Here is a 461,373-nt window from a genome sequence, read left to right on the forward strand (position 1 = left end):
TGCGGCCCCGCGGAGGAAGGCGAGAATGGCACCCTGCGGAACGGTCAAGGGTGCCACGCCGGAACAAAAACCGAGGCCCACCTCGTGGTGGGCCTTGGCGTCAGCCTTTGCTCATGGTCTCCAACATTTTGCGAACTGCCTCCCGTTATTCGGGGGACAGTTTTATCGCGGTTTCCAAGAGTTGCTGGAGTTCGGGGTCCATGTTCGACCGGTCGGCGGCAAAGAAGTCGGACAGGGAAATGCCAAACGCATTGCAGACTCGCGCGGGGCTACGAGTATGCCCGGCGGCCGGCTTCGCCGAGCTGGCGGGGGCGAAGAAGAACGAGGGCTGAGCCCGGATTGCTTTGGGGAGGTAGAGGCTTTCGTTATTCCGGCGGGCGGGGGACGAGGTCGGCGGGCGGGGGCGGCTCGAGGGCGAGTTTTTCGGTTTTGACGCGGGCGGTAAAATCGTCCCGCTCGGGGCACATGCGGGGATGGGCGCAGGGTTGCTGTTTGTCGGCCATGGCTTTTTTCACCTCGCGGTTAGTGTATGCGGCGGGCGCGTTTTTTAGCAGGGAAGGTGAATAGCGGCGCGGTGGGGGAGCATAATAGCGGCAGGAGGTGAGGCTATGGCACGGGATGTTATGTGTACGGTGGAGAATTGCAAGTTTTGGGAGAACCGTAATTGCACGGCGAGCGCGATCGAGGTGAATGTCGACGGCGGCGGCCACAAGGCGGGCTATACCGCTGAGACGAATTGCCAGACGTTCGTGGCGGCGAATAAGGGTTAGGAGAGGGCCCGGGGCTTGGCGCCGGGCCTTTTCCATGGCCTGGGCGTTTGGCGGCGGCGGGCTGTGCGGGGGCCTGTGCTATTGCCGCCGGGTGTGCTATAATAGTTTGTGCTATAGTTTAGGCGCGATGCGCAGGGAGTGGGAACGGTGGCCGAGGGCATCAAGATAGTGTCGGAGAACCGCAAGGCGCGGCACGATTATCATATTCATGAGACGTACGAGGCGGGTCTGGTGCTGACAGGGACGGAGGTTAAGTCCCTGAGGGCGGGCCGGGCGAATCTGAAGGACAGCTATGCAAGGGTGGATAACGGTGAGCTGATGCTGCACAATATGCATATCAGCCCGTACGATCAGGGCAACCGCTTCAATCACGAGCCGCTGAGGATGCGTAAGCTGCTGATGCACCGCGTGGAGATCAATAAGCTGATCGGCAAGACGAAGGAGAAGGGCTATACGCTGGTGCCGCTGAAGCTTTATTTCACCCGCGGCAAGGCGAAGCTGGAGCTGGGGCTGGCGAGCGGCAAGCATACGTATGATAAGCGCCAGGATATCGCGGAGCGGGATGCGAAGCGGGAGATGGACCGGGAGTTCCGCGAGCGCCAGAAGTGAGTCAATTTATTAGGAAAGCTTGTTGTGCCGGCCTGCGGGCCGGCTTTTTTGCGGGGGTGTTTTGGGGGCGATGCCGAGGGCGAGGGGCGGGCGTGGTGAAGACCCTTTTGGATGGGAGGCAAGAGAGGGGAGAAGGGTGAATATAAAAAGGGGGACTTTTTTACACTATTGCCGACGGCAATTATTGTTGCCGTGAGGGGGGCAGCCTTGAGCGGGCTGCGGAAAGGAGCCGGTATGAACGCGAACGCATCGGATGGCAGTAACCCGGCGACGGCGAGGCGGGCTGAGCCGCCCGCGGATAAGTATCTGCGCGAGATATGGTTGGCGGGGGGCTGCTTTTGGGGGCTGGAGGCTTATTTGGCGGCGCTGGACGGGGTGGTGTACACGAATGTTGGCTATGCCAACGGGACGACGGCGAATCCTACGTATGAACAGGTGTGTTACGAGAATACGGGCCACGCCGAGACGGTGCATGTGCGGTATGATCCGCGGCGCATCGAGCTGGGGACGCTGTTGACGTATTTTTTCAAGGTGATCGATCCTACCAGCTTGAACAGGCAGGGCAACGACCGGGGGAGCCAGTACCGGACGGGCATTTATTACCGCGATGCCGCGGATAGGGAGACGATCGCCGCGAAGGTGGCCGAGGAGCAGAGGAAGTACCGGGCGCCTATCGTTACGGAGGTGCTGCCGCTGAGTAATTATTATCCGGCGGAGGAGGCGCATCAGCTGTATTTGGCGAAGAATCCGCACGGGTATTGCCATGTTGATTTGTCGGTGCTGGAGGATGACCCCAGGAATAAGAAGAACGCTGGCAAGAAGGCCGGGGACGAGGACCGCTATGCGAAGCCCGGCGAGGCGGAGCTGCGGAGCAGGCTTACGGACAGGCAGTACCGGGTGACGCAGGAGTGCGGCACCGAGCCGCCGTTTGCGAACGAGTTCTGGGATAATCACGCGCCGGGGTTGTATGTGGATGTGGCGACCGGCGAGCCGCTGTTCAGCTCGCGGGACAAGTTCGATTCGGGCACGGGGTGGCCCAGCTTTACCAGGCCGGTGGCGTCTGAGGCGGTGGCGGCGAAGACGGACCGGAGCCTGGCTATGACGCGGACGGAGGTGCACAGCCGCTACGGGAAGAGCCATTTGGGGCATGTGTTTGAGGACGGCCCCCGGGAGAAGGGGGGACTGCGGTATTGCATCAACAGCGCTGCGCTGCGGTTTATCCCGCTCGAGAAGATGGAGGAGGAGGGCTACGGGGAATATATCGACTTTGTCAGGTAGTGGTTCTGACCGGGGCTGCGGCAAGTGCGGGCGACGGGTTGGACGGAGCGCTTTTTTTGTGGTATAATGATTGACGAAGCGAATATTCCGTTGGCTGGCGCCACAGCGAGCGCCCGGTAATTTTACGGGGGCGTACTGGTTTCGACAGGGGTAGTTGTGGTACAGGTAGCGAGCCGGGGTTCCATCTGCCCGTCAAGACGGTGGGTCAAAGTTAACTGCCAACGAAGAATACGCTTTAGCAGCTTAATGCTAACGTCCTACCTACGCTCGTCCCGTGGCCTAGGATAGGGCGTCACTTAACGGGATACCTGAAGCCCAATTCTCGGAGGGTCGACTGGGAATTTTTATCGAGATAGCGCCGAAGCAGCCTGTCTGTGGGCGGCGACGGGGCGAAAGCTAAACCATAGACTGCGCTCGGAGAAGCCTGTGCAGCGATGCCTTTGGACAGGGGTTCGACTCCCCTCGCCTCCACCAAAATTTGGAAATTGTACATAAGAACTCGCGTACTTGCGGGTTCTTATTGTTTTTATGATTTGTAATTGAGCCCGATTACTTTATTTTTGACTTGAAGTTAACTCCAGGCATTATAATACGGATATCAGGAGGTGGGACTGATGACGCTTGTAGTTTCAACCATAAGTTTGCCTTATCGGCAAGCTTATGGTTGAAATTTTGTTTGGGATTATTAGGGTAAGGTTATCCTCCGTCTGACAATAACGGAGTTATTATGTCGGGGGTTAGGCGACTAAGGCAGATAGGGGCTGCCGGGAGAGAAAGCAGACAAGAGGATAATATAAGTAATTGACGAATAATGTCAATAAAGTTTCCGTCAGACAAAATCGGGGATATGGTTGGAAAGGATTCTCCGTTCCTATGAGCTTTTTTTCAACGATGAGTGATGTGTCGTCACTGCAGCTAATGACTTATCATCCGATAAAAGAGGTTTGGTTTTATCTCCTGGCGGCGACTGTTCTGACCGCACTGGCCGGTTATTGCTGGCGGGACCGGAGGGCACCGGCGGCGCTATGTTGGGTTTTCAGCCTCTCGCTAAGGTCGATTTTTCTCTTGGCCCTGGTGATGGTCTCCGTCAGCCCGGCGCTGGCGGACAAGGTGTTTTGGGCGAAAGTGCAGCAGATAAGTGCTTCTGCTACGATTCCGACTTTTTTTCTGCTTGTCGTGAGTGTCGCGGGTCAAAAAGGGCGGATTGTCCGGGCGGTAGCGCTGGCGCTGTTTGCGATCACCGCCTTCGCTATTTTGTCGTTGCTGACCACGGGATGGCATGGCTGGTTCTGGCGCGGCGTAGTCTGGGACGGGACTACTTTCGGCGTCGTCCGCGGACCGGTATACTGGTGTTTCGTAGCTGCAGCTTATCTCCAGTTCCTAATCCTCAGTATGTTGTGCATTGTCTGGGCGCGCAGAGCTTCAGGCCTGCGGCGCTGGCAGATCGCGGCGCTGCCGGTCGATCCGCTGATATCGTTGGCCGGACACGTTTTGTGGGCTATTGATCAGCAGGCGGGCGTCATCCCCCCCCTGCCGCTGGCGTTTATGCTGAGCGGTATGGCCTGGTCGTGGATATTTTTCCGACTGCGGGTTCTTAACCTAATGTCGCTGGCCGAATCGACGGTTATCGGCAACATCGATGACAGCCTAATAATCACCGATGACCGAGGATATATCCTGGAGCTCAATCCGTCCGCACAGCGACGGTTCAGTTGTATAGCTCCGGCCTTAACTGGCAGACATTTTGCGGAGGCCTTCGCACGCTGGCCGGCTATGGCCGCGCTGCTGGACATAAATGAGGTGACGGAGGGGGAAATCCACCTGGAAGGCAGCGGGGACTTTTCATACCACGTCACGCCACTGGTAAGCTGGGGCAAGCTGAGTATCGGCAAAGCGATCGTTTTTCATGACGTGACCAGGCTGAGGGAGGCCCAGGCCCAGATTGTCGAGCAGCAGAAAGCGCTGTCAATAATGAAGGAGCGTGAACGGCTAGGGCGGGAGCTGCACGACGGGGCGGGCCAGGTGTGGGGCTATCTTAGTCTTAATCTGCAAACGGTCCGGTCTTTACTGAAAGGCGGCCAGCTTGATAAGGCGGACGAACAGGTCGGCAAAGTGATCCGGACGATCAAGGAGATGAATACCGACGCCAGGGAATCGATCTTCGGGCTGAAATTGGCAGCCGCCGGCGGCGACGATTTCGTCATAAATTTGCAGGATTATCTGGAGTGGTACGCGGACACCAACGGCATCGACGCCGAGCTTACTCTGCCGGACGGCTCGATGGCAGGCTTGCTGCCGCATACCGGTGAAGTGCAACTGCTGCGGATCATTCAGGAAGCGCTGACCAATATTCGCAAGCACGCCAAGGCCAGCAAGGCGACGATCAGGATAGCGGTAGCCGACAGGCGGGTGATAGCGGTGGTCGAGGATGACGGCTGCGGCTTCGACCCGGCGGCGCCGGCGAAGAGAAAGAGTTTCGGCCTGCAGATCATGGACGAACGGGCCGGGGAAGCGGGCGGGCGCCTGCGAATAGAGTCGGCGCCGGGCGAGGGGACGAAGGTGACGGTAGAGTTCAGCTTGGATAAGGTGGCGGGCGATGAAAACGCTGTTGGTTGACGATCAGGCCCTGGTGCTGGAAGGGCTGCGAAGTTTCCTGGAGGCCCACGGTTTCGCGGTGGTAGGCACCGCCCGCAGCGGGGCGGAAGCGCTGCTCAAAGTCGATATGCTCAGACCGGACCTGGTGCTGATGGATATCCAGATGGCCGGTCTGGATGGCATAGAGACCACCCGGTCGCTTAAGAAGGAACACCCCGAGGCGAAGATTGTGATGCTTACCGCTGTCGAGGACGACGATAGCCTGGTCGCGGCGATGCAGGCCGGGGCCGAGGGGTATCTGCTGAAGGATATGGAGCCGGACGATTTCGTCAGTCAACTGGCCGGGCTGGCCGCCAGCGAGCTGCCGTTCGCGCCGGGGCTGGCCAAACGGCTGCTGCGGAAACTGAGCCGCCCGCCCGGGGAGAAGGCGGGCGACAGCGGGGGGCAGCCGGGGTTGACGGTGCGACAGGCCGAGCTGCTGCAGCTTCTGACCGAAGGACTGACCTACAAGGAGATCGCGGCCCGGCTGGGGCTGACGGTGGCCACGGTGAGGTACCATATCAACGAGATTCTCGCCAAGACCCGGCTCGCAAACCGGACCCAGCTGATCGCCCACGCTTCGCGGCAGGGGCTGGGCGGGGAAAAAGCCGGCCGGTAAGCAGGCAGCCGGGACAAGTTAACTAGCAAAAGTGATAGTCGATGACTATCACTTTTGTTTTTTTCGGCTATCGATAAGGAGGGTATCAGGACAGGGAAAATTTGCTACCATGGGAGTTAATGGGATAAATAGGCGTTTTTTGCAGAAGGCTGGGTGGATTTGATGAAAGAGGGCGTAGAGGTAGGGATATGCGGGACGGGTCCGGTGTGGGCGGGAATCGAGGAAAGCCTGCAGAAGTTGCCGGGGCTCAGGGTGAGGCAACTGGGCAGTTCGCTGGCGGTGGCGGCCCGGGAGGTGGCGATGCTTTCACCCCACGCCGTCCTCTTCGATATGGACAAGGCCGAGCCGGACGTGGTCGCCGCCATCCTGCGCAAGCTCCCCGGGACGAGGCTGATCGGCTTCAATGCCGCAGGCGACGCCATAACCGTTTTTGCCGCCAGCGAGCGGACGGTGTTATCGGTGGAGGAGCTGGCCGGGGTGATCGCGGGCGGCGCGAGAACCCCGGAAGCGATAAGGTGAAAGTGGGGATAAGTATGAAGAGTTATAAGCCGGTAGTTTCGAGAACGCTGTGCTTTTGGTTGGCGCTCGCCGGGGCGGCTTTGTGGTTCGCGGGGGCTCCGGCGCCCACGGCTCACGCCGCGGATGTCGGCGGCACGGTGGGGGATAATGAAACGCAATACTATACAGGCGACAACAACCTGACGCCCTCCCTGGCGATCAACAGCACCGGCACCGTGTACAACAGCGGCGGTAAATTGTACATTCGCGGCAACTTGACCAGCAGCGGCACGCTATATAATAACGGCATCATATATAGCAATTACGGCTATACCATAACCAATTACGGCCTTATGAATAATGTCTACGGTGCGACCTGGACCAACGACAACACCAGCAGCCTGGTCAACAACGGCACCTTCGCCAACGACTTCGGAGCCACGTTTACCAACCTCACTAACGGCACGCTGACCAACAGCGGCACGCTGGACAACAGCGGCACGCTGGAGAACCGCGGCACGCTGACCAACAGCGGCACGCTAGAGAATAGGAGCGGCGCTGAACTGATCAACAGAGGCGCGCTGACCAATAACAGCACCCTAACCAACAGCGGCAATATGACCAGCTACAGCGGCAGCACGCTGACCAACGCCAGCGGGGCTACAATAACCAATAGCGGCAACCTGGGAAGTTACGCTCTGACCAACGCCAGCGGCGCCACAATAACCAACAGCGGCTCGGTGCACAGTTACGGCTCTTTTACCAACGACGGCGTGGTGAACAACCACGGCACGCTGGGAAATTACAGCCTCGCCACGCTGACCAACAACAACAGTATGGTGAATTACAGCGGCGCCACGCTGAATAACGGCGGCAGCCTGATCAACAACGGCACGATAACCAACGCCAGCGGCGGCACTGTGACCAACGGCGTCGACGCCAGCCTGACCAATGCCGGCACGCTAAGCAACGCCGGCACGCTGGAAAACTACGGCAGCCTGGTTAACGCCAGCGGCGGCACGCTGACCAACGCCGCCGCCGCCACGCTGACCAACTACAGCGCAGTGACCAACAACAGCCTCAATTTCACCAACAACGGCACCATCACCAACTCCAGCTACGAAGCCCGCAGCGACGTCACCCTTACGAATAACGGCACGCTGACAAATAACGGCACCATCACCATCAATGCCAGGGCGGTCGACAGCTTCGACGTTACCCTGACCAACAACGGCATACTGAACAACAACGGCACTATCGCCACCATCGGCAACGGCACGCTGACCAACGCCAGCGGCGGCACGCTGAACAACTACGGCACCATCACAACTGTTTACATGATGACCAACGCCAGCGGCGGCACGCTGAATAATTACGGCACAATGACTTGCGATTATATGCTGACCAACGACGGTACGATAGCCAATCGGAGCGGCGGTACTTTGAGTTTATATTGGACGGAGAATCGCGGCGGCATAACCAACGCCGGCACCGTGACCAGCGGTTACAGATTTTACAATTACGGCGGCGTCGTGACCAATAACGGTTCGTTCAGCATTAGCGGCAGGCTGTGGAACTATACGGGCGGCACCTTGACCAACAACGGGACGCTGACCAACGCCGGCACCATGAGTAACGAAAGCGGCGCCACGCTGAACAACGCCGGAACCTTTATTAATAACGACACGCTGAACAACGCCGGAACCTTTACCAATAGCGGCACGCTGACCATCGCCAGCGGCAGACTGACCAACTCTAGCACGCTGACCAATAACAGCGGCGCCACGCTGAATAACAGCGCCACCATAGTCAATGCCAGCGGCGCCACACTGACCAACGCCAGCGACGCCACGCTGAATAACAGCGGCCTGTTGGCCAACAGCGGCAGCCTAATTAACAACGGCACGCTGGACAATGATGGCACCTTGGAAAACAGGAGCGGCGGGACGCTGACCAACAACAGCGCGCTGACCAATGCCAGCGGCGGGACGCTGACCAACGCCAGCGGCGCCACGCTGACCAATGCCAGCGGCGCCACGCTGACGAGTAGCGGGGCTCTGAACAACAGCGGCAGCCTGATCAACAACAGCACACTGGGCAATAGTGGAACCCTGACCAATAACAGCGGTGGCACGCTGACAAATAACAGCACGCTGACCAATAACAGCGGCGGCACGCTGACCAACGCCGGCAGCCTGGCCAATGCCAACGGCGCCACGCTGACCAACAGCGGCACGCTGACTAACAACAGCGCGCTGTCTAACGCCAGCGGCGCCATCCTGGCCAACGCCAGCGGCGGCACGCTTACCAACGTCGGCGGCGGGACGCTGACCAACAGCGGCGGCCTGACCAACAGCGGCAGCCTGACAAATAGCAGCTACCTGGACAACACCGGCACCCTGGAAAATGCCGGCGGCGGGACGCTGACCAACAGCGGCAGCCTGACCAACGCCAGCGGCGGGACGCTGACCAACAGCGGGGCAGTTACCAACAACAACGGCGCTTCGCTGACCAACAGCGGCAGCCTGGCCAACGCCGCCGGCGGCACGCTAACGAACGACGGCGCCATTATCAACAACAACGGCGCAGCGCTGACGAGCAGCGGCAGCCTGATTAACAACAACACCCTGGCCAACGCCAGCGGCGCCACGCTGACCAACAGCGGCAGCCTAGTTAACGCCAGCGGCGCCACGCTGACCAACAGCGGCAGCCTGGAGAATAAGAGTGGTGCCACGCTGACCAACGCCAGCCTCAATTTCATCAACAGCGGGACGCTGGCCAACAGCGGCAGCCTCGCCAACAACAACACGCTGACCAATAACAGCATGCTGACCAATACCGGCGGCACGCTGACCAACAGCGGCAGCCTGATTAACGCCAGCGGCGCGACGCTGGCCAACAGTAGCGGCGGCAGCCTGACCAACGACGGCACGCTGACCAATAGCGGCACGCTGACCAACAGCGGCGTGTTGACGAATAACAGCGCCCTGATCAATAACAGCGCGCTGACCAGCGGCGGTGTGCTGTATAACTACGGCACGCTGACGAACAACGGCCTGCTGACGGTCACCGGCGGCCTAGTTTACGGGGCGATCGTCAACAACGGCACCTTCAACGTCAGCGGCGGCAGCTTCGTCAACGCCGGCACCAGCCTCACCATCACCAACCTCAGCGGCAGCGCCGCCTTCCACGTCAACGCCAACCTGGCCGCCGGTACCAGCGACCTCATCACCGTCACCGGTTCGGCGACAGGCAGCCACGCGCTGCTGATCACCAATTCCGGCGGGGTGGCCGGCGGCAGCCAGTCGGTCAAGGTCGTCGATCTGCCGGGCGGCAGCAACGCCACCTTCAGCGGCGGCGGCGACGTGGGCGCCTATCACTTCTCCCTGGCCAGGGGGGCGGATATCTCCGCATCGCTCAGCGGCGAAGACTACTACTTTTATTCAACTGGCGAGCCGTCCACCCTTTCCAAGACGGCCATGGGCACCACCACCTCCTTCACGACCCTTTGGTACAGCGAGATGAACGAGATCAGGAAGAGGATGGGCGAGCTGAGGATGGGCGGCCAGTCGGCGGACGATCTGTGGGCGCGGGCTTACGCCAGCCGTTTCACCGTGCGGCCGGCGGGGGCGGACGGCTACCGCCAGCGGATGAGCGGCCTGGAAATCGGCAAAGACAACCCGCAGAGCTTCGCGGGCGGCAAGAAGTACACCGGGTTCCTCCTCGGCTACGGCAAGGCGGACAACACCTTCGACGGCGGCAGCGGCGGTACGACGGAGAGCGGCTACCTGGGGGCGTACGCCAGCTGGGTGCGGGATAACGGCGCGTATTTCGACCTGATCGGCAAGTACAACCGATTCAGCCCGCGCTTCTCGACGGCGAGCGACAGCGGCTCCTATGACAGCAGCGGCTTCGGCCTGTCGGCGGAGATCGGCAAACGGTTCGAGCGGGGCGACGGCTTCTTCGTGGAGCCGGCGGCCGAGCTTGCGGTGCTGTGGGCGAACAGGGCGTCGTACACGACGGCGAACGGCCTGAACGTGGAGGCGCCGTCGGCGACGTCGCTGCAGCTGAGGCTGGGGCTGACGGGCGGCCGCAAGTGGCAGGGGGCCGACGGGGCGGGCCGCCAGCTGTACGGCAAGGTGTCGTGGGTTAACGAATACAAGGGCGATTCCACGACGCGGGTGGACGGGGCAACGTTCGAATCGAGCGTGAAGGGCCACCAGTGGGTGGCCGGGTTCGGCTTCGTGTACGACAGCGGCAAGAGTCAGCTTTATATCGACGCGGAGAAGTCGTGGGGGACGACGGTGAGTAAAGACTGGGGCGTCAACGCCGGCTGCCGGTGGAAGTTCTGAGGATAGTCCGGGAGCTTGTGGCGGCGGGGTTGGCAGACCGGCAGCGGCCGATTTCCGGCCGGAAAAGCTCCCGGCCATTCCGGTTTCGGTGGGATTTGCCGGGTCACGGATCGCCTCCACCATCCAAATCTGGAAAAGCCGAAAACCCGCGCAAAGAACGCGGGTTTTTTGTTGTTTGGAAGATTGGTTAGAGGGAGGAGGCCGCCAAGCTTTGATTCAGGCGGGTTATTTATTCGAGGGACCCTTTGGTCAGGTTGATCACCACCACACCAAGCATAATGAGGACGATGCCGGCGATGTGCTGGACAGCGAGGGTTTCCTTCCAGTATAACACGCCGACAAGTACGGTCAGGGCAGTGCCGATCCCCGTCCATATGGCATAGCATATTCCCAGCGGAATGTATTTCAGGGTTAGGGAGAAGAAATAAAAGGCGACGCCGTACCCTACAACAACGAGCAAACTGGGAACAAGTTTCGTAAAACCCTCGGAAGCTTTAAGCGCAGAAGATCCGATAATTTCGCCGATAACTGCGATCAGGAGAAGGGCGTAGGCGGCCAAAGAAAGTCCTCCCTTGTAATAATCCAGCTTTTTGTTGGGACAGAATTATTGTAAAATAGTACAAGATAATACTATTCTTTTTGGATACCGCTGTCAATTATACGCAGACGAGGTTCTGCGGGGAGGTCCGTTATGGCTATCGAAGCCGAGTTAATCGTCCCATCCAGGCAGGATTATATTGCGCCCGTCATAGCTTATGTCAGCGAGCTGGCCCGTCTAATGGGCTTTGCCGACAAGGAGCGGGGGGAAATAGAGTTGGCGGCGGAAGAGGTATTCTGCAACATTGTAGAACACGGTTTTGAGTCCGGACAGCAAGAACATTTTCGAATCATCTTTCGGAACGATGCCGATAAGCTAACGGTAATTTTCCGGGAAAAAGGCATTCCTTTCGATCCGAAGGGAATAACGCCTTATTCGCCGGACGAAACAAAAGCGAATTTGAAGGCTAAAGGGTTGGGCACCTATCTGATCCGAAAGATGGTTGACGAGGTTGTTTTTTGTAACCTCGGCCGCGAAGGCAAGGAAATCAGTTTAGTGAAGTATCTTCCGAAGAATGGCGACAGCGCTTCCCGTGAAGATGCGGCACAGGCGGATGGGGCGGCTGCCTCCGGGCAGGCAAGACGGGGCGATGTGCAGTTCACGGTCCGACGCATCGAGAAAGCCGACGCTGTGCAGGTGGCCAAGTGCGCGTACCGGACATACGGGTATTCATACGCCGAGCATGTATATTATCCCGAACTCATTATCGAATACAACCGCAACGGGCGGCTTTTTTCCGCCGTGGCCGTCAGCGACGACGGGGAGATAATAGGTTACGGTGATTTGGAGTTTCCCTATATGGGCGCGGCAATCGCCGAGGTGGAATCCGTCTTTGTAAGTCCGGCTTACCGACATACCCGCGCTTTTTTCAAGCTGGTGAAATTTCTTGTCGAACATTCCCGGAGCTTCGGTTTGCAAGGATTATTTTGTCTCTCGGTAACCAATCATACGATAACTCAACGGGGGGCCAAAATGATGGGCGGCACCGACTGTGCGCTTTTGCTAGGCTTTATGCCCGAGAGCACCGATTTTAAGCAGATCGCCGGCAAAGCAGGGCAGCGTATCAGTGTGCTCGCGTCTTATATCCCGCTCAAATCGCGGGAGACGGTAAATATTTATCCTCCTGCGCGGCATCGGGAAATGATCGAGCGTATTTTTCAGGCCGCAGGTATTCCTTCTGTTGCCGGTGGGAGCTTTGAGCGGCCGTCTTCGCAAGCCACCGAGCTGGATTGCGAAGTTTTACGGGATATGAATGTTGCGTCGATCAAAGTGACTCAAGCCGGCGGGGATGCAGCCGAAAGGATCAGGCAGGAAGTGCGCGGCTACTGCCGGGAACGCTTCGACATAATATACTTGTATCTTGATCTTCAACATCCCGCGACAGCCCTGTTGGCTGAACAGGCAGAACATATGGGTTTTATTTTTGCAGGAGCTTTGCCGTATGGTTTGCGCGGAAGAGATGCGCTTATTCTCCAGTACCTGAATAACGTTATGATAGACGCGACACAGATTCAACTAGCCTCACCTCTCGCAAACTCAATCATGGAATATATCGCCGGTTTTTTGGAAAGCTGATTTTTTCCCGCCGCTTAGTGCGCTTGCCCGGTCACGGTCCGGCCCATTAAGGGGGCGTTCTGGTTATTATTGAGCGGTATTAAGGACGAGAAAATCATCCGCAAGGAGGGCGGGGTGCCGGCCTTCGTGGACCCGGAGGTCTTCGCCCAGGTTCGGGAGAAGATGGCGACCAACCGCCGCCAGCCCGGACTTTATCGCGCCCGATCAGTGGCCTAGTGGTCTGCGGGGAGTGCGAGAAGGAGGAGCAGCGCCACTCATGATGGGACACGCACGGCGTGGCGCGCAAGTCCGCAACGCCGGCTTTTCAGCCGAAAGGTTTGCGAGCATTCCGGTTTTGGTGGGATTTGCAAGGTCTCGCCTCCACCATGCAAAGCCCATCAAAATGACCACGAAGACATGGCAAGCCTCGTTTTCCGCCACAAAGCGGCTGACGAGGCTTGTTTTATTAGATTCATTGAAGGCCACGGCGAACATGGATATTCTGTTCGCTCTGATCGAGAGTCCTACGAAGGAGGTAATCGGGAAGGTTAAGGATGGGCTGAAGTAGCGATACGGGAAGAGAACGCACATTTAGGAGTTCTCTTTTTTCTGCATACGTTTATCTTTTAAGATTCGGTGCTGTTGTAAGGATCGATTAGAATGCCCTCCATATTGGTGATAGGAAAAAGAACCCGCGGCGTGAACACCGCGGGTTTCGCATGGTTGTCTAAATCTAGGCAAGCTCTTTCTTCATCATCTGGTAGTCTTCGAGGGAATTTTCACCGTTGGCGTAGCGCTGTTTCAGGATTGCTTCGGCCTTGCGATCTCCAGAGTATTGTTCTGCGCCGCGGAATAGCGACCGGAAGAGCCAGATGGCGGCGAGCACCACCATTACCGCGAAGGCTATATGCACTACTACTCCGAGAATCATGGCCAGCCAGCCGAGAGGGCCATTTAACCCGTACATCATCATCATGGTGAGGACCTCCTGTTTATTAGTAATCTTTGTTTGGTTTCATTATAGGATGACAATATGAAAATCCTGTGTAGAGATTGTGCGAATCTGGTGTTATTTTCGGGACCCTTAATCAACTTGCGGTCGCAATGCATTATTGAGTAATGTTTTGGGTATAAACAGATCGCCAAAATGGCAGATTATTAGCATTCGGAATAAAGGCAGGCGATAGCAGGGGTGCCGTAACTACGATGACGAAGTCGCTGTAAAGGTGCATCGACGCTTGCACGCGCTGTGCCCAGGCATGCAACGAGTGCTTCGGGGCCTGCCTTGAGGAAGCCGATGTCGGGGCTCGCAAACGGTGTGTCGCAACATTGGTCGAGTGCGCGGAGATGTGCCGGATTGCGGCGGCCTACATGGCGAGGGACAGCGAACACGCGAAGGCTTTGTGCGGACTGTGCGCCCAGTTGTGCGAGAAGTTCGCAGGAGTGCTCGATATTCAAGGACGCCCCACTGCCAGGGATGCGCTAATAATTGCCGGGATTGCGTGGCCGAGTGCCGTAAGATGGCCGGGCTTTAAAGGAGCGACAAATAATGTAGTTCCCCCGATGGATGGCTTCCGGGCCAGCGAGTCGGGGGGATTTTTCGGAGTGGATAAATGTGAATTGGTTTGCGGTGATTCCGCCGCTGATAACGATAGTGCTCACTTTCTGGACGAAGAAGCTTATTCCGTCCCTGCTCGCGGGGGTGGTGGCGGGCGCGGTGATGACCCAGGAATCGGCGATCGCGGGCGTAGGGGCGATAGGCGGCTACATAGTGGACGCGGTGGCCGAGAAGGACAGCGCGTATACTCTGAGTTTCCTGATCGCCTTCGGGTCGCTGGCGGAGTTGATCGAGATGGCTGGCGGCATAGCCGGGTTCAGCAAGCGGGTCGAGAAGTGGGCGACGACGGAGAAGGGCGTTCTCGGCTGGGGCTGGCTGCTAAGTGTCATCACTTTTTTCGATAGTTCGTTCCATACCATTGCCGTCGGCACCGTGCTAAGTCCGCTGGTGGAGAAGGTCAAAGGCTCCAGGGAGAAGTTCGCCTTCATTCTCTCGGTGACAAGCCTGCAGCTGATTCTGCTCATTCCCATCGCTACGTCGTACCTTGGTTATATGGTAACGCTCGTCACCAACAATACCAAGGATCTGGACTTGGGGCGGAGCGCTTATACGGTCGTGGCGCAGAGCGTGATTTGGAACTTCTTTTCTATAGCGATGCTCCTGCTGGCAGGCGGCGTCACCTTGTTCGGGCTGTGGTTCGGCAAGGTCGTCCTCGGCAAGGCCCCCGCCGAGGAGGAGGAACTCACCGAGGCCCACCTGGAAAAGGAAGAGGCGGCTAACACGCCGGTGGAGGAGCATCCCCGCCGGGCGAGGAATCTGGTCATCCCGGTTTTGGCGCTGCTCGCCAGCACGATCTTCTTTTTCTGGTGGACAGGCAGGGAAAAGGCCTCAGGTTTCGTCGGGGCGCTGACAAACGCCGATTTCAACGTGGCGATCTTCGCCGGCATACTGGTGGCGATTTCGGTAGCGATCGTGTATTTCCTGTTTCAGAAGATCAGCCTGGCGGAGATCGAGTCGCACATCATCATCGGCGCCGAGAAGGTGCTATCCCTGGTGATGATACTTGTCCTGAGCTGGGCGCTTACCGGGGTGACGCGCGATCTCGGCTTCGACGCCCTCATCAGCCAGGGCGTCATCGGCATGGTTCCGGCTGCTTTCATCCCCGCCCTGACGTTTGCGTTCGCGGGGGCGATTTCTTACACTATTGGTTCCTCATGGGCGACCTGGGCGCTGGTCATGCCGATGGCGGTAACCTTTGCGGCGAATACCGGCATCGATGTCGCGATTATGGTGGGAACGGTGTGGGCGGGGGGAGCGGTTACCGATGTAGTGTCGCCCTTGTCGGCCCAGATGGCCGGCATCTCCTTCGGAAGGCATCTTACGACCGGGCTGCCGTATGTCATCGCCGGCGCCGTTCTGGCCGCCGCCGGGTATATTCTGGTGGGGCTGTTTTTCTTGTAGGGACGATAGCGCTCTGAGCAGAAGAAAAAATTGGAGGACAGGCATGTTTGAGGAAATCGTATCCGGGAGTAAAGATTTACCTCTTGGGGGCACCGTTGTCAGGGTGGCGATTTTGTATATAGCCCTGATTATGGCTACACGGATCATGCGGGAAAGGCAGGTAGGGATTCTGTCGGGCCACAATTATCTCGTGGCGGCAGGCATCGTTAGCCTGGCGGCGGTGAGGATGGTGAATCCCAAAAGCTCGCTCATCGAGGTCTTGGTCATCATCTTCACCTATGCCACAGTTAATGCTCTAACCTCATATATCGATATAAAATACCCGCGGCTGATGGACAGAATCGCCGTTCCCCTGGTTCTGAAAGGGCAGGTCATAAAGAAAAACCTTGATGCCACCCATATAACCCTTGATAACCTGCTCGCCCAGCTCCGCCTGAAGGAGGCCGGGAACCTGACCGAAGTGGAAGAGGTGTATCTCGAACCGACGGGTAAAATCAATGTCATGAAAAAGCCTGCTGCTTCGCCTCCCACTAAAAGTCAGATGAATATTGCGGCAAACCCGGTAGTCTTCCCCGAGGTGGTTATCTACGACGGCAGGGTGCAGGAGGCAAGCCTGAAGAGAGCGGGCTATGACCGCCGATGGCTGGAAGGCAGGGTTAAGGCGGTATATCCTGAAAAAACCGCTACCGACGTTTTTCTTGGGATTATCGAGACTGACGGCAGCCTGTATCTGAGTTCGGGGGAGGAGGCGGTTTTCCGTGCTTGAGATTCTCGGCTCGGCAGAAAAGCTGTCGCCATTCGGCTTTTTTGTACGGGCAATTTTGGTAGGCTTCGGGATATACCTGCTGGGTCGATACCTGCCAAGACGGGCCGGAGGGCCTTTTTCGGCATACGATTTTCGCCTTCTTCTGGATGATGGGCGGCCTGGCGGCGTCGCCGCTTTATGAGGCCAAAATCGGTTTCGCGCCAACGGCGGCGGCGGTCATAACCGTATATTCACTTCATTATCTCCTTTCGGCGGCGGCAACGAAGAGCCGCACCTTTGCGAAGCTGCTGATGGGGGAACCGAGGGTACTGATCGCTAACGGCAAGTTGATACGGGCGAATATGAAGAAGAGCCTCCTGCCGCTGGAGATATTGATGTCGGAATTGCGGACGATGAGCGTATTCAATATCAGTGAAGTCGAATACGCCATAATGGAAACGAGCGGACATGTAAGCGTCATAAAAAAAACCGGGCACGGTCCCGCTACCGCCAAGGATCTCAATGTGCCCGCACCTGCCAAGCCTGCGCCGCTGGTCGTCGTCAATGAAGGCCGTGTGGTCGAAGAAAGCATCACGCGGCTCGGCTACTCCTTCTCCGGCTTCACGGACTTCTTCTCGCGGAATTGCCCGCACCCGATAAGCGCGATATATGTCGCGACGCTTGATAAGGAAGGCACTTTGTATTATTCGGAGATGTAGAAGAAAACCGGGCTTCGTGCCCGGTTTTCTCTAGGCGTTTTCAAAATTTCTCCCTTCGTCGGCCGGATGGCCAGGGTTGATATATACTAAATCGGCAATCAAAAACGGCGGCGGATGATGAACGATAAGGCTTTTCACGCGAGGGCCGCCAAGGGGACTAAAGCCACCAGGCAAGTAAGAATTTGTTTGGTGGCTTTAGTCACAAAATTATTTTTTTAACGCTTCCTGGGCTACCGGCCTGATACGCGGGTCTTTGAGCATATCTGTGAGAGTGTCTTTCATGCCCGGGTCGGCCATAATGTCAACCATCGTTTTCCGCATGTCCGGATTGGACATGACTTTAACCATCGCCTGCCTCGCTGCTGGGTCATTCATAGTCTGGACCATGCCCTTTTGCATCTCGGGAGATTTCATCATATCGACCATGACTGGCCGCATCTTGTCGGAACTCATAATATTAACCATCGATTTCCGCGCTTCGGGCGAGGCCATGGCGGTAGCCATCATTTCGGGATTGCTGTTCATCATGTAAACAGCGTCGGTTTGGCCCATCATTTTCTGCTGCGCGCACCCGGCAGCCAGCGCTATCATCAGAATAGCGGCCAGCAGCGGTACTGCGATGCAACTGTTAAAACGCACTTATATTCCTCCTTTAAGAGTTAGTATTATCCTCTCTAGCAAGGCGGTAAAGGCCGCTTCCTCCGTATTATGGAAAGGGCGGCGGTATATTATTCATATAAAACGACATGGCTTTTTCATAAAGCCTTCATAAGTTATTCAAAATCCCTTGGTAATATTAAGGCAGAACCAAAACAAAGGAGGCAACAATATGAAAAAAGCGTTAATCCTGTCGGTGGTAGCTGCTTTGGTGGTTGTGCTGGGAGCATCCTTCGTATCGGCCGCTGCACCGGAGCGGTCTGAGAACTCCGGCCCGATGATGAACTATGACCAGATGCAGCAAATGCATCAACAGATGGTCGATCAGCATGTGAAAGACGGATTTCTGACCCAGGAGCAGGCCCAGGCGATGAATGAGCATATGAGCGGCATGTCGTCAATGATGAAGGACATGGGATCTACGATGAACGGCGGTATGATGGGTTCGGGCTCCATGATGGGCGGTAACGGCAATGGGATGATGGGTGGCAGCAATCAGAAGTAAGCAACAAAAGCGCGGTGTAGGCCGCGCTTTGTTGCTTATGCGCCGTGACGAGTTACGGCGATATCTTCACCTACTTGATGAATAGCGGTGCCGCCGATAACTCCTTTTACGCACTCGTAAAGCCGCGGATATATTTAGAAAATAGATAAGAATATCGTAATTTGTTCACAATTTATTCATAATCTCTTGGTAAACTATAAGTGCATTCAGAAAGGGTGGAGGCCGCTACAGGGAAGACGGGCCACTCAGACGAGTCTCGCTATGCTTACGGGCATAACTGGATGGTCAAAGCCAATGTGAGGAGAGAAAGGGGGAGGCTCCATGTCGTACCAAACGGTGTTCATAGTCGACGACGACATCAAGATAACAAAGCTGCTAAAGTCTTATTTCGATAAGGAAGGTTTCATTACTTATCTTGCCCATGACGGCGCGAGCGCCGTTCAGTCCATCAAGGACAAAAATCCGGATATAGTGATATTGGATCTGATGCTGCCCGGCATGGATGGCTGGGAGATCTGCCGCAAACTGCGCCGGGAAAGCGATGTGCCCATCATCATGCTAACCGCCCGCGACGAGGAGACGGACCGCGTCATCGGGCTGGAGATGGGGGCCGACGACTATGTCACCAAACCGTTCAGCCCGCGCGAAGTGGTTGCACGGACAAAAGCCATTTTGCGCCGGACGCAGAAGACTGCCGCCAAGTCTGATCCGATCAGGGTGGGGGAGTTGTTGATCGACGCGGAACGTCATCTGGTCAAAAAGGGCAACAACGAGCTAGATCTGACGCCGACGGAGTTCAAAATCCTCGAACTGCTAGCAACCAACGCCGGTCGGGTATTGACCAGGCTGCAGATTGTCGAGCGGGTGCAGGGCTATTCCTTCGAGGGGTACGAGCGAACTGTCGACGCCCATATGAAAAATCTGCGGCGCAAAATCGAGGATAATCCGAAAGAGCCCCGCCACATTGTTACGATATATGGGGTGGGCTACAGGTTCGTCGTCGGCGGTGACGGCGAATGACCAGCATTACCTACCGCATAACCGGCTTGATGTTTCTGGCCATCACTTTCACGGTATTCTTGCTGATTTTCCTCGCCAACCAGCAGATGACCAATCTGTTCCAAAATTACCTGGCGGACTTGTACGAGCATTCGGCCGGACACATCATGGGTCCAAACATGATGGGCATGCAGGGCATGATGGGCCTGCAGGAACAGGAGTTTCTCAGCTCGGTTCATGATTCGCTGATCTGGGTGGGATCGGCCATTATAATTGTCGGGTTGGCGGCCAGCTACGCGCTTGCCCGCAGCATTACCGTACCTCTTCGTAAACTGAACGCCGGGGTGCGGGAAATCGAACGCGGCAATCTATCCCACAAGGTGGAGGTGGACTCAAACGACGAGGTTCAGCAGCTTGCCGCCGCCTTCAACCGCATGGTCGCCGCCCTTGAAACGAATAACAGGCTGCGTAAACAGCTTCTCGCCGATATCGCCCATGAGCTTAAGTCGCCTTTGGCAGTGATCCAGGGTAACCTCGAAGGCATGATTGACGGCGTCATCGACACCGACAAGGAGCAGTTGACGTCGTTGTTTGAGGAATCGGTCCATCTCAACAGACTAATCAACGACCTCCGGGACCTTTCGCTTGCTGAGGCCGGCCAATTGTCGCTGGAGAGGGCTCCCGCCGACATCAATCAGCTTGTATCCCACGCGGTCGGCATGGTGAAGCACCTGGCGGAGGGCAAGAGCATAGAGGTAAATTGCGTCCTGGGCGAACTGCCACCGGTCGAGGTTGACGCGAACCGCATGCGGCAGGTCATCTTTAATCTGCTGACGAACGCGGTTCGTTACACGGATACGGGCGGCAGAGTAATGGTGGAAACCGCCGCCGAGCGCCACGAGGGAAAGAACTGGGTCGCAATCTCGGTTCGCGATACCGGACAGGGGATAGCTCCCGAAGACCTGCCGCATATATTCGACCATTTCTACCGGGCGGACAAGTCGCGCAACCGCAAGAGCGGGGGAACAGGCATCGGTCTGGCTATCGTTAAGCAGCTGGTGGAAACCCATGGCGGCAAAGTCGTTGTCGCCAGCAAGCCTAGCGAAGGAAGCTGTTTTACGGTAGTGCTCCCTATGGCTGCGTAAGCGCACAGGCTCCATGGCAAAGTAGGCTGCCGGTTGCCGGTAGCCTGGAATTTTACATAAAGCTGGCGAGGTGATAGGAATTGATGCTGATATTACTGGCTCTTAGTGTTCTGTTTCTTATCTATGTTCTCAACGCCGTGCTTCACATTGAAATGCCCGAAGATCGTCGTGAATAGCGGCAACGAACGCCGTTTTCCGCCATGCGGAGAGGGGCAGCCAGCGGCGCGTCACCGACAATAAAAACGATAAATATCATAACATTCTCACAATGTCTCCATTAGATATTCATAATAGTATTGTAGGATATTATTAGAACGATAAATTCAGAGGAGGAAATGACCATGAGTAAAAAGATTACAGTGGCTATCCTGTTCGCGATGTTACTTTCGGTGCCGTTCGGATTGTCTTATTTTGCCGGAAAGGATGCAGTATCCGGCATGTCGGCGAATAAAGCGGTGGCATTCTACCACAATACGTCGCCGGACTGCAACGATCACGTGTAGGCCACCGGAAACGGTTTCCCACGTAGCGGTCGCTGGCATCCGGATTTAGATTGACAATGTCAGTGGCACAAAAATTTAATGTAATAACGCCTCTACAAGAAAAGTTGCCGGTAAAACCGGCAACTTTTCTTGTAAAAGCCGCGAGAGCGGGGAAATCTTGGTTTTTCCACGCAACCTTCACACGATATTCATATTTTTTCAGTACAATAAAGATGAAAAGATTGGAAAGCGGGCGGAGGGAGTGTTACTGTTGGCGATGCTAGTCAATTGGCCCCTTTTAATGGGCGGTGGAGCGCTCGTATTTGGAGTAAGCACATATATAGTGCATACAATATCGCCCGAAACAGGTCTGCCGGTTTGGCTGCTTTTTATTGCCCTGCAGTCGGTGGCCGGTTTGATGATAGGCTTTATTATCCAACGGCTGCAAACCATGGCATACACGGATGGGCTAACGAAGGTATGGAACAGGCATTACCTTAACAAGCTGAGGACATGGCTCCATTCCGGGAAGGCAGACATCGGCGGTTTAAGCGTAATAATACTCGATGTCGATAATTTTAAGCAAATCAACGATAGCGAAGGGCATCTGGCCGGCGACGATGTTTTGGTTCATATCGCGCAAATTCTGCGGCATAATGCACGTCAAACCGATATTATCGTCCGCCTGGGGGGCGACGAATTCCTGATACTATTGCCGGGAACCCAGCTCGAGGATGCGAAAGCGGCGGCGGAAAGAATCAGACGTGATATCCGAAGCTGCCCGCGCAGTTATAACGTCACGGTAAGCACCGGCATTACCTCCTTTGTCGGGCCGACCGGCATCCGCGAGGTTATCGCTGAGGCGGACCAGGCCTTATACCGGGCTAAAGACAGTAAAGCTGCGACTATTCCTCAGTAAGCCGAAAACGCCAAATTCCGGTCAAGGGCTAAAAGGAGGGCAGAATTGATGTCGCTGCGTTCGAGGATTTTTATTGCAATATTCATGCTGGCCACGGCGATTTCCCTTGCCCTGTCATATACACTGTTTACCCACATGCGCGATAACCATATCGAGACGTTGCAAAAGGACCTGACGACAATTGCGTCAATAGCTGCGTGGCAAATCAACGGCGATGACATCACGTACGAGTTGAGAAATCGGCGGATCATGGAAGCTGTGGCCAACAGCGCCGGCATATACCGGGCCTTTCTTGTCAAATCCGTTCCTTCCCGAGACTTTTTGTGGGAAAGCATCGGTCGCGGCGCTGTTCACGCCGGTGACGGGGGGGTTACCGGTTACGGAACCGTTTTCGACGCCAGAGGAGATGCGGTGGCCTTGCTCGGCGTCGAGGCGGACGCGGCCACCATCGACCAGAATATCAAGCATCTGGCGCTGCGGATTCTGCTCATCGCCCTCGCGGCAATCGGCCTGAGCGGATTAGGAAGTTTTATCCTGGCGCGGGCGTTTACCAAGAGGATAGGTGCTCTGGAGGCGGCGCTGTCCGAGATCGCGACAGGGAAATACGAAACAAGCCTTGAGGTAAACCAGCAGGAGGAAACTGCCCGTCTGGCGAGGATAATCAACGAGCTTGCCGCCAATTTGCACAAACGGCGGTCCGAACAGCTGGTATCCGCTATAGAGGCCTTGGTTGCAGCGCTGGACGCGAAAGATGCCTATACATACGGCCATTCGTCCGAAGTCGCCCTGATAGCTGAGAGAATGGCGGAATATATGGGGCAATCGGAGGAGGATTTGTTCAGAATCAGATTCGCGGCTCTCTTGCACGATATTGGCAAGATTGGCGTTCCCGACAGCATTCTTAACAAGCACGGCCCGTTAAGTCATGAAGAACGGGCTTGCATTCAGCAGCATCCGAAGCTGGGCGCGAAAATTATCGCCGGGATTCCGGCCATGCACGATATTGCCGAAATTATCCTGCACCATCACGAGTGCTGGGACGGGCGGGGTTACCCTGAGGGCCTCGCGGGGTCGCACATCCCGCTTGGCGCGCGGATTATAGCGATAGCGGACGCGTATCAGGCTATGACATCGGACCGCCCGTACCGTAAAGGCATGTCGCGCGATGAAGCGATGGCCGAGATTTGCCGATGCTCCGGCACCCAGTTCGATCCCGCGCTGGTAGCAGTATTCCAGCGTACGGGGGGGCGGGGCGTTGCCCCGGAAGGAACGGGGCCACCCACGATTGTGCGCGTACATAACTTCAACAGATATTCTTCATAAGATATTCAAAATGATTGCTTATAGTATAGATAATACCTGTGAAAGGGGGCTTCCCCAATCCAGGGAAAATCCGGGCAATAGTTGTCAGCGCGGGGCCGATGGCGTTGCCGGATACAGCCCCATGCTACGGACCAGGGATCGTATGTTCGCCGAAGGCGCACCGTGTTGTGTCCAAAAGTTTAACAGATGCCTGCAACCTCCTTATTTCTGATGAATAACGTAAATGAACGGAGAGACAAAAATGGGCAAAAGCGAATGTGCTGGGGGCGCGGCAAGCGCGAAAAGAGAGAAAAGTGTCCTTGAAGCGGTAGGGTCGGTCCTGCTTGCGATCGTTGCGTCGTCGCACCACTGGGTGCACACGATCCTCATCGCGCTTGGTTTGACCACAATCGGTTCGGGGCTGCTGTCTCTTCCCGGGCCGTTCAAAATCCTCTTTTTACTTGTTTCGCTGGCGATTTCGGTCCGGTTTATTTTTGTCGCGAGGCAGAAATGGCGGCAGGACCGTGCCGTTGCCTGGGTATACCTGATTTCCTCGGTTATCTCCATCGTGTTGGTTGCCACAGCTGTGCCGCAAACAGCCGGGGAATTATTTAACCAGTCCGCGCAACCAATCATAGAAGGCCACCAGCAGCACCACAGCCAATAGAGGCTGGCAGCCGCGATTTCCGTGGCAGGGCTGGCGACATCGCTATATTGTAACTTGTCTTTGCCTTGAGCTTTAAAAAATGCTAGTCAGGAACCGAGCGGTGATCTTTAAATGAAAACTCTTGTCATAGACGAGAAACTGAAGCCTTCACCAGGTTGCAGCTTGTGGAGCGTATCCAGCAGCTACGAAGGCTATTATGAGCGGGACCATCGATTCGTACGCGCAAGGTCGCTTCCAGAGCCGCCGGGCATCGCCCGGCGGCTTTGTTCATAAAACACATCAGTTTTTCAGAATGCCTTCATAATTTGTTCAAACTGTTTTGTTATCCTGAATACGAAAAGAGCCATGGAGAGGCGGTAAGATTTATGAACAAGGCCTTGTTGTTGTTGTTGGCACTAATCGTGATGGTTGTCGCAGGCGGTATCGGCGGCTATAACGATCTGGTCGGCGCCAATGAAAACGTTGACGGCAAGTGGAGCCAGATTGATACTCAACTCCAACGCCGCGCCGATTTAATCCCCAACCTGGTGAATTCGGTTAAGGGCTATGCGGCGCACGAACAGCAGGCTATCCAGGCTGTGGCCGACGCCCGGGCAAAACTGGCGGGGGCGCAGGGACCGGCAGCCAAGGCGCAAGCCAATGGCGAACTCAGCGGTGCCCTTAACAGGCTGCTGGTGGTGGCCGAGAATTACCCCAATTTGAAAGCTGACGCGAACTTCCAGTCGCTCATGAACGAGCTGAGCGGAACGGAGAACCGGATTGCCGCCGCCCGCAAGGATTACAACGATTCGGTCCAGGTCTTCAACGGCAGGATTCGCTCCTTCCCGACCAACTTGTACGCCCGCGCTGTCGGCTTCGGCCCCAAGGATTATTTCCGGGCGGATGAAGGCGCGAAGCAGGTGCCCCGGGTCAAATTCTAACGGCGAGCTGGTGATTTTATGAGAAAGTGGCTGGCCCGACTTGTATTGGGAACAGTTTTCCTGCTGGCGACCAGCGGAGCCGTAACTTCGGCCCAGATACAGATTCCCCCGGCCCCGACGGGCAACGGCCTCTATGTCCAGGATAATGCCGGCGTGTTAGCTGCTGCAACCAAACACAAAATCAATAGGCTGGGGGCGGCCATAGCTGAAAAAACAACTGCCCAGCTAGTCGTGGTGACAGTGAATACGCTGGACGGACAGCCGATTGAAGAATATTCACGGGAACTTTTGCGGCGATGGGGTATTGGGGACAAAACGGCAAACAACGGTATGCTGGTTTTGATCTCCGTGCAGGAACGCAAAGCGCGCATCGAAGTGGGCTACGGCCTCGAAGGAGCGCTGCCAGACGCCAAAGCCGGCGCTGTGCTGGACGATGCGATGATGCCGTATTTCCGGCAGGGTGACTATGACCGCGGGGTTCTGACCGGCTATTCGGCCCTGGCAAGCATTGTAGCGAAGGAGTACAACGTTGATTTAGCCCGGGCGCCGCCAAACGTCACGGCGAAAAAGGGCGGCGGGCTTAATGAACTATGGCGGGGCTTCCCCTGGTGGCTGCAACTGCTGAGCATCACCGGGGCCTTCATCCTCATCGCTATCGATTGGGCATTCCTGGGTGGCAGATTGACCTTCCTTGCTCTTGCCCTGTTGAATTCGCGGGGGAGAGGCTCCCGCGGCGGCTTCGGCGGCGGATCAGGCGGCGGCGGCGGAGCCGGCCGCGGCTGGTGAATGGTATCGATTGAAAATTTTTCGGGTTTCATGTCCAAAGCATAAGGAGGGGAAGGCATGTCCAATATTCAGGAGCCTGACAAGAAAAAAGAAGATTGCCACGGCGGGAAAGGCGGTCACAGCGGGTTCAAGCATGGCTTGATGATGCTTTTGTGCTGTCTCGTGCCGCTGGGACTGGCATTCGCATTGAATGCGATGGGTTACGGCACGATCGCCGGTTACCTGGTTTTCCTGCTGTGCCCGCTCATGCATATTTTTATGATGCGCGGCATGTTTAAAGGGAAAAGCCGCGAGCAGGACAACGCGGCATCCATGGCCGAGAAAGGAGCCTAGGGATGGAAGAAGCTGTAGTTCACGCATATCGTATGGCCAGATCAAAGGATCTCTTCACAATTACACAGATACTGGAAAAGCTTCTGCGGCAAAAAAAGGCGGCCTCCGCGACAGCCTATGAAATCACCATCGGGCAAGTCCGCGACATTCTACAACGGCGAAGGCTGAAATACTATTCTCAGCAGACCTAGCAACCGACAGCAGTAACCTTTGTGCAATTGGAAGCTACTAAGGCAGAAGGGAATGAATGATATGGATTGGGGCAATCTGGGGTACATTGTAGTGTTCGGAGCTATGGCTTTTATGATGTTCCGGGGCGGCGGCTGCTGCGGCGGCGGCCATCGCGGGGGGCACAACGACGGCCGTAACGGTTCGCATAGCGGCCATGGCGGCTGTTGCGGGGGAGGCTCCGTTCCCGAGCACCAGCCCAGGCAGACGGGAAACATGGCGGAGAACGCCACCACGACCCGGTTTGGTGTCACAGGGATGACCTGTCAGCACTGTGCGGGGACTATCGAGAAAGCGCTGCTCGCCACGGCCGGGGTCAATGGTGCCAGGGTCTCGCTTGCGGATAAAACAGCAGAAGTGACTTTCGATCCGGCCGTTGTTACCGTCGAAGACTTGAAAAGAACTGTCCGGGAGGCCGGTTACCAGCCGCAATAGACACAGCAGGGAGGTAAAAGATGCACCCAATACTATTCACAATAGGTGATTTTCATATCCGCGTATGGGGGATCATGGTGGGTCTCGGTATTATCGCCGGTTATCTGCTGGTTGTCCGGTTGGCGAAAGGCAGCCGGTTTACCGAGGAGATACTGACGGAATACCTGCTCTATGGGACGATCGCCGGCTTTGTCGGCGCCAGGGTGTGGGAAATCGTCTTCACCTGGCAAAACTATGCCGCTGAGCCGATTCGGGCCCTGATGTTCTGGCAGGGTGGCCTGTCTATCCAGGGAGCGGTGGTTGCCAACGTGCTGCTGGCGTGGTGGTATATGCGCCGGAAAAAGCTATCGTTCCGGCAATTCGCCGACCTGGGCGCCATCGGCCTGATCCTGGGACAGGCTTTCGGCCGCATCGGCTGCTTCTTCAACGGGGACGCGTACGGTATGCCGACCGACGCCTGGTACGGGGTGATCTACCAGCCGGGCACACCGGCCTATAACGCCTGGGGGCCGAAGCCGCTGGTGCCGGCCGAACTGTTCGAAGCTATTCTGGACTTTGGCATCCTGGCCATCCTTTTGCTGATATTTCGCCGCAAGAAATTTGACGGCCAGGTGGCTTTGTGGTACTTCATCCTTTACTCCACGGCTCGGTTTTTCCTGGAGTTTCTCCGCGCCGACAGCCTCATGATCGGCGAACTTAAGGCCGCCCAGGTTACCGCGGCTCTGATGGCGGCAATTGCCGGGGGCGGGCTGCTATGGATGATGAACAGGCCGGCTCCGCTGATGGCGGTGCCGTCGTCGAAACAGCGGGCCAGTAAGAAGCGGCGTCTGGCTCCCATTAAGTAACTTAAGAAGAATCGGAAGGAGAAATGCAGATTGGCTGAGTATGGACTATGGCCGTTGGTGCTCATAAACACATTGATATTCGTGGTATTCGCCTTCAGTTTCGCGCGGCCCCGCACAGGGCGGGATTGGCGTTCCTTCGGGGCATTCGCGGCGTTCATCGTCGCCCTGTTTACGGAGATGTACGGCTTCCCGCTCACTCTTTATCTGTTGTCGGGCTGGCTGGGGAGCAAATACCCCCAATTGGCCATGTTTTCGCACAATGGGGGCCATCTTTGGTATACCGTGTTCGGCCTCAAGGGCGATCCACACCAATACCCAATCCACGCACTGAGCGATTGGCTGATCATGGGCGGCATGCTGTTCTTGGCGGTAACCTGGCGGTACCTGTACAAGGCTCAACGGGAAGGTAGAGTGGCCACCAATGGTCCTTACGCTTTCGTGCGTCATCCCCAGTACGTAGCCTTTATCACGATCATGGCGGGCTTCCTGATCCAGTGGCCAACCATCCTGACTGTACCGATGTTCCCCATTTTGGTATATATGTATATCCGCCTCGCCAGGCTGGAGGAAAAAGAGTCACTCGCCTACTTCGGCGAGGAGTACGCCAAGTATATGGCGGCGACGCCGGGCTTTTTCCCCAAACTGCCGCGCTTTCTCAGGATGAGAGAAGCCGACAAGAAGCTCTGAGCAGGAGGATAGGTTGTGGAACAACAGCAGCAGGAGGAGCTTACTCCCGCCCAGCAGACGATATTGCAGGGGCTGAAATATGGGGCCTATGTTGCCGTCTTTATGGCGATGGTCTGGATTATGCACGGCCCGCAATAACAGCTAGAAATAGCAATATAGCTTTTGCTTGCAAGGAGGTGAAAAACCAATGACGTGGATGGTGCTTCGTCCGGTGACCCATTGCAAAGAGGGACACTCTATCCAGTCCCGGGCAGGACGGTAAAAGGCCCGTGTCCAGCAAACCGGCACGGCTAAATTGCCGTGCCGGTTTGTCAGCTAACCTGGCCGTTTCATTTGGATTTGAACGTGCTGCAGCAGGTTCCGTCAGGAGACTTAACCTGCCGGTCGCCGCTTGACATAACCTCAATGCCGTCGGCGTGGCACTCGAATTTCTGATTGTAATGGCATTCCTCGCACATACATTTCATTACCTTGGACATGACAACACCTCCTGATAAGTAGTATTTCCGGGTGGATGTCGACACATGTGCTAGGTTAAAACACTTTTCACAACGAGCATATTTAAGTTTAGCCGAATCCACAAGGAGCGGGGGAACCGATTATGAGGGGTGAAGCAGTGATGCAGGGAGAGCCTTTTGCCCTAACCCGGCAGCTAACTCCGTAGGCTTGGAAGGGCGAGAGATGAAGGAATACAGAGCGAAGTTGGCAAGTCTGCCCTTGCTTTTCGGGATGGTTTTGTTTTTGTTTGCCGTTCCGGGCCAAGCCGCGTCGCTGCTGCAATATAGCGACAAGGGCGAAGAAGTGGCCAAGCTCCAGGAGCGTCTCGGGACATTGGGGTTTTACGCCGGGGTTAACGACGGTATCTTTGGCGAGGAAACCAAGCAGGCCGTCAAGTCGTTCCAGCGGTCATTCAATCTGGACGCTGACGGTATCGTCGGACAGGCTACCTGGAAGGCGCTGCGGGACGCCAGACCGGCGGTCAGCCGCTATCGAAGCGGAAGCCTGCTCGCTGAGCAGATTATCCGGACGACCATGAAATACCGGGGTGTTCCGTACTTATGGGGAGGGACTACTCCTGCGGGATTTGACTGCTCCGGGTTTACCCAGTTCGTTCTTGCCCAATATGGAATCAAGTTACCCAGGACCGCCGACCTTCAATATCAGGCTGGTATACCGGTGGGCTATTCCCAGCTCAGCCCGGGCGATTTGGTGTTTTTTAGCACGTATGAACCGGGGCCTTCTCATAACGGGATATACATCGGCAACGGATATTTCATCAGTGCCACGTCAAGCCGCGGGGTGGCGGTAGACCCGTTGGCAAGTCCCTACTGGAAAGCGCGCTACATAGGGGCCCGGAGAATTATCAGATAGCAATACACTAAATTTTCATAGTTCCTCCACGGCACCATTATCGTTCCGGTAGGTCGCTTACCGTCTGCGGCGTCGGGAATAGGTGAGCAATCGGTACAAAAGTGTTGACAGTATCCGCGGCCCGTGTTAATATCAAAAACAATTAAATCAACTACTCTTATCGAGAGAGGTCGAGGGACTGGCCCGATGACACCCGGCAACCGGCGGCGACGCAGTGGTGCCAAATCCAGCAGGAGCAATCCTGGCAGATGAGAGGAGAGGGATATTGCAATTAAACGCCCTTCCTCGAAGGGCGTTTTTTTAATACCCGCATATACAGGCTTGGCTGATCAGACACACTGAAGGCCGAGGCTATCCCGGCAGGGGCAGCCTTGGCCTTTTCATTTTCAGCAAGCGACGAGGAGGCGGTAAGGTACGAATTTTTCCGGTTAAACCAGATTCACCAGCAAAGAAATGGAGGAGAAATGATGAAGAAAGTAGCTTCGGTAGTGGCGATTATAGGAATCGTGGCGACGCTGGTGGCTGGGTGCGGCGGCCAAAAGGCGGCCTCGCCCTCCCCGACGGAGAAAAAGAGTATCAAGGTGGGCGTGACCGCCGGCCCGCACGCCGAAATCATGGAGACGGTGAAAAAGATTGCTGCCAAGGACGGGCTAGAGATCCAAATAATTGAGTTCAGCGATTACATTACGCCCAACGTCGCTCTCAGCCAGGGTGACATCGACGCCAACAGCTACCAGCACCAACCGTTCCTGGACAATCAGGTCAAGGACCGCAAGTACAAGATCGTCTCCATCGGCAAGACGGTGATCTTCCCGATGGGCGTTTACTCGAAGAAGATCAAGAATTTAGCCGACGTGAAGAATGGGGCGACGGTCGCTATTCCCAACGATCCCAGCAACGGCGGCCGGGCGCTGCTACTCCTGGAGAAGGCCAACCTTATCGAGCTGAAACCCGAGGCGGGCATCAAGGCTACGGTCGCCGACATCACCGCCAACCCGAAAAGCATCAAGATCAAGGAAATCGACGCCGCCCAGATTCCGCGGTCGCTCGACGATGTGGACGTCGCCGCCATCAATACCAACTATGCCATTTTGGCTGGGCTCGTCCCCACCAAGGACGCGCTTGCGATCGAAAACGCCGATTCGCCTTATGCGAACGTGATTGCAGTAAGGACGAAGGACAAAGACAACGCAGCTTTCCAGAAACTCCTGAAGGCTTACCATTCGGCGGAAGTCAAGCATTGGATCGAGGAGAAGTACAAGGGCACGTTTGTCCCGACCTGGTAGCATGGTCCGGATGCACGGAATAGGAGAGAGAGTAGATGATCAAGTTAGCGGGAATCGAGAAGGAATACCGCGGGACGGCCGGGCCGATCAGGGCGCTGCAAGGCGTCGACCTCGGCGTGCGGGCCGGCGAGATTTACGGCATCATCGGCAAGAGCGGCGCGGGGAAAAGTACGCTCATCCGTTGCATCAACATGCTGGAAAAGCCGACCGCCGGTCGGGTAACGGTGGATGGCGAGGAACTGACGACCTTGTCGGACCGGCAACTGCGCGAGGTCCGCAAGAAGATCGGCATGATTTTTCAGCATTTCAACCTGATCTCCTGCCGGACGGTGTTGGAAAATGTGGCCTTCCCGCTCGAACTGGCCGGGAAGAGCCGTCAGGAGATCGCGGCCGAGGTATTGCCGCTGCTGGAGTTGGTCGGCCTCGCCGACCGCAGGGACCAGTACCCGGCGCAGCTTAGCGGCGGGCAGAAGCAGCGGGTGGCCATCGCCCGGGCGCTGGCTAACAAGCCCAAGGTGCTGCTGTGCGACGAGGCTACGTCAGCCCTTGATCCGCAGACGACGCGGGCGATTCTCGAACTGCTGAGAGACATCAACCGCAAGCTGCAGCTGACCATCGTGCTTATCACCCACGAGATGCAGGTCATCAAGGAGATCTGCGACCGGGTGGCGGTTATAGAGGACGGCACCATCATCGAGCAAGGGGCGGTGATCGACCTGTTCGTTAGACCGCAGACGGCCACGACGCGCGAATTCGTTCGCACTATTATTAATCACGAACTGCCCGCCATCCTCACCGCCCACGACTTTTCCCCCCTTCCGCACGATGGCAGCAGTCTGATGCTACGGATAATCTTCCTGGGCGGCTCGGCCGAAGAGCCGGTTATCGCCCAGATCATCCGTAAATTCAACATCGAAGTGAATATTCTGTTCGGCAATATCGACACCATCCAGGATACCCTCTTCGGCACTTTAGTCGTGGAACTGGCCGGCGAGCAGGCGGCCATCAAAAGCGCGCTGCATTATCTCCAGACGCACGATCTCGGAATAGAGGTGATTGGTTATGTCGCAAGACATCATCGGATTACTGGCTGATTCGCTGCTGGAGACGCTCTATATGGTGGGCGTATCGGCGCTGGTAGCGGTGCTGGCGGGAATCCCCCTCGGTATCGTGCTGGTGACGACCGGCAGGGGCCACATCATGGAGCACGGGAAGTTCAACGCGGTGCTAGGGGGCATCGTAAACGCCACCCGCTCGACGCCTTTCATCATCCTGATGGTGGCGATCATCCCCCTGACGCGGGAGATCGCCGGCACGTCGATCGGTACGAACGCCGCTATCGTACCCCTCAGCATCGCGGCCATCCCATTTCTGGCGCGGATTGTCGAGGCGGCAATCCGCGAGGTGGATCACGGTGTCATTGAGGCGGCCCAGGCGATGGGGGCGTCGCCGCTGCAGATTATCCGCAAGGTGCTCATTCCCGAGGCACTCCCCGCGCTCGTGCTCGGCGTTACCATCACGGTCGTCAGCCTGATCGGGTATTCGGCCATGGCGGGAGCGGTCGGCGGCGGCGGTCTGGGTGATTTGGCGATCCGCTACGGTTATCAGCGTTTCCGGCCGGATGTTATGCTGTCGACAGTCGTCACCCTGATCGCGACGGTGCAGGTCGTCCAGTCCTGCGGCGACAGGCTGGCGAGGGGCCTGAACAAACGCTGACGCCGCAGGGGAAATAGGTTTATTCTGATATTGACTTTGTTTATAATTCCGTGTAATATGTTAAGCAATCGAATAGAACACTCTTATCGAGAGAGGTCGAGGGACTGGCCCGATGACACCCGGCAACCGGCGGCGACGCAGTGGTGCCAAATCCAGCAGGAGCAATCCTGGCAGATGAGAGGAGAGGGATATTGAAGATGAGTCCTTTCCTCCGGGGAGGGACTTTTTTGTTGCCGCTGCCCAGGGTCGGCGGCTACGCGAGGGCAAATCAGCAAACAATATGCTTGCGGAGGGAAAAGAAATGGCGGAGAAAAAGCTCCCGGCGCAGGATAGTCTGCCGCCGAGGGTGTGGGAAAAGATCGAGACGGCGGTGAGGGGCATCGGTTACGGCTCGATAACGGTCGTTGTCCAGGATGGAAAGGTGATCCAGATCGAGATAAACGAGAAAATCCGGCTGGCTTAATGAGGATGTAGAGGAGACCAACGATGGACGCGAGGAAAAACGGTGCCGGCAGCTCGGACTTTCAGGCTTTGCGGACGGAGATATCAAAAGCTCTCGGCGGTCTGCAATACGGGCAGGTGGTCATCCTGATAAAAGACGGAAAGGTCACTCAGATCGACCGGACGGAAAAGAGGCGCCTGCCCAGCCTCCAAGGAATTAATGGCGAAGGAATATGATTTCGCAAGCAGGTGTTGACACAAGTGGGAGCGTGTGCTAAGCTGGTTGCAAAGCAGATATTGTAGCTGATCAGCAAGACTGAAGGCTGAGGATGTCCCGTCAGGGACATGTCCTCAGCCTTGTTTGTTTTCGATATTCTCGCTGGGAGGTGATTATGTGCCGGATATTAACGCAAAACTGCACAAACTCAAGGACCTGCTGGCCGGGATGGGCAGCATTCTTTAAAGGACAGGTCAGGGTCAGGCACCACGGCGCATTGGCTCGGATCGAGGTGGACGACGGGGGACTGGCCCGCTTCGCCGCCCCGGCTATGGCGAAGGGGATCAACTTGCAAATGAAGGCTCTCGGCTTTCATCTACGTGGCGGTCGACCTTGCCGGCTACCGCACCGGCAGCATGAATAAGGTGTTGGATAAGAAATAATCAAAAAGGCACAGGAGGCAAAACACAATGGCTAAAATCGCGAAAAATCTAACCGATCTTATCGGTAATACCCCGCTGCTCGAACTGGCGAACTACGGCGAAAGCAAAGGAGTGGGCGCCAGAATAGTCGCCAAGCTCGAATACTTCAATCCGCTGTCGAGCGTCAAGGACCGTATCGGTTATGCCATGATCCAGGACGCCGAGGACAGGGGCCTCATCAACAAGGATAGCGTCATCATCGAGCCGACCAGCGGCAACACCGGCATCGCCCTGGCCTTCGTCGCCGCCGCCAAAGGGTACCGCCTCATTTTGACCATGCCGGAAACCTTCAGCATTGAGCGGCGGAACTTGCTGAAGGCGCTCGGTGCCGAACTGGTGCCTACGCCGGGAGCCGAGGGGATGAAGGGGGCCATCGCCCGGGCCGGGGAGCTGGCGGCGAACACGGCCAATTCCTTCGTGCCCCAGCAGTTCAAGAACCCGGCCAACCCCGCCGTCCACCGCCGTACGACCGCCGAAGAGATATGGAAGGACACCGACGGGCAGGTCGACATCTTCGTCGCCGGCGTCGGCACCGGCGGCACTGTTACCGGCGTTGGTGAAGTCCTTAAAGCGCGCAAGCCGGGACTCAAAGTCGTCGCCGTCGAACCCGCCGACTCGCCCGTGCTCTCGGGCGGCAAGGCCGGTTCGCATAAGATCCAGGGCATCGGCGCCGGCTTTGTGCCCGACGTCCTTAATGTTAAGATTATCGACGAGATCATCAAGGTCAGGAACGAAGACGCTTTCGCCACCTCCCGGGCGCTGGCAAAATTGGAAGGGCTGCTTGTCGGCATATCCAGCGGCGCCGTCGCCCACGCCGCCACCCAACTGGCCCTCAACCCCGAGAACGCCGGTAAGACCATTGTCGCGCTGCTGCCGGATACGGGGGAAAGATATCTTTCCACGCCGCTGTTTCAGGAATAACGTGGCTTCCGGAAATTTGCGTAGGGGAGAAATTATTCTTTTTTCAGCCACTAGTCTGGTCTGATAAGTAACCGGTGTTTCTTTTGACCCGTTTTGATAGCTCGGTGCACGTCGAGTGTGGAGGAGTGCTGCAGGGTTGCTGCAAACCGGCAGTACTCGATGTTCAGCCAAAAACCATTTTATGGGATTAGTGAGGACAAATAGTGCCCTGCTGTCAGTTGGAGTGATGGCAGGGCACTTTTTGCGTTATTTATCGAAAGGCTTGTCGGCGGCTGTTATTTCCTTCATGGCCGCGTCTATCGCTTCGTTGCTGCCGAATAAGGCAATGGTGCTAACCTGTTGGGGGCAGTTGCCGGTGATTTCGACGGCAATAACGTTTCCTGCCTTTTGGGCGATATCGGCATAATAAAATAGGCAGGGAAGGTTGGTCTGCACGAGGCCCACAGCATCAAAACGCCTGTCGGCCAACTGTTCCCTCGCTTCACTCGCCATCCTGCGCGTCAACATGGCCATGGTGCCGGGGCGGGGGGCCCGGATGGTACGGGTAAAGATCACTGGTGGCACCTCCTTTTTTTGTAGGGTTTTGCAAAAGGTGAGGAAATCCTTGGGACTTTTTTGCCGTATTTCCCATCTTTTTTATTGTCTTTTTACCGGATAAGATAATTTTAGGCGGTGATGGTAATATCTTGCCGTCCTGGTTTTGGCGGCAGGATATTCCCGTCCGGCCGGGGAAGGAACTACCCAAAATTCTGTAATTGAATAGCGGTCCACCGATCAGGTGCCTCTTTGACGAAGAGGTGAAAAGGGAAGTTCGGACGGGGTTTGCCTGACAGATCCCGAAACGACGCGGTCGCGCCACTGTAAGCGGGGAACAGCCTTGCGGGAACCACCGGCAACGGGAAGGGGCAAGGGTTGTGTTGATCCGTAGCCAGGAGACCTGCCTGTGAGGCTGTCATATTGTCCCCGCGCCAGGGATAATGCCAGAGGGAAGGGATTTTTGATACAAAAGCCCTAGCCTTATTGGCTTGGGCTTTTGCTGTTCGATCACAGACGATGAGGAGGAGTCGGCATGGCTTATCAGGAAAAGGTCGATCTGCTTGTTGACGGAATGGCTAAACCGCCAGGGAGCCTCGGTTTGTTGGAGAAACACGTTAAACGGGTTTTACTTTGCTGGGGGGAAATGCAGGTTCTAAAGCCTTACCATTTGATTTTTGCCGCCGACAATGGAGTTGTGGAAGAAGGGGTGGCGGCATTTCCGCCGGTGATTACCTATCTTCAGGCGCAAAATATGGTTGCCGGCCGGGCCACTATCAATGCGTTTTGCCGCTGCTTCAACATACCCTGTGAAGTTATCGACGTAGGTGTGAATACAATCGAGCCGGTCGGCACGAATCTTAAGCCTGCCAATGGCAGCAGGAACTTTACCAAGGAACCGGCGATGAGCGAAACCGAGTATGAATATGTAGGGAAGGCTGTCGCTTGCCGGGTCCAACGGCTGGTGGAAGAACACGGCTGCAACTTATTTTCGTTCGGCGAGATGGGCATCGGCAATACGACGACTTCTTCAGCCGTATTGCACGGGCTTACGGGCATCGAGCCCGAGTTCGTCGTCGGTTACGGCGCGAGTCCGCCGAATGGCGAACTTGTAAGAAGAAAACGCAACACCATCGTAAAGGGGTTGGAGTTGCATAAAGAGGTAATGCTTTCTGTTCACGATATTTTGCGTTGCCTGGGCGGTCTTGATATCGCGGCGATGTGCGCCGCGATGCTGAAATGTACGGAACTGCGCGTTCCTTTTGTGATCGACGGCTTTATCAGCGCCGTTGCTTTTGCCTGCGCCAGCCGCATCAACGAGCGGGCGAAACGGTACGCCATTCCGTCCCATCTTTCCAAGGAGCCGGGGATGACTTATGCTTTGCTTCTGGGCGGAATTCTGGCGGACGAGGTGCCGATAAGAGCAAACATGGCCCTGGGCGAAGGCACCGGCGCGGTGCTGATGGTGGGGCTGCTGAAGGCGATGCTGCATGCTATCGAATCCACTGCCAGGATGTCCGAATTCGAGCTGGGCGGGGACGCGGCGGTGAAGGTGGCGGAGCAAATAGGATCTGCATAGGGCAAGATTGCTTAATTATAGTTATATTTTGCTAATAGGAGGGAAATGATTCCTTAATGTCCAAATAGTTCCAATATGACGAGGGAAATCTCTCTGGTTGTGTTGGGAGGGTGGGCCAGTGCAAAAGTATAACAGCTTTGCATTGGGTGAAATCGTCAATACCAAGATCCTGCAGGAGATACAGGATAAATTCTGCGACGCTACGGGGCTGGCGGCCGTGATCGTCGACGTTGACGGCAAGCCTGTCACTTCGCCGAGCAATTTCACGAATTTCTGCAAGATGATCCGCGCGAATCCCATCGGCCTGGCCCGCTGCATGGCGAGCGACGACAAGGCCGGACGGAAGGCGATGGAGAAGCAGCAGCCTGTTATCTACCATTGTCATTCGGGGTTGACCGATTTAGCGGCTCCCATCATTGTCAACAACGAGTATCTGGGGGCGTTTTTAGCAGGTCAGGTTATTCTGCCGCAGGACGGCGACAGGAGAAATAGGCTGTGGTTCCAGACGGCCGACCTGGGTTTTGCTCCCGAGGTCGTCGAGGAAATTACCGGGGTGATTACCGTAGTTCCGGAGAACAGGGTGAAGGCCGCCGCGCAGTTGCTTTACATCATGTCCAACTATATCGTGGAGATGGGCGTGACCAATATCACCCAAAGACAGCTGATGACGGAGATGAAGGCCAAGGCCGACCTGGAGACGATGCTCAAGGCGAGCGAACTGAAGGCGTTGCAGTCTCAGGTCAACCCCCACTTTTTGTTCAATACCCTCAATTCCATCGCCAGGCTGGCGATGCTGGAGGGGGCCGAACGGACACAGAATATGGTGTATGCTCTGTCCGACCTGCTGCGCAATAATCTGCGGGATTTGGACCAGCTTAGCACTTTGCGGGATGAGATAAATTCCCTCAGGGACTATCTGCTGATTCAGCAGGTGCGTTTCGGCGAAAGGGTGCAGGCCTATATCGAGATTCGGGAAGATTTGCAAGACATGCTGGTTCCGGTAATGACTCTGCAGCCTCTGGTGGAAAACGCGATTATTCATGGGTTGGAGCCGAAAAAGGAAGGCGGGGTTGTCCGCGTTTCCGCCAATGTCCAGGACGGGCGCGCGGTGGTAACTGTCGCCGACAGCGGCGTGGGTATGAGCCCGGAACGTGTCCGGCAGATTTTCCGGGAAGAGAAGCGGGCGGTTTCCAGAGGCCAGACCACCGGGCTGGGAATCATCAATGTCCACAAGCGCATTCAGAATCATTTCGGCGGTGAATACGGGGTTATAATTGACGGGCAGCCGGGAAAGGGTACGCTCATTAACGTTCATTTGCCTTATTCCCGGTGCAATTATTAGGCCGGAGGACGGACATGTACAGGCTGCTGATTGTCGAGGACGAGCAACTGGAGCGGCAGGGGATCAGGTATATAGTCGAAAAATTTTGCGCGGATATCGGCATCATCGGCGAGATCGGCGACGGCGACAGTGCGGTGGAGATCGCCGTCAAGCAGCAGCCCGACATCATCGTCATGGATATCCGCATCCCCGGAATCAATGGCCTGGAAGCCATCAAACACATCAAACGCGTTACTCCCGAATGCGCCATCATCATTCTTACCGCCTTCGACGAGTTTAGTTATGCCCGCGAGGCCGTCACGCTGGGGGCGGCCGAATATCTTCTGAAGCCTGTCCGCCCCGGGGAATTGGTCAGGGTTCTTCAGCAGGTTGTCGGTCAGTTGAAAATAACCGAGGAAAAGCGGACTGAAGAAGTACAACTCAGACAGTATCTGGACGGAGCAATGCCTTTTATTCAGATGTCTTTTGCCCATGATTTACTGTCAGGTTATTTCGACGACCTGGCATTGCTGCGCCAACGGGCCGCCTTTTTAGGCTTGCGGATCGACCCGGGCGTGGTTATCGTAGTCGGTGTCGACCAGTTCAATTTGCTGGCAGTGGATGAAGACGAGCTCACAAAACAGGTGCTGAAGCAGAAGATATACCGCAGCGTGTGCGAGGCGGTTGGGGAAGAAGCGCTGGTTACGCCCTTTGCCAATGACAAGATTATTGTTATTTTGGGAGTGGAGCAGGGGAAAAGCCGCCTGGAAGCCAAAGACAAGGCACGCGGAGTTGCCGGGAGGATTCGCGACCGCCTTGGTTCGGATTTGCGCCAGACGGCTACGGTCGGTGTAGGCTGCTATCACGTGGATGCCCGCGATATTTACAAGTCTTATTGTGAAGCCATGCGAGCATACCAGCAAAGCTTTTTCTTCGGCACCGATCAGGTTCTCTTTTTTGACGAACTGCCGACAAGCAACTTTGGTCCTTTTGCTTATCCGTTTCAGAATGAGAGAGCGGTTTTGGAGCAGGTGCGCTGCGGTTATCGCGAGACAGCCAAGGAGAAGCTGAGCTTCTTGCTTGAGCAGATTTTTCGCGATAATACCAGTATCGAGACGGCGAAGGCCTATGCCTTGGAATTGCTGATAGTTCTCTCGCGGGCGGCGGTCGAGGGGGGCGGCAGTATCGAGAAGATGACATTGCAGAATTTCGCCCTCATAAACCGGCTGGCGGAGTGCCAGAATCACAGCCAGGTCTATAGTTTGCTCATGAACTCGCTTGACGGGCATATGGACAATATGATCGAGACGATAAAAACCGTCAACAGCCGGGTAATCAACAGGGCATGCACTTTTATCGCCGACAATTGCAACCGCAATCTTACGCTGGAGGAAGTTGCCCATAATGTTCATTTAAGCCCTTTTTACTTCAGTAAGGTTTTCAAAAAGGAGAAAGGCTGCAATTTCGTGGATTTTTTGACGAAGACCCGCGTGGAGCGAGCCAAGAAACTATTGCGCCACCCTGATCTGAGCGTTGTCCGGGTTGCTCATGAATCGGGGTATCAGGATGCGAGCTATTTCTGCCGGGTGTTTCGCCACGAGGAAGGCATGACACCGAATGAATACCGGAAAAAATTCCTCGGGCAAAGGTCTTCGGCCGCAACAAAGTAGCATATCCCCCACCACGAAGCAATATAAAAGGTGTAAATAAGAAAGGACCGGGGGTCCTTTTTTTATTTTAGCAATAAAAGCCCAAATATTCGCAAAAATATCCGCCGCCCCAGCGTGACCGGAATTTCGCCGGAATTTTAAATGACAAGATACTGCCGCAAGACGGCAAATGGGTCTCAAGGGGAGACGGCGCGTTGCGCCAATTTGTTTTAGCGTGGAATCTGTATTGGGAGGGGCGCCATGAGTGATGAAAAACCGCGGGTCATTCAAGAGTATGTGCCGGGAAAACAGGTTACGCTGGCTCATCTGATCGCCCATCCCAGACGGGAATTATGCGAAAAGCTTGGCATCGCATCCTGCCAGGCTGTCGGCATTCTTACCATTACTCCCTGCGAAGCGGCGATTATTGCCGCCGATATTGCCACCAAGACGGCGGCGGTGGAAATCGGCTTCCTCGACCGATTTACCGGCTCGCTGGTGATAACCGGCGGCGTGTCGGCGGTAGAAACGGCGCTGGGCCAGGTGACTGCCCTGTTATCGGAGCGGCTGGGTTTTGCCGGAGCCCGGCTGACAACCTCCTGACATGAAGATTATGGTTGCCGGCCCGGTAGGTGTAGGCAAGACGTCACTTATCTACGCGCTGAAAAAAATCAACTCGGCGGCAAGGAAAACCCAGGCTATCGCCTTTATCGGCGATGCAATCGACACGCCGGGAGAATACGCCCAGATTCCCCGTTTTTATTCTGCGCTGATGGTAACGTCGCTGGAAGCGGAAGTGGTGTTGCTGCTGAGCGATGCTGCCGACCCGGCGGTTACTTTACCGCCGAATTTCGCCGGGATGTTTGCCAGGCCGATTGTCGGCGTGGTCACGAAGATCGATCTGCCTTGCGCCGACCCGGCGAAAGCCGAGAGTCGTCTCCGGCAAGCGGGAGTCACAGCGGAAGTTTTCCCTGTTTCAACCTTGTCCGGTGAAGGTATTGACGCTCTTTATCAGTTTCTCAAGGAAAGGAGGTGCGATTTATGAGCGAAGCTTTGGGTTTGGTAGAAACCAAAGGTTTGGTCGGCGCAATCGAGGCCGCCGACGCAATGGTAAAGGCTGCGAATGTTCTTCTGGTAGGTTATGAGAAAATCGGTTCGGGTCTGGTTACCGTCATGGTGCGGGGCGACGTGGGGGCGGTGAAGGCCGCCACTGACGCCGGAGCAGCCGCGGCCCAGAAGGTGGGCGAGGTGGTATCGGTCCATGTCATTCCGCGGCCGCACGCCGATGTGGAAAAAATTCTTCCCAAGCTAAAGTAAGCAGAAATATGGAGGTGGATATCCGTGCAAGAACAGATTATCGAGAAAGTTATGGATGAGATCAAAAAGCGGATGGAAACCCAGGCCCCGGCTGCCGCAGCCCCGGAAAAGCCACGGTTCGCCCTGGGCATCACCGAATTCGTCGGCACCGCGGTCGGCGACACGGTCGGGCTGGTCATCGCCAATGTCGATCCTGCGCTGCATGAGAAAATGAAGCTTGACGCCAAATTCCGCTCGATCGGCATCCTTGGGGCCCGCACCGGCGCCGGACCGCACATCATGGCCGCCGACGAAGCGGTTAAAGCCACCAATACGGAAATTGTCAGCATTGAACTTGCCAGGGACACGAAGGGCGGCGCCGGACACGGCTGCCTGATCATTTTCGGGGCTGAGGAGGTTTCCGACGCCCGGCGGGCGATCGAGGTGGCGCTGAAAGAGCTTAACCGGACCTTTGGCGACGTTTATGCCAACGATGCCGGCCATCTCGAACTCCAGTACACCGCCCGGGCCAGCTTCGCCATCAATAAGGCCTTCAACGCTCCTGTCGGTAAGGCTTTCGGCCTGGTGGTGGGCGCGCCGGCGGCGATCGGTGTGCTGATGGCCGATACTGCGGTGAAGACCGCCAATGTAGAGCTGGTCGGCCATGCCAGCCCGGCCAGCGGCACCAGCTTTTCCAATGAGACGATCATTATGATCACCGGCGATTCCGGCGCGGTCCGTCAGGCGGTCATCGCCGCCCGGGAAATCGGCAAGAATGTGCTGGAAGCGATGGCCGGTCCGGCGCCTTCCGTTACGACCCCTTATATTTAACCGCCAGGGAGGGAAGGAAAGATGAAAAAGTCTAAACGTTTCGAGGCGTTGGCTGCCCGCCCTGTCAACCAGGACGGTTTTGTGGTTGAATGGCCGGAGGTTGGCCTCATCGCCATGGGAAGCCCCAATGATCCCGTGCCCAGCATCAAAATTGAGAACGGCAAAGTGGTGGAACTCGACGGCGTGCCGCGGGCCAGGTTCGATTTCATCGATCAGTTCATTGCCGATTACGCCATCGATGTCAAGGCAGCGGCCAAAGCGATGGCGATGGGCGACGCCGAGATCGCCAAAATGCTGTGCGACGTCAACGTGCCGCGGGAAGAGGTCGTCAAGATTACCGCCGGCCTGACTCCCGCCAAAATCGTCGCCGTCCTGAACACCATGAATGTGGTGGAAATGATGATGGCCCTCCAGAAGATGAGAGCTCGCAAGCGGCCGTCCAATCAGTGCCACGTCACCAACGTCGCCGACAACCCGGTGCTGATCGCGGCCGACGGCGCCGAAGCCGCCTACCGCGGCTTTGACGAGATGGAGACGACGGTGGGGGTGGTCCGTTACGCTCCGTTCAATGCGCTGTCGCTGCTGGTCGGCGGGCAGACGGGCCGCAGCGGCGTTCTCATCCAGTGCGCGCTGGAGGAAGCGACCGAACTGCAGTTGGGCATGCGCGGCATTACTGCCTATGCGGAGACGATTTCCGTTTATGGGACGGAAAACGTGTTCATGGACGGCGACGACACGCCGTGGTCGAAGTCCTTCCTGGCGTCCGCTTACGCTTCCCGCGGCCTGAAGATGCGTTTTACGTCCGGAACGGGGGCGGAAGTGCAGATGGGCTACGCCGAGGGCAAGTCGATGCTGTATTTGGAAATACGCTGCATCATGGTTACCAAGGGGGCCGGCGTGCAAGGTCTGCAGAACGGTTCTGTCAGCTGCATCGGCGTGCCGGCGGCCGTTCCCTCGGGCATCCGCGCCGTGCTGGCGGAAAACCTCTGCACGACTATGCTCGACTTGGAGGTCGCTTCCAGCAACGATCAGACCTTTACTCACTCGGACATCCGCCGGACGGCGAGAACGCTGATGCAGATGCTGCCTGGCACCGATTTCATCTGTTCCGGCTACAGCGCCGTTCCCAACTACGACAACATGTTCGCCGGTTCGAACTGGGACGTGGACGATTACGACGACTGGAACGTCATCCAGCGCGATCTGGTGGTCGACGGCGGCCTGCGTCCCGTGCCGGAGGAAGAGGTGGTCGCCGTGCGCAGCAGGGCGGCCAAGGCCCTGCAGGCGGTGTTCCGGGAACTGGGGTTTCCGGCCATTACCGACGCCGAGGTGGAAGCCGCGACCTACGCCCACGGCAGCAAAGACATGCCGCCGCGCAATGTGGTGGAAGACCTCAAGGCCGCTCAGGATATGATGAAGCGCGAGATCACCGGCCTGGATGTGGTGAAAGCCCTGGCCAAGAACGGCTTCGAGGACCTGGCCGGCAGCGTGCTCAACCTCCTGAAGCAGCGCATCTCCGGGGATTATCTGCACACGTCGGCGATCCTGGACAAAAACTTCAATGTCATTAGCGCCGTCAACAACTGCAACGATTACCGCGGGCCGGGGACGGGCTACCGCCTTAGCCCCGAGCGGTGGGAAGAGATCAAGAATATCAGCCAGGCCAGCAAGCCGTCTGACTTCGATTAAGGCGGAGAGGGTGAGAAAGTGATGCAAATAAGCGAACAGGCAATCAGGGAGATCGTGATGCAGGTGCTGCAGGGCATGGAAGTGCCGACCGCGCCGGCGGCGCCGAAAGCGGCCGCTGTCGGCCGGCCCATGACGCTTGTCGAAAAAGGGGAAGCCCGTTTTGCTACTAAGGCCGATGAGGTAGTCATCGCGCTGGCGCCGGCGTTCGGCAAATTCCAGCATAAGACCATCGTCAACATCCCTCACAGCGATGTCTTGCGGGAGATGATCGCCGGCATCGAGGAGGAGGGCCTTAGGGCGAGGGTAGTGCGGGTCCTGCGTTCGTCGGATGTGGCGTTCGCCGCCCATGACGCGACGAAGCTAAGCGGCTCCGGCATTGCCGTCGGCATCCAGTCCCGCGGTACCACGGTGATTCATCAGAAGGATCTGCCGCCGCTGAGCAATCTGGAGCTTTTCCCGCAGGCGCCGCTCCTCGACCTCGAAACATACCGGGCCATCGGCCGCAACGCGGCTAAATACGCCAAAGGCGAGTCGCCGGCGCCCGTGCCGACGAGGAACGATCAGATGGCCAGGCCGAAGTATCAGGCCAAGGCAGCGGTGCTGCACATCAAGGAAACCGAACACGTCGTGCCTGGCGCCAAGCCGCTGGAACTCGACGTGCGGTTTTGACAGGCGGAGGTGAGCGATATGGTAGAGCAAAAATTGGTCGAAGATATTGTGCGCGAAGTGCTGAAAAGCGTCTATCAGGAAGCCGGCGCCGCGCAGAAGGCGGCCGCGGTCTCCGCCGCCGCCCTCAGCCCGGAACGGGATTATCCGTTGGCCGCCAAACGGCCGGAGCTGGTTAAAACGCCGACCGGGAAACAGTTGGCCGATATCACCCTGGATAAGGTGATCAAGGGAGAAATCGGTCCTGAGGATGTGCGGATCACACCGCAGACCTTGCGGATGCAGGGCGAGATCGCCGCCGGCGTCGGCCGGGTGCAGTTCGCCCAGAATATGCGGCGGGCGGCCGAACTGACGGCGATTCCCGACAACCGCATCCTCGAAATATACAACGCCCTCCGTCCCAAACGGTCGACCAAGCAGGAACTGCTGGCGATCGCGACCGAGATGGAGACCAAGTACAACGCCACGATCAACGCCGCTTTCGTCCGGGAAGCCGCCGACGTTTACGAGCGCCGCAACTGCCTCCGGGCGGACTAGGGTAGGAACCGATGACAATCGTCGCAGGGGTCGACATCGGCAACTCCACAACCGAGGTATGCCTCGCAAGGTGTGCCCACGGCCGGCCGGCAGAGTTTCTGGCCAGCGGTATAACCAAGACCACCGGAATCAAGGGAACGGTGGCGAATCTGCCGGGCATCCTGACGGCGCTCGGGGCGGCGCTCCGGACGGCGGGGCTTGAAACCGCCGATCTCGGGGAGATTCGCATCAACGAGGCCACGCCGGTGATCGGCGACTTGGCAATGGAAACGATTACCGAGACTATCATTACCGAGTCTACGATGATCGGTCACAATCCGTCCACCCCCGGCGGCATCGGGTTGGGCGTCGGCGTTACTCAGCCGTTCGACCGCCTCGGAGTTATCGGCCGGGGCGAAAAGGTGATCTGCGTCATCCCGCAGGGAATCGACTATGAGGACGCGGCCCGTGAAATCAACGGGGCCGTGGCGCGGGGCGTCGACGTTCAGGGCGCGGTCGCCAGGCAGGACGACGCGGTGTTGATTGCTAATCGCCTCACGCGGAAGGTGCCGGTCATCGACGAGGTGACCCTCATCGACAAGGTGCCGCTGGGCATGCAGGCGGCGGTGGAGGTGGCCGAACAGGGCCAGTCCGTCAGGACGCTGTCCAACCCTTACGGGATTGCGACCGTTTTCGGCCTGGCGGCCGACGAGACTAAGCTGGTCGTCCCCATCGCCCGGGCGCTCATCGGCAACCGTTCGGCGGTGGTGGTCCGCACGCCCCAGGGGGATGTGAAGGCACGAAGCATTCCGGCGGGTGTGGTGACGGTTTCCGGCATTCGGGGCAAGGCCGATATCGATGTTGATGCGGGCGCCGCCAGGATCATGGAGGTCGTTGAGCGTGTCCAGCCGGTGGAGGATGTCAAGGGCGAGGCCGGCACCAATGTCGGCGGCATGCTGGAGAGAGTGCGCCAGGTGATGGCCGATCTTACCGGCCAGGCGCCGGGCGAGATGAAAATCCAGGATGTCCTTGGCGTGGATACCTTTATCCCCCAGAAGGTCAGAGGCGGCCTGGCGGGCGAGTTCGCCCTGGAAAATGCGGTGGCTCTGGCGGCGATGGTAAAAACCAACCGTCTGCCGATGACGCAGATCGCCGACCAATTGGCCGCTAAGCTGGGGACAGGGGTGGTGATTGCCGGGGTGGAGGCTTACATGGCTGTCGGCGGGGCGATGACGACGCCCGGAACGGCGAAACCCCTGGCAATCCTCGATATGGGCGGCGGGTCGACCGACGCCGCCATCGTTACGCGCGACGACAAGATCAGCGCCATTCACCTGGCCGGCGCCGGCGATATGGTCACCATGCTGATCAATTCCGAACTCGGCCTGGGCGATCCGGACCTGGCCGAGAATATCAAGAAGTATCCGTTGGCCAAGGTGGAAAGTCTTTTTCACATGCGGCTGGAGGACGGAACGGTGCGTTTTTTTGCCGAGAGTTTGCCTCCGGAGGTCTTCGCCCGGGTGGTAATCCTGGCGGAGGGCGGCCTGACGCCCATTCCCGGCGACTATCCGCTCGATAAGATCCGCTATGTTCGCCGGGAAGCGAAGAAGAAGGTGTTTGTCGCCAACGCTCTGCGGGCGCTGGCTCGGGTGGCGCCGACCGGCAATATCCGCCACATTGATTTCGTCGTGCTCGTGGGCGGATCGGCGCTGGATTTTGAGATCGCGGACATGGTGACCGACGCGCTGGCCGAATACGGCATTGTCTGCGGGCGCGGCAACATCAGGGGGACAGAGGGGCCGCGAAACGCGGTGGCTACCGGTCTGGTGCTCTCTTACCTTAACGGGGGAGAGGCCTGATATGGTTACGGAAAACGCAGCGGTCAAACCAAATATCGTTATTTACGTCAACGCCCATTTCGGGCAGGAAGCAAAGCTGCGGGAAGTTCAGGCGGGAATCGAGGAAGAGGGCGTCCCCAGCTCGTGGAGCGTCGGGGCGGGAGACGCCGCCAGCCTCGCCTGCCGGGGCGCCGCCGAGTCTCCGTTGGGGGTCGGCGTCGGCATCGGCGCGGAGGCGATAAGCGTTCATTACCACAAACTGCCTGCGGATAAGCCGCTCTTCGTCCTGCCGGCCGGAGAGCCGGGGACCTGGCGACGGTTGGGCAGCAACGCCGCTCGCATGGTCAAGGGGACACCTTTTAGGGACTTGGCCGCGAAGGAGACGGACAGCGGCGACGACGACCCGCGACGCCGGCTGACCGACGTAGTTATGGAGATTATTCGAGAAAGACTTGATGGCCATGGGAGGTGAAAGCATGGTCAAAGATGCGCTCGGCCTGATCGAGACAATCGGGTTGGTGGCGGCGATGGAAGCCGCCGATGCGGCAGTCAAGGCCGCCAACATCGAACTTCTCGGCTATGAACTTACCAAAGGAGGCGGGATGGTATCCGTCAAGCTGCAGGGCGATGTGGGAGCGGTCACGGCCGCGGTGGACGCAGGCGCGAACGCCGCCGGCAAAGTCGGCAGGGTGTGGGCTACTCACGTCATTCCCAGGCCCCATCGCGCATTGACCGGCATGGTCGAAAGCGAAGACACCGTGGGCCGGAAGGCGCAGACGCCGCCGACCGCGGCTGATGACGGCGGCGCCAGCGGGCCGCCCGCGGACGAAGGCGGCGAACCGCAGGCGCAGGAAACGGCGCCGGTGGCCGCGAGCAGGGAGGAGTCGGCGGTATCTTCGGAACCGGATACTCGCTCAGCTCCTGTCGAGAAACCAAGCTCGGAATTGTGCAATTTGTGCGGCGATCCCGCCTGTTCCCGCAAGAAGGGCGACCCGAAAGTAACGTGCCTGCATTACGGAGAAGACAAGGAGGATGAGTGATATGCGTGGCGAGGCGTTGGGAATGGTGGAAACCAAGGGTTTGGTCGGCGCGATCGAGGCGGCCGACGCGATGGTGAAGGCGGCTAATGTTACGATGGTCGGCTATGAGAAGATCGGCTCCGGACTGGTTACGGTGATGGTTCGGGGCGACGTGGGCGCGGTCAAGGCCGCTACCGACAGCGGCGCGGCCGCCGCGAGCAAGGTCGGCGAAGTGATTTCGGTCCATGTGATCCCGCGCCCTCATACCGATATCGAGAAGATACTGCCTAAACTGGAAGGCTGAAGCGGCGACTGAGCGAGGAGGCGGGAGGAATGGACCCCGAATTGATCGACGCGGTCGTTGTGTGCATCGCGAAAAGGCTGGCGGACCTTCCCCCGGCGGCTGCCGCGCTCCCGGGCATACCGGTGGGCGTATCGAAGCGCCATGTCCATCTATCCGCTAATGACGCAGCCGTCTTGTTCGGGGCCGGGCGGGCGCTGACCAAGGTCAAGGATTTAAAGCAGACGGGGGAATTCGCCGCCGCCGAAACGGTTACGCTCGTCGGACCTAGAGGGGTCATCCCGGGGGTGCGCGTGCTCGGCCCGTTGCGGCGGGTCAGCCAGGTGGAGCTATCACGCACCGACAGTTTTCTCCTCGGCATCGTCCCGCCTGTCCGCGACTCCGGCCAACTTGCCGGCTCGGCCGGCGTTGCCCTGGTCGGGCCGGCGGGGACGCTGACTATGAAGGAGGGCGTCATCGTCGCCGCCCGGCACATCCATATGAGCGTAGAGGACGCGGCCGCCTACGGTGTGGCGGACGGCGACCGGGTGTCCTTGGAGGTGCCCGGCCAACGGTCGGTATGCTTTAGGAATGTATTGGTGAGAAGCGGCGCCGGTTTCCGTTTGGAATTCCATGTCGACACCGACGAGGCCAACGCCGCCGGGCTGAAGAACGGCGATCTGGTAAGCCTCGTGGGGGTTGGGGGGTGAGCCTTTGCAATACAGGGAACTGGTGGACATAGTCACCCAAGAAGTGTTGCGGCGACTGAACGGCGGAGCGCCGGCCGCCGGACGGGGGGATAGCCGCAAGATCCTCGCCCTCTTCTGCGGCGGAGCCATCGGGCTGGAGCCGGGACTGGCGGCGCTGGCGGAGCTCCGCGCTTATCCGGCGGATGTCGCCGTTGTACTGTCGGCGGCGGCGGAGAAGATCGTGGGGGCTGAGCGGGTGCGCGATACGCTGGGAACGGATACTGTCATCGTTACCGCTCAGGACCCTTATCCCGGCCGACTGTTGAGGGAGGCCGACGCCGTCGTTGTCCCGGTGCTGACGCAGAATACGGCCGCCAAACTGGCCCGAACTTTTTCCGACACCCTTGTCACCACTTTGGCGCTGCAGGCGCTGATGCTGGGCAAGCCGGTGGTTATGGCGGCCAACGCCGCTGATCCGCAGGACTGCGGGCGAACCAGCGGCGGGATGGGGCGGGCGCCCGTAAATCTGACGCGGGCGCTGCGGGATAACCTCCGGCTGATCGAAAGCTACGGCGTCAGGCTGGTGGATGTAAAAATGCTGGCAGCCGAGGTCGGGAGATGTTTCCGGCCCGATCCTGAGCCGGCAACGCTGGCCCGGGAGAAGAAGGTTTTAATCGACGCGGCGGCCGTCAAGGCGGCGCTCGCCACCGGCAGCGGGAGACTGGCCGTGCCCCGGGGCGCCATAATCACCCCGCTGGCGGCTGACGCCGCGCGGGAGCTGAACGTCGAACTTGTGCGGGGCGATAGCTGATAAGCATTGCATGGGAGAGGATACCATGTGGGTAGGAAAAGTCATCGGTACGCTGGTGGCGACACCCAAGGATGAGAGCCTGACGGGCAGCAAGCTGCTGATCGTCCAGCCGCTGGAATTCGACGGCAGGAGCGCCGGAGGGCCGCTGGTCGCCGTCGATACCATCGGGGCCGGCACCGGGGAAACGGTGCTGGTGGTGGAGGGGAGTTCGGCCAGGCATGTCCATGGCAAACCCAACTCGGCGGTGGACGCCGCCATCGTCGGCATCATCGACTCCATCGAGCTGGACCGGTCGTTGCTTGCCGAGGAGCGGTGAGTCATGAAGGTATATACCAGAACGGGCGATAAAGGCGAAACAAGCCTGTTCTCGCGGCAGCGGGTGACCAAGGATAACATCCGGGTGGAAGCGTACGGCACGGTGGACGAGGCCAACGCGGCCATCGGCCTGGCAAGGGCGTTGCTCGGCAATCGGCCGTGGGCGGAAAGACTGCAGGCCATCCAGCGGCAGCTGGTCGGGGTGAACGCCGACCTTGCCACCGCCGGCGAGCCGATGCGCGGCGCGTGGCTGACCACCGACAGGGATGTCGCCGCGCTGGAAGGGCTGATCGACGAACTGGAGCGGGTGCGCATCCCGCAGCCGCATTTCGTCACGCCGGGCGACTGTCCGGCCGGCGCGGCCCTCGATCTGGCCCGCACGATGGTGCGCCGGGCGGAAAGATGTGTCGTGAGGCTGAGGAAGGCCGAGGCGATCGCCGAGACGACGCTTGTTTACCTGAACCGCCTCTCCGACCTGTTGTTCGTCATGGCCCGCTGCGTGGAACAGGAAGAGCTGATCGCGTTGATTACCCGCAGAGTGCAGTCAATATTGGGAGGGGATAGCATGACAGCCCGGGATTCGATACTTGAGAAGGCCAAACGCGCCATCGACGCGGCGGAAAGCAAAGCTGCGGAAATAGGCGTGCCAATGGTTATCGCCATCGTCGATCAAGGCGGGAATCTGGTGGCGCAGCACCGGATGGACGGGGCGCTGCTGGCGAGTATCTCCATAGCTCTCGATAAGGCTTATACGGCTACGGCCCTCAAGATGACCACCGAGCAGGCCGCGGCGCTGGCGCAGCCCGGTCAGATGCTGTACGGGATCAATACCACGGATGGCGGCCGGATGGTGGTATTCGGCGGCGGCCTGCCCATTGTCGCGGACGGGGTCGTTGTCGGCGGGCTGGGTGTCAGCGGCGGTTCGGTGGAGGATGACATCCGCGTGGCGAACGCCGGGTTGGCCGCCTGGCGGTAATGATGTGTCCGGGGGAGGATGGCAATGGACGACCAATTGATTGCAAGAATGGCGGCGCAGGTGCTCGCCAAGCTGCAGGACCATGATGCGGCCGGCCGGGAGAGCCCGGGGCTTTTCGCCGACCTGGACGACGCCGTGGCGGCGGCCCGGCAGGCCTACCGACAGCTTAAGACGCTGTCACGGGATAGCCGCGAAGCCATAATCCGGGCCGTGCGGGAGGCTGCCTACGGCAACGCGGCGCTACTTTCCGGGCTGGCGGTACAGGAGACCGGCATGGGCCGGGTGGCGGACAAAATTATTAAAAACGAGCTGGCGGCGCAGAAGACTCCGGGCACGGAGATCTTGTATACCGAGGCGTGTTCCGGGGACCGGGGGCTGACGATCGTGGAACGGGGGCCTTACGGGGTTATCGGCGCCATAACGCCCACGACCAATCCGTCCGCAACCATCATCAACAACTGCATCGGCATGATCGCGGCCGGCAACGCCGTGGTGTTCAGCCCCCATCCTTCGGCGGTGCGGACTTCCTGCAAAACGCTGGCGATAATCAATGAGGCTATCGTCAAGGCGGGGGGGCCGGAAAACCTGCTCACGGCCGTGGCCCGCCCGTCAATCGAAACAGCCGGGCGGCTGATGAAGCATCCGGATATCAACATGCTCGTGGCCACCGGCGGGCCGGCGGTGGTCAGCGCGGTGCTGTCCTCGGGGAAAAAAGCCATCGGCGCCGGAGCCGGCAATCCGCCTGCCGTGGTCGACCAAACGGCGGATATCGCCAAGGCTGCCCGCGATATCGTTGCCGGCTGCTCTTTTGACAATAATCTGCCTTGTATTGCCGAAAAGGAAGTTATCGCCGTCGGCTCGATCGCCGACGAGTTGATGGCTTACATGCGAAAGGCCGGCGCGTATCAGCTTTCCGGACGCCAGACGGAAGAGCTGGCAAAAGTCGTCCTGACCGAGAAACAGGCGGAGGCGGCTGCCGGCTGCAGCTATCGACCCACTAAAATCTATGCCGCCAACAAAGCGTTCATCGGCAAGGATGCCGGCTACATTCTCCGCCATATCGGCATCGAAGACGGCGACGCCGCCAAAGTCATACTGTGTGAGACCGAGGCGGATCACCCGTTCGTGCTGGAAGAGCTGATGATGCCGGTGCTGCCGCTGGTCCAGGTCAAGGACGTCGACGCCGCGATCAGGCTGGCGGTCGAGGTGGAACACGGAAATCGCCATACCGCCATCATGCATTCGAAAAATGTCGACAACATGACGAGGTTGGCCCGCGCCATTGAGACGACGGTCTTCGTCAAGAACGGTCCGTCGTTCGCCGGAATCGGCGTGGGCGGCGAGGGGTTCACGACTTTCACCATCGCCGGACCGACCGGCGAGGGGCTGACCTCGGCGAAGAGCTTCGCCAGACAACGCCGCTGCGTCCTGGTCGATGCATTCTCCATCGTGTGAGAGGGTGAGGCAATTGCGAGAGGAAATTATCGCCGCAGTCCGGGACGCCGGCGTCGTGGGCGCGGGGGGAGCAGGTTTTCCGACGCATGTGAAGATCGACGCCAGGGTGGATACCGTTGTCGCCAACGGCGCGGAATGCGAGCCGCTGCTCAGGGCGGACCAGGAGATTATGGCCAAAGAGAGCGACAAGGTCGTCGCCGGCCTGGCGGCGGTTATGCTGGCCACCGGCGCCGGTCGCGGCGTTATCGCCCTGAAGCGGAAGTATGCCGAAGCGGCGGCGAATCTTGCTGCCGCCATCGGCCTACTGGGCGACCGCCGGCTGGAACTATTCTTTTTGCCGGACTTCTACCCGGCCGGCGATGAACAGGTGCTTGTCTATGAGGCGACGCGGCGGGTCGTGCCGGAAGGCGGCATCCCGCTGAATGTCGGCGCTGTCGTGGTCAACGTCGAGACGCTGGTGAATGTGGCCGAGGCACTGGCCGGCAAGGCGGTCACCGACAAGTATCTGACCGTGACGGGGGAGGTGGCGCAGCCGCTGACTATCAGGGCGCCTGTGGGGATTTCCGCGCGGGAAGTGATCGCGTTGGCCGGGGGCGCGACCGTCGACGATTTCGCGATTATCGACGGCGGCCCGCTGATGGGGAAGCTCGTCGCCCTGGAAGCGGTCGTCACCAAAACCACCGGCGGCTTCATCGTCTTGCCGCGGAAGCATCCGGCCATCGCTCACAAAGTCGCTTCCTGGACGGTCATCGCCAACCGGGCGAAGGCGGCCTGCTGCAGTTGCCGGGGCTGCACCGACGGCTGCCCGCGCTACCTTCTGGGCCATGGGCTGGAGCCCCACCGCATCATGCAGGTCATCGGCGGCGGGCTGCAGGACAACGCCGCCGTCACCCGCGCGCTGCTGTGCTCCGAGTGCGGCGCCTGCGAGGCTTACGGCTGCACCATGGGGCTGTCTCCGCGGCGGGTCATCGCGGAGCTGAAAGCGCAGTTGGCGAAGGCGGGGGTCAAAAATCCCCACCGGGCGGAAATCAGGCAGGCTAGATGGGAACGGGATTACCGCCGGATACCGACGAAACGCCTGGTGGCGAGGCTGGGACTGGAAAAGTACGACCGACCTGCGCCGTTCTCCACGTCCCCAATTCCCGACGAAGTCCGCTTACCGCTTTTGCAGCATATCGGCGTCCCGGCGTGTCCGGTTGTCAGGGACGGCGACAAGGTTGAGGCCGGCGACCTCGTGGCCGTTATCCCGCAGGGCGCGGCGGTCGGGGCCAACCTGCACGCGAGCATTGCCGGGGAAGTATTCACCGGGGACGGCTATATCGGCATAAAGGCGAGAAGCAAGGCAGGGGGGATGGGGTGGTGAAAGCGGCCATCGGGTTGCTGGAAGTAAAAAACGTGACCAGGGGAATTCAGGTTGCCGATACCATGCTGAAGGCGGCCAACGTGGAATTGGTGCTCGCTCAGCCTTTCTGCCCCGGCAAGTTCATCGTCATGGTGTCCGGCGACGTGGGCGCGGTTCAAAGTGCCGTCCGCGCCGGGAAAGGTTTGAGCCTCGACTGCGTGGTGGACGAGTTTGTCCTTCCCAACATCCATCCCAGCATTTTTCCTGCTCTGTCAGGGTGTACCGAAATCAAGGAACTGAGGGCCCTGGGAATGATCGAGAGTTTTTCGGTGGCTTCGGGCATAACCGCCGCCGATGCCGCGGTAAAAGCGGCGCCGGTGGAACTGATCGAGATTCGCCTGGCCCGGGGTATGGGCGGCAAGGCCGTGGTGCTTTTCACCGGCGATGTAGGCGCGGTCAACGCCGCGATTCGCGCCGGGACACAAGCCATTGCTGACAGCGGCTTTCTCGTCGATCAAACGGTTATTGCTGCTCCTCATTCCGGATTACACGGAGTGTTATTCTAAAATGTCAGGAGTGATTATTGCGTGTTTCCAGTGCCAGAGTTAGTAGCCGCTTTTGGCAGCGGGATGTTCGCGGCAGCTGTGGGGGCGCTGCCGGCCTTCATTATGTGCGGGTTTCTTGTGCTGGCCAACATGCCTGAAATGGCCTTCGGCCCCTATTTCGGCCCGCATATTTCCTTCGCCGGCGCCGTGGCGGCCACCGCTTTCGCCGGGCGCAAGGACCTGGTCAATTCTAAAGATATCCTGGTACCGTTGGTGAAATGCAACAACGGCTCGGTATTATTCGTGGGCGGCTTGTTTGCCGTCGGCGGCATGATGGTGAACAAACTGCTGGCCCATGTAGCTACCCCCGCCGACACCATTGCCATGACTGTGGGGCTATCGGGGATTGCCGCCGGTCTGATCTTCGGGAGAGGGAAGCTGGTGGCGTCTTACAAGTTGCCGGATTCCGGCACAGCGTTTTTACTGCTGCTGCTGGGACTTGGAGTGGGTCTGATTTCTGCTTACGCCGCGGTTGTCGGCAAAAACGTTCTTCTCGGCTTCGGCGTAGCGGCCGCGTCGCTGATTTTTTTGCAGTTCATGGGCGTAGGGCCGGTCACCCATCATATCGCTTTGCCGGCGGCCTACGCCGCGGCGGCAGTCGGCAACGTATGGATAGGCGGATTGTTTGAATTATGGGGGCCTTTATGGGCGACTTTTTCGGCAAGACGCTAAACAGCGGCGACACTCATGTCGATCCGCCGGCAATTACCATCGCAGTATTGTCAGCTGTCGTCTTCATATTTTTGAAATAGCCGTTCGCATCAGGCGGGACACAGGTTGTGGAATCAGAGAGTTCCCGATGCTACGATTTTTATTATAGGCTTGGGGCAACAGTAAAGGCGTCGGTAAAAGTAGGGACTCTTCGCAGTCATTTTTAGAAAATATGTACCGAATTCGGTACATATTTTCTAATTTTTCCGCAAAGATGTCGTCAGTTGCTTTGGGGATTTTCCCTGACGCCAATTATACGACGAGTAGTGGTAGTATCTAGTAGTATCTAGGTGAAGGGAAACAAAGCCGGTATTGCAGCACAGGGCAAGGGATACGCTCGGGGGCTACGGCGAGCCGTATTTCTCCAGCATGCGGAGATAGACTAAGTCTTGCCGGGGCTACCGCCGCTGGGAGCTATCGCCTGACCGGCGTGGATGCTGACCGGAGATGAGCTGGAAGGAATACGCCATAGCCGTGCTGGTGTTCAACGTGGCGGGGGCGGAGCAGAAAATCGCCATGGGGCCGGTGGTCTCGCGGAGGCGATCAAGATGCTTGGCGTCAGCTAAATTTCGGCGATAAACAAGAGAAGGAATTGGCGCTGCGGGATTTAATAGTCTAGGTAAGACGGTGCGAGGGCGAGGAGCGGGAAATGCCGACAGTAAATAAACAGGAACAACGGCCGGACCCCGAGGCGATCCTGGGGAAGCTTGACAAGGCGGCGAGAGGCAAGCTCACCGTTTTTCTGGGCGCGGCGGCCGGCGTAGGCAAAACATACTCCATGCTGGAGGCGGCTCATGAACGTTTGAGTAACGGCAGCGATGTCGTTATCGGCTGGGTGGAAACCCATGGCCGCCAGGAAACCGAGCGGCTGGCGGCCGGACTGCCGAAAATCTCGGCCAAGATATTTGCGTACCGCGGCAAGGAACTGGCGGAGATGGACATTGACGCAATCATTACCCGCAAGCCGGAGTTGGTCTTGGTCGATGAACTGGCTCATACTAATGTGCCCGGCTCGCGTCATGTGCGACGGTTCCAGGATGTCGAGGAACTTATCGATGCCGGTATCAACGTTTATACAACCCTGAACATCCAGCACATAGAAAGCCTTAACGATATGGTGGCGCAAATCACGGGCGTCGTAGTAAGAGAAACAGTACCGGACCACATTATCGAAGAGGCGGACAATGTTCAGCTCATTGATATGCCGCCGGAAGATCTCATAAAGCGCCTTAAGGAAGGCAAGGTCTATGTGCCCGGTCAGGCCGAACGCGCCCTGAAGAACTTCTTCCGACCGGGGAACATCAACGCCCTGAGGGAAATGTCGCTGCGGTTCACGGCTAGTAGGGTCGATAAGCAGCTCAGCGAGTATATGCGCGAGCACCAGATCGACGGCCCCTGGCCGGCGGCGGGGCGGATAATGGTGTGTGTCAGCGCCAGCCCATTTTCCGCCCAACTTATCCGCGTTGCCCGGCGCCTTGCCGCCGGGCAGCAGGCCGAATGGCTGGCCGTGCATGTCGAGACGGCCCGGCGCTTTCCCGTCGGCGACGCCGAGCGGGACAGAGTAGCCCGCAATATGCGTTTGGCCGAGGAACTGGGGGCGCAAATACTCAGCAGCACCGCCGACAATTTGGCAGAGGAGATCCTTGAAATCGCGCGCTCGCGCAACGTTACGGCGATTGTCATCGGCAAACCCCGCCATGGCCGTGTGCGAGAGTTTCTGTACGGGTCGGTCGTCGACAAGCTCATCCGCAATGGCAGCGGCATAAACGTATGCGTTATCCAGGCCAAAAAGGAAAAGGCGCCGGGAGGGAGCATCGCTACCGCCAATGTGGGCGAGCGGGCTAATTGGTCTCACTATGTCCTCAGCCTGTTGATGGTGGCGGCAGTTACGCTTTTCAATTGGGTTTTGCACGGAAGAATTGAGCTCGTCAATGTCGCGCTTATTTATCAGTTGCCGGTGGCGTTCAGCGCTTTCTGGTGGGGGCGGTGGCCGGCATATTTTTCGGCTGTTTGCAGCGTGCTTCTTTTCGACCTCCTCTTTGTGCCGCCGATATTTACTTTTACTGTCGATGATGTACGCTATGTCTGGAGTTTTCTTTCTTTCTTGGTTGTCGCGTTCGTGATCGGCGGCCGGACCGAGTTGCTTCGCTATGAGGCTACGGCGGCCAGAGTACGCGAGAAAAGCACGCGTGCCTTGTATGATTTCAGCCGCGAGATTGTTGCGGTGATCGATCTGGATACTATTGTCCGCAAACTGGCCGGGCAGGCGGCCGATGCGCTTGGCCGTAGAGTGGTGGTGCTGCTGCCGGACGCGAACGGCAGCCTCGCGGTCTGGGCAGAGCGGGACCCGGGAAGCGGCGAGCTGTTATCGGATATGAGCCAGGACAACAAGGTTCCGCTGGCGGACAGCGCCGAGGCGGCTGTTGCCGTGTGGTCCTACGAACACCGTCAGGTTGCCGGGCGGTCTACCGAAACATTGCCGGCCGCACAGTATTTGTATTTGCCGCTCAATACGAGGGAAAGTACCGTCGGCGTCCTCGGGATACGTATCGTCGAAAAGCTGATAACTCATGAACAGCGGCGTCTTATGAACGCTTGGGCGGGGCTGGCGGCGATCGCGATCGAGCGGGTTAAGCTGACCGAGGAGGCGCGGCAGGCGGCTCTGTTGGCTGAATCCGACCGTCTGCGTTCCGCGCTGTTCAACTCGGTTTCTCACGAACTTCGTACGCCGATGGCAACGATCATCGGCTCGTCGTCCACCCTGCTGGAGGCTGAGGACGTATATTCCGCGGCCGAGCGGCGGTCGCTCATCGAGACGATTAAAGAGGGCGCCGCCAGGATAAACCTTATCCTCCTGAACCTTCTAGACACGGCCAGGCTGGAAAGCGGCATGCTACAGCTGAAGTACGACTGGTGCGACATCGAGGATATTATTGGCACGGCGCTACGCCAATTGGCGGATCAAACAAAGGGCCGGCCGCTGAATGTCAAGATATCCGATGACGTCCCTCTGCTGAGGGGCGACTGCGTGCTGCTGGTGCAAGTGTTGGTAAACCTGTTGGACAACGCCATCAAGTATTCCCCCCGGGGCACCGGCATCGAAATCAAGGTTGGCAGCGGCAGCGACAGCCTGCAGGTGTCGGTCGTCGATCACGGCGCCGGGATATCGGAGGCCGATTTGCCGCGGATCTTCGATAAGTTCTTCCGGATACAGCGGCGGACGGGCAATGTTCCCGGAACAGGGCTTGGACTGTCGATCTGCAAGGGCCTTGTGGAGGCCCACGGGGGTAAAATATGGGCGGAGAACGCGGCCGGCGGCGGGGCGGTCATTAGCTTTACTCTGCCGCTTGGCAACAACCAAGCAATACTTCAGCCGGAAAGCGAGTGATTCCTATGCCGGAAAAAAGCATGCGCGTACTCGTCGTCGATGACGAACCGCAAATCCGCAAACTGCTGAGGGTCTCCCTGGGAGCTCACGGTTATATCGTCGACGAAACCGAAACAGGTTTGGACGGGATAAGTCGCGCCGCGACCTTTAAGCCTGATCTGATTATCCTGGATCTGGGGTTGCCCGATATTGAAGGCAAGGAGGTCGTCCGCCAGGTGCGAGAATGGTCGCAAGTGCCGATAATCATCCTCACCGCTCGCGACCAGGAACAAGAAAAGGTCGAAACGCTCGACGCCGGCGCCGACGATTACATCACCAAGCCCTTCGGGGTAAGCGAACTCATGGCCCGTATGCGGGTATCACTCAGGCGGACGGCCCGCTCCGACGATGAGCCGGTTATTGTCTGCGGCGGATTGCAGGTAGACCTCGCCCAGCGGCGGGTAACGATCAGCGGCAACGAGGTGAAGCTGACGCCGACCGAATACGACCTTCTGAAAGAACTGGCCCAACACGCCGGCAAGGTGCTCACTCACAAGCAATTGTTGAAGACGGTGTGGGGCAATCTCCACAGCGAGGATACTCACTACATTAGGGTATATGTCGGTCAACTACGCCGTAAGATCGAAGACGACCCTACCCAGCCGCGCTATATAATCAGCGAGCCGGGAGTCGGCTATAGGTTGATGGGGAAATAGGATGGGAAGCTGTGAAGGACCAGCCGGGAGGCTGGTTTCTTTTTTTTCCTGCCTTGACGAGATTTTTACGCTTTCTTTATACGGCGGCGGTTATTTCTGACGCCCTTTTTATCTCAAAGGACCTTATACTGAGGGGAGTAACCATCATTTTTGCCTAAGGGGTGTCTTGCTTGAACCAATTAGCCTCTATTCAATCGCTGTTCAAGCTGAACCTGACCCCTTATCAGGTGTTGGTCAGCGGCTTTGCAGGACTGATTCTCGCCGGGGCGCTCCTCCTGGCGACCCCGTGGGCGGCGCAATCCGGCGAAGGGACAAACTTTCTTGATGCTTTATTTACCGCAACATCGGCGGTGTGCGTTACCGGGCTGGTGGTTGTGGATACCGGCACACATTATTCCCTGTTTGGACAAACCGTCATCCTCCTCCTCATCCAGTTCGGCGGTCTGGGAGTGATGACGGTCAGTACCCTGCTGGCGGTGATGCTGGGGAAAAAGATTCACCTGCGGGAACGCCTGTTAATCCAGGAAGCTACCAACCAAATTGAACTATCCGGTGTTGTAAGGCTGACGCTGTATATTATTAAAGTAACATTGCTGGTGGAGTTCATCGGGGGCACGAACCTGGCGATGCGATGGTATCAGGACTTTGGCGCCAAAGGAATTTACTACGGGTATTGGCACGGTGTTTCGGCCTTCTGCAACGCCGGTTTTGACCTTTTCGGCGACTTCAGAAGCATCACTTCGTATGTTGCCGACCCTGCGGTGGTTTTCACCATCGCCGGTCTTATCGTCGTCGGCGGCATCGGCTTTACGGTAATAGCCGATGTCTGGAACCAACGCTCCTTCCGACAGCTTAGTCTGCACAGCAAGCTGACTGTCTCCGTTTCCGGCCTGCTGATTTTTTTAGGAATGATGCTGATCATTGTTTTTGAGTCAGGCGGCAAAGTATTCAATGAGCTTTCGCCCGCCGCCAAGGTCCTGGCGGGGTTCTTTCAATCGGTCACCACCCGGACTGCCGGCTTCAGTACTGTGGATATCGGTAGTATGCGTGAAGGGACCCTGCTGATAATAATCTTGTTGATGTATATTGGCGCGTCTCCTTCGTCTACAGGCGGCGGTATAAAAACGACAACAGCCGGTATAATCGCCGCCTCGGTTTTCGGTTTCATCCGGGGCAAAAAGGAAGTTGAGCTGTTTCATCGTCACGTTGTGCAAGCCAGCATCACGAAAGCTGTGACCATAGCAGTTATATCAGCCGGCCTAATAATAGCCGTGACACTTGCGATGACACTCACCGAACAGGCGCCGCTCCTCAACATCCTGTTCGAAGTTACCTCTGCCTTCGGCACTGTCGGACTGTCAACCGGCATTACCCCCAACTTGTCGACGGCCGGCAAGATGATGATAATCTTCACGATGTTCGCCGGAAGGGTCGGGTCGCTGACGCTGGTTTTATCGCTGGCGCTCAAGAAGCAAAATGGGAAACTGCTATATCCCGAGGGAAAGGTAATTATCGGCTAAAAAGGAGCTGCCATGAAGAGGAAACAGTTTGCCGTCATCGGCATAGGAAGATTCGGTTTGAGCGTCGCCTGCAGCCTTGCCAGCCAAGGCTACGAGGTATTGGCCGTTGACCACGACTTAGAAAGTATACAGAGGATAAGTGAGGTCGTTACTCACGCTGTGTGCGTTGACACGACCGACGAGGAAGCGTTAAAGGCTCTGGGGATAAGAAATTTCGACGTGGTAGTGGTTGCGATTGGAGAAGACGTACAAGCCAGCGTCCTAACCACTCTTCTCCTAAAGGAAGCGGGGGTGGGCCACATCGTGGCCAAAGCTCAAAACGAGCTGCACGGCAAGATGCTGGAGAAGATCGGCGCCGATCGGGTCATTTATCCGGAGCGGGACATGGGGATGCGCATCGCCCATAGTCTGGTCTCCACCAATGTGCTTGAGTACATTAAATTGTCTCCAGACATTGGCATTGTAGAAGTGGCCGTTCCGCAGGAGATGGTCGACAAGCCGCTGTCCGAATCCAATCTGCGGGAGGGTTATGGTTTAAACCTTGTCGCCATCAAAAGATGTGACTCGATTTCGGTTTCACCAAAGCCTGAAGAAGTTTTTCGCCAGGGGGATATCCTATTCGTGATTGGCGAAAACGAAGGGATCCACCGTCTGGAACAACTCGACTGACGTGGCACCGCAGCATACGGCTGGAGGGGTTGGCCCGTGAACGCTCAATATTTGGCTGGAATAATCGCTGATATACGGTCGTTGACCCTGCTGGCGGCCTCCCTTGTCTGCTGCTTCGGCATCGTCCACTGTCTGCTGGTAAAATTAATGTATCAAGGGGGTAAACGTTCGTCCTGGTCGCGCTGGGGTGAGTTGGCTCTGTCCGGAGGCATTGCCACTTTCGTTTGTCTGCAATTTTTAGCGCGGCCGGTATTGCTGTTTGTGCCGATTTTTCTTTTCCCTTTTGTTTGGGGCAATGATAAATAGAAGGGGGACAGTTGCTGGCCTCGCCGGTCACGGCAGGCTTTTTTCTTTATGCTTTGCCTTTATCAGGGGGTGAATGGGTGAGCGACAGGCTGAATAGGGAGCTGGCAATTGACGATGAGGCCTCGGGCAGGAAGCTCTTGCGATTGTCGCTACGGCCACGCAATATTATGAGTAAAGTAACAAACGAAGACATGGCAAGCCTCGTTTTTCGCCACAAGGCGGACGACGGGGTTTGCTTTTTGCGTTTTATAGCAAATTGACAAGAAAATTGGAGGTATTTACCATGATTTGGGGAATTTTCATCTCGATGAGTGTTTGATATAGGGGCGTTATTTTCGGTTGCGAATAGTCTAATTTTGCTGAGGTTCATGAGAATATCGGCTGCGGCCGGAGACTTAGCCTGAGGTGAAACGATATGCTCACTGGTTTTGATATGCGCACATTGATAGCGGTGCTGGTCGTAGGGCATGTTGTTTCGCTGGCTTTGTTGCTTGCTGATTTCAATTATGGACGGACCCAAGCAGGAGAGCGGCTTTTCGTTCTTGGCAGGTTGTCTCAGTTGGTTGGCCTGGTGCTGGTCGGACTGCGAGGCGAAATTTCTGGCGTTATGTCGTTGCTTTTAGGCAACTCCTTGGTAATGACCGGCCAGGCGATGGAATCGATGGCCTGGGTTTCGTTGAAGAACACGATGACCAGGAAATGGTGGCTATTCTACGGGCTTTCCCTGGCGGTAATTATGGCCTGCATATGGAATGTGCCGTTCGCTTTAAGCCGGACGGTCAGGATGTCCGTGCCGATGGTGCTGCAGAGTGCGTTTCTTCTGATACCCGGACTGCAGCTCGCTTTTTCCCGAACGGGATCGTCGCCGACGCAAAAGGTTATCGGCAGCCTGTATATAGTGGGTTTTTTGGCTGCGTTGTGGCGGCACCAGTATATCATGGGTTTGGATAGATACCGTCTTTTTATGACCGATCTTCCGCATAGCGCCTTTTTTGTGGTTTTGATCTTTCTGCTGGTGGCCGGAAGCCAGGGATATATTTTGATCAAGAAGGAAGTTCTCAATAAAGAGCTTGAAGAAAGCAACCGAAATTTGCAGCGGGAAAAAGAGGCGGCGGCTTTCTATGAAGCCGAGCTCAGGAAGCACCAGGTGGAACGAGCGGAATTAAAGGCGCTGCAGGCGCAAATCAAACCGCATTTCCTGCAGAATACGCTCGGGGCAATCGGACATTTCTGCCGGGTGGACTCTGCGAAAGCCCAGCAATTATTGCGCGATCTGGCGGCCTATCTGCGCGGCACCTTTGAGCTGACGGCGGATTGTGTACCGCTGGCGGAGGAAATGAAGGTTGTCCGGGCCTACCTGGATATCGAGTCGGTTCGGTTAGGACCCCGCCTTGACGTCAGGTGCGAATTGGAAGGCGACCTGTCTGTCTGCATGATTCCTCCCTTTACCCTTCAGCCGCTCGTGGAGAACGCCGTGCGTCATGGCATTGCACCCCGGCGGGAAGGCGGTGTCATCAGAATAAGCATCCGGGAGACAGACGACGGTTTTGTTGTAGCGGTGGAAGATGACGGGGTAGGTATGCCTGGCGATCTTCTGCACCATTTTAGCAGTGGCAGTTTCGAAACCAGGCGCGACGGATTGGGGCTCGGCTTGTTCAGCGTCGACCGACGTCTGAGGAGCATGTTCGGCGAAGGGCTGAAGGTGGTAGGAGCGGGCGGGCTGGGAACCCGTGTTTCCTTCTTTGTTCCCAGACGGGCTAACTGCCGGATGGAGGGGACCGGATCGAATGCTTAAAGTGATGATTGTTGACGATGAAGCCTGGGCGTTGGAAGAGTTACAGGATATTTTGGGCGGCCACTGCACCGTCGCCGGCGCGTTTGACGATCCGGTCGAGGCTGTCGAAGGGGTGGCGAGGCTTGAGCCTGATGTGGTCTTCCTCGACATCGAGATGCCCGAAATGAACGGGTTTCAAGCGGCCGGGGAGATTTTGGCCCGCCGTCCCCAGACCGGGCTGGTCTTTGCCACCGCTTACAGCCAATACGCCGCGAAGGCCTTCGATCTGGAGGCTATCGATTACCTGTTGAAACCGTTCGATCCCGCCAGGGTGGTTCAGTCCCTGAAGCGGATTGAAAAACGCTTTGCCCTGGAAGGGCGGTACCAGTCCCGTGGTCTTTCGCTAGCAGTACACAGGGAACTGGGCGGTATGAAGCTATCGCAGGTGTGGTTGTCAGACAACGGACTGTTAAGGATGATTCCGGTCGCCAGTATCGATGCCTGTTTTGTCAGAAAAGCCGACCGCCACGCTACCGTCATCGCCAGTGGAGCGGCTTACCGCAGCAGTTATGGGCTGCAGGAGTTTATGGCTCAATGCGATGCGAAGCTGATTCGTTGTCATCGCAGTTGCTATGTCCGTCCCGCCAGCGTGTGTTCGTTGAAGACGGGGAAAGATCGGACGCTGTGGCTGCGGCTTTGTGATTGGCCGGAGGAACTGCCGGTCAGCCGCCAGTATCGGGATGATATTTTCAATGAACTGGACATGAAAAAAGTCCGGGATAGAGGTTCGACTTAGTGCGGTTAATTGGCAAATCACGACAAAAAAACGGGAACTCGCGCAAACATGGTGGTGTGAACCACCATGTTTTTGTATTCTAAAACATGATATTAAATGTCGCAGTTTAGCGAAAAGAACAAGCGGATGGTTCTGTAGGCTGCTGGGCAAAGTCAGAAGGGTATGGGGAAGGAGTAGGTATGAGCGGCACCCGGATTGTTGACCAGGAAAACGTAAACCAGGCGGCGACGCAAAACCCGGAGCGGACCCGAACCGAGGTCCGGGGCGGGCCGGCTGGCGACCAACCGGGGAGGAAGCCCTACTTTGTCATCGACCCCGGCCCGCTGACCTGCAAGACGGATATCGCGGGCCTGGAATTCGACTTCAATTACGGCCTGCGGATTAAGGTTCCCGAAGGCGACTGGCGAGTCAGGTTTACTGATCGCGACGCCGGCGTCACACTGTATGACGCCAGGGCCTCGAACGCCTTCGTCACCAGCGCCAAGAAATACTACGTCAACTTCGGCCTGGAAATCTACCGTGCGGACAAGCTGATTTTCAGCCACGACTTCAGCCTGAAGGGCAAAAAGGTCCTCGTCAAATTCCCGGTGGGCACCCTTGGCGATGTCATCGCCTGGTTCCCCTACGCCCAGGTTTTTAAGCACACCCACGATTGCCTGGTTTACGTCGCCATGGATAAAAATCTGACCGACATATTCGTCCCCGCCTACCCGGAACTGATTTTCGTCGGCCCGGATGAGCGGCCGGAAGGGCTGTACGCAACCTACTACATGGGCATCTTCTTCCCCTGCGACGATCGCGTCCACCAGCCGGTGGACTTTCGGATCACCGGCTTGCAGAAGACTATCCCCCACCTGCTTGGCCTGGAACCGGTGGAGGTGAGGCCGATCGCCGCACCCCGTAATCTGGAGCGGGTCATCGCGGAGCCCTATGTCTGCATCGCCAGCCAATCGACCACCCAAGCCAAGTATTGGAACAACCCCACCGGCTTGCTGAACACGATAAAGCACCTGAAGGACAAAGGTTACCGGGTGCTGTGTATCGACCGGGAAATCTGCCACGGGGCAGGCAGCCGCTGGAACACCATCCCCTACGGGGCGGAGGACTTCACCGGCAACCGGCCGCTGCAGGAAAGGGTCGACCTCCTGTACCACGCCGACTTCTTCGTCGGCCTGTCCAGCGGCCTGTCATGGCTGGCGTGGGCAGTGGGCAAGCCAGTCGTTCTCATCAGCGGCTTCACGCTGCCTTTGAACGAGTTTTACACCCCTTACCGGGTGATCAATTACCATGCGTGCAACGGCTGCTGGAACGACGGGGCGATCGAGTTCGTCCACGACGACTTCGAGTGGTGCCCGCGCCACAAGCACACCGACCGCCAGTACGAGTGCACCCGCCTGATAACCGCCGACAAGGTCTGCCGGGTTATCGACCAGCTGATGGCTGACCACGGATTCGACCCTAAACCGGGGAGGGAGTAGCCGTGAAGAGAACGAGAGGAACAAGGCTGAGCCGCCGGCAGAAGCTGTCCATCCTAATGGCTTGCGTCAACAGCTTTAACAGTGCCGCTCCGCTGGCCCCGCCCCTGGCGGCGGCTGTGGCGGAGATCCCTGTGCCCCGGCGGGAGACGGTGGCTGCGTTTTTGGCCACCAGTTTCAACCGCGGCGGTCAGGTGCTGGACAGCTTGCTGTTTACCACGGCGTACGCCGCGTTCACGCCGGTGGTGAACGACGGGGACAACGTGAGCGGGGAAACGGTTGCCAGCGGTACGCAGGTGGTTTCGGGCGGTACGGCGACGCTGACGACGGTGAGCAATGGCGGCACGCAGACGGTGTCGGGCGGCACGGTGGCGTCGACCACGATCGCCGGCAGCGGCTACACCTCCGCGTATCAGGTTGTTTACGGCGGAACGGTGACGTCGACGACGCTTAACAGCCGCGGAGTGCAGCGGGTGGCGGGCGGGTCGGTGACGTCGACGACGGTCAACTATTACGCCACGCAGTCGGTGGGGAGCGGGGGGACGGCGACGTTGACGACAGTCAACAGCGGCGGTCTCCTGAGGATCGATGCCGGCGGCAGCGTAACCGGGGCAACCCTGGAGGCGGGTTATTGGCTATGGACCGACACCAGCGCCACACTCAGCGGGACGGATGACCAGGGCCGCGCCGTGACCATCATCGGCGGCACCGCCACCAACGTCTCACTGAACGATGTCGCCAGCCTATACGTGTTGTCCGGCCATCAGGCGAACTCGACGACCGTCAAAGGTTTGGGAATGATGTATGTGGCGGACGGTGGTGCGGCGAGCGCGACGACACTGAACGGCGGGGTTCAGTATGTGGATGCGGACGGCACCGTGACCGCGACAACGATCAACAGCGGCGGCAGGCAGGAACTGTGGGGCGGCACGGCGACGCTGACGACCGTGAACAGCCTCGGCGCGCAGACGGTGTCTGCCGGCGCGACGGCGTCGCTGACGACGGTTTACCGCGGCGGAACCCAGGTTGTATCGGACGGCGCGGCGTACCTGACGACGGTGGAGAGCGGCGGGCTGCAGTTGATGGACGGCGGCAGAGTGACGTCGACGACGGTGAACAGCGGCGGCAAGCAGTACATTTACGGCGGCACGGCTACGGGAACGACGGTGAGCAGCGGCGGAACGCAGTCGGTTCTGGGCGGGTCCGCCCAGGCCATAGATACGACGCTTGCCGGCGGTACTCAGGATGTGTATGGCAGCGCGACGAGCACGTATATAGGCGCCGGCGGCCTCCAGAAGGTGTCGGGCACCGTTTCGAGCACGACGGTGTACGCCGCGGGCGTACAAAATCTGTCCAGCGTCGGCAAGGCGTTCGTGACGTTCGTGTCGTCCGGCGGCACGCAGAACGTGTCCAGCGGCGGTACGGCGACCACCACGAGTGTGGGCGACGGCGGCGTGCAGAACGTGTCCGGCGGCGGCCGGGCTTCGGCAACGGTGGTGTCGTCCGGCGGCACGCAGAGCATTTCCGGCGGCGGCCGGGCGGCAGGCACGACGGTGATGGGCGGCGGCGTACTGGCGATCGCGGCCGGGGGGAGCGCCACGGGGGCGACTCTGTCGGCGGGCTATGTCCTGCAGGCCGACACCAGCGCCATCCTGACTGCCGGCAGCGCAAGAATTTCGGGCGGTACCGCCACCAGCATTACGCTCAATAGCGGCGGCTGGCTCAACGTGCTAACCGGGCAGCGGGCCAATTCGACGACGGTGAATGCCGGCGGCACGCAGACTGTGCTGGGGATCGCGTCCGTGACGACGGTGAACGACGGCGGCACGCAGGTCGTGTCGGGCGGTACGGCGAGTTTGACGGCGGTCAGCGGCGGTATCCAGATCGTGAGCGGCGGGACGGCGGTTGCGACGACGGTCGGCATGGGCTGGCAGGTGGTGCGGGGCGGGACGGCGAGCGCGACGACGGTGGGCGCCGGCGGCCGGCAGGTGGTGTCGGGCGGGGCGGCAAGAGCGATAACGGTCAGCTCCGGCGGCGTCCAGATCGTGAGCGCCGGCGTGGCGGACGCGACAACGGTCAGCTCCGGCGGGGCTCTGGTGGTTGCGGCCGGCGCCAGCGTCACCGGCGCTACCCTTTACGACGGTTATGTGCTGCAGGCCAACACGAGCGCCAGCCTCGCCGCGGGCAGCGTGACGATCACGGGCGGCACCGCTACGGGCGTCACGCTGAACAGCGGTGGTTCGCTGATTATACTTAACGGTCAGCGGGCGAGTTCCACGACGGTGATCGCAGGCGGCATCCAGACGATATATGGCGGCGGTATGGCATCCGGCACTGTCATAAATTCCGGCGGCCTAGAAGAGGTTTACACCGGAGGCAGCGCCGTCGGTACCACCATCGCCGGCGGGACTCAGGAGGTGTACGGCGTCGTAGCGGGCACCATCATCACCAGCGACGGCACCCAAAACATTTACAGCGGCGGCACGGCTACTGATACCACCATTTATGCCTGCGTTCAGAACGTCTCTTCCGGCGCCGCAGCCTTAGGTACGGTGATAAATTCCGGCGGCACCCAGAATGTGTTGTCCAGCGGCACCGCAACATCCACCACCGTGTATTCAGGCGGCCTTCAGTATGTGGCGAGCGGTGGCACGGCCGCTGACACCACGGTGAGCGGCGGAACGATGAATATCGCGGCCGGCGCGGTGGTCTGCGGCACCACGAGTCTGCGCCGCGGCGTCGTCGCTCTCATCGGTGACGGCAGCTACGCCATCACCGCGCTCGCGGCTAATGGCGGTACGGTTAAACTTGCCGCCGGCACCAATGTCGGCCGCAACCTCACGATAGACAACCTATCCGGATCGGCTAGATTTGCCATCAACACCGACCTGGCCGCCAGTACGGCTGATAAGATCACCATAGGCTCAGCCACCGGCGGGACGGCCAACACGGTGCAGGTGGCTTACGACCCTGCCTTTCTCACGGGCGTCGTCGCCACCGGGTCGGCCACCTTTGCGACGGTGTCGGGCGGCAACACCAGCTTTACGGCGGAGGCCAGCGAATACGGCGCTTATACTTATACCCCGCTGATCGCTTCGGCCAGCTCGGGCACTACCACCACCTGGGCAATCACCGCTCTGACGACGGGCGGCGAAAGCGAGACGGTGCGCACGGCGGGCGACGCCGCCGCCTGCGGCATGCTGCTGTGGCGGACGGAAAACAACAACCTGGCGAAGCGCATGGGCGAACTAAGAAGCGCTCAAGGCGAAGCCGGCACGTGGCTCAGGAGTTACCGGGGGGCGCAGGAGGTCGCCGGCGGCGGGGGGAGAACGGCTAGGCAGCAGTACACCGCTCTCCAGGGAGGCTGGGACCGGAGGATAAGCCAGGGTACCGGGGTGGTGTTCATCGGTTACGCCGCCGGGTACATGGAAGGCAGTAGCGCCTACAGCCGGGGCCGCGGCGACACAAGCGGCTTTTCGGCGGGGCTGTATCGCAGCTGGCTGGGCGAGGATGGCCACTATCTTGACTTCATCGCCAAGGTGGGCAGGCTCAAGAATAACTACGCCAGCTACCTAAACGACGCGGGCGGCACCAGGGTCGAAGGCGACTATGCAAGCTGGGGGACCAGTATTTCGGCCGAATACGGCTTCCGCGAACAGTTTAAGAGCGGCTGGTATCTGGAGCCACAGGCAGAGCTGACTTTTAGCCGGATAAACGGCGCCGGCTACACGGCCAGCGACGGGACGAGCGTCAGGAACGACGCCATCGACTCGTTCGTCGGTCGGATCGGCCTGGCGGCGGGGCGGAGCGTGGGTGCGGCCAACTACTACGCCAAGGTGTCGGTGGCGAGAGAGTTTTCCGCCAAGGGCGGGATAAAGGCCGCCAGCGGTGGCCTGCCGCCTGTCTATCTAGGCCGGGACCTAAAGGAAAACTGGCTGGAAGTCGCTCTGGGGCTGACGGGTAAGCTGGGTAAGAAGGCCGACGGATACTTCGAGGTCAGTCGCACGACGGGCGATAAGGCCAGAACCCCTTGGCAGCTCAACTTGGGAGCCAGGTGGAACTTCTAGACGATGATTAAAATGAGGGGGCAGATATGCGACAGGAAATCTTCGCCGACGGCATCAGTGCCAGCACCGTCACTGGGCATCTGAGTTTCTTGGCGTAAGGACGGATGTGGGTCTATGGATAAACACCAAAGAGTCAGTTAGATAAAAGAGAGCTTCCTGTACCGCGTGGCAAGCAAAGAGAATTTTGAAGGACTATAAACCTTTTTGTAGAAAAAAACAATGAAACGAGAACGTTTCACTTGGGGGTAGATTAGCGCCCGCCTGCATTTTTAGGGGAGAAGATACGGCAAACGATGTCGCCTGTAACTGTTTTTGCGCCAGTTGATAATATATTGGCATACCTACTGATAGCCGCCGTGTTCGAGGCATTAGCGGTCTATCTTTTTCAGTTCCGCAAAATTCCCGGCGCCATGATGCTGGTGTTCTGCCAGATATGCAAGGGCATTTGGATCGCGGCCAGGGCTTTTTGCAGTATGAGCCCGGACCTGCCGACGAAGCTCTTATGGGCGAGATTCGCGGAATGGGCGCCGCTGCTGCTGATTTATTTCTGGTTCGAGTTCATCCTGGAGGTCAGTCAGCAGAAAGGCCGGCTGACAACAGCGCTTAAGTACGCCGTCAGGGGAATAACCGCCGCCCTGGTGGCGATTATCGGGTTCGACAGCTCGCTGGGCTGGTATTACGGGCCGGTGTCGCTGACGGGAAATGTTCTGACAATCGCGTTTGGACCGGCGGCTTGGGTGACGATGGTCTTTTGCTACGCCCTTAATGTCGTGTGCATTTTGATTTCGTTGGGCTGGATCTACCGCACCAAGGGGCTAAGACGGCAGCAGGCGATCGCGCTGTCGGTGACGCCGGTATTCAATTTTGTCGGCAGTATGGTAGGCTACGCTTCAAATTTCCAGGCGGTGCCGCCCCAGGTTATTGGACTGCTGCTGTCGGCGATCTATGTGACCTGGGTGTTTTACCGGTGGCGGGTATATAGCATTCTGCCGCTGGCCCAGGATGCGGTGACCAAGAGCATGATCGACGGCCTGATGGTAGTGGACGAAAAAGGGTACATAGTAGATATGAATCCGGCGGCGCAGGCGATTTTAGCCGGTCTGCCGGCGGCGGTGGGCGGCAAGTTTGTGTACGTCGCTGAGGCTTGGCCGGCGCTGGCCGAGGCAGTAGCCGTCCCCGATGGCGGCGAGGCGTCCCGCGGGCAGGATGAGAGCCGGTTTTACCATATCAGCACGATCCCGTTGGCGACGCCGCAGGGTGACCCGCTAGGCAGGACGCTGGTTTTTAAGGATATAACCCAGCGGAAGCGGGACCAGCAAAGGCTGCTGGAAAGCGAGAAGGCGCTGGCTATCCTAACGGAACGGGAACGGCTGGGGCGGGAATTGCACGATGCTCAGGGCCAGTTTCCCGCCTATGTTAAAACCCATACGCAGGCGGTCAGACTTTTGCTGCAAAAAGGGCGGGACGAAGAGGCCGACAGGCACCTGTCGCGTTTGGCTGACGCCGCCGATGAGGCCTTCGCCGACGTGCGCGAATCGATTGCCAGTCTGAAGACTGCCAGCGGAGAATGGGATTTCTTCAAAAACCTGGCGGTGTGGCTTAGCCGGTTCGAGAAAAGCTCGGGTATTGCGACCGAATACAGCGGGCCGGAGTCCCGGCCAGCCAAGTGGATTGCACCGGCGGCCGAGGTGCAGCTGCTGAGGATTGTCCAGGAGGTGATGGTCAACACCAGGAAGCACTCCGGCGCCGGGAGGGCCGAAGTGGTTATTTCGACCAGTGATGAGAGACTGACGTTGACAATCGCCGATAACGGTCAGGGCTTTGACACCGGGCAAAGCAAAAATGGCGGGTATGGCCTCAGGATTATCGGCGAAAGAGCGGCGGAAATCGGCGGCAGTCTTGAGATACGGTCGGCTACCGGCCAGGGAACGACGGTGACTGTCGTCGTTCCGCTGTTCCGGGCGACGAGAAAGGCAGCGCAATGAGGATACTGATTGTTGACGATCATCCGTTATTTATCGACGGCTTGCAGGCACTCCTGGAGGCGGGCGAAATGACGGTGGTGGGCACGGCCCGTGACGGGGCGTCCGCCGTGGCCGCGGTGCGCGAGCTGCGGCCGGACGTGGTGCTGATGGATCTCCAGATGCCGGGCTGTGACGGCTTGACCGCCACCCGCCTGATAAAATGCGAGTTTCCGGCGATAAAAATCGTCATATTGACGATGAATGACGACGAGCAAGCCTTGTTCGAGGCGATGAAGAACGGCGCGGCCGGCTTTTTGCTCAAGAACCTGGAGACGACGGAATTTCTCGGGCTGCTGGACGAGGTGGCCAAAGGGGAAACGGTCTTTTCTCCCGGTCTCGCCGACCGGCTGCTGAAGGAGTTTGTCCCCGGCAAAGGGGGAGGGCCGGCAAACGGGGAGGCCGGGCGAAAGCATCTGACGCCGCGGCAGGAGAAAGTTTTGACGCTTATCGCCGAGGGCCTGACTTATAAGCAGGTGGCCGAACGGCTCGGCGTCAGCGACCGCACCGTGAAGTTTCACATGACCGAGATTTTGGAACGGCTGCAGCTGGAAAACCGGGCCCAGGCAATCGCCTATGCGGTGCAGGCTAACTTGACCAGTACAGAAGAATAACGATCACAAGCAAAAAGTGCACTTGCCGAGGGACAACACCCTCGGTTTTTTCATGCAAAAACATGTCGGACCCTGTCCATTTGGACAGTTAAAATCATCGCCAGAATTCGTTATGCTAGTAGGTGGTTAGAAGGAAAAGGAAATGGGGCAAATGGCATAAATGCAACCGGTAATCTTGTGCGGCAACTCGATATTCATGAGCGGATTGGCATTGACTCTGGAACGCCAGGGAGGGTTCCCGGTGCGCCGGGCCGCTAGTCCGGAAGAAGCCGGGCAGTTGCCGCAAACTATTCCGGCGGCTATCCTGGTGGATTGCACCGTTGGGCGGCAATGGTTTGAGAGCTTGGTCGATCGCTATCCGGACGCTCTCATTATCACGCTAAGTCCGGACAAAAGTACGGTAAAGGTTTATTCGCACGGTCAGGTGAGCAGTATCAACGACTTAGTGGCGATAATCAAGAAACATTCGCCGCCGGCGGATTGCAATGACATTACCGGTTCTGGAGGTAATCGAACATGAGCGACACGCAAAACGCCATAATCGTGAATCCTAACACTGCTAATGCCATTCCCAGCGAGGCGGCCAATCAAAATCAGTCCCAGACCCAGACCGAGGTCCGTGGCGGGCCGGCCGGCGCCCAGCCCGGCAAGAAGCCTTACTTCGTTATCGACCCCGGGCCGCTGACCTGCAAGACGGATATCGCCGGCCTGGAGTTCGACTTCAACTACGGTCTCAGGGTCAAAGTCCCCGAGGGTGACTGGCGGGTGAAGTTCACCGACCGCGACGCCGGCGTCACTCTCTACGACGCCATGGCTTCGGACGCTTTCGTCACCAGCACCAAGAAATATTTCGTCAACTTCGGCCTTGAGATATACCTGAAGGATAAACTCATCTTCCAGCATGACTACAGCCCGACCGGCAGGAAGGTGCTTATAAAGTTCCCGGTCGGCACTCTCGGCGACGTCGTCGCTTGGTTCCCCTACGCTCAGGTCTTCAAACACACCCACGACTGTGACGTCTATGTCGCCATGGCCGAAAACCTGGCCGACATCTTTGCCCCGTCGTATCCCGAACTTACCTTCATCGGCCCCGACGACAGGCCGGAAGGCCTGTACGCCACCTATTACATGGGCATCTTCTTCCCCTGCGACGACCGTGTCCATCAGCCGGTGGACTTTCGGATAACCGGCCTGCAGAAGACCATCCCCCACCTGCTAGGGCTAAGCCCTGATGAGGTGCGGCCGATCGCCGCGCCGCGCAACCTGGAGCGGCAGATTGAGGAGCCGTATGTTTGCATTGCCAGCCAGTCCACCACCCAGGCCAAGTACTGGAACAACCCGGTGGGGTGGATGAACACGATAAAGCACTTGAAAGAGAAGGGTTACCGGGTGCTGTGCATCGACCGGGAAGTCTGCAACGGGGCGGGCAGCCGCTGGAACACTATCCCCTACGGGGCGGAGGACTTCACCGGCGACCGGCCGCTTGCCGAGAGGGTCGATCTTCTTTACCACGCCGACTTCTTCGTCGGCCTGTCGAGCGGCCTGTCGTGGCTGGCCTGGGCGGTGGGGAAGCCCATCGTCCTCATCAGCGGGTTCACCCTGCCCATGAACGAATTCTACACCCCCTACCGGGTGATAAATTATCATGTCTGTAACGGCTGCTGGAACGACGGGAGCATCGAGTTCGCCCACGACGACTTCGAATGGTGCCCGCGCCACAAGCACACCGACCGCCAGTACGAATGCACCAGGTTCATCACGGCGGAGAAAGTAAACAGGATCATCGACAGGCTGATGGCTGACTTTCATCTTGAGGGGAAAAGGAATGACCGGAAATGAAATGTAAGTCTGCAAAAAAGAAGATATCGAAAAAACAAGCCCTGTCGATAGCTTTGGCGGCAATTAACGGGATCAACACCATGGCGCCTGTGGCGTTGCCGGCGGCGGCAGCCTGTCAGGACCTGTTCAAAGAACGGTATTGTGCGTTTGACCGTTATTTATCCGCTATTAACGGAGCCGGCAACATGGTTGACCGGCTTTTTTTCAAGACGGCTTATGCCGCCGACAATGAAGTCATCGGGCCGGCAGATACGCAAAATATCACCTCCGGTCAAGTAAGCACCGGAACTAAAATCAGCGGAGTACAGAACGTGTACAGCGGCGGCACCGCTGTTTCAAGCACAGTAAACTACTATGGGCAGCAGCATGTGTATAATGGCGGCACCGCCGATTCAACGTTTATAAAAAGCCGTGGATGGCAGTACGTGTTAAGTGGAGGCACTGCGAACATCACCAGCGTTATAGTGGGTGGTATGCAGTACGTATCAGCCGGCGGTACTGCTATGTCAACCTATATCAACGGCGCCGACGCACATCAGTTTGTTTACGGCAATGCGACGTCAGGCAGTATCGCTAACGGCGGCGTGCAGCATGTGTCTAGCGGCGGCACCGCGACTGCCTTCAATATTAACAACGGCGGCATTCAAAGTGTTGAAGGCGGCAGTGTATCGGGAGGCTTTGTAGATTATAACGGAATTCAGAATGTTAGTGCCGGCAATGTAGTGGGAACCTCGGTAGGTTATTATGGCGTACAGAATGTTAGCGGCGGCAATGTGTCGGGGACTGTGGTAAGTGTTGGCGGCGTGCAGAATGTTAACGGCGGCAACGTGTCGGGAACGACGGTTTATAATATAGGCATCCAGAATATTACTGCCGGCAATGTGTCGGGGAGCGTTATAAGCTATGGCGCGACGCAGAATGTAAGAGGCGGAAATGTGTCGGGGACAATCGTCGACGGAGGCGTGGCGAATATATCCAGCGGCGGCGCAACAGCGGGGACAATAGTCAGCAACGGTGGCCACCAACTGGTATACGGTCTGGCGTCAGGAACAACGCTTTCCGGCGCTACGGAAACCGTAGCCAGCGGTGGTACCGCTTCGGGAACAATGATCAGTAACGCCGGTTTGCAGAATGTGATTAAAGACGGCACGGCGTATGGCACGCAAATATTGTCCGGCGGCACGCAGCGAGTGTCTGGCGCGGCTTCGGGAACTACGGTCTTCAGCGGCGGCGTGCAAAACGTATCGAGCGGGGGAATAGCAACCGCGGCCAGCCTGTCGGGCGGAGTGCAGAATGTCCTCAGCAGCGGCTCGGCTGCCGATACCTATGTTTATAGCGGCGGCGTGCAAAACGTATCGAGCGGGGGAACAGCAACCGCGGCCAGCCTGTCGGGTGGAGTGCAGAATGTCCTCAGCAGCGGCTCGGCTGCCAATACTTATGTGTATAGCGGCGGCGTGCAAAACGTATCCGGCGGGGGAACGGCAATCTCGGCCAGCCTGTCGGGCGGCGAGCAAAATGTGCTCAGCGGCGGCTCGGCTGCCGATACCTATGTTTATAGCGGCGGCGTGCAGAGTGTATCCGGCAGCGGTAGCGCGTCAGCAACTAACGTTTACAGTGGCGGCACGCAAGGTGTTTTGTCCGGCGGCCTGGCGACAGGCGCATACGTGCTATCTGGCGGCGTGCTTGCGCTGGCGGCTGGCGGAACGGCCACCGGCGCAACGCTGTCCGCGGGCTATGTATTGCAGGCCGACACCAGCGCCAGCCTGGAAGCCGGCAGCGTGACCATCGTCAATGGGACGGCTACCGGCGTTACACTGAACAGCGGCGGAGCGCTGACAGTGCTGGCCGGCCACCGGGCGAACGCGACGACGGTGAACAGCGGCGGCGTGCAGACGGTGTCAGGCACGGCTTCCGGGACGATGGTTTCCAAGGGCGGAGTGCAGAACGTAGCGAGCGGGGGCGTGGCTACTGGTACATACATTTCCAGCGGCGGCGTGCAGAATGTGTCCAGCGGCGGCACGGCTGCTGCGTCGACCGTGTCGGCGGGCGGCAGCCAGAATCTATCCGGCTATGCGTCGGGTACGAGTCTGTACGGTGTGGAGAACGTGTCCGGTGGCGGCGTGGCATCCGCCACTACCGTAAACGCCGGCGGCGCGCAGGATATCCATAGCGGCGGCGTGGCATCGGGCAGCGTCGTCAATGCCGGCGGCAGCCAGAACGTTTCCGGCGGGGGGACGGCATCGGGTACTACCGTAAACGCCGGCGGAGTGCAGGATATCTATAGCGGCGGCACAGCCGTAGCGGCGACGGTGTCGTCCGGCGGCGTGCAGAATGTATCCAGTGGTGGCACGGCTGTTGCGGCGACCGTGTCGGCGGGCGGCAGCCAGAATCTGTCCGGCTATGCGTCGGGTGCGAACCTGTACGGCGTCCAGAGCGTGGTGAGCGGCGGTGTGGCATCCGCCACTACTGTAAACGCCGGCGGTGCGCAGGATATCTATAGCGGCGGCGTGGCATCGGGCAGCGTCGTCAGCGCCGGCGGCAGCCAGAACGTTTCCGGCGGGGGGGCGGCTTCGGGTACTATCGTATCCTCCGGCGGAGTGCAGGATATCTATAGCGGCGGCACAGCCGTAGCGGCGACGGTGTCGTCCGGCGGCGTGCAGAATGTGGCGAGCGGCGGCACGGTTGTTGCGGCGACCGTGTCGGCGGGCGGCAGCCAGAATCTGTCCGGCTATGCGTCGGGGACGAACCTGTACGGCGTCCAGAGCGTGGCGAGCGGCGGTGTGGCATCCGCCACTACCGTAAACGCCGGCGGCGCGCAGGATATCCATAGCGGCGGCGTGGCATCGGGCAGCGTCGTCAATGCCGGCGGCAGCCAGAACGTTTCCGGCGGGGGGGCGGCATCGGGTACTATCGTATCCTCCGGCGGCGCGCAGAATATCTATAGCGGCGGCACGGCTGTTGCGGCGACCGTGTCGGCGGGCGGCGTGCAGGATATCTATAGCGGCGGCGTGGCATCGGGCAGCGTTGTCAGCGCCGGCGGCAGTCAGAACGTTTCCGGCGGGGGGACGGCATCGGGTACTATCGTATCCTCCGGCGGAGCGCAGAATATTTTGAGCGGCGGCGAGACCGTAGCGGCGACGGTGTCGTCCGGCGGCGTGCAGAATGTGGCGAGCGGCGGCACGGCTGTTGCAGCGACCGTGTCGGCGGGCGGCAGCCAGAATCTGTCCGGCTATGCGTCGGGGACGAACCTGTACGGCGTCCAGAGCGTGGCGAGCGGCGGCGTGGCATCGGGCAGCGTCGTCAGCGCCGGCGGCAGCCAGAACGTTTCCGGCGGGGGGGCGGCTTCGGGTACTATCGTATCCTCCGGCGGAGCGCAGAATATTTTGGGCGGCGGCGCGGCCGTAGCGGCGACGGTGTCGTCTGGCGGCGTCCAGAGCGTGGCGAGCGGCGGTGTGGCATCCGCCACTACCGTAAACGCCGGCGGCGTGCAGAATGTATCCAGCGGCGGCGTGGCATCGGGCAGCGTCGTCAGCGCCGGCGGTAGCCAGAACGTTTCCGGCGGGGGGACGGCATCGGGTACTATCGTATCCTCCGGCGGAGCGCAGAATGTTTTGAGCGGCGGCGCGGCCATAACGGCGACTGTAGCAAACGGCGGCATCCAGACGGTGTATGAAGGCGGCATGACGGCGGATACAACAGTGCTTGCCGGCGGCGTGCAGAATGTATCCAGCGGCGGCGTGACCTCAGCTACCAACCTGTTTGCCGACGGCACGCAGACGGTGTCGGCCGGAGGCACGGCCATGAATACCCTGGTGTCGTCGGGGGGCGTCCAGAACGTTTCGAGCGGCGGTATGGCGTTAAATACCTCGGTTACCAATGGCGGTGTGCAGAGGGTTTACAACGGTGGCTCGGCCGACGCTACTCACGTTTTTGCCGGCGGGACCCAGGCCATTGCTTCCGGTGGGCAGGTGATCGACGCAGTTATCGACAGCGGCGGCGTGCAGGCTTTGTTCAGCGGCGGCTCGACTATCTCGGCAACGGTCTCGAACGGCGGCACGCAAGCAGTGCTTGAGGGCGGCAGAGCCGACAATACCGCGGTCGTCTCCGGCGGCAACCAGATTATCGCCTCCGGCGGCACGGCCTCAGGCACCGTCGTTTCTTCCGGCGGCAGTCAGACGGTGACCAGCAGCGGCACGGCCATAGCGGCGACCCTATCGTCCGGCGGCGTCCAGAACGTGTCCAGCGGCGGCATAGCCTCAGCCACCGTCGTATCCTCTGGCGGTGCGCAAAATGTACTCGCCGGCGGCACGGCTATCGCGGCGGCTGTTTCCTCCGGCGGTACCCAGACGGTGTATGAAGGCGGCGTGACTTCGGCTACAACGGTGCTCACCAGTGGCATGGAGAATGTGGCCAGCGGCGGCGCGGCTTCGGGCACAGTTGTATCCTCCGGTGGCCAGCAGAACGTTTTCGCCAGCGGCACGGCCGTCGCGGCGGTTGTATCGAGCGGCGGAACGCAGACAGTGGTCAGCGGCGGTGCGACGTCGAATACAACGGTACTGGCCAGCGGGGCGCAGAACGTGTCCAGCGGCGGCATAGCCTCAGCCACCGTCGTATCCTCTGGCGGTGCGCAAAATGTACTCGCCGGCGGCACGGCTATCGCGGCGGCTGTTTCCTCCGGCGGTACCCAGACGGTGTATGAAGGCGGCGTGACTTCGGCTACAACGGTGCTCACCAGTGGCATGGAGAATGTGGCCAGCGGCGGCGCGGCTTCGGGCACAGTTGTATCCTCCGGTGGCCAGCAGAACGTTTTCGCCAGCGGCACGGCCGTCGCGGCGGTTGTATCGAGCGGCGGAACGCAGACAGTGGTCAGCGGCGGTGCGACGTCGAATACAACGGTACTGGCCAGCGGGGCGCAGAACGTGTCCAGCGGCGGCATAGCCTCAGCCACCGTCGTATCCTCTGGCGGTGCGCAAAATGTACTCGCCGGCGGCACGGCTATCGCGGCGGCTGTTTCCTCCGGCGGTACCCAGACGGTGTATGAAGGCGGCGTGACTTCGGCTACAACGGTGCTCACCAGTGGCATGGAGAATGTGGCCAGCGGCGGCGCGGCTTCGGGCACAGTTGTATCCTCCGGTGGCCAGCAGAACGTTTTCGCCAGCGGCACGGCCGTCGCGGCGGTTGTATCGAGCGGCGGAACGCAGACAGTGGTCAGCGGCGGTGCGACGTCGAATACAACGGTACTGGCCAGCGGGGCGCAGAACGTGTCCAGCGGCGGCATAGCCTCAGCCACCGTCGTATCCTCTGGCGGTGCGCAAAATGTACTCGCCGGCGGCACGGCTATCGCGGCGGCTGTTTCCTCCGGCGGTACCCAGACGGTGTATGAAGGCGGCGTGACTTCGGCTACAACGGTGTTGGCCAGTGGCATACAGAACGTGTCCAGCAGCGGCATGGCTTCGGGCACAGTTGTATCCTCCGGCGGCCAGCAGAACGTTTTCGCCAGCGGCATCGCCATCGCGGCGAGCGTAGCGAGCGGCGGAACGCAGACGGTGTCGGCCGGCGGTGTTGCGTCGAGTACCACGGTGCGTGCCAGCGGCATACAGAACGTAGCCAGCGGCGGCGTGGCCTCGAGTACTGTTGTCTCCGCTGGCGGGGCGCAGAATGTTTTGAGTAACGGCGCCGCCATCGCGGCGAGCGTAGCGAGCGGCGGAATGCAGACGGTATCGGCCGGCGGTGTGGCTTCGAATACCGCGGTGTATTCCGGCGGCAGTCAGACGGTATCCGGCGGCGGCACGGCCACCGGCACGGTTATCGCCGGCGGCACCCAGACGGTGTACGGCATGGCCGACAACACCTCGATTACGAACGACGGCACCCAGAATCTTGCTGCCGGCGGCACGGCCACGAACACCACCATCTTCGCCTGCATCCAAAACGTGTCGAGCGGCGCCTTGTCCTCGGCCACCGTCATAAACTCCGGCGGCACCCAGACCGTTCTTTCCAGCGGCACCGCCGTGTCCACTACGGTGAACGGCGGCGGCAGCCAGTACGTGTATAGCGGCGGCAGCGCCTCGGCCACCGTCGTCGCCGGCGGCATAGAGTACGTGTATAGCGGCGGCACCACCGCCGACACCACGGTGACAAGCGGCAGCCTGAGCCTCGAAGCCGGCGCCGTTGTTGCCGGCACCACCGCCCTGAGCGGCGGCACGATAGCTCTCATTGGCGACGGCAGCTACACCATCCCCGCCCTTGCGGCCAGCGGCGGCACGGTGAAGCTGGCCAATGGCTCCACCGTCGGCCGCAGTCTGACCATCGCCAATCTCGCTGGCGCGGCCAACTTCAGCATCAACACCAACCTGGCCGCCGGCACGGCTGATACCATTACCGTTAACGCCGCCACCGGCTCGACCGGCAATACCCTGCAGGTGGCCTACGATCCGGGCTATATAACCGGGGCCAGCGTCACCGGGACGGCCACCTTCGCCACCGTGGCCAGCGGCGTCACTTTCGCGGCGAAGGCCAGCGACTACGGCGCCTATAGCTTTACGCCGACTATCTCCAGCGATGCGGGTGGCACCACCTGGACGGTCACCGGCCTCACAGTCAATGGCGCGAGCGAGACGGTCAAGACAGCCGCTGATATGGCTGCCGGCAGTGTACTGTTGTGGCGGACCGAGAACAACAACCTCATGAAGCGCCTGGGCGAACTCAGGAATGCCAGTGGCGAGGCCGGCATGTGGACAAGAGTCTACCGCGGCAGCCAGGAGTACATCAGCGACGGCCGCACCGCCGGGCAGCAGTACACGGCTTTGCAGGGCGGCTATGACAGGAGGTTTGTGGGAAACGGCGGCGTGGCCTACGCCGGGTGGGCCCTGGGCTACCGTGACGGTAGCAGCGACTTTGTCCGGGGCGGCGGCAGCGCCAGCAGCGTATCGGCGGCGGCCTACTACAGTTGGCTGGGGGAAAAGGGCCATTACTTCGATGCCATCGCCAAAGTCGGGCGGCTGACAAATAGCTACTCCAGTTACTTGAACGATGCCGCCAACACCAAGGTGGATGGCGGCTACAACACCTGGGGCGGTAGCCTGTCGGGCGAGTACGGCTGGCGGAAGCAGCTTGCCGCCAACTGGTACCTGGAGCCGCAGGCTGAACTGATGCACAGTCTGGTGAACGGCGGTGTCTATGTGACGAACGACGGCACGAGAATCCGTAATAACGCCGTGAATTCCCTGATCGGCCGCCTTGGCCTGGCCGTGGGCCGCAAGATAGGTAAAACCAATTACTACGGAAAGGTGTCCTGGGTGCGGGAGTTTACGGCCAGGACGTCGATCACGGCGGCCAGCGGCAGCCTGACGCCGGTGACCAGGGAACAGTCCCTGAAGGAAAGCTGGCTGGAATACGCCCTGGGGCTGACGACCAAGCTTGATAAGAAGGTCGACGGCTACCTGGAGTTAACCCGCACGACAGGCAACATAGCCAAGACGCCTTGGCAGTTTAACATCGGCGTCAGATGGAACTTCTAAATGTGGGAGCCAGATATGCGACAGGAAATCTTCGCTGGCGGCATCAGAGCCGTCCGCGCAAGGAGTATAAAGCCGGTTCCTGCAGACGGCGGTGCCCAATGTTCGGACTGAAAGGTTAATTGGCATTCCTGTTTTGGTGGGATTTACAGACCTTCGGATCGTCTCCACCGAAATTTGGGAATTATACATGAGAACTCGCGTGCTTGCGGGTTCTTATTGTTTTTATGATTCGTGATCGAGCAAGATTACTTTATTCTTGACTTGGAGTTGACTCCAGGCATTATAATACGGATATCAGGAGGTGAGTCTGCATGACGATTTCAGAAGTGAGCGAGAAATTTGACATTCCCCAAGACACGCTCCGCTACTATGAACGCATTGGACTGATTCCCCGTGTTAACCGCAATAAAAGCGGAGTCAGAGTTTTTACGGAAACAGATTGTAATTGGGTCGAATTTATCAAATGTATGCGAGGGGCCGGTCTTCCCATAGAAGTATTGATTGAGTATGTTGCGCTGTTCCAGCAGGGCGATGAAACGCTTCAAGCAAGAAAAGATCTCTTTGTCGAGCAACGGAGGTTGCTGCTTAAGAGAATGGAAGACATGCAGAAAACGTTGGAACGCCTGGATTATAAAATAGCCGTTTTTGAAGACAAAATTGTCGAAGCAGAAAGAACACTTGGAAGGCCGAAGAATTAGTTTTGATAGGCAAGGAATAGCATTAAGGGTATAGAATAAACAGGCTCATGATTTTGAGCCTGTTTTCTTATCGATGAAATTGATGCCGCTTCACTTGCGGTATTGCTCATCGGTAACTTTCTCCAGCCATTCGACGTTTTTGCCTTCAAGCATTCCCGTGAGGGCAATGTGGGTCATTGCCGTGGTTGGTGAGGCTCCGTGCCAATGCTTTACGCCGGCCGGCCACCAGACCGCATCGCCGGGCCGAATTTCCACAATCGGGCCGCCTTCGTCCTGTATCCAGCCTACGCCGGCGGTAATTATCAGGCGCTGACCCGTGGGGTGGGTGTGCCAGGCGGTTCTTGCTTCCGGCTCGAAGGTGACGTAGGCAGCCGAGTATTGTGCGGATTCGTTTGCTTCGAAAAGCGGGTCGATGCGTACATTGCCGGTGAAATAAGCGTCCGGGGCCTTGAGGGAAGGCTGCGAGCCGGCCCGAATAATTGTGTGCGAGTCTTCGGACAGTTTCATTTTTTCGGATCTCCTTTCGAGGATAAAATGTTTTGTGGGTAGAGTACCCGGATTATTCATTAACTACAGGGGGATGAGTTCATAATCGCGGCTGCCCATGCCGATTTCTTCCCCGTGGCGTAGTTGCACGGTGCCGTCTACATGGGAACGCAGCCCCTGGAATTTATCCGCGCCGGCCTCGTGATTGCAGGAAAGAAGAGAGGCTGAAAAGCCAAACTGCGTATTCACCAAATCATAGCTTGCCTGGTCGATAGCGACAGGGTCGGTGGAGGCTAGGAAACCGATATCAGGGACAATGGGTGCATCGCTCCACGGCACGCAATCGCAATCAGGCGTGATGTTCACGAGGAAGTTGATATAACCGATGCGGCTTTCGTGGGTTTTGGCAAAGCCGTAGCCGTATTCGGTCATCCGCTCCAGCATATCCGCCAGGTCGGTTTCCCAGTCCATGCCGATGGCCTTGACCGGGCAGACGGTCAAGCACTCGCCGCAGCCGATGCATTTAGCCGAAGCGATGGTGGCCTTCTTTTCGTTCACGGCGACCGCCTTTTCCGGGCACACTACACTGCACTTTCCACAGCCGACGCATTTAGCGTGGTCGACGAAAAACTTGGTGGCATGCTGCTCCTTTTTGCCAACCGCCGGCGCTCCGCCCATGGCGAGGTTTTTTATGGCCCCGCCGAAGCCGGCCATCTCGTGGCCCTTGAAGTGGGATAAGACAATTACGCTGTCGGCGCTGACGATGTCTTTAGCCAGTTTGACTTTGCTGAAGTGTTTTTTGTTAATAGGTACTTCGGTAATGTTTGCGCTGCGCAGACCGTCGGCTATGATGAGCGGCGCCCCGGTAACCGTATAGTCGAAGCCGTGCTCCAGGGCGGTCAGGATATGGTCAACCGCGTTATGCCTGCTGCCCGAATAGAGGGTGTTGGTATCGGTCAGAAAAGGTTTAGCACCTTTCTCTTTAACCTTGTCAACCACCTGACGGACGAAGACGGGGCTAATGAAGCCGTCACTGCCGCGCTCGCCGAAGTGCAGCTTTATGGCAGTAAGGTCATCGGGTTGAATAAGGTCGCCGAAACCGGCCTGTTCAAATAGGTTTCTTATTTTACTTATTTTGTTGCTCTGATTTGTTCTTGCTCGCAGATTTACAAAATACACTTTGCTGGACATATGCTTACCCCTTTCCTGTACGCGCTAATGTATTGGCTCACGTCTATGCTACAACCTTGAGTGAACTCAAAGTCAAGAGGGTTTTTGATTTTTTTCCAGCCGCTTTGATGGTCAAATTGGTTCCGTCAAAAAACGCTTGACTTGGAGTTGGCTCCAGGTGGTAGTCTCATGTTAAGGGTTAAAACGGCGATGCGCCCGCGAAGTATTAGGCAAGGTTTGGAGCATCAGGGCGAAATAGTGCTAAGGTATCGGAAGTATGACAAAAAAGGTGGTAAATATGGCTAAACGAATCCTCGTCGCGGTATTTTCGAAGTCCGGAAACACGCGAAGAATCGCTGATCATATTCACGAAAGTGTCGGCGGAACTATTTTCGAGATACAGTCGGAAGTGCCGTATCCAAATGACTATAATGCGATTGTGGAGCAGGCAAAGAAGGAAATACGGGCCGGTCACAAGCCGGCCCTCAAAACGAAAGTTGATAATATCGAAGCCTACGATACCGTATTCGTCGGCTCGCCAAATTGGTGGAGTACGATAGCCCCCCCTGTTGCCACTTTTTTGTCCGAGTACGACTTGCTAGGAAAAACCGTCGTGCCGTTTTGTACTCACGGCGGCGGCGGGGCGGGCCGTATTTTCACAGATATCGCTGCGTTATGCCCGCAGGCGACCGTTTTAAACGGCCTCGAAGTGTACGGCGATGGCGGAGGAAATGCGAAAGCCACGATATCTCAGTGGTTACACAAGATAGGTGTGGGTAAGGTTATATAGTCATGAGCGTGCAAGTAAAACTTCTGTCGATATTACTCGTACTTACCGCGGTGTTCGGGCTTGCTGCCTGTGGTGGCAGTCCGAAGCAACCATCGGCAGACACAGCCAAACCGTCCGGTGAAGGTAAGGCAACCGCCGCGGCCGGTTTATCCGGAATAAAGATAAGGGTTACGGTTGACGGGGATGTACTAACAGCAACATTGATAGATAATGCAACTACTCGCAGCCTTATTGACATGTTCCCCTTGACTGTGCGGATGGCGGACCTCTATTCCCGAGAGATGTGCTACCACTTTCCCGACCCGCTGCCTGCCGATGAGGCACAGCGAAGCGGCTACGAAGTAGGCGATTTGAGTTATTGGACGCCCGGCCGCAGTCTGGTGATTTTCTACAAGCAGAACGGAGAAGTAATCAGCAATTTGCAGAAGATAGGTCACTTCGATTCCAGCGTGGGAATGTTCGAAAAGACCGGCGATGTGGATGTCAGGTTTGAATTGATGGATAAGTAGGCACAAGAAAGACCTCAGTGCTGGTGCATATGAGCTCTTTTTGTGGTGCATATAGACGCTAAAAGTCTCGTCCGCCGAATGAAAATGGCTGACGAGGCGTATTTTTTGTATAAGTATGCAGCGTCGAAATCTTCTGCGGCCGATTTTTCGACAAGGATTCCCGCTTTGCAGGATTGCTAAGCCGAGACACCCTTCTTTGCCGCGCGGCATAAAATACGACAGATGCCTCTTTACCCCTGCAAGGGCAGTAGCATTCTTTCAAATTGCGCGGAATTTCACGAAGAAGGGGGCTTGTATGAAATCGGCGTTAATTACGGGTGTTACCGGTCAGGACGGGGCTTATTTGGCCAAGATGCTTTTGGCCAAGGGCTATAAGGTTTACGGGTTAATCGCGCGGAGAGCTACGCCAACCACGTGGCGGCTGGAATATCTCGGCATTGAAAATGAAATAGAGCTTATTTGCGGCGATTTAACCGACTTGCCTTCGCTGATCAATGCGATAGAAAGGTCCAAACCGTCGGAATTATACAATCTGGGAGCGCAAAGTTTCGTAGGCACGTCTTGGCAACAACCGCTTTCGACGACGCAAGTTACCGGCGTCGGAGTTTTAAACGTTTTGGAGGCGATTCGCAAAACAGACCCCTCGATAAGGTTCTATCAGGCTTCCAGCAGTGAAATGTTCGGCATGGTTCACGATCCGATCCAATCGGAGACCACGCCGTTTTACCCCCGCAGTCCGTATGGAGTGGCGAAGGTTATGGGGCACTGGATGACGGTGAATTACCGCGAGAGCTTCAGGTTGTTTGCTTGTTGCGGGATCCTCTTTAATCACGAGTCGCCGATTCGCGGCATAGAGTTTGTGACCCGCAAGGTTTCTGATGCGGTGGCGAGGATAAAGTTAGGTAAATTGAAGGAGTTACAGTTAGGCAATATCGACGCGAAACGGGACTGGGGCTTTGCCGGCGATTATGTTGAGGCCATGTGGCTGATGCTTCAGCAGGACCAGCCGCAGGACTATGTCGTGGCTACGGGGCGGACGACGTCGGTGCGCGAAATGTGCAAGACCGCCTTCGAGTATGTCGGCCTTGATTACGAAGACTACGTGGTGATCGATCCGGGGCTATATCGTCCCGCGGAAGTGGAAATGCTGCTCGGTAATCCGGCCAAAGCAAAAAAAATCCTCGGCTGGGAAGCGAAGACGGATGTGGATGCTTTGATTCGGATGATGGTCGACGCCGATATCGCCCGGGTCAAGGCGGAACAATAAGACAGTTGGCTCGCAAATAATAAATGATGAGGTGCCATGTTGTATATGGATGCAACAGACATGGTGACTATCGCCATCCTTGCCAAAGATAAAAGCCATGTTTTGCCGCTGTATCTGGATTTGATCCAAAACCAGACCTATCCGGCTTCCCTGATCAAACTCTATGTCCGGACGAACAACAACAACGACGATACGGCGGCAGTGCTGGAACGCTGGCTGGAGAGCGTGAAGGGAAGGTATTCGGAAATCCACTATGACGCAAGCGATGTTGAAGAGCCGGTGCAAGATTACAGCCCACATGACTGGAATGATATGAAACTCCGGGTATTGAGCCGGTTGCGCCAGGAGTCGGTGGAATGGGCAAAGGCCAGAGGAACGCACTATTTCGTTGCGGATTGCGACAATTTCTTAGTTCCCGATACGCTTGCGGCGCTTCTCAAAACCGGCTTGCCGGTCGTAGGACCATTTCTGAGAAACGGTGATGACGAGAGCAGCTATTACTCGAACTATCATTTCGTCACCGATGAAAACGGCTATTTCCGCTGTTCCCCGCATTACTACGATATCTTCAACCGGATAGTCAAAGGTCTGATTGACGTTGAAGTCGTCCACTGCACATACTTGGTTAGGCGCGAGGCACTGGATCGCGTCAACTATGTCGACGGCAGCGCGCGCTATGATTATGTCATATTCAGCGATACCTTAAGGAAGACGGGGATACCCCAGTATCTGGACAACCGGCGCATTTACGGGAAGCTGACTTTTTGCAATACGGCGGAGGAGTTCAGGACAAAAAATATTACCTATGATTCAATCGTTAATTCCCCATAAAGCGGACGGCGGGCATCGCGCCGTTTATTTTTTTTGCCTGGTAGCGAGGGCAAGATGGGGCAAACAGGCCCGGCCGGTAGATGTACGTGCCTGCCCTTTGGCACATTAGGTTGGAAATTAACATAAAATATTATGACGTTACCGTGACAGTAACACGAATTTGGGAGGAGCCAAAAATCGTTTGTCAAGCATTGTGCGGCACCCAAGAGTTAACTGGCGCGGCAATATAAATTTATCCGAAAAATATAAGGAGGTTGCCATGCCTAATATCGCTTTGCAAATTGAGCGACTGGCTTCTGGCACAGTAGCGGTCGGGAGTAACGTGGTTTTCGATACGGTCGTGTACTCCGCCGGCAATATAAGCTATAACGCTGTTACCGGCGTAATATCCTTTAATGAGGCGGGACGATATGTCCTGAACTGGTGGGTCGCGACCCAGGCATCGGCGTCGACCAATGGGATCGTCTGCGCGTTGTCTTCTTCTCAGGGGGACTTCATAGAGGGCAATTCGCCCATCAAGACTACGGAGGCCGAAGGCTTCGGGATTATCGATGTCGCCGCCGCCCCGGTTACTGTTTCCCTGGTAAACGCGAGTTCGGCTTTATTCAGTTTTTCGCCGATTGTCCCGGTTAAAGCGATGCTTGTCGTAATCGAACATGATACCGTCAGCGTCGGCCCGACGGGGGCTACAGGCGCCACCGGCGCTACCGGAGCGACAGGCGCTACCGGGGCCACAGGAGTTACCGGGGAGACCGGGGCTATCGGTGCAACGGGGGCCACGGGAGTTACAGGCGTGACAGGTGGGACAGGAGCCACAGGCGCGACCGGGGTTACAGGTGCGACCGGTGCCACGGGCGCTACGGGGGCGACAGGGGCTACAGGCGCCACCGGCGCAACCGGAGCCACAGGTGCTACCGGCGCTACTGGCGCAACCGGAGCCACGGGAGTTACAGGCGTGACAGGTGGGACAGGAGCCACAGGCGCGACCGGGGTTACAGGAGTGACCGGGGAGACCGGGGCTACCGGTGCTACGGGCGCTACGGGGGCGACCGGTATTACCGGCCCGACCGGTCCTTCCGGGGGACCTATCGGTGCGACAGGGGCGACGGGAGCGACCGGGCCTTCGGGCGGACCTACTGGCGCTACGGGAGCAACAGGAGCCACCGGCGCGACAGGCGCTACCGGGGCAACAGGAGCCACAGGCGCCACCGGGGCTACCGGGGCTACGGGGGCTACCGGTGCTACAGGGGTCACGGGAGCCACAGGGGTAACCGGGGTCACAGGGGCAACGGGTACCTTCGAACCCAACCCGTTTGCGGTGTATGTTGAGGCGGGGGCAATCGGCGGCGACGGAACCCAGGCCAATCCGTTCGGCACGATTCAGGAGGGCGTGACGGCGGTGTCGCCTACAGGCACTGTTTATATCCTGGGCGGCACGTACCCGCTTACCGCGCAAATCGCGGTGAACAAGCAGGGGGTGACGTTAAAAGGCTACCCCAACACCTTTGTCGAACTGCAAGCGGCAGTCGTTCCCTTCCTTGTCACCGGCGATGGCGTGACGATCGACGGCCTGACGATTACCAGCGATAATCCGTATGCGGTGGAGTTCATCCAGATCGGCGGCACGAATCACAAGCTGGTGGATAACATTATTTTCGGGCCGCCCCAGGCAGGGCCGTCGACAGGCTGGGTGGTCAACCGCGGGTTTGTCACCCAGGCAAACAATATGACCAATTTATTGGTTCAAAACAATATTTTTTACTCCATGCGGCAGCCCGCCTATCTGAACCCGGGCACCAACGGCAATATCGTCGACAATGTCGTTTACAATACCCGCGGGTTTGTCGTTGACGGTGCGGTGTTCGTCTTTTCGGGCAACTCGTGGGGCAGCCCGGAAAATGCCGTCGATATCGCTTTGCTGGTCGGCACTATAACCGGGCCTCCCTACGATCCGTTGGCCGATCTTGCAGCCAACAACAGCAGCGCGACTATTAGCGACCAAAGATAAGAGCGCCGGTTTTGAGCGCAACCAAGTGAAACGAGAACTGCTGATTCCGTCCCGGCAGGGAAGGAATCAGCAGTTTTTTCAATACGAAGCGTTACCGGGTTTTATTTGCTTAATGTAATCTGCCAGGGCGGCCTCCCAGGGACGGAAACAGTCGCCGCCCGTCAATTCCTGCATATAGTTGCGCAGTGTAGAATACCGCGGACGCACGGCCGGTCTTGACGATTCCGCCGTCGAGACCGGCTTTATAGTGACATTTGCGCCGGCAAGCCTCAGAATTGCCGCGGCAAATTCATACCAGGTGCACTGGCCGCTGTTCGACATATGATAGGTGCCATAACCGGCGCCGGCGATCAGGGACAAGATTCCCCGGGCTAAATCCATTGCATAGGTCGGCGTTCCGGTTTGGTCATTTACAATGCTTAATGAGGCCTGCTCCTGCGCCAGTTTTAAAATAGTGCGGACAAAGTTGCGGCCATCGCCATACAGCCACGAGGTCCGCACGACAAATAACCGCGGACAAATCCTGGCGGCGAGTAGTTCGCCTTCCAGCTTGGTCCTCCCGTATACATTGAGCGGGTTCGGCCTGTCAAACTCGGTGTACGGCTTGTTTTGCGAGCCGTCGAAAACGTAATCGGTGCTGATATACACCATTTTGCTGCAAAACTTCAGGCAAGCCGCCGCGACATTGCCGGTACCGACAACGTTTACCCTAAAGGCCTTATCGATTTCCAGTTCCGCCTGATCGACAGCGGTATACGCGCCGGCGTGAACCACCGCATCTGGCGGAAATTTTGTAAAGCGGTCTTCGAGCTGGCGCGGGTCGGTGACGTCAAGCTCCTGAGAATTAAGCGGCAAGACCTGGCAGTCCGGCATGGAGGCAAGAGCGGCGAACGCCCTGCCTAACTGACCGTTGCCCCCGGTTATCAGCAATCTCATATCCACCAACCTAACCTTTATATTTACGCAGGCGGTCAAGCGGAATATCCTTTAGTCGGGGATACTTTTCGTCCTTGGGCGACAGCGTTGGTTCCGCAATCGGCCAGGCTATCCCCAGATCTTCATCATTCCAGGCGACGCCCCCTTCGTCATGAGGCGAATACAACGAGCTGCACTTGTAAGCGAAAAGGGCGGTGTCGCTTAGAACGCAGAATCCATGGGCGAACCCTTCGGGAATATAGAGCTGCCACCTGTTTTCGGCGGATAGCGTTATTCCTACCCAGCGGCCAAAAGTGGGCGAGCCGGGCCGTATATCCACCGCCACATCGAAAACGCTTCCCTGCAGAACATACACCAGTTTCGCCTGCGGGTTGGGCAACTGGTAATGCAGGCCGCGCAATACCCCCCGGTATGAAAATGACAGGTTATCCTGCGCGAAGAGCGTGGGGAGGCCATGCTCACTATAGCGGGAAGCGTTCCAGGTTTCCATGAAAAAGCCGCGTTTGTCGGCGAACGCCTCAGGCTTGAAGAGCCTTACGCCCGGCAGGGAGGTTTCGCAGCATTGCATACTACACCTTCTCTTGCACGATATTCAACAAGTAGTTCTTGTAATCGCTATTGGGGTGTGACGCGGCAAGTTTCGCCAACTGCGCCGCCGTGATATAGCCCATCCGATAGGCGACTTCTTCCGGGCAGGCGATTTTTACTCCTTGCCGCTGCTCGATCGTTTCGATAAAGTTCGCCGCCTGGAGCAGCGAACTGTGGGTCCCGGTGTCCAGCCAGGCGAAGCCGCGCCCTAGCCGTTCGACCTGCAGCAGGCCTTGGTCAAGATAAAGGCGGTTGAGGTCGGTAATCTCCAGTTCGCCCCTGGCGCTGGGGGCTAGCGCCTTCGCCAGCCCCACCACCTGGTCGTCGTAAAAATACAAGCCGGTCACGGCATAGTTGGACTTAGGCCGGGCCGGTTTCTCCTCGATGCAGACAGCCCGGCCGTCTGCGTCGAACTCGACAACGCCGTACGCCTGAGGATTGCTGACCAGATAACCGAACACCACCGCGCCCCGGTTGATTTTTGCGGCTTGTTGGAGCCGGCCGGCGAGCCCGTCGCCGTAGAAGATATTGTCGCCGAGCGTCAAGGCGCAGCCGTTGCGGCCGATAAACCCTTCGCCGACGATGAAGGCCTGGGCGATTCCCTCCGGTTTTGGCTGTGCCGCATAACAGATATTCAGCCCCCATTGGGAGCCGTCCTGGAGGAGGTGTTGATACAATGCCTGGTCGCCGGGAGTGGTTATGACCAGGATGTCGCTTATGCCGGCCAGCATCATTGTTGTCAGCGGATAATAGACCATCGGTTTGTCGTAGATCGGCATAAGCTGTTTGCTTACGACCTTGGTCAGCGGATAGAGCCGTGTGCCTGTGCCGCCGGCCAAGATAATGCCTTTGGTAATCATCTTTTACACACCCGCCTGTTCCCCGCGATTGCTGCCCGCTCTGACAGCCTCGCACCACTCTTGATGCTCAAGATACCACCATACGGTTTTGTTCATGCCGGAGGCAAAGGATTCCCGGGGAGCCCAGCCTGTTTCCCGGCACAGCTTGGCGGCATCGACAGCGTACCGCCAGTCATGCCCCGGGCGGTCCTTCACAAAAGTAATGAGCCGGTGAAAGCTGCCGCCGGTGTGACGCGGCCGCAGCTCGTCAAGCAAATCGCAGATGCAGCGGACAATCTGCAGGTTCGTCCTTTCGGTGTTGCCGCCCACATTATATGTTTCGCCCGGCCGGCCGCGCGTCAGCACGGCGAACAGCGCGCTGCAGTGGTCGCGCACATAAAGCCAGTCGCGGATATTGCCGCCGTCGCCGTAAACCGTCAGCGGTTTTCCGGCCAACGCGTTGCAAAGCATCAGCGGAATCAGCTTTTCCGGAAACTGATAAGGCCCGTAATTGTTGGAGCAATTCGTAATCAGCGCCGGCAGCCCGTAGGTGCGAAAATATGCTCTTACCAAAAAATCGGCGGCCGCTTTGGAAGCCGCATAAGGCGAATTGGGCGCGTACCTGCTGGTTTCGGAGAAATAACCGTCAGGTCCCAACGAACCGTAAACCTCGTCAGTAGATACATGGAGAAAGCGAAACGCCGCTTGGCGGTCGGGCGGCAGCCCGTGCCAGTAGCCGCGGACGCTTTCCAGCAGATCGAAGGTTCCCACAATATTGGTGGCGATAAACTCCCCCGGTCCTTCAATCGACCGGTCGACATGGGATTCGGCCGCCAGGTGGACAACGCCGTCTACTTGATATTGCGCCAGCAGCCGGCTTACCAGCGCGCGGTCCTGGATGGCTCCTCTGACAAAAATGTGGCGCGGCGATTGAAGTGCGCCGGCCAGAGAGCTTAAACTGCCCGCATAGGTCAATTTGTCGAGATTTACAAGCCGGCAGTCGGTATTTTCGAGAGCATAGTGGACAAAATTGCTGCCGATGAAGCCGGCTCCCCCGGTCACGAGCAGTGTCTGCATTTATTTGTCCCCCCCGGAATTCTGGACGCCCAGATACTCGTGTACAAAAACTTGCCGGTAATCCCCGAACTCTTTTCCCAAAACGACCGGGCCGGAGTCATGGATGCACCAAGGCTGCCGCTGACGGGGCACGACGACCTTGTAGGCGGCGCGGATAAACTCCATGCTTTGCGACAGGTCGTAAAAATGCCAGCCGGTAAAAATGTCCGCCCGCCACGGTAAGTCGTACTGGGTAACCATTATCAATCCGTCGATTCCTTGGACCTCCTGAAAGTCGGCGGTTACCTCGCCGAAGGCAAGGAGGCCCATTGCGCCCGCATGGCTGTCGTAAACCTTGCCGAACTTAGCGGGCGATTCCCACCAAATCCCGTTGGCGGGAATCAGCCGGCAGCCGGCGACGCCGATCATGCCGACTTCCGGTTCGGCGAATACCTTCAGAACATCGGCAATAAAGCGTTTGTTGACGATAAACACATCCTGGTGCAGGTAAACCTTATATTTGGCATCCGACATGACGATGGCCTGATTGTAGGCGCCGGCCATGGAACTGTTGTTTTCCAGGGCCAGTATTTCCACCTCAAGGTCGTCCGGGACGTCGAGGCCTTTGATGTGATCGAGGCATTTCCGGTAGACGGCGGCGTCGTTTACGTAGGTTATAAAGCAGATTTTATCCTCCCGCAGCGCTTGGCTGGGACGGACGGCGGGCAGAGCGGCCGCCGCATGGCCGGCCTTGATGATATATTGATACGCCCGGTACTCGGATGCCAACCGGTCGTCTCCCCAATAACCGGCCAGCGTGTCGATCAGCCGGCGGTCGTCGTCTGTCTCGTGAACAACCGTCGGGTGATAGGCGTTTATCGCGTAACCCGCCGACGCAAACATTTTTTTGATCTCGCTCAGGGTAAAAAACCGCAAATGGGTTCTGTCCAGGATCCCGGCGTCTTCATAGGTCCAATTGCCTGTCAGGAGACTGCGCAACACGCTAAAGTGCATGACATTGGGGATGCTCGCCAGAATTTGGCCGTCCGGCTTCAAGTACTGCTTCAGCGATGCCAGCGCGCGCCAGGGATCCAGCAGATGCTCCAGGATATCCGCCAGGATGACGCAATCGAAAGAACCTGCGGGGTAAGGCAATACAGCTGTCTCAAGGTCGGCGGCGATCACCTCCGCAAACGACCGGGCGATAGCCGCGGCTTGTTCGTTGAGCTCGACGCCGAACAGGCTGGCGTGCGGAAAAAGATTCTTTATCTGCAGCAGGGTTGCCCCGCAGGCGCACCCGACTTCCAGGACCTTGAACTCGTCCTGCGGGGATTTGTCGATCAGGCCGATTATATCCCACCTGGTCCCGGTGGAATAGTACGGGTCGAATCCCCACTTGGCGTTGAAGGCGGCGCGGTTTTTTCCCCACTGCTCGGGCAGGTCGGGGTCTTGCCGGAAATGCGCGGCACCGGCGTGGTGAATCAAAACGCTTTTGCACAAAGCCAGCTTATAACCGGCCATGAGTATCCGGAACGAATAATCATCATCGACAAAATACCCTGGTGTAAAAGCTTCGTCCAATAGCCCGATGCTATCGACCACGCTTCTTTTCACCAGCAGACAGTGGCCGGCGAGTTTCAGCCTCGCTTCCCAACCAGCGGCAGCGGGTCGGCCGGGTGCGCCGCGGTTATCGGTCACCGGCCCCGCGGCGCCGATTTCTTCGCTGCCGTACAGGCAGGAAAGAAGGTTTTCCAGCCAGCCCGGAAAAACGGTTACGTCATTGTCCAGGAGGAGGATATTATCGCCGGAAGCCGCACGGATTCCCTGGTTGCAGCCGGCGGGATAACCCAGATGCCGGTCGGTGGCTATGACTGTTACGTCAGCTTGCGCTCGCAGCCAGTCCGCCGCGCCGTCGGCGGAGTTATCGTCGATGACGAGCAGTTCGTATGCGCCGGGCGGAGTATGAGAGCGGATGTTATCGAGGCACTGCCGCGTATAATCCGGTTGGTTATAATTCCAGATAATGATGCTTGTTTTCATGGTCTACCTCAATCTGATTTATTAGCCGAACCTGCAATTGCGCAAGCCGGACTGTTGCTGAAAATAAACCAGGACAATATCCTGCCAGTCGGAAGGCGTTTTTTCATTGTCGGCTGCCGCCAGAGGTAGAGGGACGTGCGCCGCCGGAAGCAGCGGATACAGCTGTTCCAGCTGGGCTGGCCAGCCGGCGCAGTGGTGATGCAGGATGGCGGCTTGCAAGCATTGACTACGGCTTTGGCGGTAAACGGGGTCGGCGACTAACCTATCGAAAACCGCGAATAGTTCTTCTTTATCGTGAAAATGCGTCTGAGGACCGTCTGGCGCAATATCGCCGCTGAGCTGCTCCGCGATTTCGGTAGCCAGACCGACGACCGGTATCCCCAGCGCGCCTGCTTCAAGCGCTTCCGAAGGAGAGCCTAGCGGAATGGCATCCAAGTAGATATCGGCGGCGCTGTGATATAGCAGAAAATCGCCCGGAGTATCGACAACTTTTATCCGGCCGCCGCTGTCGCCGTTCAGCCGCGCCCATTCCGCCGCTTGTAAGGGGCCGACGACTAACATCGTCAGGTTTTCAAATCTGCCGCTTAGTTCCCTGACAAGATTGGCGAGATTATATTCTCCGCAGGCGACAACCTGGTAAGGCTGCGCAATCGTCAAACACACGACCTGCTCGTCGCGGATACCGAGGGTGCTTTTGGCGACTTGCTTATCGGCTTGCGCCCGCGGTGTCCCCAGGGGGAGCGGTAGTCGGCGACCATGGGGGATGTTTCTGCGGGCGCGGGTAAGAGATTGCCCCGCGCCCCAATGATCGACAACCAGGTCGGCTGCCGTCATGCCAAGGGAAAAAGCCAGATGGGCATGATTTACGAAAACAACCGGCGGTCCGCCGGCAAGCCCGAAAGCCGCCGGGGCGACGGGATCATGGGGGTGGATATGCAGAACGACCGCATCCGCCCATCTATTGGCCGTATCCCGCAGTAGTTTGGCCCGCTGGCACAAAGAAAGACCGGCTTTATCAAGAGCTTGGTACCAGCCGCCCGACTGTATGGCCGCCGCCGCCAGCCAGGGCGGGTTGGTCGCGCTGTTCAAGGTGACGAGTACCGAGTGGACAGAACCAATGTCAAGCGCCATCCAGCGCTCAAGCGTTTTGGTATGCCCGCAGGAGTTGTAGCCCTGACTGATAACGTGCAGGACTTTGCGCTTGCCGGCGCTGCTTTCCGGTGACGCGGCCTGGGGAACCGCCGCCGGTAAAGCGATCGCGGCTCCGATCGTCCTGAGCATCGATTCGAGCTTGGGGCAGGCGAAAAACCCCGGATGAGAATGGTGGGCCAGATCCGCGGCCCGCATAATCGCCTGCAGGGCTTTTTCCCGGTCGCCGGACAGCAGGGAAAACTCAGCCCGACCCAGCAGCGCGTAGAAATCATCGCGGTTTTTTCGCATCGACTGTCGGTGGAAATTAAAATCATGCTGATAGGCAAACCATTTTTTTAAGCCGGGGTCCTGGATGCTGTTCGACGGATGGATGCTGGCGGGCGCGAACCCCCATTTACTGATGAACTTTTGTTTATTGGTTTCCAGGAGCATATTATACTGAGAGGTCTGTTCCCCGAAGGATATGCTGCCAAAATGATGAATGAAGGTGTCGCGGCACAGGACCAGCCGATACCCGGCCTTCCTTATGCGCAGGCTGTAATCGTCGTCTTCATAATTTCCCGGCGAAAAAAGTTCGTCCAATAGACCGACCTTTTTAATTACTTCGGTTTTGATCAGCATGCAATAGCCTACAAGCCGCCCTCTGTCTTCCCAGTGCTCCGGGTCCGAATGATTGTTTCTCCGCGCGAAATTGATCATTTCCTCAATACTGCCATATTCGCAGACGATGCTCTGGAAATTGGAACAAGAGTTGGTGACGGCGCCGACCGCGCCGATATCCCCGGAGCTGAACAGGCAGCTTCTCAGGTTGGCTAACCAGTTGGGGGTTACGACAGTATCGTTATTCAGGAGAAGAACGCTGTCGCCGATGGCCACAGAAATACCTTGATTACAGCCGGCCGGAAAACCGATATTGTCGTCATTCAAAACTAACCGCAGATCGGGTTGACTTTGCAGCCATGTCACCGTTCCGTCGGTGGAGTGGTTGTCGACGACAATGACTTCGTAGGTTGCCGGCTCGGTATGCTGCCTGATGCTGTTTAGGCAAAGCTTGGTATAGTCAAGCTTATTGTAGGTTAGAACAATAATACTGGTCATGGTCACTCCTTCTTGAAACGATGGTGTTCCAGCTTTATGGCATGAGCAAACCCGGAGGGGAGCCGCGACAGGGTGGAAGGCCCCGACCCGACCGCCAGGATGAATGATGAGCCTCGGGGGCGTGATTGAGCGCCGGCGTCGCTGCTGTCGTAAGATGTCATCAAATGGTATATTATATGAATTCGCGCTTTTGGCTGTGATGGAAAATCGCCGCCCGCAAACTTCGCGGGCGGCGATTTTCTTAGTTTGATGAGGGGATGATGGTGTCCAAATGAAGGGCGTTATTCATAGTATATTATGTAATCCGAAATAAACGAATAGGAGGGAAAGCATGGATCTGAGCAATGACCGTGAAGGTTATATAGACGAACGCTGCCAAAGCTGTAAATGCAACCGCTGCGAGTACGGGCTTTGCCTCAGGCAGCAAAGGCACAATCAGCATCAGTATTATTGCCTATTGCCTGAGAGTAATGACCCGGTACCTGCGGAATCGTTTGCGGCCGCCGGGCAAAAGATCTTCCAGGGCGCCGGACGGGGATATTCGGAAGAGGATTGCGTCTACGAACATAGTGAGAAAGGGCAGGGCGCCGGCAACCCGCTTGTTATCGTTTCCCCGGGCCTTAAATATGAACGCTGTACGCGCTGCCACAGCAGCCGCTGCAAGTATGCATTTTGCCTAAGGCGCCGCAAGCACCACCATCACCATCATTATTATCTGGTACCTGAACCTTATGGTTTCGTTCCCGCAGGTTCGCCTGCCGGTGGACAAAACTATTCCCCGGACTCTGCCGGGAAATCGGATCCCGACAGACCGGCCTGTAATCACAAATGCTATCAAGACGATTGCTGTTGCCACAACCATAATCACAAAGACGATGACTGCTGCCACAAGCACTATTGTGACGACGACTGCTGCAGTCACGACCACTATTGTGATGACGACTGCTCCTGCAAACCAATAATTATCGTTAATTCCCCTGGTCCCAGCGGCGCGACCGGTTTTACGGGCGCCACGGGCGCCACCGGAGCCACCGGCGCCACCGGAGCAACAGGCGCCACCGGAGCCACGGGCGCTACCGGAGCCACGGGTGCTACCGGAGCCACGGGTGCTACCGGGGCCACGGGTGCTACCGGGGCCACGGGTGCTACCGGAGCCACGGGCGATCCGGGAGCCACCGGGGCAACGGGAGCCACCGGAGCAACAGGTGCTACCGGCCCGTCTGGCGGTCCTCCGGGAGCCACCGGCGCAACCGGGGCAACAGGTGCCACCGGGGCAACAGGGGCCACCGGAGCCACGGGCGCTGGAGCCACCGGCGTTACCGGAGCTACCGGCGTTACCGGAGCCACCGGCGCAACCGGGGCAACAGGTGCCACCGGGGCAACAGGGGCCACCGGAGCCACGGGCGCTGGAGCCACCGGCGTTACCGGAGCTACCGGCGTTACCGGAGCCACCGGCGCAACCGGGGCAACAGGTGCCACCGGGGCAACAGGTGCCACCGGAGCCACGGGCGCTGGAGCCACCGGCGTTACCGGAGCTACCGGCGTTACCGGAGCTACCGGCGTTACCGGAGCTACCGGCGTTACCGGAGCTACCGGCGTTACCGGAGCCACCGGCGTCACCGGAGCTACCGGCGTTACCGGCGCCACCGGCGTTACCGGAGCCACCGGCGTTACAGGTGTCACTGGGGCCACCGGCGCTGGAGCCACGGGAGCCACGGGAGCTACGGGAGCCACGGGAGCTACGGGAGCTACGGGAGCCACCGGCGTTACAGGTTCAGGAGCTATCATCCCCTTTGCGTCAGGGCCGCTGACCACACTGACGACAAATGCGGACGGGACAGCGGGCCTTCTGGCGCTGATAGGTTTCGGGGCTAATGATAGCGCCGTTGAGGCCGCAGGCCTCATCGACACGACCGGCCTCAACGGCCTTGCCTTCTCAATGTCCCAGGACGGCTTGATCACCTCGCTAGCCGCCTATTTCAGCATCGCCGCGGCAGTTACTCTCGAAGGCACCGCCGTTACCATCACTGCGCAGCTTTACAGTAGCCCGCCCCCGCCGAGCGACATCTTCACGCCGGTTGCCGGCGCTTCTGTAACGCTGGTTCCCCCGCTTACCGGCGCGGTTGTGGTAGGCGACCACTCCAGCGGCATCACGACAGGACTGGCAATCCCGGTTACCGCCGAGACCCGGTTGCTGTTGGTGTTTTCCGCTACCGTCACCGGTGGAGTCCCTGTCGCAGCCATCATCTCCGGTTTTGCCGGTGCCGGTCTCTCCATCAGTTGATTAATGGTTTGCCCGAAGTCACCCGGCGGAAGCGCTGGTTGGCACACCGAAAAGCTTTAGTGGGCAATGATGGTTCCGCCTTTTGCATGACTTGGATTGGATATCGGACCTCCAGCGCATAGAAAGGAGAGATTGTACGTGGACCAGGATGATCGTACCCATAGTCCGCACAATAAACGAAGCGGACGCGGCAAAAGCCACCACCACCATCATTTTCATGAATATCAGGGAGTAAAGACAGGTCAACCAAAGATGGACTTCTTGGAAAAAATATATCAAATCTATAACCCGGGCGGAGGTCAACACCACCAGGACAATGACTGTGATCATTATGACCATCAAGAGGACTGTAATCACCACCACCATGATGACTGCTGTCATCACCATCACCATAAGGGCAAAGACTGCAAGTGCGATCCGATAATAGTAGTTAATCCTCCCGGCCCTCCCGGCCCCCCCGGCCCTCCTGGCTTTCCTGGCCCTGCAGGGCCCACAGGGGCCACGGGCGCTACCGGATTAACCGGCGCTACCGGGACCACCGGAGCCACGGGCGCTACCGGACCGACCGGCGCTACCGGGGCCACCGGCGCTACCGGGGCCACCGGAGCCACGGGCGCCACCGGGCCGTCAGGCGGTCCTCCGGGCGCCACCGGCGCTACCGGACCAACCGGGGCCACCGGGGCCACCGGTGACCCAGGAGCCACAGGCGCTACAGGTGTTACCGGAGTCACGGGTGCTACAGGTGTCACTGGGGCCACCGGAGCTACCGGTGACCCAGGAGCCACAGGCGCTACAGGTGTCACTGGGGCCACCGGAGTTACCGGAGCCACCGGCGTTACCGGGGCCACTGGAGCCACCGGCGCTACCGGAGTTACCGGAGCCACGGGTGCTATTGGTGTCACTGGGGCCACCGGCGTTACCGGGGCCACCGGAGCCACCGGCGCTACCGGAGTTACCGGAGCCACGGGTGCTATTGGTGTCACTGGGGCCACCGGCGTTACCGGAGCCACTGGAGCCACCGGCGTTACCGGGGCCACCGGAGCTACAGGCGCTACCGGAGTTACCGGAGCCACGGGTGCTATTGGTGTCACTGGGGCCACCGGCGTTACCGGGGCCACCGGAGCTACCGGAGTTACCGGAGTGACCGGAGTGACCGGAGCTACAGGCGCGACCGGCGTTACCGGAGCCACGGGTGCTACGGGTGTCACTGGCGCTACCGGAGTTACCGGAGCTACGGGGGCCACAGGCGTCACCGGCGCTGGAGCCACCGGAGCCACGGGCGCCACCGGAGCCACTGGCATTACCGGAGCTACAGGAGTTACCGGAGCTACGGGCGTCACCGGCGCCACGGGCGCTACTGGGGCCACGGGCGCCACGGGCGCTACTGGAACCACGGGCGCGGGCCTTGCCGCTTTCGGTTATGTGTATAATTTAGCCACGTTAGCTGATGCAACCGTCCTGGGCGGTGCGGATGTGCCGTTCAGCAACAACGGTCCTCTGTTAGGCATCACTCACGCGGCGGGGGCGACCACCGTTATTGTCCCGGCCGCCGGCAATTACCAGATCTTTTACGGCATCAGCATTACGGCCGGTATAGGTGCGTCAATCGCCATCGCCGTCAATGGCACTGTCAACGCCTCTACGCCGATCAGCGCCCTCGTGGCGACCGGGGAACTTACCGGGCAGGCCATCCTCACCCTCGCCGCCGGGGACGTGATAACGTTGAGAAACAATTCGGCGATAGCCTTGACCTTGACCCTGGCTCCTGCCGTAGGCGCCCAAATGATCGTGGAGCTTCTCGATTAACCGGCGAAACAGGCGGGAAAAATGATATTCCAGGTATTAACGGGCCTTGTCTGTGCGGCAAGGCCCGTTACTTTTAGGTGGTCAAGACAAGTAACGAGTGAATATGCTATCACTAGTAAGGTATATGGAGGCGAGGGGAAATGACCGATCACGAGCAGAGTGGCCCACCGCCGGTCACTATCAGTTTATGCATGATCGTAAGGAATGAAGAGGCGACGATCGGCCGCTGCCTGCGTTCGGCGCAGGGGATTGTGGACGAAATCGTGATTGTCGATACAGGCTCGACGGATAAGACCAAGGAAATGGTCGGCCGGTTTACCGACGCCGTGTATGATTTCGAGTGGATCAATGATTTTGCCGCAGCCAGGAATTTCGCCTTCGACCTGGCAACCCAGCGGTATATTTTGTGGCTGGATGCCGATGAGGTTATTTTGCCGGCGGATCGCGAAAAAATGCTGGTTTTAAAGTCGACTCTCGGGCCTGGGGTCGACGCCGTGAGCATGCTGACAAATCTGGCTTTTGACGAGCAGGGACAGGTTACTTGCCAGATCAGACGGAACCGCTTGGTGCTGCGAGAGAGGAATTTCCGCTGGATAGGTCCGGTCCACGAGTACATCGAGGTCGCCGGGACTTTTCATCACACGGATATCGCCGTCACCCACCTGCCCCTTAGCCACGATGCGGGGAGGAATCTTTATATATACCAGCAGCGTCTGCTGAAGGGGGAGGAGTTCTCGCCCCGCGATTTATATTATTTTGCCAATGAGTTGAAAGACCATAAGCTGTATAATCGGGCAATCGAGTATTACCAGAAGTTTTTGGCGACCAATCAGGGCTGGGTGGTGGACAACATCGACGCTTGCGCCAAATTGGCGGACTGTTTCTATGAATTGCACGAGGTCGACAACACGTTGAAATATATCTATCGGTCTTTCGAATACGGCGTTCCCAGAGCGGATTTTTGCTGCCGGCTCGGTTTTCACTATCTGAATAGCAATCAACTGGAGCAGGCGATTTTCTGGTATAAGACAGCGACTCAGCTGGACGCGTCTACACAAGCCTGGGGATTGGTCAACGTCCCCTGCCAGACGTGGCTTCCGCATCTTCAGCTGTGCGTGTGCTACTCCCGCGCGGGACAGTACCGTCTTGCGCATCAGCACAACGAGATGGCGGCAGCTTTTATTCCTAACGACCCGCGAGTGCAGCATAACCGTAAATATTTACAAAGCTTGACTGATGCATGATTAACCAGAGAGAGGCATGCCTGACCTCGATTAGGTTCTTATTTCCTAGAGCCGCTTACAGGTCGCGACGACGATGCGGCGGTCAAAATGTGACGATTTAAGGCTATGCCTCGGGGTGGTTAACTTGCTCACGTAGCCCTTTGGCAAACGTGGGCTTCATTTTTTGTGGCGGCAATGGAGTAGGCCGCGGTCGGGGACCGCGGCGAAGGGTGCTGTTCCGGGAGGGGGCGGGCCTTTTTTCGCGCCGGAGTATGGCTGAGGTGCGAGCATGGTGGGCGGCGAAGCAAAGTCCGTCCGGGCGGGCTGGGCACATTGGCAAATTTGTCGAACTAATGTTAAAAATGCCATTTTAGATAGAATTGTCGCGGGAAATGTTGTAATATTAATTGCATATACCATGCTTTGCATTCAGATAGTTGACTAGTCAATTATCGTCAGGGGGTTAGTCGGTGAAGATTGACGGTCTGATAATGCATCAGGTGTTTCAGCTGACGCGGCTGATTTCGCGCACGCTGAACACCCGGTTCCAGCCGTTTGACCTGCATGTTTCCGAGTGGGGCATCATTGTCACGCTGACGGACAAGGGACCGATGACTCAGCGGGAGTTGGCCAGGTATTTGAACATTGAGCCGTCGGCGGTGTCGCGGAGCCTGGTTGGGTTGCAGCGGAAGGGCTATGTGGCGCGCGAGACGGGGGAGGACCGGCGGGAGCGGAAAGTGCTGCTGACCACGATCGCCCGGCAGCAGTACAAGGTCTGGGAGGGCATCGCGGACCGGCACCGGCAGGGGATTATGGCCGGGCTGACCGCGGCGGATAAGGAAACGTTGTCCGGGATTCTGACAGCTATCCTCCAGAAGGCGCAGGAGTGTCCGGGGGAAGGATGAGAGGCGCCGCCCAGGGAGGGCGGGGCGTGTACCCGGCGGCCACCGGCAGACGGGTGACAAGAGCAACGCCAGGCATGGATTTGAAGGAGTTGATGAGACATGTTGAACGCAACAAAAAAAGCAGGTAACTTGGCGGTAAGCATAAAGGCCAAGCTGGTTATTACCGTGTGCGTGGTGCTGGCAGTTTCGATCGGGTTTGTCGCTTTTTTCAATTTGCGGGGCAGTAATGAGGCCCTGACCAAGAAAACGGCGGAGAACATGCTGGCCAATGCCGAAGCCGCCGCCGAGGGAATCGGCAAGGAGGTCGCGGCCATGAAGGCGGTGGTGGAGGTCATCTCGGCCGATGACAGGCTGCGGTCGGGAGATGCCAAGGTCGTGGTGGCCAGGCTGGCCGAGATTCGGAAGGCGATGCCGCAGATCGAGAATCTGCTGCTGGTGGAGCCGGGTGGCGCTTATATCGACGCGGGCGGAAAAACCGGCTCGGTGGCCAGCCGGGAGTATTATAAGGAAATCCTACAAACAAAAAAGACGGTAGTGTCCGGCGACCCGGTGATCTCCCAGTTCTCCGGCAAGCTGGTGGCGGTTGTGATAACGCCGGTCAAGGGCGGCCAGGGATATTTGGCAGCCGGTATGCAGATCGACGGGATCACCGATTATGTCCTTCACCGGAAAATCGGCGATAAGGGTTATACCTACGCTTTCGGCAAGTCGGGCATCATTTTTATCCACCCTGATAAGAAGGTTGCGATGAAGCTGAATCTGCTGGGGGGCGAGGCCAGCCCGGACCTGGCCGCGATGGCGAAAACGGCCATCGGCGGCGAGAAGAGCGTAAGGGAGTATGAGTTCGACGGGACGATGCGATACGCCGGTTGCGCGCCGGTGCCGGGAACTTCGTGGGGGGTGGGCACCGCTCTGCTTCGGACGGAGGCGTTGGCCGTGACCAAGGAGATGGAACGGCAAGCCCTACTGATCGCGATGATCGCCATGGTGCTCAGCGGCCTAATCATCTACTTTATCGCCACCAAGCTGATCAATCCGGTCATCCGGTTGGTGGGGGCGGCGGACAGGATGGCGGACGGGGATCTGACCCAAAATGTAAGTGTGGCCGCCAATGATGAGGTCGGCCGGTTATCGGCGGCTTTCAACGCCATGGGCGCCAATCTGCGGGACCTGGTGCGGCAGATCCAGAAAAACGCCGAACAGGTGGCCGCCGCCAGTGAGGAACTGACTGCCACCTCGGACCAGTCGGCTCTGGCGGCAAATCAGATAGCGGAGTCGATAGCCGGGGTGGCGGCCAGCGCCGGTCAACAATCGGCCGCCGCCGACGATACCGCGGCGGTGGTGGAGGAGATGTCGGCCAGCATCCAGGCGGTGGCCGTCAACGCCCATCAGGTGGCCGCCCAGTCGGCCCAGGCGGCCGACAAGGCCAAGAGCGGCGATCTCGCGGTGGCCAAAGCGGTGGCGCAGATGGATGAGATAGAGGAAACGGTCAACAACTCGGCCGGGGTGGTGACCCAGTTGGGCGAGCGATCTAAGGAAATCGGCCAGATTGTGGATACCATCGCCGGCATCGCCGGCCAGACTAACCTGCTGGCGCTGAACGCGGCCATCGAGGCCGCCCGGGCTGGTGAACAGGGCCGCGGCTTCGCCGTGGTGGCCGAGGAGGTGCGGAAGCTGGCCGAGCAGTCGCAGGAGGCGGCCAAGCAGATTGCCGTGCTGATCGGGGAAATCCGCAACGAGACCGACCGGGCGGTAACGGCGATGAACGACGGTACCCGCGAGGTCAAGAGCGGGGCCGAGGCCGTTAAGACGGCCGGCGCCGCTTTCCGGGAGATAGCCGACCTGGTGTCGGTGGTATCGGAGCAGGTGCGGGAGATTTCGGCCGCCATCCAGCAGATGGCGGCAGGCAGCCAGCAGATTGTGGGCTCGGTGAAACGGATGGACGAGCTTGGCAAGCAGTCGGCCGGGGAAGCCCAGGGGGTTTCGGCGGCGGCGGAAGAGCAGTTGGCGGCGATGGAGGAAATCGCCTCGTCCAGTCAGTCGCTGGCCAAGTTGGCCCAGGACTTGCAGTCGGCGGTGGCCCGGTTCAGGATATAGGGCCGCTGGCAGGGAGAAGCTGATACCCGGCCGTTAGGCCGGGTATGGGGAGATAGCATATGGTGGGGCCGGTTCCCGGAGGGGGACCGGCCCTTTTATGCGGGGAAGGGCCGAAGCGGGGCAATGCCGTAAACGGATATTAATACTGTTGTTGTAGAATTTTGCAGGAAAGTGGAGATGTGTGGAGAAATCTGTACTTAACTACATTTTATGTAAGGATATGTTAAAGCTCCTCAGTGTGGCTCTCGTGCTGAGTCACCAGGGAGCTTTATTAGTGTGACTGGCAGTAATTATTAGTTGTGGAAAATTTATTTTAGGGTGATGGACATATGGGCAAAATCAGTACCAAGATTATCGCGGCAATTATGGTGTGTTCGGTTGTCGGTACGCTGTTATTGGGCGGGGCGATTTATTACGCCGGCTACCAGAAATTATCGTCAAGTGCTAAGCAGGACATTTATGACAAAACGGTGGTCGCCGCCAATGACTTGACGTTGCCGATGTCAAGAATCGAAAGTTCCGTCAATGCGCTGGCCAGTATGGTTACGGTGGCGCTGGACGATGATTTGGGTAAGCTGAAAGACCCGGCGTACATGAAGAGGCTCGAAGAGCAAATCCGGTCTGCAGCGAGCGGGGTTGCCCGAAGCACGGATGGGGCTATGGCTTTTTATGTAAGGTTTAATCCCAAACTGGCTGAGGGAACGTCGGGGGTATTTCACGCCGCCACTTCGACCGGTGGGGCTATTCAACAGTTGGTTCCCACCGATTTCAGCAAATATGATGAGAACGATTTGGCACATGTCGGCTGGTATTACATCCCGGTTAAAGCCGGTAAGCCGGTATGGCTTGCCCCATACCATAACGCCAATATTAACGTAGATATGATTTCTTATGTAGTGCCAATTTACAAGAACGGACAGTCGGTTGGCATCGTGGGTATGGATATCGATTTCAGGAAAATCCAGGCTGTGATGAAAAGTCTAAAATATATGAAAACCGGCTTTGGCATTCTTTTGGGTAGTGATTATCAGCTCTTATATCACCCGGATTTCGCTGTTGAGGATAACTTAGGTAAAGTTGAAGATGGCGCTTTAAAAAGCTTGACGTCGAAGATGGGCGGCAATGACGATGGCGTTGCCGAGTATCAGTATCGCGGCAAAACGATGTTATGGTCTTACAGGAAATTGCCCAGCGGTCAGATCATGGTTCTGACGGTGCCGAAGGACGAGGCTTTTCATGAGTTGGCCGCCTTGACGTATTTGGTTGCGGGAATGCTTGTGCTGGGCGTCATACTGGCAATGGCTTTGGGCTGGTTTACGGGGATGCGGATAGTGAAGCCGATAAAGACGGTGCGGGATTATATTAAAGAGATTTCGGCAGGTAATCTCAACCTGGAGGCGCTGCCGGTCAACAGTGCCGACGAGGTTGGCGAGCTGACGGTTTCTGCGAATACAATGCTGGAGAAGTTGCAACAGGCGCAAAATCATACAATCGCCAATATCCGCGAGGCTACAAGGGAATTGACAAAGTCGACGGAGACGATGATCGATGTCGCGACAGGGGTTGCGGCAAGCAGTGAAGAGATGAGCGCCAAGGTCAGTTCGGTAAGTTCGACTGTCACGCAGATGGCGGCAAACTTGGAAGAGACGGCCAGTTCGACCGAGGAGGTCAGTGCGCAGGCGGAGTCCGTCGCCCATTTGTCCAACCGGATGTTTGAAGCCGCGCAAAGGGTCGCAATGACGTCGGAATCGGTTTCGGGAGAAGTCAGCAAGGTTAGCAGTGTTATTGAGGATATTTCCAGGAGTATCAATCGGGCGGCCGATTCCGCCGTAAATGTTTCCAATTCAACGAACAATATTGCCAAGGCTATTCAGACCATCAACACGTCGTTGAACAGTGTGAACGAGAAGTGCGAGCGATCCCTGGATATAGCCCTTGAGGCGGAGGGCCGGTCACGGGAAACCGGCGATATCATAAAGAAGCTGAGTGCCGCCTCCAAGAAAATCAATCAGGTTGTTTACATTATCGGCAATATTGCCGAACAGACCAATATGCTGGCGTTGAACGCCACCATAGAAGCGGCCGGCGCGGGGGAAGCGGGCAAAGGCTTCGCTGTCGTAGCGGCGGAGGTAAAGGAGTTGTCGAAACGGACGACTAACGAAACGAGGATTATTGCCCAGCAGATTGAGGAGATGCAGTCGGGTATGGCCGACGCCGTGGCGGCGGTGGACAAGATTGCCGGCGTGACAAAGGAGACTGCCGATATAGCCAGAACCATTGCCGGCGCTGTTACCGAACAATCAGGAAGTTTGGGGGATATTTCCGCGGCAATATCGATAGGCGTTCAGCAGTTGGAGAAGATAAGCGAGGAGATCGGCGAAATTGCCAACAATACCGGCTATGTTACCAAAAGCGCGGCCGATGCCGCTGCCGGTGTTAAGTCTATGTATGAGGCGACAGTAGATATTTTAGAGAAGTCAAAGGAGGTGGCAAAGAGTTCGGACGACATGAGGTATGTCATGAATATCATTGCTACAGCCACGCAGGATAACGCGCAAGGAACACAGGAGATCATGGGAAGTATGCATGAAACCAACGAGGCAATCGCCAATACGGCCGCGCATGCTTCTTTGGTCAGTAGCGCCGCCAATGACTTGGGCGAGTTGACGAAAAATATGGAAGAGCTGGTTAAGAGCTTTAAAGTTTAGTACCGGTATTTTCAGCGATTATTCGATGGCGCCACCGTTCATTATGTGTACCAAGGGCAGACTGCGGCTTGCGGAATATCCGCAAAAATTCCCGAGTGGAGTGCAAAGCCGTCCCATCGGGTGCGACTAGGACGGCTTTTTGTTGGGATGGACAAGCAATTAGGGCCAGATATTTCTGTTTCCGACGGGCCTGGCGAGCGGCCTGGAAGAGGTAGCCAAGGATTAGCGGATAGTCGCGGCGGCGTGCCAGTAAATGGTGAAAGAAGGGGATCTAGTGTTTTCTATGCTGACCAAAACAATTAAAGGAAAACTGATCGGTATTATTATTCTCGCATTTGTTGTGGCGTTGACTATTTCTTCTTCTTTGATTTACTTTACGGCTCACCAAGCGCTCGCCGAGAACACGGAGCAATCGATCAAGGCCCTCGCTGCCAGTTCAAGCAAGGAGACTGGCTTATGGCTGGAGGAAAAAAAGTCCTATATTTCCGCACTGGCCAATACGCCGCTAGTGCGCGGCGACGATCAGGAGGCGATATGGCAGTATCTGGCCGGTGAAATGGGTAGGGCGAAACAGTACGAGGTTCTATTCGTATCGGACGAGAAGGGCGATTATTTCGCCTGTACCCGCAACAGCGACGGGTCGATATCGAGAAGAGGCTCAAACATAGGCGATCGTCCGTACTTCCCGGAGGTAATGAAGGGAAAGACGATCGTTTCCGACCCGGTGTATTCCAAAGTAACAGGTCATCCGGTTATTGTTGTGGCCGCCCCGATCAGGAAAGAGGGCCGGATCGTCGGCGTGATGGGCGGCAGCATGTATCTTGACGAGCTCGCGCAGCGCGTTTCGGCGATTAAGGTGGCCAAGTCCGGGTATGCGTTTGTTGTGCAGGGGGACGGACAGGCGATAATGCATCCGGATAAGAATTTGGTGATGAAATACAATTTTCTCAAGGAAGGCAATAGCGACGCAGGTCTACGGGAGGCGATAGGCCAAGCCGCCCGGGGCGGGAAGGGAGTCGCCCGGTATACGTGGGGTGACGTAAGCAAATACGCCGGCTACGCGGCAGTGCCGGGAACCAACTGGGGGTTGCTCGTGAGTGTTCCGGTGGCGGAAGTAACCGAACAACTCGCGACCATGACGAAAATTTCGCTGCTAGCTCCCTTGGCGGTTGCTTTGATTATCATATTCGTTACCGGGTTTTTCCTGACGAGGCTCATAATTAAGCCTATCGACAATTTGCAGACGGTTATGGCCAGAGTGGCAACCGGAGACTTCACGGCGCGGGCCGAGGTTGGTTCGGATGATGAATTTGGTGTGCTCATGCGGGCGGTGAATAATACATTCGATGGGCTGAACGCGATGATCGGCGATGTTCGCGAAACAACGCTTAAGCTTAAGAAAGCCTCGGTCGGCCTGATCGATATTTCCACAACGTTAGCCGCCAACAGCGAGGAAATGAGCGCAAAGATCTGTACGGTGAGCGCGACGGTCGAGCAGATTTCCGCCAATATCGAGGAGACGGCCAGTTCTACCGAGGAGGTAAGCCACGGGGTCGATGCGGTGGCCGGCCTGGCGAACGAAATGTCCGCGGCGGCCCAAGTTTCCGCTAAGACGGCGGAAACGGTGGCTCTTGAGGTAAAACAGGTTAGTGCCGTTGTGGAGGGAATTTCGCAGAGCATCAGCCGGGCCGCCGCTTCGGCCGTAGATGTGTCCGCGGCGATGGATGATGTGGCGAATGCTGTTACGGTAATTAATCAGTCTCTCGGTCAAGTAAGTGCGAAATGCGAGCGGTCTATCGGGATTACAACGGAGGCGGCCGAGCGGTCGCAAGAAACGACCGCCATCATCCGCAGGCTTAGTCAGGCGTCAAAGCAAATAAACGGGGTTGTCGATATTATCCGTAGTATCGCCGAGCAAACCAACATGCTTGCGCTTAACGCTACTATCGAGGCGGCTGGCGCCGGCGAGGCGGGCAAGGGGTTTGCGGTGGTCGCGGCGGAGGTTAAGGAGCTTGCCAAACGGACGGCGGAGGAGACCAGGCATATCGCTCAGCAGATAGAAGAGATGCAAGGCGATATGGGCGAGGCGGTGATTGCCGTGGAAAAAATCACTGGCGTTATCGCCGAGACCAAGGATATCACTCATACGATCGCTTCCGCGGTCGCCGAACAGACCAAGAGCGCTACCGACATTTCCGGTGCTATGGCGGTCGGCGTGCAGAAGGTAGCGACGATCAGCCAGGAGATCGGCGATATCGCCACCAATGCGGGGCAGGTTTCGCAGGGAGCCGCCGGCGCTGCCGACGGTGTGAAGGCCATGTTTGAAACAACGGTCGAAATTTCGCGCAAGTCGGCTGAGGTCGCCAGCAGTTCGGATAAAATGGCGTCGGTTATGAGCAATATTGCCAACGCTACCAAGGAAATCGCCCAGGGAGCTCAGGAAATTATCGAGAGTATCCAGGAAGCGGACGCCGCTACCGCTGATACGGCCGGCAAGGCGTCGCTGACGAGCGAATCGGCGCATTATCTGGGCGAAGCGGCCAATAACCTGGAGCTTTTGGTCGAGAAATTTAAGGTTTGAGTGTATGGCAATGAATACAAGCAGCGAGTTGATACGAGAGTTTATTGAAGAAGCCAAGGCTCATATCGGCACTGTGGAAGCGGGTTTGTTACGCCTGGATGAAGCTAACTGCGACGCCGCCACGCTTAATGAGATATTTCGGGCAGTGCATAGCATCAAAGGAACCGCCGGCTTTTTCGAACTGACCAAGATTGTGGAGCTGTCCCATGTTATGGAAGCGCTCTTTGGCCGGCTGCGCGACGATAAAATCCAGGTGACGGCGCATATGGTCGATGTTTTGCTGGAAGCGACGGATGTGCTTAAGGACCTTATCTGCCGGGCGGCGGAGCAGGAAGACCGCGATGTATCCGAATATGTGGCGGCGGTAAAAGCGTTTTTTCAGAAGGAGGAAAGGCGTGAGAGCCCGGCCGGTGCAGGTGGCCTTTCGGCCTGGGATATGTGGAATCAGCTTACCGCCCTGGAGGAATCGGCAAATACGGAAGTAGCCGGAGTGCTTCCGCGGTTGGCTCCGGAACCCAGGACGGAGCCTGCGTCTCCCGAAGTCATGGTAAGCGCCGGTGAAGGTCCCAAGCGGCGGGGTGAGCCGGCGTCTGAATCGGACGCCAAGGCGAGGGTCGCGCTGACGGGAGAGACCGTGCGGGTGGGCGTGGAGCTGTTGGACGATTTATTGAATATTGTGGGGGAGATGGTTTTACGCCGCAATCAGTTGTTGCGGATAGCCCAAAATGCCGGTAAGGATGTAGCCCAGCTTGACGTTGTGGCTCAGGGCATCGATAATCTGACCACGAGTTTGCAAGAGAAGGTCATGAAGACACGGATGCAGCCTGTGGCAAATGTCTTCAATAAATTTCCCCGGATTGTCCGGGAATTGACCCGCAAGATGGATAAAGAGGTCGATCTGGTAATGGAGGGTATGAGTGTCGAACTAGACCGCTCTATTATTGAGGCTTTGGTCGATCCGATAACCCATCTTGTACGTAATGCTCTGGATCACGGCATCGAGCCGCCGAAGAGCAGGATGGCGGGCAATAAACCGCCTGCGGGTACGCTCGTTCTTCATGCGTATCAGGAAAGCGGACGGGTCATCATCGATATTCGCGACGATGGCGCCGGCATCGATATAGAGAAGGTCAAGGCCAAGGCTGTGCTCAAAGGGTGGATAACCGACCGGGAAGCGGCGGCGATGCGCGACACGGATGTGCTGAGTTTCATTATGCGGCCCGGTTTTTCTACCGCGGAGCAGGTTACCGATATTTCCGGCCGCGGTGTCGGTATGGACGTGGTCAAGACCAATATTGAGAAGTTGGGCGGCAAGGTCGAGATATATACCGAAAAAGGGGCGGGTACCACGTTCCGCTTGATGTTGCCGCTGACGCTCGCCATTATCCCGTCGTTTATCGTTGAGGCGGCCGGCGACGCTTTCGCCGTGCCTCAGGCCAATGTGAAGGAATTTGTTCTCATCCAGCCGGGAGAGACCAGCGATAAGCGGATCGAGTTCATTCAGTCGTCGCCGGTGCTCAGGCTGCGCCATCAGTTGTTGCCGCTGGTGTATTTGAATGATGTTTTGGGGACCTCCGGCGGTCAAACGGGCGGCCGGCAGAACTGGGGCAGTCGATTTATAGACGAGGGGCGGACTTTTCGCATACTGGTGATTAAAAGCGGCAGCCTGCGGTACGGGCTGGTTGTCGATGCCGTTTATGATACGGAGGAAATATTGGTTAAACCGGTCCCAAGGGTAATCGGCGCGTGCGGGTGCTATTCCGGAGTAACCGTCTTGGGCGATGGGCGTATTGCCATGATTATCGACCCTGAAAGCATCCGGCTGGAAGCCAACCTCAGCGAGACCAGGGAGGCCGAAGGAGAGAGCGTGCTGCCGTCGGGCGGCGACCGGGGAAGGGAACAGCAGTATTTGTTGTTGTTCAAATGCTCGGGCGGGGAAATGCTGGGGATCGATCTTGCGATGGTGGCGCGTGTCGAGGAGATAGCAGCTTCCCGCGTTCAGAAAATAGGCTCCAAAGAGTATTTTACGTTTCAGGGACAGACGATCAGAATTATCCGGCCGGAGCACTATTTGCCAATTGCCCGGCGAAAACGCAAGCCTCCCAAGCTGTACGTCATTTTGCCGAAATTCGTTAAACACACGGTCGGCATTATCGCCGAGGAGATTTGCGATGCTATTTTAACGCGGATACAGCTTGACGAAAGCGGGGTTTCCGGGCGGGGCATCATTGGCTCCACCCTGGTGGACGATAGAATCGTTACTCTGCTGAATATTTATGAGCTGTTTGAGAAAGCGGCGCCAGAGTATTACGGCCTGAAAACCGCGACGGCGGGAAAGCGTGTTCTGCCTGAGACCGGAGGTTCGCCAGGGATGAAAAAAGCGCGGATTCTGTTGGCGGAGGATACGCCCTTTTTTGCCAGGACGATAAAGAGCTATTTGGAGAGCGACGGTTTCGAGGTGGTTACGGCGGAAAATGGCCGGGAAGCTTTCGAGATGCTGTCTCGCCGAACGGTGGATGTGGTGATAAGCGATATCGAGATGCCGCTCATGAATGGGCTTGAGTTGGTCCGTACGATCAGGGAGAGTGAAACGCTCAGGCATTTGCCGGTGATTGCCCTGACTTCGCTGGGCGGTGAAGAGAATAGGGAGAAGGGTTTGCGCGCCGGGTTCGATGTTTATGAATTCAAGCTTGATAGAAAAAGGCTGCTTGATAGTGTTCACAAAGTTTTGGCGCAAAAAGCTTAGGTGATCGGAGGCGAGACGGGATTGGCGCGGATATTGATTGTCGATGATTCACTTGTGGCGCGGAAGGTTTTGACGAATATTCTTGAGGGGTTGGGCCACACGGTAGTCGGCGACGCGGCGGACGGCGGGCAAGCCTTTACCGAGTATGCCCGTCACCGGCCTGACGTGGTAACGATGGATCTGGCTATGCAAGGGATGAGCGGCGCTGAGGCGACGTCGAAGATTGTCGCCACTTTTCCCGATGCCAGGATTGTCGTAATCAGTGCCCTGGAGGAACGCCAGGTTGTGATCGACGCGTTGGAACGCGGGGCCAGGCATTTTATCATTAAGCCCGTTTCTGAGGAAAAAGTCGCGGCGGTGCTGGAGAATGTCCTTCGCCAGAATTTCGATCACCGGAAATGTTGCGAGCTTTTAAAAAGGCTGAAAGAGGAGGACGGCCTACCGGCCGGCGGCTGGAGCAATTTAGGGAAAAGGGAGAATCAGGTGGCGCGGGTTTTGATAGTCGATGATTCGGCGGTGGCGCGGAAGGCCTTGCGGGAAATTATGACTTCATTGGGGCATACTGTGATAAGCGAGGCGGAGAATGGCGCTCAGGCTTTTATAGAGTATACCAGACACCGGCCGGATATCGTAACGATGGATCTGACCATGCAGGGGATGTGCGGGGCCGAGGCTACATCGAAAATCGTCGCTACTTTTCCCGACGCCCGGATAATTGTAATCAGCGCGATGGAGGAGCGCCAGATCGTGTTGGATGCTTTGGAACGCGGGGCCAGGCATTTTATCATTAAGCCGATTACGCTGGATAAAGTTTCGGCGATCTTGAACAATGTTCTGCAGCAGAAGTTTGACCAGCAAACGCATCGGGAGCTGGTAAGAAGGCTGAAAGGGTGCACCGATTCTTTTTCTCCTCTGGGAGCAAGTTCCCCCGAATATCTGCCGCCTTACCAGATCTGTGCGGAGAACAAGCTGATTCTGGTGAAAGTCAATCATAATCTGACCATGACCAGTTGCCAGTCCCTGTTGATCGAGCTTGAGGAGTATTTGACCGGCGAACCGCGGGTATTATTTGATTTTGGAAACATACAAGGTTTAGCGGAAGCTGTCCTTGCCGAACTCGATAAGTTGATTAAGCGCATTGAAAGCAATTCCGGTACGGTTAAGGCGATATCCCGGCAGCAGTCTTTGGTGGATGCGGTAATTTCAAGGGAGGCGGCTTCTTCATTAGCGATGGTTATCCGTTATTTCGCAAGCTGAACTTTCGGTCAGGGGGATTTTATGTTTCGTATTTTAATCGTTGATGATAGCTTGATTAATTTAAAGATAATAAGCGGACTTTTGGGCGATAAGTACGAAGTGAGCACGGCCAGCAGCGGACAGGAAGCAATTTTGCAGGCGACCGAGACGGTTCCGGATTTAATTTTGCTCGATATTCTTATGCCTGATATGGACGGTTTAGAGGTTTGCCGGTTTCTTAAAAGGCAATCGGCTACGGCGGAGATACCGATTATTTTTATTACCGTGGTTTCCGAGCCGAAAGATATTGTCAGGGCTTTTGAAGCAGGGGGGCAAGATTACATAACAAAGCCGTTCAGTGCGCTGGAGCTGTGTGCCCGGATGAAGACTCATTTGGAGTTGAAGCAGTCGCGGGAGGAGTTAAAAACATATGCCAGGCAATTGGAGGCAAAAAACTTAGAGCTTAAGGAAGCGCTGGCAAGGTTGGAGATCTCAGCCATAACAGATTTTTTGACGAACCTGCCTAATCGACGCTATATGCTGCAAAAAATCCAGGAGGAGATCGCCAGGATCAAGAGGGCAAAGAGCGCTATGACGCTTATCCTCTTGGATGTTGACAATTTTAAGGATATTAACGATTCGGTCGGCCATGATTGCGGCGATGCGGTCCTGAAAGGAATTGCCGACATAATGAGGCGCACCGTGCGGGAACAGGATATCGTTACTCGCTGGGGAGGGGACGAGTTTTTGTTTTTGCTTCCCGATACCGATTTTGCCGGCGGACAGGTCGTCGGGGAAAAAATACGGCAGGCGATTGGGGCGAGTACAGTTCCTTACTGCGGGAAGCTTTTTTCGGTATCGGTTTCTTTTGGGGTAGCGCAATACGATGTCGAATTAGATATCGACGCAAATATCAAAAGAGCAGATGAGGCTTTATACAGACAGAAAAAGCAATAATGGGAGTGCTTATATCGTACTTAGCCGGTGAAGATTACGCTGCGTGAAGGCGGCGGAAGAATGCAGGGGCGCTTAAAAAATATGTACCGAATTCGGTACATATTTTTTAATTTTCTGCGAAAATGTTGCCGATTTGGCACAATAAAGATGCATAAACATTTGAAAATACGGATAAATAGCCATATCCCTATATTGGCATGGCATTTGCTTGTGTTATATGGCAAGAACAGATGTCTATGACAGATGATCGCTTTCGTCAGGGTTGTTATACTCCCGTTCGGCTTCCAAGAACGGCGAATTAGTTAAACGAACGTAAATGAACTCGCGGGAGGTTGCCTATGCCTAATCCGGTAAGTTCCTCCAAACGAAGAGAGATTGCTAAACAGAATCTGGAGAAGATTTTTGAAAATTTTCCTGACCCGATATTTGTGACTGACAGTCAAGGAAACGTGTTGCTGTCCAATTCTTCAACCGCCCTTACTCTTGATATGTCGCTCGACCAGTTGCTGAAATCCAATGTCGCGGACTTGGTAAAGAAGGGTTACTATACAAAGTCTTATGCCATGGAAGTGGCGGAAAAAAAGTGCGTCTTAAGCGGCATATTGAAGACGAAGCTCAATCTGTCGATGATTTCCGCCAGTACGCCGGTTCTGGACGATAATGGCGAGGTCATACTGGTGGTAACCCATGCCCGGCCGAAGGACACGGTCGAGAAATACATCAGCAAGGAGGAACGGGGGAAGCAGGATCAGCGCAAGCGGGAAATAGAGTATCTGCGGAGCCATGTGCTCGAAACGGATACGATTGTTGCCGAGAGCAAAGCGATGCGCCAAGTGCTGCTTGCCGCGCATGCTGTAGCCCAGACGGACAGCACGGTTTTGTTGAACGGGGAGTCGGGAACAGGCAAGGAGGTACTGGCCAAGTACATCCACCGCCATAGCAAACGGTTCAACGAGGCGTTCATCGCCGTCAACTGCGCGGCTTTTCCCGAGCAATTGGTGGAATCCGAGCTGTTCGGCTATGAACGAGGAGCGTTTACCGGCGCCAAAGGCGAGGGTCGGATGGGGCTTATCGAGGCCGCCCATAACGGGACGCTGTTTCTCGACGAGATCGCTGAATTGCCGTTGACGCTCCAGTCAAAACTTCTGCGGGTGTTGGAAACAGGCGAGGTTAGGCGGCTGGGAAGCAATACCGCCCGGAAGATCGATTTCCGGCTTATCGCCGCGACTCACCAGGATCTTAAGAAGATGTCGGAGGAGTACCTTTTCCGGGAGGACCTGTATTATCGTCTGAATGTTATCCCGATCCGGATACCGCCGCTGCGGGACAGACCGGAGGATACGCTGGTGCTTGCCCTTAAGTTTTTGGACGATTTCAACAGAAAGCACAAGACCGCTTACGAGTTTGACGGCGAGACGCTGGAAATGTTCCAGTCGAACGCTTGGCCGGGAAATGTCCGGGAACTGCGTAACGCGGTGGAGCGGAAAGTGATTCAACATCTGCAGGATTACCAGGCGGATTGCCTTCAGGCAGTTTCGTCCTTTTCGAGCGGGATTTCGCGGAGCGACTGCATCAAGATTCTTGGCTTGACGGGTTCGCTGAAAGATGTGACGCGTACCGTGGAGGAAAAGTATATCGACCATGTCCTGAGAGAATGTGGAGGGCGGATTGGCGAGGCGGCCAAACGGCTGGGGATTTATCGGACCGTTCTTTACCGGAAACTTAAAGCTTTCGAGAGGGAGCGGGGACAGGCCTGAGTTCAGAGGATGTACCGCGGCGGGTCCCAAGAACTCGCGTTTGATTTAGTTCCCGTTGACGGGGGACATCCCCATATCATCCTCGACGCGGCCGTTAGCGCTCCGGGCTCCCCGTCAAGATGTCATGGGAGAAGGAATAAGCGTTGGGGAGGGAGCGTTCGTTTGCTAAATTACAAGCACTATACGACAACGGAGATGCTGGATATTCTGACCAGCGAACGGGTTTTCTTCTCTCGCCACCATATGCCAAGCCCTGGTTTGCATAGTCAGCCTGATAACATTTCGTTGCATTCCGAGGTGAGTGGCGCCAAAAACCGGCTCAGGGTCACGTGTGAGATATGGAACAACATGGACAGTATCCGGGATTATCTTAAAAACGCCGGTTTCACAAGGGATGAGAATGACGCTGTTTATTTCAGGAATTGGTACATATCCGTGAATCCGGGAAAGGATACCGGGTTGTTGGACAGGGTGGTGAAAACGCTGGATACGGCGCTGGCAAGCTCGCCGTTATTGTTGTATGCGTCGGAGATATGCCGGTCGGTGTATGACTATCACGCTTTTGCGGGGAATACCCTGCCCAAGATAAGCATCAGCGAGCTGGTCCGCCATCTGGGGTACCCGGAGCAATGTAATTTTGGCGCGGGTGGCAATCCAGGGGCGGCTCCCGATTTCTTGATAGCACACTATAAGAGGGAACAGTGGGCGGCCTGGGTTAGCGGCGATACTATTCTCCCTTTGTTCCCAAGCGAATATGACGCCAGGCAGTTTCTTGCGAACAGGGCCCGCCGCTGCCGGCCGCTGGAAACGCTGGCGATACATACGGTACCGCCGGTAATGAAGAGCCGTTGGCCGAAAATTTATATCCTCGTTGACCCGGCGCGCAGTATTGATGAGCGGATCGCCTGGCTACAAAGGGAACAGGCCCTTCTCCAGAGCCGGGAAAGGATGGTTTTCCCGAAGGAATGCACGAGGGGGGGACGATCCAATTGGTATCTATGATTTAGCGATTCGGGTAGTGGAAGAAGGGGGGGATGTCCGACAGGTCATAAAATGCCGGGGATGATTTTTCCTTGTTATGCGGAGGGATGGGAGAAGGACTTTTGCGGTGAGCAGTATATGCCTCGGAGGTGCGTTGATGAGAAAAATTGATGCGGCAATTATGTTGACGGAAATGATCCGTGATGTTTCGGTTCTTGATTGCAACGTAATTGTATGTGACGCGGAGGCTAAAATCCTTCAATTCGTGCAGGCTAATACTTTTCAAGCGGACATAAAGGTCGGCGATACCGCCACGGGAGGCGTCATCAAGGAGTGTCTTGCCAAGCGGCAAATAACGAAAGGCATAATTCCGGAAAGAGTATACGGTGTTACTCTCAAGGCGATAATTTACCCGATTGTCGAAGCGGACGGCAATCTTTCGGGCGTGCTCGGCACGGCAACCAGTTTGCGGATGCAGGAAGTGCTCCATCAAAGCGCCGAGTCGGTGGCGGCTACCTCGCAGCAGATGGCGGCATCGACGGAAGAGTTGGCTCTCTCGGCCGGACTTCTGGCGAGTAATCTCGCGTTGGCAAAAGCGAGTGGAGATAGTGTGCTCGGCGAAATTGGCAAGACGAATGAGATTCTGCGGTTTGTCAGCGATGTAGCCAATAATTCGAATTTGCTCGGGCTTAACGCGGCGATTGAAGCCGCCCGGGCAGGAGAGAAGGGACGCGGGTTTGCCGTCGTTGCCGACGAGATTCGCAAGATGGCTGTCAACAGCGCCCAATCAGTACGCGAAATTAGAGGCATCCTCGACAGGATGCAGACTGAGACGCGGAATGCGGTGCAGGCTATTGTGGCTACATCTGAATTGGGGGAGCGGCAGCTTGTGGCTACGGAGCAAATAAAAGTGACGATGCAGGAGCTGGCGACTTCGGCTTCGGAAATCGAGCGGATTGCGGAAGTGGTTTAAGGAATTTTCAGCCAGGCGCCTGCAGCTCCGCGGTACGGCCGGAAACTTATCACCATACGGCAGAAGGAGGGATGAATAAAACAATGGAAAGGCCAACTAAACAAAGAGTGATGCTGGCCACGGTATTATTTTTGATCCTCGTTATCGCCTATTTCGATAGGGTGAATACTTCGGTGCTGGCGGCTGACGATGCTTTTCTCAAAGCTATGGGCATCGAGAACAACCCGGTTGCCATCGGATCGCTGATGTCGATGTTTCTGTTCGCTTATGCTATCGCCAATGCGGTGCTTAGCCCGTTGGGCGATATCTACGGGCCGCGACTGATGATGATCGTGGCTGTGGTGATAATGGGAGTGTCCATGATAATCGGCGGGCTGGCCCAGTCTCTGGGGACTTTGCTTGCCGCCCGGGCAGTTTTGGGGATAGGCGAGGGGCTGCACTGGCCGATGCAAATGAAATTCGTAAAGAACTGGTTTCCGCCTCCGGAGAGGGGAAAGGCTAACTCGGCCTGGCTGTTGGGCCTGATGTTCGCCCCGGCAGTTGCGATGCCGTTTTTTACATGGCTTATCAGCTTCACGGGCTGGCGGCTGAGCTTCTTCGTTTTGGCATCTTTCTCTCTCGTTTCCCTGGCAATGCTGTACTGGTTTACGACCGACCGTCCCGAGCAGCATAAGGGAGTGAACAAGCAGGAGCTCGAGCATGTAATGGCCGGTCTGCGTGCGGAAACGGAGCGGGAAGCGGCCATGGGGGCTACTACGACGTGGGAGAGTTATAAGCTTTTTGTCACTAACTACCGGTATTGGCTGCTTGTCGTATTCTACATGTGTAACGCGGCAATCTTCTGGGGAACTATCGCCTGGTTGCCTTCTTACTTCCGCATGGCCCTCGGTTTCAATTGGGCCAAGATGGGCGCATGGTCGTCGCTGCCGTATGTTCTGGGGTTGTTCAGTCTTGCTCTGTTCGGTTATCTCACGGACCGATACGGGAAAAAGATCTTTTTTTCGGCTGTTTCCATGCTCTTGCCGGCGATTTTCATATATATGTCCACAACCGCAACAACGACTACCAGTGCCGCGATCTATATCTCGATCGGTATCGGTACGGTGGCTTTGGGGCTGCCGGCGGTCTGGTCAATACAGCAGAGACTGGTGCCCGGCAAGGCTCTAGCCGCCGGGGCCGGATTGATGAATGGATTCGGGATGCTGTCGTCAGCCCTTGCCCCGATGATTATCGGCTACTTTATCAAAGTGACGGGCAGTTATTCCGGCGGTTTTTTGTATCTGGTTGGTCTTGCCTTGGCAGGTTGTATCGCCATCGTGTGTTTGGGACTTGTTTTGCCTGCTGAGCGGGCGGAGGGAAGCGCAAAAGCCGGGCAGGCGGGTTGAGCACATGAAGGGGTGTTTAGCTTAGCCGCCGCATAATCGCATGCCGTTCAGCGTGACGAGGATCGATACGCCCGTGCCGGCGAACACCGCCAGCCAGAGGCTGACCGCGCCGAAGAAAGCGGCGATCACGAAGGCGGCTTTAAGCATTGCCGCCAGACAACAAAAAAACCGCGCAGCGGTTTTTTTGTTGTCTGGCGGTTTTGGCGGGGAGCGGGAATTCCGGGTGGTTGGCGGCGCAAAGGCGTAAAGCCGTAGGGCCGGCTGTTACACGAGGCATTCTTGGGCCAGTTGGCGCACATGCTCCGCGTTTGCGGTGCTGGTAAGCAGATAAACGAAATCGCCGGCCAGGATCTGGGTGTCGCCTTGCGGCACGATTTCTTTATCACCTCTTTTGATGCTTATGAGCAGGCATTGGGAGGGCCATTCAACATTCTTTACCCGTTTGCCGTCGAGTTTTGAGCCGACGCAGACGACGAAATCGACGATCGTTCGCGACTTGTCCGAATGAAGTAACGCTTTTGTTTTTACGAGAATGCGGTCCAACAGTTCCTCGTAGACCGGCGCCGATTTGGCCAACTCCGCGACGATATAGGCTGTCATGGATATCGTGATCAGGGAAATCAAGTGACTGAATGACCCGGTCATTTCGGTTATCAAGATACTGCCGGTGATGGGCGCTTTGACTACGGCCGTAAACAACGCCGCCATGGCCAGGATAACGAAGTTGGTAGTATAGTGGGGGTCGACGGCCAGGAAGTGAACGGCGACGTTGCTGAACGCTCCGCCGGCCAAGGCGCCGATCACCAACATCGGCAGGAATATCCCGCCAGGCACCCCGGAACCGTAGCTTATCATCGTGAAGGCGAATTTAGCCGCCAGAAGAATCAGGAGCATGCTCAGGCCGTAGTTGCCGGACACTATCGGGCCGACCAGGTTGTTGCCGCCGCCCAGTATTTCCGGCAGCACGGTTCCCGCGATTCCGCCGATGAGAAGAGGAATTGCCGCCAGAGCGATTCTGGGAATACGATTTTGCCGGTTGTAAAGGTTAAGGGTTTTGATCAACATTTTATTGAAGGCGATACCAAGGAACCCAACAAGCACGCCTAAAATGATCAGGTCTCCATAGTAACGGAAAGGAAACACCGGTAAGTCGGTGATGGTGAATACGGGACTATCCCCAAAAAAGAGCTGGGTAACCAGGGCCGAGGTTATCGAGGCCGCCATGGCCGACATCAAGACCGCCGGGGAGAAGTTTTTATGCAGTTCTTCCAAGGCGAAAACCACTCCGGCCAGGGGGGCATTGAAGGCTGCGGCCAAGCCGGCGCTGGCGCCCGAGGTCATAAGAAAACGTTCTTCCATCTTTGTTCTGCCGATCATGCGGCTCAAGCCCTGGCCGACGGCTGCGCCCAGCTGGATGGAAGGGCCTTCGCGCCCTAGCGATAAGCCGGCGCCGATTGCCAGTACGCCGCCGAGGAATTTGCCGGCAAGAACGCTTTTCCAGTTGGTTTTCAGCAGGCCAAGCAGTACTCCTTTTACCTGGGGGATGCCGCTGCCGCCGGTCATGGGTTCGAATCTGATTATTAGACCCAGCAGCAGGGCAATTACCAGCAGCGCTCCCAGCCACGGCAGAAGGAGAAGAAGATTATTCTCGATCTGGGCGTATACCAGGCTGCGGAGTTGCTCGCCCTGTTCGATGGAATAGCGAAACAGCACGGTGATAATGCCTGCTATTATACCGATGACGATTCCTTCGAGGAAGACCTTGAGCCGAAAATTGTGCCAGTGCACGAGGGAATGATATACCTTGCTTTTTTGGTGTGTGTCCATCCGGATCTGCTCCTAATTGCCGCTAAAGTAAAACATTTTCGTCAGTTATTTTCGGCAGTTGCGCCTGCCGCGGGATTCAGGGAAGCTGTCGGCCGCGCAGCCGCAAAGGCGGCATATGTGCGGCATATACTCTTTATTCTACATCTCAGCCACGATATAAACAAGGTGCAAGAAAGGGCGTGAAGCAGTGCCGGAGCATGTGTGAGCCGGCATAATCCATTTTACGGCGAGCCTGCTTAAAAATAGATTGTAAAATTATGTAATTTAAAGGGGGCTATAAACGAAAAGGTGGCAGAAAAAAGGATATGAAATGTCAAAAGAGAATAAATTACTGTAAACTAAAATGTAATATATGCCTTTTGAAAATAACGCCAGGAGGCGGCTATGAAGGGAATAGTCTTGGCCGGCGGCAAGGGTACGCGGCTCGACCCGATCACCGAAATAACCAATAAGCACCTTCTGCCGGTGGGGAAGGAACCGATGATCTGGCATGCGGTCAAGCAGCTTGTGCATGCGGGAATCCACGAGATTCTGATAGTGACTTCCACCCATCATATGGGGGATATCGTGAATTCGCTGGGGTCGGGCAAACGCTTCGGGTGTGAGTTTACCTTCCGCGTTCAGGAGGACGCGCTGGGCATTGCCCATGCCCTAATGCTCGGCGAGCGTTTTGCAAATGGCGAGCCGATCGTGGTTTTTTTGGGCGACAATATTTTCGAACTGCCCATTCGTCCCTATGTCGAGGAGTTTTCCGCCCAGCCGGGGGGAGCCCGCGTTCTGCTGAAACAGGTGGGGGACCCGGAACGGTACGGGGTGGCGGCTCTGGACGAACGGCATGTGATCGCGATCGAAGAAAAGCCGTCCGTCCCTAAGAGCTCCTACGCGGTGGTGGGCTGCTATATGTACGACGATAAGGTTTTCGACTATATAAGGGCGACGTATCCGTCGGCGCGCCAGGAGTATGAGATTACGGCGGTCAATAATCTGTATATCAAAAACGGACAACTGCGGTACAGCTTTGTGAAAGGGCGCTGGACGGATGCCGGCACCTTTGAGTCCCTGAACGAGGCTAACCAACTGCTGCTTAGCATCGACAACAAGGTGGGAGCATGAGCGGGGTTTGGCTGGTAACGGGAGGCGCCGGTTTTATCGGCGGTAATTTTGTCCGTCTGGCGCTGCGCGAGGCCGGTGTGCGGATGGTGGTTCTCGACGCATTAACCTACGCCGGCGATCTTGGCAGGATAGACGACTTGCTGGACGGTTCGCGGGTGGAGTTCGTTCGCGGCGATATACGCGACCCCGGGCTGGTGAGGGAGTTGTTCGCCCGTCACGAGGTTTCCAAGGTAATTCATTTCGCGGCCGAAACGCATGTCGACCGCTCGATAGACGGCCCTCGGGATTTTATTTCGACAAATATCGAAGGCACGGTGAATCTGCTGGAGGCGGCGCGGGCGGCCTGGCGGGACGACGGCGACAAGGTTTTCCTGCATGTGTCGACCGACGAGGTGTTCGGCGCTTTGGGCCTCGATGACGCCCCTTTCGATGAAGGCTCCCCCTACAGGCCGAACAGCCCGTACGCGGCCACCAAGGCGGCGGCCGACCATATCGTCAGGGCCTGGCGCAATACATATGGACTGCCGGCCATCGTAACCAATTGTTCTAATAACTACGGGGCCTGGCAGCATCCCGAAAAGCTTGTGCCGCTAATCATTCTGAATGCCTGGGAGGGAAGAGAGCTGCCGATATACGGGGACGGGCTTCAGGTTCGCGACTGGCTGCATGTCGAGGATCACTGCGAGGCGCTGCTGGCGGTGGCGACGAGAGGCAGGCCGGGAGAAACCTACGTCATCGGCGGCGCCGCCGAAAGGAGCAACCTCGATATCGTCCATGCGATCTGCGACTGTGTCGACAGGCTGAAAGGCGACGGCACGGCCTCGCGCGCGTTGATCAGACATGTGGCAGACCGGCCGGGGCACGACCGCCGGTATGCGATAAATTTCGCGAAGATCGCGCGGGAGCTAGGCTGGCGGCCGCGCCACGCTCCGGAAGCCGCCCTGCCGGAGGTCGTGCGGTGGTATGTCGGCAACAAGGGCTGGGTAGACCGGGTGCGTTCGGGGGAATACCAGGAGTATTACCAAAACCGCTACGGCGCACCGCTGCAAGTATGAGAAAGATCGCCATTTCGCAGTCCAACTATATTCCCTGGAAAGGCTACTTCGATTTAATCAGCCGGGTGGATGAGTTCATTCTGTTCGACAGTGTCCAATATACCCGGCGGGACTGGCGGAACCGGAATCAGGTCCTAAGTCCGCAGGGGTTGCTCTGGCTTACCGTTCCGGTGGAGACCAAGGGGAATTATCACCGGAAGATTTGCGAAGTCCGGGTTTGCGACGCCGGTTGGGCCGAGAAGCACTGGTCGACGCTCCGGCATTGCTACGCGCGGGCGCCGTACTTCAGCGAAGTGGCCGGTCCTGTCCGCGAGGCCTATGAGCGCTGTGGGGACGTTTCGTCCCTGAGCAGGGTCAATTATATTTTTCTCAAAACCATTTGCGATTTGCTGGCAATAACGACCAAGCTGAGTTGGTCGACGGATTACGACCTTATCGACGGCAAGTCGGAGCGGTTGCTCCATTTGTGCGAACAGGCGGGAGCGGACGCTTATCTGTCAGGGCCGGCCGCACGCGCTTACCTGGATGAGGCGCTGTTCCAGGAGAAGGGAATCGCGGTGGAATGGATGAGTTACGACGGATATCCGGATTATCCGCAGATTAACTCGTCGGCCTGCGTTCATACTGTCAGTGTTTTGGATCTGCTTTTTAATGTGGGCATCAGCGGGGCGAGGGCCCATGTGGGGCGAAATACGGCCCGGAAGGGGTGCTGACGTGGCGGGAATCGTTATTTTCGGGACAGAGGCGATGGCTGATTTTGTCTATGCCAGTTTGATGGATGACGCGTCTTTCGCCCACCGGATTGCCGGGTTTACGGTCGATAAGGCTTATATGAAGGACGGGCTGAAGTTCGGCCTGCCTGTTGTGCCGTTCGAAGAGGTTGAGCGGCGGTTTCCGCCGGACGATAATTTGATGATAGTGGCGGTAGGCTATTCCGGCCTGAATTCCGTCCGTGCCCAAAAGTGTTTGCAGGCCAGGGAGAAGGGCTATAAGCTTTATTCGCATGTCTGCTCGGGGACGAAGCTGCCTTCGAGCGTTAAGGTGGGAGAGAATTGCTTTGTCGCCGACGGCGTGTCGCTGCAGCCGTTTGCCGTCATCGGCGACAACACGTTCGTTTTCGGCGGGGCCGCGGTCGGCCATCACGCGGTCGTCGGCGCCAACTGCTGGATAACATCGGGGACAGTTGTCGGCGGGAATTCGACTGTCGGCGATAACGGCTTCTTGGGTCTCAACTCGACGATTGTCGACGGGATAGCGGTCGGGCGCGATAATTTCATCGGCGCGGGAGCGGTGGTTTCGAGGTCTTCCGGCGACGGCGAGGTCTATTTGTCTGCTCCGGCGGTGAAGCACCGCCTTAACAGCAGACTTTTTATTTCGTTCATAAAAAACAGAGGGTGATTACGAATGGCTGATGCCGACGAACTGAAGAAGATTTTGGCGGGGGTGTTCAAGGTGCCGGTGGCAAGCATCGGCGAGCAAACGCTGATGCAGGATATCGATACCTGGGACTCTTTGACCCATATGGATCTTATCCTTACGCTCGAGAACGAATACGGGGTGACTTTTTCCGGGGAAGAGATCGTGGTGATGACGAGTTTTGCGAAGATCGCCGCCACTTTAGCGGCCAAGGGGGTGTGACGCGCGATGGAACTGAGGGGCAAAGTCGCCGTTGTGACCGGCGCGGCCGGCGGCCTGGGGCGGGAGATCGCGCTGGGGCTTGCCGCCAGGGGTTGCAAGGTCGCCGCGGTTGACAAGGACGAGGCGGCGATTGCCGAGCTGGCGGCCGAGATGCCGGGGTTAAGCACGTTTGTCTGCGATGTCACCGACCAGCGGGCTGTTGCGCTGTGCCTCGGTGAGGTTTACGGGCAATTGGGCGAGGTCGATTGCCTGATAAATAATGCAGGGCTCATTTTCAGCGGACCGCTCGTCAATCCTGTCGCGGCGGAAAACCGGCGACATACCGTTGAGGCTTGGGATAGGGTGATAAAAAGCAACCTGTATTCGGTTTTTCTCACGACGGTTGAGGTCGCCGACCGCATGATGATGAAGCGGACAAAAGGGGTAATCGTGAATATAAGCTCCGTGGCGGCAAAGGGGAACGGCGGGCAGTGCGCCTACTCGGCCGCCAAGGCGGGAGTCGAGGCGTTTACCAGGGCGGCCGCCAAGGAGGTCGGCGCTTGGGGGATTCGCGTCGTGGCCATCGCTCCGGGGTTTATGGATACTCCCTCCACGCGGGCGGCGATGAGCCAAAACATCCTTGAGGAGTGGAAACGCAAGACGGCGCTGCGCCGCTTCGGCGGGGCGGAGAACGTCGTCGGCGCGGTCGTTCACGCGCTGGAAAACGAGTTTTTGACCGGCTGCGTTATCCCGGTCGACGGGGGCGTGTCGCTGTAGTTTGTAGCAAGGGGTGGGGAGTTGGAGCTTTTTCGTTTGGGTTATTCTGAATACCAAGAGGCGCGGCTTTTTTATAAACGGACATCGTCGATCGGGTTTCCTATCATTCAGGGAGTCCTGGCCAACCTGCAATGCGGGGAAGTTTTTGCGAATGGCGGGCGCGATTTTTTCTTCGCCGTCCATAAGTTCGGGTTTTGCCAGATGTTCTGCAGTACGCAAGATGAGGACAGGCTGAGAGAGTTCTGCGACTGGATTGTCAAACCCAATTTCTTTCAAGGCAGAAAACTGCGGTGGTACAATCCGAGCCCTGGTTGTCTGGGGTACTTCGCGAATTGCGGGCGGGAAACCGCGCAGTTATCCGAGAGGACGCAGATGCGGCTAGAAGAAGCCAAACCTGTAGAGCTTAGCGGCTCGTCGGTTGCGATTAAGCCCTTAACACCGGAAGGCATTGATAAAATTGTCTTCGACATAGGCCTTGGCAATCGCTTTTGGGATTCGGTTGAGGATTTCATCGCTTGCGGCGTCGGGGTTGGCGCCTTTGACGGCGATGATTGTATCGGAGTATGCTACAGTGCTTCTTTGGCGGACGGCGTTGCGGAGGTAGATATTTTTGTTGACGAGCGCTATAGAAACGGCGGAATAGGCAAGAGGCTTGTCCAGGCGTTTATCGGGCAATGCCGGTTGAGAAATGTAACGCCAAACTGGGACTGCTACACAAATAATATTCCTTCACTTTCGTTGGCTGACGCCACTGGCTTTTCTTCACGATACATTTATCCGTTCCTGACAATCTACAAGTAGGTGAGAGGTTTGCCTTACTCTTACAATCTCGGCCTCGCGTTTCAGAGGACGGCCGCGGCAAAACCCCGCCGGACGGCGCTCCGCTTCGTAGACGGCTCGGTGGTCGATTACGACACGCTCAACAAGCTGAGCAACCGGGTCGCGCGCCGCCTGCTCGACGGCGGCGTTGGGCCCGGCGATGTGGTCGCTATCGCGAACAGCAAACAGCCGGCGGGTTATGCCGGCATGCTCGCCTGCCTGAAGCTAGGCGCGATCTACACCAATTTCGACGATCAGAATCCCGCGGACAGGCTGCGGAAAATTTTCGCAACCTGCGGGCCAAAACTGATTGTCGCCGATGCGCGGCCGAACGCCGTGACGGCGAATGTCGCTTGCGACATGGGGCTGGAGGTCGTCGACCTGTCCGACAGCCATACGCGGGAGCAACTGCTTCGCGCCAACCCGGAGGATCTTTCCGAGACCGAACGGGTTACCGGCGCGGCGCCGGCTTATATTATGTTTACGTCCGGTTCCACGGGGGTGCCCAAGGGGGTGCTGATCAGCCATCAGGCTTTGCTGAATTTCGTGGACTGGGCGCGGGACTGTTATGCGATAACCGGCAACGATGTTTTCACGAACGTCAACCCGATGTATTTCGACAACTCGGTGTTCGATTTCTATGCTTCCCTTTTTAACGGGGCGAGCATGGTCCCCTTTCCGCGTGAGATCGTGGCCAATGCGGCTCTGCTGGTCAAAAGCGTGGACGAGGCGGCCTGCACGTTCTGGTTTTCGGTCCCGTCGATGCTGATGTATCTTACCACCATGCGCGCTCTGTCGCCCGATAAGCTGCTGAGTATCCGCGCGTTTTCCTTCGGTGGCGAAGGCTACCCGAAAACCTCGCTGAAGATTTTGTATGACCTTTACAAGCACCGCGCCGAGTTCTTCAATGTTTACGGGCCCACGGAATGCACCTGCATCTGTTCGGCGACAAAGCTCAACGACGGCGATTTCGCCGATCTGCACGGGCTGCCGCGGCTCGGCAAGCTCGCGAGGAACTTCGGCTATGTTTTGCTGGACGGGGAGCTTTGTTTGACCGGGCCCCAGGTCGGGCTCGGCTATTATAACGACGCGGAGCGCACGCAACAAAGCTTTGTCGCCAATCCCTTCAATACGCTTTGGCACGAACGGATGTACAAAACAGGCGATATTGTGCGGGAGGATGAGAATGGCGATCTCCACTTCGTCGGTCGCAAGGATAATCAGATCAAGCATTCGGGTTATAGGATAGAGCTGGAGGAAATTGAGGCCGGGCTGGCGCGGCTCGACTATGTCGAACAGGCGGTGGCGCTGCACGGGCGTTCGGCGAACGGGGTGAGCAGGATTGCCGCCGTGCTCGCCGTTAGCGGTGAGCGTGACATCCGGACGGTGCGCGAGGATTTGCGGCGGTTTTTGCCTGAATATATGGTTCCGACCGAAATCGTTTTCAGCCGGGAGCTGCCGAAGAACGCCAACGGGAAGGTGGACCGAAAGAGGCTGCAGGCCGAGATTTTCGGCAACACGTGATAACTGGGCAATATCGGGCACGGAAGGTTGCCCAAAAGCGGGGGAATTGTTATGCGTTTGTCAGCGGTTGATGTTTACCGGTGTCCGGAAACGGGACAGGCATTAAGGCTCGCGGCTGGTGCCGTGATTAGCCGGGGCGATATTACCGAAGGCGTGCTGGTAAGCGCCGGCGGCAAAGAATACCGGGTCAAAGACGGGGTGCCGGACTTTACGTTCCCGGCAACTCTGATGGAGAACGACGGTTTTTCCCGCAGGGAGTACGATGCCGCGGCGGAGGAATACAATAGCCTTCAGCACGTTACTTTCGATATATTGTGCCATGACGAGAAAAAGTTCCGTGAAGAGATGATCGGCCTGATGCGGATCAAGGAAGGCGACAGAGTGCTGGAAACCGCGGCCGGCACGGGCCTTAACCTTCCTTATATTTTTACCGAGCTGAAAAACAGCGGCGAGGTTTATGTCCAGGACATTTCTCCGGGAATGTTGAGTGTCTGCGGCGCCGTCGCCGGGCAAAGGGATGACGTCGGCTGCGAAAGATCGGTGGGAAACGCCGCTTACTTGCCGTTTCCCGACAATTACTTTGATTCAGCGTTGAGTTTTGGCGGCATCGGCGTTTTCGCCGAACAGGAGAAAGCAATACGGGAAATGGTGAGAGTGGTTAAACCCGGAGGGCGGATAGTATTCGGCGACGAGGGCGTCGGTCCCTGGCTGAAGTCATCGACCTACGGGAAAATCCTTATCGACAACAACCGGTATTATGACGATGAGGCGCCGATTCGCCTGCTGCCCGTGGAGGCAAGGGATGTCGCGGTGCGGTGGGTTCTAGGCGGAGGGTTTTATTTAATGGATTTTTCCGTTGGCGAGGGCGAGCCTGAGGCCAATTTCGCCTACCCAATACCCGGAAAACGGGGCGGCACGCTGCTCACCAGGTATTACGGGAAGCTTGAAGGCGTTTCGCCGGCGACAAAGGAGTTGGCCCAAAAAGCGCGCGATAAGTCCGGCAAGTCGATGCATCAATGGCTCGAAGAGGCAATCCGCCTGGCAGCGGAACGCGATCTGAAAGCGTGACAAGGAGGTGGCGGATTGCGAGCGTTCGCGTGGAACAAACGAGGACTGCTTTTTGAGCCAAATATCGAAGGCTTTACGCATGGTTCCCACCCATGCGTTTTGCCCGTCAGGGACGACCTGTTCATTATCGCTTTCACCTGCAGGGACCGGCGGCAGCGATCGCACATATTTCTCAGCCGCGCCAGGGTGGGCAACGGCGTGATCGAACTTGCCGGAAGCCCGCGTCTCGCCCTTCTGCCCGGTCCGCCCGGACATTTCGACTGTGACGGGGCGATAAGCGTCTGTTTTGTCAGGCACAAACAGGACTGCTATTTGTATTATGTCGGATGGCAGAATTTAGCGCAGGGCTTATGGCACTGCGATACAGGCAGGGTGGTTGTCGATCCGGAAAAGCTGTTCCTGGCCAGGGAGTTTCCCGGGCCGGTTATGGGCGTGAACAAGGACCACCCGCTGTTTGTCGCCGGCACCGCTTTCCTGGTGGAAGACGGACTGTGGCGGTCCTGGTTCAATTCCGGCCTCAAATGGGAGCGTCTGGACAACGGTGAGCTTAAACCGTACTATGGCATCCATTACGCGACTTCCAACAACGGAATCGACTGGGATCTGAACCGGAGCTTCGCCATTCCCTTCGCCGACGAATATGAGTACGCCTTTGGGCGTCCTTGCGTAACCGTTATCGACGGAATGTACTACATGTGGTTCGCCCACCGGGCCACGAAGGATATAGCCACTTACAGAATGGGGTTCGCCGCCTCGAAAGACGGCCTCGTATGGGACCGGGACGACAGTCTTGCGGGGATCGATGTTTCGCCGGCAGGATGGGACAGCGAGATGATATGCTATCCGTATGTGTTCGAGCATGACGGCTGGCTGTATATGCTGTACAACGGCAATGCGTACGGCAAGACCGGTTTTGGCTACGCGGTATGTAAAAAGGATGGGTAAGGGTAAGGCGATGAATGATATTAAAGGCCATTATGAGGCCCACTATTCCCAGGGGTATTTGGGGAAAGCCCGGGGAAGGCACTGCTATCCGGTCGAGTTTGTGGTGCGGACTTTTTTGGGGACAAGCTATCCGGCGCTTAAGCTGGACCGGGACTATCAGGGAAAGCGGGTTCTCGATCTCGGCTGCGGCGACGGGCGGAATATACCGATGTTGTGGAATTGCGGGCTTGAGGTCTATGGCGTGGAGATAACCGCGACGATTTGTCGCTCGGTAGAGGAACGGATGAAAACGGTTTTCGGCATCGGGTGCGAAATCAAGCCGGGAACTAACGCGCGTATTCCCTTCCCCGACAATTATTTTGATTATATACTGGCTTGCCATTCGCTGTATTACGTGGAGGACAATACGATTTTTGCCGATAATTTGAACGAGTTCGCGCGGGTGGCGAAGAGCGGCGGGTATTGCGTGGTTTCCCTGCCCGACCCGCGCGGCACGATGCTACAAGGGGCGGTTCCCTGCGGGGAAGGGCATTATCGGATTTCTTCCGATCCTTTGTCTTTACGAAACGGCAGCCAATTCAGGGTTTTTGAATCGACGGAAGAGATATGCCGGGTGTTTGCGCCGTTTTTCGAGGATTTCAGCATCGGGCATTGCGCCGAGGATTATTACGGTTTTTTCCAGAGTATGTGGATAGTGTGCATGAAGCGCAAAGGGCGGTAGGCTTCTACCGGCGAGCCGGTGAAATAACGGCGGATTTGGGGAATTGCGATGAACATACCGTTTAATAAGTTGTTTGTGACCGCAAGAGAGACCGAATTTATTCAGGACGCGGTCGCGTCCGGGTGTCTGACCGGCGACGGTCGGTATACCCGGCTTTGTCATGCCTGGCTTGAGGAGAATACCGGCTGCGCCAAGGCGCTGCTCGCCCATTCCTGCACGGGGGCTTTGGAGATGGCGGCGGTGCTCGCCAACATCGGGCCGGGTGACGAGGTTATCATGCCTTCCTATACGTTTGTGTCGACAGCCAACGCGTTCGTCCTGCGGGGCGCGGTGCCTGTTTTCGTCGACATCCGGCCGGATACGCAGAACTTGGACGAACGCAAAATCGCAGCCGCCGTCACGGCCAGGACCAAGGCGATCGTGCCGGTCCATTATGCCGGTGTGGCCTGCGAGATGGACGGGATTTTACAGGTAGCCGGGGAGCATAGGCTGTTGGTGATCGAGGATGCCGCCCAAGGAGTGCTTTCCACCTACAAGGGAAAGGCTTTGGGTGCCATCGGGGCAATGGGCACCCTGAGCTTTCACGGCTCCAAGAATATCGCGGCCGGTGAGGGCGGCGCGCTATTGATCAATGATGATTTTCTCGGCGAACGGGCGGAGATTATCCGCGAAAAGGGTACCAATCGCAGCCGGTTTTTCCGTGGGGAGGTCGATAAGTATACCTGGGTGGATATCGGGTCGTCCTATCTGCCGAGTGAACTTAACGCCGCCTTTTTGTGGGCCCAGCTGCAGTCAGCCGAAGAAATCCAGGCGCGGCGGATGCGGGTGTGGGAAACATATTTCCGCCGGCTCGGCGCGATAAACAGCGACCTGTTCCGCTTGCCGGTCTGTCCGCCGGAATGCGGCCATAACGCCCATATCTTCTATGTGCTGTTTCGCAATGCTGGTATCAGGCAGAGCTTTATCCAGGCGCTGAAAGAGCGTGGCATTGACGCCTTGTTTCACTACATCCCGCTGCACCTGTCTCCGGCGGGACGGCGTTATGGTCGGGTCTCGGGGCGCCTGGAAAACACCGAGGCGGCCGGGGAAGGACTGGTCAGACTGCCGTTGTGGGCCGGGATGTCCGCAAAGGATGTCGACTATGTCTGCGAGACGGTGACGGATGTAGTCAAGAAGCTGTCATAGCCGGGGGGGATGGGTGGGCCCGAACCTTGCGCAGATTGTGACCAAGGGAGGAAACGCATGAAGCTGGCCGTTGCTTTGCTGGTGGGGAGCCCTTCCGGGGCCGCCGAAGGGATGCTTGCCGATTTCGACCAGGCGGGTTATCAGGTGCACGTGTTTGGCAATGTGGAAGATCAGGCCGGCATCTTGGCGGCGTTTCCCGATATTATGCACTATATCGGGTCAAATGCCGGAGGTGAGCCTGAGAGGCTTGTTCTCATCTCCAATTACCGGGAACTGCTGTTTTCCTGGTTTCGCTGTTATAACAGCCTGATAGACGACTTTGTATTTTGCTGCGACGAGCATGATTATGAAGCGCCCGTAAACGCCGCAACGCAAATGTATAAATGCCTCGCCGCTTTTAACAACAGCGGCCGCGAGACCCTCCAAGGGCGGATATTTATCGCCGTCGGCCCCGATAATTTTGCGACGGCGGCCGCGTTGCTGCTGCGTAACAATAACTTTGTCCATTTCGCGCCCTATAACGAGTTCAATTTTGCCGTTAAAACGGCAAAGACGCCGGTGAATAAACGCTATTATCTCAATAAGCGCGAATACGAATACCGGGCAACGGCGGACGGGACGGCGGAAAATATATTGTTGTCGACGGACGTTGACTCTGCCGAAGAAGACCGGGAATTCCCGGCCGCCCTCAGCCGGCATCCGCATTTCGTGTTCTTCTACATCGCGATGTTGAGCATGCAGGCGGCGTCATCCGCCCCAAGAAAGCTCCTGGCGATTTTCTCGGCCCTCAACAGGGACAATGCCGTTGCCGCAGAGTATTACCGGCACTATTTTGAACAGCATGGCCAGGATGCCCGCTTGTCTTTCCAGGCGAAAATTATCCTGGCGTTTTTCGCGCTCCAGTTCGGGATCACGGACGGAGTCGGCCGGTTTCTGATGCAGACGATGCTGAGTGACAGTACGCATAGGAAGTATCATTATTTTTTGCTTGTGCAGGCTTTGTCGTATGAAGCTAATCTCGGCATGCAGCCTTATGCCGGCCTTTACAACGATCGCCAGCAGATACTCTCTGCGGCCAGCGAATATTACCGTCCGGCACTCGCGCCGCAAACCGGAGCGCAGAACGATAACAACTCCGCCGGCGGCAAACGAAAGGTGGCGGTGTTGGTTCCGCAGCTGCTCGCCCTGGTCCACGCGCCGACCAGAGTGATCCTGAACTACTGCAAACAATTGAAGCTGGACTATCCGGATTATGAGCTCAAGATATTCGTGGAAGACACGCACTTTTTCGATCCTGAGGAAGCAGCCATCATGCCGTTTCTGTTCAAATCCGTGCCCTCCGGACAAGACGCCGGCATCCACCGGGAGTTTTTATCGCCGGCGGCAGTCGATATTCATTATTCAGCCGTCGATTTACCGAGAAAGGAGCGCCTTGAACGGGACTTGGCGGCGATAACAAGCTTCGGCCCCGACTTGGTCTGGGCGGTCAACGCCGATGTCAGTATTCTGAGAGAGGTGTTGTTTTCCCTGTACCCTGTCCTGGATATGCCTTCCACCCTTAAAATAAGCTGTAGCTGCAAGGCCGACCTGTTCATTTGTTTTCAGGATATCGCACAGGTGAAAGCGGAGTGCGAAAAGTACGATTTTCTCCTTGAGAGCATCAATTCCGGCAAATTTGTCCGGCATCAACCGGGAATGGACCTCGCCGGGCCGCAGAGGGAGAAAAGCCGGTCCGAATATTTTCTGCGCCCGGAAGATTTCGTGCTGATTACCGTCGGCAACCGGCTCGACGCGGATTTGACCGCGGATTTCGTTCTTATGGTCGATTCGTTTCTTGACAAGCACGCGAACGCAAAATGGGTTGTCGTCGGCAAAGGCGGCGAGAACGCCGTCGGCAAGCTGTGCCCAGGTTCTGCCGGCAACAGGGTGTTTATCGAATACGATGATGACTTGGCCGCTTTATACGCCGTATGCGATGTCTACATCAACCCTTTCCGGCAGGGGGGCGGGGTGAGCGCCGCCATGGCGATGCACCAGTCACTGCCGGTCGTAACCCTCGGCGGTTCGGATGTGGGAGCGATCGCCGGCAGCGAGGGTTCCCTGACTGATAAGGACGACTATTGGGCGGAAATGGAAAGGCTGTATGCTGACGGCGATTACCGGCGGAACAGGGGGCGGCGGGCCAAACAACGGATTGACGAGGTTTACGGCATGGCCGGGGCGGTCAAGGAAATGGTCGGCTTTTTCGGGCAAACGCTAGCTAACTACCGTAAGCGCCAGGAGGCATAAGTATGTCTAATCCTTTAGCTTGCGGCTCTGCCTGTCCGGGATAACAAGGCGGGGTCTGCAGGCGCTGATGTATGACAAAGCTTCGTTTGCCGGAGAAAACCGGTGACGAGGCTTGCTTTTTTTGCCCAATTTGTCGTTTATGCGAGGTGTGCTACTGCGGTAAATATGGGGATAAGCTTGCGCTTGGTCCGGTGCCGCAGGGCACTTTCCATAGAAATACATTAAAAAACCAGGAATTATGTGGCGTTTGTCGAAATTTTCTAAAGGTGGGTTATTATAGGAGGGCAGCTATCTGCGGCAGAATGCTTAACAACGGGAGGCCATGACGGTGGACTGCTTGCATCATATAAAGAAGGCGGATATGCCTTTTGAGTCGGTCGTGCTGTTGATCGTCGGCATGACGATGATACTGACCGGGGGCTTGCTTTTCCCCGTCGCGGCCGGAGTCTTTCCCTACTATGAAAATGGGCCGTACGGTTTGCTGCTGGTTATGGTTTCGCTGCAGATGATCGCGCTGGGGAAAACGCCGTTCGGCGATATGCGCAGGTCTAAGGCTTTGCTCGCCGCAGGCGCGGCGGTGGCGGCGGTCGGCATCCTGACTTGCTGCATTCCGGTTTTCCCGCGTCCCGTGTTTCGCGCATTGCTGTTTTTGATCATGGGCCCGGGAGGGCTTGTTCTGCTCGTGCGGATGTGCTGCGCCTGGGGAACGCTGCGGACCTGGGTAAGGCAGGGAGGCGTTTTACGGCATCTGGTCGCAGCCTGCACCGCCGTTTATGGGTTGTCGATGGCGACCGCCGTGCTTATTTGGCGGCAGAAGCTGTTGACGACGCCACTGACGGCGGGGGTTATTCTGGTTTACGGGGTTTCTGTGGCGTATCTGGCCGCCGTGCTCTGGCTTGTCTACCGGGAGTATCCTGGGGCGGAAAAGGCGGCTAAGGATGACGGCGCGCTTTCCACGGACAAGGCCACGCTTTTGCTGACAGGGATTTTTATGCTGCTGCTCGGGGTTGTCCTGATCCCGGTCAATTTGGGCATGGTGCCGTTTTCGGGAAGCGCTCAGCTCGGGCTTTTGATGGTTATTTTCGCGGTGCAGATGCTGGCTTCGGGGAGTACGCCGCTTGGCCCGTTCCCCCGTTCGTGGCTGATGATTTTTCTGGGGCTGGTGTTTGCCGCGCTGGGCATCGTGTCTTGCATCGTGCCGGACATCTTGGCGGCGCCGTTGACGATTATGGTTGGGGTGCTGAATATTCTGGGGGGCATTATCGGGCTGGCGCGGACGCTTATGCCACGCCTGACAGGCGCGACAGGGCCGCCGGGGGACGTTCCGCCTATTTTGCGGCGGCTTTTCGCCACCCAGGTGGTCATGAATCTGTTGGCGGTCGCGTTCGGGACGTCGATGTTGGTGGCCAACCTTGTCCCCGGGATGATCGTGGGCGTGGTTTTGGCTGCTAACGGAGGAATTCTCCTTTATTTGATCAGGATTTTGACGGTTATAGATAAAATGCGGGGCGAACAGCCAGGGTGAGGAGGAGAGAGAAATGTTCAGGTTTGACGAACGGCTTTCATATCGCATGCCGGCGCATTTCGGCGGCACGGAGGGCAGCGGGTGCCAGAGCCTGCCCTATGACGATGTTTCGTCGATCATGATCAGCTACCGTACCGATGAAGCCAAACTGTCGCAGTATGTGCCGGATGAGTTTGAAATCCTCGAACCGGTCGTGCTGGTCAATTATTCGAAATGCCTCGGCATCCGGTGGATGGGCGGGGGGCATTATTCGATGCTGGCGGTGATGACGCCTGCCAGGCACAGCCGGTCGGGCGTCGAGGGGGCCTATATTCTGGTGATCTGGGAGAACAAGACGGCGCCGATTCTGGGAGGGCGTGAGGAGACCGGCATGCCGAAAATATACGCCGATATCCCGGACTATCATCAACTGGACGGTCGTTTCACGGTGCATGCCAGCCACGAGGGCAGGGCCTTTGTGGAGCTTGAGCTGGAGACGCAAAAAGCGCTGACCGCCGAAGAACTGGCCGGGATGAACGCCAACGGCCGGATGAACCAGCTCGGGTGGCGGTATATCCCCAATGTGGGCAGGCCGGGAGCCGCCCTTTCCCATGCTGTTTTATATCCGGCCGATACGACGTACCGGTCGGGCGGCAGCGGGGTCGGCAGGATCGTGTGGACCAAGGCGAGTCCGGCCCTGAATCCGCTGCAGCACCATATAATCAACGCTTTGACCGATTTGCCGGTGCTGGAGTATCGACAGGGCTTATTCGCAAAATCGGCGCTCAATCTTCGCGGCGACTTGATCCGCGAGCTTTAAAGGGGGAAGAGGGATGGCTGACGTATTTGCAGGCAAGATCTGTATTGTAACCGGCGGGACGTCGGGAATCGGGTTCGCGGTTTCGGAGGCTTTGCTGAAACGGGGCGCGACGGTGTATGCCGTGGGGATTCCCGCGGAAGGCGTGAAGGCGGCCGCGAAAAAAATGGCCGGTTACCCGCGGGCGCGTTTTGCCGCCGTCGACGTTACCGATTATGAAGCGGTGCAGAAGCTGGTCGATGATGTTGTCGCCGAGTGCGGCCGGCTGGATTATATGTTCAACAACGCGGGCATCGGCGCGACCGTTCAGTTTGAGAAGGTGACGCTGGATTTTTGGAAGAAGGTTGTCGACATTAATCTTTGGGGCGTCATTCATGGCGTGCACGCGGCTTTTCCGGTGATGGCCAAACAAGGTTCCGGGCATATTGTCAACACCTCGTCGGTGGCAGGAATCCTGGCTCCGCCGTACCAGGCCGTATATTCCGCAACCAAGTTCGCGGTGACGGGGCTGACCGAGGCGCTGCGCTATGAGCACGAGTATCGGGGAATAGCCTTTTCCACGATCTGCCCCGGAAACGTGGCCACGGAGATATTCGACGGAATAGAACCGCCGCCTGACGCGATTTCGCCCGCGGAAGCGGCCGGGATCATCCTGGCTGGGGTCGAGCGCAAGGAAGGGCTGATCATTTTCCCGGAGCATATCAAACAATTGTATCTGGCGGTAAAGGCGGACCAGGAAAAGATGGATGCCGTGATGAGGGATATGGCTGAGACTCGCCGGAAGGCCTACGAGACAGGCGGAAAGTACTATTAATCACTCTTTGCAGGGTGCGCGCTAACGGCATTGCCAGCGGCTTTTTGCAAAAAACCTCTTGTCAGGAAACAAGAGGTTTTTTGCATTTTCGCGCTTGGCGGATGGCGGTTGCCGGCGCGCCGGCCGTTCGGCGGGCGGCGACGACGGGACCGATCGGTCGGGCGTTTTTGCGTCGCGGGGGAGTTGGCGCAATTGCGCTGGGAAATACTATCTTTGGTTGTAAGCGCAGCGCTATAGATATCATCGGTAAGCGGAGGTGTAAAGATTGTCTCAGCTCAACGCGCTTTCCATTGCCGTTCAGGCCGGCGTTCCGGTGCTGACCTGGGGGCCGCCCGGTGTCGGCAAGACGGCGACCATTACGATGCTGGCGGAGGAGCTTTCCCTGCCGCTCGAGGTTGTATTGGCGTCCATTCGCGAGCCGGCGGACTTTTCCGGGCTTCCGGTCATCCGCGAGGATGGGGTTCGCATGGAGCCGCCCGCCTGGGCAAAGCGCCTGGTCCGGGAAGGAAAAGGCATGCTTTTTCTGGATGAGATCTCTACCGCGCCGCCGGCGGTTCAGTCCGCCCTGCTCAGGATTGTCCTGGAAAGAGTGGTCGGCGATCTTGCCCTGCCTGACGGGGTTTCCGTCGTGGCTTCGGCCAATCCGGCGGACCAGTTCTACAGCGGGTGGGAGCTTTCCGCTCCGCTGGCGAACAGGTTTTGCCATTTGGTCTGGTATCTGGATACGCATAACTGGGTCGAGGGCATGGTGAGAGGCTGGTCGATCCTTGGCCTGCCGCGCCTCGCGCCGGACTGGGAAGGCTCCCTGCCGGAAAAGCAGGCGCTTGTGGCGTCTTTTATCCGGCACAGGCCGCATTTGCTGCTGCAGGTACCGAAAGATGAGACGCAGGCCGGGAAAGCGTGGCCGTCGCCCAGGTCGTGGTCGATGGCGGCGAGGCTGCTGGCGGCCGCGCATGCTGTGCGGGCTGAAGAGGACGCGGTTGCGTTATTGGTTTCCGGTTGCGTAGGGGAGGGCGCCTGCCTGGAGTTTTTGGCTTGGTACAGGGATCTGGACCTGCCCGATCCGGAGGATGTTCTGGCCGACCCTTCCCGGTTTCAGCTTCCGGAGCGCGGCGACCAGGCTTTCGCCATATTGGCGGCGGTTGTCGCGGCTGCTATCGGCGGCCTGACCGAGGAACGCTGGGCGGCAGCCTGGAGCGTGCTGGCAAAAGCGGTCGACCAGGGGAAAAAAGATATTGCGGCGGTTGCGGCCAAAAAGCTGGCGCAGGCGAAGAAGCCGGAATTCCCCTTGCCCCGTAAAGAGCTGCGGGAATTTATTCCACTGCTGCAGAAGGGCGGGTTGATGTGACGCCGCTTAAGGAAACGACCAATTTCGTTTTCTGGATGGACAGGGCGTGCGATTATTTGCAGGTTGGCGACGCTACCGTTACTTTGGAATGCGCGCAGGAATCGAGGCTGGATTTTTATAATAACAAGGATTCCAAATTGCCTGCTTATCTGCTTTACGCGGTTTTCCGCGCCACGTTTGGCGGCGAGTGGGTCGACAGCTTCGAGCGGCTGCATCAAGGCAGGGCAGGCATGTGGAAAGTCGAGAGTTTTTTTCAGCCGAACGGCATGAAAGAGTACCGGTTATACACGATAACGGAGCATGAGCCGGTCTGTTCGTCGGCGATCACGGTCGTGAAAAACAAGGTCAATACCTTTTCCATTTACGCGGAAGACGCGGCGCCGCTGTTGAGGAGAGTGATCGAGGATCATCCCCCGGTCTTTTTTCCGCGCTACCGGAACAACCGCAGTACTTATTGTTTAAAAAATCAATCCTGCGATAAGTATTTTTTTACGCTGACTCCCACGACGATAAAAAGTCAGCGGGAGGCAACGCGGACGATCAAGGTGGACAAGGATAAATTCCTCTATGACGCCTTCCGGGCCGGAGAAGCATCGGGACTGAAGGAAACGATCGACGCGCTGAAATGCTTGGAGGTGTTGCTGGCGTGATTATTCCCGAGGAGCTGCAGGCCGGCCGGCTTTTTTTGACTAAAACCCACCCGTATCTGGCTTCCGCCTTGTGGGCTCTTCAGCCGGTGGCAAAGGCCGACTTCGGAATAATGGCGGTCGATATGTATTGGCGGCTTTACTTTGATCCGGTGAAATTGACCGAGCTGCCGGTCGAAGTGGTCGGAGGAATTCTTTATCACGAAATTTGCCATCTGCTTCGCAACCATCCGGAAAGAATGAAGGATTTCAATCCCCGGCTCAGCAATATCGCCTCCGACGCCGAAATAAACGACGACCTTCTCCGCGAAGGGGTCAAGTTTCCCGCCCAGCCGGTGACTCCGCAGCTGATCGGGCAGCCGGAAAACCTCCTGGCGGAGGAGTACTATTATGCCCTGGAAAAGAACAAACCTGACCAAGACCGGGCTGGGACCATGCCGCAGGATAATGACACAGGTGACGGGACGTCGGATGGGCGGGAAGGTTCTGACCGGACTCGGGGCAACGATGCTGACGGTTCTGAGTCTGATAATGAAAAAAGCCGCTCTGCCGGCAGGGAGCGGCGCGGGTTCCCGTCGCCCGGTTCCGGGCGGTGCGGCTCGTGCGCGACGGGGCGAAAGGAGGAATGGGAGGAGGAAGCGCCGGGAAAAGGTTCGTCAACCGGGATCAGTAAGGCGGAAGGGGAGCTGATCAGGCGGGATGTCGCCAACCAGATCGCCGAGTACGCCGAAGGGAGAGGCCGCATCCCGGGGCATTTGGCGCGCTGGGCCCAGGAAAAACTGCACCCGAAAGTTAACTGGCGGAGAAAACTCGCGGCGGCTATCCGCTATGCCGTTGTCGATCAAGCCGGGGGAAAGGATTACTCTTACCGTCGTCCGTCCCGCCGCCAGGGGCAGATCGGCAGTCGGGACGTCATTTTCCCGTCTTTGCGGTGTCCGGTGCCTTCGGTGGCCGTTGTGGCGGACACCAGCGCCAGTATATCGGACCGGATGCTCGCCCAGTCGCTCGCCGAAATCGCGGGTATTCTCAGATCGCTGGGGCAGAGGGAGGGAATCCATGTCCTGGCGGTCGACGCGGCAGTCGGGTTTTGCCGCAAGGTATTCCGGCCTGAGCAGGTCCGGTTTGTCGGCGGCGGCGGAACGGATATGGGGGTCGGCTTGGAGGCAGCGGCAAGATTAAGGCCCTTGCCCCAGTTGGGGATCGTCATTTCCGACGGGCACACAGCCTGGCCGGAAAGCCCGCCGCCGGGGATGAAAGTCATCGTGATGCTGACCGGCGACGGGAAAGCGCCGGATTGGGCCAACGTTATTCAATTATGAATGCGAGGAAAAGGCTGAGAATCCGTGAGTTCGCGGGTTCTCATTGTTTGTCTGGATGGTTGGCGGCGGTGGCCGGTATGGTATAATATGAAAAGCAATGCACATTTATCCGCAGGGAGACTCAGCATGAACTCTAGACAGACCCACCTCGTTTTCGACACCAAGATCGGCGGCGCCAAACCGGTGACTGTCGTCGATAACGGCCATAGATGCCCCTTCTGCTGCCGCGACGAGCTTGAGGGCATCATTGCCGCTGACGGACAGATACTCCTTGTCGCCAACAAGTACCCGGTGCTGCGGGATACCGTCCAGACCGTCCTGATCGAGACCGACGACTGCTCATCCGAGCTGTCGCTCTATCCCCGGGAACATCTCCACCGGGTCATCCGCTTCGGTACCGAGAAATGGCTGGACATGATCGCCGGCGGCGAGTTCGCCTCGGTCCTGTTCTTCAAAAATCACGGCCCCAGCTCGGGTGGCACCATCCGTCACCCCCACATGCAGATCATCGGCGTCCGTCATGTCGACTACACCGCCAATATCCCGCCGGCCAGCCTCGAAGGCATCCCCATCAGTTGCGACGGTGGCGTGGAGCTGGCGATCGCCGACAAGCCGCTGGTCGGTTTCGTGGAGCTCAACCTCAAGCTCGCCGACCTTGGACACCTGGATCGCCTGGCGGACTACCTGCAAATCTGCGCTCACTACTTTCTCAATCACTTCAACCGCCACTGCAACAGTTACAATATCTTCTTCTACAATATCGGCGGCCGGATAACCGCCAAAGTCATGCCCCGGTTCGTGGCCTCGCCCATCTATGTAGGTTACGCCATCCCTCAACTGTCCACCCGCATTCCCGACGTCGCCGCCGATCTCAAGCGGATATACGGGTTATAGAGTATCCTGCGGAGGCGAGCTGCGCCTCTACCGGTGGCAAATGTCAGGTATTGTTCGCCCTATGGCATTCGAGTTTGCATTTTTACACTGACCGCAAATTGTGATATATTGGGCGTTGGAGAATATAAGGAGGAATTATTATGGATTTCATACACGTTAGTTCGCGCGAGCTTTCCCCGGGAACGGTGTTAAAGCCTTACGGCATGGATTTGCACATGCAGAAGGGCTTGAATGTAGCGAGACTGGTCATTGACTTCCGTCCCGAAGATACTATCAGCATGGTGTTTGTCGCGAAGATGATCGAATGGCAGCTCAATAACAAGATCAGCGGCGAATTCGCCAATATGATCGTTGAACACATGCTGGAGAAAACCCGGCAGCAGGAGTTTCCCAATCGTCCGTCACGGCTCGGTTCGTGCTTTTTGTTTCCCGAAACCGCCGCCGCGCAGCAGTTTATCAAACACTACCGCGAAAGCCGGTCGTACATATATAAATGTAAGGTTGAAGCCGAGAATTATGTTACCTGCGACATGGCCCTGATAAACAGCCACAATATTATGTATGAGACCGATTCTGTCACCGAACTGGCGGCGCTTAGGGAACGCTGCGTCAAATATTGGGCCGGCGAACAGCCGATGGCTCTGCCCGAAGTGATCGTGCCCGGGGTTGTCAAGATAAGCGGGCTGATCGCCCGTACTTAGGCTGCCTAGCCACGCATTCCGGCTGGCGGCATTCGGGTCTGCCATCCGCTTCGAGATTCTTCTCTTAAGGGGGATAAAGCGTGAATCATGCTAAGCTGGAAGAGGCTATAGAAAGTGTAAGGAAGGCGTTTTCGGCTAACGACAAAAAGATCGGGATACTCTATTCCGGCGGCAAGGACAGCACCGCGGTGTTGTTGACGATTGCAAAAGAATTTCCGGATGCGGAGCTGTACCTTTATGCGCTTAACAATGGCTGCATGTACCCGGAGGAAATAAGGAACAAAGTCAAAGAAAAACTTGAACTGTTCGCGTCCAAAGGGCTCGTGAAAAATAAAATGACGGCAATTTATTTCGATTTCCGGGAGATGATGGCATTCCTGGGATTCAGGTCGTTTCATGATGATATGCATACTTATCCGACCGGGCTGCTGTGCTGCACATGTAAAGTGATCATGCATTTCCTGACGGCAAAGTACAGCTCAACCGTCGGGGTCGTGAAGATCGCCGACGGTTACAGTTATTTCGAACGGTTTCTGCCTGAGCAGCTTCCCGAGTTCAAAAAAGTCGTCGCCGGCCCGATTGCCGATAAGTACGGGATAGAGATCGTTTCCCCCCTTTATCATGTATTTGATGCCGCGGACGCCCCGATGAACATTATTAAGGGATTCGGCCTGGACCCAGGTATCTTCCTTGGTGAGAAGCAGGGGCAGGGAGTGTGTATGCTTGGCTTGATTTATAAGATTCCCTATGATGTCAACGAAGCGGACGAGTCCCAAAATGTCTTTTTCAACGCGATGAGAGACGCCGTTCTCGACTATACCGGCGCTAAACTGCGGCTCATCAGCGGCGCTGAGGCGCACAGGCTCGCGCGGCGCGATTCATACGGCCATGAGTATATGGCGGATATTTCCTATGACGAGCTGATGGACAAGGCCATAGCGGCAAAAGAAGTATTCTTTGAAAGTTGAACGGGTCCGTTATTTTGGCTGGACAAAGTGCACATAAGCCTGCAATCCGGAACAACGGCCACGGGAGTAAGAAGCAAGAGCCTGCCTATGAGGTAAGCTCTTGCTTCTTTTCGTGCGCGGGTTTTTCTTTGGAAACGGGAGGTGCGCCGAAGAGGCCGGCGGCGTCAGGCCAGCAGGGGTATGCAGACCTTGACCGGCGTGGCGCCGTCGGCGATTTCGACGATTTTGACCCTGGCTCCGTATAGATTGCTCAGGCTGTTCTCAGTTACCGTTTCTTCGGGGCGGCCGGCGGCGATTATCCGGCCGTGCTTCATGACCAGTACCTTGTTGCAAAGCATGAAGGCGTGATTGGGGAAGTGGGAGGTCATGAGGATGGAGTAGCCCTGCCCGGCCAACTGGCTGATGACTTTGAGTATGCGGACCTGGTTGCCGTAGTCGAGACTGGAGGTCGGCTCGTCCATGACGAGCATGCTGGCTTGCTGCGTAATGGCCCGGGCGATGAGGGTAAGCTGGCGTTCGCCGCCGCTGATTTCACTGAACAGGCAGTCGGCGAGATGGGCAATGCCCAGCTCGCGCAGAGCCTCCTTGGCAACGGCGACGTCGGACCTGGAGGGGACGGCGGTGAAGCCGATGTGCGGGGTGCGGCCCATGACGACCATGTCCAGCACCCGATAGGGAAAGACAGTGTCGGTTGCCTGCGGGACATAGGCTATCGTGCGCGACAGCTCCGCCGGCGGCACGGAGGCGATTTCCCGGCCCTTTACCCTGATGCTGCCGGTATGGACCTTGGAAATTCCCAGCAGGCAGCGGAGCAGCGTGGTCTTGCCGGCGCCGTTCGGACCCAGCAGGCAGACAATGTCGCCGTCCTGCACCGTTAACGAAAGACCGGATAATAGGTTGCCCGCACCCGAATAGCCAAAGCTTATATTTTTAACTTGCAGCATTTTGTTCCCCCTGACCGGGGTGGCCGACAGCCACCGGTTAATCAAGCCTGAATACGACCGGTACGGTCGCCCGCACTGCGATCGGCCGCCCATCCTGATATGCGGGCCGGAAACGCCAGGTGCGCAGACAGTCGAGCGCGGCCCGGTCGAGCGAGCTGCTGCCTGAACTGGCGGCAAGCTGTACATCCTGGACAAGGCCGTTCTCATCGATGAGCACGTCGACTCGGACCGTGCCTTCCCAGCGCTGGGAACGGGCGTCGGCCGGATACTCCGGCGCCGGCGAGTACACCACCGCCAGCCGCCGGGCGGATTTGACCGGGGCGCCCTTGGAGACGCCGGGGGCGCCTTTGGGGGCGGGGCCGCCGCTCGGAATCGCCACCGCCTCGTTGCCGGCGCGGCTGGCCGCGACCGGCGGTCCCGTAGTGAGCTTAACCGGCTGGTCGACGACGACCGGTGAGGGTTCAGCCGGCGCGGGTTCGGTCGGAGCGGCGCTGTCCACGGGTTTCGGCTCATCGACAGGTGGCGGCTTGGTGTCGAGGATGGACTGGGAAGGCAAGACTTTCGTAAGTTCGACTTCGATATACGGTTTTTCTTTTTCCGGCGGCGGCATGTGGCCGAAGCCTTGGGCCACGGCCACGAGGAGCAGGGAGTGAACGACGGCGGAGATTACGGCTGCCGGCAGCCACGTTTTGGTTTTCACGGTTATCACGGTTCCTTCGCTGCGGTGGCGATGGATATTTTGGTAATGCCTGCTTTACGGATTTCGTCCATTACTTCGACTACACGCCCGTGGCTTGCCTCCTTGTCCGCCTGGACGGAAACGATCGTCTTGGCGTCGCCGAGGCTTCGCAGGAGCGACGTCAGCCCGGCCTTGGCGACCGGGCGGCCGTCCACCGCGATCCGCCCGTCTCTCGTCACCAGGACGGCGACATGCCCGACAGGCTGCTTGTTGGCGTCGGCCTGGGGAAGGCTGACGGAAAAGCCGGGATAGACAACCACGAACGCTGTGGACATCATGAAGAAAATAACCAGCAGCATCATGATGTCGACCATCGGCGTCATGTCGATGTGGACGCCGATTTTTCGCCGCCCTTTAGTCCGCACAGTTATCACCTCTGGCAGTCGCGAGCGCCTGCAGTTCGCCGAGCCTCGCCTCCAGCGACTGGGTCAGCCGGTCGGCCCAGTTGCGCAGGAAGTTGTGGCTTATGATGCAAAAGACGGTCACCGTCAGGCCGGCGGCGGTGTTGTACAAAGCCTCGGCGATGCCTTCGGCCAGCATCTGCGGATTGCCGACCCCGCTGGCGGCCGCGGCGTGAAAGGTTTTGATCATCCCGAAGACCGTTCCCAGCAGCCCCAGGAGAGGGGCGATGGTGGCGATGGTCGCCAGGACATACAGGTATCTTTCCAGGCGGAGGCTTTCGTCGAGCAGGGCGCTTTCTGCCGCCGCTCCGGTATTGCCGCCGCGCAGCCCGGCCCACAGCCGGGACAGGGGGCTGTCGCCGTAGGGCGGCGCGGTCGCGCCGCCAGTTTGCCTGATTCTGGCCGCGAAGGCGGTGTCTGCTTTTTCCGCCCAGCGAAGGAACCACCAGCGCTGAACGGCTACCGTCACGGCGATGAACGAGCAGGCGATGATCAGGCAGAACACCAGGCCGCCTTTTGTTAATACATCTTGCAGGCCGGTCATCTTTCGCCACCGGGTGCGGTTTCCGCGCCCAAACGGAAAAGCTCGGCCGGCGATGCGGACCGCGCCAGGGCCAAGTCCACGTCCGGCCTGATATCAATCCGCAGCGTCCGGCCGTTTTGCGCCCACATTACGCTGCCTGCGCCCGGCGAGGCCATATAGCTGAAGCGGGGCGGATTGGCCAACCGGGCCCGCGTCAGGCCCTGCAGGACGTCCGCAAGGCAGGGGTCGCCTTCGACCGCAACTGTAAGCGCGGGGGAATGGAGTTGGCCAAAGTGTTCTTCGGCCAGCAAGGCGATCCGGACGCCGAGTTCCAGGCCGAGGCACGCCTCGCCGTGATGCCTGAGAGCCAGCTTTCGTAAGTTCGCGGCCCGGGCCGTCAGGTCGCGCGCCGGGATGTGGGGGGTCAGCGGCGAGAAGACGATGTCGTCTCCATAGTACGGTTTGATGTCAAGCACCGGCGTTCCGTCGACCGCGTCCAGGCCGGTGACGTACAGGTCGCAGCCGTCCACTTTATCGAGCGTCACGAGCGTAAGGGCGATGGGGTTGGGGCGGGAGGAGCAGCGGATGGCGAATATCCCGTATTCGGGCAGGTCGGGGTTGACCTTGGACGGCCGCACCCTCAGAACCGACCGGTCAGCCTGGTGAAACCAGGTAAGCACCCATATGTGGCTGTGTTCGCTGATGCGCAGCAGCGCCGGCTGAAAGTCCGGCGCGAGGCGGATCATGGCCTGAAGGCCGCCCAGCGGCATGTCCTCGACTTTGCCGCAGCGGCTATCGACATGGCCTACCGGCCTGATATCCGTGACTTGAGTGAATGAATGGTCGTTCACAGTATCAACTCCCCATGATTGTCGGCGCGTGGTGCCGCAATGTTGTCACGCCCAGCCTTTTTTGGCCCGGGCGAGCAGAAAGACGAAGAAGGGGGCGCCGATCAAAGCGGTGAGTATCCCCACTTGGATCTCGATCGAGGCTATGCTCCGGCTGAGATTGTCCATGACCAGCATATAGGTGCCGCCGAGCAGCATCGACGCCGGCAGTACCCGCGAAAAGTCGGCCCCGACCAGCATGCGGGCCAGGTGGGGGATGAGCAGCCCGACCCAGTGGATGATGCCGCTGATGCTAACCACCGCGGCTGTCATGAGGGTGGCGCAGACCAGCACGAGCATCCGGGTGCGTTTTACGTCGACGCCCAGGGTGTGCGCTTCCTCCTCGCCGACGCTGAGGACGTTTATCCGCCAGCGCACCCGGTAGAGCACGGCGGCCGGAACGGCGACCGGCAGCGCCGTCCAGGCGACGTCCTGCAGGGTGATCTTCGACAGACCGCCCATCAGCCAGAAGGTCAGGGCCGGGAGCGTATCCATCGGGTCGGCGAGGTATTTCAGGGCCGAGGTGGCTGACTGGAAGAAGGCGGATACGACTATGCCGGCCAGCACGAGGGTGATGGCGTGCCGGCTGCCGAACCGCAGATTGATGCAGACGGTGCAGGCGACCGCCAGCAGGCCGAAAACGAAGGCGGTAAGTTCCATCGCCAGCCAGGACTGACGAAAAACCATGCCCAAAACGGCGCCGAAGGCGGCGCCCCAGGTCGCGCCCAGCATCTCCGGGGCCATGAGGGGGTTGCGGAACAGGTTCTGGTAGGCCGCGCCCGCGAGCGACAGGGCCGCTCCGACCAGCACGGCCGCGAGTATCCGCGGCAGGCGCACCTTGAAGATGACGGTTTCCAGGCTGTCCGGCCAGGTCTGGGGCAGGCCGGCGATTTTGGCCGCCACGATTGCCAGCACCGTTTCCGGCGATACGGGGAAGCGGCCGACGAGAAAGGAACCGGCGAAGACGGCGAGCAGTATGAGAGCCATCGCCGGCAGCGCCAGGCCGCCGACGCGGAGGCGCGGACCGAAGGACGCTTTGTGCAGGGCTGCCGGAGTGTTATCGGTGGCCATCGGTGCCTCCTGTTTGGGCGGTGATTGTGGCGTATATGCCGGACAGGCCGGCCAGCCTGGCTTCCCGGAAGCCGTGAGCCGCCAGAAAGTGCCGCCACTCGGCGAAGGTGAACAGCTCCTTGCCGCCCTTGATCTGCCACAGGAGTTTGGTGGCGGCGTTCTCAAGATTGTCGGCGACATCGCCGATGCGGGTCTTGACGATGATTTGCCCGCCCGGGTTGAGGGCCTGGCGGATTTTGGCGAGCAGGAAGTCGCGCTTGGTGCTGTGCAGGACGTTGGCGCAGAGGACGGCGTCGTAACTTTCGCCGATGTTGTCGGTGAGGAAGTCGCCGCCGCGGGTGGAAATCCGCCGCTCCAGGGCGTATTCGCGGATGAAAGTCTCGGCATATGCGGCGACGTGGGGCAAGTCGAACAAGGTTATCTCAAGCTGCGGATATTTCTGGGCGAAGGCGATGCTGTAGAACCCGTGGCCGCCGCCCAGGTCGAGCAGGCGGCGGGCGGCGCCCAGGTCGACGGCTTCCACGGTGCTCTGGATCGAGCCCATCAGGCCGAAGACGCCGATTTGCCGCAGGCGTTCTTTGGTCCATTCTGGCTCGGGGGTGGCTTTAGGCGACTGCGGGGACAGAACGGTCAGCAGTTTGGCGCCGTATTCGCAGTCCAGGGAGAACTCGTGGCCGAGATACAGCGGGCTGTCTTCCCGAAGGTAGGCGTTTGCGAGCGGCGTGGCGGCGAATCTGCCGCCGCTTTCCGCGATGCAGTCGGCGTGGACCAGCAATTTTAGGAGATAATGGGCGACATCCTGGTTGAGGTTCAGGGCGCCGGCGACTTCGCCGGGCGTTCTGGCCGACTGCAGGTGTTTGAACAGCCCGAGCTTCAAGGCGACGCACACCGCCTCGTATATCTGCCTGTTCAACGACAGGGCGGTCAGCGGCGCCGGGTCGACCTCCAGCGGTTGGTACAGGGTTTGGCTGCGCTGCATGGCCGGCTACCGCGTCACCGGGATAGCGCAGCGGGTGCAGGCAATTTTGCCTTCGCGCAGCCTTGTCCAGGGCTCCATGACCTGTTCGCCGCAGAAGGCGCAGCGGGGGGAATTGTGGATGGTTTCTTTCTCCGGCAGGGTTAGGTTGACCGGCGCCACCTTGAGCAGTTCGTTCGCCGGCATGGTCAGTATTTCGTGGATTCGTTGTTCGCGGGCGGTCTTATACTGCCGGTATTCCTCGTCGGATACGCGGCCGGCCATAACCCGGCGGGTAAGGTCGTCGTTCTCGGCCGTATAGTTGTAGGGCAGTTGGATGACTCTGACGGCTTTGCCGCTTTTGCGGCACCCCACGCTGAAAGCCTGTTTGCCGGTGTTGTCGATGTAAAGTTTGCCTTTGCCGAGCGTGCAGCCGAGGATGATCTGAAAGGGGTCGATGGTGCAGCGGTCGCTTTCGGCGATGGTGACCAGGTCGCCTTCGTCGGGGTGGCTATAGCCAAGGGCCGCCAGGGCCGCTTTCGCCAGGCGGTAGCCGATGGCGACGCCGGGGCACATGTGGCCGTGAAATTCGAGTACCTTATTGAGATCGTCCGGATAAGCAGAGTGCATTTGCATAACCTCCTGTATCGAGATAGGGAATGATCAGCAATGGCGGTATTTGTCCTGACGGTGGATTACCGCCATGCAGCCCTGATTGGCCAAGTTGCGGGCGAAACATTCGATGGCGATATCTGCTCCCGTCACGGTGTGCATGAACATGCTCCGGTTGCCGACCGCTATGCTGCGGGCATTGGTAAGGGTGCCGACGGTACCGGCGGGGATGGAGGTGAAATAGCCGGAAAGGGGATACTCCTTGTTTTCGTCGTCCTCAAGGTAGGAGCGGTAGCCGGCGGGGTAGGCGAGGGCCTGGTGCCGGCCGGTGCTGACAGTGAGGTGCTGGCATTCGCATGGCTCGTAGTTGAACCAGTCTGGGCCGTTGCGGCAGCGGCGCGCCGGAAGGGGAAAGTCGCGCAGGCCGACTCCCTCCATCAGGATGAGAGCCACTTTCCTGGTCTTGAGAAGCTCGAGTACGCCGGCGCTGATATCGGTCAACGCGTCGGCCGCTTCCAGGTTGGCGACCGGGAGGAATTCGTTGGCGGCCGCGACCATCCGCGCCTGCCGCAAGAGCGTCGACCGGAAACAGCAGCCCTCCTTAGATACCGCGAGATAGTCGGGCAGGCGCCCGTCCTCGGCAGGCGTGCCTGCGAACAGGGCCATATAATCACGCCTGTCGACTATCCGTTCGATCTCCGGCAGGCTGCGGAGGTAGGCCATATCTTTTTCGCTTGGCCCGTACAGGCCGGCATAGCGGGTCAGCCAGTGGGTGACGACCGCCAGTCCGTCCAGATGGCTGAGGTCGATATAGGCGGCGACGGGAATCATGTCTCCCGTGCCGACTATCACCGGAAAAAAGCCGCCTTCTTTGGCGAAGCGCCGCGCCTCTTCAAAGGCGGCGGCGATCAATGCGGCCCGTTCGTCCGGCGGGGGCGCGTCGAAGCGTAAGGCGTAATATTGCTGGGCGTAGACGAGAAAGGCCAGATGGGGGTCGTAACGCCCGGCGAGGTCCAGGGCGGTGTCGGTCACCCACTTGTTGCCCCTGGCGTCGATGTCGCCGGGGAAGGGGTGGCTGCGGAGGACGTCGCTGACCATGCGAGAGCAGGGGCTGTCGGCGGGTGCTTTTTCGCCGGTCCGCAAATCGCGCGCGCTTTGCCATTCCCGGCCGTCGATAATTGCCAGGCTCATGCCGTTCCCTCCCCGGAGTTCCAGTAGGTCCGTCGGCCATGGATGTTGATAGCGCCGCCGCAGGCCGGGCATTTGTCGCCGAGGCAGTGATAGCGGCTGAGCCGGTCGCCGCCGCAGCCCAGGCTGAAGCGCTCGATTACCGGTGTTTTGCAGTGCGGGCAAAGGGTGTTGACCCAGTCGGAGCCGACGAAGTTGTGGAAATACACGTACGGCAGCAGCCGGCGGCTTTTCTCCAAAGCTTTGTCGATGGCGGCGACGTTGGGGTAGTCGGCATCCTTCATTTTGTGCTCGGGCAGCAGGCGGAACACGTGCCAGGGGATTTTCGGGTCGACGCTGGCGATGAATTCGGCGATTCGGTCGATGTCGCCGTCGTTGACCGACTGAATTACCGGGGTGGTGATTTCCAGGTGGGTGGTCGCCGCCAGATTCCGGATGTTGCGCAGCACCGGCCCGGCGTCGGCTATGCCGAGGTACTCCCGGCAAAATTCGGCTGACAGCCCCTTAAGGCTGATGTTCATGAAGGAGAAAATTCCGGCCATCAGATGGGTTGCTTCTTCGGTCATGTAGGCGTTGGTGAGGCAGCCCATCGGCATTTCCGCCGCGGCTGCCGCTTTGGCCAGTTGCTGGAGGGAGAGGAGCGAGACGGTCGGCTCGTTGACGTTGAAGACGATGTTATGGCAGCCGCGTTTGACGGCCATCGCCACCAGCTCGCGGGGCGTGAATTCGTACAGGTCGTCGAGCAGGCTTTCAGGGTCGCTTTTGGCGACAAAACCGTTGGCGCAGTAGCGGCAGTCGAAGTTGCAGCCCAAGGTGCCGATGGTCATGCTGCGGCTGCCGGGGTAGGCGTGGTAAAACGGCAGGGACTCGATCCGCGACAGCATATAGGTGCTCCAGCGCAGGGGAAACCGTTCGCGGACGGCGCCGTCCTCCTGGCGGTACATGCGGCAGACGCCCAACTTGCCATCGCTTAGGTCGCAGCGCCGCTCGCAGAAATTGCAGTTCACAAGCTCACTCCTTTTAGTCCTGAAGGGCAGGCGGTTTAGCGCTGCGAGCGGCGCAGCAACCGGTCCGTTTCCTCTTCGGAAAGCTGGTAGTGGTAGAACAGCGCGTAAAACTTCTTGACTTCGGCCCGCAGGTCCAGCGGGTATACGTCGGGGTAGAGCAAATTGGCCACCCATTTGATGCCGATGAGCCTGTTGACCGATGGCGGGCGGTCGAACCAGTTGAACGGGTAGTGGGGAATTTCGTAGACCCGCCGACTCTGCACGGCGCGGATGTCGCGCCAGCCGGCGGCGCCCATGATTTGCGGGAAACTGCTGTTTTCGCTGTCGTGGAAGTAGGAGATCAGGATGAGCTCGGGGTCCCATAACAGAAGCTGCTCCAGGGAAACCGGGCTGCGGCCGATGTTTCCGCCTTTGGGGACGTCGACGCCGGCCACGTTGACGCCGCCGACATATTCGATGATTTCGGCGTGCCAGGAGCCGCTCGGCTCGGTTTCCAGCCCTTTCGCCCCTTCGGCGTAATAGACGGTCACCGGTTTGCGGCCGGCCAGCAGCGGTTTTTTGTCCCGGACCATGGCGAGCGTCTCGCGGCAGTAGGCGGCCAGCCGGGCGGCGCGGTCCTCGCGGCCCAGCGCCCGGCCGGCGTAAAGGTAGGCTTGCTCCATGCCGGTCAGCGACCCGTCGACGACGAAAACCGGCAGCTTGGTAAGCTGGTGAATTTCGTCGGCCAGGGTCCGTGCCGCCGGTCCGATCGGTTTGGCCAGCAGGATGAGGTCGGGCTTGATCTTGAGGATTTCTTCGACGCTGGCGGTGCCGCTGAAAGCCGTCCAGGCCCCCAGGACAGGCAGGTCGCGATACTCGGGCAGGATGAACAGGTTTTCCCTGCCGGCCATGTGATAGCTCCAGCCGGCCTGCAGGTCGGGGGCCAGGGTATAGAGGAGCACCGTTTCCACCGGCGACACGGCGTATACTTTTTTGACTTTGGCCGGCAGCGCGACATCGCGCCCGGCCATGTCCGTGACAATGCGGTCGCCGGGTTTGGTGACTGGCGCCGGCATGGCCTGCTCTTGGCCGCAGCCGGCGAGGGCGAGCGATAGGGCGACGAGCAGGACAAACCAGATGTGGCGTTGTGTTCTCATCTTCTTTTACCCTCGGCTGGCGGTTGGCCAGCGAGCTTGTTCAGATTTTGCAGTTTATGCCGGTGATGAAGGTGCGGCCGGCGGCGGGGTAAAACAGGGCGTTGGAGTAATTGCGGTCGAAGATATTGTAGACTTTGACGTACCAGTCCAGCTTGTCGTTCACCTGGCGGCTGATTTTGAGATCCACCGTGTTGTAGGCGGGCAGGTAACCGTATATGTAAGACCCGGTCCGCGTGTCTTTGGTGGTGCCGGTGTCACCGGTGTAACGCTTGTCCACCCAATGGCCGGTGAGGCTGAAGGTGTAGCCTTTGTCGGCTTTGTAGGCCAGGCCGTAGTTGATGTGGTGCCGCGGCGCGTAGGTCAGGTCGGTGACTGTGCCGTCGGTCTTTTGGGAGGAGGTGTCAAGATAGGTGTAGTTGACGAAGCTGCTCCACCGGTCGGTGTGCTTTTTCGTGACCTCCAGCTCGATGCCCCTGATTTTGGCCCAGGTGGCGTTGTAGTAGTATCTGTTCGCGTCGGTATCGATGCGGTCGGTGATGTCGTTCTGGAAAAAGGCGATGTCAGCCGTCGTTTTTTTGTCGAAGACCCTTTTGAAGCCCAGCTCGTAGTTGGTGGACCTTTCCGGTTTCAGATCGGCCGAGCCATAGGAGCCGTAAAGTTGGGTGGCGGTGGGAAAGCTGAGGGTTCTGCCGTAGGAGGCGCGGGCGGTATCCCGACTGTTAAACTGGTACACCAAGTTGACAACCGGGCTGTACGCCGACCCTTTTTTCGTTCCGCTGTCCTGGCTCTTCACTTCGTTGACGTCGTATCTGACGCCGAAGGTGAGCATCGTCTTGGCGCTTAGGGAAAAGTTGTCCTGCAGATAGTAGCCGTAGCGTTTGTTGTTGAACAGTTTCCACTTCAGCTTGTCGGGGTTGTAGGGGTCGTTGACCGGGTCGACGGAGGCCGAGTTTTTCCAGTCGAGGTCGTTGTAAAGCGTGCCGAAGGTCAGTGTGTGCTTGATGTCCAGCTTCCAGTTGCTCTGCATTTCCAGGCCGTTCATGGTGCATTCCCAGGGGCTCTTGTTCCACCGGAGGGTGCTGTAGCCGACGTCTTTGCTGTTGCCGTTTACGATGCCGCTGCCGTTCGGGGTCGCCACGGCCCGGTCGTAGCCGCCGCCGTCAGCCCAAAGCTCCTGGCTTTCGGTAAAACGGTAGGCTTTTATGTCGACGTCGAGTTTGTCGTTGAGTTTCTTGCCGTAGTCCAGCGCCAGACTGGTCCGTTCCCAATTGCGGAATTCCCAGTTGTTGAGCCCGGACCAAAAGCCGGTTTTCGAGGAAACGACGTGGCCGTCGACCGGGTCGATGGCGTTCAGGCAGTCTTTGTCGGTGAGCGAGTAGCTGCCCATAAACGACAGTGCAGCTCCGTCCGGCAACTTCCAGTTCAGTTTTGCGTTCAGATACTTGCTTCGCGCGCCGCTGTCGAGGTAGCCGTTGGTGTTGGTCGAGCCGGCGTTGAAGTAGTAGTTGAACTTGGCGTCGCCGCCGCCGTAGCCAAGCGAGCCGTTGAATGTTTTGAACGAGCCGCCGACAAGCGAAATTTTGCCGCCAGGGTTGTCTTTGCCGCTTTTCGTGGTGATAAGGATGATGCCGCCGATGGCGTCGGTGCCGTAGATGACCGGCGCCGGCCCTTTGATGATTTCGATTTTGGCGATGTTTTCGACCGGGAACATGTTCAGGTCTATCGAGCCGGAGCCGCCGACCTTGGACAGCGGGTTGACCAGCAGGCCGTCAATATAGATTTTGGTGTAGGACAGGCTGCTGCCGCGGATGTCGACCTGCATGGCGTTTTTTTTGTGCTGGTAAAAGTTCAGGCCGGGAACGTCTTCGAGCGCGTCCGCGAGGGTGCGGGCTCCCTTGGCGGCGATTTCTTCGGCGGTGATTACGCTTGTGGTGACCAGGTACTTTTCCAGCGGTACCGCCGTGACCACCACCTCGTCCAGTGTGGTGGCTGCCGGCTCGGCCGCGAGCGCCTTCATCAGGCCGGACGCAGGAACCAAAAGGAAAAAACAGCCGAGAATGACCCCTAAACGGATGAGTGCCTTAAACAATGATCTTCCCCCTCCAAGAATTAAACTATTTCCGGTATTTCTGGAAGCCATTAATTATATTTTATGATAATATATGGACAAACATAAATCAATAAAAAACAATAAAATCATACAATTATATTAGGTTATATTAGTTTTAGTTTGTTTTAGTGCGGGAGTAGCGGTGCGCAAGAGCAACTAGGAGCTGGCCAAAATTCCGCCTCCGCCGGCTCCGGTATACAGACGGGCTCCAGGGGTTCGGGATGCATATGTCGAGGGTAAGCTTCATATAGAATATAAAAAAGATGTTGATAGAGGATGCCGACCAGGGCGGCTAAGGCGCCAACCCTGCGGAAGCCCTCCAAAGTGACGGGAGAGACAACTGACGCATAATATAGAGCAAGAATTGATGATAATGGTTCCCAAATATTTTTGCGGCTTGGTTGCCGGTGGTTAAGGGGGGGGAGCCGGGTGTTGTCGCCCAGCCTTGAGGATTATCTGGAGGAAGTATATAGGTTTTCGATAACCCAAGAAGTGGTAAGGGTGTCCGATATCAGCCACAAGCTGAATTTTGCGCTGCCGTCCGTCTCCAAGGCCTTGGGCAAGTTGCGGGCCAGGGGGTACATATCGTACCAGAAATACGGGTATATCGGCTTGACGGATAAGGGCAGGCAAATGGGCAGCTATCTGGTTAAAAGAAACCAGGTGCTGCAGGATTTTCTCATGCTGCTGCGCACCCCGTGCGATGTGGCTGCCGAGGCGGAAGCGATGGAGCATTACCTGTCGCGGGAGACGATCGAGTCCATCCAGGTGATGATGGCCTTTATGCGGGATGAACCTGAGGTCTATCAGTCTTTCGTGGATTACGCCAATAAGCATGATAAGAAAAAGTGAAACAACCGGGGCTGCCCCGGTTGTTTCACTTTGATTAAACGGTTTTGTGCGAGTGGAAACGGGGTTATGGACAGCCACAGTGGCGGCTGTGGCAGTATTGCCGCGGAATTCCCTGCGGGGAGAAAGCTTATCAGGCAAGGCCAAGACCGCGAGCTGTCTGCGCCACGACGAAGCAGACGGCGAAGGCGATGACGGTGGGAATGGCGAAGGCGGCGAAGGTCCATTTGATGCTGCCCGATTCTTTGTAAGCGGACAGCAGGGTCGTGGTGCAGGGCCAGTGCAGCAGGCAGAAAAGCATCGTGCAGACTGCGGTGAGCCAGGTCCAGCCGTTGTTGACGAGGATGGCGCGAAGCTGTTCCAGGCTTTCGAATTCCACCATGAACCCGGAGGATAGATAGCTCATCAGGAGGATGGGCACGACGATCTCGTTGGCCGGCAGGCCGAGGATGAAAGCCAGGAGGATGAAGCCGTCAAGTCCGATGGCATGCCCCAGGGGGTGCAGCCAGCTTGCCAGGTGGCCGATGACGCTCATGCCTCCTATGTAGGCGTTGCCCAGGATCCAGGTGATTGCACCGGCGGGCGCGGCCATGAAGACAGCCCGTTTCAGCACGAACAGGGTGCGGTCGATCATCGACCGGTAGATGACGGCGCCGAACTGGGGTTTGCGGTAGGGCGGAAGCTCGAGCACCAGGGCGGACGGCTCGCCCTTCAGGACGGTGTGCGAAAGCGCCCAGGATGCGGCGAAGGTTACGGCAACCCCGATCAGTACCAGTGCGGTGATGACGCCGGAGGCGATCAGTGTTTCGGACCCGGCGGCCGCCGCTCCCCCCATGAAGATGGTGGCGACGGCGATGAGGGTGGGAAAACGGCCGTTGCACGGCACGAAGTTGTTGGTGACGATGGCGATCAGCCGCTCGCGGGGCGAGTCGATGATCCGGCAGGATACGACCCCCGCGGCGTTGCAGCCGAAGCCCATGCACATCGTCAGGGCCTGTTTGCCGCAAGCCTTGCATTTTTTGAACAGACTGTCGAGGTTGAAAGCCACCCGCGGCAAATAGCCCAGGTCTTCGAGCAGTGTGAATAGGGGGAAGAAGATCGCCATGGGCGGCAGCATCACCGACACCACCCAGGCCAGAGCGCGGTACAAACCGAGCACCAGTACGCCGTGAAGCCAGGCGGGCGCGCCCCAGACCTGGAACCACTCGGTGAGTTGATCCTGGAACCCGAACAGAACAGAGGCGATCATTTCCGAAGGGAGGTTGGCTCCTTCAACGGTTATCCAGAAGACAACGCTCAGCAGCACGAGCATGATGGGATAGCCGAGCAGGCGGGAGGTAAGGATGTCGTCCAGTTTCGCGTCCCAGCCTTTTGTGTGTTTGGCATCATTTTTGACCGCCCGGCGGGCGATGGTTTCCGCGTTGGCGTAAATGTCGGCGACGATGGCATCGCCGAGGCTGCCGCCGCTGTCGAGGCGGATTGACTCCGCCTCGGCGCACGCTTCGGCCAGGGGGCTGATGGGCTTGATGGCGGCGCTCACATCGCCACCTCCTGTATCCTTTCGCCGCCTGCGGGCGTCGCGGGCAATAAGTCCAGGTGCAGACCGATGGTTTCGATGAACGTCCGGTCGCCGTCCAGAAGGCGGAGCGCCACCCAGCGGGGGTTCAGCCTGTTGCCTACCAGGCGCTGGATGCTGGGCAGCAATTTCGCGACCGCGTTCTCCACCTGGTCCGAATAGACTATATGGCGCGGGTATATTTCGAGCATCCCTGCCGCCATCTGATACATGGTTTCCTTTAGTTCGCCCAGGCCGGCGCCGTTGCGGGCGGCGGTAGCCACCACCGGCACGCCGAGCTCTTTTTTCAGTAAATCGATGTTGACGGTGATGTTTTTTTTGCGGGCTTCATCCATGAGATTGACGCACACGACCACCTCAGGGGTGATTTCCATGACCTGGAGGGCCAGGTTCAGGTTGCGCTCCAGGCAAGTGGCGTCGAGGACGACCAGGGTAACATCCGGGCGGCCGAAACAGATGAAGTCTCTGGCGACTTGCTCCTCGACCGTGTTGGCGAGGATGGAATAGGTGCCCGGCAGATCCACCATCAGGAAGGATCTGTCGCGGAAGGTGAAAGTGCCCTGGGCGTTATCCACCGTTTTGCCGGGCCAGTTGCCGGTGTGCTGGCGAAGCCCGGTAAGGGCGTTGAATACCGTGCTTTTTCCGACATTGGGGTTGCCGGCGAGAGCGATCACATGTTGTTCCGGCGCCGCGACGATTCCGAAATGCTCCCTGAGCACCCGCCGGGAGACATCCTGTTTCTGCATGCTAAAACCTCCCAAACCGCTATATTAAAGAAATCTTGATCCGACTGGCGTCGTCATGGCGGAGGGCGATCGTCGCCCCCCGCACCCCGTAGGCGGTGGGGTCGCCGGCGGGACTCTTGCGAATGCACTCCACGACCGTGCCCGGGATGATGCCGAGGTCGAGAATTCTTCTTTTGAGCAGGCCCGCCAGCTCGACGGAGTTGACCCGGCAGGCGGAGCCGACCGGCAAATCGGCGAGTGAAAGCCGTGCTGGACTGTTCATGGCATCTTCCTCCTGTGAATTAGCCTCAGCTAACAGTGATCGATAAATATGGCGTTAGTTTCCGCCAACATAATTAGCGGCAGCTAACACTCGATGTATAATATGGCCGGGGTTTTTGTTTTGCCACCGAGCAGAGAAATAATTGCGTAAGCCGGGCTTGCGGTATTTTGATCGTCGAGGGCGGCTACTGCCGGGGCCTGTCTTGGGCTGGATGGCGGTCGGTAAAATAACAACCCGTGTCACTCACGGGTTGTTATTTTACCTTTTTTGCCGTTTCCCGCCGGCGGTGACAGGTGTTGCCAAATGAAGGGTCGAAATAAATCCGTTGTTTTATATTACAGTTGAAGGAGGGGCTTTTATGCCAAAAAAACGCTTTAACGCCACTTCAATTTTTATCGTCGCCTTAACAATATTTACGGTTGCATTTTTCGCCGGCATCAAAAACGGGGAAGCCGCCGAGACCGTCAAAAAACATGCTCCCGATACAGAAGCGCTGATATCGATCGTCGAACACAATGCGGACATTAAACGCATGCTTATCCAATCGATCGAACAGGCAAGGCGGATTAATCCCGACAAGGAGACCAACCCGGCCCAGACTTTGGAGGAATACTACGATTACATCGATTGGGCGGCAACGGCCATGCCGTTCAATATCCTGCCCGCCGCGGAGCGTTACCCCAAAGTGTACGAGAGTATCGACCAGAGCCTGGACTACTTTTATTTTCTTATCGACCAGCCGTTGGACGAACTCAGAGGGAAGGGTTATTACTACAACTCGCTTCAATATGTGGAGCCATTCCGCTCCTGGATGATAATCTTCACGAAACATTGGGGCGAATATCTGAGTACGAAAGCTTCCTGGAATGAAGAGTTGTATAAAAAAGTTTGTGCCGATGAAAGATTCGGGATGAACAAAGGCTGGTATGAAAGCCCGGAAAAATGGTCAACCTTCAATGAATTCTTTGCCCGCCGGTTAAGCTCGCCGGCGGTCCGTCCCATCGCCGCGGCTATGAATGAGGCTGTCGTTGTTTCGCCGGCGGATTCCACGCCGCAGGGAGTATGGAAAATTGACAGGAACTCACGGATTGTGCAGCAGCAAGGCGTGCGGCTGAAATCGGCCAATTTCAATTCCGTAGCCGATATTCTGGGAAGGGACAGCGCTTATGCCGGCGAGTTCGCCAATGGCGTTTTGACGCACACTTTCCTGGATGTAAACGACTATCACCGTTATCATTTCCCGGTAAGCGGAACGGTCAAAGAGGTCCGCACCATTCTGGCCGATGACGCGGCGGGCGGTATCACCGTCTGGAACGAAAAGCTACGCAAGTATGTGCTGGAAGATCAAATTCCCGGCTGGCAGTCGATCGAAACCCGGGCCTGCGTTGTCATCGACACGGATAACTACGGGTTGGTGGCTGTGTTGCCTATCGGTATGTCGCAGGTTTCGTCGGTGAACTTTGAAGAAAATGTCCGGGTCGGCGCAAAGGTCAAAAAAGGCGATCCGCTCGGGTACTTTTTGTTTGGCGGCTCGGATATCGTGATGATCTTCCAGCCGCAGGCGGGCTTCGAGTTTACCGCGCCCGCGCTTGACGCCGATTCGTATAAGCATATCTATATGGGCGAAGCTTACGGTATCATGCGCGGGGTCAAATAAGCCGCCCGGCGCCGGCCTTGCTCCCGGCAATTAAATGGGAAGGTATCACGACGCAAACCCGGCACTTGTTGCCGGGTTTTTTGTCGGCGGTTGTACCGGTTTAAAAGGGAGACACTATGAATCGTAATTGCAATAAGCGTATTATTTTGGCAGTAATCATTGACAGGGGGAAGCGTGCATGTATATAATATAAATGATAATGATAATCAATATCACTATATCGCGTAAGAAGTAATATTCGGCGAACATGATGGGAGGCGATCACTCGCTGTTTATTTGCTGTGGTAAATATCGCCCGGCAAGCGACCTGGCGGAAGCGAGACCGGGAGTTTGCGAAAAAGGCTGCCTGTAGGACACGCGTTCACGGTGTCGTATTCCCGGCCGGAGCTGCGGTGTTTGCCGCGCGTGCGTGTGATAGGGCTGGTGGACGGCCTCTCCAGACCGGGGAGGCGTCCGGAGCCAAGAATAAAGACGCATCATCCTTGAGGAAAGGATTTTTATTTAACCATGTAAATGATAATGAATATCAGTATCAAAAAAACAAAGGAGGTTACTATGAATCGGACTCTTAACCAATTGAGCCCCGGGGAGAGGGGCGTGGTGACGAAGGTGCAGGGAAGCGGGCCGGTGAAGCGGCGGATCGTGGATATGGGGCTTGTCGCCGGTACCACGGTCCAGGTTCAGAAGTTCGCCCCGCTGGGCGACCCGATGGAGATCAAGGTGAAAAACTTCAATCTTTCCCTGCGCAAGGCGGAGGCCGCCCTGATAGAAGTGCGGACCGATTGACAGGCGGCTTGGCACTTATAAGTTAGTGGCGCTTATATATTGTTTAGGAGGCTGAATAATGGCGACGGAAAATTTGACGGTGGCTTTGGCGGGCAACCCCAACTCCGGCAAGACCACTATATTTAACAATATCACCGGTGCGCGCCAGCATGTGGGCAATTACCCCGGTGTGACGGTGGAGAGGCGGGAGGGTTTACGCCGGTTTGACGGCAAGGACCTGCTGCTCGTGGATCTGCCCGGCACTTATAGCCTGACGGCCCACTCGCTGGATGAGTTGGTGGCGCGAAACGTCATTATCAATGACAAGCCCGATATTATCGTAAATATCCTCGACGCTTCAAACATGGAACGCAATCTTTATCTGGCGGTGCAGCTCCTGGAGCTTGAACGGCCGGTGGTGCTGGCGTTGAATATGACGGATGTGGCCGAGAAGATGGGCCTCAAGATCGACGATGCGCTGTTAAGCCGCAAACTGGGCATTGCCGTGGTACGCACGGTGGGTAACCGCAACCGGGGCACGGACGATCTTCTCAAGACGGTGGTCGACGCCGCCGCGGAGAACGAACGGCAGCCGTTTACGCTGTATTACGGCCCGGAAATAGAGGCCAAGATCGAAGCGGTGGCCGGTGCTCTTGCAGCCCTGACCGAGATAAAGTATCCCCTGCGGTGGCTGGCGATCAAGCTGCTGGAAAACGACCGGGATGTCAACCGGGCGATCGGCCTTATGCCGGGCGGGGAGGAGATTATCGCCAAAGTTGAAAACGCAAGGGCTGACCTTAAGGCAGTATTCGCCGATGACCCCGAGCTTGTCATCGCCGAGCGCCGCTACCAGTTCGTCGGCGAAGTCTATCGCGAAGTGGCTGTTTCCCGGCAAGAGTTGTCGAGGACGGCTTCGGACAAAATCGACGATATCCTGACCCACCGTGTGTTCGGGCTGCCGATCTTTTTCGGCGTCATGTGGCTGCTGTTCAACGTTGTTTTCACCGTCGGCGCCTATCCGCAGGGCTGGATCGAGGACAGCGTGGCATGGCTGGGCGAAATGGCCGGCCAGTACATGGCCGGCGGCGATCTGAAGTCGCTGGCGGTCGACGGTATAATCGGCGGCGTTGGTGGCGTGCTGGTCTTTCTCCCCAATGTTATTCTCCTGTTTTTGGGGATTGCTTTGCTGGAGGATACGGGCTACATGGCGCGAGCGGCTTTCGTAATGGACCGGGTCATGCGGGCGGTGGGCCTGCACGGCAAGTCGTTCATCCCTCTCCTGGTAGGCTTCGGCTGCAGCGTGCCTGCGATCATGGGTACCCGCACCCTGGAGAATCCCCGCGACCGGATGGTTACCATCCTTGTCGCGCCGCTGATGAGCTGCAGCGCGCGGCTGCCCGTCTACACCCTGCTGACCGCCGCTTTCTTCTCCAAAGAGATCGCCGGCACCGTCCTGTTCTCGGTCTATTTCGTCGGCATCGCCCTGGCGGTCGGGATGGCGTTCGTTTTCCGCAAGCTGCTTTTCCCCGGCGCCACGGAAGCATTTATGATGGAGATGCCGCCCTATCACCTGCCGACGCTGCGCAGTATTCTCACCCATATGTGGGAGCGGAGCGTGCTGTACCTGAAAAAGGCCGGTACGCTGATTCTGGCGGCGTCGATTCTCGTTTGGTTCGCGACCAACTACCCCGTCGACGTGAAGTACAGTAAGGATTACGAGCAAGCGAAGGCGCAGGTCGAGGAGAAGTTCTCCGTCCAGGCAGCCGCTGAAGCGCTGGCGCCGCTCAAGCTCGAAAAACCGGAGGACAACGCGGCTTTCGCGGCGTTGCTCGGCGAGATCACCGCTCTCCATGCGAACCATCAGGCTGAGGACGCCGACAAGGCGGCCGCCGAAGCGGCGATAACCGCCAAACTGGCCCAGCTTGAACAGACCCGGAGCGAAATTTATCCGTACGCGCTGCGTTACTTTGAGCTGGAACAGCAGAAAAAGGGCGATACCGACAAGCTCAACAAGGAACAGGCCGGCGAGAAGCTGGCCGGAAGCTACGCCGGACGCCTCGGAAAGGCGATCGATCCGGTCATCGCCCCGCTGGGGTTCGACTGGAAAATCGGCGTCGGGCTGATATCGGCGATGGCCGCCAAAGAGGTGTTGGTCAGCACGCTTGGCACAATTTACAGCGTGGGTGAGGTGGAGGACGATTCGTCGTCCCTGCAGGAAGCGCTGGCCGCCGACCCTGCCTTCAGCCCGTTGGTGGCTTATGCGCTGATGGTCTTCACGCTGATCTATTCGCCCTGCCTGGCGGCGCTGGCGGTGCTGCGCCGGGAAACCAACTCGTGGAAATGGACCGCCTTCAGTTTCACCTATTCCACCGCCTTGGCATGGGTAATCGCCCTGGTTATTTACCAGACGGGTTCCATGCTGGGATACTAGCGGCCCGCGCGTATTACGGCCGGCCGCCCGGAGAAGGAGATTCTTCTGCCGGTTATCGATATTGTGCGTCATCAAGAGGAGGGCAATATGTCTGTTGTCATCGTCGGCGGGGACTATCTGGGCGGGATTGAAAAGAACCTTTATTCCCTGGGAGTCACGGAATTGGTGCATATTTCCGGCCGGAAAGCTCTCGAAAGGAACAAAATCAGTTTGCCCAAGGCCACTGCTTTTGTTCTGGTGTTGACCGACTACGTCAATCACGGCACCGCCCAGAACGTGAAGACGCTGGCCAAAGCCCGGTCGATACCGGTGGTGTTCGCCAAACGGTCCTGGCGGGCCGTCGAGGAAAAGCTGAAAGCAAGCAAGTATATAAATTGAAGCTGTGAAGGAGGTGTTAGTATGGAAACGATGGTCTTAACCGGTGTTGGCGCAGCGGCCCTCGGCTATGTGGTTTACGTAGCCTGGCGGGGCGCGAGCGGCAAATCCGCCTGCGCCTGCGGCAGCGATTGCCGCAAAGCGGGCGGGAGTTGCCAGTGCGGCCCTGAGAGCCGGACGAAGTAACCTGTTGTTATGCTAATCAGGCATATTTTGATCGAGGGGTGTTGTATGAGAAAGACGGTTGCAGTTATGGTGGCAGGGTTGATTATGGCTGCGGCGCCGGCGGCGTCTGCGGAGCCGGTAAAGCTGAGCGGCGACGCGGCGGTCAAGTATCAGCGGAAAACGGCGGACGGCGACCCGACCGCGTCCGGGGCGATTTATACCCTGAAACTGATGAGTGAGGCTGAACTGGGCGACGGTTGGTCGCTGTACGCCCGTCTCGGGGCGCAGAGTGTGACCGCCCCGACGCTCGCGGATTTCAACATCGCGCCTGAGGTTTACGGGGAGAGTAAGAAATCGGTGGTCGCCATCGATCAGTTCGGGCTGAACTATAAGACTGATAAACTGACTTACAAGCTGGGCCGCCAGGACGCCGGCGTGGGGACGACCACGCTGCTTTACCACCGGGCGGATTCGAAAATCGGCAAGAAGGTGTTCGTGGACGGCCTTTCCGTCGCCGGCACCGTCGGCATTGTCGACATAGCGGCGCTCGCGGCGCGGGAGGATAATCCCGCCGGGTCGTACAAGAACAATGTCTATGCCGTCAGGGCCGGGATTAACCCGGTGGAGAATTTCAACTGGGGGGTCACGCTGGGGCGCTTCCGGGGAGAAACGGAAAGCACCAACCACTGGGCGGTGGACGGCACTTATAAGTTCGGCAAGAGCAGCCTGACGGCTGAATACACGAAGGCGAGCAGCAGTACGGCCAACAAGGCGTACGCCGTTGTGCTGAGCTATGATTTCGATGACAAGACCTCCGCCTCCGTCACCGGTTTCCGGGTCGAGGAGTTCGGCTCGATGGGCGGCCAGAGCGAGTATGACGCCAACAACCGCGGTATCCATTACGCCATCACCCGCAAGCTGAGAGAAAACGCCGGCCTGGAGCTTGTTTTCAAGGACCAGAAAACGATCAGCGGCGGACAAAAGAATACTTCGTTCGAGGCAACCGTCAGTTATTCGTTCTGATTGATGTGTTTTTGCAGCCGGTGATCGCGAGCCATTATTCGTGCTCGTTGATCCCCGGCTGCTTTTCAGTGAGGCAGCCCCGGAAGGGAGGTGTGGCAAGCAAGAGAGGCTAAAGATTTGATCTTCAGCCTCTCTTGCTTACGGGACCCGAAAAATGTTCGCGGTTTCTTTGTCGTTCGTGCATGGCCGGTACTATTTGGGAACAGGGATGACCGCTGTTGCTATACTGCCAGCCAGCCCAGTTGGCCGTTGGACTGGGTGACTTTGTAGCTTTGGCCGAATTCGGCGACAAAGGTAAAGGTGTTGGCGGCGTCGGCATTGTTGTTCCAGTCTTTGATCGTCAGTGAGTTGGCGTTGTCGTAGCCGATCACCAGGTCGTCGCCGGACAGGCTCAGGTCGAAAAGGTCGTGTTTGGTGTTGTAGAACACGACATTATCCTGGCTGTCGCCGAAGATTGTATCAAGGCCGTCGGACCTTCCCCAGATATAGTAGTCTTCGCCGAGGCCGCCCGTCAGGGTGTCGTCTCCCGAACCGCCCCAGAGGACGTCGCTGCCTTCGCCCCCGTAGAGGACGTCGTTGCCGCTACCGCCGCCCAGCATGTCGCTGCCGTCGTCGCCGGAGAGGATGTCGTCGCCGGCGCCGGTGTAGAGGATGTCGTTGCTGTCGCCGCCGTAAAGCGTGTCCCGGCCGTCGCCGCTGACGACGATATCGCTGCCGAGGCCCGCGAGGACGGTCTTGTCGCCGTGGAAGCCGGCGACGATGAGGTCGGAGCCGGCGCCGCCGTCGATGTAGTCGGCGCCGTTGCCGCCGTAGACGATGTCGCTGCCGTCGCCGGAGAAGATGGTGTCGTTGTTGTTGCCGGCGATAATGATGTCAGCCCCGCCACCGCTGTGTACGGTGTTGTTGCCGTTGCCGGTGAAGATCAGGTCCTTGCCGGCGCTGCCCTCGACCGTGTCGTTGCCGCCGAAGCCGATCATCACGTGTTTGACGTTGAAGATGTTGACCTTGTCGAGGATTTCGCCGACATTGTATTTTTTCGCCAGTTCGTTACCATTTAAGAAGTTGATCACTTTGTCGATATCGATGTTTATCATTGTGCACCTCCTAAGACTATTTCGTCTTAATCGAGACACCTGGGCAATAAGTTACATAGTTAGCACCTTCTCCCCGACGACGTTTTGTTTACTTTTATTGTAACAAGGGTTTTTGAAGGCCGAATGAAGCGTATGTGAATGTTTGGTGAATTTTGCAAAAATAGGTCGGATGGAGGAGGTTTCCGGCTTTGGTTGATGGTATTACTAGATAAGAGCTTTGTTAAGGAGGCTTTTGCCATCATGGGAGGGTATACGGCGCTGGTCGTGGATGACGACGAGAATATCAACGGCTTGCTGACGGAGTATCTGGCCGGCTACGGTTTCCGCACCCTGGCGGCGTATGACGGCGAGGAGGCGCTCCGCGCTTTCGCCTGCGGCAAACCGGATATTATCGTGCTTGATATAATGTTACCCAAACTGGACGGCATCGAGGTATGCCGGCAGATCCGCAGGACGTCCGACGTGCCGATCCTGATGCTTACCGCCCGCGGCGACGAAAGCGACAAGCTCGTCGGGTTGGAACTGGGAGCGGACGATTATATAACCAAGCCGTTCAGCCCCAGAGAAATAGCGGTAAGGCTGAAGGCCATTCTCCGCCGCTGCGGCGGCAAAGCGGCCGGCGCCGGCGGAAAGGACAGGCTTGTGTACGGGAGCTTGGTCGTCGACCGGGAGGCCTGCTCGGTAAGGGCCGACGACGAGGTTGTCAATCTTACGGCGACGGAGTTTAAGATTTTCGAGGCGTTGGCCGAGCAACCCGGGCGCGTTTTTAACCGGATGCAAATCGCTACCAAGGCGCAGGGAACGTATTTTGAGGGCTGCGAGCGGACGATCGACGCCCATATCAAGAATATCCGGCAGAAGTTAAGCGCCGCTTTGCCGGGGCAGCGTTTTATCGAGACGGTGAGAAGCATGGGCTACAAGTTTGAAAGAAGAGCAAGGTGATGTTTTTGTGTTGCGGGCAATGCATACGATGACGATAATCAATACAATCAGGCTTATTCTCGGCATCTTGTTCGCCATCGCCGTCGCATCGTCTTTTCTGTTGTTCTTCGACAACATGATCGATGTGTTGCGGGGGATCTCTTGGCTGCAAGGGCTGGCTGGCCTGCAGGATTTTCTCAATTACGTGTACTGCGTGACCGGTTTCGTTTTGCTGGTAATCGCCGTTTTGACGGGCAGGCAGATCGAACGGCGGATCGGGGTCGCCCTGGAAGAGTTCGCGGGCCTGATCGAGGCGATGCGCGCGGGGGATTACCGGAAGACCACGACCCTGAGCCTGGACGACGAGCTGGGCTTTGTAATTTATTCGCTTAACAGGCTTGCCGCCGATCTGGAGAAGGCCAATGTCCGTAGGCGCAAGATGCTGGCCGGCATCGCCCATGAGTTGAACACCCCGCTGACGACGCTGCGGGGCAATCTGGAGGCGGTGCTGGAAGGGATGTTTTCGCCGGACGAACACCGGTTGAGGCTGCTGCTGGAGGAGACCGTTTATCTGCAGCGGCTTATCGGCGACCTGCGGGAACTGTCGCTGGCCGAGGCGGGAGAGTTGCCGCTCGGCAAGGTGCGGGTCAAGGTGCCGGCGGCGATAAACCACGTCTTGGCGATGCTTGAGCCGCTGCTCGGCGAAAAGGAGACGCGGGTGACGGCCAGTTATGAGGAGGATCTGCCGGATGTGCTGGCGGACCAGGACCGTCTTTATCAGATTATCTATAATCTGGTGGTAAACGCGCTGCAGTTCGGCGGCCGTCCCGGCCTGGTCGGCATAAGCGCACGGCGGGTGTCCGACGGGAGGCGGGACTTGGTGGAAATCGCCGTGAGCGACAATGGGATCGGCATAAGCGAAGCGGATCTGCCGCTGATTTTCGACCAGTTTTACCGGGTCGACGAATCGCGCAGCAGGAAGACGGGCGGCAGCGGCATTGGGCTGGCGATCGTGAAACAGCTCGCGGAGGCGCATGGCGGTTATGTCCGGGTAAGCAGCCGCCTGGGTGAGGGCAGCGTTTTCCATGTAGGTCTGCCCCTGTTCCCCGGCGGGATGCAGCAGGGAGGCGGGGATGATGGCCGGCCCGCAGGCTGAGGAATACAGCGTTAAAGGGACTAAGGGTCAGGCTTCGTTGGTCGCCTGTCTGGCCGCTGTTGCCAGAGCCATGGGTGTGCCGGCCGAGGAGGCCGGAGTGGCGCGGGCCTGGGCGGCCGGCGACGGGGCGGCCGACGGGAGGGCGCTGGCCCGGTTTATCGCGCGGGAGCTAACGCTGAGAGCGAAAATCGTCGCCATCCGGCCGGAAGATTTGCCTTGCCAGCCGGTTCCTGCCATTGCCGGGCTCAAGGACGGCGGGTATGTGGTGCTCGGCAAAAACGACGCCGAACGGGTGCGGGTTTTCGATCCGGCGGCGGGAAAGACGCGGGCCGTGGAAAAGGCGGCGTTTCTGTCCGCCTGGGACGGACGGCTGATCGTCCTGGCGCATCCCCTGAGTGTGGCCGGTTGGGCGAGAAAGTACAATCTGGACTGGTTTTTGCCGGCGCTGGCCCGATATAAGCGATTCTTGGGCGAGGCGCTGGTCGGCTCGTTTTTTCTGCAACTGTTCGGCCTGGCGACGCCGCTTTTCACCCAGGTTATCATCGATAAGGTTATTTTGCATCGCGGGGTCGCGACGCTCGACGTTTTGGCGGTATTCCTGCTGGTGACCGGTGTTTTCCAGGCCGGCATGGGCATTCTGCGGACTTATCTGCTCACCCATACGACCAATAAGCTGGATGTCATTCTCGGAGCGAGGCTGTTCAGGCATATCGCGGCTTTGCCGCTGAGGTACTTCGAACAGCGGCGCGTCGGCGATACCCTCATGCGGGTGGCGGCGATGAACGGCATCCGGGAATTCATGACAGGCCCGGCGTTGACGGCGGTTATCGATACGGTGTTTGCCGTCGTGTTCGTAGCCGTCATGTTTTACTACAGCGTGTCTCTTACCCTGCTGGCGCTGGCGGTCGTGCCCGTCTATCTGCTGCTGAACGTTTTGGCGACACCTGCCTATAAGGAGCGCCTGGCGGCGGTCTGGGCGGCAGGAGCGGCGCAGAACGCCTTTTTGGTCGAAGCGGTTACCGGTATCCAGACCGTGAAGGCGCTCGCCCTGGAACCGCAGTTCAACCACAGGTGGGAACGGCTTGTGGAACGGTATGTCAGGACGTCGTTCGACAGCGCCGCGTTCAACATCACGGTAAGCAACGGCGGGCGGCTGCTTCAGCTGCTGTCCGGGCTAAGTATTTTGTGGTTCGGCGGCCATATGGTGATAGAGGGCGAGCTGACGCTGGGGCAGTTGATCGCTTTTCAGATGCTGGCCGGACAGGCGGGCGCGCCTTTATTCAGGCTGGTTGGCATGTGGCAGTCTGTCCAGCAGGCGGCCCTGTCGCTCGAACGGGTGGGAGATATCGTGCGTACGCCGCCCGAGCCTGTGCGGGCCGGGACGGGGGAGCGGGCGCCGCTGCGCGGGGCGATTGGATTTGAGCAGGTTTCTTTCCGCTACGGCGCCGAAGGGCCGGACGCGGTCCACGGGGTCAGTTTCGCCGTCCTCGCGGGCATGAGGGTTGGCGTAGTCGGCCGGTCGGGTTCGGGGAAAAGCACGCTCGCAAAACTGGTGCAGAGGCTGTACCAGCCGGAACGCGGCCGGATCACGATCGACGGGCGCGACGCGGCGGAGCTCGACCCCGTGTGGCTGAGGCGCCGGATCGGCGTGGTGCCGCAGGAGAGTTATCTGTTCAACGGCAGTGTCCGCGACAATATCGCCGTCACCCGCCCGGGCGCGGCGATGGGGGATGTCGTCCGCGCGGCGGAGGCCGCAGGGGCGCATGAGTTCATACTGGAACTGCCGGAAGGCTACGACACCTGGGTGGGCGAGCGGGGCGCGGCTCTGTCTGGCGGGCAGCGGCAGCGCATCGCCATCGCCAGGGCGCTGCTCGCCGACCCGCGCATCCTGATCTTCGATGAGGCTACGAGCGCCCTTGATTACCAGTCGGAACGGATTATCAGCCGCAACCTTGACAAGATCGCGGCCGGCAGGACGCTGCTGATGATAGCGCATCGCCTGTCGTCCGTCCGGAAGTGCGACACGATCATCGTTCTCGACCGGGGGCAACTGGTCGAGCAGGGCAGCCATCAAGAGCTGCTGACCCGTAGAGGGTTGTATCATCATTTATATCAAATGCAGACCGAGGTATGATATGGCCGGGAAGCTGCTTTCAAGGATCAGAGGTTTATATAGGGCGACCGTCAACAACAATTTGACGGCGCGTGAAACGGAGTTTCTGCCTGCTGCGCTGGAGGTGACGGAAACTCCGCCGTCGCCGGTCGGCCGGGCGGTCATGTGGACGATGGTGGCTCTGGTTATAACGGCTTTGGCCTGGTCGGTGCTCGGGCGGGTGGACGAGGTGGCCGTGGCTCCCGGCAAGGTCATTCCTGTCGGGCAGGTGAAGGTTGTCCAGGCCGAAGACAAAGGGGTGGTTAAGAGCATCCCCGTAAGGGACGGGCAGCAGGTCAAGCAGGGCCAGTTGCTGCTCGAACTCGATCCGACCATTTCCGCCGCCGACCTCGCGCGGCTGAGGAAGGAACACGCCTACTACTCCCTGGAGGTCGAACGGCTGGAGGCGGAGCGGGACGGGCGGGTTTTCGCGCCGGGCCCCCACCCCGGAGTGGACGAGAAGGATGTTAATTTCCAGAGGTCCTTGTTCCGCAGCCGGGAAAACGAGTATCGGACCAGGCTGGCGGCCGTGGAGTCGAATGTTCGCCAGAACAGGGCCGCCCTGAACGCCGCCGCGGCGGTGAAGGTGAAGTACGCCGCCCTTCTGGAGGTCGCCAGGGACAAGGAGCAGCGCATCGAACGCCTGGTAAGGGAAAACGCCGTCGCCCTGTTCGTGCTGCTTGATCATCGCGCCCGGCGGCTGGAGCTGGAGCAGAATCTATCCGCCCAGGACGCCGAGATCGCCAGGAACGAATGGGCCGTAACCCAGAGCCTGGAGAATCTGGCTTATGTCAGGGCCGAGCATGACCGGGAGATCGCCGACAAGCTGGTGGAGGACCGCAAGCAGTTGCTCGCCCTTGCCGAGGAAATGAAAAAGGCCGAGGAAAAAAACCGGCTGTCCCGCCTGACCAGTCCGGTTGACGGCCGGGTGACCCAGTTGGCCGTGCATACCGTCGGCGGGGTGGTGACCGCCGCCCAGCCGCTGATGGTAATCGTGCCGGCCGATGCCGGCCTGTTGGTCGAGGCGTGGGTAGCCAACAAGGATATCGGCTTTGTCCATGCGGGCCAGCGGGCGGAAGTGAAGATCGAGACTTTCAGCTTCCAGAAGTACGGCGTGATCGAGGCGGTGGTCGACGAGGTAAGCGCCGACGCCGTCGAGGACAAGGAAAAAGGGCGTGTGTACCGGATAACCCTGCGGCTCGGCCGGGACCATATGGTCGTGGACGGCAGAGAGGTGTTTTTGGGGCCGGGCATGTCGGCGACCGCCGAGGTGAAGGTAAGGAGCAAACGGATTATCGAGTTCTTTCTCGATCCTTTCCGCCAATACAAAAGCGAGGCGTTGAGGGAAAGGTAGGAGCATGGATCTTCAGCTTGCAACCGGACAACAGGCCGGCGTAGTCTCCCGGCGCGCTGATACGGCTCTCGCGTGCCTGGTGACCGCGGCCAGGCTGCTCGGCATTCCGGCCGACGCGGACCAGATGCGGCGGGCTTACGTGGTCAGCAACGCGACGATGGACGGGGTTGCATTCGTCCGGGCGGCGGCCGATCTGGGCCTGAAAGCGCGGCAGGCGGGGGTCGACACCGATAAGCTGGCCTCTCTGCCGCTGCCGGCGGCGCTTGTCCTCGATAACGGCTGCTTTGTACTCGCCGTGCGCCGCGAAGGCGGGCGGCTGGTCATTTTCGATCCCCGCCGCGATAACCCCGCCGCAATCCCGCTGGAAACCCTGCGTGCCGCCTGGAGCGGGCGGGTGATTCTTATCGCCCGCCGCCATGTGCGCAAAGGCGTCGGTCCGGGTTTCGGGATCGGGTGGTTTATTGCCGCGATCGCGCCTTACAAGCGGTTTTTGGGGGAAGTCCTCTTCGTTTCGTTCGTCCTGCAGTTGTTCGGGTTGGTGAGTCCGTTGTTCACGCAGGTGATCATCGACAGGGTTCTGGTGCATCGCAGCCTGGGGACGTTGGATATCCTGGTGCTGGGGATGGCGGCGGCGGCGATTTTCCAGGCGTGGATGACTGCCCTGAGAAGCTATCTGTTTACCAATACGACCAACAAGATCGACGCGGCGCTGAGCGCCAGGCTGTTCAGGCATATCACCGCCCTGCCGGTAAAGTATTTCGGGAGCTGGCAGGTCGGCGACGTCGTGGCCCGGGTGAGGGAACTGGAGAATGTGAGGCAGTTTGTCACCGGGTCGGGACTGAGCGTACTGCTGGACAGCGTGTTCACCGTTGTCTACATCGTCGTGATGTTTTTTTACAGCCCCTTTCTGAGTGTGATCGCCCTGATCGCCCTGCCGTTATTCGTCGCGCTCAACGCGGTTGTGACGCCAATTTACCGGCGCCGGCTCAATGAGAAGTTCGTCGCCGGCGCGGAGAATCAGGCGTTTTTGATCGAGGCGGTGACGGGAATCCAGACGGTGAAGTCGCTGGCGGTGGAGCCGCACTTCATCGGGAAATGGGAGGAGATGCTGGCCCGTTATGTGAAAACGGCGTTCGTAACCGCCAATATGGCGAACATTGCCGGCAGTGTCGGCGGGTTCATCCAGCAGGCGGCCAATCTGGCCGTTTTATGGGCGGGGGCTTACGCGGTGATGGACAACAAGCTGAGCATCGGGGAACTGATCGCCTTTCAGATGCTGGCCGGGCAGGTGAACGCCCCCGTTCTGCGGTTGGTCAATACCTGGCAGCAACTGCAGCAGGCGAAGGTGTCGGTCGACCGGCTCGGCGATATAATGAACGCGGAGGCCGAGCCCGCCTATAACCCCAGCCGGACGACGCTCCCGACCGTACGCGGGGAAGTCGTTTTCGACAGGGTCAGCTTCCGCTACCGGCAGGATGCTCCCGAAGTTTTACACCAGGTCAGCATTAATATTAAGGCCGGGACGCGGGTCGGGGTGGTCGGCCGCTCGGGCTCGGGGAAAAGCACGCTGGCGAAGCTGATTCAGCGGCTGTATGTGCCGGAGTCCGGCCGGGTGCTTATCGACGGCGTGGATCTTTCCCAGGTCGAGCCGGCCTGGCTGCGGCGGCAGATCGGGGTTGTGCCGCAGGAGAGTTACCTGTTCAGCGGCTCTGTCGGAGAGAACATCGCGGCGGCCTACCCGGAGGCGAGCGCGGAGGAGGTCCGCGCGGCCGCGGAAATCGCCGGGGCCGAAGGCTTCATCAACGATCTGCCGCAAGGCTACGATACCCATGTCGGCGAGCGGGGCGAGGCACTGTCCGGCGGGCAGCGGCAGCGCATAGCCATAGCAAGGGCGCTGCTGCCCAATCCCCAGGTGCTTATTTTTGATGAGGCTACAGGTGCGCTGGATTATGAGTCCGAGCGGACGATAATGAACAACCTTGACCGCATAGCCGCCAACCGGACGATGGTTATGGTGGCTCACCGCCTGGCCACCGTCCGTCGCTGCGATCAGATCATCGTGCTCGAACGCGGCGCGGTCGCCGAATCCGGTACCCATGACGAGCTTTTGGCCAAAAGGGGCATATACTATCAGCTTCACCGGCTTCAAGAGGAGGAGTAGCCATTCCCTCCTCCTCCGGAGTATGGGAAAAGGGATGCCGCCAATGGGCGGGCATCCCTTTTGCTTTCTTCCCGGCCGGCAAGTTGGCCGGCGGGCAGGCGGTTTTATTCCTTTTTGCCGGCTTCGGCCATCAGGGCTGCGACCTTGGCGGCGAACCCGACGGGATCTTCCGGAGTTATCCCCTCCATCAGCAAAGCCTGGCCGTAGAGGAGCTCGCAGTAGTCTTTGAAGGCATCCTGGGAGGAGGCTTGTTCGTGCAGTTTCTGCAGCACCCGGAAAACCTCGTGGTGGGGGTTGAGCTCCAGGATACGCCGGGCCTTGAACGTGGCCCGGTCCATTTCGGTGAGGATCTGCTCCATCGACAAACTGATACCGTTGTCGCCGCTGACCAGGCAGACGGGGCTCGATTTCAGGCGGCTGCTGATTTTGACCTCGGCGATTTTCCCGGCAAGCTGTTCCTTCACCGCGTTGAGCAGCGCTTCGTTGTCTTTGGCGAGCTTGTCCGTCTCCTGCTTCGCTTCCGGGGTATCGACGCCGTCAAGTTTCAGGTCGCCCCGGCTGATGGATTGGAACTTTTTGTCCTTATACTCGCGCAAGGCGTCGATGGCGAATTCGTCGACCCTGTCCAGAAGGTACAGGACTTCGATGCCTTTTTCCCTAAGCAGCTCCATCTGCGGCAGCCGCTCCACCGCTGAGCGGTCTTTGCCGGCGGCGTAGTAGATTAGCGTTTGTCCGTCCGGCATCCGGGAGACGTAATCGGCCAATGTCGTCAAGCCGTCGGCGGACTGGGAGGAGGGGAAGAGCAGCAGGTCCTGCAGTTTCTCGCGGCTCTGAAAGTCGGCGTAGACGCCGCTTTTGATGGCGCGGCCGTATTCTTTCCAGAAGGTCTCGTATTTGGGCCGGTCCTTGGCGAGCATGCTCTCCAGGGTTTTCAGCAGGCTTTTCTCAAGGTTCTTGCCGACTTTCTGCAATTGGCTGCTGTGCTGCAACAGCTCGCGGGAAATGTTGAGGGAGAAGTCGGGCGAGTCCACCAAGCCGCGGACGAAACGCAGGTATTCCGGCAGCAGGTCTTTACAGTTGTCCATGACGAAAACGTTGCGGGAATATAGGCGGATGCCGGAGGAGGCCTCCCGCTGATAGAAATCAAAGGGGGCGTGCGCCGGGATGAAAAGCACCGTCGTGTACTCCACCGCTCCTTCTACTTTGGAGTGGATAATCTCCAGGGGGTCTTCCCAGTCAAGGAAGAGGTTTTTGTATAACTGGTGGTATTCTTCCTTGGTAATCTCGGCTTTGTTCCTGGTCCACAAAGGCGTCATGGAGTTGAGTGTCTTGACCTCGACGGACTGGGCCGCGGGAGCGTCCTCGATGATCTTGCCGTCGGCGTCGCGGGGCTTTTCTTCTGTTATGAAGTTCATTTTGATGGGGTAGCGGATGTAATCGGAGTATTTTTTGACAAGATTTTGCAAGGTGAAGCGGTTCAGGAAGTTTTCGGCGGGATGCTCGGCGGAGCAATGTTCGTCTTGCAGCTCCAGGATGATGGCCGTCCCCCGCGAGTCCTTGTCGCACTCCTCGACGGTATAGGTGCCGTCGCCCGCCGATTCCCAGCGAATGCCCTTAGGTTGGCCGGGGGCCCGGGTAATAACGGTTACCTTTTTGGCGACCATGAAGGCCGAATAGAAACCGACCCCGAATTGGCCGATGAGTTCGCCAGCCGAGCCGGCGCCGCTGTCCTTCATTTTTTCCAGGAAGGCTTTTGTTCCCGATTTGGCGATGGTGCCGAGGTTGTCAACCACTTCGGCAAAGGTCATGCCCATCCCGTTATCGGCGATGGTGAGGGTTTTTGTTTCCTCGTCGGGGAGGATAAAGATTTCAAAGTCGGCGTTGCCTGCAAGCAGGTCGTGGTTGGTCAGGGCTTCGAAGCGGAGCTTGTCGATGGCGTCCGAGGCGTTGGAAATCAGCTCCCGCAGGAAGATTTCCCGGTTGGTGTAAATGGAATGGATCATCAGGTCGAGCAGTTGCTTGGTCTCCGTCTGAAATTCACGGGTTTCCTTTGTGCCGGTCGATTGAGTCATAAACAGCCTCCTTGGTTTGTCTATATAGAATTTGCCAGAGGACGGGTTGTTAGTCTGTTGTTAGCACTCTCGATGAATGAGTGCTAATTCCATGATACTAAGCACTTCCTGCGGTTTCAATTTGCCGGTATAGCCGATTTGGGCCGTTATAATACAAAATCGGGCGAATAGGCCAATAAGCTTGGTGCTTCGCCGTTTTTCCTCCTCTGGGTTTTCTTTCCGTGCTGCTACGCCGTTCTCTATGGTGTGCGGCGAGCGCGCCAAGTGAACAGCGGCTGCTTGACAAAAGAATTTCCGATGGCTAAAATATAATCAAAATCGCGTTGGCACTGATCGACATAAAGTGCTAACGCCCGCCTCGGCTGATTTTTGTTGCAATCGAAAATTGGAAGGGGTTTTTTTATTGGCGCAGAAAGTGGAATTGCGACCGGCGGCGCTCGAGGGTCAGGGTCGGGCGCGGCGCGGTAAAGGAGATGGGAAAGCCGGCAGACCGGCGCATGCCTATCTGCTGGTTGTCGGCGAAGATTCCCCCCGGGGCTTTAGGCTGCCGATCGTTTTCTCCGGCCTGGACGGTCTCCAGCGGAGGAAACTCGCTTTGCAGGTAACGAGGGCGGAAATCAGCGCGAAGGGAAAAGCTGTGGGGCTGCCGGAGTATGTGGAAGTCGACGTTGGCGACAGGCAGTCGGGTGATAAGGTTACGGTGGCCGACCTGGGCCTCGAGAATCTGGAAATACAAATTGCAAGAGACGAAGTTCTGGCAGTGGTGACCCTGGTCGAGTATTTTGGACTGGTCAGCTAGAGTCGGGGGGAGCAGATCGGGGCGCTACGGCGGACCATGACTTGCTCCTCCTTTTTGTTGTCGGTTCCGCTGCTTAAAAGTCAAAAAGTCAAATAAAAATGTGACAATCAGATGCTGCCCCTGAAAAATGGATAAAAACGCCAGGAATCAGCCGAATTTGGCTGCATAGCGAATTTTAATTAATAATAATTATCGGTTAAGATTGTAATATAAACATTAAAGGAGGCATCGACCATGGCTAAGGTAGTGGGTATAGATCTGGGCACGACAAATTCGGTTATCGCCGCGCTGGAAGGGGAGCGGCCCGAGGTTATCGTCAATGCCGAGGGCGGCCGGACGACCCCGTCGGTCGTCGCGTTCCGCGACAACGAACGGCTCGTGGGGCAGTTGGCAAAACGCCAGGCTATTTTGAACCCCGGCAAGACGTTTTATTCGGCGAAAAGGTTCATCGGGCGCCGTTACAGCGAGGCGGCCGAGGAAATGAAACTTGTTCCCTATAAGGTCGGCCGCGGGCAGGAAGACACTGTTAAATTCCTCGTGGAGGGTAAAGAATATGCTCCTGAGGAGATTGCGGCGCAGGTGCTGCGCAAGCTGGCGGACGACGCAAGCAAGTATTTCGGCGAAAAAATAACCGACGCGGTAATAACCGTTCCGGCTTATTTCAACGATGCCCAGCGCCAGGCCACCAAGGACGCGGGGCGGATTGCCGGGCTTAATGTCCTGAGGATCATCAACGAGCCGACCGCCGCGGCGCTGGCCTATGGCCTGGACAAAAAGAAGAATGAGACTATCCTGGTGTTCGACCTCGGCGGCGGCACGTTCGACGTTTCGATTCTGGAGGTCGGCGACGGCGTGTTCGAAGTGAAGTCCACCAACGGCGACACCCACCTCGGCGGCGACGACTTCGACAAAGCGGTTGTCGACTGGCTGGCGGATAATTTCAAGCGCGAGAACGGCATCGATATCCTTAAGGACAAGCAGGCGATGCAGCGGCTGTCCGAGGCTGCCGAGAAAGCCAAGGTGGAGTTGTCGGCCGTTACCGAAACTACGGTCAACCTGCCGTTCATCACCGCCGACGCCAACGGCCCGAAGCATCTGGAAGCGAAGCTGACCAGGGCGAAGTTCGACGAGCTGACCCGCGACCTTATTGAGCGCTGCCGCATTCCGGTGGAGAAAGCGCTGGCCGACGCCAAACTGGCGGCCAAGGATATCGACGAGGTCATCCTGGTGGGCGGCTCGACCCGCATTCCCGCGGTGCAGCGCCTGGTCAAGGCGATGACCGGCAAGGAGCCCAACCAGACCGTTAACCCGGACGAGGTCGTGGCGGTGGGCGCCGCCATTCAAGCCGCCGTGCTCAGCGGCGAGCTGAAAGATGTGGTGCTCCTGGACGTAACGCCGCTGTCCCTCGGCGTGGAGACGATGGGCGGCGTCATGACGCGGATCATCGAGCGCAATACGACAATCCCCGCCCGGCGCAGCGAGGTTTTCAGCACAGCCGCCGACAATCAGCCGGAGGTGGAAATCCATGTCCTCCAGGGCGAGCGGGAGATGGCGGGCGACAACCGGACCCTCGGAAGGTTCAAGCTGACCGGCATTCCTTTGGCGCCCCGCGGCGTACCGCAGATCGAGGTGACGTACGACATCGACGCCAACGGCATCCTGACGGTCGGCGCCAAAGACAAGGCTACCGGGAAGGAGCAGTCGATCACCATCAGCGGCGCGAGCAACCTGGAGAAGACGGACATCGAGCGGATGGTGGAAGATGCGAAACGTTATTCCGAGGATGACAAAAAGCGCCGCCAGTATGCGGAGCTGAAAAACGACGCCGATTCCCTTGCTTATCAGGCCCGCAGTTTCCTCAGCGAAAAGGCGGCGACGCTGCCGGCCCATGTAACCGGCCGCCTGAACGCGGCGCTGGAGGGGCTGCAGCAGGCTTTGGAAGGCGGAGCCGACATCGCCAGACTGCGCGAGGCCAAGGACGAACTGGAGCAGGCCTACAGCCAGGCGTGCCAGTGCAAGCCGGAGGAGCCGCCGCAAAACCAGGTGAACGACGGCGGCCAGGCGAAGAGCAACGATGACGCGATCGATGTCGAATATGAATAGTGAGCTCTTATTCGGTCGGGGGTGATGCCTGTGAAGTTTATCGATTATTACGAGGTGTTGAAGGTTCCGAGGGCTGCCTCGGAAAAAGAGATTAAACAAGCGTACCGAAAACTGGCCCGCGAGCATCACCCCGACCTTCATCAAGGCGACGCGAAGGCGGCGGCGGAAGAGAAATTCAAGCTGATCAACGAGGCTTACGAGGTACTGAGCGACGCCGAAAAACGGGCCAAATACGACCGTCTCGGCAAGAACTGGAAGGCCGGCGACGAGTTCGATTTCGATCACGCGGGCCCGGGCGGCCGGACATACACTTACCACGGCCCGGCCGATTTTGATCTGGGCGGCTTCGGGTTCAGCGATTTCTTCGCCAGTATTTTCGGCGAGGATTTTGCCCACAACCGCCAAAACAGCGGGAGCGGGCAGATGTCTTACCGGGGTGAAGATATCGACGCCGAAATAAGTCTTACGGTGGACGAACTTATTCACGGAACGGAGAAGGAGCTGCGCCTTTCGGCGCCCAGCCCCTGCTCCGTTTGCGGCGGCCAGCGGTTTTCCCGGGGGGGAGTTTGCCGGTCTTGCGCGGGGACGGGCGTGACCGAGGAGACAAAGAAGGTGAAGGTAAAGATTCCGGCAAGGCTTCACCCCGGAGCCTCGCTGCGCCTCAAGGGCTTGGGCGGAAAGGGCTACGGCAACGGGCCTGACGGCGATCTGTATCTGCGGATAAAGGCGACCCCGAGCGGCGGCTGGCAGGTGAACGGCAGCGATCTGGAGACCGAACTGGTCATTTACCCCGACCAGGCTGTCCTGGGCGATAAAACGCAGGTGCCCACTCCCCACGGTCCCGTCCAGTTGAAGCTCCAGCCAGGACTTCATTCCGGTCAGCGGCTGCGAATCCGCGAAAAGGGGCTGCCCAAGGAAAGCGGCTTCGGAGACCTTTACCTGAGGGTCCGTATCGACATTCCGCCGGAACAGACGGAGGCCGAGAAGGAGCTTTACCAGAAGATCCGCGACCTGCGGCAGAATAACGAAAACAGATAGAATCACGAGAGGCAGGAGGTTACCGGTATGGATCAGGACAGATTCACCCAGAAAGCGACGGCAGCCATTCAGGAGGCTCAGCAGCTTGCCGCCGTAAGCTACCATCAGGAACTGACCACCCGCCATCTGCTGTTGGCGCTGGTGAAGGACAACGAAGGTATAATAGCCTATATTCTCGCCCAACTGAATGTCAGGCTTCAGGATTTCCGGGCCAAGCTTGAACAATTGTTAAAGAGCGTGCCGGCGGTGAAAGGCCAGGACGGCGCGCTCAGGATGAACACCGCCATGGTCCGGGTGCTGGCGCTGGCCCAGAAGCAGGCTGCGGCGATGAAGGACGATTATGTGAGCGTCGAGCATCTGCTGTTGGCGGTCGCCGAAGACGGCGACAGCGATGTGGTCGCCGCCTGCCGGGACTTCGGCCTGAACCGCAGCCGCATTCTCGAGGTGATCAACGGCTTCCGCGCCGGCAAGCAGGTAACGTCGGACAACCCGGAGGAAAGCATGCAGGCGCTGGCCAAGTATGGCCGGGATCTTACCGATCTGGCCCGGCAGGGCAAGCTTGATCCGGTGATCGGGCGGGACGAGGAGATTCGCCGGGTGGTGGAGATCCTGTCGCGCCGGACAAAAAACAACCCGGTGCTTATCGGCGAGCCGGGCGTGGGCAAGACGGCCATCGTCGAGGGGCTGGCCCGCCGGGTCGTAGCCGGCGACGTGCCGGAAGGGCTGAAGAATAAAGTCGTCTACTCCCTCGACCTGGGAGCGATGGTCGCCGGGGCGAAGTACCGGGGCGAATTCGAAGAACGCCTGAAGAATGTCTTGGGAGAAATCAAGAAAGCCGAAGGCAATATCATCCTCTTTATCGACGAATTGCACACCGTTGTCGGGGCGGGAGCGGCCGAGGGCGCGATGGACGCGGGCAATATCCTCAAACCGATGCTGGCGCGCGGCGAACTGCACTGCATTGGCGCCACCACTCTGAACGAATACCGCAAGCATATCGAGAAAGACGCCGCACTGGAACGCCGCTTCCAGCCTATTTTCGTCGAACAGCCGAGCGTGGAGGATACGATTTCAATCTTGCGGGGCCTGAGGGAGCGGTATGAGGTGCACCACGGCGTCAGAATCAAGGACGCCGCCCTGGTGGCCGCCGCGACGCTTTCCGACCGCTACATCGCCGACCGTTTCCTGCCGGACAAGGCCATCGACCTGGTGGACGAGGCGGCGGCCAAGCTGCGCACCGAGATCGATTCCATGCCCGGAGAACTGGACGAAGCCTCGCGGCGCGTTCTGCAGCTTGAGATCGAGGAACAGGCCCTCAAAAAAGAGAGCGATCCCGCGTCCCAGGAAAAACTGGTTCGCATCCGCGAAGAACTGGCGAACCTCAAGCAGCAGGCCGATTCGTTGAAGGCCCAGTGGCAGATGGAGAAGCAGGGCATAATGCGCCTGCGCAACCTGAAGAAGGAAATCGAGGCGGTCCGCGCCGAGATGGAAACAGCGGAAAGAGACTACGATCTCAACAAGCTGGCGGAGTTAAAGTACGGCAAACTGCCGGAGCTGGAAAAGCGCCTCAAAAGCGAGGAAAGCCTGCTGGCCGAAAAGCGGTCGCATAAGGTGATGCTGAAGGAAGAAGTGGATGAGGACGACATCGCCAAGATTGTCAGCCGCTGGACGGGCGTTCCCGTAACCCGGCTGCTGAGCGGCGAGCGGGAAAAGCTCAGCCGCCTCGAGGAGGTGCTCCACGAGCGGGTTGTTGGGCAAGACGCGGCCGTTACCGCCATCAGCGAGGCCATTATCCGCGCCCGGGCAGGCATCAAGGACCCCAACCGTCCCATCGGCTCGTTCATCTTCCTGGGGCCGACCGGGGTCGGCAAGACGGAGCTGGCGAAAACGCTGGCCGGGGTGCTGTTCGACGACGAACGCAGCATGATCAGAATCGACATGAGCGAATACATGGAGAAGCATTCCGTTTCCCGTCTGGTCGGCGCGCCGCCCGGCTATGTGGGTTACGACGAGGGCGGCCAGCTCACCGAGGCCGTGCGTCGCCGCCCGTACAGCGTCATTCTGCTCGACGAAGTCGAAAAGGCTCATAACGATGTGTTCAATATTCTGCTGCAGATCCTCGACGACGGCCGCCTTACCGACGGCAAGGGCCGGACGGTAGATTTCAAGAACACGGTCGTAATTATGACCTCCAACATCGGTTCGCATGAGATATTGAACAGCGATTTCGCCGTGGCGAAAGAGCGCGTGCTCGATATGATGAGGAGCCATTTCCGCCCGGAATTTCTCAACCGTATCGACGATATCGTCGTGTTCAAAGCCCTCACCCGCGAGCAGGTGGCGGAGATCGCCGCCCTGTTGCTCAAGAACCTCGGCGCCCGGGTCAAAAAGCAACTGAACATCAGTCTCGCCTGGGACAACGATGTGCCGGCTTTACTGGCCAGGGAGGGGTATGACCCGAACTACGGGGCACGGCCGCTGAAACGGCTTATCGGCCGGCTTGTCGAAACCGAGCTGAGCAAAAAAATCGTCAAGGGCGAGGTGCCGGAAGGCAGCCATGTGGAGCTGACCGTTGCCGATGGCAAGATCGGTATCGAGGTTTCGTCGGAGCCGGAGATGGTTTGACCCGGGTCTATGCGAACGAAATATGGATTGCAGAGGATTAGGCCGCCCGCAGGGGCGGCCCTTTCTTATGCGGGAACCCGGCAAGGGCCGCAAACGATTCCGTTCTGCGGGAAAATGGGCAGGCATAAGATATAAAAAAACTGGAGGGGGTCATGAGTTGGACCGGCAGAATATCGAGGAGAAGGCTGTGATAGCAGCCGAATCGGCGACCAACGCCATAATGACGGGAAACTACGTCGCCGTCTTCGCCATGCTTATTTTGCAGGATCTGTTGATAGGGTTGACCAACAACCCGGTAACGAACCTTAACTCCATGATAGCCGTATCGGGGGCTATCGCCGGCCTGAACGCAAGCATCAAGCCCATTCAATGAGAGGGGGCAGGTGATGCAAGAAACCCGCGACCTATAGTCGCGGGTTTGTGTTTGCACGGGCAGCCGGCGGGACAGGGGAGCAAGGGGGGCGCGATGCCGGTCAGTCGTTATTGTTATTGTCGCCCGGGGGCATCCGGACAGGTATGTCCTGCATATCGGGCCGGTTTTTCTCCATCCAGATGGCGAAGGCGACGTTCCAAAGCGCTGCCCGCAAATGCGGCTCGTCTTTCATCCCTCTCAGGTAGCAGGACAAGTGCCTGACGGCGCTGTCGATCAAGGAATGGATCGGAATGCCTTTTTCGCAGTTGCGCTCGCCGTATTTTTTCGCGCCTTGTTCACAATGGATAGCCAGTTCGTGGATCGCGTCCCACGGGAGCAGATCATACCGCCCTTTTCCTGCGTGGAAGTCCCTGACCGCTCCGGTGTCGAATTTTGTTCTGTTGCCGCTGTCTTTAATGTCCATGTTCCACCGTCCATTGAAAATTGCTAATGATTTATTCTGCAATTTGCCCCGTTCTTCCTCCTTTAAGCTCCCTGCTCGGTCAGATATATTGCCTGTTCCCGGCCGCGGCGCCGCAGAGTGCATGCAACTGCAATTTATGGCATAAATTGTAATTTTATGTGTGGAAGCAGGAGGATTTTCCTGATATTTATGGAATTTTTTAGGAACGTGAGACGTGAGGGTGGCCGAGCGGTCGTGTGTCGAGAGATCAATTAAAAGGAGAGAGGGTTGTTTTGGGGTACGGGCTGCAAGATCTGAGGGACGCTGTACGGACACTGCGCAGTATCGTCGCAGGGGTGGGCGAAGAGGGAATAAAGGCGCTCGAGGATGAAGAGCTGCAGGCTTACAAAGATTTGCTGCTGCTGTTGAGCAGGGAGGGCTGCTGCCGGGCGGGGGCGGGAGAACCGCAGGCTTCCCGGAAGCGGAGCATCATCGGACAAATATCGTCGTTGGCCCGGCTGGGACCGTGGGAGTACAGGCCTGACAGCGATTTGTTCGAGTTCAACGACGATTTCTACGCAATCTACGGTACGACGATGGCCAGGGAAGGGCGTTACATGGCGTCGGGAGAGTATGTCAGGGAGTTTGTCCATCCGGACGATGCGCGGCTGGTGCTGGAAATATTCGCAGAATCGAGCAAAGGAAGAAGACCGGGAACGTGCGAGCACCGCATTATTCGCCGTGACGGGGCGGTGCGCACTATAAGGGTGTGGGCGGTCGAGCAATGGGACTTGGGGTGCGAGACGGCCAGGACCTTTGGGGTAAATCAGGATGTCACCGAATACAAAATCATGGAGGAAGAGCTCCGCGCCAGCCGGGAACAGTTGTCCGTGGCGGCGAAGCTGGCCCACCTCGGCCCTTGGGTATATGATCAACAAAAGGGCCTTTTCGAATTCCGCGACGAGTTTTACGCCGTCTACGGGACGACGATGGCCAGAGAGGGGCGTTTTATGGCCCCGGAGATTTATGTGCGCGAGTTCGTCCACCCGGAGGATGCGGAAATGGTGCGGGCAGTGATCGCCGATTCCACCAGCCAAGGCCCCAGTATTATCGAACACCGCGTTGTCCGCCGGGACGGGGAAGTCCGGGCAATCAGGGTGTGGCGGGGAGTTATGAACCGGGATGCCGACGGCAACCTGGAAAAGATTTTCGGCGGCAACCAGGACATTACGGAGCGGATTATTGCGGAAAACCACCTGCGGGAGAGCGAGGAGCGCCAGAAGGCTACCCTGAACGCCCTGCCGGATATGCTGCTCCGGATGGATGCCGCGGGAAGGCTGTTCGATTACCGGGTGCCCGAGCACTTCGCCGGCTACCTGATAGCGGCGGATAAGTATAAAACGGTGGACGATATGCTCCCCGCCCATCTCGCCCAGTTGGTCAGGGAACTGGTTCTTTCATCGTTGCTGCTGGGGAAAACCAAGATGGCGAACTATTCCGGGCAGAGCGAGGATACGGTATGTTCCCTGGAGATCCGGACGGCGACGATCAACAAAGTCCAGGCTCTGGTCATCATCCGCGACCAGACGGAGCTTTACCGGGCGCAGCGGGAGGTCCAGCGCCTCGACAGCCTGAACCTGATCGGCGAAATGGCCGCCAGCATCGGTCATGAGGTAAGGAACCCGCTGACTACCGTGCGCGGCTACCTCCAGTTTCTTTCGGGCAAAGAGCAGTTTGAAAACCAGCGCGGGATGTTCCAGGTGATGATCGACGAGCTAGACCGGACCAACGCGATTATTTCCGAGTTCTTGGCGCTCGCAAAAAACAAAGCCGTGAAATTGGAAAGGATAAATATCAATACGATTATTTCTGCAATCTACCCGCTGCTTGAAGTCGACGCGGCGGCGGGGGACAAAACCATGCGTCTTGAGCTGACTCCCGACCTGCCGGATACCCGCGTGGATGTAAGCGAGTTCAGGCAGTTGCTCATCAACCTGGTGCGCAACGGGCTCGAAGCGATGGAGGATAAGGGCTGTCTGACGATCGCAACAGCGAGGGACGGTAAAGATGTCGTATTATCCGTCCGCGACGAAGGGGCGGGAATCCCGGTCAGCATGATCGCCAAAATCGGTACGCCGTTTACGACCACCAAGGAAAACGGTACGGGTCTGGGTCTGTCGGTCTGCTACAGTATCGCCGCGCGGCACGGTGCGGCGATAGATTTTACTACCGGTGTGGGCGGTACCGAGTTCGTGGTCCGCTTTAAAGGCGTCTGACGCCGGAGGCCGGCCGGGCCGGCGGCGAGGTCGATATTATACAGGCGGCGCACTGTCGCGAGCGGCGAGGCGGTTCCTGTACTCCTTGGGGGTGCAGGAAAGCTTTTTTTTGAAGCACTCGATAAAATAGCTTGTACTGCCAAAGCCCACCGCATCAGCTATCTGGCTGACGGTCAGGCCGGTTTCCTTAAGCAGGCCGATGCTTTTGTTGATGCGGCAGTTCATGACATATTCGAAGACGGTGCATTTTACGGCCCGCTTGAAGAAGCGGCAGCACTCACCCTTGCTGATATTGGCCGCGGCCGCGATTTCCCGCAGGGCGAGCTTTTCCATATAGTGTTCGTTGATATAGGCCATTAGCGTCTTTATCCGCTGCTGGTCCAGGTATTCGCCCGCGTCTTCCTCCGGCGCCGTTTCGCTTTGCATGGCGACAAGCTGCCGCCAGGCGGTTGCCAGCGCCAGGCCGATGTCGAATTCGTAGGCGAAGGCCTTCCGGTTATAGAGCTTAAAGATTTCTTCGATCGCGACCAGTATCGACCGCTGCCGGTCAATGGCGGACTCCAGGACGACAGCCGAGAAGCCGCGACTCTTCAGCAGGGGCTTGCTGTACTTTTGTTCGATGGCGCTGCCGGGAAAGAACGACAGCAGCCTGGGGTCAACGTTTATGCAGATATAGGTGCTGTCGGGCGCGGCGGCCGCGCGCGCCATGTGGAGGCAGCCGCTGTTGATGAAGATGCCCTGGCCCTCGCTCAGGATGTGGGCGCTTTGGTTGACCCGGAACTCGACCTGCCCCTTGGTTACGAACGATAGCTGGATTTCCTCGTGCCAGTGCCAGTTGACGAAGCCGAGGATGTTCTTGTCCAACTGGTCGAGATACACCGCCACGGGAAAGTCGTAGCTGCCGTGCAGGGTCGTTTCCCGCCTGTTTGCGTCGATGCGGATGTCGGTTATCTGCATTTTGGCCTCTCGCGCAATATAACGATACTATTCGTCAATATCGTTATAGAAATATAAAAAAATATCAATATAATTATATATTAAACAGGGGTTTATGCAAGGCGGCATTATGGAGCCGCATCCTCCCCGGGGATGAACGGGCATAACATGATGAAAGGGATGATCGTTATGAACAGGCAGGTGCAGGAGGCTGTCGGCGCTGTGGAAAGCGAGCTTATTTCTTTTGCCCGCGACCTTGTCCGCATCAAGAGCAGGACGGGGCGCGAGGCCGATCTTGTCGCCCGGATAAGGCGGGAAATGGAGAAGCTGGCTTACGACGAGGTGATCGTCGATAAGGTCGGTAATATCATCGGCGTGATCGGCAACGGGCCGGTGCACTTGCTTTATGACTCGCATATGGATCACGTGGCGGTGAACGACGCCGAAGAATGGGTGCACGGGCCGTACAGCGGCGACATCGAAGACGGTAAGCTTTACGGCCGGGGCGCCTCGGATATGAAAGGCTCGCTGGCGGCCACCGTTTACGCCGGGCATATCATGAAGAAGCTCGGCCTGGCGGCGGGCAAGACGATCTATATTTGCTGCACGGTCATGGAGGAGGATTTCGACGGCGCGGGGCTGCACCGCGCGCTCGTGGACAACGGGCTGAAGCCGGATTACGTGGTCATCTGCGAGCCGAGCCATTTGAATATCGCGGTCGGCCATCTGGGGCGGGCGATCTATAAGATTAACGTGAAGGGGGTTTCCGCCCACGGGGCGGCGCCTGAAAAGGGCGACAACGCGGTTTATAAGGCGGCCGCGATCATCGGGCGTATCGAGGAGCTCGGCAGGAAGTATATGGCGATGCCGCCCGAGCGGCCCTCGATAGCATTGACGAAAATCGAGAGCGTTTCCGCGTCGTTGAACGCCGTGCCAGGCAGTTGCACGCTGTATGTCGACCGTCGCATCTGCCCGCACGAGACCGAGGAAGCGGTCGGCGCGGAGATTACCGCACTGATCGGCGACGTCGACGCCGACTGGGAAATCCATGACGCGGTCGGGCAAAGCTATACCGGGGAAGAGATCGTTTTGCACTCCTATCTGCCGGGTTGGGAGATCGGGCATGAGCATCCCCTGGCGCAGGGCTGCTTTGCCGCGTACCGGGAGGTGTTCGGCGGCGAGCCCCGGCCGTATAAATGGAACTTTTCCACTAACGGGGTGGCCTCGGCCAAGCTGGGGATACCGACGATCGGGTTCGGCGCCGGGGTCGAGAAAACGGCCCACATGGCCAACGAGTATTGTCCTGTCGAGGACATCGTCCAGGCGTGCAGGTTCTTTGCCTTGTTGCCGCAAAAATTGTAACGTTCTTGGCCAAATACATGAAGGGAGGCGCGGACATGGGTATAATCCCCTTTGGGCCTACATACGACGAGATGCTTGACCCCGGCACCCTGGACGGCGCGCTGCGGGAAAGGGCGATCGCCGCGAGGGGGAACGAGCTTGACCCGGTCAATCTTTTCAATATCACCTGGCGGGATGAGGCCAACGAGGTGCGCAGATTGGTGCTGCCGCCGGAATTGACCGGCGTGGACGCCAATATCGTCGTGCTGTTGGGCTGCGCCTTCCCTTCCGGCTCCCACAAGGTCGGGCCGGCCTACAGCACGCTGATGGAGGGGCTGGTGGACGGGGAAATCGTCCCTGGCGAACATACCATCCTCGGCCCTTCCACAGGCAATTTCGGCATCGGCACGGCATATATCTCCAGGCTGCTCGGGTTCCGAGCCATCGTCATCATGCCGGACAATATGAGCAGGGAACGGTACGAGCGCATCGAGAAATACGGCGGGGAGCTCGAGCTTACGCCGGGTTCGGAATCGGATGTTATCCTGACCCTGGAACGGACCCATGAGATGATGCGTAATCCCCAATATAAGGCGTTGGCCCAGTTTGAGCTGTTTCCCAATTATCGCTTCCACCGCCACGTCACCGGCAACAGCGCCGTGGCGGCGGTGAGGGGGATCGGCAACGGCAGGATCGCCGGGTTTGCTTCCGCTCCGGGGTCGGCGGGGACGCTAGCCGCCGGTGATCAGATCAAGGCCGTTTTTCCGGAGGCGAAGGTCGCCGCCCTCGAGCCGTACGAATGCTCCACACTGGCCAACGGCGGCCGGGGGCAGCACCGGATCGAGGGGATCGGCGATAAAATGTGCACGCTGATCCACAATGTGCTGACAACCGATTTCGTCGTGCTGATCAGGGATGAAGAGACGGTCCAGGGATTGAAGGTCTTTCGCGATGGCGCGGATACGCTGACGAGGCTGGGGATCGACCGGGGGTCTGCCCTGGGGCTGAGGGACTGCTTCGGACCTTCGGGAGTCTGCAACGTGCTGGGGGCGATCAAACTGGCCAAGTATTTGCGGCTCGGCCCGGGGGATAACGTGGTGACCGTGGCGACCGACGGTTTCGACCGCTATCAGTCGGTGCTTGACGATCTTGACGGCCGCTATCTGGAGACCGCGCCATTCGTACTCGACCGGTGGGCGGGCGATATTTTCCTGGGCGCCACGCAAGAGCAGGTGTACGATTATCGCAGGGCTGGCGATAAGGAACGGCTTTTCGCCCGGAAGGAGAGCGACTGGCTGAAGTTCGGCTACAGCAAGGCGTTTCTCGACGGGATGCGGGAGCAGGCCTTTTGGGACGAACAGTACGGGAAGGTCGGCTATTACAACGGCAAGATCGCCGCACTGCGCACGAAGCCGCGGGAGACCAACGGTATCGGTTTGTGAAACCGGCGACAGATAACTTCTCGAACAGCGATAAGCATAGAAGAAAAAGGTAGCCGGCAATACGGCTACCTTTTTTGCTGGACTTTGCGAACATAATAGATGGACCGGAAAAAAGGAAGCGACACCATGATGATAGAAATAATCAGGACAATATCAGTTTCCGGTAGTATGCTCGCTGATCATAGGGAGTTGTATGTGGTCGGCGGGGAACGGGGGGGCAGTATGTCCGGACGAGGGTTGAGCGCTTCAGAAACAGATATCGACGGGGTATTCGGGCGAGAGCTCGGCGAACGCCGGCGGGACGAGGCGGCGCTGAACAAGCCGGAGGCAATGGCAAAGAGCGTCTTGGACAGTGTCAATTTTGGCGTGGTCGTCATCGACCGCGCCATGCGTATTCTGGCTGCAAACAGGTTCATCCGGGAAGTATTCCCCGACGTCGATTATTCTCAGGCCCCGTGTTGCCACGCGTCTTTGGGCCACGCGGAAAGGAAGGTCTGCCTGAACTGCCCGGCGAAGCAGACCTTTCAGGACGGCGAGGCTCATGAAGGGATTTGCGTGGTTCCGCGCGCGGACGGGGAGAAGTACGTCAGGCTGGTCTACTCGCCCATCAAAGATGATGATGGGGCGGTCGTGGCGGTCGTGGGGGTGTCGGAGAATATTTCCGCACGCGTGCTGGCGGAGGAGAAAATCCGCAAACTGTCACTGGCGGTCGACCAAAGCCCGGGCATTGTCCTGATCGCCGACCCCGATGGCAGGATTACTTATGTAAATGCCAGGTTCACGCAGGTTACGGGTTATAAGGCCGAGGAAGTGAACGGCATGGCCCCGCGCGACTGTCTGAAGTCGGGAGTTCACCCCGATAGCTATTATAACGAGGTCTGGGCGACTGTTGAAGCCGGACGGGAGTGGCGCGGGGAATTTTGCAACAGGAAGAAGAACGGCGAGCTTTTTTGGGTGCTAGCGTCGATATGTCCGGTCATGAACGCCGAAGGCAAGCTTGCCTGTTATTTGTCCATCCAGCAGGATATCACCGAGAAGAAGGTGATGGAGGAGGCCCTGCGCGTGAGCAGGGAGACTCTGTCCCTGGCGGCGGAGCTGGCCAAACTTGGACCGTGGCATTTCCGCGCGGATAAGCAGAGCTTCGAGTTCAACGATGAATTTTACGCCTTATTCGGCAGTGATACTGCCCGGGAAGGACGGTTCATGACCCCGGAGGAATACGCCAGGGAATTCGTCCACCCGGACGACGCCTGGATCGTGGAAAAGGAACTGCGTAATTCTTTAGAAAGTCAGGGGTGTTATTCGACCCGGCTCGAACACCGCATAATCCGCCGGGACGGCGAGGTGCGGACGATCGCCGTGAAGATCAACATTGTCAAGGATGCAGACGGCAGGCCTGTCTTGTGGTATGGGGCAAATCAGGACATTACCGAGCAGAAGGAAACGGAGCGCGCGTTGGAGGAGAGGAACGCCGAACTGCGGGAGGCGCTGCAGAAGCTGCAGCAGACGCAAGCTCATCTTATCCAGCAGGAGAAGATGGCCGGCATCGGACAGTTGGCCGCCGGCGTGGCCCACGAAATCAACAACCCGCTCAGTTTTGTCGTGAGCAACTTCGATACGCTGCGGCAGTACCTCAGCCAGATTGCGGACATGATCGGCGCTTATCGGGAAATTGGCCGGCTGGTCCGGGAAGGGGACACGGAGCGTGCGCGGAACCTGGCGGATGATCTCGCGGCGCTGGAGAAGAGGGCCAGGCTCGACTACATTATGGAGGACCTGTCGCCGATTTTGACCGAGACCGGGGACGGAATCAGCCGGGTGGCGAAGATCGTCAAGGCGCTGCTGCCGTTCGCCCGCGTGGACCGCCAGGAGCTTTTCGAGGAGTACGACCTGCACGCCGGCATCAGGGACACGTTGATTGTTGCGCGTAACGAAGTCAAATACGTGGCGAGGTTGGAGGAAGATTACGGCCAACTTCCGCCGATAGAAGCTGTTGGGGGTATGGTGAACCAAGTGCTGCTCAACATTCTCATGAACGCCGCCCAGGCGGTGAAAAGCAGGCATTCCGAGGCGACGGGGCTGATTAAGATCCGTACTTACCGCGACGACGAGAACGTCTATTGTTCCATCGCGGATAACGGGCCGGGCATCCCGGCGGAGATCCGTACGGACATCTTCAACCCGTTTTTCACGACCAAGCCTGTCGGTCAGGGTACCGGCCTCGGCCTGAGCATTTCCTACGATATCGTCGTCAATAAGCATCTTGGCGATATTATGCTGGAAAGCGACGGCAGTTCGGGGGCAACTTTTACTGTGCGGCTGCCCATCAGGCAGCGGAAGTCTGGGGAATATAAGGCAAAAGGATAGGACAAAACCCGCGCGGTGCGCGGGTTTTGCGGTTTACAGCCTGCTTCTGGCGGCAAACTCAGATGGCGTCGGCTTTAATACTGATGTTGGCGGTGGCTGTGATACTGGTTCTCAGGACGCTTTCCAGGGCGTGGTATACAAGCTGGATGTTGTCGCCTTTTTTGGCGACCAGGCCGCCGATGCATACCTTGAGGGGAATGTCTTCATCTTTTTCGATGACCGATTGTTGAATAAGGGCCTTTATTTTGTTGGCCCAGTTGAGCAGGACGGCTTTTGTATCCATGCGGGAAACGACGAGGAACCGGCCGCCGTACCACCTGGCCGCCAGGTCGCCGGGCGGAAGGTTTTCCACGATCGTGCGGGCGGATACCTTAATTGCGGTGTTGGCGGCATTCATGCCGAAATCGTCGTTTATTTCGCGAAGGTTGGCCAACTCGAGAAACAGGAGGCCGAGGCCGGAACTTTCGCCTGGCATCTCGCTGGACAGCACGTTTTCCAGTTTGCCGTCGATGTATTGCTTGTTGGGGATGCCGGTGAGAGAATCGAGGAAGGCCTTCTGGGCAAGGTCCTTGAGCTGTTCGATGCTGGTGACGCTGCCGCTGCGGGTGAACACTTCCATGGTGGAGTTTACCTGGCCGGCATCGTCGCGCAGCGGGATGGCGCGGACGGTGACCGGTACCCGGTGCCCCTGGGCATGGCGCAGGTAGACGGGCGCCTCTTTTACTCTGCCTTCCTGCAGCGCGCCTACCAGCGGGCAACTGTCCTCGCAGAGGATTTTGCCGTTCTCGTCGACATGCAGCAGCAGATTGTCGTGGCAGCGCCTGCCGGTTACCTGGGCGGCGGGATAGCCGGTGAGTGTTTCGGCTGCGGCGTTCCAGTACAGAATCGTCCTGTCTTTGTCGACGATATAGACTCCTTCGAACATCTGATCCAGTATTTCCCTGTTCTTGTTAATGTCCACGGCGTGTCCACCCTCTTATAGTGACGGAATGAATAGGCGTATTTTGATTATACATCGCGGGATTTGTTTTTTCCTCTACACTTAGGTGGATTTATGTTATGCCCGGCCGGGGGCAAGGAGCCTCCGGGACAGCGGCGCGGGAGGAGTAAGTTTTCGCCGTGTCGTAATTAACTTATTTAAAACAGTGGAACAGGCAGCCAAATCTTATGTTCTGGAGGGCGCTATGCTTGTAAAGAATGCCAGGCTCAGGGGGAAAGAAGGCTTGTGGCAGCTCCTCATCAGGGGCGGGAGGTTTGCGGCGGTCGCGCCGCAGGTCGCCAGCGAGGGGGAAGAGATAGTCGACGCGGCCGGCAGGCTGGTCATCCCGCCTTATGTGGAGCCCCATATCCACCTCGATTGCGTGTTCACCGCCGGCGAGCCGCGCTGGAACGAAAGCGGCACGTTGTTCGAGGGGATCGAGCTGTGGGCGGAGCGCAAGAAGTCGGTTGCGGTCGAAGATGTGAAGAGAAGGGCGAAAAAGGCCCTCCAGCTGCAGGTATCCCAGGGGGTGCAGTTCGTCCGCAGCCATGTCGATACGACCGACCCCGCGCTTACGGCCCTACGGGCGCTGTTGGCGGTGAAGGAAGAGGTCAGGGAGCTTATCGAACTGCAACTGGTCGCTTTTCCCCAGGAGGGGATTTTGTCCTTCCCGCAAGGGCGCGAGCTGTTGGAAAAAGCCGTGAAATTGGGTGCGGATGTCGTCGGCGCCATCCCCCACTACGAGTTTACCCGCGAATACGGGGTGGAATCGGTGAAATTCGCGCTCGCCCTGGCCGAGAAACACGGCCGGAGGGTCGATATCCACTGCGACGAGACGGACGATCCGGCCTCGCGGTTTCTGGAGACGGTGGCGGCGGAAGCTCATCGCCTGGGCATGGGGGCGAGGGTGACGGCAAGTCACACGACGGCGATGCATTCCTACGACAACGCGTACGCGAACAAGCTATTCCGGCTGCTCAGGCTATCCGGCGTAAGCATCGTCGCCTGTCCGACCGAGAACATCCACCTGCAGGGGCGCTTCGACACTTTCCCGAAGCGCCGGGGCGTCACGCGGGTCAGGGAGCTGCTGGGCGCAGGCGTCAATGTGGCCATCGCCCAGGATTCGATCATGGACCCCTGGTATCCGCTGGGGACAGGCAACCCGCTGCGCGAACTGGACATGTGCCTTCATGTCTGCCAGATGATGGGCTACGGGGAGATTATCCGCTCGCTTGATCTGGTGACCGACAACGGCGCGAGGGTGCTGGGGGTGGAAGGGAGCTACGGCATCGAGCCTGGTAAGCCGGCCAACCTGCTTATTCTCGATGCCGAGAGCGAAGTTGAGGCGATTCGCAACCTGGCGGGCGTGTTGTACTCCATCCGCGACGGCCGGATGATCGTGAAAAGGCGGCCGGCCGAGACGGATATGGAGATTGTCGGATGACGGACCACGGGGTTGCTGTGCCTGAACGAGCCGGAAGCGGGCTTGAAGGGCCGCGGGCGAAGGAGTACGCCGCCGTCGAGCCTGTGCCGATTGAAGACCGTAATATCGGTCCGGGGGATATGTTCGCCACATGGGTGGGGGCTAACGCGAACAACGGTACCTGGTATGTGGGCGGAGTGGTCGCTGCTGCCTGCTTTGTGCCGTCGCTGTATGTGACGGCACTGGCGAACCCCGTCGCGTACATTGTCATGGCGCTGGTGGGGTTAATCGGCTTTCGGGCCGGGGTGTCGACGATGGCCATCACCCGCTTTGCGTTTGGTATCAGGGGCAGCCTGCTGCCTTCGCTGCTGAATACGACGCAGTTCATCGGCTGGACGGCGGTCAACACATTCATTGCCGCGATTTCCGTGAGCTTCGTGCTAAAGGAGCTGCTCGGCTGGCCGGCCTACGGCGAGCCGGGGAGCGATGCGACAATGCTGGCGGGAATCGTGGTTATGAGTGCGCTGCATCTTGTCTCGATCGCCGCCGGTCACAATTCGGTAAAAATCGTGGAACGCGTGGGCGTGGCGCTGGTGGTGCTGCTGGCGGCGTGGGAGACAGCCGTGGTTTTCCAGCAGGTGTCGCTGAGTCAGATAGTCGCCTGGCGGCCGCCGCCCGACAAAGCGCTGCCCTTCGGGGCGGCAATGGATATCATGGCGGCGTTCAGCCTTGGCTGGGTGCCGGCGATCGCGGAATTCACCCGTTATTGCAAAACGAAAACATCGGCCACCTGGGTGCCGATGCTGGGGGCGAATGTCGGGTTGTTCTGGTTCGCGCTGACCGGCACGGTGGTAACAATCGGGGCGGCGGTGGCTACGGGAAGCTATGACCCGAACAATTCCGACCCCAGCGCCGTGGTAAGCAAGCTGGGACTAGGGATGGTGGCGTTCCTGGTCATTATCATCACAAGCACCACGGCCAATGCCATCAATCTTATGGCAGCCGGCATTTCCCTGACGAATATGACCGCGAAGATGAAGGCCCTGCCGGCTTTGTGGGCGGTGACGGCGGTCGCTGCGGCCGTAACCGCCGTGCCGCTGTATACGGGCGGCTTCCTGCACGCCTTCATCCTGTTCCTCGAGTATATCGGCATGGTGTTCGGGCCGGTGTTCGCGATCGTGATCGCGGATTATTACCTGGTGAACCGCGGACGGTATGACGTTGCGGCCATCGACCGGCGGGACGGACGGTACTGGTTCTGTGGCGGCGTCAACCGGCGGGCTGCCGCGGTTTGGGCGGCGGGCGTCACTGTTTTCCTGCTGCTCAGGGAGGCGCCGCTGTGTGTGGAGACTACCGGCGCCACGTTTCCGGCGATGGCGCTGACCGGGGCATTGTACTATTTGGCCGCCGGCGGCCGGCAGGAGCACCACCCTTCAGCGGGCGAGCAGGTGCTGGACGAGCAGCCCGGCGGCGAACAGGAGGCCGAAGAGGGTGTTGGTTTGGGCGGTGGCCACCATAGCGGGCATTAGTTCCGCCGGAGTGGCGCCGCCGCTGAGGAAGCCGCGGACGGCTTTGACGGGTAAGGGAAGGCTGGCGAGCGCGAGCAGGCTCCAGGGGCCGACGACACCGGCTAGCCAGAGATAGACGACCCAGAGAGCGGCGGTGGCGAACATGGCCGCCAGCAGAAAGGTGGCCGGCCTGCGGCCGACAAGGATCGCCAGCGTGCGCCGGCCGTGAAGTTTGTCGCCGTCGAGGTCGCGGATGTTGTTGGACAGCAGGATGGCGCCAATGAGAATGGCGGTGGGAACGGCCACGAGGAAGGCTTCGGCGGAGACGAAGCCGGTTTGGATGAAAAAGGCGACGGCGATGATTACCAGTCCCATGGTGGCGCCGGAGAAGATTTCGCCGAAGGGGGTGGCGGAGAGCGGGTAGGGGCCGCCGGAATAGAGGTAGCCCACGGCTGTGCCGCCGAGGCCGACCGGCAGGAGCCACCAGCTTGTTTGCTGGCAGAGGAAAAGACCGAGGAGGAAGGCAGCCGCGACTGTGAGCCGGGCCAGCGTCAGGACGGTTTGCGGCGTGACGCCGTCGCGCACGAGCGTACCGCTTATGCCGACAGACTGGGCGTTGTCGAGGCCCCGCCGATAGTCGTAATATTCGTTGTACATGTTGGTGGCGGCCTGCAGCAGCATGCTGGTCAGCAGCATGGCGACGAACAGGGGAAGCCTGATTTGTCCGTGGGGCAGCGCGAAGGCGGTGCCGATGGCTACCGGGACGAAGGAGGCGGTGAGGGTGTGGGGGCGGGTGAGTTTAAGCCAGGTATCCCGGGTGGTGCTGGTTTTGGCCGGCGCGCTTGCCGTACCGGGGGCGGTTCTCGTTTTTATCTCCATTGTCGTTTTTCTCTCCCGGCTGATAATAGGCGACGGTTTATGCCGCGGCCTTTTTTATTATAGCAGTGTGGCCGGTTTTTTGACAGACGCTTCCTGGCCCGATTATTTCGGCGGGGAGGATTTTATCGGCCGGCGGGGAATTATCTATAATCTGTCATTAATCTGACATTTGGCGGAAAGTCCATGAGGAGGTAGTTTCAATGACTAAAGGCAAGTGTGCGTTGTGCAAGATTCCTAACAAGATTTGTCGCCAGCCGGGGGGACATAGCCCCGCTTTTTGCTCTACAAATCTGTACGGAGAGGCTATCGCCAAGGCGGCGGAGGAGTATGAAAAGGCCGATATCCACGAGTTTGCCCGCCTTGCCAGTGTGCAGGAAGCGGAATGTTATATCGACAGGGAGGCCAATCCTCATTATCTCTTCCCGGTGAAGCCGAGAATCCAGGAGATTATCGAGTTTTCCCACAAGATGGGCTACCGTCGCCTGGGGCTGGCGTTCTGCGCCGGGCTGCACCAGGAGGCGGAGGTCGTAAGCCGTATTTTCGAGGGGCACGGTCTGGAGGTTGTGTCGGTAATCTGCAAGGTCGGCGGGGTGCCGAAGGAGACGATCGACATCAAGCCGTCCGAGCATGTGAAGATCGGCGAGTACGAGACGATGTGCAACCCGATCGCGCAGGCGGAGGTGCTCAACGCGGCCGGCACCGATTTCAACGTTCTGCTGGGATTGTGCGTGGGGCACGATTCGCTGTTCATCAAATATTCCCAGGCAATGGTAAGCGTGCTGGCGGTTAAGGACAGGGTGCTGGGCCACAATCCGCTGGCGGCGATATATACGAACGATTCTTATTACCAGCGGTTCAAGAACTTCCGTCTGAAGGAGTTGACCGTTAAGGACGGGAAGCAGGAATAACGGGCAGGGCGGTACCCATAGCGCCAACGATAATAAAACGCCTGACGGAGCGGGTTTTCGCGAACGAGGCTGACGATTGCAAATCAAAATTGAGTTGCAATCGTCAGCCTCGTTGCTATATAATGGGCATGAGGTGGGAAGATGGAAATCAGTCTCAGAAGGAACCTGACGGATTTGTCGGCCGATAGGCTCGCTGCGGCGGCTCTCCGGCCGGGCGGGCAGGAGGCAAGGCCCAACCAGCTGCTTAGGGCGGCGGGCCTGACCGGGCGCCGCGATCCTCTTACCGAGCTGCAGCAGAAGATATTGACCGCGGCGATTGCGCTTACCTGTACGAACGGCAGGCCTGACCAGACGCGGACGGTTTACGGGATGAAGATAGGTGATTTCCTGGCGCTTTGCGGGACTGTAGCCGACGACCTTTACGCTTTTGTGGCCAACGAGACCGAGAAATTGGTGAAGAAGGGCGTATGGCTGTACGACGAGCGGACGGGAGAACTGACCCGGACGCAGTGGTTCCAGTCGATCGGTTTCAACGACGGGGAGATCGTTTTCCGGTTTTCCGCGACGGTGCTGGCGCTAATCGCCGCCATCGAGCCCGGCGATACCGAACATCAACTGGTGAAGGGCATCCAGTACAAGGGCAAGCATACCAGGGCCGTCTTCGAGATCATTTGGGCGAGGCGGGCGGCCGGGGTGGTGGAGTACAGCATTTCCGAGCTGATGCAACTGCTCGCGCTGGAGCACACCCGCTACTCGTACGGCCAGCTCAGGCTCCGCGTCCTGGAACCATCCATACAGGAAATATACGACTGGGACGGGGAGATAGCCGTGCGCTTCGGGCCAACCTTTTCCGGCCGCAGGGTCGAAGGGGTGTGGTTCGAGGTGAAGACCGGGGATGAGGCCCGGGAGATCAGGAAGAAGGAGCCCCAGTTCAGGTTCGCGCCGCCGGAGGAGCGACCGGGGCGGGACGGCTGACAGGATAGGGGATGAATTATGGATAAAGGGATCGCCAGGATAGTGTACAAGGCTCTCGACGGCGGTGAGATCACGGCGGCGGAGATCAAAAAGCTGCTGGGCGTCGCATGGCTGTCGGAAGAAGGTTTTTTGCTGCAGTATGCTTCGCGGAAGATGAGCGAGGCAACGGCGCGGGGTAAGGCTGAGGTTCACGGCCAGGTGGGCATCGATATCGGCCCGTGCCCGAAGAACTGCGAATATTGCTCGTTTGCCGCGAAGCATAGTGTTTTCCCTGCCGCCAAGGTTCACCCCCTGGCGGAAATCATCGAGACCTGCCAGGGGCTGGAGGCGGCCGGCGCCAACGCCGTTTACCTGATGGCGACCGCCGCCGTTGCCCTGCCGGAGTACATAAGATACGCGCGGGAGGTACGCGCCGCCCTAAAGCCGGAAACGCCGCTGGTCGCCAATATCGACGATTTCGACGAGGAGGGGGCCAAGGCGCTCAGGAAGGCCGGCATTGCCGGCATTTACCACTGCGTGCGTATCGGTGAGGGCAAGGTGACGGCCATCGATCCGCAGGTGAGGGTCCGCACCATCAAGGCGGCGAAGAAGGCCGGATTGCTGTTGGGCACTAGCGTGGGTCCGGTGGGGCCGGAGCATAGTGTCGAGGAAGTGGCGGCGACGACGGTGCTGACCAGGGAACTCAAGCCGGTGAACAATGCCGCCTGCCGGAGGATCAACATTCCCGGCCTGCCGCTCAGCGCCCACGGGTCGGTCAGTTACGCCCGGATGGCTCATATCCTGGCGGTGGTCAGGCTGGCAAACGGTTACGATATCATCGGGTTCGGCACCCACGAGCCCAACGGAATGGGAGCGATGGCCGGAGCCAACCTGTTCTGGGCGGAGCGGGGGGCCAACCCGCGCGATACCAGCGAGGCCACGGTGCGGGGTTGGACGGTGGAACAGGCGCGGGCGCTGTTGGAGGAAGCAGGCTGGGAAGCGCTGACCGGGCCGTCGGTGATGTTTGGGGGAAGGTAACGGCTGCCAAGGATCGATACGATAAACCGCTTTAAGGAGAGTGTTAACGATGCGCAGTTTTCAGGAATTTGTCGATGGGGCGGGGCAGCCGCTGGTCAGGGACGGGTTTAACGTTTTTCAGGTTAATATGGGTTATGTGTGTAATCTGCGGTGCCGCCACTGCCATCTGGAAGCGGGACCGGACCGGCGGGAGGCGATGAGCCGCGAGGTCGTGGACGACTGCCTGCGGTTCGCCGCGGCGGCCGGGACGATCGACGTGGATATTACCGGCGGGGCGCCGGAGGCGAACGAGAATTTGACTTATTTCATCGGCGAGCTGCGCCGCCTGCCAAATGTCAAGCGCATCATTGTGCGTTCCAATCTGGCGATTCTGGAGGAGCCCGGCAAGACGCACCTGCCGGAGTTTTTCGCCGATCACGGTGTGGAGATCGTTTCGTCGATGCCCTGTTACCTGGAGGACAATGTGGCCGCCCAGCGGGGCGAAGGCATATACGGGAAAAACATCGGGGTGCTGCAGCGGCTGAACGAGCTGGGCTTCGGCACCGGGAAGCTGAAGCTGCATCTGGTGTACAATCCAGGCGGCGCTTACCTGCCTGGCCCGCAGGCCGAGCTTGAGGCGGATTACAAGAAGAATCTCGGCGACAGTTTCGGAATAAGGTTCGATAGTCTGTTTACGATCGCCAATATGCCGATCGGGCGCTTCCGCAGCGATCTGGAGGACCAGGGGCAGCTTGCGGGTTATACGGATATGCTCGCCGAAAGCTCGAACGCGCGCAATCTGGCGCAGGTGATGTGCCGCAGCCAGATAAGTGTGGACTGGCAGGGAAGGCTGTTCGACTGCGATTTCAACCAGGCTCTCGGCCAGCCGGCGGTGGAAGGGACGATCGGTAACGTCACCGTGAAGGATCTGATGGGGCTGCCGATCCGCTGCGGGGACCACTGCTTCGCCTGCACAGCCGGCAGCGGCAGCAGCTGCCAGGGAAGTTTTGACAAATAGGACATTTAAAAACCGGCTTTTCGTCGAAAAAGGAGATATGTAATCATGAGGAACGCGTCAGTGCTGGTTATCGTTGCTTTGCTACTGGTCGCGCTGGCGACAGGCGGCTGCGGCGGCAAGGCAGCTACCCAGCCGCAGGGAACCGCGCCGGGCGGCAAGGAAATTCGCGTCGGTATCGTGCCGCTGCCGCATTACGCTCATATGTGGGTGGCGAAGAAGAAAGGGTTTCTCGACGAGGAGCTTAATAAGGCGGGATACCGGCTGAAGTGGCTGCCGTTCTCGCTGGGCCCGATGGTGAGCGAGGCGTTTGCGGCCGGACGCCTGGATTTCGGGGTTATGGGCGATTTTCCGGCCTTCATTGGCCGGTCCGCCGGCACCGATTACCGGATCGTGGCGGTCGCGTCGGCAGCGCCGAAGGCGCTCGCGATGGTTGTCAAAAAGGATTCGCCCGTCACTGGCGTGGCCGACCTGAAGGGCAAGAAGGTGGCGACGACCAAGGCGGCTTACGGGCAAAAACTGCTGCAACTGCTGCTGGAAAAGAACGGGATGACCACGAAAGATATTCAGTTCATCCATATGTCTATGGACGACCTGGCGACGGCGCTGATGCGCGGCGACGTTGACGCCGGGGTGATGTGGGACCCGCTGCTCACCAGGATGGAAGAGGCTGGCGAGGTAAGGGTCATAGCCGACGGTACGGGCATTTACGAGGCGTACGCCGTGCTGATGGCGAGCGGGGCGACGGTTGACAAGGAGCCGGCGGCGGTCGACGCGGTGCTGAAGGCGTTCCGGCGGGGCGAGGAATATCTGCGGAAGAACCCCGAAGAGTGCACGGGGCTGTTGCTGGAGGATATGCGGATGCCGCGTCCGCTATTGACGAAGGTTGTCGGCAAGTTTAACTACAGCGACCGGATCACCGACAGGTTTGTAGTCGATATGAAGGATACCGAGGCGTTCATGCGTAAGAACGGCCTGCTGAAAAACCCGGTGGCTGTAGAGGCTTTCGTCCGCCGGAAATGATGCTGGGGGATTATGATTATGGAGATGGCGCTAAAGATCGCGGCAACGTATCGAGACAGCCTGGCGGCCGGGCTTCCCTGCTGGAAGAAGGCCGTGGTGCCGGCCGTTCTGCTGGCAGTATGGCAGGCGGTCACCGCCGCTGGTCTGGTGAAACCGATTTTGCTGCCTTCGCCGCTCCAGGTGCTCGAAGCATTCCAGGCGATGGCGGTCAGCGGAGAGTTGGCCGCCCACCTGGGGGCGAGCATCGTACGGGTGCTTGAGGGGTTCGCGCTGGCAGCGGTGCTGGGGGTGGGCCTGGGTCTGGCGCTCGGTATTTTTCCGTTGCTTTTTTCGCTCGCGGACGGCATCATCCAATTGATGAGGCCCATTCCGCCTATTGCCTGGCTGCCGCTGGCCATCCTGTGGTTCGGCATCGAGGAGGGGTCGAAGGTTTTCATCATCACGCTGGGAGCTTTTTTCCCGATTTTCGTGAATGTGCTCGACGGCGTCCGTCAGACGGACCATAAGTTTTTGGAGCTGGCCCGGGTGCTGGAGGTGCCGAAAGGCAAGTTTGTCGCCAAGGTCGTGATTCCCGGGGCATTGCCGTTCATTGCCGCCGGGCTGCGCATCGGGCTGGGTTATGCCTGGATGTGCGTGGTGGCCGCGGAGCTGTCGGCCGGGATGACGGGCATCGGCTATATGCTTACCGACGCGCGGGCGTTGGCGCAGACCGACAGGGTTCTGGTGGGGATGCTGGCGATCGGCGTGGTGGGCAAGGCGATGGACGGCGCGTTGCGTGTGCTGGAAAAGAGGGTTGTAAGATGGAAAACTGCCTTTACCGGGGAATAGGAGACGATCTCTTGGTCGTTTCCGGCCTGGCGAAGATATATAAGGGGCGGGACGGCGAGGTGCCGGCTCTGTCGGGCATAGACCTCAGGGTGGGCAGACAGGAGTTTGTCAGCATCGTGGGCGCGAGCGGCTGCGGAAAAAGCACGCTGCTGAGGATAATCGCCGGGCTGGACGGCGACTACCGGGGCGCGGTGACGGTGCGCGGACGGCGGGTTACCGGCGCCGGCCTGGACAGGGGAATCGTTTTTCAGGAACCGCGGCTGCTGCCGTGGCTGACGGTGGCGGAGAACGTGGCGTTCGCGCTGCAGAAAGGCAGCCGGGAGGAGAAGGCGCTGATAGTCGCCGCCCATCTGGAGAAGGTTGGGCTGACGGGGTTCGCGAAGGCTTATCCGGGGGAGCTGTCCGGCGGGATGGCGCAGCGGGTGGCGATCGCCCGGGCGTTGGTCAACCGGCCGGAGATTCTGCTGCTGGACGAGCCTTTCGGTGCTCTGGACGCGCTTACGCGCCTGAGGATGCAGCACGAGCTGCTCGAATTATGGCGCGACGGCGGGACGACGATGATTATGGTGACCCACGATATCGAGGAGGCCGTTTACCTGGGAGACCGGGTGGTGGTGATGTCAGAACGGCCTGGAACGGTGCGGAAGGAGCTCGCGGTGAATCTGCCGCGGCCGCGGAGCCGTTCCGATGCGGCGTTTCAGTTGCTCCGTCAGGCAATCGGCCGGGAATTTCACGCTGACTTGGGATAAAATCGGCGCGGGAGGGACTGTTCATGGTAACTATCAGGCGGGCGGAGGATTCCGACTTTGGCGATATCTGGCCGATTCTCAAGGAAGTTTTTTCGCGGGGGGATACTTATTCTTTTTCGCCGGATACCTCCGAGAGGGAAGCGTTCCGCATCTGGATGGAGACGCCGCTCGCAACTTATGTCGCGGTGGAGGACGGCAGGGTGATGGGGACATATTTCTTGAAGCCCAATCAGCCCGGGCTGGGAGCGCATGTCTGCAACGCCGGGTATGCCGTCGGTTCCGCGGTCCGCGGCCGGGGAATCGGACGGGCGATGTGCGAGCACTCGCTGAGTGAGGCGCGGGCGCTGGGCTTTAAGGCGATGCAGTTTAATTTCGTTGTGTCCACTAACAAAGCGGCGGTCGAGCTGTGGCAGAAATGCGGGTTCGCGATTGCCGGCCGGCTGCCGAAAGCGTTTGCGCATAAGGATCAAGGGCTGGTGGACGCCTTGGTCATGTACCGGTGGCTAGATTGACGGCTGGCGGCGATATTATGCGAGACGGGGTGTGGTTTCGATGAAAAAGTCTTTGGGAGCGCTGACGCCGGCTATGCCGTTGCCGGTGTGGGTGATCGGCAGCTACGGCGGGGACGGCGCGCCCTGCCTGATGACCGCCGCCTGGTGTGGCGTATGCTGCTCCGAGCCGCCCTGTGTGGCCGTGGCAGTGCGGAATTCGCGATTGACGCATGCTAATATCGCGGCGCGCGGCGCTTTTACCGTCAACATTTCGTCGGAGCGTTACGCGGCTGAGACGGATTATTGCGGTCTCGTTTCGGGACGGGACACGGACAAGTTCGCGGCGACGGGGTTGACGGCGGTCGGCAGCGAGTTGGTGGATGCCCCGTATATCGAGGAGTTTCCCCTGGTGCTCGAGTGCTCGGTGCAGAAGACGGTCGAGCTCGGTAGCCATACCCTGTTCATTGGCAGGGTCGTTGATGCGAAGGCCGATACGGCGGTGCTGGGGGAGAACGGCATGCCCGATATGGCAAGGGTCAAGCCGCTGGCGTGCAGCCCGGCGGACAGGAATTATTACGCCGTCGGCCGGTTGCTGGGAGGGACGTATTCGCTGGGGCGCGGCCTGACCGGGAAGAAAACGGATGATAATAATAAGGAGAGGGGCTGATCCGGATAGCCGGTTGGCCTTTTTTTGCTGTCTGCGGCAGGACGGTGGCTGAAGGGGACGCGAGTTTTTTTTTGGGAAAGGGTGTGTCAAAATGATAAATCAGGTCGGGGGACTCTTTTCTTAACCACGGAAGTTGCTGGGGCGGCGCCCGTTCGACAAGTGAGGAAACGATGGCACGGATATTGCAAGTGCTTATAGATATATAAGCCGGCCGACAGGGCTGATGCCTGATTACGCCGCCGGCACCGGTGGTAACCGGGTAGACAACGAGCCTTTGAGGAGATGGTTTAGATGCAGATGATCAGAGTAGAAGATGCGGTCGGCAGCGTGCTTTGCCACGATATCACCAGGATTGTGCCCGGCAAGGCCAAGGGTCCGGCGTTCAAAAAGGGTCATATCGTCTCCGCGGAAGACATCCCTGAGCTGCTGAAGATGGGCAAGGAGCACCTGTATGTTTGGGAGCTTAACAAGGGGTTCGTGCACGAGAACGATGCCGGTCTTAGGATAGCCCAAGTGCTTAAGGGACAAGGGCTTTCGCTGACCGAACCGAGCGAGGGCAAGGTCAAACTCGTCGCTGAGACCGACGGCCTGTGCGTTATCGACGAGAAGCGCCTGCTGGAGCTTAACATGCTGGAAGAGATCGCTGCGGCGACGGTCAATAACGGCCGGCCGGTTAAGAAAGGGATGGTCGTCGCCGGGGTGAGGGTCATTCCGCTGGTTATCGCGGAGGAGAAGCTGGTGCAGGCGGAAGCAATCGCGCCGGCGGGCGGCATTGTCGAGGTGAAGCCTTTCCGCCCTTACAAGGTGGGGGTGATAACCACCGGCAGCGAGGTTTTTCACGGGAGGATCGAGGACAAGTTCGGACCGGTTGTCAGGGAGAAAGTTGAGGCGTTCGGCTGCCGGGTGATTGCGCACATTATCGTGCCTGACGACGTGGAGCGGATCTCCGGCGCGATTAAAACGCTACTGGCGGGCGGCGCGGAGATGATCCTTACCACCGGCGGCATGTCGGTCGACCCCGACGACGTAACGCCGACCGCCATCAGGGCGGCGGGAGCGTCGATCGTAACTTACGGGGCGCCTGTGCTGCCGGGCGCGATGCTGATGGTCGCTTATATGGATCAGGTGCCGATTCTCGGGCTGCCCGGTTGTGTGATGTATCACAAGACGACGGTTTTTGATCTGGTCCTGACGCAGGTTTTGGCGGGCCAGACGATCACCCGGGAGATGATCGCCAAGCTGGGCATGGGTGGAATGTGCCTTGAGTGCGAGGTTTGCCACTATCCTAAATGCTCGTTCGGCACAGGCGCATAGAGGAGACGTAGAAAGATGAAAAGGAACGTGGCACTGGAAGAAGCCCAGGATTTGCTATTAAGGATGGCCTGCCCGGTTAAGGAGTGCAAAATACCGTTGTTCGACGCCGCCGGCCGGGTTTTGAGCCGGGAGATTAAGGCGCCGATCAACCTGCCGCCGTTCGACAGATCCCCGCTTGACGGGTATGCGGTAAGGGCAGAGGATATTGCGGCGGCATCGGAGGCTTACCCGACCTCTCTCGAGGTGATCGAGGAGGTTGCGGCCGGCTACGCGGCCAGGCAGAGAGTTACGGCGAAGACCGCCATAAAGGTGATGACGGGAGCGCCGATTCCGGCGGGGGCCGACGTGGTTATAAAACATGAGGATGTTACGCGGACGGGGAATATCTGCAAGTTTTTCTATCCGCTTAAGTCGGGCAGCAATATCGTTCGCACCGGCGAGGACGTAAAGAAGGGCGAGTTAATCGCCGCGCCCGGCACGCATGTGTCGCCTGCCATGGTCGGACTAATCGCCGCCCTGGGCTTTGCCGAGGTATCGGTTTACAACAAGGTCAAGGTCGCGGTCATAAGTACGGGCGACGAGCTGGTGGACTGCTCCCAGCCGCTGCAGCCGGGGAAGATTTATAACAGCAACCTGCCCAGCCTGGTGGCGGCTTGTCTGAAGCTGGGCGCGAAAATCACAGCCCTCGGCAACGTACCAGACGAGCTGGATTCGATCGCCGATATTATTTCTCTGGGGCTGGCTGATGCTGACATCGTCATCACGACCGGCGGGGTTTCGGCGGGCGATTACGACGTTGTGCCGGACGCGCTCGACCGGTTAGGGATAAATGTTATTTACCGGGGGGTCAATATGAAACCCGGTTCGCCGGTTCTGGCCGCCGAATACAACAATAAGTTCATCGTCTGCCTGTCAGGCAACCCGGCTGCGGCGCTGGTAACATTCGATCTTATCGCCGTGCCGCTGATCAAGAAAAAGATGGGGCTGACCAGCTACCTGCCAACCAGGCTGGACGCCGTCTTCGAAGGAGAGTTCGGCAAGCCCAGCCCACAGCGCCGCTTTCTGCGCGGCCGCCTGCAGGTGAACGAGGGCGCGAACAGCGTGACGCTGACAGGCGAGCAAAGCAATGGTGTTCTTAAGTCGCTGATTAATTGCAACGCGTATATCGATGTGCCGGCCGGCAGCGGCCGGATGAATGCCGGGCAGGATGTATCGGTGCTGGTCGTCGACGATGTTTTTGGGCACTAGGCGCCGGATCGGGAGGTTATTGCGATGGGGGTCAGCGGCATAGTCCTTGCCGGCGGGCGCAGTTCGCGGATGGGGCGGGACAAGACGTTGCTGGTGGTCGAAAATGAGACGCTTATCGAGCGGACGGTGAAGGAACTGCGCCGCATTACCGACGAAATTATCATCGCGAGCAACGCAACGGCCAAGTATGGCCTGCCGGGCGTCCGGGAGGTGCCGGATGTTTTCCCCGGCATGGGTCCGCTCGGCGGTCTTCATGCCGGTCTGCTCGCGGCGCAGAACGACGTCGTGTTCGCGGTAGCCGCCGATATGCCGTGTTTTACTGATAAACTGGCGGCTTATCTGCTGGGCCGCAAAGGCGACCACGACGCTGTGGTGCCGCGGCCTGGCCAGGAGTGGGAACCGCTTTGCGCCGTATATTCCCGGGCATGCGCCGGACCGATAGAACAGTGCCTGCGGGCAGGGATGAAGAAGGTCTACAGCTTTTATCCGGCGGTGAAGGTGCTTGCCGTGACCGGGGAGGAACTCGGCGCGGCGGGGTTGCCGGCCACTATGTTTTTTAATCTTAACGCCCCGGAGGACCTTGACCTGCTGCGGCGGGGAAATGGACCGGAGGGCGGGCCGGAAGTTTCCGGGTAGAGTCGCCGCGGAATTAGCAGCATATTTAACTTGATCAGGAGGTAGCAATCATGAAAAACGCGACCATTGTATTTACCAAAGTGCCGAAAGCCGGTGTGACCAAAACGCGGCTTACGACCGACCGGGGCGGGATTCTTACGCCAGAGGAAGCAAAAGACCTTTACGAGGGCTGTGTGCTTGACGCAATCAACGCCTGCATCGCCGCCGACTGCGGCGACGTGATGATTTGCTATAATCAGGGCGGCGACCGGGAATATCTCGAGAGCTTTCTGACCCGCGTTTCCAACCGCGCGAGCATCAAGGAAGTGTTCTGCGACGCGGGTGGTTCGTTCGACGAGTGCATGCAGTATGCCGCCGACTACGTTTTGAAGAACGGCAACGCGGAACGGCTGGCTGACAGTCTGCTGATCGTCGGCGGCGACCTGCCCAGCCTGCAGCCTGCGATCATCCGCGACGCAGTAGCGAAGCTGACGCGATTGGCGAAGACCGACGCCGGGATGGCGGCAGCCAGGTTCAAGGGCGAACCGGTCGGGGCGGCCCTTATAGAAGGCGCCTGCCAGGAAGGCGGTTTTTCGATCATCGGTTATACCTACAATACGCCGTTCGAGTTCGACAAGGTATTTTACAATCTGGACGGGATAACGGCGTTGGACGTGGCGCTCGGCAAGGCCCGCGAGCACGGCATCCCGTTCGGGTATGTCGAGATGGTGCCTGACGTCGATATCCCGGTTGACCTGGCGGGCATGATTCCGATGGTGAGAAGCATCCAACTGGCGGCCCGCTACGACGACGCGGTTATGCTGCCGGTCAATACCATCAGGGTGCTGGATGAAATCGGCCTGGAGGCCACCTCGCCGCCGTCGCCGCAACGCTAAAGGACGGCCGCAAGGCTGGCCGGAAAGGGCGGAACCGAGATGGAGAACAAGGTAAAAGAGTTGGCGGAAAGGTGTATCGAGTGCGGGCTATGCAAAGGGTGTTGCCCGTTGCTCGCCGGGATGGAGGAGTCGCCCGGCAAGGCGGCGGCGCGGGGGGCGACGGCGGAGGAGTCGTTCAGCTGCGCGTTGTGCGGCTGCTGTGAAGCCGTATGCCCGGTAGGGGTGAGCCCTAAAGAGCTGTTCGCCGCGGGACGGCGCGCTGCCATAGCGGCCGAAGACTTCAGGCTGGACGAGTATTTGTACCTTCTTCCCGACCGCGACAACAATTTGATGAGTGTTTATCGCCGCTTCAGCGGCATCGACTATGGCGATATCGCCGTGAAAGGCGAGGCGTCACGGTGTTTTTTCCCGGGATGTACGCTGATGACTTACGCTCCCGAGCTGACGCGGGCGGTGTTTTCCCGGCTGCAGAAAGACTGTGGCTGCGACGGGATGCTTACCGACTGTTGCGGTAAACCACTGACCCAGATGGGCTTGCCGCAACGGGCGGAGGCTGCGGCCGCTAAACTTGTGGCGCGGCTTAAGGCGCATGCGGTCCGCGAGGTTATCGTCGCTTGCCCGGGCTGTTATTACGAGCTGTTGCCGGTGCTTGCGGCGGCGGGGGTAACTTTAAAGACTGTTTATGAGGTGCTTGAGCTGCCGTCCGTCGATGGTGCCGGCCGGATATGCACCGTTCACGATTCGTGCCCCGACAGGCGTGAGGGCGTTTTCGGCCGCCAGGTGCGCGCGGCGCTGGCGAAGAGCGGTTTTCAGACGGTGGAAATGTCTCACAGCGGGAAAAAGACCATCTGCTGCGGAAGCGGGGGAATGATTTCGAGTTTCCGCCCCGACTTCACGGAGGAGTTTGTGGGACGGCGCCTCGCGGAGGTGCGGGAGTCGAAGGCCGAGATTCTCGCAAACTACTGCGCCAGTTGTACCGCGAAATTCGCGGCGGCCGCGGACGATGTCTGTGTTGTGCATGCATTGAGTCTGCTGCTGGGGCGGGACGACGATTTCACCGCCGCGAAGAAGAGGATGGCCGCAATGCTGGAGGGCCCGGAGGGAGACGAGATCTGGGCAAGAATTATGGCTGATTGACCACGAGAGGAGTTTTAACTAGTGCAGAACAAGATGCTTGCCGAAGCGATGCGGAAGGCGCTTACCCTTCGGTGGTCTCCGGTAGCCGTTCGGCTGCTGCGGCCCGGTGAGGCGGTTCCCGAGGGGGTTGTCGAGCCGGCGGACCGGATCAGGCACTGCCAATCGATAACCGCCGCCAGGCGGGGGAATTGCCTTTATATTCCGCCGCGGAAACACGCCTGCCCCGACGGGGCCGGCATAATGGGGCTTATCACCATGTCTCCCAAGCTGCGGTCGGGTGACCTGTACCTGTTGTTCAAGAAATTGCCCACGATCGAGTGCGCCCGCAAGATGATCGCCTCGCGGCCGGAGTTTGCGCCCGGCAGTTATACGGCGACGGTGCTCGCACCTCTGGAGAAGGCGACGTTCGAGCCTGATGTGGTGATCATGACCTTGTTGCCGGAACAGGCGATGTGGCTGTGCTGCGCATCCACCTACGGCAGCGGCGACCGGCAGGTGTTCCACACCTCCGGCTACAATTCGACCTGCGCCGATTTGACCGTCCAGGTGATGAAAAGCCAACAGATGAATATCTCGTTCGGCTGTTACGGGGCAAGGGCTTCTTCCGATGTCGAGGATGCCGAGGTGTATGTGTCGATTCCCTACGGGCAGTTGCCCACGATCGTAGCTTCGCTGGAGAAGCTGGCGGCCAAGAGCATTCCCGAGGCGCGGCGGCGTCTATATATGCCGCCGGTGATCGACAGCACGGCCCATACGGGCGGGGCGGCAGCTTCGCAGCGGGTAGAAGTGGTCATCGACGCGAACCGTTGCAACGGGTGCGGGATATGCGAGGCTTTTTGCCCGGAGTATGTGCTGGAGCTTGCGGAAACTGCCGACGGCGAAAAAGCCCGGGTGGCCGCTGGCGATAAATGCTGCGCCTGTTATACCTGCGTAGGACAATGCCCGCAGCAGGCTATCCAGTTAAGGCCTGCCGGCAGAGGCTGATTTTAAGACGCAAAATGCAAAAAAAGCATCATTTTGAGAAGCGGACCGGGTTGTGGCGGTAAGACGGCTTTGCGGCCGTGACTGTACCGGGGGCTTGTTTCAAGGGATTATGGCCTTTTATACGAGTTGGTATGAATCTTGCTTCTAAGTATTACAGGCCGAAAAGCCCGCGAGGAGGATGCGATCTGGACAGGACGATTACTTTCGCCGAGCCGGCCGACGAGGAGACATTGCGCACCATGTTTACCGCCGCTGGCATGGACCTTGCCGGGGAGGCCGAGGAGCACGTCGTGCTCAGGGACGGCGCCAATATCCTGGCAGGCGGCCGGCTGTACCAGGCGGATGAGGATCTGTTCCATCTGCTGGTGTTCGCGGTGGCCCAGGGGGAACGCGGCCGGGGGACGGGCCGCCGCCTGATGCGGGAGCTGTGTGAGCGGCCGTGGGAGTATTGCCGTGATGCGGTGGAGCCTACTGGCGGTACATTCAGGATTACGACGATGGCGAAAGGGGAGTCTGCGGCTTTTTACAAGCGGTGTGACTACCGCGAGTGCGAAGCATCGCTGCTGCCGCCGCCTTTCGACAGCCAGTGCGAGGATTGTCCCGACTGCGAGCAGTGCGGCCCGGTAGCGATGGTGTATTCGCGAACCTGACGCAAAGGCTCCGTTTGAGGAGGAAAATAGAGATGCCGTCATCTTTCAAAATACTGGGAAGCGGGGCAGGACCCGGGGCGCCTTCTTTCTTCTGCGATTGCCCGGGTTGCAGGGAGGCCAGGGATAATCCCGCAAGCGCAAGAACGCGCAGCGGGGCGCTCATCACCACTGAGCAGGGCAATGTTCTTGTCGACGCCCCTCCTGATCTCAGGGCGCAGCTTATCAGGGAGCGGGTAACCAGAATCGACAACGTGCTGCTTACCCACTGGCATTACGATCACTTCGGCGGTCTGGGCGAGCTTGAATATTACGTGAAGCTGGAGCGCAAGGAACCGATACCACTATTTCTGCCGCCCAGCGCCAGAGCCCAGTTCGCCGCCGCTTTTCCGAATCTGTCGGAGGTTTTCAGGGTTTTTTCCTGGGCTTTCAATCTAGAGTATCGCTTCGGTGATTTGGGCATTACGCCGCTGCCTGCCGAGCACGGGGTCGAAACCGCCGGCTTTCTCGTGAAGTCGCCGACTAAAAGTCTGGCCTATTTCCCAGACACGGCCGGCTTGTCAACGGCGACGGCCAGGATACTGGAAGGGGTGCACTGGCTGGTCTGCGACGCCACCTTCTACGGCGAGAACTGGTATCCGAACAGCCACATGTCGGTGGAGCAGGCGATTGAACTCGGACGGGAAGTGAAAGCCCGCCACACGGTGCTCACTCATTTGGCCGTCCATTACAGCCAGCCTGCCACCAGCAGGGAACTGGCGGCTGCCGTCGCTCCGCACCAGGGTGTGTCGGTGGCACACGACGGCATGGTAATCGAGCTATAGCTGTTTTTACGGTTGCGGGACTATTGCCCGGTAAACAGGTTTGGGGGGCGTTGATATGTTGGACACTTACGAGCGCAATATCAATTATTTGCGGATTTCGGTAACCGATCGCTGCAATTTCCGCTGTGTTTATTGCATGCCTCCCCAGGGGAAACGGTGGCTGGATCATGACGATATCCTCACTTATGAGGAATTGCTGCGGCTGATTGAGGTGTTCAACCGGGAAGGCGTTACCAAGATCCGGCTTACCGGCGGGGAGCCGTTGGTGAGGAAAGGGATCGTGGAGTTTATCGCGGCGGTCACGGCGCTCGGGCGGATCAAGGATATTTCGCTGACGACCAACGGCAGCCTGCTGCCGCCGCTGGCCAAGGATTTGAAGGCCGCCGGCCTGAGCAGGGTTAATATAAGTTTGGATACGGTAAACCCTGCCAGCTTCGCCCGGCTGACGACCTGCGGGCGGCTGGAAGATACCATGAAGGGGATCGAAAGCGCGATGGAGGCCGGGTTGGCGCCGGTCAAGCTCAACGTGGTTTTGACCGAGGCTTTGACGGAGAAAGACCTTGCGTACTTTGTCGAGCTTGTTTACAGGCATCCGATCGCGGTCCGGTTTATCGAGTATATGCCTATCGGCGGCCGCGGTTTTGGCGGTGGGCCGGATATCGCCACGGTTAAGAAGATGCTGAACGAGGCGGGAAGGGCCCTTTTGAAGCCGACCGGCACCGTCCGCGGCAACGGACCGGCGAAGTATTACCAGTTTCCCAGAGCGCAAGGGGCGTTCGGATTCATCACGCCGATATCGGAGCATTTCTGCAGCGCATGCAACCGCCTGCGGCTGACCGCCGATGGCAAGCTGCGGCCGTGCCTGCTTTCAAACGACGAGATTGATGTTAAAACCCCCCTCAGGAACGGGGCCAGCGACCGCGAACTGGCGGAACTGTTTCACGCCGCCGTTGCGGCGAAACCGCAGGGGCATTCGCTTTGCCGGTCGAGCGGTTTTCCTGACTTCGAGCGGACGATGTCGCAAATCGGCGGCTGAGAATTATGGAAGAAATCTATATCGCGAAGGTGGCGATAGCGTGGAGTTGACGCATTTTAACGAAGCGGGACGGGCCCGGATGGTGGATGTTTCCGGCAAGGGCGACAGCGTACGCGAGGCGGTCGCAGAGGGAAAAATAAGGATGTTGCCCGCTACCCTGGAGTTGGTGAAGCAGGGACTGTTGAGCAAGGGTGATGTTCTCGGCGTCGCCCAGGTCGCCGGCATTATGGGCGCGAAGGCTACCTGGCAGTTGATACCGATGTGTCATCCGCTGCTGCTGTCAGGGATCAATATCGAATTCAACGTGGATGAGGCGGATAGTTCCGTCGGAATAGCCGCGACCGTCAGGACCACCGGCAAAACCGGGGTTGAGATGGAGGCGCTGACGGCGGTCAGTGTTGCCGCTTTGACCGTGTACGATATGTGCAAGGCCGTTGATAAGGGAATGGTTATCGAGTATGTTCGGCTGGTAGCGAAATCAGGCGGCAAGAGCGGAACTTACCGCCGGGAAAGCTGATAATTTCTTCGTAAAGGAGACACCGGGATGCAGGGAAAGGTTGTCGCGGTATGTACCAGTGCCAATAAAGGGGAACGCAAGAAAAATGTCGGCAGCGCGCGACTGGTGGCGGATCTCGGGCTCGAAGGTGACGCCCACGCCGGGTTCGCCCACCGTCAGGTGAGCCTTCTTGCGTTGGAAAGTATTGATAAGATGAGGCAGGCGGGCCTGGATGTAAATCCGGGCGATTTCGCCGAGAATCTTACCACGGAAGGTTTAAATCTGCCGCAATTGCCGGTGGGGACGCGCCTCAAAATCGGCGGCGCCGTTTTGGAGGTTAGCCAGATCGGCAAGGAATGTCACCACCGCTGCGCGATCTACTACCAGGCGGGTGACTGCGTAATGCCCAAGGAGGGTATTTTCGCGACCGTGGTTTCAGGAAATACGGTTAGCACGGGTGACACGATCGAGGTATTGAATTAGGTCCGACGGCCTCAGAATACGATGACCGGAATGGGAGGAGTAGTAATGCTTATTAGTTATCGGCACTATACGACAGCGGCCATGGTGGATGTGCTGACAATGGAAAATGTATATTTCTCCCGCGGCAACTTCGTCGATCAGGGGCGTCTGCACAGGCCGGACACTGTTTCGCTGCGCATCGAGAAATGCGGCAACATCGGCGGCGGGACGGTCGTTATCGACTGCGAAGTATACAATAGGGTGGAAAGCATTGAAGACATCCTGAACAAGAAGGGCTTTGCCAAGGACGAGGCGGCGGGGAAAAGGTTCAAGCAATGGCACTTTTCCTTCCAGCGCACGATCGATGCGGGTAAACTGGCCGGCATGGTGATGGCGCAGATTAACGAGGCTGTGGAGGACATGCCGCTTTTGATGTACGCTTCACCCGCACAGCGGGCACTGGCCGACTATTACGGATTTATGACTTCCAGCCGCCCCAAGATAAGATACAGCGATGTCATGCAGCATTTGGGGTACTGGGATGACGGCAAGTTGTACGAATTGGACGCGTATGCCGACGATGCCGACCGGGAATTTTTCGTGGCAAAGTATAAAAGAGGCCGCTGGACAGCCTGGGCGAGCGGCGATCTGCTCATGCCGCTGTTCGCGTCGGAGAGCGAGGCAAAGCAGTATCTATCGACCAGGATTAAGCGGGTCTGCCAGTTTCGCCCGACAATCGCGACGGTCGCTCAGGCTCCCAAAGGCTGTATGCCGAGTGTTTACGCCTTGGTCGATCAGACAAAGAACGTCAAGGAGAGGATGGCGTGGCTGCGCTGCGAGCTCGACCGCCTCGAAGCGCAGAGCGAGACCTACTGCTCCTAGGTAGCTGAATAAAAAAGGCCCGGATCCCGGTGGGGATTCGGGCCTTTTTGGTTCGGAAGTGGGGTTAGATGGACGATGCGAATCGTTCGACATCGGAGGCCGTCGAGGCGAGCTGCTGCATTGTGGCGGAAATCTGTTCCGTTGCCGCCGCCTGACGTTCTCCGTGCTGAGCGGCAGAAGCGATGTTTGCCACGACGGTTTGGGTGTCGCGATGGATGTTGTCCAGGATACTTTTGATATTCTTGACCGAGTCGGCGCTGTTGGTGGCCATTTTGCGCATTTCGTCGGCCACGACCGCGAAGCCCCGGCCGAGCTCGCCCGCGCGCGCCGCTTCGATGGCGGCGTTGAGCCCCAGCAGATTCGAGTTTTGGGCGACATCGCTTACGAACTGCAGGATGCTGCCGGTCTTCTCGATTTCCCCCAGGACACTTTCGCTGACACTTCTTATTTTTACCAGGTTTTCCGCCAGTTGGGCGGCCGTGACGGCCAGTTCCTGGGAAGTGGCCGTCATTTCCTGCGCGATCGAGGCGATGTTTTGAGCCGCTTCATGCATGGTTGAGACCGTCTGCATGTTGATAGCGTTGCCGACTATGCCGGAGAAGGTGCCGTCTTCTTCGATTATTGGCGTCATCATCGCCCTGAGTTTTACGCCGTAAGCCGATTCGGGGACGTCCACCCTGACAGACTGCCGTGTTTCGACGACCTTTTTGGCGGCGCCACCGGGAGCAGGCTGGCCAATGGTGACATTTTCCTTGAAGGTTGTCGCCTGGGTATGGTAGAGGATTATACCCTGGGCGTCAGTGACCATTGCCGAGCAATCGAAGGCGTTAAGGGTACGAAACAAATCTGCGGATTTGATGGCAGCTTCCAGTTTGGTCATTTTTCGGCCCTCCGTAGAAACTAATTATCTTGACAAATAATGGGGTGATATTGCTATATTCGGCGTTTTTTGTCTGAATTCCTCTCTAAAGACGCCGCCCTTGCTTTGAATTAACAGCAGGGGCGGCATTTTTTGGGATCCGCAGCCTTAAACGGGTGCGCTAGCGCGGATCGATTTCTATCAGCTTGTACTTTGGCGACCCCATGCCTATTTTGGCCGCATGCTCGATCTGGATGGCACCGTCGCGCTCAGGGAAGGCGAGGCGCCCCAGGGGGTGGCCGTAGGCGGCGGCGGTAAGGTCCTGAGTGGCGGCATCGATGGCTACCGGGTCGCTTGAGGCCAGGATACCGATGTCAGGGATCATTTTGTCTACCGGGTGCTTGACGAGGCAGTCGCAGTCTTTGGTCATGTTGGTGAGGACGTTAAAGTAGAAGCATTTACCGGGTTTGCCGATGACCGCCCCGTAGGCGTATTCGGCCATGGCTTTCTGCAGGAAGCCCTTGTCGGCGCCGAAGTCGTATTTGACGGCGTCGAACCGGCACACGGCGATGCATTCGCCGCAACCGACACACTTGGCGGAGTCGATATGGGCCTTGCCGCCGTGTTCGCTAATGGCATCAGCAGGGCACCAGCGCATGCATTTTTGGCAGAAGACGCATTTTTCGACATCGACCTGCGGCAGCACGGCCGAATGCTGGCGCATCTTTCCCATACGGCTGGCCAGGCCCATGCCGAGGTTTTTGATACAGGCGGCCAGGCCGGTGGAGATGCAGCCGGTGGCGTGGGAGACTACCAGCAGGGCGTCGGCGCTGATAATCTCCCTTGCTACCTTAACTGTTTTATGGATTTCCCCCGGAATCGCCACTTCGTACTCGGTGTTTCCGGTGAGGCCGTCGGCCATGATGAAGGGCGCGCCGACACTGTCGATGCCGAAGCCTTGGCGGTGGGCCTGCATGAGATGACTGACCGCGTTGTGCCGTTCTCCTTTGTAGAGGGTGGAGGTTTCGGTGAGGAAAGGGAGGCCGTCCTGTTTCTGTACCTTGGTCACTAGTTCCCGAATGAGTTCCGGCTTGATCCGGGTGTTGTTGGTGCCTTCGCCGACATGAAATTTGATGGCGACAAAATCTTTGGCGGCAACGGCCGGTGCACCGGCTGTGTCGTAAAGCTTGCCGATCGCTTCGGCTTGTTCGGCGGCGGTGGCACCGTCCGGCAGTTTTGCTAGGTATACTAGTGATTCCATTGGTATGACCTCCCACTTTTTTGGTGATTAGTCTGCGGCGAGAGCTGACTGGTTTAGTGAGCGGCGGTTCTGCCCTGTTCCTGGGCGAGCTGATCGAGCGACTTGCCCTTGGTTTCCTTCTTGACGAACAAGATGGCGGCAAGGGCGCCGATAATCGCCGGAATGACATAGAAGAGGAAGGACATCTGCGGGCCGAGCTTCATGCTCATGATGGCGCCGGCGACGATCGGGGCGAGCGCTCCGCCAAGGCGGCCGAAAGCCTGGCACCAGGCGACGCCGGTGTTGCGGAATTCGGTGGGATAGCCTTCAGCCATCAAGGGCTGGACGGCGGTTATCGCGTAGTTGATCGCGAAGCCCATGAAGATGTTGGCCGCCAGGATGGCGCCGAAGCCGCCGCTGACAAAGGCCATGATGACGATCGACACGCCGCCGAGCAGGTAAGCCATGATAAGGTTGGGCCGGCGGCCGATGATTTCGGCGACGAAGCCGGTGGAACAGTTGGCGATGACGGCGGCGGCGTTGTTGGCGATCGCCAGGGCGTACGCGGAGGTGAGCTTGAAGCCTTTCTCAAGCATGAGGGACGGCAGCCAGGCGTTGAGGCCGTACACGGTGAAACAGCCGCAGAAGTAGGTGATCCAAACACCGGCGGTGATCATCCAGTAGTCTTTGGAAAAGAGAGCCGCGGGGCCGACGATTTTAGGCTTCGGCGGGACGACGAGAGCCTCGGGATCGCGCGGCGTGACTTTGCCGGTAGCAAGGTTTTCGATGTAGTTGAGGATTTCATTCGCTTCGGCTTTGCGTCCTTTACCGGCCAGCCAGTAGGACGACTCGTGCATCTGGTAATAGAGGAATATGGCATAGAGGAACGGTACGCCGCCGATCAGGTAGCAGATCCTCCAGCCGTAGTGGGGAACAAGCAGGGTGGGGATGAGGCCGCCCATAACCCAGCCGACGATCATCCAGGCCATGCCGAAGGTGATGAAGAGGGCGCGGCGCGGCGTAGGAGTGGATTCGGAGAAAATCGTGGTGACGACGGGTATGCAAGCGCCCAGGCCGACGCCGGCCAGCACGCGGAAAAGGGCGAACTGCTCAAAGCTGGTCGCGAAGTAAATAGGGATGGTCAGGAGGGAATACGCGGCAATCGAGTATACGAGAGTGTTTCTGCGGCCGATTTTGTCGGAAATTATGCCGGCGCACGCACCGCCGATGATCAGACCGAAAAGACTCCAGGAGGACAGGGAGCCCATCGCGACTTTGTCCAAATGCCATTCGGCGGCGATCTGCGGCATGGTATAGGATACGACCATGTAATCGTAGCCGTCGAAGACCATCGCAAATCCGAGGAAGAAAAAGACTCTCCAGGTGAACTTGTTTACTCCCAATGAATCGATTACTTCTGAAATGGTGAAATTTTTCACTTTTTTCATTCTCCTTCCGATGACCAGCTTGGGATGGAATAGTTTCCTAACGTGTGGCGCTCGAGGAGTGATTGGGTTGTCGTTGTTTATGTATAACGGCTTTGTTTCAGCCCCTAGGGCGGCAATCTTGCTACGAGTCGGTGGGGGGCAGGAGGGTTTCCGCTTTGGCCGGCGGCCTTTGTTGACAAACAGTCAGCCCCCTGATCATGATGTCGGCGGCTTTTGTCATAGCGTTTCTGAATGTCGTGTCGTTTTCGACGAGAAAATGATAATCGAGCAACTTGTCGATGGTGCCCAGGTACATCTTGCGTAGGACCGCAAGGTCGACCGGCTCGAGAATGCCCTTGTTAACCCCCTGGCTGATAACTTGCTCGATCATTTCCCAGCGTTCTTGAAAATAGGCTTCGAATTTTGCCCATTCTTGCGGCAGGAACCGTTTGGTATCATTAATCATTTTTTCGTTGAGCGGTCCGAGAGCTTTGGGCGAGAACACCATCAGAGCTTTGAGCTTATCGGTGATGTCCAGATCGTCGCCCTGAAGGATGGTGGCTATCTGAAGGCGGAAGTCGGTGCGGATGTTGTCAAAAATGGCTGCCATGAGAGCTTCTTTGGAGTCGAAGTGCTCGTATACCGCTCTTTTGCTGACGCCTAAATCGCGGGCGAGATCCGAGGTGGTGAATTTTATGCCGTACGCGTTCATCAGTTGCAGCGCGACGGCAAGTATCCTATCCCGCATAAGATCAGCCTCCTTTCGGTACCGCCGTGGTTTCGCGGGTACCGCATAATATCTGGGGGAGTGTGTTGCTGCATAGTTGAGTAGGTGTTCCACTCCCCCGGAATATTATGGGTGCTTTAGGCATCCTTGCTTTTCGTAGTTATTGCTACTGAGCAATGGTTGCTTTTGCCTTGGCCGCTTTTTCGCTCTTATCAAGCGCCCTGTAGATGAAGGCGCAGACCAGACCGAGTACGCTGATGGCAAGAGCGATGTAGAAGGCGTTTTGGTAGCTGCCGGTAGACATTCTTACCGTTGCGGCGGTCATCGGGCCGAAGATGGCCGCAAGGCTGAAGCCGATAAAGGTGATACCATAGTTTACACCAAAGTTTTTGAGACCGTATCTTTCGCTGATGATCGGCGGCATGGTGCCCATGAAGCCGCCGAAGACGGCGCCTACGCCTATCCCGGAAACGGCAAAGCCGGCAACCGAGCTCGTCATGCTCAGATTGAGCATGGAGAGGGCGGATACGACGTACATGATCGCGATGGTGTTGGAACGACCGATTTTGTCAGACAGGCTGCCGAAGCCGATACGACCGAGCGCGTTCGAAATGGCGACCAGGCTGACGAAGAAGGCGGCGTCCATGGGAGTGAGCTTGAACATGAGCTGGCCAATCGGCGACGCGAAAGCGGTGATCATGAGACCGGAGAGGGCGCCGCAGAGAAGCATAATGAGGATGACCCACCAAGTCTTGTCTTTAAGCATGTTGTACCACATGACATCGGGGATGTTCGCCTTGGGAGCACCGGCTTCGGGTTTCGGCTCCCAGCCTTCCGGTTTGTAGCCCGGAGGGGCTTTCTTGATGATGTTGATCGTGATGGCGAGGACCACGAAGAATGCGGCGCCGAGGATTTTGAAGGTGGCCATGACGCCGTATTTGATGATAAGGGCGCTGGCGACGGGGGCGAAAAGCATGGCGCCGCAGCCGTAGCCGGCGGCGACCAGGCCGGAGGCAAGGCCTCTTTTGTCAGGGAAGAACTTGACGGTGTTGCCGAGCGTTCCGGCGTAGACAACGCCGCCCCCTATACCGGCCAGGGTGCTGTAAGTGATGTAGAGCAGGCCGACTTTGTTGACAAAGCCGGTAAGGAAAAAGCCGACAGTGAACATCAGACCGCCGATGAGGATGTTGGCCCTGGAGCCAAGGCGGTCCTGAACGTAGCCGCCGCCGATCATGGCGACGGGGCTGAGACCGTGATTGATCGTGAATGCCAGTCCGATGGCGGCCGCAGACCAGCCAAACAATTTTCCAAGCGGCAGTGCGAATACGCTCCACGCGTACAGGGTGCCGATGCAGAGGTTAGTTACTATCGCGGCGACAAGAATTAACCAGCGATTGTATTTTTGTTCGGCCATTCTCCGACCTCTTTCTTTCAGTATTTTGTTTCCAAATAGCAGAATAACAGACAAAGAATCATGGACTCACTGTGCGACAAGTGGACTGGTGTGAGGCGACTGTTGTCGAGGCTGTTTAGCCGCTTGGGGGGCACAGGGTTGAACGGCAAATATACGAAAATTCGTTAAATTCTCGTCAGGGGACGAACGGTGGTCCCCCTTTGCGGCAACCTTAGTTGTGTGCCGTTGGTTGGATAACCAGCCTTAATTGCCGGCTTTTTCTTCGGCAGGCAGTTCTGTTTTGCAGAAGGGGCAAATTTTCTGCTTAACCCCTCCTATGGCGGCGATTTTCTTTTTGCAGTTCGGGCACTCTACAGGCTTGGCTGCTCCACCTGGACGAAAACACATTGCACATTACCTCCTGAAATTTTGTTGCCGGGGAAGGTTTTTCCCCCGTTAAAAATACGTTGCCGTAATTAGGCGGGGCTTTCTGAACCGCTGCTTATGGCAGCAAAGGACGTTGTCGCCTGTCGCCTCGCCGGTGCGGGCGTTTACTGCTGGCGCAGCAAAGCCGCATAGTTCGCTTGACTTGAGTGTAGCCGGAAAAACGCGCGATGTGCCCTTTTTCCCCCACCTCCTTCAGCGCTTGTCCGCTTATTTCGGCGCGTCTTTTGCATTGAGTATGATGTGAATCCCTGCCGATGCATACCATAATATGCAATAAACGTGCCAGCTCGCCCATAAGCGGTCGAAGCGCCGGGCATTAAGGGGCGGGGTGTTTTGCCCGTTTCTTGAGAAACAAGGGTTTTATCTCTTTTTGGTTTTCCGGCGAATTTGTTAATAAGTTCACAAATGGGATAAATCCAGGGTGTCGGCCAATCCTTTTTTGCGAATTCAGTATCATTTTAGGAAATGGTCTGCTTGGTAATTTCGGTGCGCACGCGGAGGGCGCTGTGGCTTTTTAGTGGCGGTATTCTAAAGGGCCCCCTGGCAGGGGGCCCTGGGAAGAAGGCACTGGCGGGCTAATAATCTATTTTGAAGTCTTTCAGTTTCCGATAGAGGGTTGAGCGGCTGATTCCCAACACCTCGGCCGCCGTTCGGGGACAGTTGTTGGCATGGAGAAGGGCGGCCTCGATGGCGGCTTTTTCGAGTTTTTCCAGACAGAGGATTTCTCCGATTTTCTTGCTGGTGTCAGATAATTCGTCCGGTTTTACGGGGCAGGAGTCTACAAGGATGTAGTTAGGCAGGTTTTCCGGTTTGATGAGGTCCCCTTGGGCGGTGTTGACGGCGTGGATTATGGCGTTCTGAAGCTGCCGCACGTTGCCCGGCCATGGGTATTCGCTGATCTTTTTCTGGGCCGCCGGGCTGATCTGGGGAACTTTCCAGTTGTGGCGCTCGCAGTACCGTTCGATGAAGTGTTTGACCAGCAGCTCAATGTCGCCGCTTCTTTCCCTTAGAGGAGGAATGTTGATCGTCAAAACCGACAGACGGAAGTACAGGTCTTCGCGGAATTGACTCTCCTTGACCATTTTGTAAAGGTCTTTGTTAGTGGCTACGATTATGCGGAAGTCAACTTTCTTGTAGCGGTTGCCGCCGACCCGCATGACCTGTTTGTCTTCGAGGGTTCTGAGCAGTACGGCCTGGAGTTCCAGCGGCATGTCGCCGATTTCGTCGAGGAAGAGCGTTCCCCCGTGGGCAAGCTCGATTTTGCCGGCTTTGCCGCTGCGTTCCGCGCCGGTGAAACTGCCGCCTTCGTAGCCGAACAGTTCGCTGCCGATGAGTTCCCTTGGCATGGCGGCGCAGTTGACGGCCATGAACGGTCCCTGGGGGCGGTGGACATTGTGGATGGCCTGGGCGAAAAGCTCTTTGCCTGTGCCGCTTTCGCCGGTGAGCATGATGTTTTCCGCCGAGGCGGCGAAGCGCTTGGCCAGGGCGAGGGTTTTTTTGAGCTCGGGGCTTTCGGTGATGATGTCGGCAAAGGTATGTACGGCCATGCCGTTGGTCTTAACGCTCGCTTTGGCGGCGGCTTTCTCGGCGGAGATAAATTTCAGGACGGCGACATTCAGTTCGTTGGTCTCGTGGTTGATTATCGGCCGGATAACAATCTGGAAGGGGAGCTGCCGGTCGTTGCCGACGCTGATGTGTTCTTCAACACGGACGATCTCGCCTTTTTCCGCCAGGGAAAGGAGGGGGGAGTCGTGGTTGAGGAATTCGCAGATGTTCCGCTTGCCGACGTCTTCATGGCGGAGTTTGAGGATGCGCATGCCGTCTCGGTTGGTAAAGATAATCTTCCCGGTCCGGTCGATGGCAACGATGCCCTCTTCGACAAATGCCATGGTGGCGTTTAAGGTGTGGTGGACGACGATAAGCTTGTCGGTTGTGCTGCGGAGATGGTTGTCGAGGGCCGCGACTTGTTTGTTGGCGCTGCAGAGTTCGTCGGCGGTTTTGCTGAGCTTTATGCCGGTTTCAATGGCGACGGCCATGGAAGTTGTCAGCGCGAAGCTGTGCATGCTTAGGTTTTTGAGCGTTTCTTCGTCCGGAGGATTCTGCAAAGGCTGGCTGAGCAGCACGAGAGCAGCCTGAACCGAGCCGTTTTCATCTTTAATAGGCGCGGCGGAGGCAATGCTATTTTGAAACGCGATGCAATAGTGCTCGGGACCGAGCAGTTGCACGGGGCGTTTGAGGCGGATGCATAGTTCGTGGGCGGTGGTGCCTTCAGTGTGTTCGTCGGCGACGATGCCCATGCGGGAGCTTTGGTCGGCAAAGAGGGGCGGGAATTTTTGCCAGTCCCCCTCGTTTAGCAGCACAACCCCGGTTTTATCGAATAAATAGAGGAGATAGCCGCAAGAAAAAAGGAGGTCTTGGAAAGACTTGGCCAACGAATTTGTTATGTCAATAAGCTGTCGATGCTGATCGAGGAGTTTCGACAATTCGTCGGGCTTCATATGGGGGCTGGTCACGACTGCATAAGGGTTGACGCCCAGGTTGCGGGATCTGATCCAGGAAGCGGCAACTTCTTGGTTCATGTAAGGATGTCTGCGGGGATCCTCGGATTCGTCCTGCAAAAATGCCTGCTTGCACTGCAGCAGCGCCTGCCACCGTTCGTAGGACACGAGAATGTCGCTGGATCTTATTTCGTTGTCGGCAAAAAAGTTGACCTGTGTGTTCTGGATTTTCGGAAGGCGGTTGGTTTTGCCCATCTGCACTTTCCTCCATCGTATTCTCGTCTGACACACTGCTTTACCGCGAACGTTTCGTGGGGCAATCAGGAGAGCTTTGTCCCATTATATTCGCTCCGGCAACCGCTTTAGTACTTGGCGCCGAAGCGAATTTTGACTATTCCGGCAAATAATGTTTAAATACAAGGCCGACGAGTCTCAGTAGACGTATCGACTTTGCGAAGGCGATTGGGTAGTGTAAAAACAATAAGAAATTTGATACTACCCCTATGCTATATTATATAATTATAACCTTATCAGTACAAGACCGGCACATGTAATCTTTTGGGGTTATTAACATTATTTTATGTGCTGACACAGAGGTTTTGCAAGGTCTACCGGTCTTGCGGGGCCTTTTCTTTTTTCGGGTTGCCAGCTACCTGGGGCTAATTGATATTTTTTTCACATTGCCGCAGTGTTAGAATTCGCACCCAGTTTTAAAATGATACTGTAATCGCAAAAAAGGATTGCAATCGGCTATCGTTGGGTGAATTTCTGCGAAAAAAAACGGCGGGCAAGCGCCTGTCTTTGCCGAACGCCGAACGCCGCCGCGCGTTTTTGCGACTTTGGACATGTATTGTCGCACTCTGGCACGTTTATTGCAATATATCCGCTTAAGGGCGCTATGCGCCAACCATAGTAATATCCGGGCGTAACGCTCTGCCTTAGTTGTCAAAAACCGCCGCAAGGCAGATTTGACTCATTATGGACGGCGGAGGCCCGGTCAACGCCGGAAGGGAGGCAACATGAGCAAAAGTATCGATTTGCAACAAGAGGGCATCGAAGTAAAGAAATCGTGCTGTTACTTCTGCCATCAGAACTGCGGTGTGCTGGCTTATGTCAAAGACGGCAAGGTGCTGGCCATCGAAGGTGACCCCAGCTATCCCACTAACGAGGGGGGACTGTGTTGCCGGGGTAATATCGCTTTGAAACATCTCGATCATCCCGCCCGCGTCAACTACCCGCTCAAACGGGTGGGCAAACGCGGTGAGGGCAAGTGGGAACAGATTCCCTGGGACCAGGCAATGGACGAGATCGCCGCCAAGTTGGCCGCGATTCGCGACGAGTTCGGCGCGGAGGCGGTAGCCACAGCCGGGGGCACGTCGCGCACCGACGACTGGGCCCGCCGGCGGTTTATGAACATGTTCGGCAGTCCGAACTGTTTTCACAATTCCCATTTATGCTGGATACCTACCTTTATGGTGGAGACCGCCATCTACGGCTGGTGCCCGTTCGACCTTGACCTGGGGGCGAGCCGTTGTCTGGTGCTGTGGGGCCAGAACCCGGGTGCATCGAGCATGCCGGAGATGCACCACATCCGCGAGTTGCAGACGAAGGGCCTGAAGGTAATCGTCATCGATCCCCGTTTCACCGAAACGGCGGCGAAGGCGGACCTCTGGCTGCCGCTCAGGCCCGGCTCCGACCTGGCGCTGGCGCTGGCGTGGGTCAACGTCATCATCCACGAGGGTCTGTACGATGCGGAGTTCGTGACCGAATACTGCGAGGGCTTCGGCGAGCTTGCCGACCATGTCGAACAGTTCACGCCCGAATGGGCGGCGCCGCTGACTTGGCTGACGCCGGAGCAGATTCGCGAGAGCGCTTATATGTACGCGACAAGTAAGCCTGGCAATATTCAGTGGGGGGTCGCCATCGACCAGCTCGGCAAATCGGCCGGCGCGGCGATGCACGCCCGTGCGCTGCTCAGGGCACTGACCGGCAATCTCGATTGCCCCGGCTCCGATCTCTTGACCGGTCCCAGCCAGGACTCGATCACCGACGAGGAAATGGAAGCCAACGACATGCTGCCGGAGGCGCAGAAGGCGAAGCAGATCGGCGCCGACCGCTTCAAGCTGATTACCTGGCCCGGTTACGGCCGGATCGCCGAACTTGCCAAGAAGCACTGGGGCAAGGCGCCGACCGCCGAGTGGATGTGCGAGGCCCATCCGCCGTCTGTGTTCAACGCCATCATCACTGGCGAGCCTTATCAGATCAAGGCGCTGCTGGTGTCGGCCACCAACCCGGTGAATTCGTACGGTCAGAGCAAGATGACTCTGGAGGCGCTCAGGAAGGTCGACTTCATGGTAACGTGCGAGTACTGGATGACGCCGACAGCCGCTCTGTCCGATTATGTACTGCCAATCGCCGGCGCCCTCGAACGGCCGACGATCACCAATTCTTACGGCTGCGCGGATTTCCTGCTGTGTTCGCAGCGGGCCATCCAGCCGATGTACGAGCGCCGCAACGATTACAACTTCTGGCGCGACCTGGGCATGCGCATGGGCCAGGAGGAGATGTGGCCGTGGGAGACGGTGGAGGATGCGTACCACTACCGTATCGAGCCGCTTGGCTACGGCGCCGAGAGTTACGATGAGTTCGTGGATTTGTACCGTTTCCATTTCCCGGAGAGGGAGTATTTCAAGTATAAGCGGATCGGTTTCGGCACTCCGTCCGGTAAGGTGGAGCTGTATTCCTCGACTCTCAAGGATCTTGGCTATCCGCCGCTGCCCGAGTACGCTGGCCCGGTCGAGAACGAACTGGACGACCCGGAACTGGCGAAGGAGTATCCGCTGGTGTTGACGACCGGCAACGGGTTTATGCCGTTCCACCATTCCGAGCACTTTCAGATCAAGGAACTGCGTTTCCTGCGCCACGAGCCCCGGGTCGAGATCAACCCGGCGACGGCTGCCGAACTGGGAATTGCCGATGAGGACTGGGTCTGGATCGAAACCCGCCGCGGCCGGATCAAGCAGAAGGCTGCGCTGACACAGGGGGTTGCTCCCCGGGTTATCGTGACCGAGCGCGGTTGGTGGTTCCCCGAGCGGAGCATGGCCGAGCCGGAGCTGGGCGGCTGCTTGGAGTCGAACACCAATGTTCTGACCAGCGTGGACGACGAGCATTGTGACCCGTTCAGCGGCACCTGGGCCAACCGGGGACTGCTTTGCAAGGTTTACAAGGTGAACGGCGCGGATGCGAAGGAGGGTAAATAAGATGGCCCGCTATGCAATGGTTTTCGATATCAGGCGTTGCATCGGCTGCCATTCGTGCACGGTAGCCTGCCGGACGAAGAATGAGTTGCCGATGGATATGATTTACAACCCGGTCACCACTGTAGGCCCGACCGGCGTGTATCCCAATTTGAGCATGGTTCATCTGCCGCTGATCTGCATGCACTGCGACAATCCTCCGTGCGTCGATGCCTGCCCGACGGGCGCTTCTCAGCGCCGGGACGACGGGATAGTGTTTGTGGAGGATAAGAAGTGCGTCGGCTGTTTGGCGTGTGTGATGGCCTGTCCCTACGGGGCTCGGGTTAAGAACCACGAGTCGGGCGCGGTGCAGAAGTGCGATTTCTGCAAGGACCGGGTGGACGAGGGCAAGCTGCCGTACTGTGTGCTGACTTGCCATCAGAAGGCCCGCGTTTTCGGCGATCTCGACGACGAGACGAGCGAAGTATACAAACTTGTAAACGGTGAGCGTACGGTACGCCTGCTGGCAGAGCTGGGGACCGAACCTTATGCCTTTTACATTTACGGATAGGAGGCGGAGCTCATGAGTCAAAAGCATGAAGGCTGGGGCTGGATGCTGGCCGTCGATTTCTTCTTCGCAGGCATGGGCGGAGCGATGCTGGTGATCGCCGGGATTGTCGACCTGTTCGTCGGCGAGGGGCGCACTTCGGCGCTCGCTAGTTTCCTTGGGGCCGCGTTTATGGCCCTGGGGTCGGGTCTGCTGATCTTCGAACTTGGCCGCCCCTTCCAGTCGTGGCGTGTATTTATGAACCCAAGGGCAATCCTGACGGTGGGGGCCTGGGTTATGTCGCTGGCGATTTGCGCCGGCCTGGTTTACACGACGTTTTCGTTCGCCGTTTTCCCCTGGAGCGATTGGGTGCTGGTCCGCAAGCTGGTGGCCGTGGTCATCGTGGTGTCCGGCCTGATTGTGGCCACTTATCCCGGCGTGCTGCTGGGGCGGCTTAAAGGCCGGCCGCTGTGGGTCGGTCCCGGGATGACGAGCTTGTTTCTGACCTCGTCGCTGGTTACCGCGTTCGCCGCCCACATCCTGTGCGGCATGATTGTGGCTCCGGCTACGATCGGCGACGTACTCGCCAGGTTCCCGGCGATAACCGCCGTGTTGCTGGCTGTGCAATTGCTGCTGTGGGTCAGTTATATGTGGGTGAAAATCAGCGGCGCGACCGAGGCTGAAGCGGTCGCCGCCCGGAGATTGCTTTGCGGCGAGTACTCCTCGGCGTTCAAGTATGGTCTCATGCTGGTGGGAACGGTGCTGCCGCTCCTGCTCGTGCTGGTTTCGTCGCCGCTTTATCAGGCGGCGGGCGCGATTCTGGTGCTCGTGGGCGGGTTTATCCTGCGCATGCTGGTCATTTACGCCGGCGGCGCTGACCGGACCTGGCTTCCGGGCGAGGTGAAGTATCGTTCGCGTCTCCCGCATGGTGACGAAGCCTTTATGAAGGCCTGGAACGAGAAGGAGTTTTGGACCACAAATAAGTAAAGATCAGGAGACTGGCTATGAAACCGGCTGAATTCACCGCAGTAAACACCGTTTTGAATCGTACGGAGAGCGTCTGCCCTGTTTGTTTGCGGGTCGTCGCCGCGCAGGTCGTCGCCGAGGGCCGGGCCGTCTATCTGGAAAAGGAATGCCCCGAGCACGGGGCATATAAGACCTACCTGTGGCCGGATGTCGACCACTACAGGTGGATGGGAGCTTTTCAGTACCCCGGGGTGCGGCCCAAACAGCCGCTGCCCGCGCGGCAGGGCTGCCCGCGTGACTGCGGGCCGTGCACCGGCCATCTCCGCCAAGCGACGCTGGTGGAACTGGAGCTTACCCAGCGCTGCAATCTGCGCTGCCCGGTCTGTTTTATGGCGGCCGGGTCGGCGCAGAAAGCCGCGCCGCCCGAGCCCGACCTTGAGGCTATCGGCAGCGTTCTCAGGAATGTGATGGAGAAAACGGGTCCCCAGACGAGTATCCAGCTTACCGGGGGGGAGCCTACGGTTCGCCACGACCTGGCTGACATCGTCCGGCTGGGCCGGGAAGTGGGATTTCTCGCTATCGAGGTCAACACGAACGGCGTGGTGATCGCCAAGGACCCAGGCTACGCCGCACGCCTGGCCGAAGCGGGGGCAAGCGGCATTTATCTGCAGTTCGACGGGCTGAGTCAGGAGGTATACAGGAAGATCCGCGGCGAGGATTTGCTGGCGGTCAAGCTGCGGGCGATCGAAAATTGCCGGGCGGCCGGTATCCAGGCCGTGCTGGCGATGACGGTCATCAGCGGCATCAACGACGACCAGATGGGGGCCGTGCTCGATTTTGCCCTCAAGAACCGCGACGTGGTTGCCGGCGTGGCTTATCAACCTGCTTTCGGCTCCGGCCGTTTCGACGTTGCCCCCGAGCGTCGGCTGACGATGGGGGATGTGGCCTTCATGCTGGCCGAGCAGAGCCAGGGCCTGTTAGGGCCGTATGACCTGTGGCCGCTGGCGTGTTCGCACCCGCTTTGCTCCTGCGCTACTTATATTGTCGAAGAACAGGGCAAGTTCAGCCCGCTGACCCGCCGGATCACTCCCGCCGAATATGCGGAGTATTACGATCCGGCCAGCCCGCAGGGTTCTATATTCCCCGACATTGCCGCCAGCCGGTTCCCCGAACTTGGTTCCGGCCTGTCGGTTGTCGTGATGGGTTATATGGACGCCCGTAGCATGGATCTGCAGCGCCTCAGGGAGTGCAGCATGCTGGTCGCCGGGCCGGAAGGCCGGCTGGTCCCGTTTTGTGCCTACCAGCTCACCGACGTGTCCGGAAATAAGACCGTCACGCAAAGGTGCGGAGCATGACACAGGAAAAGCTTGTTAAAACGAATTGCCGCTTCTGCGGCTATCAATGCGGCCTTACAGCCACCGTGACCGACGGCCGGGTGACGGCGGTCGAGCCAGACCCGACCCAGTACCCCGGCGACGCGGGCATTCAGCGTGGCTGCCGGCGGTGGCGGGTGGCACCGGAATTTCTCGACCATCCCCAGCGGATTAATTATCCGCTGAAGCGAGTGGGCGAGCGCGGCAGCGGACAGTGGCAGCGGATTACGTGGGACCAGGCGCTGGACGAGATCGCGGCCAAGCTTGCGACGCTCAAGGAACGCCACGGCCCGGAGATGCTGGCAACCTGCATCGGCGGCCCGCACGCGGTTTTCTGGCCGCTCCACCGGTTCATGAATCTTTTCGGCAGCCCCAACAACGTGGGGATCGGCCAGATATGCTGGAATCCGGCCACCTGGGTCAATGCCCTGACTTATGGATGGACGATCGAAAATGAGCTTGACCCCGAAAAAACGGCGTGCGCGATGTTTTGGGGCACGAATCCGGCCGAGTCGGACAACTCTTTGTTGTGGCGTACGTTGGTGCGCTTCAGCCAGACAGGCAAGCCGTTGATCGTCGTCGACCCGCGGCGGACGCGGACGGCGGAGTTGGCTACGCTTTGGCTGCCGGTGCGCCCCGGCACCGATGCTGTGCTGGCTCTTGGCTTGATCAACGTGATTGTGGCCGAAAGGCTATATGACGAGACGTTTGTCGACAGGTGGTGCAATGGGTTCGCCCGCCTGGCGGAGCACGTGGCCCGCTACACGCCTGCGTATGTTGAGAGTGTCACCGGGATAAAAGCGGAAACGGTTGTGGCGGCCGCGCGGCTTTACGCCGGAAATGCGCCGGCGACCCTGATTTCCGGCCGGGGCATCGACCAGATCGGCGCCAACAGTTTTGCCACCCAGCGAGGGCTGGCGATTATGAGGGCCATAACCGGCAACCTCGACACGCCAGGGGCTTCGCATATCACGGATATGCCGGATTTTATCCCGGAAATCGACCTGGAACTGAGCGATCGCTTTCCGGCCGAGGCGCGCCAGAAGAGACTGGGAAGTCTGGCGTTGCAGTCTTACCCCGGTTACGAGCGCGTCCGGAGATTGACGATGCGGCACGGCCGGCGGCTGCCGATGCGCTATCTGACTTCCGCCCAGCCCAACCTGGTGTGGCGGGCGATGCTGACCGGCGAGCCGTACCCGATCCGATCGCTGATCGTGATGGCGACCAATCCGCTGCTGACCCAGGCGGACAGCCGGCTGATTTACGACGCGCTGAAAAGCCTCGATTTGCTGGTAGTGCTGGAGATGTTCCCGACACCGACGACGATGCTGGCCGACTACGTGTTGCCGAGCGCCGGCGCCCTGGAGCGCCCGCTGCTGGAGACGAAGGCCGGTACAGCCAATCTGGCGTACGGTGGCGCCAAGGCGGTCGAACCGTATTACGAGCGGCGTCCCGATTACGATTTTTGGCGAGGGATCGGGCTGAGGTTGGGGCAGGAGAACGACTGGCCCTGGCAAAGCTTCGAAGCGGCACTGGCCGCGAGCATGGAACCGACGGGCTGGACGTGGGATGATTTTTGCCGCGAGGGCCTGTATACGCTGCCGCCGGAATACCGCAAGCACGAGCATATCGACCCCCAGACCGGCCAGCCCGCAGGGTTTGCCACCGCCAGTGGCAAGGTTGAACTCTATTGCGGGCTTGTCGCCGAACTCGGCGGCGACCCGTTGCCAGTGCCGCAACCTACGCCGGCGACGAGCGAGGAGTATCCCCTGTCGCTGATCACCGGGGCGCGATTCCAACCGTATTTCGCCTCCAGTTTCCGCCAGTTCGCATCATTGCGTTCCGCTCACCCCGAGCCGTGGGCCGAAGTCAGCGTCGCCACGGCGCGCCGGCTGGGTCTCGAAGATGGCTGCCGGGTATGGGTCGAGACGGAGCGCGGGCGGGCCAGCTTTACGCTGCGGATCGCCCGTATGGGCGACGGCGTGGTGAGCGTCGAGTACGGGTGGTGGTACCCGGAGATGGCGGCGGCCGAGCCAAGCATCGGCGGCCTGTGGGCGGCAAACGCCAATACCCTGACCAACGCCGATTACGAGACTTCCGATCCCATGATAGGGACCGCAACATATAACGGGCTACCCTGCCGGGTGTCGAGGGCGGAGTAGGGTCCTAAAATGATACTGTTATCGCAAAAACGGATTGCTTGCAGTAAGGCCTGACAGCCGGCTATGTGAAGCTTTTAACATGGGGGCAGCGCATCCCAAAAAGAGATGCGGCGCTGTTTGACGCCTCTCGGGGGAAGTGCCTGAAACCTTGGAATATAGCGATTTTTGCCGGCCTTAACAAGCTGGCACGCATATTGCATGTATTATTAGGTGATATGCGAAGTTGATATCTAGGCAAAGCTATGCCTCATTTGATAGAGAGTATTTTACGAAATGATGGCTCGGCTATCGCCTGGAGGAGGTGTTGGGGTTAAAGGCAAAAACGAACAGATTTTTGTAAGCCCATGAAAACAAGTTTCTAGAAAGGGTTGGTGAGATCGTGAGCAAAATAACCAAAGAATGGAAGCACGTAAACGAGGACGGTTCATATACCGTCAGAACCTGCGGCTGGTCGCCCCCTGGTGACCATCCCGTAGGATGCGGCATGAAGCTGCATGTTAAAGGCGGCAAGCTCGTGAAGGTTGAGGGCGACCCCGATCATCCTATCAGCCAGGGCCGGCTTTGCATCCGCTGTCTGACGCTGCCGGAATTCGTGCATCATCCCCAGCGTATCACCACGCCGATGAAGCGCGCTCCCGAAAATCGCGGCAAAGACATCTGGCAAAAGATCTCCTGGGACGAAGCCTGGGATATCATCGTTCCGAAAATTAAAGAGTTCAAGAAGAAGTACGGCGCCGAGTCGATCGTCGTTTTTGGCGGCACCGGCCGTCAGGCTTGCCTGTACTACTATCCGCTTGGCTTCGCTTCGATCGGCACCCCGAACGTCTGCTATCCCTGGAGCGGCTGGTCCTGCTATGGCCCGCGCTGCTCTATCACCGACTACATCCTCGGCGCCGGCTATCCCGAGATCGACTTCGCCGGTACTTATCCCGACCGTTACGACAACCCGAACTATGTTGTGCCGAAATGGATCATGCAGTGGGGCAAAAACCCGCTTATGTCCAACCCGGACGGCTTCTTCGGCCACTCGCTCATCGACCTGCTGAAGCGCGGCACGGAGCTCATTCAGATCGACCCGCGGATGACCTGGCTCGGCACCCGTTCCAAGTACGTCTGCCAGCTGCGTCCCGGCACCGACACCGCTCTTGCTCTCGCGTTCATCAACGTCATCATCAACGAAGAACTGTACGACAAGGACTTCGTCGAAAACTGGTGCTACGGCTTCGACGAACTCAAAGAGCGCGCTCAGGAATACTCGCCTGAGAAAGTCGCCGACATCACCTGGGTACCTGCCCAGAAAATCCGCGAAGTTGCCCGCTTCATGGCTACCGAAAAACCGGGCGCCATTCAGTGGGGTCTGGCCGTCGACGAAAACCCGAACGGCGTTCAGCTCGGCCACGCTATCCTGTCCCTGTGCGCCATCACCGGCAACCTCGACGTTCCCGGCGGCATCACCATGGGCCCACCGGCCGCTCTGCTCGGCAAATGGCGTATGGAAACCCGCCGCAACCTGTCCCCCGAACTGTGGGACAAGCGGATCGGCGCCAAAGAATGGCCTGCGCTCAGCACCGCCATGGCGACCACTCATCCGGACGAGACCCTCGATACCCTCGAGACCGGCAAACCCTACAAACTGCGCATGGGCTGGTTCAACAGCAGCAACTTCATCACCCCGACCTGCTCCGCTCAGCCTGACCGCTGGTACAGGGCCCTCAAGAGCCTCGAGTTCAACGTTGTTCAGGACCTGTTCATGACCCCGACCGCGATGGCGTTCGCCGATGTATTCCTGCCGCTGCCTACCTTCGCGGAAGCCGACGGCGTCGTTGTTACCCACTTCGGCCGCAATGCCGTGTTCCTTGGCGCCATCAACGAAGCTCTGCGCGTTGGCGACACCAAGTCTGACATCGAGGTCTGCATCGAGCTCGGCAAAAAACTCCACCCGGATATGTGGCAGTTCGACAGCGTCGACGACTTCTTCACCAAGCAGCTCAAACCCGAGCTGGGCATCGACTTCAACGACCTGCGCGAACAGTTCATCTATCAGCCCAAATACGAATACCGCAAGTTCGAAACCGGCAAACTGCGCTCCGACGGCGAACCCGGCTTCAACACCGTTACCGGCATGGTCGAGCTCACCTCCACGCTGTTCGAGGCCTGGGGCGAAGATGCGCTGCCGTACTTCCAGGAGCCCCCGTACAGCCCGGTCAGCACACCGGAACTCTTCAAGGAGTATCCGTTCGTTCTTACCACCGGCGCGAGGAAGTTCACCTCCTTCCATTCCGAGCACAGGCAGATTTCGACCCTGCGCGAGATCGATCCGTACAACGAAATGGAAATCCATCCCGACGCCGCCGCCAAGCTCGGCATTATCGATGGCGACTGGGTCATGATGGAGAACATGTTCGGCAAGTGTAAGGCCAAAGCCAAACTCACGCCGATCATCCACCCGCAGGTCGTCCATTCGACCCACGGTTGGTGGTACCCCGAAAAACCGGGTGAAGAGCCCAGCCTGTTCGGTGTTTGGGAATCGAACATCAACACCCTGATTCCGCACAAGCACATCGGCAAACTTGGCTTCGGCTGCCCGGCCAAGCAGATGATCTGCAAGGTGTACCGGATCGAAGAGGGAGTCTAAACTGCCCCGTTTGGCCAGCAGTTCCGGCAGGATTTTGCCGGCCGACGAAGAATAGTGATAGGAGGTTGAACAATGTCACGTAACGGCTTGTTGATTGACTACCAATATTGCACAGGCTGCCATAGCTGCGAAGTGGCCTGCAGGAACGAACACAATATCCCCCGTGGCAAGTGGGGCATCAAGCTCACCGAGGTAGGCCCCTGGCAGGTGGAAGGCGACAAGTGGGAGTGGAACTACGTTCCCGTCCCCACCACGCTTTGCGACCTGTGCGAAGACCGGGTTAAAGCCGGCGAAAAGCCGACCTGCGTCCATCACTGCCTCGGCCAGTGCATGGAGTACGGCCCGGTGGAAGAACTGGCCAAGAAGATGGCCGGTAAGGGCAAGAAGGTCGTTATGTTTGCTCCCTGAGCAAACTGATGACAACCTGTTCCGACTGCTGAAGACTGGCATAGTGACCGCGCCCCCCACTCCGTAGGGGGGGCGCGGCAGTATGCGTATTTTAGCACAAGGGAAAGGAGGGACAAAAATGACGGAAGAGAAAAAGCCTGTGGCCCCGGGGCCGCGCAAGATCCAGAAGCCCCTCAACCCGCTGGCGGCGAAACCGGGCCAGATGTACGGCAAGGTCGATTTCGCTCCGGAGAAGCCCTACAAGGATATCCTTGGGGACGATAAGAAGTAATCCGACAGCTGTCCTTGGAAGAGGACCGCAGGATACGAAAACAGCCTGTCGTCATCGACGGCAGGCTGTTTTCTCCGTTGCGGCGCAGGGATGGCAATAGGCAGGGAAGCGTGGAGGGATAACAGTGTGCTGGTCATGCAATCCGTATTGCGGCGGCTGCAAGCCGCCGAAGCCGAAGCCGATCAAATGCCCCGAATGCAAGGCGTTTAATTTCGGCGAGGAGAAAAACTGCAAGCGGTGCGGCACCGTACTGCCCGAACGTGAGCCTCCGCCCACGGTAATGTGCCTTTATATCGGCAAACTGTGCGCCAACCCCTGTATGCGCCACAAGAAGGAGCCCCGTGAAGGGGAAGATGCCGTCTGCATGTGGCATACGCCGGCGAAAGACTCCGAATAGGTATTCGCGACATAGCCCGGAAGATACGTAAACCCGCGCAACCTGATTACGCGGGTTTACGCTGTTTTCAGACGGGGGCGGAGTGGCTGTTCGCCGTCTGAAGCCGGTTTGAATATAGCTTGTGACAGTTAGGGAGGTCACAAAAGAAGACAAATACATTGACAGCGCGGGCGCTGTTTTTTACAATAAGGTTAACGATCGTTAACGAGGTGGTGTCATGCTGGGTTTACCTGAACACAGCGGGAAAAAAGGCGAAATGCTGTACGCCAGCCTGGAGCTATTCGCGACACGGGGGTATGACGCGGTTTCGGTGCGCGATATCGCCAAGGCCGCCGGCGTGTCGGAAGCTGCGCTGTACAAGCATTTCGCCGGCAAAGAGGATATGGCGCTTTTCATCTTCGGCGGTATTATCAGCGAATACACCGCGCGGCTGAAAGCCGTCGCTGCCGGGCCGGAAGGGGCGGTGGCGAAGCTGGGACGCATCGTCGACGTGACTTATGAACTTTACCGCGAATACCCCGCGGAGATTCGCTTCGCCTTGCTGTCGCAGTACCTGTTCTGGGATAAGGTGGCCGAGGAGATCAAACCGCATTTCGTCATCCGCCGGATTATCGCCGACGGGATGGATAGCGGAGAGATACCGCGGCGGGAGGTGTACCTGTGGATCGCGATTTTTTCGGGAGTAATGCTGCAGCCGCTGGCCCAGCACCGCTATTTCGCCGATGTGCTGCCGGGAATGGCGGAGTTGAAGGTGGAAATCAAGGCTGTGGTTCGGAAATTGTTCGCTGTGGAATAAGGATAGAACAAGGAAGCCCTGGTGCCGGTTGCGGATGAAGATCGGGCAAGGGAGTGTAAAAATGTGAAGGTTTTGCTGCGCGCCTTTTTGCAAATGCTGTTCAGGACGAGGCTGACAGGGGAGAGGGAAATAAGCCTCGAGGGGCCGTCGATCGTACTGCCGAATCATGTTTCGTTTCTCGACGCAATCTTTCTTTACGCATATTTGCCTGGTGACGTGTGTTTCGTCGTCAATACGGCGATCGCGCAAAAGCTCGGCTTTGTCCTGCGGTGGGTCAACCATGTCACCGTCGACCCGCTTAATCCGTATTCGCTGAAAAAGATCGTCGGCGAGATAAAGGCCGGAAAGACGGTGGTGCTGTTTCCCGAGGGGCGGATAACGGTGACCGGCGGCCTGATGAAAATCTACAGCGGCGTCGGCTTCGTCGCGCTGAAGACGGGGGCGGCGCTTCATCCGGTTATCTTCCGCGGCCCTGAGTTTTCGAAGTTGTCACGGATTAAGGACAAGGTAAGGTCGCGTTGGCTGCCGCGGGTGACGATTCACGTGGGGACGAGAACGCATTTGACGCTGTCCCGGGCGGGGAGCTTCCGCCGGCAGAAGAAGGAGATAAGCGATCAGCTCCTGGCGCTGCTGCAGTTGAATCTGTTCGAGGCCCGCCAGCAGGAGGACGCGGGAGCAAATCTGTTCGACAAGCTGCTCGACGCCGGCCTTGTGCATGGCTACGCCAAGACGGTCGCGGCTGATATCGGCGGCACGGTAACGTATAAACAGGTGATCATTGCCTGCTACGTGCTCGGCGGGCGGCTGGAACAGGCGCTGGCGGGCGAGGAGAGGGCAGGGGTGCTTTTGCCCAACTCGATTGGCCACCTGGTGGCGTTGTTCGCGCTATTTTACCTCGGGAAAACGCCGGCCATCCTCAACTTCAGCGCCGGCGCCGAAAACATCTTTAATTGCGCCGAGACGGCCGGCATCAGCGCGATCGTGACCTCGCGGACGTTCGTCGAGAAGGGACGGTTCGAGGAACTGATAGCCAGGCTGGCGTCAAGATTCCGCATAATTTATCTGGAGGATGTGCGGCAGGAAATAACCCTTGCCGACAAAATCGGGGGCTTGGTGAAGTTTCTGCGGAAGGAGCGGGCCAGGGGCAAGGGCGACGTCATCCTGTTCACCAGCGGCAGCGAGAGCAAGCCCAAAGGAGTGGTGCTCAGCCACGCCAACATTCTCGCCAACATCAATCAGGCAACGTCGGTGATAGATTATACGCCGCGGGACAGGATGCTCAACGCGCTGCCGATGTTCCATTCCTTCGGCCTGACGGCCGGGACGTTGCTGCCGGTGCTGGGCGGGGTGGAGGTTTTCCTCTACCCGACGCCGCTGCATTACAAGATCATTCCCGAGATCGCTTACGACCGCAACCTGACCCTGTTGCTGGGAACGCCAACTTTTCTGGCCGGCTACGCCAGGTACGCCCATCCTTACGATTTTTTCAGCATGCGCCTCGTTCTGGCCGGCGGGGAGAAGCTCAAGGAGGAGGTGCGGCAGGTGTGGCTGGATAAGTTCGGCATCCGCATCCTTGAGGGCTACGGCACGACCGAGACTTCTCCGGTGCTTTGTCTCAATACGCCGATAATGTATAAGGCCGGCTCGGTCGGCCGATTTCTGCCCGGCGTCGAATGGCGGCTGGCGGAGGTGCCGGGAATCGAAGACGGCGGCAACCTGCTGGTGAAAGGGCCGAATGTGATGGCTGGGTACTTGCTGCATGGCAAAGGGTTTGTACCGGCACCCGATTGGTATGACTGCGGCGATGTGGTGAGCGTGGACGGCGAGGGCTTTGTGAGCATCAGGGCGCGGTTGAAAAGGTTCGCCAAGATTTCGGGCGAAATGGTCAGCCTCGACGCGGTGGAGAAGGCGGCCGAAAGGTGTTTCGGTACCGACCGCAACGCCGCCGTGAATGTGCCTGACGCCAAGAGAGGCGAGAAAATCATCCTGTATACGGTGAACACGAAGGCGACCAGGCAGGCCCTGCGGGAATTCATGAGCGGGACGCGCCAAAACATGCTGGCCATGCCGGCGGAGGTTGTAATCGTCGATCAACTGCCCCTGCTGGGCAGCGGCAAGACCGATTATGTGACACTGAAGGCGAGGGCGCAGGGGGACACGGGGCATGGTTTTTAGGCCGTCACCGCTGGGGGCGCTGTTTTTCGCCCAGTTCCTGTCGGCGTTCGTCGACAACATGATCCTGTTCATCGCCCAGGCGATCATTGTCCGCGACTCATATCCTGTCTATTACCTGCCGTTCGTGCAGAGCACCTTCCTGGCAGCTTATATTCTCCTGTCGCCATGGGTGGGGCGTTTCGCCGACAAGCACGCGAAGGCGACGGTGCTGATCGCGGGCAATATCGTGAAAACGGCGGGGGTGGCGCTGCTGCTGGCGGCCGCCAACCCGGCGCTTGGCTATGCGGTGGTAGGCGTGGGCGCGGTGATCTACAGCCCGGCAAAATACGGGATACTGCCGTTCCTGACCCGTGGCGAGGACGAGCTGCTGCGCGCCAACTCCGGGCTGGAGAGCTACACTATCCTGGCCATTCTCGCCGGATCGGTCGCGGGCGGATTCCTGGCCGACCTGTCGATCGCAATGGCCCTTATAGTCAGTGTCCTCCTTTACGGCGCTTCGATCGCGGTAAACATGCTTATCCCCAAGGATGCGGGCAACCGCACGATCAGCTACGGGAACGCGGTGAGCGAGTTTATCGCCGACACGGCGATATTGTTGAGGCACCCCCGGAGCCATTACTCGCTGATCGGCACCGGGTCGTTCTGGATGGCCTCGGCGGTGCTGAGAATGATCATTTTCGCCTGGGTTCCCCTGACCCTGGGGATTACCGGCGGCACGCAGATCAGCATGATCATCGCCGTGACCGGTGTCGGCGTCGCTCTGGGTGCGGCGGCGACACCGTGGCTGATCAGCATCGGAACATACCGTCGCACGGTGTGGTTCGGCTTCGGTATGGGACTTGGCATCCTGGCGTTCCTGAAGATAAGCACCCTGCCTGTCGCCGTCGCTTTTTTGCTGCTGGTAGGGGTGCTGGGAGGGGTTTACATCGTGCCGATGAACGCCTGCCTGCAGCAGGTAGGTCACCACAGCGTCGGGGCAGGGAAGACGATCGCGGTGCAAAACTTCCTGGAGAATATTTTCATGTTCCTGGGAGTAGGCGCCTATACGTTGGCAACTAAAGCCGGGGTCGCCACGAACGTATCCCTGGCCGCCACCGGCGCGGCGACGCTGCTGCTGGTAGGCTACCTGTGGCTGCAATCGAGGCGGTAACGGCTGGTTTCAGACGCGGGTCGGGCGGACTGTGCGCGGGGGAAGGGTGACGGGCTTTTCCCTGAAGCAGACAAACTATTTGTATGGCGACGAATTTTGGTTTATAATGTTTTCAAGGATTTGTTTTTTCGACAAGACAGAATAACAGGTCAGGCGTCTTGAGGAACGGACGCCGGGACCGGTTTGTTTGTCTTGGCTGTTATTAACCGAATAGGTGCGATTATACCGAGGCAAAGACGAGTTCTTTGCCTCTTTTGTTTTTCCGGCGGGCCGGGGAATATTTGGAGCGAGGTGAAGCTAACCATGGCGAGAATCGGGCTGCGGACACGGCTGTCGGTGATGATGGGACTGGTTCTATTCGTCTCCCTGTGTTTCTTGGGAGGCGCCTGTTACTATCTATCCCAGGATTTCCTGAGCAGCAGCCAGGGGAATACGATGGCGGCTATTGGCAATGGCGGCGCGGAGAAGGTCACGCGGGATGTGGGGCTAATCATCGCCCATATCGAAGGGGTGGCAAGAAGTCCCGCCATCCGCGATGGGCAGGACGCGACCGCTATTGTCAAAGTGTTGGCCGGGGAACAGAAACGTCTGAAAGGACTTGCCAATATCAACTGTATTTTTCCCGACGGGGCGGCGCTGAGGGCTAACGGAACAAGGACGAACGTCGCTGAGCGCGATTATTTCCAAAAGGTGGTCAAAAGCAAGCAGACGACGGTGTCTGATGTTATAATTTCCGGCGTCACCGGCAAGACGTCGGTTATCATCGCCGTCCCCGTGTTAACAGGCGGCCGCCTGGCGGCGATCGTCAGCGGCAGCCTGCCGTTGGAGAATCTTGCGTATATCGTTGACGATATCAGGTACAAGGAGAGCGGCTACGGCTTTCTGGCCGACTACCGGGGACTGGTGCTGAGTAATCCGAAACATCCCGCTTTAGTCGGCAAACTGAAGCTGACGGAAAGAAAGATCGATCCGCTTTTGAAGCTGCCGGTAAGCGAACTAGACGAAAGGCTGACGGATATATTCCGCCAGGCCTCCGGGGGCGGGAGGCAGGTTATCGGCAAATACCGGGAAACCGACGGAGCGGAGTATATCTCGGTCTTTACGCCGGTCAGCCTGCCGGGAGGGCAGCGCTGGGTTTTAGCAGTGAATGTCGCTGCCAAGGAGGCGATGGCGGAGATCGACAGGCTGGCGTGGGTAATCGCCACGGTGACCGTTTTCTGCCTTGGGCTAAGTATTGCGGTGGCGTATATGGCGAACCGGAGGATTACGGCACCGGTCGTGAGGCTGAGGAACGAGGCGATGCTGATAGCCGGCGGGGATTTATCCGCACGTGACCTTCGTGTCGGGACAACGGATGAGATCGGCGACCTGGCGGAGAGCATTGCGGGGATGGCCGGCCAATTACGGCACCTGTTGTCCCATATCCAGAAGAAGGCCGCGGAGTTGGCGGCAGCCTCCCAGGAGCTCACGGCCGCTGCCGAGCTTTCCGCCCAGGCGACTACCACGGCGACGGGCGAGATAGGGGAAATGGCGGCCGGTGTAAGGGTACAGGCTGATAATACCCGGGAGACGGTCGAAGTTACCGAGCGGATTGCGGAGAACATCCGGCAGGCTGCCGCAGGTGTGTCCGGTGCGGCGCAGCTGTCGGAGGACGCCGTAGGCGCGGCGAGGGAAGGCATCCTTAAGGTTGAGGCCGCGGTTGCGCAGATGGGAATTATCGAGGCGACGTTCGCCAGGACCGCGGAGGTTGTAACCAGCCTCAGCAGCAACTCCCGGAAAATCGGTCAGATTGTGGCCGCTATTTCCGCAATTGCCGGTCAGACCGGTCTGCTGGCGCTGAATGCGGCCATTGAGGCGGCAAGGGCGGGAGAGAAGGGGCAAGGTTTTGCAGTTGTCGCCGCCGAGATCGGCAAGCTGGCCGAGCAATCCCAGAAAGCGTCTAAGGATATCGCCGGTTTAATTGGCGATGCCCAGGCGGATATCGAAAAGGCGGTAACAGCCATGGACGAAGGCGTGTACGAGGTGAGAGGAGGGACCGAGGCGGCCGGCGCCGCGGTCCGGGCGTTTGCAAGCATCGACGCTTTCGCGGGGGATGTAGCGGCGCGGATCAGGGATGTAGTTGCCGATCTTAATCAGGTGGTGGCGGGGAGCGAACAGGTCGTAGCGACGATTCGCGAGATAGACGGCATCGGCAAACAGACGTCGGCGAGCGCGGTGGCGGTGGCGGCGACGGTGGCGGAGCAGAGCACCGCGGCGAGCGGGATCGCGGCGGCGAGCCAAGAGCTCGCGAGGATGGCGGAAGAACTGCAACTGCTCGTCGGGAGATTCCGGATATGAGACGCAGGAAGGTATGGTTGCGGATGTTCTGGTCAGCGGGAACAGCAATTACACTGGGGGATGATTATGAGAATTTTCACAAAACCGTTGACAGCAAAGGCAGGTCATGTTATATTTATATGGCAATATTAGTATGGCGATTATCTGAACGAACTTTGAAAAGGCAGAATAGTCCTTGAGCTTTCGGAAAGCAGACGGGGATTATTGTGCTTTTTTGCGAAAATATTAATACTTTGGCGCCGAAAGCAAAAAAGCTCAGCTTTTTTGCTTTTTTGCTTGCATTTTTGAGAGATTACGCGCCGGGGGAGGGGGTCTAGGGTAAGTTGTTTTGGGATATGATCTCGCTGCTGGTGGTTTGCGCCGCTTTCTTGTTTTTACTGACAAACGGGCTTCACGACGCGAGTTCGGTTGTCGCCACGATGATCGGCTGCGGCGCCGCCCAACCTCTTCACGCGGTGGCCTTCGCCGGTGTACTGGAACTGCTGGGGGCGATATTCGGCGGCAGCGCGGTTGCTTATACGGTGGCCAAAATGATCGAAGTAGCGCCGGGAAGGATGCTGTTGCTTGTTTTACTGGTTGCGCTGGTGGCGGCGACGGCTTGGAACGTGTTCACCTGGCAGGTTGGCCTGCCATCGAGTTCAACCCATGCCCTGGTCGGCGGCCTTATAGGATCGGTGTGGATTGCCGCAGGGCCGGAGAAGATCGTGTGGGGCGTGAAAGAACTGCTGGCAGGAGAAGTGACGGGGATTGTCAAGGTTATCGTCGGCCTCGTCATCTCGCCGCTGGGAGGGTTCGCGGTCGCATACCTGATGCAGGTGATGATGGAGGGCGTGCTGAAGAACACCCGGTTCGCAACGACCAACCGGTGGCTAAAGCGCCTCCAATGGCTTATGGTAGGGACGTTGGCCTACAGCCACGGCGCGAATGACACACAGAAGGTGATGGGGGTTATCATCCTGGCGCTTATGGCCGCGGGACAAACCGCGGCCGGATCCTACGACATTCCCGCGTGGTTGCGGATGTCGGTGGCGGTGATCATGTTCGTCGGTATCCTTTGCGGCGGTTGGTCGATAATGAAGACTCTGGGGCGGGGAATATTTACCCTGCGTCCCATTCACAGCTTTGATTCCCTGTTCGCGGCCGGGACGTCGCTGTTCGCGGCGACGGCGCTGGGCGCTCCCGTGTCGACGACCCACCTGGTGGTGGGGTCGATTATCGGCGTGGGGGCGGCGGACGAGTACCGGATGGTGAATTGGCGTACCGGCCAGACGATGGTTGTGGCTTGGTGCGTTACTATCCCGGCGTCTGCGTTGCTGGCTGCAATTTTGTACCTTCCGCTGAGCTGGTTGATAGTCTCTTTTTGGGGAGGGTTTTGATGGAACGGGGACGGAGAATGACGAACAGTGAGATCGGAGAGGGCGATGTGGCCAGGAAGACGATTATGGATCGACTCATCCCGCCCAAATACGATTTTTATAGCATGCTGACCAAACAGGCGACGGCGACGGCGGCAGGAGTGGCCTGCCTTGTGCGGTGGTTGGAGACGCCGTCGGCCGACAATTATGGGCAACTGATGAAGCATGTGGACGAGGCGGACGCGATCAGACTTTATATGGAAGACTGCCTGGTAAAATCTTTTTCGACGCCGTTCGATCGCCAGGACATGTACGTGTTTTCAGTCCGCCTGGACCGGATATTGGAGCTGGCGAAGAGCACGGCGCTGGCGGTGGAAGCATACGACGTGACTCCCGATCCTCTTTTTACGGCTATGGCCGCCGATCTTAGCGTTGGGGTGGCCGATCTGGCAAATGCGACGGCCTTGCTTGAAAAAAGCCCCGGCGAGGCGGAGCTGTGGATCGAGCAGATGCGCGGTTCGCTTGTCGCGGTCGGCAGCCATTACCGTACTGCGCTCGCCCGCCTGTTCGCGGACAATGACACGATGAAGGCGCTGAAATACCGCGAGGTGTTCAACGAGTTGAAGGATGCCGCGGAGTGGATGGAATTGACGATTGATGTGTTCCACAAGATCATCGTACGACTGGCTTAGTGGGCGAACGCCCTGCGGGGCGGTGTTATAGCCGCGCATATTAATTCGAAAGGAGACTGACAATGCTGAGAAACAGGCGTTTGACAGGCTGGTGGCTGGGGCTGTTGGTCGCCGTCATTGCCCTGACGGTGATCGCGCCGCTCAAGGGGGAGACTGCGTCGGTGGTCCCCGCGTGCGGGGAGATGAAGCTGCTGCTGCAGCCGGATTACTTCACCGACCGGAACGAGGGGTACATCAAGTTCTGGACGACGGTGAAGGTTCTGGCGATGGAGATGGGGATTCCGGTTACTGAAGCTAAGAATCCCTATAAGGAGGGGTCCCGCAAAATAGTTTATATGGATACCAAGGCCCGGGACCTTTCCAAAATGCATTATATTATCCGTGAGCGGGTCAAGGTAAAGGATGGCAACCCCGAGGGCTTGGTAGACCTGACGCTGCGCTTCAGAACGAGCGGAGTGGATGCCGTGCCGTCCGCTGCGGTGGGCGCGGCTTCCGGGATCAAAGCGTCGATTTCTTATGACGACGATGTTGCCGGATTTGTCGGCGGTATTGCGGGCAATAACGTCAGCGAAATGTCGGCAAGCTGTTCGATAAAGAAGATTCCGTCTGCCGACCTGCGGGGCAGGAGCCTGGGCGATTACGCGCGCTATTTCCCCGGTCTGCTCAAGCTGGGAGTTCCGCTCGATGCGCCGCTCACAGCGGTAAACGGGAAGATAGTGAGGGAGTTCAAGGTTTCGCCGGGCGAATTTGATTTCGGTCAAGGGATCATTGGTGAGGCGTCAATTTCCCTGTGGTTCGACTACAATACCGGCAAGGCGATCGCGGCCGAATTCTCTTTTGATTCAGCGCGCGGGCCGAAAGCTCCGGCGGCAGCGGTTACCAAGGCCGAGGCATTCTTCAACAAGATTCAGGAAAGGATGGGCAGCGTTCTTGCTCCCGGCCAGATGAAAACCCAAATGGTTACTGGAAATTAATTTACTGTTGAAGGAATATCTTCCATAATGGAGAATTGTGTAAATCGACGGTCTTTCGCGCCTCTGGCGAAACATCGCCTAATTGGAAAAAAGAAGGGATAGGCATGTTGGCAAAGAAGGTCGTGCCCAGGTGGGAATGGCGAACTTTCGCCAATTCCTTCGGTCCTCGGGTGGAACTGATCCGCAACCGGGATCTGGGCAACTACAAAGAGAGCCGCGAGATATACATCTTGTCGCGAACCAGCAACACCAATATCAAGGTGCGCCACCAGACGCTGGAGGTGAAGGTCCTCCAGGCAGTGAACGAGGCCAGACTGGAGCAGTGGTATCCGGCCGACAAAGCCTGCTTTCCGCTGACACGGGAGCAAGTAGCCAAACTGGAGGAATACCTCAGGACACGGTTAATGATTCTGGATGGCTCCCAAATGCATTTGGACAGATTTTTGCGGTTCGCCGACAGTCGCGCTGTTGCCCTTAAAACGGTGATGGTGGAGAAGAAGCGGTATATCTACGTCATAGAACAGTGCATAGTCGAGTATGTCAGGGCGGCGGCCGGCGGACGGCCTTTCAGCACGATTTGCGTGGAACACCCCGACGCCCAGCGGGTGGCTGCGGTGGTCAAACTGCTTAAGCTGGACGACTGCCCGAACATAAGTTATGTAAAAGCATTGAAAAATTGGTTCTTGTAAGACAAATTTGGTTGTATTTTCCGCTTTGTGTGTTATAATTTTCTTAGGCAAAAATGCTCCTTTACAAAGCAGAATATCCCCATTATAGGCGCTTGTCAGGCGGCCGTTTTTGGGTATTTTCTGCTTTGGCTTATAATTTTATATGTTGAATTCGCCAAAGCAAAAAGACAGTTTCTGTTTTTTTGCTTTTTCTTTTGCCCAAAAAACGGTGAAGCGGTTTGACAGGCGGGGAAAGCCAGTGATCACTCTATGCGACCATTCGATTATTAGGAGGAAGAAAAAATGGCTGACAAGATTATCCCCCGCTGGGAATGGCGGACTTTCGGCAAAGAGTTTCCGGCTTTCGCCGAGACCCTTAAGAAGTATGGCGAACCGAGCGTGAAAAGGAGCGAGGAACATTATATTCTTTCACGGGCCAGCGATGAAAACATCAAAATCAGAGAAGACCTGGTCGATATCAAATCGCTGAAAAACGTAAAGGACGGGCTCGAACAGTGGGACCCGATATTCAAGGAGGGTTTCCCGATCGACCAGGGCAAGCTGACAAGCCTATTCAAGGTTTTCAACGTGCCTGTTCCGGAACTCAAGCGCAGCACTTACGTGTACGAACAGTTTCTCGACGAGGTTATAGTACCTAATTCCCAGTTGGAAGTCGTGTATGTCAAGAAAGTCCGCTATATTTATTCGATCAACGGCTGCGCCGTGGAACTGGCCGAAACCGAATTCAACGGCAAGCCCTTCCAGACGGCCTGCGTCGAACATATCGACCCGGCGGTGGTTATGGCAACCGTAAACGAACTGGGGCTTCAGGGACAGGAAAATATAAATTATATCAAGGCGATGAAGAAATCGGTCGGTATGTAAGGAGGGCATGTTGTGGCCAAGGAAATCGAACGCAAGTATCTGGTTAAGCCGGGAGCCTGGACGCCTTCGGCGGGAGGGACGACCATCCGCCAGGGGTATCTGTCCTCGGTCAAGGAACGGGTCGTGCGGGTCCGCACGAAGGGGACAAAGGCTTTTCTGACGATCAAGGGGCTCACGACCGGCATCTCGCGCTCGGAGTTCGAGTACGAGATACCCGTGCAGGACGCCGATCTGCTGTTGACCAATCTGTGTGAGCAGCCGCTGATCGAGAAGATTCGCCACAAAGAGGTCTATATGGGCCATACGTGGGAGATCGACGTCTTCTTCGGCGCCAACGACGGGCTGACCGTGGCGGAGGTGGAACTCACCGATGAAAAAGAGAAACTGGTGCTTCCCACCTGGGTCGGCGAGGAGGTGTCGTCCGATCCCCGCTATTTCAACTCCAACCTGATAGCCAACCCGTACAGCAAATGGGGGAATAAGTAATGGCCAATAATCCGGCGGCTGCAGACGCCAGCACCTCGCTGGCCGAGATCCAAAAACTGCTGAATATGGAGAAGCTGACGCTGTCCTCGGCGTCGCGGGTGGCCCGGTCGGGGACCGAACGCTGGATGAAGTATCTGGGGTTCCCGCTGGGGATCATCGTCTTCGGGGTGTTGTATCACATGCCCGCGGCTGCCGGACTGTCGGCCTCGGCACAGGCATCCGCCGCTTGCTTCCTGATGGCGCTGGTATGGTGGATTACCGAGCCTATACCGACTTACGTTACCTCATTCGTGCTGATGATTCTGCTGGTTATAACAAGGGCGTGGGAGATCAAGCCGGTGCTGGACGTGCTGGGAATGGACGTCATCTGGCTGAACATCATGTCGTTCATCCTCGCATCGATTCTTGTGAAGACCCGCCTGGCCAAACGGCTGTCGCTCAATCTCATTCTTCACTTCGGCAAGACGGCGAAGTGGGCGCTGTTCGCCTTCGTTATCATCCAGCTTGCGCTGGCGCCGTTCATTCCGTCGACTACGGCCCGCTGCGTGCTGACGCTGCCGCTCATGGTTGTGGTGGCGGCTATTTACGGGTCGACGGCCGAGAGTCCCAATAATTTCGGGCGCAATATCTTCCTGCTGAATCTTGCCAGCATCAGCATCCTGTCGTCAACAACGATGACCGGCAGTCCGGCCGATATGATGGCTGTGGGGTTCATCCAGAAGATGGCCGACCACCGGGTGTACTATAACCAGTGGCTAATGGCGGCGGCGCCGATCACGATCGCCACCATCCTGCTGGTATGGACCCTGGGGACGAAATTCATCTTCCCGGTGAAGAAGGAGGAGCAGGCTCCCCATATCGCCGGCGGTATGGAGGTTATCAAGGCGGAGAAGGCCGAGATGGGCCCGCTTAACATCCAGGAGAAGAAGGCGATGGCGATCTTCTTCCTGGTGATCTTCCTGTGGGCTACCGACAGCTGGCACCAGGCGTGGTTTGGGGTAGACATACCCGCCCCTATCGCGGCGATGCTGGGCGTGGTTGTGTGCCTGCTGCCGCGTTGGGGCGTGCTTAGATGGGACGAGGCGGAAATACCCTGGCATCTGTTCCTGTTCAGCGCGGGGGCCTACGCCGGCGGTCTGGCGCTCGACAACACCGGGGCGGCGGAATGGGCCGTGCGTCAGGTGTTCGGCAATATGAACATGAAGGGCGTACCATTCGGTGTGATGTATGCGATCATCATGGCTATCATGGTTTACTCCCACCTGCTGCTGACCTCCAAGACGGTCAGGGCGACGATCATGATCCCGCTTATCATAACCATCGCCCGCCAGACCGGCTGGAACCCGGTCAGCCTTGCGCTGCCGGCGGCGTTTGCGATCGACTGGGTAGTCGGCTTGCCGATCAGCGGCAAGCCCAACGTAGTGCTATTCGCCACCGGGCAGTATTCGGTCTTGGACAATCTGAAATTTGGCCTGGCCGCCTGCACAATCGGTTACGCGCTCCTGCTGCTGGGCGGTATGACCTGGTTCCACTGGATGGGCATCACGCCGAGTTTCTCGGCGACGTTGTGAGGTGCCGCATGAAAAGACTGTTGAGCGTACTGTGCGTCATGACCGCCGGACTTCTGCTGATGGGTGCGGCCCCCAGCATCAAATCCTACCAGGAGACTTTTCGCATGGAGGCCGATGGGGCGGGGAAAGTCTCCGTCCGCGTGGAGTTCGCCGGCCTGACGCCGGGAACGTGGGAAGTGCCGCTGACGACCTGGAAAGGCGTGCGGGAAGTGGAATGGCGCGGCGTCCCGAGCGGCGTGGAGGTCAAGCCGGTATTAGGGGGGGCGTCCCCGTGCCTGCGCCTGACCGTCGGGCAGGGAGCGGCCGCGGCGTTCGCGCTGCAAGCTACTTACGATGTGCCCGCGCAGAAGGCGCCTGCAAAAGCCAAGAACCAGCCGCCCGGCGATACGCGGCTAGCGCTGCGGTTTCTCAACGGCGGGCACCTGCCGATTGCCGACTACGGACTTAAGGTGTTGCTCCCGCCCGGGATGGTGGTCCATTCGGTTGCGGAAAAGACGCCGAAGGGAAAAGGCGGCGCCGGCGCCCAGATCGCATATATCAAGGAGGACGACCGGCAAGGACTGACTGTCGCCGCCAAAAAGCTCTCGTTCGGCGATGCGGCCGGGGCGCAGGTGATCGCCGTAAAAGACAGGAAGTCGCCGGTGGTGATTATTGTCCTCGGGGTAATCGCGGTGATGTACATGGTCGTGTTTCGCGATATCGTCAGACCGCCGTCCCCGCCGCGGACGGGAGCGTAAAATCGCCGCGTACCGCTTTCGGGGTCAGGGAGTGAACCCAGGATAAATACAAAATAGAGGAGGAAGATCATGAGAACAATAGTGGCCTTGGTCATCGGCGTCTGCCTGATGGCGACCACCGCATTCGCGGCTCCGGCGGAGAACTTCAACGATCTCCCCAGGTCGCACTGGGCGTATGAAGCGGTGTCGATGCTGGCCAAGGAAGGTATCGTGGACGGATACCCTGATAAGACCTTCAAGGGCGACAAGACGATGACTCGTTACGAAATGGCGCAGATCGTCGCCAAGGCGATGGCCAATCAGGCCAAAGCCAACATCGCCCTCCGGGCACTGATCGACAAGCTGGCGGTGGAGTTCGCCCTGGATATGAACAGGATCAACGCCCGCATCGACAAGGTGGAGAAGGATCAGAAGAAGGTCAAGTTCTCCGGTGAACTGTCGCAGCAGTATAAGAGCAAGGAAGATTCCGTCGGCAAAAAGCAAAGCTACGGGCAGGAGAAGTTCAAGCTGAACATCGTCGGCCAGGTGGACAAGGATACCACCGTGACGGTGCGGATCGCCGATCCGGCTCCGAGCGCGACGATGTTCAAGGACTCCAGCCATCACAAGTACGGCGAGTTCGCCACCAACGGCCGGATATTCGATAATATGTACGGGACGACTAAGGTTGGAGCGTTCAAGGTGAAGGTCGGCCGCCAGCCGCTGGTGACCGATCCTGAGGATATCATCGTGGACAGCGATTTCTTCAGCTTCGACGGGATATCGTTCGGGACCAAGCTGAAGGATTTCGACTTCAGCTATAGCCGCGGACGGTTTGCCAGAGGCCTGGACTCAGGAACGGTGTGGGCCTTCAACGGTTTCGCGAAGTCGGAGTTCCAGAATGTTGACGTTCAGACGCTCTCGCTCGGTACGGAGTTGGGCAAACTGAATCTTAACGTCAACTGGGTAGAGTTCGAGAAGTCGAAGAAAAACAACCCGAACGTCACGCTGATGGCATACGATGTATACCAGGCGGACTGGGCTTTCAACGATAAGTTCCTGGTCGGTTTTGAATACGGCAAGAATACCAAGGCGGTCGACGAAGGCGCGTTCAGTTCGGTCAAAGCCGTTTTCGGCCACCGGAAGCTGGATCGCGCCGGCAAGCAAAGCTTAACCGTAACGCATTCCGACTTTAAGAAAAACTCGCTGTATTATGCTTATTCGTCCATGGACTGCCCGGATGAAGACGTGACCGGGGACCGGTTCACCAACCTGGACTTCGCGTACAAGCTGGCACTCAGCAAATCGTTGAGCTTGAAGCTGGAATACGGCGATATTAAGGACAAGACCACGCCGTCAGAGAACTATAAGTTTTGGAAGCTGACGACTAAATGGAAATTCTAGGCTGATGGCGACAGAGCCGGGGATGATGCCGGCTCTGTTGCTTTACTCTCCTCTCTGAGCCCAAGAATTACGAAAACCCACGCGTGGCGTGGGTTTTCGTAATGGACTGCTAACGGGCCCGGATATCGACGATTTGCCAGTTGCCGTCGTAATCACTATCCAAGATGAAATTGAAGATTCTGCCGTTGTCATGCTTTGTCACCTGTACGACGGCCTCACCGCCCGAAAGGGAGATAAGGGTGAAGGAATCGCGATAGCGGTCAAGGCCGTACATGGCGGCGCGGTCTTTCACTAGATCGACGGGACTGCCGAGGTCGCGGACGTAATCGCCCCGGTCGCGGTGGTTATCGCTGCGGTAGTAGACCCGTCCGTTCTCGTAGCGGATCTGGTTTTCGTCTGATCCTGGCCAACTGTGCCTGTGCTCGTGCCAGCCGCGGAGGCGAAGCCGTTTCTCGCGCAGCATCTTTTCGACCGCGGTCTGGTTCGCGGATGTACTGGCATCTTTTGCAAGCGCTGCCGTTTGGACAGTCTTCTGGGGAGTCAGGTTGGTCGGCCGTTCCGCAGCCAGGGCTTTCGCGGCCGGGATGCCGGGCAGGGCGGCGCCGGTCAGGATGGCGGCACCGGCCACGGCGGCGGCATAACGCTTATACTTGCGGCGTAACTGCTGGCGACGGTGCTTGCGCTGGGTTGGTGTTCTTGCCAACGGTTTCCCCTCCTCTCATTTTGTTGTTAGTTTTTCGCGCTTCGGTCGCGGTGATGCCTGGTAAAATAAGATGACGAGCGCAGTCTCCGCCGGGAGCTTTGCCTGGCGAGCCAACGAGTTGCAAAAAATAACCGCACCGTGAAGGCGCGGTTATTTTTTGCAAGTGGATCAGGGGGCTATCTGACCGGTAACTGCCCCGCAGGCAGTACTTTGCAGTCCGGCAGGCGGGTGAACTCAGTCTCCGGGCCGGGCGGGCTGTAGACGGCGAGAAGTTTAAGCTGCTCCCAGCCTGTATTGTAGGTTTCGTGGAAGACATCGGGCGGGATGTGGATCAGCATGCCGGGGACGAGGGGGCGCTTCTCGCCGGCGACGACCTGTTCCCCTTCGCCGGAAATACAGTACAGTATTTCTTCGACGCCGGGATGGTTGTGGTTGGAGTGCCCTTTGCCAGGTTCGAGGATGACCACCCCGGTGCTGAACCTGACCGCCCCGGTGGTTTTAGGCTCACTTAGCCACTTCAGGCTGCCCCAGTCGAATACCTGGGTTTCCACTTCAGCGGGACTGACGAACCGTTTTCCATTGGCCACGGGCTATCCCTCCTTCTCCATGCTTGTGTTAGGGCAGGTGTTAAAACTGAATGTCCTTGAACGCTTTGACCTGGGCGGCGATAGCCTTTTCGGTCGGCAGCCGCTCCATGCTCGAGGCGCCGTAAAAGCCGATGACTCCTTTCGTCCTCGACAGCACGTAGGCGGCGTCTTCCGGTTCGGCGATCGGTCCGCCGTGGCAGATGACGAGCACGTCTGGGTTGACTTTCTTGGCCGCGTCGTGCATCGACTGGATTTTGCGCACACAGTCGTCGAGGGTCAGGGCTGTTTTCGCGCCGATCGTTCCTTTGGTGGTCAGGCCCATGTGAGCAACGAGGATATCGGCTCCGGCCTTGGTCATCTTGACGGCGTCGTCGTCGGAGAAAACGTAGGGGGTGGTGAGCAGGTCGAGTTCGCGGGCCTTGGCGATCATCTCGACCTCGAGATCGTACCCCATGCCGGTTTCCTCGAGGTTTTGACGGAAGATGCCGTCGCACAGGCCGACGGTGGGGAAGTTCTGCACGCCGAGGAAGCCGATTTCCTTGAGCTGTTTGAGAAAAACATCCATCAGGCGGAAGGGGTCGGTGCCGCAGACCCCGGCCAGCACGGGCGTCTGCTTGACGACCGGCAGCACTTCGCTGGCCATCTCGACGACGATCGCGTTAGCGTCGCCGTATGGCATCAGGCCAGCCAGCGAGCCTCTGCCGGCCATCCGATAGCGGCCGGAATTGTAAATCACGATCAGGTCGACGCCGCCGGCCTCGGCGCTTTTCGCCGATATGCCGGTGCCGGCGCCCGCACCGATGACGGGAACGCCTTTTTTGACCTGTTCTCTGATCTTCGTTAGCACCGCGCTTCTTGTAAGTATCATCGTTTCATCCCCTTTACTATTTTTCCAGATAAGACTGCAATTTGGCGGCCATCGCCAGCGCAAATTCGTCGTCGTTGATGTCGTTGTCCATCTCGATCAGTTCGACTTTAGCACGGTCTATATTTGTCCGCAGGGCGTCGAACAGGGCTGCGTCGGCTTCAGGGTCGAAAAACGGTTTGCCGGCAGTGTCGATGAGCGAAACGCCTTTTAGCGGCAGGAACAGGGCCACGGGACCCTGCGCTGCATTAAGCTTGGCGGCGATGATTTCGCCGAGTTTGCGGCATTCTTCGGCGGTGGTGCGCATCAGCGTGACGGTGGGGTTGTGCTGGTAGAACAAGCGATCCTTGTATTTGGCGGGGATGGTGTCCGGCGGGCCGAAGTTGACCATGTCGAGGGCGCCCACGGACACGACCTGGGGAAGACCGTTTTTCCCGGCCGCCTCAAGGCGATGCGGGCCGGCCGACAGAACCCCGCCCGCGAGTTCGTCCGCCCATTCGGTGGTGGTTATGTCGAGGACGCCTTTCATGAAGCCACCGTCCACCAGGCCCTCCATTGCCTGCCCGCCCGTCCCGGTGGCATGGAAAACGAGCAATTCGTATCCTTGCGCTTCGAGATACTCTTTTGCTTTGGTTACGCACGGGGTCGTAACGCCGAACATCGTCGCGGCGATAAGCGGCTTATCCTGCGCGCCGGCGGGCAATTCGCCCCCGGCCATGCCGGCGACGGCGAAGGCGGCGTTGGCCAGTATCCGGCGTGACAGGCTGTTTATTCCCGAGATATCGACAACCGAGTACATCATCGTAATGTCCTTGACGCCGACATAGGGGCGGGTGTCGCCGGATGCCATAGTGGACACCATCACTTTCGGGACCCCGACTGGCAGGGCCCGCATCGCCGCCGTGCCGATGGTGGTGCCGGCCGAGCCGCCGAGGCTGATGACGCCGGCCACTTCGCCTTTGTTGTACAGCTCGGTCAGGATATTGGCCGCGCCTTTGGTCATTACCTCCATCGCCAGCCCCCGGTCGTCCTTGCGGAGCAGTTCGTCCAAAGGGGTTCCCCCGGCGGCGGCGACCCGGTCGTTGGCAATATCGGGCGGGAAGGGCGGTTTTCCCTTAACGCCGGCGTCGACGACCACCGTTTTGACGCCGGTGCCCTCGATCAGCTCCTTGATGAACTTGAATTCCTGTCCTTTCGTGTCCAAGGTACCCACAAGGATCACTTTTCCGGCCACATTACCACTCCCTTGATTAAAGTATCGCTCGCCGGATTAATAAGCAATTAATGTGCCAAGCCTGTTTTCGGGCGCCAGCGGCGCCGGGGCGGGAAGTTTCTTTCCCTCCCCGGTAAACGGAAAAGGTTATACGAGGAGGTGGCGACGGAGATGGCAAGTATTCGCGGCTATGGGAAAATGATTTCCCATAGCCGCGGTTTGTGAAGAGAGATTTCCCATAGGCTACCCGTCGAACGAATCCCGCTCCCTTATGCCGTACTTTTTCATCTTATTGAGGAGGGTGCGACGGGTGATGCCGAGAAACTGCGCGGTTTTCTGACGGTGCCAGGCATGTTGGTTGAGCGTGCCGAGGATGATCTGCCGTTCCAATGAGGCGGTAGCGGTCCTGGGCAAGTTTACGACGTTGTCGCCGTTTGCGCCGCTGACGGCGATTCGGCCAGAGGGGCTGATTGGCAGGTCGCAGTCGTCTATAACGTCGCCGTCGCAAAGGATGGCCGCGCTCTCCAGCACGTGCTCCAGCTCGCGGACGTTGCCAGGCCAGTGGTACTGCATAAGGGCGTCGAGGGCGGCCGCCGACAGTCGTCTGATGTCGCGGTTGAACTTGACGCGGATCTTTTCCAGGAAGTAGTTCACGAGCAGGGGAATGTCCTCTTTGTGCTGTCTGAGCGGCGGTGTGCGGATGGTGACCACGTTTATGCGGTAAAAGAGATCTTCGCGAAACTTTCCCTGAGCGACAGCGGCGTGCAGGTCGGCGTTAGTGGCGCAGATTATCCGGGTGTCGACCTTGATGGGCTCGCTGCCGCCGATACGGAGGAATTCCTGTTGCTGAATCGCCCTGAGCAGTTTGGCCTGGGTTCCCGGGCTCATTTCGCTCACTTCGTCGAGGAAAAGCGTCCCGCGATTGGCCAGTTCGAACAAGCCCACCCGCTTGCGCGTGGCGCCGGTGAAAGAACCCTTCTCATGTCCGAACAGCTCGCTTTCCAGCAGAGTATCGGGTATCGAGGCGCAGTTGACCTTGATGAACGGTTGGCTGTTGCGCGGGCTGTTGTAGTGGATCGCCCTGACGACCAGTTCCTTGCCAGTGCCGCTCTCGCCGCATACCAGGACATTGACGTTTTTATCCGCGACTTTGCTGACGATTTCGAACAGCTCCTGCATTATTCTGCTTTGGCCGACAATCTCGTCGAAAACTTTTTTCTTGAGCAGTTTGCGGCGCAGCGACTCATTCTCCCGCTTGAGGCGCATGTAGTTCTTAAACTGACCGGTCACTTTCTCGATTGTGGTTTCGGCCGGAATCCGCTCGAAGCTCGACCCGCCGATGTAGCCCACCGCTCCGGTGTTACCGTAAAAATACGCTGTCTGCTCAGGCGTAGACACAGGACCGCCGTAAATCATTTTGATCGGGGCCGGATGCCGGCTATCGACCGTAGCGAAAATGCCGTTTGCGAGCTTTATGCCTTTTTCCAGCGAAATGGAGTGCTTGGCCCCCGTCTTTCCGCCGACGGTAAGTCCCAGGTGGGCACAAATTATGTCGGCGCCGGCAGCCGCCATCGCTTGCCCCTGGTGCTCGTCGAAGACGAACGCGACGGTAAACAGGCCGGCTTTGGCCGCTTTGGCGATGAACTCCACTTCCCGCTCGAAGCCGAGGCCCCCTTCTTCCAGGGCCTGCCGCAAAGAGCCGTCGATCAGACCGACCGTGGGGAAGTTATTCACGCCCTGGAATCCCCGGGCGCGGATTTTTGCGATCAGCGCATCCTGGTCGACGGTGACATCGGTGGCGCAGGCGCCGAAAATGACCGGGCTGTTTCCGGCGCGGGGGATGATTTCACGGGAGCCGAAATCGAGGACCATTTCGTTGCTGTTGGCGTACGGCAGCAGAGCGGCTAGCGAGCTTATGCCCGCCATGCGGAACCGGCCGGCGTTGAGGGCCAGCAGGAAGTCGGCCCCGCCCGCGATGGCCTGTTTGGCAGACAGGCCGGAGCCCACGGCCACACCGATTATCGGCTGGTTTTCGGTGCGGTTTTCGGCCAGTGACTTGCGAATATCTTCTCGCGCCTTCATGTTCGTCCCCCCTCGCTGCATCACGGGATACCACGGCATATAGCAACCGATGGTCAGCCGTCATCTTGCGCCAAGGTCATAATACCTATATTAAACCGTAAACAGGAAACTCCTGCCTGACCTAAAACCATTAATTTCCAGGGAATGACTTACAATAAGGCCTTTACAACTGCCATAATTTATAATATTATAAATATGTAATATTACAAACGCAGGAAGGTGCATAATGGCGCAAGATATAATGACGAGGCTCACGGCGGAGTTCCTGAAATCGATAGCCCACCCTGCCCGCGTTAGGATTCTGCGGCTGTTGGCGCCGGGAGAGCGTTGCGTGTGCGAGCTGATCGCCGGCATCGATATCGAGCAGTCCAATCTTTCTCAGCACCTGAGCGTATTGAAGAAACAGGGGATTATCGACTCGCGCAAGGAAGGGACGAAAGTGTTCTACCGGATATTGCATCCCTCGGTGCTGGAGGTGCTCGGTGCGGTCGAGAAGACGCTTGACGAACAGATAAGCGAAAGCCATAAACGCCTGAGCAGGCTGAAGAGAGGAGAACGAGACATATGAAAATCGAGGTCTTGGGGATGGGGTGCCAGAAATGCGCCACCCTGTACGAGAACACTAGGCAGGCAGTGGCGGAGCTTGGCCTGTCCGCGGAGATCGTCAAAGTTGAGGACATCAAGGAGATAATGAAGTTCGGAGTTATGAGCACCCCCGCCCTGGCGGTGGACGGAGTGGTGAAGGCGGCCGGCAAGGTGCTGACGAAGGAAGATATCAAGAAAATTCTCGCCTGATAAGGGGCAAGTGCAGGCCGCTACGGAACAATCCGGAGCGGCCGGATATCTTGCTTTTCAAAAAACGATAAATATGATAAATTTATAATATAATAATAATTTAAAAATGGAGCGTGGATTCCGTGTCTGAGAAACAAAAACTTATGGCGATAATCGCCGTATTTCTGTTGGCCTATTTCCTGCCGGCCGACCATGTGCGTTTTCAGAGCGCTGTTCTCGAAGCGTTCCGCATGGTCAACGATTATGCGCGCGAACACGTCCTGTTGTGTCTGGTGCCGGCGCTGTTCATCGCCGGCGCGATCTCGACTTTCATCAGGCAGCAGGCGGTGATGCGTTACCTGGGGGCGGAGGCGAATAAGATTCTCGCCTACGGCGTCGCCGCGGTGTCGGGCACCATCCTCGCCGTTTGCTCGTGTACGGTACTGCCGTTGTTCGCGGGGATATACTCCCGGGGGGCGGGAATCGGCCCGGCTACCGCCTTTCTGTATTCCGGGCCGGCCATCAACGTACTGGCGATAATCCTGACGGCGAGGGTGCTGGGGTCTGAAATGGGATTGGCCAGGGCGGTGGGCGCGGTGGTATTTTCGGTGGTGATCGGTCTGATTATGGCGTTCCTCTATAGGAAGGAAGAGGCCGCCAAGAAGGAAGCGTTCGTGTTGCCGGAGGGCGAGGAACCGCGGCGGGCGCTGTGGCAGGAAATAGTGTACTTCGGCGGTATGGTGGCTTTCCTGGTGTTTGCCAACTGGGGCAAACCTGTCGAACCGGCCGGCTTTTTCGCGGCAGTGTACAATGTCAAGTGGATTCTTGCGGGCGTCAGCCTTGTTGTGGTGGCATATACCTCGCTGGCCTGGTTCGACCGCGGCGAGCTTGGAGAGTGGCGCGACAGCGCCTGGTTTTTCACCAAGCAGATCATGCCATTGCTCCTGGGTGGCGTGCTGGTCGCCGGGTTTCTGATGGGACGTCCCGGCCTTGACGCCGGCATTATACCGGACGATTACGTGATGATGCTGGTCGGCGGCAACAGCCTGCAGGCCAACCTGTTCGCCAGCGTTGCCGGCGCTTTCATGTATTTCGCGACACTCACCGAGGTGCCCATCCTGCAGGGCCTGATGGGCTCGGGCATGGGCAAGGGGCCCGCGCTGGCCTTGCTGCTGGCCGGTCCGGCGCTCAGCCTGCCGAGCATGCTTGTTTTGCGGCAGGTTATGGGGACGGAGAAAACGCTGGTCTATGTGACGCTGGTGGTGATTATGGCGTCGGCGACGGGAATGATGTACGGCGCTTGGTTTTAGGCGACGGCTGCAAAGGGATACAAAAAAGCTGGGGTCGATCCCAGCTTTTTTGTATCCCTTTCATACAGAGGCGGCGAATGCCTGCAGTTCCCGGTTGAAACGGGGCGCGTGCTCCCAGAAGGTGTTGTGTCCGGCTTCCGGGTAGAAGGAAATCTTCGCGTTGGGCAGCAAGGCGGCGTTGTGTTCGGCGTGGCGGGGGAGAATAACGGCGTCTTCGGTGCCATGGGTGATGAGGAAAGGTTTTTGGAGAGTCGGCAACAGGTCGTCATTACCCGTGGCACGGCTCATCAGCCCCTGGCGGACGTAGGGCGGGACGACGGCGTTGAAGCCGAGGAACAGGTAGTATTCCTCCGGCGGGAGGGGGTTGTAGGTGCAGAGCTTGAGGAATCTGGCGAGGCCGTCGACAGCTTCGGTGATATCGCCGGAAAACATCGCCTGACGAAGGGGGAGGTACTTTTCGCCGGTGGCGGCGATGGCTGCGGGCGTGCCGATGCAGGTTCTGGCGCCGACGAGGTTGACGCCGGCGATGCCGTCCTCGCCGTAATGGCGGAGGTAATCGAGAACGATCAGGCCGGCGTAGGACCAGCCGACAAGGACAGGGCGCTCGAGCCGCAGGGCGTCGATGACGGCGGCGATATCTTCCGCCCACAGCCGTGATTCGCCATAGGCGTCGCGGGGCTTGTCGGAAAGTCCGTGACCGCGGTTGTCGAGCGTTATGAGGCGGAATTCGTCTGCCAGGGAGGAGTTGGTCTGTTTCGCCCATACCAACCTACACTGGTTGAACCCGTGGATGAAAAGGATCGGTCGGCCGTCGGCGCGACCCGTCTCTTCTACATAAAGGCTTACTCCGCCGCCGCCGGCGACCCGATGGCTGGCAACAGAATGAGTTTTTGCCATGATTTCGGCCTCCCGTTCATGTTCGGTTTGCGTCCGCCTTCAAGCAAGAGGACGAAGGCGGTCTGCCGTCAGTTTAATGCTAGACCTGCGGGCGGCGGTTGTCAAGGACGGGGTTTTGCAGGATATTGGCCCATGCCGGGCAGAATAAAACAGTTACCGGGCGGAGTGTTAGCTATAAACGGGGCGGCAGCGCGAGTGCCAATTGGTTCACGTGCCGCAAAAGGTCCGGTAAGGGCAGGCGGATGGCTCCGGGGGCGTGGAGTATTCGGTCTGTGCGGCGGAGTAGGCGAAGGGTACTGACAAAACGTCGATGAGTCGCTCCATCACGGAGTAGTCGCCGTGTTTCACCGCACTCTCGAGCGCGGCCTCGACCCGGTGGTTGCGGGGAATTATTGCCGGGTTGGTGTCGCGCATAAGCTGTTTCGCCGCGGCGGCAGGCTGTTCCTGCCTTCCGAGTCTTGCCAGCCAGCGCTCGCGCCAGCCGGCAAACTCAAGGCCGGCGAACATACCATGTTCCCCCGGCTCATCGGCGGTCAACGTCCGGAAAGTATTGGTATAGTCGGCCCGATGCTTCTGCATCAAGCCGAGAAGGTCTTCGAAAAGATCGTTATCGCCAGTTTCCTCGTTGAACAGCCCCAGTTTCGCCCTCATACCCGCGAGCCAGTTGCGTTGATACAACTCTGGATATGTGGAAAGCGCATCTTGAGCAAGCTTTATCGCCAGCGCCTCTTCGGGATGCAGCAACGGCAGCAGGGTTTCGGCGAAGCGAGCGAGATTCCAGCCGGCGATGTGTGGTTGATTACCGTACGCATACCGTCCGTTGACGTCGATGGAACTGAACACGGTAGCCGGGTCATAGGTATCCATAAAGGCGCAGGGGCCGTAATCAATAGTTTCACCGCTAAGGGTCATGTTGTCAGTGTTCATCACCCCATGGACGAAACCGACCAACTGCCATTTGGCGATCAGCGCGGCCTGGCGCTCAATCACAGCGTTCAGCAGGGAAAGATAGCGGTTTTCATCAAGCGGGACGGTTGGGAAATGACGCCTGAGCGTATAGTCGGCCAGGATCCGGAGATCGTCGGTGGTCCCCCTGGTTAGGGCATACTGGAAGGTACCGACGCGAAGATGGCTGGCCGCCACCCGGGTAAGAACCGCGCCAGGCAGCATGGTTTCCCGGACTACGTTTTCACCGGTCGACACCACGGCGAGGCTGCGGGTTGTGGAAATGTCTAAGGCATGCATCGCTTCACTGATGATGTACTCGCGCAGCATCGGCCCGAGTGCCGCTCGGCCGTCGCCACCACGGGAATACGGCGTTCTTCCCGAGCCCTTCAGTTGGATATCTAGCCGTTCGCCTTCGGGAGTAAGCTGCTCGCCAAGTAGAAGGGCCCGGCCATCCCCCAGTATGGTGAAATGCCCGAATTGGTGCCCCGCGTAAGTCTGAGCGAGCGGCACCGCGCCTTCGGGCACCCGATTGCCGGCAAGCGTGGCCACTCCTTCGTCGCTTTGCAGCGCCTGAATATCAAGTCCGAGAGTTGCGGCCAAGGGACGGTTAAGAATAACCAATTTTGGCGATCGCACGGGCGTGGGGTCGAGGATGCGGAAAAAAGGTTTCGGCAGTCGGGCGTAACTATTGTCTAGGTTCCAACCGGTCGTTGTAGCTGTTTGCGCTTTTGTCATCCTTCCTCCTTATCCCGGCCGCAATAGCCGTCGGCGAGCCTTGGTCGTGCCGCGATACAATTCGTATGTCGATTTTAGTATGGATCCGGGCAATTGAAATATGTCCGTCCCGGCAATGAGTAAAAAAGAAGGCGCTCGTGCCCAACGATTGCGAAGCGAAATCTCAGGCGGAAAAGAGTGCATTTCGGGGTGGAGGCTAACGAATGGAACTTGTTATTGAGGGTGGGGCCAGGGAGTATATTATGGCCAAGGCACGTGACAGAAGCATTGCCCTGCGCGTCGTCGAGCGCCCCGGCGGGGTGTGAAGCGGCGGTAAATGCGGGGATAGTCCCCGTTTCCCGTCCGTGCGACTGGGTAAACCGCCGCGTAGCGAAACTTACGAACAAAGGGATGTGGACGGCATAACCGTCTATTACCGCGACAGCCTGTCATCCGCATTCACACGGGTTACGGTAAAGGTCGAGAAGATTCTGTTCTTCAGGCGCCTCGTCGTTGCCGGCCAAAGGTAAGGACTCCATGCCCGTCCCGGTTTTCCGCCCGGACGGCGTGTCGACAAATTAGGGTGATTAGGCAGGAATAGAGGGCCGAAGGTAAGAATTATTTCTGGCAATGGACGATCGCCTCCGGACGAGCCTGTTGTGGCTGCCGGAAATGCCGGAATTACCGCGCGGTCGGTCGGGAGGAGAAAAACTGTGGATAGTGAGCAGATGGATGTCAAACAATTAGCGGGGCAGCATTTCCGTGAGGGCTACAACTGTGCCGAGGCGGTTTTGCGGTCCTTCAACGCGGCGCTCGATCTGGGGCTGGGCGATGACGCCCTGAGGCTCGCCGCCGGCTTCGGGGGCGGCATCGGTCACTCTGGCTGCGTGTGCGGCGCGCTGGCGGCTTCGATTATGGTGCTGGGAGCGCTTCAGGGGCGGAGGAGCAACGAGGAGAACCGCGACGAAGCGTACCGTCTGAGCCAGGGTTTCCACGACCGTTTCAGCGGCAGCTTCGGCGGGACTTGCTGCCGGGCGCTCAATCCTCATCCGTTCGAGACCAGGGAGCATCTGCGCGGCTGCCTGAAAATCACCGGTCGAACAGCCGAGCTGCTTATGGATTATATCCGCGAAAACGGCATCGCCAAAAAGGACCCTGGCCCACAAAGCCTTTAGTGTGGAGATGTAGTGCTTCGTTTGTATACTTGTCGGCTGGCAGGAGATCTTCGTTTTTCCCTTGTATATAATGATAGGGGGAGGGGATCTTATGTATTCCGAGAAGGTAATGGAGCATTATATGATGCCGCGCAATGCCTGGCACATGCCGGAAGCGGACGGAGTGGGCTGCGTTTACAGCGGCGAATGCGGCGACAAGTTTACGATGTTTATCCGCGTTTGCGGCGACATCATCCGGGATGTCAGCTTCCTGGCCAGCGGATGCGGGGCGGCAATCGCCGCCGGCAGTCTCACGACCATGCTCGCCAGAGGCAAGACCATCAAGGAGGCGCTTAAGATCACCGAAGAGGACGTGATCCGCGCCCTGGGCGGGCTGCCAGCGGCGAAACAGCACTGTTCCGACCTGAGTGTCAGCGCGCTGCAGACGGCGATAATGGATTACCTGGCGAAACAACAGCGTGAGATAAAAGAGTTTTTCGAGAATTAGTCGCCTGCTTATACGAGCTGCGAAATAACGCACCGGTACCCGGAAGGGTGCCGGTGCATCTTTGTTTCGGGCGGTTGCGGGACATGCGGCGGGCGGAAGGGCAGCACGCCGCTAGCGTTGTCCGAAATAGCGGAAGGCCAGCATCGTGATATCGTCCGACTGTTCGGCGCCGTCGGCGTGGGCGGCAACGGCCCCCGCCACCGCCCCCAGCAGGTCCTTACAGCTCAGGGACCTGTGCGTGGCCAGTTCTTTCGTCATCCTGTCGTCGCCGAACAGTTCTCCCCGGCAGTTCATCGCTTCGGTGACGCCGTCGGTGTAAAAGAACGCCGTGTCGCCCGGGGCCAGGAAGGCCTCACTCTCGGCGATCTGCAGTCCTTCCATGACTCCCAAAGCGGCCCCCTGCGTCTTGGGAAGATACTCCGAGCTGCCGTCGGCGCGCAGCACGCAGGGCAGGTTATGGCCGCCGTTCGCGAAGCGGCAGCGGCCGCTGGGCAGATGCACAACCAGGCAGAAGACGGTGACGAACATGCAGTAGTCGTTGTTCTGAGCAAGGTCGTCGTTAAGGTGGCGCAGTGCTTCGCCGGGAGAGTCGCCGTTCTGGAGGAAGGCTCTCAGCAGGGTGCGGGTGACCGCCATGAAGAGCGCCGCGGGAACGCCTTTGCCGGAAACGTCGCCGATGGCTACGCAAATGTGCTCGTCGTCGGGCATGAAAAAGTCGTAGAAGTCTCCGCCCACCTGGCGGGCCGGGTTCATAACCGCGTATAGTTCGAACTCCCGCCGATTGGGGAAGGGGGGGAAGGTCTTGGGGACAAGGTCCATTTGGATATCGCGGGCGATCCTGAGCTCGCTTTCGATCCGCTCGCGGTTCGCCGCCGTCTGTTCCAGCATGGCGAGGTGGACCTTTAGTTCGTTGCGCATGGTGGTGAAGGACTCGGCCAGCCGGGCGACCTCATCCTTGCCGCGAAGCTCGGGAAGCGGCGCGTCGAGGTCTCCGGTGGCGAGGGTCCTGGCAGCCTTGTCCAGCTTTAGCAGCGGCCGGGTAATGGAGCGGGCGATGAACAGCATAACCGGCAGCAGCAGCAGGAACCCGATCAGCCCGATCGCCGCTTCCTTGCGGCTAAGTTCGATGACTTTGGCGGTCATCGCCTCCTGGGGGAAGAATACTCCCAGCACCCAGCCGGTGGAAGAAATCGGCTGATAAAGCAACCAGCCTTTTTCATCGCTGACAATGTTATCGTAGCGGATGTAGCCGCTGCGGCCTTTGACCATTTCGCGGCCAAGCTTGCGGAGGAGGGGGTTGCCTTGTTCCTCGGCGCGGCTGAAGATGTTTTCTTTAAGAATAAAGTTTTTCTGCGGATGGGCGACATAGGTGCCGTTGCGGGACAACAGAAAAGCGTAGCCGTTCTGCTCCAGCGGCAGAGACAGCAGGAGTTCGTGGAGCCATTCGAGCGATACGTCGCATTTTACGACGCCGATGAAGGAATTCTTGCCGGTCTGAGCATAAAGGGGCACGGAGTAGGTCACCATCAGTGTATCGTTGCCGCTGCCGGCCGAATGGGGCTCACTCCAGCAGGGAAGGAGGAGATTGCGCGGCAGGGCGTACCAGTCGGTAACGGTATAATTGGCGCCTCCGGCAGCGAGGTTGCCCCGGGCTACCCGGTTGCCGACCCGGTACACGGACGGGGAAACGCCGCCTCCGGCCCGGGCCATGTAAGCCGGCTCCCAAGCAACAGCGATCCCGGAAATCTCCTCATTATCGGCTAGTAAGCGCTCCAGCAGCGGGTAAAGGCCGTCCTGCGCATCGGGGCTCATTACCGTGGCCGCTGCCAGGCCGCCGGCCACTTTCTCCACCGTCGTTTCCACCGTTAGTATTCTGTTGGCGGTGGCGTTTGAAAGCTGCCAGGCCTTGGCTTCGAGTTCCTCCTCCAGCATATGGCGCGCCTCAAGGTATCCGTAGCCGATGACCGTCGCCAGGATTAAGGCGGCGGCGGCCAGTACAGAAGCGAACAAGCGCCAGCGGATACTCATGTTATGGAACACGGGCCGTCACCTCGCCTGTAAACGCCTCGTACGTGGGCTGGCTATGGAGCATCTTCTGCCCCCTCATCATCTGGACCGTTTTTTCGTAGTCGTCCCTGGCCAGCTTGCCGAGTGTCCAGGGGTCTTTGCCACCGGGCACGATGCTTGTCAGGATTTTTTCCAGCATCCATTTCATATGGGGGCGGTTGGTGGCGACATTAGCGGCGGTGACGTATTCCATAGTAATGTCGAGGGCTTCATCAGGATGTTCGGCCGCGTACCGCCACCCTTCCAGCGAGGCCGCCCGGAAGGCCGCGACCATTTCCCGGTCCAGTCTGATGGTGTTTTCCGTACAGTAGAGGCCGTCCTCGGGAAAGCCGAAGCCATAGTCTTTCAGAAAGAAGACGCTGCGTTCGTCCTCGTTGACCCCGGCCTGGTACAGCATGTGATATTCGTTGTAGTACATGGCCGAACAGGCGTCGACGCCCCTGCGGAGAAACAGGTTGACCGAGTAGTACTGGGGGTAGATCGCCGCAGGCTCCACTCCTTCGGCTTGCAGCCACGCCAGATAGGGTGCCCGGAAGTCTCCTTCCCAGACGCTTATCCGCCGGCCGTCGAGATCCCTGGGAGACCCGCCGGCCCAATCTTTCCAGCTTATCATCAGCAGATTCGACCTGTTGACGATCTGAGCCACATTGACGAGCGGCAGTCCTTCCTCGCGGCGGATGAGGGCGGTCGACAGCCAGGCGCTGACAAAGTCGACATTGCCGTCGGCAAGCTCGTTCATTGGGTCAAGGCCGGGGCCGCCGGCGATTATCCTGACATCAAGGCCGTGTGCCTTATAGATTCCTTTGGCGGCGGCCACGTAATAGCCGGCGAACTGGGCCTGGTGGGTCCACTGGAGCATCAGTTCCACCGGCTTCCCCGCGGCGGCGGCCGGGGGCGTCGGGGATAGCAGGGCGGCCGCCAAAACGGCGGCCAGGACGATCAAGAAGGTTTTATTCGGGCGCATTCTTGATTACCAGCGTCAGGATATTCCGGTTGTCGCGGCGGTGGTAATGGACTTCGTCGAGCAGGCGTCTGATAAGGAATATTCCCAGCCCCCCGATTTCCCGATTGTCCAGGTCGGCCTGAATATCCGGCGCTTCTGCGGCCAGCGGATCGAAGGGTACGCCGTTGTCGCTGAAGTCTACCTGCACGGCGACGTCCGAACGGGAGATGCGGATGGACACCAGGCCGGGAGGGACCTCGTAAGCATAGCTGCAGATATTGGTAACCGCTTCTTCGGTCGCCAGTTCCAAATGCATTACCCTCTTGGGGTGGACGCCGACCGCCGCGGCGTTCTCGGCCACGAACGCAACCATCTGGGGAATATTCTCGATACTGGCGGTGAAGGTGTTTTCCGCTACCTGTTTCATTTGCCGCCACCCGCCAGAGCTTGTTCCACGTCCGCGAAAACTGGCAGGAAGTTGTCGAACCCCGAGAGGTCGAACACTTCCTTGACGAGACCGGTCAGAGAGCAAAGGGACAGGCTGCCGCCGGCGCCTTTGAGCTTCTTGGCGATAGCTAAGATGCTGCGCAGGCCGGCGCTGCTGATGTATTCAAGGCCGGAAAAATCGATGACGAACCGCTGGTGGCCCTGTTCAATAAGGGTCGCACAGCTTTTTTCGAACTCCGGGGATGAGGCGATATCCATTCGCCCTTCCACCTTTACCACCAGAAAACCCTTTTCCTGATAAGACACAAATTTCATCAGACCATCTCCTATCTGCCGGCTCCAGGCCAATTCGTCGTTTTATGTCGTACTAACTACACTTTTTTCTATAGCATGGAGAATATTCCTTCCCCAAAGCGCAAACAAAGTGTGCCGGTCAAACAGAGAAAAGGCAGCGAGGATAACCGTCTCTTGATTTGCCGGCCGGAATGACTTTGAGCCGGTACTATGTACATTTTTTCACTTTCGCAATATTGAAAAAAATTCATTGACAAGTTATAACTATATAACCTAATATTTATATAGTGGTCTGACCATCATACCGAGTTTTCGGGAGGGGGTTCTATGAAAGGATTTCAACAGCGGGAACTGGCGTCCGTCATCGAGATTGACCGCAGGAAATGCAAGGGCTGCGATGCCTGCAAGACGTTTTGTCCCGCCGGCGCGATTACCGGCAAATATGGCGCCGTACATAGCGTGGATAACGAGAAATGTCTTTTCTGCGGCCAGTGCCTGGTCAATTGCCCCTTCGGCGCGCCCCAGGACACTGTCGACAGCGTCGACGCGGTCATCGCCAAACTTAAGGACAGCCGCGCTACCGTCGTAGGCGTTATCGCCCCTGCGGTACGAGTCGCCATCGGCGAGGAATTCGGCCTGGAACCCGGCACCCTGGCCACCGAAAAACTCTACGGAGCGATGCAGCAGGCCGGCTTCAAAATCTTCGACAACAACTTTGCCGCTGACCAGTGCATTATGGAGGAAGGCAGCGAACTGATCGCCAAGATCCGCCACTTTGCCCTGGGCGAACCCGCCCATGGACACCTTCTCGGGCCGCTCCCCCAGTTTACTTCCTGTTGCCCGGCCTGGGTCCGCCACGCCGAGCTTAGCTATCCCGATATATTACCGCACCTCTCGTCGGCTAAATCGCCCCAGCAGATGGCCGGAGCACTCGCGAAAACTTATGGTGCCAACACGGTTTTCAGGGTGAGCCCGGAAAACATGTACGTCGTCGGCGTCATGCCCTGCACAGCCAAAAAATTCGAAGCCTCAAGGCCGGAGTTCGGCAGCGCGGCCCTTTACTGGCGCAAGCAGGGCGCGACAGGCAATTACCCCGATGTCGACACGGTTATCACCACCCGCGACCTTGCCCGGCTGCTTAAAAAGATGAACATTTCCCTTGCCACCGCCCCCGGCGTAGCCGATGCCGACAACCCGCTCGCCCGCTATAGCGGCGCCGGTACCATCTTTGGCAACACCGGCGGCGTGATGGAAGCGGCGCTCAGGACCGCCTATTTCGTCATCACCGGTCGGGAACTCGCCACCCTCGAATTCACCCCGGTACGCGGCCTGAAGGGCGTCAAGGAGGCAAGTGTGGCCATGAAGGATGTCAAGACCGGCCGGGAAATTGTTCTCAAGGTGGCCGTGGTCCACGGGATCAAGGAAAATCTCGCCCCCGTGGTGGCCGCCGTTGCCGCCGGCACGTCGCCCTACCATTTCATCGAGGTGATGAACTGCCCCGGCGGCTGCGTGAATGGCGGCGGGCAGCCTATCAACCCGATGGGAACGTCGTGGATCGACAAGTTTAAAGTCGTTCTGCCGTGGGCATAAGGAGGTATCGACATGGCAAAGTACGATTACGTGGAAAAAGCCATCAAGGTGTCCCGCCGCGAGTTCCTTGGACTGGCCGGAGCGGGAGCCGCCCTTCTGTGGGCGGGCGCCTACGTTACCACCGATATTTTCGTCGACCGCACCAGATACATAAAAATGCGGGCCGCCGGGATGTACAAAGACGATGCCAAGGCTAAAATACGCCAGAGCCACAACAATCCGGCGGTCGCCGAAATGTACGGAAATTTCGCCGGCAAGCCCCTGAGCCCGCTGGCCGAAGAACTCTTCCACACCCGCTATGTGAACAGAACCAGGCTGGGAGGGAAAAGTTGATGGACCATCATGACGACGGACAGCGCGTCCTCAAACATCCCCTCTGCTCGCGCCTCTTCCACTGGGGGCTTATTCTCGGTTTCCTGCCAGCGGCTTTAACGGGTTTTGTCATCTGGTACAAACCGGGGAGCGAGGACTTCGTCAATCTGGCGATGAAAATCCATATCGCCGGCGCCGCCGTCCTCACCGTCTCCTGCGTCCTGTACGCGCTGTTGTGCCTCGACCGCATAGCAGGCTTTATCAGGCGCAACTTTTCCTGGGACGACCGCGACGTCGGCTGGCTGCTCGTGGGCGGCGGCTACCCGCAGAAGATGCTGTTAGGGAAAAAGATCCTCGTGCCGCCCATGGGCAAGGTCAATTCCGGTCAAAAAATTTTCGGCCTCTGTCTGTTGTTCCTCGGTCCCGTTCTCATCGTCACCGGCTGGATATTGTACGCCTTCATCCCGTTGGCTCCCAAAGAACTTATCAGGATCACAAACACCGTCCACCTTGTCCTTGGCCTTTATATGGGTCTCTTCCTTTTCGTCCATATGTTTCTCGGTGTTTACAACTGGGGCGAGTTCAAGGCGATGTTCGGCGACGGCACCCAGCCGCTGGCCGAAGCCGCGGACCACAACCCGCTGTGGGTGGATAAGGACATCGAACCGGTCGCGGGCCGGGGGACGGAAAAAAACAGTTATGTGCAGAGGGCCTGAGGTGCCGGATTGCGCGCAAAAATGAAAGCTTCCGAGGCTAATCCTCGGAAGCTTTCGTTTTTGCGCCTATTTCTCTGCCTGTACGGGCTCCGGCCGCTTCACCGCGGGCAGGACGTTTTCGATGAAGAAGTCCCGCACCGTCGCCCCGGAGACACTCTGCACGTCGCCCTCGTCGATCTTAACCGACACCGCCCGGGAGCAGACGCCCAGGCAAAAGGATGCGTGGATTTCGACCTCGTCGACGACATGGTATTCTTCGACCAGTTGCTGGAGGGAGTTGATTACGTTGTAGGAGCCTTTAAGGTGACAGGCGCTGCCGATGCAAACCCTTATTTTCATAATGCACTCACGCCTTTCTGCGATACTCCACATGGAGTAGCTTGTGCACTTTGCCCTTTAGCAGGCCGCTGTAAAGAGCCATTATCACCGGGTTTTCCTCCGAGCGCTTGATGCTGCTCATGCGGTCGGCGTCATACAGGCCGGCGCTGCGGCGCTTTCTGCCCTCTTCGTTGGTGACCGGCTGGCCGGCGCCGGCAATGCAGCCGCCGGGGCAGGCCATGACCTCGATGAAGTCGTAGTGCTTTTCGCCGCTCTTGATCTGCCTGATAAGGTTGTCGGCATTCTTGAGGCCGCTGACGATAGCGATCCTCACTTCGCGGCCGGCGTACTCGATGCTCGCTTCCTTGACGCCGTGAAGGCCGCGGACGCCGGTGAAGGCGAGCGCCCTGAGCGCGGACACCGACTTGTCGTCGGCGAGTCGCCGTATCACCGCCTCGGTGACGCCGCCCGTAACCCCGAAGATCACGCCGGCGCCGCTGACGGCCCCGAACGGCATGTCAACCGATTCGGGCTCGACTTCGGAGAAGACAATGCCGGCCTCCCGGATCATCTTCACAAGCTCCTGGGTGGTAATGACGTAATCGACGTTACGGACGCCGTTTTCCATGAATTCATCGCGGGCGCCCTCAAATTTTTTGGCGGTGCAGGGCATGACAGCCACGACGACGGTCCGCCGGTTGGAATGACGGTAATGTTCCTTGAGCACCGAGGCGAACATCTGCATCGGCGACCGGCAGGTGGAGATGTTGGCCATAAGCTCGGGGTAGTTGTTTTCAGCGAACTGCACCCATGCGGGGCAGCACGAGGTGAACAGCGGCAGTTTTTCGCCCTTCTGCAGCTTCGCCAGAAATTCGCCCGCTTCTTCGAGGACGGTGAGGTCGGCGCCGGTGGACGTGTCGAACACTTCGTCGACGCCCATGCGCTTTAGCGCGGCAACGATCCGGCCCATGACATTTTCACCCTCGGCGAGGCCGAACTCCTTGCCGATGCCCACCCTGACCGCCGGGGCGATCTGCACGACTACCTTGGCGTCCTTGTCGCTGATGTCCTGCCACAGTTTGGCGGTGTCGTCGCGGACGACGATGGCGCCGGTCGGGCAGACGGCGGCGCACTGGCCGCACCCGACACAGTTGGTGTTGGCGATCGGTTCGTCGAAGGCGGGGCTGACGCGCATCTTCGAGCCGCGGTAGGCGAAGTCGATGGCGCCGACTTTCTGGACCTCGTCGCACATCCGCACGCAGTCGCCGCACAGGATGCATTTGCTTTTGTCGCGGACGATGCAGAGCGAGGAGGTGTCGAGGTTGGGCTCGCCGGAAGTGTTGTTGAAGCGGACCTGTTTTATGCCGAACCGCTGGGCCAGCTCCTGCAGCTTGCATTTGCCGTTCTTCTCGCAGGTGGTGCAGTCGCGGCAGTGGTTGGCAAGGAAAAGTTCGAGGATCATCTTGCGGTATTTGCGGAGCCGGGGCGTGTTCGTGCGGATTTCCATACCCGCCTTGGGCGGGGTGGAACAGGCGGCATGGATGTCGCCCCACTTGTCTTCGACGACGCACATGCGGCAGGCGCCGTAGACCGACAGCTCCGAGTAATAACAGAAGGTGGGCAGATCGATGCCGATTTTACGGATGACGGCGAGGATATTTTTTTCCCCGGTTATTTCCACCGGTATGTTGTCGATCAGCATGAACTCGGTGCTCACGGCGTCAGTCCTCCTTTATCGCCTTGAAGGCGCATGATTCGAGACACGCGCCGCATTTTACGCATTTGCCGGCGTCGATGACGAACGGCTCCTTGATGGCGCCGGAGATGGCGCCGACCGGACAGAGGCGCGCGCATTTCGAGCAGCCCTTGCAGAGCGCGGCGTCGATGTAGATCTTTTTTAGCTTCTGACAGGTCTTGGACGGGCAGCGCTTTTCGTTCACATGGGCTTCATATTCGTCGCGGAAGTATTTGATGGTGCTGACGACGGGGAAGGCGGCGGTTTTACCGAGGCCGCACAGGGCGGTGGCGGAGATGGTGTCAGCCAGTTCTAGCAGCATGTCGATATCACCCGCTTCGCCCTGGCCGGCAACGATCCGTTCGAGGATCTCGAGCATCCGCTTGGTGCCTTCGCGGCATGGCAGACATTTGCCGCAGGATTCGTTCTGGGTGAAGTTCATGAAGAAACGGGCCACTTCCACCATACAGGTGTGTTCGTCCATGACGACCAGTCCGCCTGAGCCGATCATAGCGCCGGCTTTTTTCAACGAATCGAAGTCGAGCGGCAGGTCCAGGTGCTGGTTGGTTAGGCAGCCGCCGGAGGGGCCGCCGATCTGTACGGCTTTGAAGCCCGCGCCGCCGCGGATGCCGCCGCCGATGTCGAAAATTACCTCTCTGAGGGTGGTGCCCATAGGAACTTCGATCAAGCCGGTGTTCTCGATGTTGCCGGTGAGGGCGAAGGCCTTGGTGCCGGGGCTTTTTTCCGGGCCGACGGTCTTATACCAGGCGGCGCCTTTGAGAATTATGAGCGGCACGTTGGCAAAGGTCTCGACGTTGTTCAGGACGGTAGGTTTTGCGTAGAGTCCCTGTTCTACGGTGCGCGGGGGCTTGACCCGCGGCATGCCGCGGTTGCCTTCGATGGAGGCGGTAAGGGCGCTGCCCTCGCCGCACACGAACGCGCCGGCGCCTTTACTGATCGATATGTCGAAATCGAACCCGGAGCCGAGGATGTTCTTACCGAGCAGGCCGCATTCCCGGGCTTCGGCGATCGCCGTCTCCAGGCGATCGATCGCCAAAGGATACTCGGCCCGTACGTAAATATAGCCTTCGGAGGCCCCGCAGGCGAAGCCGGCGATCATCATGCCTTCGAGCATCCGGTGGGGGTCTCCCTCCATGACGCTCCTGTCCATGAAAGCTCCCGGGTCACCTTCGTCGCCGTTACAGACGACGTATTTTTGCGGCTCTTTCTGGCGTTTTACCTGGGACCATTTACGGCCCGCCGGGTAGCCGCCGCCGCCGCGGCCGCGGAGGTTGGATTCGTCGATCTCCTTGACGATTTCGTCGGGTGTCATGGCGAAGAGGGCTTTTTCGAAAGCGCTGTAACCGCCGATGGCAAGATACTCTTTAAGCGAGGTGGCGTCGATGTGGCCGCAGTGCTCAAGCACCAGTCGGGTCTGCTTCTTGTAGAAGGGGATGTCTTCCTGGGTGGGGTAGGTCTGGCCGTTCTTCTTGTAAGCCAGCCGCTCGATGAACCGACCGCCGACAATCGTTTCGGCGACAATCTCGGCGCAGTCCTCAAGCTTTACTTTGATATACAGCCAGCCCTGCGGCTCGATTCTTACCAGGGGCCCCATTTCGCAGAAGCCGTGGCAGCCGCTTTTCTTGACGCCTACCTCTTCGCCGTGGGGCTCGTGTTCGAGATTGACGGAGCAGGCAAGTCCCTGTTCGTTTATCAGCCGCACCAGTTCGGCGTGAATGTCGAGCGACCCGCCGGCTACACAGCCCGTGCCGGCGCAGACGAGAATCTTCTTTTGCTGGGCCTCAAGGGCGTTTTTATACTTGGCCCTGGCGTTTTGCAGGGCTTCCCTGGATAGCAGCATGTCAGTTCGCCTCCTTGAGTTTCGCGAGCAGTTCGCTGGCCTTCTCCGGCGTCATGGCGGGGTAGACCTTGTCGTTGACGGTGAGTACGGGAGCGAGCCCGCACGCGCCAAGGCAGGAAACGGTTTCCACCGTGAAGAGGAGATCGTCGGTGGTTGCCTTGCTTTCTGACAGTCCCAGCTCTTTTCGCAGGCGCTCAAGGATGGGAATGGATTTCCTTACATGGCAGGCGGTGCCGTCGCAAATCTTTATCACGTATTTGCCTTTGGGCTCCAGGGAGAAGTTCTCGTAAAAGGTCGCGACGCTGTAAATCCTGGCGGTGCTAATGCCGAGCTTTTCCGAAAGGTACGGGAAGGCTTCGCGGGGGAGATAGCGATACTTCGCCTGGGTGTCCTGGAGGATAGGGATTATATTGTTCGCTTTGTGTCCGTATTTTGTCAGAATGGCATCCAATTCCCCGAAGTCGATCGCAGCTTTCATGGCGTGACCTCCATTGATATTGTGAAAATTTTAACTTACTTTTAGTGTACACTTTCGCTGGTCTCTTAGCAATAAGTTTTGTGAAAAATTTCTCAATGTCCGGCGATTAATTTTTGCCACTTGTTTTGCGCCATCTCGCGCACGTTTGCCGATCTTGCCACGAAAAAAAGCGCGGAACGTTTGCACGTTCCGCGCGGGTGCTTGGCCAAAAGGCTACAAATCGATTATAATCGGCAGAATGACCGGCTTGCGGCCGGTTTTGCCGAACAGGTATTTACCTAGAGATTCGCGGATGCTGCTTTTCAGGGGGGCCCACTCTGTTATCGGCTTGTTTTCGCCGCGTTCCAGCACTTCTTTGACGACCCTGCGGGCGTCCCTGATCAATTCTTCGGAGTCTCTCATATAGATGAAACCGCGGGAGACGATGTCTGGCCCCGAGACGACAATGCCCCGCTGCTTATCGAGGGCGAGGACGACGATCATCACGCCCTCCTGGGACAGTTGGCGGCGGTCCCTGATGACGATGTTGCCGACATCGCCGATCCCGGCCCCGTCGACGAAGACCTGGCCGGCGGGCACCTTGCCGGCGAACCGGCCGGTTTCGGCGGTGAATTCGAACACATGGCCGTTCTCGCCGAAAAAGATGTTTTCCCGGGGAATACCGACGCCTTCGGCGATCTTGCCGTGGTTCTTCAGCATGCGGAATTCGCCGTGGACAGGGATGAGATATTTGGGGCGGACGAGGTTAAGGATCAGTTTCAGTTCTTCCTGGCTGGCATGGCCGGAAACATGGATGCCGGACGATTTTTCGTAGATGACTTCGACCCCGAGGCGGAGCAGGCCGTCGATAATCCTGCCTACCGAACGTTCGTTGCCGGGGATGGGCGTGGCTGAGATCACCACCGTATCCCCCGGGTTGAGCTCGACGTTGCGGTGGCTGCCGTGCGCCAGACGGCTAAGGGCTGCCATCGGTTCGCCCTGGCTGCCGGTAGTGAGAATGAGGATGCGGTTCGCGGGGTAGCGGTTGATTTCGTCGATATCGATCAGGACGCCTTCGGGTATGCTCATATAGCCCAGATCAATAGCCTTGGTGACTACGTTGACCATGCTGCGGCCGAGAACGGCGACCTTGCGGCCGTACTTGCAGCCGGCATTGATAGCCTGCTGCAGACGGGAGACATTGGAGGCGAAGGTGGTGAGGATTATTCGCCCTTTGGCGGCGGCGAATCTTTCGTCCAGAGCCTCGCTGACGGTGAATTCTGATTTGGTGTACCCGGGTCGCTCGGCGTTTGTGCTGTCGGACAGGAGGACCAGAACACCCTGGTTGCCGAGCTCGGCGAACTTGTGAATGTCGATGATCTGGCCGTCGACCGGGGTCTGGTCGATTTTAAAATCGCCGGTGTGGACGACTACCCCCACCGGCGTCCGGAAGTATATTCCCAGAGCGTCGGCAATCGAGTGGTTGACACGGATGAAGCCGATTTCGAACCGGCCGGCCTTGATGATATCTCCGGCCGCGACCGGGACCAGCTTTCGGTCAGTGACGTTGTTCTCCTTCAGGCGTCCTTCCACCAAGCCCAACGTCAGCCGGGAGCCGTAGACAGGAACGTCGGCATGGCGCAGGAGGTAGAAAAGCGAGCCGATATGGTCCTCGTGGCCGTGGGTCAGCACGACGGCGCGGATTTTATCCTTGTTGTCGATCAGGTAGGTCATGTCGGGGATGACCAGGTCGATGCCTAGCATGTCTTCATCGGGGAACGCCAGCCCGCAGTCGAGGACGACAATGTCGTCGCCAAACCTGAAGACCGTCAGATTCTTGCCGATCTCGCCGAGACCACCCAGGGGGATGATCATAAGCTTGTCCTGCTTGTCCAAGTCGATCCCTCCCATATATGCCGCTTCAGCCGGGTATTCAAACCGGGACCCCTCAAGGCTCCCGGCCGTGCATCACGCCGGAGCGGAAGCGGCGAACGTTTTCTTCATTACCAGTCTGTCCTCGCCTGAGCCGTATTCGTCGGTCAATGAACCGATGTCCTTAAAGCCCAGTTTATCCCGGTATACTTTGATGGCGGCCGCGTTATTGGGGTCGACCGTCAATTCAACTGCGGCGATTCCCTCTTGCGACAACACTTTGAGCGATTTGGCCAGCAACTCGGTGCCGAAACTGCGGCCCCGCCATTCTTTGGCGATGGAAATACCGACCACGTATGCTTTATTTCGGTCGTTCCAATCGAGCAGGTATTGGATGGCGCCGATGATTTCCCCGTCTTTGCGGAAAGCGAATACCCGTCCGTGCCTGATGAGGGGAACAAGATGCCACTCGTTCATGCCACCGGCGCCGAAAGCCTCGGTTTCCAGTTCTACCAGACGCCTCGTTACGCCAGGTTCATTCTCCGTTATCAGCTCGATCATCAGTTGTCAGCCTCCTCCCCGGAATACCTTTTTAATGTACTTCGAGCCTGAAGCAGATAACAATCCGGAATAAGTAAGCTTAAAAGCGATATTGTCGCCTACCCTGATTTTGTCGTCGGCCTCGGTGATATCGACAATCAGGTGATCGCTGCTGGCGCCGAGGATTGACATCTTTCCGTCGAGGGGAACAAGGCCTTCGATGTAGACGTCTTGGCGTCCCAGCGCCAGGATCGCTCTTTTTCTCGTGCCGGTGTCTTCGAATTGCGGCAGGTTGCCGAAAGCGTCGCGGCCGATATTGCCGAAGGGCACAGAGGGCTTGGTTTTCAGTTCGATTATCTCGGCGTGCAGCATGAAGGCGTCCTGATACAACCAGGGGATAATGCGATTATGCGAAGTGTCGGTGCCCAGCAGGATGCCTTCGCCGATTCTCAGCTGGGTTATGCCGGCGGGGATTTCTTCCTTTTCGAGGAGAAACAGGGATGACGTCCCTCCTCCGGAGACGATGTCGAGCTTGAAGCCCAGGTACTTCTCGACCGCCCTGGTTATCGTGACCAGCAATCCCAGGTTTTCCGTTGCTGGCAGCACGCCCCCGAAACAGCCCATATTTGTCCCCAGCCCCACCAGCTTGACGCCGTTGATTGTCGCGACCTGTTTGGCGGTTTCCAATACATGCTGTGTGAGAACGCCTTCCCGAAGGTCGCCCAAGTCAACCATCAGAACGACATTGTGTATTTTGTCCAAGGACAGGGCCGCTTCGCCTAGCGCTTGCATAACCGCTATTTCAGAATTAACGCTGGTGTCGGTATAGCGGACCACGTTGCCGACATTGCTCAAGCGCGGTATGCGGAGCAGGGTAATGGGAAGATTGAAGCCGTTTTTTCTCAGGTCGAGGATGTTTTCCATCCGGGCGTCGGCCAACCCGTCGACCCCGCCGGCAATAAAGGCGGATACAATCGGGGGGATTGCGCCGAAGCCTTTGGTGACTCCGAGTACTTCGATGGACTGGCGGTGACATCGTTCCACGACCTGAGCGGTATTGTATGTGATTTTGTCCAGGTCGATTTCCAAATGTGGACTCACACAAGGCACCTTCCCTTGTCGTTGCGGGCTCTGTCTTTTAATGTAGGGTGTCCTGAGCCGCAACCGTTTATGTCACTTTTTGGATACGGCCGGTCCGGCCAAGAAAGGCACATCAATTGCTGAATGATGTGCCCCGTTGACGTTTTAACGCGCCGGTTGTTTTTTCTGGTAACTGGTGGGCCCTTCTTCGAAGCCGACTTGCTTGAGCCACCATGCCGGGTAGAACACGGCTTGGGCGATGCCTTCGCGGGTGTTCAGGTAACCGTCATTGTATTTAAGGTATAGGTTTTCGGACAGCGTCCACCATTCTCTCAGGACGTCGCCGGCGAGGTTATCGCTGTAGCGGGTGAGCAGGCGGCGGGCGGCTTTTTCGTCGCCGTTTTTCCAGAGAGCAAGGGCGTTACTTTCCACCTCTTGTTGTTTGGCAAAGGCGGTTTTTTCGAAACGGTCGCGAACTGCGTGGATGTCTTTGATCATGTAAGAGTATTTCAGCATGGCGTAGTTGGCCACATAGTTAAAGGCCATCCACATGCTGCCGCGGTCGAACTTGAGAAGGTCGGCGCGCTGTATGGGGGCAGGCAGGTCGAGCGCGCCGGCGTAGAAGGGCATCAGCACGGCTGTGGCCGGGCGGTCGGGGCCGAACCAGGTAAGGCCGCCGATGGCGTCCGGCAGCCAACTGCGAGACTGGTTGACATAAGCATAGACGCAGCGATAAATGTTCAGCGGGCGTTCGAATTCGCCGTTCAGCGGCGTGAGGCGGCCCTCTTTGTCGGCCACTGATTCGGCCTGACCTTCGAAGCGGTTAGGATTTCCGAAGGGGCCTGCCGCCAGGCCTTTGGTCAGGTCGAATTCCGTTCCCTCGTAGTTGTCGCGGTGGATGGAGAAAAGGTCTTCGACGGTCAGTTTGCGATCCGGTTTGATGGCAAACGGGTAGGTGCGCGTGAACGGGCCTTCGACCCAGGCCGGCAGGTCGAGCGAGGGCGCCGCCAGGGACTGGGCGCGCCATACGCGGCGCAGGGAGTAGTAGGGATGATGGAACTCGCCGTCGCCGTAAACACTGGTGAAGTCGAGGGGGCCGTTCGCGGGGTCCCACCAGCCCTTCTGCCGGGCGACAGTGAATATGTTGGTGGAATGCATCATATCCGGGTCGCCTTCACGTACCTCGCGGATGCGGAATTGGTTGGCGGCTACGAAGAACTTGTCGTCGGGTACCCGCTGGGCGACCCATATGCCGCCGGTGCCGTTCATGTCGTAGCCGCACATTTCCATGACCCAGCCTTCGTTGGGGTCGGCCACGAGCAATGTCTCACCGGTGCCGTAGTAGCCGTATTTTTCGATCAGTTCGCCCATGAGTTTTACCGCCTCGCGGGCTGTTTTGGTCCGTTCGAGCGCGACGCGGGAGAGTTCGGAAGAATAGAAGATGCGCTTGCCCGGCGCGGGCTCGGGATGTACTTTCGCCTTGTCGGTGCATTCGCCGATGGAGACCTGATGTTCGTTCATGATGCCGTAGTTGGCGTCAAAGTAGGCGTAGGTATGGGCGACCTGGGGGATATAGCCCAACGGTACGTTCGGAGGGGCGTCGCCTGTATCGTATCCGGGGCCGCGATCCTTGGTCACTATGCGGTGAGCTTCGCTCCCGCCCCACTGGGGCTTGAAGTCCAGGGCGCAGTGGGAGTAGAATACCGGCCGGAGTGAACCCGGTTTATGGTCTTTTGCCGGGATATAAATGAGTCTCCCGTCGCCCAATCCGTCATCGGAGTGGGAAACCAGCACTGATCCGTCAGCGGAGGCGTCCTTGCCTACGATGGTCGTGGTGCAGGCAGTAGCGGGAGACACGGTAATGGTCATGCAGAACACGATGAGCAGCAATAACAGTAATTTTTTCAAAAATGATCGCTCCTTTCAATTACTGAGAGGTTTCTGAATCCCCTTTCCGGTTTTTATTGCATCAGTTTCGGCAGCTTAAGGAATATTCTGCAATTATTATACTATTTTTTGGCCGGTTTTACCACCGATGCCAACTTCGACCAGTAAGCTAATAACAAGCTCGTCTTCCGCCTGCTCATTTTTACGGCGGAATGGAGACAGAATTTGGCTGGTGCGGCGGCCGATAATCAGCGGGAAAGTCCCCACAATAGTAAATGATGAATATCGCCGACAGACTGCGGAGGTGGTCGAGGCTTAATATGAGGGAAATACTCGTCATAAGACTGAGCGCGATCGGTGACGTTATCCACTGTACGCCGGTGGCATCGTCGCTCAAGGCGGCCTGGCCGGACTGCCGGATAACCTGGCTGGTAGGCGAGGTCGCCGCCGATCTCGTCAGATACAATCCGTATGTCGATGAGACGATCGTCTGGTCGCGGGAACGGTTCGAGCGGCACCTGCGGGATTTCGAGCTGGGCAGGGCGGCTTCCCTGTGGCGGGAACTGCGCGATAGCTTGGCAGGACGGCGTTATTATGCCGTTCTCGACGTGCACGGACTGTTCCTTACCGGGGTGATCGCGAGGCTGGCGGAGACCGAGCGGCGTATCGGTTTAAGCGGAACGAAGGAGCTTAACGCGCTGTTCATGGACGAAACGGCGGCGCCGGTGGGCCATCATATTACGGACAGGTATCTCGGGGTGCTGCGGCCGCTGGGCATTGTGCCGACGGAACGGCGGCCGATGCTCGCCGTGCCGGAGAAGGCCGAACAGGCGGCGGAAGCGTTGCTGAGCGAACTGGCCGTGCCCAGAGGCGGGCGAATAGCGGCGCTGGCGCCGGGGACGACATGGCCGGCGAAGAATTGGCCGGCCGCCTTGTATGCACGGACGGCCAGGCGGCTGGCCGGGGATTTCGCCGTCATGCTGTGCGGCGGCAGTGCTGAGGCGGCGCTGGGGCGGGAGATAGCGGCGGCTGCCGGCGTACCGGTGGCGGACGCGACAGGAAGGACGGGGCTGCTGGAGTTGGCGGCGCTGTTTGCGAAGGCGTCGGTGGTGGTGGCGGGAGACACCGGGCCGCTGTATATGGCGGCGGCGGTGGGAACGCCGACGGTGGGCATTTTCGGGCCGACCGACCCGGCGCGGCTCGCCCCGCCGGGGGAGAAAAACGCCTTCGTCGTCAGCAGGCAGGCGTGTTCGTTTTGCTACCGAAAAACATGTCCCAAGGGGGTGGCCGTATGTATGAGCGGCGTGAACCCCGAACTGGTGGTCAGACAGGTATACAGGGTAGCTGGCCGGCCGCGGCCGCGCGTTCCGGCGGCGGGCAGCGGTTTCCGGGGGGCGGAACCGGGCCCCGGGGACCCTGCGGGTGTCAGGATGCGTAAGTAATAATGCGGCGGCCGTCTGGATGTCGAGATAAAAGCCGTTTTCACACTGTGAAACTTTCTCGGCGATGTCGACAGCCGGCAGGCAATTGTTGGCATATGTAGTATTAATATTTTAGGACTAATATGCTGCCCCTTCCGGAAGGGGTTATGAGGGCTGGTTGCTAAGGCCAATAAGCGGGAGGAGATGCTAAATGACGATGATCACGAAGGAAAGCTTGCCGCAGGCGGTGGAAAAGGCTCTGGCGGCGGCGCCGGTCACCGACCTTCACACCCATATATTCGCGGCGGGGTTCGGCGACCTGCTGCTATGGGGCGTGGACGAGCTTGTTACTTACCATTACCTGATAGCCGAGAATTTCCGCTACACCGGCATGCCGTACGAGCAATACTTCACGCTTGGCAAAAAGGAACAGGCCGACCTAATCTGGCGGAATCTATTTATCGAGCATTCGCCGGTAAGCGAGGCCCAGCGGGGCGTTCTCACCGCGCTGGCGAAGCTCGGGCTCGATGTGGGTTCACGCAACCTTGCGTCGTTCCGGGAGTTTTGCTCCTCGTTCACTCCCGGTGAATATATCGACAAGGTATTTGCGACCTCGGGGGTCAGTACGGTGGTGATGACGAACGATCCCTTCAATGCCAAGGAACGCGCCGTGTGGCTCGGAGGCGGTTGCGACGACAGGCGTTTCCAGGCGGCGCTCAGGCTGGACCCGTTGCTCAACGCCTACGACCAGACGTACTTGTCGCTACGCGAATGGGGTTACCCTGTCGACAAAAGGCTCGACCGCACGAGCGTCGAGGAGATTAAGCGGTTCCTGCGCGAGTGGGCGCAGCGGATGAAGGCTTTGTATATGGCCGTATCTCTGCCGCCGACGTTCGCCGTGCCCGAGGATTCGCTGCGGTCGCGGCTGATTGAGGAATGCGTGTTGCCGGTGGCGAGGGAGCTCGACATCCCCTTCGCGATGATGATCGGCGTCAATAAACTTGTCAACCACAAGCTGGGCGACGCTGGCGACTCGGTGGGCAAGAGCTCGGTCAGACCGTTGGAATATCTGTGCGAGAAATATCCCGACAACAAGTTCCTTGTCACGATGCTGGCGCGCGAGAACCAGCACGAGCTGGCGGTGACGGCGCGCAAATTCCGTAACCTGCTGGTGTTCGGCTGTTGGTGGTTCCTGAACAACCCCTCGCTCGTGGAGGAGATGACCCGTATGCGGATGGAGCTGCTCGGCCTGAGCTTTGTGCCGCAGCACTCGGATGCGCGGATTCTCGATCAGCTGATTTACAAGTGGGACCACTCGCGGAAGATAATCGGCAAGGTACTGGTTGATAAGTACGGCGATCTGCTGGCAACCGGCTGGAGGCTCGACGAGGCGGAACTGAAACGGGACGCCGAGGGGCTGCTGGGCGGCAACTTCTGGCAGTTCATCGGCAAAGAGCCTATGATGTGATGCTATCGCCAAAGCGGCCCGGCCCAGGTGGCCGGGTCGTGTTTGCGGTGTAATCAAGGGGCCTGGTGGTCCCTGCTTTTTTGAAGGAGCTGGCGGACATGAACAGAAGCGAGGAAGTCGATACAAAGCACCGGCGGCTGGCCGCCATGATGGCGGCGAACGGCTACAGCGCCGTTTTGCTGAAGAAGCAGCCGAACTTTTCCTGGTTTACGGCTGGCGGCCGCAATATGGTGGGGATGGCCACCGAGCTGGGGGTGGCCTCCCTGCTGGTCACCAGGGAGGCTCGCTACTGTATCGCCAACAGGATCGAAGCGGCCCGGATGATGGACGAGGAGGGGCTCGCCGGCCTTGGTTTTGAACTGCTCGAATACGGGTGGCACGAGGACCGTGAAGCCGAGCTTGTCGCCAGAGTCGCGGGTGGCCTGGGTTCCGTTGCTGCAGATACCGACTTTGCATCTTGCCGGAACGCCGACGGTGAAATAAGGAAGCTGCGCTATTCGCTGACGGAGAGCGAGATCGAGAGGTACCTGTTTCTGGGCGCGAAGCTGTCGGCGGCGATCGAGAAGGTGATGTTCAGCATCCGCCCGGGGGACAGGGAGTGCGAAATCGCCGGCCGTATAGGTCCCGAACTGTGGAAAGACCTTATCGACCCAACGGCGATAATGGTGGCGGCCGACGAGCGGATCTACCGGTATCGCCATCCGATTGCGACCGACCGAACGGTCAAGCGCTATGTGATGGTGGCTCTCAACGCCCGCTACAAAGGCCTGATCACCGCGGTCACCCGCATGCTCCACTTCGGCAGACCGGACGCGAAACTGGCGAAGCAGTTTCGCGACAACAACGAGGTGGAGTGCCGCATGATCGCGGCGACGAAACCGGGTTCGCCGGCGGTCGCCGCCTTCGATGCCGCTCTGGCCGCTTACCGGGAATTCGGCTTCGCGGACGAATGGCTGCTTCACCATCAGGGCGGGGCGATGGGCTACTACGGCCGCGACTACAAGGTTACCGCCGGGACGACGGAGATCGTCGCCGAGAACCAGGCTTTCTGCTGGAACCCGACGATCACCGGCACCAAGACCGAGGACGCGTTCATTGCCACCGCCGGCGGCCCGCTGATGATTACCGGGCCGGTGTCTTATCCCCGCATAGCGTCGAGCGTGGGCGGGGTGGATTTTGTCAGGCCAGGCCTGCTTGTTATCGATTAGGAGGAGAGATAATGGCACCTTTAGGTGTGGCAATAATCGGTCCCGGCATGGTGGCCAGCACGCATGCCACTGCCCTGCAGGCGATTCCGGCAGCGCGCATTTCCGGCGTTTATGGCCGCAATCCCGCCTCGACGGCCGAATTCGCCGCTAAGTACGGCCTGCGGGCGTTTGGCTCGTACGAGGAAGTGCTTGCAGACAAGGATACTGACATCGTCAGCATCTGCCTGCCGCCTGGTCTCCATGTGGATTTTGGCCTCCAGGCTGCGGTCGCCGGCAAACACCTGATTCTCGAAAAGCCGATGGACATTGATGTGTCCAAGGCCCGCAAGCTTATCGAGGCGTACCGCGCCGCGAAGCTCACCCTGGCGGTGATCTTTCAGAACCGCTTCACGCCGGCGGCTCAGAGGGTAAAGGCGGCGCTCGACGCCGGGGTGCTGGGCGACCTTATCCTTGGCGACGCGTATGTCAAATGGTACCGGTCGCCGCAGTATTACGCCGGCAACGCCTGGCGCGGCACGTGGAAGACTGAGGGCGGCGGGGCGCTGATAAACCAGGCCATCCATACCGTCGATTTGCTGCAGTGGTTCATGGGCGGGGTGCGAAGCGTGGCTGGGATGACCAGGACGGCCATCCACAAGATTGAGACCGAGGATCTGGGGGTGGCGGCGGTGGAATTCACCAACGGCGCCCTGGGGGTTATTGAAGGGACGACGGCCGTAACCCCCGGCTACAAGGAACGAATCGAAATCCACGGCGCCAAAGGCTCTATTACCATGACTGGCGGCCTGGTTACCGAGTGGCAGGTCGAGGGCTGCCGGGCGGAGGATTTCCTTGATGCCGTGAACTTGTCTTATGGAGAGACCAACTCTCCCGCCATCTCCGACGTCAACCATCGGGCGCAGATGGAGGATATCATCGCGGCGGTCAAACAGGGGCGGGACCCGCTGGTAACGGGCGAAGAGGGGATAAAATCCCTGCAGATCGTGCTGGGCATATACGAATCGTCCCGCGAGGGACGTAAAATAATCCTGACTTGAGCTTAAACGAAAAATACGGCAGACCGCGCCGACGGTCTGCCGTATTTTTGTTCCGGCTTTATGGCAGGCTTGCGAGGGCCTGGCGGAGCCGGGCGATCCCGGTGGCGATTTCCTCTTCGCGCAGGCCGCCGTAGCCGAGGATGAGCTGATCGGCAAAAGCGCCGCCATCCCTGGCAATGACGTGCTGCCTGACCGCGTAGACACGGACCCCGCCGTTTTCGATGCGGGCGAGAACGGCAGGCGAGAAATCGGCGCCGGGGAATGCTGCGGTAAGGTGCAGGCCGGCTGGTCCGCTCAGTATCCGGCAGTCTTCGCCGAAGTGGTGGCCGAGCTCGCGGACGACGGCAACGTGCCTCGCCTGGTAGGCCTTGATCATCTTGGCTATGTGGCGCCTTAATTGGCCGGTGCCCATGAAGGAGGCCAGGGCAGACTGGCAGACCGCCGAAGGCTGATGGGTGGCGAACCAGCCTTCGGCGTGGAAGGCGGCGAGCAGCGCCGGAGGAAGTACGATGTAGCCGAGCCGGAGGAAAGGGGCCAGCGTTTTGCTGAAGGTGCCGATATAGGCGACCTTTTCCGGATCCAGTCCCTGAAGGGAACTGATGGGGCTACCTTCGTAGGCGTACTCGTTTTCGTAATCGTCTTCGACGATATAGGAGCCGGTCGAACGGGCGAAGTTAATCAACTGGATGCGGCGCTGGACGGGCAGCAGGCCGCCGGTGGGGAACTGGTGTGAAGGCGTGACGAGTGTGAAAGCGGGCGGGGTGGCGGCATGGCCGGCGAGGAGTTCGGTTTGTAGGCCATGGTCGTCGAGGGGTACCGGGGTCAGTTCGCAGCCGAGGGTGGCAAGGTATCTGTAAACATCCTGGTTGACGGGATCGCTGATGATCACCTTGCGGCTGCCGGTCAGCAGCAGTCTGGCAATCAGGGCGAGGGCAGAGGTGGCGCCTGCCGTGATGACGATTTGCTCCGGTGAGCAGTTGACGCCCCTGGTCCTGGCCAGGTAGGCGGCCAAGGCCGAGCGGAGTTCCCGGCAACCGGCCACTTCGCTGTAGCCAAGGGCGCTATCGGGGATGGCGGCCATCGTCCGGGCGACGGTTTTTTGCCAGGCGGCCCGGGGGAAGAGGTCGAGAGCGGGCAGGCCGTACCGGAAATCGATGACGCCGGCGGGCGGGCGGAGGCTGGGAAGCTCAGGGGGCTGTTGCGGGGGCAGATGGGTGAGGCGGGCCCCCGAGGCCACAAACGTATAGCCGCCCTGGCGGCTTTCGATGAAGCCTTCGATGCGGAGCAGGTCGTACGCTTCCATGACGACGTTGCGGGAGATGCGGTAGTGGGCGGCAAGTTTCCTGGTCGGGGGGAGATTGTGGTGTTCCGGTAATCGGCCGTCGAGGATTCTTTGCCTAATTTGGCTGTAAAGCTGTCTGGTTAGGGACAGCTTGGCCGCGCGGTCAAGGGAAAGGGTGAACATCGCACACACCTCGCAAACGGAAATTGGCGCCATTAATATCGTAGAAAATTGGCACTACACATATCCAATTGCTGGTGTTATTTTATTATAAGAGAGATAATAGGTAAAGGAGATTCTCGTTATGAAACGGGTTTTGGGCATTGTAGGCAGCCCGCGCCGCGGCGGGAACACCGATATTCTTGTCGCGAGCATCCTGGATGGAGCCCGGGCGGCCGGCGCCAGTACGGAAACGGTTTTCCTCGGCGGCCTGACAATAAGGGAGTGTGACGGCTGCCACGCCTGTTGGCGTGGTGCCGGGTGCCCCAAGCAGGACGATATGAACGGACTTTACCGGGCAATCGCTGCCGCCGATGCTCTGGTGCTGGGAACGCCAGTATACTGGTATGCGCCGACTGCGCTCATGAAAGGGTTCGTCGATCGGCTCGTTTTTTACAACTGCGACCGCAACCGTGGGGATGTTAGCGGCAAGCGGGCGGCGGTCGTCGTCCCCTATGAGGAAGACGACCCGGCCACGGCCGCGCCGGTGGTCGAATTTTTCGCCAGATCGCTGCATTATCTGGAGATGGAACTGGCAGGTACGGCGGTTGTCGGCGGGATGGCCAGGAAGGGCCAGGTGCTGGAGCGGGAAGACGCGCTGCAGTCGGCTGTGGAACTCGGACGCAAGCTGGTGGACGGCGGCCGGTTACGTGAAGGCCAGTTTTCGACAGGAATGGAGTGAGATTATGCTGCAAGTAACGACAGCGTGGCGAGAAACATATCCGGGGGCGTGCCTAGGCCTGCTGGCTGTGGATGGTGTCGTTAACCCCGAATGCCACGAGCGGCTGGAAACGAGGAAAAGCGAGCTTGAGGAGCTGTTGCGGGCCCAGTACCGAACGCGGGAGGAACTGTTGGCCTGTGGGCCTGTTAACGCTTACCGGGAGTACTATAAGCGCTTCGGCAAGACCTATCCCGTTCTGTTGCAGATGGAGTCGGTCGCGGTCAAGGGCAAATCGTTTCCGCGCACGGCGGCGCTGGTCGAGGCGATGTTCATGGCCGAGGTCAAGAATGGTCTTTTGACGGCAGGTCACGATCTGGACAGGATCGAAAAGCCGCTCACGCTGGATGTGGCTGCAGACGGGGAAAACTTCACCGGCATCGGTGGCAGGGAGCAGGCAACGAAGAGCAGCGATATGCTGATGCGCGACGGGGCCGGCATCATTTCCAGCATTCTTTGCGGACCGGATCACCGTACAAGGATAACGGCCGCCACTACCAGGGCGCTGTTCGTCGTCTACGCGCCGCCGGGGGTGGACAGGCCTCTCGTGGAACAGCATCTTGGCGAAATTCATGCAAACGTCAAATTGATTGCTCCGGCAGCAACGCTCGAATACCAGGACATTATCCGTTAGTAACCGGATACATTCGATTGAGGCCGGAAAACGGGATTTCTTTTTCCGCGCGAAAGGAAAGGCACCTGCCATGCAGGTGCCTCAAACTTTTTTCAGGTTTTTATGAGGCCGAGTTCGATCGCCTTGGCGATCATTTTCGTTCGGCTGTTGACGTCCATTTTCCAGAACAGGTTGTTGATGTGCGTTTTTACCGTGCCGACGGTAATGGTCATATTCGTGGAGATTTCCGCGTTCGAGTAACCCTTGGCGACCAGTGTGAGGACCTCTTTCTCCTTTACGGTCAGCGGGGCGAACAGTTTGACGTCGCTTTGATCGGAGACAGGTTGTTTATCCGCCGCTTCCGGGAAATCCTGTCTCTGTCCGCTGGACTGCAGGCTGTCCTTATAGTTCTGCGCCGCTTCCAGGACAACCGACCGCAAGGAGACCGACGGGGTGGGTTTGGTCAGGAAGGCGGTGATTTTACCGTGATTGACGGCGTCGATGGCCATCTGGAGTTCGGGATAGCCGGTGAGCAGAATGCGTTGAACCTGCTTGTCGATAGTAAGGATGCGCGAGAAAAGTTCTATCCCGTTCATGACCGGCATGCGGTAATCGGAAATTACTACGGCGAAAGGCCCCTGGTGCTCGATAATTTTCAGCGCCTGCAGGGGATCCTTGGTCGTCAGAATCTCGCACTGGCCGTGAAGCACGCGCCGAATCGAGGCCAGATAGTTTTCGTCGTCATCGACAATCAATATGCGGGGAGTAGTTTCGTCACCGTTCATCTGTTCACCTTCAGTAGCCATAATGACATTAATTAGGTATTTGACGACATTTTGTAAGTTTCCTCCAACTTTCGGCAGATTTGTTGATAATTTTTTATAACGGCCATTAGCTGTCGAAATTAGCGGCTTGTCCCGCCGTGAAGATAAACGGCCGAAAATACATCTATTTGTTGAAGTTCCTTGACGTGTACCTATTCTAAACTTATATAGAGACAGTTTGTTAGGGTGGGGATAACAAAGGAGGGATCGACGCATGAAAATGATTCGCGAAGGTCTTACAACCCAAGAGATGGGCGATATAGTGAGGGTCCGCGAAGCAATAAGAGAGGGCTTGTTTACCAATACCATCGGCAGCGAAGAGTTGTCCGAGCTGATGCAAGGGCTGAGTACGCCGTTCGGAAGCCTGATAACGGTTCTGGCGGCAAGAAGGGCGAAGCTCACGAAAATGCTGAAATCAATCGAACGCGAGCGGGATAAGGTAAAAAAGGCCCTTGATTTGGCAGATCTCTCCGCGCCGGGAAACATTGAGAAACTGGAAAAACTGGAGAAGATGATCAACGATTATTGCTTCCTCAACGAGGGGCTACGACGCGCCCGCGGCGGGAGAAGGGTTCGCGGCTGATGCAGCGGGAAGGGGGCAGACTGTGATGAGTATGCAGCTAGTGGTTTTCCGGCTCTGCCGTGAAGAGTACGCGGTTTTGGTCGAAAAGGTTCGCGAGGTTATCAATTACCTGCCGATCACAAAATTGCCCGGGAAACCGGATTATTTCGAAGGGGTCATCAATGTCAGGGGAAAAACCGTGCCAGTGATCGATTTTGCCGCTAAGTTGGGGTTGCCTGGGGCCGGAGGTGCGGACAGGCAGATCATCATTGTGGAGCACCGGAACAAAGAGATAGGCCTGACGGTCGATACGGTTACGGAAGTTATCCAGACTTCCAAGGATATTTTTGCCGGTCTAGATGTAACAGAAGCCGGGGGGCAAAATCTCAGGAAGGTCTGTAATTTTCATGACAGGATCATCGTCTTGCTCGATGTCGAGCAGATGCTGAAAGGTTCGGCGCTGGCGGGCTGACATCTCGGGGCGATAGCCGGAAAGGACGTAATGTTAAAAGCTGCGTGGTTAACGCGGCTTTTTGTTTTCATTGCCGCCGTCTAATAGTTGTACGAAGCCTCGGGTACCGTCGATCCTAATCTGCTGACCATCTTTGATTTTTATGGTAGCCCCGTCGACGCCGGCTACCGCCGGAATGCCGTATTCGCGGGCGACTACGGCTCCGTGGGTCATCAGTCCGCCGACCTCGGTGACGATGCCGGCCGCCAGCGGGAATAGCGGGGTCCAGCCAGGGTCAGTAAAAGGGGCCACCAGGATATCGCCTTTGTCCATCTGCGCTTCTTCGAGCCGAAGGATGACCCTGGCCCGTCCTTCCGCGACGCCGGCGGATACGGCGCTGCCCGTCAGTGCCCCTGGCGGGGCATCGGCGCTGGGTTTGGCGATGATGATTTCGCCTTCGCCCGTCATGGCCCGAGGTGGCGTCAGTTTGGCGTCGCGGGCGTATTTGTCCCGGCGTTCGGCGAGGATCGTGCGGTCCAGTCGACCGGTTTCTAACACCCGGGCGATTTCCGGCAGCGACAGCCAATAAATTTCCTCCGGGTCTTCCAGTATGCCTTCGGCGACAAGGCTGGCAGCTTCCAGCATGAGTGCCTGCTTGACAAGGTCTAGGTGCTGGACGACGAAGTATTTGGGATGCTCTCTTATTCCTATGAGTGAGCGGTGGACATGGATAAGACGGCGCATGCGCTTTGCCCTGAACATACCGCCGGAGGTTTGGCTTAGACGGCTGAGAAGGCGTTCGGCTGCCGCGTCGGCCTCCTGCTGGCCGGCGGCGAAATCTCGCCGGTGTTGTCCGGGCGCCATCCCGGCAATGTGGCTGAGAAGGGCGGGCACCAGTTGGGTGGGGGATTCACGCCACCGCGGCCGGGTGAGGTCGATTTCACCGGTGCAACGCATTCCGTAGCGGGCAAAGAAATTTACCAGGGCAGGCAGGACTTTTTCGCCTCCGGGTACCGAACGCAGACCGTCGAGGAAAGTCGCGTCGTTCGCCTGCTGAAAGTATTCTATAACCGCAGGATGCTCCCGTGCCGCGTCGGCTACGTCGCCGAGCGCCAGACCCATCTCGCTGGTCACGTTGCCGGGAGGGGCTTTGCTGATGTCGCATAGCTCGGCGGTGTCGCCCAGCCACTTGCGGGCAAGATGCCCAATGAGTTTATAAGTGACTAGAGCCGGCACTATGTAAGGAGCCAGCCGGGGGAAAATTGTCGGCAGAAGGGAGGATAGGATTTCCTGGATCATAGCGATTCTTGCCGGGCCGGACACTGCCTGCAGCCTGTTCCTGTTCTCGTTTACCCGGTTGGCAATGTACCGGTTTAGGTCGTCGATGACATGATCGTTATCGCGGTATAAGATGTTTCGCAAAATAGCGAAAGCGGTCGGAATAACGGTTCCAGCCAGGGCGACGGGGAGTTTTTTATCAGGCGGGGCGTTCAGTCGGAAATCATCCCGCCCGATGAATTCGGCGACCGCCTGTCCTATCGCTTCGTCGACGTTGCGCAGCAAGGCGGGCAGTTTCTCCCGGACTTCCCGATAGGCGAGCAAGGGCGTTATGTCAAAGTAAAGGCGGCTGCCGGCTTCGAGCAGTAATCCGCTTTCTCCGTTGGGCGAGGCTTTGCGGAACGGGACCATTGTGCGCAAAACGGAAATTCCCAGGGGTTTTATGGCCGCGGTCATCATTTGGGGGTGCCCGAGCGACAGAAAAAGATGAAGGCGGTCGTCGGCCACCGGGGGAACGGGGTAGAGGGTAGTAATCGGTCGGCTTTGGACGATAAAAATATCGTTGTTGACGAGGCACCACTCGATGTCCTGCGGACCGCCGAAATGTTCTTCAATATTCCGCCCCATGCGCGCCAGCCTGATCGCATTTTCGTCCGTCAGGCATTGTTCGATGCGCTTGTCGCCGGTGATGGCCGCTTTTTCCGTGCCGCCTCCGGAAGCGGCACGGATGGCCACCTCTTTGCAGGCGGTATTTTTGACGATTACTTTATCGTCTCTGACTTTGTAAAGATCTGCGGTTACGATGCCGGATACCAATGCTTCTCCCAGCCCAAAGCTGGCGTCGATGGAGACGACGGCGCGGTTGCCGGTAATGGGGTCGGCGGTAAACATTATCCCCGCGACCTCGGGGAAAACCATCCGTTGTACGATGACGGACAGGCGGACCTTACCGTGATCGAAGCCGTTTCGCCGGCGATAGGCGATGGCCCGGTCGGTGAACAGGGAGGCCCAGCATTTGCGGACACTATCAAGGATGTCTTTTTCGCCGGCGACATTGAGGTAGGTGTCCTGCTGGCCTGCGAAGGAGGCGTCGGGCAAATCTTCGGCGGTGGCGCTGGAACGGATCGCATAGCGGTGCTCGGGACCTGTCTTCCGCCAGGCCTTCACTATCGCCTGTTCTATCGGGACGGGCATGGCGAGGGCTTCCAGGTGCGACCGGATCCGTTCCCCGGCTTGCTTTAGTTCCGTCAGGGGATCCATATCGACCACATCCAGAAGATCAATAAGGTCTTTGAATATCAGACTTGTGCCGACAAAGTCGGCGTATGCGTCTGTAGTGACACAGAAGCCTTCCGGCACGGCAATTCCGGGAATGTGCCAAAGTTCAGCAAGGTTAGCTCCTTTGCCGCCGACGGCTGGCAGGCTTGAGCGGTTAATCTCGGCGAAGAAGAGAACATATCTGGTCATGTGAGTTTCCCCCTCAAGGTGATATTATGTCCAAGAACGAGAATGCCGCAGGGTAGTAACGACGGCGTACTGAGAAATTGGCAGGCCAGAAAGGACTGTTGCAAATAAATGTCGAATTTTTTCCTGTTACCAACAGTTAATGGTTTCCGTCCTCGGCCAGATACCGAGGATTTGCTGATTGCTATTCACCGCCGGTGCCGGCATTACAAGACAGCGAATCGGGGCTCGGCGCAGGAATGGCCGGGGAGATAACCGCCAGTGACTCAGCCTGATCAGTGTCGGCCTATTATTTGTTAGGGGGCGCCTGCTGTGGGCAACCGGATTCTCTTTGTCGATGACGAGAAAGCAATTCTGCGGGCGATCGACAGGCTGCTGTTCGATAGCGAATACGAGGTGCTGACCGCCGAGAGCGGCCAAGCCGGTCTGGAACTTCTGGCAGCCGGCCCGGTCGATGTGGTTGTTTCGGACATCCGCATGCCCGGAATGGACGGCCACCAGTTCCTTCGTGAGGTTAAAACCCTCTATCCGCGCACCACGCGTTTAATCCTCAGCGGCTACGCCGAGGAAAGCGCGATCCTCAACAGCATCGTGGACGGCTCAAGCAACATGTATATGCTTAAGCCGTGGGAAGGACAGGACCTAAAAGTAAAGCTCGCCCAAATCTTTGCCGCCAGAGGATTATACAACAACAAAACGACGCTCGAATTTGCCGATAAGCTGGAGAACCTGTCGATTGCGCCGGGTGTTTACGGCCACGTCGTCAAGCTGACGGAAAACGGGGCGGACGCAACTGAAATCGCTGGATTTATCGAGAGCGATCCGGCGGCAGCGGCGGCGGTGCTTAGGGTCGTAAACAGCGCCTTTTCCGGCGGCGAAACCGGCTCGATTGCCAAGGCGATCACCTCACTGGGACTTACGGTAGTCAAGACCGTCGTACTGGCCTGCAGCCTGTTTAAATTTGCTAATTTTAATGTGCCTCCGTTCAGCCCCGAAAAGCTGACCCAAAAGGCATGCGCCGCCAACAAACTGATGACGCTCATCTATTCTGACCTGCTGGGAAAGCTGATGCCTGATGCTTCGCAGACCGCCGCACTGCTGATCGACGTCGGCTTGCTGCTGTGCCTGCATTATTTCCCCGAGCAGTATGAGAGAATTATGCGGGAATACGCACAGGGCCCCGAGCAGGACTTCGCCGAGCTCGAAAAAGGAGCTTTCGGGGTTACTCATCGGGAGTTCGGTGGGTATTTGCTCAACTGGTGGGGCTTGCCCTACCCGATAGTCGAGACGGCGCTTTTTCACCATGACCCTTTCCGGGATGCGATCATGAACCGGGAATTGGTGGCTGTGGCGCATGTCGCCGATTATTATGCGTGGCAGACGGTTGGGCCGGAATTTGCCCGGAGGCTCGAACCGGGCGTTTTTGAGGTTCTGGGATTCAGCGAGGAGGACCTGCGGCCTCTCATGAAGGGATTATAACGGGAGAGCAGGAGACGAGCGACCTGATGGTTTTTCCCCGATCGAAGCATGGTCAGGTACGGGAATGTCGTTGTGTGCGACCGGAGGAGGGCGGGGTTTGAGAAAAGTAAGCATTAGGGAAGCTTTCGGCGGCGCCTCGCCTGCATTGCGCAATCTCAGCCTGGGGATTGTGCTTTTCGGCATCTTCATGGTGTTCGCGGTTTTTCTGGCTTATTATAACGCCATCCAGGGAGAGCGGCAGGAAGAGATGCGGGCTGCCGTGAAAGAAACGGCCAACCTGGCGCGGGCATTCGAAGAACATACTCTGCGGACGCTGATGAGCGCCGATCAGGCGACTCTTTTCTTGAAGTATCACTACGAACGGGAAGGCAAGTCAATCGACATTCCCGGCTATATTCGCGATGGCAGGCTTCCGGGCGAGCCGTTCATAATTATGGGCGTTATCGACGAGAACGGTGATCTCGTGGCCAGCAGCCAGGTGCCGCTTGTTACCGCCAACTTTAGCGACAGAGAGCATTTTCGGGTACACGTTAACCGAGACAGCGAGCAGCTGCACATCGGCAAGCCCGTTTTGGGACGGGTGTCGGGCAGATGGGCGATTCAGATGACCCGCCGCGTAAACAAGCCGGACGGCTCATTCGGCGGGGTGGCGGTGGTCGCTGTTGATCCTTACTATTTCAGCGACTTCTATCGACAGGTCGATCTGGGGCAGAACTCGGCGGTAGTGCTGGTGGGACGGGACGGCATCGTGCGGGCGCGCCAAGCCGGCTCTTCCACTGTGGCGGGGCAGGATTTGACAGGTACGGAGCTGATGAATAAGCTGGTCGACAGCGACGCCGGGAGTTATGTCGCTACGCGGGAGGAAGATGGCGTAACGCGATTATACAGTTATCGGGCGCTGCTGTCCTATCCGGTAGCGGTGGCGGTGGGGATCGACAGGCAGGAAATCCTGCAGCGGGCCGGCGGTCGCAGTACTCATTATTACCCGGTTGCCGGGTTGATTTGCCTTGGGATACTTGTCTGCGTGCTGCTGCTGTTGCGGTTTGTCGCCCGTTATAAGGCTTACGACGAAGACCTGCGGTCGGCCCGCGCCTTGCTGGAGGCCCGGGTCGAAGAGCGGACGCGGGAATTGTCCGCTCTGAACGAGGAATTGAAAGCCATGAACGAAGAGCACCTGGCGATGAACGAGGAGCTCCAGAGCACCAACCGCGAACTATGGGACGAGGTGGGTATGCGCCGCCGGACCGAAGTGGAGCTCAAGCACAGAAACGAGGAGCTTGCCGAGGCGTACGCCGAGTTGAACACCATCCAGCTTCAGGCTTATCAACAGGACAAAATGGCGTCGATCGGCCAACTCGCCGCCGGAGTGGCCCATGAGATAAATAATCCTATGTCTTTCATCATCAGCAACTTGGAGTCCCTGAACGATTACCTTGGTCGCCTGACCCGGTTCATCAAGCTGCAGGAGGAGACTGTGTCCGAACTGACGGGCACCCATGCCGGGGAGGGCGTCCAGGAAGACAGGCTGGCTGTAGTCGGCAGGCTGGAGGCTGCGAGACAGTCGCTGAAGGTGGATTATGTAATTCACGACGTAGAAAGCCTTATAAACGAAACTTTTGAGGGTGCGGGACGGGTTAAGGATATCGTCCAGGATCTGAAAGGTTTTGCGCGGGTGGAGAGCGAAAGCAGGCTGGCCAATATCAATGAAGGCGTCGAAAGCGCTATCAATATCGTCTGGAACGAGATGAAGTACAAAGCGTCGCTCGACAGGGACTACGGCGAACTGCCGCTTACCAAGTGCAACATCGGTCAGCTAAACCAGGTTTTCATGAATGTCCTCGTTAACGCCACTCAAGCGATCGACAAGTGGGGAGAGATCAAGGTCAAGACATGGGCCGACGGCGGCAAAATATATATCAGTATTACCGATACGGGCTGCGGTATCCCGCCGCAATTGCTCAACAGGATTTTCGAACCCTTTTTCACCACCAAGGAGGTGGGCAAAGGGACCGGCCTAGGGCTTAGCGTAACCTACGACATCGTCAAGAGACACGGCGGGGAAATCAGGGTGACCAGTGAATCCGGCCAGGGGACGACCTTCACGATCATCATTCCTGTGACCGAATAATGAAGGCAAAAAAGTCGCTTGCCGCGGCTTTTTTCTGTCTCCGGCGCCCTTAGTCCACAGGTGTGAGAAGGGTTGCCGGCGAAGATACACAATATGTATTTCTGATTTGGGGTTGAGCTTACGAGATGAAGTTGACCGGCCTGCGTTTTTGGCGGACTTTGCTGCCAGCAACGATGCTGGCGCTTGTTGTGACGCAGGTTGCCAGGCACGAGTACCCGTTGCCGCCTGACGCCGGGCTGCTATTGTGGCTGACGCGGCTTGACCCGCTGCTATTGGTAGGTCATCTGCGCTGGGAGGGTACGTTCCCGTCGTGGGGGTGGCTTCCTCTGGCCACGTTGCTGGTCACCTTTGCCGCCGGCAGGGTGTTTTGCGGCTGGCTGTGCCCTGTCGGCGGACTGCTAGCCGTTTTGCACAGTCTTCAGGGCGTCCGCTTGGGACCAAGCCGTCGGGACGGGCCACCCCGTTGGACACGTCATTTGCGCGTCTGGCGGTTTTATTGGCTGATATTATTGCTGGCGGTGCTGCTGCTCGGCAGCGGCTGGACGCTGTATCTGAGCCCTTTCCACCTGCTGACGTCCGAGATGTCGCGGCTTTGGGCGGGGCAGGTTCCCTGGGCGGCATTGGCGCTTGTAACCGTCGGACTGATCACCTTTCCCCGGTTCTGGTGCGTTTACTTGTGCCCGTCGGGGCTGCTTTTGTCGGTCTTGGCCCGCTGGCGGCTGTGGGCGGTTAAAAAGCCGGCGGGTTGTATCAACTGTGGGGCGTGTTCCAAGGTATGCCCTACAGGGGCAAGTGCTTCCGGAACAAGTTCGGCAGGGGCGGACTGCCTGCTGTGCGGCCGGTGCGCCGAACGCTGCCCGATAAACGAGGGTATCGCGCTGGGAGAACGCAAAGGAGGCGGCATGGCGCCCGCAAGCGGCGGCGGCCTGTTCAAGAGGAGGGAGATCATCCGTGCGGGGGTGGCGTTGACGGTGGCGGCCGCAGCGGCTCCAACCCTGATTGTGGCCAAAGGCGATCCGCCGCTCAGGCCGCCGGGGGCGCTGGCGGAAGCCGAGTTTCTGGCCCGCTGCAGCCGTTGCGGACGTTGCATCAAGGCGTGCCCTGGCAAGTGCCTCAAGGCGGCGCCGCTGAGTAAGGGCGCCGCGGTATTCCTCACCCCGATGATCGTTCCCCGGGAAGCGCGGTGCGAGCTGACCCAGGATTGTCAGCGGGTCTGCCCGACGGGTGCGATTTCCCACCTGCCGGTAGCGAAAGCGATAATTGGATTTGCGGAGATCGACCGGACCCGCTGCCTCGGATGGACGGAGGGCAAGCTGTGCCTGTTGTGCCAGGAACAGTGTCCGCAGCATGCTATTACTTCCGATGGGCTGCACCGGCCGAGCGTATCCCATGAGTTGTGCGTCGGGTGCGGAGCCTGCGAAAACGGCTGCCCGGTGGAGGGGGCGGCCATTGTCGTGCGCCCTCAGCCATCGCGCCGTCGTCCCTGAGATCGGGACGGGTAGACTGGGCTAAATTATTTCCGAGGATGATGTTAAGTGTTTTATCTAACCGTCGACACCGGGACTACGAATACGCGGGTAAGGGTATGGCGGGGCGACCGGGTTGTCGCTGGGGCGTTCGCGGCGGTGGGAGTGCGGGATACGGCCGTGACGGGCAGCAGGGCAAGGTTGCAGCAGGGTGTTAGAGAGGCGTTGTCCGCAGCCTGCGCCGAGGCCGGCATTACCGTCGACGACGCCGGGGCGATCGTGGCTTCCGGCATGATTACCTCCAATGTCGGGCTCCACGAGGTGCCGCATTTGGCGGCACCGGCAGGTCTGGAGGATTTGGCGGCGGGCATGGTGGCCGCCGTCGTTCCCGAAGTGGCGGACAAGCCGATCTGGTTTATCCCGGGCGTCAAGAACAGCATTGGGACGGTCGATCTCGACAACTGCGAGAGAATGGATATAATGAGGGGCGAGGAGGTTGAGGCATTCGGCCTTGTTCGCAGACTCGGGCTGCGTGACGCGTCAATCGTCGTTCTTCCCGGCTCGCATACCAAGTTCATCCTGATGAACGACCGGCAGCGCATCGCCGGCTGCCTTACGACTCTGGCGGGGGAACTGCTCAGTGTCATTACGAACAATACCATCCTCGCCAGTGCTCTGAACAGCTCTTTCGTGAACAGCATCAATGAGCAGATGGTGCTGAGAGGCGCCGAGTGCGCCCGCCAGGTGGGCCTTAGCCGGGCTTGCTTTACCGTGAGAATCCTCGATCAGTTCACCGGGTGCGATGTCGCGGAAAAGGCGAATTTTCTCCTGGGGGCGGTTGTCCAGACCGATCTGACGGCGCTGCGCTTCAGTTGGACGTTTGCCATCCGTCCTGAGATGCCGGTCTACATCGCGGGCAAACGGGAACTGCGGGCGGCATTTCATGCCGTGCTGCAGCAGGACGGTTTTTTCCGGGGGACGCTGCAGGCGATCGATGACGAAGTCCTTCAGGATATCGCCGGGTTCGGGGCGATGACGGTCGCAAGGGAACGAGGCCTTGTTAGATAGTAATTAAGGCAAAGGGGCGGTGGATGCATGGGCAAGGTTTTGGACCTGATCGCGGCCAACGGCGTCGTGGCGATTCTGCGGGGCATCGAGCCGGCGCGAATGGTGCCGCTTGGCGGGGCTCTGCTGGCGGCCGGGGTGGGGGCGATCGAGGTGACGATGAACAGCGACGGCGCGCCGGAGGCCATTACGGCGCTGCGGCGCGAGCTGGGTGAGGTTATGCCTGTCGGCGCCGGAACGGTAATGGACGGGGAGGCTGCCCACCGGGCGGTGGACGCCGGGGCGATGTTCCTCCTGACGCCGCACCTGGCGGAGGATACGCTGGCTGCGGCGATCGCGCTGGGCGTGCCGGCGGTGGTGGGGGCGATGACGCCCACCGAGGCTGTGCGGGCCTACAGCCTGGGAGCCGAGATGGTCAAGATATTCCCGGCGGGGACGCTGGGAGCAAATTACTTCCGTGAATTAAGAGGACCGTTGCCGCACATCAGGACGATGGCCGTCGGCGGGGTGAACGCCGCCAACGCCGCCGACTTCATCAAGGCGGGCGCGGCCGCGGTCGGCGCAGGCAGCCAGCTTATCGACCAGGCGGCGGTGAGAAGCGGCGACTGGGAAGCGGTGCGGAGCAAGGCGGCCGCGATGGTCGCGGCGGTGAAGTCGGCCCGAAACGTCTGACCGGACTAAAAGCCTGGACCCTTCTTCGAAAGGGTCCAGGCTTTTCAACGTGCCTTCAACAAAGAACCGGCTGGTTATTCGGGGGAAGCATCCTTTTCGCTTTCTGCCAGCATTTTTTTCTCCAGTCGCATCTGCATGACCGCCGAGGCGATCAGGGAAGCGATGGCGAGGATGATAAGCGTTAGGCTGATTGGACGGGTGAAGAGGACGCTGAAGTCGCCGTGGGAGACGATCATCGAGCGGCGCAGGCTGCTTTCCGCCAAAGGCCCGAGGATTAGGGAGAGCAGGATGGGCGAGGCAGGGAAGTCGTAGCGCTGCATGAAATAGCCGATGATGCCGAAGACGACGGCCAGCCCGACATCGAAAAGGCTGTTGCGCATTGAGTAGGCGCCGACGATCGAGAGCAGGAATATGACGGGGATCAGGAAACTGCGCTCGACCGAGATGATTTTGACGAAGAAGCGAATGCCGAAGATGCCGATAATGAACATGAAGAAGTTGGCCATCATCATGCCGGCGAAAATACTGTAGACGATGTCGATATGGTCCTTGAAGAGAAGCGGGCCGGGCTGCAGGCCCTGGATGACGAGCGCGCCGAGCAGGACGGCGGTGACGGCGTCCCCCGGGACACCGAGGGATAGCATGGGGATCATGGCCCCGCCGGTGCAGGCGTTGTTGGCGGCCTCGGCCGCAGCTACGCCGGTGATTTCGCCTTTGCCGAAGTTTTCGGGGTTTTTGGAGGAGCGCTTTGCTTCACCATAGGCGACAAAGGCCGAGATGTCGCTGCCCGCCCCCGGGACGGAGCCGATAAAGGCGCCGATGAAAGTTGATTTAACGATGGTAACCCACGTTTTCTTGATGTCGGCCAGCGAGGGCAAGAGCTGTTGCTTGACAGCCTGGACCCTTTCCTGTTTATAAAGCACTTCCACGCCCTTGAAGACTTCGGAAAGGGCGAACAGGCCGATGAGGGTGGGAATGAAAGCCGGTCCCTCGAAGAGATCCATGACGCCGAAAGTGAAGCGGGGATAGCCGGCCATGGGATCGAGGCCGATGGTGGAGATGAGCATCCCAAAAAAGCCGGCAATGATTCCTTTGATGATCGAGTTGCCGGAGATGGAAATGATGATGCTGAGGCCGAAGATTGCCAGGCCGAAATACTCGGGGGCGCTGAACTTGAGGGCGATCTTGGAGATTTGCGGCGAAGCGAAGGTCATGATGAGGGCCCCGGAAAAGCCGCCAACAAACGAAGCGAAGATTGACATGGAGAGGGCCCGGCCGGCTTCGCCCTTCTGGTTGAGGGGATAGCCGTCGAGGACGGTGGCTGCGGCGGCGGGGGTGCCTGGGGTCCTGATGAGGATGGCGGCGATCGATCCGCCGTAAATGGCGCCGCAGAAGATTCCCAGGAGCATGCCCAGACCCTGGTGAACAGGGAGTCCGAAAGTAAAGGGGATCAGCAGAGCCACGCCCATGGTGGCCGTCAGTCCGGGCAGAGCGCCAATCAGTACTCCGGATAGCACGCCGAGAAAAATAAGGCCGAAGCAGCTGGGCTGAAGGACGACCGCGAACCCTTTTAACAGTAGCTCAAGTTCCATGGTAAACCACCTTTATCGTGTCTTAGCCCAGGAAACCGGCGGGCAAGGAGATGTCCAGCAAACGGTTGAATATGCCGTAAACGAGGAGGGTGACGGCGATTGAAACGGCGGCCATTTTGATATAGTCCCGCCGCTTAAGAAGATACATGAGTCCGAATAGAAAGACGGTGCTGGTGATGATGAAGCCGAGCGTGCCCAGCACCAGGCAGTAGGCTATTATGGCCAGCAGGGAGATGCCGGCCCGGTGGATGGCAGGGTCTTTGAGGCTGAAAGGGTCGGCCGAGGGCCTCGATTTGCCTCTGAGAGCCGCAGACAGCAGCATCAGGCTGAATATGCCCAGGCCAATCGCCAGGACGGTGGGGAAGAAGCTGGGACCGAGGAGAAGCACTTTGTCCTCGGGGAAGAAATAGGCGGTATAGATTACATAGACCGAGAGGGCGAGACCTAAAATGCCGGCAATAATGTCGGGAATTTTCAAGAGATTACATCCTTTCTGCCGGGCGGCGACACTGCTTAAAGGCGAGACAGGAAGGCAAATGCCGGTTGCCCGGCATTTGCCCCGTTCCAGCGGTTATTTCGTCAGGTTGAGTTTTTTCATGACCGCCTCGGTGTTGGCGGACGTCTTGTCGAGGAAGGTCTTGAATTCGGCGGCGGGGGCGTACGCCAGACCCAGGCCGGCTTTTTTGGCGAAAGCTTGGAATTCGGGGGAGTCGTAACCTTTCTTGAAGGCGTCGGCCAAGACTTTCTTCACGTTCTCGGGGGTGTTTTTGGGAACAGCCAGGCCGCGCCAGGTGGCGAAGGTGATGTCTAAGCCGGCTTCTTTGAAGGTCGGTACGTCGGGGAAGTTGGGGTCGCGTTTGTCGCTCATTACGGCCAGCATTCTGAGTTTGCCGGCTTTAACCTGGCTCTGCACCTCGGCGGGGCTGACGGTAACGGCCTGAATGTGTCCGCCGACGAGGTCGGTTACGGCCGGAGCGGCGCCATTAAAGGGAACGTGGTTGAGTTTGATACCCGCTTTTTCTTCCAGCAGGCCGGCGGCGATGTGCCACACGGAGGCGGGGCCGGAATTACCGACATTGACCTTGCCGGGGTTGGCCTTGGCGTAGTCGACGAAATCCTTGACCGTCTTAAAGGGGGAGTCGGCTTTTACGGTCAGAGCGGCGGGGTCGGTATTGAGCCGCATCAGGAGATCGTAATCTTTGTACGTGAAGGGAACGAGTTTTTGGGGCGGCAGGGACAGGAGCTCGAAGGTTATCATGGTGACGGTGTAGCCGTCGTTCTTGGCGTTGAGGCCGGCCCCGTGGCCAACCGCTCCGCCGCCGCCGGTGACGTTATTGACGGTGATGTTTTGGCCCAGGGCTTTTTCGGTATTTTTGGCGAGGCCGCGGGCTATGGCGTCCGTGCCGCCACCGGCCGCCCAGGGGACGATAAGCGTGACCGGTTTGGTGGGGAACTTCTCGGCTTGGCCGCCACACCCTGCGACTACGACTACGAACAAACATACCAGAAGCAACGCGAACACTTTTTTCATTGTTGGTCCTCCTCTAAAATAAATACCGGTAGGTTAAATTAAGAATATGTCTACCTGGGGCTATCCCTCCCTTTCCACGATGTGAAACGACGATTTCATGGAAACATTATTCAATATATTGTGATTAATTATATTCGCGGGAGAAAAATCCTCTCGGCCGTAAAAAAATACCGGTATGTGAGACAAGGCGGGGCGCTGGCGGTGGTAGGCCGCTCCGGGGAGGCTGGCCGGCAGGAATATAATGTAGCACACCGAAGATATAAATTGTGTTAAGAGCGCGTTGTTCGCTCGGTCGGAACAAGAATTAAGGGGGGCTATCGATGAGGATGACGCTGGTGGCCAGGGGTTTAGCAATTTTGATGCTGGCGATGGTATTGGTCGCTCCGGTGGCGGCTGCGGCAAGCATCGAAGAAAGGCGCGACGAAGTCCGGAAGATGGCGGACAGTACGCTCAATCGGTTGTACAAAGAAAAGCCAAGCGCCCAGGCGGCAATTGAGAGTGCGGCCGGATACGCGGTGTTCAGCAATCACGGATTTAAGCTGTTTCTTTTCGGCGGCGGCGGCGGCAAAGGTATGGCCGTGAATAACGGTAGCGGCGAAGAGGTTTTTATGAAAATGGCGGAGGTCGATATCGGTTTCGGCCTTGGGATTAAGAAATTCAGTGTGATTTTCGTTTTTGAGACCGATAAGGCTTTCAACAGTTTCGTCGCCGACGGCTGGAAGTTCGGCGGCCAAACGACGGCCGCGGCTACGGACGGCGTAAGCGGCGATTCGTTCCAGGGCGCAGTTGTGGTGGGTCCGGGAATTTGGATGTACCAGATGACCGACAAAGGCCTGGCGCTTGAACTTACCGCCAAGGGCACCAGGTATTATAAGGACAGCGATCTGAATTAGGCAACGCAGCATCAACCGATGTTACAGGGGGTAGAATCATGGATGTTATTCAGGAGCTGCTCAGGGAGGTCCCGCTGCCGCGGATGGTAAAGATCAGACAGGCTTTTCCCGCTTCACGTATCGGAGATGTCGCCGCGACGCTGCGCCAGGAGCTTGCACGGGATGAGATCGGCCGGCGGGTCCGTCCGGGGATGAAGGTGGCGGTGGCCGTGGGCAGCCGCGGTGTGGCCGATATCCCCATCCTCGCCAGAGTTACAGTGGAAGAACTGAAACGGATGGGAGCGGAGCCCTTTATCGTGCCTGCCATGGGTAGCCACGGCGGCGCGACCGCCGATGGGCAGCGGGAAGTGCTGGCCAACCTGGGGGTAACGGAGGAAAGCGCCGGCTGCCCGATAAAGTCGTCGATGGCGGTGGTGGAGATCGGCCGGCTGGATAACGGTCTGCCGGTGTATATCGATGAATTCGCCTACAATGCGGATGGCATCGTGGTCATCAATCGCATCAAGCCGCACACCGCGTTCCGCGGCCCCAACGAAAGCGGCCTTGTGAAGATGATTACCATCGGCCTTGGCAAACAGAAGGGGGCCGAATCCTGCCACGCGTTCAGCTTCAAATACATGGCCGAACATATCCCCGCCATGGCTGGGGTTGTACTGGCCAAGATGCCGGTCCTGTTCGGCGTGGGTACCGTCGAAAATGCGTACGACCAGGTTGCCAAGATCGTCGCCGTGACGCCTGAAAATCTGATCGAGACCGATCGGCAGTTGCTCCTGGAGGCCAAGGCCAACATGGCGAGTCTGCCGTTTTCGCAAATCGACGTGCTGGTGGTGGACAAGATCGGCAAAGATATCTCGGGTGACGGCATGGACCCCAATATAACCGGACGCTATCCCACTCCCTACGCTTCCGGCGGTCCGGATATCGCCAAACTGGCGGTGCTGGACCTTACGGACGCCACCCATGGCAACGCCAACGGCATGGGAACCGCCGATATCACCACCCGCCGGCTCGTCAACAAGACGAATTTCCCGATGACCTACTGCAACGGGCTGACCTCGACGGTACTGATCCCCACGAAGGTGCCGGCGGTATTCGAGTGTGACAGGGACGCGGTCAAGGCAGCCATAAAGACGTGCAATGCCCGCGACCTGAAAAAGGCAAGAGTGGTCAGGATCCAGGATACGCTCCATCTTGAGGAGATCCGCGTGTCCGAGGCCCTTCTGGAAGAAGTGAGAGCCAATCCGCGGCTAATGGTTTGCGGCGATCCTGAAGAGCTGCGTTTCGACGATGACGGAAATCTCGTGGAGTGACAACAGTCGGACTACTGCTGCGGAGGCGAGCTAGCATGGTTACGCCGCGGAGCGCTGGCTGGGGAAAAAGAAAACCACGGACTACTTAAGTCCGTGGTTTCGTGTCCGCCAGGCTAAATCGGGCGTCCATCACGCCAGCGCTTCGATACCGTGTTCAGCGAGCTTGATTTTTATGTCGTTGAAGGTCGTGCGGCTGGGGGCGTAAAAAACGGTCGTTAGGCCATCAATATTGTTGATACTGATGAAGTAAACGCCCGGCATGCCGCGGAGCGATTTTTCGGCATCCCTGGCGTTCTCGCCAATGCCTTTGACGAAAAACTTGACCTGGGAGCTGCCGTGGGCCGGGCAGCCGCATTCTTTGCACATGGTCAGCACCTCCAGATTATCTTACCTCCAGTATACCGCAACCGGCAGTTTTCGGCGAATAACCAATATTGATAGGCAGGTAACAGGGTCATTATGGCCCCGGGAGCCGGAAGGCTCAAACGATGAATCGCAATGTCGAGGATATTGCTGGAGGTATTTGCCAATTATATAACGAATATATTATGTCATCGCTTGCGACGAAAAATACCTGGCAGCGATGCTCATTTTCCTTTACACGGGGGTCCGAAAAAATGAACGGCAAATGGCTGGCCTGGCTCGGGGCGGTTGATCTGCCCGAACCCAGGCGCGATTTGGCGGCCGTGGCATTGTCCGGGGTCGGAAAAGTATATGTGACCGGAGCGGGGGAATTCGAAGCCCTGCGCGGCATCGATCTAACGGTCGAGGCCGGCGAGTTCGTGGCCGTTGTAGGTAAATCGGGCAGCGGCAAGTCGACGCTCATCAACATGATCACGGGAATCGACCGGCCCACCGCCGGCTCGGTATGGGTAGCGGGAACGCCGGTGCACGGCCTTACCGAGAATCAGATCGCCGTGTGGCGAGGGCGCACGGTCGGGGTGGTGTTTCAGTTCTTCCAGTTGCTGCCGACGCTTACGGCGCTGGAGAATGTCATGCTGCCCATGGATTTTTGCGCCGTCCACGATCCGGCTGAGCGGCCGGAAAGAGCCCTAAGACTGTTGGAACTGGTAGGGGTTGCCGATCAGGCGGACAAACTACCGGCCAATCTGTCCGGCGGCCAGCAGCAGCGGGTGGCAATCGCCCGGTCGTTGGCAAATGACCCGCCGCTGCTGGTGGCGGACGAGCCGACCGGCAACCTTGATAATCGCACTGCTTCGGCGGTCATCGATCTGTTCGCCGAACTCGCGGCGGGCGGCAAGACGATTTTGATGGTGACCCATGACGACGATCTGGCCAGCCGGGCCAGCCGCATCCTAACGGTCGCCGAGGGCCGCATAGCCTGTTCCGCGGCGACCGGTGAGGTCTGCGATGGCTGACCGGGCGCATCTCGCGCCCCGCTGGCGCAAAGTATGGGCCGATCTGGCGGACAATAAACTGCGTACCCTGCTGGTGGTGCTTTCGATATCCGTCGGGGTATTCGCGGTGGGAATGATATACAGCTCATACCTGATGTTCGAACGCGACCTCGACCGCAGTTGGCGGGCGGCGCTGCCGGCCAGCGCCACGCTGTACGCCGACCCCTTCGACGAGGAACTGGTCGCGAGCATCCGCAGCCTGCGAGGGGTGAAGGAGGCCGACGGGCGCCGCAATGTAGACCTGAGGGTGCGCGGCGCCGGCGGCGAATGGAAGCAGATGTTCCTGACCGCCATCCCCGACTACCACAAGCAGAAGGTCAACGTCATCCGCCCGCAGTCCGGCGCCTGGCCGCCCGGCGACGGGGATGTGCTTATCGAACGTTCGTCTCTGGACGCCCTGGGAGTTACGCAGGGCGGCAGCATCACGGTGGAGACTCCCACGGGGCGCTCGCGTACATTGAAGGTTACCGGGGTCGTGTACGACCCCAGCCAGATACCCAGCATGTTCATCGGCCGCTACTATGGCTACATCAATATGGATACCCTCGAAAAACTGGATGAACCCCGCCGGCTCGACCAGGTCAATTTCGTTGTCGAGCCTTGGGTCTTAAAAGGCAAGGACACCGCGCCCATCGAGGCGATCGGCCGCCGGGCCTGGACAAAGCTCGAACAGGGCGACACCACCGTCTTCTGGCTGCAGGTCAACAAACCCGGCGAGCATCAGCTGCAGGGGGCGATCAACGCCATGCTGCTGCTGCTGGCGGTGCTGGGGGCGCTGTCGCTCTGCCTGGGCACTTTTCTCCTTATCAACACCGTATCGGCCATCCTGACCCAGCAGGTGCGGCAGATCGGCATAATGAAGGCGATCGGCGCCCGCCGAGAACAGATACTGTCGCTTTATCTCGCCCTGGTCGGGGCTTTCGGGGTACTGTCTCTCATCGTGGCCGCCCCGCTCGGTGCACTGGCGGCGGACGCGGTCACCCGCTTCATGGCCGGGATCTTCAACTTCGACTCCGGCGGCCTGGAACTGCCCCCGCGGGTGCTGCTGTTGGAGGCCGCGGTGGCCATCCTCGTGCCGCTGGCCGCCGCGCTTTATCCGGTCTGGCGCGGTACGGGGGTTACGGTGCGCGAGGCGGTGAGCGATTACGGCATCGGCGGCGTGGAGGCCAGGGGCCGCGTGGACCGCTGGGTGGACGCCGCCCTGCAGAGGTTGGGAAAGCTGAAGCGGCCGGTGCTGCTTTCCCTGCGGAACACCTTCCGCCGCAAAGGACGGCTGGCGCTGACGCTCTTGACGCTGACGGTGGCCGGCACGGTCTTCATGGCCGTATTCGCGGTGCGGTCGTCGCTTTATTCCACCCTCGACCAGGCGCTGGAGTATTTCCGCTATGATATTTCGATAACTTTTACCCAGAACTACCGCTCCAGCCGCATCGAGCAGGAAGTGGCGAGGGTGCCGGGGGTCAAGGCGGTGGAGCCGTGGGGCTTCACCTCCGGACGGATACTGAAGGCGGATACCCGGCAGGCGGAGGACGAAGCCAGCAAGAATGTCTTCATCCTCGCCCCGCCGATCGATACCAAGATGGTCCAGCCCAGGATCGTCAAGGGACGCTGGCTGGTGCCCGGAGACGAAAGCGCCCTGGTGGTCAACACCGAGGTCATCAAAGACGCTCCCGGCATCGTGGTGGGCGGCCCGGCCATTATCAAAACCGGCAACCGACGGCTGAAGTTCACGGTCGTGGGCATTGTGCAGAGCACGATGACCGGGCCCCTGGCATACGCGCCTTACGACTGGCTTTCGGGGGCGATCCAGGAATCCGGTCGGTCCCGCTCCGTCCAGGTGGTGGCGGCTTCGTCCCAACCGGAGGACCAGTCCGCGCTTGGCAGGGCCCTCGAAGAGCACCTTAAGAACAACAGCCTCCGCGTCCAGCAGGTGGATATCACCTGGGAGGCCAAACAGCGCATCCGGGCCCAGTTTGACATCATCACGACCTTCCTGCTTATTATGGCCGTGCTGCTGGCGGTGGTGGGGGCGCTGGGACTGACGGGAACGATGGGGATAAACGTGCTGGAAAGGACGCGCGAAATCGGGGTTATGCGGGCCATCGGCGCGTCGAGCCTAGAAATCGGCCGGGTCTTCGTCGTCGAGGCTCTCTGCATCGGTCTCATAAGCTGGCTGGCGGGGGCGCTCCTGGCCCTTCCCGTGGCGGCGCTGCTCTCTTACCAGGTAGGGGTGCTGTTTCTGCAAAGCCCGCTGGCGTTTTCCTTCAGTTTCCTCGGGGTCGGCATCTGGCTGGCCCTGTCGGCCGGCCTGTCGGTGATAGCCAGCCTGCTGCCGGCTTATAACGCCGCCCGGCTGAGCGTCAGGGATGTCTTGAGCTACGAATGATAGGGGAGAAAAGATATGGCGGTTAAGGATAAACTCAGTGCAGGCGGAGGCTGGTTCAGGCGCCATTGGCTACTGACACTCATTCTGGCGGCCGCGCTGGTCGCGGCCGGCTGGTGGCTTTACGGCCGTCAGGGCGAAAAGCAAAATATCCCGCCGGTCAAAGCGGATAGCAGAGTATTGGCCGAAGGCATCGTTTTTCCGGTGCGCTACGCCCAGATGGTAATGCCGGTGGACGGCACGGTCGGCGAGGTGCTGGCCAAAGAGGGCGAGTCGGTGCGGAGCGGTCAGCCGCTCATCCGGCTGGTGCGCCAGGATTACGCGGCCAGGGTGAGCAGCGCCAGAGCCGACGTCGCCCGGGCGGGAGCGGCGGTGGAGCAGGCCAGGGTCAACCTGGCGGACGCCGAGCGGGAACTGGCCAGGCAGCAGCGATTGGTGGCCGCCGGCGCCACCTCGCGCCAGCAGCTCGATCAGGCGCGGACAGCGGCCGAAAGGAACCGGGCGGCGCTCGCCCAGACTGAGGCCGATCTGGCCACCCAGCGGAGCAGACAGACGGAAGCGGAAGGTCTGCTGGACAAGACCGAGCTCAGGGCGCCGATGGCGGGCACGGTCGCTTACCTGGACGTGAAGGTCGGCGAGCATGCCGCAGTGGGAACGGTGCTGGTGCGTATCGCCGACGAGTCGGCCTGGGAGGTCCGCAGCGACGACCTTACCGAACTCGCGATCGCCAAGGTGCGGGTGGGGGACGCGGTCGCCCTGACCTTCGACGGAATTCCCGGACTGGAGATACCAGGCAGGGTGAAATTCATCCGCCCATTCGGCGAAAAGAAGCGCGGCGACATCACCTATACGGTGACGGTCGCCCCCGACCGCTGGGACGACCGCCTCCGCTGGAACATGACCGCCCAACTGGCGATAACCCCGTCGCGGTAGACGATGCGACAAAGACCCCGGTTTGCAAATGCATGCAGACCGGGGTCTTTTGTCACGGTTGCTCCTAAAGGGCGTAAGAAACGATGAAATGGTAGTAAGCGATGGGGGTACCGTCGGCGATGATCTCGTGGCGGTACCAGCCTACAGCCGGAAATTGTATTTGCCACGCCGTCGGCTGGGTAAAAACGAAGCCGTCGTGCGGAGCTTTGAAGGCTATAGGGTTTGTCGCGGCGACTACATAACCGTTGTCGTGCTTGACGATGCGGATAACCAGCTCGTGATTGCCGGCGAAGCAGGTGAACTGATCGAAGGTCTTTATCGCTGCCGGCGTGCCAGGTTTCACCACGATGCCGGGGAGGGTACCCTCGGCGACGGACGAGTCGCCAAGGGCGAGCGAGAGGTTTCTGGCCATATAGTGATTGGTGGGCAGCATGCCTGGCAGGGCTGCGAAGGCCGGGGCCGCAAGGATAAGATTACCGGCGAGGAACGCTATCAGCGAGAAAATGGTGATTTTTCGGATATTCATCGTGTCGCCTCCTTATTTGTCTTTTAATATTTCGCAACAAAATACCAAAAACCTCCCATAAAATACAATAAATGTAAAAAATATTTAGCATCATTTCATCGCAGGGATAATCTGGGCTGGCGCCTTTTCTTTAGGGTGTCAGCCCGATTTTTTAAGAAACAAAATTGCTGGAGACTCTTTACAAATGGTAATATCTGCCATAAACTGTAATAAATTACATATATTTCCATATGAATCTGAATAGTTATTATATCAAGTTTCCAAAGATGTATATTTGTTGAAGCCGGTGACATCCTATCTTTAGTTTTTGTGGAAATCATTGGCAGAGGGTCGAACAGGCGGGCATACGGGTACAGGTGGCTACGGATGACCGGCCTGAGCCATAGGAAGGGGTATCCAGGGGGTGGCGGTTTTCAGGTAGATACATTTGTTGTGTTGTGGTGTGTATAAACAACAATTAACAATTTGGAGGGAAAAGAGAATGAAAAAACTGGCAATCGTGTGCACGGCCCTGCTGATCGCGGCGGCGTTCTGCACCCCGGTATTCGCGGCCAATCATAGCTTGGGAGCAGGTCTGATCGCGGTCGGTTCGTCTGGCAACAGCGCTAATAACAATACCGGCGCTGGCATCACAGGCTATGGCAACTACAATGCTGCGACCGGCGTCGGTGCGGTTATCTGGAATGGCAACGGCAACCAACACGTAAACTACAACACTGGCGCCTACGTCAGCGGCGGCTTTGGCAACAGTGCGCTCGGGGCCGGGGCGGTCCTTTGGAACAGCAGCGGCAACATTAATGTAAATCACAATACCGGCGCTCAGGTCGATAATACTGTAGGCTGGGGAAATACCGCCATCGGCGCCGGCGCGGTCGTCGTAAACAGCAGTGGAAATTCCTCTGTAAGCAATAACATCGGCGCTTGGTCCTACAGGTCGCTCGATAGCGAAGCTTACGGCGTCGGGGCTGTTGTCGTCGGCTACGGCGGCAATACCGTGAATGAAAACAAAGGCGCCACTGTTTACAAGGGCGTGGACCTCACAGCTATCGGTGCCGGGGCGATTGTCGTGAACAACGGTGGCAGCACGGTGAGCAACAATACGGGCGCCTGGGTTGAGAATGGTTCTGGCAATTCCGCCCTCGGCGTCGGCGCCGCTGTAATCATCGGTGGCAGCAACAACGTACAAAGAAATACCGGGGCGGTCGTCGTCAGCAACGGCCATGAAAACAGCGCAGCCGGCGTAGGCGCGGTCGTATATAACGGCAGCAGCAACACTGTAACCGACAGCGTCGGTGCGTCCGTCAACGGCGGCAGCCACAACACCGCCCTCGGCGCGGGCAGCGTCATCGTCAACGGCAGCAGCAACACTGCCGACAATAACGTCGGCGCGTATGTTTACGAAGGCATCCCGAGCCAAAACTAACAGGTGACTGAAACGCCCAGTTGCCGGCGGCGAAGGGGGCGGCCAGCCCGCCCTCCTGAGCTAAGCGCCGCCGGCAGCATCGGCGTCCCTAGCAAAGGGGGAGAACATATGAAAGGTAAAACAGCGATGTCGCTGTTGGCGGCCTTGGCCTTTCTGGCCACGACGGCGGTGACGCCGGTCTGGGCGGAGGAATACACCGCCCTCGTAGCCGAGGAAGGCGCGGTGGCGTTCAACACCGCCCAGGGGGTCGGGAGCCAGGTGAACGGCGGCGAGGATAACTACGCCACCGGCATCGGCGCCTTCATCAGCGGCGGCAGCTTCAATCAGGCCGCCGGCGTAGGCGCCCTCGTATCCGAGGCCTCCGGCGCACAGGTTGCCGGCATCGGCGCGGTCGCCATCGGCAATTACAACACCGCCATCGGTACCGGCGTAGTCGTCAACGGCGGCACCTACGAGGATTCCTCCACGGCGGCCGCCAGTTCCGCCAGTTTGCCCAATGTCGGGACAGGCTACGGTGCGGTAGCCTTGGGCGAGGGCAACACGGCGGTCGGTGCTTACAGCGCGGCTGTCGGCCAGGGCAATGCAGCGTACGGTCTGGGCGCGACCGCCTACGGTCTCGGCAACGCGGCGTTCGGCATGGGCGCGACCGCCGGCTACAGCGAGCCTACGGTGGGAGCGACCGCTATTGGAGCATATTCAAGGGCTGACGGTCAGTTTGACACCGCCATCGGCGCCGAAGCCTGGGCGTACGGCGGCAACAGCGTCGCTCTCGGCGCCGGGTCGGTCGCCGACCAGCCGAACACCGTATCGGTCGGTTCCACCGGCAACGAGCGGCGGATCACCAACGTCGCTCCCGGCATCTACAGCACCGACGCGGTCAATATGAGCCAGTTGTGGGACACCCACGACAAGATGAACCGTCTCGGAGCCACGGCGATGGCCATGACCGGCCTGGCGCCGATGGCCTACAATCCCAAGGAGCCGACCCAGTACGCTGCGGCTATCGGCACCTACAGCGGCAAGCAGGCGATCGCGCTCGGCCTCTTCCACTACACCAAGGAATCGGTCATGCTCAACGCGGCCTTCGGCTGGAGCGCCGACGGCTGGGAGAAGGCCGGCCGGATAGGCGTCACTTGGACGGGCGGCAGGGCCACGAAGAAAGTGCCTGCCGATAACACGGTTCATGTCAGCAACGTACCCGGCGATGCCTCAGCCCCCGAAGGTGGCATCCAGGACCGCGTGAATAAGCTGCTGCAGGACTACAGCGCTCAGCAGAACTAAGCGAGCGAAAGGCCAGGTGGTTATCCACCTGGCCTTTCTATGGGCGGGAGAGACGCCTATTCGCCGCTTTCGCCGCCCGTCTGCCCGGACGGGATTTGGTCGTTCCAGCCTTCGGGAATTCTGGCGACCGGGACGCCGTTTTCCAGGAAATAGTCAATTTCCTTGCTGTAGGTGGCGCGTCCGGTCTCCGAGTCCGACAGTATTCTGAACGTCAATCTTACCACCCCCTCCAAGTAGTATGGCTGTTTTTCCCGGAAATAGTCGCCGCGGTTATTTTGCCCGCGCCGCATAAGACAGGCGCGCCGGGAAGAATACTAGGCCTAAAACCTGAGAGGAAGAAAGCAGCATGGCTAAAGTGGTCGCGGTCCAGTCGCGGATGAACGATGTCGCAAGACTGCTGGCGAAGAGAGGCTATAAGGTGGTGGATATGCTGGAGGCGAGCCGTCCGGGGGCGCATATCGACGCGTTCCTGTACACCAGCTATCACAGTGATATCGTGAGCTCTTTCGACAGCGCCACCCAAACGGACAACGTGACGCTGGGCGGCGAGCCCGAGCTTGACAGTGCGACGGTTCCGATGGTTAACGTTGTCGGCATGACGCCCGAGCAGGCGGTAGATATTCTGGAGGAGCGGTTGAGCCGCTGAATGGAAAGGTTGAAGCCCCGGCAACGCCGGGGCTTCAGGTGTAGTGAGCCCAATGGTCCTGTTTGTAGCCCGCCGTGATCAGCGGAAGAGGAAGTAGCGCCGGGGCGGTGAGCCTGGCCTCAAGCGCAAGCCCGATTGCGAGGTTTACATCGCCGGTCAGCGGCCCCGGCTGCGCGGCGGCCGGGGACTCAGAGTAAGCAAGATAGCGAGAATGCGCCTGGAGTCGCTTTTGTTCGCAATTGTAGCCTCTTAAGGCTATAATAAGGCTTGTTATTAGCATATATTTACCCGGGCGGCCACAATGATTTTGCCGGCGACGGTTTTCGCCGGAGAGCGGAGGATTATCGTCGCGCGGATAGAATAATGAAGAGGGCAATATATAAGCCTGATGGCGAACGGGGGTACTTGGTTGCCGGCATTTCTCCTGATTGTTTTGGTACCGTATTTATTACTGAATTATTATGTGGGCAGCCGCCTGTGGCAATATATTTTCTGCCATGTCTTGCCCGGATGGGGCAAGGCATTCTGGCCGCTTTTCTGGCTGATCGCCGCAACGCCGCTCGCCTCGCGGATCAAGACGCTGCCTGTTTCGACGCAGGTCAGGGATTTTCTGGCCTATAGCGGCGACTACTGGCTGGCGGCGCTGTATTATTTCTTTTTGATTTGGCTGGTGGCCGATTTTGGCGGCTTTCTGGCCCGGCGTCTCGGCCTGCTGACCGCGGCCGCCTGCAAGCCGCTGGTTGTGGGACTGGCGTCGGCGGCACTGGTGGCGGTGCTATTGGCATATGGCTCCTGGAACGCCCGCAACCCTCGGGTGGCGACGTATGACGTGACGATCGCCAAACCGGCCGCCGGGCTCGCCGAGCTGCGGGTTGTAATGGTGTCGGATATCCACCTTGGGCCGATCGTCGGTTATGAGCGCCTGAAGGGCCTGGTGGCGGCTATTAACGATCAGCAGCCCGACCTGGTGTTGATGCCCGGCGACATCATCGACGAGAACGTCACTTATTTCGTGGAGCGGAAGATGTCGGAACCCTTCCGTGCCCTGAAACCGCGCTTCGGGGTATGGGCAGTGTTCGGCAACCACGAATACATCAGCGGAAAGGCTGAAGAGGTCGCCGCGCGGCTGCGCGAAGCGGGCATAACGGTGCTGCGGGACGAATACGTCAAAGTAGGCGATAGTTTTTATATCGTCGGCCGCGACGATCGGCGCAGCGCTCAGTTCGGCGGCCGGGCGCGGCACGAGTTGGCCATGGTTATGGCGGGAGTGGACCGTCGGCTGCCGATCCTGCTGATGGACCACCAGCCTTACGACCTTGAGGAAGCGGCAGTCCAGGGGGTGGATTTGCAACTGTCGGGACATACCCATGTCGGCCAGATGTTTCCGAACAGCTTTGTTACCGGGCGAATGTTCGAGGTCGACTGGGGTTATCTCCGCAAAGGAGCTTACCAAGTTATCGTGTCGTCAGGTTTCGGGACTTGGGGTCCGCCGATAAGAATAGGCAACCGGCCGGAGATCGTCGCAATAAAAATACGATTCGCGGAACAGCCGCAGTAACAAAGGGGAAGCCTGCAGCCGCAGGCTTCCTCTTTCCGTTGCCCGGCGAGGTACCGGTAAAGAATGAATCGGTCAGGATTCCGGCGTAATATTCGGAGGAAAACAACTTTTCAATGCAAATGCCTATTATTTACAGAGGATTTCAAGCTGATTTAGCTAATTTACTTTAGTGAAATATCGCGCCAACGGCGCGGAAGCCCGTCTCTCAGGCCGCATGAAGGGGTAGAAGAGACATTTGCCGCAGTAATTAAGACAGATTGAGGGGATGTAGTTGGAGAAGTCGACTATTATCGGCTTGATTCTGGGTATAACCGCCATCAGTGTTGGCATGGTTCTAAAAGGGGCCAACTTATCGGCGCTTATCAACCCGGCGGCGGTCCTGATTATCTTCGTTGGAACGGCGGCCTGTCTCTTAAACGGGTTTCCGATGGAGCGCATAAAGATATTCCCCAAACTAGTGAAGATGTTGTTCGTAAAACCGGTGTTGATGCCTCACGGCGAAATTCTGCGCCTGTTCATCGAATTGTCGCAGCTCGCCCGCCGCGAAGGACTGCTGGCTCTGGAGCCGGGACTGGAAGAGATAAAGGACCCCTTCTTGAAGGAAGGTCTGACGATGGTCATCGACGGCATGGACCCCGACCTTGTGGTTGACGTTCTCGGGCTGGACATCCAGCAGATGGAGGAGCGCCACAGGACCGGAGCGCTGATCTTCTCGCAGGCGGGGATGTACGCGCCCACCCTTGGGGTGCTGGGCGCGGTGGTGGGTCTGGTGGCCGCGCTTGGCAACCTCGACGATATCGAAAAGTTGGGCCACTCGATTGCCGCCGCTTTTATCGCCACCCTGTTCGGTATCTTTACCGGTTACGTCATCTGGCACCCTTTTTCCAATAAATTAAAATTGATGTCCAAGGAGGAAGTGGAGCTAAAGAAGATGATGCTGGAAGGAATACTTTCCCTTCAGGCTGGCGACAATCCGGCCACTTTGGAGGCCAAACTGAGGGTGTTCGTTCCGCAGAGCAAGCGGCAACTACTCAACAAAGGCGGGGAAAAAGGCGATGCGCCGGAACAGGCACAGTAACCATGAGCATGAAGAGCATATCGATGAAACTTGGCTGGTACCTTACTCCGATGTTCTAACCCTGCTGCTGGCCTTGTTCATTGTCCTGTTCGCTTCCTCGCAGATCGACCAAAAGAAGTTCGAACAGATGGCCCAAGCGTTTAACAGCGCTTTTCACGGCAACCCGTCGATTTTCGAAAGCATGCGCACCGTCCCTCAGCCGGTGGAAAGTCAGCCGCAGACACCGGATAAGCTGCCGTCGGTTTTTTCCGCCATCGGTAACGAGCGGGCCGGCAATTTTCAGCAGGAAACAGCTCAGTTGCTGGAAGTAAAGCGCAAGCTGGACAAGTACATCCAGGATAACAACCTGACCGGTGGATTTGGCACCATGCTTACCGACGACGGCTTGCTCGTCCGGATAAAGGACTCGGCGCTGTTCGAGTCGGGGCGTGCCGACATGCTGCCTACCTCGCGCGAGTACGCGAACGTTATCGCCAAGATGCTGGCCGAGTTGCCTCAAAAGGTGGTAATATCGGGACATACCGACAATATACCCATCAACACCGCCGAGTTTCCCACCAACTGGGATCTGAGCTCGAAGCGGGCCCTGAACTTCATGAAATATCTTCTTGCCCACGAGCCAAAACTTCAGCCCGCGAGATTTAGCGCCATCGGCCACGGGGAATACCGGCCGGCAGCCGCCAATACAACTGCCGAAGGCCGCGCCCAGAACCGCCGGGTGGAGGTGCTCATCGTCCGTAAATACTCGCACTAGAATAGCCCAAGTATTTTTTCAACGCCACCGGCAGCCGGGGGCGTATTTTTTTGCGCGTGACGGAGGGCGACATGATGGTCACTTGCCCGGAGCGGGCGGCATATATTAAAACAGGGACTTGACATAATGATTTGACGTGTCTGTCCCAAGTACGTGGTGCGAGGTGCAGCATATGAATTTTTCCGCGTTTAAGTATAAGGATGAAACGCCGTTAAGGACGATCGGCAAGGTCAAGGATATCCTCGGCGATATGGGCTTGTTGCCGATTGAAAGGGCGTGGCGAAACTCCCTGCAAGGATTCTTTTCGGTCTCGGTTAATATCGCCGGCACCGACCTGTCCGTCAACGGCAAGGGCACATCGTGCGAATACGCGCTGGCAAGCGCCTACGGCGAGCTGATGGAAAGGCTGCAGAACCTATGCACTTTCAGGCTCAGCTTTGATCTCAGCCCGCAGGCATTGTGAACTGAACCCGAAAAAACGGACATTGAGCAAAAAAGCCTCCTGTTGTAGGATAACTACGATAGGAGGTTTTGTATGTCACGGAAATGGACAGATATGCAATCGGCTGAGCGGATTATCCTGCAAATGCGACAAGATGGAAGAACCAGGCGGGAGATAGCAGATGCCTTGGGTCTTGAAAAAGTACAAATCAAGAACTGGATTAACCGGTACAATCGGAGACAGACCACCCTTCCGGCATCCCCCAAGAAGAAAGGCCGCCCCAGAAAAAGCCCGATAACTGCACACCACGCGATGGAGCTGCGGATACGGGAACTTGAAAGAGAAGTGGAACTATACCGGTCTTTTCTTCACGCTGCTGGAAGGATGTGAGAGCACAGGTTAAGTACATAGCCATAGCGCAAAATGCCGGCAAGCATCCGGTTGCGGTCATGTGTAATTTCTTTGAGGTATCAAGAAGCGGCTACTACGCGTATCTCAAACGGAAAGACCGGTCATCCGCCGAGGAGAAGTTGGCCGCCTTGATTCAAAAATGCCAGCGGCAGACTAATGGAACTTACGGTTATAGGCGTGTGGGGATATGGCTTGAGAGGCGAGGCATTAAGAAAAACCATAAGGCGGTGCTGCGCATCATGAACAAGTACGGGTTGCTGGCGCAAATCCGGCGCAGAAAAAAGTACCGGCAGATGAGCGGTCAACTGCACCGGTATCCGAATATCCTCGGCCGCGATTTCACAGCTATCAAACCTAATCAGAAATGGGTAACGGATGTTTCCTATATCCAGACGCCGCAGGGAACCTTGTATCTATCCATGATTCGCGACCTGTTTGACAACAGTATTGTCGCCTACCAGACTGGAACCGAGCAGTCGGTCAACCTGGTTCTGCGAACCGTTCGGCAAGCCAAGGCAAAAGAAGCGGTCACTGCAGAGTTGCACCTCCACAGTGACCAGGGGTTTCAATACACTTCCCAGGCATATTTCACCCTAACTCAAAATTACGGCATTACTCCGTCCATGTCAAGGCGGGGAAACTGCTATGACAACGCGCCGGCAGAAAACTTCTTCAGCATCCTTAAGACCGAGTGTATCCGGCGGCATAAGCCAAAGACGGTCGATCAGGCGCGTCAGCTTATTGATAACTACATTTTTTTCTACAACCACGAGCGTATTCAACTCAAAACAAAACTGACGCCGCTCGAAAAACGACGCCAGTTTGCGTAATCTCATCTAATCCTACGATAGGGCTTTTTATCTGTGTCCATTGGCCGGGGTTCAGTGCATTGGCCCACCAGGGCTTCTTTTATGCGCCGGACGAAAGGCTCCTGAGCACTGCCGACTTTCTTGCCGCCGGCGGGGAATGGCTGGCCGCCCAACTGACAAAACTGAACCCGGATGAAGACAAGGAAGCTCTTCTTAAATTGTGGCGGAAGGTGACCTACGAGGAACTGCCGGCTGATTTCGCCGTTGTACCGTATTGCAACCTCAATACAGGCAATCTTTCTTACCTGCCTGTCAAAATGGTCGCCAAGATGTATATGTCAAACGGCATGTGCGCAGGCAACACGCCGGAGGAGGCTCTGGTGCAGGGAATCGCCGAACTGTTCGAGCGCCACGTCAACCAGCGGATCGTCAGGGAAAAACTTGTGCCGCCGACAATACCCGGCGACTATATTGCCCGCTTCCCGCGCATCGCGGCTATGATCGCCGCTATCGAGGCCCGCGGCGACTGCCGGGTTATCCTGAAGGACTGTTCGCTGGGGCGGGGGTACCCGGTTGTCGGGGTCATATATATAAACCTTGCCGCCCAAAGCTACTTCGTCAAATTCGGAGCCCATCCCCTGTTCGAGATCGCCGCCGAGAGAACGTTGACGGAATTGCTGCAAGGCCAGGACATCGGCAGGATGATGGGGATGCGGGAGTTTTCCTTCCGCGATGGGTCGGGAGACGGCAACAATCTTATCGGTATCCTGGTAAACGGCTCAGGTGTTTACCCAAGCGAGTTTTTCGGTCCGCAGCCCAGCTATCCCTTCCGGGAGTGGGACGAAGTAAAGGCCGACGGCAACAGAAAGCTGCTTCACCACCTGCTCGCAAAGCTGGCAGTCGACGGTTTCGAGGTTTATGCCCGCGATGTATCCTTCCTTGGGTTTCCCGCTTTTCAGGTAATCGTTCCCCATTTCAGCGAGATCGAGACTTTTGGCGATATCGGGGCAATCGAAGAGTATGCCGATTATAACGAAGCGCGCAGGCTGATCAGGCGTCTTGATGAGCTTGATAAGGAGGAACGGGGGCTGATTATCGGCTTTCTGCGCCAAATGCCATATAGCCCTGACACGAACGTATTCGAGTTTCTCAACCAACCGGTAAGCGACCCTGCTCCATTCCCGTGGTATTTCGGTAGTCTTGATCTGCTGCTGACGGTTTTCCTTCTGAAAAACGGCGACCTTCAGGGAGCCGCCGCTGTATTCGAACGATACGCAGCATTTAGTCGCAAGGCGAATCGCCCGGAAGGGGCTGTAACCTTTTACCGCTGCGTGGCTGATTACCTCGGCGCGCGGGCGTCGGGGCGGAGCGAGGCGGAAATCGCCGCCACGCTCGGCGTTTTTTACCCGGAGGAGGTTGTGGCGGGCGTCCTTAAAGAATGGGGCGATCCGTCGAAGCTGGACTGCCGCCCGGATAACCCGCGCTGTTTCGATTGCGCGCGGTGTGCCTGGCGGGGCGATTGCCTGCACCCTGAGACCGAGCGGGTTTACCTGCTGCTGAAAGAGCGTCAGGCAGCCAACCCGATCGACCAGAGACATCTGGCGGCGCTGGGGATGGGTGCGCCCACCCTTGCCAGCCATTGACGAAACCTTTTGCAGCGGCTTTGCCGCGAACACCCGTGTCGGCCGCGCAACGTCTCAAAGACGGAATAAGGGCCGGCTTTAAGCCGGCCCAAAACAGCTACCTGCCGCACTTCATATAATGGCAGCTCTTCATATAGTGGCAGCTTTTGTATTCGCAGCTCTTCATATACTCGCAGCTCTTCATATACTCGCAACTGTCCATCGCATAACAGCTTTGCATTGGCTTGGCGCATTTCATGGCATAGCCGCAGGAAGCGCACTTCATTTGTTGGCAACTGTCCATCGCTTTCATCGACTTGCAGCTATCCATGAACTTGCAGCTATCCATGGGCTTGCAGCTGTCCATGCATTTCATTGACTTGCAGCTATCCATGGGCTTGCAGCTGTCCATGCATTTCATTGACTTGCAACTGTCCATTGGCTTGCAGCTGTCCATGCATTTCATCGACTTGCAGCTATCCATATACTTCATGGACTGACAGCTACAAGTGTAGTCGTAGTCATCGTCATAGTCATAGTAATGCATTATTTTTTTTCACCTCCCGGGAGAGTATTAGGGATATCCCTATTGACATAATATGATTGCGAATGCTAAATGGTTACGATGGTAAAAGGTGCATTTCTTACGGGAAGAATGGCCGGCATGCGCGAATGTTACCTGTTGACACAGGGTAGTCGTTAAGGTAGTATAAAGATTACTGAAGGGGAGTAGCCGTTAGGGCAGAGTCACCAATCCGGTAGCAATACCTGGCTCTGTCGTTGGAGGGTTTTCACCGGCCAATTGGCGAGACCTTTAGTATGGCGTCTGTCATACTAAAGGTCTCTTTTTGTTTTCGCTCGACGAATACAGGGAGAGTCCATGATGACGGGCGTCAAGGCGACAGCGCTGGTTTCGAAAATCAATCATGAATGGGGGTTGTTTCGATGGAACTATTAGCCGCATTGGGGAGCATCATGCTTATCAACCTTATACTCAGCGGCGATAACGCGGTGGTGATAGCTCTGGCAAGTAGAAACCTGCCTCGCGATCAGCGCAGAAAGGCCATATTTTGGGGGAGCCTTGGCGCGGTCATCCTCAGGGTCGTACTGACCCTGGCGGCGGCGTATCTGCTGCAAATACCGTATCTGCAGTTCGCGGGCGGTTTGGCTCTGCTTTATATAGCCGTAAAGCTAATCGCCGACGACAAAGGGGAGGTTAAATGCCATGAGGCTGCCTGCCTTAGTGAAGCCATCAAGGTCATTCTGTTCGCCGATGTTATCATGAGTCTCGATAACGTTCTCGCTATCGCCGGTGTGGCGAACGGCAACTGGATGCTGCTGGGCATCGGTTTGGCGATGAGCATCCCGCTGGTCGTGTTCGGCAGCCAACTTATCCTCAGCCTCATGGACCGCTTCCCGATAATAATCTACGCTGGAGCGGCGGTCCTGGGGTGGACGGCTGCCAAGATGGTTATCGGCGATGCCGCTATCGGCGCAATGCTTACCGCTTATGCATTAGCGATCGAGGTGGTCCTTACCGTTGGAGTCGTCGCCGCGGGCTATTGGCTGAAGATTAAGGGCCGTCGGGGGATGGAACCCGCCGAACAGTCGGAATAGGATCAAAGCGATACAAAGACCAGGCGGAGTGGTTTCCGTCTGGTCTTTGTTTCAGTTATTGAGTCTAAATGAGTCCGTTTTGAGGCTTAATTTGGGAATATCGGCGGTTTTGCGGCGCTTTAACTCATTTTCTGCGCAAATGATTGACCTTTCTCGTGTAGAGGCATATAATGAAAAAGAAAACCGATCATTTCTCTGTTAGGTGAGGCTCCTGCATAAACAGAGGCCACTGCCCGGAAACGTCGAGAGACGCCAATGGGTATAACAGGTATTGCCGGCGTAAGGTTTTACCTAATGTGGCTGAGAGTATGCTCTACGTTATGCAGTGCTAAAACTCGACGAGTAGGGAAGGTCGCACTTTTTATGATCATAAAAGACCTTCCGTAGGGAAGGTCTTTTATTGCGACGGGGGAGGTGCCGGCGTGGATATGAAAAGAATGAAGGAAAGGCTGGCTCTTTTTCTCGCCGTAATGGGCCCGGGAATTATTACCGCATTTGCCGATAACGACGCCGGCGGCATCGCCACCTATTCGGCGGCCGGGGCCAAGTATGGCTATAGCCTGCTGTTTGTGCTATTCGTCAGCATCTTAGTTCTTACCGTCGTCCAGGAGATTTCCGCCCGCACGGGAGCGGTGACCGGCCGCGGCCTTTCAGACCTTATTCGTGAACGATACGGGGTTAAGTGGACTTTCTTCGCCATGACGGTCCTTATGGTGGCCAATATCGGCACGACCGTGTCGGAGTTTTCCGGTATTGCCACAAGTTTTGAGATATTCGGGGTCAGCCGCTATATATCGGTGCCGGTAATCGCCTTTATCGTTTGGCGGCTGGTGTTGAAAGCCGATTATTCGCGGATCGAGAAGGTATTCTTCGCACTCTGCCTAACCTTTTTCAGCTACGTCGTTTCCGGATTGATCGTCGATCCGCCTTGGCGGGAAGTGATAGCCGTGGCTGCAACGCCACCTGCGCTTTCGCACGATCCGGGGTATCTGTTGATGGTTATCGGCATCATCGGTACGACGATCACACCCTGGGGGCAGTTTTACGTCCAGGCGACGATCGTCGACAAGGGAATATCTGCCAAAATGTATGCTTATACACGCTGGGACGTACTTGTCGGAGCCTTCTTCACCGGTTTTATCGCTTTTTTCATCGTGGTGGCGACTGCCGCGACCCTTCATGTGAACAACATCCCCATCGAATCGGCTGCTGACGCGGCTATCGCCCTGGAACCACTTGCCGGGAAATACGCGTCCTTCCTATTCGCCTTCGGCCTATTCGGCGCGTCGATGCTCGCGGCATTCATCCTTCCGCTCAGCACCTCCTACGCCATCTGCGAGGCCTTCGGCTTCGAGCGGGGCATCAGCAAATCTTACAAAGAGGCGCCGGTATTTTTCGGCTTGTACACCGCCATCATCGTTTTCAGCGCCATGCTGGTGCTGTGGCCCGGCTTATCCCTTTACCACGTCATGCTGACCACCCAGGTGGTAAACGGCATCCTGCTTGTGCCGGTGCTGATCTTCATGGTGCTTATCGCCAGCAATGCCAAGATCATGGGCAAGTACCGCAATTCGCCCCTCTATAACCTCGTGGCCTGGGCGTTTGCCGGCCTGATTATCGCCCTTACCGTTCTGTTGCTCGCCGGGACAGTGGCGCCCGACTTGGTGGAACGCCTGCTCGACCGTCTGGCGCTCTAGCCGAAAAACAAGGCCATCTAAGGAGACGTGAAGCTTACTTCATGTCTCCTTTTCGTTTGCCTCTGGCGCCGAGCGGGCACACCTGGGGGGGAATGACATAAAATATAGTAAAACGAGAAGAATGAGGGGTAAGTATGGATATATTCTGCCGCGGCGTCAAGCCTTTCCCGCCGCCTGCCCTGGCGGAAGTGTGTTTTTGGCTGAGGATCATGCGCGATCACGCGCAGTTTATCGAGCTCGGCCTTCCTTGCGAGGAAGGGAACCTGAAGATAGAAGCACAGGGATTCTTGGGCGTTTTCGACGATCTGGAAGACAGGCTCGGCAGGGCGTCGTGCGAGGAGGAGATAAACCGCCTTGTCATGGTGGCCACGGTGGCGGTCGGGAGGTTTTTCGTCTTTAACCGGCATATTCTCCATTTGCTTATAGATTGCCGGTTATGCGGCAGTTGCCTTTACCCGCTTTTCGTCGATCACTTGTCGCGTGAGGCGCTTTATTGCCGGAAACTGCTCAAAAAATTCACCGGCTGCGGAATGGAGTTTCCGGTTGATGCCATGGTGAGCGAGAATATTTTCTGGGTCCGCGGCATCGGCGACCACCTGAAATTTGTCCGCGACCTTATAGATCCATCGGAACGGGCCCTGGTCGGTCGGGCCAAGATATTGGGCGGTAAATTCGACTGCCTTAGCCTTCAGGCCCGCGATCTTGGCAGCATGCTATGGCATTACCGGCCTAACAACGAGCTGGTCCGGTTCGAAAAGGACCTAAGGGTTGCTGTCAGCGAAGCTGTAGAATATTTTACCGCAACGGAAAGTCTGGTGACTTGCTGCACCGCGGTTTCGACCATCCCGCCGTTGCTGGCTGAGCATATCCGCCGTGAGGGTGAGCATTGCCTGGTCGTGCTTGAAATGATCCGGCGGTGTCTTCTTCAGGATGATGCGGCGGAGGATGAGGATGAAGATGCAGATGAGGACGATTGACCAGGGCCTCCGCAAAGAGCGGAGGCCTTTCAACTTGCTGCCGGCTACGGCCCGAAAAGGGATTTCGGGCGATGACGGTGTATTTTCGTATTGTGGCGGATATTTTAATGGTAACTCTTCTGTGAAAGGGTGGGGCTATGCTACACCGTTATTCCCGGATGGAACTGCTCGTCGGGCCGGCGGCGCTTGCCTGTCTGGCAACGAAAAAAGTAGCGGTATTCGGCGTCGGCGGGGTTGGATCTTTCGCGGTCGAGGGGCTGGCGCGCTGCGGGGTCGGAAAATTGGTTCTCGTCGACGATGACTGCGTATGTCTGACAAACATCAACCGGCAACTCCACGCGACGATGAAGACGATCGGCAAGCCGAAAGTGAACGTGATGCGTGACAGAGTGCTGGACATTAATCCCGACGCCGAGGTTGTCGTCCACCAGAAGTTCTACCTGCCCGAGACTGCGGCGGAACTCTTCGCCGACGACTACGACTATATTATTGACGCGGTAGACACCGTAACAGCCAAAATCGACCTTGCGGTCAGAGCTACGGAGCGGAGCATACCCATCATCAGTAGCATGGGGGCAGGTAACAAGCTTGATCCGACGAAGTTTGAGGTGGCGGATATTTTTAGCACCTCCGTCTGCCCGCTGGCCAAGGTAATGCGTTACGAGCTCAAACGGCGCGGTATCAAGACGCTTAAGGTCGTGTATTCGCGGGAAAAGCCGCTCGCGCCCAAGGATAACGAGGAAGCGAATTGTGTTACCGGGTGCGTCTGCCCGCCAGGCACGACTCGCACATGTGCAACCAGGCGGCAGATACCTGGCAGCATCGCGTTTGTACCCTCGGTGGCGGGGCTGATACTGGCGGGGGAAGTAGTGAAGGACTTGATTCATCGCGAGGGAAGCGAAATAACAACTTAGGCACCGCTCACGCGGTGCCTTTTACTGTTGTGCGATTTTACCGGAAGATGGATAGGCGAGCGATATCGTTCACCGCGGTTATGGGTTGACCGGTAAAAGCTTTTGTAATCAAGCGGGCAAGAGTCATGCTGATGGTGTGTTCGGCTTCTTCGGTCGATCCGCCCATATGTGGGGTAATGATGGCGTTGTCGAGTTCCAGTAGCGGGTGCCGGTAATCCTGTTCGCCTGGCGCCGACTCGAAGTCCGGTTCCGGGTCGAGAATATCCAGCCCGGCGGCGGCAACATGAGCGCTGCGCAGAGCCGTGTGGAGAGCCCGTTCGTTGATTATACCGGCACGGGAGGTGCTGACGATCCTCACTCCCGGCTTGCAAAGATCGAGCTCCGCGGCGCCGATGAGATCGGCCGTTTCGGGGGTCTTGGGTACGTGAAGACTGATGACGTCGGCCCGGCGGAGAAGTTCCGCCAGCGTCTCGCATTTTTCCGCTTTCAGATCGTCAAACCGGGAATCAGCGATATATGGGTCGTAAGCGACGACCTTGAGGCCCAGGGCTTTAAGTTTATCCGCCACCAACGAGCCGATGAGGCCGAGGCCGACTATGCCGGCGGTCTTGCCGTGGAGTTCGTTGCCCGAATAAACGGTGCGGCGGAAATCATTCGCTTTTCCGGCGCGATAAGCCTGGGGGATATTGCGGAAGGCGGCGAAGATGAGGCCGACGGCGAGCTCAGCCGTAGACATCGCGTTGGCGGCCGGGGTGTTGACAACAGGTATGCCGCGCAGGGTACAGGCCGGCAGATCGATGTTGTCAAGACCGTTCCCCGCCCGTCCGACGATTTTCAGTCTTTTTGCATTTGCCAGCAGTTCCTCGTCCACCCTGGTGACGCTGCGGACGATCAGACCGTCGTAACGGGAAACGATTTTCAGGAGTTCGGCTTGCGAAATACCGAGGCAAGCCTCGACGGAAAACCCGTTTTCCCTGAGGTAGTATATGCCGACCTCGGCGATTCTCTCCGTAACGATGATGTTCACTTGTCTTCCTCCTATCATCGCCTTTGCCTAAAAGGCTTTTACATTGGCGCGGAGGGTGTAAGAAGCTACCGCCTTGTTTATATTCTCCGCCGCGACTGTTTACCCTCCGTGGTCTCCTGGGAAAATATTCCCCGAATCAGGGCTTATTTTGTATAAAAGATGTAAACTCAGGTAATAGTAGGATTGTATCGCCATTATGGCGATACATGAAAGGAGCGCTAAATAAATGGATTTCAGTCAAATAGTGTGGTTTTTAATTATCGGCGTAGTTGCCGGCTGGCTGGCAGGCCAGATCTTTCGCGGCGGTGGCTTCGGCCTGTGGGGCGATATGGCGGTCGGCGTCGTGGGCGCCCTGGTTGGTGGCTTCGTATTCGGCCTTCTGGGAATAACCGCCTACGGCATGATCGGCGCCCTCGTCACCAGTACCGTCGGAGCACTGCTGTTTTTGTGGGTGCTCAGGCTGTTCAGCAAACCGCGGGCGACAGCAAGCAAATAGTCTGAACTACCAGACCGGCGCTCTCTGCTATGGGGGCGCCTTTTTTTTGTGGGCATATTTTACTTCAGATTAGAAGCGGCTTCAGGCGACCTGGCGTAAGAAAGTAAGTCTGCGCCCGGGGCCGGTCGGTAGAGTGATTTATTTTGGAATATTATGGATGATAATCAATATAGACAAAATACGACAGAAAAACAGTTTTTTGAAAATTTTGTAAAATAAGTAGGATATTTGCAATGATTAGTAGAAAACATCAGTAATACCAAGGAGGCGATCAAATGAATTTGTCGGTGGGGATCAAACAGAAGCTGGCGGGATATATCATTGTTCTTGTCGCTGTCGCTGTATTAGCGACAGCGTTGCCCGCGTTTTACTTTTTCAGTGACAATATGGAAAAAGCGCATGAAACAGTCGCTAAACAAGGTATGGAAGGACTGGCATCGTTGTTGGAGGACTATAAAAAGCAGGCGGCGGCCGGTGCGGCAATAATGGCCGCATATCCGGGCATTGGTCAGGCCATCGAGGCCAGGGACACCGCCGCCGTAGTCCGCTTGCTGGGGCCGGTGGCTAAACGGACGGGTGTTGACTCGCTAACAGTCAGCGACGCAAAAGGGATTGTCATCGCCCGAACGCACGACCCTAAGACTGGCGACAGCGTTGCCAATCAGGCCAATGTTCGACAGGCCCTTCAAGGCAGTATCTTTTCCGCCGTTGAGCCAGGCACGATTATACGGCTATCCGTCCGTGCCGGGGCGCCGGTAAAGAATGCCGAGGGGAAAGTAGTTGGCGTGATAACACCCGGCTTTACCGTCAGCAACGATAAAATCGTCGACGAAGTCAAGCGGCTTTTTGGCACGGACGCCACGCTGTTCCTGGGCGATGAGCGGGTGTCGACCACGATTATAAAGGACGGGAAACGCCTAGTGGGGACAAAGCTCTACGGGGAGATCGCTGCGAAGGTGCTTGGCGAGGGCAAGAAGTATACCGGAAAAGCCGACATTCTCGGCATGCAGTATGTTACCGCCTATATGCCGCTGTTTGGGGTGGATAACAAACCTATCGGCGTAATCTTCGCCGGACAGAATATCTCCGAAATGACACGCGAGCGCAACAAAATGGTGGGTGTTATCGGCGCCATCGCCGTCGTCGCCATAGGTCTCGGGGCACTGTTCGCCTTTATTCTGGCCAGGGGGATTGCCGGCCCGGTCCAACGTCTGGTCGAGGGTGTCACTCTGGTCGCCGGCGGCGATCTTACCCGCGCTGTGTCGGTGGAATCGCGCGATGAGATCGGGACGCTGGCCGCCAGTTTCAACAAAATGGTTGCCGATTTAAGGGCGCTGGTTTCACAGGTCAGCGACCTGGCTCACAAACTGGCCGCGTCCAGCCAGGAACTGACCGCCAGCGCCGAACAATCGGCCCAGGCCTCCGGGCAGGTGGCGGCGTCGATTACCGAGGTGGCGGCCGGTGCCGGAAAGCAGCTTGAAGCTGTAACTGTTACCGCCGAGACGGTTGACCGGATGTCGACAGGCGTTCGACAAATGGCAACCGATGTACGGACGGCTGCAGACCTTGCCGGTAAGGCGGCGCAATCTGCCGGCGAAGGCGGTCAGGCGGTCGAAGCGGCGGTTTCCCAGATGGCCCGGATCGAGACTACGGTCAACGATTCGGCGGCGGTTGTCGCCAAGTTGGGCGAACAGTCCGAGGAAATCGGTCAAATAATCGATACGATAACCGATATAGCCGGCCAGACCAACTTGCTCGCCCTCAATGCCGCCATCGAAGCGGCCAGGGCCGGCGAACTGGGCCGAGGGTTCGCGGTGGTGGCCGAAGAGGTGCGGAAGCTTGCCGAACAGTCTCAGCAAGCCGCAGGGCAAATTGCCGACCTAATCGGCGGCATCCAGGCGGAAACCGCCCAAGCGGTGACGGCGATGGAAAAGGGCACGCGGGAGGTTGGCGAGGGGGCGGTATTGGTGACTACGGCCGGGCAGGCGTTCCAGAGCATAGTCCGGCTTGTGGGCGAAGTATCCTCCCGGTCGGGAGAGGTGGCAACCATTATAAACGGGTTTGCCGGCGACAGTGAGCAGACGGTCAAGGCCGTAGAAGGGATCAGGGCAATCAGCCGGGACACGATGGGTCAGGCTGAGACGGTCTCAGCCGCCACTGAGGAACAGTCGGCCTCTCTTGAGGAAATCGCCGCGTCGAGCCGTGAGCTTGCGACTATGGCGGGTGAACTGCAGGCAATGGTGATGAGATTCAGAATTTGACGCAGTGATATGCGACCCCCGGGTAATTGTCCCGGGGGTTTAGTTTTTAGGCAGGCGTTATCTTTGCCATATCCAGTATCCGTTGCCAGAGCTCCGGCGGCACCGGCATGACCGACAGGCGGGGGAGGCGAGCAAGCTCCCAGGCTGCGAACGCCTGGTCGTTCTTGATCTCGCGCAACGTGACCGGTCGCGGCAGGCGGTAACGCGGGGCCACATCCACGACCACAAAGCGCTTGTCGTCTACGTTCGGGTCGGGATACGCCGGCGCGACGACTTCGGCGACGCCGACGATCGCTTTTTCCTTGCCGGTATGGTAAATGAAAGTAAGGTCACCGGTCGCCATCCGCCTCATAAAGGCGAGGGCGCGGAAGTTCCGCACCCCGTTCCAGCGGTCGCGCCCCAGGCGAGCCAGGTCGTCATAGGCGAATTCGTCAGGTTCGGTTTTCATCAGCCAAAAGGCCATTCGCAAACACCTCCGGTTGTCCCTGAAGATAGTATTCCCCGCCCCGTCGTCGCCGCCCTGCCGGTTTCTGGCGGGAATTTCCGTCAACTTATTACTTATCAGGTTATAACTTTCCTCTATGAGTTTGTGACAAATACCACATATCATGTAGGGGGTCAGTCTGCTACAATTGAAGTGAATAATCAGTACGGGAGGACTACGCCTATGGGTGAAACCTTTAGCTGGCTCATCGCCGGACCATTCATGTATCTGGCCGTCATCATCTTCGTTGCCGTTACCCTGAAGAAGGTTGTCACTATCGCTTCGATGCCCCGTCACCTCAGATGGGATCTTTATCCGATCGCGCATGAGGGGCCGGCAGGGTCGGTGTTTCAAAAGGTCGAGTTCTGGAAGCAGCCCCGCGCCGTTCACCTTGCCTATGAGCTGGCCGAAATGGCTGAGGAAATTTTCCTTCTGAAGAGGACCTTTTTGTATAACCGCAAAATGTGGAACTTTTCTTACCCCATGCATGCCGGCTTCTATCTTATCATCGGCTGGATCGGCCTCGTGAAATTCGGCGCCCTCCTGGAACTGATCGTCGGTCTTAAGGTTTCCGGAGCCTCGACGGTTTTCTGGGCCCAGGCGCTCAACGCCGCGACAATCTTGGCCGGGGCGGCCGGGCTTGTTCTCGGCCTCTTCGGATGCCTTGGCCTGCTGTGGATGCGCTATACCGACGAAGACCTAAAGGACTTCTCATCGCCGGTGACGTTCCTAAACCTGTATCTGCTCATCGCCCTTTTCGGGGTCGGGCTGGTCGCCTGGCTGGTCGAAGACCCCTCGTTCGTGCTTGCCAGGGGATACGTAGCCTCACTCTACGTTTTTAAACCGGCAGTCCTGCCTCCGATCATGACCTTTGAGGCGCTGTTGCTCGGCATCTTCCTTATCTATCTGCCTTTCAGCCGCATGCTGCATTTCGCCGCCAAATATTTCTTCTACCATAACATCATGTGGGACGACGAGCCGCTTGTCGCCGGCGGCAGCCTCGACAAAACGATCGGCGGGTACCTGCATTTCAAAGCGGAATGGTCGGCTCCCCACCTGAAATCCGGCGGCTCCTGGCTGGAGCAGGCAACGACCAACCCGGCCAAGCCGAAGGAGGAGGGAAAATAGGCTATGAAACATAAAGTTCGTCTTAAGGACATGGCGAAGCCGGCCGAGGTGCTGTGCCCGCTGGCCGTAACCGACCTCGACCCGGTTCCCGGCTACGAAGAGAGGCCGTTCAAGCAAGTTAAACCGGAATGGAAGGAAAAATACGATCTCTCCCTCGACGGTTTCTCGGCTCTCGCCCTTACGCCGCCGGCCACCAAGGAAGCGGAGGAAGAACTCGTCAACAAGTTTCTTCGCGGCCTGGAGAAGCTGTTCACCAAGGAGAACAACTGGACGTTCATGCAGCCGACCGCGCTCAGCACCGATTACTGCGTGCGCTGCAACACCTGCAACGAAGCATGCCCGGTTTATGTGGAGAGCGGGCGCCAGGACATCTACCGTCCCAACTACCGCTCCGAACTGCTGCGTAAAATATATCAGCGCTACTTCACCACCGAGGGACGCCTGCTAGGCAGCTTCGTCGGCGCAGACGTCGAACTCAACTGGCGGACCATCTACCGTCTCGCCGAACTGACCTACCGCTGCACCATCTGCCGCCGTTGCGCCGCCACCTGCCCGGTCGGGGTCGACAACGGCCTGATGAACCGCGAACTGAGAAAGCTGTTCAGCCAGGAACTCGGCATAGCTTCCGAGGGCGTTCATAAGGGCGGCACGATGCGTCACCTGCAGACCGGTTCCTCGACAGGCATGACGCCGGCTGCTTTCCTCGACACCATTGAGTTTATTGAAGACGACATCGAAGAGAGAATCGGCCGGCGGATAAAAATACCCATCGACAAGAAGGGCGCCGACATTCTCCTCATCCATAACGCCGGGGAATTCGTTTCCTGGCCCGAGAATCCGGCCGCTTTCGCCATCCTCCTCGACGCCGCCGGCATCGACTGGACGCTGTCGAGCGAATCGATGGGCTATGAAGGGGTCAACTACGGCACATGGTATGACGATTTCCAGTTTGCCCGCGTGGCTGTCGCCCAGGTACAGGCGGCCAAGAAGCTCGGTGTGAGGCGGATTGTTGTCGGCGAGTGCGGTCACGCTACCAAAGCCCTCGTCGAAATTGCCGACCGGGTATGCGTAGGCGATTTGGCCATTCCCCGCGAGGGCTGCCTGCCGCTGCTTGAGCAGATCGTCACCAGTGGGGCGATCAAGTTTGATCCAAGCAAGAATAATTTCCCGATAACGCTCCATGACCCGTGCAACATGGTCCGCCTGATGGGCATCGTTTCGCCGCAGCGCAACGTTCTTAAGGCCATCACTCCGCCCGGCTGCTTCCGCGAAATGCCCAACGCCGGCGTGATGAACTACTGTTGCGGCGGCGGCAGCGGCTTTGCGGTAATGAACTCCATGAATTTCCCCGAGTGGCGGGACAGCGTGGCCTCACGCATGAAGGCCAAGCAGGTGCTGGAGGCTTTCAGCGACTGCCTCGATCCCTCCATCCCCAAATACTACTGCGCCCCCTGCTCCAACTGCAAGGGCGCCGCCCGCGACGCCCTCATGGAGTACTACGGGTTCCGCGACAAGTACAACATCATCTACGGCGGCCTGGTCGAACTGATGGTCAACGCGATGGTGGATATCGAGAAACCGTTCGTTTCCTGGGAAGACGAGTTTTAAAAAACCGATACTTCGGAGGCTGGCTAAAATCCATGCAGATGGAGCGTTCTAGCCAGCCTTCGCCTTTCGGGATAACGGTATGTGCGGGCGTGTTCTTTACCATGATATTGCGCTGCGGCTGGGCAACCTATATAATATAAGTCGGCTAACAGCCAGCCTTATTTTACCTTTCCTGGGGGGAACAGTATGCGATTAGCGGCAAAAGCAGCGTGGCGGCGCGAGGCAACGCGGTATGTGTTCACCGGCGTCGGCGGGCTTATATGCGGCATCGCCATCAACGCGTTTTTCGTACCGCATTTCATGCTGAGCGGAGGTATCTCCGGCATAGCCATGATCCTCCATTATCTCGTCGACTGGCCGATCGGTATGATGATCGCGGTTTTCAACATTCCGCTCTTTTACGCCGCGTACCGCTTCATGGACAGGTCCTACTTCCTGTGCGCCCTCTACGGGCTGATCATGTTCACCGCTTCGATCGACGCCACCAGCTTCCTCACCGCCAGCCCGGCGGTGGACGACACGCTGCTGTCTGCCGTCTACGGCGGACTTGTGTCAGGCATCGGATCGGGGATCGTCTTCCGTTTTAACGGCAGCCTGGGCGGCACAGATATAGTTGTCGTACTGGCTAAGAAATATTTCGCGATTAACGCCGGTCCCGTGCTGCTCGGCATCAACGGCGTCCTGATGACGGTGGCCGCGTTCCTGTTCGGCGCCAAGCCGGCGATGTTCACGCTGATAGCGATGTATCTGAGCGCAGTGACGGTTGACAAGGTTATCGCCGGCTTCAACACCAAAAAGACGGTGCTGATCGTATCCGACTGCGGCGAAACGATCGCGGCGGCGATAATGAACGAGGTCGGACGCGGGGTAACGTTTATTCAGGGACAGGGGGCCTTTACCCGCGAGGACAAGAAGGTGGTGTTCGTGGTGGTAACGCTGACCCAGATGGCAAAAATCAAGCCGATCGTGGACGCCATCGACTGCCATGCCCTGATGATCGTTCAGGACGCGGTGGAGGTACTTGGTCACGGGTTCAGTCTGCCGAAGTACCGCAGTGAGGAATAGTCTCAGCAGTGAGTTAGCATCAGGAAATATGTCGAATTCGTTTATCGGCGGGCGAGAGCCCGCCGGTTTGTGTTTGTCGCCGCCTTCCGCCGGATATATTGCCCACGGCCGGGAAGAATAGGAACAGCAGCAAGCATTTCCCGAAGGTGGCATACAGTGGAAGAAAACACGCAGTTCAAGATACTCAGAAATGTGAAACGCCTGTTGGTATACAGGCCGCCAACCGAGCCCAGCCGCTTTGTCCTGGGGGAAGGGGCCGACGACGGACGTAGTGAGGCAGCGGAGGAAAAAGGACTAAAAACCTCCGCTGCCGAACTTGCGGCTCTTGCCCGTTACGGGCGAAGGCTTGAGACTACCATGGCCAAGGTGCAAGCCGCGCTGACCGGAGGGGCCTGGGTGGAGGAGGGCGAGACCCTCAGGGCCGAATGCGCGGCGCTGGAGAAGCAATGGGCCGAACTGCGGCCGGTCCTTCTAGCCTATGACGCCACCGCCGACAACCTGGCGGAGCGGCCGGTGAGCACAAGCCTGGAGGAGAACAGGAAAATTGTCGAGAGGCTTTACCGTCTGCCTGCCAACAAAGATGTGGTGATGCGCCACATCATGCTTGGCACCGAGCCGCCGTTAAAAGCGACCCTCGTTTTCATGGAGGGCCTGACCAACGGCCAATTTGTCACCCTGGGCGTCATTCAGCCCCTGATGCTGTTGGCCGACAAACGACGGCAACTAAGCGGGGACGGCCTTCTCAAGCAGATCAGCGAGCAATTGCTTCCCGGCAGCCAGGTCAAGCAGGTCGGCAAATTCCGCGATGTTCAGGCCGCCATCAATATGGGAGACACAGTCATTTTTTTCGACGGCGCGGTCGAAGCGCTGCAGGTGGAGACCAAAGGCTGGGAACACCGCGGCGTCGACCGGCCGATGACCGAGCAGACCATCCGCGGCTCGCAGGCGGGCTTCAGCGAGAATCTGCGGGTGAACACCGCCCTGGTGCGGTCGATGCTGCGGGCGACCGACCTCGTCACCGAACTTATCCCGGTGGGGGCCCGCACCCGGATGAACTGCGCGGTGATGTATCTGGAATCGGTGGCCAATCCCAAGCTCGTCGCCGAGGTAAAACGTCGCATCAAAAAGGTGGACACCGACTACCTGAATGATTCCGGGCTCCTGGAGCAGTTCATCGGCGACCGTTTCATCCTGCCGTTGCCGCAGGCCCTTTCCACCGAGCGCCCCGACCGGGTGGCCGCCCATCTATCCGAAGGCCGGGTGGCGATCATCCTCGAAGGATCGCCGTTCGCGCTGGTGGTGCCCGCCCTTTTCTTTACCTTCTTCCATTCGGGCGAAGATTTCAGCCTTCAGCCGGCGGCGGCAAATTTCCTCCGTTTCCTGCGCCTTTTCGGCACGCTCATTTCGACCATCCTCCCCGGCCTGTATATCGCCCTCACCTATTTCCACCAGGAGGCGCTGCCGTCCGAGCTGGCGCTCGCGATCGCCGCCGCCCGCGAGGAAGTGCCGTTCCCGGCCTGGTTCGAGGTTTTCATGATGGAGGTATCCTTCGAGCTCATCCGCGAGGCGGGGATTCGCATCCCCGGCATGCTCGGCACGACGATCGGCATTGTCGGGGCGATCATCCTCGGTCAGGCGGCGGTTGCGGCCCGGATCGTCAGCCCGATCATCGTCATTCTGGTGGCGATCACCGGGCTGGCGTCTTCGGTCATCCCCGAGTTTCGGATGGCCCTCTTCGCCCGCCTCAGCCGGTTTGGGCTGCTGTTGGCGTCGGTGACCATGGGACTTGTGGGCCTGGCGTCCGGCATGCTGGTGATGACAGTCGCCCTGTGCAGCATGAAGTCGTTCGGCGTACCGTATATGGTGCCGGTCGCTCCCAGGACGGTCGCGGGACTGGATGTCGTCGTGCGCGGCGCGGCGTGGCAGCGCGAACGCCGCCCCGACGCCCTCAATCCCCTCGATCCGAGCCGTCAGGCGAAGAACAGCCGGGAATGGGAGCAGGGACTGCCGGCGGGAGAAGATGACAAATGAGCTACCAGCCGGGACGGATGGGTGTCGCCGAGGGTATCGGCCTGACATATATCGTAATGCTGCCGCGGGTTTTTCTGACATCGCCGGCGGTGACGATTTCGAGCATGCATAACCTCGCCTGGATAGCGCCGCTCATAAACTGGGTGGCGGCCCTGGCGGTGCTCTACCTGCTGGCCGGCGTGACCGCCCGCGTCCGCGGCGACCTGTACACCGTCAGCGACCGCCTGCTCGGGCGGGTCGGGGCATGGGCGATGGCGATCTTTTACACAGCCTTGTTCATCCTCGACGCGGCGTCGCTGCTGCGCCAGTTCGCCGAGAACACGCTGCTGACCGCCCTGCCGGGCGCAGAATTCCGAATGATCATATTCTGGTACATCCTGTTCGCCTCGGTGCTGGTATATTTCGGCATCGAGGGTATCGCCCGTTCGGCCTACCTGATGCTGCCCTTCATCGCCGGCGGCGTCGCGGCCGTCATTATTCTTCTGGCCCCGTTTTACGATTTCTACCGCCTGCTCCCCTGGCAGGGAGCGGGCGTCGGCGTGGCCGTCGGCCGCGGTCTGGAACTGGTCGGCCTAAACCTGGGCGCCCTGTTGTTGTTCGTGTTGGCGCCCAGCTTTCAGAAACCGGCCACGATGATGACGGCGGCGTTTTACGGCGGCGGCGTCAGCGCCCTGTTGCGCACCGTGGTCATCTTCTTCTTTCTGCTGGCCTTCGGGGTGGGGGACGGAATGGAGAAGACGCTGCCGTTCTACGAGATGTCGCGGCTCGTATACCTAAGCCGCTACATACAGCACATCGAAGCGCTGTTCATAATAATCTGGGTGATCACCGGCCTCCTGGCGATCGCCATCGACATCTTCGTCGCCCTCTACCTCATTGCCCGGCCGTTGGGCCTCCCCAGCATCAGGCCGCTGGTGCCGGCCGTCGCCATGATCGTGGTCAACCTGGCGGTAATCCCCCCCGACTTGAGCGCTGTTATAAAAGCGGACGGCAGCCTTGTGCTGCTTCTGAGCGCCGGGGTGTTCGGCGGGCCGCTGCTGCTGGTCGCGGTGGCGTATATCAGGAAAAGGAGGAAACGGACATGGTCAGGCTGATTACCCTCGCCTGCCTGCTGGCTGCGCTGTTGACCGCCGGCTGCAACGGCTCCCAGGAAACGGACGAAGTGGCCTTCGTACTGACGGTAGGCATCGACGCCGCCCCCGGCGGGCAGCTGAACGTCACCTACCGCGTAGCCAAGCCGTCGGCTTTGGGGGGAGAGGGGGGCAAAGGCGGCGCTGGGGAAATATCCCCGATACTAACGATCAATGCCCCGTCGCTGGCGGTCGCCCGCGACCTCTTGAACTCCCAGACGGCCCGCGCCCCCAGCATGGTCCACGTCAAGGTGGTCGTCATCGGCGAAGAGCTGGCCCGCAAGGGAATCGGGGACGCCATCGGCCCGCTGCTGCGCTTCCGCGAGTTCCGCGGCTCGATGTTCATCCATGTCGCCGACGGCACCACGGCGGAGAAGCTAATCCGCGCCAACAAGCCGCCGCTCGAGAAGCTGCCGACCCGTTGGCTGGAGGGGATGATGAGCACCAGCGGCGAAACGGGGTATTACCCGCGCACCTTTCTCCACGACTTCTACGTCCGCCTCAAGGCGGGCAGCGGCAGCCCCTACGCCACTCTTTCCGGCATAAAGACGGGTAAAAGGCCGCCGTCGGTGGAGCCGGCCGCGGGCGAAAAAACGGGGGAGTACCTGCCGGGAGAAATAGACGTGCGGGGTGGCAACCCGGGGCAGGTCATCGGTACGGCGCTGTTCCGCGGCGACAAGATGGTCGGCAAACTGACGAGCGAGGAGACCCGGATGCTGGCGATGCTTACCGGTGAATTCCGTCACGGCTATATCACCGTCGAGGACCCTCTCCAGCCGAAAAGCAGCGTCAATATCAATTTGCGCCCCGGGCGCAGCCCAAAGATCGATGTAACCCTTGCCGACGGCCGGGTAGTAATCGATGTGGACATCATGCTGGAGGGCGAGGTGACAAGCATCGGCAGCGGCATAAACTATGAGGACGCCGGGTATAACCAGCAGCTTGAGGACCAGGTCTCGGCCGTCGTCCGCGCGGATATCGAGAAGTTGATCCGCTACACCCAGCAGTTGGGGAGCGACCCCGTGAATTTTGGCAAATACCTGCGCTCGCGGTTCGCTACCTACGACGAATTCCGCAGGTTCGACTTTGACGGCAAATACCCGGCCGCCGAGGTGAGTGTCCGGGTTACGACCCAGCTCCGCCGCACCGGCCTGATGTGGAAGACCACGCCAATCCGCAAGCGGCAATGATGTTTTTTTCGCCAGACCCTTTCCCCTGGCGGCAAATTATGCTAAATTTAACAGTACGGAGCAAGCTGAGGAGAGAATACTTCAAGGAGGCATCTACACATGGAACTTTGGTACAGCGAATTCCAGACCAAGGACCTTAGCCTGAGCGCCAGGGTCAAGGAGACGCTCTATGTGGGCAAGTCCGATTTCCAGGAAATCGCCGTGCTGGATACGTTCGAGTTCGGCCGCATGCTGGCTTTGGACGGCGTTTTCCAGACCAGCATTTTCGATGAATTCATCTATCACGAAATGATCGCCCATGTGCCGATGTTCGTTCACCCCAACCCCCGGAACGTGCTCATCATCGGTGGCGGCGACGGCGGCACGGCGCGGGAGGTCGTGCGCCACCCGGGAGTGGAGCGGGTGGAGATGGTGGAGATCGACGGGGCGGTCGTCGACGTGTGCAAAAAGTTCCTGCCGGAGATAAGCACCGTGTTGATAAACGGTCATGACAAGTTCCACCTGAAAATCGGCGACGGCATCGACCATATGGCCCAGGCCGAAGACAACTACGACGTCATCATCGTCGACTGCTCAGATCCGATCGGGCCGGGGGAAGGCCTGTTCACAAGCAAATTTTACGCCGATTGCTACAGGGCTCTCAAGGCGGACGGCCTGTTCGTGCAGCAGACCGAGTCGCCCTTTTACCATCAGTCGCTTCTCAAGCGCCTCAGAAAGGATATCGAGAACATTTTCCCCATAACCAGGACCTACCTGGCCCAGATTCCCCTCTATCCTGGCGGTACTCACTGTTTCACTGTCGGCTCCAAGAAATATGACCCGCTGGCCGTCGACACGGCCACCCTGCCCGACCTGAAGACCCGCTACTGGAACAAGGAACTGCAGAAGAGCGCCTTCGCGCTGCCGACGTTCGTCCAGGAACTGTTCAAATAATAAAAGCTGCCGGCTTGAAGCCGGCAGCTTTTAGCTTTTAATGCACCTAGACAAGATTCTCCGGATTCAGTCCCTGCAGCTCCGCCGGCACGAATCGTCCGTCCTTGCGGACGAGCGCGTCGTCGAAATAGATTTCGCCGCCGCCGTAAGCGGGGGTCTGGATGCAGACCAGGTCCCAATGGATAGCCGATTTATTGCCGTTGAAGGCTTTTTCGTAGGCGTTGCCGGGAGTGAAATGGAACGAGCCGCTGATTTTTTCGTCGAAAAGGGTGTCCTTCATCGGCCGTTCGATGTGGGGGTTGACGCCGAGGGCGAATTCGCCGACATACCGGGCGCCCTCGTCGGTATCGAAGACCTTGTTGATTTTTTCGTTGTCGTTGGCGGTGGCGCCGATTATCTTGCCGTCGCGGAATTCGAGGCGGATGTTCTCGTAGGTGAAGCCCTGGAAGACGGCGGGAGCGTTGTAACTGATAACGCCGTTTACGGAGTCCTTCACCGGCGCGGTATACACCTCGCCGTCGGGGATGTTGCGCCGGCCGGCGCATTTAACGGCGGGGATGGCGCGGATGGAGAAGGTCAGGTCGGTGCCGGGGCCGGTTATCCTCACCCGGTCGGTGCGTTCGAGCAGGGCAACGAGGGGATCCATGGCGGCCGCCATTTTCTCGTAATCGAGGGTGCAGACGCGGAAATAAAAGTCCTCGAACGCCTCGGTGCTCATCGCGGCAAGCTGGGCCATCGAGGGACCCGGATAGCGGAGGACGCACCACTTGGTATCAGGCACGCGGATGTCGAGGTGGACGGGTTTGACCCAGTTTTGCTGGTAGAGCTGCAGTTGGTCGGCGGGCACATCGGCCATCTCACTGATGTTGTCGCTGGCCCGTATGGCGATATAGGCGTCCATGGCCTTCATCCGCGCCGCCTCCCATTCGCCGGTCAAGCGCAGTTGGTCGGACGAGGCGCCGCGGAGGAGGGCGCGGAGCAGTTGGCTGTTCTTGACGCTGAGGAAGGGGATGGCGCCGGCCCGGTAGGTTTCGTCGACGATTGCTTTGGCCAGCGGGAGGGCTCCGTCGACCGTTTCGATAAGGATTTTCTCACCGGGAGCGAGGGCGGTGGAATAGTTGACAAGGTTTTGGGCTAAGGTGTGGATTCTGGGATCCAAGGGTATTCCTCCTCGTTTACGGCCGAATATGGCCCTTTTTACCGCCGCGCATTAGCGGTCTTACGGGCGGGAACCTCCCTGCGGAGGCGCCCGCGCGATCTACTCCATTTATATTTTCCCGCTTCCGCCCTTATCCCTGCCGCGAAGAACAAGTTGGCGGGAAACAGCCGCTTTTGATACAATGTAAGGGAGGTGATTATAATGGACGAAGCGACCGTTGTACTAAGCCGTTGGCTACCCGATTCCTTCACCGATACGCTGGCGGAAAAATGCCGGATAGTCAGGCCGGCCGAAAACGAGGCGTTCAGCCGCGAGGAACTGCTGGCAGCCGTCGGGGCTTGCGACGCTATTCTGGCTGTCGGCGACCGTATCGATGAGGCGGTGTTCGCCGCCGCTCCCCGCTGCCGCGTCGTCGCCAACTTCGGCGTGGGCTACAACAATATCGATGTTGCCGCCGCCACATCCCACGGCATCTGGGTCACAAACACTCCCGACGTAGTAACCGACGCGACCGCCGATCTGGCCTGGGCGCTGCTGCTGGCCGCGGCCCGCCGGCTGGGGGAGTGCGACCGCCTGGTGCGGGCGGGGCAATGGGACAGTTGGGGGCCGCTCTTCATGCTTGGCCGCGACGTGTCGGGCGCCATGCTGGGCATCGTCGGCGGCGGGCGTATCGGCCTGGCGATGGCCAAGCGCGCTCTCGGCTTTAATATGGACATTTTGTATACCGCCAATTCCCCCAAACCGGATTTCGAAAAAGCCGTCGGCGGCCGGTTCGTACCGCTACCCACCCTCCTCCGCGAGTCGGACTTCGTTTCCCTCCATGTGCCGCTGACCGAACAGACCCGCCACCTGATCGGCGCGCCCGAGCTGGCGATGATGAAGAAGACGGCCGTCCTCGTCAACACGGCCCGCGGTCCGGTCGTTGACGAGAAAGCGCTTGTGGACGCCCTCGAAGCGCGGGCGATCGCCGCCGCCGGCCTCGACGTGTTCGAGCGCGAACCGCAGGTCGAACCCGGCCTGCTTAAGCTGGACAATGTCGTTCTCGCTCCCCACGTCGGCAGCGCTACGCTCGAGTGCCGCACCGGCATAGCCCGCATGGCCTGCCGCAACATCCTGGCCGCGCTGCGGAACGATCTGCCGCCAAATTGCCTCAATCCCGAGGCGCGGAAAAGATAAATGCCTTGACAGTATGGCGGCGATAGGCTATAATAACTTACGTTGTTCCTCGATAGCTCAATGGTAGAGCACGCGGCTGTTAACCGCGGGGTTGTAGGTTCGAGTCCTACTCGAGGAGCCAGAATGGCCCGTTGGTCAAGCGGTTAAGACACCGCCCTTTCACGGCGGGAACAGGGGTTCGAGTCCCCTACGGGTCACCATTCGGGCGATTAGCTCAGCTGGGAGAGCGCCTGCCTTACAAGCAGGATGTCGGCAGTTCGATCCTGTCATCGCCCACCAACTGAGTGAATAAGGGGTTGCGGCCGTCCGCAACGCAAGAACGGCTTATCCGCAAGGATAAGCCGTTCTTGCGTTGAAGGCGACTTATGCTCCCCGGATTCAGGGCAATAATCGTACTCTAGGGCCTATTTTGTGGTTTCAGGCAGGAAATAGGGCTTTTTTGGCGAAGAAACACAATATGTTGGTCTGGAATAATATACCGGGAGGTATATAATATGAACATTTTCGGCATACTGCTCGGCGCTGCGGCCATCGGCTCGCTCGGCAAGGGCGAAGCGCGGGAAATCCGGGAATTGAAGGCGAAACTCCCTGAGAACGAACGGGAAACGGTGCTGAAGGGTTACAAACAGTTGCCCGGGCAGGCCAAGAACGACTTCAAGGCGGCGCTGCGCAACGCTGATATGGCGGCAGCCAGCCAGATCCTCGGCCAAGATCTGACCAAATACAACATCGCCGCCGGCAAAAAGGACGCGGGCGTCAGCGACGACCCCGCCGCTTCGGCCAACGACTTCACCGCCCGCATCCAGCGCATCCTGGCCGTGCCGACGAGCATCGACCCCGAACTGGTGGCCGAGGCCGCTAAACGTTATGAGGCGGCTGTTCCCCGGGGGAGCAGCGAAAACATTATCGACAGAACAAACAGGCTGCTTGAACTAAAAGGGTAAGAAAAAAGAAGGTGCTCTTTACAAAGAGCACCTTCTTCCTGATTACTTGGGGCAAGCGGCCGGAGCCGTCTAGAAGCCAAGCTCCTCACCGACGACGATGACATGGGTTTCGGTGAAAGGCAGCTGCTTGCGGATGATGGTGGTAACGTTGCAGATGCGGCCGGGGCTTTGGCAATCCATACACATGCCGGTGACGGTACAAGGGTTGGTCTTGCCCAGCCGCTTGTTGTTGATCGGGGCGGCGTAGAGTTCGATGCGCCGTTCGGCCTCCTCCACGTCGCGGACGATTTTGTTCACGCCGACGACGATAATGACCTTTTTCGGCCCGAAGATCATGGCCGCTGCCCGGTTGCCGCTCCCGTCGACGTTGACCAGTTTGCCGTCCAGCGTGACCGCGTTCGTGCCGGTAAGGAAAACATCGCAGGAAAGCTGCTGGCGGCGGATGGCAACAGCCTCTTCGGGGGACAGGCCGGGCTTGCCGTGATTGTAGAGGGTGTTGCCGCGGTCTGCGAGGATAGCGGGGAGGCCGAGCTCGGTGCCGTTGGTCCACGAGCCGCCAATACCAACGGTGGCGTCGGCGGGGATAAGGCTCAGCACCTTGTCGACGGCTTCCTGGCGGGTCTTGACGTACGCTGCCTGGAAGTTGTTCTTGGACAGGGCTTCGACGGCCTTGGCGCCAAGGGTGTCATTGTGCCAGGCTTTGAAATCGTTCATATCGTACCTCCTTAGGAAATTATACGGATATTTTCGGCATTCGGGGGATAATACCCTTTCGAGGTGAGCCCCATGACTTCTGACCGTCTTAAATTTATCTTAGCGGCCTTCATCGTTCTCCTGGCGGTCGGCACGGCCGGTTTCATGGCGGTCGAGAAACTGTCGCCGCTGGACGCCTTCTATATGACAATCGTCACCATAGCCACCGTCGGCTACGGCGATATCGTGCCCGAAACCGCGGCGGGCAAGGTTTTTACCATGGTCCTGATCATCTGCGGCGTCGGCATGACCTACTACTCGTTCACATACCTGTTTGGCCTGGTGGTCGAGGGCCAGTTGAAAAACTTGATGGGGAGACGGGGCATGAACAGGAAGATCGCATCGCTGCACGGCCATATTATCGTCTGTGGCGCCGGCCGGGTCGGCGGCAACGTCATCAGGCGCCTCAGGCATGAAGCTGCCGACTATGTCGTAATCGAGAACAGCCAGGAGACATACGCGCTGTTGATGGAAGACAAGGAGACGGCCGTGCACGGTGACGCCACCCGCGACGAAGTGCTGCTGGCCGCCGGTATCGAACGGGCCAAAGGTGTGATAACGACCCTGTCCCACGACGCGGACAACGTCTATGTCACTCTAACCGCCAAGAGTCTCAATCCCCGGGTGAGGGTGGTCTCCAGGGCCGAGCGGCCGGAGGCCGAGGAGAAGCTGCGGCGGGCCGGCGCCGACACTGTGATTTTTCCGTCGGTGATGGGCGGACGCCAGATGGTTTCGGCCGTTACCAGGCCGGTAATCATGGATTTTGTGGAAAACGTCTTCTATAATCAGGAACTTCACCTGGATATCGCCGAGATCGCCGTCTCGCCGGAGTCGGTGCTCGCGGGGGTAAGGCTGGCCGCCAGCGGCATCAAGGAAAAATTCGACTCGATCGTCGTGGCCGTCAAGCGCGGCAACGAACTTATCACCACTCCTAGCGCCAACATGGTCATCGACGCCGGGGACATAATGATCGTCCTCGGCCATCGCGCCTCCCTGGGGCAACTTGTGGCCGCGGCGAAAGGCGCCGAAGCCTGATAACCGGCCAAAAACAGAAGACCCATCCGCGCGGATGGGTCTTCTGTTTTTTATCAGCTTTTAGGAAGCGGGCGCGTTGTCGCGCCTGAACCAGCCGCCGGGCAGCAGCATGGCGAGGGCGATGGTGCCAGCCGGCAGGACGGAGATGACGCTGAAGACGCTGGGGACGCCGAAGTGGTCGGCAACATAGCCCAGCACGGTTACGCCGATGCCGCCGAGGCCGATGCTGAACCCGATAGTAAGGCCGGCCGCCATGGCCTCGTAGCCAGGCATTATTTCCTGGGCGAGCACCAGCAGCGGCGAAAAGCTGGCGATCAGGGTAAAGCCGGTAACGGCCGCGAGCACGACTGTTACGAAGCCGCTGGTAAACTGGAACAGAGCGAGCAGCGGCCAGGATATCAGCATCGAGCCGACGATGAGCGTCTTGCGGCCGAACTTGTCGCTAAGCGTACCGCCGACAAAGGTTCCGACGACTCCCGCCATCATGAAGGCGGACAACAGGTAACCCGCGTAGACCGGACTGCCGCCGAGATAATTGACGTAATACAGAGGGATGAATGTTGTCAGGCCGGCCTGGATGGTTGTGCGTACAAGGATGAAGGCCAGGAGCACGGTCAGCAGGAAAACGGGCAGGGGGGCGCGGGGCTGGTCTTTTTTGCCGGCGGCTGCTGCCGCCGGCGGGGGCGAGACGCGAGGCAGGTTGAGCCATACGAGAAGGGCGGTGACGCCGGCCGGGAGGAGGAACCATATGGTATTTCCCATGCCCCCGGGGAAGGTCAGCAGTAAGCCCATAAAAATCGTTCCCAGCGCCATGCCGAAGTTGCCGCCGACGGAAAACACCGACATACTCTGGCCGCGTCGGCTGCTGGCGCTTACGAAGTGGGCGCTTTTCGACCCCTGGGGATGGAAGGCGGATACTCCCAGGCCGGTGATGATGACGATGGCCAGTAGAGTGGAATAGGAGCCGACCAGGCCGGTGACGGCGACACCGATCCCCGACAGCAGCACGCCCGCCGGGATGAGCCACGGCAGCGAAAGGCGGTCGGCGACGTAGCCGAAAGCTGGCTGAATAACCGACGAGGTTACATTTTGAGCCATTACGATAATGCCTACCTGAGCGTATGTCAGGTTGAAAGCGGTCTTGAGGAAGGGCAGCAGCACGGGCAGCGCCCCTTGGCTAAGATCGGTCACCGCGTGGCTGATGGCCAGGAGGATAAGCGGTAATGTCAGGACAGGTTCTTTGGCTATTTTCTCGGTCATTTGCTCAACTCCTTATCGCGTACATTATTACTATACTATAGCGGCGGCGCGTTGTCAGCGCTAGAAAACGCTGATAAACTAATTGCAATTATCAGTAAATTCTGTTAAAATAATAACATCTACCAGGTAAAGGGCAGGTGAAATAATGAGAGCGACAATCGGCGAAATCGGCAGACTGCTGCTGCAGAGTATCGGCACCGCTTTGGTACTTTCGCTGTTTTTTTGGAAAGCGATTCTCTGACCATGAAGCGAATTTGAGCCGCGCCGCCGGGCGTGGCTTTTATGTTGCCTTCGTTGCCGTCGGGATGCTATAATCTAAGAAGATATTGCCTTGACAAGGGGGAAGCACTGCATGTGGATGACCGCCAGCCTGCTCATCGCCGCTTTTGCCGCCTACTGGGTGTTCAACGACTCGCGCCGCCTCGGCAACGAAACAGGCACGGCCCTGATGTGGGCGCTGGGCACCTTCGCGTTCATGATCCTCTTTCTTCCCCTCTATCTCATTTTCGGCCGTAAACCAAAGGCCGTAAAACGTCCGGCCGAGGTCATCGACATCGACTCCATGCCGGTCGAGGAGACGATGAACTGCCCGATGTGCGGCGGCAAGGTCAAGGAAGAGTTCAAGAGCTGCCCATACTGCGGATATACGCTGAAACCGAAGTGCGAGAAATGCGGCCAGGAGCTGCGGAGAGACTGGAAGACATGCCCCTACTGCGAGGCGCCGGCAACCCCCAAGTAAAAACTGACAAAAAAAGTTGTCCGGTTTCATTAGACATAGAGCCGGCTGTGTGTTATAATACTATCTGTCGCATAACGATAAACGCGCCCGTAGCTCAGGGGATAGAGCGCCGGCCTCCGGAGCCGGGTGCGCAGGTTCGATTCCTGCCGGGCGCACCAGAAATGTCTCCAAATGCATGCCTGACGGCGTGCTTTTTTTATAGGGATAATATATGGAAAAGTTTACCCGATAAGGATGCTGTTTACTAGGCAGGGGGCCCCCTGGCGCTGATGGTTTAAAATGCCTGCCGGCGGGCATATTCCTTATGATAGCGCAATATCCGATTTGCGTCCGCGCAAGTGAAGAAATAGCAGAGAAGGTGATCCTGGATGATAATCGCCGTAGTGGACGGGATGGGCGGCGGCCTGGGGGCGCAGCTGATAACCCAGTTGACGGCCCAGTTCGGGGGCAAGGTCGAGGTCATAGCCCTCGGGACCAATGCCCTCGCCACAAGCAATATGGTGCGAGCAGGCGCGGCCCGCGGCGCCACCGGCGAAAACGCCGTCGTCGTGTCGCTGCCGAAGGCGGCCATCGTCGCCGGCCCGATCGGCATCGTTATCGCCAACGCCATGATGGGCGAGATTACGCCGCGGATCGCCGCGGCGGTCGCCGGCTGCGACGCCCATAAGGTGCTGCTGCCGGTAAGCCAGACCCACTTCGAGATCGTCGGCCTCGAGAGCCGGCCGATGGGGACGGTTATCAAGGACGCCGTCAACCGGATCGTCGTGCTTGTCCGTGAAAAGGAAGGCTGCTGACATGGTGACGGTGCGCGACAGGGTAAGATTCGTGGAGACGGATATGATGGGCGTAGTCCACCACGCCAACTATTTCCGCTGGTTCGAGATGGGGCGGGTGGAGTACCTAAGACAGGCCGGGGTCTATCTTCTCGACCTCATGGCCGCCGGCATTCTTTTCCCGATCACCGACGTCAGCTGCTCTTACCGGGCATCGGCCCGCTTCGACGACTGCCTGGCAATTGAAACGACCATGGAGGAATTATCGAAGGTCAAGATGGTGTTCTCCTACCGGGTAGTGCGCGAAGCTGACGGCGTGTTGCTCGCCACCGGCCGCACCCGGAACGCCTTCACCGACGAAGCCGGCAAGATAATCCGCCTGCCGGCGGCGCACTACGACCGCCTGGAGGCAATGTTCGCCGCGGAAGGAAAAGGATTATCCGCCACTTGACGCTCCCTGGCTGAAGCCGCATAAGATAAATGGCGCCCGGCCGATAATAACCTGGAGGAGGTGGCGCCATGAACGGCGAAGCGGCCATCGGAGTTTTTGACTCGGGCGTTGGCGGCCTCACGGTAGTAAAAGAGCTTGCCTGGCTGATGCCTGAGGAACACTACATCTATTTCGGCGACACGGCAAGAGCGCCCTACGGCTCGCGGCCGCCGTCCCAGATCCTGGCCTTCATGCGTCAGATATTGGATTTTTTCGCCGATCGGCAGGTGAAAATGGCCGTTTTCGCCTGCAACACCATGACGGCTCTCGGCCTGGAGGCCGCCCGGCACCACTACCCCTTCCCGCTGGTAGGCATGAACCCCGGTGCGCGGGTAGCGCTTAACGTGACCCGCAACAAGCATATCGGCGTCATCGCCACCCAGGCCGCCATCGCCAGCGGCAAACACGGCCAGGCGCTGACGAACCTCGACCCCGGCGTTACGGTTTTCCCCCAGGCTTGTCCCAAATTCGTGCCGTGCATCGAGCGGGGAATTCTCGACGGCGGCCCGCTTGAGGCGGCGGCGCAGGAATACCTTATGCCGCTTCGCGAAGAGCGGGTCGATACCCTTATCCTCGGCTGCACTCATTATCCGCTTATCAGCCCGCTTATCCGCCGGGTTATGGGCCCGGAAGTGAAACTCGTCGACCCCGCCTGCGAGACGGCGCTGGACGCCCGCCGCTGCCTGATCAAACATGGCCTTCTGGCCGGTTCCGGTCGCGGCTCCGTCCGCCTCTGCTTCTCCGGGGGACTCGACCGGGCCGAACTGCTGGCGGAAACCGTCATCGGCGACCGGCTGGCGGAGTTCGAATATGTCGATTTGCAGGATTACGCCTGTCCCTGACGTATATCCTGTGGTAAGAGAGGAAGATGACAGTGGAATTATTGTTGTTTTTAGTGATGGCGGCCGCGGTCGTGGCGGTCGTAGCCTGGCTTTTCATCGCCCGCCAGGGCGATGCCGAGTTCGATTTTCTCGTCGACCAGCGCGCCGATTTCAAACTTGAAGAAAAAAGCGGCGACCGGGCCGTTTTTTCCTGTGTGGTGCCGTTCGTGAACAAAGGGACTCAGGACGGAACGATCATGGATTGTTTCCCTCGCCACCTGCTGCCCCAGGAACAGTTCGACGCCGTGGAAGTCTCCTCGCGTCTGGAACTGGAGTCGCGGCGTCGCAGCGACGGCTATTTCGAGTCCCTTATCGTTCCCAAGACGGACGGCGGCGCGGTGATCGTCACCGTCGTCTTTACCGCCAAACGCGGCGATGTCCGGCAGGCTCTAGCCGACATGGTGGATATGCCGATCGAGATCTACTTCCAGATCGTCGCCCGCGGCAGATGGTACGTTGACAAACGGCGCGTCGTCATGACGGCCGACGAAGTGGCTGCGGCGCTTAAACCGGCCGTAGCCGGCGCATAGGAGGGACAAGCCATGGCAATTGTGGAACTCGTGCCCGTCAAGACCCGCATCCTCACTCCCCAGGACAATATCGTCGAAGCGATCGCCGCGTATGCAGGCGACAATATAGGCCCTGACGACGTCATTTCCGTCGCCGAGAGTGTCGTGGCCATAACCCAGGGCCGCATCGTCCGGCCCGAGGAAATGAACCCCTGCTTCCTCGCCAGGGCTATCTGCCGCCTAGTGCCTCAGAAAGGCAGCCTGTCGAGCGCCTACGGCATGCAGGCCGCGATGGACGCCGAAGGCAAATGGCGGGTCACGTTCGCCATGGTGCTCGGCATACTCGCCAAACTGGTGGGCAGGAGCGGCGTATTCTACGAGCTTGCCGGCGAACAGGCCGCTCTCATCGACGATGTCACCGGCACGATGCCGCCGTTCGACAAGCACATCGTATACGGCCCGAACGACCCCAACGGCGTGGCCGAAGCCATCAAAGCCCGCTTCGGCTGCCACGGGGCGGCGGTCGCCGATGTCAACGACCTGAAAAGGGCGGCCATCCTCGGCGTGACCGTCGGACTCAACCCGGCCCATCTGGCCCAGATCCTCATCGATAACCCTTTCGGCAACGCCAGCCAGCGGACGCCGATCGTGATAATAAAGAATTACGCCCAGGCCGCCCGCGAGCTTGCCGCCGGATAACCAAGGCGTTTTTTGAAAAGCGTCAACTGCGGCGTGGTTCATTAAGAACGAGGAACAAAGATGGCGAAAATCGGCATTACCACCACCATCCCGGCGGAGATCGTATTTGCCGCCGGACACACGCCGGTGGACCTCAACAACATCCTCATCAGCCATCCCGAGGCCGTGCGCCTGACCGAAGCCGCGGAGGAAGCCGGTTACCCCCGCAACATCTGCGGCTGGATCAAGGGACTGTATTCCGTCGTCGTCCAGGGCGGCGACATCGACACCGTCATCGCCGTCACCCAGGGGGACTGCAGCAACACCCACGCCCTGATGGAAACGTACGAGCTGGCGGGCGTCAGAACCATCCCGTTCGCATACCCCTTCGACCGCGACTACGATCTGCTCAAACTGCAGATGGAGAAGCTCATGGCCAGCCTCGGCACTGGCTGGGACGCGGTGAATGCCGCGAAACGCCGCTTGGACGGAGTTCGGGCCAAGGTGGCCGAAATCGACCGCCTCACCTGGCGGGAGGGGACGGTCAGCGGCTGGCACAACCACCTTTATCAGGTTAGCTGCAGCGACTTCAACGGCGATGTGGATGTTTTCGAACAGGAGGCGGACGCGTTCCTGGCCGCCGCCGGCAGCGCGGCCGAGTACTCCGAGGACGTGCGCCTGGGCTTTATCGGCGTGCCGCCCATCCTCACCGATCTCTATGAATATGTCGAGCGAATGGGCGCGCGCATCGTCTACAACGAGGTGCAGCGCCAGTTCGCCATGCCTTTCGCCACCGACGACATCGTCGAGCAATACCGGCTCTATACATATCCCTACGGCGTCTTCGGGCGCATCGAGGACATCAGGCGTGAAATCGAGCGCCGCAACATCGACGGTATCATCCACTATGTGCAGAGTTTTTGTTTCCGCCAGATCGAAGACATGATCTTTCGCGAGAAGCTGGATGTGCCCATCCTCACGGTGGAAGGCGACAAGCCCGGCAAGGTTGACGCCCGCACCCGCCTGCGGCTGGACAGCTTCCTGGAAATGCTGAGGTGAGGGCGGTGTTGTGCGGGATCGATCTCGGCAGCCGCAGCGTCAAGATCGTTTTGATGGCTGACAGGCAAATCGTAACCAAAAAAGTGCTTGAGACAGTCGATTTTTATCGTAACTTCGGCCGGCGCCTGAACGGCGAGATGGCAGTCGACTTCGCCGCTCTCGGCTTGGGAGCAAGCGAGGCGGTGGTCGCCACCGGCTATGGCCGCAATACGCTGGCCATCGCCGGCGCGACCGTCATCCCCGAGCTTAAGGCCCACGCCCTCGGCGCCGTCTGGCAGACGGGGCTGACCGACTTCACTCTCCTGGACCTCGGCGGGCAGGACAGCAAGGTCATTAAGGTGCGTAGGGGGAAGATGGTCGATTTTCAGACCAACGATAAGTGCGCCGCCAGCACGGGGCGCTACCTGGAAAATATGGCCGCGGTGCTGGGGATAAGCCTCGAAGAGCTCAGCCGCCACAGCGCCAATCCGGTCGAACTCAGCGCCACCTGCGCGATCTTCGGCGAGTCCGAGCTCATCGGCCGCATCGTCGAGGGCTTTACGGTACCCGAACTGGCGGCCGGCGTCAATTACACCATCTTCAAACGGGTGCGGCCGATGCTCGCCGCCCTGACCCGCGCGGGTGAAACCGTCGTTTTCACCGGCGGCGTGGCCATCGGCGAAGCCCTGCCGCGGATTATCGAACAGGAAGTGAGCGTAAAAGTGGTGGTGCCGGCGCGGCCGCAACTGAACGGGGCGATCGGCTGCGCTGTGCATGCTTTAAGTCTTGTGGCGGAGCAGAAGCAGGGTAGTAGATAAGCGTCGTAGTTGGACGCTTATCGGCGCGTCAATGGGAAGGAGGGATAGTATGCTGCTTGGCATCGATGTCGGCGGAACATACACCGACGCGGTCGTCGTGGCCGAGGGCAAGGTGATTGCCCAGGCCAAGGCGCCGACAACCCACGACGACCTCCTGGCCGGCATCCTCGCTGCCCTTGACCGGGTGCTCGACGGGGTGGACGCCGCCGGACTGCGGCGGGTAGCCCTGTCGACGACCATCGTCACCAACGCCGTCGTCGAGGGACGGCTGGAGCGGGTGGGCTTGCTTCTCCTCCCCGGTCCCGGTATGGACATCAGCGCCCTTGTGCCCGAGCGCCCACGGATATTATCGGGCTATATCGACCACCGCGGCCGCGAGACGGCCGCCCCGCGGGAGGCCGAGGTCGCATCCGCCTGCCGCGACCTGGATGGCTGCGAAGTTTACGCCGTCGCCGGCAAATTCGCCGTCCGCAACCCCGCCCACGAACAGGCGGTGGCCGGCTGGCTCAGGCGCCATGCCCGCCCCGCGCACATAACCCTCGGTTCGGCCGTCGCCGGCTCGCTGAACTTCTGGCGGCGCGCCAATTCGGCGTATTACAACGCCGCCGTCTGGCGCCATTTCGGCCGCTTTGCCCGCGCGGCGCAGGCGGCTGTCGCCGGCCGCGGCGTCACAGCTCCGGTCTACATCCTCAAGGCCGACGGCGGCACAATGCCGCTGGCGGCGGCCGGGGAGCGTCCGGTCGAGGCGGTGTTCACCGGTCCGGCGGCCAGCGTCCTCGGCATCATGGCGCTGGCGGCGCCGCGCGGCGAGGCCGTGTCGCTCGACATCGGCGGCACCACGACCGACATCGCCCTGTGGCGTGACGGTGCGCCGCTGTTCGCCGAACGGGGGGCGCAGATCGGCGACTATCCAACGGCTGTACGGGCATTTTGGCTGCGTTCGATCGGCATCGGCGGCGATAGCTTCGTCCGCAGGGAGAACGGCCGGATAATCATCGGGCCCGAAGGGCGCGGCCCTGCGATGGCGCTGGGCGGCCCCGCCCCCACCGTATCCGACGCGATGATCGTCGCCGGCGCGGCCGGTTTCGGCGACAAGGACAGGGCCGCGGAGGCCATGCGCCTTACCGCGGCCGGCGGCGAAACCGTACAGGAAACGGCGCGGTCCGTGCTCGCGGCCGCCGCCGAGGCCATCCAAGCCGCAATTGCAAACATGATTGATGAACGAGCCTCCGAACCCGTCTACCGGGTGGAAGACGCCGTCCGCGACCTGAGACCCCAGCCGGCGGCCCTAATCGGCGTGGGTGGTGCGGCCGCAGGCCTCGCTCCCCTGGTAGCCGAGCGGCTCGGTATCCGCTGCTCCGTCCCCGAAGGCGCGGTGGTGGCCAACGCGGTCGGCGCCGCCGTGGCCCGGCCGACGATTGAGGTTACTCTCCGCGCCGATACCGCCCAGGGCTACTACACCGTCGCCGAGCTCGGCCTCAGGGCGGCCCTGCCGTCCCGGCGCTTCACCCTCGCCAACGCCAGGGAACTGGCGGCCCGCCATCTGGCCGAACGCGCGGCCGCGGCCGGTATCCCGGTGGCGGACGTCGAATCGGTCTATGACGAAGAATTTAATCTCGTGCGCGGTTTCAGCACCACCGGCAAGATCATCGCCTGCCAGTTGCAGATAAAACCGGGCATATTCACCGCCGGGGAGGGAGTGTGATGGCCGTGAAACCGTTCGGGCTCGTCTTTTTTCCGGCGTTCGACTGGGCGCTGACGCCCACCCATCCCGAGCGTGAGGAGCGGCTGCTCTACACCCGCGACCAGATCGTCGAGGAGGGGCTGCTCGACATCCCCGGCATCCGCGAATACAAGCCCCGCCTGGCGACCCTCCGCGACGCCGACCGGGTCCATATCGGCGTGCCGGATATCGGCTCCCACATCACCGACGCCCACCTCGTCTCGGCCGGCGGAGCGATAACCGCCGCCGAGGCAGTGGTAAAAGGAGAGGTGGCGCGGGCGTTCGCCCTCGTGCGGCCTCCCGGCCACCATGCCATGCGGGTCGTTCACGGTACCCGGGGCTTCTGCACTATCAACATCGAAGCGGTGATGGTCGAATACCTGCGGCGCCACCACGGTATCAGGCGGGTGGCGATTGTCGACACCGACGTCCATCACGGCGATGGCACCCAGGACATCTTCTACCACGACCCTGACACGCTGTTCATATCCTTCCATCAGGACGGCCGCACCCTTTACCCCGGCAGCGGCTTCACCGACGAAGCCGGCAGCCCGCCCGCCCTCGGCACGACCATCAACCTGCCCCTGCCGCCGGGCACCACCGACGAGGGCCTCCACTACGTGCTCGACAACCTCATTATTCCGGTGTTGGAGGACTTCCGCCCCGACCTGGTCATCAACTCGGCCGGCCAGGATAACCATTACAGCGATCCGTTGGCGAGCATGGCCATCACCGCTCAGGGCTACGCCTCGCTGGCCGCCAAACTCCGCGCCGACGTAGCCGTCCTCGAAGGAGGCTACTCGATCGAGGATGCGCTGCCGTACGTCAACACCGGCATCATCCTCGCCATGGCCGGCCTCGACTACAGCCGGGTGGTCGAACCAGATATCGCCGCCGCGCCGCGCGGCCTGTCGGACGGTACGCGGGCTTACCTCAGGGAACTGGTCGCCAAACAGGGCGCCCTGTGGCGGGAACGCGAGTCGCTGAGCAGCGCCGCGGCCGCAAAGGCCGGGGATTTCTGGACGCGTCGCCGGGGCATCTACTACGACGACAGCGGCATCAGCGAACAGCAAGTCGAGCGACTGCGCCTCTGCCCCCATTGCCGCGGCTACCTCGCCGTCGCCACCGAGGCCGAGGGGCATCGCACCGGCTACCAGTCCGCCTTCGCCGCCGTGGTGCCGCGGGAAAGCTGCCCGGCGTGCCGGCAAGGCGCCAAGGATGCGGTGTTGGCTGCCAAGCGCCAGGGCAAATATCAGCATTACTACATCCAGGACAAGGAAAACGATTCGTTGGAGCGGGTCTAACCCGCGGGGAGGCAACATATGACGAGAAGCGACGGGCGCGAGGCCTTCGATCTGCGCCGGGTGAAAATTGTCCGCAACTATCTGAAATACGCCGAAGGCTCGGTGCTGGTCGAATTCGGCGACACCAAGGTTATCTGCGCCGCCAGCGTCGAAGAACGGGTGCCGTTCTTCCTCAAAGGCACCGGCGAGGGCTGGGTGACGGCCGAATATTCGCTTATGCCGCGCTCCACCCAGGTGCGCAACGTCCGCGAGGTCGCCAAAGGCAAACCCAGCGGCCGTACCCACGAAATCCAGCGTCTTATCGGCCGGGCGCTGCGCAGCGTCACCAACCTGAAAGCCCTTGGCGAACGCACCGTAACCGTCGATTGCGACGTCGTTCAGGCCGACGGCGGCACCCGCACCGCCTCAATCACCGGCGCCTTCGTGGCGCTGGTCGACGCGGTAAACACCTTTTACGCTCCCGAAACTACCTTTCCCGTAACCGATTTCCTGGCGGCGGTCAGCGTCGGCGTCGTCGACGGCGAAGTATTGCTCGACCTATGCTACGAGGAAGACTCCAGGGCGCTCGTCGATCTTAACCTCGTCATGACCGGCGAAGGCCATTTCGTGGAAGTGCAGGGGACCGGCGAGAAGGCTCCCTTCAGCAGGGAGCAGCTTAAAGACATGCTGGCGGCCGGCGAGAAGGGCGTCGCCGAGCTTATCGACTACCAGAAGGATGTGCTGGGTCAATTGGCCTGGAGGATCGGACGGGCATGATCTCAATCGTCGTTGCGACCGGCAACAAGGGCAAGGTGAAAGAAATCGCCGCCGCCCTCGCCGCCCTGCCGGTCGAAGTATTGGCCCTCGATAAATTTCCCGCCATTCCCGAGGCGGAGGAAAACGGCGACACCTTCGCCGCCAACGCCGTCCTCAAGGCCACCCACTACGCCCTCCACACCGGAATGCCGTGCCTGGCCGACGATTCGGGGCTGGAGGTCGACGCCCTGAACGGGGCGCCCGGCGTTTACTCGGCCCGCTACGCCGGCCCGGGAGCCACCGATGAAGCCTGCAACGCCAAACTGCTGGCCGCGCTCGCCGACGTGCCCCAAAATGAGCGGACGGCCCGTTTCCGCTGCGTCCTGGCCTACGTCGACCCCGACGGGGCTCTGCTGACCGCCGAAGGCACCTGCGAAGGGACCATCCTCCGGGAGCCCCGGGGGACGGGCGGCTTCGGCTACGACCCCCTCTTCCTGTTGCCGGGCGCGGCCAAGACGATGGCCGAAATGACCATTGAGGAAAAAAACGCCGTCAGCCATCGCGGGCAGGCGCTCCGCAACATGGCGACGACGCTGGCGAGGTATATCCATGAGAATCGGCGTGCTTAGCGACAGTCACGGATCGCTGGCGGCGATCAGACGGGCGGTGGCGGCGGCCGGGCCGGTGGCCATGTGGCTCCACGCCGGCGACTACAGCCAGGACGCCCGCCATCTTGCCGACCTTACCGGTCTGCCGGTAAAGGCGGTGGCCGGCAATTGCGACGGCGTCACAGACGCTAAAATCGACGAGTTCATCGAGGCCGGCGGCCGGAAAATATGGCTGACCCACGGGCACCGGTACAACGCCAAGGAACGAAGGGGCGAGCTTTTGTGGTGGGGCCGCCAGTACGGCGTCGACGTCGTGGTATACGGTCATTCCCACGTGCCCGACATCAGCCGCCAGGACGGAGTGCTGCTGTTCAATCCCGGCGGCGCCGTCCACCCCCGCGGCGGCCATCCGCCCAGCTGCGGCGCGCTGGTGCTCGACGGCGGCGAAACCGGAGCAGAGATTATAGAGATATAAACACCTTTTTCTGCAGCGGGTTTGACCCGTGGCTAATTATCCTTGTTATGGGATGGGGAACGATGGTAGTGGAACTAATCAGGGTCGTACGACGGGAATATAAGTCTATCCTGATAGTCGTCCTGCTGGTCGGGCTGGCCGGCCTCGCTTACATTTACCCTTTCCACACCCACTTCCGATTCACGGTCAGCGTAGCCGTCCTGGCGACGCTGCTTCTCTATTTCCCCCGCCTGCCGACCTTCACGACCGCTGTTCTGTCCGGCATCGCCATCTTTATCGGCCGCAGCGCCGTGCAGATGACTTTCGATCCTGTAGGCCTCACCCAGGTGATGATGATCAACTCGCCGGCGATCGTCTACTACATTTCCTATGGAGCCTGCTTTCAAGCCCTCCGCATCCGCAGGCTGGTGGACAACCTGCCGGCCCTTATCCTCTTTCTCAGCGTCAGCGACGTTTTCAGCAACATTGTCGAGCTTCTCACCCGCGGCGAACCCCTCAAGGGCAACCCCGAGACCGTCTTCTCCAGCCTGGTGGGAGTGGCGGTGCTGCGCGCCGTCCTGGCTGTCGGCGCTTACTACGTTCTCCGGCGTTATCAGGCGTTCGTGCTGGCAGAGGAACAGGTGGCCCGCTACACCGAGCTTACCGTCATGATCGCGCAGCTCAAAGCCGAGCTCTATTACCTGAAAAAGTCCTCCCAGGACATCGAGCAGGTTATGGAAGACAGCTATTGGCTGTATAAAAGACTATACACTCGCGACAGCGCCGACTCCGACGCCGCTCAGGCCCTGGCGGTGGCCCGCAACATCCACGAGGTCAAGAAGGATTACTCCCGCGTGGTGACAGGCATCGAGAACATCCTGCAGCCCTCGGCCACTCTCCATGGCCTCAGACTGGCGGAGATCTTCTTCGTCATCGAGCAAAACACCCGGCGCTATCTGGCCGGCCACGACAAAAACATCGCCATCTCGTTCAAGCACGAGTACGATTTTGTCACCGACCAGCACTATGCCATCGTATCCATCCTTGACGACCTCATTATCAACGCCATCGAAGCCTGCGGCGACACTGGCGCGATCAGGGTGACCGAGCGGGCGTCGGCAGGGGAAATCGTCTTTGCCGTTGAAGATAACGGATGCGGCATCAAGGCGGAAGACTTCGACCTGTTGTTCGAAGTCGGCTACTCCACCAAGTTTTGCCCCGAGACAGGCAAAATGTCCACCGGGCTCGGGCTGTCGCACGTCAAGAACCTCACCGAGATGCTGGCGGGGACGGTCGAGCTGGAGTCGGAGGTCGGGAGAATGACGAAGTTCACGGTCAGGCTGCCGGTGAGGAGTATCGTGCTGCCCGGCGAATGGGCGGAAGAAGGAGGAACCTGATGGCGTTACGATTTGTTGTCGTCGACGACGATGTCAGCGTGCGCAAGATAATCCGCAATATCATCGAAAAAAACGACCTGGGGACGGTAGTGGCCGAGAGCGCCGAAGGACTGGAGGCCGAGAAGCTCATCGTCGAGTGCCGTCCTGACATCGCTGTGGTCGATCTGCTGTTGCCCGGGCAGGACGGCGTCGAACTCATCCGCAGGCTCCGGGAGCAAGAGACGCCCGTGTCATTCATCATGATTTCCGAATCGAACAGCCAGCCAATGATAACCCAGGCTTACCAGCACGGCATCGAATTCTATATTCACAAACCGGTCAACGTACTGGAAATCATAACCGTCATCAACAAGGTCAGAGAGAGCCGCGAACTCAAAAAAGCCATGTCTCTCATTTCCCGGGCCACCGCGCCTTACGCGGCCCCGGCGGCGGCCGCGCCGGCAACGGAAGGCGGCCTCCCGAAGAACGTGCTCTACAAGGTATTTTCCGACCTCGGCATCCTCGGCGAAGTAGGCGCCAAGAGCATTTACCAGATGGCGAAGCTCCTGGCCGACAGCGGCCGCCTCGCCAACGATTCGCCCTATCAGTTGAACGAAATCTATCAGCATATGGCCCAGGACGCCGGGCAGGACACCAAGACCATCGAGCAGCGGGTGAGGCGCGCCATCGCCAAGGCGCTCCAGAATCTCGCCAACATCGGTATCGAAGACTACCACAACGACCGCTTCCAGACGTACAGCACCGCCCTGTTCGACTTCAGCGAGGTGCGCCAGGAAATGAACTTTGTCCAGGACAAAAGCCCGTACCATGGCAAGATCAACGTGAAAAAGTTTATCGAGGGACTCGTTTTTCTCGCGTCGAACGAACGGGCCTGAGAATAAAGATAAATATAAAAGCGACCGTGCGGTTGGCGCGGTCGCTTTGTCTTTTCTATTCTTCTACCTTACGGCGTTCCTGGTTTTTTTCCCCTATATGCAGCAGCAGCGTCTGTTCGGCGTTGTCAATATGCTTGCGGGCGAGTTGCTGTGCGAGAGTTGCGTTGCGCCGGGCCAGCGCCTCGACGATGCGGCGGTGTTCCTCGAGCGAGCGCTTCGCCCGGCCGGGATAGCCGTAGGAGATGGTCCGGAAGACGGTCAGCTTTTCTCGCAGGTTGCTGATGATGGTGGCCAAGGTCTTATTGTTGGTGGCGCCGTATAGAATGTCGTGAAAACGGCAGTCGGCCTCGACGATTTTCGCCGTATCGCCTTTATCGATGTATTCGCCGATTTCCACCAGCATTCTCTCCAGATGCTCCAGGTCATCCTCGCCGATTCGTTCGGCCGCCAGGCCGGCTGCGAGCACTTCAAGGGCGGAACGGATCTCGAACACCTCGTTGATATCGCGGATGGATATATCGGCTACGTAGGTGCCGCGGCGGGGCGCCATAACCACAAACCCTTCCTGCTCTAGCTTGCGGATTGCCTCGCGGACGGGGGTTCGGCTCACCCTGAGCTGCTCGGCCAACTGGTTCTCCATCAGGCGCTCTCCCGGCTGCAGCAGGCCGCTGGTAATGGCGTTGCGCAGGACATCGAAAACCACTTCGCGGAGCGGTTTGTAATTGTCGAGATGGATAGGCGACATGCTGCCCATGGGCTTGTTTCCTCCTGGCGGTTGCGTTGGCTATACAGAAAAATACACAGATATAAAATATCATAGTTTTTTATCTGCGGTCAATTATTTTTACCGCGTAGCCGCCGCCGAACGCCATCTGTCCGTTAATCAAGAGAGGAGTTATAAAAACTACAATAATTATAGCAATTAGAATTGCGGTATATTGGTCAGACCGGCGGCAGGCAAAGCCCTTAGCGGCAGCGATTGACCCGTAACCCGTCCGGCGGGTATTTATAAATATTAGAATGCAGCCGGGTAGAACTCGCCGCCAAGCCTTGAAAACAGTGGATCGACTTGTTGGCACGCTATTTGCATGATATTGAGGCATGGTTTACTACTGTAGTGGGGAGGGGTATTTGCGATGAAGAGAGGTCAATGGTGCGAACATCTCGAAAAGACATCGAAGTATACCACGATAGGGTACGATTTCGACGACCGGAAGCTGACGCTGAGGGTGCAGACGTGGTTATGCCCCGAATGCGGGGTGCATGGCGCTCACAGCGAGATAATCGATCTGCCGCCCGGCAACTGTGGCGCCAACCGGGAATAACGGATAATCACACTTCACCAGCATTGCTGGTGATACTTTTTTTTGGTACCGCCCTGCTCGTTAACCGGCGACCGGAACAAAGTTCCGTGCCGAACTTTGTTGTTTTCGTCCGGCAGGTAAAATATAATTATTGTAATAATTAGAACGGGAGTTGTAATGTGCACAAAATCGCGATAATCGGCCTCGGCAAGGGTGGCACGGTTGTGTACCAGACCCTGAAGACAACGAAAAATGTCAGCATCCTAGGCGTGGCGGATATCGACCCCAAGGCGTCCGGCGCACTGCTTGCCAAACGGGACGGCGTCTTCTTCACAACCGATTTCACCGCCCTCCTCGCCCTGCCCGGCGTCGACATTTTCATCGAGGCCACCGGGCGCTCGGAGGTGCGAGAAAAGCTGCTGGCCTTAAAACCGGCCGGCGCAATCGTCATGGACGGCAAGGCGGCGGAACTGATGCTGACCATCCTCGATGAAAAGCGGCAGTTAATCGAAATAAAAAATATCAAGGGCGAGCTTGACGCCATCCTAAATTCGGTACAGGAAGGCATCGCGGTAGCCGGCATGGACGGCACGGTGAAATATGTAAACCCTTCCTTCGTAAAAATCTCCGGCATCAGCGCCAAAGACCGTATCGGCGAAAACACCTTCCGCTCCTCGCCTGACGGGGCGCTGGCCCGTTGCCTCCGCACCCGCCAGCCGGTATTCGGCCGGCGCAGCGTCATCGGCGGCACTGATATCGAGGTCGTCTCGAACGCCGCCCCCATTCTTGCCGGCGACAAAGGTGAAATGGTGGGCGCCGTGGCCGTTTTTCAGCCTCTCACCGACGTAATGCGCCTCATGGACCAGCTTCAACGTCAGTCGCGGCTCCTGGAGCGCCTGTCGGTAAAATTCGGCGAGGTGACCAGCGCCAAATACTCCTTCGACGACGTTCTCGGCGCTGATCCCGCCCTGCGACAGGTCGTCGAGGTCGCCCGCAAAATCGCCGACACCAACTCGACGGTCCTCGTCATGGGCGAGAGCGGCACCGGTAAAGAGCTTATCGCCCATGCCATCCACAACACCAGCAGCCGGCGTAGTTTCCCCTTCATCCGCGTCAACTGCGCTGCCATCCCGGAGACGCTCCTGGAGAGCGAGTTTTTCGGCCATGAAAAAGGGGCCTTCACCGGCGCCACCGAAAGCAAGATGGGTAAATTCGAGTTGGCCAACCGGGGAACGATCTTCCTCGACGAAATCGGCGACATGCCTCACCAGCTCCAGGGAAAACTGCTCCGTGTGCTGCAGGAACGGGAGATCGAGAGAGTGGGGGGGACGCGGCCCAAGCCGGTGGACGTCAGGGTAATAGCGGCCACCAACCGCGATCTGGCCAAACTGATTGCCGCCGGCACCTTTCGCGAGGACCTCTATTATCGCCTCAAAGTCATCGAACTGACCATACCGCCCCTGCGGAGGCGCAAGGAGGACATCCCCCTGCTGGTTGAGAACGCGCTCGCCAAATTCAACCGTCTCCTCGGCAAACGCATCCGCGGTTTTTCCGCCGAGGCACTGGCCGAACTGAGACGCTACGACTGGCCGGGTAACCTGCGTGAGCTGGAAAACGTCGTCGAGCGGGCGGTGGTAACTACCGACGGGGACACGATCACCGCCGCGAAACTCGGACCGCTGGTCGATCTGCCCAAACGCGACCTCAGCCTGCGCGACACCGAAATCATGACCTTCGAGGAAATGGAGCGCCGTCTGATAGAACTGGCGGTCGCCAAGCACGGCCACAACCTGGAAGGCAAAAAACAGGCGGCGGCGGCGCTAGGCATCTCCCTGGCCACTCTGTACAACAAGCTGCGCAGGTACGGCCTGGGTGATACGAAATAGGGCAATAATAGAGCCGAAGGACAAAAAAGAGAGGAGAAAACGGTAAACAAGAACTGGACATCATTCTCGCCAAGAAAAGGAGGCCTTTCATGCGTACGATCGAAGCCGGCCGCATCACGGCGGCCGTGGCGAAACTCGCCGTCGAAGCCAACTATTACCTTACCGAAGATATCTTCGGCGCCCTCGCCGGCGGCCAAAAAACCGAGGAGTCGCCGCTCGGCCGGGAGATTCTCGGCCAACTCGTCGAAAACGCCTGCATCGCCCGCGACCAGGCAATGCCCATCTGTCAGGACACGGGGATGGCGGTGGTTTTCATGGAAATCGGCCAGGATGTCCGCGTCGTCGACGGCGGCCTGGAGGAGGCCGTCAATGCCGGCGTCGCCAAAGGATACACTGAAGGATACTTGCGCAAATCGGTGGTCGACGACCCGGTTTTCATCCGCAAAAACACCGGTGACAACACCCCCGCCATCCTTCATGTCGCCATCGTTCCCGGCGACAAGATCAAAATCGTCCTCGCGCCCAAAGGATTCGGCAGCGAAAACATGAGCGCCCTGAAAATGTTCCCGCCTTCGGCCGGAGTATCCGGCATCAAGAAATTCGCCGTCGACACGGTGAGCGCCGCCGGATCCAACCCCTGCCCGCCGATCGTTATTGGCATGGGCATCGGCGGTACGATGGAGAAGGCCGCCTTCCTGGCCAAAAAGGCGCTCATCCGCCCGATAAGCGTGCGCAACGCCAATCCGGAATACGCCACACTTGAGGCCGAAATCCTCGAACTGGTCAACAAGACAGGCGTGGGGCCGCAAGGCCTGGGCGGCACTGTCACGGCCCTGGCGGTCAACATCGAGTACTACCCCACCCACATCGCCGGCATGCCCGTGGCGATCAACATCAACTGTCATGCCACCAGGCATGCGGAAATCGAAATTTAGGGGGACAGAAGCATGGCCGAACCCGTCCGCATCACAACCCCGCTGAGCGCAGACGCCGCCAGGAAACTGCGCGCCGGTGACAGCGTCCTGATTTCCGGCGCCATCTACACCGCCCGCGACGCCGCCCACAAGCGCATGATCGAAGCTCTCGACCGGGGCGAAAAACTCCCCGTCGACGTGCGCGACCAGATAATCTACTACGTCGGCCCGAGCCCGGCGAAGCCCGGACAGCCCATCGGCTCGGCCGGGCCGACCACCAGCGGCCGCATGGACGCCTATACGCCGCGGATGTTGGCCGAGGGACTGAGAGGCATGATCGGCAAAGGCTACCGCAGCGCCGAAGTCGTCGAAGCGATGAAAAAGCACGGCGCGGTCTACTTTGCCGCCACCGGCGGGGCCGCCGCCCTCATCGCCCGGACGGTCAAGGGCTACGAAGTCGTGGCCTACTCGGACCTGGGCGCCGAAGCGTTCGCCAAAATGACGGTCGAAGACTTTCCGGCGATCGTCGTCATCGACAGCGAAGGCCGCAACTATTACGAGGAAGGCCAGAAACAGTACCGGAGGCTATAAAAGACACCCCGATAGTTCTGTTATTATGTCGCCATGGCCCTTGACACTCCGTAGACCGTATAGTATAATACTCTTTGCGGTTCACGGGGCGTGGCTCAGCTTGGTAGAGCACCTGGCTTGGGACCAGGGGGTCGCAGGTTCAAATCCTGCCGCTCCGACCACGCTTTATTTAGCCGCGGGTGTAGCTCAATGGTAGAGCCCCAGCCTTCCAAGCTGGTCACGTGGGTTCGATTCCCATCACCCGCTCCAGTATGAAATGCCGCCCGGCGAAAGTCCGGGCGGCTTAGTTATAGTGCAACAAAATCAGCTTATATGGGCAATCAGCCGCCGGGAAAAGGGTTTTGGGCGCCCGGCGCGAAATAACCATAAGGTATAATGAACGCGGAGGTGGGGGCGGGTGGCGGCTGTTGCGGCGCAAAAACTCATGATTCAGTTTATCTGCCCCAAGTGCGGCCGCGACCTCGCGTGGGCATACGAAAATGCCAGCGTCTACTGTCGTAGCTGCGATCGCTGGATATTCGCGCGGGAAATCAAAAACGTCAACCCGGCCAAAATAGATCCGGATCAGGATCAACTGCAGCTTTTTTAAAGATTTTTCGGGACAGGTTCCCAGATACGTATAAGCGGCCCGCAAACAGCGCGCCGCTTTTCCTTTGCCATCAAGTTCCTCCGATTGCGGTAGTTTTCTCGGCGACCGCTATCAGGTCCTGGCCGACATTGCGTAAGCCCTCTATCATACGGGCGATTTCCTGGGTCGATTTAGCCTGCTCCTGGGTGATGGTGCTGTTTTGCTCGACATTCTTCAGAACCTGCTCCACCGATACCTGGAATTGGCTCAGCATCGCATTGATTTCTCCCACCGACCGGCTGCTTTCGTCGGCCAGCTTGCGCACCTCGTCGGCTACGACCGCAAACCCGCGCCCGAGTTCTCCGGCCCGGGCGGCTTCGATGGCGGCGTTAAGACCGAGCAGGTTGGTCTGCTGGGCGACTCGCTTGATAAGCTCGAGGATTTCTGAAGTGTTGTTTACTTTCTGGGCCGCTTCTCGCGATAGCGCCGCCGCCTCCTCACTGGTGGAAGCCAGCTCCTGCGACGAAGCCGATAATTCCTCGATGGCGGCGGCCGCTTGCTCCAGAGAAGAATAAAGGTTGTTTACCAGTTGGCTGATCTTGGCGGAGGTCTCTTTATCCTGTAAGCGGGAAAGAACGAGCCCGGCGGCAATCTTAACTATCGGTTCGACGATCTGGGGATTGCCGGCGATGCCGAAAGTGCCTATTTTCACCCCGTTGTCCTTGACGGCCATATTGGCGCCGGGCTTCATTTTGCCGTCGGAAGCGGCCGCATCTTCCTCAGTGACAACGATAGTATCGATATCCGAAGTAAGGATTTTGTTGGACCCCGCATGCGTGATCCCGATGCGGGTTTTGGCCGAATCGGCGATTATCGTGCCGGTCGCGTCGCAAACAATGGTGTGGTAGCCCGTCCGGCCGTAAATAAAACCGGTCAGCTCGTCAGCGACAGCCTGATCCATTGTCAACACAGCTTCACCCCTCGCTTTTAGGACATATTAAATAAGAAAGAATATTCGGCATAATTACTGAAAAACCTTTATAAAATACCGCATAAGGCGCCGTTCGCCCAGAAAATATAAAAATACTGCCGGCGCATGGTATATACGGTCGCCGTCGGCCGGACCGATGGCCGAAAATGGATGGAAGCCTTTGTTGACACAGGCCCGGTAATGATGCTATAATCTTTCGGTGAGTAACGGCTAAAGTCGCCGAAACCAATCATATGCGCCTGTAGCTCAGGGGATAGAGCAACGGACTTCTAATCCGTTGGTCGCACGTTCGAATCGTGCCAGGCGCGCCAAGTAAATAAAAGCCTCAGCAGCAATGCAGAGGCTTTTATTATGTAAACATGGGCCTTGTTGTACAAAAATGGATACCAGCGACAGCCGACGACAACCTGTATTCAACAAGGTTCGGCGTTTACGCCTGTCCTTTTATTCCCGCGGAGAAGTGAGAAAGGCATCCATCTTTTAAATTCCCTGTTGACCGACTTGAGCACGTGTCTATCTTTAATAAATGACCAAGTGGATCGAATCATAGGTAAACGTGAGCCGGAGCAGTAGTTTCAACCTTAGGTTATAACCCACTGTTATAAGAGCAGACCAAAAAACGTACGCAAATTCTCAAAATGTGCCAGTTGACTTAGATAGACAATCCTGATATAGTAATAACTCCGACGCGGAAGTAGCTCAGTGGTAGAGCATCGCCTTGCCAAGGCGAGGGTCGCGAGTTCGAATCTCGTCTTCCGCTCCAATAAATAATGGCGGCATTGCCAAGCGGTAAGGCTAAGGTCTGCAAAACCTTCACACCCTAGTTCGAATCTAGGTGTCGCCTCCAAATAACTACATATTCGGTGTCGATAGCTAAGAGGCTCCACCTGTTCCCATACCGAACACAGAAGTTAAGCTCTTATACGCTGAAGGTACTTGGCTGGCAACGGCCTGGGAGATTAAGTAGACGCCGATTGATCGCTAGCTAATAGCGAGTTACCAAAAAAAGAGTGTTGACAGAGCCGATGAGGATATGTTAACATAAAGATCCGGTCAAACGCCGGACAGTGTTCCTTGAAAACTGAACAATGTAGGTAAAATTAAGCCAGATGTGCGGGCTGCGCTTCTTCGGGAGCGTAGTCAAAAAACACACAATCGATTCAAACGAGCCATCAAAGGCTCCAAAGAATACAATTTTTTGGAGAGTTTGATCCTGGCTCAGGACGAACGCTGGCGGCGTGCTTAACACATGCAAGTCGAACGGGGAGTTAGCAATAACTCCTAGTGGCGAACGGGTGAGTAACGCGTAGACAACCTACCTTCTAGCTGGGGACAACACCGCGAAAGTGGTGCTAATACCGAATGTGATGCCTAAGGTGCATACTATAGGCAAGAAAGATGGCCTCTACATGTAAGCTATCGCTAGAAGATGGGTCTGCGTCTGATTAGCTAGTAGGCGGGGTAAAAGCCCACCTAGGCGACGATCAGTAGCCGGTCTGAGAGGATGAACGGCCACACTGGGACTGAGACACGGCCCAGACTCCTACGGGAGGCAGCAGTGGGGAATCTTCCGCAATGGACGAAAGTCTGACGGAGCAACGCCGCGTGAGTGACGAAGGCCTTCGGGTTGTAAAGCTCTGTTATCGGGGAAGAACACTTTCCATGTGAACAATGTGGGAAGATGACGGTACCCGAGGAGGAAGCCACGGCTAACTACGTGCCAGCAGCCGCGGTAATACGTAGGTGGCGAGCGTTGTCCGGAATTATTGGGCGTAAAGCGCGCGCAGGCGGGATATTAAGTCTCATTTAAAAGTGCGGGGCTCAACCCCGTGATGGGTGAGAAACTAATATTCTTGAGTGCCGGAGAGGAAAGCGGAATTCCCAGTGTAGCGGTGAAATGCGTAGATATTGGGAGGAACACCAGTGGCGAAGGCGGCTTTCTGGACGGTGTCTGACGCTGAGGCGCGAAAGCCAGGGGAGCGAACGGGATTAGATACCCCGGTAGTCCTGGCCGTAAACGATGGGTACTAGGTGTAGGGGGTATCGACCCCTCCTGTGCCGGAGTTAACGCAATAAGTACCCCGCCTGGGGAGTACGGCCGCAAGGTTGAAACTCAAAGGAATTGACGGGGGCCCGCACAAGCGGTGGAGTATGTGGTTTAATTCGACGCAACGCGAAGAACCTTACCAGGGCTTGACATTGAGTGAAACACTCAGAGATGAGTGCCTGTCTTCGGACACACGAAAACAGGTGGTGCATGGCTGTCGTCAGCTCGTGTCGTGAGATGTTGGGTTAAGTCCCGCAACGAGCGCAACCCTTATCCTTTGTTGCCAGCACGTAAAGGTGGGAACTCAAGGGAGACTGCCGCAGACAATGCGGAGGAAGGCGGGGATGACGTCAAGTCATCATGCCCCTTATGTCCTGGGCTACACACGTACTACAATGGGCTCTAATAGAGGGCAGCGAAGCCGCGAGGCAGAGCGAATCCCAAAAACGAGCTCTCAGTTCGGATCGGAGGCTGCAACCCGCCTCCGTGAAGTCGGAATCGCTAGTAATCGCAGATCAGCATGCTGCGGTGAATACGTTCCCGGGCCTTGTACACACCGCCCGTCACACCACGAGAGTCTGCAACACCCGAAGTCGGTGAGGTAACCAGCAATGGGGCCAGCCGCCGAAGGTGGGGCCGATGATTGGGGTGAAGTCGTAACAAGGTAGCCGTATCGGAAGGTGCGGCTGGATCACCTCCTTTCTATGGAGAACTCGGGAGTGAAACATCTCCCGGTATCCAAGGTCGGACACATCTGGCAAAGAACATTAGACGCACGATATGTCGTGGCAGTAATGCTCACCCTACATTGTTTAGTTTTGAGGGAACACCAGTTACCAGAAAGTACATGTTGAAAAACATAAGCGAGTATGGTAACATAAGTGATCCTGGCAGGGACGGGAACATGAATCCTAAACCTGCAACCAGCTCCTTGAAAACAGCACAGAAGAAAGTGAAGTTAAAAAACCTCTCTATGTAAGTAGAGAAGTTCTTAACGAGCACATTAGGATTAGGCAAGGTGAAGCAAAGCTACATTAGCAAAGCTTAGGTTGGCTGTGTGCCAACCGTAATAAGTCAAGCTAGTAAGGGCATACGGCGGATGCCTTGGCGCCAACAGCCGAAGAAGGACGCGGTAAGCTGCGAAAAACTGAGGGGAGCCGCAAGCAGGCATAGATCCTCAGGTCTCCGAATGGGGGAACCCGGCGGTGGTAATGCACCGTCACCCACGCTTTAAGCGTGAGGAGGGCACCCGGGGAACTGAAACATCTAAGTACCCGGAGGAAAAGTAATCAAACGAGATTCCCTAAGTAGCGGCGAGCGAACGGGGAAGAGCCCAAACCAGGGAGCTTCGGCTCCTTGGGGTTGAGGACCAGCATAATCTTGGTCAGGTCTAGTCGAACTACCTGGAAAGGTAGGCCACAGAAGGTAAGAGCCCTGTAGGCGAAAGACAGAGCCAAGTGGCTGGTATCCAGAGTACCACGGGACACGAGAAACCCTGTGGGAAGCAGGGGGGACCACCCTCCAAGGCAAAATACTCGTTGGCGACCGATAGCGCATAGTACCGTGAGGGAAAGGTGAAAAGCACCCCGGGAGGGGAGTGAAAAAGTACCTGAAACCGTATGTCTACAAGCAGTCGAAGCTGTAAAAGGCGACGGCGTGCCTATTGAAGAATGAACCGGCGAGTTACAGTCACTAGCGAGGTTAAGTGGGAAACACGGAGCCGCAGCGAAAGCGAGTCTTAATAGGGCGACAGTTAGTGATTGTAGACCCGAAACCGCAGTGATCTATCCATGACCAGGGTGAAGCGTAGGTAAAATTACGTGGAGGCCCGAACCCGTGAGCGTTGAAAAGCTTTGGGATGAGTTGTGGATAGGGGTGAAATGCCAATCGAACGCGGAGATAGCTGGTTCTCCCCGAAATAGCTTTAGGGCTAGCCTCAAGTGATGACTTACGACGGTAGAGCTCTGATTGGGCTAGGGGCCGTTAGGTTACCGAACTCTGTCAAACTGCGAATGGAGTAAGTTTAACTTGGGAGTCAGACTGCGAGTGCTAAGATCCGTAGTCAAGAGGGAAACAGCCCAGACCATCAGCTAAGGTCCCCAATGCCGTGCTAAGTGGCAAAGGATGTGGCGATACAAAAACAACCAGGATGTTGGCTTAGAAGCAGCCACCATTAAAAGAGTGCGTAATAGCTCACTGGTCGAGTGTCGCTGCGCCGAAAATGTCCGGGGCTAAAGCACGGAACCGAAGCTATGGCTTGAACGAAAGTTCAGGGGTAGGGGAGCGTTCCTACTGGGTCGAAGTCGCATCGGAAGGTGCGGTGGACTGGTAGGAAGTGAGAATGCCGGTATGAGTAGCGAAAAGGAAGGTGAGAATCCTTCCCACCGAAAGCCTAAGGATTCCTGAGGAAGGATCGTCCGCTCAGGGTAAGTCGGGACCTAAGCCGAGGCGTAGATGCGTAGGCGATGGACAACTGGTTGATATTCCAGTACCACCCCAAGTCGTTTGAGTGATGGAGTGACACAGTAAGGTAGGTAATCGCGAGGATGGAAATTCGCGTCTAAACTAGTAGGGTGTTTGGGAGGCAAATCCCCCAAACGAAAAGCCTGAGAAGTGACGGGGAGCCGATAGCGATATTGGCGAACTTACTGACCCTAGACTGTCAAGAAAAGCTTCTAGCGAGACTTGTGGGTGCCCGTACCGCAAACCGACACAGGTAGGCGGGGAGAGAATCCTAAGGTGCGCGGGAGAACCCTCGTTAAGGAACTCGGCAAAATGTCCCCGTAACTTCGGGAGAAGGGGAGCCCTGGGACGTGTAGATTAGAAACGATTGAAGCGTCCTGGGGTCGCAGAAGAGAGGCCCAAGCGACTGTTTACCACAAACACAGGTGCCTGCTAAAGCGAAAGCTGACGTATAGGTGCTGACACCTGCCCGGTGCTGGAAGGTTAAGGGGAGTGCTTAGAAGCAATTCGAAGGTGTGAACCGAAGCCCCAGTAAACGGCGGCCGTAACTATAACGGTCCTAAGGTAGCGAAATTCCTTGTCGGGTAAGTTCCGACCCGCACGAAAGGTGTAACGACTTGGGCACTGTCTCAACGAGGGACCCGGTGAAATTGAAATACCTGTGAAGATGCAGGTTACCCGCGACTGGACAGAAAGACCCCATGGAGCTTTACTGCAGCCTGGCATTGGATTTTGGTAAATCATGTACAGGATAGGTGGGAGACTTAGAAGCGAGGACGCAAGTCTTGGTGGAGTCGCCCTTGGGATACCACCCTTGATTTACTGGAGTTCTAACTGAAGAAGTAACGACTCTCAGGACAGTGCCAGGTGGGCAGTTTGACTGGGGCGGTCGCCTCCGAAAGTGTAACGGAGGCGCCCAAAGGTTCCCTCAGCGCGGTTGGAAATCGCGCGCAGAGTGCAAAGGCAGAAGGGAGCTTGACTGCGAGTCAGACAAGACGAGCAGGGACGAAAGTCGGGCTTAGTGATCCGGTGGTACCGAGTGGAAGGGCCATCGCTCAACGGATAAAAGCTACCCTGGGGATAACAGGCTAATCTCTCCCAAGAGTCCATATCGACGGGGAGGTTTGGCACCTCGATGTCGGCTCATCACATCCTGGGGCTGAAGTAGGTCCCAAGGGTTGGGCTGTTCGCCCATTAAAGTGGTACGTGAGCTGGGTTCAGAACGTCGTGAGACAGTTCGGTCCCTATCCATCGCGGGCGTAAGAGACTTGAGGGGAACTGCTCCTAGTACGAGAGGACCGGAGTGGACTGACCAATGGTGTACCAGTTATCCCGCCAGGGGTACAGCTGGGTAGCTACGTCGGGAACGGATAAACGCTGAAAGCATCTAAGCGTGAAACCGGCCTCAAGATGAGGTCTCTCACAGCGTAAGCTGGTAAGGCCCCTTGTAGAACACGAGGTTGATAGGCCAGGAGTGTAAGGGCAGTAATGTCTTCAGCTGACTGGTACTAATAGGCCGAGGGCTTGACTTATGGCCAGACACACAGCGCTTCAGCGCTGATGTGGTCGGCAAGTTCTGAGCGTAGCGAAGAACATCTTATGTCTAATCCAAGCAAATGTGCATACACTTTCTTCTGTGATGTTTTGAGGGAGCGTACTTTTAAGATGCTTACCTCTACAATCTGGTGCCGATAGCTGTGGGGTCCCACCCGTTCCCATACCGAACACGGCAGTTAAGCCCACATACGCCGAAAGTACTTGGCTGGAAACGGCCTGGGAGGATAGGTAGGCGCCGGTTAGACAGAGTACCGCTAAGGTACTCTGTCTGTCTCTCACATCGCGGGGTGGAGCAGCTGGCAGCTCGTCGGGCTCATAACCCGAAGGTCGCAGGTTCAAATCCTGCCCCCGCAACCAAATTATCATGCCAAACGAGGCAACTCGCTTGGCATTTATAATCTAAAACGGTGCTGTGGAGAAGCGGTTAACACGGCGGATTACTAAATCGTTAGTGGAGGCAACCCCGGCCAGGGACGAAATCCCTGTTGTTATGCCATATGACCCACTAGCTCAGTCGGTAGAGCACCTGACTTTTAATCAGGGTGTCGATGGTTCGAGTCCATCGTGGGTCACCATATCTGGGCGATTAGCTCAGCTGGGAGAGCGCCTGCCTTACAAGCAGGATGTCGGCAGTTCGATCCTGTCATCGCCCACCAAGGCATATTGTGCCTGATTAATTACGGCCCCGTGGTGTAGTGGTCTAACATGTCGCCCTGTCACGGCGGAGATCGACGGTTCAAATCCGTTCGGGGTCGCCACATAACGGAGGGGTTCCCGAGTGGTTAAAGGGAGCAGACTGTAAATCTGCCGGCTGACGCCTTCGGTGGTTCGAATCCACCCCCCTCCACCATAAAAGTCCAGCCTTCTTCAAAAACGGGAAATTGCGGTATGAATAATACTGAGGAAAGTCCAGACTGCCACGGCCTGAGATGGCCGTAACGTTCGTGCCCGCCGCAAGGCGGGGCAGGGCTTGCCCTGACGACGGCAAAATCGACTCTTGCAGCCGAAAGTAGCCATAAAGTGCACAGAGAGTGGGTAGACCGGCGACGGTCTGGTGAAAAGCGGTAAACTCCACGAGGCAGAAACCCGAATTATGGTAGGGGAACCTCCGCGAGGGAAAGGAACCAGACGGGGGAATGCTAGTAATAGCGTTAGATAAATAATTTCCTAAAACAGAAACTGGCTTACGGTTTTTGAAGAAGGCTGTTCAAAATAAATGACTCAGTAACTCAACTGGATAGAGTATTTGACCACGAATTAAAAGGTCGCGCGTTCAAATCGTGGCCAGGCGCGCCAGTGAAATACAAGGCTCCGCAGAAATGCGGAGCCTTGTTATTATGTCTGCTGAAACAGCAGTTATCCCCACAGAAGCAAAACGAAGTTGGCGGTTGATACCTTCTGCTAGTCTGAATTACGTTACTTGAAAATAAGGTTTTGCCAGACATCGAGCGAATTCTCGATGGCTCTTTCCGCGGCGGCGATATCCCTTCTTTCGACGGCATCCAAAACCCTTCTGTGGGTTTCGTTCGATTCCAGGCTGAAGTTGGTATGCTTCCGCAGGCTCTGAGCGATAAACGGTTTAAAGTATTCCATAATAAAAAGATAAATTTTTTCAAACAACCTGTTATTGCAGATCTGGCCCAGAACAATATGGAATTTCAGGTCGGAATCGAGCAACTGGTCGTAGCTTCGGGGCTCCTGGTCCTTCAGAGCATTCATTTCTTCATAGGCGACTCTGAGGAGGTTGATGTCTTCGGTACTGGCGTTTTTTATCACCAGCCGGACCACATCTTTTTCCAGCAGCAGCCGGAACTCTTTTAACTCGTCAAAATTGGGCTGGGACAGGATAAGGTTGAATAACAAGGGATCAAACAACACCTTGCCGCTCATGTTCGCCACATAAGTGCCGTCCCCGCGCTTGATTTCGACGATGCCGAAAGCGGAAAGGATTTTCATCGCCTCGCGCACCGACCCCCTGCTGACCGACAGCAGCCGGGCCAACTCCATTTCCGTGGGCAGACGGTCGCCTGGCCGCACTTTCTGGGTCAGGAGCAACTCCTTGATACTGTTGACAACATAATCGACCGACGATTCGCTGGGTCTCGCAGTCAATCTGGCCATGATACCCAAGCCGTTAGTTTGCATTAGGCCAACCATCCCTCTTCCGCAGAAGTATTCCACTACACTGTGTCCTGCCAGGGAAATAAATGTCACACCGTGCTGTTTTGCTGCTTATGCATCGATAATAACATAATCTTTTCGGTAAATACAATCTCTGGCGAAGAATGCCGGGGGTGCAAAATGAGAAAATTATAAATACTGGGATTGACAATCGGGGTCTTGCCAAACTACAATTTTAGTATAATAGTAAATGTATGATGTTTGATGTATGACCTGATTCAAAAACCTAATACGTAAATGGAGAGATGTTGCTAAAGGCGGCTGCCAGTTGGATATCGGCCGGCGCAAAATTATTTTTGAAAGAGGTAGGGCATTATGGCGGAAGAGGCTAAAACGGCGGAACTGCGAAAAATAGCTGACCAGTTACGGCTGGATGTGGTCAAAATGGTGCATGACGCCAAAGATGGCCATCCCGGTCCGGCGTTATCGATCGCGGACATAATAACCACTCTGTATTTCAAGGAATTGAATATCGACCCGCGAAATCCGCGCTGGGAGGACAGGGACAGATTTATTCTTTCCAAAGGCCATGCCTGCCCGGTGCTGTATGCAGCGTTGGCCAGGCGCGGCTACTTTCCGGTGGAGGAGTATGCGGGGCTCAGAAAACTGGACTGCATTCTTCAGGGCCATCCGTGCATGAAGAAAACGCCCGGAATCGATATGACTTCCGGTTCTTTGGGGAATGGCCTTTCGATAGGCGTAGGAATGGCGATCGCCGCCAAATACCGGAAGAAGGCTTATTATACTTATGTGATGCTGGGCGACGGCGAAATCCAGGAAGGCATCGTCTGGGAAGCGGCGATGTGCGCCAAGAAATATCAACTGAACAATCTGATCGCGTTTGTCGACCACAACGGCTGGCAGAGCGGCGACAGCGTCGACAAGGTCAGCGGCCTTCTGCCCATCCTGCCCAAGTGGGAAGCCTTCGGATGGCATTGCCAGTCGATCGACGGCCACGACTTCGCGCAGATCGTCACCGCCATCGCCAACGCCAAAAAGGCGAACGGCCCCTCGGTAATCGTCGCCAAGACAATCAAGGGCAAGGGGCTCGCTTATATGGAAAATGACAACTCGTGGCACAAAAGGGTTCCGGACGGCGACCAGCTCGCAATCGCACAGCAGGTTTTGGGAGGTGCACGGCAATGAGTAAGTACAAGGGGACAAGGGAAGCGTTTACCCAGGCGCTGCTCGAAATGGCCGAAAGCGACGACCGGTTGCTGCTCGTTTCCCCGGACTCGCTGAAGGCCATGCGGGCGACGCCGTTTGCTGACAGGTTTCCGGAAAGATACATCGAGGTCGGCATCGCGGAGCAAAACGCGGTGGCGGTGGCGGCCGGGCTGGCCAGCAGCGGGCTCGTTCCCTTCGTGGCGACCTACGCCGGCTTCATTACGATGCGGGCCTGCGAACAGTTACGAACTTTCGTCGCCTATCCGCAGCTCAATGTCAAGTTTATCGGCATCAACGGCGGCATCTTCGGCGGCGAGCGGGAGGGCGTCACCCATCAGTTTTTCGAAGACCTGGGCATCGTGCGAAGCATCCCGGGAATAACGGTGGTGGCGCCGGCCGACGAGCATCAGGTTTTTCAGGCCGTCAAGGCGATCGCGACAATCGACGGGCCGGTGTATCTGCGGGCCGGCAGCGGGCGAGAACACGTCGTCTACAAAGAAGACGCGCCTTTTGAGCTCGGAAAAGTTCGCGTTTTGAAGGAATACGGAAGCGACGCCGCCCTTTTCGCCAGCGGGTTTGTGCTGAACCGGGCGGTCGAGGCCGCCGAGATTCTGAGCAGCCGGGGAATCAAGGTCACCCTGGCGGATGTACACACGCTGAAACCCATCGACAGCGAAACCGTTACCGGTATTTTGGAAAAATGCGGCGCCGCGGTAACGGTCGAGGACCACAACATAATCGGCGGCCTGGCGGACGCCATCGCGATGGTGAGTACGGAAAACTGCCCCGTGCCGGTTGAGCGCGTGGGCCTCCGGGATATTTTCCCCGGCTCCGGTCCCGCCGAAGAAGTGCTCGATTATTACGGCATGTCGGTGAACGACATCGTCAACGCGGTTGTGAAGGTAATGAAAAAGAAGAAATGAGGGCTTTACAATGAGCAACAAGTTGGTCGTCAGCGTCATCGGCGCCGGCGGAAAAATGGGCGTCAGGACAACGAACAACCTGGCGAAGCACCCCGACTCCATCGAACTGAACTTCTGCGAAAACGCCGAAGCCGGCATAAAAAACATTAAAGAGCGCGGCTTTGCGGTCACTGCCGCCGAAGTCGCCGTCCCGCGGAGCGACATCGTCGTATTGGCTGTACCCGACAAGATCATGAAAGATGTATCCGTAGGCATCGTCAAGCTTATGACCCCGGACTCGACCTGCATCATACTCGACCCCGCCGCCGCGGTGGCAAAAGAGCTGGCGCTGCGGGACGACTGCACGTTTGTCGTCACCCACCCGTGCCATCCGTCCTTTTTCCTCGATCAGGACACCTACGAGGCCCGGCATGATTACTTCGGCGGCGTAGCCGCGAAGCAGGATATCGTTGTCGCGAAGATCCAGGGCAACGACGACAATTTTGCCAAAGCCAGGACAGTTTGCGAGATCATGTTCTCGCCGGTTGAAAACAGCTATGTCATGAGCGTCAGGGACATTGCTTTTCTGGAGCCGACGCTGGTCGAGCTATTGGGCGCCACGACACTGTACGCCATGGCGGAGACGGTGAAAGAGGCCGAACGGCGTGGCATCCCCAGGGCTGCTGCCGAGTCGTTCCTGGCCGGCCACGTTTATAACCTGACGGCGAATTTCCTCGGTAAACTCGGCAACACCAAAGTTTCCGACGCCTGTCTGGTGGCGATTGAGCTCGGCAACAAGCTGGTCTTACGGGAGGACTGGAAGAAAATCTGGGACGACGAGGTTCTGGATAAGGTTATCGCAACCATGCTGCATCCCGAAAAACCGCAGATTTGACACTGCCCGGCACCTTCAAACGCTCGCGGGGCCAAAGACAGGAGAACGCTATTATGAAAGCAGTCGTACTCGACGGATATACCCTCAATCCCGGAGATCTGAGCTGGCGGCATATCGAAAACTTATGCGACCTTACGGTATACGAGCGGACGGCGTACGGGCCGGACGGCGCGGCGGCCGTGATCGACAGAATCCGCGACGCAGAGATTGTGTTCACAAATAAAACGCCGCTGCCGGCGGCGGCCCTCGAAGCCGCGCCTGCGCTGAAGTACATCGGCGTGCTGGCGACCGGCTTCAACGTAGTGGACATAGCGGCCGCTAAGCGGCGGGGCATCGTTGTGGCCAACGTTCCTGCCTACGGAACGGAGGCTGTCGCTCAGATGGCGATCGCTCTGCTGCTGGAAATGTGCCACCATGTCGGCGCGCACGACGAAGCCGTGAAAGCCGGCGAATGGACGATCAACCCCGACTGGTGCTTCTGGAAGCACCCCCTGATAGAGCTGGCCGGCAAGACCATGGGCATCATCGGCCTTGGCCGGATCGGCCAGGCGACCGCCAGGATCGCTCAGGCCCTGGGGATGAAAGTGCTGGCCTTTGACAGTTACATAATGCGGGAACTGGAATCGCCGACCCTCAAATATGCGGACCTTGACGAGCTCTTTTCCGCCGCCGACGTCATCGCCCTGCATTGCCCGCTGCTCGAAAGCACCAACGGCATCATCAACAAGGAAAACATCGCCAAAATGAAAACCGGGGTGTTGATCATCAATAACTCGCGCGGGCCACTGGTCGTCGAGGAAGACCTTGCCGAGGCGCTGAACGCGGGCAAGGTCGGCGGCGCGGCGCTCGACGTCCTGTCGTCGGAACCGGTCAAGGCCGATAATCCGCTGCTCGGGGCCAAAAACTGCATCATCACGCCGCATATGTCCTGGGCCCCCGTCGAAGCCAGGCAGCGGTTGATGGATATCGCGGCCGACAACCTGCGAGCGTTTCTTGACGGGAACCCCAAAAACGTTGTGAACGGCTGATAATCGCCTTAATCGGCGGTGGGTTGGGGGTGGTAACGCGGCGAACCCTATCCCGGGTAAGGGAAAAATAACTTTCTGTAAGATTAAATTTGTGGAGGGGTAGAAGTGAGAAAAATTTTAGCAGTCACGCTTATCCTGGTATTTGCCTTGAGTATCCTCGGCTGCGGCGGCAGCAGCAAACCGGCGGGCACGAAGGCCGAATACAAGGCCAACATGAAGCTGACCAACACCCAGACCAAGGACCATCCTTACAACATCGGTGCCCAAAAGTTCGCCGAACTTATCAAAGAACGGACCAAAGGACGTATCACGATAACCCTTTATCCCGACGGCCAGCTGGGCAAGGGAGAACGCGAGATGCTCGAGAGCCTCCAGCAGGGCACGATCGACATCTATGTCGGCTCCACTGGCCCGGTCGGCAACTTCAGCCCGACGATGAACATTCTCGACATCCCGTTCCTTTTCCGCGACAACGCCCACGTCGACAAGGTACTCGACGGCCCGATCGGCCAGCAGCTTTTAAAAGACCTGGAAAAATCGAATCTGGTCGGCCTGGCTTTCTGGGAGAACGGTTTCCGTAACCTGACCAATTCCCGCAACGTCGTCAAGGTGCCGGAAGACGGCAAGGGCCTGAAGATTCGCGTCATGGAAAACAAAGTGCATCTGCTGGCCTGGAAAACCGCCGGCCTGAACCCGACGCCGATGGCGTGGGGCGAGGTTTACGCCGCCCTGCAGCAGAAGGTGATCGACGGCCAGGAGAACCCGGTGGCGGTAATCTATTCGTCGAAACTCTATGAAGTTCAGAAGTACCTATCCATGACCGGTCACGTTTACTCGCCGGCGCCGATAATCATCAGCAAAAAGCGGTGGGATCAGATGCCCAAGGAAGATCAGGAAATCTTCCGCAAGACCGCCCTGGAAGTGGCCCAGTACCAGCGCAAACTCAACCGCGATGCCGAAGCTGCCAAGATCAAGGAGATGGAAAGCAAGGGCTTCACGGTTACCAAGGACGTCGACAAGGCGGCTTGGCAGAAAGCCATGCAGCCGGCTTTCGAAGAATTCGCCAAAGAATTTGGCAAGGATAAAATCAACGCCATCATGAACACCAAATAATCTCCTCCCTGGGCAGTAGCCGTTTCCGATGTCGATACGGGATCGGAAACGGCTACTTGCTTTCCCTGCGACAGAAAATGAACTGCGGGAGTGATAAGCAAATGCTGCAGCTTATTCGGCGGGTCAACGACATTCTCCTAAAAGGCGCCGGTTGGGGCACTGTTTTTTTCATGGCCGTAATGGCTATCGTGATACCCTACGAAGTTTTCGGCCGCTGCCTGCTGGCCAGGATGTCCACCTGGTCGGGCGAGGTATCCACCTTCTCGCTCGTGTGGGCGTCGATGCTCGGCGGCGCGGTCGGCCTGAGGAAGGGCTACCAGGTGGGGATGACGGCGGCGCTTGACGCTCTTCCGCCTGTGGTTGCCAAAATGGTCAGAGGCCTGGGCTTTATTTTTATGTTTATCTTTCTGGGGGTCATGATCTATTACGGGGCCAGTCAGACGCTGGCCAACGCGGCCCAGCGGTCGCCGGCCATGCAAATACCGATGTGCTACCCCTACGCCGCTCTGCCGGTAGGCTTTTTGCTCATGCTGCTTGTCACCATCGAGGACCTGCTGGTATTCCTGGGGTTGGGGCCAGCTAAGGAGGAACAGGCATGATCTGGCTGTTTCTGATCGCTTTTGTCGGTCTGCTGTGCGTGGGCATCCCTATCGCCATCGGTCTCGGATCTTCCGCTCTGGCTTATATCCTGATGTCAGGCGACGACATATCGCTGACCATCCTAACCCAGACAACTTTCGCCGGCATGGCGTCTTTCCCGCTGCTGGCCATTCCGCTGTTCATGCTGGCCGGCAACCTCATGAACGAGGGCGGCCTGACCCAGGATCTCGTCCGCTTCGCTCGCCTGCTGCTCGGCCATATCAGCGGCGGCCTCGGCCTTGCGACCATCCTGGCCAGCGCGATATTCGCCGCCATCTCCGGCGCGGCGGTGGCCACGGCAGTTGCCATCGGCATGGTGATGATACCGGCAATGAAGCAGGCCGGCTACGAAGAAGACGTATCGGCGGCCGTAACTGCCACGGCGTCCTGCATGGGGCCGATCATCCCGCCCAGCATCCCCTTCATCGTTTACGGCGTTATCGCCAACGTTTCCATCGGCGGCCTGTTCCTGGGCGGGGTTATCCCCGGCATACTGCTGGCGGCCGGTCTGATGTTTTATATGTACTATATCGCCAAGAAGCGCCGCTACCCGATCGAGCCCCGGTCTTCCTTCCGCGAAGTGGTTGTCGGCGCCTGGAAAGCGTTGCCGGCCCTGCTCATGCCGGTAATCATAATGGGCGGCATACTGAGCGGCGTGTTTACGCCGACCGAGGCGGCCGGCGTCGTTGTCGTATACTCGTTTCTGGTAGGGACGTTTTTTTACCGCCGGATCAAGTGGCACAGGCTGCCCGACGTGCTGCTGAACGCCGGCCTGGAGTCGGCGATGATCATGCTGCTGCTCGGCCTGTCGGAGCCCTTTTCCTGGGTCGTCGCGGTCGAGCAACTGCCGCAGCACATGATCGCAGCGATCAACTCCGTCAGCAGCTCGCCGATCGTCGTGCTGATGCTTATCAACATCGCTTTGATAATCATCGGCATCCCGATCGAGACGGCGCCGGCCCTGGTCATCGTCGCTCCGATGCTGGCGCCCATGGCCGTCAAGCTCGGTATCGACCCCATCCACATGGGGGTCGTGGTCTGCTTCAACCTGGTAATCGGCCTGATAACCCCGCCGGTGGGGGCGGTGCTCTTCGCGGTCTGCGGCTTGAGTAACATGTCGCTCGAAAAGCTGTCCAAGGCGATTTGGGCCCCCTTCTGGATTGCCTTGGCCGTCCTCGCTCTCATCACCTACATACCGGCCCTGAGCACCTTTTTGCCTAATTTGCTGATGTCGGGGATCAAATAGAAGGAAAGCGAAAAAAGCGGAAGCGGAGTGACGAAAACATATGAGCAAAAAGAAAGTGACCATCCCGGAATTGCAGGAAATGAAAAAGACGGGCAAGAAATTCAAAATGATCACCGTCTACGATTACCCCTTCGCCAGGATTGTCGACAGTTCGAACCTTGAAGTCATATTGGTCGGCGACTCCCTCGGCATGGTTATCCAGGGCCATGACGGCACCGTGCCGGTGGAAATGGACGACATGCTGTACCATGTTAAGGCCGTCCGCCGCGGGGCGCCCAACACCTTTATCGTCGGCGACATGCCCTTCATGTCGTACCAGGTAAGCCGCAAGGAGGCGATCCGCAACGCCGGCAGACTGCTGAAGGCCGGCGCAGACTGTGTCAAAATGGAGGGCGACATGCGGGTGGTCGACAAAGTCGCCGCGGTGGTCGGCGCCGGTGTCCCCGTCGTCGCCCATATCGGCCTTACCCCCCAGACGGCGGCGATGTTCGGCGGCTTCAAAGTGCAGGGCAAATCCGCCGAAGCGGCGGAAAGCCTGCTGCTGCAGGCGTTGGCCATGGAAAAAGCGGGGGCGTTCGCCATCGTTCTCGAATGCATCCCGGCAGCGTTGGCCAAGATCATCGACGAACGGCTGTCGATTTGCACCATCAGCTGCGGCGCCGGCCCCCACGCCACGGCTCAGAACCTCAACGCCTACGATGTGCTCGGCATCTTCGACAAATTTGTCCCCAAATTTGTCAAACAGTACGGCCAACTGGGCGGACAGATACTCGAAGCCTTCAATCAGTGGGGCCGGGAGACCGACGAAGGGCTTTACCCGGAAGCCAAACACTGCTTCACAATGAACGAGGAAGACCTGAAACGCCTTTACTGAGCGGGAATGAGCGCCGCTCCCCCAATCTGACCAGGATGGTGAAGACTGATGAACAACCGGCAATTCAGCTTGAAATACGGGAAGACCGAACTGCCGCTGAGCATCCCCGCGGATCGACTGGTATGCGAAGTTGTGGGAAAGGAGGTCTCGCCGCTACCGGACCTTGAAAAGGCCGTCCGCGAGGCTCTTGCCCGGCCCATCGACGCGCCGCCTCTCAGGGAGATCGCCCGCCCCGGGGAAAAAGTCGTCATAACTGTTAGCGACATAACCCGCAGCTGGCAGCGGATGGACCTCGTCCTGCCGGTAATGCTGGCGGAGCTGAACGCCGCCGGCGTACCGGACGAAAATATCACCATCCTGATCGTCGTCGGCGCTCATCGCAAAAACAGCGAGCGCGAATTTATCGAACTGTGCGGCGAGCGTGTCTGCCGCCGTGTCCGGGTGCTCAATCATGACGCCTGGGATGACGCCAGCATGGTTTACCTCGGAAAAACCAGCCGCGGCACCGAGGTGCGGATCAACAGGCTGGTGACCGAGGCGGACAGAGTTATTCTCACCGGCGGCATAATCTATCACTATAACGCCGGCTTCGGCGGCGGGCGGAAAAGCGTCCTGCCGGGGTGCAGCGCGGTGGGGACGATCCAGCAAAATCACCTGCTGCTCTTGGGACCGAACGTCGGCGACGGCTCCGACCCTGACTGCATGTCGGGAAAGCTGCGGGGAAACGCGGCCCACGAGGATATGATGGAAATCGCCGCCTTCGTCAAGCCGGATTTCATTCTCAACATCGTCCCGACCTCCGGCGGCGGGGTCGCCGGCGTATTCGCCGGCAACTGGGTATCGGCGTGGCTGGCGGGCACAAAGCTGGCGGCCGAGCTATACGGCGTGGAAATACCCGCCAAGGCGGATATCGTAATAACCACGGCAGGGGGCTATCCCAAAGACATCAACCTGTATCAGACCGGGAAAACGATGGACAACGCCTGTTACGCCGTGAAGAAAGGCGGCGTGGTTATTCTGCTCAGCGAATGCCCGGATATCAGCGAACCGCCTGAATTCGCCGACTGGTTCAGACTCGGCGATAAGCTGGCGGTCGAAAAAGCGCTCCGGGCCGACTTCTCCCTGCCGGGGATGGTGGCGCTCAAGGAAATGGAGTGCAGCGACGTCGCGACCTTCATCATGGTGACCAGGCCGGAAAACTTCGACCTGGTCAAGAAGGCGCGAATGGTACCCGCCGGTTCGCTGGACGAAGCGATGAATTTCGCACGGAAAAGATGCGCGACACCCAGGCCGAAATACATCGTCATGCCCCAGGGGGCGAACACTCTGCCGCTGATCGAGGGAAAGGCGCACATCGGCTGATTGGCCGGGTGCCTGGCTTGCTCATCAACCGCGCCCTGCGCGCCTAAAGGAAACGAAGGCTTCGCTGATAATGCGAAGCCTTCGTTTCCTTACTGTTATCGCACTGTTATCGCGGCGGCTCCACCAGCCACCCCTTCTTCTTCATGAGCTTCAGCAGAGTTCCGCCGTATTTGGCGATTTCCTGGTGGTGCGCCAAAAAAATCTTCCCGACGTCTTCGCGCACGGCGACACTGATGAGCAGGCTGGTTTGCGCCAGCGCGCCCGCAAGGTCGTGATAAACGCACATGGCGATTTCCTGGTCGGAAAACCTTGCCCCTGCGGGGATATCGCTTCTGGCCGCCTTGGGATTTGCCGGCGAAGCGGGCGGCGGCTCAACGCCGTTTTCCAACAGGAAAGCTTCCAGGCTAGACACCTCTTTTTTGACCATGTTCTCAGCTATGTCCGCGAGGTAATCGGCCAACTCCGCGTCATCGGCATGATTTCCGAGCAGTTGGTACTTCGCCTGGCAACCTTTGGCCTTCAGCAGATGGTCCCAGATCAGGAACCTTTCGCCCGCATGCAGCGGCGGCTGTTCCTGCAGGCCGGGGAAAACGCCGGTGATAAGACTCACGGCCGACACTCCTTCACGCGAAATTCATATCAGAGTGTGCCTCGCCGCCAAGTAAAATATGCGTAAGCCGGGAATGATATCAGTGACTTTGCTCGGAAAAGGAGGATCGCCATGCTGGGGAACGCCGCGCCTAATTTTTGCGCTCAGGCATTCTGGGCCGGGGCCGAAAAACAAGTATGCCTCAATGATTACAGGAGTAAGTGGCTGCTCTTGCTATTTTACTCCTCGGACTTCAGCTTTGTCTGACCGACCGAACTGGCGGCAGTTGCCGACCTTTACCAGGACTTCGCAGACAGCGGCGCGGACGTCGTCGCCATAAGCACCGACAGCATCCTGGCGCACAAAGTGTTTCACGAGACATCACCCTGCGCCCGGAAAACGAGCTATCCCCTCGTCTCCGACCGCGACCAGCAGATATCGCGCTCCTACGCCGTGCTTTCAGAGAAAGGCACCGCGTATCGCGCCACCTTTCTTGTCGACCCGCAGGGACGGATCCGCCATTATGCGGTCTATCCCGACGAGGTCGGTCGCGCCCCGTCCGAAATACTCAGGGTACTCAAGGGACTGCAGCACTTCGACAGCACCGCTGAGCAGGAGCCGGCCTGGTGGCAGCCCGGCATGAACGGAATCGTCGCCGAAATTGGACTCGCCGGACGAATATAGATATGGGGAAATTTTCTGTTCGCTACGTTGACAAACCGGCAGTCGCGTGCTATCCTTATAATGAAATATATTTCATAAATATCCCCGGTGCCATTCGCGAGACGTTCTTCGGCAAGGGTAAAAATTTTTTACGCAAATTATGAAATATGTTTCAAAAAATTAAGAGAGGAGGGTCTGTATGCCCAGAGGAGATGGAACCGGCCCGATGGGTATCGGGCCTAACGGCTGGGGCCGGGGCGGGTGCTTCGGCCTGCAGGGGGGCGGCGCTTTCGGCGCAGGCTTCGGTTTCTGCCAGGGCCTCGGGCGGGGCATGCGGCGCCGTCAAGCGATGCCCTATCAGCAAGCAGCCCCGAGCGTCGACATACTGGAAGAACGGGCCGAGATGCTGGAAAAGCAGGCGGCCGCCTGCCGGGCGATGGCCAAAAAGGTCAAAGACGCCGATCCCAAGCCCGAATAAAGGGGGAACCAAGGGTGATTGTGAGCATTGCCAGCGGCAAGGGCGGAACAGGCAAAACCACCGTTGCGCTCTTGCTGGCGGCGGCTCGTCCCGGCGCCACAGTGGTCGACTGTGACGTGGAAGAGCCCAACTGCCACTTATTTCTGCAGCCTGGCCGGGGCGAAGAGCGACAAGTCACCGTGATGCGGCCCAGCTTAAATACCGAACTGTGCGACGGCTGCGGCCGATGCGCCGAAGTATGCCTGTTCAATGCTTTGGCAATCACCGGCAAAAAGGTGCTGTTGTTCGATGAGCTTTGCCATGGCTGCGGCGGGTGCATCTTGGCTTGTCCCCCAAAAGCCGTGAGCGAGGCCGCCAAACCGATTGGCGTCGTCCGCGCCGGCGCGGCCACGCGCAACAGCGCGGGAACAAAGCTGATCGACGGGCTGCTGGATGTCGGTTCACCCACCGCGAGCCCGCTTATCAAGGCGATGAAAGAGACTTTGGCGGCGCAGGGCGACATCATCGTCGACTGCCCCCCCGGCACGGCCTGTTCCATGGTCGCGGCGGTCGCCGACAGCGACTTCTGCCTGCTCGTGACGGAACCGACCCCGTTCGGCCTGCACGACCTTGGCCTCGCGGCGGGGGTTATAAAGCTTCTTGGCATTCCGGCCGGGGTCGTGATAAACAAAAGCGACGGCGGGGCATGGGACGACGCGGTGGCAGACTGGTGCGCCCAGGAAGGCATCCCCATTCTGGGACGGATACCTCATAGCGAGGCTTTTGCCCATGAATACGCCGAAGGGCGCATCTCTCCCGAATACCTCGCCGACGCCCGGGCAATATGGGGCAAACTGGGCCGGGAAGGTGACTGCCGATGAAAGAACTGGTAATAATGAGCGGCAAGGGCGGCACCGGCAAAACAAGCATCAGCGCCGCGCTGGCCTATCTGGCTCCGGAAAAGGTGCTGGCGGATTGCGACGTCGACGCCGCCAACCTCCACCTCATGGTCGGGGCGAGGCAGCGGGAAAGTCACGGGTTTGTCGCCGGCTTCGAACCGGAGGTCAACGTGACGGAATGCGTCAAGTGCGGCCGCTGCACCGCGCTGTGCCGCTTCAAAGCGATCGACAACGGCGCGATAACCTCGCCGTTCGCCTGCGAAGGCTGCGGCGTATGCGCCTTCAACTGCCCCGCGCACGCAATCTCCATGCGGGACAAAAGCGCCGGCCGCTGGCTGGTTTCCGACACCCGCTTCGGAACCATGGTTCACGCCGAGCTGGGCCTGGCGGTGGAGAATTCCGGCAAACTGGTGAGCAGGGTCAGGCTGGAGACCAAGAAGCTGGCGGAAAAGCAAAAGGTGCCGCTCATCATAACCGACGGACCGCCGGGCATCGGCTGCCCAGCCATCGCCACCGTCACCGGCGCCGACCTGGTACTGGCCGTCGTCGAGCCGTCGCTGAGCGCCATGCACGACCTCGAACGCCTGCGCAACCTCTGCGGTCATTTTAAAGTACCCATTGCCGTGTGCATCAACAAGGCGACCCTGAGCCCGGCCAACACCGGCGCCCTAAAGGAATCGCTGGCGGCGAACGACGTCCCCGTCGTCGGGGAAATCGCCTACGACAGCGTCTTCAGGACGGCCGTCCAAACCAGCCGCACCGTTATGGAAATCGACAATATAAAAGTTCAGGAAAAAATACTCGAACTATGGTACAACCTATCCGCGCTGCTGGGCGTCACCCACAATGAAAGCGTCGTCCACAAACTCGATCGCAAACTGAAATCCTTTGCGGGGTGGGTTTAGCGTATGAGAATCGCGATAACGGCAAGCGCCGACAGCCCCGACTCGCTCGTCGACGGCCGCTTTGCGGCCGCGCGTTATATTCTCATATTCGACATGGCTGACGGGCGGTGGGAAACCGTCAAATGCTCGCTCTGGTCGCGCCAGCAGAAGCATAGCGGCCATATCAGAGCCAGCATCCTGAAAGAAAAGGGCATCGGGGCGCTGGTATCGGGAGGGATCGACCCGATCTCTTTCAAAGAGTTGGGCAAGCGGGGCATCAGCATTTACCAGGCCCCCGAGGCGTCGGTGCGGGAGGCGGCCGACATGCTCGCCCACGACCGCCTGTTAGCCCTGCAGGTGCCTGACGCCATCGACGTTTCCAGGCTGGTCAAAAAACGTTCCGGCGTGCCTGTATAAGCAAAGGAACGACGCCTTCGCCCGGCTCGTACCCCTAAGATTCGAAAAAAGAAAGGTGATGGAAAAATGACAATGACAATCGCTATTCCTCTGGCCGGCGGCAAACTCTGCTCGCATTTCGGGCACTGCCAGGAGTTTGCCTTCGTCGGCGTGGCAGACGGGAAAATCACCGGTGTAACCAAAAAAACGCCGCCGCCGCACGAACCGGGAGTATTTCCGGCGTGGCTCGCCGGCGAAGGCGCCGACACCATTTTGGCCGGCGGCATGGGCGAGCGGGCCCAGGCGCTGTTCCGGCAGAACGGCGTCAAGGTCGTCTGCGGCGTAGCGGCCGGCGCGCCCGAAGAGGTCGTCGAGGCTTACCTCAAAGGCACGCTGGTTACAGGCGCCAATCCTTGCAACCACGACGAAGACGGGCACCAATGCCACGGGGGGTGAGCTGATGAAAGTCGTAGTAACCGCCGGCGGGCCGGGCCTTGAAGAGCGGTTCGACACCCGCTTCGGGCGGGCGGCCTACTTCATAGTCTGCGACCTTGAGAACGATTCCTGGGAAAGCCACCCTAACACCCAGAACCTTGAGGCCGCCCAGGGGGCCGGCATCCAGGCCGCGCAAAGCGTCCAGCGCCTGGGAGCATCCGCCCTGATTACCGGGCATGTCGGCCCGAAAGCGTTCAAAGTGCTTGACGCCAACGCCGTCAAAATCTTCTCCGCCACAGCCCAGACGGTCGGGGAGGCGCTCAGCGCGTACAAAAACGGCCTGCTGTCGCAAATGGCGGCGCCGGACGTGGAAGGGCACTGGGTCTAGGACAGCCGGCAGCCGTGCATGCCGTAAAGCAACCGACCCCGGCCAGGCGGGATTAGCCGCTTGGCCGGGCTGAGTACGGCATCCAATAATCCCGCTTGGCGGCTTCAGCCTGCATTTTACCGAATCGCGACGGGAAAAGCAGGTTATTTGTATGTTCTGCAATAAACTATATAATGTGCAAATATTTTTGCCCTCCGAAAGGAGCCTTATCATGTATTCGGATACTGTCATGGAGCATTTCATCTCGCCCCGCAACATCTTCATCATGTCCGACCCCGACGGGGTGGGGATGGCGGGTGAACCCGGCTGCGGCGACACCTTCAAAATGTTTATCCAGGTACAGGGAGAAACAATTGCCAATATCAGCTTTCTGGTTTTCGGCTGCTGCGCGGCTATCGCCTGCGGCAGCATGACAACGGTGCTGGCGAAGGGCAAGACGATCGGTGAGGCCCTGAAGATAACGGAACAGAATGTCGTCGACGCCCTGGACGGGTTGCCGGAGGCGAAGCAGCACTGCTCGAACCTTGGCGTAAGCGCGCTCAGGGCGGCGATCGAGGACTACCGCGGCAAGGAAGGCAAAGAATCTGCTGACCGCCGGATTGACGCGTCCGCTGCGGAAAAACGGTGATAATAGGTAAAGGAGAATACATCATGTCAATGCTGGAAGAAGCGAGAAGGGAGCTCATCCGTAGAGCGGCCGAAGGGAAATGGGACGAGAACGAGCAGGTTCATATCGTTTCGGCGCGCAACCTCACGCCTGAAGAGGCGATCGGCAAACCCGACCGCGACGATTATCCGCTCCTCAAGGGTAAAGAGGTCATGATGGAGGCCCGCTACCGCGACGGCGTCGGGCAGGCGTACACCGACCAGCCAGGGCACTTCAGCGGCACCCTCCGCGAGGTGCTGCACATGCCGCTGGACACGAACTTCCGCCGGGCGGTCTTCGTCGCCACCCTCAACGCCGTCATGCGCAGCCTGCAGCAGGTGGAGGCGACGGTCCACTGCAAGGACAAGGAGCCGGCGCTGTGCGCCCAGCAGCTTCCCGCTCACATCGAAAATACATACGGCCGCGCCAAAATAGCCTTCGTCGGCCTCCAGCCGGCTCTTATCCAGTCCCTGGTCGACGCCGGCTTCGAACTAAAGGTGACCGACCTCAACCCAGATAACGTCGGCCAGACCCGCTGCGGCGTGCGCATCGACGACGCAGCCCTCAACGCCGACAACGCCCGCTGGGCGGACATCGTGCTATCGACCGGCAGCGTTCTCGTCAACGACACCTATCACGAATTGCTGCAAGGGAAACCGGTGATCTATTACGGCGTTACCACCGCTGGACTGGCGAAGCTGTTCGACCTGCCGAGATTTTGCTACTGCGGGCGGTAATCGGCAAGCCCCGGCGACGGCTTGAAAAAAGGAGGATTTAAACATGAGCAACAGCACCGATGGGAAACTGGCCGAGGCGGTCGAGAATGTGAAGCTCTTCCTGAAAGCGGCTTTCGGACTCGAAGAACGCGCCACGGCATATGTCAGGAAGCAGGCCATCGATGACATGGACAACTACATGCTGCTTTGCTTCTCCGACCTGCTGGGGCTGCCAAACCCCGTATCTTACTACACCCTGGAAATGCTGCCGTATCTGGCCGAAGACCTTGTTACCTGGGAGAGGCGGATCGCGAACCGAAACAGCGTGGTCAACGACCGCTGGGGCGATTTTTGCTGCTAGGAGGCTTCAGGAAAATGAGTAGGATAATGTTTTTCGGCGGCAAGGGCGGCGTCGGCAAAACGACGTCGTCCGCAGCCTACGCCTTTCACTGCGCAGACCAAGGGCTCAAAACGCTGCTTGTTTCCACCGACCCCGCCCACTCGCTGGGCGACATCTTCGAGCAAAAAATCGGCGCAACGATCAAAGAACTGAACCCTTGCCTGCATGTCCTGGAAATCGACCCTGAGCAGGAAAGCCAGAAATACATCAATGACATCAAAGACAACATGAAAAAAGTCGTCAGCCCGGTCATCATCGAGGAGATAGAAAAACAGCTCGACGCAGCGTACGTTTCGCCCGGCGCGGAAGAGGCGGCTATTTTCGACCGGTTGGTGGACATCATCACCCAATACAGCGAAGAATACGACAAAATCGTCTTCGACACCGCGCCAACGGGTCACACCCTGCGGCTGCTGTCTTTGCCCGAGCTGCTCGGCGGCTGGCTCGACAGCCTGCTGGCCAAGCGGGAAAAGGCGCTCAGCCTCAAAAGCATGATGGATTTAGGCAACAAAAACAAACACGAATATCTGCTGAACGATCCGATCATCGGTATCCTCAATCGGCGCAAGACAAACCTTGAACGGGCCAGGAGCATTCTTATCGACCAAAAGCTGCTCAATTTCGTCTTCGTCATGAACCCGGAGCGTCTGGTAATCGAAGAAACGAAGAAAGCGGTGCGGGTGCTGGAAAAATACAGCATCCCGGTGAACAGCATCGTGGTCAACAAACTGTTGCCCGACAACCTGCAGGACGACTTCTGGAAACAGCGCAAGGCGCTCGAATCCTCTTATCTGCAAGAAATCGAGCAGGCCTTTGCCGGTAAAAACATCGTGAAAATCCCTCTGCTGAACGCCGACGTGAGAGCCGCGGATTTGGCGCGGATCGCGCCCTTCTTTGCCGAAGTAGGCTGAGCTGTAGAAAAACGGCATTGACCGCATAATAAGTAATTATTATCTAAAAATAATAATTACTATTGCATAATTGCGGAGCGATATGCTAAAATTATCCTCGACAACACTAAAGGGGGTAATTACATATGCAAAGCAAAAAAATGCAAGACGCTTTCAACGACCAAATCCAGGCCGAGATGGCTTCCGCGTACCTCTATCTGGCGATGGCGGCTTATTGCGAGGGCAAAAACCTCAAAGGCTTCGGCCATTGGCTCCGGGCTCAGTATAACGAGGAAGTCGGCCATGCCATGAAAATGTTCGATTTTGTCATTGAGCGCGGCGGGCAAGTCGTACTCAAGTCGATCGAAGCCCCTGCGGCCGATTTCGGGTCTCCGCTGGCCGTCTTTGAAAAGGTTCTGGCCCATGAACAGCAAATTACGGCCCGCATCAACAGCCTCTATGAGCTGGCGCTTGCGGAAAAGGACTACGCCAGCCAAATCTTCCTGCAGTGGTTCATCACCGAACAGGTGGAAGAGGAAGGCTCGGCCGGGGAAATCATCGAGAAGATGAAGATGGCCGGCGACAAAGGCAACGCGCTGGTTTGGATCGACAAGGAGCTGGGCAAACGCTAGTTTTGCCGGCTGAAGACCGGGGTTTACGTCCGGGCCGGAATGTCCGGGGCGACCCCGGTTTTTTTTCGCCGTTTAATCCCTAGAGGAATCCGGACAAATTTGTGGAAGATATATGCGTTTTTGTTGATGAAAATGGCCTGAGGGCCAATCTGGAGGGAGACGCCGTGTACAACGTCGGAATTTTTCTGTTCAAAGACGTCGAACTGCTCGACTACGCCGGTCCTTACGAAGTATTCTCCGTCACTTCCGAGCTGAACGACCACAAGCTGTTCAGGGTATTCACGGTCTCGGAAGACGGCGCGGCGGTGAAATCGGTCAACGGTTTGACAGCCTTGCCGGATTACGGGTTCGGCAACCACCCGCCAGTCGATATTTTGGTTGTTCCCGGCGGTGTGGGCACCAGGACCGCGTATAAGAACGAGGCTGTCTTGGACTGGGTGAAGCGGGTTTCGGCAGGCGCACAGATCGTCATGTCGGTATGCTCGGGCACCAGGTTTCTCGGCGCCGTCGGCCTGCTCGACGGGAAGGAGGCGGTTACCCACCACAGCGTGATCGGCAATCTGCAAGAGATTGCGCCCGCGGCGATCGTCGTCGCGGATAAAAGATTCACCGACAACGGCAAGGTGATGACCTCCGGAGGAATATCGGCCGGGATTGACCTGTCCCTCCACATTGTCACGAAACTATACGGCAAAGAAACCGCCGCTAAAACAATCAAGTACATGGAATACGGCGACTGGCGTACGCTATGATCAGCCGCCCCGGGCGGGCTGGCGACACGGAATTTGCCGTAACCGACGAAGGGGGAACCCGGAAGACCTGCAGGTCTTCCGGGTTCCCCCTTCTTATGCCCCAGCCGCGGCGCCGTCAGATCCACTCGAGCCCCGTGTCGGTCAAATCGCCGCCGGCGTTGCCGGTATTAAGCGTTCCCGCGGGCTCGATCAGCAGAATCCTGCACTCCTCGCGGCAGTATGGCCGATGCTCGACCCCCCTGGGAATCACCACCATCTCCCCTGTGCCCAGCGAGAGCGTCCCGTCCCGCAGCTCGATCCACATCCGGCCGTCGATCACCATGAAAACCTCGTCGGTCTCCGGGTGGCTGTGCCAGATGAATTCCCGCTTCATCCTGACAAGCTTGAAATGATAGTCGTTCATCTGCGCCACCAGCTTATAAGCGTGTAGCTCGCCGATCCTCGAAAACTTCTCCGAAAAATTGACCACAGCGATACTCATGCCTTCTCCCTCTCTAATAATGTTTTTAGTCCCCGATGGTGCGGGCAACTCCTGCGGCACAGATTGCAAGCATAGATGAAACCGCCGCCCTCGCTATACCTGCCGCATACGCTGCGGCACTTGCGCTGCTCGATCGACGCGCCGTCCAGCGCCTTGGCCGGGCAGGCGTCCAGGCAGATGCGGCAGTCCGGCTCGCAAGTTAGGTATTCGGCCGGCCGGTCGGCGGCCAACTCCCGGTCGACGAGCACGGCGCCTAGGCAGAGCAGATTGCCGAACTTGTCGTTAACCAGCAGCGTGTTTTTGCCCATCCTGCCCAGTCCTGCCCGCACGGCCGCGTGCTTCAGCGACAATATCCCCTGCCCGTGCCGCCGGCCTTCGTCCCAGTACTCGTACGGCTCACGCGACGGAACGGCGATGGCCCGGCTACCCAGCCGGTCAAGCTCGGACGCGATCCGGAAAGCTGCGGTATCGACCTGATCGGCCGCCTTGAACATGGCAAAAGTATATGCCGCCGCCGACGGAGACGCGAAAACGCTGGCGGGGAACTGCTGCGCGATCACGATAACGCTCCTGCAGCCCCCGAGGACAGCGGTGGGGTGGAACCCGGCCGGCGCGTCCACGAACCGGTCCACCGGGGCTATCCCGCACAGGTCCGCCCCCAGGGCCGCCGCCCGCCGTTTCACCTCATCGGCGCTGATGGTCTGAATCATTTCTTTCCTCCCGCCATCATAAAAAATTTCCTGGACCCCTGTTGAAAAACATATTATCATAGGGGTATCGATAGGTAAAATTGATAATATTGATAAAGTTGTTCGGAATTTTTGATGGATGTGAAAACCGTGGAAATCCGGCAGTTGAAAACCTTCGTCACCACCGCCAGGCTGCTGAGCTTCACCAAAGCCGCCGACGAGCTCGGCTACGCCCAGTCCACCGTCACCGGCCAGATCCAGGCGCTGGAGGAAGAACTGGGCGTAATGGTGTACGAGCGGTTCGCCAAACAGATAAAACTGACCAAGGAAGGCGAGCGCCTCTACGCTTACGCCACCCAGATCCTTGCGCTGTCCAGCGAGGCCAAGGACTATGTAGCGAGCGCGTCCACCCCGCGGGGGGTGCTGACCATCGGCACGGCCGAGTCCCTCTGCCTTCACCGCCTGCCCGGCGTCTTCAACACCTTCCGCGCCCTTTGTCCCCAGGTGGAAATAAGCATCTGCTTCGACATCGGCAGCGACTATCGCGCCCTTGTCCGCAAAAACCTGATCGACCTCGCCATCTTCTTCGACGTCCCCTGCTGCGAACCCGACCTCATCACTCACGTGCTGTTCGAGGAACCCATGACCGTGATCGCCGCGCCGTCCCATCCCCTGACCGGCAAGCCACGGATTTCGCCCGGGGACCTGAGCGGCGAGGCGCTCGTGCTCACGCCCGAAGGCTGCACCTACCGGCGGATTTTCGAAAGCATCCTCACCCAGGCCGGCGCGAGGCCATCCTCTGTCATGGGCATCAGCAGCAACGAGGTCATAAAAAGATTCGTCGGCGACGGTTGGGGAATAGGCTTCCTACCGCGCGTCGTCGTGGAGCATGAACTTGCTGCCGGCCACCTGGCGGCGCTCAACTGGGCGGGGCCGCCTTTTTCTATCAACGCCCAACTCACCTACCATAAAAACAAATGGCTTTCCCCGGCCCTCAAAGCCTTTATCGGCGTGGCCCTCGAGCAGATGCCCGCAGCGAAGGCGCAAAGGGAAGCGCCCGCCTGATGAGACCCCATTCTTGGCTGAATGCATAAATATCCTGTGGTATAAACGAATAGCTTATGACACCGCAGCTCATAATATACATACGCTCTCCATAAAAATTGCTGGAGGTGGCTGATATATGGGCAAGGTTATGTCGGAAGAAACGAAAAACAAACTGGCCCACGACCTCGGCTTCGGCGACAAGGTCGAAGACGGAGACTGGAGCGACGTCACCACCGGCGAAGTCGGCTCCATGGTCCGCGAAGCTATCAAGCGCGGCGAGCAGGCGATGGTCGAGGAGGCCGGCGAGGCCAGGGCGAACGGCATGGCCCATCAGAACGGGGAATAATTATGAACCCGGAAGCTTGTTTGGGCTTCCGGGTTCATAATTATTATTATTTATCAGTAATATAGTTCCTGCTGGTCAGCGATTCTGGCAAGATACCACAGTTCAAGAAAAGGGAGGAAGGTTTTCAAAAAAATATTGCTACTAAAATAGAAGCATGCTATAATTTTTGTAGCGACAAAAGTGTTATTGAAAGCAGGTGGGATTATGCCAGTGATAACGGTCAAAATGAGAAAAATTCCCGCAGAAAAGAAAAAGGAATTGATTGAGAAGTTGACTGCTGCAGCAACTGAGGTAACCAATGCTCCGGCAAGCTCGTATACTGTCTTTATTGAGGAGTATGAGCTTGATAGTATTGGCATCGGCGGACAGCCGTTATCTGAAAGATTGGCGAACCGGTAAAATACATACGTTATCGCTTTGGGATATGCTCCCCTTTGAACCCCTTTGCATCTTCGGGGAGCATTATCGATACCCAAAGGATGGCTCGCGCGCGTTGGGTAATAGTCCTGGCGTTAGGAGGAGTTAACGTGTCAATTCCTTTTCCCGGAAAACCTGTCAGAGGGTCTAAGTCGGGCAACCCTATCATGGCTCTTTTTGATCTTTTAGGTAGAAGCTGGGCGATGGGGATTATCTGGAGTTTGCAGAAAGGTACCGCAACTTTTAGAGAACTCCAGGAGAGGTGTGAGACTATATCGCCTTCGATATTAAACCATCGGATCAAAGATCTAAGAGAAGCGGATATTATTGAGCGTACGCTGGATGGCTATCAATTGACCCAACGGGGAAGAGACCTTATGGAATTGCTGCTTCCATTTAAGGAATGGGCACTTGTATGGTCCGAAGAGGTCTTTAACTATAAAGAGCACCCTGCATTTAATAAAAGGGAAGAATAGGGCTCAACCAATGGACTGAAGGGTTGCCTAAGCCTGTTATGGCTTTGATTGTCAACACAGCGCTGAGAACTGTTTACAAGAAAATGGTAGTATTAGCGGCGTTTATTCAGGCGAAACAGGGAAAGAACGGGAACTGGAGAATCATTTGCGGTCATTGTTTCCCAAGGTGAAGCAAGAGGCTGGGGTGGAGGAATACATATTGCATTCGGCAAAGTCAACTCCCGGGAAATTTTTCTTTTACGAGAAATACAAAGATAGACAGGTTTTGGAGTGCCACATGAACACGGCGTATTTGAAAGAAGCGTTTGGGAAGTTTGAAGAGCTGGTTAGCGGGGAACCGCAGGTAGAACTCTATGAAATTGTTGACTCTATTGCCGATTAATGGGCGAGAAGAAAAGGTGAAGAAGGCATGTATGTCATCTTGTTGAAATATGTTAAACCGTTGGCGGAAATCGATAAGCTGCTTTCAGAGCATGCGGATTTTTTAGAACGGTTTTATCGGTCAAGGAATTTTATTGTTTCCGGTCGCAGAAATCCTAGAACAGGCGGTATTATTCTGGCGAATGCCGATAACGAACAAATGGTATGGGATATAATTCGGCAAGATCCTTTCTATCGAAGCGGGGCAGTGGAATATGAAGTGATTGAATTCATACCAAGCAAGTATATTCCGGAGGTTTCTTCGTTAGTAAATAAATAAACTAATATCGGTCATGATCTTTCAAAAGGCAGGGTACTCTTGTTTAGGCAATGCGGCGGGGGAAGCCTTAGCCGTCTATTACAATGGCGAGATCATAGCCGTCGAGTCACGCGGTGTTAAATATTCCCCCGGCCACTCAAGTACCCGTAGGCACAAAATCAGTGGCTGTACCTGACCAGCCAGCAAGGGATTAGCGGATGGTGCCAATGCAGCAGCGAGAAAAACGACCTCGGCGGTCGCTGGCGTATAAATAATGCCGTATCCGCAGGCGGCTCGGCAGATTTAAATCCGATCGTATTCGACCAGTATTCGAAGTTTCAAAGGCTGACAACGCTAATATTACCTTAGGGTGGCAAAACAAAGAACCCGAAAGTCAATTCACGCGGCTTTCGGGTTCTTTCCTTTCCGGCGTTTCGATGGTTCAATACGTGTTGATTACTTCAATAGCGTGCTCTAGTTCGGCATCTTCACCCCGGGCTACTTTCAGCGCGTTCTCCCTGGTCATAGGCGTACGGATAGACGGTGAAATTCCCCCTACCCCGCCGCGGCTGTCAATCTGGACCTGCCTGTTTTTGTCTAGCGATTGTCCATAGGGCCAATGCACCTCTAAATTGCCCGGCAGTTTCGCTTCTCCTCCGGCCAGGCCAAACGATCCATGGGTTCCGTAAAAGCCAACCGTTTCTCCCCTTGGCGCATTTTTGATTCCCATTGCCAACCCCTCACCCGAACTTACGCACTTTGAATTGATCAGCGCTACGACCAGGCCGCGAAAGAAGGGGGTGCCGGGTTCGATATATAACCCGAGATCCGGCTCTTTTGTTTGGCGCTCATCACCCGCCAGGATTTCCCTAGCACCGGTGGCCGAATTAAAGCTGTTCTGGTATTCATAGAGGGTTTTCTCGGGGTAGAACGACGCCAGCATGTCAGCCACCATCGAGTCTAAGCCGCCTACATTATTGCGAATGTCGATAATCAGACCTTTGACATTGGCAGCGTTGAATTCATCCAGGGCTGCCCGAAACAAGCCAAGCGTAGAGGGAACCTTGCCGGTGTTTTGAAGATCGGCATCAAATTCGCCCCAGAGTTTTATATAGCCGATATTGCCGCCGAGGATTTTCTTTTCGATCATTGATTCGGGCGGTTTCTGGGGATTATCGGCACCTACGATCAATTGCCTTAAACCGTCGGAAACAATAGTTGCAGGGTAAATCTGGGTTAACGACTTACCTTTGTCGTCATAGGCGACCACCGTTATGTTGGCTCTCTCGCCGTTATTGTCAAAAACAAGGGAGGCTTGGGCATGAATCGGCGCGCGCGTAAGATACCGCACCTGCTGGTTGGCGAGTTCCTCTGCCGTGGCTGAGTTGGTACCAAAAATCGTTGATACATGATGCAAAGCAGTTTCGACCGGCAGGCCATTCCATTCGATCAATTCCGCACCAGCCCGTAATCCCTGCGCATAGGCGGCGCTGGTTTCGTCGACCCAGCTTGCGATTACTTTGCCATCTGACAGTTTCGTTGCGGAAAATCCGAATCCGCCGCCGATAAATTTATTGTCGATTGATCCAATAGAGGTCATGCGGACATGCCCATCGGGTATGGAGTGTACGTACTCTCGTAACGCCAGATAATAGGCTGCGAAGTCTTTCGAAGCCTGGGCTCGCTTAATCCTCGGCTTGAACTTGCTATAAAGCGCCGGCCAGTCGACTCCCTTCCAGTCAGTAAATGCGTATTCACGGGAAAGCTTCCCGTGGAGCTTGTCGAAAGCTTCGCTCCATGCCAGTTTGCTGAAATCTTCCGGCATCGGCGCCTGGTATGCGGGCTGTGCAAAAACGCTCCCTATGGCCATTCCGCTGAAGGGAAGGGCAAAAAACAGCATCAGAACTACCAGTGATAATCTCCCTAAATAAACGAATCCACTGCCAGTTCCTATACTCATGCTATTCCTCCTTGTTCTGGCCGCGCCTAAAAGCGCGGCGGAGTCTTGTGCCAAGCACCCGGAAAATTTGTCCTCGACATATTTCCCTATCAAAATCGTTATGATATAGCACTTCGCATTATTTCCACATTGTTCCTCTATCTAACCTTGAGCCTAAAGAAAAGTATTGTCCCCCTTGGCCGCTCGACTTGGAGCGGCACTTCCTTACAGAACAACGGAGAAAAATGGGAATGTTCCGATGAAATATTAACAGAACCAAGTCGAAGCAAGAAATATTAAAGGAGGCTTATAAGTCTGATGCAAAAAATACTAATCGCCTTTTTGGCGCCCTTGGTTGTCCTGGGGTCTTTCGGCATTAGCCTTCCAAGGCGGGGCATTGCAGTTAGTGCAACAGGGTGAGAAAAATTGCGCCGGGTTTGACCTGAGTAATGATCCATTATCCGGATTAAACCTTAGCAATATCAACCTGCATGGGGCAAACCTGCGTGGTGCAATCCAAAAAGGTGCAAACCTGTCTTGCGCAACCCTGACAAACGCGTATCTGTATTGAGCCAACCTGACCGGCGCCGACCTGTCTGGAAGCAAGATGAATTTAGCCGAGCTGGGGAGTGCCAACCGTAGCAATGCCAACGGCGAGGCCAGGGCGAACGGCATGGCCCATCAGAACGGGCAATAAGAGTAGTGCCCGGAACAGCAATGTCCCCGGGGGAAAACCGATGGAAATGCTCCCGAATTTGTCGGGAGCATTTTTGTTGTGGGAATATACCTCGCGCTTACAGAAATATGGAAACGGTGACTTGCAATATCGTACTATGGGTAAAACCATACCGGATGGTATAATTCCCATAAACAATGCGAGGAGCACGCGGCATTGACGGCATTGAATATTGCATCTCTATTGGGATATTGCGTTATAGTCACTTTCACCCCCGGACCTACCAATATTGTAATATTGTCGGGTAGCTACAATTTCGGCATAAAAAAAACGCTGCAATTTGTATACGGCGCGACAGCGGCTTTTGTTGTGCTGCTTTCCTTTTCTGTCATTCTGAGCGGCTTGCTTATGGCGGGCATGCCAAAGATTCTGCTTGTGATGCAGGCGACCGGCGGCATTTACATGCTGTATCTTGCCAGGCTGATTTACGGCGCGGACGGAGCAAATACCAGCCCCGGGCAGGCGTTTACCTTCGTCGGCGGCTTTCTCATGCAGCTTGTCAATCCCAAGGTTATCATATTTACGATGACGGTTATCCCGAGCTTTATCATGCCTTACGATACCTCGGTGACCGGCTTGGCAATAGCTGTGGCCGCGGTAACAAGTATCGCCTTTATGGCAATGCTGACATGGGCGCTGTTCGGCGCCGCCTTTAAAGAGCGTTTGCAAAAATATCGCAAGACGGTTAATTTAATTATGGGGCTATTCTTAGTTTATTCCGCAATCATGATGTCCGGAATAGTTGACCTTATTAAGGGGTGATTGTTACGGAACGGTTCATCTATAATAAATGGGCGGATATCACCGTATTATCCGCGAGCTTCACCGACTTTGCCTATAAAAAGCATTGTCATGAAGAATATGCTTTTGGCGTAACGGTAGCTGGGGTTCAGCAATTTTACATTGATGGCAGCTTGGAATTATCTTATCCACACGGGGTTATGCTGTTCAACCCCGAACAAGTGCATGACGGCATGGCGCAAGACAAGACAGGCCTTAAATACCTGATGCTGTACATCGAACCTCAAGTATTTCTGGAGTTGCTCGAACAAAAAGACATCGTCCGCTTTTCCGCCCCTGTTGTATATAACTCCACTCTTGAGCGGAGTATCATCAACTTAGCCAATGCCGTAATTAACGCCGCCGATGAAGCCTACTGCGATGAACTGCTTGTGGCATTTTCGCATAACTTTGGCGGGGCGAATTTAAATACGGCCCATAAGAAAGAAGACGCCGCGATCAAAAAAGCGAAGGAAATGATGTATTACAACCTGGATGACGTTTTGAGACTGGATGACATTTGCCGGGAACTAAAGATATCAAAATTTAAATTTATAAGATTTTTTAAAGCTAATACAGGTCTTTCTCCTTATCAATACTTTTTAAACTGCAAGGTTTCGCATGCGAAGCGGCTAATAGAAGAAAATCGGGATGTCTATAAAGCAGTGGCCGATTGCGGCTTCGTTGATTTAACCCATCTAAACCGGCATTTTAAAAGTGTCTTCGGAGCAACTGCATACGAATACTTAATTGAACGGGGCCTGGACTAACCACACCTGTGACATAACGGCGCATCACCTTAAAAGTAAAGGTCGCCGACTTGGGTTCGTCACCCCTTCGCAAGACCTCGCCGTGACCATCTACCCGCACCCCAGCCTTTCGGAGACGGTGATGGAGAGCGCGCACGGGACATTCGGCGAGCCGGTGCGCCGGATGTGGCTTGCTGTTGAGAAAGAGAACCTGTCCCGGAAAACAGGGCAGGCTCTTTGTGCTTATATTGGCTGGGCTGATTTGGTATAATAGGGTTATTCCTGTAAAGATTGGAGGCAAAGTCATGGAGCAACTGGAATTCATTTATAAGCGCCATAGTGTGAGAAGCTTCGAGGATCGGCCGGTCGACCGGGATCACATCCGGGAGATGATCAAGGCGGCTACTTATGCGCCGTCAGGCAAGAATATGCAGAACTGGCATTTTGTCGTTATTACCGACAAAACAAAGATTGCGGCAATCGTCAAAATCGTGGAGGAGGTCAACGCCAGACTGGCCGCGTATCTTGCCGACGAGGCCAAACGCAAAGCGTTCCGGGGCATGTTGCCTTACCAAACCGTATTCAAAGGGGCGCCCGCGCTGGTTCTTGTTTACGCAGGACCGTACGAAACTATTGCCGACCAGCTTTTGGAGGCAGGCATCATGCCGCGGGAAGAGGCGCTGGAATATAAAAAGCCCAATCCCGGCATCCAGAACATTGCCGCCGCGATGGAAAATCTGCAGCTCGCCGCCGCCAGCCTCGGCTACGGTACCTGCTGGATGACCGGGCCCACTTACGCCGCCGAAGAAATTTCCCGATACATTGGGTTTGCCAAAGACGGCTATTATCTTGCCGCCATGACTCCTCTCGGGGTGCCGGCTTCCGGCAAATGGTCGTATCCGGCCAGGAAGCCGCTGGAGGAAGTACTGACAATAATTGAGTAGCCGCGAAGCGAGGGATTGGTCCGGCGTCACCACGGCCACCGGTTAAGGCTTAAAGTCAATGCCCGGAACAGCAATGTTCCGGGCATATTTCATATCGCCGGCTGCAGTTTTGAAAGAGACAATAGAATGACTGGTTAAAAATTAGCTACGAACCCAAACGAAATCCCATGGGCATTATAAGAAGGATTATGGATTTGCGAATGCAAACCGTTGGAAACATGCATCAGCATATACCCGATATTCAGCGAGGATTCCGAGCTGAATTTATAGATAAGCCGCGGTCCGATCCGCCACATGAAATTATAATGTTCGCCGCCGACCGGGAACCGCTTGTTATATACAATGAATCCGCCGCTCATATCCACTGCCACAGTCAGTTTGCCGGAACGGTGCGTTTCGTTGCGGACCATGAAAACAGGGCCGGCGCCGACGGCCGAACTGTCTAGGGACTGAATTTGTTCATGAGGCAGTATACTCCCGCGCACCCGGGTGATCGTAATGCCTCGATACACCGACCTGTTTTTCGTTTCCGATATTTTACCCAGTATATGCAACGACACGGTATCAAGATCACGGGATTTTCCTGTCGGCTTCAAAAAATCCCACTCCATCTCAAGCCTGGAGTCGGCCGCCTGGCAATATGACACTCCCGGCAGACACATAAAGAAAAAGGTTAAAACAATGACTAAACAGATCGTTCTGGGCATCGCGATACTCCTATTGTTGTTTTCGTTTAGCAACAGAAATCTAGCATATAAATAACAATAGTTTCCATAAAAGAAACTAACAATAGTATTCTGTACGGCGGTTTATTTTTCCTTTATGGAAAAACAGTTCAACGACATCATATGGCCGTATATAACCGCAGGCAAAGATGGCGCGGCTTTCCATTCGACTTTATCCGCCGTAATAAACAATGAGAAGCGTTCATATGTTTATTAAAAATCAGCGGCGGAGGTGATTTGAGAATGGCCCGACAAGAACAGGAAGAGCATACAAAGCGCTGGTGCGCGCTGCCGGAACCCTATCCCAAGCCTATGGTTGTACAACCGAATCTGTATTATGCTCAACTTCTTCTCGAAGACTATGCCGGTTCACTAAGTGAAATGACAGCGATTAATCAGTACTCTTATCACTATCTGATGTTTGTGGGTGAATACGAAGAAATTGCTCACCTGGAAGCATGTATCGCAATTATCGAAATGTACCATCTCGAACTGTTGGGTGAGACCATCAAACTGCTGGGAGTAGAACCGAAGTACAGGACGATAACCGGAAACTGCCAAACCTTTTGGGATGCGTCCCATGTATTCTACGGCACAGGACTATATGACAGACTCGCGGCTGACATCGCCGCCGAAAAACTGGCTATAAAGCAGTATCGAACGCATCAGGGGCTCATCAGCGACAAATATATTAATATTCTCCTGGAGCGGATCATAAAGGATGAGGAACATCATCTAAAACTATTCCTTCATGCAGCCGCCCGCTTTTGCCCCGATTTATTCAGAAATATTGATGAAGAAAAACCAGGTAATGCATGATCGACTAGCAAGAGGCGCCCTGGGCAATCCCCTGTTCCCGCAAAACCGCGGCGCAGCCCGCCGGATCTCCGCAACAAGACCCGAAGTCGCCTGAAATCCCAGGGGAACTTATTTTCCGCCTACGCTTACATTTTTCGACCAAAATTTGTTATAATAAAGATGTTGCTTGTAGTCTTAACATAATGGGAGTGATGGATCATGCCCGACTTCGGGAACTCTTTTTCCGGGCTTGCCAAAGACCGTAAGCTTACGGAACAGGAATTGATAAGAGCAATACGCTTTATGGTCGCCGCTGAATACGAAGCTATCCAGCTATACATGCAGCTGGCGGAATCGACTGACAATAAGCTGGCGAGCGAAGTGCTGAAAGATATCGCCGATGAAGAAAAGGTCCATGCCGGCGAGTTTCTGCGGTTGCTCAAAGAGCTTGCTCCTGACGAAGAAGCGTATTATGCCGAAGGAGCCCAAGAGGTTGAAGAAGAAATAGCCAAACTGAAAGGCAGTAAATAGGCCTGACATGTTTTAGCCAGGGAAATATAGGCCCCGGAGGTCTCGCCAGACTTCCGGGGCCTTAACCATTTCGGCTGACAAACTCCAATAATATTTCGATTTTGCCGCGTCCCATAAGGGATTTGATAATCATTTGTAGAAGTAAGAAAATATTAGCAAAAAACCGTTGCTGAGGGGGATATAAAACATGGCTGCGATCAAAGTAATGGTTGTCGACGATTCTCCTTTTTCCCGGACGATACTAACGGATATTTTAACAGAGGGGGGCTATGAAGTCGTAGGAGAGGCGGAATCGCTGGAATCCTTGGTCGAAACATACAGCCAATGCCGGCCTGATGTCGTGACAATGGATATCGCCATGCCTGACGCCGATGGGTTCGAATGCACCAACGTCCTGCGGCTGCATGACCCGGCGGCGAAGATCATCCTCGTCAGCTCGATGAAGGACGAAGAAACCGAGGCTGAGGCCCGGCGCATCGGGGTAATGGGGTATGTCCAGAAACCGGTCGAGGCCGAATCTTTGCTAAGGGTAGTCGAACGCGTCGTGTCCCCGGATACCTTGTATCAGGATTTGGAAACCTGGGGCATTGACATGTTCAAGGAGGCGTTAACCCAAAGCATAACAAGGATGACGAAAACGACGGCGACAATTTCCGAAGAAGGCCAGGGGGCGCAAATTTCATCGCGTGGTTTGACGGTCGTCATCGGTATCAGCGGCCAGTATCCGGGGACAATGATTCTCGACCTGCCTATGGAACAGGCGGAAAAAATGGCTGAGGTCATTCTGCGCCGTCCGGCCAAAAAAAGCGACGAGGTCGTGGCGATGCTCGCCGAATTCGCCAATGTCGTCGGCGGCGTGGCCTGCTCGCTGATCAACAAAAAGGACAAACAGTATAAACTGCGGGTGTCGCCGCCTAGCGTCTTTTACGGTACGCCCACCGAGGTAGTCAGCCCCAATTTGCCTGTCCGCAGCCTTATTGCCGATACCGATTTCGGACGCATTCGTCTCAGCGTCGGCTTCAAGAAAGGATCAGTCTTATGGATGTAAAAACTATCAACCCTTTGCTGGATGCGTTTGCGAACGTTTTGCCGCAGATCGGTTTCCAGACCGTAGTCAAAAAGGCGGTATCGCTTGCCAACTCGGTCGTTAACAGCGGGGTCATTATCAATATCGGTGTAACCGGCCCCTTGAACGGCGTAATTATGATCGACATGGCTTCCGACGCGGCCAAACTCTTTGCCTCGAAGATGATGATGGGGATGGAAGTCCCGGAGCTGACCGACCTGGCGCAAAGCGCCTTAAGCGAGATGGGCAACATGGTTTGCGCCAACGCCTGCACGCAATATAGCCTGGCGGGCATCAGCGGTCTCGATATCTCCCCGCCTCTATTGCTCGTCGGCAAGGACGGGCGGGTCAGGCTGCCTGTTACCAAAGCGCTGGTAGTCGACTTGCTGGTCGATGAAATTGCTGTCAGGGTCTATGTAGGCCTTCGGTAGCTTTATTTGACGCGATGACATGCAAAGAAGGGCCAATCCAGGGGGAAGCGAGGACTCTTGTCGCTGCCTCGAGCTGACCAAAAGCCCCCGGTCTTTATCGTCCTGCCGGCGCATACGGCCAATTTCCTCTCCGGGAAATTACAATTGGCTATTTACTCTTTTTCCCATGTGATTATAATGGTTATATCATAACGGCGACAGGGAGGAGATAGCATGGCTGCGCACTTCGAGCAGATGACCGACAGGCACGAAAAGGAAGTAATGGATATATTCAACTATTATATCGAAAACAGCTACGCCGCTTACCCCGAACAACCCCTTCCGTACGGTTTTTTCGGCAAGTTCCTGGAAATGACCAAGGGCTACCCGGCCAAGGTGATAAGCACCGGCGCGGACGGCAAGATAATCGGCTTTTGCTTCCTGAGAGCCTACAATCCTTTGCCGGTGTTCAGGGAAACAGCCGAGGTCAGCTATTTCATCGCCAAGGAGGAAGTCGGGAAGAGTATTGGCCGTGAGGCCTTAAAAATATTGGAGGCCGAGGGCAAGCAAATGGGGATCAATAATTTTCTGGCAAGCATCTCGTCCCTTAACCGCCAAAGCATAGAGTTTCATAAAAAGAACGGCTTCGTGGAACGGGGCCGGCTTATAAATGTGGGCAGAAAAAAAGGCATACTATTCGACGTGGTCTGGATGGAAAAAGAACTCGGCTAAACCATCCCCACACCTAATCAGGCGCCAAACAACCAACCCCCGAAAGTCCTGTCAGGACTTTCGGGGGTTGGTTGTTAGATCGTCACCGCGACCGCCAGTCGCCGTATTCCATGTACCTGACGGTCTTGTCGGCGATATCTTTGCCGTATAGTTTCGTAACGATGTGAAATGACAGATCGATCCCCGCCGATATCCCGCCAGCGGTCATGATCTTTCCGTTATCGACAAACCTTTCGTCAGCGCGGATTATCGCCCGGGGAGCCAACTCAGCCAGGTGGCCGATGACCTGGTGATGGGTGGTCGCTTCAAGCCGGTCGAGCAGGCCGAGCACACCAAGGACTCTGGCGCCAGAGCAGACCGACATGGTGATTATGGCGTTCCGGTTCGTTGCGGCGACCCATTCCAGGACTGCCGGCTTGGCGATTTCCGCCCTCGTGCCCACGCCGCCGGGGACGACCAGAATATCGACCGGCGGGTGGCTATCGAACCCGTAATCCGGCAATACCGTCAGACCATTCACCGATTTCACCGCCGCTCCGCCTTCAGACACCGTGAAGACCTTGAACAGCTTGTAATCGTTCAGCTCGGCTGTCACCGAAAAAACCTCATACGGGCCGGCAAAATCAAGCAGCTCCATATCGTTAAATAAAAATATGCCGACGTTATTCATCAGCGTCCTTCTTGGGCCCAAACCCCATCAAATACTTTACTTTTTGGCAGTTTTCCGGCGACGTTAGCTTCTCAAGCAGCATAAAAGCCACATTCAAAGCGGTCGCCGGGCTGGACGAGGTAATAATGTTCCGGTCGCAGACAATCGGTTTTCTGACCAAATCCACACCGAAACGCGCCAACTGATTTTGCCGGTAGCCGTTATTCAGATGATAAGTGGTACCTTGGCGGCCGGTCAGAACGCCGCTTTTGCCCACAGGCAAAGCGCCGACGCAGATAGATGCGATGATTTTCCCCGCCTGGTCGAATTCCCGGATGGCGGCAAGAAAATCTTCGCTGAAAGCGTCGGCGTAAAAGCCTGCCGACTCGAACCCGCCGGGAATGGCGAGCGCGTCAAACATATTCGCGTTAACTTCGGCGAGCAGTATTTCAGGTGTCACGGTAAAATTCCAGGTACACTTCAGTTCCTTGTGAATACCGCAAGTTACAACCTCGATCGAACCGTCCCCCTCCAGCCTGTTCCAGCCCAGCACGTCGGTAAACACGCTGGCCTCATAAGCCTCGAAGCCGTTCGCCAGCAAAAGCAGCACTTTTTTTGAATCCATCGTCTCGCCGCCTTTTATATGGAATTTTTCTGTAATTCATCGTATCATATAAGCAGTTGATGATAAAATTGAATAATCGGAATATGACGTTCGAAATTTTTGAACTGGAGAAATCGATCGATGGAATTCCGCCAACTGAAAACCTTTGCGGCTATCGCCCAATTGGGCAGTTTTGTGCAAGCGGCCGATGCGCTGGGTTACGCTCAATCCACCATAACGAACCATGTTCAGACGCTGGAAAGCGAACTGGGAGTAAGGCTGTTTGAACGCCTGGGACATCGGGTGATACTGACTGCCCAGGGAAAAACGCTGCTCCCGTACGCGGAACAAGTAATCAAGCTAACTGCCGAGGCGGCGAAAGTCGTGGATGATCCCGCTATTCCCCAAGGCGCGTTGACCATCGGCACCAACGAATCGTTAGGCGCCTACCGGCTGCCGGCGGTACTTAAAGAATACCGGGCGGCTTATCCGAAAGTGGAACTGATCCTGAAATTTGTAAATTGCGACGTAATTTTCGATGACCTCCGCAAAGGCAAGATTGATGTGGGCGTGATCATCAATAACAAGGTTAGGGAAGACGACCTTGTCGCAGAAACGATTTGCCAGGAACAAATGCTGTTCCTGGCAGCCCCTGACCATCCACTGGCGCGGCAGGAAACGGCGGGACCGGATGACCTGGCCCGAGCATGCGTAATCCTCACCGAGACTGGCTGCAGTTACCGGCTGACGATGGAGAAAATCTTCAAGGACTCGCGGGCGACCCCCCAATCCACCCTTGAGGCCAGCAGTATCGAAACAATAAAACAACTTATCATGCTCGGGCTGGGGATCTCAATGCTGCCCCGCTTCACGGTGGAAAAAGAACTGTCCGAGGGACGGATACGAGCCATCCGCTGGGGCGGGCCCATCCCCGACTACACAGTGCAACTGCTGTACCACAAAGATAAATGGCTTTCTCCCTCCCTCGGGGCGTTTCTCCAGACGGTGCGCAGCCGGTGGCCCGCGATACCCGCCGATACGTACGATTGACGTGAGCCGGCCATGATAATATACTTGGAATTGTCTGAAAAGGAGGGGCGCTTGTCGCTGCAAGGCATCGGCTTTTCTTCAACAAACCGGAGGTGGGGAGAATCAGACGGATATTCAAATATTTGATTTTACTGTTTATAATCATACTGTCGCTAAGTTCGGGCCGCCCCGCCGAATGCTCAACCGCCGACCAGTTCAAAACAGCGGAATACTACGCCAGCACCGGTCTGAACCTGATCAACGCCGCGGACGCTTACGCCCTCGGTTATACCGGTCGAGGGGTTGTCCTGGGGATCTGTGACGATTATGTAAAACTCAGCCATCCCGAGTTCGCGGGTAAGTTGAATTCCTCGACCGTCCTGCTCGTGCCGGCGGGCTTCGATTGGACGAGAAACAGTCACGGCACGCACGTCGGCGGCATCATGGCCGCGGCCAGAAACAACGTCGGCATGCACGGGGTGGCTTTCGACGCCGATTTGCTATCCGGCGACCCGTTCGGGAGCCCTTTCGATATTCGGCTCTCATACGCCGCCTTTAATCGCAACAGCGGTGTGAAAATCATCAACAACAGTTGGGGAACCGATTATTACATCGACGAGATCGGCGGCGGCAAGGCGGCGGTTTTGGCGCTCTTTGCCCAAAAAACCGACAAGCCGCTGCCCACGCTGGAGAACAGCATAACCGATTACGACAAGGTTTTGGTTTTTGCCGCAGGCAACAACGGTCACACGACCCCCGGCGGCGAAAGCATGCTCGCTTACCTGAAGCCGCAGACTGCCGGCAATTTTATCAACGTCATGCTGGTCGATCCGGCGAAATTCGATACCGCGACCAAAACCGCGGGAAGCAGCTTCGTCGGTATTTTCAGCGACCTTGTCAAATATGGGGAAGAAAACAGTGTCGCCGCGCCGGGCCTTCGAATCAATTCGACCTATGCAGCCAATGATTCGTACATCACCATGTCAGGCACCTCTATGGCCGCGCCCTACGTCGCCGGCACGGCGGGACTGGTGCAGCAGGCGTTCCCCTATATGGGCGGCAGGCAGATCGTCGACACTGTCTTATCGACGGCGGACAAGACCTTCACTCTGCCCGGCTATACGGTCACCGTCCAGGAGGATTATGCCGATCCGTCTGATCCGGGCTCCGGGAGAGACCGCCGCAATATCAATCTGTTCTATTTCGGAAGCAAGCCGGACGCCGCGACGATAACGCAGCACCTACGGCAGTATTATAGCGAAAACGAGCAGCAACTGCGCGCCTGGTACGGCTTTGCCACGGCTGACCAGTTCGTCGCCGCGACGATAAAAATCTACGATAATGTCCCGCGGGAAATGATCTTCGGTCAGGGCCTGCTCAATGCCGGCGCCGCGGTCCGCGGCCCGGGGCTGCTGAACGCGCGCCGCATGGACGGGAGCAGCTACAGCCCCGCCGCGGAGTACGGCAGGGCACAGGCGCTCTATGCGGTTGACACGCAGGGCTATGACAGCATATGGAGCAACGATATCGGCGAAACGCGCGCCGGCTTGCTCGCCTCCGACAGCGCGTACGAAGACCTCCGCCGGATCTACGCGTACTACATACAAGGCGACAATTTTTACGGCTTCCACCAGGGACAGGACTATATCGACGAATACAACGCCAGAGTCGCGGCGAACGGCCTGCAAGGCCTGCCGGTAGGATTGCTGAAACGGGGGCGGGGGACGCTCGCCCTCACCGGCGACAACACCTATCAGGGCAGCAGCGTCGCCGCCGGCGGAACGCTGCAGATCGACGGCCGGGTGGCCGGGGACGCTTTCAGCGTCGAAACAGGAACAATCGCCGGCTCGGGCATCATAAAAGGAAACCTGTATAACCGGTCAACCGTGCAGGCCGGCAGCTACGGCAATCCCGGAACGCTTACGGTGGAGGGGAATTTCGCGAGCACGGGAAAAATCGCCGTCGCCGCAACGGGCAGCGCCAACGGCAAAATAACCGTGCTGGGCTCGGCCGGCATCGACGGTACGGCGTTCGCACCGGTAGCGGGCAGTGTATACCGCCCGGGCGCCTCGTACGAGATTTTGACGGCCGGCAGCATCACCGGGAGCTTTACCGCCGCGGCCTTCACGGGCATGCTGAGCGCCGGGGGCAGCCACGACGGAACCAGCGCACGGCTTTTGCTTACGAGAGAAAATAACCTCGCAACCCCCAATGCCAGCCAACTGCAGGTATATCGGCGGATGGAAGCCATGTACGACCGGCTGGCCGGGCAGGCAGCGCAGCGTCAACTGGACCCCCTGTATAGCCTGAGCGCGGCTGAAGCCAAGCAGGCCCTGACGGAAATATACGGAGGTGCGCAGCTCAACCAGGCCGGCTTCACGCAGCAGAGCGTGACGGTAGGCAGCGCGGTCGCAGCGAGGATGAACTACGTCAAACACCGGCAGGACACGACCGTTTCCTTCAAAATCTCCGGCTTTGCGGAGGGCGACTTCGAAGCCCGGGCGGTCATACCGCTGGAACTCGACGACAATGACAGCTGGTGGCTGAAACTGACCAGGAACTGGGGCGAGATCGACGCTCAAAACGACAGCCCCGGCATAAAGAATCAGAGCTTCGGCCTCATATTGGGCCGGGACAGGCAGGCGGGCAACCACTGGCGAACCGGAATGCTCGTGGCGTTCGGCAACAACGACACAAGCTCGGACATAGCGAGAACCGGGAGCAAGGACTATCGCGTAGGGGTTTACGCCGGCTACGACAAAGGTGCGGTTAATATCAGCACCTGTTTGGATTACGGACACCAGACCAACAGCGCGACGCGCTACCTGAGACAACTCGGCTTGCAGGCAACCAGCAGCTATGGCAGCCGGACGCTCGCCTTCGGTGCGGAAGCGAAATACAACCTGTCGTATGCGAAGGAAAAAGATTGGGATATAAGCCCGTATGTAAGCTTTAATGTCACAAGGTACATCCAGGACAGCTACGGCGAAAGCGGGGCGGGAATCTACAGCCAGCAGGCCGACGGCCTGAAAAACACCTACAGCACGGGACAATTCGGTCTGGAAATAGGGAGACAGCTGCCGAAAGGACGGTATGCGCTGAAAATCGGCTACGAAAAAGTGTTTGGCGGCAGTAATCCGGAAATGACGGTCGCCTATAGCGGCAACCCGGGTGAAAAACTGACCATCAGCGGCGGCGAGCAGGACAGGGAATATTTCGTTCTGGGAATAAGCGCCCAAGGATATCTCGGCGACAACTGGAAGATAGAGGGAGAAGTGACAAGAGCGGCCGGCAGGCACAGCAGACACTTAAATGCGTCCCTCATGGCATGCCGCTACTGGTAAGAGAATACCGCCAGAACCGGGCGGATAGATCCGGCGACGCCCTGCGCAAAGAGAGTTCGGCAATAGCTGAACTCTCTTTTGCCATTTGCCCGATTCTGGATATAATAACTTGGTTATGGCGACGTTATCAGCGGCGCGGGGAATCGTCCGGCGTCCGGGAGGAAAGGCAGGATGACAGGGGGCGGGTGGCGAAAGATGGTAATGAAGGTTTAAGCAGAAGGAGTGGCAGGATGGAAAAAACAGCATACAGAAAAGGCGTTCTGGCGATTTTGGCGGAGTTGTTGCAAGAGCCCACCGACGACACTGTCGGCGAGTTGCCGGCGATGGTCAAATATCTTCACGAGGCCTTCGCAGCCCTCGAATATCCGGTGCCCCTCCTGGCCTACAGCGATTGGCCGAAGCTGGCCGGCGGCCGCGAGGCCCTGGCGCTGGCCTATAATCAAAGCTTCGTCTTTCCGCCGGAAACGCGGGTGGTGCCGGTTGAATCCATATATCGGCAATGGACCAGCGACTCTAGCGCCCAGGTGCCGTTCGCCAAAGAAAAAGGCTATCTGATGAGCGACGCAGCCCTTCACATGAAGGCGCTGTACGAAAGCTACGGCCTCGAGTTGCCGCCCGCTTTCAGCGCCACGCCCGACCATCTGGGGCTGGAGCTGGAGTTTGCCGTCTTTCTGCTTGAAAACGAAGCGGCGGAGCGCCAGGCGGTTTTTTGGCGGGAACATCTCGACTGGGTCGACGAACTCGCCGACGAAGCGGAAAAAAACGGCATACCGGCCTTCTACCGCCAGGTGCTCAAGGTGATCGCCGCTTTTCTCCGCGCCGACCGGGAAAACTACGAACAGGTTAAGTGACTGGAGGTGGGATTTGTGGCCGTTTCCCTGGATATGGCTCAGGATAAACTTCTCAAAACAGTTCAGCCCCTCGCCGCCGAAGAGGTGGCGCTCGCGGACTGCTGGCGGCGGGTGCTGGCCGGCGAAATCGTCGCCGACACCGATTTTCCGCCTTTTGACAGATCGCCGCTCGACGGCTATGCGCTCATCGCCGCCGACGTCGCCGAAGCTTCCCCGCAGCAGCCGGTAGTGCTTGAGGTCGTGGACGACATTCCGGCCGGCAATGTACCGCGGGTCGCGGTGCGGCCGGGCACAGCCGCCAAAATAATGACCGGGGCGCCGGTGCCTGAGGGCGCCACCGGCGTGGTGCGGCGGGAGGACGTCCGTGAAGAGGAAGGCCGGGCGACAGTCTTCGCCGGCGCCGGCGTGGACAACAACCTTTGCCGGCGTGGCGAGGAAATCGCCGCCGGCGAAAAAGTCATCACGGCCGGCACGGTCGTGAACGCCGGCGTCATGGGGCTGCTCGCCCTTCTCGGCGTGGCGCGCCCGCGGGTATATAAACAGCCGCGGGTTGCCCTGCTGGCCACCGGCAGCGAGGTCGCCGACATCGAAGCGCCGCTTAAGCCAGGCGCAATCCGCAACTCCAACAGCTACATGCTGGCCGCCCAGGTGCGCGACGCCGGCGCGGAACCGGTCCTGTTCGGCATCGCCCGCGACGAAATTGCGGCGATAATAACCCGGTTGTCGGACGCTGCCGACTGTGACCTGATCGTGACCACCGGCGGGGTCTCCGCCGGCGACTACGACCTGGTCGCCGACGTATACCGGGAAATGGGGATCGACGTCCTGTTCGACCGGGTGGGAATAAAACCGGGAATGCCGGTGCTGGCAGGCCTTAAGGCAGGCAAACTTTACATCGGATTGTCCGGCAACCCCGCCGCGGCCAGCGTGGCGTTCGAACAGATTGTCCGCCCGGTGCTGCTCAAAATGGGCGGCAGGCGCGAGTGGTGGCGGCCGCGGGCCAAAGCGCTGCTGACCGCTCCCTTCACGAAACCGTCGGGTGCGACGCGGTTCGTCTGGGCCGCCTGCCGGCCGGTGAACGGCGGCCTGACGGTCGAACCGTTGCCGCTGCAGGGCAACGGCATGCTCAAATCGGCGGTAACCGCCAACGCGATGATCGTCATCCCGGCCGGCAGCCCGCCGCTCGCCGCCGGCAGCGTTGTGGAGGTCTGCCTGCTGGCTGACCTATAAGCTTTCCCTGATGCCGGAATAAAAAAGTCAATACGCTAATTCCGAGTGATTCATTGACTTTAAACAAGCGGGCAACATACAATCGAAAATGAAGTCCAGCGGTACAAGGGGGTTTGTTTATGAATATCGTGATTATCGGCGGCGTCGCCGCAGGGCTTAAAGCTGCGGCCAAAGCGCGGCGCGTCGATCCGGCCGCGCGGATAACGGTGGTCGAGAAAGGCAAGATGATCTCCTACGGGGCCTGCGGCCTACCGTATTACGTGGCCGGCGACGTCCAGGACATCAACCAGTTGATGACCACTCCCGCCGGCGCCTTGCGCAATCAGGCCTTTTTCAAGAACGTGAAGGACATCGACGTGTTGACCGAGACATTGGCCACCGGCATCGACAGGGCCGCCAAAGAAGTGACGGTCAAAGACCTGACCAGCGGCGAGGAGCGAAAACTTCCCTACGACAAACTCGTCATCGCCACCGGCGCCGTGCCGGTCAAACCGCCGCTGCCGGGCATCGAACTGGCCAACGTACACCAACTGTGGCACCCCGACGACGCCAAAGCGGTGCGGGCGGGGCTCGAACGGGGCAAATTCACGAACGCCGTCATCATCGGCGCCGGCCTTGTGGGGCTGGAAATGGCTGAAGCCCTCAAACTGTGGGAGGTCAACGTCACCGTCGTCGAAATGCAGAACCAGATGTTCCCCGCGTTCCTCGACGAGGAAATCGCCGGCTCGGTGGCCAAATACGCCCGACAACAGGGCCTGACAATTCTGACCGGCGAGAAGGTCGAAAAATTCACCGGCGACGGGGCGGTTGAAGCCGTAGTCACCGACAAGCGCACCATCCCGGCCGACCTCGTCATCCTCTCCATTGGCGTCAGGCCGAACGTCGAGCTGGCCAAAAGCGCCGGCCTCGCCATCGGCCCGACCGGAGCGATCGCGGTCAACGAAAACCTTCTCACCAGCGACCCCGACATCTACGCCGGCGGCGACTGCGTCGAAAACACCCACATTATTTCCGGCGAAAAGATTTTCACCCCGATGGGCTCTACGGCCAACAAGCACGGCCGCATCATCGGCGACAACCTTGGCGGCGGCGACGAGAAATTCCGCGGCGTCCTCGGCACGGTAGTCGTCAAGGTTATGGACATGAACGTCGGCAAAACGGGTCTCACCGAGCGGGACGCCAAACGCCTCGGCTACGATTACGTCACCGCCATGGTCGGCGGCCACGACCGTCCCCATTACATGCCCGGGGCCAAGATCATCACCGTCAAGCTCATCGTCGAGGCCAAATCCGGACGAATCCTCGGCGCCCAGGCTATCGGCGAAGGCGAAGTGGCCAAACGCATCGACATCGTCGCCACCGCCATCACCCTCGGCGGAACCGTCAACGACCTGTTCGACATTGACGTAGCCTACGCGCCGCCCTACAACTCGCCGATCGACAACGTAGCGGTCGCCGCGCTGGCCGTCCTCAACAAGCTGGCCGGCAGGCTCAAAGGCATCTCCTCGCTGACCGCCAAAGGGAAAATCGACGCCGGCAAAACGGTATTCCTCGACGTCCGCACCCCTGACGAATGCAAGCAGCAGGGGCGGCTGGTCTGCCCGAGTGTCAAGTACATCCCGCTGGGACAGCTCCGCAGCCGCCTGGCCGAACTGAACAAAGACGACGAGATTGTCGCCTTTTGCAAGATCAGCCTGCGGGGCTACGAAGCCGCCCTCATCCTCGAAGGCGAAGAATTTAAAAACGTGCAGGTGATGGAAGGCGGCATCAACGCCTGGCCCTTCGAATGCGAGAAATAAGCCCGGTTGTCTAAAAAGTCCAAACATAAAAAGAGCCGTTGTTACGGCTCTTTTTGCGTTAATAATACGGTTCCGCCGCCGGCGCGGCCGGCTGGGGGTCCCAGACGATCGACGAGGACAGGATGGTAAGTGTTTTCATCTCCGGGGTATCCTTGACGATATCGAGAACGGCGGCGCGGAACTCGGGCACTTCCATCAGCTTCAGAATGGCGACGCGCATCTCGGGGGACTGGATATTCTCCGCCAGGGCCTTGACCATCTCCGGCGACTTTATCATCTCGGCCAGACGGGCCTTGCCCTCGGGAGACCGGAGGTAAAGCATGACCTGCTGCTTGACCGCGGCCTGGACTTCGGGATTATTGAGGCCGGTCTCGATAAGCGTCGCGACCATCTTCTGATCCGGGGCGACGCGCTGGCCGATGATGAAAGTATTGAAAAAAATGGCTGCCGTAAGCCACAGCCCCGCGATGACGACGAGCCCGGTGGTAAGCCCGGCCGCCAGCCAGGGCGACAGTTTCTGCAACACAGCGACAACTCCTTTGCCGTTATGCAGATAGGTTGGCCGGGAAGCCGCCCGTTTATACTACGCCTTGAAGATTCTGACCAACAGGAAACCGGCTGCGAAGCCGCCGATATGAGCCCACCAGGCAATACCCGCGCCGGCCGTAAACAGGGCCAGGGCGCCTTGCTGGAGCTGGATGAAGAACCACAGCGGCAGGAAAAGCAGGGCCGGGATCTGGAGAATGGGGAAGATCGGGAAAAGGGGTATGAGCGTGGCGATGCGGGCCCGCGGGAAAAGCATCAGATAACCGCCCAGCACGCCGGAAATCGCGCCGCTGGCGCCGATGGTGGGGATGGTGGAGCCGGGATCGACGATAATCTGGGCGGCGTTCGCGATCACGCCGCACAGGACATAGAACAGGAAAAAACGGATTTTCCCCAGGCAATCCTCGATATTATCGCCGAAAATCCATAAATACCACATATTGCCCAGAATGTGCATCCACCCGCCGTGGAGAAAGAGATTGCTGACCAGCGGCAGGTAAGTGGCATACTGGAAAGGCTCGCGGGCAAACCGGGCGATAAAATCCGCCGGCACAAGCCCCCAGGTCTTGATGAAGCCGCCCAGGGCCGCTTCACCGAGGATCAGCTCCTGATAGAAAAAATAAAAATTGGCGACGATGAGCGCGACCGTCACCAGCGGCCGGGAACGGGAAGGAATGTTGTCGCGGAGGGGAAACATGCAGCCAGCCTCCAATAAGGGTATTTATATATATTCTACTGTCCGGGCGCCGCTTTCGCCAGTGCTGGCGGAAAATTTCCCTTTGCCGCGGGGATACTATCAGCGACAAAACGCGCGGGAGGTTGATGTATGCAAAGATTTGTTCCCGCCAGGGCCTATTTCGAACCGGCCGCCATGGAATATCCCCTGGGGCGAAAGCTCTACGACAGTCTGCGGGCGATGAAAGTGCCGGTCCAGCTCACCGGTTCGCACAACCGGGTGACCGGGCTGCCGGGGAAAACCGCGGGGGAGGCTTATCGCGAGGCCAAGCGGACCCTGGTGGTCGGGGTGAGAAAGAGCGCCGACTTCGCCACCTGCAAGCCGTCCGCCAACTATCAGCTGCCGCTCAACACCAGCTGCCCCGGAATGTGCGAATACTGCTACCTTGCCACCACCCTGGGACGACGCCCCTATCTCAGGGTTTACGTAAACATCGAGGATATCCTGGCGAAAGCCGGCGCCTACATGGCGGCCCGCGCCCCGCAAATAACCGTCTTCGAAGGCGCGGCGACCTCCGACCCCATCCCCACCGAATACCTGACCGGCCTCTTGCGGACCACGATTGAGTTTTTCGGGCGCCAGCCCCTGGGCCGCTTCCGCTTCGTCACCAAGCACGACGACGTGGCGCCGCTCCTGGACGCCGCGCACAACGGGCACACCCGCTTCCGCTTCAGCCTCAACGCCGCGCCCATAATAAGCAAATACGAGCACCGCACCCCCGGTCTGACGGAAAGGATTGCGGCGGCGGCGCGGGTGGCCGGAGCGGGATACCCGCTGGGCTTCATCATCGCCCCTATCTTCCACTACCCCGCCTGGCGGGAAGACTACGGCGACCTCTTCCGGAGCCTGGCCGCGGCCCTGCCCGCGTCGGCCGCCCAAGACCTCACCTTCGAACTCATCACCCACCGCTTCACCAAACGGGCCAAAGCCAACATCGCCGCCGTCTTTCCCGAGACCAGCCTGCCGCTGGACGAAGAAGAACGCAAGTACAAATACGGTCAGTTCGGCTACGGCAAATACATCTATGACACCGAAACAATGCGGGCCATCGGCGACTATATCTACGAGCAAGTGGCCGCAAACTTCCCTGCGGCCAAAGTGGAATATTTCGTATAAGAAAAGGCCCTTGCTGACGCAAGGGCCTTTTCTTCAAACGCTATTGGTTGGGAGTCGGCTGCTGCCAGCAGGGGCCGTTCCCGGGACCGAAGCCCTGGCCGTTCCCTGGGCCGGATCCGGGGCCTCTGCCCCAATGGCCTCTGCCGAAGCCCCTGCCCATCATGCCGGGGCCATACCCCTGGCTCATCCGATCCTTCATCCAGGCGATCCGCTGATCGGCCTGTTCCTGGGTCATATAGCCGAAGTCAACGTACTTCTGCATGATCGCTTTCCTGGTCTCGAACAGTTGGTCATACAGCGGGGCGAGTTCCTTCTTCTGGTCGTCGGTAAGGGTGATCGCCTGGCGCTGCTGGCCGAAAGGCGGGGTCTGCGCGGGGGCGGCGCTGGCGACCAGCGAGGCGGCCACCACCAGAACCATGGCTGCGAGGGTTACATAGGCGATTGTCTTTTTCATGGCTGTTCCTCCTTGAGGTTTATTTGCTTTTATTATAAAAAACCAGTTTGGCAAAAATATGGCGCAGATGTGACAAAAATGTGAAACATACCGACCGGCCAACAGGGAAAATTACCCATGGCGGCAGGGAATGACCCGCCGGAAACGGAATAATAGACCATACTTACTTCGAACTTACTCCGAAACGAGGTGGCCCGCGTGATAGTGGGTATCGGCATCGACATCATCGACATCGACCGCGTCGGCTTGGCTGTCGAGCGGGGCGGCTTCGCCCGCCGCGTCTTCACCGCCGCCGAGCGCGAATACTGCGACGGGCGGGGCGTGCAGCGGCCCGCTTCCTACGCCGCCCGCTTCGCCGGCAAAGAGGCCGTGATGAAAGCGTTTGGCACCGGTCTGTCGGCGGGAACCTGGCAGGACATCGAGATATTGTCCGGCCCGAACGGGCGGCCGGAGGTAAAACTCCACGGCAACTTCGCGCACCTCGCCGAACAGCTGGGCGTAACGGCTGTCCACGTATCGCTTAGCCACGCCCGCGACTACGCGGCCGCCCAGGCCGTCCTGTGGGGAGGCGGAGAACGTTGAAAATCGCGACAGCGCCGGAAATGCGCCGGATCGACGAACGGGCCGCGAACGAATACGGCCTCGCTGGTCTCGCCCTGATGGAGAACGCGGGTGGCGAGGTGGCCCGCAAGGTCGCCGACATCCTCGGCGGCGCGGCCGACAAAAAAGTATGCATTTTCTGCGGTAAAGGCAACAACGGCGGCGACGGCTTCGTAGCCGCCCGCCACCTGGCAGCGCGGGGCGCCAAAGTCAAGGTCTTCCTGCTGGGGGTGAAAACCGCCGTCGGCGGTGACGCCCTCGCCAACCTCGGCATCCTCCTGAAGATGGGGGCCGAAGTGATCGAAATCGCCGGCGAGCGGGACTGCGACAAAGCGGCCCTGGCGACCGCCTTCGCCGACTGCCTGGTCGACGCCCTGCTCGGCACAGGCTTCAGCGGCGAAGTAAGCGGCGACCTGGCCGCAGTCGTCAAAATAATCAACGCCGCCGGCAAGCCCGTCGTCGCCGTCGACATCCCCACCGGCATCGACGCCGACACCGGACGGGTACGGGGCGTGGCCGTCAGCGCCGCCCACACCGTCACCTTCGGCCTGCCGAAACCGGGGCTGCTTTTTCAGCCCGGCGCGGCCCACGCCGGCACAGTAACGGTCGTCGATATCGGGCTGCCGGCCGCTCTCCTCGCTGACGCCGGCATGCGTCAGAACGCCGTCACCGCCACGCTCGTCCGACGCCTGCTGCCGCCGCGCCGTCCCTGGGCCCACAAAGGCACCGGCGGCCGGGTCGCGCTCGTCGCCGGGTCGCCGGGTCTCACCGGAGCGGCCGCCCTCGCGTCCATGGCGGCGGTGCGCGCCGGGGCCGGCCTGGTCACGGTGGGCATCGCCGCCGGCCTCAACGCCATAATGGAAGTCAAACTCACCGAAGTTATGACCAAGCCGCTGCCGGAGGAAACATGCGGCATCATCGGGCCGGCGGCGGTCGAAGAAATCGCCGCCATCGCCGAAACCGCCGACGTCCTGGCCATCGGCCCGGGGCTCGGCCGTGCCGCCGAAACCGTTGACGCGGTGCGGGAAATCGTCCGGAACGTCCGCTGCCCGCTTGTCATCGACGCCGACGGCCTGAACGCCCTTGCCGGCCACACCGAAAGCCTGCTGGAAACAGAAGCCCTCGCCGTCCTGACGCCCCATCCGGGCGAACTCGCCCGCCTGACCGGACGCCCCCTGCCGGTCATCAACGCCGACCGTCTCGGGGCGGCCCGGGACGCGGCCACCGGCCTCGGCGCCATCGTCGTGCTCAAGGGACCGGGCACAGTCATAGCATATCCTGACGGTGAAGCCTTCATCAACACCACCGGCAACGCCGCTCTCGCCACCGGCGGCACCGGCGACGTCCTCACCGGCGTTATCGCCGCCCTCGTCGCCCAGGGCCTTACCAGCCATGACGCCGCCGTTGCCGGCGTCTACCTGCACGGCCTGGCCGGCGAATTGGCGGCCGGCGCGCGCCTCGCCGGCATGGCGGCCGGTGACCTCCTGCCGGCGCTGCCGGCGGCCATCGCCTCCCTGCACGGCGGCTGAACGAGTTTGCCAACATTTGCGCTTAACGGCATAATTTGCGACTTGCCAATGCATACTTAACCATGATACAGTACAAGCGGGAATCCAGCGATTGACAGGCATAAAACCGTTTCGCCGTATATCAACCTCATTGACATTCGTATATCAATACTCATATAATGATTATATATTACAGTTGTATCGACGTGCATAACCTGAGGCGGGGGTGATGGTGTGGCCGAGTTAAAGCGTATCATGATAAGCATCCCTAACAGTCTTCTGCAGGAAGTCGACGGCTTTATCGCCATGGAGAAGCTCAGTCGGAGCCAGTTCGTGCGGGAAGCCATGCGCCTCTATATCGAGGAACGCAAACGCAAGGCTGTCAGGGATTCGATGCGCAAAGGCTATCAGGAAATGGCCGTCATCAACCTGGCCCTGGCCGAAGAAGGCCTCACCGCCGACGTGGAAGTGTACGAGATGATGCCCACCTTGCTAGTGGAGCGTGAATAGGATGATCGTTAAGCGCGGGGACATTTATTATGCAAACCTGAGTCCGGTGGTCGGATCTGAACAGGGTGGACACCGGCCCGTGCTGGTCATTCAGAACGATGTTGGCAATAAATACAGTCCTACCGTGATCGTCGCCGCCATCACCTCCCAGATTTCCAAGGCGAAATTGCCAACCCACGTTGAGATCAGCGCCAAACAGTTCAACCTCGACAAAGATTCGGTAATACTGCTGGAACAGCTCAGAACAATCGATAAACGCCGCTTGAAAGAGAAAATCACTCATTTGAGCGAAGAAATCATGACGAAAGTGGACGAGGCCATCAGGATAAGCCTGGGGCTCATTCTGCTTTGACCTGAGGATAGGCGCGCGTGTGCCTATTTTTTTAATTTGCCGTCGGGTTACACAACTAAGCGACATATCACGAACAGCCGCCATCAACGCAGCAACCGAGGAGGAATAAAATGCAGCTCTCAAGACTCCGGGCATTCGCCCTGGCCGCGCTCGCGCTGGCGCTAATCATCGCGGCCGGGTGCGGGGCGCCAGCCGCCGACCGAGCCAAAGTGGACAACCTGGTCGTCAACGTCATCGACGTCGGGCAGGGGGACGCCATCCTGATCCGCACCCCCCGGCATGTCACCCTGATCGACAGTGGCGACGTGCCCGCCAGGGACAAGCTCGTCGCCTACATAAAAAAACAAGGCGTCACAACCATCGACACCTTCATCGTCACCCATCCCCACGCCGACCATATCGGCGGCGCCGTCGCCATCCTCGACAATTTCGCCGTCAAGCAGGTTTACGACAGCGGGCAGACGACGACCAGCGCCCTCTACCGTCAATACCTGACCACCGTGCGGAAAAAGAACATTCCCTTCGCGCTGCTTGCCGCCGGTCAGGAAGTCGACATCGGCGGCGCCGCCCTCAAAATATTGAACCCGCCGGTGCCGCCCATCGCCGGCGATGCCGGCCTCAACAACAACTCGATCGTCGCCCGGCTGATCTACGGAAACTTCGCGATGCTGCTTGCCGGCGACGCCGAGCGTGAAGCCGAGGCGGCCATGGTCAAGAAATACGGCGCCGCCGGCCTGAAAAGCCAGGTCCTGAAAAGCGGCCACCACGGCAGCCGTACCTCGTCGTCGCCTGCCTTTATGAAGGCTGTCGCTCCTGAGGCGGCCGTCATCTCCGTGGGAGCGGGGAACGAATACCATCACCCCCACCCGTCGATCCTGAAGCGCTACGGAGATCAAAAGCTGAAACTATACCGCACCGACACCGACGGTACGGTCACGGTCGCCAGCGACGGCAAAACCTACACCATTACCAAGGAGAGATAACATGCGGATCAGGGCGGTAGTGGACAGATTCGAGGACACAAAGGCAGTCCTGCTTGTCGGCGACGCCGAAGCAAGCGTCATCTGGCCGCGGGCGTTCCTCCCGGAAGGAACCGGGGAAGGCGACATCTTGTCGCTGGCCCTCAGCCTCGACGGTGAAGCGACCCGCGCGGCCAGGGCAGAGGCCGAAGACCTGTTGCGAAAATTATTGGACAGCGGCCGTTGATAAAGCCCCATCTGCAACCTCAAAGAGGCGGTATTGCCGTCTCTTCATTTTCCATTTTAGATTTAAATAAAACGTTTACAATCTGACAGCTAGCGTAACATAAAAAATTCGACAGGAAACTGGCAGGAATTTGACTGTAAAAGGCGAACTGTAACATAACACGTCGCAATCAGGGAGGTGTTATGTTGCGCCGCGCCCTCTGTTTCCTGGTAATCTGTGCCGTGATAGCCTTCTCCCCGGCGGTCTACGCGGCCAAAGCCTCTACGTCTTCCGCTGCCTACAAGCCCGGCAGCAGGCTGCTGGCCGTTGTCGGCAAAACCGCCGGTGCCTCAACCGTCCCCGGCGGGCAACAACTGACCAAGATCCGTTGGGCCAACCACATCGACGCCGTCACCGGCGCCGGTAAGCTGCGCCTTGTCATCGACGCGACCGGCCCTATCCAGGCCAAGGGAACGGTTGTCGCCTCCCCCACGCCGCGGCTGATCGTCGACGTCAAGGGTGCGGTGCCGGGTAATACCGACTGCGACATTGACCTTGGCGGTAAGATCGCCGACAGCATCGCCATGAAATCCGAAGACGGTAAGGACACCGTCATCACGGTGGAGATGCCGCTGATGGTCGACGAAAGCGAGTACAAGGTATTCACCCTGAAAAAAGACCCTGCCAACAAAAAACCGTACCGTGTAGTCATCGATATCAACCAGCCTGTGCTCCCGGCGAATTTCAGCTTCACACCGGGCCTTAAAGACAAGCTCATCGTACTCGACCCCGGCCATGGCGGCAGCGACCCCGGGGCGATCGGCTCTGCGGGAACCACGGAAAAGGCCGTTAACCTTGCCGTGACCCTGAAGGTCAAGGCGCTCCTCGCCAAAGCGGGCGCCAAAGTAATCCTGACCCATCAGGACGACAGTGACGTCTTCGGCCCCAACGCTTCGGCCGTCGACGAACTCAAGGCGCGGGCAACCGTCGCCAACGTCAAAAAAGCCGACATCTTCGTCAGCATCCACTCCAACGCCGCCTTGAACCGCGGGGCCGAAGGCACCTCTACATATTACTATCAAAAAACCCGCTACGACTCGCTCCTGGCGAGAAATCTCCAGGCAGCGATGATCGAGACGGGCGGCCTGGAGGATAAAGGGACCCTGCCGGCGAACTTCTACGTGATCAAGCGCACCGTCATGCCGGCCGCGCTCGTCGAACTCGCTTTTCTGTCCAATCCGGCCGAGGAAAAACTGCTGGCCAATCCCCAGTTCCAACTTAAGATGGCCGAAGGCATCGTCGAGGGCATGGAAAGGTTCTTCGCCCAGGCGGCCACCAAGGGGGGTGCACAATAATGCCTAGACGCAGCAAATACATCGCGCTATTGATCGCGCTCCTCCTCGTGCTGTTCGCGGCGGGCTGTCAGCCCGACCAGGCCGCCACCGCCCCGCCGGCACCCGTCAAGGCGCCTGAACAGCATCCATCCCCGCCGGCTCCCGCGACAATGTCCGTCACCGTATACTTTGCCACCAAAGACGCCTCGTTCCTCGTCCCCGAGACCCGCATCCTCCCGAAAAACGACCACCCCATCCGGACAGCCATCGAGCAACTCCTGGGCGAACCGAAAAACGCCGCGCTTGTCCGGGCTCTGCCGGAAGGGACCAAACTCAAAGGCATAACCGTCAAGGACCATATCGCCTACGTCGACTTCAACGACAAACTCATCAAGAACGGCAGCGGCGGCTCGGCCGGCGAACTGCTGGCAGTGGGCGCCATCGTCAACACCCTGACGGAATTCGCCGATATCGAACAGGTCCAGATCATGGTGGAAGGCAAAAAAGTCAACACTCTGTACGGCCACGTCGACACCAGCGAGCCCCTCAGCAGGTCGGAAAAAATCGTTAAAAAGACCTTGTGAGCCGGGGGATCATCTGGTAAAATAAGACTGCAACCGCATACCGAACCACTAGGGGAGCGAAATGCTGAGAGGCCGCAGGCCGACCCTTGGAACCTGATTTCTGGTTAATACCAGCGTAGGGAAGTGGGTTTCACCAGGCAACTGGCAGCCATCTGACCTTTCGTTAGATGGCTGTTTTGTTTTCACGTACAAATTGACAGGAGGATTGCCATGACTACTCAGATGAAGTTGGCCCTCAATGGGCAGATTACCCCGGCGATGGCGGCGGTCGCGGCCCAGGAAGGACTCGCGCCGGAGACTATCCGCGAACGGGTCGCGGCCGGCACGGTGACGATATGCGCCAACATCAACCACGCCAGCCTCAAGCCGCGGGGCTTCGGCCTCGGCCTTAAGACCAAAGTCAACGCCAATATCGGCACATCAAGCGCCTACCCCGCCGTCGAGCCCGAACTGGCCAAACTCCAGGCTGCTATCGACGCCGGAGCAGACGCCGTTATGGATCTCAGCACCGGCGACGACATCGACTTTTCCCGCAAGGAGATCATCAAACACTCCACCGTCCCGGTGGGCACGGTGCCCATCTACCAGGCCACCGTCGAGGCGATCAAAAGCAGGGGCTCGATCGTCGACATGACGGCCGACGACCTCTTCAACACCATCGAAAAGCACGCCAAGGACGGCGCCGACTTCATGACCATCCACTGCGGCATCACCCAGGCCAGCATCGCCAGACTGCGCCAGCAAGGACGGGTCACCGACATCGTCAGCCGCGGCGGCTCCTTCATCACCGGCTGGATGCTCCACAACGACAAGGAAAATCCCCTCTACGAGCGTTACGACGAACTTATGGACATCTGCGCCGCCTACGACGTCACCATCAGCCTTGGCGACGGCCTGCGGCCCGGCTGCATCGCCGACGCCACCGACCGCGCCCAGATCGAGGAACTGCTCACCCTCGGCGAACTCGTCGACCGGGCGTGGGCCAAGGGCGTCCAGGTGCTCGTCGAGGGCCCCGGCCATGTCCCCTACAATCAGATCGAAGCCAACATCAAGCTGCAGAAGCAGATCTGCAAAGGTGCCCCCTTCTACGTTCTCGGCCCGCTCGTCACCGACGTCGCCCCCGGCTACGACCACATCACCGCCGCCATCGGCGGCACGCTGGCCGCCGCCGCCGGCGCCGACTTCCTCTGCTACGTCACCCCGGCCGAGCATCTTGGCCTGCCGACCATCGACGATGTGCGCGAAGGAGTCATCGCCTCCCGCATCGCCGGCCACGCCGCCGACCTCGTCAAAGGCGTCAAGGGCGCGTGGGAATGGGACCTGTCCATGGCCAAGGCCCGCAAAGCCCTCGACTGGGAAAAACAGATCGAACTTGCCATCGACCCCGTCAAAGCGGGCCGCCGCCGCAGCGAACGCAACCCCGGCGGCGCCGAGGCGTGCTCGATGTGCGGCAACTACTGCGCCATGAAGATCGTCAGCGAGTACCTCGGCAAACCGATCGAAAAATGCTAATCAAAAAGAGCGCTCCGCGTTAGCGGGGCGCTCTTTTTGTCGCCAAGTTTTGGCGGACGCTACTCGTTAATATACACCCTCGGCACCCGCGCGCTCACCGCGCAGGCCAACTCGTAATTGATCGTCCCCGCCAGGTCGGCGAGCTCGGTCAGCGTAATCTCTTCCTTACCCTGGCGGCCGAACAGCACCGCCTCGTCGCCGACGGCGGCGTCACCGTCCGCGCCCAGGTCGACCACGACCTGATCCATGCACACCCGGCCTACCACCGGCCGGCGCTTTTCTCCGATAAGAACGGCGGCCTTGTTCGACAGGTGGCGGCTATATCCGTCGGCGTAGCCCAACGGCAGCGTGGCCAGGAAAGTGGGACGGTCGGTCGTGTAAGTGCAACCGTAGCTCACCGGGGTGCCTGCGGACACCTCCTTGATGTAGGCGATGCGGGTCTTAAGCTGCATTGCGGGGCGGAGATCGAGAGTTTTGTGCATCTCGTGGGAAGGCGGCAGACCGTAGATGATAATGCCCGGCCTGACGGTGTTGAAGTGGCCTTTCGGCAGATCGACGGTCGCGGCGCTATTGGCGGCCGCGACGTAAGTCAGGCTGTTTCTGGCGGTAAGACGGTCCACGGCGGACCGGAAAGCGGCGAGCTGTTTCTCGGCGTAGCTCTTATCGGTCGCGTCGGCGGATGCGAGGTGGGTGAAGACGCCCACCAGTTCCACGCCGGGACTGGCCTGGATGTACTGGCGGAACTCCTCTACCTGCACCGGGGCCACGCCGATGCGGCCCATGCCCGTATCGGTCTTCAGCACGACGCGGCAGCGGCGTCCCGCATCGCGGGCGGCGTGGGAAAGAGCCTTGATACTGTCCATGGTGGCGACCGTGGCGATCAGGTGGTAATCGACGACCAGTTTCGCCTGCTCCGGAAGGGTAAGGCCGAGAATAAAGATCGGTACAGCCAGACCGGCGCCCCTCAGCTCGGCGCCCTCTTCCGCGAGGGCCACCGCCAGGCAGTCGGCGCCGGCCTCCAACGTCGCCCGGCTTACCTTGACAGCCCCATGCCCGTACGCGTTCGCCTTGACGACGGCTATAAGCTTGACCGCCGGGCCAACGGCCTCGCGTATCTGGCGGACGTTGTGGCGGATTGCCGCCAGATCGATCTCGGCGTAGGTTGGGCGCATACTAACCTCTCCCATTGCTTTTTTCCCCTATCGACAGACCGTGTTTACGAAGCTTTTTCAGGACCGCGGTATGGGACAGCCCGAGAACGGCTCCGATCTGCCGCGAAGTCCGGTAGCGCTTGAGAGCCTGCAGCAGCACATCCCGCTCCACCTCGTCCAGCGTTTCCGCCAGCGGACGTTCGGGAGCGGCTGCGCCCCGCGGCGAAGGTGTCTGAGACTGGTCGAGGACGATATGACCGGTGAGAATGATCTTGTCGCGCACGATATTGACCGCCCGCTCGATCACGTTCTCGAGCTCGCGGATGTTGCCCGGCCAGTGGTAGGCTGCCAGCTTGGCGAGGGCCGTCTCGCTGATCGCTTCGACAGGCTTCTGCAGCTTGGCGGCGAATCTTTTGATAAAAAACTCCACGAGCAGGGGGATGTCTTCCTGGCGTTCCCGGAGGGGCGGCAGGAAAAGGGGGATGACGTTGAGGCGGTAATAAAGATCTTCGCGAAAAGCCCCCCTGGCGATCAGATCTTCGAGATGGCGGTTGGTCGCCGCCAATATCCTCACATTGACGGTGTTTTCCCGCGTCCCCCCCAGGCGGCGCACCTTGCCGTCCTGCAGCACCCGCAGCAGCTTGGCCTGGAGGTGGGAGGAAAGCTCGCCGATCTCGTCAAGGAAGATAGTGCCGTTGTTGGCAAACTCGAACAGGCCCTGCTTGCCGCCCTTGACCGCGCCGGTGAAAGACCCCTCCTCGTAGCCGAACAGCTCGCTTTCCAGCAAAGTATCGGGAACTGCGGCGCAATTGAGGGGCACGAAAACCTTGTCCGCCCGCGGGGAGGCGGCATGGATGGCGCGGGCGAACAGCTCCTTGCCGGTGCCCGTCTCGCCGCGGATGAGCACGGTGGAATCGCCGCGGGCGATGGTCTTCGCAATCGCGACCACTTCCTGCATGGCGGCGCTGGTATACAATATCTCGTCGAAGGTGAACGTCATCTGCCCGGTGACGGTATAGACCAGTTCGCGTACATCGCTGATGTCCTTGAGCACGGCCACCGCGCCGATTATCCTGCCCCGGGCTCCCAGGATGGGGCGGCCGCTGGCCAGATAGTGGCTCTTGGTCCTCTCCAGAACGATCTCGCGGTTGTTATACACCGCCCCTGTCCGCAACGTCTCAAGCAGGGGCAGGCCGGGGGAAATCTCGGCCAGGGGGCGGCCGATCACTTCCTGGTAAGGCAGGCGGACGATCTGTTCCGCCGCCGGGTTGTAGTGGGTAACCTCGCCGTGGTGATTTATGGCGACGATGCCCTCGCCCACCGAAGCCAGCACCGCCTTGATCTGCTCGGCCTTCTCCTGGTGGGGCATCAGGTCGATCTCGACCGCGTCGATGACCTGGGGGATCGACTTGAGCGCCTCGATGACCGAGCCCTTTTCCCCCGGGCTGGTCGTCTCCGTTTCCAGATAAACGGTGTTAGGCTCGACCTCCATCGTCACGATGTTGAAATGGCGGGCGGCCAGCACCTGCGAAATGTCGAGGACCAAACCGACCCGGTCGATGTTGGGGATGCGCAGACGCAGCAGTTGCACCGTCGGCCCCCTTCCATAAGGAATAATATTACCAAAATTATACGGCGAGCAGGCATTATCCTCCGCCTGGTACAACTTTTTTTGCCGGCGTGGTATACTAGACGATGAAATGGTAGTATAAACCAAACGCGGATTTTTATGAGACGGTGATATTATGCAACTTAATGAGATCGGCGAATTCGGCCTCATCGACCGCATAAAAGAAGGCGCCCTCGCCGACCCGTCCGACGTCGTGGTGGGAATCGGCGACGACGCCGCCGCCTACCGGCCCGGGCCGGGTCTTCTGCAACTGATAACAACCGACATGCTGGTGGAGAGCGTCCACTTCCTGCTCGACAAAACCACCCCCTGGCAGCTTGGCTACAAAGCCATCGCCGTCAACCTCAGCGACATTGCCGCCATGGGCGGCCGCCCGCGGCAGGCGGTCGTATCGGTCGGCCTGCCCGCGCACCTGTCGGTGGAGTTCGTCGTCGAATTATACGACGGTATGAAAGAAATCTGCCGCGAATTTGCTGTCAACATCATCGGCGGCGACACCGTCTCCAGCCCCCGCGGCCTCGTCGTCAACGTCGCCGTCACCGGCGAAGTGGCGCCCGCCCGCCTCTTGAGGCGCTCCGGGTCCCGCCCCGGGGACCTGGTCGTCGTAACAGGCACCCTCGGCGACTCGGCCTGCGGCCTCGACCTTTTGCGGCTGCCCGGCTGGGACGAGCGCGCCTTCGCCTGGCCGCTCGTCACCGCCCACCTCACGCCCCGCCCGCAGGTCGACACCGGCCTCCGGCTGGCGCCCTGGGGGGCCACCAGCGCCGACGACATCAGCGACGGCCTGGCCAGCGAAGCCAACGAAATCGCCAAAGCCGGCGGGGTCGGCATCAGACTCTACGCCGACCGCATCCCCCTTTCCCCCGAGCTTGTCGAGGCTGCGGCCATATTCGGCCGGCAGCCGCTCGACTACGCCCTGTTCGGCGGCGAAGACTTCGAACTGATATTCACCATCGGCCCGGAGCATTTCGACCGCATTACCCACAGAGGCGGCCTGACGGTCATCGGCGAGGTCACCCGCAGGGAAGACGGGGTCGTGCTCGTCACCGGCGGCGCCGCCCGTCCCCTCGAGCCCCGCGGCTACAACCACTTTCGCTAAAGGGAGAAACCATGCTGACAATAAAAACCCACGACCCTGCCGCCACCCGCGCCTTCGGCCGCACCCTCGGCCGGCTGCTGGGTAAGGGCGACGTCGTTTGCCTCACCGGCGACCTGGGGGCCGGCAAAACCCTTCTCGTCCAGGGCATCGCCGCCGGCCTCGGCGTCAGCGACGACGTGACCAGCCCGACCTTCACCATCCTGCAAGTCTACGAAACGGGGCGGCTGCCGCTCTACCACTTCGACCTCTACCGGCTCGACAGCCCGGAAGAACTCGACAACATCGGCTTCGCCGAATACACCGGCGGCGACGGCGCGGCTGTCATCGAATGGGCCGACAAGTTCCCGGCCGCCATGCCGGAAGAGCACCTGCTGATCGAACTCAACCGCGGCGACGGCGAGTCCGACCGCCGCATCCAACTGACGCCGGCGGGCGGCCGTTACCGCCTCCTGTGCGAGGAGCTGAGCGACAAATGCTGATACTGGCCCTGGACACCGCCAGCCTGGTCTCGAGCGTCGCCCTGGCCAAACCCGGGCGATTGCTGGCCGAAATCACCCTCCAGACACGAAAAACCCATTCCGAGCGCCTTATGCCCCACATCGAACAACTCCTGGCCCTGGCCGACACCGACAAAACCGCCATCGGCGCGATCGCCGTCAGCATCGGCCCCGGATCGTTCACCGGTCTGAGGATCGGCCTGGCCACCGCCAAAGCTCTGGCTTACGCCCTCGGCACCCCGATAGTCGGCGTGCCCACCCTGGCGGCGCTGGCCTTCGGCTGCCCCGTGCCGGGAGCAATCCTCGCCCCCACCATGGACGCCCAGAAAGGCAACATCTACATAGCCCTTTACCGCTGGCAGGACGGCGTCCTCGACGAAGTCAAGCCGCCGGCCGTCATGCCCCACGCCGCCGCCGCCGCCCTCCTGGCCGCGCGACCCGAACCGGCGCTGGTCCTCGGCGAAGCGGCGGAACTTTATCCCGACACCTTCCGCCAGGCGGCGGTAGCCCTCGCCGAGCCCCATGTCGCCATGCCGCGGGCCGGCAGCGTCGCCATGCTTGGAGCCGGGCTGCTGGCCGCCGGCGAGCGTCACGACGTAATGGCCGTCGAACCCCTCTACATCAGAAGGTCGGAGGCGGAGGAACTATGGGAGAAACGCCACGGATGCCAGCGCTGAACATCCGCGCGATGCAATTGCCCGACCTCGAAGCGGTGCTGGCGGTGGAGCAATCCTCGTTCCTCACCCCCTGGTCCAGGGAAGCGTTCGTTGCCGAGATCGAAGACAACGACCTCGCCTGCTACCTCGTCGCCGAGGCTGAAGGGCAGGTCGTCGGTTACGCCGGCATGTGGATAATCCTCGACGAGGCTCATGTAACCAACGTCGCCCTGCTGCCCGCCTTCCGCGGCCGCGGCCTGGGGACCAGGCTCATGGACACGCTGCGTCAGGTCGCCAAGGCCCTGGGAGCGGCCCGCATGACCCTCGAAGTCAGACCGTCCAACCACGAGGCCCGGCGTCTTTACGGAAAGCTCGGCTTCGCGGAGCGGGGCGTCCGGCCGGGCTATTACACCGACACCAAGGAAGACGCGATAATAATGTGGCTCGACGGGCTATAGGCAAAAAAAAAGAGCCACTTGGCGTGGCTAAGGGGTGATTGTGATATAGACTATGCCGGCGCCCCGCCAGTTGTTACCGGGCGCAATAATATAAAGGGGCGGCCGCAGCCGCCCCGTGGAACCTTAGGTGAGGTTGTTAGATTCATATTGCTCGATCATCTTGCGGACCATGTGGCCGCCAACGCGGCCGCAATCGGCCGAAGTCATAGTGTTCCAGCCCTGGGAGCGAACGCGCTCGGCAATACCCAACTCGGAAGCGACTTCGAACTTCATCTGATCAAGCGCGTTTTCGGCGGCAGGATTAACGGGTCTGTTCGAGCGTGCCATTTAAGTCCCTCCTTTCCTGGGCCATCTCGTTATTTGCCCAGTAGTATTTTGCGCTTATTTCCGGCGTGGATACATTGTAAATATTACTACCAAAAGGAGCGTCAGCCCTTGACCCTTATTCTCGGCCTTGAGACAAGCTGCGACGAAACATCGGCAGCCGTTGTAGCCGACGGACGGACAGTCCTGTCCAACATCATCTCCTCCCAGATCGATCTGCACCAGCGATACGGCGGCGTCGTGCCCGAAATCGCCTCCCGCAAACACATCGAAAACGTCATGCCTGTCGTCCACCAGGCGCTGGCCGAGGCCGGCGCGACACTCGCCGACATCGACGCCATCGGCGTAACCTACGGTCCGGGGCTGGTCGGCGCCTTGCTTGTCGGCGTCGCGACCGCCAAAGCCCTGTCCTTCGCCGCCGGCAAGCGGCTCGTCGGCGTCAACCATCTCGAAGGCCACGTCTTCGCCAACTTTCTCGCCGCCGCCGACCTGGCCCCCCCGCTCATCGCCCTCATCGTATCCGGCGGCCATACCTCGCTCGTAAAACTCGCCGATTACAACACCTTCCGTCTCCTGGGACAAACGCGCGACGACGCCGCCGGCGAGGCCTTCGACAAAGTCGCGCGGGTCCTGCGGCTGCCATACCCCGGCGGGCCGGAAATAGAAAAACTCGCCGCGCAAGGCAACCCGGAGGCGATCGCCTTTCCGCGCGCCCTGAGCGGCAGTGGCTGCGAATTCAGCTTCAGCGGCCTCAAATCGGCGGTCCTCAACCACCTCAACGCCGCCCGCCAACGCGGCGATACGGTCAACGAAGCCGACGTCGCCGCCAGCTTCCAGGCCGCCGTAGTCGACGTCCTGTCCGCGAAAACCGTGCAGGCTGCAAGGGAGGCCGGCATCGACAAAGTCGCCCTGGCCGGCGGAGTGGCCGCCAACGGCCGGCTCCGCGCCGAACTCGCCGCCCGCTGCGCCGACCATAAAATCTCGCTTCACTATCCGCCGCCCGTCTATTGCACCGACAACGCCGCCATGATCGCCTGCCGCGCCCACTACCAGCACCTGGCCGGCTGTTGGGCGGGCCTCGACCTCAACGCCGTTCCCTCTCTTAAGCTCGGCGAAAAACGCTGCTGATGCGTAAAAAAGAATTTTCTAACAATTGTGGATAATGTGATCAAAATGTAAAAAAATGACGAAGAACAACCCTGTAGCCTGTGGATAACCCTGTGAATTGTGTTGATAACACCGGGATGACTCGACGGTCACGGGGATAATGCCGGAAAAAATGGCGAGCCATATTCGTAAATGTCCGATTATGTCGGTGAGAATGTCGATTATTCACCATCGGCAGCGGATTTCGCCGGCCTGCCTAGCCCCATTAATACGTACGGCCGGCTTTGTAATGCCGGCCGATAATTTGCCGCCGCGAAACAGGAATTTCCCCGTTCGAGGTGGAATACTATCAAACTTAATACTCCGTAGGAGGTTCCCATGGGCATAGTAGGCGATGTCTGCAGGAAAACAACCGCCCTGACCGCGGAACAAATCGAGGCTCTCGAAGTCATGGCCGACGCCCTGCAGATCGCCGCCGATCTCGCTCACGCCCAGGTAACCGTATACGCCAGAGCCTCAGAGTCCTCCCTCCTCGTCATAATCGCCCAGGCCAAGCCGCACACCAGCTTTATCCAATACAGGCCAAACCTCCTCGGCACGACGGTCAGCGCCACCGAAGAACCCCTGATATGGCGGACCATCACCAGCGGTGAACACATCAGCGGCGAACGGGAGTGGGCGCTGGGCATGGAAGTCCTCGCCATGCAGACCTTCCCGGTCCGCGACGCCGCCGGCCAGACCGTTGCCACCGTCAGTTTCGAATTCGGCGTCGAAGACGACGCTGCCGGCGACCACGGCATCCTCATCGAAACAGCCTATCAATTCCTGACCTCGGCGCGCGTAGCCGCCGGCACGGTCTACCGTCCGCTTTCGGCCCGCGAAGGCATCATCATCCTCGATGACCGGGGGCGGGTAGTCTACGCCAACACCGCCGCCGCCAGCATCTACCGTCTCTTCGGCGTAGGGCGCATCGTCGGCCGCCGCGTCTACGACCGCAACGTCAACCTCCGCCTCGCTCTCAAAGCCGCCAGCACCCGCCAGCCGCAGGAGAACGAACTGGAAATCGGCAACATCGTCCTGGCCCAGCGGGCCATCCCCATCGTCCGCGGCGGCCAGACAATAAGCACCATCATGATCGTTGCCGACATCACCGAGGTCAAGAAAAAAGAAAAAGAACTTCTCATAAAATCGGCGGTTATCCAGGAAATCCATCACCGCGTAAAAAACAACCTCCAGACCATCGCCAGCCTACTAAGGCTCCAGGCGCGCCGCACCCCCTCAGCTGAAGTCAAGGCCGCCCTGCGCGAAAGCGTCAACCGTATCCTCAGCATCTCGGTCGTGCATGAATTCCTCTCCCAGCAGGACGCCGAATTCATCGACGTATCCGAAGTCGCCAAAAACATCCTCGACCTGGTCATTGAGAACATGCTCGAACCCGACTTCAACGTCCAGACAGTCTTCAACGGCCGGCGGATGATCCTGCCGTCCGACCAGGCGATAAGCCTCGCCCTGGCGATCAACGAACTCATCCAGAACTCCATCGAACACGGCTTCGTCGGCCGGCGCGAAGGAGTCATCGGCGTCGAAATCGCCGCCCTGAAAGACTCCTACCAGATCGACATCTGGGACAACGGCATCGGTCTGCCGCCCGATTTCGGCCGCAAAGAAACCAACAGCCTCGGCCTGCAGATCATCAGGACCCTCGTCGAAAACGACCTTGGCGGTACGTTCCAACTGCAGTCGCGGAACGGGACCAGGGCAAGCATAATCGTACCGTGCAGCACGGAGGGAGGATAACATGCAACCCTTACGCATCGTCATCGCCGACAACGAATCGATAATCCGCATGGATCTCAAGGAACTGCTCGAAGAAGCGGGCCACACCGTCGTCGGCGAAGCGTCCGACGGCGTCAAGGCGATCGAACTGACCCGCAGACACCGCCCCGACCTTGTCGTCATGGACATCAAAATGCCTGAAATGGATGGCATCACCGCCGCCAAAATCATCTCCAACGAAAAAATCGCTCCTGTGCTGCTCCTTACCGCTTTCAGCCAGAAGGAAATCGTCGAAAAAGCCAAAGACTCCGGCGTTCTGGCCTACCTCGTCAAGCCGGTCAAAGAAGCCAACCTCTTCCCGGCCATCGAAATCGCCCTGTCGCGGTTCCAGGAATTCGCCGACCTCGAACGGGAACTGGAAGAAGTCAAAAACTCGCTCGAGACCCGCAAAATCCTCGACCGGGCCAAGGGCATCCTCATGGACGCCTACAGCCTCAGCGAAAGCGAAGCATACCGCCGCATCCAGCAGTACAGCATGTCCAAACGCAAGTCGATCCGCGAGGTCGCCGAAGCGATCGTCGAAGCCGCCACCAAGAAATAACAAGAAATAATAAGATATACTTTATTGCAGCTCTTGCGTGAAAGACGCAATCGCGAGCGGCGATTTATCTTCCGCGCCGTGGACAGGCATCTAGAAGGAGAACATTTATGGCGAAACGTCGGTACGAAGTTCACCCCGTCTCCGGCAAAAACTCGCTGCGCTTCTGGCCCGACGCGGTCAGTCCCCTCAGGGTAATCTGGAACTTCACCATCATCTCCCTAGGCCGGATATCGCCTTCCTTCCACATCAAGAACTTCCTCTACCGCCTGTTGGGGGTAAAGATCGGCCAAAACGCCTCCGTAGGCCTCATGGTCATGCTGGACATCTTCTTCCCCGAAACGATCGAAATCGGCGACAATGTCATCATCGGCTACAATACCACCCTGCTCGGCCACGAATTCCTCAAAGACGAATGGCGCAAAGGCAAAATCGTCATCGAAAAAGACGTCGTCATCGGCGCCAACTGCACCGTGCTGCCCGGCGTCATCATCGGCGAAGGCGCGGTCGTCTCGGCCATGACGCTCGTCAACCGCGACATCCCGCCCCGCTCCTTCTACGGCGGCGTGCCAGCGCGGGACCTGAGGGCGGAAAAATGACAGCCCTCTTCTACCGACAATGGTTCTTGCTATCCCTCGTCGCCGTCAACGCCGCCGGCACCGTCTGGGGCGTCTTCTGGTACTGGGAGCAGCTCCTTGCCACACCGTGGTACTTCCTGCCCTTCGTGCCCGACTCCCCCGGGCATGCCGCCCTGTTCGGCCTCTTCATCTGGTGGCTGGCGTCCGGGCGGGCGGAACGCCTCGGCCCGGGGCGGACCTTCATCGCCTGGGCGGGCGTGCTCGGCGTAATCAAATACGGCCTCTGGACGACCGTCGTCATCAGCCAGTATCTCCTTGCCCAGGGCAGCCAGCCCGGCGTAGAGGACTGGCTGCTCTACCTCAGCCACGGCGGCATGGCGGTCCAGGGACTCGTCTACATGGGGCGGCTGCCGAAGGCGGCGATGCCGGCCGCCCTAACCATCCTGTGGATGTCGGTCAACGACTTCTTCGACTACATCCTCTTCACCCATCCCCGCCTGCCGCTGCCCGACCAATTCGCCGCCGCCGCGTGGACCAACATCCTGCTGACACTGCTGATTAGTTTGCTGGCGATATGGCTTTTCCGGCGCAAAACGACACAACCGGCCAGGGAATAAATCCCCGGTCGGTTGTTTTTTTTACCGGACCTGGCCGGCTAATCGGCCAGTTGCCGGCACAAGCCTTTGCCCCATTCGCCCATGGCGTTCAGGACCGGCATGAAGCTGCGGCCAAGATCGGTCAGGGAGTATTCCACCTTGGGCGGAACCTCCTTATAGACCTCCCGGTGGACAAGGCCGTCCTTCTCCAGTTCGCGGAGCTGCTGGGTCAGGATGCCCTGGGATATATTGGGCAACAGCTTCTGCATCTCGCTGAACCGCTGGGTTTTCTGGCTCAGGTGCCAGAGGATGATCAGCTTCCATTTGCCGGCGATGAGGTTTTGCACAAAAGTTATCGGGCAAATCTCCGCATGGTAAGGAATCTTTGCCTTATTCGGAATAACCACCGAGCCTCGTCCCTCCACAAAAGTATTATTATTAGTAGTATATCATAAAATTATGCGTACTTGCTATTTCCTGGGTGAAGATATATTATCCTCTTAGATTCTTTTAGTGGAAAGGATGAACATTGGATGAAAAAACTGGTAGCCCTTATGGGCAGCCCGCGCAAACAAGGCAACACGGCCACGCTGGTGGGGGAAATCATCCGCGGCGCGCAGGCGTCCGGGGCAGAGGCCGAAATCTTTAACCTGAACGAAATGAAAATCACGCCCTGTCAGAGTTGCTTCCACTGCCGGGCCAACGAAGAATGTGCGGTCAAGGACGACATGGAAAAGGTATATTCCGCCGTCAAGGCGGCCGACGCCGTGGTTATCGGGTCGCCGGTATACATGTTCCAGGTCAACGCTCAGACCAAGCTGCTGTTCGACCGGCTGTTCCCGATGATGGATGCCAAATTTCAACCGCGCCACGGCGTCAAGAAGACGCTCGTGGTACTCGCCCAGGGCAATCCTGACCCCGGCGCCTTCAAGGCCTCCTGGGACGCTAACGCCCAAGTCCTCAAAGTCATGGGCCTGGAGGTGACCGACACCCTCATCGCGGCCGGAGCCAACGACCCGAAAGCGGCCGGAGCCGATGCCGCCCTGATGGCCAAAGCCTTTCAGGCCGGACAGGAGCTTGTAAAGTAAACCAGATAAGCCCTATAAGCTGAAGCGGCAGGCGGTAACCTGCCGCTTCAGCTTTATCCCGTTCATATTCCGGCCGGTCCCGGCCGGGAAAATTACCCCGCCCGATGGCCCCGAGCGTGCATAAAAAACCACGCGGAGCAGAAAATACCAGGGATGTCCTGCCTGCATGCAAATTTTTTGTTAAAAAAGCCGAATTTACCCGCTGATGCTCTTGATTTTCCGCCGCGAATTATATATCATAATTTATGGAATTAGCACTCGCTCGCGGTGAGTGCTAACAAGAAGAATACATACTGATACAAATACAAAAGGAGGGTTTTTCCACATGATCAAGCCGTTAGGCGACAGGGTAGTCATCAAAGTTCTCGAAAAAGAAGAGAAGACCAAAAGCGGCATCGTCCTTCCCGACACCGCCAAAGAGAAGCCTCAAGAGGGCAAAATCGTGGCCGTAGGCACCGGCAAGGTGCTCGAAAACGGCCAGCGCGTGGCGCTCGACGTCAAGGAAGGCGACAAAGTCATCTTCTCCAAGTACGCCGGCACCGAAGTTAAAATCGACGGCCAGGAGTATCTCATCCTCAGCGAACGCGACGTTCTGGCGATTGTTGAGTAATATAAGGGGGTAAAAAAGAAATGGCGAAGCAAATTGTATTTGACGAAGAAGCCCGCCGCGCTCTTGAAAAGGGCGTCAACGCGCTGGCCAACACCGTTAAAGTGACCCTTGGCCCCAAAGGCCGCAACGTAGTGCTTGACAAGAAATTCGGCGCCCCGACCATCACCAATGACGGCGTCACCATCGCCCGCGAAATCGAACTTGAAGACCCGTTCGAAAACATGGGCGCCCAGCTCGTCAAAGAAGTCGCCACCAAGACCAACGACGTCGCCGGCGACGGCACCACCACCGCCACCCTGCTGGCCCAGGCCATGATCCGCGAAGGCATGCGCAACGTCGCCGCCGGCGCCAACCCGATGATCCTCAAGAAAGGCATCGAAAAAGCCGTCGCCGCCGTTGTCGAGGAAATCAAGAAGAGCGCCAAGAAAGTCGAGACCAAGGACGCCATCGCCCAGGTCGCTTCCATCTCGGCCGCTGACGAAGAAATCGGCAAACTGATCGCCGAAGCCATGGAAAAGGTCGGCAAAGACGGCGTCATCACCGTCGAGGAATCCAAAACCACCGGCACCGACCTCGAAGTCGTCGAAGGCATGCAGTTCGACCGCGGCTACATCTCGCCCTACATGATCACCGATACCGACAAAATGGAAGCCGTACTGAACGACCCCTACATCCTCATCACCGACCGCAAGATCGGCGCCATCGCCGACCTGCTGCCCGTCCTCGAAAAAGTCGTTCAGCAGGGCAAGGAACTGCTCATCATCGCTGAAGACGTCGAAGGCGAAGCCCTCGCCACCCTCGTCGTCAACAAACTGCGCGGCACCTTCCGGGCCGTCGCCGTCAAGGCTCCCGGCTTCGGCGACCGCCGCAAGGCCATGCTCGAAGATATCGCCACCCTCACCGGCGGCACCGTCATCACCGAAGAACTCGGCCGCAAGCTCGACAGCGTCCAGGTTGCCGACCTCGGCCGCGCCCGCCAGGTCCGCGTCGCCAAGGAAGAAACCACCGTTGTCGACGGCGCCGGCGCTGCTGACGCCATCAAGGCCCGCGTCGCCCAGATCAAGGCCCAGATCGAAGAATCCACCTCCGACTTCGACAAGGAAAAACTCCAGGAGCGTCTGGCCAAACTGGCTGGCGGCGTAGCCGTCATCCGTGTCGGCGCCGCCACCGAAGTCGAACTCAAAGAGAAGAAGCACCGTATCGAGGACGCTCTCAACGCCACCCGCGCCGCGGTTGAGGAAGGCATCGTCCCTGGCGGCGGCACCGCCTTCATCGACGTCCTGCCCGTGTTCGACAAACTCTCCGGCAGCGGCGACGAAATGACCGGCGTGGCCATCGTCAAGCGCGCCGTCGAAGAACCGGTCCGCCAGATCGCCAACAACGCCGGCCACGAAGGCTCGGTCGTCGTTGAGAACGTCAAGAAAGCCGGCCAGGGCAAAGGCTTCAACGCCCTCACCGAGCAATACGTTGATATGATCGCCGCCGGCATCGTCGACCCGGCCAAAGTTACCCGCTCCGCCCTGCAGAACGCCGCCTCGATCGCGGCCATGGTCCTGACCACCGAATCGCTCGTCGCCGACAAGCCGGAAAAAGAACCCCCGATGCCCCCCGGCGGCATGGGCGGCATGGGCGGCATGGGCGGCATGATGTAAAGAGAGCCGAGAACCCTTGATTTACTTGGGTTCCCGACTCCGGAAAGTGCCGATGTTAACATTTTGTTAACGGAATTCGCGAAAAAAATTAGAGGCTGTTCATGAGTTCATCGAACTTATGAGCAGCCTCTTTTTTCATGTCCTTGGTAACGTGCAGGTAAACTCTTTTGGTAGTATCGTCATCGGTATGCCCCAGGCGTTCCATAATTTCCTCAAGACCCACACCCGCCTCCGCCAGCAAGGATGTATGTGTATGTCTTAGTGAGTGAGGAGTAAGCTCCTGGTTTAAACCAGCTATTTTAAGCAACCGGGCCATGCGAGCTTCAATAAGCTTAAGGTATATTGGATACCCGGGATGCTTGTCGACACAAAAAACAAAATTCTCATTATGCCAAATATCTCTATTGCGCATTTTATACTTGTTTTGCCTAGCTTGATGCTTTTCTAATTCTTTTATTACATGTTGTGAAACAATGATAACGCGTTTAGATGATTTAGTCTTAGGTGGTTGCAATTCGTATAGTTTTATGTTGTTGTTCGGATTGTAGTATGTTTTCGCAATTTTTATTGTATGGTCTTCAAAATTGATATCTGACCATTTTAAGGCGCAAAGCTCACCGCCCCTAATGCCTGTATAAGCCAGCACTGTAAAAATGGCGTAATCGTCTTTTAAGCCTGCATCATGAGCCATTCGCAAAAATGTGGCAAGGTCTTCTTTTTCCAGGTACTTTGGAAGCTCATCCTCTTTTTCTATATCTTCTAAAGTTTCTACCTTGCGAGGCGGCCTGGCATATTCTGTCGGGTCTTTTTTTATTATATCCAGTTCAACTGCTTTTTTGAAAAGCATCCGAGCTGTCCCATGAATGCCAGCGATGGTATTTTCGGCAAATCCACGTTTTGGTAAATCGAGTAAGGCATCTTGGTATTGTTTTTTTGTAATGTCTTTTATTTTTATATTATCGAAATAATAGAGCAGGTTATTCACCTCGTGCTGGCGTACGCGAGTGGAGCTTTTTTTGACTTGGGATGAATACAGATTGAGCCATACCTTGGAAAAATCCCTGAAAGTAACGTCTTTCTCCTGAACGAATGTTCCTTGTGATAATTCGGTTGTTAGTTGAGCTGCGGCTTCTTCGGCTTCCTTTTTTGTTCGGAACCCCCCGCATCCCTTCTGTTTTCGCTTTCCGTCTTTGTCAAGCCCAACATCAATCATAAAGGACCAGGTCTTTCCGCGTTTGTAGAAACTAGCCACGATTACACCTCCGAATAATTCTATTTTTTCTTGGTAAGGTTTAATGCCATGGTAACATGCATTTCTATCATGTTTTGAATAGCTTCTGGCGTTACGCCAAGTTCTGTTGCAGACATAATCGTTTTTGTCCAACGATCATTAACTTCAGACTTTGCAGTGAGCATGAATTCGTAATCAAATAAGGATGGCGGGGATTCGCGGATAAGACCAACCATAACTCCAATTATTTGATAGTCCCCATTTAATTCAATATCTTCATATTCTGGATTGGCCGAGCGCAGCAATACTTGGCCATCTTTTTTTATGAAGTATCTTAGATTGATATTCGTAATTTCGTTAAGGTAACGAATCGCAACAACTTCTCCGTTATAAGGCTCTAGGCATTCACGAAACAAGATCATGTCACCATCAAGAATGCCGGCGTAGAGCATGTTATATCCGGCGGCCCTTGCAGCGAAGTCTGCTTTAATACCTTCAGGGTGCTGTGTTTGTTCTTCCCAATTGGCTTCGTCCAATAGTGGAACATCAGGCCGAACCTTACCGAGAACGGGTATTGTGGTATCGTCATTATCTCTGTGTTCTAAGAGAGAGGCTTGTTTATCCTTAACGCGGTTTAGCATCGCAAGAAAGTCGATTTTAGAGTCAATATCTAGATCGAGCTCATTCAATATCTTTCTAATTCCACCAGGAGTATAAGCGAAAGATACTTCATGCTTTTGGCGAAAGTTGCGGGATTCCACTTCGATCAAGTCTATGACTTCCCGGGAAAATTCGTCAGAATACTTTCCGCGTTTGGAGATGGTAATTATTGCGTTTTCTATTGCATTGGTTAGTCGACTATGGTCATCGAAGAAATCCGCTACAAGTTCTTTTTTTTCTTCGGACATCCCATTAAAGTAGCCAGCATTGATCATTAATTCTGCATAGCTCACCCGCAAATACTTTGACAGTGCCATTAAGGTGTTGGGTAAGGGCTTTTGTATATCAGCCTCAATGCGGGATAAAGTGGTTTGAGACACACCTGATGCAACCGATAATTCTTTTTGGGTTTTATACCCAGCTTTAATCCTGAGATCCTTAAAGAGTTGTCCCACGCTGAGTTTGTTTTCCAATAATCGTCACCTCTTTACCTTAGTCAAGCCTATTATAGCCCAACGATTGCGTGCGCGCAATTATTTTTTCAAAAATAGAACAGACGTATTGCGACACCGACTTATTTGCGCTATATTTAAATGCGCCGACGCATTTCGATAATGCGGAGGCGCATATTTAAGAAAGGATTGGAGCTAGTGACAAAAAAAGTAATTCGACTAAAAGTGAAAGAGTTGATGAAAGCACAGATTGATGCGAACATTTCCACTGACAGCGACCTTGCCAAATTAATTGGTGTTTCGGTAACACAAATTTGGCGTGTAAAGCTACCTATAACCGATACACGTTACAATGCGCCAGGATGTCAATTTATTGCCGGGGTAATCGGGACATTTCAGGGAAGGTTCGAGGATTTCTTTTATATCGATGAGGTGACGATATGAGTTCAAAAGCTATAATGCAAAGCATTACAACAGAAGAACTCCCCGATATCCTCACGGCTAAGCATATCAGTGAACATCTTCATATTTCAAAGCGACGGGTGTATGAATTACTTCAAATATCGCCTTCTATAGGCGGAATAAAAAGCTTTACTTTTGGACGGTCAGTTCGCGCTCGGAAAGATGATTATTTGAAATGGTTGGATGTCCTTAACGGCAACTGTCAAGTAATCCCGACGAGCTTCAATTCTGTGACCAAAAGTAATCATAAATAAAAGTGACAAAACCCAAGGCTAGGACGGAAGAGAAAAGCAACCTGGCAACGGCCCCAGACTGAAAAGCCTTATTATATAAAATCGAAAGGAGCCGAAAATGGCAAAACGTTATCAAGTGAAACTGATCGGCGAAACGCCGCTGTTGATGCACAAGGACAACATTTCCTTTGGTGAAAAGGTTCGGGCTTGGTCGAAGGACCCCAACAATAAAAATATCAGCGTAGCCGGTGACGACCGGACTCCGGCCTGGACTTGGCTCGGCTACTGTTACCACGATACCAAACAGCTCACGGTCGATGCCGACAATCTGATGTCGGTTCTGAGGGACGGAGGCAAAAAATGTCCGGCTCCGACCGGCAAAGGCACCATGAAGGCGCTCACACAGTCCGGCATCATGGTGAACGAGATCGGCTGGCCGCTGCTAGTGAACGGGGCACCGATCGCCTGGAAAGACTTCGCGGTGCTGGAGGACGAGCTGGACTTCTCGGTTCATGAACAGTTCGCTCTTGATCGGAGTTTCGAGCTGTTCGTCAAGCGGGCGAAAATCGGAGCTGCCAAGCACGTCCGCGTGCGCCCGCGTTTCGATCAATGGGAAGCCAACGGTAGCTTAACTGTCCTGGACCCTCAAATTACTAAGCCTGTTCTTGAAATGGTTCTGAAGTTTGCCGGCGTCTATTGCGGCTTTGGCGACTGGCGGCCGTCGTCCCAACAATCTCCGGGACAATTCGGTCGATTCAGCGTCCAAGTCACCGAGGTCTGAGGCTAGGCTGGGCGAGGCCGGGCAAGGTCAGGCGCGGTTTGGCAAGGCAAGGATTATGGCGGGGCGAGGAGGGGCACGGCATGGCTAGGCGAGGCAAGGCGTGGACTAAGGCATGGCGTGGTGAGGCGGGGCACGGCTAGGCACGGCGCGGCGAGGACCGAGGCGAGGCACGTAGGGCGGAAGCCTGAGCGTGGTAATTGAGAACGAAAGGAGGACATTCTGTGGCAAAGACATTTTTCCGTGGGGTCCCGACCGAAGTCGATATTAAACGGTTAGACGACGCTTTCGGGGTTCCTGCTGAAGACGCACTCATTGATTATGAGTCGATCGAAGAAGCACTCCAGCTGTCAAAAGAAAGCAGCCGTTTCGAGACGGTCACTCGTGCCTGGCGCGACAAGTTAGAACGTGAGTACAACCTTCTCCTGGTCAGCGTTCGTGGGCAAGGGATAAAGGTGGCCACTCCGGATGCGCGGGTTACTATTGCTAGTAAAAAAATGAAACAGGGGCGTCGGGCAATCCAGCGCGGCGCCAGTATCGCTGTAAAAACGGACGCGAGTCGATTGAGCGATGGCAAGGCACGCGAGCTGCGCCAGTTTTTGATCGATGTTCCGATGCGGCTCCGGCTCCAAGAATCTTTAGCAATGAAATAGGGAGAGAACAACTTTGGCAAAAATCACCGTACACATTGAGGCCGACAGTCCATCCGATTACTACGCCACGCTCCAGGAGCTGATTGGTGGCGCAGACGCCGTGGTCATGCAAATCAAGCAAGAAGAATTAGCCGCTGCGCTTGAGCCGGAAAAAGCCAAGAAAACAACAACCACCGAAACGCCAGCAACAGCACCGGAACCGAAACCCAAGAAAACGGCGGAGAACAAGGCACCGGAACCGACCGTTGCAACGCCGACGGCTGATCTCGATCCGGCACCGGCTCCCGATCCCACTCCCGCTACTAAGGAAAAGAAAATCACCCATGAGGACCTTCGGGACGCCATGCAGCCGCTGAAACGTGAAATTTCGCTCCAACTGGTGGCGGAGTTCAGCGGCAAGACGCCCGAGGAAAAGCCCAAACTCAGCGACGTTCCGGCTGAGAAGCACGCAGAGCTGCTCGCCGAAGCAAGGCGTCTTGCCCAGTTGCCCGAAAACGTGAAGCAGGCGATAGCATGAGTGAACACGCCCTGCTCTCGGCCTCCAGTGCCAAACGCTGGATAAATTGCCCGCCGAGCGCCAGAATCGAAAGCACGATGCCCGAACAGCAGAGCCTTTTCGCCACCGAGGGCAGCTTCGCCCATGATGTCGCGCACATGTTGCTGGCCGAGTATCTGGGTCGCGTTGACCCTATCGGCCTGGCGGAATGGCAGTACCAGCTGCGCTCCGATTCACTCTGGGCGGAGGATTTGCTGGATTATGTCCGGATATATGTGGACCTGGTTATTGAAAAAATCAACGCCGCCAGGGCCGTGTCCCGCGACGCGGTGATTCTCCTGGAGCAAAAACTGGACTATTCCCTTTGGGCGCCTGGTGGCTTCGGAACCGGCGACGCCGTGATTTACGCGGATGGTTACTGTGAGGTCATTGATTTGAAGTACGGGAAAGGCGTTTCGGTCAGCGCGGAGGAGAATCCGCAGCTGCGGCTCTACGGCCTGGGTGCCCTCAATCGTCCGGACGCCCATCTCTACAGCATTGAAAACGTGACCATGACCATCGTGCAGCCGCGCCTGGACAGCATCACCAGCGAAACCATAAGCGCCGACGATCTGCTCATCTGGGCACAGGATGAGGTAAGGCCCAAGGCCCTCCTTGCCTGGGAAGGTAAAGGCGAATACTGCGCCGGTGAATGGTGCCGGTTTTGTAAAATCAAGCACACCTGCCGGACCCGCGCCGCCGATGCCCTGGCCCTGGAAGCCTACGGCCGCACTAAACCCCAGCTGCTAACGGTTACTGAAATTGCCGACATTCTGGGAAAGGCCGAGCTACTTATCTCCTGGGCGTCCGACATCAAGAGTTGGGCGCTCGAACAGGCCGAGCGACACCACGTTACTTATCCTGGCTGGAAGTTGGTCGAAGGCCGCAGCAACAGGGCTTACGTCGACCGGGCACAGGTGGCCACGCGGCTGCTGGACGCGGGCTTTAAGTCCGAAATGATCCACAAGGACCCGGAACTGCTGGGCATTACCGAAATGGAGCGGCTGCTCGGAAAGAAACAGTTTGCGGAACTGCTGGAAGGTCTAATCATAAAGCCGGCCGGCAAACCAACTCTGGCACCCGATTCCGACCGGCGGCCTGCGATCAACTCCCTGGAAGCGGCTATCGCCGACTTCGCCGACCAGGAGGCAAACCTTTGAAACTGATTACACAAACCACCACATGGGTTCCCGGCGTCGGGCCTGACGCGCCCACCGTGGTAAACGGGAAGGGCGCCAAACAGTCCAAGTGCCTTTATAAGTTCACCGATTTCGACCCGCGCCATGTTCTCCGGGTGGCCGCCGTGTCCGCCAAGGGCTTCACCAAATACGGACCGAGGAACTACCTAGGAATCCCGACCCTGGAGCATATCGACCACGCTCTCACACACATTAATGCGTTCCTGGCCGGTGATCCGCAAGAGGACCACCTGGCCCACGCCATCTGCAGACTTTACTTCGCCATGGCGACGAAAGAGTTAGACGCCGATCAGGCGCCGGCCGCCGAGGGCTGCGCTCACATGACCGAATCCTGCCCGGCGGTCTGTAAATCCGATTCAGACGATCCCTGTCCGGTTCCCTGGACCCGCGCAATGATCGAAGCAATAAACACAAAAAGGGAGTTTTTGAAATAATGGCTGTAAAACCGCAACCCACCAAACTGGTCACCGGCAAGGTCCGCCTCTCTTATGCCTTCTTGACCGCTCCGAAGAAAAACGACGCCGGGGAAGATGTCTGGAGCTGCCAGGTGCTGATCCCCAAGAGCGATACCGCCACCATCGAGAAGTACAAAGCCTGTATCGCCGCCGTCAAGGCCAGTCCGGCTGCCGTCGGCAAGTGGGGCGGGAAGGTGCCCGGCGAGCTGAAGCTGCCGCTGCGCGATGGCGATGCCAGCGCCGACGAATTCCCGGAAAGAAAGGGTTGCTGGTTCTTCAATGCTAACGCCTACGAGGCGCCTAAACTCGTAGACGCTAACCTCCAGCCCATCATGGACGCCTCTGAAATCTACAGCGGCATTTATGGCCGCGTCAGCGTGAACTTCTTCGCCTTCAACAATTCGGGAAATAAGGGGATCGGCGTCGGCCTGAACTCAGTTCAGAAGCTCAAAGACGGCGAACCGCTCGGCGGCGTCCGCAGCAAACCGGAGGAAGACTTCGGCGACGGCTTCGAAGACGACGACGATTTCCTGGACTAAGCATAGAAAAGGAAATAGGCTGATGTGCTACCACACATCGGCCTTTTTCTTTGGTTAGGAGTGTACCCATTGAGGGATGTCCTCAGCATCGACATTGAGACTTTTTCTCCGGTTGATCTCCAGAAGTCCGGCGTTTATCCCTACGCCGAACACCCGGATTTCGCCATTCTCCTGTTCGGCTACGCTTTTAATTCAGAACCCATCCAGGTCGTGGACCTGGCCAGCGGCGAGCAACTGCCCGACGAGGTGTACGACGCCCTTGTGGACAGCCGGGTACTGAAAGCGGCATACAACGCGGCGTTCGAGCGGGTTTGCCTCTCGCGCTTCGTGAGGCCGTGGGCGCTCTCTGAGGGCGAATTCCTGCGGCCTGAGCAGTGGGCCTGCACGATGGTCCAGGCGCTGACGTTGGGGCTGCCCGGCAACCTGGCGGGCGTGGCAAAGGTACTTTTCGATGGGCAGCAGGACAAGCAAAAAATGACCGAGGGTAAGGCCCTGATCCGGTATTTCTGCACACCATGCAAACCTACCCTCTCGAACGGCGGCCGGACCCGGAACCTCCCGCAGCACGCGCCGGCCAAGTGGGCGACCTTTAAGACCTACTGCGGCCAGGACGTTGAGGTTGAGCGGTCGGTCCGGAAAAAGATTAACCGCTATCAGCTGGTGGAAACCGAACGCCGGCTGTGGGTTCTGGACCAGCAAATCAACGACCGGGGCATCCGGATCGATCTTTCGCTGGTCCACCAGGCGATCCGCTGCGACGAGGAAGACAAGGCCCGCGCCATGGATGAGGCGATTCGCCTCACCGGCCTGGAGAATCCCGGCAGCGTCGCGCAGCTCAAAGAGTGGCTGTTCGCGGAAACCTCCGAGACGGTTCAATCGCTGAACAAGAAAACGGTTCCGGCGTTGTTGAAGGTCACCGACAACGAGAAGGTTCGGAGAGTCCTGGAGCTGCGTCAGGAGCTATCGAAAACCTCTGTAAAAAAGTACACCGCTATGGAAAACGCGGTATGTAAGGATTCCAGGGTCCGGGGGCTGCTCCAGTATTACGGTGCCAACCGCACCGGGCGCTGGGCGGGCCGGTTGGTCCAGGTGCAAAACCTCCCCCAGAACAAGTACAAAGACCTGGACCTGGCCAGGCGCCTGCTCCGCGAGGGCGACTTCGAGCTGCTCGACATGCTTTTCAGCGGGGTACAGAACCCTCTGTCGCAGCTGATCCGGACGGCGTTCATCCCCCTGATTGGCGGCTACTTCATCGTCGCGGACTTTAGCGCAATCGAGGCCCGCGTCATCGCCTGGCTCGCCAGCGAAGGGTGGCGGCTGGAGGTGTTCAGATCCCACGGTAAAATCTACGAAGCGTCCGCCTCGGCCATGTTCCACGTCCCGATCGAAAGCATTACGAAAGCATCCCCGCTCCGCCAGAAGGGGAAGGTGGCCGAGTTGGCCTTGGGCTACCAAGGTGGCCCGAAAGCCCTCATCGCCATGGGCGCCCTGGATATGGGGTTGACCGAGGATGAGCTGCCCGGGCTGGTGACGGCCTGGCGGGAGGCCAACCCCAACATTGTGCAGCTCTGGCGCGACGCCGAGCGGGCGGCCGTGAAGGCGGTCCGGGAAAAAACCACCGTCAAGCTGAAGATGGGCGTTTCCTACACCTACGAGCGCGGGATGCTCTTCGCCAATCTTCCGAGCGGACGCCGGCTGGCCTACGTTCGGCCGAGGATGGAGCAGCACCCGACGCTGGAAAAGCAATCCTTGACCTACGAGGGCATGGACCAAACCACAAAGCAATGGCGCAAAATCCCCACCTATGGCGGGAAGCTGGTCGAGAATCTGGCCCAGGCGATCGCCCGGGATTGCCTGGCGGCGGCACTCATGCGGCTCAACGAGAACGGCTACTCCACCGTGATGCACGTCCATGATGAGGCGGTCATTGAGATGGCCGGCGCCGGCGCCATGGAGGCCGAGATGGAGAAAGCCTGCACACTCATGGGGTTGCCGATCTCCTGGGCGCCGGGGCTACCGCTCCGGGCCGACGGGTACGTCTGCCAGTATTACAAAAAGGATGATTGATGTGACAAGCCTGCAAAAGCTGTTTTCCTTATGGAACCGGATTGTGAGCCGCGAATCCCAGACTTTCAACCGTTCGGATATCACGATCGGCAGCGAGCTGATCCGGGAGCTTCGTCTGGAGGCGCTCCGCCAAAAAGAACAGCGGGAGAAAGGCACCGAGCTGAAAGCGGCCACCAAATTCCTAAACAACACACTTTTCCAGCAGATGGTCGCCATCGGCCGGGAGTATCAAGAGGTCCATTATGCCTATCTCGATCTGCACGATTCCTGGGATAAACCGCTTTCAAAGGATGAGAATGCTTGCGTTAAAGCATTGGCCGAGGAACTGGTCGATCTGCAGACGGTGTGTCAAACGATGTTAGTCATGCTCGGGGTGGACATCGACCAAGTCCGGCATGACGTAATAGAGAAAAACGCCCGGCGTGGCTACTACGACCGCAGTTAAAGAGGAGGAACCCATGTACACCAGCGAACGCAGCCGGCTACTCTCCATGCTTGCCGATCTCGAAGACGCGCCCGATTCTGAAAAAATGCAACTGCTCATCGAGCTGCTCCGCGAGCTGATCATGAGCGGCCGTTGGGATTAAAGGAGGGGGCCTTTATGAAGTTCTTTATTTGCCCGGAATCACAACAGACAGTTTTTCCGTCAAAGTGCCAGCGTGATTGCGAAAAGACCGGCTGGTGCGAGGAATACATGAAAGTAGCGCGAACCGGGTCCTATTCCATGGACCGGCTGCAGCCGAAAGGGGTTAAAACCCGGACGACCAGGGATTACAATGGTATCCCGGTCAAGTGCCCGGAGGGCCTTACTGAAGAAGAATTCCAGACCATCTGCGCCGAGGAAGTCGAGCTGTGGAAGGCCCGGCAGCGGGCGATCAGCACGATCGAGATTAGCGTCGACGGCGACGAGCTAGTTGTCTTCACCCGCGAGAAAAGCCCAATCAAGCGGTTACGCCGGATAACGGGCTATCTCAGCGACTTGACCGCTTTCAACGATGCCAAGCAGGCCGAAGAGGCTGTCCGATATAAGCATGTTCAACCCGCGCGGGACCATTCGGTCGACGATCCCGCCGATAAGCTTAGGGAGGCTTAAACTTTGAAACATGTTTACATTACTCACCCGCTGCGGGGCGAAAACTGGCGAGAAAACATAGAAAAAGCGAGTCGACATTGCCGCAAATATGTAATGGAGGACAAGGATATTCTCCCGGTGTCGCCGCTGCACGCGCTCGCTTTTCTCGACCCGAACACCTACGACCCCGAACACGGTATGCAGTTGTGCCTGGCGCTACTCGAAATGTGCGATGAGGTCTGGGTTCACGGCGAGTGGGAGAATTCCGAGGGCTGGCAGCGTGAAATAAAACACGCCTGGGGTAAAGACATCAAGGTCCGCTGGATCACCGATGAGGTGTCGGCATGAACGCTCTAAGCCTATTCACAGGGGTAGGGGGACTAGACCTTGCGGCTGAAGCCGTCGGCATGAAGATCGTCGCCTGCTGCGAGATAGAACCTTATCCTGTAGAGGTTCTGAAACTACGATTCCCAGGGGTGAAAATTTACAATGATGTACGAAAACTCTCCGCAGAACAGCTCCGAAACGACGGAATCCCTGGCATCGACATCGTCATCGGCGGGTTCCCTTGCCAGGACTTGTCCTGCGCTGGAAGACAAGCGGGCCTCGAAGGCGAAAGGTCAGGACTCTGGTTTGAAATGCTTCGAATCGTGCGGGAGGTGCGGCCTAGCTGGGTCCTTGCAGAAAACGTGCGTAACGCAGTTAATCTTGCGCTCGACACCTGCCGGGTGGGCCTGGAAGCCGAAGGCTACGAAGTCCGGTCTTTCGTCCTACCTGCATCTAGTGTCGGAGCGCCCCACAAAAGAGAGCGATTGTTCATCGTGGCCCACACCCAAAGGGTCGCCTAGTGGCCCGGATTATGCTCGAATGAACAGGGAAGGGAGCGGCGGTGACGATCTGGCTACCGCCGTCGCCCGCCAGCTCTGGCCGACACCTCGGGGGTTTGATGCTAATGCGGTGGCTCTCCTGCCGTGCCAAAACAAAGACAGAAAGCGCAGCTCACCGACCCACGACGGCCTGGCCCGGACGGTGGCCATGTGGCCGACACCACGAGCCAACGATGCGGAAAAGCGCGGCGATTTCGCAAACGATCCACGGAACGGTCTTCCAGCTGTAGCTAAATATTGGCCGATGTCGGCAGCGCAGGATACTAAAAACTCCACTTTGCTGGCGAGCCAAATCGGGAGCGACACCGTGCCGGGCGCGCTTCTGGAGCAGCTGTGGCCGACACCGCGTGCCGGAAAAACCGCCGGCGAGGATGCCGAGACTTGGCTTAAACGTAAAGAGGCCGGGAAGGTTTCAACCCCGCCGCTGGAGCTGGCGGTCAAGATGTGGCCGACGCCGGTAGCACAGGATTCAACAGGATCGACCGGCGGCTTCCAGCACAGTTCGCTCCGGACGGAAGTGTTGGGTCAGTTAAACGCCGACTGGGTGGAATGCCTCATGGGGTTCCCGATCGGCTGGACTGATGTCGAATGTAAAACGCCGCGGCCGTGGCCAGGGTGGCCAGCTCCGCTCGGGGCCGGTAATTGGCCGACGCCGCAATGTTTCGATGCTACCTGCGGCGACCTTCACGGCAAAGAATACACCGGCGCCAACCGCCACGCCCTGAAGCTGGGAAACTGCATTAATTCTGAAACCGGACAGTACGACTATGAACCGCCTCGGACAACCACCGGGCAGAAGAACCGGGCGAAGCGTCTAAAATGCTGCGGGAACAGTGTTGTATGGCTTCAAGTCCTGCCGATCATGCAGGCGATCATGGAGGTCGAATATGATTTTCTCTACGCCTGACGCTCTCAAAGCCCGGAACTTGAAGTACGACGGCCAGCTCGCTGTAGCGGTCGGTCGCAGCCGCTTCGAGAAAGATTGGAAAAATAAAGAAATGCCCTGGTCCGGTCTGGTTGAGAAACTCAGCCTGACGACCCGGACCAGGGAAAGCCTGGCCGAGTTTAACGCCATGTCGAAATCCGAGCAGGACAACGTGAAGGATGTCGGCGCCTTCGTCGGCGGCATCTTGAAGGGTGGCCGGCGGACAGCCGGGGCGGTCGCCTGGCGCCAGATCGTCACCCTCGACGCCGACTTCGCCGTGCCGGGGCTGTGGGACGAGTTCTGCCTGTATAACGACTACGCGGCTTGCGTTTATTCGACACACAAGCACCGTCCGGAAAAACCGCGCCTGCGCTTCGTGATCCCGCTGGCCAGGGCAGTTAACCCGGACGAGTACCAGGCGGTTTCTCGTATGTTGGCGCACGGCATCGGCATGGACTTTTTTGATGACACCACTTATCAGGCCCATCGCTTGATGTACTGGCCATCAACGTCGGCCGACGGCGAGTTCTATTTCCAGTTGCAGGATGGTGCCTGGCTTGATCCAGACAAGGTCCTTGCCAAGTATCAAAATTGGCAAGACCAGAGCCAATGGCCGGAATCTTCGCGGACCCGGAACAATCGGGCCAAGCTGGCCGAGAAGCAAGGCGACCCCTTAGCAAAGCCGGGCATCGTCGGTGCTTTCTGCCGGACCTACTCCATCCAGCAGGCCCTGGACACGTTCCTGTCCGATATTTACGAGCCGTGTGCCGTGGAGGGACGGTATACATACCTTCCAGGGTCCTCGGCCGGCGGCCTGGTCCTCTATGAAGACCGTTTCGCGTATTCCCACCACGGCACCGACCCGATCGGCGGGCAGTTGGTAAACGCCTTCGATTTGATCCGGCTGCACCGCTTCGGCGACCTGGACATCGAGGCCCAGCCGGGTACAGCGGTTAACCGGATGCCGAGCTACCTCGCCATGGTCGAGTGGGCAGCCGAGGACGAGAATGTCCGGATGACGATCGGCATGGAGAAGCTGGAGGGCGCCCAGGCCGACTTCGCCGACATAGTTATCGACCCGAACGACATGAGCTGGCTGAAAAAATTAAAAACCGGCACCAAGGGCGGTTATCTGCCGGTTGCGGAGAACATTCTGCTGATCTTGAAGCACGACCCGAACCTCGCCGGCAAGTTCGCCATGGACGATTTCGCTCACCGCATCGTGGTGGTCGGCGATCTGCCGTGGCGTCCGGCGAGCCAGAGCCGGTTCTGGACGGATGCCGACGAGGCCGCGCTGCGGAACTACTGCAGCCGCATCTACGGCATCGTGGGGAAAGGAATCGTCCTCGACGCTCTCATGGAGGTCCTGCTATACAACACGATTCACCCGGTGCGCGATTACCTGTCCGCTCTGGTCTGGGATGGCCGCCGGCGCCTGGACACACTGTTCGTCGATTACATGGGGGCAGCTGATACCGAATACACCCGCGCCGTCACCAGGAAGATGCTAGTCGCGGCCGTCGCCCGAGTCATGAACCCTGGCTGCAAGTTCGACAACATGCTCGTCCTGGTCGGCAAGCAAGGCCAAGGTAAAAGCTACCTGCTGAAACGGATCGGTCGATCCTGGTTTTCCGATTCGCTGACAACCGTCCAAGGCAAGGACGCCTACGAACAGCTTCAGGGGTCCTGGATTCTCGAAATGGGCGAGTTGTCGGCCATGAGAAAGGCCGAAGTCGAAGCGGTCAAGCACTTCCTGAGCAAACAGGTGGACAACTTCCGCGTCGCCTACGGCCGCAATATATCGTTCTTCCCCAGGCAATGTGTCGTTTTTGGGTCCACGAACAAGATTGACTTCCTCCGCGATGTCACCGGGAATCGGCGGTTTTGGCCGGTGGCCACGCGGGTCCGGAAGCCGGTAAAAAACATATTCCGGGACCTAACCGATGAAGAAATCGACCAGCTATGGGCGGAGGCCGTGGCCGCTTACAAAGACGGTGAAACACTTTATCTGGATGAAACCTTGGCCACCGTGGCGGCGGCTGTGCAAGAAGAACACATGGAAGAATCCGAGAAGTTCGGCCAGGTCCAGGAGTTCCTAGAAATCAAGCTGCCGACGGACTGGGCCGAGCGCGATCTCAGCGAGCGCCGAGCGTACTTCCTTGGCGATTTTGGCGAAGGCCCGGAGGGCACCGTCGAAAGGGACCGGGTCTGCGCCCTGGAAATCTGGGTGGAGTGCTTTGGCGGCGACCCGAAGACCTTTGACAACGCCCGTTCGCGGGAAATCAAGGACATTATGTACCGGATGCCGGGCTGGGTTTTCTATAAAAGTAAGCTGCGGTTCGGAAAAGCCTACGGCCTGCAAAGGTGCTACGTTAAATCGAAATAGATGTTACCACTCCGGGTCAGGTGTTACCACTCCGAAAAGGGGGAGCGGTGTTACCACCCGTTACCACAAACAAGCCGAGTGGTAACAGGGTGGTAACACCCACCGGCCCTGGTGAAATGCGACCGGCAGCGTTAGTGTTACCAGTGTTACCACTAAAAATTATAAAAATAAATAAATAAAAATAGAGGGGTAAAGGGGCCATATATACGCCTATAAACGCTATATAGAGGTTGCTACGATTTAGTGGTAACGTGGTAACACCCCTCTTTAGGAAGGACAAACGTGCTAGAAAGCACCATTGAAAATTACCTCAAACGCTATGTTGAAAAATTGGGCGGCCTTTGCTGGAAATTTGTGTCGCCCGGCACCGACGGCGTCCCTGATCGCATTGTCCTCCTAAATGGCCGGGTCATATTTGTTGAGTTAAAGGCGCCAGGGGAAAAGCCCCGGCCGCTGCAGTTGAAGCGCCACGCACAGCTCCGGGCGCTGGGTTTCGAAGTTGTTATCCTGGATTCGATTCCCGCCGTCGACCATTTTATCGGGGAGCTGATCGCACATTGCAATACACGCCGCACGTCTACCAGGACCATTTTTCCGAGCTGATTATGGACAAGCCTGCCGTGGCCGGTTTCCTGGACATGGGCCTCGGCAAGTCGGTCAGCACGCTGACGGCCATTGCCGAACTGCTGCACAACTGCTTCGAGGTTGAGCGCGTCCTGGTCATCGCGCCGCTACGGGTGGCGAAGTACACCTGGCAGGACGAAATCGAAAAGTGGGACCACACGTCCTACCTTAAGCTATCAAAGATTCTAGGCACCGAAAAGCAGCGCATCGCGGCGCTGAAAACTAACGCCGACATTTGGGTGATCAACCGCGAAAACGTGACCTGGTTGGTGAAATACTTTGGTAGCCGCTGGCCGTTCGATATGGTGGTCATCGACGAAAGTTCGTCATTCAAGTCCCACAAGGCCCAGCGTTTCAAAGCTCTCCGGAAAGTCCGGCCGCTTATAAAGCGGATCGTCGAGCTGACCGGCACGCCGGCGCCGAACAATCTCCTGGACCTGTGGCCACAGATTTACCTTCTGGACCGGGGCGAACGCCTGGGCCGCACCATCACCGCCTATCGCGACAGTTATTTTGAGCCAGACAAGCGAAACGGCCACATCGTCTATTCGTGGCGGCCGAAGCCCGGAGCCGAGGAGGCCATTTACGCCAAGATTGCGGACATCTGCGTCAGCATGAAGGCCAAGGATTGGCTTCAGCTGCCGCCTCGGATCGACAACGTCATCAAGGTGTCGCTGGAACCGGCCATCAAAAAGTTGTATAAGCAGTTGGAGCGCGATCTCCTGTTGCCCTACGCCGGCGGCGATGTCATCGCTGTCCAGGCGGCCGACCTGTCCAATAAACTGCTGCAGCTGGCGAACGGTGCCATCTACGATGAAAATAAAGCGGTCCGCGTCATCCACGATTCCAAGCTGGATGCGCTGGAGGAAATCATCGAGGCGTCGGCCAACGGCAACCCGGTCATGGTGTTCTATTGGTATAAGCACGACCTGACCCGGCTACAGCAGCGGTTCCCGCACGCCCGCACCCTGGACAGCACAAAGGATGTGAAGGCATGGAATTCTGGAAAGATACCGCTGCTGCTTGTGCATCCGGCCTCCGCCGGGCACGGTCTAAACTTGCAGGCTGGCGGGAATATCATCGTATGGTTCGGCCTGACCTGGTCGCTGGAGCTGTACGAACAGGCGAACGCGAGGCTGGACCGGCAGGGTCAGACAAAGTCTGTCATTGTCCACCATCTTGTCGCCGCCGGCACAGTCGATGAAGATGTGATGAAAGCGTTACAAAATAAAGCCACCGGGCAAGACGCCCTAATGGCCGCCGTCCGATCGCGGATCTGCGAGGTTCAGAAAATAAAGGCTGCCTAACGGGGGAGGACGCACTAATGAACATGCTACCTGTCAACAAAGAATGGGACCGGCGCATCCGGTGGGCAGACAAGCAGCGGCCGGCACAGAAGCAAAAACCCAAGGGAGGGGACAAAGGTTGCTTGACTACGCTGGCCAGAACCGCTGCGCCACAAAGTGGCTCTTGGAATATCCGGAAAGAAGGCTAGACTTCCTGGACCGTATGGGGGAGTTCACCGCGTTGTCGGCCACTAAACTGACTGGGATGCCAATGGGCACCGATGTCGGCCGGCCGGTCGAGAGCCTGGGCCTGTCCCTGGCACGGCTGGAAGACACACGGCTCTGGATTACCACCATTGAAGACACCGAAAAAAGCCTGGGGGAGAAGAAGCTCGCTTTCCTCAATGTCCGGCGCTGGGTCCACCGACAGCAGCAGGAGGTCGGCAACACCGAGAAGGGACGGCCGGGCTGGGTGGACGAGTCCCAGGCACGGTATGCCGATTGGTTCTACCGGCGGTATGGCCGGGCTAACTGCCCGGACCCGAAGACCATGACGCGGTGGTGGGATGAGATCGTGAACGTCGCCGTCCGGATCGCGATCGCTCGCGGCTGTTCTTTCCAGAAATAATAAAACACCACCCCAAAATACGACATTTCCGTGATAATATGTTATCGAGCACCATGGCCACCAGGGCCTACCAGGTGAAAAAAATTATTGAACCGCCGACTTTTGTTCGGCGGTTTTTTTATTGGAGGTGTACATCGTGAAGAATGGATGTGATTATTTCAAGCCTGCGCGGGACGATATCGTAAATTGTCCAAGCTGCATCCACTGGCTGCCCGAGCGGGAACGCTGCGCTATTGAAAGAAAAGTCCTGCAAAACAATAAGACCGCACTGGTCCATGAGCCTGTTCCTCCGGGCAGCGGCGGGCGTCGGCGTTTCCTCCGGTGAGTACCCCCCGGGTCGACCGGCGACCGGCTGCCAAAGCCGGACCGGAGGTGGGCCTCAAATTTTGCGCGTGAATTTTATTTACGGTTTTTTGGAAAGGCGGGCGCCGATGTGGCCGAACTTAAAATAATTTATAAAAACATTTCCGAGGTTTTCCCATACATAAACAATCCGCGAAACAATGAGAAAGGCGTCGACAAAGTTGCCGCCAGTATCAAAGAATTCGGGTTCAAAGTGCCGATCATCATCGACGGTGCTGGTTGCATCGTGGCGGGCCACACCCGCATCCTGGCTGCTCAGAAGCTCGGCATCGAGCAGATTCCTTGCGTGGTGGCCGACGATTTAACCGAGGCCCAGGTCAAGGCGTTCCGGATCGCCGACAATAAGGTGGCGGAATTCTCCACCTGGGACGAGGGTTTGCTGCTCCAGGAGTTCGAGGCGCTCCGCGAGATGGATTTCGATGTCAGTTTGACCGGCTTCGACCTGGCGGATGTGGAACTGATCGAGCAAGAGAACGGTGCCGGCGGCGAAAAGGGCGATGACGACAACTTCGACATGTCCGATGAGCTGGAGAAAATCGTCGAGCCGGCCACGCAGCCGGGCGATGTTTACGTTCTCGGGGCGCACAGGCTGCTCTGTGGCGATGCGACGAAGCTAGAAGACGCTAAGAAACTGATGGACGGTGCCCTGGCGGATATGATCTTCACCGATCCTCCGTACAACGTGGCCTACGAAGGCGGCACGGCCGACAAGCTGACCATTATGAATGATTCGATGTCCGATGCCAACTTTTACCAGTTCTTAAAAGACGCTTACACGACAATGCTCGCGGTCGCCAAACCTGGCGCCGCGATTTATGTTTGTCACGCCGATTCCGAGGGCCTCAATTTCCGGAAGGCGATGATCGACGCCGGCTGGCTAGTTAAGCAGTGCTTGATCTGGGTCAAGAACACTTTTGTTTTGGGCCGGCAGGACTACCAATGGAAACATGAGCCAATTCTTTATGGTTGGAAGCCCGGCGACGCTCACTACTTCAATGGCGGACGAAAGCAATCCACAGTAATCGACGACATCGCCGGCATCACGGTCCAGCCGGACGGCGACGGCTACATAATTTCCTTCGCGAGCGGGCTGGCCAGCACCAGCATCCGGGTCCCGAGCTACGAGGTGCTGTTCGCGGGCCTCGATGACGAAACCACCACCTGGCGGATCGAGAAGCCGTCCAGGAACGCAGACCACCCGACGATGAAGCCGGTCGCGCTCTGCGCTCGGGCCATCAAAAACTCCAGCAAGCTGGGCGGTATTGTGGTCGATCTGTTCGGCGGCTCTGGTTCGACGCTCATCGCGTGCGAGGAAACGGGACGGGTGTGCTACACATCAGAGCTGGACCCGAAATATTGCGACGTCATCGTCGCCCGCTGGGAACAGTTGACCGGAAAGAAGGCGATGCGGATTGCAGCAAAAAAAGCTAAACCTAAACGAGCAGGCGGCTGAGATTCTGCGGATCGCCGAAAAACACGGCGTCGAGCAGAATTTCTTCTTTATAACCACCTTCAAACGCTACCAGGTCCAGCTCAAGATTTTAAACGAGTTGGAAAAAACGATCAACGAGGACGGTGTGCTGGTCACTAAACAGTACATCAAAGGCCGGGAAAATGTTTACTCCCATCCGGCCATCGCCGACTACAACAAAACGGTGGACAGCTCGAACCGGACCGTGGCCACGCTGGTTAAAATCATCACCACGCTGCGGCACGGCGACAAAGAAGAAGAGGACGAGCTGCTCACGTTCCTGCGTAGGCACTAGGTGGCCGCCATGAGCTACTTGGAGGAATACACCAGGAAGGTTCTTTCTGGCGAGATCGTCGCCTGCCGGCGGATTAAACAGGTCTGCACGATGCTGCTGGATAAGCTGGTCCACCCGGAAAAATACGACCCTTGGGTCTTCGATGAAAAGCTGACCGAAAAACCCATCGACTTCATCGAAACCTTTTGCAAGCAGGCCCAGGGAAAGATGGGCACACCGATCCGGCTGGAACTGTTCCAGAAGGCGAAGTTCCAGGCCATCTTCGGCTTCGTCCATAAGGACACCGGGTTCCGTCAGTACAACGAGTGCCTGACGATCGAGGGCCGGAAGAACGGAAAATCGTCCGAATCGGCCGCGGTCAACCTATACCTCTTGATGGGCGACGGCGAGGGCGCGCCGGAAATCTACAATATCGCCACCATGCTCGATCAGGCCAAGATCGGCTGGGAGTACGCCTATAAAATGGTCAAACAGTCGCCGGTCCTCCGGAAGCATATCCGGAAAAGGATCAGCGACCTCTATTTTCCCCACAACATGGGGATTATCAAGCCCCTGGCCTCCAATTCGAACAGCCTGGACGGCCTGAACGCCCACGGAGTCACGATTGACGAGTTGTCGGCCATCAAGAACCGCGATATTTACGACTTGATGAAACAATCCATGTCGGCCCGCCAGCAGCCGCTGCTCTTTTGCATCACAACCAACGGCTTTGTCCGAGACGGCATTTTTGATGCACAGTACGATTACGCCTGCGCCGTCCTGGACGGCAAGGTCAAGGATGAGCGGTTCCTGCCGTTCATCTATGAACTGGACGACAGGAAGGAATGGGACAAAGAGGATTGCTGGATAAAAGCAAATCCAGGTTTAGGTTCTATCAAATCAATTTCCTTTTTGCGCGATTGCGTCGCCAAGGCCAAGAATGACCCGGCGTTCAAGCCGACGGTCATGGTCAAGGACTTCAACATGAAAGAGAATGCTAATTCGGCCTGGCTCACCTGGGATGAAATCAACAACCAGGAGGAGTTCGACTTCCGGAGCTTGGGTTTCCGCTATGGCATCGGCGGATTCGACGCGTCCGAGACGACGGACCTGACGGCTGCCAAGGCGCTCTGTATGAGGCCGGGCGACGACAAGATTTACGTTAAATCCATGTACTGGATTCCGGAGGAAGTGCTTCGCAAGATTGACGCCGACGGCAACCGGCGCGAGCGCGACAACGTGCCGTACCTGCTCTGGGAACAACAGGGCCTGCTGCGGACGACGCCGGGAAATAAGATCGATAAACGTTGCATTCTGGAATGGTTCAAGGCGCTAAGGGACGAGGACGACCTGTATATTCTCTGGATCGGCTACGACCCCTGGCACATCGAGGAAGCGTTGCTGAACGAGTTTATTGGCGAGTTCGGTAAGGACAGTATGATTAAAATCCGGCAGGGGGTTCAGACCTTGAGCTATCCGATGAAGTCGCTGAAAGGCGACCTGGCCGCGAAGAAGATTGTCTTCAATAAAAATCCGATTGACATGTGGAACCTCTCGAACCTGGAAATCCGGACGGATATCAATGGCAACATCCAGCCGGTGAAGGGTATTGACAACCGCCGACGTATCGACGGCGCCATGGCGCTGATCGACGCCTATATCGTCCTCCAGGACAAGATGGACGAATACAGCAATCTGATCTGAGGTGGGCCGTGGCGCAAGATTTTGCTAAAGCATTTTACAGGTCAGCGGCCTGGCTGAAATGCCGCGCGGCCTACATCGCTTCGGTTTTCTACTGCTGCGAGCTGTGCCATGAGCCGGTCGGCACCGGCGGGATTCTCCACCACAAAATCCTGCTGACGCCCGAGAACATAAACGACCCGGCCGTCACGCTTAACTGGGATTGCCTGGAGTACCTGTGCCAGCGGTGTCACAATGAAACCCACGGGGACAACCTTCCGGTTCGGGAGGGGGTCCGATTCGACGAACAAGGCAATCTGGTTAGGGGGTGAAAACTTGGAGTTTAGGAATATGTTCAACGCCGTTTTTGGCGATAAAAAGCCGCCGGTCAACGTGACCCAGTACCAGTTCCTGAACGACTACGCGCCGTTCTTCTCGTCCGTCAGCGGCAATTTTTACGACAACGACGTGGTCAGGACCTGCATCGACGCGATCGCCCGAAACGCGGCGAAGCTGAAGCCTAAACACATCAGGCGGGCCAACGGCCGGATCGCCACGGTGGCCGACGATCTGCAATGGCTCCTGGAGGTCCGGCCCAACCCATATATGTCCGCATACGATTTTCTCTACAAAGTGGTCAGCCAGCTCTACACCAACAACAATTCCTTCATATATATCCACCTCGATACGCTTGGCAAAATAACCGGCCTGTTCCCGCTGTCGTATTCCTCGATTGAGTTCGTGGAATATCAGGGGGAACTGTACTGCCGGTTTTATTTTTTGGGCGGCTTTAAGATGACGGTGCCGTACACGGAGCTGATCCATCTGCGGCGCCATTTCAATGGCGACGACATCTTCGGGGAGAGCAACCAGAAGCCTTTCAAGCCGACGCTGTCGCTGATCCAGACGGTCAACGAGGGGATTATCAACGCGATAAAATCCAGCGCCCGGCTGCGGGGCTTCCTGAAATTCACCCAGACGCTCCGGCCGGAGGACTTGAAGGCACAGCGGGACAAGTTCGTCGCCGACTACCTGTCCGTCAATAACGACGGCGGCATTGGCGCCGTGGACGCCAAGGCCGACTTCACGCCGGTGGAAATGAACAGCAAAATGGTCGACGACAAGCAGATGGCGGTGATCCGCGACAACGCCTACCGCTACTTCGGCGTGAGCGAGAACATCATCAAGGCCGATTATACCGAGGACCAATGGAACGCCTTCTATGAGAGCGTTTTGGAACCCATCGCCATTCAGCTCTCGCTGGAGTTCACCGAAAAGTGCTTCTCCGACCGGGAGAAGGGGTTCGGCAACGAGATAGTTTTCGAGGCGAACCGGCTGCAGTACGCCAGCAACCAGACCAAGATTAACCTGTTGCAGTATCTCATGCCCATGGGCATCTTCTCCGTCAACGACGCGCTTGAAATCCTCAACATGCCTCCGGTGGAAGACGGCGACCGGAGGATTTTTTCTTTGAACTACGTCAACGCCAAGCTGGCCGACGCCTACCAGACAGGTGCGCCGGCGACAGACCAAAATCTGAACACAGGGAGTGGTGCAAATGGGGGAAAAACGACTGAAGGAAATCCGCCTGGCGGAAATGCGGGCGCTTCCGCAAGGTGATTGCCAGGAAATGGTAGTTGAAGGCTACGCCATAGTTTTCGAACAGCCGACGGTTTTATGGACCGATCCGGACACCGGGAAGGAATACAAGGAGGTTATCTCGCGAGGCTCCCTGGACGGAGTTGACCTGTCGGACGTTCCATTTAAGTACAACCACAGCGATAATGTGATGATTATGGCGCGATCCCGGAACAAAACCCTGACGCTCATCCCGGACGATCGGGGCCTGAAGGTGATCGCCAACCTGGCGCCCACCACCACCGGCAAAGACTTATACACGCTCATCCAGCGCGGCGACATCTCGAAGATGTCGTTTGCTTTTTATGTGGCCGACGACGAGTACGACCGGAACACGTCGTCGCGGCGGATCAACAAGTTCGCCTGCATCGGCGACGTGTCGGCCGTGGACATGCCGGCTTATGAACAGACGTCGCTGTCGGCCAGGTCCTACTGCGAGAGGCAAAAGGCTGCGGCCGAGCTGGTGGAGCGGGAGCGGCTGGAGGCCAAGGCTCGCGAGCAACTGGCGCAACGCCGAAAGGCGCTTACAATCAGAACCTTCCTGTAAAATTGCGGCCGGATTGGCTGCTTTTTTAATGCCTTAACCGCGAAGCTGGAGAGCCTAGCGGGCGCCTCTGGAGAGGGCGTGGCCATTTCGTTTTCGCTTCCGTTCCAAAACAAAAAAATCTGGAGGGTAAAACCGATATGGAAAAAAGGATGCAAGAAATCGCGGCTCGGAAAGCTGAAATTCGCAGCCTGCTCCAGTCCGGCGCCGAGTGCGATCTGGACGCTATCCAGGCCGAACTGGAAACCCTGGAAACTGAAGAACGCGCTATTCAAAAGCGCCAGGAGATCGCTAACAAACTGAATGTTGGCGATGTTCGTGGCCGGATCATCCTGCCTCCGGGCGCCAAAGCCGGCCAGGACGACGAGCAACGCAGCGAGATCGACACCACCACCATGGAGTACAGAACCGCTTTCATGAAGTATGTACTTCGCGGCACCCCGATCCCGGCCGAACTGCGGGCTGACGCTACCACCACTACCGCCGGCGCTCCGATCCCGCAGAACGTCCTCAACACCGTTGTGGACAAGCTGCTGGCCAGCGGCATGATCCTGCCTCTTGTTACCCAGACCAACTACAAAGGCGGCGTGGCCATCCCCAACTCCAGCGTGAAGCCTGTCGCCACCTGGGTGGCCGAGAGCGCCGGCAGCGACAAGCAGGCCAAGACTACCGGCTCCATCATCTTCGGTTACTACAAACTGCGCTGCGCCGTTGCCGTCAGCCTGGAAGTCGACACCATGGCCGTGCCCGCGTTCGAGGCCGTCCTGATTAACAATGTTTCCCAGGCGATGGTCATCGCGCTGGAGCAGGCGATCATTTCCGGTACCGGCAGCGGCCAGCCGACCGGCATTATTTCGGCCGGCACGCCTGTCAACGCGGGTCAGGTAATCACAGGCACCCCTTCGCGGAAATCATTTGTTGCGGCCGAGGGCGCCCTGGATATTGCCTACGAGGCAACGGCGAAGTGGTGCATGACCAAGCAGACCTGGAACGCCATGCTGGGTGAGTCCGATACCGCCGGCCAACCTGTCGCCCGCGTGAATGAAGGCATTCCCGGAAAATTATCTCGCACGCTGCTCGGCCGTGAGGTTGTGCTGTGCAACTATCTCCCGTCTTTCGCCACCGGCCTGACCGCAGGCACCGTCTGGGCGTTCCTGTTCGATTTCAGCGACTATGTGCTGAACACGAACTACAACATCAATATCCAACGCTACCAGGAGATCTGGGTTGGCGACGACTGGGTAACCCGGGCTGTCCTCATCGCCGACGGTAAAGTTACCGATCCCAATTCCCTGGTCACTCTGGTTAAGTAATAATGGGGCGGAGCAATCCGCCCTACTTTTTTGA

General features: G+C 58.1%; 438 protein-coding genes, 14 tRNA genes, 4 rRNA genes, 2 other RNA genes and 6 riboswitches. Of the genes, 362 read left to right on the forward strand and 96 right to left on the reverse strand.

Going from position 1 to position 461,373, the window contains the following annotated elements:
• Window positions 1-200 precede the first annotated feature (200 nt).
• A complete protein-coding gene (locus Q4T40_00005; GenBank protein MDT8899628.1) occupies window positions 201-332 on the forward strand; it encodes a hypothetical protein in 132 nt (43 codons plus the stop codon).
• A gap of 33 nt (window positions 333-365) precedes the next feature.
• On the opposite strand, the gene Q4T40_00010 is transcribed toward Q4T40_00005, so the two are convergent.
• The gene (locus Q4T40_00010; GenBank protein MDT8899629.1) at window positions 366-503 is read right to left on the reverse strand and encodes a hypothetical protein; all 138 of its coding nucleotides are present in this window, start codon (window positions 501-503) and stop codon (window positions 366-368) included.
• A 105-nt stretch (window positions 504-608) separates the two neighbouring features.
• Here Q4T40_00010 and Q4T40_00015 point away from each other — a divergent pair, with 105 nt between their 5' ends.
• The 8 genes from Q4T40_00015 (at window position 609) to Q4T40_00050 (ending at window position 10,760) form a co-directional block, all read left to right on the forward strand.
• Window positions 609-770, forward strand: a complete 162-nt coding sequence (locus Q4T40_00015) for a DUF1540 domain-containing protein (GenBank protein MDT8899630.1) — start codon at window positions 609-611, stop codon at window positions 768-770.
• A 138-nt stretch (window positions 771-908) separates the two neighbouring features.
• Window positions 909-1,379, forward strand: coding sequence for an SsrA-binding protein SmpB (smpB, locus tag Q4T40_00020; protein ID MDT8899631.1), 471 nt, complete (start codon window positions 909-911; stop codon window positions 1,377-1,379).
• A 234-nt stretch (window positions 1,380-1,613) separates the two neighbouring features.
• Window positions 1,614-2,657 carry a peptide-methionine (R)-S-oxide reductase MsrB gene (msrB, locus tag Q4T40_00025; protein MDT8899632.1) on the forward strand — a complete coding sequence of 348 codons (1,044 nt, stop codon included), beginning with the start codon at window positions 1,614-1,616 and terminating at the stop codon, window positions 2,655-2,657.
• A 126-nt stretch (window positions 2,658-2,783) separates the two neighbouring features.
• Window positions 2,784-3,131, forward strand: a transfer-messenger RNA (tmRNA) gene (gene ssrA / locus Q4T40_00030).
• Between the two features lie 399 nt (window positions 3,132-3,530).
• Entirely contained in the window at window positions 3,531-5,273 is a 1,743-nt protein-coding gene (locus Q4T40_00035; GenBank protein ID MDT8899633.1) for a histidine kinase N-terminal 7TM domain-containing protein, read from the forward strand.
• Entirely contained in the window at window positions 5,254-5,910 is a 657-nt protein-coding gene (locus Q4T40_00040; protein ID MDT8899634.1) for a response regulator transcription factor, read from the forward strand. The genes Q4T40_00035 and Q4T40_00040 overlap by 20 nt, the downstream gene beginning before the upstream one ends.
• A 162-nt stretch (window positions 5,911-6,072) precedes the next feature.
• Entirely contained in the window at window positions 6,073-6,429 is a 357-nt protein-coding gene (locus tag Q4T40_00045; protein MDT8899635.1) for a hypothetical protein, read from the forward strand.
• 14 nt (window positions 6,430-6,443) lie between these two features.
• A complete protein-coding gene (locus Q4T40_00050) occupies window positions 6,444-10,760 on the forward strand; it encodes an autotransporter outer membrane beta-barrel domain-containing protein (GenBank protein MDT8899636.1) in 4,317 nt (1,438 codons plus the stop codon).
• Between the two features lie 229 nt (window positions 10,761-10,989).
• Here Q4T40_00050 and Q4T40_00055 read toward each other — a convergent pair whose 3' ends face one another.
• Complete coding sequence (locus Q4T40_00055; protein MDT8899637.1) at window positions 10,990-11,319, reverse strand: multidrug efflux SMR transporter; 330 nt, start codon at window positions 11,317-11,319, stop codon at window positions 10,990-10,992.
• A 132-nt stretch (window positions 11,320-11,451) separates the two neighbouring features.
• Here Q4T40_00055 and Q4T40_00060 point away from each other — a divergent pair, with 132 nt between their 5' ends.
• The 3 genes from Q4T40_00060 to Q4T40_00070 all read left to right on the forward strand — a co-directional run bounded on the left by Q4T40_00060 (window position 11,452) and on the right by Q4T40_00070 (window position 13,480).
• Window positions 11,452-12,933, forward strand: coding sequence for a GNAT family N-acetyltransferase (locus tag Q4T40_00060; GenBank protein MDT8899638.1), 1,482 nt, complete (start codon window positions 11,452-11,454; stop codon window positions 12,931-12,933).
• Window positions 12,934-13,002: 69 nt separating this feature from the next.
• The gene (locus Q4T40_00065; GenBank protein ID MDT8899639.1) at window positions 13,003-13,149 is read left to right on the forward strand and encodes a hypothetical protein; all 147 of its coding nucleotides are present in this window, start codon (window positions 13,003-13,005) and stop codon (window positions 13,147-13,149) included.
• A gap of 40 nt (window positions 13,150-13,189) precedes the next feature.
• Window positions 13,190-13,480, forward strand: coding sequence for a hypothetical protein (locus tag Q4T40_00070; protein ID MDT8899640.1), 291 nt, complete (start codon window positions 13,190-13,192; stop codon window positions 13,478-13,480).
• 165 nt (window positions 13,481-13,645) lie between these two features.
• On the opposite strand, the gene Q4T40_00075 is transcribed toward Q4T40_00070, so the two are convergent.
• Window positions 13,646-13,888 (reverse strand): SHOCT domain-containing protein, encoded by a 243-nt coding sequence (locus tag Q4T40_00075; GenBank protein ID MDT8899641.1) that lies wholly within the window; start codon window positions 13,886-13,888, stop codon window positions 13,646-13,648.
• Between the two features lie 639 nt (window positions 13,889-14,527).
• Here Q4T40_00075 and Q4T40_00080 point away from each other — a divergent pair.
• Genes Q4T40_00080 through Q4T40_00095 form a run of 4 tightly spaced genes read left to right on the forward strand, consistent with a single transcriptional unit; the run spans window position 14,528 to window position 17,395 of the window.
• Complete coding sequence (locus tag Q4T40_00080) at window positions 14,528-15,931, forward strand: Na+/H+ antiporter NhaC family protein (protein ID MDT8899642.1); 1,404 nt, start codon at window positions 14,528-14,530, stop codon at window positions 15,929-15,931.
• Window positions 15,932-15,974: 43 nt separating this feature from the next.
• On the forward strand, window positions 15,975-16,697 hold the full coding sequence (locus tag Q4T40_00085) for a DUF421 domain-containing protein (protein ID MDT8899643.1): 723 nt from the start codon (window positions 15,975-15,977) through the stop codon (window positions 16,695-16,697).
• Window positions 16,690-16,878, forward strand: coding sequence for a hypothetical protein (locus tag Q4T40_00090; protein MDT8899644.1), 189 nt, complete (start codon window positions 16,690-16,692; stop codon window positions 16,876-16,878). The genes Q4T40_00085 and Q4T40_00090 overlap by 8 nt, the downstream gene beginning before the upstream one ends.
• A complete protein-coding gene (locus Q4T40_00095; GenBank protein ID MDT8899645.1) occupies window positions 16,847-17,395 on the forward strand; it encodes a DUF421 domain-containing protein in 549 nt (182 codons plus the stop codon). The genes Q4T40_00090 and Q4T40_00095 overlap by 32 nt, the downstream gene beginning before the upstream one ends.
• Before the next feature lie 207 nt (window positions 17,396-17,602).
• On the opposite strand, the gene Q4T40_00100 is transcribed toward Q4T40_00095, so the two are convergent.
• Entirely contained in the window at window positions 17,603-18,034 is a 432-nt protein-coding gene (locus tag Q4T40_00100; protein ID MDT8899646.1) for a hypothetical protein, read from the reverse strand.
• A 190-nt stretch (window positions 18,035-18,224) separates the two neighbouring features.
• Here Q4T40_00100 and Q4T40_00105 point away from each other — a divergent pair, with 190 nt between their 5' ends.
• The 15 genes from Q4T40_00105 (at window position 18,225) to Q4T40_00175 (ending at window position 28,443) form a co-directional block, all read left to right on the forward strand.
• Window positions 18,225-18,557 carry a DUF2680 domain-containing protein gene (locus Q4T40_00105; protein MDT8899647.1) on the forward strand — a complete coding sequence of 111 codons (333 nt, stop codon included), beginning with the start codon at window positions 18,225-18,227 and terminating at the stop codon, window positions 18,555-18,557.
• A 321-nt stretch (window positions 18,558-18,878) separates the two neighbouring features.
• The gene (locus tag Q4T40_00110) at window positions 18,879-19,577 is read left to right on the forward strand and encodes a response regulator transcription factor (GenBank protein MDT8899648.1); all 699 of its coding nucleotides are present in this window, start codon (window positions 18,879-18,881) and stop codon (window positions 19,575-19,577) included.
• Window positions 19,574-20,701, forward strand: coding sequence for an ATP-binding protein (locus Q4T40_00115; protein MDT8899649.1), 1,128 nt, complete (start codon window positions 19,574-19,576; stop codon window positions 20,699-20,701). The genes Q4T40_00110 and Q4T40_00115 overlap by 4 nt, the downstream gene beginning before the upstream one ends.
• Before the next feature lie 341 nt (window positions 20,702-21,042).
• Window positions 21,043-21,204, forward strand: coding sequence for a hypothetical protein (locus Q4T40_00120; GenBank protein ID MDT8899650.1), 162 nt, complete (start codon window positions 21,043-21,045; stop codon window positions 21,202-21,204).
• Between the two features lie 256 nt (window positions 21,205-21,460).
• The gene (locus Q4T40_00125; protein ID MDT8899651.1) at window positions 21,461-22,102 is read left to right on the forward strand and encodes a GGDEF domain-containing protein; all 642 of its coding nucleotides are present in this window, start codon (window positions 21,461-21,463) and stop codon (window positions 22,100-22,102) included.
• 48 nt (window positions 22,103-22,150) lie between these two features.
• The gene (locus Q4T40_00130) at window positions 22,151-23,425 is read left to right on the forward strand and encodes an HD domain-containing protein (protein ID MDT8899652.1); all 1,275 of its coding nucleotides are present in this window, start codon (window positions 22,151-22,153) and stop codon (window positions 23,423-23,425) included.
• A gap of 241 nt (window positions 23,426-23,666) precedes the next feature.
• The gene (locus Q4T40_00135; protein ID MDT8899653.1) at window positions 23,667-24,071 is read left to right on the forward strand and encodes a hypothetical protein; all 405 of its coding nucleotides are present in this window, start codon (window positions 23,667-23,669) and stop codon (window positions 24,069-24,071) included.
• Between the two features lie 365 nt (window positions 24,072-24,436).
• The gene (locus Q4T40_00140; protein ID MDT8899654.1) at window positions 24,437-24,991 is read left to right on the forward strand and encodes a LemA family protein; all 555 of its coding nucleotides are present in this window, start codon (window positions 24,437-24,439) and stop codon (window positions 24,989-24,991) included.
• 18 nt (window positions 24,992-25,009) lie between these two features.
• A complete protein-coding gene (locus tag Q4T40_00145) occupies window positions 25,010-25,777 on the forward strand; it encodes a TPM domain-containing protein (protein ID MDT8899655.1) in 768 nt (255 codons plus the stop codon).
• A gap of 57 nt (window positions 25,778-25,834) precedes the next feature.
• Window positions 25,835-26,110: a DUF2933 domain-containing protein gene (locus tag Q4T40_00150; GenBank protein ID MDT8899656.1), complete on the forward strand. Its 276-nt coding sequence runs from the start codon at window positions 25,835-25,837 to the stop codon at window positions 26,108-26,110.
• A 2-nt stretch (window positions 26,111-26,112) separates the two neighbouring features.
• On the forward strand, window positions 26,113-26,301 hold the full coding sequence (locus tag Q4T40_00155) for a hypothetical protein (protein ID MDT8899657.1): 189 nt from the start codon (window positions 26,113-26,115) through the stop codon (window positions 26,299-26,301).
• Window positions 26,302-26,362: 61 nt separating this feature from the next.
• On the forward strand, window positions 26,363-26,773 hold the full coding sequence (locus Q4T40_00160) for a heavy metal-associated domain-containing protein (GenBank protein ID MDT8899658.1): 411 nt from the start codon (window positions 26,363-26,365) through the stop codon (window positions 26,771-26,773).
• A gap of 20 nt (window positions 26,774-26,793) precedes the next feature.
• On the forward strand, window positions 26,794-27,618 hold the full coding sequence (gene lgt, locus Q4T40_00165) for a prolipoprotein diacylglyceryl transferase (protein MDT8899659.1): 825 nt from the start codon (window positions 26,794-26,796) through the stop codon (window positions 27,616-27,618).
• A 30-nt stretch (window positions 27,619-27,648) separates the two neighbouring features.
• Window positions 27,649-28,305, forward strand: a complete 657-nt coding sequence (locus Q4T40_00170) for an isoprenylcysteine carboxylmethyltransferase family protein (protein ID MDT8899660.1) — start codon at window positions 27,649-27,651, stop codon at window positions 28,303-28,305.
• A 15-nt stretch (window positions 28,306-28,320) separates the two neighbouring features.
• A complete protein-coding gene (locus tag Q4T40_00175; protein MDT8899661.1) occupies window positions 28,321-28,443 on the forward strand; it encodes a hypothetical protein in 123 nt (40 codons plus the stop codon).
• Between the two features lie 191 nt (window positions 28,444-28,634).
• Here Q4T40_00175 and Q4T40_00180 read toward each other — a convergent pair whose 3' ends face one another.
• On the reverse strand, window positions 28,635-28,784 hold the full coding sequence (locus Q4T40_00180) for a DUF1540 domain-containing protein (protein ID MDT8899662.1): 150 nt from the start codon (window positions 28,782-28,784) through the stop codon (window positions 28,635-28,637).
• A gap of 80 nt (window positions 28,785-28,864) precedes the next feature.
• Window positions 28,865-28,987: riboswitch (cyclic di-AMP (ydaO/yuaA leader) on the forward strand.
• On the opposite strand from Q4T40_00180, the gene Q4T40_00185 reads away from it, so the two are divergent.
• The 7 genes from Q4T40_00185 (at window position 28,987) to cysK (ending at window position 34,739) form a co-directional block, all read left to right on the forward strand.
• Window positions 28,987-29,676, forward strand: a complete 690-nt coding sequence (locus Q4T40_00185; protein MDT8899663.1) for an NlpC/P60 family protein — start codon at window positions 28,987-28,989, stop codon at window positions 29,674-29,676. (Overlaps the previous riboswitch by 1 nt.)
• A gap of 154 nt (window positions 29,677-29,830) precedes the next feature.
• Window positions 29,831-29,931: riboswitch (SAM riboswitch) on the forward strand.
• A 212-nt stretch (window positions 29,932-30,143) separates the two neighbouring features.
• Window positions 30,144-30,962: a MetQ/NlpA family ABC transporter substrate-binding protein gene (locus Q4T40_00190; GenBank protein ID MDT8899664.1), complete on the forward strand. Its 819-nt coding sequence runs from the start codon at window positions 30,144-30,146 to the stop codon at window positions 30,960-30,962.
• 35 nt (window positions 30,963-30,997) lie between these two features.
• A complete protein-coding gene (locus Q4T40_00195; protein ID MDT8899665.1) occupies window positions 30,998-32,056 on the forward strand; it encodes a methionine ABC transporter ATP-binding protein in 1,059 nt (352 codons plus the stop codon).
• Window positions 32,025-32,678 carry a methionine ABC transporter permease gene (locus tag Q4T40_00200; protein ID MDT8899666.1) on the forward strand — a complete coding sequence of 218 codons (654 nt, stop codon included), beginning with the start codon at window positions 32,025-32,027 and terminating at the stop codon, window positions 32,676-32,678. Before Q4T40_00195 ends, Q4T40_00200 begins: the two co-directional genes overlap by 32 nt.
• A gap of 80 nt (window positions 32,679-32,758) precedes the next feature.
• Window positions 32,759-32,859: riboswitch (SAM riboswitch) on the forward strand.
• 120 nt (window positions 32,860-32,979) lie between these two features.
• Window positions 32,980-33,141: a YezD family protein gene (locus Q4T40_00205; protein ID MDT8899667.1), complete on the forward strand. Its 162-nt coding sequence runs from the start codon at window positions 32,980-32,982 to the stop codon at window positions 33,139-33,141.
• Window positions 33,142-33,164: 23 nt separating this feature from the next.
• Window positions 33,165-33,356, forward strand: a complete 192-nt coding sequence (locus tag Q4T40_00210; GenBank protein ID MDT8899668.1) for a YezD family protein — start codon at window positions 33,165-33,167, stop codon at window positions 33,354-33,356.
• A gap of 450 nt (window positions 33,357-33,806) precedes the next feature.
• Window positions 33,807-34,739: a cysteine synthase A gene (gene cysK / locus Q4T40_00215; protein MDT8899669.1), complete on the forward strand. Its 933-nt coding sequence runs from the start codon at window positions 33,807-33,809 to the stop codon at window positions 34,737-34,739.
• 246 nt (window positions 34,740-34,985) lie between these two features.
• Here the strand turns inward: cysK and Q4T40_00220 are convergent, their stop codons facing one another.
• Window positions 34,986-35,294, reverse strand: coding sequence for a hypothetical protein (locus Q4T40_00220; protein MDT8899670.1), 309 nt, complete (start codon window positions 35,292-35,294; stop codon window positions 34,986-34,988).
• A 204-nt stretch (window positions 35,295-35,498) separates the two neighbouring features.
• Window positions 35,499-35,699: riboswitch (cobalamin riboswitch) on the forward strand.
• Between the two features lie 109 nt (window positions 35,700-35,808).
• On the opposite strand from Q4T40_00220, the gene Q4T40_00225 reads away from it, so the two are divergent.
• The 38 genes from Q4T40_00225 (at window position 35,809) to Q4T40_00410 (ending at window position 82,243) form a co-directional block, all read left to right on the forward strand.
• Entirely contained in the window at window positions 35,809-36,852 is a 1,044-nt protein-coding gene (locus Q4T40_00225) for a nicotinate-nucleotide--dimethylbenzimidazole phosphoribosyltransferase (protein ID MDT8899671.1), read from the forward strand.
• A 118-nt stretch (window positions 36,853-36,970) separates the two neighbouring features.
• On the forward strand, window positions 36,971-38,194 hold the full coding sequence (locus Q4T40_00230; protein MDT8899672.1) for a PocR ligand-binding domain-containing protein: 1,224 nt from the start codon (window positions 36,971-36,973) through the stop codon (window positions 38,192-38,194).
• A 14-nt stretch (window positions 38,195-38,208) separates the two neighbouring features.
• On the forward strand, window positions 38,209-39,843 hold the full coding sequence (locus Q4T40_00235; GenBank protein ID MDT8899673.1) for a response regulator: 1,635 nt from the start codon (window positions 38,209-38,211) through the stop codon (window positions 39,841-39,843).
• Window positions 39,844-40,083: 240 nt separating this feature from the next.
• Window positions 40,084-40,425, forward strand: a complete 342-nt coding sequence (gene eutS, locus Q4T40_00240) for an ethanolamine utilization microcompartment protein EutS (protein MDT8899674.1) — start codon at window positions 40,084-40,086, stop codon at window positions 40,423-40,425.
• Between the two features lies 1 nt (window position 40,426).
• Complete coding sequence (locus tag Q4T40_00245; protein ID MDT8899675.1) at window positions 40,427-40,867, forward strand: EutP/PduV family microcompartment system protein; 441 nt, start codon at window positions 40,427-40,429, stop codon at window positions 40,865-40,867.
• Window positions 40,864-41,139: an ethanolamine utilization microcompartment protein EutM gene (gene eutM / locus Q4T40_00250; protein ID MDT8899676.1), complete on the forward strand. Its 276-nt coding sequence runs from the start codon at window positions 40,864-40,866 to the stop codon at window positions 41,137-41,139. Before Q4T40_00245 ends, eutM begins: the two co-directional genes overlap by 4 nt.
• 24 nt (window positions 41,140-41,163) lie before the next feature.
• A complete protein-coding gene (pduB, locus tag Q4T40_00255) occupies window positions 41,164-41,949 on the forward strand; it encodes a propanediol utilization microcompartment protein PduB (GenBank protein ID MDT8899677.1) in 786 nt (261 codons plus the stop codon).
• A gap of 21 nt (window positions 41,950-41,970) precedes the next feature.
• A complete protein-coding gene (locus tag Q4T40_00260) occupies window positions 41,971-43,638 on the forward strand; it encodes a propanediol/glycerol family dehydratase large subunit (GenBank protein MDT8899678.1) in 1,668 nt (555 codons plus the stop codon).
• A gap of 21 nt (window positions 43,639-43,659) precedes the next feature.
• On the forward strand, window positions 43,660-44,307 hold the full coding sequence (locus Q4T40_00265; GenBank protein MDT8899679.1) for a propanediol/glycerol family dehydratase medium subunit: 648 nt from the start codon (window positions 43,660-43,662) through the stop codon (window positions 44,305-44,307).
• Between the two features lie 18 nt (window positions 44,308-44,325).
• Window positions 44,326-44,841 (forward strand): diol dehydratase small subunit, encoded by a 516-nt coding sequence (locus Q4T40_00270; GenBank protein MDT8899680.1) that lies wholly within the window; start codon window positions 44,326-44,328, stop codon window positions 44,839-44,841.
• Window positions 44,842-44,852: 11 nt separating this feature from the next.
• Window positions 44,853-46,679, forward strand: coding sequence for a diol dehydratase reactivase subunit alpha (locus Q4T40_00275; GenBank protein ID MDT8899681.1), 1,827 nt, complete (start codon window positions 44,853-44,855; stop codon window positions 46,677-46,679).
• A gap of 1 nt (window position 46,680) precedes the next feature.
• Window positions 46,681-47,130, forward strand: coding sequence for a glycerol dehydratase reactivase beta/small subunit family protein (locus Q4T40_00280; GenBank protein MDT8899682.1), 450 nt, complete (start codon window positions 46,681-46,683; stop codon window positions 47,128-47,130).
• A gap of 4 nt (window positions 47,131-47,134) precedes the next feature.
• Entirely contained in the window at window positions 47,135-47,698 is a 564-nt protein-coding gene (locus Q4T40_00285; protein MDT8899683.1) for a BMC domain-containing protein, read from the forward strand.
• Window position 47,699: 1 nt separating this feature from the next.
• Window positions 47,700-47,981: a propanediol utilization microcompartment protein PduA gene (pduA, locus tag Q4T40_00290; GenBank protein ID MDT8899684.1), complete on the forward strand. Its 282-nt coding sequence runs from the start codon at window positions 47,700-47,702 to the stop codon at window positions 47,979-47,981.
• A 29-nt stretch (window positions 47,982-48,010) separates the two neighbouring features.
• Complete coding sequence (locus Q4T40_00295; GenBank protein MDT8899685.1) at window positions 48,011-48,667, forward strand: phosphate propanoyltransferase; 657 nt, start codon at window positions 48,011-48,013, stop codon at window positions 48,665-48,667.
• A gap of 4 nt (window positions 48,668-48,671) precedes the next feature.
• A complete protein-coding gene (locus tag Q4T40_00300; GenBank protein ID MDT8899686.1) occupies window positions 48,672-49,457 on the forward strand; it encodes a flavoprotein in 786 nt (261 codons plus the stop codon).
• Between the two features lie 25 nt (window positions 49,458-49,482).
• On the forward strand, window positions 49,483-49,773 hold the full coding sequence (locus Q4T40_00305) for a EutN/CcmL family microcompartment protein (GenBank protein MDT8899687.1): 291 nt from the start codon (window positions 49,483-49,485) through the stop codon (window positions 49,771-49,773).
• Between the two features lie 3 nt (window positions 49,774-49,776).
• Window positions 49,777-50,748, forward strand: a complete 972-nt coding sequence (locus Q4T40_00310) for a cob(I)yrinic acid a,c-diamide adenosyltransferase (protein ID MDT8899688.1) — start codon at window positions 49,777-49,779, stop codon at window positions 50,746-50,748.
• Between the two features lie 24 nt (window positions 50,749-50,772).
• Entirely contained in the window at window positions 50,773-52,203 is a 1,431-nt protein-coding gene (locus tag Q4T40_00315) for an aldehyde dehydrogenase EutE (GenBank protein ID MDT8899689.1), read from the forward strand.
• A gap of 4 nt (window positions 52,204-52,207) precedes the next feature.
• Entirely contained in the window at window positions 52,208-53,566 is a 1,359-nt protein-coding gene (locus Q4T40_00320; GenBank protein MDT8899690.1) for an SLBB domain-containing protein, read from the forward strand.
• Window positions 53,563-54,111 carry a BMC domain-containing protein gene (locus Q4T40_00325; GenBank protein MDT8899691.1) on the forward strand — a complete coding sequence of 183 codons (549 nt, stop codon included), beginning with the start codon at window positions 53,563-53,565 and terminating at the stop codon, window positions 54,109-54,111. The genes Q4T40_00320 and Q4T40_00325 overlap by 4 nt, the downstream gene beginning before the upstream one ends.
• 21 nt (window positions 54,112-54,132) lie before the next feature.
• Window positions 54,133-54,822 carry a hypothetical protein gene (locus tag Q4T40_00330; GenBank protein MDT8899692.1) on the forward strand — a complete coding sequence of 230 codons (690 nt, stop codon included), beginning with the start codon at window positions 54,133-54,135 and terminating at the stop codon, window positions 54,820-54,822.
• Window positions 54,823-55,510: 688 nt separating this feature from the next.
• Window positions 55,511-58,249 carry a sensor histidine kinase KdpD gene (locus Q4T40_00335; protein ID MDT8899693.1) on the forward strand — a complete coding sequence of 913 codons (2,739 nt, stop codon included), beginning with the start codon at window positions 55,511-55,513 and terminating at the stop codon, window positions 58,247-58,249.
• Window positions 58,250-58,254: 5 nt separating this feature from the next.
• Window positions 58,255-58,944, forward strand: coding sequence for a response regulator (locus Q4T40_00340; GenBank protein ID MDT8899694.1), 690 nt, complete (start codon window positions 58,255-58,257; stop codon window positions 58,942-58,944).
• 161 nt (window positions 58,945-59,105) lie between these two features.
• On the forward strand, window positions 59,106-60,464 hold the full coding sequence (locus tag Q4T40_00345) for a TrkH family potassium uptake protein (GenBank protein MDT8899695.1): 1,359 nt from the start codon (window positions 59,106-59,108) through the stop codon (window positions 60,462-60,464).
• A 12-nt stretch (window positions 60,465-60,476) separates the two neighbouring features.
• The gene (locus Q4T40_00350) at window positions 60,477-61,133 is read left to right on the forward strand and encodes a TrkA family potassium uptake protein (GenBank protein MDT8899696.1); all 657 of its coding nucleotides are present in this window, start codon (window positions 60,477-60,479) and stop codon (window positions 61,131-61,133) included.
• A gap of 36 nt (window positions 61,134-61,169) precedes the next feature.
• Window positions 61,170-61,439: a hypothetical protein gene (locus Q4T40_00355; GenBank protein MDT8899697.1), complete on the forward strand. Its 270-nt coding sequence runs from the start codon at window positions 61,170-61,172 to the stop codon at window positions 61,437-61,439.
• Window positions 61,440-61,516: 77 nt separating this feature from the next.
• On the forward strand, window positions 61,517-61,699 hold the full coding sequence (locus tag Q4T40_00360) for a hypothetical protein (GenBank protein MDT8899698.1): 183 nt from the start codon (window positions 61,517-61,519) through the stop codon (window positions 61,697-61,699).
• Window positions 61,700-61,854: 155 nt separating this feature from the next.
• Window positions 61,855-63,234 carry a histidine kinase gene (locus Q4T40_00365; protein MDT8899699.1) on the forward strand — a complete coding sequence of 460 codons (1,380 nt, stop codon included), beginning with the start codon at window positions 61,855-61,857 and terminating at the stop codon, window positions 63,232-63,234.
• Window positions 63,227-64,009, forward strand: coding sequence for a LytTR family DNA-binding domain-containing protein (locus Q4T40_00370; protein ID MDT8899700.1), 783 nt, complete (start codon window positions 63,227-63,229; stop codon window positions 64,007-64,009). The genes Q4T40_00365 and Q4T40_00370 overlap by 8 nt, the downstream gene beginning before the upstream one ends.
• 179 nt (window positions 64,010-64,188) lie before the next feature.
• Entirely contained in the window at window positions 64,189-65,487 is a 1,299-nt protein-coding gene (locus Q4T40_00375; GenBank protein ID MDT8899701.1) for an autotransporter strand-loop-strand O-heptosyltransferase, read from the forward strand.
• A 2-nt stretch (window positions 65,488-65,489) separates the two neighbouring features.
• Window positions 65,490-69,551, forward strand: a complete 4,062-nt coding sequence (locus tag Q4T40_00380; protein MDT8899702.1) for an autotransporter outer membrane beta-barrel domain-containing protein — start codon at window positions 65,490-65,492, stop codon at window positions 69,549-69,551.
• Window positions 69,552-69,883: 332 nt separating this feature from the next.
• Window positions 69,884-71,536: a histidine kinase N-terminal 7TM domain-containing protein gene (locus Q4T40_00385; protein ID MDT8899703.1), complete on the forward strand. Its 1,653-nt coding sequence runs from the start codon at window positions 69,884-69,886 to the stop codon at window positions 71,534-71,536.
• Entirely contained in the window at window positions 71,533-72,186 is a 654-nt protein-coding gene (locus Q4T40_00390; protein MDT8899704.1) for a response regulator transcription factor, read from the forward strand. Before Q4T40_00385 ends, Q4T40_00390 begins: the two co-directional genes overlap by 4 nt.
• A gap of 160 nt (window positions 72,187-72,346) precedes the next feature.
• Window positions 72,347-72,706: a hypothetical protein gene (locus tag Q4T40_00395; protein ID MDT8899705.1), complete on the forward strand. Its 360-nt coding sequence runs from the start codon at window positions 72,347-72,349 to the stop codon at window positions 72,704-72,706.
• A complete protein-coding gene (locus tag Q4T40_00400) occupies window positions 72,703-74,025 on the forward strand; it encodes an autotransporter strand-loop-strand O-heptosyltransferase (GenBank protein ID MDT8899706.1) in 1,323 nt (440 codons plus the stop codon). The genes Q4T40_00395 and Q4T40_00400 overlap by 4 nt, the downstream gene beginning before the upstream one ends.
• Window positions 74,022-81,545: an AIDA repeat-containing protein gene (locus Q4T40_00405; GenBank protein MDT8899707.1), complete on the forward strand. Its 7,524-nt coding sequence runs from the start codon at window positions 74,022-74,024 to the stop codon at window positions 81,543-81,545. The genes Q4T40_00400 and Q4T40_00405 overlap by 4 nt, the downstream gene beginning before the upstream one ends.
• Window positions 81,546-81,856: 311 nt before the next feature.
• Entirely contained in the window at window positions 81,857-82,243 is a 387-nt protein-coding gene (locus Q4T40_00410; protein ID MDT8899708.1) for a MerR family transcriptional regulator, read from the forward strand.
• Between the two features lie 90 nt (window positions 82,244-82,333).
• Here Q4T40_00410 and Q4T40_00415 read toward each other — a convergent pair whose 3' ends face one another.
• Complete coding sequence (locus tag Q4T40_00415; protein MDT8899709.1) at window positions 82,334-82,750, reverse strand: cupin domain-containing protein; 417 nt, start codon at window positions 82,748-82,750, stop codon at window positions 82,334-82,336.
• Window positions 82,751-82,813: 63 nt separating this feature from the next.
• The gene (locus Q4T40_00420; GenBank protein MDT8899710.1) at window positions 82,814-83,920 is read right to left on the reverse strand and encodes a DUF362 domain-containing protein; all 1,107 of its coding nucleotides are present in this window, start codon (window positions 83,918-83,920) and stop codon (window positions 82,814-82,816) included.
• 277 nt (window positions 83,921-84,197) lie between these two features.
• Here Q4T40_00420 and Q4T40_00425 point away from each other — a divergent pair, with 277 nt between their 5' ends.
• The 5 genes from Q4T40_00425 (at window position 84,198) to Q4T40_00445 (ending at window position 89,304) form a co-directional block, all read left to right on the forward strand.
• Window positions 84,198-84,689 (forward strand): flavodoxin, encoded by a 492-nt coding sequence (locus Q4T40_00425; protein ID MDT8899711.1) that lies wholly within the window; start codon window positions 84,198-84,200, stop codon window positions 84,687-84,689.
• A 2-nt stretch (window positions 84,690-84,691) separates the two neighbouring features.
• On the forward strand, window positions 84,692-85,198 hold the full coding sequence (locus Q4T40_00430; protein MDT8899712.1) for a cyclophilin-like fold protein: 507 nt from the start codon (window positions 84,692-84,694) through the stop codon (window positions 85,196-85,198).
• 295 nt (window positions 85,199-85,493) lie between these two features.
• A complete protein-coding gene (gene gmd, locus Q4T40_00435) occupies window positions 85,494-86,465 on the forward strand; it encodes a GDP-mannose 4,6-dehydratase (GenBank protein ID MDT8899713.1) in 972 nt (323 codons plus the stop codon).
• Window positions 86,466-86,525: 60 nt separating this feature from the next.
• Entirely contained in the window at window positions 86,526-87,296 is a 771-nt protein-coding gene (locus Q4T40_00440; GenBank protein MDT8899714.1) for a glycosyltransferase family 2 protein, read from the forward strand.
• Between the two features lie 259 nt (window positions 87,297-87,555).
• A complete protein-coding gene (locus Q4T40_00445; GenBank protein MDT8899715.1) occupies window positions 87,556-89,304 on the forward strand; it encodes a hypothetical protein in 1,749 nt (582 codons plus the stop codon).
• Window positions 89,305-89,382: 78 nt separating this feature from the next.
• Here the strand turns inward: Q4T40_00445 and rfbD are convergent, their stop codons facing one another.
• Genes rfbD through Q4T40_00475 form a run of 6 tightly spaced genes read right to left on the reverse strand, consistent with a single transcriptional unit; the run spans window position 89,383 to window position 97,013 of the window.
• Complete coding sequence (gene rfbD / locus Q4T40_00450; GenBank protein ID MDT8899716.1) at window positions 89,383-90,240, reverse strand: dTDP-4-dehydrorhamnose reductase; 858 nt, start codon at window positions 90,238-90,240, stop codon at window positions 89,383-89,385.
• Window positions 90,241-90,250: 10 nt separating this feature from the next.
• Window positions 90,251-90,808: a dTDP-4-dehydrorhamnose 3,5-epimerase gene (gene rfbC / locus Q4T40_00455; GenBank protein ID MDT8899717.1), complete on the reverse strand. Its 558-nt coding sequence runs from the start codon at window positions 90,806-90,808 to the stop codon at window positions 90,251-90,253.
• Between the two features lies 1 nt (window position 90,809).
• Window positions 90,810-91,688: a glucose-1-phosphate thymidylyltransferase RfbA gene (gene rfbA, locus Q4T40_00460; GenBank protein MDT8899718.1), complete on the reverse strand. Its 879-nt coding sequence runs from the start codon at window positions 91,686-91,688 to the stop codon at window positions 90,810-90,812.
• A gap of 3 nt (window positions 91,689-91,691) precedes the next feature.
• Window positions 91,692-92,744, reverse strand: a complete 1,053-nt coding sequence (gene rfbB / locus Q4T40_00465; protein MDT8899719.1) for a dTDP-glucose 4,6-dehydratase — start codon at window positions 92,742-92,744, stop codon at window positions 91,692-91,694.
• On the reverse strand, window positions 92,745-94,763 hold the full coding sequence (locus tag Q4T40_00470) for a glycosyltransferase (protein ID MDT8899720.1): 2,019 nt from the start codon (window positions 94,761-94,763) through the stop codon (window positions 92,745-92,747).
• 21 nt (window positions 94,764-94,784) lie between these two features.
• Window positions 94,785-97,013, reverse strand: coding sequence for a glycosyltransferase (locus Q4T40_00475; protein ID MDT8899721.1), 2,229 nt, complete (start codon window positions 97,011-97,013; stop codon window positions 94,785-94,787).
• A 331-nt stretch (window positions 97,014-97,344) separates the two neighbouring features.
• Between Q4T40_00475 and Q4T40_00480 the strand changes: the two genes are divergently transcribed.
• From Q4T40_00480 to Q4T40_00545, 14 genes are all read left to right on the forward strand, one after another.
• Window positions 97,345-99,297: an exosporium glycoprotein BclB-related protein gene (locus Q4T40_00480; protein ID MDT8899722.1), complete on the forward strand. Its 1,953-nt coding sequence runs from the start codon at window positions 97,345-97,347 to the stop codon at window positions 99,295-99,297.
• A 1,140-nt stretch (window positions 99,298-100,437) separates the two neighbouring features.
• Window positions 100,438-101,103: a hypothetical protein gene (locus tag Q4T40_00485; GenBank protein ID MDT8899723.1), complete on the forward strand. Its 666-nt coding sequence runs from the start codon at window positions 100,438-100,440 to the stop codon at window positions 101,101-101,103.
• A gap of 140 nt (window positions 101,104-101,243) precedes the next feature.
• On the forward strand, window positions 101,244-102,347 hold the full coding sequence (locus Q4T40_00490; protein ID MDT8899724.1) for a glycosyltransferase: 1,104 nt from the start codon (window positions 101,244-101,246) through the stop codon (window positions 102,345-102,347).
• 449 nt (window positions 102,348-102,796) lie between these two features.
• A complete protein-coding gene (locus tag Q4T40_00495) occupies window positions 102,797-103,231 on the forward strand; it encodes a MarR family transcriptional regulator (GenBank protein ID MDT8899725.1) in 435 nt (144 codons plus the stop codon).
• 99 nt (window positions 103,232-103,330) lie between these two features.
• Window positions 103,331-105,328 carry a methyl-accepting chemotaxis protein gene (locus Q4T40_00500; GenBank protein MDT8899726.1) on the forward strand — a complete coding sequence of 666 codons (1,998 nt, stop codon included), beginning with the start codon at window positions 103,331-103,333 and terminating at the stop codon, window positions 105,326-105,328.
• A gap of 329 nt (window positions 105,329-105,657) precedes the next feature.
• Entirely contained in the window at window positions 105,658-108,036 is a 2,379-nt protein-coding gene (locus Q4T40_00505) for a methyl-accepting chemotaxis protein (protein MDT8899727.1), read from the forward strand.
• A 283-nt stretch (window positions 108,037-108,319) separates the two neighbouring features.
• Window positions 108,320-110,617, forward strand: coding sequence for a methyl-accepting chemotaxis protein (locus tag Q4T40_00510; protein MDT8899728.1), 2,298 nt, complete (start codon window positions 108,320-108,322; stop codon window positions 110,615-110,617).
• Window positions 110,618-110,621: 4 nt separating this feature from the next.
• Entirely contained in the window at window positions 110,622-113,363 is a 2,742-nt protein-coding gene (locus Q4T40_00515; protein MDT8899729.1) for a chemotaxis protein CheW, read from the forward strand.
• Between the two features lie 21 nt (window positions 113,364-113,384).
• Window positions 113,385-114,620: a response regulator gene (locus Q4T40_00520; protein ID MDT8899730.1), complete on the forward strand. Its 1,236-nt coding sequence runs from the start codon at window positions 113,385-113,387 to the stop codon at window positions 114,618-114,620.
• A gap of 21 nt (window positions 114,621-114,641) precedes the next feature.
• The gene (locus tag Q4T40_00525; GenBank protein MDT8899731.1) at window positions 114,642-115,556 is read left to right on the forward strand and encodes a diguanylate cyclase; all 915 of its coding nucleotides are present in this window, start codon (window positions 114,642-114,644) and stop codon (window positions 115,554-115,556) included.
• 338 nt (window positions 115,557-115,894) lie between these two features.
• Window positions 115,895-117,313 (forward strand): sigma 54-interacting transcriptional regulator, encoded by a 1,419-nt coding sequence (locus Q4T40_00530; protein MDT8899732.1) that lies wholly within the window; start codon window positions 115,895-115,897, stop codon window positions 117,311-117,313.
• 162 nt (window positions 117,314-117,475) lie between these two features.
• The gene (locus Q4T40_00535) at window positions 117,476-118,315 is read left to right on the forward strand and encodes a hypothetical protein (GenBank protein ID MDT8899733.1); all 840 of its coding nucleotides are present in this window, start codon (window positions 117,476-117,478) and stop codon (window positions 118,313-118,315) included.
• A 136-nt stretch (window positions 118,316-118,451) separates the two neighbouring features.
• Window positions 118,452-119,267, forward strand: a complete 816-nt coding sequence (locus Q4T40_00540) for a methyl-accepting chemotaxis protein (protein ID MDT8899734.1) — start codon at window positions 118,452-118,454, stop codon at window positions 119,265-119,267.
• Window positions 119,268-119,338: 71 nt separating this feature from the next.
• Complete coding sequence (locus Q4T40_00545) at window positions 119,339-120,652, forward strand: MFS transporter (GenBank protein MDT8899735.1); 1,314 nt, start codon at window positions 119,339-119,341, stop codon at window positions 120,650-120,652.
• Between the two features lie 21 nt (window positions 120,653-120,673).
• Here the strand turns inward: Q4T40_00545 and Q4T40_00550 are convergent, their stop codons facing one another.
• Complete coding sequence (locus Q4T40_00550) at window positions 120,674-120,799, reverse strand: hypothetical protein (GenBank protein MDT8899736.1); 126 nt, start codon at window positions 120,797-120,799, stop codon at window positions 120,674-120,676.
• A gap of 117 nt (window positions 120,800-120,916) precedes the next feature.
• Window positions 120,917-122,479: a H(+)/Cl(-) exchange transporter ClcA gene (gene clcA, locus Q4T40_00555; protein ID MDT8899737.1), complete on the reverse strand. Its 1,563-nt coding sequence runs from the start codon at window positions 122,477-122,479 to the stop codon at window positions 120,917-120,919.
• Window positions 122,480-122,863: 384 nt separating this feature from the next.
• Here clcA and Q4T40_00560 point away from each other — a divergent pair, with 384 nt between their 5' ends.
• The 22 genes from Q4T40_00560 to Q4T40_00665 all read left to right on the forward strand — a co-directional run bounded on the left by Q4T40_00560 (window position 122,864) and on the right by Q4T40_00665 (window position 144,604).
• On the forward strand, window positions 122,864-123,592 hold the full coding sequence (locus tag Q4T40_00560; protein ID MDT8899738.1) for a sugar phosphate nucleotidyltransferase: 729 nt from the start codon (window positions 122,864-122,866) through the stop codon (window positions 123,590-123,592).
• Window positions 123,589-124,647 (forward strand): dTDP-glucose 4,6-dehydratase, encoded by a 1,059-nt coding sequence (rfbB, locus tag Q4T40_00565; protein ID MDT8899739.1) that lies wholly within the window; start codon window positions 123,589-123,591, stop codon window positions 124,645-124,647. The genes Q4T40_00560 and rfbB (Q4T40_00565) overlap by 4 nt, the downstream gene beginning before the upstream one ends.
• Window positions 124,644-125,360: a WbqC family protein gene (locus tag Q4T40_00570; protein MDT8899740.1), complete on the forward strand. Its 717-nt coding sequence runs from the start codon at window positions 124,644-124,646 to the stop codon at window positions 125,358-125,360. The genes rfbB (Q4T40_00565) and Q4T40_00570 overlap by 4 nt, the downstream gene beginning before the upstream one ends.
• A 1-nt stretch (window position 125,361) precedes the next feature.
• A complete protein-coding gene (locus Q4T40_00575) occupies window positions 125,362-126,045 on the forward strand; it encodes a DapH/DapD/GlmU-related protein (GenBank protein ID MDT8899741.1) in 684 nt (227 codons plus the stop codon).
• A 6-nt stretch (window positions 126,046-126,051) separates the two neighbouring features.
• Window positions 126,052-126,285, forward strand: a complete 234-nt coding sequence (locus Q4T40_00580) for an acyl carrier protein (protein ID MDT8899742.1) — start codon at window positions 126,052-126,054, stop codon at window positions 126,283-126,285.
• A gap of 6 nt (window positions 126,286-126,291) precedes the next feature.
• The gene (locus Q4T40_00585; protein MDT8899743.1) at window positions 126,292-127,041 is read left to right on the forward strand and encodes an SDR family NAD(P)-dependent oxidoreductase; all 750 of its coding nucleotides are present in this window, start codon (window positions 126,292-126,294) and stop codon (window positions 127,039-127,041) included.
• Window positions 127,042-127,062: 21 nt separating this feature from the next.
• The gene (locus Q4T40_00590) at window positions 127,063-127,842 is read left to right on the forward strand and encodes a GNAT family N-acetyltransferase (GenBank protein MDT8899744.1); all 780 of its coding nucleotides are present in this window, start codon (window positions 127,063-127,065) and stop codon (window positions 127,840-127,842) included.
• A gap of 9 nt (window positions 127,843-127,851) precedes the next feature.
• Window positions 127,852-129,384 (forward strand): amino acid adenylation domain-containing protein, encoded by a 1,533-nt coding sequence (locus Q4T40_00595; GenBank protein MDT8899745.1) that lies wholly within the window; start codon window positions 127,852-127,854, stop codon window positions 129,382-129,384.
• Between the two features lie 51 nt (window positions 129,385-129,435).
• On the forward strand, window positions 129,436-130,452 hold the full coding sequence (locus Q4T40_00600; GenBank protein ID MDT8899746.1) for a class I SAM-dependent methyltransferase: 1,017 nt from the start codon (window positions 129,436-129,438) through the stop codon (window positions 130,450-130,452).
• A 15-nt stretch (window positions 130,453-130,467) separates the two neighbouring features.
• The gene (locus tag Q4T40_00605; GenBank protein MDT8899747.1) at window positions 130,468-131,397 is read left to right on the forward strand and encodes a hypothetical protein; all 930 of its coding nucleotides are present in this window, start codon (window positions 130,468-130,470) and stop codon (window positions 131,395-131,397) included.
• A 10-nt stretch (window positions 131,398-131,407) separates the two neighbouring features.
• Complete coding sequence (locus Q4T40_00610; protein ID MDT8899748.1) at window positions 131,408-132,118, forward strand: class I SAM-dependent methyltransferase; 711 nt, start codon at window positions 131,408-131,410, stop codon at window positions 132,116-132,118.
• A gap of 48 nt (window positions 132,119-132,166) precedes the next feature.
• Window positions 132,167-133,303, forward strand: coding sequence for a dTDP-4-amino-4,6-dideoxygalactose transaminase (gene rffA / locus Q4T40_00615; GenBank protein ID MDT8899749.1), 1,137 nt, complete (start codon window positions 132,167-132,169; stop codon window positions 133,301-133,303).
• A 57-nt stretch (window positions 133,304-133,360) separates the two neighbouring features.
• A complete protein-coding gene (locus Q4T40_00620) occupies window positions 133,361-135,592 on the forward strand; it encodes a glycosyltransferase (GenBank protein MDT8899750.1) in 2,232 nt (743 codons plus the stop codon).
• Between the two features lie 328 nt (window positions 135,593-135,920).
• Window positions 135,921-137,117, forward strand: coding sequence for a hypothetical protein (locus tag Q4T40_00625; protein MDT8899751.1), 1,197 nt, complete (start codon window positions 135,921-135,923; stop codon window positions 137,115-137,117).
• 13 nt (window positions 137,118-137,130) lie between these two features.
• Entirely contained in the window at window positions 137,131-137,916 is a 786-nt protein-coding gene (locus Q4T40_00630; protein MDT8899752.1) for an acetoacetate decarboxylase family protein, read from the forward strand.
• 13 nt (window positions 137,917-137,929) lie between these two features.
• A complete protein-coding gene (locus Q4T40_00635) occupies window positions 137,930-138,727 on the forward strand; it encodes an SDR family oxidoreductase (protein MDT8899753.1) in 798 nt (265 codons plus the stop codon).
• Between the two features lie 265 nt (window positions 138,728-138,992).
• On the forward strand, window positions 138,993-140,075 hold the full coding sequence (locus Q4T40_00640; protein ID MDT8899754.1) for a MoxR family ATPase: 1,083 nt from the start codon (window positions 138,993-138,995) through the stop codon (window positions 140,073-140,075).
• A complete protein-coding gene (locus tag Q4T40_00645) occupies window positions 140,072-140,725 on the forward strand; it encodes a hypothetical protein (GenBank protein ID MDT8899755.1) in 654 nt (217 codons plus the stop codon). Before Q4T40_00640 ends, Q4T40_00645 begins: the two co-directional genes overlap by 4 nt.
• Entirely contained in the window at window positions 140,722-142,041 is a 1,320-nt protein-coding gene (locus tag Q4T40_00650; protein MDT8899756.1) for a VWA-like domain-containing protein, read from the forward strand. The genes Q4T40_00645 and Q4T40_00650 overlap by 4 nt, the downstream gene beginning before the upstream one ends.
• 126 nt (window positions 142,042-142,167) lie before the next feature.
• Window positions 142,168-142,935 (forward strand): DUF4931 domain-containing protein, encoded by a 768-nt coding sequence (locus Q4T40_00655; GenBank protein ID MDT8899757.1) that lies wholly within the window; start codon window positions 142,168-142,170, stop codon window positions 142,933-142,935.
• 140 nt (window positions 142,936-143,075) lie between these two features.
• On the forward strand, window positions 143,076-143,636 hold the full coding sequence (locus Q4T40_00660; GenBank protein MDT8899758.1) for a hypothetical protein: 561 nt from the start codon (window positions 143,076-143,078) through the stop codon (window positions 143,634-143,636).
• Window positions 143,637-143,716: 80 nt separating this feature from the next.
• The gene (locus Q4T40_00665; GenBank protein ID MDT8899759.1) at window positions 143,717-144,604 is read left to right on the forward strand and encodes a hypothetical protein; all 888 of its coding nucleotides are present in this window, start codon (window positions 143,717-143,719) and stop codon (window positions 144,602-144,604) included.
• Window positions 144,605-144,768: 164 nt separating this feature from the next.
• Here Q4T40_00665 and Q4T40_00670 read toward each other — a convergent pair whose 3' ends face one another.
• Genes Q4T40_00670 through Q4T40_00725 form a run of 12 tightly spaced genes read right to left on the reverse strand, consistent with a single transcriptional unit; the run spans window position 144,769 to window position 156,156 of the window.
• Window positions 144,769-145,548 carry an ABC transporter ATP-binding protein gene (locus Q4T40_00670; GenBank protein MDT8899760.1) on the reverse strand — a complete coding sequence of 260 codons (780 nt, stop codon included), beginning with the start codon at window positions 145,546-145,548 and terminating at the stop codon, window positions 144,769-144,771.
• A gap of 37 nt (window positions 145,549-145,585) precedes the next feature.
• Window positions 145,586-146,248: an energy transducer TonB gene (locus tag Q4T40_00675; GenBank protein MDT8899761.1), complete on the reverse strand. Its 663-nt coding sequence runs from the start codon at window positions 146,246-146,248 to the stop codon at window positions 145,586-145,588.
• A gap of 5 nt (window positions 146,249-146,253) precedes the next feature.
• Window positions 146,254-146,652, reverse strand: coding sequence for a biopolymer transporter ExbD (locus Q4T40_00680; GenBank protein ID MDT8899762.1), 399 nt, complete (start codon window positions 146,650-146,652; stop codon window positions 146,254-146,256).
• On the reverse strand, window positions 146,642-147,232 hold the full coding sequence (locus tag Q4T40_00685) for a MotA/TolQ/ExbB proton channel family protein (protein MDT8899763.1): 591 nt from the start codon (window positions 147,230-147,232) through the stop codon (window positions 146,642-146,644). The genes Q4T40_00680 and Q4T40_00685 overlap by 11 nt, the downstream gene beginning before the upstream one ends.
• Window positions 147,229-148,062 carry a tRNA (N6-threonylcarbamoyladenosine(37)-N6)-methyltransferase TrmO gene (gene tsaA, locus Q4T40_00690; GenBank protein MDT8899764.1) on the reverse strand — a complete coding sequence of 278 codons (834 nt, stop codon included), beginning with the start codon at window positions 148,060-148,062 and terminating at the stop codon, window positions 147,229-147,231. The genes Q4T40_00685 and tsaA overlap by 4 nt, the downstream gene beginning before the upstream one ends.
• A gap of 45 nt (window positions 148,063-148,107) precedes the next feature.
• Window positions 148,108-149,169, reverse strand: a complete 1,062-nt coding sequence (locus tag Q4T40_00695) for an iron ABC transporter permease (protein MDT8899765.1) — start codon at window positions 149,167-149,169, stop codon at window positions 148,108-148,110.
• Window positions 149,156-150,148, reverse strand: coding sequence for a methyltransferase (locus Q4T40_00700; GenBank protein ID MDT8899766.1), 993 nt, complete (start codon window positions 150,146-150,148; stop codon window positions 149,156-149,158). The genes Q4T40_00695 and Q4T40_00700 overlap by 14 nt, the downstream gene beginning before the upstream one ends.
• 6 nt (window positions 150,149-150,154) lie before the next feature.
• On the reverse strand, window positions 150,155-150,754 hold the full coding sequence (locus Q4T40_00705; GenBank protein ID MDT8899767.1) for an FmdE family protein: 600 nt from the start codon (window positions 150,752-150,754) through the stop codon (window positions 150,155-150,157).
• Between the two features lie 33 nt (window positions 150,755-150,787).
• Window positions 150,788-151,927 (reverse strand): hypothetical protein, encoded by a 1,140-nt coding sequence (locus Q4T40_00710; GenBank protein MDT8899768.1) that lies wholly within the window; start codon window positions 151,925-151,927, stop codon window positions 150,788-150,790.
• Entirely contained in the window at window positions 151,924-152,931 is a 1,008-nt protein-coding gene (locus Q4T40_00715; protein MDT8899769.1) for a radical SAM protein, read from the reverse strand. The genes Q4T40_00710 and Q4T40_00715 overlap by 4 nt, the downstream gene beginning before the upstream one ends.
• 35 nt (window positions 152,932-152,966) lie before the next feature.
• Entirely contained in the window at window positions 152,967-154,067 is a 1,101-nt protein-coding gene (locus Q4T40_00720; GenBank protein ID MDT8899770.1) for an ABC transporter substrate-binding protein, read from the reverse strand.
• 40 nt (window positions 154,068-154,107) lie between these two features.
• A complete protein-coding gene (locus tag Q4T40_00725) occupies window positions 154,108-156,156 on the reverse strand; it encodes a TonB-dependent receptor (GenBank protein ID MDT8899771.1) in 2,049 nt (682 codons plus the stop codon).
• Window positions 156,157-156,606: 450 nt separating this feature from the next.
• Between Q4T40_00725 and Q4T40_00730 the strand changes: the two genes are divergently transcribed.
• Window positions 156,607-157,029: a metal-dependent transcriptional regulator gene (locus Q4T40_00730; protein ID MDT8899772.1), complete on the forward strand. Its 423-nt coding sequence runs from the start codon at window positions 156,607-156,609 to the stop codon at window positions 157,027-157,029.
• A gap of 130 nt (window positions 157,030-157,159) precedes the next feature.
• Here the strand turns inward: Q4T40_00730 and Q4T40_00735 are convergent, their stop codons facing one another.
• Genes Q4T40_00735 through Q4T40_00745 form a run of 3 tightly spaced genes read right to left on the reverse strand, consistent with a single transcriptional unit; the run spans window position 157,160 to window position 159,610 of the window.
• Window positions 157,160-158,566, reverse strand: coding sequence for a nucleoside recognition domain-containing protein (locus tag Q4T40_00735; protein ID MDT8899773.1), 1,407 nt, complete (start codon window positions 158,564-158,566; stop codon window positions 157,160-157,162).
• Window positions 158,563-159,348 carry a FeoB small GTPase domain-containing protein gene (locus Q4T40_00740; protein ID MDT8899774.1) on the reverse strand — a complete coding sequence of 262 codons (786 nt, stop codon included), beginning with the start codon at window positions 159,346-159,348 and terminating at the stop codon, window positions 158,563-158,565. Before Q4T40_00740 ends, Q4T40_00735 begins: the two co-directional genes overlap by 4 nt.
• 19 nt (window positions 159,349-159,367) lie before the next feature.
• Window positions 159,368-159,610, reverse strand: a complete 243-nt coding sequence (locus Q4T40_00745) for a FeoA family protein (GenBank protein MDT8899775.1) — start codon at window positions 159,608-159,610, stop codon at window positions 159,368-159,370.
• Between the two features lie 358 nt (window positions 159,611-159,968).
• Between Q4T40_00745 and Q4T40_00750 the strand changes: the two genes are divergently transcribed.
• The 6 genes from Q4T40_00750 (at window position 159,969) to Q4T40_00775 (ending at window position 166,026) form a co-directional block, all read left to right on the forward strand.
• Window positions 159,969-161,267, forward strand: a complete 1,299-nt coding sequence (locus Q4T40_00750) for a phosphatidylserine decarboxylase (GenBank protein ID MDT8899776.1) — start codon at window positions 159,969-159,971, stop codon at window positions 161,265-161,267.
• A gap of 555 nt (window positions 161,268-161,822) precedes the next feature.
• Window positions 161,823-162,053, forward strand: a complete 231-nt coding sequence (locus Q4T40_00755; GenBank protein ID MDT8899777.1) for a ferrous iron transport protein A — start codon at window positions 161,823-161,825, stop codon at window positions 162,051-162,053.
• 58 nt (window positions 162,054-162,111) lie between these two features.
• Window positions 162,112-164,463 carry a ferrous iron transport protein B gene (feoB, locus tag Q4T40_00760; GenBank protein MDT8899778.1) on the forward strand — a complete coding sequence of 784 codons (2,352 nt, stop codon included), beginning with the start codon at window positions 162,112-162,114 and terminating at the stop codon, window positions 164,461-164,463.
• 87 nt (window positions 164,464-164,550) lie between these two features.
• Window positions 164,551-164,841: a DUF2325 domain-containing protein gene (locus Q4T40_00765; GenBank protein MDT8899779.1), complete on the forward strand. Its 291-nt coding sequence runs from the start codon at window positions 164,551-164,553 to the stop codon at window positions 164,839-164,841.
• A gap of 21 nt (window positions 164,842-164,862) precedes the next feature.
• A complete protein-coding gene (locus Q4T40_00770; GenBank protein ID MDT8899780.1) occupies window positions 164,863-165,024 on the forward strand; it encodes a hypothetical protein in 162 nt (53 codons plus the stop codon).
• 45 nt (window positions 165,025-165,069) lie between these two features.
• Window positions 165,070-166,026 carry a porin gene (locus tag Q4T40_00775; protein ID MDT8899781.1) on the forward strand — a complete coding sequence of 319 codons (957 nt, stop codon included), beginning with the start codon at window positions 165,070-165,072 and terminating at the stop codon, window positions 166,024-166,026.
• A 221-nt stretch (window positions 166,027-166,247) separates the two neighbouring features.
• Here Q4T40_00775 and Q4T40_00780 read toward each other — a convergent pair whose 3' ends face one another.
• The gene (locus Q4T40_00780) at window positions 166,248-167,120 is read right to left on the reverse strand and encodes a calcium-binding protein (GenBank protein ID MDT8899782.1); all 873 of its coding nucleotides are present in this window, start codon (window positions 167,118-167,120) and stop codon (window positions 166,248-166,250) included.
• Between the two features lie 195 nt (window positions 167,121-167,315).
• On the opposite strand from Q4T40_00780, the gene Q4T40_00785 reads away from it, so the two are divergent.
• Genes Q4T40_00785 through Q4T40_00805 form a run of 5 tightly spaced genes read left to right on the forward strand, consistent with a single transcriptional unit; the run spans window position 167,316 to window position 174,864 of the window.
• A complete protein-coding gene (locus tag Q4T40_00785; GenBank protein MDT8899783.1) occupies window positions 167,316-168,062 on the forward strand; it encodes a response regulator transcription factor in 747 nt (248 codons plus the stop codon).
• Between the two features lie 7 nt (window positions 168,063-168,069).
• Entirely contained in the window at window positions 168,070-169,197 is a 1,128-nt protein-coding gene (locus Q4T40_00790) for a HAMP domain-containing sensor histidine kinase (protein MDT8899784.1), read from the forward strand.
• Entirely contained in the window at window positions 169,175-171,331 is a 2,157-nt protein-coding gene (locus tag Q4T40_00795) for a type I secretion system permease/ATPase (protein MDT8899785.1), read from the forward strand. Before Q4T40_00790 ends, Q4T40_00795 begins: the two co-directional genes overlap by 23 nt.
• A 1-nt stretch (window position 171,332) precedes the next feature.
• Entirely contained in the window at window positions 171,333-172,703 is a 1,371-nt protein-coding gene (locus Q4T40_00800) for an HlyD family type I secretion periplasmic adaptor subunit (protein MDT8899786.1), read from the forward strand.
• A gap of 4 nt (window positions 172,704-172,707) precedes the next feature.
• Window positions 172,708-174,864, forward strand: a complete 2,157-nt coding sequence (locus tag Q4T40_00805; GenBank protein MDT8899787.1) for a type I secretion system permease/ATPase — start codon at window positions 172,708-172,710, stop codon at window positions 174,862-174,864.
• 104 nt (window positions 174,865-174,968) lie between these two features.
• On the opposite strand, the gene htpG is transcribed toward Q4T40_00805, so the two are convergent.
• Window positions 174,969-176,936 carry a molecular chaperone HtpG gene (gene htpG, locus Q4T40_00810; protein ID MDT8899788.1) on the reverse strand — a complete coding sequence of 656 codons (1,968 nt, stop codon included), beginning with the start codon at window positions 176,934-176,936 and terminating at the stop codon, window positions 174,969-174,971.
• Window positions 176,937-177,339: 403 nt separating this feature from the next.
• Here htpG and Q4T40_00815 point away from each other — a divergent pair, with 403 nt between their 5' ends.
• From Q4T40_00815 to Q4T40_00835, 5 genes are all read left to right on the forward strand, one after another.
• A complete protein-coding gene (locus tag Q4T40_00815; protein ID MDT8899789.1) occupies window positions 177,340-177,735 on the forward strand; it encodes a hypothetical protein in 396 nt (131 codons plus the stop codon).
• A gap of 234 nt (window positions 177,736-177,969) precedes the next feature.
• Window positions 177,970-179,838 carry a molecular chaperone DnaK gene (gene dnaK / locus Q4T40_00820; protein MDT8899790.1) on the forward strand — a complete coding sequence of 623 codons (1,869 nt, stop codon included), beginning with the start codon at window positions 177,970-177,972 and terminating at the stop codon, window positions 179,836-179,838.
• A 24-nt stretch (window positions 179,839-179,862) separates the two neighbouring features.
• Window positions 179,863-180,876, forward strand: a complete 1,014-nt coding sequence (locus Q4T40_00825) for a J domain-containing protein (protein ID MDT8899791.1) — start codon at window positions 179,863-179,865, stop codon at window positions 180,874-180,876.
• Window positions 180,877-180,903: 27 nt separating this feature from the next.
• Window positions 180,904-183,501, forward strand: coding sequence for an ATP-dependent chaperone ClpB (clpB, locus tag Q4T40_00830; GenBank protein MDT8899792.1), 2,598 nt, complete (start codon window positions 180,904-180,906; stop codon window positions 183,499-183,501).
• Window positions 183,502-183,658: 157 nt separating this feature from the next.
• Window positions 183,659-183,874, forward strand: a complete 216-nt coding sequence (locus Q4T40_00835; protein MDT8899793.1) for a hypothetical protein — start codon at window positions 183,659-183,661, stop codon at window positions 183,872-183,874.
• 100 nt (window positions 183,875-183,974) lie between these two features.
• On the opposite strand, the gene Q4T40_00840 is transcribed toward Q4T40_00835, so the two are convergent.
• The gene (locus Q4T40_00840) at window positions 183,975-184,337 is read right to left on the reverse strand and encodes a DUF5664 domain-containing protein (GenBank protein ID MDT8899794.1); all 363 of its coding nucleotides are present in this window, start codon (window positions 184,335-184,337) and stop codon (window positions 183,975-183,977) included.
• 272 nt (window positions 184,338-184,609) lie between these two features.
• Here Q4T40_00840 and Q4T40_00845 point away from each other — a divergent pair, with 272 nt between their 5' ends.
• Window positions 184,610-186,592, forward strand: a complete 1,983-nt coding sequence (locus tag Q4T40_00845; GenBank protein MDT8899795.1) for an ATP-binding protein — start codon at window positions 184,610-184,612, stop codon at window positions 186,590-186,592.
• A 36-nt stretch (window positions 186,593-186,628) separates the two neighbouring features.
• On the opposite strand, the gene Q4T40_00850 is transcribed toward Q4T40_00845, so the two are convergent.
• A complete protein-coding gene (locus Q4T40_00850) occupies window positions 186,629-187,549 on the reverse strand; it encodes an AraC family transcriptional regulator (protein ID MDT8899796.1) in 921 nt (306 codons plus the stop codon).
• Window positions 187,550-187,696: 147 nt separating this feature from the next.
• On the opposite strand from Q4T40_00850, the gene Q4T40_00855 reads away from it, so the two are divergent.
• The 3 genes from Q4T40_00855 (at window position 187,697) to Q4T40_00865 (ending at window position 192,678) form a co-directional block, all read left to right on the forward strand.
• Window positions 187,697-188,890, forward strand: a complete 1,194-nt coding sequence (locus Q4T40_00855) for a YgeY family selenium metabolism-linked hydrolase (protein ID MDT8899797.1) — start codon at window positions 187,697-187,699, stop codon at window positions 188,888-188,890.
• A 35-nt stretch (window positions 188,891-188,925) separates the two neighbouring features.
• Window positions 188,926-190,311, forward strand: a complete 1,386-nt coding sequence (locus Q4T40_00860; GenBank protein ID MDT8899798.1) for a pyridoxal-phosphate dependent enzyme — start codon at window positions 188,926-188,928, stop codon at window positions 190,309-190,311.
• 222 nt (window positions 190,312-190,533) lie between these two features.
• On the forward strand, window positions 190,534-192,678 hold the full coding sequence (locus Q4T40_00865) for a PAS domain S-box protein (GenBank protein ID MDT8899799.1): 2,145 nt from the start codon (window positions 190,534-190,536) through the stop codon (window positions 192,676-192,678).
• Between the two features lie 58 nt (window positions 192,679-192,736).
• On the opposite strand, the gene Q4T40_00870 is transcribed toward Q4T40_00865, so the two are convergent.
• Window positions 192,737-193,639 (reverse strand): GGDEF domain-containing protein, encoded by a 903-nt coding sequence (locus Q4T40_00870; GenBank protein ID MDT8899800.1) that lies wholly within the window; start codon window positions 193,637-193,639, stop codon window positions 192,737-192,739.
• A 223-nt stretch (window positions 193,640-193,862) separates the two neighbouring features.
• Between Q4T40_00870 and codA the strand changes: the two genes are divergently transcribed.
• Both codA and Q4T40_00880 read left to right on the forward strand, forming a co-directional pair.
• Window positions 193,863-195,101: a cytosine deaminase gene (codA, locus tag Q4T40_00875; protein MDT8899801.1), complete on the forward strand. Its 1,239-nt coding sequence runs from the start codon at window positions 193,863-193,865 to the stop codon at window positions 195,099-195,101.
• Complete coding sequence (locus tag Q4T40_00880; GenBank protein ID MDT8899802.1) at window positions 195,098-196,609, forward strand: cytosine permease; 1,512 nt, start codon at window positions 195,098-195,100, stop codon at window positions 196,607-196,609. Before codA ends, Q4T40_00880 begins: the two co-directional genes overlap by 4 nt.
• Here the strand turns inward: Q4T40_00880 and Q4T40_00885 are convergent.
• Window positions 196,514-197,467: a 1,4-dihydroxy-2-naphthoate polyprenyltransferase gene (locus Q4T40_00885; GenBank protein MDT8899803.1), complete on the reverse strand. Its 954-nt coding sequence runs from the start codon at window positions 197,465-197,467 to the stop codon at window positions 196,514-196,516. The two genes, Q4T40_00880 and Q4T40_00885, sit on opposite strands and share 96 nt — an antisense overlap.
• A 200-nt stretch (window positions 197,468-197,667) precedes the next feature.
• On the opposite strand from Q4T40_00885, the gene Q4T40_00890 reads away from it, so the two are divergent.
• From Q4T40_00890 to Q4T40_00990, 21 genes are all read left to right on the forward strand, one after another.
• Window positions 197,668-198,375, forward strand: coding sequence for a DUF1847 domain-containing protein (locus Q4T40_00890; GenBank protein ID MDT8899804.1), 708 nt, complete (start codon window positions 197,668-197,670; stop codon window positions 198,373-198,375).
• A gap of 141 nt (window positions 198,376-198,516) precedes the next feature.
• On the forward strand, window positions 198,517-199,350 hold the full coding sequence (locus Q4T40_00895) for a replication initiation protein (protein ID MDT8899805.1): 834 nt from the start codon (window positions 198,517-198,519) through the stop codon (window positions 199,348-199,350).
• Window positions 199,351-199,368: 18 nt separating this feature from the next.
• Window positions 199,369-200,367 carry a radical SAM protein gene (locus Q4T40_00900; GenBank protein MDT8899806.1) on the forward strand — a complete coding sequence of 333 codons (999 nt, stop codon included), beginning with the start codon at window positions 199,369-199,371 and terminating at the stop codon, window positions 200,365-200,367.
• A 49-nt stretch (window positions 200,368-200,416) separates the two neighbouring features.
• Entirely contained in the window at window positions 200,417-201,364 is a 948-nt protein-coding gene (gene arsS, locus Q4T40_00905) for an arsenosugar biosynthesis radical SAM protein ArsS (protein MDT8899807.1), read from the forward strand.
• A 45-nt stretch (window positions 201,365-201,409) separates the two neighbouring features.
• A complete protein-coding gene (locus Q4T40_00910) occupies window positions 201,410-202,384 on the forward strand; it encodes an aliphatic sulfonate ABC transporter substrate-binding protein (GenBank protein ID MDT8899808.1) in 975 nt (324 codons plus the stop codon).
• A gap of 18 nt (window positions 202,385-202,402) precedes the next feature.
• Window positions 202,403-203,212, forward strand: a complete 810-nt coding sequence (locus Q4T40_00915) for an ABC transporter permease (GenBank protein MDT8899809.1) — start codon at window positions 202,403-202,405, stop codon at window positions 203,210-203,212.
• A complete protein-coding gene (locus Q4T40_00920; GenBank protein MDT8899810.1) occupies window positions 203,185-203,961 on the forward strand; it encodes an ABC transporter ATP-binding protein in 777 nt (258 codons plus the stop codon). The genes Q4T40_00915 and Q4T40_00920 overlap by 28 nt, the downstream gene beginning before the upstream one ends.
• Before the next feature lie 23 nt (window positions 203,962-203,984).
• Window positions 203,985-204,473 (forward strand): GNAT family N-acetyltransferase, encoded by a 489-nt coding sequence (locus tag Q4T40_00925; protein ID MDT8899811.1) that lies wholly within the window; start codon window positions 203,985-203,987, stop codon window positions 204,471-204,473.
• A gap of 40 nt (window positions 204,474-204,513) precedes the next feature.
• A complete protein-coding gene (locus Q4T40_00930) occupies window positions 204,514-205,119 on the forward strand; it encodes a flavin reductase family protein (GenBank protein ID MDT8899812.1) in 606 nt (201 codons plus the stop codon).
• A gap of 291 nt (window positions 205,120-205,410) precedes the next feature.
• Window positions 205,411-206,433 carry a molybdopterin-binding protein gene (locus tag Q4T40_00935; protein MDT8899813.1) on the forward strand — a complete coding sequence of 341 codons (1,023 nt, stop codon included), beginning with the start codon at window positions 205,411-205,413 and terminating at the stop codon, window positions 206,431-206,433.
• A 15-nt stretch (window positions 206,434-206,448) separates the two neighbouring features.
• Window positions 206,449-207,681: a molybdopterin molybdotransferase MoeA gene (locus Q4T40_00940; GenBank protein ID MDT8899814.1), complete on the forward strand. Its 1,233-nt coding sequence runs from the start codon at window positions 206,449-206,451 to the stop codon at window positions 207,679-207,681.
• Between the two features lie 24 nt (window positions 207,682-207,705).
• Window positions 207,706-208,317 carry a molybdenum cofactor guanylyltransferase gene (locus Q4T40_00945; GenBank protein MDT8899815.1) on the forward strand — a complete coding sequence of 204 codons (612 nt, stop codon included), beginning with the start codon at window positions 207,706-207,708 and terminating at the stop codon, window positions 208,315-208,317.
• A gap of 50 nt (window positions 208,318-208,367) precedes the next feature.
• Window positions 208,368-209,192: a DUF2064 domain-containing protein gene (locus Q4T40_00950; GenBank protein ID MDT8899816.1), complete on the forward strand. Its 825-nt coding sequence runs from the start codon at window positions 208,368-208,370 to the stop codon at window positions 209,190-209,192.
• 39 nt (window positions 209,193-209,231) lie between these two features.
• Window positions 209,232-210,329: a (Fe-S)-binding protein gene (locus Q4T40_00955; protein ID MDT8899817.1), complete on the forward strand. Its 1,098-nt coding sequence runs from the start codon at window positions 209,232-209,234 to the stop codon at window positions 210,327-210,329.
• Between the two features lie 21 nt (window positions 210,330-210,350).
• A complete protein-coding gene (locus Q4T40_00960) occupies window positions 210,351-211,313 on the forward strand; it encodes a DUF169 domain-containing protein (GenBank protein MDT8899818.1) in 963 nt (320 codons plus the stop codon).
• 131 nt (window positions 211,314-211,444) lie between these two features.
• Window positions 211,445-211,963, forward strand: a complete 519-nt coding sequence (locus Q4T40_00965; GenBank protein ID MDT8899819.1) for a GNAT family N-acetyltransferase — start codon at window positions 211,445-211,447, stop codon at window positions 211,961-211,963.
• Window positions 211,964-211,995: 32 nt separating this feature from the next.
• A complete protein-coding gene (locus Q4T40_00970; GenBank protein ID MDT8899820.1) occupies window positions 211,996-212,784 on the forward strand; it encodes an MBL fold metallo-hydrolase in 789 nt (262 codons plus the stop codon).
• Between the two features lie 55 nt (window positions 212,785-212,839).
• On the forward strand, window positions 212,840-213,820 hold the full coding sequence (gene moaA, locus Q4T40_00975) for a GTP 3',8-cyclase MoaA (protein MDT8899821.1): 981 nt from the start codon (window positions 212,840-212,842) through the stop codon (window positions 213,818-213,820).
• A 40-nt stretch (window positions 213,821-213,860) separates the two neighbouring features.
• Window positions 213,861-214,337: a cyclic pyranopterin monophosphate synthase MoaC gene (moaC, locus tag Q4T40_00980; protein MDT8899822.1), complete on the forward strand. Its 477-nt coding sequence runs from the start codon at window positions 213,861-213,863 to the stop codon at window positions 214,335-214,337.
• A 27-nt stretch (window positions 214,338-214,364) separates the two neighbouring features.
• A complete protein-coding gene (locus tag Q4T40_00985) occupies window positions 214,365-214,799 on the forward strand; it encodes an MOSC domain-containing protein (GenBank protein ID MDT8899823.1) in 435 nt (144 codons plus the stop codon).
• Window positions 214,800-214,844: 45 nt separating this feature from the next.
• Window positions 214,845-215,660 (forward strand): hypothetical protein, encoded by an 816-nt coding sequence (locus Q4T40_00990; GenBank protein ID MDT8899824.1) that lies wholly within the window; start codon window positions 214,845-214,847, stop codon window positions 215,658-215,660.
• Window positions 215,661-215,724: 64 nt separating this feature from the next.
• Here the strand turns inward: Q4T40_00990 and Q4T40_00995 are convergent, their stop codons facing one another.
• From Q4T40_00995 to Q4T40_01020, 6 genes are all read right to left on the reverse strand, one after another.
• A complete protein-coding gene (locus Q4T40_00995; GenBank protein MDT8899825.1) occupies window positions 215,725-216,540 on the reverse strand; it encodes a methyl-accepting chemotaxis protein in 816 nt (271 codons plus the stop codon).
• A gap of 160 nt (window positions 216,541-216,700) precedes the next feature.
• On the reverse strand, window positions 216,701-217,780 hold the full coding sequence (locus tag Q4T40_01000) for a DUF362 domain-containing protein (GenBank protein MDT8899826.1): 1,080 nt from the start codon (window positions 217,778-217,780) through the stop codon (window positions 216,701-216,703).
• 53 nt (window positions 217,781-217,833) lie between these two features.
• A complete protein-coding gene (locus Q4T40_01005) occupies window positions 217,834-219,198 on the reverse strand; it encodes an MFS transporter (GenBank protein MDT8899827.1) in 1,365 nt (454 codons plus the stop codon).
• A gap of 130 nt (window positions 219,199-219,328) precedes the next feature.
• Window positions 219,329-219,934, reverse strand: a complete 606-nt coding sequence (locus Q4T40_01010; GenBank protein MDT8899828.1) for a TetR/AcrR family transcriptional regulator — start codon at window positions 219,932-219,934, stop codon at window positions 219,329-219,331.
• Between the two features lie 145 nt (window positions 219,935-220,079).
• Entirely contained in the window at window positions 220,080-221,327 is a 1,248-nt protein-coding gene (locus Q4T40_01015) for an OFA family MFS transporter (protein MDT8899829.1), read from the reverse strand.
• 1,001 nt (window positions 221,328-222,328) lie between these two features.
• Window positions 222,329-224,506, reverse strand: coding sequence for a sigma 54-interacting transcriptional regulator (locus Q4T40_01020; protein MDT8899830.1), 2,178 nt, complete (start codon window positions 224,504-224,506; stop codon window positions 222,329-222,331).
• A gap of 764 nt (window positions 224,507-225,270) precedes the next feature.
• Between Q4T40_01020 and Q4T40_01025 the strand changes: the two genes are divergently transcribed.
• The 22 genes from Q4T40_01025 (at window position 225,271) to Q4T40_01130 (ending at window position 251,455) form a co-directional block, all read left to right on the forward strand.
• Window positions 225,271-227,511, forward strand: coding sequence for a molybdopterin-dependent oxidoreductase (locus tag Q4T40_01025; protein MDT8899831.1), 2,241 nt, complete (start codon window positions 225,271-225,273; stop codon window positions 227,509-227,511).
• A 1-nt stretch (window position 227,512) separates the two neighbouring features.
• Window positions 227,513-228,058: a 4Fe-4S dicluster domain-containing protein gene (locus tag Q4T40_01030; protein MDT8899832.1), complete on the forward strand. Its 546-nt coding sequence runs from the start codon at window positions 227,513-227,515 to the stop codon at window positions 228,056-228,058.
• A 12-nt stretch (window positions 228,059-228,070) separates the two neighbouring features.
• Window positions 228,071-229,021 (forward strand): polysulfide reductase NrfD, encoded by a 951-nt coding sequence (nrfD, locus tag Q4T40_01035; protein ID MDT8899833.1) that lies wholly within the window; start codon window positions 228,071-228,073, stop codon window positions 229,019-229,021.
• A 17-nt stretch (window positions 229,022-229,038) separates the two neighbouring features.
• Window positions 229,039-230,355, forward strand: a complete 1,317-nt coding sequence (locus tag Q4T40_01040; GenBank protein MDT8899834.1) for a radical SAM protein — start codon at window positions 229,039-229,041, stop codon at window positions 230,353-230,355.
• Entirely contained in the window at window positions 230,352-232,535 is a 2,184-nt protein-coding gene (locus Q4T40_01045; protein MDT8899835.1) for a molybdopterin-dependent oxidoreductase, read from the forward strand. Before Q4T40_01040 ends, Q4T40_01045 begins: the two co-directional genes overlap by 4 nt.
• A 379-nt stretch (window positions 232,536-232,914) precedes the next feature.
• The gene (locus Q4T40_01050) at window positions 232,915-235,170 is read left to right on the forward strand and encodes a molybdopterin-dependent oxidoreductase (GenBank protein ID MDT8899836.1); all 2,256 of its coding nucleotides are present in this window, start codon (window positions 232,915-232,917) and stop codon (window positions 235,168-235,170) included.
• A 72-nt stretch (window positions 235,171-235,242) separates the two neighbouring features.
• A complete protein-coding gene (locus Q4T40_01055; GenBank protein MDT8899837.1) occupies window positions 235,243-235,578 on the forward strand; it encodes a hypothetical protein in 336 nt (111 codons plus the stop codon).
• A 118-nt stretch (window positions 235,579-235,696) separates the two neighbouring features.
• Window positions 235,697-235,849 (forward strand): hypothetical protein, encoded by a 153-nt coding sequence (locus Q4T40_01060; protein ID MDT8899838.1) that lies wholly within the window; start codon window positions 235,697-235,699, stop codon window positions 235,847-235,849.
• Between the two features lie 124 nt (window positions 235,850-235,973).
• On the forward strand, window positions 235,974-236,246 hold the full coding sequence (locus Q4T40_01065) for a hypothetical protein (GenBank protein ID MDT8899839.1): 273 nt from the start codon (window positions 235,974-235,976) through the stop codon (window positions 236,244-236,246).
• A gap of 217 nt (window positions 236,247-236,463) precedes the next feature.
• Window positions 236,464-237,042: a helix-turn-helix domain-containing protein gene (locus tag Q4T40_01070; GenBank protein ID MDT8899840.1), complete on the forward strand. Its 579-nt coding sequence runs from the start codon at window positions 236,464-236,466 to the stop codon at window positions 237,040-237,042.
• A 63-nt stretch (window positions 237,043-237,105) separates the two neighbouring features.
• Window positions 237,106-239,217, forward strand: a complete 2,112-nt coding sequence (locus Q4T40_01075) for an AMP-binding protein (GenBank protein ID MDT8899841.1) — start codon at window positions 237,106-237,108, stop codon at window positions 239,215-239,217.
• A complete protein-coding gene (gene lplT / locus Q4T40_01080) occupies window positions 239,207-240,367 on the forward strand; it encodes a lysophospholipid transporter LplT (GenBank protein ID MDT8899842.1) in 1,161 nt (386 codons plus the stop codon). The genes Q4T40_01075 and lplT overlap by 11 nt, the downstream gene beginning before the upstream one ends.
• 303 nt (window positions 240,368-240,670) lie before the next feature.
• Complete coding sequence (locus tag Q4T40_01085; protein ID MDT8899843.1) at window positions 240,671-242,704, forward strand: methyl-accepting chemotaxis protein; 2,034 nt, start codon at window positions 240,671-240,673, stop codon at window positions 242,702-242,704.
• A 323-nt stretch (window positions 242,705-243,027) separates the two neighbouring features.
• Window positions 243,028-244,080 carry an anion permease gene (locus Q4T40_01090; GenBank protein ID MDT8899844.1) on the forward strand — a complete coding sequence of 351 codons (1,053 nt, stop codon included), beginning with the start codon at window positions 243,028-243,030 and terminating at the stop codon, window positions 244,078-244,080.
• Window positions 244,080-244,751, forward strand: a complete 672-nt coding sequence (locus Q4T40_01095; protein ID MDT8899845.1) for a DUF47 family protein — start codon at window positions 244,080-244,082, stop codon at window positions 244,749-244,751. The genes Q4T40_01090 and Q4T40_01095 overlap by 1 nt, the downstream gene beginning before the upstream one ends.
• Before the next feature lie 62 nt (window positions 244,752-244,813).
• The gene (locus tag Q4T40_01100; GenBank protein ID MDT8899846.1) at window positions 244,814-245,725 is read left to right on the forward strand and encodes a hypothetical protein; all 912 of its coding nucleotides are present in this window, start codon (window positions 244,814-244,816) and stop codon (window positions 245,723-245,725) included.
• A 104-nt stretch (window positions 245,726-245,829) separates the two neighbouring features.
• Window positions 245,830-246,414, forward strand: a complete 585-nt coding sequence (locus Q4T40_01105) for a hypothetical protein (protein ID MDT8899847.1) — start codon at window positions 245,830-245,832, stop codon at window positions 246,412-246,414.
• 282 nt (window positions 246,415-246,696) lie between these two features.
• Entirely contained in the window at window positions 246,697-247,278 is a 582-nt protein-coding gene (locus Q4T40_01110) for a hypothetical protein (GenBank protein MDT8899848.1), read from the forward strand.
• 12 nt (window positions 247,279-247,290) lie between these two features.
• The gene (locus Q4T40_01115; protein MDT8899849.1) at window positions 247,291-247,764 is read left to right on the forward strand and encodes a CYTH domain-containing protein; all 474 of its coding nucleotides are present in this window, start codon (window positions 247,291-247,293) and stop codon (window positions 247,762-247,764) included.
• On the forward strand, window positions 247,764-249,335 hold the full coding sequence (locus Q4T40_01120; GenBank protein ID MDT8899850.1) for an SLC13 family permease: 1,572 nt from the start codon (window positions 247,764-247,766) through the stop codon (window positions 249,333-249,335). The genes Q4T40_01115 and Q4T40_01120 overlap by 1 nt, the downstream gene beginning before the upstream one ends.
• A gap of 8 nt (window positions 249,336-249,343) precedes the next feature.
• Entirely contained in the window at window positions 249,344-250,072 is a 729-nt protein-coding gene (locus Q4T40_01125) for a hypothetical protein (GenBank protein ID MDT8899851.1), read from the forward strand.
• Between the two features lie 69 nt (window positions 250,073-250,141).
• Window positions 250,142-251,455 carry an S-layer homology domain-containing protein gene (locus Q4T40_01130; protein ID MDT8899852.1) on the forward strand — a complete coding sequence of 438 codons (1,314 nt, stop codon included), beginning with the start codon at window positions 250,142-250,144 and terminating at the stop codon, window positions 251,453-251,455.
• Window positions 251,456-251,564: 109 nt separating this feature from the next.
• Here the strand turns inward: Q4T40_01130 and Q4T40_01135 are convergent, their stop codons facing one another.
• From Q4T40_01135 to Q4T40_01155, 5 genes are all read right to left on the reverse strand, one after another.
• Window positions 251,565-252,158, reverse strand: coding sequence for a hypothetical protein (locus Q4T40_01135; protein MDT8899853.1), 594 nt, complete (start codon window positions 252,156-252,158; stop codon window positions 251,565-251,567).
• A gap of 176 nt (window positions 252,159-252,334) precedes the next feature.
• Window positions 252,335-252,745: a cupin domain-containing protein gene (locus Q4T40_01140; protein ID MDT8899854.1), complete on the reverse strand. Its 411-nt coding sequence runs from the start codon at window positions 252,743-252,745 to the stop codon at window positions 252,335-252,337.
• 40 nt (window positions 252,746-252,785) lie between these two features.
• Entirely contained in the window at window positions 252,786-253,613 is an 828-nt protein-coding gene (locus Q4T40_01145) for a phosphoenolpyruvate hydrolase family protein (protein MDT8899855.1), read from the reverse strand.
• A gap of 16 nt (window positions 253,614-253,629) precedes the next feature.
• Window positions 253,630-254,844: a Tm-1-like ATP-binding domain-containing protein gene (locus tag Q4T40_01150; protein MDT8899856.1), complete on the reverse strand. Its 1,215-nt coding sequence runs from the start codon at window positions 254,842-254,844 to the stop codon at window positions 253,630-253,632.
• Window positions 254,845-255,066: 222 nt separating this feature from the next.
• Window positions 255,067-256,905, reverse strand: a complete 1,839-nt coding sequence (locus Q4T40_01155) for a phosphoenolpyruvate hydrolase family protein (protein MDT8899857.1) — start codon at window positions 256,903-256,905, stop codon at window positions 255,067-255,069.
• A 226-nt stretch (window positions 256,906-257,131) separates the two neighbouring features.
• Here Q4T40_01155 and Q4T40_01160 point away from each other — a divergent pair, with 226 nt between their 5' ends.
• The 3 genes from Q4T40_01160 (at window position 257,132) to Q4T40_01170 (ending at window position 258,989) form a co-directional block, all read left to right on the forward strand.
• Window positions 257,132-257,473: a metalloregulator ArsR/SmtB family transcription factor gene (locus Q4T40_01160; protein ID MDT8899858.1), complete on the forward strand. Its 342-nt coding sequence runs from the start codon at window positions 257,132-257,134 to the stop codon at window positions 257,471-257,473.
• Window positions 257,470-257,700 (forward strand): thioredoxin family protein, encoded by a 231-nt coding sequence (locus Q4T40_01165; protein ID MDT8899859.1) that lies wholly within the window; start codon window positions 257,470-257,472, stop codon window positions 257,698-257,700. Before Q4T40_01160 ends, Q4T40_01165 begins: the two co-directional genes overlap by 4 nt.
• Window positions 257,701-257,822: 122 nt before the next feature.
• The gene (locus tag Q4T40_01170) at window positions 257,823-258,989 is read left to right on the forward strand and encodes a permease (GenBank protein ID MDT8899860.1); all 1,167 of its coding nucleotides are present in this window, start codon (window positions 257,823-257,825) and stop codon (window positions 258,987-258,989) included.
• 60 nt (window positions 258,990-259,049) lie between these two features.
• Here the strand turns inward: Q4T40_01170 and Q4T40_01175 are convergent, their stop codons facing one another.
• Together Q4T40_01175 and Q4T40_01180 are read right to left on the reverse strand one after the other, a co-directional pair.
• The gene (locus Q4T40_01175) at window positions 259,050-259,886 is read right to left on the reverse strand and encodes an alpha/beta hydrolase (GenBank protein MDT8899861.1); all 837 of its coding nucleotides are present in this window, start codon (window positions 259,884-259,886) and stop codon (window positions 259,050-259,052) included.
• Window positions 259,887-260,093: 207 nt separating this feature from the next.
• A complete protein-coding gene (locus Q4T40_01180; GenBank protein MDT8899862.1) occupies window positions 260,094-261,569 on the reverse strand; it encodes a YdiU family protein in 1,476 nt (491 codons plus the stop codon).
• Window positions 261,570-262,261: 692 nt separating this feature from the next.
• Here Q4T40_01180 and Q4T40_01185 point away from each other — a divergent pair.
• Window positions 262,262-262,723 (forward strand): C-GCAxxG-C-C family (seleno)protein, encoded by a 462-nt coding sequence (locus Q4T40_01185; GenBank protein ID MDT8899863.1) that lies wholly within the window; start codon window positions 262,262-262,264, stop codon window positions 262,721-262,723.
• Window positions 262,724-262,814: 91 nt separating this feature from the next.
• A complete protein-coding gene (locus tag Q4T40_01190) occupies window positions 262,815-263,210 on the forward strand; it encodes an iron-sulfur cluster assembly scaffold protein (protein MDT8899864.1) in 396 nt (131 codons plus the stop codon).
• Window positions 263,211-263,321: 111 nt separating this feature from the next.
• On the opposite strand, the gene Q4T40_01195 is transcribed toward Q4T40_01190, so the two are convergent.
• The 4 genes from Q4T40_01195 to Q4T40_01210 are packed head-to-tail and all read right to left on the reverse strand — an operon-like array spanning window position 263,322 to window position 266,982.
• Window positions 263,322-265,250, reverse strand: coding sequence for a SpoIIE family protein phosphatase (locus tag Q4T40_01195; protein ID MDT8899865.1), 1,929 nt, complete (start codon window positions 265,248-265,250; stop codon window positions 263,322-263,324).
• Window positions 265,240-266,241 carry an ABC transporter substrate-binding protein gene (locus tag Q4T40_01200; protein ID MDT8899866.1) on the reverse strand — a complete coding sequence of 334 codons (1,002 nt, stop codon included), beginning with the start codon at window positions 266,239-266,241 and terminating at the stop codon, window positions 265,240-265,242. The genes Q4T40_01195 and Q4T40_01200 overlap by 11 nt, the downstream gene beginning before the upstream one ends.
• A complete protein-coding gene (locus tag Q4T40_01205; protein MDT8899867.1) occupies window positions 266,228-266,647 on the reverse strand; it encodes an ATP-binding protein in 420 nt (139 codons plus the stop codon). The genes Q4T40_01200 and Q4T40_01205 overlap by 14 nt, the downstream gene beginning before the upstream one ends.
• Entirely contained in the window at window positions 266,644-266,982 is a 339-nt protein-coding gene (locus tag Q4T40_01210; GenBank protein MDT8899868.1) for an STAS domain-containing protein, read from the reverse strand. The genes Q4T40_01205 and Q4T40_01210 overlap by 4 nt, the downstream gene beginning before the upstream one ends.
• A 306-nt stretch (window positions 266,983-267,288) precedes the next feature.
• Here Q4T40_01210 and Q4T40_01215 point away from each other — a divergent pair, with 306 nt between their 5' ends.
• Genes Q4T40_01215 through Q4T40_01225 form a run of 3 tightly spaced genes read left to right on the forward strand, consistent with a single transcriptional unit; the run spans window position 267,289 to window position 269,579 of the window.
• Window positions 267,289-268,551: a [FeFe] hydrogenase, group A gene (locus Q4T40_01215; GenBank protein ID MDT8899869.1), complete on the forward strand. Its 1,263-nt coding sequence runs from the start codon at window positions 267,289-267,291 to the stop codon at window positions 268,549-268,551.
• Between the two features lie 12 nt (window positions 268,552-268,563).
• Window positions 268,564-268,884, forward strand: a complete 321-nt coding sequence (locus Q4T40_01220; protein MDT8899870.1) for an iron hydrogenase small subunit — start codon at window positions 268,564-268,566, stop codon at window positions 268,882-268,884.
• Window positions 268,884-269,579: a cytochrome b/b6 domain-containing protein gene (locus Q4T40_01225; protein ID MDT8899871.1), complete on the forward strand. Its 696-nt coding sequence runs from the start codon at window positions 268,884-268,886 to the stop codon at window positions 269,577-269,579. Before Q4T40_01220 ends, Q4T40_01225 begins: the two co-directional genes overlap by 1 nt.
• A gap of 66 nt (window positions 269,580-269,645) precedes the next feature.
• Here Q4T40_01225 and Q4T40_01230 read toward each other — a convergent pair whose 3' ends face one another.
• From Q4T40_01230 to Q4T40_01265, 8 genes are all read right to left on the reverse strand, one after another.
• The gene (locus Q4T40_01230; protein MDT8899872.1) at window positions 269,646-269,918 is read right to left on the reverse strand and encodes a (2Fe-2S) ferredoxin domain-containing protein; all 273 of its coding nucleotides are present in this window, start codon (window positions 269,916-269,918) and stop codon (window positions 269,646-269,648) included.
• Window positions 269,919-269,925: 7 nt separating this feature from the next.
• Window positions 269,926-271,614, reverse strand: a complete 1,689-nt coding sequence (locus Q4T40_01235) for a [FeFe] hydrogenase, group A (GenBank protein ID MDT8899873.1) — start codon at window positions 271,612-271,614, stop codon at window positions 269,926-269,928.
• Between the two features lie 4 nt (window positions 271,615-271,618).
• A complete protein-coding gene (gene nuoF, locus Q4T40_01240) occupies window positions 271,619-273,493 on the reverse strand; it encodes an NADH-quinone oxidoreductase subunit NuoF (GenBank protein MDT8899874.1) in 1,875 nt (624 codons plus the stop codon).
• Between the two features lies 1 nt (window position 273,494).
• Window positions 273,495-273,971: an NAD(P)H-dependent oxidoreductase subunit E gene (locus Q4T40_01245; protein ID MDT8899875.1), complete on the reverse strand. Its 477-nt coding sequence runs from the start codon at window positions 273,969-273,971 to the stop codon at window positions 273,495-273,497.
• A gap of 213 nt (window positions 273,972-274,184) precedes the next feature.
• Complete coding sequence (locus Q4T40_01250) at window positions 274,185-275,846, reverse strand: ribonuclease J (GenBank protein ID MDT8899876.1); 1,662 nt, start codon at window positions 275,844-275,846, stop codon at window positions 274,185-274,187.
• A gap of 72 nt (window positions 275,847-275,918) precedes the next feature.
• A complete protein-coding gene (locus tag Q4T40_01255) occupies window positions 275,919-276,383 on the reverse strand; it encodes a GNAT family N-acetyltransferase (protein ID MDT8899877.1) in 465 nt (154 codons plus the stop codon).
• A 6-nt stretch (window positions 276,384-276,389) separates the two neighbouring features.
• A complete protein-coding gene (locus tag Q4T40_01260) occupies window positions 276,390-277,463 on the reverse strand; it encodes an alanine/ornithine racemase family PLP-dependent enzyme (GenBank protein MDT8899878.1) in 1,074 nt (357 codons plus the stop codon).
• A gap of 144 nt (window positions 277,464-277,607) precedes the next feature.
• On the reverse strand, window positions 277,608-279,350 hold the full coding sequence (locus Q4T40_01265; GenBank protein MDT8899879.1) for a C69 family dipeptidase: 1,743 nt from the start codon (window positions 279,348-279,350) through the stop codon (window positions 277,608-277,610).
• Between the two features lie 299 nt (window positions 279,351-279,649).
• Here Q4T40_01265 and Q4T40_01270 point away from each other — a divergent pair, with 299 nt between their 5' ends.
• From Q4T40_01270 to Q4T40_01285, 4 genes are all read left to right on the forward strand, one after another.
• The gene (locus Q4T40_01270) at window positions 279,650-280,771 is read left to right on the forward strand and encodes a glycosyltransferase family 9 protein (GenBank protein ID MDT8899880.1); all 1,122 of its coding nucleotides are present in this window, start codon (window positions 279,650-279,652) and stop codon (window positions 280,769-280,771) included.
• Between the two features lie 190 nt (window positions 280,772-280,961).
• Window positions 280,962-282,218 (forward strand): hypothetical protein, encoded by a 1,257-nt coding sequence (locus tag Q4T40_01275; GenBank protein ID MDT8899881.1) that lies wholly within the window; start codon window positions 280,962-280,964, stop codon window positions 282,216-282,218.
• Between the two features lie 98 nt (window positions 282,219-282,316).
• Window positions 282,317-283,426 carry a M24 family metallopeptidase gene (locus Q4T40_01280; protein MDT8899882.1) on the forward strand — a complete coding sequence of 370 codons (1,110 nt, stop codon included), beginning with the start codon at window positions 282,317-282,319 and terminating at the stop codon, window positions 283,424-283,426.
• Between the two features lie 11 nt (window positions 283,427-283,437).
• Window positions 283,438-284,463, forward strand: a complete 1,026-nt coding sequence (locus Q4T40_01285; GenBank protein ID MDT8899883.1) for a Gfo/Idh/MocA family oxidoreductase — start codon at window positions 283,438-283,440, stop codon at window positions 284,461-284,463.
• 58 nt (window positions 284,464-284,521) lie between these two features.
• On the opposite strand, the gene Q4T40_01290 is transcribed toward Q4T40_01285, so the two are convergent.
• A complete protein-coding gene (locus Q4T40_01290; protein ID MDT8899884.1) occupies window positions 284,522-285,928 on the reverse strand; it encodes a PLP-dependent aminotransferase family protein in 1,407 nt (468 codons plus the stop codon).
• Window positions 285,929-286,049: 121 nt separating this feature from the next.
• Between Q4T40_01290 and Q4T40_01295 the strand changes: the two genes are divergently transcribed.
• The gene (locus tag Q4T40_01295) at window positions 286,050-286,646 is read left to right on the forward strand and encodes a flavodoxin family protein (GenBank protein ID MDT8899885.1); all 597 of its coding nucleotides are present in this window, start codon (window positions 286,050-286,052) and stop codon (window positions 286,644-286,646) included.
• 4 nt (window positions 286,647-286,650) lie between these two features.
• A complete protein-coding gene (locus tag Q4T40_01300) occupies window positions 286,651-287,316 on the forward strand; it encodes a phenylalanine--tRNA ligase beta subunit-related protein (protein MDT8899886.1) in 666 nt (221 codons plus the stop codon).
• Between the two features lie 92 nt (window positions 287,317-287,408).
• On the opposite strand, the gene Q4T40_01305 is transcribed toward Q4T40_01300, so the two are convergent.
• Entirely contained in the window at window positions 287,409-288,080 is a 672-nt protein-coding gene (locus tag Q4T40_01305) for a DNA-binding response regulator (GenBank protein ID MDT8899887.1), read from the reverse strand.
• Between the two features lie 253 nt (window positions 288,081-288,333).
• Between Q4T40_01305 and Q4T40_01310 the strand changes: the two genes are divergently transcribed.
• Entirely contained in the window at window positions 288,334-288,702 is a 369-nt protein-coding gene (locus Q4T40_01310; GenBank protein ID MDT8899888.1) for a hypothetical protein, read from the forward strand.
• A 25-nt stretch (window positions 288,703-288,727) separates the two neighbouring features.
• Window positions 288,728-289,153: a chemotaxis protein CheW gene (locus Q4T40_01315; protein MDT8899889.1), complete on the forward strand. Its 426-nt coding sequence runs from the start codon at window positions 288,728-288,730 to the stop codon at window positions 289,151-289,153.
• 48 nt (window positions 289,154-289,201) lie between these two features.
• On the opposite strand, the gene Q4T40_01320 is transcribed toward Q4T40_01315, so the two are convergent.
• Window positions 289,202-291,877 (reverse strand): phosphoenolpyruvate synthase, encoded by a 2,676-nt coding sequence (locus Q4T40_01320; GenBank protein ID MDT8899890.1) that lies wholly within the window; start codon window positions 291,875-291,877, stop codon window positions 289,202-289,204.
• A 309-nt stretch (window positions 291,878-292,186) separates the two neighbouring features.
• Between Q4T40_01320 and Q4T40_01325 the strand changes: the two genes are divergently transcribed.
• The 5 genes from Q4T40_01325 (at window position 292,187) to Q4T40_01345 (ending at window position 298,684) form a co-directional block, all read left to right on the forward strand.
• Window positions 292,187-293,353 (forward strand): HDOD domain-containing protein, encoded by a 1,167-nt coding sequence (locus tag Q4T40_01325; protein ID MDT8899891.1) that lies wholly within the window; start codon window positions 292,187-292,189, stop codon window positions 293,351-293,353.
• 97 nt (window positions 293,354-293,450) lie between these two features.
• Window positions 293,451-295,481: an ATP-binding protein gene (locus tag Q4T40_01330; GenBank protein MDT8899892.1), complete on the forward strand. Its 2,031-nt coding sequence runs from the start codon at window positions 293,451-293,453 to the stop codon at window positions 295,479-295,481.
• A 125-nt stretch (window positions 295,482-295,606) separates the two neighbouring features.
• Entirely contained in the window at window positions 295,607-296,968 is a 1,362-nt protein-coding gene (locus Q4T40_01335; protein MDT8899893.1) for a 4Fe-4S binding protein, read from the forward strand.
• Between the two features lie 48 nt (window positions 296,969-297,016).
• Window positions 297,017-298,015, forward strand: a complete 999-nt coding sequence (locus tag Q4T40_01340; protein ID MDT8899894.1) for a 2-dehydro-3-deoxygalactonokinase — start codon at window positions 297,017-297,019, stop codon at window positions 298,013-298,015.
• 27 nt (window positions 298,016-298,042) lie between these two features.
• Entirely contained in the window at window positions 298,043-298,684 is a 642-nt protein-coding gene (locus Q4T40_01345) for a bifunctional 4-hydroxy-2-oxoglutarate aldolase/2-dehydro-3-deoxy-phosphogluconate aldolase (GenBank protein ID MDT8899895.1), read from the forward strand.
• Window positions 298,685-298,758: 74 nt separating this feature from the next.
• Here the strand turns inward: Q4T40_01345 and Q4T40_01350 are convergent, their stop codons facing one another.
• From Q4T40_01350 to Q4T40_01360, 3 genes are all read right to left on the reverse strand, one after another.
• A complete protein-coding gene (locus tag Q4T40_01350) occupies window positions 298,759-300,276 on the reverse strand; it encodes a tripartite tricarboxylate transporter permease (GenBank protein ID MDT8899896.1) in 1,518 nt (505 codons plus the stop codon).
• 22 nt (window positions 300,277-300,298) lie between these two features.
• Window positions 300,299-300,754: a tripartite tricarboxylate transporter TctB family protein gene (locus Q4T40_01355; protein MDT8899897.1), complete on the reverse strand. Its 456-nt coding sequence runs from the start codon at window positions 300,752-300,754 to the stop codon at window positions 300,299-300,301.
• Between the two features lie 93 nt (window positions 300,755-300,847).
• Window positions 300,848-301,807: a tripartite tricarboxylate transporter substrate binding protein gene (locus Q4T40_01360; GenBank protein MDT8899898.1), complete on the reverse strand. Its 960-nt coding sequence runs from the start codon at window positions 301,805-301,807 to the stop codon at window positions 300,848-300,850.
• Between the two features lie 320 nt (window positions 301,808-302,127).
• Between Q4T40_01360 and Q4T40_01365 the strand changes: the two genes are divergently transcribed.
• Window positions 302,128-302,700 carry a YSC84-related protein gene (locus tag Q4T40_01365; protein MDT8899899.1) on the forward strand — a complete coding sequence of 191 codons (573 nt, stop codon included), beginning with the start codon at window positions 302,128-302,130 and terminating at the stop codon, window positions 302,698-302,700.
• A gap of 38 nt (window positions 302,701-302,738) precedes the next feature.
• Window positions 302,739-304,010, forward strand: a complete 1,272-nt coding sequence (locus Q4T40_01370) for a lactate racemase domain-containing protein (protein MDT8899900.1) — start codon at window positions 302,739-302,741, stop codon at window positions 304,008-304,010.
• Between the two features lie 129 nt (window positions 304,011-304,139).
• On the opposite strand, the gene Q4T40_01375 is transcribed toward Q4T40_01370, so the two are convergent.
• The gene (locus Q4T40_01375; protein MDT8899901.1) at window positions 304,140-304,376 is read right to left on the reverse strand and encodes a hypothetical protein; all 237 of its coding nucleotides are present in this window, start codon (window positions 304,374-304,376) and stop codon (window positions 304,140-304,142) included.
• A gap of 251 nt (window positions 304,377-304,627) precedes the next feature.
• Between Q4T40_01375 and Q4T40_01380 the strand changes: the two genes are divergently transcribed.
• Genes Q4T40_01380 through Q4T40_01390 form a run of 3 tightly spaced genes read left to right on the forward strand, consistent with a single transcriptional unit; the run spans window position 304,628 to window position 308,744 of the window.
• Window positions 304,628-305,389, forward strand: coding sequence for an ABC transporter ATP-binding protein (locus Q4T40_01380; protein ID MDT8899902.1), 762 nt, complete (start codon window positions 304,628-304,630; stop codon window positions 305,387-305,389).
• Window positions 305,382-307,814, forward strand: coding sequence for an FtsX-like permease family protein (locus Q4T40_01385; GenBank protein ID MDT8899903.1), 2,433 nt, complete (start codon window positions 305,382-305,384; stop codon window positions 307,812-307,814). Before Q4T40_01380 ends, Q4T40_01385 begins: the two co-directional genes overlap by 8 nt.
• A gap of 15 nt (window positions 307,815-307,829) precedes the next feature.
• On the forward strand, window positions 307,830-308,744 hold the full coding sequence (locus Q4T40_01390; GenBank protein MDT8899904.1) for an efflux RND transporter periplasmic adaptor subunit: 915 nt from the start codon (window positions 307,830-307,832) through the stop codon (window positions 308,742-308,744).
• A 64-nt stretch (window positions 308,745-308,808) separates the two neighbouring features.
• Here Q4T40_01390 and Q4T40_01395 read toward each other — a convergent pair whose 3' ends face one another.
• Entirely contained in the window at window positions 308,809-309,270 is a 462-nt protein-coding gene (locus tag Q4T40_01395; GenBank protein ID MDT8899905.1) for a hypothetical protein, read from the reverse strand.
• Window positions 309,271-309,751: 481 nt separating this feature from the next.
• Between Q4T40_01395 and Q4T40_01400 the strand changes: the two genes are divergently transcribed.
• Entirely contained in the window at window positions 309,752-310,693 is a 942-nt protein-coding gene (locus Q4T40_01400) for a hypothetical protein (protein ID MDT8899906.1), read from the forward strand.
• A 108-nt stretch (window positions 310,694-310,801) separates the two neighbouring features.
• Window positions 310,802-311,974, forward strand: coding sequence for a YadA-like family protein (locus tag Q4T40_01405; GenBank protein MDT8899907.1), 1,173 nt, complete (start codon window positions 310,802-310,804; stop codon window positions 311,972-311,974).
• Between the two features lie 56 nt (window positions 311,975-312,030).
• On the opposite strand, the gene Q4T40_01410 is transcribed toward Q4T40_01405, so the two are convergent.
• Complete coding sequence (locus tag Q4T40_01410; GenBank protein MDT8899908.1) at window positions 312,031-312,189, reverse strand: hypothetical protein; 159 nt, start codon at window positions 312,187-312,189, stop codon at window positions 312,031-312,033.
• A 131-nt stretch (window positions 312,190-312,320) separates the two neighbouring features.
• On the opposite strand from Q4T40_01410, the gene Q4T40_01415 reads away from it, so the two are divergent.
• The 7 genes from Q4T40_01415 to Q4T40_01445 all read left to right on the forward strand — a co-directional run bounded on the left by Q4T40_01415 (window position 312,321) and on the right by Q4T40_01445 (window position 319,315).
• Window positions 312,321-312,620, forward strand: coding sequence for a YkuS family protein (locus Q4T40_01415; protein ID MDT8899909.1), 300 nt, complete (start codon window positions 312,321-312,323; stop codon window positions 312,618-312,620).
• Between the two features lie 409 nt (window positions 312,621-313,029).
• Entirely contained in the window at window positions 313,030-314,178 is a 1,149-nt protein-coding gene (locus Q4T40_01420) for a metallophosphoesterase (protein ID MDT8899910.1), read from the forward strand.
• A gap of 271 nt (window positions 314,179-314,449) precedes the next feature.
• The gene (gene motA / locus Q4T40_01425) at window positions 314,450-315,256 is read left to right on the forward strand and encodes a flagellar motor stator protein MotA (protein ID MDT8899911.1); all 807 of its coding nucleotides are present in this window, start codon (window positions 314,450-314,452) and stop codon (window positions 315,254-315,256) included.
• Window positions 315,234-316,010, forward strand: a complete 777-nt coding sequence (locus Q4T40_01430) for a flagellar motor protein MotB (protein ID MDT8899912.1) — start codon at window positions 315,234-315,236, stop codon at window positions 316,008-316,010. The genes motA and Q4T40_01430 overlap by 23 nt, the downstream gene beginning before the upstream one ends.
• A 172-nt stretch (window positions 316,011-316,182) precedes the next feature.
• Complete coding sequence (locus Q4T40_01435; protein ID MDT8899913.1) at window positions 316,183-316,473, forward strand: hypothetical protein; 291 nt, start codon at window positions 316,183-316,185, stop codon at window positions 316,471-316,473.
• A gap of 365 nt (window positions 316,474-316,838) precedes the next feature.
• The gene (locus tag Q4T40_01440; GenBank protein MDT8899914.1) at window positions 316,839-317,693 is read left to right on the forward strand and encodes an IS3 family transposase; all 855 of its coding nucleotides are present in this window, start codon (window positions 316,839-316,841) and stop codon (window positions 317,691-317,693) included.
• A 59-nt stretch (window positions 317,694-317,752) separates the two neighbouring features.
• Window positions 317,753-319,315: a YcaO-like family protein gene (locus Q4T40_01445; GenBank protein ID MDT8899915.1), complete on the forward strand. Its 1,563-nt coding sequence runs from the start codon at window positions 317,753-317,755 to the stop codon at window positions 319,313-319,315.
• Between the two features lie 97 nt (window positions 319,316-319,412).
• Here the strand turns inward: Q4T40_01445 and Q4T40_01450 are convergent, their stop codons facing one another.
• Complete coding sequence (locus Q4T40_01450; protein MDT8899916.1) at window positions 319,413-319,841, reverse strand: hypothetical protein; 429 nt, start codon at window positions 319,839-319,841, stop codon at window positions 319,413-319,415.
• Between the two features lie 398 nt (window positions 319,842-320,239).
• Here Q4T40_01450 and Q4T40_01455 point away from each other — a divergent pair, with 398 nt between their 5' ends.
• The 4 genes from Q4T40_01455 (at window position 320,240) to Q4T40_01470 (ending at window position 324,499) form a co-directional block, all read left to right on the forward strand.
• A complete protein-coding gene (locus Q4T40_01455; GenBank protein ID MDT8899917.1) occupies window positions 320,240-320,911 on the forward strand; it encodes a TerC family protein in 672 nt (223 codons plus the stop codon).
• 187 nt (window positions 320,912-321,098) lie between these two features.
• Window positions 321,099-321,265: riboswitch (M-box (ykoK) riboswitch) on the forward strand.
• A 74-nt stretch (window positions 321,266-321,339) separates the two neighbouring features.
• Entirely contained in the window at window positions 321,340-322,608 is a 1,269-nt protein-coding gene (locus Q4T40_01460) for an Nramp family divalent metal transporter (protein MDT8899918.1), read from the forward strand.
• Between the two features lie 134 nt (window positions 322,609-322,742).
• Entirely contained in the window at window positions 322,743-323,585 is an 843-nt protein-coding gene (locus Q4T40_01465; GenBank protein ID MDT8899919.1) for a DUF2935 domain-containing protein, read from the forward strand.
• 137 nt (window positions 323,586-323,722) lie between these two features.
• Window positions 323,723-324,499 carry a tRNA threonylcarbamoyladenosine dehydratase gene (locus Q4T40_01470; protein ID MDT8899920.1) on the forward strand — a complete coding sequence of 259 codons (777 nt, stop codon included), beginning with the start codon at window positions 323,723-323,725 and terminating at the stop codon, window positions 324,497-324,499.
• 37 nt (window positions 324,500-324,536) lie between these two features.
• Here Q4T40_01470 and Q4T40_01475 read toward each other — a convergent pair whose 3' ends face one another.
• Window positions 324,537-325,526, reverse strand: a complete 990-nt coding sequence (locus Q4T40_01475; protein ID MDT8899921.1) for a hydroxyacid dehydrogenase — start codon at window positions 325,524-325,526, stop codon at window positions 324,537-324,539.
• A gap of 241 nt (window positions 325,527-325,767) precedes the next feature.
• Here Q4T40_01475 and Q4T40_01480 point away from each other — a divergent pair, with 241 nt between their 5' ends.
• Both Q4T40_01480 and Q4T40_01485 read left to right on the forward strand, forming a co-directional pair.
• Complete coding sequence (locus tag Q4T40_01480; GenBank protein ID MDT8899922.1) at window positions 325,768-326,022, forward strand: GlsB/YeaQ/YmgE family stress response membrane protein; 255 nt, start codon at window positions 325,768-325,770, stop codon at window positions 326,020-326,022.
• Between the two features lie 275 nt (window positions 326,023-326,297).
• Window positions 326,298-328,283 carry a methyl-accepting chemotaxis protein gene (locus Q4T40_01485; GenBank protein MDT8899923.1) on the forward strand — a complete coding sequence of 662 codons (1,986 nt, stop codon included), beginning with the start codon at window positions 326,298-326,300 and terminating at the stop codon, window positions 328,281-328,283.
• 46 nt (window positions 328,284-328,329) lie between these two features.
• On the opposite strand, the gene Q4T40_01490 is transcribed toward Q4T40_01485, so the two are convergent.
• Entirely contained in the window at window positions 328,330-328,746 is a 417-nt protein-coding gene (locus Q4T40_01490) for an EVE domain-containing protein (GenBank protein ID MDT8899924.1), read from the reverse strand.
• 204 nt (window positions 328,747-328,950) lie between these two features.
• On the opposite strand from Q4T40_01490, the gene Q4T40_01495 reads away from it, so the two are divergent.
• The 7 genes from Q4T40_01495 to speE all read left to right on the forward strand — a co-directional run bounded on the left by Q4T40_01495 (window position 328,951) and on the right by speE (window position 337,852).
• Complete coding sequence (locus Q4T40_01495; protein MDT8899925.1) at window positions 328,951-329,895, forward strand: respiratory nitrate reductase subunit gamma; 945 nt, start codon at window positions 328,951-328,953, stop codon at window positions 329,893-329,895.
• A gap of 3 nt (window positions 329,896-329,898) precedes the next feature.
• The gene (locus Q4T40_01500) at window positions 329,899-331,503 is read left to right on the forward strand and encodes a (Fe-S)-binding protein (protein ID MDT8899926.1); all 1,605 of its coding nucleotides are present in this window, start codon (window positions 329,899-329,901) and stop codon (window positions 331,501-331,503) included.
• A 186-nt stretch (window positions 331,504-331,689) separates the two neighbouring features.
• Window positions 331,690-332,568 (forward strand): YitT family protein, encoded by an 879-nt coding sequence (locus Q4T40_01505; GenBank protein ID MDT8899927.1) that lies wholly within the window; start codon window positions 331,690-331,692, stop codon window positions 332,566-332,568.
• A 156-nt stretch (window positions 332,569-332,724) separates the two neighbouring features.
• On the forward strand, window positions 332,725-334,599 hold the full coding sequence (locus Q4T40_01510; GenBank protein MDT8899928.1) for a spore germination protein: 1,875 nt from the start codon (window positions 332,725-332,727) through the stop codon (window positions 334,597-334,599).
• Window positions 334,596-335,693 carry a GerAB/ArcD/ProY family transporter gene (locus Q4T40_01515; protein MDT8899929.1) on the forward strand — a complete coding sequence of 366 codons (1,098 nt, stop codon included), beginning with the start codon at window positions 334,596-334,598 and terminating at the stop codon, window positions 335,691-335,693. The genes Q4T40_01510 and Q4T40_01515 overlap by 4 nt, the downstream gene beginning before the upstream one ends.
• The gene (locus Q4T40_01520; protein MDT8899930.1) at window positions 335,681-336,919 is read left to right on the forward strand and encodes a Ger(x)C family spore germination protein; all 1,239 of its coding nucleotides are present in this window, start codon (window positions 335,681-335,683) and stop codon (window positions 336,917-336,919) included. Before Q4T40_01515 ends, Q4T40_01520 begins: the two co-directional genes overlap by 13 nt.
• Before the next feature lie 99 nt (window positions 336,920-337,018).
• Window positions 337,019-337,852, forward strand: coding sequence for a polyamine aminopropyltransferase (gene speE, locus Q4T40_01525; GenBank protein ID MDT8899931.1), 834 nt, complete (start codon window positions 337,019-337,021; stop codon window positions 337,850-337,852).
• A 46-nt stretch (window positions 337,853-337,898) separates the two neighbouring features.
• Here speE and Q4T40_01530 read toward each other — a convergent pair whose 3' ends face one another.
• Window positions 337,899-339,011 (reverse strand): aminopeptidase, encoded by a 1,113-nt coding sequence (locus tag Q4T40_01530; protein ID MDT8899932.1) that lies wholly within the window; start codon window positions 339,009-339,011, stop codon window positions 337,899-337,901.
• 201 nt (window positions 339,012-339,212) lie between these two features.
• Here Q4T40_01530 and Q4T40_01535 point away from each other — a divergent pair, with 201 nt between their 5' ends.
• From Q4T40_01535 to Q4T40_01555, 5 genes are all read left to right on the forward strand, one after another.
• On the forward strand, window positions 339,213-340,187 hold the full coding sequence (locus Q4T40_01535; GenBank protein MDT8899933.1) for a D-glycerate dehydrogenase: 975 nt from the start codon (window positions 339,213-339,215) through the stop codon (window positions 340,185-340,187).
• Between the two features lie 46 nt (window positions 340,188-340,233).
• Window positions 340,234-340,308, forward strand: a tRNA-Asn gene (locus Q4T40_01540).
• Window positions 340,309-340,312: 4 nt separating this feature from the next.
• Window positions 340,313-340,387, forward strand: a tRNA-Glu gene (locus Q4T40_01545).
• 3 nt (window positions 340,388-340,390) lie between these two features.
• Window positions 340,391-340,466 (forward strand) — tRNA-Val (locus tag Q4T40_01550).
• Window positions 340,467-340,681: 215 nt separating this feature from the next.
• Window positions 340,682-341,131 (forward strand): hypothetical protein, encoded by a 450-nt coding sequence (locus Q4T40_01555; GenBank protein MDT8899934.1) that lies wholly within the window; start codon window positions 340,682-340,684, stop codon window positions 341,129-341,131.
• Window positions 341,132-341,200: 69 nt separating this feature from the next.
• Here the strand turns inward: Q4T40_01555 and Q4T40_01560 are convergent, their stop codons facing one another.
• Complete coding sequence (locus tag Q4T40_01560; GenBank protein ID MDT8899935.1) at window positions 341,201-341,845, reverse strand: lactate utilization protein; 645 nt, start codon at window positions 341,843-341,845, stop codon at window positions 341,201-341,203.
• 72 nt (window positions 341,846-341,917) lie between these two features.
• Here Q4T40_01560 and Q4T40_01565 point away from each other — a divergent pair, with 72 nt between their 5' ends.
• A complete protein-coding gene (locus tag Q4T40_01565) occupies window positions 341,918-342,919 on the forward strand; it encodes a potassium channel protein (protein ID MDT8899936.1) in 1,002 nt (333 codons plus the stop codon).
• A 60-nt stretch (window positions 342,920-342,979) separates the two neighbouring features.
• Here Q4T40_01565 and Q4T40_01570 read toward each other — a convergent pair whose 3' ends face one another.
• Entirely contained in the window at window positions 342,980-344,179 is a 1,200-nt protein-coding gene (locus Q4T40_01570) for an MFS transporter (protein MDT8899937.1), read from the reverse strand.
• 352 nt (window positions 344,180-344,531) lie between these two features.
• Between Q4T40_01570 and Q4T40_01575 the strand changes: the two genes are divergently transcribed.
• The 16 genes from Q4T40_01575 to Q4T40_01650 all read left to right on the forward strand — a co-directional run bounded on the left by Q4T40_01575 (window position 344,532) and on the right by Q4T40_01650 (window position 357,201).
• Window positions 344,532-344,918 carry a zinc ribbon domain-containing protein gene (locus Q4T40_01575; protein ID MDT8899938.1) on the forward strand — a complete coding sequence of 129 codons (387 nt, stop codon included), beginning with the start codon at window positions 344,532-344,534 and terminating at the stop codon, window positions 344,916-344,918.
• 83 nt (window positions 344,919-345,001) lie between these two features.
• Window positions 345,002-345,076: transfer RNA gene (locus Q4T40_01580), tRNA-Arg, on the forward strand.
• 210 nt (window positions 345,077-345,286) lie between these two features.
• Window positions 345,287-345,712 (forward strand): DUF3842 family protein, encoded by a 426-nt coding sequence (locus Q4T40_01585; protein MDT8899939.1) that lies wholly within the window; start codon window positions 345,287-345,289, stop codon window positions 345,710-345,712.
• A 1-nt stretch (window position 345,713) separates the two neighbouring features.
• A complete protein-coding gene (locus tag Q4T40_01590) occupies window positions 345,714-346,142 on the forward strand; it encodes a thioesterase family protein (GenBank protein MDT8899940.1) in 429 nt (142 codons plus the stop codon).
• A 68-nt stretch (window positions 346,143-346,210) separates the two neighbouring features.
• A complete protein-coding gene (gene murI, locus Q4T40_01595) occupies window positions 346,211-347,023 on the forward strand; it encodes a glutamate racemase (GenBank protein ID MDT8899941.1) in 813 nt (270 codons plus the stop codon).
• Between the two features lie 32 nt (window positions 347,024-347,055).
• Window positions 347,056-347,592: a hypothetical protein gene (locus Q4T40_01600; protein ID MDT8899942.1), complete on the forward strand. Its 537-nt coding sequence runs from the start codon at window positions 347,056-347,058 to the stop codon at window positions 347,590-347,592.
• Between the two features lie 12 nt (window positions 347,593-347,604).
• A complete protein-coding gene (locus tag Q4T40_01605) occupies window positions 347,605-348,270 on the forward strand; it encodes a coenzyme F420-0:L-glutamate ligase (GenBank protein ID MDT8899943.1) in 666 nt (221 codons plus the stop codon).
• Window positions 348,271-348,330: 60 nt separating this feature from the next.
• Window positions 348,331-349,308 carry a 2-hydroxyacyl-CoA dehydratase gene (locus tag Q4T40_01610; protein ID MDT8899944.1) on the forward strand — a complete coding sequence of 326 codons (978 nt, stop codon included), beginning with the start codon at window positions 348,331-348,333 and terminating at the stop codon, window positions 349,306-349,308.
• A gap of 5 nt (window positions 349,309-349,313) precedes the next feature.
• Window positions 349,314-350,105, forward strand: a complete 792-nt coding sequence (locus Q4T40_01615) for an acyl-CoA dehydratase activase (GenBank protein MDT8899945.1) — start codon at window positions 349,314-349,316, stop codon at window positions 350,103-350,105.
• A 49-nt stretch (window positions 350,106-350,154) separates the two neighbouring features.
• Window positions 350,155-351,810 carry a hydantoinase/oxoprolinase family protein gene (locus Q4T40_01620; protein MDT8899946.1) on the forward strand — a complete coding sequence of 552 codons (1,656 nt, stop codon included), beginning with the start codon at window positions 350,155-350,157 and terminating at the stop codon, window positions 351,808-351,810.
• Window positions 351,810-353,132, forward strand: a complete 1,323-nt coding sequence (locus Q4T40_01625; GenBank protein ID MDT8899947.1) for a histone deacetylase — start codon at window positions 351,810-351,812, stop codon at window positions 353,130-353,132. Before Q4T40_01620 ends, Q4T40_01625 begins: the two co-directional genes overlap by 1 nt.
• Window positions 353,133-353,150: 18 nt before the next feature.
• A complete protein-coding gene (gene rph / locus Q4T40_01630; protein MDT8899948.1) occupies window positions 353,151-353,888 on the forward strand; it encodes a ribonuclease PH in 738 nt (245 codons plus the stop codon).
• Window positions 353,885-354,496: an XTP/dITP diphosphatase gene (locus Q4T40_01635; protein MDT8899949.1), complete on the forward strand. Its 612-nt coding sequence runs from the start codon at window positions 353,885-353,887 to the stop codon at window positions 354,494-354,496. Before rph ends, Q4T40_01635 begins: the two co-directional genes overlap by 4 nt.
• Complete coding sequence (locus Q4T40_01640; protein MDT8899950.1) at window positions 354,477-354,950, forward strand: metallophosphoesterase; 474 nt, start codon at window positions 354,477-354,479, stop codon at window positions 354,948-354,950. The genes Q4T40_01635 and Q4T40_01640 overlap by 20 nt, the downstream gene beginning before the upstream one ends.
• Window positions 354,951-355,012: 62 nt before the next feature.
• The gene (locus Q4T40_01645) at window positions 355,013-356,326 is read left to right on the forward strand and encodes an ATP-binding protein (GenBank protein MDT8899951.1); all 1,314 of its coding nucleotides are present in this window, start codon (window positions 355,013-355,015) and stop codon (window positions 356,324-356,326) included.
• Entirely contained in the window at window positions 356,326-357,201 is an 876-nt protein-coding gene (locus Q4T40_01650) for a response regulator (GenBank protein MDT8899952.1), read from the forward strand. Before Q4T40_01645 ends, Q4T40_01650 begins: the two co-directional genes overlap by 1 nt.
• A gap of 55 nt (window positions 357,202-357,256) precedes the next feature.
• Here Q4T40_01650 and Q4T40_01655 read toward each other — a convergent pair whose 3' ends face one another.
• Window positions 357,257-357,955 (reverse strand): GntR family transcriptional regulator, encoded by a 699-nt coding sequence (locus Q4T40_01655; GenBank protein ID MDT8899953.1) that lies wholly within the window; start codon window positions 357,953-357,955, stop codon window positions 357,257-357,259.
• A gap of 382 nt (window positions 357,956-358,337) precedes the next feature.
• Here Q4T40_01655 and Q4T40_01660 point away from each other — a divergent pair, with 382 nt between their 5' ends.
• The 7 genes from Q4T40_01660 (at window position 358,338) to Q4T40_01690 (ending at window position 362,485) form a co-directional block, all read left to right on the forward strand.
• The gene (locus Q4T40_01660; GenBank protein ID MDT8899954.1) at window positions 358,338-358,526 is read left to right on the forward strand and encodes a hypothetical protein; all 189 of its coding nucleotides are present in this window, start codon (window positions 358,338-358,340) and stop codon (window positions 358,524-358,526) included.
• A gap of 158 nt (window positions 358,527-358,684) precedes the next feature.
• A complete protein-coding gene (locus Q4T40_01665) occupies window positions 358,685-360,391 on the forward strand; it encodes a sigma 54-interacting transcriptional regulator (protein MDT8899955.1) in 1,707 nt (568 codons plus the stop codon).
• Window positions 360,392-360,480: 89 nt separating this feature from the next.
• Entirely contained in the window at window positions 360,481-361,326 is an 846-nt protein-coding gene (locus tag Q4T40_01670; protein MDT8899956.1) for a fumarate hydratase, read from the forward strand.
• Between the two features lie 12 nt (window positions 361,327-361,338).
• The gene (locus tag Q4T40_01675; GenBank protein ID MDT8899957.1) at window positions 361,339-361,896 is read left to right on the forward strand and encodes a Fe-S-containing hydro-lyase; all 558 of its coding nucleotides are present in this window, start codon (window positions 361,339-361,341) and stop codon (window positions 361,894-361,896) included.
• 84 nt (window positions 361,897-361,980) lie between these two features.
• A tRNA-Pro gene (locus tag Q4T40_01680) sits at window positions 361,981-362,057 on the forward strand.
• A gap of 14 nt (window positions 362,058-362,071) precedes the next feature.
• Window positions 362,072-362,145: transfer RNA gene (locus tag Q4T40_01685), tRNA-Gly, on the forward strand.
• Between the two features lie 148 nt (window positions 362,146-362,293).
• Window positions 362,294-362,485, forward strand: coding sequence for a hypothetical protein (locus tag Q4T40_01690; protein MDT8899958.1), 192 nt, complete (start codon window positions 362,294-362,296; stop codon window positions 362,483-362,485).
• A gap of 70 nt (window positions 362,486-362,555) precedes the next feature.
• Here the strand turns inward: Q4T40_01690 and Q4T40_01695 are convergent, their stop codons facing one another.
• Window positions 362,556-363,425, reverse strand: coding sequence for a methyl-accepting chemotaxis protein (locus Q4T40_01695; GenBank protein ID MDT8899959.1), 870 nt, complete (start codon window positions 363,423-363,425; stop codon window positions 362,556-362,558).
• A gap of 265 nt (window positions 363,426-363,690) precedes the next feature.
• Here Q4T40_01695 and Q4T40_01700 point away from each other — a divergent pair.
• The 13 genes from Q4T40_01700 (at window position 363,691) to rnpB (ending at window position 370,714) form a co-directional block, all read left to right on the forward strand.
• A tRNA-Arg gene (locus Q4T40_01700) sits at window positions 363,691-363,766 on the forward strand.
• A 377-nt stretch (window positions 363,767-364,143) separates the two neighbouring features.
• Window positions 364,144-364,218, forward strand: a tRNA-Gly gene (locus Q4T40_01705).
• A gap of 9 nt (window positions 364,219-364,227) precedes the next feature.
• Window positions 364,228-364,302: transfer RNA gene (locus tag Q4T40_01710), tRNA-Cys, on the forward strand.
• Window positions 364,303-364,314: 12 nt separating this feature from the next.
• A 5S ribosomal RNA gene (gene rrf / locus Q4T40_01715) occupies window positions 364,315-364,431 on the forward strand.
• A gap of 219 nt (window positions 364,432-364,650) precedes the next feature.
• Window positions 364,651-366,204: ribosomal RNA gene (locus Q4T40_01720) — 16S ribosomal RNA — on the forward strand.
• Window positions 366,205-366,574: 370 nt separating this feature from the next.
• Window positions 366,575-369,497: ribosomal RNA gene (locus Q4T40_01725) — 23S ribosomal RNA — on the forward strand.
• Between the two features lie 149 nt (window positions 369,498-369,646).
• Window positions 369,647-369,763, forward strand: a 5S ribosomal RNA gene (gene rrf, locus Q4T40_01730).
• The 16S, 23S and 5S rRNA genes sit together here with 8 tRNA genes alongside, the layout of an rRNA operon.
• Window positions 369,764-369,803: 40 nt before the next feature.
• Window positions 369,804-369,879, forward strand: a tRNA-Met gene (locus Q4T40_01735).
• 142 nt (window positions 369,880-370,021) lie between these two features.
• Window positions 370,022-370,097, forward strand: a tRNA-Lys gene (locus tag Q4T40_01740).
• Window positions 370,098-370,102: 5 nt separating this feature from the next.
• A tRNA-Val gene (locus Q4T40_01745) sits at window positions 370,103-370,178 on the forward strand.
• 25 nt (window positions 370,179-370,203) lie between these two features.
• A tRNA-Asp gene (locus Q4T40_01750) sits at window positions 370,204-370,280 on the forward strand.
• A gap of 6 nt (window positions 370,281-370,286) precedes the next feature.
• Window positions 370,287-370,372, forward strand: a tRNA-Tyr gene (locus tag Q4T40_01755).
• 19 nt (window positions 370,373-370,391) lie between these two features.
• Window positions 370,392-370,714: RNase P RNA component class B (gene rnpB / locus Q4T40_01760), an RNA gene on the forward strand.
• A gap of 224 nt (window positions 370,715-370,938) precedes the next feature.
• On the opposite strand, the gene Q4T40_01765 is transcribed toward rnpB, so the two are convergent.
• Window positions 370,939-371,667 (reverse strand): FadR/GntR family transcriptional regulator, encoded by a 729-nt coding sequence (locus Q4T40_01765; protein ID MDT8899960.1) that lies wholly within the window; start codon window positions 371,665-371,667, stop codon window positions 370,939-370,941.
• A 351-nt stretch (window positions 371,668-372,018) separates the two neighbouring features.
• On the opposite strand from Q4T40_01765, the gene Q4T40_01770 reads away from it, so the two are divergent.
• The 9 genes from Q4T40_01770 (at window position 372,019) to larA (ending at window position 380,929) form a co-directional block, all read left to right on the forward strand.
• Complete coding sequence (locus Q4T40_01770) at window positions 372,019-372,849, forward strand: transketolase (GenBank protein MDT8899961.1); 831 nt, start codon at window positions 372,019-372,021, stop codon at window positions 372,847-372,849.
• Window positions 372,846-373,793, forward strand: coding sequence for a transketolase C-terminal domain-containing protein (locus Q4T40_01775; protein MDT8899962.1), 948 nt, complete (start codon window positions 372,846-372,848; stop codon window positions 373,791-373,793). The genes Q4T40_01770 and Q4T40_01775 overlap by 4 nt, the downstream gene beginning before the upstream one ends.
• Before the next feature lie 10 nt (window positions 373,794-373,803).
• Window positions 373,804-374,667, forward strand: a complete 864-nt coding sequence (locus tag Q4T40_01780) for a phosphogluconate dehydrogenase C-terminal domain-containing protein (protein MDT8899963.1) — start codon at window positions 373,804-373,806, stop codon at window positions 374,665-374,667.
• Between the two features lie 53 nt (window positions 374,668-374,720).
• Window positions 374,721-375,695, forward strand: a complete 975-nt coding sequence (locus Q4T40_01785) for a D-2-hydroxyacid dehydrogenase (GenBank protein ID MDT8899964.1) — start codon at window positions 374,721-374,723, stop codon at window positions 375,693-375,695.
• Window positions 375,696-375,800: 105 nt separating this feature from the next.
• Entirely contained in the window at window positions 375,801-376,808 is a 1,008-nt protein-coding gene (locus Q4T40_01790; GenBank protein MDT8899965.1) for a TRAP transporter substrate-binding protein, read from the forward strand.
• A gap of 101 nt (window positions 376,809-376,909) precedes the next feature.
• Window positions 376,910-377,407 carry a TRAP transporter small permease gene (locus Q4T40_01795; protein MDT8899966.1) on the forward strand — a complete coding sequence of 166 codons (498 nt, stop codon included), beginning with the start codon at window positions 376,910-376,912 and terminating at the stop codon, window positions 377,405-377,407.
• Window positions 377,404-378,693, forward strand: coding sequence for a TRAP transporter large permease (locus Q4T40_01800; protein ID MDT8899967.1), 1,290 nt, complete (start codon window positions 377,404-377,406; stop codon window positions 378,691-378,693). The genes Q4T40_01795 and Q4T40_01800 overlap by 4 nt, the downstream gene beginning before the upstream one ends.
• A 40-nt stretch (window positions 378,694-378,733) precedes the next feature.
• Complete coding sequence (panB, locus tag Q4T40_01805) at window positions 378,734-379,567, forward strand: 3-methyl-2-oxobutanoate hydroxymethyltransferase (GenBank protein ID MDT8899968.1); 834 nt, start codon at window positions 378,734-378,736, stop codon at window positions 379,565-379,567.
• Between the two features lie 48 nt (window positions 379,568-379,615).
• The gene (gene larA / locus Q4T40_01810) at window positions 379,616-380,929 is read left to right on the forward strand and encodes a nickel-dependent lactate racemase (GenBank protein MDT8899969.1); all 1,314 of its coding nucleotides are present in this window, start codon (window positions 379,616-379,618) and stop codon (window positions 380,927-380,929) included.
• 106 nt (window positions 380,930-381,035) lie between these two features.
• On the opposite strand, the gene Q4T40_01815 is transcribed toward larA, so the two are convergent.
• Complete coding sequence (locus tag Q4T40_01815) at window positions 381,036-381,539, reverse strand: DUF3231 family protein (protein ID MDT8899970.1); 504 nt, start codon at window positions 381,537-381,539, stop codon at window positions 381,036-381,038.
• Window positions 381,540-381,650: 111 nt separating this feature from the next.
• Here Q4T40_01815 and Q4T40_01820 point away from each other — a divergent pair, with 111 nt between their 5' ends.
• The 13 genes from Q4T40_01820 (at window position 381,651) to Q4T40_01880 (ending at window position 389,676) form a co-directional block, all read left to right on the forward strand.
• Complete coding sequence (locus Q4T40_01820) at window positions 381,651-382,202, forward strand: peroxiredoxin (protein MDT8899971.1); 552 nt, start codon at window positions 381,651-381,653, stop codon at window positions 382,200-382,202.
• A 178-nt stretch (window positions 382,203-382,380) separates the two neighbouring features.
• Window positions 382,381-382,659 (forward strand): DUF5320 domain-containing protein, encoded by a 279-nt coding sequence (locus Q4T40_01825; GenBank protein MDT8899972.1) that lies wholly within the window; start codon window positions 382,381-382,383, stop codon window positions 382,657-382,659.
• Window positions 382,660-382,673: 14 nt separating this feature from the next.
• Window positions 382,674-383,519 carry an ATP-binding protein gene (locus Q4T40_01830; GenBank protein ID MDT8899973.1) on the forward strand — a complete coding sequence of 282 codons (846 nt, stop codon included), beginning with the start codon at window positions 382,674-382,676 and terminating at the stop codon, window positions 383,517-383,519.
• On the forward strand, window positions 383,516-384,442 hold the full coding sequence (locus Q4T40_01835; GenBank protein ID MDT8899974.1) for an ATP-binding protein: 927 nt from the start codon (window positions 383,516-383,518) through the stop codon (window positions 384,440-384,442). The genes Q4T40_01830 and Q4T40_01835 overlap by 4 nt, the downstream gene beginning before the upstream one ends.
• A gap of 3 nt (window positions 384,443-384,445) precedes the next feature.
• The gene (locus Q4T40_01840; GenBank protein ID MDT8899975.1) at window positions 384,446-384,838 is read left to right on the forward strand and encodes a NifB/NifX family molybdenum-iron cluster-binding protein; all 393 of its coding nucleotides are present in this window, start codon (window positions 384,446-384,448) and stop codon (window positions 384,836-384,838) included.
• A gap of 66 nt (window positions 384,839-384,904) precedes the next feature.
• Window positions 384,905-385,273, forward strand: coding sequence for a NifB/NifX family molybdenum-iron cluster-binding protein (locus tag Q4T40_01845; protein ID MDT8899976.1), 369 nt, complete (start codon window positions 384,905-384,907; stop codon window positions 385,271-385,273).
• A 4-nt stretch (window positions 385,274-385,277) separates the two neighbouring features.
• Complete coding sequence (locus Q4T40_01850) at window positions 385,278-385,640, forward strand: NifB/NifX family molybdenum-iron cluster-binding protein (GenBank protein ID MDT8899977.1); 363 nt, start codon at window positions 385,278-385,280, stop codon at window positions 385,638-385,640.
• 211 nt (window positions 385,641-385,851) lie between these two features.
• Window positions 385,852-386,268: an iron-sulfur cluster assembly scaffold protein gene (locus Q4T40_01855; protein ID MDT8899978.1), complete on the forward strand. Its 417-nt coding sequence runs from the start codon at window positions 385,852-385,854 to the stop codon at window positions 386,266-386,268.
• A gap of 23 nt (window positions 386,269-386,291) precedes the next feature.
• Window positions 386,292-387,023, forward strand: coding sequence for a DUF364 domain-containing protein (locus tag Q4T40_01860; protein MDT8899979.1), 732 nt, complete (start codon window positions 386,292-386,294; stop codon window positions 387,021-387,023).
• A gap of 43 nt (window positions 387,024-387,066) precedes the next feature.
• On the forward strand, window positions 387,067-387,363 hold the full coding sequence (locus Q4T40_01865) for a hypothetical protein (GenBank protein ID MDT8899980.1): 297 nt from the start codon (window positions 387,067-387,069) through the stop codon (window positions 387,361-387,363).
• Window positions 387,364-387,377: 14 nt separating this feature from the next.
• Window positions 387,378-388,313, forward strand: coding sequence for an ArsA family ATPase (locus tag Q4T40_01870; protein ID MDT8899981.1), 936 nt, complete (start codon window positions 387,378-387,380; stop codon window positions 388,311-388,313).
• Window positions 388,314-388,438: 125 nt separating this feature from the next.
• The gene (locus tag Q4T40_01875) at window positions 388,439-388,924 is read left to right on the forward strand and encodes a ferritin (GenBank protein MDT8899982.1); all 486 of its coding nucleotides are present in this window, start codon (window positions 388,439-388,441) and stop codon (window positions 388,922-388,924) included.
• A 164-nt stretch (window positions 388,925-389,088) separates the two neighbouring features.
• Window positions 389,089-389,676, forward strand: coding sequence for a DJ-1/PfpI family protein (locus Q4T40_01880; protein ID MDT8899983.1), 588 nt, complete (start codon window positions 389,089-389,091; stop codon window positions 389,674-389,676).
• Window positions 389,677-389,791: 115 nt separating this feature from the next.
• Here the strand turns inward: Q4T40_01880 and Q4T40_01885 are convergent, their stop codons facing one another.
• Together Q4T40_01885 and Q4T40_01890 are read right to left on the reverse strand one after the other, a co-directional pair.
• On the reverse strand, window positions 389,792-390,157 hold the full coding sequence (locus Q4T40_01885; GenBank protein ID MDT8899984.1) for a cupin domain-containing protein: 366 nt from the start codon (window positions 390,155-390,157) through the stop codon (window positions 389,792-389,794).
• A complete protein-coding gene (locus Q4T40_01890; GenBank protein ID MDT8899985.1) occupies window positions 390,154-390,867 on the reverse strand; it encodes a hypothetical protein in 714 nt (237 codons plus the stop codon). The genes Q4T40_01885 and Q4T40_01890 overlap by 4 nt, the downstream gene beginning before the upstream one ends.
• A gap of 114 nt (window positions 390,868-390,981) precedes the next feature.
• Between Q4T40_01890 and Q4T40_01895 the strand changes: the two genes are divergently transcribed.
• From Q4T40_01895 to Q4T40_01920, 6 genes are all read left to right on the forward strand, one after another.
• Entirely contained in the window at window positions 390,982-391,911 is a 930-nt protein-coding gene (locus Q4T40_01895) for a LysR family transcriptional regulator (GenBank protein ID MDT8899986.1), read from the forward strand.
• A 118-nt stretch (window positions 391,912-392,029) separates the two neighbouring features.
• The gene (locus Q4T40_01900; GenBank protein MDT8899987.1) at window positions 392,030-392,239 is read left to right on the forward strand and encodes a small, acid-soluble spore protein, alpha/beta type; all 210 of its coding nucleotides are present in this window, start codon (window positions 392,030-392,032) and stop codon (window positions 392,237-392,239) included.
• 204 nt (window positions 392,240-392,443) lie between these two features.
• Window positions 392,444-392,638 carry a 4-oxalocrotonate tautomerase family protein gene (locus Q4T40_01905; protein MDT8899988.1) on the forward strand — a complete coding sequence of 65 codons (195 nt, stop codon included), beginning with the start codon at window positions 392,444-392,446 and terminating at the stop codon, window positions 392,636-392,638.
• 128 nt (window positions 392,639-392,766) lie between these two features.
• A complete protein-coding gene (locus Q4T40_01910; protein ID MDT8899989.1) occupies window positions 392,767-393,132 on the forward strand; it encodes a helix-turn-helix domain-containing protein in 366 nt (121 codons plus the stop codon).
• 91 nt (window positions 393,133-393,223) lie between these two features.
• The gene (locus Q4T40_01915) at window positions 393,224-393,514 is read left to right on the forward strand and encodes an antibiotic biosynthesis monooxygenase (GenBank protein ID MDT8899990.1); all 291 of its coding nucleotides are present in this window, start codon (window positions 393,224-393,226) and stop codon (window positions 393,512-393,514) included.
• A gap of 27 nt (window positions 393,515-393,541) precedes the next feature.
• On the forward strand, window positions 393,542-393,832 hold the full coding sequence (locus Q4T40_01920) for a YciI family protein (protein MDT8899991.1): 291 nt from the start codon (window positions 393,542-393,544) through the stop codon (window positions 393,830-393,832).
• Between the two features lie 421 nt (window positions 393,833-394,253).
• Here the strand turns inward: Q4T40_01920 and Q4T40_01925 are convergent, their stop codons facing one another.
• Window positions 394,254-395,771, reverse strand: coding sequence for a S41 family peptidase (locus Q4T40_01925; protein ID MDT8899992.1), 1,518 nt, complete (start codon window positions 395,769-395,771; stop codon window positions 394,254-394,256).
• 871 nt (window positions 395,772-396,642) lie between these two features.
• Between Q4T40_01925 and Q4T40_01930 the strand changes: the two genes are divergently transcribed.
• From Q4T40_01930 to Q4T40_01940, 3 genes are all read left to right on the forward strand, one after another.
• Window positions 396,643-397,248, forward strand: a complete 606-nt coding sequence (locus tag Q4T40_01930) for a LysE family translocator (protein ID MDT8899993.1) — start codon at window positions 396,643-396,645, stop codon at window positions 397,246-397,248.
• Window positions 397,245-398,036, forward strand: a complete 792-nt coding sequence (locus Q4T40_01935) for an AraC family transcriptional regulator (GenBank protein ID MDT8899994.1) — start codon at window positions 397,245-397,247, stop codon at window positions 398,034-398,036. The genes Q4T40_01930 and Q4T40_01935 overlap by 4 nt, the downstream gene beginning before the upstream one ends.
• Before the next feature lie 284 nt (window positions 398,037-398,320).
• Window positions 398,321-398,959, forward strand: coding sequence for a nitroreductase family protein (locus Q4T40_01940; protein MDT8899995.1), 639 nt, complete (start codon window positions 398,321-398,323; stop codon window positions 398,957-398,959).
• 134 nt (window positions 398,960-399,093) lie between these two features.
• Here the strand turns inward: Q4T40_01940 and Q4T40_01945 are convergent, their stop codons facing one another.
• Window positions 399,094-399,666 (reverse strand): acyloxyacyl hydrolase, encoded by a 573-nt coding sequence (locus Q4T40_01945; protein ID MDT8899996.1) that lies wholly within the window; start codon window positions 399,664-399,666, stop codon window positions 399,094-399,096.
• A gap of 261 nt (window positions 399,667-399,927) precedes the next feature.
• Here Q4T40_01945 and Q4T40_01950 point away from each other — a divergent pair, with 261 nt between their 5' ends.
• The 5 genes from Q4T40_01950 to Q4T40_01970 all read left to right on the forward strand — a co-directional run bounded on the left by Q4T40_01950 (window position 399,928) and on the right by Q4T40_01970 (window position 403,221).
• A complete protein-coding gene (locus Q4T40_01950) occupies window positions 399,928-400,503 on the forward strand; it encodes a ferritin-like domain-containing protein (GenBank protein MDT8899997.1) in 576 nt (191 codons plus the stop codon).
• Between the two features lie 198 nt (window positions 400,504-400,701).
• On the forward strand, window positions 400,702-401,013 hold the full coding sequence (locus Q4T40_01955) for a ferritin family protein (GenBank protein MDT8899998.1): 312 nt from the start codon (window positions 400,702-400,704) through the stop codon (window positions 401,011-401,013).
• 187 nt (window positions 401,014-401,200) lie between these two features.
• Entirely contained in the window at window positions 401,201-402,061 is an 861-nt protein-coding gene (locus Q4T40_01960; protein MDT8899999.1) for a response regulator, read from the forward strand.
• A complete protein-coding gene (locus Q4T40_01965) occupies window positions 402,052-402,510 on the forward strand; it encodes a chemotaxis protein CheX (GenBank protein MDT8900000.1) in 459 nt (152 codons plus the stop codon). The genes Q4T40_01960 and Q4T40_01965 overlap by 10 nt, the downstream gene beginning before the upstream one ends.
• 213 nt (window positions 402,511-402,723) lie before the next feature.
• Window positions 402,724-403,221, forward strand: a complete 498-nt coding sequence (locus Q4T40_01970) for a GNAT family N-acetyltransferase (protein ID MDT8900001.1) — start codon at window positions 402,724-402,726, stop codon at window positions 403,219-403,221.
• Between the two features lie 82 nt (window positions 403,222-403,303).
• Here the strand turns inward: Q4T40_01970 and Q4T40_01975 are convergent, their stop codons facing one another.
• Both Q4T40_01975 and Q4T40_01980 read right to left on the reverse strand, forming a co-directional pair.
• Window positions 403,304-403,891 (reverse strand): DJ-1/PfpI family protein, encoded by a 588-nt coding sequence (locus Q4T40_01975; protein MDT8900002.1) that lies wholly within the window; start codon window positions 403,889-403,891, stop codon window positions 403,304-403,306.
• On the reverse strand, window positions 403,884-404,495 hold the full coding sequence (locus Q4T40_01980; GenBank protein MDT8900003.1) for a DJ-1/PfpI family protein: 612 nt from the start codon (window positions 404,493-404,495) through the stop codon (window positions 403,884-403,886). The genes Q4T40_01975 and Q4T40_01980 overlap by 8 nt, the downstream gene beginning before the upstream one ends.
• Before the next feature lie 120 nt (window positions 404,496-404,615).
• Here Q4T40_01980 and Q4T40_01985 point away from each other — a divergent pair, with 120 nt between their 5' ends.
• From Q4T40_01985 to Q4T40_02005, 5 genes are all read left to right on the forward strand, one after another.
• Window positions 404,616-405,524, forward strand: a complete 909-nt coding sequence (locus Q4T40_01985; protein ID MDT8900004.1) for a LysR family transcriptional regulator — start codon at window positions 404,616-404,618, stop codon at window positions 405,522-405,524.
• A 122-nt stretch (window positions 405,525-405,646) separates the two neighbouring features.
• The gene (locus Q4T40_01990; GenBank protein ID MDT8900005.1) at window positions 405,647-408,847 is read left to right on the forward strand and encodes a S8 family serine peptidase; all 3,201 of its coding nucleotides are present in this window, start codon (window positions 405,647-405,649) and stop codon (window positions 408,845-408,847) included.
• A 230-nt stretch (window positions 408,848-409,077) separates the two neighbouring features.
• Window positions 409,078-409,698 (forward strand): molecular chaperone TorD family protein, encoded by a 621-nt coding sequence (locus Q4T40_01995; GenBank protein ID MDT8900006.1) that lies wholly within the window; start codon window positions 409,078-409,080, stop codon window positions 409,696-409,698.
• Window positions 409,699-409,713: 15 nt separating this feature from the next.
• Window positions 409,714-410,928: a molybdopterin molybdotransferase MoeA gene (locus tag Q4T40_02000; GenBank protein MDT8900007.1), complete on the forward strand. Its 1,215-nt coding sequence runs from the start codon at window positions 409,714-409,716 to the stop codon at window positions 410,926-410,928.
• Window positions 410,929-411,047: 119 nt separating this feature from the next.
• Entirely contained in the window at window positions 411,048-412,727 is a 1,680-nt protein-coding gene (locus Q4T40_02005) for an FAD-dependent oxidoreductase (GenBank protein ID MDT8900008.1), read from the forward strand.
• Between the two features lie 58 nt (window positions 412,728-412,785).
• Here the strand turns inward: Q4T40_02005 and Q4T40_02010 are convergent, their stop codons facing one another.
• Both Q4T40_02010 and Q4T40_02015 read right to left on the reverse strand, forming a co-directional pair.
• Window positions 412,786-413,253, reverse strand: a complete 468-nt coding sequence (locus Q4T40_02010) for a GerD family protein (GenBank protein ID MDT8900009.1) — start codon at window positions 413,251-413,253, stop codon at window positions 412,786-412,788.
• A 57-nt stretch (window positions 413,254-413,310) separates the two neighbouring features.
• Window positions 413,311-413,970 (reverse strand): rhomboid family intramembrane serine protease, encoded by a 660-nt coding sequence (locus Q4T40_02015; GenBank protein MDT8900010.1) that lies wholly within the window; start codon window positions 413,968-413,970, stop codon window positions 413,311-413,313.
• A 129-nt stretch (window positions 413,971-414,099) separates the two neighbouring features.
• Here Q4T40_02015 and splB point away from each other — a divergent pair, with 129 nt between their 5' ends.
• Window positions 414,100-415,125: a spore photoproduct lyase gene (splB, locus tag Q4T40_02020; GenBank protein ID MDT8900011.1), complete on the forward strand. Its 1,026-nt coding sequence runs from the start codon at window positions 414,100-414,102 to the stop codon at window positions 415,123-415,125.
• A gap of 40 nt (window positions 415,126-415,165) precedes the next feature.
• Here the strand turns inward: splB and Q4T40_02025 are convergent, their stop codons facing one another.
• Window positions 415,166-415,579 (reverse strand): YckD family protein, encoded by a 414-nt coding sequence (locus tag Q4T40_02025; GenBank protein ID MDT8900012.1) that lies wholly within the window; start codon window positions 415,577-415,579, stop codon window positions 415,166-415,168.
• 198 nt (window positions 415,580-415,777) lie between these two features.
• On the opposite strand from Q4T40_02025, the gene acpS reads away from it, so the two are divergent.
• The 9 genes from acpS (at window position 415,778) to thiC (ending at window position 423,164) form a co-directional block, all read left to right on the forward strand.
• Window positions 415,778-416,161: a holo-ACP synthase gene (acpS, locus tag Q4T40_02030; GenBank protein MDT8900013.1), complete on the forward strand. Its 384-nt coding sequence runs from the start codon at window positions 415,778-415,780 to the stop codon at window positions 416,159-416,161.
• Window positions 416,158-417,708 (forward strand): NAD(P)H-hydrate dehydratase, encoded by a 1,551-nt coding sequence (locus Q4T40_02035; protein MDT8900014.1) that lies wholly within the window; start codon window positions 416,158-416,160, stop codon window positions 417,706-417,708. Before acpS ends, Q4T40_02035 begins: the two co-directional genes overlap by 4 nt.
• A 213-nt stretch (window positions 417,709-417,921) precedes the next feature.
• Window positions 417,922-418,197 carry a ribbon-helix-helix protein, CopG family gene (locus Q4T40_02040; protein ID MDT8900015.1) on the forward strand — a complete coding sequence of 92 codons (276 nt, stop codon included), beginning with the start codon at window positions 417,922-417,924 and terminating at the stop codon, window positions 418,195-418,197.
• Between the two features lies 1 nt (window position 418,198).
• Window positions 418,199-418,549: a type II toxin-antitoxin system PemK/MazF family toxin gene (locus tag Q4T40_02045; GenBank protein ID MDT8900016.1), complete on the forward strand. Its 351-nt coding sequence runs from the start codon at window positions 418,199-418,201 to the stop codon at window positions 418,547-418,549.
• A 110-nt stretch (window positions 418,550-418,659) separates the two neighbouring features.
• The gene (locus tag Q4T40_02050; GenBank protein ID MDT8900017.1) at window positions 418,660-419,532 is read left to right on the forward strand and encodes a ComEC/Rec2 family competence protein; all 873 of its coding nucleotides are present in this window, start codon (window positions 418,660-418,662) and stop codon (window positions 419,530-419,532) included.
• 1 nt (window position 419,533) lies between these two features.
• Window positions 419,534-419,755, forward strand: a complete 222-nt coding sequence (locus tag Q4T40_02055) for a DUF3006 domain-containing protein (protein MDT8900018.1) — start codon at window positions 419,534-419,536, stop codon at window positions 419,753-419,755.
• A gap of 182 nt (window positions 419,756-419,937) precedes the next feature.
• A complete protein-coding gene (locus Q4T40_02060) occupies window positions 419,938-421,089 on the forward strand; it encodes an N-acetylmuramoyl-L-alanine amidase (GenBank protein MDT8900019.1) in 1,152 nt (383 codons plus the stop codon).
• Window positions 421,089-421,652, forward strand: coding sequence for a GerMN domain-containing protein (locus Q4T40_02065; protein ID MDT8900020.1), 564 nt, complete (start codon window positions 421,089-421,091; stop codon window positions 421,650-421,652). Before Q4T40_02060 ends, Q4T40_02065 begins: the two co-directional genes overlap by 1 nt.
• 40 nt (window positions 421,653-421,692) lie before the next feature.
• Window positions 421,693-421,791, forward strand: a riboswitch (TPP riboswitch).
• 71 nt (window positions 421,792-421,862) lie between these two features.
• Window positions 421,863-423,164 (forward strand): phosphomethylpyrimidine synthase ThiC, encoded by a 1,302-nt coding sequence (gene thiC, locus Q4T40_02070; GenBank protein MDT8900021.1) that lies wholly within the window; start codon window positions 421,863-421,865, stop codon window positions 423,162-423,164.
• Between the two features lie 59 nt (window positions 423,165-423,223).
• Here the strand turns inward: thiC and alr are convergent, their stop codons facing one another.
• Window positions 423,224-424,336, reverse strand: a complete 1,113-nt coding sequence (alr, locus tag Q4T40_02075) for an alanine racemase (GenBank protein MDT8900022.1) — start codon at window positions 424,334-424,336, stop codon at window positions 423,224-423,226.
• A gap of 1 nt (window position 424,337) precedes the next feature.
• Window positions 424,338-425,897 (reverse strand): sigma 54-interacting transcriptional regulator, encoded by a 1,560-nt coding sequence (locus Q4T40_02080; GenBank protein ID MDT8900023.1) that lies wholly within the window; start codon window positions 425,895-425,897, stop codon window positions 424,338-424,340.
• Window positions 425,898-426,060: 163 nt separating this feature from the next.
• Between Q4T40_02080 and thiL the strand changes: the two genes are divergently transcribed.
• From thiL to rimI, 4 genes are read left to right on the forward strand one after another with little or no spacing between them, the layout of a single operon-like run.
• Complete coding sequence (gene thiL / locus Q4T40_02085) at window positions 426,061-427,044, forward strand: thiamine-phosphate kinase (GenBank protein MDT8900024.1); 984 nt, start codon at window positions 426,061-426,063, stop codon at window positions 427,042-427,044.
• A gap of 11 nt (window positions 427,045-427,055) precedes the next feature.
• Window positions 427,056-427,523 carry a tRNA (adenosine(37)-N6)-threonylcarbamoyltransferase complex ATPase subunit type 1 TsaE gene (gene tsaE / locus Q4T40_02090; protein ID MDT8900025.1) on the forward strand — a complete coding sequence of 156 codons (468 nt, stop codon included), beginning with the start codon at window positions 427,056-427,058 and terminating at the stop codon, window positions 427,521-427,523.
• A complete protein-coding gene (gene tsaB, locus Q4T40_02095; protein ID MDT8900026.1) occupies window positions 427,517-428,218 on the forward strand; it encodes a tRNA (adenosine(37)-N6)-threonylcarbamoyltransferase complex dimerization subunit type 1 TsaB in 702 nt (233 codons plus the stop codon). Before tsaE ends, tsaB begins: the two co-directional genes overlap by 7 nt.
• A complete protein-coding gene (gene rimI, locus Q4T40_02100) occupies window positions 428,206-428,655 on the forward strand; it encodes a ribosomal protein S18-alanine N-acetyltransferase (protein MDT8900027.1) in 450 nt (149 codons plus the stop codon). The genes tsaB and rimI overlap by 13 nt, the downstream gene beginning before the upstream one ends.
• A 123-nt stretch (window positions 428,656-428,778) precedes the next feature.
• Here rimI and Q4T40_02105 read toward each other — a convergent pair whose 3' ends face one another.
• Window positions 428,779-428,982, reverse strand: coding sequence for an alpha/beta-type small acid-soluble spore protein (locus tag Q4T40_02105; GenBank protein MDT8900028.1), 204 nt, complete (start codon window positions 428,980-428,982; stop codon window positions 428,779-428,781).
• Between the two features lie 108 nt (window positions 428,983-429,090).
• On the opposite strand from Q4T40_02105, the gene tsaD reads away from it, so the two are divergent.
• From tsaD to Q4T40_02130, 5 genes are all read left to right on the forward strand, one after another.
• Entirely contained in the window at window positions 429,091-430,107 is a 1,017-nt protein-coding gene (gene tsaD / locus Q4T40_02110; protein ID MDT8900029.1) for a tRNA (adenosine(37)-N6)-threonylcarbamoyltransferase complex transferase subunit TsaD, read from the forward strand.
• A 357-nt stretch (window positions 430,108-430,464) separates the two neighbouring features.
• Complete coding sequence (locus tag Q4T40_02115; GenBank protein MDT8900030.1) at window positions 430,465-431,883, forward strand: histidine kinase N-terminal domain-containing protein; 1,419 nt, start codon at window positions 430,465-430,467, stop codon at window positions 431,881-431,883.
• 1 nt (window position 431,884) lies between these two features.
• Window positions 431,885-432,463, forward strand: a complete 579-nt coding sequence (locus Q4T40_02120) for a response regulator (GenBank protein MDT8900031.1) — start codon at window positions 431,885-431,887, stop codon at window positions 432,461-432,463.
• Window positions 432,464-432,570: 107 nt separating this feature from the next.
• Entirely contained in the window at window positions 432,571-433,059 is a 489-nt protein-coding gene (locus tag Q4T40_02125; protein ID MDT8900032.1) for an acyltransferase, read from the forward strand.
• The gene (locus Q4T40_02130) at window positions 433,056-433,655 is read left to right on the forward strand and encodes a DUF1405 domain-containing protein (protein MDT8900033.1); all 600 of its coding nucleotides are present in this window, start codon (window positions 433,056-433,058) and stop codon (window positions 433,653-433,655) included. Before Q4T40_02125 ends, Q4T40_02130 begins: the two co-directional genes overlap by 4 nt.
• Before the next feature lie 38 nt (window positions 433,656-433,693).
• Here Q4T40_02130 and Q4T40_02135 read toward each other — a convergent pair whose 3' ends face one another.
• Window positions 433,694-434,017 (reverse strand): helix-turn-helix domain-containing protein, encoded by a 324-nt coding sequence (locus Q4T40_02135; GenBank protein ID MDT8900034.1) that lies wholly within the window; start codon window positions 434,015-434,017, stop codon window positions 433,694-433,696.
• A gap of 150 nt (window positions 434,018-434,167) precedes the next feature.
• Between Q4T40_02135 and Q4T40_02140 the strand changes: the two genes are divergently transcribed.
• The 3 genes from Q4T40_02140 (at window position 434,168) to groL (ending at window position 436,984) form a co-directional block, all read left to right on the forward strand.
• Window positions 434,168-434,722 carry a flavodoxin family protein gene (locus Q4T40_02140; protein ID MDT8900035.1) on the forward strand — a complete coding sequence of 185 codons (555 nt, stop codon included), beginning with the start codon at window positions 434,168-434,170 and terminating at the stop codon, window positions 434,720-434,722.
• A gap of 325 nt (window positions 434,723-435,047) precedes the next feature.
• Window positions 435,048-435,332: a co-chaperone GroES gene (groES, locus tag Q4T40_02145; protein MDT8900036.1), complete on the forward strand. Its 285-nt coding sequence runs from the start codon at window positions 435,048-435,050 to the stop codon at window positions 435,330-435,332.
• Between the two features lie 20 nt (window positions 435,333-435,352).
• Window positions 435,353-436,984 carry a chaperonin GroEL gene (groL, locus tag Q4T40_02150; GenBank protein ID MDT8900037.1) on the forward strand — a complete coding sequence of 544 codons (1,632 nt, stop codon included), beginning with the start codon at window positions 435,353-435,355 and terminating at the stop codon, window positions 436,982-436,984.
• Window positions 436,985-437,072: 88 nt separating this feature from the next.
• On the opposite strand, the gene Q4T40_02155 is transcribed toward groL, so the two are convergent.
• Together Q4T40_02155 and Q4T40_02160 are read right to left on the reverse strand one after the other, a co-directional pair.
• On the reverse strand, window positions 437,073-438,236 hold the full coding sequence (locus Q4T40_02155; protein ID MDT8900038.1) for a tyrosine-type recombinase/integrase: 1,164 nt from the start codon (window positions 438,234-438,236) through the stop codon (window positions 437,073-437,075).
• A gap of 20 nt (window positions 438,237-438,256) precedes the next feature.
• On the reverse strand, window positions 438,257-439,348 hold the full coding sequence (locus Q4T40_02160) for a S24 family peptidase (GenBank protein ID MDT8900039.1): 1,092 nt from the start codon (window positions 439,346-439,348) through the stop codon (window positions 438,257-438,259).
• A 177-nt stretch (window positions 439,349-439,525) separates the two neighbouring features.
• Here Q4T40_02160 and Q4T40_02165 point away from each other — a divergent pair, with 177 nt between their 5' ends.
• The 26 genes from Q4T40_02165 to Q4T40_02290 all read left to right on the forward strand — a co-directional run bounded on the left by Q4T40_02165 (window position 439,526) and on the right by Q4T40_02290 (window position 461,339).
• A complete protein-coding gene (locus Q4T40_02165) occupies window positions 439,526-439,771 on the forward strand; it encodes a hypothetical protein (GenBank protein MDT8900040.1) in 246 nt (81 codons plus the stop codon).
• Window positions 439,768-440,043 (forward strand): helix-turn-helix domain-containing protein, encoded by a 276-nt coding sequence (locus tag Q4T40_02170; protein ID MDT8900041.1) that lies wholly within the window; start codon window positions 439,768-439,770, stop codon window positions 440,041-440,043. The genes Q4T40_02165 and Q4T40_02170 overlap by 4 nt, the downstream gene beginning before the upstream one ends.
• A gap of 97 nt (window positions 440,044-440,140) precedes the next feature.
• Window positions 440,141-440,803 carry a hypothetical protein gene (locus Q4T40_02175; protein ID MDT8900042.1) on the forward strand — a complete coding sequence of 221 codons (663 nt, stop codon included), beginning with the start codon at window positions 440,141-440,143 and terminating at the stop codon, window positions 440,801-440,803.
• Window positions 440,804-441,024: 221 nt separating this feature from the next.
• Window positions 441,025-441,453, forward strand: coding sequence for a hypothetical protein (locus Q4T40_02180; GenBank protein MDT8900043.1), 429 nt, complete (start codon window positions 441,025-441,027; stop codon window positions 441,451-441,453).
• A gap of 13 nt (window positions 441,454-441,466) precedes the next feature.
• The gene (locus tag Q4T40_02185; GenBank protein MDT8900044.1) at window positions 441,467-441,970 is read left to right on the forward strand and encodes a hypothetical protein; all 504 of its coding nucleotides are present in this window, start codon (window positions 441,467-441,469) and stop codon (window positions 441,968-441,970) included.
• On the forward strand, window positions 441,967-443,148 hold the full coding sequence (locus tag Q4T40_02190) for a DUF2800 domain-containing protein (GenBank protein ID MDT8900045.1): 1,182 nt from the start codon (window positions 441,967-441,969) through the stop codon (window positions 443,146-443,148). Before Q4T40_02185 ends, Q4T40_02190 begins: the two co-directional genes overlap by 4 nt.
• The gene (locus Q4T40_02195; GenBank protein ID MDT8900046.1) at window positions 443,145-443,621 is read left to right on the forward strand and encodes a DUF5664 domain-containing protein; all 477 of its coding nucleotides are present in this window, start codon (window positions 443,145-443,147) and stop codon (window positions 443,619-443,621) included. The genes Q4T40_02190 and Q4T40_02195 overlap by 4 nt, the downstream gene beginning before the upstream one ends.
• Window positions 443,621-444,181 (forward strand): DUF2815 family protein, encoded by a 561-nt coding sequence (locus Q4T40_02200; GenBank protein MDT8900047.1) that lies wholly within the window; start codon window positions 443,621-443,623, stop codon window positions 444,179-444,181. Before Q4T40_02195 ends, Q4T40_02200 begins: the two co-directional genes overlap by 1 nt.
• A 69-nt stretch (window positions 444,182-444,250) precedes the next feature.
• Complete coding sequence (locus Q4T40_02205) at window positions 444,251-446,248, forward strand: DNA polymerase (GenBank protein MDT8900048.1); 1,998 nt, start codon at window positions 444,251-444,253, stop codon at window positions 446,246-446,248.
• 1 nt (window position 446,249) lies between these two features.
• Window positions 446,250-446,693: a hypothetical protein gene (locus Q4T40_02210; GenBank protein MDT8900049.1), complete on the forward strand. Its 444-nt coding sequence runs from the start codon at window positions 446,250-446,252 to the stop codon at window positions 446,691-446,693.
• A 13-nt stretch (window positions 446,694-446,706) separates the two neighbouring features.
• A complete protein-coding gene (locus Q4T40_02215) occupies window positions 446,707-446,835 on the forward strand; it encodes a hypothetical protein (GenBank protein ID MDT8900050.1) in 129 nt (42 codons plus the stop codon).
• A 14-nt stretch (window positions 446,836-446,849) separates the two neighbouring features.
• On the forward strand, window positions 446,850-447,341 hold the full coding sequence (gene nrdD / locus Q4T40_02220) for an anaerobic ribonucleoside-triphosphate reductase (GenBank protein MDT8900051.1): 492 nt from the start codon (window positions 446,850-446,852) through the stop codon (window positions 447,339-447,341).
• Window positions 447,342-447,344: 3 nt separating this feature from the next.
• Window positions 447,345-447,668 (forward strand): DUF4406 domain-containing protein, encoded by a 324-nt coding sequence (locus Q4T40_02225; protein MDT8900052.1) that lies wholly within the window; start codon window positions 447,345-447,347, stop codon window positions 447,666-447,668.
• Window positions 447,665-448,168, forward strand: coding sequence for a DNA (cytosine-5-)-methyltransferase (gene dcm, locus Q4T40_02230; GenBank protein ID MDT8900053.1), 504 nt, complete (start codon window positions 447,665-447,667; stop codon window positions 448,166-448,168). Before Q4T40_02225 ends, dcm begins: the two co-directional genes overlap by 4 nt.
• 19 nt (window positions 448,169-448,187) lie before the next feature.
• Window positions 448,188-449,114 (forward strand): hypothetical protein, encoded by a 927-nt coding sequence (locus tag Q4T40_02235; protein MDT8900054.1) that lies wholly within the window; start codon window positions 448,188-448,190, stop codon window positions 449,112-449,114.
• Window positions 449,095-451,518, forward strand: coding sequence for a virulence-associated E family protein (locus Q4T40_02240; GenBank protein ID MDT8900055.1), 2,424 nt, complete (start codon window positions 449,095-449,097; stop codon window positions 451,516-451,518). Before Q4T40_02235 ends, Q4T40_02240 begins: the two co-directional genes overlap by 20 nt.
• Window positions 451,519-451,800: 282 nt before the next feature.
• Window positions 451,801-452,121, forward strand: coding sequence for a VRR-NUC domain-containing protein (locus Q4T40_02245; GenBank protein MDT8900056.1), 321 nt, complete (start codon window positions 451,801-451,803; stop codon window positions 452,119-452,121).
• Complete coding sequence (locus tag Q4T40_02250) at window positions 452,076-453,449, forward strand: DEAD/DEAH box helicase (protein MDT8900057.1); 1,374 nt, start codon at window positions 452,076-452,078, stop codon at window positions 453,447-453,449. The genes Q4T40_02245 and Q4T40_02250 overlap by 46 nt, the downstream gene beginning before the upstream one ends.
• A 118-nt stretch (window positions 453,450-453,567) precedes the next feature.
• Window positions 453,568-454,056, forward strand: coding sequence for a hypothetical protein (locus Q4T40_02255; protein MDT8900058.1), 489 nt, complete (start codon window positions 453,568-453,570; stop codon window positions 454,054-454,056).
• A gap of 433 nt (window positions 454,057-454,489) precedes the next feature.
• Entirely contained in the window at window positions 454,490-455,872 is a 1,383-nt protein-coding gene (locus Q4T40_02260; protein ID MDT8900059.1) for a DNA modification methylase, read from the forward strand.
• Entirely contained in the window at window positions 455,832-456,185 is a 354-nt protein-coding gene (locus tag Q4T40_02265; protein MDT8900060.1) for a hypothetical protein, read from the forward strand. The genes Q4T40_02260 and Q4T40_02265 overlap by 41 nt, the downstream gene beginning before the upstream one ends.
• 9 nt (window positions 456,186-456,194) lie before the next feature.
• The gene (locus tag Q4T40_02270; protein ID MDT8900061.1) at window positions 456,195-457,868 is read left to right on the forward strand and encodes a terminase large subunit; all 1,674 of its coding nucleotides are present in this window, start codon (window positions 456,195-456,197) and stop codon (window positions 457,866-457,868) included.
• A gap of 8 nt (window positions 457,869-457,876) precedes the next feature.
• Entirely contained in the window at window positions 457,877-458,176 is a 300-nt protein-coding gene (locus Q4T40_02275) for an HNH endonuclease (GenBank protein MDT8900062.1), read from the forward strand.
• A 4-nt stretch (window positions 458,177-458,180) separates the two neighbouring features.
• Complete coding sequence (locus Q4T40_02280; protein MDT8900063.1) at window positions 458,181-459,464, forward strand: phage portal protein; 1,284 nt, start codon at window positions 458,181-458,183, stop codon at window positions 459,462-459,464.
• Entirely contained in the window at window positions 459,403-460,029 is a 627-nt protein-coding gene (locus tag Q4T40_02285) for an HK97 family phage prohead protease (GenBank protein ID MDT8900064.1), read from the forward strand. The genes Q4T40_02280 and Q4T40_02285 overlap by 62 nt, the downstream gene beginning before the upstream one ends.
• Before the next feature lie 137 nt (window positions 460,030-460,166).
• Window positions 460,167-461,339: a phage major capsid protein gene (locus tag Q4T40_02290; GenBank protein MDT8900065.1), complete on the forward strand. Its 1,173-nt coding sequence runs from the start codon at window positions 460,167-460,169 to the stop codon at window positions 461,337-461,339.
• Window positions 461,340-461,373: the final 34 nt, after the last annotated feature.

Source organism: Selenomonadales bacterium 4137-cl, assembly GCA_032334055.1.
In the GTDB taxonomy this organism is placed as follows: Bacteria; Bacillota; Negativicutes; order Sporomusales; family UBA7701; genus Anaeroselena; species Anaeroselena agilis.

What these genes read in the sequence shown, in the direction of transcription:
- lplT (MDT8899842.1), top strand. Translation starts at nt 239,207, where the DNA reads ATGGTTTTTAGGCCGTCACCGCTGGGGGCGCTGTTTTTCGCCCAGTTC.
- gmd (MDT8899713.1), top strand. Translation starts at nt 85,494, where the DNA reads ATGAAATCGGCGTTAATTACGGGTGTTACCGGTCAGGACGGGGCTTAT.
- Q4T40_00670 (MDT8899760.1), bottom strand. Translation starts at nt 145,548, where the DNA reads ATGCTGCAAGTTAAAAATATAAGCTTTGGCTATTCGGGTGCGGGCAAC.
- feoB (MDT8899778.1), top strand. Translation starts at nt 162,112, where the DNA reads ATGGCGACGGAAAATTTGACGGTGGCTTTGGCGGGCAACCCCAACTCC.
- tsaE (MDT8900025.1), top strand. Translation starts at nt 427,056, where the DNA reads ATGCTGACAATAAAAACCCACGACCCTGCCGCCACCCGCGCCTTCGGC.
- Q4T40_01385 (MDT8899903.1), top strand. Translation starts at nt 305,382, where the DNA reads ATGGCTGACCGGGCGCATCTCGCGCCCCGCTGGCGCAAAGTATGGGCC.
- Q4T40_01430 (MDT8899912.1), top strand. Translation starts at nt 315,234, where the DNA reads ATGCGCCGGAACAGGCACAGTAACCATGAGCATGAAGAGCATATCGAT.
- Q4T40_00010 (MDT8899629.1), bottom strand. Translation starts at nt 503, where the DNA reads ATGGCCGACAAACAGCAACCCTGCGCCCATCCCCGCATGTGCCCCGAG.
- Q4T40_02125 (MDT8900032.1), top strand. Translation starts at nt 432,571, where the DNA reads ATGGCGAAACGTCGGTACGAAGTTCACCCCGTCTCCGGCAAAAACTCG.
- Q4T40_00840 (MDT8899794.1), bottom strand. Translation starts at nt 184,337, where the DNA reads ATGGACATTAAAGACAGCGGCAACAGAACAAAATTCGACACCGGAGCG.
- Q4T40_00530 (MDT8899732.1), top strand. Translation starts at nt 115,895, where the DNA reads ATGCCTAATCCGGTAAGTTCCTCCAAACGAAGAGAGATTGCTAAACAG.
- Q4T40_01895 (MDT8899986.1), top strand. Translation starts at nt 390,982, where the DNA reads ATGGATGTGAAAACCGTGGAAATCCGGCAGTTGAAAACCTTCGTCACC.
- rph (MDT8899948.1), top strand. Translation starts at nt 353,151, where the DNA reads ATGACGAGAAGCGACGGGCGCGAGGCCTTCGATCTGCGCCGGGTGAAA.
- Q4T40_00205 (MDT8899667.1), top strand. Translation starts at nt 32,980, where the DNA reads ATGGCGGAGAAAAAGCTCCCGGCGCAGGATAGTCTGCCGCCGAGGGTG.
- Q4T40_02055 (MDT8900018.1), top strand. Translation starts at nt 419,534, where the DNA reads ATGCGGATCAGGGCGGTAGTGGACAGATTCGAGGACACAAAGGCAGTC.
- splB (MDT8900011.1), top strand. Translation starts at nt 414,100, where the DNA reads ATGCAAAGATTTGTTCCCGCCAGGGCCTATTTCGAACCGGCCGCCATG.
- Q4T40_01315 (MDT8899889.1), top strand. Translation starts at nt 288,728, where the DNA reads ATGAGTATGCAGCTAGTGGTTTTCCGGCTCTGCCGTGAAGAGTACGCG.
- lgt (MDT8899659.1), top strand. Translation starts at nt 26,794, where the DNA reads ATGCACCCAATACTATTCACAATAGGTGATTTTCATATCCGCGTATGG.
- Q4T40_00110 (MDT8899648.1), top strand. Translation starts at nt 18,879, where the DNA reads ATGTCGTACCAAACGGTGTTCATAGTCGACGACGACATCAAGATAACA.
- Q4T40_00390 (MDT8899704.1), top strand. Translation starts at nt 71,533, where the DNA reads ATGAGGATACTGATTGTTGACGATCATCCGTTATTTATCGACGGCTTG.
- tsaB (MDT8900026.1), top strand. Translation starts at nt 427,517, where the DNA reads ATGCTGATACTGGCCCTGGACACCGCCAGCCTGGTCTCGAGCGTCGCC.
- clcA (MDT8899737.1), bottom strand. Translation starts at nt 122,479, where the DNA reads ATGGACACACACCAAAAAAGCAAGGTATATCATTCCCTCGTGCACTGG.
- Q4T40_01045 (MDT8899835.1), top strand. Translation starts at nt 230,352, where the DNA reads ATGACACAGGAAAAGCTTGTTAAAACGAATTGCCGCTTCTGCGGCTAT.
- Q4T40_00040 (MDT8899634.1), top strand. Translation starts at nt 5,254, where the DNA reads ATGAAAACGCTGTTGGTTGACGATCAGGCCCTGGTGCTGGAAGGGCTG.
- Q4T40_01230 (MDT8899872.1), bottom strand. Translation starts at nt 269,918, where the DNA reads ATGAAAATAAGGGTTTGCATCGGCAGCGCCTGTCACCTTAAAGGCTCC.
- Q4T40_00500 (MDT8899726.1), top strand. Translation starts at nt 103,331, where the DNA reads ATGTTGAACGCAACAAAAAAAGCAGGTAACTTGGCGGTAAGCATAAAG.
- rfbA (MDT8899718.1), bottom strand. Translation starts at nt 91,688, where the DNA reads ATGATTACCAAAGGCATTATCTTGGCCGGCGGCACAGGCACACGGCTC.
- Q4T40_00635 (MDT8899753.1), top strand. Translation starts at nt 137,930, where the DNA reads ATGGCTGACGTATTTGCAGGCAAGATCTGTATTGTAACCGGCGGGACG.
- Q4T40_01860 (MDT8899979.1), top strand. Translation starts at nt 386,292, where the DNA reads ATGTCAATGCTGGAAGAAGCGAGAAGGGAGCTCATCCGTAGAGCGGCC.
- Q4T40_00005 (MDT8899628.1), top strand. Translation starts at nt 201, where the DNA reads ATGTTCGACCGGTCGGCGGCAAAGAAGTCGGACAGGGAAATGCCAAAC.
- Q4T40_00900 (MDT8899806.1), top strand. Translation starts at nt 199,369, where the DNA reads ATGGATAAAGGGATCGCCAGGATAGTGTACAAGGCTCTCGACGGCGGT.
- Q4T40_00180 (MDT8899662.1), bottom strand. Translation starts at nt 28,784, where the DNA reads ATGTCCAAGGTAATGAAATGTATGTGCGAGGAATGCCATTACAATCAG.
- Q4T40_01980 (MDT8900003.1), bottom strand. Translation starts at nt 404,495, where the DNA reads ATGGATTCAAAAAAAGTGCTGCTTTTGCTGGCGAACGGCTTCGAGGCT.
- Q4T40_00930 (MDT8899812.1), top strand. Translation starts at nt 204,514, where the DNA reads ATGAAAAAGTCTTTGGGAGCGCTGACGCCGGCTATGCCGTTGCCGGTG.
- Q4T40_00770 (MDT8899780.1), top strand. Translation starts at nt 164,863, where the DNA reads ATGGAAACGATGGTCTTAACCGGTGTTGGCGCAGCGGCCCTCGGCTAT.
- Q4T40_00060 (MDT8899638.1), top strand. Translation starts at nt 11,452, where the DNA reads ATGGCTATCGAAGCCGAGTTAATCGTCCCATCCAGGCAGGATTATATT.
- Q4T40_01370 (MDT8899900.1), top strand. Translation starts at nt 302,739, where the DNA reads ATGGATGTTATTCAGGAGCTGCTCAGGGAGGTCCCGCTGCCGCGGATG.
- Q4T40_00955 (MDT8899817.1), top strand. Translation starts at nt 209,232, where the DNA reads ATGGAGAACAAGGTAAAAGAGTTGGCGGAAAGGTGTATCGAGTGCGGG.
- Q4T40_01975 (MDT8900002.1), bottom strand. Translation starts at nt 403,891, where the DNA reads ATGAATAACGTCGGCATATTTTTATTTAACGATATGGAGCTGCTTGAT.
- Q4T40_00235 (MDT8899673.1), top strand. Translation starts at nt 38,209, where the DNA reads ATGTACAGGCTGCTGATTGTCGAGGACGAGCAACTGGAGCGGCAGGGG.
- Q4T40_01205 (MDT8899867.1), bottom strand. Translation starts at nt 266,647, where the DNA reads ATGAAACAGGTAGCGGAAAACACCTTCACCGCCAGTATCGAGAATATT.
- clpB (MDT8899792.1), top strand. Translation starts at nt 180,904, where the DNA reads ATGGATCAGGACAGATTCACCCAGAAAGCGACGGCAGCCATTCAGGAG.
- rfbB (MDT8899739.1), top strand. Translation starts at nt 123,589, where the DNA reads ATGAGCGGGGTTTGGCTGGTAACGGGAGGCGCCGGTTTTATCGGCGGT.
- dnaK (MDT8899790.1), top strand. Translation starts at nt 177,970, where the DNA reads ATGGCTAAGGTAGTGGGTATAGATCTGGGCACGACAAATTCGGTTATC.
- Q4T40_02290 (MDT8900065.1), top strand. Translation starts at nt 460,167, where the DNA reads ATGGAAAAAAGGATGCAAGAAATCGCGGCTCGGAAAGCTGAAATTCGC.
- Q4T40_01495 (MDT8899925.1), top strand. Translation starts at nt 328,951, where the DNA reads ATGGGTGAAACCTTTAGCTGGCTCATCGCCGGACCATTCATGTATCTG.
- Q4T40_01435 (MDT8899913.1), top strand. Translation starts at nt 316,183, where the DNA reads ATGAATTTTTCCGCGTTTAAGTATAAGGATGAAACGCCGTTAAGGACG.
- Q4T40_00695 (MDT8899765.1), bottom strand. Translation starts at nt 149,169, where the DNA reads ATGGCCACCGATAACACTCCGGCAGCCCTGCACAAAGCGTCCTTCGGT.
- Q4T40_01010 (MDT8899828.1), bottom strand. Translation starts at nt 219,934, where the DNA reads ATGCGGGATAGGATACTTGCCGTCGCGCTGCAACTGATGAACGCGTAC.
- Q4T40_00480 (MDT8899722.1), top strand. Translation starts at nt 97,345, where the DNA reads ATGGATCTGAGCAATGACCGTGAAGGTTATATAGACGAACGCTGCCAA.
- Q4T40_01030 (MDT8899832.1), top strand. Translation starts at nt 227,513, where the DNA reads ATGGCCCGCTATGCAATGGTTTTCGATATCAGGCGTTGCATCGGCTGC.
- Q4T40_00035 (MDT8899633.1), top strand. Translation starts at nt 3,531, where the DNA reads ATGAGCTTTTTTTCAACGATGAGTGATGTGTCGTCACTGCAGCTAATG.
- Q4T40_01295 (MDT8899885.1), top strand. Translation starts at nt 286,050, where the DNA reads ATGAAACGGGTTTTGGGCATTGTAGGCAGCCCGCGCCGCGGCGGGAAC.
- Q4T40_00560 (MDT8899738.1), top strand. Translation starts at nt 122,864, where the DNA reads ATGAAGGGAATAGTCTTGGCCGGCGGCAAGGGTACGCGGCTCGACCCG.
- Q4T40_01470 (MDT8899920.1), top strand. Translation starts at nt 323,723, where the DNA reads ATGCTACACCGTTATTCCCGGATGGAACTGCTCGTCGGGCCGGCGGCG.
- Q4T40_00570 (MDT8899740.1), top strand. Translation starts at nt 124,644, where the DNA reads ATGAGAAAGATCGCCATTTCGCAGTCCAACTATATTCCCTGGAAAGGC.
- Q4T40_01040 (MDT8899834.1), top strand. Translation starts at nt 229,039, where the DNA reads ATGAAACCGGCTGAATTCACCGCAGTAAACACCGTTTTGAATCGTACG.
- Q4T40_00895 (MDT8899805.1), top strand. Translation starts at nt 198,517, where the DNA reads ATGGAAATCAGTCTCAGAAGGAACCTGACGGATTTGTCGGCCGATAGG.
- dcm (MDT8900053.1), top strand. Translation starts at nt 447,665, where the DNA reads ATGAACGCTCTAAGCCTATTCACAGGGGTAGGGGGACTAGACCTTGCG.
- Q4T40_00965 (MDT8899819.1), top strand. Translation starts at nt 211,445, where the DNA reads ATGAATCTTGCTTCTAAGTATTACAGGCCGAAAAGCCCGCGAGGAGGA.
- Q4T40_01020 (MDT8899830.1), bottom strand. Translation starts at nt 224,506, where the DNA reads ATGGGCAAAACCAACCGCCTTCCGAAAATCCAGAACACACAGGTCAAC.
- Q4T40_01855 (MDT8899978.1), top strand. Translation starts at nt 385,852, where the DNA reads ATGTATTCGGATACTGTCATGGAGCATTTCATCTCGCCCCGCAACATC.
- Q4T40_01160 (MDT8899858.1), top strand. Translation starts at nt 257,132, where the DNA reads ATGGCGCAAGATATAATGACGAGGCTCACGGCGGAGTTCCTGAAATCG.
- Q4T40_01485 (MDT8899923.1), top strand. Translation starts at nt 326,298, where the DNA reads ATGAATTTGTCGGTGGGGATCAAACAGAAGCTGGCGGGATATATCATT.
- Q4T40_00370 (MDT8899700.1), top strand. Translation starts at nt 63,227, where the DNA reads ATGCTTAAAGTGATGATTGTTGACGATGAAGCCTGGGCGTTGGAAGAG.
- Q4T40_00470 (MDT8899720.1), bottom strand. Translation starts at nt 94,763, where the DNA reads ATGAAAACAAGCATCATTATCTGGAATTATAACCAACCGGATTATACG.
- Q4T40_00945 (MDT8899815.1), top strand. Translation starts at nt 207,706, where the DNA reads ATGGGGGTCAGCGGCATAGTCCTTGCCGGCGGGCGCAGTTCGCGGATG.
- Q4T40_01175 (MDT8899861.1), bottom strand. Translation starts at nt 259,886, where the DNA reads ATGGCAAAAACTCATTCTGTTGCCAGCCATCGGGTCGCCGGCGGCGGC.
- Q4T40_01180 (MDT8899862.1), bottom strand. Translation starts at nt 261,569, where the DNA reads ATGACAAAAGCGCAAACAGCTACAACGACCGGTTGGAACCTAGACAAT.
- Q4T40_01585 (MDT8899939.1), top strand. Translation starts at nt 345,287, where the DNA reads ATGATAATCGCCGTAGTGGACGGGATGGGCGGCGGCCTGGGGGCGCAG.
- Q4T40_00440 (MDT8899714.1), top strand. Translation starts at nt 86,526, where the DNA reads ATGGTGACTATCGCCATCCTTGCCAAAGATAAAAGCCATGTTTTGCCG.
- nrfD (MDT8899833.1), top strand. Translation starts at nt 228,071, where the DNA reads ATGAGTCAAAAGCATGAAGGCTGGGGCTGGATGCTGGCCGTCGATTTC.
- arsS (MDT8899807.1), top strand. Translation starts at nt 200,417, where the DNA reads ATGCGCAGTTTTCAGGAATTTGTCGATGGGGCGGGGCAGCCGCTGGTC.
- Q4T40_01940 (MDT8899995.1), top strand. Translation starts at nt 398,321, where the DNA reads ATGGAGCAACTGGAATTCATTTATAAGCGCCATAGTGTGAGAAGCTTC.
- Q4T40_01345 (MDT8899895.1), top strand. Translation starts at nt 298,043, where the DNA reads ATGGGCAAGGTTTTGGACCTGATCGCGGCCAACGGCGTCGTGGCGATT.
- Q4T40_00515 (MDT8899729.1), top strand. Translation starts at nt 110,622, where the DNA reads ATGGCAATGAATACAAGCAGCGAGTTGATACGAGAGTTTATTGAAGAA.
- Q4T40_00805 (MDT8899787.1), top strand. Translation starts at nt 172,708, where the DNA reads ATGGATCTTCAGCTTGCAACCGGACAACAGGCCGGCGTAGTCTCCCGG.
- Q4T40_02140 (MDT8900035.1), top strand. Translation starts at nt 434,168, where the DNA reads ATGAAAAAACTGGTAGCCCTTATGGGCAGCCCGCGCAAACAAGGCAAC.
- Q4T40_01875 (MDT8899982.1), top strand. Translation starts at nt 388,439, where the DNA reads ATGCAAAGCAAAAAAATGCAAGACGCTTTCAACGACCAAATCCAGGCC.
- Q4T40_01925 (MDT8899992.1), bottom strand. Translation starts at nt 395,771, where the DNA reads ATGAGTATAGGAACTGGCAGTGGATTCGTTTATTTAGGGAGATTATCA.
- Q4T40_00910 (MDT8899808.1), top strand. Translation starts at nt 201,410, where the DNA reads ATGAGGAACGCGTCAGTGCTGGTTATCGTTGCTTTGCTACTGGTCGCG.
- Q4T40_01840 (MDT8899975.1), top strand. Translation starts at nt 384,446, where the DNA reads ATGAGAATCGCGATAACGGCAAGCGCCGACAGCCCCGACTCGCTCGTC.
- Q4T40_01505 (MDT8899927.1), top strand. Translation starts at nt 331,690, where the DNA reads ATGCGATTAGCGGCAAAAGCAGCGTGGCGGCGCGAGGCAACGCGGTAT.
- Q4T40_01200 (MDT8899866.1), bottom strand. Translation starts at nt 266,241, where the DNA reads ATGCGCCCGAATAAAACCTTCTTGATCGTCCTGGCCGCCGTTTTGGCG.
- Q4T40_02175 (MDT8900042.1), top strand. Translation starts at nt 440,141, where the DNA reads ATGGCAAAACGTTATCAAGTGAAACTGATCGGCGAAACGCCGCTGTTG.
- rfbB (MDT8899719.1), bottom strand. Translation starts at nt 92,744, where the DNA reads ATGCAGACACTGCTCGTGACCGGGGGAGCCGGCTTCATCGGCAGCAAT.
- Q4T40_00775 (MDT8899781.1), top strand. Translation starts at nt 165,070, where the DNA reads ATGAGAAAGACGGTTGCAGTTATGGTGGCAGGGTTGATTATGGCTGCG.
- Q4T40_00270 (MDT8899680.1), top strand. Translation starts at nt 44,326, where the DNA reads ATGGTAGAGCAAAAATTGGTCGAAGATATTGTGCGCGAAGTGCTGAAA.
- Q4T40_00990 (MDT8899824.1), top strand. Translation starts at nt 214,845, where the DNA reads ATGCTTATTAGTTATCGGCACTATACGACAGCGGCCATGGTGGATGTG.
- Q4T40_00800 (MDT8899786.1), top strand. Translation starts at nt 171,333, where the DNA reads ATGGCCGGGAAGCTGCTTTCAAGGATCAGAGGTTTATATAGGGCGACC.
- Q4T40_00195 (MDT8899665.1), top strand. Translation starts at nt 30,998, where the DNA reads ATGATCAAGTTAGCGGGAATCGAGAAGGAATACCGCGGGACGGCCGGG.
- Q4T40_01785 (MDT8899964.1), top strand. Translation starts at nt 374,721, where the DNA reads ATGAAAGCAGTCGTACTCGACGGATATACCCTCAATCCCGGAGATCTG.
- Q4T40_00630 (MDT8899752.1), top strand. Translation starts at nt 137,131, where the DNA reads ATGTTCAGGTTTGACGAACGGCTTTCATATCGCATGCCGGCGCATTTC.
- Q4T40_01835 (MDT8899974.1), top strand. Translation starts at nt 383,516, where the DNA reads ATGAAAGAACTGGTAATAATGAGCGGCAAGGGCGGCACCGGCAAAACA.
- Q4T40_01110 (MDT8899848.1), top strand. Translation starts at nt 246,697, where the DNA reads ATGGCTGACAAGATTATCCCCCGCTGGGAATGGCGGACTTTCGGCAAA.
- rffA (MDT8899749.1), top strand. Translation starts at nt 132,167, where the DNA reads ATGAACATACCGTTTAATAAGTTGTTTGTGACCGCAAGAGAGACCGAA.
- Q4T40_01890 (MDT8899985.1), bottom strand. Translation starts at nt 390,867, where the DNA reads ATGATTCAGACCATCAGCGCCGATGAGGTGAAACGGCGGGCGGCGGCC.
- Q4T40_00340 (MDT8899694.1), top strand. Translation starts at nt 58,255, where the DNA reads ATGCCGGAAAAAAGCATGCGCGTACTCGTCGTCGATGACGAACCGCAA.
- codA (MDT8899801.1), top strand. Translation starts at nt 193,863, where the DNA reads ATGCTTGTAAAGAATGCCAGGCTCAGGGGGAAAGAAGGCTTGTGGCAG.
- Q4T40_00825 (MDT8899791.1), top strand. Translation starts at nt 179,863, where the DNA reads ATGCCTGTGAAGTTTATCGATTATTACGAGGTGTTGAAGGTTCCGAGG.
- Q4T40_00375 (MDT8899701.1), top strand. Translation starts at nt 64,189, where the DNA reads ATGAGCGGCACCCGGATTGTTGACCAGGAAAACGTAAACCAGGCGGCG.
- Q4T40_01520 (MDT8899930.1), top strand. Translation starts at nt 335,681, where the DNA reads ATGGTCAGGCTGATTACCCTCGCCTGCCTGCTGGCTGCGCTGTTGACC.
- nrdD (MDT8900051.1), top strand. Translation starts at nt 446,850, where the DNA reads ATGAAGTTCTTTATTTGCCCGGAATCACAACAGACAGTTTTTCCGTCA.
- Q4T40_01285 (MDT8899883.1), top strand. Translation starts at nt 283,438, where the DNA reads ATGGCACCTTTAGGTGTGGCAATAATCGGTCCCGGCATGGTGGCCAGC.
- Q4T40_00120 (MDT8899650.1), top strand. Translation starts at nt 21,043, where the DNA reads ATGAGTAAAAAGATTACAGTGGCTATCCTGTTCGCGATGTTACTTTCG.
- rimI (MDT8900027.1), top strand. Translation starts at nt 428,206, where the DNA reads ATGCCAGCGCTGAACATCCGCGCGATGCAATTGCCCGACCTCGAAGCG.
- Q4T40_01565 (MDT8899936.1), top strand. Translation starts at nt 341,918, where the DNA reads ATGACTTCTGACCGTCTTAAATTTATCTTAGCGGCCTTCATCGTTCTC.
- Q4T40_00490 (MDT8899724.1), top strand. Translation starts at nt 101,244, where the DNA reads ATGACCGATCACGAGCAGAGTGGCCCACCGCCGGTCACTATCAGTTTA.
- Q4T40_00225 (MDT8899671.1), top strand. Translation starts at nt 35,809, where the DNA reads ATGGCTTATCAGGAAAAGGTCGATCTGCTTGTTGACGGAATGGCTAAA.
- Q4T40_00950 (MDT8899816.1), top strand. Translation starts at nt 208,368, where the DNA reads ATGAAAAACGCGACCATTGTATTTACCAAAGTGCCGAAAGCCGGTGTG.
- Q4T40_00745 (MDT8899775.1), bottom strand. Translation starts at nt 159,610, where the DNA reads ATGAACAGTCCAGCACGGCTTTCACTCGCCGATTTGCCGGTCGGCTCC.
- Q4T40_00420 (MDT8899710.1), bottom strand. Translation starts at nt 83,920, where the DNA reads ATGTCCAGCAAAGTGTATTTTGTAAATCTGCGAGCAAGAACAAATCAG.
- Q4T40_01850 (MDT8899977.1), top strand. Translation starts at nt 385,278, where the DNA reads ATGAAAGTCGTAGTAACCGCCGGCGGGCCGGGCCTTGAAGAGCGGTTC.
- Q4T40_01130 (MDT8899852.1), top strand. Translation starts at nt 250,142, where the DNA reads ATGAGAACAATAGTGGCCTTGGTCATCGGCGTCTGCCTGATGGCGACC.
- Q4T40_01645 (MDT8899951.1), top strand. Translation starts at nt 355,013, where the DNA reads ATGGTAGTGGAACTAATCAGGGTCGTACGACGGGAATATAAGTCTATC.
- Q4T40_00585 (MDT8899743.1), top strand. Translation starts at nt 126,292, where the DNA reads ATGGAACTGAGGGGCAAAGTCGCCGTTGTGACCGGCGCGGCCGGCGGC.
- nuoF (MDT8899874.1), bottom strand. Translation starts at nt 273,493, where the DNA reads ATGCTGCTATCCAGGGAAGCCCTGCAAAACGCCAGGGCCAAGTATAAA.
- Q4T40_01515 (MDT8899929.1), top strand. Translation starts at nt 334,596, where the DNA reads ATGAGCTACCAGCCGGGACGGATGGGTGTCGCCGAGGGTATCGGCCTG.
- thiC (MDT8900021.1), top strand. Translation starts at nt 421,863, where the DNA reads ATGACTACTCAGATGAAGTTGGCCCTCAATGGGCAGATTACCCCGGCG.
- Q4T40_02025 (MDT8900012.1), bottom strand. Translation starts at nt 415,579, where the DNA reads ATGAAAAAGACAATCGCCTATGTAACCCTCGCAGCCATGGTTCTGGTG.
- Q4T40_00925 (MDT8899811.1), top strand. Translation starts at nt 203,985, where the DNA reads ATGGTAACTATCAGGCGGGCGGAGGATTCCGACTTTGGCGATATCTGG.
- larA (MDT8899969.1), top strand. Translation starts at nt 379,616, where the DNA reads ATGAACAACCGGCAATTCAGCTTGAAATACGGGAAGACCGAACTGCCG.
- Q4T40_00550 (MDT8899736.1), bottom strand. Translation starts at nt 120,799, where the DNA reads ATGCTTAAAGCCGCCTTCGTGATCGCCGCTTTCTTCGGCGCGGTCAGC.
- eutS (MDT8899674.1), top strand. Translation starts at nt 40,084, where the DNA reads ATGAGTGATGAAAAACCGCGGGTCATTCAAGAGTATGTGCCGGGAAAA.
- Q4T40_00755 (MDT8899777.1), top strand. Translation starts at nt 161,823, where the DNA reads ATGAATCGGACTCTTAACCAATTGAGCCCCGGGGAGAGGGGCGTGGTG.
- Q4T40_00890 (MDT8899804.1), top strand. Translation starts at nt 197,668, where the DNA reads ATGACTAAAGGCAAGTGTGCGTTGTGCAAGATTCCTAACAAGATTTGT.
- Q4T40_01245 (MDT8899875.1), bottom strand. Translation starts at nt 273,971, where the DNA reads ATGAAAGCTGCGATCGACTTCGGGGAATTGGATGCCATTCTGACAAAA.
- Q4T40_00395 (MDT8899705.1), top strand. Translation starts at nt 72,347, where the DNA reads ATGCAACCGGTAATCTTGTGCGGCAACTCGATATTCATGAGCGGATTG.
- Q4T40_01500 (MDT8899926.1), top strand. Translation starts at nt 329,899, where the DNA reads ATGAAACATAAAGTTCGTCTTAAGGACATGGCGAAGCCGGCCGAGGTG.
- Q4T40_02065 (MDT8900020.1), top strand. Translation starts at nt 421,089, where the DNA reads ATGCCTAGACGCAGCAAATACATCGCGCTATTGATCGCGCTCCTCCTC.
- Q4T40_00050 (MDT8899636.1), top strand. Translation starts at nt 6,444, where the DNA reads ATGAAGAGTTATAAGCCGGTAGTTTCGAGAACGCTGTGCTTTTGGTTG.
- Q4T40_01145 (MDT8899855.1), bottom strand. Translation starts at nt 253,613, where the DNA reads ATGATACTTACAAGAAGCGCGGTGCTAACGAAGATCAGAGAACAGGTC.
- Q4T40_00475 (MDT8899721.1), bottom strand. Translation starts at nt 97,013, where the DNA reads ATGACCAGTATTATTGTTCTAACCTACAATAAGCTTGACTATACCAAG.
- Q4T40_01560 (MDT8899935.1), bottom strand. Translation starts at nt 341,845, where the DNA reads ATGAACGATTTCAAAGCCTGGCACAATGACACCCTTGGCGCCAAGGCC.
- Q4T40_02170 (MDT8900041.1), top strand. Translation starts at nt 439,768, where the DNA reads ATGAGTTCAAAAGCTATAATGCAAAGCATTACAACAGAAGAACTCCCC.
- Q4T40_01955 (MDT8899998.1), top strand. Translation starts at nt 400,702, where the DNA reads ATGCCCGACTTCGGGAACTCTTTTTCCGGGCTTGCCAAAGACCGTAAG.
- Q4T40_01660 (MDT8899954.1), top strand. Translation starts at nt 358,338, where the DNA reads ATGAAGAGAGGTCAATGGTGCGAACATCTCGAAAAGACATCGAAGTAT.
- Q4T40_01865 (MDT8899980.1), top strand. Translation starts at nt 387,067, where the DNA reads ATGAGCAACAGCACCGATGGGAAACTGGCCGAGGCGGTCGAGAATGTG.
- Q4T40_01490 (MDT8899924.1), bottom strand. Translation starts at nt 328,746, where the DNA reads ATGGCCTTTTGGCTGATGAAAACCGAACCTGACGAATTCGCCTATGAC.
- Q4T40_02105 (MDT8900028.1), bottom strand. Translation starts at nt 428,982, where the DNA reads ATGGCACGCTCGAACAGACCCGTTAATCCTGCCGCCGAAAACGCGCTT.
- Q4T40_02120 (MDT8900031.1), top strand. Translation starts at nt 431,885, where the DNA reads ATGCAACCCTTACGCATCGTCATCGCCGACAACGAATCGATAATCCGC.
- Q4T40_00075 (MDT8899641.1), bottom strand. Translation starts at nt 13,888, where the DNA reads ATGATGATGATGTACGGGTTAAATGGCCCTCTCGGCTGGCTGGCCATG.
- Q4T40_01610 (MDT8899944.1), top strand. Translation starts at nt 348,331, where the DNA reads ATGGCGAAAATCGGCATTACCACCACCATCCCGGCGGAGATCGTATTT.
- Q4T40_01365 (MDT8899899.1), top strand. Translation starts at nt 302,128, where the DNA reads ATGAGGATGACGCTGGTGGCCAGGGGTTTAGCAATTTTGATGCTGGCG.
- Q4T40_00350 (MDT8899696.1), top strand. Translation starts at nt 60,477, where the DNA reads ATGAAGAGGAAACAGTTTGCCGTCATCGGCATAGGAAGATTCGGTTTG.
- Q4T40_01100 (MDT8899846.1), top strand. Translation starts at nt 244,814, where the DNA reads ATGCTGAGAAACAGGCGTTTGACAGGCTGGTGGCTGGGGCTGTTGGTC.
- Q4T40_01300 (MDT8899886.1), top strand. Translation starts at nt 286,651, where the DNA reads ATGCTGCAAGTAACGACAGCGTGGCGAGAAACATATCCGGGGGCGTGC.
- Q4T40_01190 (MDT8899864.1), top strand. Translation starts at nt 262,815, where the DNA reads ATGTATTCCGAGAAGGTAATGGAGCATTATATGATGCCGCGCAATGCC.
- Q4T40_02115 (MDT8900030.1), top strand. Translation starts at nt 430,465, where the DNA reads ATGGGCATAGTAGGCGATGTCTGCAGGAAAACAACCGCCCTGACCGCG.
- Q4T40_01905 (MDT8899988.1), top strand. Translation starts at nt 392,444, where the DNA reads ATGCCAGTGATAACGGTCAAAATGAGAAAAATTCCCGCAGAAAAGAAA.
- Q4T40_01825 (MDT8899972.1), top strand. Translation starts at nt 382,381, where the DNA reads ATGCCCAGAGGAGATGGAACCGGCCCGATGGGTATCGGGCCTAACGGC.
- Q4T40_00685 (MDT8899763.1), bottom strand. Translation starts at nt 147,232, where the DNA reads ATGACCGGCCTGCAAGATGTATTAACAAAAGGCGGCCTGGTGTTCTGC.
- htpG (MDT8899788.1), bottom strand. Translation starts at nt 176,936, where the DNA reads ATGACTCAATCGACCGGCACAAAGGAAACCCGTGAATTTCAGACGGAG.
- Q4T40_00545 (MDT8899735.1), top strand. Translation starts at nt 119,339, where the DNA reads ATGAATAAAACAATGGAAAGGCCAACTAAACAAAGAGTGATGCTGGCC.
- Q4T40_00865 (MDT8899799.1), top strand. Translation starts at nt 190,534, where the DNA reads ATGTCCGGACGAGGGTTGAGCGCTTCAGAAACAGATATCGACGGGGTA.
- Q4T40_00245 (MDT8899675.1), top strand. Translation starts at nt 40,427, where the DNA reads ATGAAGATTATGGTTGCCGGCCCGGTAGGTGTAGGCAAGACGTCACTT.
- Q4T40_00130 (MDT8899652.1), top strand. Translation starts at nt 22,151, where the DNA reads ATGTCGCTGCGTTCGAGGATTTTTATTGCAATATTCATGCTGGCCACG.
- Q4T40_02235 (MDT8900054.1), top strand. Translation starts at nt 448,188, where the DNA reads ATGAACAGGGAAGGGAGCGGCGGTGACGATCTGGCTACCGCCGTCGCC.
- groES (MDT8900036.1), top strand. Translation starts at nt 435,048, where the DNA reads ATGATCAAGCCGTTAGGCGACAGGGTAGTCATCAAAGTTCTCGAAAAA.
- Q4T40_01405 (MDT8899907.1), top strand. Translation starts at nt 310,802, where the DNA reads ATGAAAGGTAAAACAGCGATGTCGCTGTTGGCGGCCTTGGCCTTTCTG.
- Q4T40_00425 (MDT8899711.1), top strand. Translation starts at nt 84,198, where the DNA reads ATGGCTAAACGAATCCTCGTCGCGGTATTTTCGAAGTCCGGAAACACG.
- Q4T40_01400 (MDT8899906.1), top strand. Translation starts at nt 309,752, where the DNA reads ATGAAAAAACTGGCAATCGTGTGCACGGCCCTGCTGATCGCGGCGGCG.
- Q4T40_01770 (MDT8899961.1), top strand. Translation starts at nt 372,019, where the DNA reads ATGGCGGAAGAGGCTAAAACGGCGGAACTGCGAAAAATAGCTGACCAG.
- Q4T40_01795 (MDT8899966.1), top strand. Translation starts at nt 376,910, where the DNA reads ATGCTGCAGCTTATTCGGCGGGTCAACGACATTCTCCTAAAAGGCGCC.
- Q4T40_01870 (MDT8899981.1), top strand. Translation starts at nt 387,378, where the DNA reads ATGAGTAGGATAATGTTTTTCGGCGGCAAGGGCGGCGTCGGCAAAACG.
- Q4T40_01000 (MDT8899826.1), bottom strand. Translation starts at nt 217,780, where the DNA reads ATGGAATCACTAGTATACCTAGCAAAACTGCCGGACGGTGCCACCGCC.
- Q4T40_00210 (MDT8899668.1), top strand. Translation starts at nt 33,165, where the DNA reads ATGGACGCGAGGAAAAACGGTGCCGGCAGCTCGGACTTTCAGGCTTTG.
- Q4T40_01845 (MDT8899976.1), top strand. Translation starts at nt 384,905, where the DNA reads ATGACAATGACAATCGCTATTCCTCTGGCCGGCGGCAAACTCTGCTCG.
- Q4T40_01225 (MDT8899871.1), top strand. Translation starts at nt 268,884, where the DNA reads ATGGACCATCATGACGACGGACAGCGCGTCCTCAAACATCCCCTCTGC.
- Q4T40_01155 (MDT8899857.1), bottom strand. Translation starts at nt 256,905, where the DNA reads ATGAAGGCGCGAGAAGATATTCGCAAGTCACTGGCCGAAAACCGCACC.
- Q4T40_02045 (MDT8900016.1), top strand. Translation starts at nt 418,199, where the DNA reads ATGATCGTTAAGCGCGGGGACATTTATTATGCAAACCTGAGTCCGGTG.
- Q4T40_02050 (MDT8900017.1), top strand. Translation starts at nt 418,660, where the DNA reads ATGCAGCTCTCAAGACTCCGGGCATTCGCCCTGGCCGCGCTCGCGCTG.
- Q4T40_01605 (MDT8899943.1), top strand. Translation starts at nt 347,605, where the DNA reads ATGGCAATTGTGGAACTCGTGCCCGTCAAGACCCGCATCCTCACTCCC.
- Q4T40_00880 (MDT8899802.1), top strand. Translation starts at nt 195,098, where the DNA reads ATGACGGACCACGGGGTTGCTGTGCCTGAACGAGCCGGAAGCGGGCTT.
- Q4T40_00995 (MDT8899825.1), bottom strand. Translation starts at nt 216,540, where the DNA reads ATGACCAAACTGGAAGCTGCCATCAAATCCGCAGATTTGTTTCGTACC.
- Q4T40_01575 (MDT8899938.1), top strand. Translation starts at nt 344,532, where the DNA reads ATGTGGATGACCGCCAGCCTGCTCATCGCCGCTTTTGCCGCCTACTGG.
- Q4T40_01060 (MDT8899838.1), top strand. Translation starts at nt 235,697, where the DNA reads ATGACGGAAGAGAAAAAGCCTGTGGCCCCGGGGCCGCGCAAGATCCAG.
- Q4T40_00305 (MDT8899687.1), top strand. Translation starts at nt 49,483, where the DNA reads ATGTGGGTAGGAAAAGTCATCGGTACGCTGGTGGCGACACCCAAGGAT.
- Q4T40_01120 (MDT8899850.1), top strand. Translation starts at nt 247,764, where the DNA reads ATGGCCAATAATCCGGCGGCTGCAGACGCCAGCACCTCGCTGGCCGAG.
- Q4T40_01015 (MDT8899829.1), bottom strand. Translation starts at nt 221,327, where the DNA reads ATGGCCGAACAAAAATACAATCGCTGGTTAATTCTTGTCGCCGCGATA.
- Q4T40_00045 (MDT8899635.1), top strand. Translation starts at nt 6,073, where the DNA reads ATGAAAGAGGGCGTAGAGGTAGGGATATGCGGGACGGGTCCGGTGTGG.
- Q4T40_00525 (MDT8899731.1), top strand. Translation starts at nt 114,642, where the DNA reads ATGTTTCGTATTTTAATCGTTGATGATAGCTTGATTAATTTAAAGATA.
- Q4T40_00505 (MDT8899727.1), top strand. Translation starts at nt 105,658, where the DNA reads ATGGGCAAAATCAGTACCAAGATTATCGCGGCAATTATGGTGTGTTCG.
- pduA (MDT8899684.1), top strand. Translation starts at nt 47,700, where the DNA reads ATGCGTGGCGAGGCGTTGGGAATGGTGGAAACCAAGGGTTTGGTCGGC.
- Q4T40_02190 (MDT8900045.1), top strand. Translation starts at nt 441,967, where the DNA reads ATGAGTGAACACGCCCTGCTCTCGGCCTCCAGTGCCAAACGCTGGATA.
- moaA (MDT8899821.1), top strand. Translation starts at nt 212,840, where the DNA reads ATGTTGGACACTTACGAGCGCAATATCAATTATTTGCGGATTTCGGTA.
- Q4T40_01635 (MDT8899949.1), top strand. Translation starts at nt 353,885, where the DNA reads ATGATCTCAATCGTCGTTGCGACCGGCAACAAGGGCAAGGTGAAAGAA.
- Q4T40_01885 (MDT8899984.1), bottom strand. Translation starts at nt 390,157, where the DNA reads ATGAGTATCGCTGTGGTCAATTTTTCGGAGAAGTTTTCGAGGATCGGC.
- Q4T40_00155 (MDT8899657.1), top strand. Translation starts at nt 26,113, where the DNA reads ATGGAAGAAGCTGTAGTTCACGCATATCGTATGGCCAGATCAAAGGAT.
- Q4T40_01460 (MDT8899918.1), top strand. Translation starts at nt 321,340, where the DNA reads ATGAAAAGAATGAAGGAAAGGCTGGCTCTTTTTCTCGCCGTAATGGGC.
- Q4T40_01125 (MDT8899851.1), top strand. Translation starts at nt 249,344, where the DNA reads ATGAAAAGACTGTTGAGCGTACTGTGCGTCATGACCGCCGGACTTCTG.
- Q4T40_01165 (MDT8899859.1), top strand. Translation starts at nt 257,470, where the DNA reads ATGAAAATCGAGGTCTTGGGGATGGGGTGCCAGAAATGCGCCACCCTG.
- Q4T40_00655 (MDT8899757.1), top strand. Translation starts at nt 142,168, where the DNA reads ATGAACTCTAGACAGACCCACCTCGTTTTCGACACCAAGATCGGCGGC.
- Q4T40_01590 (MDT8899940.1), top strand. Translation starts at nt 345,714, where the DNA reads ATGGTGACGGTGCGCGACAGGGTAAGATTCGTGGAGACGGATATGATG.
- Q4T40_01670 (MDT8899956.1), top strand. Translation starts at nt 360,481, where the DNA reads ATGCGTACGATCGAAGCCGGCCGCATCACGGCGGCCGTGGCGAAACTC.
- Q4T40_01620 (MDT8899946.1), top strand. Translation starts at nt 350,155, where the DNA reads ATGCTGCTTGGCATCGATGTCGGCGGAACATACACCGACGCGGTCGTC.
- Q4T40_01395 (MDT8899905.1), bottom strand. Translation starts at nt 309,270, where the DNA reads ATGAATATCCGAAAAATCACCATTTTCTCGCTGATAGCGTTCCTCGCC.
- Q4T40_01920 (MDT8899991.1), top strand. Translation starts at nt 393,542, where the DNA reads ATGTATGTCATCTTGTTGAAATATGTTAAACCGTTGGCGGAAATCGAT.
- Q4T40_01275 (MDT8899881.1), top strand. Translation starts at nt 280,962, where the DNA reads ATGACGATGATCACGAAGGAAAGCTTGCCGCAGGCGGTGGAAAAGGCT.
- Q4T40_01535 (MDT8899933.1), top strand. Translation starts at nt 339,213, where the DNA reads ATGGACGAAGCGACCGTTGTACTAAGCCGTTGGCTACCCGATTCCTTC.
- Q4T40_02015 (MDT8900010.1), bottom strand. Translation starts at nt 413,970, where the DNA reads ATGTTTCCCCTCCGCGACAACATTCCTTCCCGTTCCCGGCCGCTGGTG.
- Q4T40_00400 (MDT8899706.1), top strand. Translation starts at nt 72,703, where the DNA reads ATGAGCGACACGCAAAACGCCATAATCGTGAATCCTAACACTGCTAAT.
- Q4T40_00765 (MDT8899779.1), top strand. Translation starts at nt 164,551, where the DNA reads ATGTCTGTTGTCATCGTCGGCGGGGACTATCTGGGCGGGATTGAAAAG.
- Q4T40_00095 (MDT8899645.1), top strand. Translation starts at nt 16,847, where the DNA reads ATGGGCGGCCTGGCGGCGTCGCCGCTTTATGAGGCCAAAATCGGTTTC.
- Q4T40_01210 (MDT8899868.1), bottom strand. Translation starts at nt 266,982, where the DNA reads ATGAAATTTGTGTCTTATCAGGAAAAGGGTTTTCTGGTGGTAAAGGTG.
- Q4T40_01320 (MDT8899890.1), bottom strand. Translation starts at nt 291,877, where the DNA reads ATGACCAGATATGTTCTCTTCTTCGCCGAGATTAACCGCTCAAGCCTG.
- Q4T40_01950 (MDT8899997.1), top strand. Translation starts at nt 399,928, where the DNA reads ATGGCCCGACAAGAACAGGAAGAGCATACAAAGCGCTGGTGCGCGCTG.
- Q4T40_01070 (MDT8899840.1), top strand. Translation starts at nt 236,464, where the DNA reads ATGCTGGGTTTACCTGAACACAGCGGGAAAAAAGGCGAAATGCTGTAC.
- Q4T40_02285 (MDT8900064.1), top strand. Translation starts at nt 459,403, where the DNA reads ATGGGGGAAAAACGACTGAAGGAAATCCGCCTGGCGGAAATGCGGGCG.
- Q4T40_01465 (MDT8899919.1), top strand. Translation starts at nt 322,743, where the DNA reads ATGGATATATTCTGCCGCGGCGTCAAGCCTTTCCCGCCGCCTGCCCTG.
- Q4T40_01640 (MDT8899950.1), top strand. Translation starts at nt 354,477, where the DNA reads ATGAGAATCGGCGTGCTTAGCGACAGTCACGGATCGCTGGCGGCGATC.
- Q4T40_01695 (MDT8899959.1), bottom strand. Translation starts at nt 363,425, where the DNA reads ATGGATCAGGCTGTCGCTGACGAGCTGACCGGTTTTATTTACGGCCGG.
- Q4T40_00335 (MDT8899693.1), top strand. Translation starts at nt 55,511, where the DNA reads ATGCCGACAGTAAATAAACAGGAACAACGGCCGGACCCCGAGGCGATC.
- Q4T40_00085 (MDT8899643.1), top strand. Translation starts at nt 15,975, where the DNA reads ATGTTTGAGGAAATCGTATCCGGGAGTAAAGATTTACCTCTTGGGGGC.
- Q4T40_00795 (MDT8899785.1), top strand. Translation starts at nt 169,175, where the DNA reads ATGATGGCCGGCCCGCAGGCTGAGGAATACAGCGTTAAAGGGACTAAG.
- Q4T40_00710 (MDT8899768.1), bottom strand. Translation starts at nt 151,927, where the DNA reads ATGAGCCTGGCAATTATCGACGGCCGGGAATGGCAAAGCGCGCGCGAT.
- Q4T40_01290 (MDT8899884.1), bottom strand. Translation starts at nt 285,928, where the DNA reads ATGTTCACCCTTTCCCTTGACCGCGCGGCCAAGCTGTCCCTAACCAGA.
- Q4T40_00580 (MDT8899742.1), top strand. Translation starts at nt 126,052, where the DNA reads ATGGCTGATGCCGACGAACTGAAGAAGATTTTGGCGGGGGTGTTCAAG.
- Q4T40_01415 (MDT8899909.1), top strand. Translation starts at nt 312,321, where the DNA reads ATGGCTAAAGTGGTCGCGGTCCAGTCGCGGATGAACGATGTCGCAAGA.
- Q4T40_00445 (MDT8899715.1), top strand. Translation starts at nt 87,556, where the DNA reads ATGCCTAATATCGCTTTGCAAATTGAGCGACTGGCTTCTGGCACAGTA.
- alr (MDT8900022.1), bottom strand. Translation starts at nt 424,336, where the DNA reads ATGCGCCCAACCTACGCCGAGATCGATCTGGCGGCAATCCGCCACAAC.
- Q4T40_00740 (MDT8899774.1), bottom strand. Translation starts at nt 159,348, where the DNA reads ATGCAGAAACAGGATGTCTCCCGGCGGGTGCTCAGGGAGCATTTCGGA.
- Q4T40_00785 (MDT8899783.1), top strand. Translation starts at nt 167,316, where the DNA reads ATGGTATTACTAGATAAGAGCTTTGTTAAGGAGGCTTTTGCCATCATG.
- Q4T40_00365 (MDT8899699.1), top strand. Translation starts at nt 61,855, where the DNA reads ATGCTCACTGGTTTTGATATGCGCACATTGATAGCGGTGCTGGTCGTA.
- Q4T40_01775 (MDT8899962.1), top strand. Translation starts at nt 372,846, where the DNA reads ATGAGTAAGTACAAGGGGACAAGGGAAGCGTTTACCCAGGCGCTGCTC.
- Q4T40_01945 (MDT8899996.1), bottom strand. Translation starts at nt 399,666, where the DNA reads ATGCCCAGAACGATCTGTTTAGTCATTGTTTTAACCTTTTTCTTTATG.
- Q4T40_00160 (MDT8899658.1), top strand. Translation starts at nt 26,363, where the DNA reads ATGGATTGGGGCAATCTGGGGTACATTGTAGTGTTCGGAGCTATGGCT.
- rfbC (MDT8899717.1), bottom strand. Translation starts at nt 90,808, where the DNA reads ATGCAATGCTGCGAAACCTCCCTGCCGGGCGTAAGGCTCTTCAAGCCT.
- Q4T40_01255 (MDT8899877.1), bottom strand. Translation starts at nt 276,383, where the DNA reads ATGATCGAGCTGATAACGGAGAATGAACCTGGCGTAACGAGGCGTCTG.
- Q4T40_01390 (MDT8899904.1), top strand. Translation starts at nt 307,830, where the DNA reads ATGGCGGTTAAGGATAAACTCAGTGCAGGCGGAGGCTGGTTCAGGCGC.
- Q4T40_00415 (MDT8899709.1), bottom strand. Translation starts at nt 82,750, where the DNA reads ATGAAACTGTCCGAAGACTCGCACACAATTATTCGGGCCGGCTCGCAG.
- Q4T40_02130 (MDT8900033.1), top strand. Translation starts at nt 433,056, where the DNA reads ATGACAGCCCTCTTCTACCGACAATGGTTCTTGCTATCCCTCGTCGCC.
- panB (MDT8899968.1), top strand. Translation starts at nt 378,734, where the DNA reads ATGAGCAAAAAGAAAGTGACCATCCCGGAATTGCAGGAAATGAAAAAG.
- Q4T40_00200 (MDT8899666.1), top strand. Translation starts at nt 32,025, where the DNA reads ATGTCGCAAGACATCATCGGATTACTGGCTGATTCGCTGCTGGAGACG.
- Q4T40_00970 (MDT8899820.1), top strand. Translation starts at nt 211,996, where the DNA reads ATGCCGTCATCTTTCAAAATACTGGGAAGCGGGGCAGGACCCGGGGCG.
- Q4T40_00185 (MDT8899663.1), top strand. Translation starts at nt 28,987, where the DNA reads ATGAAGGAATACAGAGCGAAGTTGGCAAGTCTGCCCTTGCTTTTCGGG.
- msrB (MDT8899632.1), top strand. Translation starts at nt 1,614, where the DNA reads ATGAACGCGAACGCATCGGATGGCAGTAACCCGGCGACGGCGAGGCGG.
- Q4T40_02200 (MDT8900047.1), top strand. Translation starts at nt 443,621, where the DNA reads ATGGCTGTAAAACCGCAACCCACCAAACTGGTCACCGGCAAGGTCCGC.
- Q4T40_00430 (MDT8899712.1), top strand. Translation starts at nt 84,692, where the DNA reads ATGAGCGTGCAAGTAAAACTTCTGTCGATATTACTCGTACTTACCGCG.
- Q4T40_01360 (MDT8899898.1), bottom strand. Translation starts at nt 301,807, where the DNA reads ATGAAAAAAGTGTTCGCGTTGCTTCTGGTATGTTTGTTCGTAGTCGTA.
- Q4T40_00855 (MDT8899797.1), top strand. Translation starts at nt 187,697, where the DNA reads ATGATGAAAGGGATGATCGTTATGAACAGGCAGGTGCAGGAGGCTGTC.
- Q4T40_01675 (MDT8899957.1), top strand. Translation starts at nt 361,339, where the DNA reads ATGGCCGAACCCGTCCGCATCACAACCCCGCTGAGCGCAGACGCCGCC.
- groL (MDT8900037.1), top strand. Translation starts at nt 435,353, where the DNA reads ATGGCGAAGCAAATTGTATTTGACGAAGAAGCCCGCCGCGCTCTTGAA.
- Q4T40_01965 (MDT8900000.1), top strand. Translation starts at nt 402,052, where the DNA reads ATGGATGTAAAAACTATCAACCCTTTGCTGGATGCGTTTGCGAACGTT.
- Q4T40_01270 (MDT8899880.1), top strand. Translation starts at nt 279,650, where the DNA reads ATGAGGGAAATACTCGTCATAAGACTGAGCGCGATCGGTGACGTTATC.
- Q4T40_00750 (MDT8899776.1), top strand. Translation starts at nt 159,969, where the DNA reads ATGCCAAAAAAACGCTTTAACGCCACTTCAATTTTTATCGTCGCCTTA.
- Q4T40_02215 (MDT8900050.1), top strand. Translation starts at nt 446,707, where the DNA reads ATGTACACCAGCGAACGCAGCCGGCTACTCTCCATGCTTGCCGATCTC.
- Q4T40_00140 (MDT8899654.1), top strand. Translation starts at nt 24,437, where the DNA reads ATGAACAAGGCCTTGTTGTTGTTGTTGGCACTAATCGTGATGGTTGTC.
- murI (MDT8899941.1), top strand. Translation starts at nt 346,211, where the DNA reads ATGAACGGCGAAGCGGCCATCGGAGTTTTTGACTCGGGCGTTGGCGGC.
- Q4T40_00860 (MDT8899798.1), top strand. Translation starts at nt 188,926, where the DNA reads ATGGGTATAATCCCCTTTGGGCCTACATACGACGAGATGCTTGACCCC.
- eutM (MDT8899676.1), top strand. Translation starts at nt 40,864, where the DNA reads ATGAGCGAAGCTTTGGGTTTGGTAGAAACCAAAGGTTTGGTCGGCGCA.
- Q4T40_02270 (MDT8900061.1), top strand. Translation starts at nt 456,195, where the DNA reads ATGAGCTACTTGGAGGAATACACCAGGAAGGTTCTTTCTGGCGAGATC.
- Q4T40_00145 (MDT8899655.1), top strand. Translation starts at nt 25,010, where the DNA reads ATGAGAAAGTGGCTGGCCCGACTTGTATTGGGAACAGTTTTCCTGCTG.
- Q4T40_00915 (MDT8899809.1), top strand. Translation starts at nt 202,403, where the DNA reads ATGGAGATGGCGCTAAAGATCGCGGCAACGTATCGAGACAGCCTGGCG.
- thiL (MDT8900024.1), top strand. Translation starts at nt 426,061, where the DNA reads ATGCAACTTAATGAGATCGGCGAATTCGGCCTCATCGACCGCATAAAA.
- Q4T40_01780 (MDT8899963.1), top strand. Translation starts at nt 373,804, where the DNA reads ATGAGCAACAAGTTGGTCGTCAGCGTCATCGGCGCCGGCGGAAAAATG.
- Q4T40_00150 (MDT8899656.1), top strand. Translation starts at nt 25,835, where the DNA reads ATGTCCAATATTCAGGAGCCTGACAAGAAAAAAGAAGATTGCCACGGC.
- Q4T40_01055 (MDT8899837.1), top strand. Translation starts at nt 235,243, where the DNA reads ATGTCACGTAACGGCTTGTTGATTGACTACCAATATTGCACAGGCTGC.
- Q4T40_00720 (MDT8899770.1), bottom strand. Translation starts at nt 154,067, where the DNA reads ATGAGAACACAACGCCACATCTGGTTTGTCCTGCTCGTCGCCCTATCG.
- Q4T40_00540 (MDT8899734.1), top strand. Translation starts at nt 118,452, where the DNA reads ATGAGAAAAATTGATGCGGCAATTATGTTGACGGAAATGATCCGTGAT.
- Q4T40_00700 (MDT8899766.1), bottom strand. Translation starts at nt 150,148, where the DNA reads ATGCAGCGCAGCCAAACCCTGTACCAACCGCTGGAGGTCGACCCGGCG.
- Q4T40_01025 (MDT8899831.1), top strand. Translation starts at nt 225,271, where the DNA reads ATGAGCAAAAGTATCGATTTGCAACAAGAGGGCATCGAAGTAAAGAAA.
- Q4T40_01625 (MDT8899947.1), top strand. Translation starts at nt 351,810, where the DNA reads ATGGCCGTGAAACCGTTCGGGCTCGTCTTTTTTCCGGCGTTCGACTGG.
- Q4T40_01900 (MDT8899987.1), top strand. Translation starts at nt 392,030, where the DNA reads ATGGGCAAGGTTATGTCGGAAGAAACGAAAAACAAACTGGCCCACGAC.
- Q4T40_00280 (MDT8899682.1), top strand. Translation starts at nt 46,681, where the DNA reads ATGGTTACGGAAAACGCAGCGGTCAAACCAAATATCGTTATTTACGTC.
- Q4T40_01455 (MDT8899917.1), top strand. Translation starts at nt 320,240, where the DNA reads ATGGAACTATTAGCCGCATTGGGGAGCATCATGCTTATCAACCTTATA.
- Q4T40_00510 (MDT8899728.1), top strand. Translation starts at nt 108,320, where the DNA reads ATGCTGACCAAAACAATTAAAGGAAAACTGATCGGTATTATTATTCTC.
- Q4T40_00275 (MDT8899681.1), top strand. Translation starts at nt 44,853, where the DNA reads ATGACAATCGTCGCAGGGGTCGACATCGGCAACTCCACAACCGAGGTA.
- Q4T40_00315 (MDT8899689.1), top strand. Translation starts at nt 50,773, where the DNA reads ATGGACGACCAATTGATTGCAAGAATGGCGGCGCAGGTGCTCGCCAAG.
- Q4T40_01970 (MDT8900001.1), top strand. Translation starts at nt 402,724, where the DNA reads ATGGCTGCGCACTTCGAGCAGATGACCGACAGGCACGAAAAGGAAGTA.
- Q4T40_00070 (MDT8899640.1), top strand. Translation starts at nt 13,190, where the DNA reads ATGATGGGACACGCACGGCGTGGCGCGCAAGTCCGCAACGCCGGCTTT.
- Q4T40_00115 (MDT8899649.1), top strand. Translation starts at nt 19,574, where the DNA reads ATGACCAGCATTACCTACCGCATAACCGGCTTGATGTTTCTGGCCATC.
- Q4T40_00850 (MDT8899796.1), bottom strand. Translation starts at nt 187,549, where the DNA reads ATGCAGATAACCGACATCCGCATCGACGCAAACAGGCGGGAAACGACC.
- Q4T40_01995 (MDT8900006.1), top strand. Translation starts at nt 409,078, where the DNA reads ATGGAAAAAACAGCATACAGAAAAGGCGTTCTGGCGATTTTGGCGGAG.
- Q4T40_01085 (MDT8899843.1), top strand. Translation starts at nt 240,671, where the DNA reads ATGGCGAGAATCGGGCTGCGGACACGGCTGTCGGTGATGATGGGACTG.
- Q4T40_01280 (MDT8899882.1), top strand. Translation starts at nt 282,317, where the DNA reads ATGAACAGAAGCGAGGAAGTCGATACAAAGCACCGGCGGCTGGCCGCC.
- Q4T40_01765 (MDT8899960.1), bottom strand. Translation starts at nt 371,667, where the DNA reads ATGCAAACTAACGGCTTGGGTATCATGGCCAGATTGACTGCGAGACCC.
- Q4T40_00780 (MDT8899782.1), bottom strand. Translation starts at nt 167,120, where the DNA reads ATGATAAACATCGATATCGACAAAGTGATCAACTTCTTAAATGGTAAC.
- Q4T40_01555 (MDT8899934.1), top strand. Translation starts at nt 340,682, where the DNA reads ATGAACATTTTCGGCATACTGCTCGGCGCTGCGGCCATCGGCTCGCTC.
- Q4T40_01220 (MDT8899870.1), top strand. Translation starts at nt 268,564, where the DNA reads ATGGCAAAGTACGATTACGTGGAAAAAGCCATCAAGGTGTCCCGCCGC.
- Q4T40_01215 (MDT8899869.1), top strand. Translation starts at nt 267,289, where the DNA reads ATGAAAGGATTTCAACAGCGGGAACTGGCGTCCGTCATCGAGATTGAC.
- Q4T40_00620 (MDT8899750.1), top strand. Translation starts at nt 133,361, where the DNA reads ATGAAGCTGGCCGTTGCTTTGCTGGTGGGGAGCCCTTCCGGGGCCGCC.
- Q4T40_00405 (MDT8899707.1), top strand. Translation starts at nt 74,022, where the DNA reads ATGAAATGTAAGTCTGCAAAAAAGAAGATATCGAAAAAACAAGCCCTG.
- Q4T40_01350 (MDT8899896.1), bottom strand. Translation starts at nt 300,276, where the DNA reads ATGGAACTTGAGCTACTGTTAAAAGGGTTCGCGGTCGTCCTTCAGCCC.
- Q4T40_01310 (MDT8899888.1), top strand. Translation starts at nt 288,334, where the DNA reads ATGAAAATGATTCGCGAAGGTCTTACAACCCAAGAGATGGGCGATATA.
- Q4T40_00125 (MDT8899651.1), top strand. Translation starts at nt 21,461, where the DNA reads ATGCTAGTCAATTGGCCCCTTTTAATGGGCGGTGGAGCGCTCGTATTT.
- Q4T40_01570 (MDT8899937.1), bottom strand. Translation starts at nt 344,179, where the DNA reads ATGACCGAGAAAATAGCCAAAGAACCTGTCCTGACATTACCGCTTATC.
- Q4T40_01095 (MDT8899845.1), top strand. Translation starts at nt 244,080, where the DNA reads ATGGAACGGGGACGGAGAATGACGAACAGTGAGATCGGAGAGGGCGAT.
- Q4T40_00265 (MDT8899679.1), top strand. Translation starts at nt 43,660, where the DNA reads ATGCAAATAAGCGAACAGGCAATCAGGGAGATCGTGATGCAGGTGCTG.
- Q4T40_00190 (MDT8899664.1), top strand. Translation starts at nt 30,144, where the DNA reads ATGAAGAAAGTAGCTTCGGTAGTGGCGATTATAGGAATCGTGGCGACG.
- Q4T40_00600 (MDT8899746.1), top strand. Translation starts at nt 129,436, where the DNA reads ATGCGTTTGTCAGCGGTTGATGTTTACCGGTGTCCGGAAACGGGACAG.
- Q4T40_00610 (MDT8899748.1), top strand. Translation starts at nt 131,408, where the DNA reads ATGAATGATATTAAAGGCCATTATGAGGCCCACTATTCCCAGGGGTAT.
- Q4T40_01105 (MDT8899847.1), top strand. Translation starts at nt 245,830, where the DNA reads ATGTTGGCAAAGAAGGTCGTGCCCAGGTGGGAATGGCGAACTTTCGCC.
- Q4T40_01985 (MDT8900004.1), top strand. Translation starts at nt 404,616, where the DNA reads ATGGAATTCCGCCAACTGAAAACCTTTGCGGCTATCGCCCAATTGGGC.
- speE (MDT8899931.1), top strand. Translation starts at nt 337,019, where the DNA reads ATGGAACTTTGGTACAGCGAATTCCAGACCAAGGACCTTAGCCTGAGC.
- Q4T40_01655 (MDT8899953.1), bottom strand. Translation starts at nt 357,955, where the DNA reads ATGGGCAGCATGTCGCCTATCCATCTCGACAATTACAAACCGCTCCGC.
- Q4T40_00410 (MDT8899708.1), top strand. Translation starts at nt 81,857, where the DNA reads ATGACGATTTCAGAAGTGAGCGAGAAATTTGACATTCCCCAAGACACG.
- Q4T40_00935 (MDT8899813.1), top strand. Translation starts at nt 205,411, where the DNA reads ATGCAGATGATCAGAGTAGAAGATGCGGTCGGCAGCGTGCTTTGCCAC.
- rfbD (MDT8899716.1), bottom strand. Translation starts at nt 90,240, where the DNA reads ATGAGATTGCTGATAACCGGGGGCAACGGTCAGTTAGGCAGGGCGTTC.
- Q4T40_01960 (MDT8899999.1), top strand. Translation starts at nt 401,201, where the DNA reads ATGGCTGCGATCAAAGTAATGGTTGTCGACGATTCTCCTTTTTCCCGG.
- Q4T40_00705 (MDT8899767.1), bottom strand. Translation starts at nt 150,754, where the DNA reads ATGCACTCTGCTTATCCGGACGATCTCAATAAGGTACTCGAATTTCAC.
- Q4T40_01375 (MDT8899901.1), bottom strand. Translation starts at nt 304,376, where the DNA reads ATGTGCAAAGAATGCGGCTGCCCGGCCCACGGCAGCTCCCAGGTCAAG.
- Q4T40_00295 (MDT8899685.1), top strand. Translation starts at nt 48,011, where the DNA reads ATGGACCCCGAATTGATCGACGCGGTCGTTGTGTGCATCGCGAAAAGG.
- Q4T40_00260 (MDT8899678.1), top strand. Translation starts at nt 41,971, where the DNA reads ATGAAAAAGTCTAAACGTTTCGAGGCGTTGGCTGCCCGCCCTGTCAAC.
- Q4T40_00985 (MDT8899823.1), top strand. Translation starts at nt 214,365, where the DNA reads ATGCAGGGAAAGGTTGTCGCGGTATGTACCAGTGCCAATAAAGGGGAA.
- Q4T40_00660 (MDT8899758.1), top strand. Translation starts at nt 143,076, where the DNA reads ATGGATTTCATACACGTTAGTTCGCGCGAGCTTTCCCCGGGAACGGTG.
- Q4T40_00885 (MDT8899803.1), bottom strand. Translation starts at nt 197,467, where the DNA reads ATGGAGATAAAAACGAGAACCGCCCCCGGTACGGCAAGCGCGCCGGCC.
- Q4T40_02060 (MDT8900019.1), top strand. Translation starts at nt 419,938, where the DNA reads ATGTTGCGCCGCGCCCTCTGTTTCCTGGTAATCTGTGCCGTGATAGCC.
- Q4T40_02240 (MDT8900055.1), top strand. Translation starts at nt 449,095, where the DNA reads ATGATTTTCTCTACGCCTGACGCTCTCAAAGCCCGGAACTTGAAGTAC.
- Q4T40_00285 (MDT8899683.1), top strand. Translation starts at nt 47,135, where the DNA reads ATGGTCAAAGATGCGCTCGGCCTGATCGAGACAATCGGGTTGGTGGCG.
- Q4T40_00920 (MDT8899810.1), top strand. Translation starts at nt 203,185, where the DNA reads ATGGAAAACTGCCTTTACCGGGGAATAGGAGACGATCTCTTGGTCGTT.
- Q4T40_02005 (MDT8900008.1), top strand. Translation starts at nt 411,048, where the DNA reads ATGAATATCGTGATTATCGGCGGCGTCGCCGCAGGGCTTAAAGCTGCG.
- Q4T40_00015 (MDT8899630.1), top strand. Translation starts at nt 609, where the DNA reads ATGGCACGGGATGTTATGTGTACGGTGGAGAATTGCAAGTTTTGGGAG.
- Q4T40_00310 (MDT8899688.1), top strand. Translation starts at nt 49,777, where the DNA reads ATGAAGGTATATACCAGAACGGGCGATAAAGGCGAAACAAGCCTGTTC.
- Q4T40_00940 (MDT8899814.1), top strand. Translation starts at nt 206,449, where the DNA reads ATGAAAAGGAACGTGGCACTGGAAGAAGCCCAGGATTTGCTATTAAGG.
- Q4T40_00105 (MDT8899647.1), top strand. Translation starts at nt 18,225, where the DNA reads ATGAAAAAAGCGTTAATCCTGTCGGTGGTAGCTGCTTTGGTGGTTGTG.
- Q4T40_01305 (MDT8899887.1), bottom strand. Translation starts at nt 288,080, where the DNA reads ATGAACGGTGACGAAACTACTCCCCGCATATTGATTGTCGATGACGAC.
- Q4T40_01450 (MDT8899916.1), bottom strand. Translation starts at nt 319,841, where the DNA reads ATGCATTACTATGACTATGACGATGACTACGACTACACTTGTAGCTGT.
- Q4T40_01335 (MDT8899893.1), top strand. Translation starts at nt 295,607, where the DNA reads ATGAAGTTGACCGGCCTGCGTTTTTGGCGGACTTTGCTGCCAGCAACG.
- cysK (MDT8899669.1), top strand. Translation starts at nt 33,807, where the DNA reads ATGGCTAAAATCGCGAAAAATCTAACCGATCTTATCGGTAATACCCCG.
- Q4T40_01650 (MDT8899952.1), top strand. Translation starts at nt 356,326, where the DNA reads ATGGCGTTACGATTTGTTGTCGTCGACGACGATGTCAGCGTGCGCAAG.
- Q4T40_00135 (MDT8899653.1), top strand. Translation starts at nt 23,667, where the DNA reads ATGGGCAAAAGCGAATGTGCTGGGGGCGCGGCAAGCGCGAAAAGAGAG.
- Q4T40_01800 (MDT8899967.1), top strand. Translation starts at nt 377,404, where the DNA reads ATGATCTGGCTGTTTCTGATCGCTTTTGTCGGTCTGCTGTGCGTGGGC.
- Q4T40_01380 (MDT8899902.1), top strand. Translation starts at nt 304,628, where the DNA reads ATGAACGGCAAATGGCTGGCCTGGCTCGGGGCGGTTGATCTGCCCGAA.